Origin of the sequence: Flavobacterium sp. 102 (assembly GCF_003634615.1) — a bacterium.
Lineage (GTDB): Bacteria > Bacteroidota > Bacteroidia > Flavobacteriales > Flavobacteriaceae > Flavobacterium.
This window is the reverse complement of the sequence record NZ_RBKX01000001.1, coordinates 461372-922744: the sequence shown is the minus strand read 5'-3', so window position 1 is coordinate 922744 and position 461373 is coordinate 461372. Positions and strand designations below refer to the sequence as shown.

The following is a 461373-nucleotide window of genomic DNA, read 5'->3' as shown; positions in this document are numbered from 1 at the left end:
CTAAAGCCAAACATCTTTTTAAATTATGGGTCGCTCTTTGGTACACTATCTTCGCTACTTTCGTGGAACCCACAAACGAAACCGCTTCAATTTTCGGATGGTCACAAATCGCATTTACAATATCTACATCGCCGTGAACTACATTGAAAACACCATCCGGCAATCCGGCTTCTTTTAACAATTCAGCCAAACGACCACAGCTTAACGGCACTTTTTCAGAAGGTTTGATAATCATGCAATTCCCTAATGCAATCGCATTTGGGATCGTCCAATTGGGAACCATCGAAGGAAAGTTGAAAGGAACAATGGAAGCGACAACGCCCAAAGGCACGTGCTCTGTTCTGCATTCAACACCTTTGCTGACTTCTAGTAATTCGCCGGTGATTAATTGTGGTAATGACGCGGCGAATTCGGTTAGCTCGATACATTTTTCTATTTCGGCAACGGATTCGCCATAGGTTTTTCCATTTTCTTCGCTACACAGTTCGGCTAACTCTTTTAGGTTTTTTTCTAATAACGCTTTGTATCTGAAAAACACCTGAACGCGTTCCTTAATCGGGGTTTTGCTCCACGCCGGAAACGCAGCTTGGGCAGCTTTCACCGCCTCGTCTAAATCTTTCGCGCTCGACAAAGGGACTGTAGATAAAAAACTCCCGTCTAAGGGAGAAATGACATTTAAAGTTTTGGGAGTAGAGGGTTGAACAAAATGTCCGTTGATGTAATTCTGAATTGCTGAATATTTCATTTAAATTATTATTATTTTACAAATATTTTAATAAAAGTAATAACAATTCCATAATAAACAAATTTTAACTCTGAATTATTATCATTTCGGTAATTTTAGATGAAAACCCTAAGTATTAACAAGGGTAACCGTTAGAAAACTATCGAATTGTAACAAATTCAATAGATTACACACTAACCCAAGGGCGATTGGTTTTCCTTTTTGTTTAAGCAATTAATCCAAACAAATTTCTACAAGGCAACACTGTCAAGGTGTGGCGACGTTCTTAAAAAAACAGTAACTTAGCTTTTTAATTAAACTCAAAACTTCTATGAGAAATACAAAAATCTTATTGTTATCAGCTTCCGTTTTATTGGCGGCTTGTAACCAAAAAGAACTCACTTCGGGTATCACTACAAAAAACATGGATACGCTGGTCAAACCCGGCGATAACTTTGCCGCTTACGTCAACGGTGCTTGGATGAAAACCGCCAAGATTCCGGCTGACAAAGCTTCTTATGGCGCTTTTGACATGCTGTATGACCAATCTCAAAAAGACGTCAAAGCCATTATCGAAGAAGCGGCTAAAGGTAGCAATGCGGAAGGTTCAGACGAACAAAAAATCGGAGACTACTATGCTTCGTTTATGGACAGAAAAGGTCGTGATGCTAAAGGCGTTGCACCTATCCAACCCGAATTGAAAGCCATCGACGCTATCGCTTCTTATGACGATTTAGCAGCGTATTTTGGTAAGGCCAACAGAACCGGTGTGGCCGTTCCGTTTAACGTTTCGGTGTACACTGATTTTAAAGACCCAACGAAATATACTTTGATCACTTGGCAAGCCGGTTTAGGACTTCCGGAAAGAGAATACTATTTGGCTACCGATGCTAAAATGACTGACATTCGTCAAAAATATGTAGCGCATATTGAGAAGATGTTCCAATTGACCAACCTGCCGAATGCGGCTGAAAGTGCGGCCAAAATCATGGCTTTGGAAACTACCTTGGCGACCCAACACATGAAAAAAGAAGACACGCGTGACATTGTAAAATTGTACAATGCTTACGCAGTGAAAGATTTAAAAACACTGATGCCCGATTTCAATTGGACAGCGATGTTAAAAAGTGCCGGAGTAGACAAAGAAAAAAATCTGGTAGTAACTCAAGTAGAATATACTAAAAGTTTAAACAACATTATCAAATCGACCCCAATTGACACATGGAAAACCTATCTAAAATGGGGATTAATCAACCGATCTGCCGGTGGTTTGACTACGGCTTTGGACAACCAAAACTTTGAGTTTTACAGCAAAACCTTGTATGGCACCGAGAAACAACAAGAAGATTGGAAACGCGCTGTTGAAGTGGTAAACGGTGGTTTGGGTGAAGTCGTAGGGAAAGTATACGTTAAAAAACACTTTTCTCCTGAAGCCAAAGAAAGAATGGTTGGTATGGTGAAAAACCTATTGAAAGCTTATGCCGAAAGCATCAAAACTTTGGATTGGATGAGTGAAGCCACTAAGAAAGAAGCTTTGAACAAAGTGGATAACTTTATGATTAAAATTGGGTATCCTGACAAATGGAGAGATTACTCGGCGCTTAAAATTGATAAGAATGATCTTTTCGGAAATGCTCAAAGAGCAGCCGAATTTGAATACAACCGCAACTTAGCCAAACTGGGCAAACCGGTTGACCGCGCCGAATGGGGCATGAACCCACAAACGGTAAATGCTTATTACAATCCTTCGTTAAACGAGATTGTCTTCCCGGCCGCGATTTTGAAACCGCCTTTCTTTGATTTGAATGCAGACGATGCTGTAAATTATGGTGGCATTGGTGCTGTTATCGGTCACGAAATTGGCCACGGTTTTGACGACCAAGGCAGTACTTTTGATGGCAAAGGTGTCATGAAAAACTGGTGGACACCACAAGATTTAGCCGCGTTCAAAAAGAAAACCGGAGCGTTGGTAGAGCAATACAACAGCTTTAAAGCCTTCCCCGATTTGAATGTAAACGGTGCGTTTACCTTGGGTGAAAACATTGGCGACTTAGGCGGATTGAGCATCGCCATTAAAGCCTACAAAGCCACACTCAACGGAAAAGAAGCACCGGTGATGGACGGCTTCACCGGCATGCAACGCGTATTCCTAGGTTGGGGACAAGTATGGGCCGAGAAATCTCGTGAAGAAGCTTTACGAAATCAAATTGCTTCCGACCCACACTCACCGGCTTTGTTCAGAGTCAACGGAACCGTACGCAACATTCCGGAGTTTTATGAAGCGTTTAATATTAAACCAACCGATTCTTTGTATTTAGCGCCTGAAAAGCGAGTGAAGATTTGGTAGAAGAATTTTAAAAGATATTACAAACCCTGACGGAGACGTTGGGGTTTTTTGTTTTATAACTAAACCCAATCGAGAACCCGACTGTCACCCTGAGCCTGTCGAAGGGCTAAACGTATTGTTCATAAATTTTACAAACAAACACGACTTACGCATACAATTGTAGGCGGGTCAATCAATAGGAAATGAATATTTTTGAAAAAATGAAAACATGACTATTAAAGAAATCTTATTAAAGCTAGATAGTAATACTAATTCTGGGCTAGAATTAACCAAAAGAAAAGGAATACTAACCTCAACTTGGAATATTTACAAAAGAAGAAGGAATTACTATTTTTTTGATGTCAATGAAAGAATAGTCTTTGACAAAAATCATAGATATACAAGAGCAGAGTTAGAGGAAGAATTCAAAAACTCGTATTATGAAATAGATTGCGAATTAGAATAAAACAAACTTCTTACAAGTTAATCTGATACTGTATTCTTCTGTTTTTTATTCTCTCTTCAAGTTCATCAAGGGTTAAAAAAGCAAAAGAAGAGCCTTTTTCATTCAGGCTAACGAAACAAAATCTAAATCTTGAACCAAGTATTTTACCAAAATTAAATTCATTTTCAGTTGCGCCAAAAAAAAAGCCTTTTGGGTTTTCTGGCAAATACTTTTTGGTGGTTTTTAATTCTACTAAAATTATGTCCTCTAAATAAGTCTGGATAAAACCCATATCGGCAATTCTTCCAACCATTTCAGGAACATAAATCAAATCAAAAGCTTGTAAATATCTATATTCAATCTTTAATAAATCTAATAATTCTTTCTTTGTTGCTAAGTCAATTTTGAAAAAACCCGTGTAATTTTCTATTAGATAATTTACACCTTCTTTTTCTGTGACATTATTTGATAATGTCAATACAAACGAGTGTTTTCTTGACATTATTTTTCAGATTTCAAATCATAATTTTTAAAACTATGATTTGGATTTATAACTTTAAAATCTAACAGTTCAGATAAATTTATTTCAAAAACTTTTGCAAAGACAGCCATGTTAGTAAGCGAAATATTTCTTTCACCTCTTTCAATCATTCCTATATATGTTCTGTGGAAACCTGTCAAAAAAGAAAGTTTTTCTTGACTGATATTTTTATCAAGCCTTAATTGCTTGATTTTTGAGCCAAATTCATTTAAAAGAAATTCATTTATCATTAAACAAAACTATACATATTGTATGTTTTGATCAACAGACAATATGTATCACTCACCCCCTCTTCAACCACTCCCTACCTCAACCTCTTAAAACTAATATCTTTTAATTTATTTTTAATAACCGAAGAAGGTTTGTACACTATTTTGCTGCCTTTGATATTGACTTTGCCTAAATCGTCCGGAGTATCGGCTGCCGTGCCTTGCAATACTAATTGAAACGTGCCCAAGCTGTTTATTTTTACGATACGTCCATCCTTTAGCGTTTCACCAATGGCCTCGGTTAGGGCAATAATCACCCCATAACAATCGGCCTTGCTAACGGTTGAGCGTGAGGCAACCACCTCGGCCAAAGCATCCAAATCTGTTTCTCCTTGGTGCACCGCACAAGGGTAATATTTAAGTTCCGGTGGAGAAGCCAAATTGTTTTGTTTGGCTACCATTTTAAATTGTACTGCCATAATAATCAAACTATAAGGATTAATTTTCAAATGGTTTAAAACAAAAATTATGCCTGTACCTGCTCTTGTTTTTAATTTCCGTACATCTTTTCTATAATTCCCGTACGGCAATGAGTTTGTTTCCGTACAGCAATTGGGTCATTTCCGTACGGGAATTTAAAAAATATTCGGCATCAATATATTTTATTAGTCTTAGCGATATTCCTAAACCCACAATACAACTCACCCTCTCTTCAACCACCCCGTAACACTCATCCTTACCACATTCGTCACCAAGACCTCATGTTCCAATTCATTGCTCCTAAAGAACACCGTTTTCCCTGCATTAGGTGAAATGGTTTGGTTTGTTGGGTTTTGGTAAATCTGTAGTTCGCCGCCGTCTTTGGTTTCCCAATCGGGGTTTAGGTAACTGATCATCGAGAACTGTCGGCTGGAGTTGTCTTGAAACTGGTCTAAGTGTTTTTTATAAAAATCACCTGCTTCGTATAAGGAATAATGAAATTCATAACCCGTAATGCCGGTGTAGCAACTTTCGTTTAGATAGAGGACGAAGGCATCCATCTTTTCGAAGAACGCATTCTCGTGTATGTTGTTGTGCTTTTTATCCAGCCAATAAATCACATCGCTTCGCACTTGGCTGTTGTGTTGGAGTTTTAGGTCGTTGCCAATGCCGGCTTTTTCCAATAAATGGTTCGCCTGCAGCGCGAGGATGTTCTCTTTCAAATGTTGGCACAACTCCTTACTCAAAAAATGCTCCGCAATCCCCACTTTACTCGCTATAAAACTATTAATCAAGGTCTCAAAACTATCTTCCATCACACACCCACACTTGATTTGACAAGTTTTGGTAAGGTAGTCTATTAAATCCGCTAAACCGCCAAATAAAAAATCTGTTATATTCCCTTTTCCCTTATCCCTTATCCCTCACTTTTCCCCACCAACCAAATCATTATTTCTTTAACTTTACCTCACCAACCCAACCTTTATGAAATCAAAATTCACCTTTCCAACTTTCATAGCCATAGCTTTATTTCCTTTATTCGGCTTCAGCCAAATCACCATCACCAACACCTCTGAAATAGCCAGAATCAAACAAGGCACTACCTACTTCGCAATGAAAGACCCCGCTTCACCAAAAGCAGTGGCTTATGTTGACGCCATCAAAAAAGCCTGGACACTATCCAAAGTCGAGTGCATTAAATACACCGATGTTGAGAAAAACATAGCGCCCAACAATAGCTTTGTCACGATTACTGCCAATATGACGACTTCCAACAGCACGTTAGCGTCCACCGAAACCCGCATCTATTTAGAACTTTGGACCACCAACGGTAAATACACCCACGATCCTAAAAAACGCCGTCACTTCAACCAAGCCGATAAAATCTCTATCGCAACCATAGAACTCTTCGCCGATTTCTATGCCCAAAACAACCCAAGCAGTCTTTACAAAATGGACTACGATGCAGCCGGTCATTTTAAAAATTGGGGCGCAGGAGTTCTTGCCAATTACCTTCAACAACTCACTTCCCTACTCAACAAAGGCACCGACTGCCTAGCCAAAACCGAAATCGCCAACAAAACAGAACTCCAAAAAATGAGTGCTTCCACGCTATTTATTCCGGACTATGTGATGATAAAGTTCCCCAAAAAAGCGGACGACGAAAGCAAGAAATACGAAGACAAAGAAATCTTCGACGGTTTGAGTCAAGCTTATAAAGTTTTGCCATTAGTGGAACTCAATGATAAAATCTTGACCAACGCAACGCCGTTTTATTATTTACTGTTCATCAAAACCCCAACCGAGAAATTCGTAACAGTCACCAACTCCAACACCGGAGAAATCATTTATTCGGCTTATACAAGTTCGCCCACTAATTTTAAATCAGGAGATTTAAAAGAGTTACAAAAAGCAGTTCAGAAAAAGTGAATTATACATTCTACAAAAACAAACTCTTTATTTTCTAAATTCACAATAACATTTCGATTTCATTAAAATTTAAACAAAAATTTAATTTTACCCTGAACAAATTCACAACTCATAACTCATAATTCATAATTTTAAATAACTTTACCCTGTAAAATTTAGGGGTCGGTCTTATAATTATCTTTTTATGAAAATCGAAAAACGTTGGATAGTTTCTTTTCTCATCATTACTTTAGTCGCCATTTCGGGTTTATTTTGGCCTGAAAAATTAGCCGACAACAGCGACGCTTTCAATCCTATTGACACCATTAGTTATGCCGATGTGGCTTGGCTACTCACCGCTTCTTGTTTGGTTTTACTCATGACGCCGGGATTGGCTTTCTTTTACGGCGGTATGGTGGGAAAAAAGAATGTCATTTCCACGATGCTTAAAAGCTTTATCTGTTTGGGTGTAATCAGTTTGCTTTGGGTAACCGTTGGTTTTTCGCTTTCTTTTGGCGCGCCGATTGGCCCAACAATCAATGGTGTTCACTATGGCATCATTGGCAACCCGTTTGATTTTGCTTTCTTTAGCTATGTCGAAATGCATCCGCACAAGACGATGGCTTCTTCGATACCTTTTATTTTGTTTGCTTTGTTCCAAATGAAATTTGCTGTCATAACACCGGCCATCATTACCGGCGCGCTCGCGGAACGCATCCGTTTCATTTCCTTTTTGCTCTTTATTTGTTTGTTTACCATTTGTATCTACGCGCCTTTATGCCACATGATTTGGCACCCAAACGGTCTCTTGGGAAGCTTTTTCGGCGTAAAGGATTTCGCAGGCGGAACAGTCGTTCACATGAGTGCAGGTTTTGCGGCTTTGGCTGGTGTTTTAGTTTTAGGCAAAAGAAAAAACAGCGAACACATTCCAACGAATATTCCGTTTGTATTATTAGGCACCGGAATGCTATGGTTCGGCTGGTTCGGATTCAACGCAGGTTCTGCTTTAGCCGCCAATGCAACTGCCGCAATGGCTTTTGCTACGACAACGATTTGTTCGGCTTCGGCCATGCTGACTTGGGTATTCTTTGACCGAATGAACGGCAGAAAAGTATCGGCACTTGGTGCTTGTATCGGTGCTGTAGTTGGATTGGTCGTGATTACACCATCGGCAGGATATGTGACGATTCCGCAAAGTATTTTCTTCGGATTCATCGGCGCCATTGTCTCTAACAAAATGGTGTATTGGAAAAAACTAAAACAAATCGACGATACTTTAGACGTATTCGCTTGTCACGGCGTAGGCGGAATCATGGGAATGATCTTAACCGCGATTTTTGCCAAAGGAGAAAACGCGAGTTTATTATATGGTGGTTGGAGCATCTTTGGTCACCACATGTTGGCTTTGGTTTTAGTCTCGGTCTTTACTTTTGGCGGTGCTTATTGGTTATTCAAGTTAACCAATATCATTATTCCAATAAGAGTTTCAGAAGAATCAGAAAACATGGGATTGGATTTGTCGCAACACGGCGAAGCATTTTAACTTATCCCTAATCCCTTTTCTCTTATCCCTTATTCCTCCAACAACAACATCGCCAAAGCATTATCTCTTTCATAAATGTCTTTATGGAAATTAATCGTGCCTTCATCATCCACCCAAGCCGTAAAATAACCAATATACACGGGGATTTGGTTCTTCAAGGTATGCCACTTTTCTTTACCGCCGCTCATGGCTGCGTCAATTTTTTCGGGCGTCCAATTGGGATTGCCTTCCAGAATTAATTTGGCCAGTTCTTTGGGCTTTTCTACACGGATACAACCATGGCTGAACGCCCTTTTTTCTTGACTGAACAAACTCTTAGCCGGCGTATCGTGTAAATAAATATTATTCGAATTCGGGAATAAAAACTTCACCAAACCTAAGGAGTTATTCGGTCCCGGTTTTTGTCGGATGTTATTGCCGTTCCACTCCATATTGTGCTTGGCCAAATAGTTTGGGTTCTTTTTAATCGCCGGAAGAATCTCTTTGTTCTTAATGCTGGTCGGCACATTCCAATACGGACTAAAAACAATATAACTCATCATACCGCTAAAAATCACGGTTTCATTTAAAGAAGTTCCCACCACCACATTCGAAACCAAAGCGGCTTTTCCTTCCTTGAAATAAGTCAGGCGATAGGACGGAATATTCACCACAATAAATTCTTTGGCTTTCGTCAAATCGGTCGAAATCCAACGGCAGCGTTCCATATTGACCATAATGGTTTTGATGCGGTCGCTAATGGACACGTTCATTTCGGCAATGTGTTTAGGTAAAATAATCTTATCTGCTGAAAATCCGTTGCGCTGTTTGTACTTCAATATGGCTTGTTGCAAAGATTCGTCATAAACAGCACTCTTCGAATCAGTTTCAATATCAGACGTCAAAAACAATCGGTTTCTGATTTGCATTACCAAGTCGGAACTGTCATTCGGTTTTAATTGTTTGAAATCATCCGGAGTTATAATAGCTGTCCAACCGCCGTTTTGTTCTATTGCTCTGTATTTTTGCAATACCGTTTTCAGTTTATAATATTGCCCTATCAGTTGCTCTTTGTTGTCAATCAGTTTTGGATCAACCAACAAAGAATCTAAATATTGAACATAGGATAATTTTTTTCGAGGCAAATACCAACCTAACTCTTCCACTTTAGTATCATCAATTCCCTGAAGTACTTTGTTGGTATAATAGAAATAATAATTGGTCAGGAACAATTCGACATCCACATTGGGTTTCGATGAAGTCTTTTGGAACAAACCATCCAAAATATCTTTATAAGGCACTTTCGCTTGAACGCCTTCTTCAAAAAGATTGTTCATCTTATTGTAAATCACTTCGGCGGTTTCTTTTCGCCCTTTTTTATCATACCAAATAAAATTGTACTGGCTTTTTTGATACAGTGCTACTGCTTGAGTTTTATACAAAACCAACTTAGGATATTTGGCATAAAAAGCGGCTACTTGTGTGCTGTCAAAAGACAAGGAAACGTCTTCAGGTTGAAACTTACTTTCTACTATTAACGCTTTTTCTCCTTTATTGGCGCAATACCATCCGGTTAAAGAAAACCCAAGTACTAAAACGACAAGTACAACACCAATCCATTGTTGTTTTTTCATAGCCAACCGTATATTCATCCTATAAAATTACAAAAAGTTATCGGCTAAATAAACACTAAATCGTATATTTACTTTTGATTTTAACTGTCTAAAACACAAGATAATGAAAAATATGCTGCTTCTTTTGGTCTTCACTTTTAGTTTCTCCTTGGTTAATGCACAAGGGAAAGAACAAATTAATAAAGTTTTAGACGCTTGGCACAAAGCTGCAGCGGAAGCCAATTTCAAAGACTATTTTGATGCCATGGCTGAAGAATCGATTTTCATTGGCACCGATGCTACCGAGAATTGGAACAAAACAGATTTTAAAGCCTTTGCCAAACCTTATTTTGACAAAGGAAAAGCATGGAATTTTACCGCTTTAGAAAGAAATATTTACTTCAGCAACGATAAAAAAACCGCTTGGTTTGATGAATTGTTGGATACTCAAATGAAAATCTGTCGCGGTTCGGGCGTTTTAGTTTTGGTCAATGGCCAATGGAAAATTAAACACTACGTCCTTTCGATGACCATCCCGAATGACAACATAGACGAAGTCTTAAAGGCTAAAACACCTATCGAGGACAAACTCATCAGCACACTAAAAGAAAAAAAATAGTTTTTCTACCTTCTTCAAATCCATAGCCTTCCTTTTCTCGTACATGAGGGTAAGAATCCCATTGCTACGATTATGGATAATAACAAAAAAATCAACGCACTATTCGGCACTATAGCGTTTATAGTACTGTTTCTGCTGCTTTTTTTGGCTTATTGCTTTGCCCTGTTTGCTCCCGCATAAAGAGACAGCTTGTATTTTTCAAGCTAAAAGACAACTACATCCCATACTAAGAGGTTAGGTTAGTTTTGTTTTTGTTTAAAGAAAAGCGCTACTGCTACAAGTGGCGCTTTTTGATTTTATAGCCTTCACATTACCACTACAGTAATTTTTTTTCGCTTTTGTAAAACCAAAATTGAAATCACGTCGTACATGAGGGAAACAAAAAACAAATAGAGTATGAAAATTAACAAAACCGTAAAGAGAATAGCTTGGAGCCTACTCGGAGTAGTAGTGCTGCTTTTCGGCATCTTGGTTTATCATATCGCCAATGCCAGACCGGTAGAAAATGCAACGATACAAATCAGTCGTATCGATTTTGCCCAACCGTTTGATTCCCTTAGCGCTGTGGCTATAAAAGAAAAACTCCACAGAATCAACGGAGTTAAAAGTGACATCATTGTCAAAGAAAATGTGGTGGTCTATTTTCACGACAACACCATCGCCGACTCCCAAAAAGTGTACGACGAATTAATGACCAAAGGCGATTACAAAGCAGAACGTTTTTTATTACCGCCAAGTTTAGCCAACAAACAAGTTTGTCCTGTAATGAAAAAAGACAGTTTCAAATACAAGTTCAGCAAGTTTATCCAAGGAATTTTTAATTAATCTTCAAATTATATCATTATGAAAAAGTATTCAAAATTAGCACTAAGTGCTTTAGTCTTCGGAGCAGTAGTCTTCACTTCCTGCAGTAGCGATGATGATTCAACTCCGGCAACACCATCAATCTACGAAAGATTAGGCGGAACGACTATGGTATCCGACCCTGATAATCCGGGACAAATGATTGAACAAGGTCGTTTAAGCTACCGCAAAGTAGTCAACACTACTGTAGGTTTAATCGTGGCTGATGTTCAGGCTGGAGCTTCCGGTAATTTAGGCGCGCACTTTACGCCTGTTTTAACAGAAGTTGGAGCGGGTAACACTACTAACTTAGCTATTTTGGTGGACAACCTTACCGACTTTTTCTCTTTCAACACCGGAGGAACGAATGCTGTAAATACTTATTCAGGTTTAGACATGGTAACGGCGCACAATCCGGCAATGAATCCAAGAATGGGTACCACTTCAACCGATGCTAATTATACAAAATTTGTTGGCTATGTCGGAGCGGCAGCCAATCAAAATGGTGTAGCGGCAAATACACAATTGTATACCGATATCGTTGCAGTATTGGAATCTTTAAGAGATCCAATAGTGCAATAGTAACTCACTTTCTTATTGTAAAAAACGCTACCCAAAAGGTAGCGTTTTGCTTTATAGTATTGTTTACTTAAGATTCTCTAACATTTCGACCGTCATAGAAGCCAAATCAAATTTGTGCTTCCAATTCCAGTCCTTTTGTGCGGCACTGTCATCAATAGAAGCCGGCCAACTATCCGCAATCTTTTGACGGAAATCAGGTTTATAAGATATGGTAAAATCAGGAATGTGATTTTTGATTTCAGCGGCGATTTCATTTGGTGTAAAACTTACGCCGGCTAAATTATAAGAAGATCGAATTTTGATACTATCACTCGGTGCTTGCATGATTTCAACAGTCGCTCTAATTGCGTCATCCATATACATCATTGGCAAGGCCGTATCTTCCGAAAGGAAACATTCATACTTACCGTCTTTCAAAGCTTTGTGGTAAATATCAACTGCGTAATCGGTTGTGCCGCCACCTGGTTCAGTTGACCAACTGATTAATCCCGGATAACGAATACTTCTCACGTCAACCCCATAAATATGATGGTAATATTCACACCATCTTTCACCGGTTTGCTTGCTAATGCCGTAAACTGTTGTCGGTTCCATGATGGTGTATTGTGGCGTATTGTTCCTTGGCGTTGTGGGTCCGAAAACCGCAATGCTCGATGGCCAGAATATCTTTTGGATTTTTTTGGCTTTCGCCAAATTCAAAACGTGAAAAAGTGAATTCATATTCAAATCCCAAGCAAACGCCGGATTTTTTTCAGCTGTCGCCGAAAGCAAAGCGGCCATCAAATAGACATCGGTGATTTGGTATTGCTCAATTAAATGCTCAATTTGATTGTAATCCAAAGCATTGACTACTTCAAAAATGCCTTCGTTGACGATATCAATATTTAGCTTTCGGATGTCGGAAGCAATAACATTATCAACGCCATAAATGCTTCTCAGTTTTTTGGTTAACTCGGTTCCGATTTGTCCGCAAGCGCCAATGATTAAGATTTTTGTACTCATTTAGTTTGTGTGTGTTTTATTCCACTTCGTTCCATACAGTCACTATGCTCGAGTGTCCGGCAAAGATACAGTTTTAAGAAATGTTTCATTAACTAAAAGTGGCGTTCTTTTTTAACAAAATTATAATTCCTTTAAGTATCTCATTCTGAAGTTTCCTTTTACCTTTGTACCTTTACGACTTAAATTCAAACGAATGAAAATTTATTTTTCTGCCCTGCTTTTAATGCTGTTGTGTTTGGTCTCTTGTCAAGAAGATCCAAAAATCCGCATCTTAGCACAGGAAAAGGAAGCGAAGAAACAAGAAGTCATTTTTAACAACATTAATAAAGGGTGGAATTTTAATACCCAACTTACTAATGAAACCGCTCGTTCGCTCACTACCAATTGGGCCGAATGGCGCGTGTTTTTAAACGAATTGGGACAAAAACCCAAAAGCAGTATCGGTGCTTTTAAAGCAAAAGCCAAAACCCTTTCTAAAAAAGCAGCCGACTTGAATAATAATATTCCTGTGAAGTTCGCTATACCGGAAGTTAAAAGCCGAATTGCCACAATTAACACCAAAATTAATTCTATCAATCTTTTTGTCAATTTGCAACAAATTCCGGATTCTAAGATTGTGAAATTGGTGCAAGAAATCAATATCGAAGTGGCTTCATTACAGTTCCAACTCGATGAAATTACCCGAAAAAGCAACATCAAAATAGAAGATGGCGAAAGCGACATGTTGCGCATGTTAGACACCAGCAGAGCCATTCCGTCCACTCCGGATCCAAATTTAAAACCACGCCAATAAGCTTTGAGTCAAAACTCTTTATATAACAGTTATCTCCATTCGGCGAAAGTCAAACAAATTGCAGACAGTCTTGACACGAGCGTTAGCGAACTGGCGAAGCAAAATCCTTTGGCTAAGATTCAGTTAAAAGGACTTTTGGGTTCGTCATTGTCATTTGTTTTTCAAGCTATTTTTAAGAAAAGCGAAAAACCATTTCTACTAATTCTCAACGAAAAAGAAGAAGCGGCTTATTATTTAAATGATCTGGAACAAATGATTGGTGCCAATGACGTACTGTTTTATCCGAGTTCATATCGTCGTCCGTACCAAATTGAAGAAACCGACAACGCCAACGTATTGTTGCGTTCCGAAGTGTTGAACCGAATCAATTCCCGCAAAAAACCGGCCGTCATTGTCACATATCCCGAAGCACTTTTTGAAAAAGTGGTGACGCGAAAAGAACTCGACAAAAACACTTTAAAAGTTTCCGTTGGCGATAATGTCTCTATCGATTTTATCAACGAAGTTTTATTTGAATACGAATTCAAACGTGTAGATTTTATCACCGAACCGGGCGAGTTTTCTGTTCGTGGCGGAATCTTAGATGTGTTCTCCTTTTCGAATGACAATCCGTATCGCATTGAGTTTTTTGGGAATGAAGTCGATAGCATTCGAACGTTTGATGTCGCCACCCAGTTGTCGGTAGAAAAGCAAACCAAGATTACCATTATCCCAAATCTGGAAAACAAATTCATCAAAGAAAACCGCGAAAGTTTCCTCGATTATATTAGCGACAAAACCGTTTTGTGTATTGAAAATACGGAGTTTCTGACTTCACAATTAGACAAACTTTTTGGCAAAGCCATTGAAACTTTTGACAAATTATCAAAAGACGTCAAACATGCTTCGCCGGAACATTTGTTCTTAAACCAAGAAGGTTTTTTGCGCAAAGCATTGGATTTTTCCATTATAGAATTATCGAACAAACCCTTATTCAAAACGACTAAGACTTTTGAATACCACATACAACCTCAACCTTCGTTCAACAAGCAATTTGATTTGTTGTTGAATAATTTGAGTGACAATCATTTCAACGGTTATAGCAATTATTTGTATTGTGCCAATGAAGGTCAGGCGAATCGTTTTCATGATATTTTTGAAAGTTTAGACGAAGCCAATCACGAAAATATTCGCAAGCAATACCATACAATCGTTTCGTCTTTGTACCAAGGTTTCATTGATGAAGAAAACCAAATTGCTTGTTACACCGACCACCAGATTTTTGAGCGTTACCACAAATTTACCATCAAAAACGGTTACTCTAAAAAGCAAACCTTGACGCTGAAAGAACTGAATTCATTATCCGTAGGCGATTATGTAACGCATATTGATCACGGAATTGGAAAGTTTGGTGGCTTGCAAAAAATTCAGGTCGAAGGCAAAACGCAAGAAGCCATTAAACTCGTTTATGCCGATAACGACATTGTTTACGTTAGTATCCATTCGCTGCATAAAATCTCTAAATACAACGGCAAAGACGGCACGCCGCCAAAGATTTACAAATTAGGTTCCAACGCTTGGAAAGTTTTAAAACAAAAAACCAAAGCGCGTGTCAAACACATTGCGTTCAACTTAATTCAATTGTACGCCAAACGAAGATTGGAAAAAGGCTTCCAGTTTGCGCCCGATAGTTATTTGCAAAAAGAATTAGAAAGCTCGTTTATTTACGAAGACACACCCGACCAAATCACGGCCACGCAAGACGTCAAAGCCGATATGGAAAAAGACCGTCCAATGGACCGATTGGTTTGTGGCGATGTAGGTTTTGGGAAAACGGAAGTGGCGATTCGTGCAGCGTTCAAGGCGGTGGATAATAGTAAACAAGTTGCGATTTTGGTGCCAACCACTATTTTGGCTTACCAACATTATAGAACTTTTACAGAAAGATTAAAAGAAATGCCGGTGAAAATTGGCTACTTAAATAGATTCAGAACGGCGAAACAAAAAACACAAACTTTAGAAGAATTGGCTTCCGGGAAACTGGATATTATCATTGGCACGCACCAATTGGTTAACAAAAATGTACAGTTTAAAGATTTAGGTTTGTTGATTGTAGACGAAGAACAGAAATTTGGTGTAAACGTCAAAGACAAACTCAAAACCATCGCTGCGAATGTCGATACCTTGACTTTAACCGCAACACCGATTCCGAGAACTTTGCAGTTTTCGTTAATGGCAGCTCGCGATTTATCCGTCATTACAACACCGCCACCCAATCGTTATCCTATCGAATCACAGGTTGTTGGCTTTAATGAAGAGTTGATTCGCGATGCGATTTCGTATGAAATTCAAAGAAATGGCCAAGTCTTTTTCATCAATAACCGAATTGAAAACATCAAGGAAATTGCCGGTATGATTCAAAGATTGGTTCCCGATGCCCGCGTTGGTATTGGTCATGGTCAAATGGAAGGTACCAAGTTGGAAGAGTTGATGCTCGGATTTATGAATGGTGATTTTGATGTTTTGGTTGCCACAACGATTATCGAAAGTGGTTTGGATGTGCCGAATGCCAATACGATTTTCATCAACAATGCCAATAATTTCGGGTTGTCTGATTTGCATCAAATGCGTGGAAGAGTTGGAAGAAGTAATAAAAAAGCATTTTGTTATTTCATTTGTCCGCCGTATTCTGCGATGACCGATGATGCCCGAAAAAGGATTCAGGCTTTGGAACAATTCAGCGAATTGGGAAGTGGTTTTAATATTGCGATGAAGGATTTAGAGATTCGCGGTGCCGGAGATTTATTAGGCGGAGAACAAAGTGGTTTTATCAACGAAATCGGTTTTGAAACCTATCAAAAAATCATGAACGAAGCCATTGAAGAGTTGAAAGAAAACGAATTCAAAGACTTGTACCAAGAAGAAAACGAAGACGAAAACAAAGAGTACGTCAAAGATTTACAAATCGATACCGACTTTGAATTGCTTTTCCCTGATGAATACATCAATAACATTTCGGAGCGTTTGAATTTGTACAATGAATTGGGCACTATTAAAAACGAAGAAGGATTAATTGCCTACGAAAATAAGTTGATTGACCGTTTTGGCCCATTGCCGAAAGAAGCCAAAGCCCTTTTAAACAGCATTCGCATCAAATGGATTGCCACACAAATGGGAATTGAAAGAATTGTGATGAAACAAGGCAAACTGATTGGCTATTTTGTCTCTGACCAACAGTCAGCTTATTACAATTCGAAGCCATTCCGACACATGTTACAGTTTGTACAACAGCATGGGAATATTTGTAAAATGAAAGAGAAAGAAACCAAAAATGGTTTGCGATTATTACTCACATTTGAAAACGTAAAATCAATTTCCCGAGCTTTAGAGTTTATGGAATTGATGAAAAAATAAAAAAGCCACTCGAATTGAGTGGCTTTCTTTTTATAATAAATTGTAATAATTACATTTTTAATATTTTGAAATTGGCTTCCACACCATTGATTTTCAACTTGAAGAAATACGTTCCGTTAGCAAAGGATGACATGTCAACATTGGTCGTCATTTCGTTCATTTTTTGATTGAATAACAATTGGCCTTGAACATTATAAACCAATACTTCAGAAATTGGATCTTTAGAATTAATGGTCACATTTCCATTGGTTGGATTTGGATAATAGCTGTAATCTATAAAGTCTGCATCTACTTCCCCTAAAGTTCCGGTACAAGTAACGGTGGCATTCCAGCCCGAGGCAACAGTTCCTTCATCCGAATAAAACTTAAAGGTCAATGAACCATCAGATGCTGTTGAATTAAAAGGATTTGGCAATGCTGAACCGGTTAATCCGCCCAATGTTAAATCTGGATAGGTATCATCCGGACCATTGTAAATGTACAAGTAATCCCAATTTTGTTCAATGTTAAAGCTTGAGAAAGTAACTCGTAATTTCAATCCCGGATTTGAAGGAGTCAACGTTCTCGTCCAAGATTCAAAGTTTAAATAGTTTCCGGAAGCTCCACCTGAATCTGTGAATAAAACATTATTACAATAATCGGGTGATTTTGTAGCAAATATTTTTTCCCTACTGGTAGGCGTAACATTATCACATAAAGGTCTAATTCTAACTCTGTAATATGAATTAACATTCAAGCCTGAAACACTATAACTATTTGTATCAACCGTATTCCAAACCGGAGCTGCTAAAGTTGAGGTAACCGAAATTTGCCAACTGGAATTAGATCCAATGTCATTCCATGTGATTAAAGCAGAATCGGTAGTGATATTAGTTATTGTTATGTCAGTAATGGTATTGATACAAGTGTTTATACAATCTACACTTAAACAGGCTTTACTATCAATATTATTAACCAATAATTCTGCCGGTTGTGGGCCAAAACCATTGTTAAAGCTAATCCCGACTCCTGAAATTAAGTGACAATAACTCATAATTGTTCCTTTTTCTTCCGGTACCGGAATTGGACCTTGTGGACAACTGCCTTCCGTAAATCCTGCTTGTTGTCCGCAACCGTCAATAGCGGTATTGTTTCCATTCCATGAACAACGGTGCGTATGAGGTGATCCGAGTGAATGTCCAAATTCATGGGTAATTACTTGTACCGTCCAAGAATAAGTTGGCACCGTTAAATAAGCGAAATTCACATCAGAATAGGCATAATTACTTTGTGTACATAAAGTGTTTAAATAAGCAACTCCGCCTAATGAACCCGGGTCAACACCAATTAAATGTCCCACATCACCATCAAAAACTGTTCTTGTACTACGAAACGAACTTAAATAATCCCCGGAGGATGTTGAAATTCCGTTGTAAGGATCTGTTTCTGTCCAAACAAAAATGGATTTTAAGGCTGTTGAAATTCCATCAAATTCAAATAATGTTTGAACATTATTCGATACAGAAGTCATCCAATTAGTAGTAGTGGTAACATTGCTACCATTATTTAAATACAAATTGTAATCTACCTCGTAATAAAAAGTAACACATTTTTCAGTGTTTACATCTCTATTGGTCTCATTGTTCGTGTTTACAGTTACTCCTTCTTCTTTAGTGTTACATCCAAACTGATTCAACACCTTCATTTTAGCATCCGAATAAACAATGTATTCAGTCTGATTGTTAGGTTTGTCTAATTTTCCAATTACTAAATTACCTAATTCCGAGCTCGAAATTATACCGTTAAACTCTCCGTTAAAGAAATTAAATGCCGAAACTGAATTGGTATTCCCGTTTATAATTCCGCGGTAATAAACGCCTTTTTCGTATGGAATGTTTTTACCTTTATCAGTATCTACATGAAACCCTTCCGCCAACGGATTAGATTGGTATAACAAAACAGAAATGGTTTGGTTTTGGTAGGGAATTTCTAATTCAATGGTATTGTATCTATTGTTGACAACTTCATTGACTTTCGTCAAATCTAAAGCGGCCAATGTAGCACCTTCAACCACTTTGTTGACCTCAGCGTTGATGGTATTTTGAGTAGTCGACAAAACAGAAACTCTCTTAAAATCAGTATTTGATTTTTGTAAGTTGGTTACTTTTTCCGCTACTTTACTTTGTGCAATAATTGAAACAGAGATCAAAAATGCAGCAAACAGTAAAACTTTTTTCATAGCTTATAAATGTTATTTTTTTGTAAAGTTATTGAAATTCAATTCAAAACTATTTTTTATTCTGAAATTTAGGATTTGTTTATATGAAATTTACAGAAATTGTAAAACCGTTTATTAAGATTAATCTATCTAGAAATGATAAAAAGCATCTTCAATATGCTCAATTTTATAATCGCTGTTTTCTTTAAAAATGGCAATAATATCAAACCGTACAGCAACATCTAAATCATTAGACGTTACATATTCATTTACGGCTTTAATCAACAATTGGATTTTCTTAGGTTTAACAAAATCTTGTGGCAAGCCAAACTCAATGGAAGAACGCGTTTTTACCTCAACAACGGCTAAAATACCTTCCTTTTGGGCAATGATATCAATCTCGGCTTTTTGAAAAGTCCAATTGGTTTCCAAAATGGAATAGCCTTTCTTTTGTAGAAATGCTACCGCCAATTCTTCCCCAAATTTTCCTAGTTGATTGTGTTCTGCCATTTTCAGATTTTTAGACCGATTAGACTTCTTAGATTTTCAAACAATCTAACCTTCTAAGTAGTCTAGGATGTCTATTCAAAAATTACTTTACTTGTTTGCGCCGTAACTTCCATCGAAACTTGTCTGCCAAAAATTAGCGCACGATTGTCTCTGATATGTCCGGCCGGAAAGTTATAAATGATAGGAATATTTAATCCTTTTACCTTGTCTTCAATAATTTCCAAAGCGTTTCTTCCCCATGGAATTTCGTTGTCTTTCATGTCGGTCATGCCACCAACAATGATTCCTTTCAAACTGCTCAAACATCCGTTTCGTTTTAGGTTCATCATCATTCGGTCGATATGGTATAAATATTCGTCTAAATCTTCAATGAAAAGAATTTTATCGTTACAATCAATCGCGGATTCAGAGCCTAACAAACTGTACAAAATTGAAAGATTTCCACCAACCAATTCGCCTTTGGCTTTGCCCAAATGATTCAAAGCGTCGCAATCTAAAGTGTATTGTAATTTTTCGCCAAACAATGCGGTACAAAGTGAGTTTTTTGCTTCATCAGTCGCTCGCGCCACGCTCACCGGCATAATCGCATGCAAAGATTCAATTCCCATTCGGTTCAAATGACTGTGTAAAACGGTAACGTCACTAAAACCGATAATCCATTTTGGGTGTTGCTTGAACTTAGTAAAGTCTAACTGATCAATGATTTTCACGGTGCCATAACCGCCGCGAACACACCAAATCGCTTTGATATTCGGATTGTCCATTTGTGCTTGAAAATCTGCCGTTCGTTGTTCGTCAGTTCCGGCCAACTGGTAATAATCCAAACCAATGGTGTTCCCGATTTTGACTTTCAAACCCCAACCTTCAAGCATATCAATCGTCGGTTTTAGGTTGTCATCAATGTTTTTTCGCGCTGTAGAAACGATGGCAATCGTGTCGCCTTTTTGGAGATATGGTGGTGTAATCATCTTTTTTTGGGAATAAGAAGAAAATGTAATTAGTGAAACTAAGATTAAAAGGATTCGCATGAATCAAAAATGATTGTAAATTGGCTGTACCAAAAGTAAACAAATCCCAAAATTAATTCGAGATTTCGTGGCTAAAAAGTTATTTTTGCTCTCTATTTAAAAGAATATGTTAGAAAATCCAAAAAGATATACCATTACGGCCGCTTTGCCTTATACTAATGGACCAATTCACATCGGTCATTTGGCCGGAGTTTATGTGCCTTCAGACATTTACGCGCGCTATTTAAGATTACAAGGAAAAGATGTGGCTTTTATTTGCGGAAGCGACGAACACGGCGTTGCCATTTCGATGAAAGCGAAAAAGGAAGGCATCACGCCACAGCAGGTAATCGACAAATACGACGGCATTATTCGTCAGTCTTTTATTGATTTCGGAATTTCATTTGACAATTATTCGAGAACGTCTTCTAAAATTCACCACGATACTGCGTCTGAATTTTTCAGAAAACTATACGACAATGGTGACTTCATCGAAGAAGTAACCGAGCAATTATATGATGCCAAAGCGGACCAATTTTTAGCCGACCGTTTCGTAACCGGAACCTGTCCGAAATGTGAAAATCCGGAAGCTTATGGCGACCAATGTGAACGTTGTGGCTCGACTTTAAACGCAACAGATTTAATCAATCCGAAATCAACCATCACAGGAGAAACACCGATTTTGAAATCGACCAAACACTGGTTTTTACCTTTGGATCGTTATGATGATTTCTTAAAAGAATGGATTTTGGTTGGACACGCCAAAGATTGGAAAACCAATGTTCTCGGACAAGTGAAATCTTGGTTAGACGATGGCTTAAAACCTCGTGCCGTAACGCGTGACTTAGATTGGGGAATCGATGTTCCTGTTGAAGGCGCAGAAGGCAAAAAACTATACGTTTGGTTTGATGCACCAATTGGTTATATTTCTTCAACCAAAGAATGGGCAGCGCGCGAAGGCAAAAACTGGGAAGATTATTGGAAAAAAGATGACACTAAATTGGTTCATTTCATCGGAAAAGATAATATCGTTTTCCATTGTATCATTTTTCCGGCGATGTTGAAAGCCGAAGGCAGTTTTATTTTACCTGATAATGTTCCTGCGAATGAGTTCTTGAATTTAGAAGGCAATAAATTATCAACTTCTAAAAACTGGGCGGTTTGGTTGCATGAATACTTAATCGATTTCCCTGAAAAGCAAGATGTTTTGCGTTATGCTTTAACGGCAAACGCACCGGAAACCAAAGACAACGACTTTACCTGGAAAGATTTTCAGGCGAGAAATAACAACGAACTGGCAGCGATTTTTGGCAACTTCATCAATCGTGTAGTCGTTTTAACCAATAAATATTACACCGGCATTGTTCCTTCGCCAAACGAATTTAGTGATGTTGACGAACAAACTTTAGCCGAATTAAAAGCCTATCCTGCGGTGATTTCGAGTTCGATTGAGCGTTACCGTTTTAGAGAAGCACAAGGCGAATTGATGAATGTCGCTCGTCTCGGAAATAAATATTTAGCCGACGAAGAACCTTGGAAAATGGTTAAAACCAATCCGGAACGCGTGCAAACCCAAATGTATGTGGCGTTGCAAATTGCGGCGGCTTTACAAGTTTTGGCTGAACCATTTTTACCTTTTACGTCAAATAAATTATCGAAGATTTTAAAATTGGAAAGCTTGAGCTGGAATTCGGTTGCAGAAACTTCCGAATTAATTCAGGCCGGACATCAAATTGGCGAAGCCGAAATATTATTTGCCCAAATTGAAGATGCCGAAATCCAAAAACAAATAGACAAACTCGAAGCGACTAAAAAAGCGAATGTTATGGAAAACCAAGTAACAGAACCACAAAAACCAACGACAACCTTTGAAGATTTCTCCAAATTAGATTTGCGTGTCGGAACGATTTTGGAAGCTGAAAAAATGCCGAAAGCCAATAAACTTTTGGTACTAAAAGTCGATACCGGAATTGATGTTCGCACTATAGTTTCAGGAATTGCAGAACATTTTTCGCCAGAAGAAGTCGTGGGAAAACGCGTTACGGTTTTAGTGAATTTGGCACCAAGAGCGTTGCGCGGCGTGGAAAGTCAGGGCATGATTTTGATGACAAATAACGCTGAAGGCAAATTGGTTTTTGTCAATCCTGATGCTGATGGTGTGGATAATGGCGCTTTGATTAGTTAATTCCAAAACAAAAACATGAGAAAATCCTTTTTAACACTTATTTGCCTAATTGGCTTTCATTCTTTTTCACAAGAAATGATAAAAAATACAAGTTTAAGCATCAATAAAAAATCAGATGTTTTCCAGATTGTGGAAGAAAACAAAAAGCAAGTTTCATTGTTTTTTAGTGACAAAAACAAGGTGCATTCTGTTCGATTTGATGAAAATTTTAGCGTAATCGATTCGATTGCCTCTGAAAGTCCATCAAAAGATTATGATGATATCGTTGGTTATAGCATATCCGGAAATCAATATTACGTTTATTGGTCCAATTCAAACGGTAAAGAAATGCTGTCTCAATGTTTCGATTATGATGCTAAAAAAGCCAATTCTAAACCCGTGAATATCCCTCTTGCCAAAGAAAAAATCATAAAGCAGATTACTGTCAACAATATTTTTTACATGATTACCATTGTAAAAAGTACGGGTATATTGAATTTCTACATCTTAAAAGACGGAAATCTTACTAAAAAAACTGTCGACTTAACAGCAAAAAGATTTCTTGACAGAGAAGACAAAATCACAACCTTATGGGAAATTGTTTCCAGCTCAACAAATTATGAAATGCCTTATTCATTTCAAACAATTTCAAATGAATCGCCTGCTTCATTAGCTTTCAGCGCTAACAAACGCAAGATTTATGTTTTAGGGAATAAATTGCTGTTTACATTAGACAACAACAGAAGATTTACACAAACTTTCACTATTGATCTAGATGATTTTTCGGCTTCCACAAAAATGTTTACGCAACCCAATTTTCCTGAAGATCAGCGCATAATAGATGAAAACGGACAATCGACTGGTTATAGCTATGATTCAAACTCCTTTTTTCTTCAGGACAAAATTGTTCAGACAAAAATCAATTCAAGCTTCATGAAATTGTCTGTAAAAGACATGGAAGGTCTGGAAAAAAAGCAATTTCTCATCAATAGTCAAGAAATTACTTTTAAAAACTCCGACATCTATCAGGAAAATGGCAATGTTAAAAGCAAAAGAGTTTTAGACAAATCCAGTCAGTTGATACGCAAAATAAATGACTTAAATCCATCCCTATCCATTTTTTCAGCCAATGATAATTTGTATATGGTTATTGGTGGTGTTTCTTTAGTAGAAAACAATGCGGCAATGTATGGTGCTTTACTTGGCGGATTTACCGGCGCATTGATTGGAAGTGCTATTTCTTCTAATTATTCTATGAATAACTTGAATTCCTATAAAGGACGAAAAGTAGTTTACATCAATTGTTTGTTTGACAATAATTTCAATCATCTTGAAGGCGATGTTAAAAAAACCGCTTTTGATAAATTAAGAGAATTTTCAGAAACAAAAGAGAATTTAAGTTCTCCTGTTGTATTCAAATTTAATTCGGCTTTGTTCTATGCCGGTTTCGATAAAGAAACCAAAACTTATTCGTTTTATAAATTCAATGACTAATACATGAACCTAAAAGTAATCGCTTTCGACGCCGATGACACTTTGTTTGTCAACGAACCGTATTTTCAAGAAACGGAAGAGAAATTCTGTGCTTTGATGAGCGATTATTTGTCGCATCAAGGTTTGTCACAGGAATTGTTTAAAACCGAAATCGCCAATTTAGAATTATACGGTTACGGAATCAAAGGCTATATCCTTTCGATGATTGAAGCCGCGATGAAAATTTCGAACAATACCATTTCGATCGAAACTATTGAAAAGATTACGGAATACGGTAAAGAATTGCTTCAAAAACCTATCGAATTATTGGATGGTGTAGAAGAAACTTTGGCGGCTTTAAACGGAAAATACAAATTAGTTGTGGCAACCAAAGGCGATTTATTGGACCAACGGAGAAAATTACACAACTCCGGTTTAGGCCATTATTTTCACCATATCGAAGTGATGTCGGATAAAAAAGAAAAAGATTATGAAGATTTGTTAAAGCGTTTGGAAATCAAAGCAGATGAGTTTTTTATGATTGGCAATTCTCTTAAATCAGATGTTTTACCAGTGTTAGGCATTGGCGGTTATGCGGTGCATATTCCGTTTCACACGACTTGGGAACATGAAAAAATCAGCCACAAAGTAGAACATCCTAACTTTACCGCTTTGGAAAAAATTACTGAGGTTTTGCCAATTTTATTAAAATAAAATCACCGCAAATTCGCTGATTAAAACACTCAGAATTAGTTAAGCTGAAATAATTATCTTCATCCATGAAGCACAAACTTGAACTAGAGACTTGGAATCGAAAAGAGCATTTTCTATTCTTTAAACAAATGGAAGAACCTTTTTTTGGTATCACCACTAGAGTGGATTGTTCCAATGCTTATACGAATGCTAAGAAATTAGGTGTTTCATTTTTCACCTATTATTTGCATAAAACATTAATTGGAGTCAATGCTGTAGAAAATTTCCGTTACCGAATTATTGATAATGAAGTGTATGTTTTTGACAGAATTGATGCTTCAGCTACCATTTTACGCGAAGACAAAACTTTTGGTTTTTCCTTAATGGAATATGACAAAAACTTAAATGAATTTGCCAAAATCACCAAAAAAGAAATTGAGCGAATTCAAAACACAATCGGATTAATCACACGTGATTTTGAAGACAATTTAATTCACTTTTCTGCTGTACCTTGGATTGATTTTACTTCTTATTCACATGCTAGAAGTTTCACTTGGCCTGACAGTTGTCCGAAAGTTTCTTTTGGCAAAATGGTCGAAGAAAACGGCAAAAAAACCATGGCTATTGCAGTTCACGTGCATCACGGATTAGCCGATGGCTATCATGTTGGGCAATTTTTAACTTTACTTCAAGAGTTGTTAAACGAATAATTTTCTAACTTTACAAAAAAAATATCATGTTACAAGCTAATATCGAAAACGCACTTAACAATCAAATACGCATTGAAGCGGAATCATCACAAATTTATTTGTCTATGGCTTGTTGGGCTGAAGTACAAGGACTTGAAGGTGTTGCTCAATTCATGTACGGTCAATCTGACGAAGAACGCCAACACATGTTAAAGCTCGTTAAATATGTTAACGAAAGAGGATCGCATGCTACCATCACGGAACTAAAAGCCCCAAAAACAAAGTTCGGGACATTCAAAGAAATGTTTGAAGAATTGTACCAACACGAATTGTTTGTTTCAAATTCAATTAACGAATTGGTCCATATCACTTTAGGCGAAAAAGATTATGCTACTCACAATTTCTTGCAATGGTACGTAGCTGAGCAAATAGAAGAAGAAGCACAAGCCAAAACCATTTTAGACAAAATCAATTTAATTGGTGAAGACCGCGGTGGTTTATACTTATTTGACCGTGATATTCAGCAATTGGTTGTAACCAGCTCTGTTTCTTTGAACACAAAACCGTAATCCGGTTTAACACGTACTTATTATAAATGTAGAAAAGGTGGGCAAGAAAGAAAAAAATAAGACCAAAGAAAAGGATAAAAAGCACAAAAAACTACTCCTTAAAACACACAAGATTGCTGAAAACTGTAAATCTGAGTGTTGTGAAAAGTATAAGAAGTCAGAGGACAAAAGATGCAAAAGGTGTCCAATGTTTGATTTGATCAAAAAACTGAATAAAATAAAAAGCCTTCAACATTAGAAGGTTTTTTTATTTAGTCAAAATAGGTCCAATTAGCGCCATCACTAATTACAATTATGCTTCTTTTACTGCCTTCGAACATATAAATTTCAGTACTTCCTACAGTGGAACCTTTTGGAAATAACAACCCGACGGCTGAAGTTAACTTGGCCGTAATCGAATTTTGAATATTTCTGATAATGTATACTCTACCCGGAAAAACTACCGCACTTGGTAATCTGAATTCTTGATCCGTTGCTTGCGGAGCAATAGAAATATAAACCCCATCACTAATTAAAGTTGCCGAACCACTTCCCGTAAGCGATATAGTTTTGACCGATAGATTACCATTAATATCTAAGGTACTTAATGGGTTTGAAGTGTTAATTCCTACTTGTGCCAAACCAAAGTTGACGGCAAATAAAGCCGTAATTAAAATCAACATTAATTTTAATTTTTTCATGTTTTTGGTTTGTTTGACAAATTGACCGAAATAAATGTAATTAAATTATTGGACAATCATTACTTCTCTATTTTCAAATAGACACCGAAAACGTTTTCGTGTTGACAACTTTATATTTATTGAGTTAAATTATTACGAAATTCTAAATAAAAAACGGCAAAGTATAGACTTTGCCGTTTTAACTAAGTGACTGTAAAATGTTATTTACCTAACAACAAAATGTCATTTACAACCACTTCGCTAACATAACGTTTGGTACCGTCTTTGTCGTCATAACTCCTGTGGGTTAATTTACCTTCAATAGCAATTTCTTTGCCTTTGGTTACATACTTCTCAATGATTTCGGCAGTTTTGCCCCAAGCAACTACTTTGTGCCATTCGGTATTTTCTACTTTTTCACCTTTGTCGTTGGTGTAATAATCATTCGTGGCGATAGTAATATTAGCTACTTTTTTTCCTCCGTCAAAAGTTTTTACTTCCGGTTCTTGTCCTACGTGACCAATTAACTGTACTCTGTTTTTCATTGCATTCATGGCGTTTAAAATTTAAATGTTATTGTTAAAATTACTTCTCGTGTTGACTGTTGTTTCAAATCAACAAGGCAAAGTTGTGACGGTTAGAAAAAATTAGTCGGTTTCTTACCGTTTACTTTCGGTTGTAATTGTTTGTAAACGTTTGTAAACGGGAATTAATTTACCTACCTTTATCAAAATTAGGTTTTTATGCAAACTGAAATAAACAAAGTTGAACTGCGAAATTTACGCATCGAAGATTACAAAGAATTAAAAAAATCAATGATGGAAGCCTATAGCGAGTTGGAAAACGCCTATTGGAAAGAACATCATATCAACAAACTTTTGACTATTTTCCCCGAAGGGCAATTAGTGATTTTAGTTGATGGCAAAGTGGTAGGTTCTGCGCTTTCATTAATTGTAAATGAAGACACGGCCAACAGCACACACAATTATGCTGACATTACTGGGAACTATACTTTTTCAACGCACGATCCTTTGGGTGATGTATTGTATGGTATTGATGTTTTCATTCATCCAAAATACAGAGGTTTACGCCTCGGTCGTCGTTTATATGATACCCGAAAAGAGTTATGCGAACAATTGAACCTAAAAGCCATTATGTTTGCAGGCCGAATTCCCAATTACACTAAATATTCCGAAGAGATTACGCCAAAAATATATATCGATAAAGTACGCCAAAAAGAAATTTATGATCCCGTACTTTCCTTTCAACTGAGCAATGATTTTCACGTAATCAAAATCATGCGAAATTATCTCGAAGGAGATAAAAGCTCAAAGGAATTTGCCGTTTTACTCGAATGGAACAATATCTATTATGATAAAAGTCCCAAACTAATCAACACCAGAAAAAGTGTTATTCGGATTGGTTTAGTACAATGGCAAATGCGTCCGCTAGCCAATTTGGAAGCACTTTTCGAACAATCTGAATTTTTTATAGACGTTGTTTCTGGTTACGGAAGTGATTTTGCACTTTTCCCGGAGCTCTTCATCGCACCTTTGATGGCCGATTTCAATCATTTATCGGAAGCAGATGCTATCCGAGAAATTGCCAATTACAGTGAGCCGATTCGCAAAAGATTTCAAGAATTCGCCATTTCATACAACATCAACATCATTACAGGAAGCATGCCTTATTTAGAAGATGGCGTTTTGTACAATGTTGGATTTTTGTGCAAAAGAGACGGAACATTTGAAATGTACACTAAAATTCACATCACGCCAAACGAAGTGCAATACTGGGGAATGAAAGGCGGATCCGAAATCAAAACCTTTGATACCGATTGCGGAAAAATTGGAATTATGATTTGTTATGATGTTGAATTTCCTGAATTATCCCGATTAATGTCAGACCAAGGCATGGAAATTTTATTTGTTCCGTTCCTAACCGATACCCAAAACGGCTATACTCGTGTAAAACTTTGCGCACAAGCCCGAGCCATCGAAAATGAATGTTATGTAGCGATAGCGGGATGCGTTGGGAATTTACCCAAAGTAAACAACATGGACATCCAATATGCGCAAACAGCCGTTTTTACACCTTCTGATTTTGCTTTTCCAAGTAATGGAATAAAAGCAGAAGCCACGCCAAATACCGAAATGACTTTGATTGTGGATGTTGATTTGGATTTGCTGAAAAAACTCCATGAACACGGAAGTGTCCGAATTCTAAAAGACAGAAGACACGATTTATATCAGATTAAAAAATTGAAATAATGTTCCATTAAAAAGGATTCGTATGCATAAAAACTGTTTAGAATGTGGCGAAAAGATTGTCGGTCGCGAGGACAAAAAGTTCTGTAGTGATGGCTGTCGCAATGCTTACAACAACAAAATCAACAAGGACAGCACCAATTATATGCGAAACATTAACAACAAGTTGCGCAAAAATTATCGTATCCTTTCGGAGCTGAATGTGGAAGGCAAGACGAAAACAACAAAAACCAAACTACTTACCAAAGGGTTCGACTTTGATTATCTGACCAATATTTTGAGCACAAAAACCGGAAACACTTACCATTTTGTTTATGACCAAGGTTATATGGTTTTGGACAATGATTTTTATGTGTTAGTTAAAAAAGATATTTAGTAAATTTACCCTGTACAAAATGAGAAATTACCGCTTGAATTTGTAATTCTTGTTCTGAACAAACAATTAGCCAAGAATGAAAAACAACCAACCATCATTGCTAAGCTTTCTTTTTTTAGTAGCTGTTATTACGGGCGTATTTTACTTTATGATGCCTCAAAACTACGACAAAACAGAAGCGCCACTTTCCGAATTTTCTACCACAAGAGCTTTGCAAACCGTCAAAGCGATGACCTTGAAACCACATTATGTTGGTTCTAAAAACCATGAAGTTGTGGCGCAATATCTGCAAAAAGAATTGCAAAATTTAGGCTTAGAAACTTCTCTTCAAGAAGGTTTTACGATGACTGAAAAAGGCACTTTGGTGAAGTCGAAAAATATTTTGGCCAAAATCAAAGGAACTGCCAATTCCAAATCACTATTATTACTGTCCCATTACGACAGTGCGCCACATTCATTTTCGCATGGTGCGAGCGATGATGCTTCCGGTGTAGCAACAATTATCGAAAGTGTTCGTGCTTTTTTACACAATAAAACAGCCCATAAAAACGACATTATCATTCTCTTTAGTGATGCGGAAGAATTGGGATTGAATGGTGCTGCGCTTTTCGTAACACAACATCAATGGGCTCCAGCAGTTGGTTTGGTCTTAAATTTTGAAGCGAGAGGAAGTTCCGGACCCAGTTATATGTTAATGGAAACCAATGAAGGGAATGCCAAAATGGTCGAAGCTTTCAGCGATGGAAAAGCACAATATCCGGTTTCTAATTCGTTGATGTACAGCATTTACAAAATGTTGCCGAATGATACTGATTTGACGGTTTTTAGAGAAGAAGGAAAAATTCAAGGCTTTAATTTTGCTTTTATTGATGGCCATTATGACTATCATACTTCCCAAGACAAATTCGAACATTTAGACCCAAAAACCTTGGCACATCAAGGCACTTATTTGTTTCCGCTATTGAACCATTTTGCGAATGCGGATTTGAAAAACCTGAATGCTACCGATGATAAAGTTTATTTCAGTGTTCCTTTTGGTTTCTTGAGTTATCCTTTTGGTTGGATTTTGCCGATGGTCATTATCGGATTCGGTTTAGTATTCTTGTTCCTATTTATCGGAATGGGCAAACACGTTTTACGCATGGACGAAATCATCAAAGGTTTTATTCCGCTCTTGGCTTCCTTAATTACCGCCGGTTTGTTGACTTATGTTGGTTGGAAATTATTACTCAATTTTTATCCCGAATACCAAGACATTCTTCACGGATTTACCTATAACGGTCACGATTATATTTACGCTTTTGTAAGTTTGACTTTGGCGATTTGCTTTTTGTTTTACCAAAATAACGGCAAACGCAATCCGGAAATGAACCAAATGATTGCACCGTTATTTATTTGGTTACTAATCAATATCGGCATCGCATTACAATTACCCGGAGCCGGATTTTTGATTATTCCGGTGCTTTCGAGTGCTTTGATGTTGGGCATTTTTGTGTTGACACAAAAGTCTAATTGGTTAATCAATTGTTTGTTAGCGATTCCGACCATTGTTATTATTATGCCGTTTATCCAAATGTTCCCCATTGGTTTGGGATTGAAAATCCTATTTGGCAGTTCCATTTTGACTGTTTTAACTTTTGGCTTATTGTTACCTGTTTTTGGTTCGTTTCCACGAAAAGGAATTTGGTCATTGGTCTTCTTTTTATTGTCAATAGGATTATTTATCAAAGCGCATCAAGGTTCAGGCTACACTTATGGTAAAGCCAAACCAAACAGCTTGGTTTATATATTAGATGCTGATCAAAACAAAGCGCATTGGGCTACTTATGATGTCAATTTAGACGAATGGACGAAAAGCTATTTAGGCGAAAATCCGAAAAGTGGAGCAATTTTAAACACCAATAAACTGTATAGCAAATACGGTTCACAATATACTTTCATGGCTACAGCACCAGTCAAAAACATCGCCAAACCAACTATTGAATTTCTGCGTGATACTTTACAAGGCAACCAACGTTTGTACCGAATCAAAATCACGCCAAACCGAAAAGTAAATCGGTACGATATCTTCTCTAACAATAACATTACCATCAATAACTTTAAGGCCAACGGCGTAAAATCGATTGATTTTAGCAGCAATATTTCAAGTAAATCCAGCGGGAAATTACTAAGTTATTATGTAGTTGATAATCTTCCATTAGAATTAGAATTTTCTATTGCAGCCAATCAAAAACTGGATTTGAATTTGGTGGAAAGTTCGTTTGATTTAATGAACAATCCATTGTTTACGATTACCAAAAGAAAAGACTGGATGATGCCAACACCGTTTGTTTTAAATGACGCTATAATTATTCGCCAAAAAGTCAAAGCTTCAACAGTTTTAGAAGACAATCCAAAACCTTATCCGATTGGAAGAACAACTCAAAGAGATAGTTTAACCGTTGCCGTTGATAGTTTACGATAATGAAAAAAATTAGTATTTTAGGTTGTGGTTGGTTGGGTTTGCCTTTAGCAAAATCTTTATTATCAAAAGGATTTTCGGTAAAAGGTTCGACGACTTCTTTGGAAAAAATGTCCACATTGAAAAATACCGGAATTGACGCTTTCCAAATTGCGTTATCCGAAAACGAAATCAGCGGTAAAATTGATTCATTTCTATCCAATTCAGAAATCTTAATCATTGATATTCCGCCTAAATTAAGAGGCAATACTGCAGAAAATTTTGTGGCCAAAATGGAGCGTCTGATTCCATTTATAGAAAAAAATAGTGTACAAAAAGTGATTTTTGTAAGTTCAACTTCGGTTTATTCAGATGACAATTCAACTATTACAGAAGAAACAAAACCACAACCCGATTCAGAAAGCGGGAAGCAATTATTGGAAGCTGAAAATCTTTTGCAAAGTAATCCTAACTTCAAAACCACAGTCATTCGTTTTGGCGGATTGATTGGTAAAGACCGACATCCGATTCGTCTTTTGGCCGGAAGGCAAAACCTTAAAAATCCTGATGCGCCGATTAATTTGATTCATCAAGTGGATTGCATTGGAATTATTGAAAACATAATCGAGCAAAATTGTTTTGGCGAAACCTTTAACGCCGTTGGTCCTTTTCATCCAACACGAAAAGAATATTATACCAAAAAAGCATTGGGACTTAATTTACCATTGCCTTTATTTGACGAAAGTAACCCTTCTGTTGGGAAAACTATTTTGAGTGATAAAATTGAAGTTATTTTAGGCTACGAATTTCAAAATCAAAACTTATCAATTTAAATAATGTCACTATATTAAAATAAAAAAAACCTCAAGCTATTCTTGAGGTTTTTGATTTATTCTTACCAGATTTTTACTCGTTTATCCGGTTCAACATACATGCCATCGCCCGGTTTGATATCGAACGCTTTGTAGAAAGTTTCCAAGTTCAACAACGGCACATAAGCTCGGTACATTCCCGGTGAATGCGGATCGGTTTTTACTTGATTTTTAATGGCTTCGTCACGCATTTTGCTTCTCCAAATGGTCGCCCATGAAATAAACAAACGTTGTTCCGGAGTGTAACCGTCAATCAATCCGGGATTGCCGTTTTCTTTTAAATACAATTGCAAACCATCGTAAGCTGCATTAATTCCGCCTAAATCTCCGATGTTTTCCCCTAAAGTAAATTTGCCGTCCACTTTGATTCCCGGTAGCGGTTCTAAAGCCGAATACTGATCGGCCAACGCATTCCCTAAAGCCGTGAATTGTTTCAAATCTTCGTCTGTCCACCAATTTACTAAATTCCCATCAGCATTATATCTTGATCCTGAATCGTCAAATCCGTGTGAAATTTCATGACCAATAACTGCTCCAATTCCGCCATAATTAACTGCTTCATCTGCTTTATAATCATAAAATGGGGGTTGTAAAATAGCCGCCGGAAATACAATCTCATTATTAGACGGATTAAAATAAGCATTTACCGTTTGTGGTGACATTCCCCATTCGGTTTTATCAACCGGTTTGCCTAATTTATCAATATTTCTTTTGAAGTTCCAATTGGAAATACTCATCGCATTGTCAAAATAAGTTCCGCCTTCAGCCACACTTTTCACTGTCAATGCCGAATAGTCTTTCCATTTGTCCGGATAGCCAATTTTAATGGTCATTTTATTCAACTTTTCGATAGCACTTAATTTAGTTTTTGGTGACATCCAAGTCAAGTTATTGATTCTGATTTCATAGGCTCTAATGACATTTTTAATCATTTTTTCGGCTTTGATTTTGGCTTCAGCCGGAAACATTTTTTCTACATATAATTTCCCTAAAGCTTCACCAGTTGCTCCGTTAATTACTTGAAGCGCTCTTTCATTCAGCGGTCTTTGTTTTACCGCGCCACTTAATGTTTTGCTGTAAAAATCCCAATTGGCTTTTTCAATCGTGGTTGATAGTTTACTTGCCGCATCGTTTAGCAACGTCCAACGCATATAGGCTTTCCAATCTTCTACTTTGTTTTCGGTAAAAATACCTTGCAAAGCTTCCATGTATCTTGGTTGAGCCACAATTACAGAATCCACTTTTGGCAAACCGATTCCGGTAACATAGCCATCCCAATTGATAGAAGGTGTTAATTTTTGCAAATCGGTTACCGTCATTGGGTTATACGTTTTTCTTCGGTCTCTTCTTTCTACTCGGTCTAATCTTGGTTTAGACATGGCGGTTTCTAAAGCCAATATTTTCTCAGCATTTTTCTTAGCAACATCCGGTTTGTCACCAATAAGTTGAAGCATTCTGGTTACGTGTGCTACATATTTGGCTCTTTTTTCTTTAGAATCTGCTTCTTCGGAAACATAATAATCTCTGTCCGGCAGCCCTAAAGAACCCGGACCGACATTCACCACATTTCTATTGCTGTTTTTCGCATCGGTTCCTACACCAACGCCAAAGAATCCAATACCGCCTTCAGGTGCCATTTCAACCATTAGCTTTTGCAGATCGGCTATGTTTTTAACGGCATTGATTTTGGCTAAATAAGGTTTTAACGGAGCAATTCCGGCTTTGTTTCTAGCTACGGTATCCATAATCGATTTGTAAAGATTGATGGCTTTCCCTTGATCGGTATTTGATTTGTATGCCGGATTTTTTGAAGCTTCTTCTAAAATGGCTAATGCATCGGTATCTGTTTTTTGACGCAATTCATCAAAACTACCCCAACGAACTCTGTCTGCCGGGATTTCAGTATTTTTTACCCAAGTTCCATTAACAAAATTGAAGAAATCATCATTTGGTCTGACCGATTTGTCCATCAAAGACAAGTCGATTCCGGGTTTTTTCTCCTGTGCATTAATTTGCAAAACACCCGCCAATAATACCGTGGCAAGCAGTGCTTTTGATATGGTCTTCTTTTTCATAAAGATTGAAATTTTGTTAGTTTACACAAATTTATCGATTCTCAATTTAGAAATGCACTTTTAACAAAATTATAAGTGTTGATTAGTCTCAAAAACGACAATCGTTGGTTTTGCTTTTGTATTTTTGTCAAAAAAAAATAATGCTTGCTTTTCTCAAAAAATACCGAATCTTTATTGGCACTTTTGTCATCTTCTCTATCATAACGGTTTCGCTTTTTTACAATGTTTTAAAACCAAGTAAAACACTTCCTATATACAATCCGGCCGATGTAAATCCGGAATTGGTTGACAGCACAGTTCAATTTGTAGAGAAATACCATAAAATATCCGACTTTTCTTTTACCAATCAAAATGGTAAAATAATTACTCCAAAAGACTACGAAGGCAAAATATATGTCGCCGATTTTTTCTTCACTACTTGTGGTTCTATTTGTCCTGTGATGAGTAAAAATATGGTTGATGTTCAAAAAGCATTTTTGAATAACCCAAAAGTGATGCTCTTGTCACACAGTGTAACTCCTGAAATTGACAGTGTTCCGGTTTTGAAGAAATATGCCATAAAACATGGTGTTGTTGATTCTAAATGGAACTTGGTTACCGGAGACAAAAAAGAAATCTACAGTATGGCGCGAAAATCATATTTGGCTGTTAAATTAGGCAAGCCCGATGAACTATACGATATGGTTCACACCGAAAATTTTGTCCTTGTCGATGCCGAAAGACGTGTTCGTGGGTTTTATGACGGCACCAAAAAAGAAGACATTCAAAAATTAATTGAAGATATCAATTGGTTATTGGAAGACGATAAAAATTAGTTAAACTGACAATTATCACCTAGTATTCTTTTTTTATGCCTACTTTTGCAATCTTAATTCAATCTAAATAAGCATTGAAAACTACCGTTGATTTATTAAAAATTGGAGACAAAGCAGTTATCACTTATGTTGATTTGGATAAAATCCCGCTAAAACTTTTAGAAATGGGATGTTTACCGGATAATGACATCGAGATTATTCAAATTGCACCGTTTGGCGATCCTATTTATATCAACGTGAACAACGGTTCTCATTTGGCCATAAGAAAAGAAACGGCTCATGAGATTGAAGTCGAAATCCGTGACAATTAATCAAAAATGAGCATTCAAAACATCAACGTAGCGCTTATTGGGAATCCGAATACCGGGAAAACTTCGGTGTTCAATCAACTCACAGGATTGAACCAACAGGTTGGAAATTATCCCGGAATTACCGTTGAAAAAAAACTCGGTTTTTGCAAATTGCCCAATAATGTCAAAGCCAACATTCTTGATTTACCGGGAACGTATAGTTTGAATGCGAGTTCCATTGATGAAAATGTGGTTATCGAATTATTACTCAACAAAAAAGACAAGCTTTTTCCGGATGTTGCAGTTGTGGTAACCGATGTTGAAAATCTGAAAAGAAACCTTTTACTTTTTACCCAAATAAAAGACCTTGAAATTCCAACCATTTTAGTCATCAACATGACTGATCGAATGAAGGCGAAAGGCATAACGCTTGACATTCCTTATTTGGAAGAAAAGTTAAAAACGAAAATCGTTTTGGTCAGCACGCGAAAAAGCATTGGTATTGACGAGCTGAAAAAAACTATCGTTGACTATAAAAATATATCGACTGAACCTTGTTTGAATGCTTCGAGCATTGATGTGGATTATTTTAATAAACTTCGAATCGCTTTCCCTGATCAATTGTTGTACAAACTTTGGCTGGTAATTACTCAGGACGTTAATTTCTTGAATTTGGAACGAAAAGAAATCCAAAGTTCTTTTGCCAAATCACATTCCGATTTAAAACGCTTGCAACAAAAAGAGACGATTAAGCGTTACCAATTTATCAATGATACATTGAAAATCGGGCAGAAAATTGATACCGAAAACGCTTCTGATTTGCGTTCCAAATTAGATAAAGTATTAACCCATAAAATCTTTGGATACGTTATTTTCTTTGGGATCTTATTGCTGATTTTCCAATCGATTTTTGATTGGTCAAGCATTCCGATGGAATTTATTGATAGTACTTTTGCCAATTTGGCCAATTATGCTAAAACCAATCTTCCGAGTGGCGAATTCACTAATTTAATCAGCGAAGGCATTATTCCCGGAATTGGCGGTATAGTTATTTTCATTCCGCAAATTGCTTTTCTATTCCTCTTTATTTCGGTACTGGAAGAAAGCGGCTATATGAGTCGCGTGGTCTTTTTGATGGACAAAATCATGCGCCGTTACGGCTTGTCCGGAAAAAGTGTTGTGCCTTTAATTTCGGGAACAGCTTGTGCCATTCCGGCGATTATGAGTGCGCGAAATATTGAAAATTGGAAAGAGCGATTGATAACCATTTTGGTTACGCCATTTATTACTTGTTCGGCACGTTTACCCGTTTATGCGATTTTGATAGCCTTAATCATTCCCGAAAAAAGATTGTTAGGCATTTTTAGTTTACAAGGCGCAACCTTAATGTTGTTGTATCTTTTAGGTTTCGGAATGGCGATTTTTTCAGCTTATATTTTGAACAAAATTTTAAAACTGAAAACCAAATCGTATTTCGTGGTTGAAATGCCAAGTTACAAATTACCGCTGTTTAAAAACGTGGCGATTAACGTAATTGAAAAAACGAAAGCTTTTGTTTTTGGCGCCGGAAAAATCATCTTAGCACTTTCAGTTATCCTTTGGTTTTTGGGTTCTCACGGACCAAAAAAAGGGTTTGACAATGCGGAAAGCTTGGTGATTAAAAAAGTTAAATTAGAGAATAGACTAGACGATTTAGAATATGTAAACGACCAAATCAGTTCGCATAAACTCGAGAATTCTTATATCGGGATTATGGGAAAATCTATTGAACCTATTATTGAACCTTTGGGTTACGACTGGAAAATCGGAATTGCTGTGGTAAGCTCGTTTGCGGCTCGTGAAGTTTTTGTTGGAACTTTGGCAACCATTTACAGCGTTGGAAGTCATGGCGATGAAGAAACCACTATCAAAAACCGTATGAAAGCTGAAGTTCATCCCGATGGAAGAAAAGTTTTCAACTTTGCCACAGGTGTTTCGTTATTGCTTTTTTATGCTTTTGCGATGCAATGCATCAGTACTTTGGCCATTGTAAAAAAAGAAACCAACAGTTGGAAATGGCCAATAATTCAATTGGTTTTCATGAGTGGTTTTGCCTATTTAACCGCGCTGATTGCGTATCAATTTTTGAAATAAGATGAATATTCAAGAAATATTGGTTTATATCGCTTTAGGAATCGCTATTGGCTTTTTAGCCCAAAAATTTATTGGGAAAAAGAAGAACAAAAAAGGTTGCGACAAAGACGATTGTGGTTGTCATTAACCCAAAGCAACATCCAAAGTCATCATAACAATAAATCCGCCGATTAACCCTAAAGTTGCGATATCAGTGTTCTTATCTTGTTGGGTTTCCGGAATTACTTCTTCTACTACTACAAATATCATAGCACCGGCTGCAAAAGCTAAGGCATAAGGCAATAATGGTGTAAAAAAAGTAACGGCCACTGCGCCCAAAACTCCTGCAATGGGTTCTACTAAAGCAGAAGATTGTCCGTACATAAAACTCTTCCAACGACTCATTCCCATTCGGCGCAACGGCATGGAAACTGCAATTCCTTCCGGGAAATTTTGAATTCCGATTCCAATGGCTAAAGTAACGGCTCCGGCAATTGACGCTTCCGGAATTCCGGCGGCGACACCACCAAAAAGCACACCAACCGCCAAACCTTCTGGAATGTTATGCATTGTAATCGCTAAAACCAATAAAGTTGTTCGTTGCCAAGGCGATTTTACCCCTTCAGTTTCTTGAAAATTGATGTGTAAATGCGGTAAAATTTTGTCTAAACCAAAAATGAAAAGCGCTCCTAATCCAAAACCAATGGCGGCCGGCATTACTTTCACAAAACCTTCGCCTTTACTCATTTCTATGGCTGGTGCTAACAAACTCCAAAAACTAGCCGCTATCATAACACCGCCTGTAAAACCAAGCATTCCGTCAAGAACTATTCGATTCATATTCTTAAAAAAGAATACAAACGAAGCACCCAATGCAGTTAAAAACCAAGTAAACATCGTGGCATAAAAAGCCGCCAAAATTGGGTCAATACTACTAAAATATTCTATTATTGATTCGTACATAATTATTGAACGTATAAATTATTAGCTATTTTATTCGAAATTGTTTTTTCTTGCGAATTGACTTCAACCGTCAAAGTATCATCAAAACTTTCTTTTTCTATCACTTTAAAAACAGAACCCAAAGCTATTTTTTGTTTGTCTAAATATTTTAAAAACTCTGAAGAAGAATCCTTTACGCCAATGCAATAATATTCTCGGTCTAATTCGGCTTCCGAAAGCAATAATTTATTGACCTTTTGAATCACACCTTTTTCATTCGGAATCGGATCACCATGCGGATCAAAGGCAGGAAAACCTAAAAAAGCATCTAATTTATTGATTAATGCTACCGATTTTATATGTTCCAATTCTTCCGCAATTTCGTGAACTTCATCCCAATTAAAAGCCAATTTCTCCACCAAAAAAACTTCCCACAAACGGTGTTTTCTAACAATCATTTTGGCAGAAAGAAGTCCATTCTCTGTCAAATTTACGCCTTGGTACTTTTGATAGGAAACCAAATCTTTTTCAGAAAGTTTCTTCAACATATCGGTTACCGAAGACGCTTTGGTTTCTAACATTCCGGCAATAGCGTTTGTATTTACGCCTTTTGGAGAAACCAACGACAAGTGATAAATAACTTTAATATAATTTTCTTCGGAAATGGTCATATTCGCTTTTTTACAAATATATTTTATTTTTTTAATATAAATTAAAATTAATTTTTAGTTTTGTCTAAATTTTTATTTTGTTTTAATGAAAAATATTACTTTAATAACGATAATCTTGATTTTCAATGGCTTGTCAGCTCAAGTAAATGATACGATTCCCATCAATTCAAAATCTGAAGCATTAGAAGAGATTGTCATTTCTGGAACTTTAAAACCTGTATCTCGTTTGGAAACTCCGGTTCCGGTAGAAGTTTATACAAGTGCATTTTTGAAGAAAAATCCAACGTCCAATATATTTGAAGCTTTACAAAACGTAAATGGCGTTCGACCACAATTGAATTGCAATATTTGTAACACCGGCGATATTCACATCAACGGCTTGGAAGGTCCGTATACTATGGTAACTATTGACGGAATGCCAATCGTAAGTGCATTGTCAACCGTTTACGGATTATCCGGAATTCCGAATTCGATGATTGACAGAATAGAGATTATAAAAGGTCCGGCGTCGAGTTTGTATGGCAGTGAAGCGGTTGGCGGATTAATCAATATCATTACCAAAAAAACCAAAAATGCACCCTTATTTTCCGCTGACGTCTTTTCAACTTCTTGGTTAGAAAACAATATTGATTTGGGTTTTAAAGCCAATGTCGGACAAAACGCAAAATCTTTATTGGGATTGAACTATTACAATTATAACAACCCGATAGACAACAACAACGATAATTTTACCGATGTAACGCTTCAAGAAAGAATCTCTATTTTTAACAAATGGAATTTTATCCGAAAAAGTCAAAAGGAATTCACACTGGCCGGAAGAATTTTTTATGAAGACCGTTGGGGCGGCGAAATGCAATGGAATAAAAGTTACCGTGGCGGAAATGAAGTTTATGGCGAAAGCATTTATACTACAAGATTTGAGTTGTTGAGCAAGTACCAATTGCCGGTAAAAGAAGATATGTTTATTTCTATTTCGGCTACCTCTCATGACCAAAATTCGGTTTATGGAACGACTTTGTATTTGGCACAGCAAAAAATTGGCTTTGGACAATACCTTTGGGATAAAAAACTAGAAAACCACAATTTGCTCTTTGGCGCTGCTATTCGACACCAATATTACAACGACAATACTGCGGCGACAATTACCGCTGAAAAAACGAATATTTACAGCACTTTTATCCAAGACGAAATAAAACTGGCTGAAAAACACCATCTGTTACTAGGCGCCAGATATGATTACAACAACAATCACGGCAATATTTTTACACCGCGAATTGCGTACAAATGGAACCCGACCAAAAATGATGTTTTCAGAATAAACGCCGGTACGGGATTCCGAATTGTCAATTTGTTTACTGAAGAACACGCCGCCTTAACCGGTTCAAGAGAGGTGATAATAACCGAAAACTTAAATCCTGAAAAGTCGTATAACATTAATTTCAATTACCTCAAAAAAATCAGATTTGACGATGCTACTTTCTTGGGTTTTGAATTTTCTACTTGGTATACTTATTTCACCAATCAAATCATACCGGATTATGACACCAATCCGAACCAAATTATTTACCAAAACCTCGATGGTTATTCCGAAACACTTGGCGTAAGCGGCAATGTTGATTTGGTAACACCTTACGGAATAAAAGCCTTAATCGGTTTTACTTTTATGGATCCGAAAAACATGAAAGACGGCATCACTACGCAACCGGTTTTAACGGAAAAATTCAGTATGAATTGGGCCATAACCTACGACATTCCCGATTGGTTTCTCTCTATTGACTATACCGGAAATCTCTATGGCCCGATGCGATTACCGCTTTTAGGACCGCTTGATCCAAGAGATGAGTATTCAAAACCATGGAGTTTGCAGAACATCCAGTTTACTTATAAAAAATTCCGTAATTTTGAGCTTTACGGAGGAATCAAAAACATTCTAAATTGGACACCCAACAAAGGAAATCCGTTTTTGATTGCCAGAGCAGAAGATCCTTTTGACGAAAATGTCGATTACGACGCCAACGGAAATGTGATGGCAACACCATCAAATCCTTATGCGCTGACTTTTGACCCGAGTTATGTTTATGCACCAAATCAAGGCATCAGAGGTTTTCTGGGATTGAGATATACACTATATTAATGAAACACTACCATTACATTTTTACCGGCGCCGGTTTATCCGCTTTGATGACGGTTTATGAAATGGTACTTTCCGGAAAGTTCAAAGACAAATCCATTCTTCTGATTGACGAAAATTCAAAAAAAACCAACGACCGAACATGGTGTTTTTGGGATGATAACGGTTTATACGATGATTTGGCTTCCGCCAAATGGAATACCGCTTGGTTTAAAAACGAATCTTTTGAAAAACAACTAAACCTGAATCCTTACCAATACAAAATGGTCAAAGGACTCGATTTTTACAATCATGTTTTTGAAATTATTTCCAAAGAAAAAAACATTACTTTTCTAAATCAAAGAGTAACCGATTTTCAAGAATTAAGACATCGTTGCGAAGTCAAAACCGATTCTGAGAGTTTTACTTGTAACCAAATTTTTAACTCCATTTTCAATTCGGAATTGGTTAAAAACCAAACCAAATATCCATTTTTACACCAACATTTTATCGGTTGGTTTATCAAAAGCAAGGAAGCTGCTTTCAATCCCGATTGCGCTACATTCATGGATTTTTCAATTGAGCAAAAAGGCAATACAAGATTTATGTACGTGTTACCAACTTCGGAAACAGAAGCGTTATTAGAATATACTTTGTTCTCCAAAGATTTATTGTCGGCAGCAGAATACGAAACCGAAATCAAAAACTACATTGAAAAACTTGGCATTACGGAGTACGAATTAATCGAAAAAGAACAAGGCAATATCCCGATGACATGTTATCCGTTTTGGCAACATAATTCAAAAAACATTCTCAACATTGGTTCTGCCGGCGGTTGGACAAAAGCCAGCACAGGTTATACTTTAAAAAACACTGTCAAAAAATCAAAAGCCTTAGTGCAATTTCTATCCAAAGAAAATGACTTAACTAAATTTCATAAAACTGATAAATTTTGGTTTTATGATTTGCTTCTTTTAGATATTTTGGACCAAAAAAATCATTTAGGTTCCACCATATTTTCAGCGATGTTTGAAAAAGGAAATGCCACTGTTATCTTCAAGTTCTTAGATGAAGAAACTACGTTTTGGGAAGATTTGCAAGTCATTTGGAAATGCCCGAAAGGTCTTTTTATCAAGGCTTTGCTGAGAAGAATTATTCGGTAATGCGAAAATGAACAAATGTTAAACTTTATAAAAAGCAATGTTTCTTCAGAAAGTTATGGCTAGTTTTGCTGCATCAAAATAAAACAATGAACACGATTATTGCTCAATTACATCATCATCATTCTTGCAACCAGGCGAGTTAATGATGTATTGTAGCTAATCCAAAAACATAATTAAAAACCCGTCTGAGTATATCAAGACGGGTTTTTTGTATTTATACACTTCGCGATATACTCAGCTTTTATTCACAATTAAAAAATGAGTACTTTAAAAATTGCTGTTCAAAAAAGTGGCCGACTAAGCGAAAAATCACTCCAACTGCTGGAAGAATGTGGTATCAAAATTTCCAATGGTGAACGAAAACTCAAAGCCGTTGCACAAAATTTTCCGGTCGAAATCCTATTCCTGCGCGATGATGATATTCCGCAGTACGTGGAACAAGGCGTTGCCGATATAGGCATCTTAGGCGAAAATGAAGTCTGGGAAAAAGGCAAAGAAGTAAATGTGATTCAGCAATTAGGTTTTGCCGGTTGCCGCATGTCATTGGCCATTCCGAAAGACGAAATCTACACCGATTTGAATTATTTTGAAGGCAAACGAATCGCGACCAGTTATCCTAAAATCCTAATTGATTTTTTTGCCAAAAAGGACATTAATGTTTTTATCGAAGAAATCAGCGGAAGTGTTGAAATTGCCACCAGCATTGGTTTAGCCGATGCCGTGTTCGATATTGTCAGCACCGGAAGTACACTTTTGATGAATGGTTTGAAAGAAGTCGAAACCGTTACTAAAAGCGAAGCCGTTCTAATTGCCAATCCAAATCTGACGCAAGAAATCCAAGCCATTCTCAACAAATTACTATTCCGAATCCAATCGGTTCGCGAAGGCAAACAGAATAAATATATTTTATTAAATGCTCCGAATTCAGCCATCGACAACATCTGTTCTTTACTTCCGGGTATGAAATCACCAACCATTTTACCGTTGGTCAACAAAGATTGGAGCAGTTTGCATTCGGTCATCCGAGAAGACGATTATTGGGAAATCATAGAACAACTCAAAAATCTCGGTGCTGAAGGAATTTTAATTATTCCGATAGAAAAAATGATTCGATAATTCAATTTAACAAATATGAAAACTTACATAAATCCAAATCCTGAACAATGGAATGAATTGTCCAAAAGACAAACTGTAGCGACAGCCGATTTAAACGAAACCGTAAAATCCATTTTTAACGACATTGAAAAAAATGGTTCGGCTGCCGTAAAAAAGTACACCAATTATTTCGATGGCATTTCTATTAAAAATATAGCCATATCAACTGCAGAAATAGAAAAAGCTATAGCCGAAATTCCAATCGAATTAAAAAAAGCAATTCAAGTTGCAGCTAATAATATTTCGAAATTTCACAGTTCTCAAAAAGAAATTCCAACCAAAATCGAAACCACTTCGGGTGTTTTTTGCTGGAGAGAAAGTCGCGCCATTGAAACAATTGGCATTTACATTCCCGGCGGAACAGCACCGCTTTTTTCTACTGTATTGATGTTAGCCATTCCGGCTAAAATTGCTGGTTGCAAAAACATAATTCTGTGTTCGCCACCAGATAAGAACGGCAATATCAATCCAGCTATTTTGTATGCTGCGCAATTGACCGGTGTAACTCAAATGTATAACGTCGGCGGCATCCAAGCGATTGCCGCTATGACCTTTGGAACCGATGAAATTCCGAAAGTCGACAAGCTCTTCGGTCCCGGAAATCAATACGTCACAGCGGCCAAACAATACGCACAACAATTGGGTTTAGCCATCGATTTGCCTGCCGGACCAAGTGAATTATTGGTCATTGCCGATGACATTTGCGACCCTGAATTTGTTGCTTCCGATTTGCTTTCGCAAGCTGAACACGGTGGCGATAGCCAGGTAATTTTAGTAACCCATTCAGAGGAAATTGTTTCGAAAGTGGCAGCAGCCATTGAAAGTCAAATAGCACTTTTACCTCGACAATCCGTTGTAGAAAAAGCTTTAGAAAACAGTCGTGCTTTGGTTTTCGATAGTATTCAAACCGGAATCGAGTTCAGTAATTTTTACGCACCAGAGCATTTGATTTTGGCTATAAAAGATGCCGAAAATAAAATTGAATTCATCGAAAATGCCGGTTCGGTTTTTATTGGCAATTACAGTTGTGAAAGCGCCGGAGATTACGCCAGCGGAACCAATCACACGTTACCAACTAATGGTTATGCGAAGAATTACAGCGGCGTTTCGTTAGACAGTTTTGTCAAAAAAATCACGTTTCAAAAATTGACTTCCAAAGGCATACAAAACCTTGGCTCAACGATTGAACTCATGGCTGCAGCCGAACAACTAGATGCCCACAAAAACGCGGTTTCCATCCGATTAAAAAAATTACAAAATGGATAATATCTCTAATTTAATTCGGAAAAACATTCTTTCGTTAACGCCGTATTCGAGCGCGAGAGATGAATACAAAAGCAATCAAGGCGTCTTTTTGGATGCCAATGAAAATCCGTATGGCAACTTAAACCGCTATCCCGATCCATACCAATGGCGCTTGAAACAAATTTTGAGCAGTCAAAAGAAAGTAGCTATTGAAAACATTTTAATCGGTAACGGAAGCGACGAAATCATCGATTTAGTACAACGTGTTTTTTGCGAACCAAATCAAGACAAAATCATCCTTTGTCCACCAACTTATGGGATGTATGAAGTCTATGCGAACATCAATAATCTTGAAATCATTTCAATTCCGCTTACCAAAGAATTTCAATTGAATACTGAAGCTATTTTGGAGCAAAAGGCTAAAGTTTTGTATTTATGTTCGCCCAACAATCCGACTGGAAATTATTTAGAAAATCTGGAATACATCATTGAAAACTTCAACGGCATTGTGTTTTTAGACGAAGCTTACATCGACTTTAGTGAACAACCTTCTTTAGTTTCTAAAATCAAACAATATTCTAATTTAATTATTTCACAAACGTTTAGTAAAGCTCGAGGTTTGGCAGCAGTTCGCATCGGAATTGCTTATGCAGATGAAAACATCATTTCGGTGATGAATAAGGTAAAACCGCCATATAATGTGAGTCAATTGAATCAAGAAGCTGCGGTAAAATCACTTGCCGATGAAGCTACTTTCAAATCGAATGTACAACTGATAAAATCCGAACGGAAATTGCTTAAGAAATCCCTTTTGGCTTTAGATTTTGTAACCAAAATTTATCCGTCAGAAGCTAATTTTTTATTAGTCGAAATGGAAAATGCAACCGCCATTTACAATAGTTTAATCGAACAACAAATCATCACACGAAACCGAAGTTCGGTAGTTGAAAATACGATTCGAATTACCATCGGAACTCCAAGAGAAAATCAACAATTAGTCTACGCATTACAATTAGTCACATCATGAAAAAAGCTTTATTTATAGACAGAGATGGCACGTTAATCATCGAACCACCGATAGATTTTCAAGTCGATAGTTTGGAAAAATTGGAATTTTATCCGCAGGTTTTTCAGTATTTATCACGCATTGCCAAAGAATTAGATTATGAGTTGGTCATGGTAACAAATCAAGATGGAATGGGAACTAATTCGTTTCCAGAAAATACCTTTTGGCCAGCTCAAAATAAAATGATAAAAGCGTTCGAAAACGAAGGAATTCAATTTTCGGATGTGATTATTGATGTGTCATTTCCAGAGCAAAATTTGCCAACACGAAAACCTGGAACTGCGTTATTGCAACAGTACATCAAAGGCAATTACGATTTAAAAAATTCCTTCGTAATTGGAGATAGAGTTACTGATATTCAACTAGCAGAAAATTTAGGAAGTCAGGCGATTTTTATTTCAGCTACAGCCAATGAACGAGCGATTTTATCAACGACTTCTTGGGAAAAAATCTATCAATTTTTAAAGGAACAACCTCGCGTTGGAAAATTAATTCGAACAACAAAAGAAACCGAAATTGCAATTGAAATTAACTTAGATGGAAACGGAAAAAGCAACATCAAAACCGGTTTAGGATTTTTCGATCATATGCTCGACCAAATTGTCAAACACGGAAATATAGATTTAAACATCAACGTAGAAGGCGATTTGTATGTTGATGAACACCATACTATTGAAGATGTCGGAATAGCTTTGGGCGACGTTTTTGCGCAAGCTTTGGGTTCTAAAAAAGGCATTACGCGTTACGGTTTTTTACTTCCGATGGACGATTGTTTGTCGCAAGTTGCATTGGATTTTGGTGGTCGTTCATGGTTGGTTTGGGATGCGAAATTCAACCGAGAAAAAATCGGAGAAATGCCAACCGAAATGTTTTCACACTTTTTTAAATCGTTTTGTGATGGTGCCAAATGCAATTTAAACATCAAAAGTGAAGGCGAAAACGAGCACCACAAAATAGAATCAATTTTCAAAGCGTTCGCCAAAGCAATAAAAATGGCGGTTCAAAAAGACGGAACTAACGGCATACCAAGCACCAAAGGAATATTATGATAGCATTAGTAAAATACAACGCAGGCAACATTACTTCTGTGAAAAATGCCATCGAACGATTGGGGTATTCATGTGTCGTAACCGATGATGAAACGATTTTGAAACAAGCTGAAAAAGTAATTTTTCCTGGTGTGGGCGAAGCAAGTTCGGCAATGAAGTATTTGAAAGAAAAAGGTTTGGACCAAGTAATCAAAAACCTTAGACAACCGGTTTTAGGAATATGTCTCGGGCAACAATTATTATGTCAATTTTCTGAAGAAGGAAACACAGAATGTTTAGGAATTTTCGAAGCAACAGTTAAAAAATTCGAACCCAAATTGAAAGTGCCACACATGGGTTGGAACAACATTTCACAGTTAAACTCTGAATTATATTACGGAATTTCAGCAGATGAAAATTTCTATTTTGTACACAGTTACTACGTCGAAATCAGTAAAGAAACAACAGCCATTTGCGATTATATCGTTCCGTTTAGTGCATCGATGCAAAAGGATAATTTTTACGCCACACAATTTCATCCTGAAAAATCATCTCGTGTTGGCGAGCAACTTTTACTAAACTTTTTAAAATTATGAGAATCATTCCAGCCATAGACATCATCAACGGAAAATGCGTCCGATTGACCAAAGGCGATTATGCCACGCAAAAAATTTACAATGAAAATCCATTGGAAGTAGCCAAATATTTTGAAGACAACGGCTTCCAATATTTACATTTAGTGGATTTGGATGGAGCAAAATCGAACCAGATTATCAACCATAAAGTATTGTATCAAATTGCAACAAAAACCAATTTGAAAATCGATTTTGGTGGTGGATTAAAACAAAGAAAAGACCTCGAAATCGCTTTTGAAAACGGAGCCAATCAAGTTACGGGCGGAAGCATTGCATCTAAAAATCCAACCGAATTTTTAAATTGGTTGACTGAATTTGGAAGTAATAAAATCATTTTAGGCGCCGATTGTTTGAACCGAAAAATTGCCACTCAAGGTTGGTTAGAAACTTCAGAAATTGATGTCGTGGAGTATATTTCTGATTATGTTTCCAAAGGAATTTCAATTGTGATTTGTACCGACATCTCAAAAGACGGCATGCTTCAAGGTACTTCTAATGAATTGTATTCGGTCATTTTAGAAAAGACCAAAGTGAATTTAATTGCGAGTGGCGGCGTGACAACTATTTCGGATTTAGAACTATTGAAAACCATCGGATGCGAAGGTGCCATCATCGGAAAAGCATTATACGAAGGCACAATAAAAATTGAAAACTTACGCGAATTATGTTAAAGAAAAGAATCATTCCGTGTTTGGATATTAAAGACGGACGAGTCGTGAAAGGTGTACAATTTTTGGCACTAAAATATGCCGGAAATCCAGTAGAATTGGCTTCATTTTATTCTAAAAACGGAGCGGATGAGTTAGTACTTTTAGACATCAGCGCGACCTTGGAAAAGCGAAAAACCTTAGCGGAAATGGTCACGCAATTGTCAAAAGAAATTAATATTCCCTTCACCGTTGGCGGCGGCATTCAATCGGTTGAAGAGGCGCGATTACTATTGCAATCCGGTGCGGATAAAGTAAGTATTAATTCGGCTGCCGTTTTGAATCCTGAGTTGATTACCCAAATTTCAGATGCTTTTGGAAGTCAGAGTTTAGTGGTTGCCATCGACATCAAAAAAGTGGAAAACGATTGGTTTGTTTTCATAAAAGGTGGAACAGAATCCACAGGAATTTTAGCCATCGATTGGGCAAAAAAAGTCGAAGAATTAGGAGCTGGAGAATTACTAATTACGTCTATGAACAATGATGGTTCCAAAAACGGATTTGCATTAGACATCACCAATGCTATAAGTGAAGCGGTTTCTATTCCAATAATTGCTTCTGGTGGCGCTGGAAATGCAAAAGACTTTATCGATTTATTCACTAAAACCGAAGTCAGCGCCGGATTAGCCGCCAGTATTTTCCACTTTAACGAAGTCCCGATTTCAACTTTAAAAAACATTTTAAAAACTAAAAACATACCCATCAGATGACCTTAGATTTCTCTAAATATAACGGATTAATTCCAACGATTATTCAGGACAACCAAACGGAACAAGTGTTGATGCTAGGTTACATGAACGAAGACGCATTCCAAAAAACACAAGATGAAAACATTGTGACCTTTTTCAGTCGAAGTAAAAACAGGTTGTGGACCAAAGGCGAAACTTCTGGAAATTTTCTAAAAGTAGTTTCCATAAAAGATGATTGCGACCAAGATGCATTACTGATTAAAGTGATTCCAAACGGACCAACGTGTCACAATGGAACTACTTCTTGTTTTGACAATGAACCTCAAATTTCTTTTCTAAATGAGTTGGAAAAAGTCATTGAAGAACGTATTTCAATCCCAAGTTCAGAATCTTATGTCACATCACTTTTCCAAAAAGGCCTCAATAAAATTGCTCAAAAAGTTGGCGAAGAAGCAGTCGAATTGGTCATAGAAGCCAAAGATGACAATGCTGATTTGTTCTTGAATGAAGCCGCTGATTTACTGTTTCACTATTTAATATTGCTCAAAGCAAAAGGCTTTAGTTTAGAAAAAGTAGAAACCATTTTAAAAGACCGAATGAAGAATAAATAAAATCGGATTTTTAGACTATCAAACAATAACAAATCTTTATCATTTCTTTAAAACTTCCCTTCAGAATTCTCATTATCTTTGCAACAGATTTCAATATCTAATATTTAATTTCTAATATTTAAAATCAAAAAAATATGTATCCAGAAGAAATGGTATTGCCAATGCGCGCTGAACTTTCAGAAGCTGGCTTTCAAGAATTATATACAGCAGCTGACGTTGAAAACGCGATTAAAGCAGAAGGAACGACTTTAGTAGTAGTAAATTCGGTTTGTGGTTGTGCGGCAAGAAATGCTCGTCCGGGAGCTAAAATGAGTTTAGATGGCGCTAAAAAACCAGACCATTTAATCACTGTTTTTGCCGGTGTTGACAAAGAAGCTGTTGATGCAGCTCGCCAACAAATGTTTCCTTTTCCACCGTCATCGCCAAGTATGGCTTTGTTCAAAAACGGCGAATTGGTGCACATGTTAGAACGTCACCACATTGAAGGTCGTCCGGCAGAATTAATCGCAGAAAACCTTAAAGATGCATACGCAGAATTCTGCTAAAAAATATTTTTAAAAACTTCACGCAACCTTTTCTATTGAATTGCATCTCTTGAATAAGATGCCATGAAAATGGGAGAAATGCTATGAAAAAGAAACCCAACGGTCTAAAAACTGCTTGGGTTTTTTTATTGCAAAAAAAATGTAAATTTGCACCGAATTCTTCCATTTAGAACTCACAACATATTTCTCACTTAAACGTTTATAGCATGCAACTGTATAACACCTTAAGCGCAGAAGAAAGAGCCGAATTGATTGACCAAGCCGGCAAACAACGACTAACGTTGTCTTTCTATGCGTATGCCAAAATTGAAGATCCAAAAAAATTTCGCGACGATTTATTTATCCAATGGAACCAACTCGATGCCTTAGGCCGAACGTATGTTGCCAAAGAAGGAATCAACGCTCAAATGTCGGTTCCGGCCGAAAACATTGAAGCTTTCCGCGAAACATTAGAAGCCTATGATTTCATGAAAAACATCCGATTGAATGTGGCTGTGGAACACGATGACCATTCGTTTTTGAAGTTGACTGTGAAAGTTCGGGACAAAATTGTAGCCGATGGTTTAAACGACGAAACCTTTGATGTAACCAATATTGGTGTACATTTAAAAGCCAACGAATTCAATCAGATTTTAGAAGACCCTAACACGATTGTGGTTGATTTCAGAAATCATTACGAAAGCGAAATTGGGCATTTCAAAGGCGCGATAACTCCGGATGTGGAAACTTTTAGAGAAAGTCTGCCTATCATCAACGAACAATTAAAAGATTTTAAAGAAGATAAAAACCTAGTGATGTATTGCACCGGTGGTATTCGTTGTGAAAAAGCTTCTGCTTACTTTAAACACCAAGGTTTTAAAAATGTGTTCCAATTAGAAGGCGGAATTATCAATTATGCCAAACAAATCAAGGAAGAAAATCTGGAAAGCAAATTCATCGGAAAGAATTTTGTTTTCGACCATCGTTTAGGCGAAAGAATTACCGACGATATTGTTTCGCAATGTCACCAATGTGGAAAGCCGTGTGATAATCACACCAATTGTTCCAACGATGGTTGTCATTTGCTGTTTATCCAATGTGACGATTGTAAAGCGGCTATGGAAAATTGTTGTTCCAATGAATGTCTTGAAATAACGCATTTGCCTTTGGCGGAACAAGTAAGATTAAGAAGCGGAAAGCAAGTCGGCAACAAAGTCTTCCGCAAAGGAAAATCTGAAAACCTGAAATTCAAACATTCGGGCGAACTCTCCGATGTTGCTTTGGCTACAGCCAAAAAAAAACCAACCGACATTCGCCAAAAGATAAGGGTGAAAAAAGTACTGCTTGGTAAGGTCGAACACTATTACACCAAAGCCAGCGTTGGCCTTTTCATCATCGAAAACCAAGAACTGAATATTGGTGACAAAATCATCATCTCCGGACCAACAACCGGTGACGAAACTTTAATTTTGGAAAAAATGTTAGTAAACGGCAATGATAACGTGGTTGCAAAACCTAGTGACAAAGTAACTTTTGAAGTGCCGTTTCGAGTTCGTTTGTCTGATAAGTTATTTAAAATCATCCACTAATGACTACTTCGGGAAGACTTGAATTGATGGCGCCGGCTGGCAATTTCGAATCACTGCAGGCGGCTTTAGACAACGGATGTGATTCGGTTTATTTTGGTGTCGAACAATTAAACATGCGTGCGCGTGCTACAGTGAATTTCGTTTTAGATGATTTGCCTGAAATTGCCCGCCGATGTGAAGAAAAAAACGTCAGAACCTATCTGACTTTAAATACTATTATTTACGATCACGACTTGTCTGTCGTGAAAACCCTTTTGGCAAAAGCCAAAAAAGCCAAAATTACTGCGGTAATTGCATCAGACCAAGCAGTCATTATGACCGCAAGGACAATGGGTATTGAAGTACACATTTCAACCCAATTGAATGTGACCAACATTGAAACCGTAAAATTCTACGCAATGTTTGCCGATACAATAGTCTTGTCTCGTGAGTTAAGTTTACGACAAGTAAAAAAAATCACTAATGATATCGAAAAAGAAAGAATCAAAGGACCAAACGGCAATTTGGTTGAAATTGAAATTTTTGGTCATGGTGCACTTTGTATGGCGGTTTCGGGCAAATGTTATTTGAGTTTGCATTCTCATAATTCTTCTGCCAATCGCGGTGCTTGCAAACAAAATTGCCGTAAAAAATATACTGTAATCGACCAAGAAAGCGGATTCGAAATTGAAATCGATAATGAATACATGATGTCACCTAAAGATTTATGTACGATTGATTTCCTAGACCAAGTCATTGATTCCGGTGTCAAAGTTTTGAAAATTGAAGGTCGAGGACGCGCTGCCGATTATGTGGCAACCGTAGTAAAAACTTATCGCGAAGCCATCGATTCCTATTGCCAAAATACCTTTTCTAAAGAAAAAATTAATATTTGGATGGAAACCCTTTCTACCGTTTACAACCGTGGATTTTGGAGCGGATATTATTTGGGACAAAAACTGGGAGAATGGAGCGATAATCCCGGTTCGAGCGCTACTCAGAAAAAAGTTTACATTGGTAAAGGCATGCATTATTTCCCAAAGACCAATATAGCCGAATTCAAAATCGAAGCCTATGATATCAAAAAAGGCGACAAAATCTTAATCACAGGACCAAGCACCGGAGCTCAAGAAATGTTTATTGAAGATATGATGGTCAACGATTTGCCGTTGCAGAAAGCCTCAAAAGGAGATAGTTGTACTTTAAAAGTGCCTTTTCGTATCCGTTTGTCCGACAAAATATATAAAATTGTAGAAAATTAAATGGTTATTATTACGCTACAAAGAGACAAATGTATTGGTTGCAATTACTGTGTAGAAATGGCACCGGGACAATTTCAGATGTCAAAAAAAGATGGTAAATCGGTGCTTTTAAAATCGGTGAATGCCAAAGGATTTTACACCCTGAAATCAGCCGACCATACTATTGTTGAAAATTGCGAATTGGCAGAAAAAGCGTGTCCTGTCCACATTATCACCCTGAAGGAAACTTAAAAATTTTGCGGCTAATTTTAACCGAAAAAACAATATCTTTACACTTTTAACGTTTATGATAAGTAGTGCTGATTATATTCGGCGCAACCAACCTACCTATATCCAAATTATGGCTTGTACAAGTTGTTCAACTTCCGATGGCGGTGCGCCAAAAGGATGCAAAAATAATGGGACTTGCGGCACCGATAGCTGCAACAAATTAACCGTTTTCGATTGGCTCTCCAACATGAGTTTGCCCAATGGAGAAGCACCTTTCGATTGTATTGAAGTGCGTTTTAAAAACGGAAGAAAAGAATTTTACCGCAATACCGAAAAACTAACTTTAAGCATCGGTGACGTAGTAGCTACTGAAGCTTCTCCTGGTCACGATGTCGGAATTGTAACCCTTACAGGCGAATTGGTTAAAATTCAAATGAAGAAAAAAGGCGTAAATCACACCAGTCCTGAAATCGCAAAAGTTTACCGAAAAGCCTCTCAAAAGGACATCGATATTTGGAGCGATTCTCGTGACAAAGAAGAACCGATGAAGGTAAAAGCCCGTGAATTGGCGATTGCTCACAAATTGGAAATGAAAATTTCTGATATCGAATTCCAAGGCGATGGTTCTAAAGTGACTTTCTATTATACAGCGAACGATCGTGTTGATTTCCGTTTGTTAATCAAAGATTACGCGCGTGAATTCAGTACGAGAATTGAAATGAAACAAGTCGGTTTCCGTCAGGAAGCTTCTCGTTTAGGCGGCATAGGTTCCTGCGGAAGAGAATTGTGTTGTTCGACTTGGTTGACTGATTTCAGAAGCGTCAATACTTCGGCGGCACGTTACCAACAATTATCTTTAAATCCGCAAAAATTAGCCGGTCAATGTGGTAAATTGAAATGTTGTCTGAACTATGAATTAGACACTTACATGGATGCGCTAAAAGATTTTCCGGATTTTGAAACCAAATTAAAAACCGAAAAAGGCGATGCCGTTTGTCAAAAACAAGACATTTTCAAAGGCCTAATGTGGTTTGCCTATTTTGACAATTTTGCCAATTGGCATGTACTGAACATCGAGCAAGTCAAAGAAATTGTGTCCCAAAACAAACAAGGCAAAAAAGTGAGTTCGCTTGAAGACTTTGCGATCGAAATTGTAGCCGAACCTGAAAAAGATTTCAACAATGCCATGGGACAAGAGAGTTTGACTCGTTTTGACCAACCTCGAAATAAGAAAAGAAACAATAACAAAAATAAAAAACGCAAACCTTTTGGTGCCGATAAAAAACCTTCATCCGACAATAAAAATGAGCCTAAGATTAAGAAATAGTTTTATCCTGCTTTTGGTAGCGGTACTTTTATTTTCTTGCGACGAAAAAAGAGTCTTTGACGAATACAAATCCGTCGGAAAGGAATGGCACAAAGACAGTGTTGTTACTTTTGATTTGCCACAATTGGATGCAAAAAAATTGTACAATTTATACGTTAACGTTAGAGATAACGATGATTATCCGTTCAATAATTTGTTTCTGATTGTTTCTTTAGAACAACCCAACAGGCAAATAAAAGTGGACACTTTGGAATACCAAATGACCAATCCTGATGGCACGCTTCTTGGTGATGGGTTCACGGATATTAAGGAAAACAAGTTATTTTACAAGGACAAAGTGAGTTTTGCACAAAAAGGAATTTATAAAATTCATATCAAACACGCAGTAAGACAAACCGGCAAAATAGAAGGCGTTCCTTCGCTTCCCGGCATCTCCGATGTTGGTTTTAGAATAGAATCTACAGAATAAAAAATATGGCACAAAAAAATAATACCGCAACAGTTAAAGACATTAAATACTACCAAAAGAAATTTTGGCAGTTGTTAGTTTACGGACTTGGTGTAATGATATTGTTTTTCTTTTTGGCATCATGGGGTTTTTTCGGCAGTATGCCATCCTTTGAAGACTTAGAAAATCCGGAATCTAATTTGGCCACCGAAATTATCTCTTCTGATGGTGTCACCATTGGGAAGTTTTATAACGAAAACCGAACACCAATCAAATACGAAGATTTGCCACCGCATTTGGTAAAAGCCCTTGTCGCTACCGAAGATGAGCGTTTCTACGAACATTCCGGAATTGATGGTAGAAGAACTTTAGGCGCAGCCATAAAATTAGGTTCCGATGGTGGTGCGAGTACCATAACCCAACAGTTAGCCAAATTACTTTTTCACGGTGAAGGTTCCAGTTTCAAGCCTTTTCGTGTGATTCAAAAAGTAAAAGAATGGATTATCGCCGTTAAATTAGAACGTCAATATACCAAAAACGAAATCATCGCCATGTATTTAAACAAAGCTGATTTTGTGAATACAGCCGTTGGAATTCGTTCGGCTTCCAAAGTATATTTTGGCAAAGAACCACGCGATTTATCCATTGATGAGGCAGCGATGTTTGTCGGAATGCTTAAAAATCCTTCACTTTACAATCCTTTGCGTCGTTTGGAAAAAGTCAAAAACAGACGAAATACGGTTTTAGACCAAATGGTGCGAAATAAAGTTTTAGATAAGACATCGAGAGATACTTTAGCCAGCAAACCTATCGTTTTGAACTTCCATCCTGAAAGTCATAAAGAAGGAACGGCAACCTATTTCCGTGAATTCCTTCGTGAGTACATGAAAAATTGGGTCAAAGAAAACAAAAGAGCTGATGGCAGCGATTGGGATATTTACAGCGATGGTCTGAAAATTTACACCACAATCGATTCCAAAATTCAGGAACATGCTGAAGAAGCTGTTCAGGCACATATGAAAAATCTGCAACAGGAATTCTTTGCTGAGCAAAAAAACAATAAAAATGCTCCTTTCATCAATATTACCGATGACGAAACCAAACGCATCATGAACCAAGCGATGAAAAACTCTGAGCGTTGGAGAGTAATGAAAGACATGGACAAATCAGAAGAAGAAATCATCGCTTCCTTTGATGTGAAAGCCAAAATGAAAATTTTCTCTTGGAAAGGAGAAATCGATACGTTAATGACCCCTATGGATTCCATCCGTTATTACAAACACTTCCTTCAAGCGGGATTAATGTCGATGGAACCACAAACCGGTCATATCAAAGCTTGGGTTGGGGGAATCGATTATAAATATTTCCAATACGATCACGTTGGTCAAGGTGCGAGACAAGTGGGTTCGACTTTTAAACCATTTGTTTATGCAACCGCAATTGAACAATTAGGCATGTCACCTTGTGATTCTATCATCGATAGTCCATTTATGATTCATAAAGGAAGACACAACGTTACCAAAGATTGGGAACCAAAAAATTCTGATCATCAATACCGAGGCATGGTGACTTTAAAAAGAGCTTTAGCGCTTTCCATCAATACGGTTTCAGCCAAATTAATTGACAAAACCGGACCGGACGCCGTTGTGAATCTAACCAAAAAACTAGGCGTTAAATCAGAAATTCCTGCTCAACCTTCTATTGCGCTAGGTGCAGTTGAAATTACGGTTGAAGATATGGTGGCGGCTTACAGCACATTTGCCAATCAAGGGGTTTACATCAAACCACAATTCATCAGCAGGATTGAAGATAAAAACGGGGTTGTCCTTTACGAACCTGTTCCCGATTCTCATGACGTGTTGAATAAAGACATTGCTTATGCCGTTATAAAATTATTAGAAGGTGTAACCGAAAGTGGTTCGGGGGTGCGTTTAAGAACGGAAGGTGGCGGAAGCGGCGACAATCGTTGGACAGGTTATCCCTATATGTTCACCAACCCAATTGCGGGTAAAACCGGAACTTCTCAAAACCAATCCGACGGTTGGTTTATTGGAATGGTACCTAATTTGGTGACTGGCGTTTGGGTCGGCTGTGAAGACCGTTCGGCGCGTTTCAAAGGCATTACTTACGGACAAGGCGCCACTGCTGCTTTACCAATTTGGGGTTATATGATGAAAAAATGTTATGAAGACAAAGACCTCCAAATCTCCAAAGATCCTTTCGAAAGACCGGATAATCTCTCCATCAAAGTAGATTGTTGGACACCAAGAAAAGTAGAAACCGATTCCACAGCAGTTCCAACCGAGGAAGAAGAACAAAATATTGATGATTTTGAATTGTAAAAATGCTTACGCCTGTTCGCTGCGCTAGGGTTAGGAGCTATTTACGGATTTCCGCGCTACATGGTAGCCAGTTTCACTCGAGCGAAGCGACTGCCGAAGAAATCCGGGCTAACATAATAAAAAATTCCGTCTACAAACTGCAGGCGGAATTTTTTATTTTAAAACGCCGGAAACAAATCCCTTCCCTATTCTCTTTTAAATTCCTAAATTTACGCCACAAACAAATTACGCTAAACACTAATCAATTATGATTAATAAAAAAGTAAACTCTGTACAAGAAGCCCTTCAAGGTATCGAAGACAACATGACCATCATGCTCGGTGGTTTCGGACTTTGTGGTATTCCGGAAAACAGCATTGCCGAATTGGTACAAAAAGAAACAACCGGTTTAACCTGTATTTCCAACAATGCCGGTGTTGATGATTTCGGATTGGGCTTGTTGCTCCAAAAAAGACAAATCAAAAAAATGATCTCTTCTTATGTAGGAGAAAATGCCGAATTCGAACGCCAAATGCTTTCGGGCGAATTGGATGTAGAACTAACACCACAAGGTACTTTGGCAGAAAAATGTCGTGCAGCACAAGCCGGAATTCCAGCTTTCTTCACGCCTGCCGGTTACGGAACCGAAGTCGCTGAAGGCAAAGAAGTCCGCGAATTCAATGGCAAAATGCACATCATGGAACTAGCTTACAAAGCTGATTTTGCTATCGTAAAAGCATGGAAAGGCGACGAAGCCGGAAACCTGATTTTCAAAGGAACGGCTCGTAATTTCAACGCTTGTATGGCCGGTGCCGGAAAAATCACCATCGCCGAAGTAGAAGAATTATTGCCGGTTGGTTCATTAGATCCAAATCAAATTCACATTCCGGGGATTATGGTGCAACGCATATTCAAAGGCGAGAAATTTGAGAAGAGAATTGAGCAACGTACAACCCGAAAAAGAGAGTAATCATGGCTTTAGATAAAAACGATATCGCAAAAAGAATAGCCCAAGAAGTTAAAGACAAATACTTTGTCAACCTTGGCATCGGAATTCCTACTTTGGTGGCTAATTATGTACGCACGGATATTTCGGTTGAATTTCAATCGGAAAACGGTGTTTTAGGCATGGGCCCATTTCCTTTTGAAGGCGAAGAAGATGCCGATGTCATCAACGCCGGAAAACAAACTATCACGACTTTGCCGGGAGCGAGTTTTTTTGATTCTGCCTTCAGTTTCGGCATGATTAGAAGTCAGAAAGTCGATTTAACCATTCTCGGCGCTATGGAAGTTGCCGAAAACGGAGACATAGCCAACTGGAAAATCCCGGGCAAAATGGTCAAAGGAATGGGCGGCGCTATGGATTTAGTCGCTTCTGCCGAAAACATTATCGTAGCCATGATGCATGTCAACAAAGCCGGTGAAAGCAAAATTTTAAAAAAATGCAGTTTACCCTTAACAGGTGTTGGTTGTGTGAAAAAAGTGGTTACCGAATTGGCGGTAATGGAAATCACACCCAAAGGCTTCAAACTACTGGAACGAGCACCAGGCGTTTCAGTTGAACATATTATCGCTTCGACTGAAGCCGATTTGATTATTGAAGGTGATATTCCGGAAATGGTGATTTAATCAAAATCTTTATATAAAAGCAGAGAACCACAAAACTTCAATGATTTTTGTGGTTTTTTTATTGGTTAAAAGTGTGAAATCTATTTCCTCAGAAACTCTAAAATAATTGGTGAGGCATGAGTAAAACTTGGAAATTGTTCTGTGATGCTCACCGCTCTTTTTTTATTCAATTTATAAATCAAATCAAATTCTGTGGTAAACAATATCGCCGACATAAACGGATTGTTGATATATGTTACCAATTTTTCGCAAGCGCCGTCAATCGAATGAATCTCAAACAATTCTTCTTCTTGGTAACGAAATTTGAGTTCTAATTTTAAATTACCTTCTTCAATGATTGGGCGAACGTAGATGTTTTTCAAATCTGTATTCCCGATGGTTTTAGCCAAAGTCAATTTGGCAAAAGTTCCGTCAGCTAAACTAGTTTTGACTTGATTATAAAACTCTGTAAAGGATGCTGTGAATGACATATTTATTATTTATTAAAGCCTAGTGTTATGAAAAACACGATAATTATAACTAAAAGTCCTAGCTTTGAATTGTCTTTTTTAGCCACTTCGTCAATTGATTTTTTGCCTCCATGACATAGCCACATAAAACTATTACCAACAAAATGACATACCAAATTGCGATACAACATAACCTATACCTATTAGCTGAAAAACCAACTCGCCACAAAAATTGCGGTTATTACACAAATCAAATCAACCAAAAGCATCGTGGCTAAAGTGTAACGGGTATTTTTGATATTAACTGAACCAAAATAAACCGCAATTACATAAAAAGTGGTTTCGGCACTGCATTGGAAAATACAACTCAATCTTCCGGTCAAAGAATCGGGACCAAAAGTACGCATCGAATCAATCATAAATCCACGAGAACCTCCGGAACTGAAAGGACGTAACATCGCAACCGGTAAAGAATCTGTAATTTGTTTGCTCACGCCAATGTTGGAAAACACAAAGGAAAGTCCGTTACTGATAATGTCAAACAAACCACTATTTCTGAAAAAGGATATCGCGACTAACATTCCCAATACGTAAGGGAAAATCTTGACTCCGGTTTGTATTCCATTATTGGCACCTACTACGAAAGCATCAAAAACGGTAGTTTCTTTCTCTACAAATTTCTTTTCTTTAAGGAAGGCAAAAAGTAAAGTAAATCCAATAATGACTACCAACATCAATCCGGAAAGATTAGAGGTAAAAAAGTTTTTGCCCACTAAATCCAATCCGTTAATATAGAATAACAAACCAACAATCGCTGCCACAACACTCATCAAAGCCACCAATAAAGTTGCGCTTTTGAAGTTGATTTTTTGTTTAATCCCAACAATTATCATAGCTGCTATTGTTCCTATAAAAGACGTAATAATACAAGGCAACATCACATCCGCCGGATTTTCTGCATTTTGTGCAGCGCGATAGCCAATAATAGACGTTGGTATTAAGGTTAAACCAGCGGCATGCAAACACATAAACATAATCTGGGCATCACTGGCTTTGTCTTTTTCGGGATTAATTTCTTGTAAACTTTGCATGGCTTTTAAACCAAATGGCGTTGCGGCTGAATCCAAACCAAGGAAATTAGCGGCAAAGTTTAAGGTCATATAAGATATTGATTCGTGGTTTTTAGGAACCGAAGGAAAGACTTTGGCAAAAACCGGACTCAACTTTCTGGCTAATATTTCGGAAGCGCCGGAAATGATTAAAAGTTCCATCAATCCGCAAAAGAAAGCCAAATAGGCCATTAAAGGAAGGATAATATCAAACAGCGTCATTTTACACGTTGGCAATAAACCATCTGTTTTTTGAACGCCGCTGTAGACTTTTACGGTTTTGTTTTTGTAGACATAAGTAGTGTCAGCATTTAGTGTGTCGCGATTGATTACAAAAGTTTTTTCCTCATTTTTACCGATACTATCTTGGATAAATTTCGGAATCTCATTCAAGTATTTTTCTGAAATTAAAACCGGATCATCCTTTTTTCCGTTTAATATATGATCTATAGTGTAACTATTACCCGAAAATAAACTGAAAATCACAAAGGTGATGGAGGCGATAAAAATAACAAGCCAAAATCTACTGAGAACCATAATCTGTTTTTTGGTAAATATACTATTTATCAAATTTGGATAGAAATAATTTTTGAATCGGTATTGAAATAAATTTTTTATAAAAAAACAGCGATAACTGTAGTCCTATTTGACATGTCTTGAACATATCTTAAAAAATAATGAATATTTAACAATAAAATAATCATTTTACACTAAGATTTTTATATTTGCAGACTTTAACAACCAACTAATTACTCTCTTAAGAAAATCATGAAAAAGAACTATTCATTATTACTTCTAATCCTTTTTATTTCTGGTTCTGTATTCGGTCAGTCTCAGGAAAATATCAAAAAAATTACCGCCGAATATGACATGGCTAAGCTTAAAGAAAAAGAAGCTTCTTACCGAAAAAGAGCTACTGCTGAAAAGCAAAAAGCCATAGCCACTGCAAAGCAAAGAAACTGGCCAATTTATGAAGAAACTCCCGAAGGTGGTATTAAAGAATTAATGGCACTTACGCCGGAAGGATTGCCCATATATTACACAACAGACAATGTAAATGCCGCGCGAACAACCAGAACCAATCATTTAAATACCGGTGGTTCATTAGGTCTTAATTTAGATGGACAGGGAATGACTGTTAGAGTTTGGGACGGTGGTAATGTAAGAACAAATCACACTGCTTTTGGCTCAAGAGTTGTTGCGGTTGATGCTGCCACTACAAACACTATTTTACACGCTACTCACGTTACGGGTACGATGGTGGCTTCTGCAAATCCGGCGAATGTAAAAGGAATGGCGTCTCAAGCCAATGCGCGTACTTTTGATTGGGGTTTTGATGATGCAGAAGTTGTTTCAGAAACCATGGAAGGCATGTTAGTTTCTAATCACTCTTATGGTACTCCTATTTCAGGTTCAGGTACTCCATTACCATCATGGTATATTGGCTCTTATACCTATTCTGCTTTTCTTTGGGACGATATCGCCTATGATGCACCATACTATTTAGCGGTAATGTCTGCCGGAAATGAAGGTGGTAATAATGACAATGAGGAACCAATAGCTTTTGGCTTTGATAAATTGGTCGGAAATAAAGGCGCAAAAAATAATTTAGTTGTAGCGAATGCATTAGATGCCACTACAGCAGCTGACGGAACACTTACTTCAGCAGTAACAATCAATCCTTCAAGTAGTCAAGGGCCAACAGACGATTATAGAATCAAACCGGATATTACCGGAAACGGGACCAATGTTACTTCAACCAGCAATTCTGGAACAAATGCAACCGCTCCGCTTTCCGGAACTTCTATGGCTTCTCCAAATGTAGCCGGAAGTCTTATCTTACTTCAACAACACTATAATAATCTAACCAACAGTTTTATGCGTGCTTCAACCCTTAAAGGGTTGGTTTGCCATACCGCCGATGATGCCGGAGAAGAGGGACCTGATGCAGTGTTTGGTTGGGGATTATTGAATTGTAAAAAAGCGGCAGAAACATTAACAAATAATGGACTATCCTCATGGGTTTCTGAAGAAAACCTAGCCAATGGACAAGAGTATACCATCACAGTAAACTCCAATGGAACAACCCCTTTAATTGCTTCAATTACTTGGACTGATGTTCCTGGAGCCATCAATACCGGTGGATTTGGAGCCAATGATCCAACACCTGCTTTGGTAAATGATTTGGATATCAGAGTGGTTAAAAACACAACAACATATTTCCCATGGAAATTGGATTTTGATCCAAATAGCCCTGCAATTAGAATTGAGGATAACAATGTTGACAATGTTGAACAAGTTAAAATTGATGCTCCTACTGCTGGTCAATATACAATTACGGTAAATCATAAAGGTGCTTTGGTTAGCGGTAGCCAAAAATTCTCGTTGGTTATCACTGGCTTGACTTCCAATTTTGCCCTAAATTCAACCTCAGACAACTTGACTGTTTGTTCTGATCAAAATGCAGTCTATACTTTTAACTATACACAATCTGGTGGTGGATCAACTACTTTCTCCGCAGTAGATTTACCAACCGGTGCTAGCGCTACTTTTTCCCCTACTTCCTTAAGCAGTAATGGTTCTGTTACTATGACTGTTTCAGGCTTGTCAGGAATAACACCGGGTGAATATTTTGTTGGAATCAAAGGAACAGGTGCAACAGAAACTGAAACACGTTTTAAAATATTAAGAGTTTTTAACGGAACTTCTTTTCAACCGGTTGCTTTACAAACGCCAACAAATGCACAAAACGGATTATCGACTACGGCTTTGTTAAAATGGGATACCCAACCTAATGCACTAACTTATAGCATTCAGGTTTCTCAATTTCCAAATTTCTCTTCTTTGTTTATTACTGATGAAGTAACCAACAATCAATATAACATCTCCGGTTTGGCTGAGGCTACGAGATATTATTGGAGAGTGATTCCACAAAACAATTGTGGTACCGCTACAACCAACAACGCCATCGTTTACTATTTTGATACCGGAAATCTTGTTTGTAACATTAATTTTGCTGCTGATGACTATTCTGATGCTATTATTGCAGATGTCCCAAACTCATCCGCTTCTGTTCCTTTAACCATTACCGGTGGTTATACAATCGGTGATTTAAATGTGAATATTAATATTAGTCACACTTGGGTACAAGATATGACTATTGTTCTCGAAGGACCAGTAGCAATTGGAAGCCCAATCATTACCTTACTGGAAGAAGCTTGTGGCGGTCAGTCTGATATTGATTGTACTATGGATGATGATGGTACTGAACCTGCTTGTGCCGGAAGTCCTGCAATTAGTGGAAGTATTACTCCTGTTAATCCATTAAGTGCTTTGAATACTTTACCGGCAGATGGAATATGGACATTGAGAGTTGTTGACCCTTATAATGAAGATGGAGGTATTATCAACAGTTTCAGTATCGATATTTGTAATGTAGAAGCTGCTCTTTCTGTGATTTCTAATCCTATTTTGAATAGCCGTGTGTATCCAAATCCAACGAAAGGAATTGTGAATGTTGCCATTCCTTCTTTAATCGATAAAGCAACCATTACTTTGTTTGATTTACAAGGAAGAGCTATTATGACCAAAGATACTAACCAAGTATATACTTCCTTTGGTATAGAGAATCTTCAAGATGGTGTTTATTTAGTAAACATTGCTAATGATCAAGGTGCTGTTACTAAAAAAATAGTTTTGAGAAGAAACTAATCCAACAGCATAAAAGAAATAAAAAAGAGGTCCAAATAGACTGCCCCCAAAAAGTTAGACACTTATTGGGGGCATTTTTATGAGTAGAAAAATCAAGTATGACATTGACTTCAAGAAGTCAATCGTTGAGAAAGTTATTAATGGAAAATCTGGTTGTAAGTCAATAGCGATTGAGTTTTCCTTGCAACATGGTATGGTTAGGCGTTGGGTTTCTTTTTACCACAAGTATGGTATTGAAGGACTTAAACCAATAAAAAACAGCTATTCTGCTGAGTTTAAACTAAAGGCTATTAATGAGATGAGAAATAAATACTTATCTTTATCTGAAACCTGTATCCTTTTTAAAATTCCTAGTATTGGTTCTTTGATGAAATGGATAGCGATTTATGATAGTGAGGGTTCAGCAGGTTTAGCATTAGAAAGAAGAGGAAAACATAAAGCTATGCCTAAAAAATCTAAAAAAGCCTTAACCCGAGAGGAAGAACTACTGGAAGAGTTAGCCGATTTAAAGGCAGAGAATGCCTATCTAAAAAAGCTTCATGCCTTAGTTCAATCAGAAAAAGAGAAAGAAGAAAAACGCAAATCATCCAAGAACTAAGGCAACAGCATGGATTAGCCACGCTACTCAAACATGCTGGGATGGCCAGAAGTACTTTCTATTACCATCGAAAAGAGCTAGGTAAAGAAGATAAGTATAAATCTGCTAAAGAGGAAATTAAACTTATATATCATCAGCACAAAGGTCGCTTCGGATATAGAAGAATATTGTTAGAAGTTAAGAAAAGAGGATATGTAATCAATCACAAAACGGTTTACAAACTTATGAAGGAGCAAGGCCTAAAGAGCCTGATTAGAGGCAAAAAGTATGTCTCTTATAAAGGGGAACTAGGTAAAATAGCGCCAAACTTACTTCAGAGAAACTTCAAAGCAGCACAGCCTAATGAAAAGTGGGCTACTGACATAACCGAGTTCCGGGTTAAAGAAAAGAAACTTTATCTATCGCCGGTTATTGATTTGTTTAATGGAGAGATTATTAGTTATACAACTTCGGAGAGCCCAAATATCAAACAGGTTATAGATATGCTAAAAAAATGTAAGCGTAATAAAAGTGATAAAACATTGATATTGCACTCAGATCAAGGTTGGCAATACCAAATGAAAGCATATCAATTTATGCTTAAACGAAAAAACATAAGTGCTAGTATGTCCAGAAAAGGAAACTGCCTAGATAATGCAATTATAGAGAACTTCTTTGGAACGCTAAAATCTGAACTGTTTTATCTTAAAAAGTATGATTCTATAGCAGAATTAAATAAAGATATTATAGAGTATATAAAATACTATAACAACGATAGAATAAGGCTTAACTTAAATGGAATGAGCCCGATACAATACCGAGCTCATTCAAAAAATCTTAATTAATTTTTAACCGTCCAACTTTTGGGGTTAAGTCCACAAATGGACCTCTTTTTTTATACATGTAAAATTTCATCTTCTATCAATAAATCCTCTCTGCGCAGTCGAAGGAAAATTTGTGCTACCGCAATAACGTCTTTTTCACAGTATGTCACAATTCGGTCAATGTCTTTTTCTACATAAAACACATGCGCGACTTGACTACCATCTATATCGCCTTTTGGAGAAGGTATGCCCAGAATCTTGGTCAACAATTTTAAAGAGGTGAAATGTTTGTAGTCTCCGAATTTCCAAAGTTCCAATGTATCTAGATGTGGAATCTCCCAAGGCTTTTTGCCAAATAAATTCAGTTTAGCCGGGATGACAATCTGATTAATAATCATTCTGCGAGCGATAAACGGTATGTCAAATTCTTTGGCATTGTGACCACACAAAAGATGTTGGGCTCCATTGAAATGAGTATCTAACAAATTGGAGAAATCCTTTAAAATCTTTTTCTCATCGCCAAAAAAGGAAGTTACTCTAAAGTTTCGAATATCGTTTTTATTGGCAAAATAGCCTACTGAAATACAGACAATCTTTCCAAACTCAGCCCAAATTCCGGCGCGTTCATAAAAGTCTTCCGGAGTGTATTCGTCTTTTCTTTGGTACTGGGTTTTTTGTTCCCAAAGGACTTTCATCTCGTTATCTAGAACATTAAAGTTTTCTTCCTCCGGAACGGTTTCGATATCGAGAAAGAGAATATTATTGAGTGGAATCTTTTCTATCATAAGAATAAATTTAAGAATTAACCGACTTAAAATTAGTGATTTATTTTAAATATGAAAGAAAAATAGTTAAAAAAGTGATTGTTGAGCACTCGGACTTTCGTGCTCCAATAACCATTTTTTGCGCCAAAGTCCGCCGGCATAACCGGTTAAAGATCCATCCGTTCCAATAACGCGATGACACGGAACGACAATCCATAAAGGGTTTTTACCATTGGCTGATGCTACTGCTCGAATGGCTTTGACATCGCCTAACTTTTTAGACAAATCAAGATAAGACATGGTTTTGCCAAACGGAATATTCAACAATTCTTGCCAAACTTTTTGTTGGAAATCGGTTCCGTTAGGATTTATTTTAAAATCAAAATCAATTCGATTTCCTTGGAAATAATCTTGGAGTTGTTGTACTGCTTCTGTCAAAACAGATGGAATTGTAATGGTAAGTTCGCCTTCTTCCAAAATTGAAATTATGGCAATACCGTTGTCATCGCCAGCAATTTTGGCTATTCCGAGTGGTGTTTTGATGAATGCGGTTTCCATAGGATAAAGATAATTATTTTAACCGCAAAGTCTCGAAGTTTCGGGAGTAAAGATGTCGCGAAGCTCGCAGATATTTATTTCGAGAAACTATAGATATAATCTTCTATGGCTTTCAGTTCTTCATTGCTCATTAGCTTGGTGATGGCGAAATTGGTTTTCATTACCTCATACTGACTTGGGTCAACTATGGGTTCGCTTTCTTCTTTCAAAAAACTAACAATACTTCCTTTTTTTTCTTTGTAGGTGTTGGCAATCTCAGCGATACTTGGTCCGATTACTTTTTGGTCTGGTAAATGACAGGCATTGCACGTTCCTTTGCCTTCAAATAGTTCTTGACCCGAAACAGTAACTGCTGTGTCGTCTTGTTTGGGTTGACCGTAGTTTTTTTCTGCTTCTTTTTTACAAGACACGAATGTGATGATAAAAGCAAGTAATATAATTTTTTTCATAGTCTACAAAAATTCAATACAAATTCTAATTAGCCCCGATTGAAGCTAGCTACCGTGTAGCGCGGAAAGCGGGAACATGGACAACCAATAAATCCAAGTCTTTCGCTCCTTCCTTCGACTCCCGAAGCTTCGGGACTGGATGACAATTATTGATTTAATAAAATAGCAGCTTCCTTAGCAAAATAAGTCGAAATCAAACTCGCGCCGGCGCGTTTAATACACATTAATTGCTCCATCATAATTTTGTCGTGGTCGAGCCAACCTCTTTCAGAAGCGGCTTTGATCATGGCATATTCGCCCGACACGTGGAAAACCGTCACCGGAACATTTACGGCATTTTTGACTTCGCGAACGATATCTAAATAGGCAATTCCGGGTTTTACCATCACCATATCGGCTCCTTCTTCAACGTCCATTAAGGCTTCCTTGATGGCTTCGATGCGGTTAGCATAGTCCATTTGGTACGTTTTTTTGTCTTTCGGAACCACTACATCGGCTTCTCTTGGTGCGCTGTCTAAAGCATCACGAAATGGCCCATAAAATGCCGAAGCATATTTAGCCGAATAACTCATAATGCCTACGTTTGAAAAACCGGCAGCGTCTAAACCTTGGCGTAATCTTAAAACGCGTCCGTCCATCATGTCGCTTGGCGCTACAAAATCGGCTCCGGCTTGTGCATGAGAAACGGCCATTTTTACCAAAGCTTCATTGGTCGCATCGTTGGCAATATCACCGTTTTCGATGATACCGTCATGACCGTAAATGGAGTATGGATCTAAAGCGACATCGGGCATGACAATCATTTCCGGACAAGCGGTTTTAATGGCTTTGATGGCGCGTTGCATTAATCCGTTGGGATTCCAAGCTTCTTTACCGGTGTTGTCTTTTAGGCTTTCATCTACTTTTACATAGATGTTTACGGCGCGAATGCCTAAAGCGTAAATTTCTTTGACTTCTTCTACCGTTAAATCGATAGAACGACGGAAAATACCGGGCATTGATGGGATTTCAAATTTATAATTTTCACCTTCTGCGATGAACATTGGGAACATGAAGTCGCTTGGACTTAAAGTTGTTTCGCGGACTAGGGAACGAATGCTTTCGTTAACTCTTAATCTTCTGCCTCTTTGTAGTGGGAACATATTAATGGATAATTTATAATTGACAATTGATAATTATATCCAGTCAATTGGTTTTTCTAATATTTTGACTAATTTTTCTTCTTCGCTTCCGATTTCCGGATGATGATCGTAAACCCATTGTACCTGTGGTGGTAAAGACATCAAGATGCTCTCGATTCTACCATTGGTTTTGAGTCCGAATAGCGTGCCTTTGTCGTGTACCAAATTGAATTCGACATAACGACCGCGACGGATTTCCTGCCAGGTTTTTTGTTCGGGCGTATAGGATAATGTTTTTCTTCTTTCTACAATGGGAACGTAAGCTTCACAGAAACTGTTTCCAACTTCAGTCACAAAATTGTACCAATCTTCCATTGACATTGATTCTGTTGCTTTGCAATAATCGAAAAACAAACCGCCTATGCCTCGTGCTTCATTTCTATGGGCATTCCAAAAATAGGCGTCGCATTGTTTTTTGTATTTCGGATAAAAATCGGTCCCGAAGCTTCGGGAGTGTTTGTCGCACGCGTTTTTACACGTTTGGTGAAAATGTTTGGCATCTTCTTCAAACAAATAATAAGGCGTTAAATCTTGTCCGCCACCAAACCAACTATTAATTACATTTCCATTATCGTCATACATTTCGAAATAGCGCCAATTGGCGTGAACCGTTGGCACCATTGGGCTTTTTGGGTGAATCACTAAACTCAGTCCACACGCAAAGAAATCAGCTTCGCCAACGTTGAACAGTTGACGCATCGTTTCGGGTAATTTACCGTGAACGGCTGAAATGTTTACGCCGCCTTTTTCAAAAACATTTCCATTCTCCATCACGCGGGTTCTTCCGCCGCCGCCTTCCGGTCGTTGCCAAATATCTTCACGGAATTTTGCTACACCATCAACCGCTTCTAAAGCGGAAGTGATTTGGTTTTGTAATTGTAATATATATTGATAAAATTTATCTTTCATCTAATCCTTTTTTTCGTAAATATCTTTACGCCCAACACTATACATCACTTGATTATCCGGATGTATCGGTACAAATGATATTTTCTTCATGGTGATACTGTCTTCAAAATGAATTCGAAAATAACTATCAAACGTTTGATTTCCTATTTGAGAAAATGTAATGGTGTGAAGAATATAATCTTTTTCATTTTGCACTACTTCGAAAATCCCTTCATAATTCAAACCGTCAGCAATTAGTGATAGTTTATTGTCTTTTTTAAAGGTATAGGTTTTACTGTTTTTGACTTTATTCACCACAACTTTATTGCCTAAATTACCTCCAAAATGTTCTTCCGTTTTTTCCCATTTTCCTATCAAAAGATCCTCTTTTGAAGAGCATCCGAGAATCAAAATCAACACTAAAATTAGAAGTGTATTTTTCATCAACTATGATTTATATTCTTTCACGGCTTCAATAAATGCTTTCGCATGATCTACCGGAATATTGGGTAAAATCCCGTGACCAAGGTTTACGATGTAACTGTCTTTTCCGAATTCGTTTATCATTTCGTGCACCATTTTTTTGATGGTTGGAATTGGAGACAATAATCTTGAAGGATCGAAGTTTCCTTGGAGTGTAATTTTTCCACCTGATAAATAACGAGCATTTCTGGCCGAGCAAGTCCAATCTACGCCAAGGGCTGACGCTTTAGATTTGGCCATGTCACCAAGTGCAAACCAACATCCTTTTCCGAATACGATTACTTTAGTGTCATCGGCCAATGCTTCTACGATTTGGTTGATGTAAGGCCACGAGAATTCTTGATAATCAACCGGTGATAACATTCCGCCCCAAGAATCAAAAATCTGAATGGCGTTACAACCTGCTTTTACTTTTTCTTTTAAATATAAAATGGTCGTATCAGTGATTTTTTGCAATAAAGTATGTGCCGCAACCGGATTGGAGAAACAAAATCCTTTGGCGGTATCGAAACTTTTAGAGCCTTTTCCTTCAACTGCATAACAAAAAATAGTCCATGGCGAACCGGCGAAACCGATAAGTGGCACCTCATCGTTTAGCATTTCTTTGGTTAATTTGATAGCGTCAAAAACATAACCTAAAGTCTCGTGAACATCCGGAACGAAGACTTGATTGACTTGTTCCATCGTTCTGATTGGATTGGGGATTATGGGTCCCAAATTGTCTTTCAACTCAACGTGTATACCCATCGCTCTTGGTACTACCAAAATATCCGAAAACAAAATCGCCGCATCCGGCTTTACAATTCTAATCGGTTGAACCGTGATTTCTGCGGCTAATTCCGGTGTTTCACAACGGGTGAAGAAATCATATTTATCGCGTAAGGCTCTGAATTCAGGCAAATATCTTCCTGCTTGACGCATCATCCAAACCGGTGGACGTTCTACTGTTTCATTGTTTAAGGCGCGAAGGAATAAATCGTTTTTAATCATACTTTTGGTTTTGTGTTAGCCAAGGCTAAACTATATTTTATTAAAAAATTCTATACTTTTTAAAATGGTACTTTCTATTGTGGGTTGGTTTGCAATAACCGCTTTCTTCGTAATATTTCTTAATGCCTTTGCTGTTGTACTGCCTATACAAAAACATATTTCGTCCCGAATGACATTGGTTTTCAAAAAACTTTGTATGCCCGACGGACTAAAAAACAAAACTGCATTCAAATTATCATCTGCCTTGTGAGGCGTTAAAACAGTCTCGTAAACTTCAATCTCCTCAAAAATCACTTCGGCTAATGTAAGTGAATCCGGTAGAATATCTCTTCTCAAATTCCCGCAAAAGAACGTGAAACTGCTTTTGAAATATTGGTTACAAATAATCGAAGCCAATTCCGAGGCGTAATCCGAGCTTACGATTACTTCAAAGTCATTTTGTTCTAATAACGTTCTGGTTTTTTCGCCTACGCAGAAACATTTTCGCGTTTTTATTTCGTTTATCTTTTTATTCTCTAAAACACTCTCAACGGCATTTTGACTGGTGAAAATCAGAAAGTCATTAACACTTTCGATATCAAAATATTTACTTTCTACATTGATAAAATCGGCTTCTTCGACTGCAAAATTCGCACTCAACAACAATTGCTTTTGATTTTCAGAAAGCTTTTTGGTTGATAATATGCGAATTTGATTTTCCATTTTACACTTTAGGTTTAAGTTGTTTCTTTATTTCAACCATCAACTCACTTCCCCCATTTTCAAGAATTTCTTGTGCCGAATGAAAGCCTATTTTTTTCCACTCCGAAAGGTCTACTGCTTTCTTGATTTCGAACTTCTGTTTTCCGTCAAGAGAAAGAAGACATCCATGAAATTCTATCGTATCATCGTTCTGATTGTATTTGGCTAAAGCTCCTATTGGCGCCGTACAACCGCCTTCCAATGTTCTTAAAAATTGTCTCTCTATATAGGTGCAAATTTCGGTTTCGATATCATTCAATTGCGAAATTGCATCGATTGTATAATCGTCATTACCCATCGCTACTACTACCATAGCTCCTTGTGCCGGAGCCGGAATCATCCAATCTAAATCGATAAAAGTTTCCGGTTTTAAATTGATTCTTTCCAGACCAGCCGCAGCAAAAACAGCTCCGCTCCAATCATTGTCTTGCAACTTTTGCATGCGTGTATTTACGTTACCGCGTAAATCGGCAACCGTGTGATTTGGGTATTTATTCAGCCATTGCGCTTGTCGGCGTAAGCTTCCGGTAGCAATAGTTCCGTTTGTGTTTAAAAAATCGAGATTGCCTTTGTGCACTAAAATATCTAACACATTCGCCCTTTCCAAAACTGCTGCTTGAACAATGCCGATTGGCAAAGCCGTTGGCACATCTTTCATAGAATGTACGGCAATATCAACTTCGCCATTAATCATGGCTATGTCTAACGTTTTGGTGAAAATTCCCGTGATTCCGAGTTCGTATAAAGGTTTGTCGAGAATAATATCGCCTTGAGATTTCACGGCAACAATAGTGGTTTTATACCCTAAATCGTTTAGCTTTTTTTGAACCGTATGCGCTTGCCAAAGGGCTAATTCGCTATCGCGAGTTCCTATACGTATGGTTTTTTCAGTCACTTTGTGCATGGGTTTTTATATTTCTCGCAATCCCGAAGCTTCGGGAGCGAAGACGCAGGGTTTTAAAAAAATGATTTTTCCTGGTCTAACTGGAAAACTTTTTCAATCCATTCGATGCCTTCGTCCATAGAATCGCCATCTTTCAGATGATTTACAAAATGATTGGTGATTTTTTGGATAATTCTATTGCTGATTAATTCGGCTTGCTCTTCATCAAAATTGGATAATTTTTTGCGTTGTACATTCAATTCGCCATCTTTGATAGAATTGAGTTTTTCTTTCAACGCTTGAATAGTTGGTGCAAACTTTCGGTTTTTGGCCCAAGCCATAAACTCTTCTTTGATTTCTTCAATAATCGCTTCCGCTGCCGGAATGTGCAATTTTCTGTTTTCTAAAGTCTCATCCGTAATTTGAGAAAGATGGTCTAAATGAATTAAAGTCACACCTTCTATTTCCTGTACATTTTCGTTTACATTTTTAGGAATCGATAAATCTAAAATCAACAACGGTTTTTTCAAATTTAAAATGGCTTTATCAATCGTTGGATTTTGAGCACCGGTCGCTACAACTACAACGTCAGCTTTTTGCAGTTCCAATTGTAAATCAGCATAGTCTTTAACGACTAGATCTAACTTTTGACCTAATTTTTCGGCTTTGTCTTTGGTACGATTGATTAACGTGATTTGCTCATGCTTGGTATGTTTAACCAAATTTTCGCAAGTGTTTCTGCCTATTTTTCCCGTTCCAAAAAGCAGAATATTTTTATTGGCAATATCTTCAACATTTTTGATAATGTATTGTACTGAAGCAAATGAAACTGAAGTGGCTCCGGTAGAAATATTGGTATCGGTTTTGATTTTTTTGCTGGCTTGAATAACGGAATTCACTAATCTTTCTAAGAACGAATTCACCAAACCATTTGATTTACTCTCAACAAAAGCAATCTTCATCTGGCTGATGATTTCAAAATCACCTAAGATTTGACTGTCTAAACCGGTTCCAACGCGAAACATGTGGTTAATTGCTTCTTGATTTTTATAAATGTAAGCCACTTCTTGAAACTCTTGTACAGAACCTTGGCTGTTTTCGCAAAGCAATTTGATTAACTCGTAAGGATGATTAGCAAAACCGTATATTTCAGTTCGGTTACAGGTTGATGTAACGATTAAGGCCTCGATTCCTTCTGCTTCGGCTTGCATCAATAAAGTTGATTTTGCTTTGGCATCCAAACTGAACTTTCCTCTGATTTCAGCATCTGCTTTTTTATAACTTAATCCAACGGCGTAAAAAGAGGTATGTTTCGACATATTAAAATTTTCCATAGACTACTTTCCTTAAAAAGTTCAACAAAAATATTACTATACAATTTATAAAAGTAACGCTGTAGGGACTTTTTGTGTCGCTGTGAGATATTTTGATTGCTAAATATCTTTTTAGCGTTATTTATTATAAATTTGCAATGAAATCAAGTCTTCGCAAACTCTTTATGTAGATTCATTCTAAATAAGAATTTCACTTGCTTTCGAAATCATATACGAAAAAATATCGCTATGGGTTCTCAAGAAGTTATAACTATTGAAAATGATTTTACTTTAATTCGTTTTCAAAACGATGGAAATGACAATTTTCATGTAAAAAGACATATCAGTCAAGGACTTATACAATTTCACTTCGGCATTAAAGGCAAAGCAAAATTTGTCTTCAATCAGGGAAATTATGCGTTAGATTTAAAAGAAGAAAAGTCATTGTTGTTCTACAATCCACAAAAAGAACTGCCTTTAGATTTAGAATTGGCTCCAAATTCTTGGGTGATTTCGGTGATTATTTCCATCCAAAAGTTTCATTCTTTGTTCACCAATCAGTCTGACCATATTCCGTTCTTGAGTCCGGAGAACAACGATAAAAAATATTACCAAGAAGAAAATATTAGTCCGTCAATGGCGATTGTTTTGAGTCAAATGTTTCATTACTCACTCAATCCTTCCATCAAAAATCTATATTATAAAGGGAAAGGTTATGAATTGTTGAGTTTGTATTTCAATAGAAACGAAGACCCGAATGCTGAACAATGTCCATTCCTAATTGACGAAGACAATGTCATGAAAATCAAAAAAGCCAAAGAAATCATGATTGCCAATATGGCTGAACCGCCAGGATTAGAAGAGCTTTCGGAGCAAGTTGGATTAAGTTTGAAAAAATTAAAAATGGGGTTCAAGCAAATTTACGGCGACACGGTTTATGGTTTTTTATTCGATTATAAAATGGATTACGCCCGACAATTATTGGATTCCGGTTCATATAATGTGAATGAAGTTGGGCTCAAAATCGGCTACAGCACCGGAAGTCATTTTATTGCAGCGTTCAAAAAGAAATTTGCCACGACACCCAAAAAATATTTAATGAGTCTGAATGCCAATACCTAATCCAATTGATTTCGTATATCAAACCATTAGCAAAAAAACTGTTTAAACTAAAGTCAAAAAAGAAGTTTCATTACTTTTAACAAAATTAAAATTGCCAAAATGAAAGGAGTATTATTAGTCAATCTCGGTTCGCCCGAAAGTCCAACTGCCAAAGATGTAAAACCGTATTTAGATGAATTTTTAATGGATAAATACGTGATCGACGTTCCATTTTTATTAAGAGCGCTTTTAGTACGCGGGATTATTTTACAAACACGCCCAAAAAAATCAGCCGAGGCTTACAGTCAAATATGGACGGATGAAGGTTCGCCGCTAATTGTTTTCTCGAAGAAAATGCACCAAAAAGTGGAGAAATTGGTTGATGTACCAGTGGCCTTAGCGATGCGTTACGGAACGATGACGATGCAAAAAGGATTACAGGAATTGAAAGACAAAGGTGTAACCGAAGTGATGTTGTTGGCTTTGTATCCGCAATATGCGATGGCTTCTACGACCACAATTTGGGCTTTAGCCGATGAATTGCAACAGAAACATTTCCCTGAAATGACGATTTCCAAAGTTCCGGCTTTTTACAACAAACCTGATTTTATCAAAACCTTAGCCCATTCGATTAAAAAACACTTAGCCGGATTTGAATACGATCATTTATTGTTTTCCTATCACGGCATTCCGAAACGTCATATTCGCAAAACCGATATAACCAAATCACATTGTACTATTGATGGTAAATGTTGTGTAACCGCTTCGCCGGCACATGAATTTTGCTATCGACACCAATGTTATGAAACGACAAGACAAGTGGTTGAATTACTAGGAATTCCGGAAGGCAAATACAGTCAGACTTTCCAATCTCGCTTAGCCGGTGACAAATGGTTGACACCTTACACCGATGTTGAAATCAATAAAATGCCCGAAAAAGGCATTAAAAAATTAGCCGTAGTTACGCCGGCATTCGTTAGCGATTGTTTGGAAACTTTAGAAGAAATTGCCATGCGTGCCAATGAAGATTTCAAAGAACACGGTGGCGAAGAATTCTTTGCGGTGCCTTGTTTGAATGATGAAGACGAATGGTGTGAAGTCGTGGCAAATTGGGTGAAAGATTGGGCAAAATAATTTTCTAAATGGAATTGTACAACTACATAAAATCATTGCACCTCATCTTTGTTATCACATGGTTTGCGGGTTTGTTTTATATTGTTCGCTTGTTTGTGTACCAAATTGAAGCCAACGACAAACCTTCGCCTGAGAAAGAAATTTTGCAAAAGCAATACAAAATTATGACTTACCGTCTTTGGTATATCATCACTTGGCCTAGTGCGGTTTTGGCAACAATATTCGCTTTGTGGTTGTTACATTTGATGCCCGCATGGATTCATATGCCATGGATGCAAGTGAAATTAGGTTTTGTAGTTTTATTATTCGCTTATCATTTCAAATGCCATCAAATTTACAATCAGTTGCAAAAGGACAAATTCAAATACAGCTCTAACTTTATGCGATTGTGGAATGAAGGCGCCACGATTATCCTATTTTCTGTCGTTTTTTTAGTAATTTTAAAAAATGCTTTCAACTGGATTTATGGCGTGGTCGGAATTGTTTTGTTTTCGATTTTGATTATGCTTGGTTTTAAATTTTACAAACGAATTCGGGAGAAAAAATAATAAGGTAAAAGCCACTAGGTAATAGTAACTAATGCCTAATGCCTAATGCCTAATGCCTATAAAAATGATAAACGGCTTCAAAATGTCAATGCTTTCGCTTCGCATCAGGATTTTCCTGTCGATGATTATATTGATATTAATTGCCTCGATTTTGATGGCTTCTATTTCGATTATTCAGTTTAAGAATGAAGCCAAAGATTATCACCAAGAACGTTTAGACCGAAAAGAATTTGCCATCAAAGAGCACATCAACTATGTGCTTTCCACGACAACGTATCCGCTGACACCTGAAAATCTTCGATTGATTTTTAAGGATAAAATACACGAACTGTCAGACATTCACAACCTTGAAATCAATATTTATTCTTTAGAAGGAAAATTGGTCAAATCTTCTAAGTCAACCTTTTCCGTGGATAAAGTGGCGCCGCCAATTCCTAACTATATCCTGAAACTCGTTCAATCTTCTGTTGACAAAAGATATGTTGACATTAAAAATATTGACGGTGTAAAAAACCGTTCCTCTTATAGCCAAATCAAAGATGACAAATTTAAACCCTTGGGCATTCTAAACCTTCCTTATGTTGAAGACGATGGTTTTTACGAGACTGAACTGCGTGAATTTTTACTCCGCTTGAGTCAGGTATATTCTTTTATGTTGGTTATTGCTTTCGCTTTGGCCTATTTTCTATCCAGTTATATCACCAAATCGCTGAAAACCATTTCGGATAAAATCAACGAAACCAGTCTGAACCAAAAAAACGAAAAAATTGTCATTGAAGCCAATAGTAAAGAAATCAACTCTTTGATCAATGCTTATAACCAAATGGTAGACAAACTGGAAGAAAGTGCCTCCATGTTGGCCCAAAGCGAACGTGAACAAGCTTGGCGTGAAATGGCAAAGCAAGTCGCCCACGAAATCAAAAATCCGTTGACACCAATGCGTTTAACGGTGCAAAGTTTCGAAAGAAAATTTGACCCAAATGATCCTGATTTGAAGCAAAAACTGAATGATTATTCTAAAACCATGATTCAGCAAATTGACACGATGAGTTCAGTCGCATCGGCGTTTTCTAACTTTGCTTCGATGCCGGCGCAGCAGAATGAAAATCTGAATGTGGTTGATGTGGTTGAATTGGCTTTGGATATTTTTAATGAAGATTATATCGTTTTTGAAAGTGATAAAGAAGAAATTATATCGAAACTGGACCGAACACAATTGATTAGAATCATTACCAATTTAGTTAAAAATGCCACGCAATCCATTCCGGAAGATCAAGAAGAAAAGCAGGTTTTGGTTTCGGTAAATGAAGTGAAAGACAATGTCATTATTTCGGTTAAAGACAATGGAATCGGAATTAGTTCAGAAAACATCGATTATATTTTCGAACCAAAATTCACCACCAAAACCAGCGGTATGGGATTGGGATTGGGAATTATCAAAAACATTATAGAAAATTACAAAGGAACTATTACATTTGAAACCGAACTTGGAAAAGGCTCAACGTTTATTGTGTCGCTTCCTATTGTTAAATAAACACAGATTTCACAAATTACCACAAATTGTTTTTACTTAAAACTATAAACTATGAACTTCGAAAACATACTTGTTGCTATTGACAACGGCATCGGACAAATTACTATTAATCGTCCGGCAAAATTAAATGCTTTGAACAAAGCAACTATTCAGGAATTACACGATGCTTTTGAAAGCCTAGAAAACAATACTGATGTTCGAGTAATTATCATCACTGGCGAAGGCGAAAAAGCTTTTGTAGCCGGCGCTGACATCTCGGAATTTGCTAGTTTTTCTATTGAAGAAGGCGCACAATTAGCGGCTCAAGGACAAGAATTATTATTTGATTTTGTAGAAAAATTGAGAACTCCGGTTATTGCAGCTGTGAATGGCTTTGCGCTTGGCGGCGGCTTAGAATTGGCAATGGCTTGTCATTTCCGAATTGCTTCCGATAATGCTAAAATGGGATTGCCTGAAACTTCTTTAGGTGTTATTCCGGGTTATGGCGGAACACAGCGTTTGCCACAATTAGTCGGAAAAGGACGCGCCATGGAAATGATAATGACTGCAGGAATGATTGATGCAGAAACGGCTAAGTCTTATGGCTTGGTCAATCACGTAGTGCCTCAAGCCGAACTATTAGAATTTACCCAAAACATTGCTTCGAAAATCATGCGCAATTCTCCAAACGCTATCGGAAAAGCGATAAAAGCAATCAATGCCAATTACAAACACGATGTTGACGGTTTTGATGTGGAAATCAGAAACTTTGGAAAATGTTTTGGAACAGAAGATTTTAAAGAAGGAACAACGGCATTTTTGGAAAAAAGGAAAGCCAGTTTTACAGGGAAATAATTTTTAGTGTTCATTGTTCAGCAATTAGTGTTCAGTTCTTCTGCTTACTAACAACTGAACACTGCATACTACTTCTCGCCTTCCCATTCCGCATAAAACTGCGACAGGAAGTTTTCCATGTATTTATGGCGTTCCAATGCGATTTTTTTGCCGGTTTCGGTGTTCATTTTGTCTTTTAGCAACAATAATTTTTCGTAGAAATGATTCAGCGTTGGCGATTCTGAATTCTTATATTCTTCTTTGCTCATGTTTAATTTGGGAGCAATCGCCGGATTGTAAAGCGCTCTGTTTTTGAATCCGCCATAATTAAAACATCTTGCAATCCCGATTGCCCCGATTGCGTCTAATCTGTCTGCATCTTGAACTATTTCGAGTTCAATTGAACTAAATTTCTTTTCAAAATTGCCGCCTTTAAACGAGATATTTTCGATAATATTAATCACATGCACAATTGTGGCTTCATCCACCTTTTCGACTTCTAAAAAAGCACGAGCCGTTTTAGGCCCGATTGTTTCATCGCCATCGTGGAATTTACTGTCGGCAATATCATGAAGCAATGCGCCAAGTTTAACAACCGTTAAATCACAATCTTCATCCTTCGCCATCAAAATGGCATTTTTGTATACGCGTTCAATATGAAACCAATCGTGTCCGCCTTCAGCGTTTTCGAGTTTCTCTTTTACAAAAAGTATGGTTTTATCAATTACTGACATCTGTTGGGTTTAAAAAAATCCTTTCGTTGGAAAGGATTTAAAAGTCTATTTATCGAATCAAAGCAGGTTCAACCCATTTGAATGTTTTAGTTTCTTCTGGCAAGACCATTCTTTCAGAAATTTTTGCCATTCTTTCAGGTAATCTCATCAAATAATCTCTAGCTTTTTCGGCTTCCGCTGTAAGATTAGTTATTTTATCAATCTCCCATTTTTCAGTCAATTTCTTCAAAATGTCTACATAATCCGTAGCAGTATAAACACCTAATTTTTGTGCTGAGTTAGAAAATTCTTCAAAAGCAGTGCTTATTTTTTCTCCTGATTCTCTCAAGAAAACCGCAGGCATCACGATTTTTTGTTTCATCATGTATTGAAACGACAACATCATTTCGCTTGGGTCAACTTTGAAAATTTGGTTCACAAATTCACTATAGGCATGATGGTGACGCATTTCGTCTCCGGCGATCATTTTACACAATTTTGACAATTTCTTGTCGCCATACTGTTTGGCAATTTGCGAAACTCTGTTGTGTGAAATATAAGTGGCCAATTCTTGAAAACTAGTGTACACAAAATTTTTATAAGGATCGCGACCGGTTCCAATATCAAATCCGTCATTGATTAAATGTTGTGTTGTCATTTCCACTTCGCGCATGTTCACACGACCGGATAAATATAGGTATTTGTTCAATAAATCACCATGGCGGTTTTCTTCACCGGTCCATTGGCGAACCCATTTTGCCCAGCCATTTCTTTCCACATTATCAATGCCTTCAACATCCATCAACCAAGCTTCGTAAGTTGGCAAAGCTTCTTCTGTAATGGTATCACCAACCAACACTACCCAAAAATCATAGGGTAAATCTTTGGCAATTTCTCTTAATTCTTTTACTTCTTCAAAGAAATTTTCACTTTCGGAATTGGGAAGTAAGTCTGAAGGTTGCCATATTTTTTCTACCGGAATCAGAAACTCATCAACAAATTTGTCGACGTCTTTTTCCAGAAATTGCATGACTTCAAGTCTAACATTTTTTTGAGGCATTTTTTATTTTTTTATAGATTCTACTATCGCTTGTTCTGTTTTCGCCATTAATTCTTCAAAGGAATAATCTTTTACAGCTATTGGTTCGTGAATGATAAATTGCAAACGATTGCCTAAGCCCATCGGGAAAGCACCAAATTTAACCATTTTCCACGAATTATTAATGGTAATTGGCACAACATAAGCAGAAGGAGCATATTTACATAGGATTTTTAAACCACTTTGTGCAAATTCTTTAGGTTTACCGTTTTTACTTCGTGTACCTTCCGGGAAAATTACGGCTGAACGTTTGTGTTTTTCGATGTATTCAGACAAACCTTTGATTAGCGGAATGGCTTGTTTTGGGTCTTTTCTGTCAATCAAAATAGAACCACCATGTCTTAAATTATAGGAAACACTAGGAATGCCTTTCCCTAATTCTTTTTTGCTAACAAACTTGGCGTGGAATCGTCTTAAATACCAAATGATTCCGACGATATCGTATAAACTTTGGTGGTTGGCTACAAAGATAATTGGCGCATCTTTGGGGATAACTTCTCTGTTTTCAAAAGTGTAAGTCGTTCCTAAAATATTGGTACATTTGGTTAGAAAAAAATTCAAGTAATCGACACTTTTTTTATGGGCTTGGTAGCCAAAAACATTAAAACAAACCCACTGAATTGGGTGAAAAATGACCAATGTCAATCCGAAACACAAATAATAAATTACTGAAATTGGATAGGATATAAGTTTTTCCATGACTTAAAAATTGGACACAAAAGTAAGGAAAAATCAAGGGATGAAGAATAAAGTGAAGAGAAAAAAGAGTTTAAAAATTTAACAAAATATACACTTTTAGTATATCACTGTAAAACCAAAATCTTTTATCTTTAAAAAAATAAGTGTGGCTACTTTAAAAGTTTAAACAATTTGTTCAAAACTCCTCTAGTTAGTCTCTTAGGACATCAAAAAAAGCATTATTTTTATGCCACTAAATTTTTAAAAAATGAGTTCAGAAAAAGAAGCCAAATTAAAAGCATTACAACTAACACTAGATAAATTAGACAAAGCCTACGGCAAAGGAACCGTGATGAAGATGGGCGATAAAGCCGTTGAAGAAGTAGAAGTTATTCCTTCGGGTTCGCTTGGTTTGGATTTAGCTTTGGGCGTAAACGGCTATCCAAGAGGAAGAGTTATAGAAATATATGGCCCGGAATCTTCGGGTAAAACTACTTTAACCTTACATGCTATTGCTGAAGCCCAAAAAGCCGGTGGAATTGCAGCTTTCATTGATGCAGAGCACGCTTTTGATAGAAATTATGCCCAGAAATTAGGCGTAGATATCGAAAACTTAATTATTTCCCAACCGGATAACGGAGAACAAGCTTTGGAAATTGCTGAAAACTTAATCCGTTCAGGGGCGATTGATATTGTGGTTATTGACTCTGTTGCTGCTTTGACACCAAAAAGCGAAATCGAAGGCGAAATGGGTGATTCTAAAATGGGATTACATGCTCGTTTGATGTCACAAGCTTTAAGAAAATTGACGGGAACCATCAGCAAAACCAATTGTACCGTTTTCTTCATCAACCAGTTGAGAGAGAAAATCGGCGTAATGTTTGGAAATCCAGAAACAACGACCGGTGGAAATGCATTGAAGTTCTATGCTTCGGTTCGTTTAGACATTCGTCGTTCGTCACAAATTAAAGATGGCGAAAATGTAATTGGAAACAGGACTAAAGTAAAAGTGGTTAAAAATAAAGTGGCGCCACCATTTAAAACAGCCGAATTTGACATCATGTATGGCGAAGGTGTTTCTAAAACAGGAGAGATTTTGGATTTAGCCGTTGAATTTGAAGTGATTAAAAAAGCAGGTTCGTGGTTCAGTTATGGCGACACTAAACTTGGGCAAGGTCGAGATGCTGTCAAGGTTTTAATTAAGGATAATCCGGAATTGGCCGATGAATTGGAACAAAAAATTAAAGACCTCATCAAAGAAAGTAATGCTTAAAAATTTAAACTCGTCTCGTTGAAAAACGGGACGTTTTTTTTTATTAATTTAACGCAACCATTTGTGAACATTTCCATCTAACACAAAAAATCATTTACCATTATGAAAAAAATAGTTTCTCTTATAGCTTTAATTTTTTTATTCAATTCTTGTGTTCCTGACGATCAAACGGATTATTTATTTGAATTATTGCCCGTTGAGAGTGTTGAGATTCCGACGGAGTTTACCCTAGGCGCAACCTATGAAATTAGAATGTATTACAGAAGGCCAACCACCTGTCACACCTTCAACACGATTTATTATGACAAAAATTTAAATGTAAGAACCATCGCCATTGAAAGTGCTGTAAGACAAGAAAACGATTGCCAAGAGCTTACTGAGGACAATCTCGTTGAATGTCACTTTAACTTTTTAGTAACCAGTAATGGTTCTTATCTCTTTAAATTTTATCAAGGACAAGATGATCAAGGAAATAATATTTTTTTAGAATATGAAATTCCGGTGGTTAACTAAACTATTAAACAATCAATTTTTGAAAATTGGATTTAAAACAACTCATAAATGATTGCAAAAATGACAATAGGAAAGCACAAGAACAGTTATACCGAATTTATTCACCAAAACTGTTTGCTGTATGCTTGAAATATTCGCGCAATTATGCTGAGGCACAAGACAATTTACAAGATGGATTTATTCTCATCTTTAAAAAAATTGAGCAATTTTCATTTAAAGGTTCTTTCGATGGTTGGTTGAAAAGAGTAATGATTAACAATGTTCTACAACAATATCGAAATCAGACTTTTTTAAGTTTAGTCAATGAAGATGTAGCTGATGAACCAGAGATTGAAATCGAAGACGACAGTATTTCAATGGATTATTTGCTGAAAATCATTCAGGAATTGCCCGACAGGTACCGATTGGTTTTCAACCTTTATGTAATTGATGACTTTTCACATGCTGAAATTGCTGAAATGTTGACCATTAATATTGGCACCTCAAAATCAAATTTGGCCAGAGCCCGAATGATTTTAAAAGAAAAAATAGAACAATACAAAAATGAAGAAACTAAAAAGTTTCCTTCTGCAAAATGAGTAATAAAAAGAACATAGACAGACTTTTTCAAGAAAAGTTCAGAGATTTCGAAGCCAATCCGGCTAATGATTTTTGGAACAATATTGAAGCAAAGCTCGACGAAAAAAAGCGTAAAAGAGTGATTCCGTTTTGGTGGAAATTCTCAGGCGTTGCGGCTGTATTTCTGATTGGAATCTTGATTGGCAACCAAGTTTTAAATGATGACATTGCGCCAAGTAATCCAATTGTAGTTGAGGATAATTCAAATCAAAACAAAGGAAAAGCAACTGATGGTATTTTAGAAAAAGATGGGGTAAATGGAATCAGTCCAAAATTGAAGACCAATACAGCTGAAGCGGTTTCAGAAAATAGCGGAACAACAAAGAATATTACCCCAAAATCAGACAATACTTCTGATGACGTTATAGTCGACAAAACTTCAAACGAACAAAAATCGTCAGGAAAATTGATTCTTTCTCCAATGGTTAATGATTCGAAAGCAACCATTGCCCACGGTAAATCAAACAAAAACAGTTCTTCGAAAAATAAATTGAATTTGGGGAAAAATAAAACTTCGGTGAACGAAACATTAAACAAAGAAGAGGTTCAATTAGTTGTCAATAAAGAAAAAAACAACCAATCTATTAATAACATTCGAGCCAAAAGCGAACTGAATGAAACCAATCCGCTTGTTCAAACCGACAAAAATGATAACAACCAATCCAATACTACCAATCCTCTATTAATCAATAAAGACCTCAATCTTGATGGTCTAAAAGGAGACAATAATTCAAAAATTGCAACCAAGGAAATCGAGAACAAAATTAACGACACTACCACCAATAAAAGTATTGCCAAAAATGAGTTGGAAGAATTGCTAAATAAAAAAGAAGAAAAATTAAAACAAGAATCTAAGCTAAATAGGTGGCAACTCACCTCAAATGTCGCCCCTATTTTCTTAGGTTCAACCTCTAATGGTTCGCCAATTGATTCAACGCTCATAAACAATTCAAAATCTTATAATACCGGAGTTGGTTATGGTATTGGTGTAAGTTATGCGGTCAGTAAAAAACTTACGGTTAGAACCGGATTGAATAAATTCAATATGAGTTACAACACTAATGATATTGTTTATTTTGCCGGAATGGAATCTAGATCCTTGAAAAACATCAATCCTACCGCTTCAGGCTCAATGATACAAGTACAAGATGATTTAATAAATTCTCCTACTGGCGTCACATCTGAGACTTCATTTTTACCTTTTGAAGAGTCTTTTGTACAAAAAAACAAAGGTTATATCAACCAAGAAATGGGTTATTTAGAAATGCCTGTAGAAATGACTTATGCGTTGCTGGATAAGAAATTTGGCATCAAAATCATCGGTGGTTTTAGTACACTTTTCCTTCAAGACAACTCTGTGAGTGTAATCTCTGATAATCGGAGTACCTTTTTAGGAGAAGCCAACAATTTGAATAATATTCATTTCAGTACCAATTTTGGTATCGGATTAAAATATGGTTTTATGAAGTCTTTTGAATTCAATATAGAGCCAACATTCAAATACCAATTAAACACATTCAGTTCAGATGCCGGTAATTTCAAACCTTATTTGTTTGGAATCTACAGCGGCATCAGCTATAAATTCTAGTTTGTGATTGTTTAAAATTAGTTAAGTGGTGTTATTGCTTTCGAGTAATAACTGAAAAGAGTTCCTCAGTTAGGAACTCTTTTTATTTAAATCGTTTTGTAAATCCTTTAAAATCAATTCTCTAACGTTACTTTTCAAAGTCTTTTTAAGATCTTGACTTTGATTTTTAGTCTCAAAAAAAGGATGTACTTTGGCTCTCATCAATCCGGGACTTCCACTGAAAAAAGTATACGAAAAAAGTCTTTTATTGTCATAAAAAGTCATCGGTACAATTGGAATTGCATGTTCAATCGCTAAGCGAAAAGCACCATCTTTAAATTCATCTAAAATTATACTTTCATCCGGAACGCCACCTTCAGGGAAAATACAAATGCTGACACCTTGTTTTAGTCTATTTTGAGCGCGTTCAAAAACGGCCATTCTACTTTTAGAACTACTTCTGTCTACTAAAATACAGGTACGTTTGTAGAAAAATCCAAATAATGGAATCTTTGACAGCTCTTTTTTGCCGACAAAAACAAAAGGATTTTTCACAATTGAAAGCATCAACATGATATCGGTCATCGACGTATGATTGGCTACAAACATATAACTTTTGCCTACTTGCGGTTTTTCTTCAAACTCAACTCTTACGCGATAACCCATTCCGAAGAGAATGAATTTGGCCCAAATTCTAGCCATCACGAAAAAATAAGGATACCATTTCTCCGAAAGGATAGAAATAAAAAGAAACGGAAACATGATGATGATAGGAATCGCCATCAAAACGTAGAACCAAATGCGATAAAGCGTCCAAAAAACAATTTTCAATGCTCTCATGTCGTCAAATGTAATGAAAGGTATGCAATTTTTAAATCTATGTACTAACTTTGTTTATTAACCGCAGAGTTCACAAAGATTAAACGCAAAGTAAAAAAGAGTTTATGACCGAAAATGAAATTTCTACTAAAATTATTGGTTTAGCCATTGAGGTTCATAAAGTTCTTGGTCCTGGATTACTTGAAAGTGCTTATAAAGAATCATTGTTTTATATGATAAATAAACATGGTTTGAAAGTAGAAAAAGAAAAATCAATGCCTTTAATTTTTGAAGAAGTTAAACTAGATTGTGGTTACAGAATAGATTTATTAGTGGAAAATAAACTAGTTATGGAAATAAAAAGTGTCGATTCATTGAATGATATTCATTTGGCGCAAACCTTAACTTATTTAAAACTTGGCAATTACAAGCTTGGTCTGTTAATAAATTTTAATGAAGTTTTGCTGAAAAGTGGCATAAGAAGAATTGTAAATAACTTATAAGAACTTAGTGAACTTTGCGAAAAACTTTGCGAACTTTGCGGTAAATTTAAAATAATGTCAAAAATATTAACCGGAATTCAAAGTACAGGAACACCACATTTAGGAAACTTATTGGGTGCGATTTTACCTGCGATTGAACTGTCAAAAAATCCAAGCAACGAATCGTTTCTCTTCATTGCTGATTTACATTCTGTTACCCAAATTAAAAACGGCGATGAACTTCGCCAAAACACCTACAGTACAGCCTCAGTTTGGTTGGCTTGCGGATTGGATGTCAATAAAGTGATTTTTTATCGCCAAAGCGACGTGCCGCAAACAGCCGAATTATCATGGTATTTGAGTTGCTTTTTCCCGTTTCAACGTTTGACTTTAGCCCATTCTTTCAAAGACAAAGCCGATCGATTGGAAGATGTCAATGCGGGTTTGTTTTCGTATCCGATGTTGATGGCGGCAGATATTTTATTGTATGATGCCAATTTTGTTCCGGTAGGAAAAGACCAAATGCAGCACATCGAAATCACTCGCGATGTGGCTTCTCGTTTCAATCACCAAATGGGTGAAACTTTTGTAATTCCCGAAGGAAAAGTACAAGAAGAAACCATGTATGTTCCGGGAACAGATGGTCATAAAATGAGTAAATCTCGCGGTAATCTCATCAATATTTTCTTGGATGATAAAGCGTTGCGCAAACAAATTATGAGCATCGAAACTGACAGCACGCCTTTGGAAGAACCTAAAAATCCGGAAACTTGTAAAATATTCGGGATTTATAAATTAGTCGCTAATGCGGAACAGATTGCTGAAATGAAAATCAAGTATACCAATGTCAATAGAGATTTTGGTTATGGTCATGCCAAACAAGCCTTATTTGAATTGATTTGTGAAAGATTCAAAACCGAAAGAGAAAAGTACAACTACTACATGAGTCATCAAGAAGAAGTTGATGCGCTTTTAAAATTGGGTGCTGCCAAAGCCGGAACTATCGCTGACGGTGTTTTGCAAAAAGTAAGAGTGAAACTCGGATTCGAATAATTTTTTATCTGTTAGTTTTCGATTAGACCTTCTGAATCTATTCGTAAATGACCGTTAACAAAGTTAATATCCGCGTCATTTTTAAACACATAATCGGTTTCGAGTACTTCTTTCACATTGGGGATGAGTTCGCTAAAACGGTATTCCACAATCGAACCGTTTCTGACAAATAAATGGTTGCTTTCCGTTTGGAAAGTAGCCAATTTTTTCCCCATATAAATATTGAAAATAGTTTTGGTATCGGCATTGTTAAAGTTAACCGCAACCGATTCGCCTGCTTTAATGAAATGAGCCGTTCTTGGCATTTTTATACTGTCATATAAAACGGCATTTTCCAAAAGCACCACATCATAATTGGAAGTATTTCTAACCCTTAAGTAATTATTACTTTCGCCTGTCGGCTGATTTTCATAAAAGGTTTCAAACGGATTTTGACCGGTTTTAATGTTGCTAAGCTTTGTTAATCTTCTGATTTGAGTTTGATTGTAATCGGCTAAAAACACTCGAAAACTATCAATTTTGAACTTCATATCTGTGTAATAACGGTCTATTTGTCTTGGTTCAGACTGCATTTCATAATCGTCATAATTCTGATAACTGTCGTACTGAGAATTCATCTCAGAAATATCACTTATAAACATGGAAACTCTGATAACCAAAATCAATCCCACTACAGCGTAAATCCAATAATATTTCTTTCTGTTTACAGCAAAAGGTTTGTAATTGATCTCGGCACTTTCCTTCAACATGCCAATGTTTTTCGAAAGTTGTTCATCTAACGCATGATAATTTTTCATTGCGGTAAACGTTCGTTTGGCTAATTCCGAACTCTTATCAGCGATATACATATTCATTACCGTTGTAAAAAGTGCTTTAACTTGTTCTTCAATGGTTTCATTTTTAAACCCATTCAAAAAAGTGAAGAAATTCGCGTCTTTGATGTATAATATTTTAGAAAAATCTCCAAAAGGTGGTTTCAACGTCTTATTGGCTAAACCCAATTTTTCAGTTGCGTAGTAAATGATTTTTTCTGAAACCCTGTCCGGCAAAAACTGATGCGCTTCTGTCAACAAAGCGATTTCTTGAAAATCATTGGCTCCAATTTTATCATAAACAATCGGATTGAGTTCGTCGATTAAATACGTTTGTATAAAACCTTTTATGGCTTGTTTGTCCTCAATTTCACTTTCTTCCTGAAACTGCTTTTTGGATAGATTTTTTTTAGCAAAAAAGTTGAACAATGCTCTATTATTCATAACCGCTTGGAATGATTTCGAATGGTTTTTAAGTGCGTTAAAAAACTGCGAAATTGATTCCGTTAAATCAGGGTGATTGTGTTTCTCAAGCTCTAATTTGCGTTCCATTTCAGCAAAATCTACCTCGGTAAATAAACCAATTTTTGAGGTTTCAACAGACAATAAAGCTGCCATTTCAATTATATTCATGCTATTCATTTTAAACCGCTTCAAACAATTTTCCGGGCAAAGGTCTGACAATTCCTTTTAATTCCATAGTCAAAAGAATGGAAGAAATTTTAAATATCGGGAAATCACACTCAAGCGCAACAATATCAAGCAATTGTTTGCCGTTTTTCTGTAAGTAATCGTAAATTTTTTGTTCTTCAAAATCCAAAGTCACAAAAAGTTGCTTTTGTATCGACTTTGTTTCTTGAACTTCTAATGCCCAGTTCAAACAATAAATCAAATCTGCGGCCGAGGTAATCAAATTGGCGCGCTGTGTTTTAATCAAATCATTACAACCTTGACTGTACTTATCGGTCGTTCTTCCCGGAACAGCAAAGACATCGCGATTGTAATCATTAGCCATATTGGCCGTAATTAACGAACCGCCTTTATCGGCACTTTCAATCACAATTGTGGCTTCGCTCATGCCCGCCACGATACGATTTCGTTTTACAAAATTTTCTTTTTCGGGATTCGAATTGCTCCAAAACTCCGTTAAAAAACCTCCGTTTTGTTCTAGTTTAGCGACATATTTTTTATGCGATTTTGGATAGATTTGGTTTAAGCCATGCGCCAAAACTCCGATGGTTTGCAAATCATTTTCCATCGCCGATTGGTGCGCAATAATATCAACGCCATAGGCAAATCCACTGACAATTATTGGATTGAAAATCGCTAAATCTTCTATAAGTTTTTTGCAAAATTCTGTGCCATAAGAGGTGATTTGTCTTGTTCCGACTATACTAATCATTTTACGATTTTGGAAGTCAAAATTCCCTGAAGCAAACAGCAAAACAGGTCCATCAATACAATGCTTTAACCGATCCGGATAATCATCATTTTGAAAGTACAAAACTTTTATATTTTCATTTTGGATGTATTGCAATTCTTGTTCGGCTCTTTCGAAAACTATCTTATTTTTGAGATTCCTGAGCAAAACATCGCCTACACCATCTATGGCTTTTAAGTCTTTCAACTTTCCTTTAAAAACATTTTCAGCTGAGCCACAATGACTTATTAATTTTTTGGCCACAATATCGCCAACACCATCAATTCGTGAAAGGGCTAAAACGTGAAAAAGCTCATTTGTATTCATATCAATAAATTACTACAAAAATAAATATTTTTCTTTTGGATTGTTAATAAAATTTGTGAATAATTTTTTGATACTGCTATTGTTTCTCTAAATTTGTTCATATGAAGATTGAACCATACATTTCCCAATTATTATATCGTTATCAATGTGTTACCGTTCCGGGTTTCGGTGCTTTTTTGACCGAATTCCAGTCAGCGCAATTGGATGAAAATGCACATTCATTTTATCCTCCGAAGAAATTGGTTTCCTTCAATCCTTTCATCAAAAATAATGACGGTTTGTTGGCCAATCATTTGGCACAAACTGAAAAAATAGCTTATGAAATAGCTGTAAATGCCATTCAAAATGAAGTATCCGATTGGAAAAACAAAATTCAGGAGTTTGGTCGTTTTTCAATTAAAAATATCGGCGAGTTCACTTTAAACTCTGAAAAAAACTTGGTGTTTGTTCCGGTTGACCAAATTAATTACTTGAAAGAATCTTTTGGTTTGAGTTCGTTTGTTTCTCCTGCCGTAAAACGCGAAGAATACAAACAAGTCGTTGAAACTCTAGAAGAAAAGGCACCTATTACTTTCACTCCTGAAAAAAGAAGCAGTTACAAAGCGTTGAAATATGCCGCGATTGTTACACTTTCTTTAGGTTTAACTGGTGTTTTAGGGTATAAATTATATGATAATTATTTAACGCAAGTCGAGCAAGAAACTTTATTGGTACAATCCAACGTTCAGAAAAAAATAAATCAAAAAATACAAGAAGCGACTTTCTTTATCGAAAATCCGTTACCCAGTGTAACCTTGACCGTTCCGAATGAAAAAATGCCTTATCATGTGGTTGCCGGTGTTTTCAGAATAGAAAGCAACGCAGAGAATGCTTATCAATCCTTGTTGAAATTGGGCTTTAAAGCCAAAAGATTACCTGCCAACAAACATGGTATGTTTCCGGTTCTGTATGGAAGTTATGCTTCTTATCCCGAAGCACAAGACACAATGAAAGACATTCAGAAACTCGACAATAAAGATGCTTGGTTACTGATTGAAGAATTATAAAAAAATCCTGATTTCTCAGGATTTTTTGTTTGCTGTAATTACCTTTGCAAAAAAATTGACATGACTCCAAAACATCCTTCAGAATCTTTAACGATTTTAACCGATTTAGTTTTACCCAGTGAAACCAATCCACTGAACAATCTTTTTGGCGGTGAACTACTTGCCAGAATGGACAGAGCCGCGAGTATTGCTGCCCGAAGACATTCGCGTAGAATTGTGGTAACGGCTTCTGTAAATCACGTGGCCTTTAACAAAGCCATTCCTTTGGGAAGCGTTGTAACTGTGGAAGCCAAAGTTTCGAGAGCTTTCACTTCCTCGATGGAAATTTTTATTGATGTTTGGATTGAAGACCGAGAATCAGGAAGTAGAGCTAAGGCTAACGAAGCAATTTACACTTTTGTAGCGGTGAATGAAACCGGAAATCCAGTTCCTGTTCCGGCTATTGAACCGGAAACCGAGTTGGAAAAATCAAGATTTGATGCAGCACTTCGCAGAAAGCAATTGAGTCTGGTTTTGGCCGGGAAAATGAATCCACACGACGCCACCGAATTGAAAGCGTTATTTGTATAATAAAAAAGTCCTGTCCCGACAGCTTCGGATCAGGACTTTTTTATCTTTTATCTTCCGGACAACCAAGTTGTTGGATTGAATAGCGTAGAGTTTTGTGAAACCAAAAATTTGAGCACTGTCCTGCCGTCGGCATCAGTTCTGATTTTGCCTAATGATTCTTTCGCCGAAACTTTGTCTCCTACTTGTACATTTACTGTGCTTAAGTTTTGGTAAATGGTGAAAAAATCTCCATGCTTAACTGATACTGCTTTTTTAAGCGGTGATATTTGTTGCACTTGGGTAACTTCTCCGGCAAAAACTGCTCTTGCTGACGATCCACTTTCAGTAGAAATCTCAATACCACTATTGTGAACTTCTAAAGTTTTAAATACCGGATGCGGTTGGTTCCCGTAGCCCAAACTAATAGCGCCTTTTTCCACAGGCCAAGGCAATCTGCCTTTGTTCGCCTTAAAATTATCGGAAACGATTTTACCTTCGGGAGTTAAAACAATTTTGGTTGACGTTTCAATGGCTTTTTTCTCTGCAGCCGTAATCTTAGGATTTGCTTTTACGTTAGCTGCCGCTGTTTTTCTATTAGCTGCTGCAATCGATTCTCGAATCATTTTCTTGATTTGAGCATCAATCTTTTTGGTTTCTGCTTGTTTTTTCTTTATTTCAGCCGTTATTTTTCCTTTTTCTTTCTTGATTTGATTGGCTATTTTTTCTTGCTCTTGCTTTTCTTTTACCAATTCCTGCTTTTCTTTTTCGTTTTCGGCGATTAGTTTTTCTTTTTCCGATTTTTGAGCGCCGATTTTTTCGTTGTAAGTTATCAGTTGTGTGGTTTTGCCTTTAATTTCTTCGCCTTGCATTTTTCGATAACTGGCATATTGCTTCATATACTGAGCCCTTTTGTATGCTTGAAGGAAGTTTTGGGAAGACAATAAGAACATAGCGCGACTTTGCTCTGAACGACTCTTATAAGACTTTAAAATCATCTCGGCATAGTCTTTTCTCAGTTGTTCTAAGTCGCGATTCAGTTGGTTGATTTTAAGTTGATTGATGTAAATGTCGTTGCTCAATAACTTGGTTTGCTTTTCAGTGGTTCTAATCAGTGTTTCTTTGAGCCCAATTTTCTCTTTCTGAATCAATAACTGACTCACTACAGATCTTTCTTTGCTTTTAACCGATTGCAAAAGTTTTTCTTTCTCTTTAATTTCGAGTTGAATTTTGATTTTTCGCTGTTCGAGTTCTTCTTGTGTAGGCGGTTGGCTCCACATTGGAGTAGCTAAACAAAAGAATAGTAGGCAGAAAAAGAATTTTGGCATAGTTAAATATATTTTGGCAAGTCTAATTTATAAAAATTCGGTCATATCCATCGGGAACGCTATAGGGAAATGAAAGATCTTCGTTAAAAGTAACCGAATTATAATCGATTGAAATTTCTGTTTTCCCTTTCTTTTGCATAGCATTTATCTGCAAATTTGCGGGTAAAATAGCGGACGCAAAATCTTGAAAATTCGGATAATTCACGGTGAATGTTCTGTCTTTTTCAGGTTGTGATATCTCTTGCTTTTTTAACAAATAATTTTTCGATTCAAAGGAAAAAGCCTTTTCAGTCTTGTCCTTAACGGTACTCAATTTATAGAACTTATCGGTTAATTCATAAACATAATTTTGTTGGGTCAAATCGTCAATAGGTTTTCCGACAAGCATATTTTGTATTTTATTGAAATCTAAATCGGTGCCCAACCATTCGCTCAAAGAAGCATAATCGCCTTCGAAGTAAGTACCGTTTAACTTTTCGTAATACTTCACTTCATTAGGCGTAATCAAGGCTTTGGCCATCGTAATTCCTAAAAAACGAATGCTTACTAAAATCTTTTCCCCATTTTTAATTTTAATTTCAGCCGAAACATTTTGAGATTGCTTTTCATCTCGATACTTTGCGCTTGACCTAATATATAACGTGGAAAAATCACTTTTATTATTGTAGTGATTCTCGATAATTTTTTGGGAACTTATTGCATTTTCGTCAATTGTGACAGTTGGTTTCGAATTTGAATCGACCAAAACTGCCTTTGATTTGCAGGAGGTTAAAAAAACCACGGATAAAATAAAATACCAATACTTCATTATTTCTTTTGTTTATTAATGAGTTCATTGGCTTTAGTAAAATACTTTTCTTTCTTCTTCATATCGCCCAAACCATTATAGGCTTCGCCTAATTGAATGTTGAAATTGATTTCCAAAGCCGTGTCATCGATAACAAAATCCAAGCCAGTTTCTAAGATTGAAGCTGCTTTCTTGAAATTTTGCGTTTGGTTATAGGCCAAACCGGCATAATAATAAAACTGAGGTTGTGTTGGAAAAAGTTGCGTCAAATCATCTGCCTTTTTGCTTAAAACAATGAAATCTTGTTTTTCGGTATGCGCTTGAAGCATTATTAGTTGTGTTTCTACATCGTCTTGCGCAGTCTTAAGATGCATGTCAAAATACTTGATGGCTTTGTCCCAATTGGCTTTCAGGTAATAGAATTTGGCAATTTCTTTAGCGACTTTCACTTCTTTATCATTGTCAAAATAGGAAATAGCTTTGTCTAAATCGGCTTCGTATTTTGGATTGTTTTTGGCAAAAATCAGAAATTCATTCAGGATTCTGTGTTTGATTTTGGAATCAATTTTTAAACTTGGCAAGACCAAATTCATCGCTTTCACCGCATTGTCTCCATCATTATTATTCAAATGAAATTTGAACAAACTCACTTGTGCCCAATCCGAAGTTGGAATTTCTTTTTCCAATTTTTTGGCGATTTCCAAAGCTTTTTCTTCCTGATTGCTTTGCGAATACATATAAATCAAAGCTATATAGTTTGATTCATTCTTAGGAAATTTTTTAATTTGGTCTAAAAGATTGTTTTTTTCAGCTGATTGGTATTTGGCATCTTTTAGTATATCGGCTTTATACAATTCCCGTTTGTCTGACTTGCCTACTTTTTCATTCAACTCGTTAATGAGTTCCAAAGCTTTGTCAAACTGTTGCGTATTCATATATAGCGAAGTCAAATCTTCTTTATATTCTTCTTTAAATTCAACCAATTTCTCTACAATTATAATGGCTTGATTGTAGTTTTTGGTGTCATAACAAACGTCATACATGCCAACCCAAGCCCAACGGTTTTTAGGATCCATTTGGGTTACTTTTTCAAAATTATCGTAAGCTTCCTTATATTTTTTTTGGGCCAAATAATTTTTACCTAATTCGAAATACGTCACCGGATTTTCAGGTTGAATTTCTTTACATCTTTCTAACGACAAAATTGCTTTGTCATAGTTCTCGATGCTTTTTTGCTTTAACGCTTCATAGAAATGGTCTTGAAATCCATCGTCTATCACAGCAATATTGTTTGGTTCCTCTTGGGCCAAAACAATGTTAGGAACGAAAAACATTCCCAGCAATAAACCATAAATCACAAGTCTTTTCATCTTTTTTTTATTCTAAAACCGAATAATCTCCAATGCTGATGCTTTTAAATTCACCGTCAAAGGTAGCATGATTTCCAATCATTGCGTTATTCAATTGTGCGTTTTTAATATGAGCGTGAGTTTGCACCAAGCTGTTTTGTATGGTTGAATTAATCAAATGTGTTCCTTTACCTAAAGACACATTTGGACCAACCGTTGAATTAATCAAAACCACGTCTTCCCCAATATAACAAGGCGGAATAATTGTTGAGTTTTCTAATTTCACCTCAAAGTCAATCAAATGTTCGCCGTCATTGTGTAAAAAGCCTAACATTCTGGAGTTGGTTTCCACAGTTACATCTTTGTTCCCGCAGTCCATCCATTCATCTACTTTCCCCGGCACAAATTTCATGCCCTTTGCCATCATTTGTTTAATTCCATCATTAATTTGGTATTCACCGCCGTGAATAATGTTGTTATCTAACACCGATTGCAGTTCGTTTTTCAATACCGCAACGTCTTTGAAATAATAGATTCCAATTACGGCCAAGTCAGAAACAAACGCTGTCGGTTTTTCTACCAGCTCTACAATTTCATTAGCATCGTTTAAATTGATTACCCCAAAAGCTTCCGGTTGATCCACTTGTTTTACCCAAATCACACTGTCGGCGGTTTGGTCTAAATCAAAATCGGCACGGATTAAAGTATCTGCATACGCAATCACTGCCGGACCGCTTAAAGAATCTTTCGCACACATAATGGCATGACCGGTTCCTAAAGCTTCATTTTGGTAATAAATGGTTCCTTTGGCTCCTAGCTTTTTGGCTATTGCAATAAGTTCTTCTTCTACTTTTTTACCAAAACTTTCGTGGATGATGAAAGCTACTTCTTCTATCTCCTGATTTAAAACTCCGGCAATATCTTCTACCAAGCGATGAACAATTGGTTTTCCGGCAACCGGAATTAAAGGTTTTGGTATGGTTAACGTGTGTGGACGAAGACGTGAACCACGACCGGCCATTGGTACTATAATTTTCATTTTAATTTATTTTAACCGCAAAGTTCGCAAAGTCCTTCGACAAGCTCAGGATGACAACGCAAAGTTCGCTGGGTGTTTTTACTTTTTTTTACTGATTACTATCAACTCAATACTGAGCACTATTTCACTCCTGTACTACCAAATCCGCCTTCGCCACGGGAAGTTTCGGATAATTCTTCAACTTCAATCCACTCAGCACGTTCGTGTTTGGCGATGATCAATTGGGCAATTCTTTCGCCATTTTCGATGACAAAATCTTCATTGGATAAATTTACTAAAATCACACCGATTTCGCCACGATAATCTGCATCGACTGTTCCGGGAGAATTTAAGACAGTGATTCCTTTTTTGGCAGCCAAACCGCTTCTTGGTCTAACTTGGGCCTCGTAACCAATGGGTAATTCGATAAAAAGACCTGTTTTCACTATGGTTCTTTCTAGAGATTTTAACACGATTGATTCGGTCAAATTGGCTCTCAAATCCATTCCTGCAGAAGCAATGGTTTCATAATTGGGCAATTCGTGTTGGGATTTATTGATGATTTTGATGGTCATTTTATTTTGCTTTTCTTTTTATGATTCGAAGTAATGTTTCTTTTTCGTTACGGTAAATAAAATATAAAAATAGTGATAGTAACACTATCTTAACTAAATAATTCTCCCTTAAAATCGGAATGTAAAAAGAGATTCCCGAAAACAGAATTGAGAGTCCTAAATATTTTAGAATCGTATTGATGTCATACGGTATGGGATATTGCTTTTGCCCCATTTTATAGGAGATTATCATCATGGTTCCATAGGCTGCGATGGTTGCGATTGCCGAACCGTAATAACTGAATCCTTGTTTGATGAGCAAATAATTGAGCAGAAGTGTGACCAAAGCACCAATAATAGAAATATAGGCGCCAATTCTAGTTTTGTCAATTAATTTATACCAAACCGACAGATTGGTGTAAATACCCAAAAAGAAATTGGCTATTACTATTAGCGGTACCACTTTAATGGCTACCCAATAAGTCTCTTCGGGAACCAATGGCAATTTTAATAAATCAATAAACGCAATCACAAAAAAACTGATGAACGAACCGAAAATCACAAAGTACTTCGTTATTGTGGCATAGGTTTGTTGGGCATTTTCGTTAGAAGCATGACTAAAGAAAAAAGGTTCTATGCCCAAAGTATAAGCGGTTCTGAATAAAACCATAAACATTCCTATTTTATAACACGCCGAATAAGCTCCGATGTCTGCTTTTGAAACATTCATCCAATCTAAAAGGATTTTATCAAAATGTTCATTAATGGCAAAGGCAACGCCTGCAATTAAAATAGGCAAACCATATTGCATCATTCGTTTCCAAAGTTTGAAATCGAAACTCCAATTGATTTTCAAATAGTCGGGTGAAAGCACTACAAAAGTTAGGAAACTGGCAATCAAATTGGCTACAAAAATATAGCCCACTTGAAAGTTTTCGTAATAAATGGTATTGAAAAAACCCTCGGGATTGTCTTGAGCCAATTTGGGTAACAGCAATAAGAAAAACAAGTTTAAAATCATGTTGATCATCACATTACCAATCTTAACAATGGCATACATCATCGGCCTTTTAGTCGCTCGCAATCGTGAAAACGGAATAATCGCCAAAGCATCTAAAACCAATATCCAAATGGTATAAGTCACATATTCGACTTTGACTCCCGACCAATGTGACAACGTATTTCTGAAGAGTAAAGCCAATCCTAAAAACGCGATTGACGTCCAAAATATGGATACTGTCGAAGTGGAAATTACCCTTTTCTTATTGTCTTCGGTATTGTAAAATCGGAAGAAAGCGGTTTCCATTCCGTAGGATAAAATGACATTAAAAAAGACCAACCATGCGAAGACGATAGACACGTCTGCAAACTCTTGTTTGGGCAATTGGTCAACATATAACGGATTGAGCAAAAAGCTAATCATTCTCGGTAAAACCGTGGCCAAACCATAGATTAGTGTTTGCTTAAAAAGAGTTTTATAAAGGCTCAATGAGAGAGTTTTAGGTTTTTAACAAAAATAACTATTAAATCCATTCCAAAAAAAAAGAGCGAACAAATGTTCACTCTTTCTTAAATATTATTCTGAAAATTTTTCCTTTCAAATGCTTCGCTTTTTGGAAATTTGAAAAACTATCGTTTTTTCTTATCCTTTCAAAGCTTCTGCTCCACCAACGATTTCTAAAATCTCATTGGTAATAGCTGCTTGACGTGCTTTGTTGTAAGTTAATTTCAATTGGTTTCTCAATTCGGTTGCGTTATCTGTCGCTTTGTGCATTGCAGTCATACGCGCGCCGTGTTCAGCAGCGAATGAATCTCTGATTGATTTGTACAATTGTGTTTTTAATGATTTTGGAATCAAAGTCAACACGATTTCTTCTTTTGAAGGTTCAAAAATATAATCTCCGGCAGAAACAGGCTTATCAGAAGCAATTGGAGCTAAAGGTAAAAACTGTTCCACTTGAACGATTTGTGTCGCTGCATTTTTGAATTGGTTGTAAACGATTTCGATTTTGTCGTATTCACCTGAAACGAATTTCTGAGTCAATACGTCAGCGATTTCGGCTACGTTATCAAAAGTTAGATTGTCAAATACTTCACTTTTGTTTTCAATTACGGTATTTACTTTTCTGAAAAAGTCGTTTCCTTTTTTACCGATAGCAAAAAAGTCTACTTGTTTTCCGGTGTAACCATCAGCAACTTCTTTGGATTGCTTAATAACATTGGTATTAAATGCTCCTGCCAAACCTCTGTTTGAAGTTATAACAACAATTAATACTTTGTTGATCTCGCGTTGCGTCGTGTATTGTCCACCCGCATCTCCTTCTAAAGTAGCACTAACGCTTTGTAATAATTCCGTTAATTTTTCGGCATAAGGTCGCATCGCTGTAATAGCATCTTGTGCTTTTTTCAACTTTGCGGCAGAAACCATTTTCATCGCCGATGTAATCTGCATCGTCGACTGAACGGAAGTAATTCTATTACGGATTTCCTTTAAGTTTGCCATATTAATTTGAAAATTAGATGATTTGAAAATTTGAAAATTGTTACATCTTCAAATTTTCAAATCTTCAAATTGTTTTTAGTTATATTTCGCTGAAATTTCTTTAGCTGTTTTCTCTAAAACATCAGTAATGTTATCATCTAACTTACCGGCTTTTAAAGCGTTTAAAACATCTCTGTGTTTGTTGTTCAAGTACTCGATGAAATCTCTTTCGAATTCTTTTACTTTGTTTACAGGAACGTTTCTCAACAAGTTTTTAGAACCAGCATAGATAATTGCTACTTGATCTTCAACAGTATAAGGATCGTTTACGGCTTGTTTCAAGATTTCAACGTTTCTTCTCCCTTTTTCAATTACGTTTAAAGTAACCGCATCTAAGTCAGAACCAAATTTAGCGAACGCTTCCAATTCACGGAATTGCGCTTGGTCTAATTTTAACGTACCGGCAACTTTTTTCATTGATTTAATTTGAGCGTTACCTCCAACACGTGATACCGAAATACCTACGTTAATCGCCGGACGAACTCCAGAGTTGAATAAATCACCATCCAAGAAAATCTGCCCGTCAGTAATCGAAATTACGTTGGTTGGGATATACGCAGAAACGTCACCCGCTTGAGTTTCAATAATTGGTAAAGCTGTTAATGAACCGCCACCTTTTACGATTGGTTTCAAGGTATCCGGTAAATCGTTCATGTTTTTTGCGATATCATCATCCGCAATTACTTTACAAGCTCTTTCTAATAAACGGCTGTGTAAGTAGAATACGTCTCCAGGATAAGCCTCACGACCCGGTGGTCTTCTTAACAACAAAGACACCTCACGGTAAGCTACCGCTTGTTTTGATAAATCATCATAGATAATCAAAGCAGGACGACCTGAATCTCTGAAATATTCTCCGATAGCAGCACCTGCCATTGGCGCATATACCTGCATTGGCGCAGGATCTGAAGCGTTAGCCGCCACAATTGTGGTGTAAGCCATAGCGCCTTTTTCTTCTAATGTTTTAGCAATACCTGCTACTGTTGAAGCTTTTTGTCCAATAGCAACATAAATACAGAATACCGGTTGCCCAGCATCGTAGAATTCTTTTTGATTCAAGATAGTATCGATACAAACGGTAGTTTTACCAGTTTGACGGTCACCAATTACCAACTCACGTTGACCTCTACCCACAGGAATCATCGCGTCGATTGACTTGATACCTGTTTGTAACGGCTCAGTTACCGGTTGACGGAAGATAACTCCAGGAGCTTTTCTTTCCAATGGCATTTCGTATAAGTCACCACCGATTGGTCCTTTACCGTCGATTGGCTCACCTAGTGTGTTTACAACACGACCTACGATTTGCTCACCTACTTTTAAAGATGCAATACGTTGCGTTCTTTTTACGATAGAACCTTCTTTAATTCCGGTTGATGGACCTAAAAGTACAACTCCAACGTTGTCTTCTTCTAAGTTCAAAACGATAGCTTCTAATCCGTTTTCGAATTGTACCAACTCACCATATTGTGCGTTAGACAAACCATAAACACGAGCGATACCATCACCTACTTGAAGTACTGATCCTACTTCTTCTAAAGTAGCACCAGATTGAAATCCCTCTAACTGTTTTTTTAATATTGCTGAAATTTCAGCAGCTTTAATTTCCGCCATTTTGATATATCTTTAATGGTATTAATTACTAAATTCTCTTCTTAATTCTTGCAATCTGTTTGCTACAGAAGCGTTGTATTGTTTGTCTCCTATTCGCAAAATAAATCCACCAATAATAGATGGATCTACAATGTTTTCGATAGTTATCTTTTTGTCTGAAATCGTAGCAATCTTTGCCAATACTTTACTTTGTAAATCAGCAGTAATTGGGAAAGCAGTTGTTACTTTGGCTAATTCAACACCATTCATTTCATCGAATTGGGCGTTGAATTGTTTGGCAACCTCGGCTAAAATTTCAAATCTTTTATTTTCCTGAAGCAATCTAAATAAGGAATTGGTTTCTGACTGAACTGTAGCAAAAACTTCTTTTAAGGCACTCATTTTCACTTCTGAAGAAATGATTGGACTTGATAGAAATTCGCTTAATTCAACACTTCCGGCCACTGAAGCGACGATTGACAACATGTCGTCGTTTACTTTAGCAGCGTTTCCGCTTGAAACCGCAGTTTCTAAAATTGCTTTCGCGTATCTAATCGCAGCTCTTGACATAACGATTAATTTAATTTTACATCACCTAACATTTTCTCTACCAATTTGGTTTGAGCTTCTTTGTTAGATAATTCGTCTTTTAATAATTTTTCAGCGATGTCTAATGACAAAGAAGAAACTTGAGATTTCAATTCAGCCAAAGCTGCATTTTTCTCGCTTTCGATAGAAGCTTTAGCTTGTTCGATCATTTTTTGACCGGCAGTTTGCGCTTCCGTTTTAGCATCGTTGATCATTTTTTCTTTGATTTCACGAGCTTCTTTCATCATGGTGTCACGCTCTAATCTTGCTTCAGCTAATAATTTCTCATTATCTGATTTCAAGTTTTGCATTTCTTTTTTAGCACTTTCAGCAGAAAGCAAAGCATTTTTAATACCTTCTTCTCTTTCATTAACTGCATCAAGAATAGGTTTCCACGCAAATTTTTTCAAAAGGAAAACAAGTGCAAGAAACAAAACTGTTTGCATGATAAACAAACCTAATGAAAACTGTCCTAATAATTCTTCCATTATATATATCTTAAATTTTAATTGAGTTTAATAGTAAACAAAAGCTATAACCAACCGTTATAGCTTTTGTTATTTTTTAATTACGATGCAAAAATTGCAGCGAAACCAATACCTTCAACAAGCGCAGCAGCAATAAGCATAGCTGTTTGGATTTTTCCAGTAGCTTCTGGTTGACGAGCGATTGCGTCCATTGCAGAACCACCGATTCTACCAATACCAATTCCTGCTCCGATAACTACTAATCCTGCTCCGATAATTCTTGGAATTTCCATAATGTATATATATTTAATTAAACATTCTTTTTTAAGGCATTAGGCAAAAGCCATTAGCCATTAGTGATGAGCTTCCTCATGGTGATTCTCTTCTACAGCCGAACCAAAATATAAGGCTGCCAACATCGTGAAAATATAAGCTTGTAACAAGGCTACTAAAACTTCAAGCAATGACAACACGAAAGCCAAGAAGAACGATAACGGACTTCCGATTGGGCTATCGAATTTATACATCAACGAAATCAATGTCATTAATACAACGTGACCGGCTAACATATTTGCGTACAAACGGATTGACAATGAGAATGGCTTGATGATGGTTCCCAATAATTCGATTGGCGCTAATATAATTTTCATTGGCACAGGAACTCCCGGCATCCAAAAAATGTGTTTCCAGTAATCTTTCTTAGCGGTAAAGGTAGTAATCAAATAGGTTAAAATAGCTAATGAAGCTGTAACCGCAATGTTACCTGTAATATTTACTCCCAGCGGCGTTAATCCGAACATATTTAAGAACCAAATAAAGAAGAAAATCGTCAATAAAAAGCTCATGTATTTTTTGTAATGCTTCTCACCAATATTTGGGATAGCGATATCGTCTCTGATGTATAAAATGATTGGCTCAAAGAATCTTCCGGCGCCTTTGGCGATAGAACCATTTTTCTTGTATGACTTTCCTAACCCGGCAAATAATGTCAACATTATTAAACCAACAATAAGAATCATTAAAACGTTTTTGGTTACTGAAAAATCAATTGGTTGTGCATTGGTTACATGACCTTTTTCGTCTTCTGTAAAAGTCCCTTCTGCATCCGTTTTGTAAACTTTACCGTCGTGGTGGTTTATTTTGTAGAAATTACCTTTTGATTCGGCAACTGCTTCTCCGTGGTGGAATTTCGAAGACATGAAGAAATGAATTCCATTATCCCATAAAATTACCGGTAATGGAAAACCAATATGCTTAGCGTGTTCTCCTTCACCATAGGAAAAAAGTGTAAAGTCGTGAGAATCTAACAAGTGATGTTTCACATAGTTCTTTCGCTCTAACTCTGCTTTTTCGGCTTCAGATAAATTTTCTGATCCTGAGTGCTCATCATGCGTTTTTGCTTCTGCACTATGCGCTACTTCTGTAGGAACAGCAGTGCTGTCAACAGGGTTATTTGCAGAACTAAATAGAGGAAGACAAGCTACTAAAGCAGCTAATATAAATTGGAGTGGTTTTTTTGAAAACACCATATCTGATAATTAACTTAGATTAACTTTTTTCAAATTTGGTGCAAAAGTACAATATTAATTAATATTAAAAAGTATAAGTTTTAATTTTTTTGATAGAATTGTCATTTTAAAACAAGTTTATTGTTTATTATTTAAAATTCTGATGGTTACAAAGGTTTCTATTGTCAAAAAGTAAATAAAAATGATAAAAAAATTCATTTTTTCTGTAGGCGTTTTGGGAAGGTTTCCAGCCAATATTGGTCTTAAAAACGCATACGCAATTACCATCTTTAAAGTTGTAAGAAATAAAAAGGTATAACCCACCGAATTGATATTGTTCTGTTTGACTTTGTTCAAAATCAAAATAAGCATGGCAGAAAAGAAGAAAAAGAACAAATACAACAACTCAATCGAGTAGATAAATCCTTCTTCATAAGCTTTTGGAACAAAAAAATAAAATAATAGTTTCTGAACAACAAAACCTATTACTCCTAATAACAAAAGGGTGAAAATCGATTTGAATTTGTCTAAATTCATATTATTGGTTATCTGATTTATTAATTTCTTTCAATTGACGGTTGATGTTATAAAAGGCAATGGCAACGCCGACCATCGTTAAAATCTTTACATATATTCTATGCGGATTGGAATATTTTTCGTCGAGCCAACGACCGAGATAAGCGAATAAAAAAACAATTACGCCCATTTGAATAGGAATATTGATGAGTGTTAACCACTTGTTACGCGCTTTTTTCTTCGGGTGATTGTCCATTATTAGAAAGGTTTTTCACATGTGGTTTCATGACGCAAGTCGCACTAAATTCGGCTCCGGGCTCTACGGAAAGTTTACCACAAATCACTTCTCCAATGATATGGGATTTTGATTTTACATTAAGGATTTCCTGAACTTGTATTTTGCCTTCAAAAGTGCCTTCGATATCGGCGTTTTTACAAACAATATCTCCTTTTACACTTCCGGCCGGACCAATCACAATTTTTCCTTTAGATTGAAAATTACCAATCAGATGGCCATCCAAACGAAAATCGGCTGGAGAAACAATATCTCCTGTAATCGTAGTTCCTTCCACAATTCTGTTGGTTTTTCCTAAAAGATCAGTGTATGATTTTGGGCTTTTCTCAAACATAACTTTATCCTTTTTTGCCTGATTTTGGCTGTCCTTGAGGCGAAGGTGGTAAACCCATTTGCCCTTCATCTTCTTCTATTCCTTTTTGTGTTTTTACCGATTGATTGTCTTTAGAATTTTGTTGTTCTTGTTTCTGAACCGGTTTTTGTTCTTGGACTACCGGTTTTTCTATAGTGCCGTCCCAATTCGGTTTGGTTGGATTGTTGGTCAGGTTTCCGGCTAAAAATTCGTCTAAATTCTTTTTAATCTGAAGAATAGTATAATTTTCTGTTGAAATAATAATAGGCACTTCTTGAACCTTATAATCTTTATAATCTTTCAATATTGAAGTAATTCCAACCGCTAAATCATTAGAATTCATGCCGTGAATCACTACGAAATTATCAGTCATTGTATAAATATCCAAAGAAACAGTTAGTTTTCCTAAGTCTCTGTCTTTGATAAACTTTGCGATTTTCTCTCTAAGAATTTTGGTGTTTTTATCTTCAAAATCTTTAGTTCTGTACAAAATTTTCCAATTTTTAGAATCGAGACTTGACAATTGTAAAGCTTGTAATTTCGGCAAATCAACCGATAACATTTTTTCAGCTTTTTTGCCTTCTTCACTATTCGGATAATTCAAAGCGACAAAATTAAGGGCTTTCCCATATTCATCAAGCCCGGCTAATTTTCCGGCAATATTGGCTTTTAACAATTCTAATTTCGGAACAATTTCATCTCCCGTAAATCGGTCGATAGCACTTTCTGTATCGGTCAAAACTAATTTATAATCTCCTTCTTGATAGCGTTTGTAAAGGCTTTCATAAACTGATTTTGGCGAGTCACTGTTTTCAGCATATTCACCATTCGGATTGTTTAAAATTTGAGCATATCTCGAATTTGGGAAAGAAGTGATGATTCTGGTTTTCATTTCTTCGGCTTTCGACTTATCTATAATTTCATAAATTTTGTACAAATTATACATCGAAGGCAAAACCAATCTTTCTTCCGGATCATTTTGCAACAAACGCTCTAACTTATCTGCGGCTAACTGATATTCTTTGAATTTTTCTTTGTAGATAACTCCTAATTGGTAATAGGCAAAATTTCTCTCCTTACTCAAACTGTCAATAAGTGTCTGACTGGTTGGCAATTGTTTAATGTAAAAATCAGGTGTAAAACGCTCTTCCACCACTGCTTCTTTTGAAATTTTTTCAGAGTCTTTGTCAACTTGATCTGACTCTTCTTTCTCATCAGTTTTAGCAGGGCTTGTTTCTAATCTCCAATTGTCTTGAAGTGTTCGTTTACCCCAAATCTTTTGAAACTCTTTTTGTCCAAAAGCAACTGTTGTTGGGTTATAAAAATAAAATGTTCCTTCGCTTCCACCTGTATTTGAATTGGTTGTCGGACTTGCTTTTTTAGGATTGGAATTGATATCCGAATCTATTTTACCTTCACTTCTTTCTTGATTTTCTTTGATTCTGGCTTCTTTCTCGGCTAATTTTTGGGCGATTTCTTCTTCTTTTTTCAGCTTTTCAATATGTTTTTGAAAATAAGCGGTTCTGTCAGCGGCTGACATAGAAAACAATGAAATAATGCTGTCGTTTGTTTGAGCAATAGCTTCATATTTAATTACATCTTCCAGATTTTCTCTTTTCTTTTTAATCAAATTGAATTCGCGAGTTCTTGGTTTTAAATGAACTAATGTGCTGTCAAAATATTTTCCTGCTGTAACAAATTTAGAATCGATGAAATATAAATCGGCTAAATTTCTATAATTAGAAGCAATAAGATAAGTATCCTGTGTCTTCTTTTTTAGGGAAGCTTCATAATATTTTTTAGCTGTGCCATTGTTTCCTCTTTTCTCATAGAACAATGCCATTTGATGATTCAAGACATCTAAAAAAGGACGGTTTTCTCGGTCTTCAAGCAAGTCATTGAATTTTTTTAAGAATGCAATTGTATCACCGCTTTTGTAATCAAACTGACCTGCTTGTTTGGCATGCGCCTGAATCACATATTGGCGAGCCGATTTTCTGTTCATGTCGATTACCTCTTGGTATTTCGCATAAGCGCTGTCTTTGTAACCCAATCCTTCATAGAGTTGTGCCAATATGAATCGGTATCTTGCTTTTTCTTCGTTGGATTTGGTGAACTCTGTAGCCAATTTTATTTTGGCCACGGCGCTGTCTTTTTCTTCCAAATTCAAAAATGCTTGAGCCAATGCCGCATTAGCATCTGCAAAAACTTGGTCTTTGAATTTGATTTCTTTTAAAAGTTTGGTCAGGTTATTCACTGCAATCGCGTCGTTTTCTAAACGCATATTGGTTTTTTCACGCCAAATTTTTACTTCGTAAATTTTATCGCTTTTAGGGTATTTATACAATACATAATTGAAGGCTTCCAATGCCGGCACAAATCGTTGTTCGTAATATCTGGATTGTCCCAAAAGCAAGTGCGCTTCGTCCATTTGAGGGTTTTTCTCAGAACCCTGAATGTTCATCGAATGCTTTTGGATGGCTTTAGTGGCTTTGGTTTCCGCTCTTTCGAAATTGGTGTTTCTGTTTTCACCGGGTAACATTCTTTCTTCGGTAACCTGCATTCTCTCAATTGGTAGTAATTCCCAAAAGTTGTCGCTGTTTTGCAATTTAACATCTTCAATACCTTTTTCCAAGGCCATTTCGCCATTGTATAAGATGTTGTATTTGGTGCTAAGTGCGTGGGAATTTCGGGAAAGGAAAGTGTTTCTTTTGGTAGAACAAGCTATCAAAAAAACAAGCAATCCGGTATAGATAAGATATTTAATAGTATTGGTTTTCAAAGCGAAACGTATTTTTATAATAACGTGAAAAAGTTATAAATAGTATAACTAACTGGTAAAAATACGTTTCTTTTTGATATGGCAAAAAATTAGACTGCAAAAAATGCTTCCAACTCTTTTAAAGTTTCTGGTGAAGTTTGAATATCTTTTACGACTTCGCCCAAATGCAAGGCTACAATTCGGTTACAAACCTCAACAGTGTGCACCAAATCGTGGCTCGAAACCAAAACCGTTCTGTTAGGATCATCAGCCAATTCTTTGATGATTTTTTTCAATCGGTTTACGGTTGTCGGATCTAAATTGGCAAACGGTTCGTCTAAAATTACCACTTCAGGATTACCGATTAAAGCGGCAATAATCCCCACTTTTTTCATATTCCCTTTCGATAAGTCTCTTAGGTATTTTCGGCTGTTTAGGATTTCTCCGTTGAAAAATTCTTCATGCTTTTTTAGTAACGCATCAACATCGGCTTTATTTTGCCCACGCAAATCTCCAATAAAATAGAAATATTCTTCGGCTGTTAAATAGCCGATTAGAAAGCTTTCATCAATAAAAGCTGCCGTAAAAGGTTTCCAAGCTTCGCTGGTATTAACTTGAACTTTATTGTTTATAATATGTCCTGAACTGGGTTGGATTAAGTCGAGTAATAAACTAAAGAAAGTTGTTTTTCCTGCACCGTTATTTCCGACTAAGCCAAAACTTTGGCCTTTTGGGATTTCAAGATTGGTGATGTTTAAAACGCGAACACCATTAGTATATGTTTTTGAAAGATTATTTACTTGTATCATCTTTTTGAGAAATTAGTTGTTAGTGAATAGCAATTAGTTTTTTTGTTTGTAAGCTGCAATAGTTGCGTATTTTTCGGTCTTGTATATTTTCTCGATTTGTTTGAAAACATAATTTCTGAAAGCGAAACCTAAAACTCCCGCGCCAGCGACGAATATTAGTCCGACATTTGGAGAAAATAAATAATAACCTAAAGCATACAATCCCATAGGTAACAACATTTTTGGAATGGCGATTAACATGGTTTTTACATTAAAAGCTTGTTTGTCTCCAAAAGCTTGTTTGCTGGTAGTTAAGTCGATTGGTGTCTTTACAAAAGCGCCGCCCAACATTACCAAATGAGAGTTGACACCCATATTAAAAATCGCAGCAACGACAACGATCAAATAAGTGTGCAATCCGAAATACAAATAAAATGAAGCTATTACTGTGGAAATCACGGTTCCGATTACCATCAACCACCATTTGGAACTGATGTATTCGCGGTATTGAATATTTTGACTCATCATCAATTGGTAATAAGCGCTGTCCCAACTTGGTATAAATTGACCGAAAGTGAACAAAAATCCACCTGAAACAAAGATACCTGCAAAAACTTTCATCGCGGGATTATCATAAGCTTCGATAGATTGAGTAAAAAACAACAAGCCATAAAAAATAAATACGACGCTCATAATAAGTGTCATTCGAGAACGTTTGTTTCTTTTTAACAATCGAATGTCATTTTTGAGGAAAGTTCCCAAAGTACCGAATTGGTTCAACCAAGTGAAATTTTCGGTTGTCGCCAAGTCACTTTTCTTAGCCAAACCATCATCTAAATTTAACCTGTTTTTAAAATAACTAAAAGAAAAATAATACGCTGTTGCTACGAAAATAATAGGAACCAGAAACATATAATTGGTATCATACATCCCTTGGAAGAATCCTACTGAATAAGTCGTAATATCAAAAACATTGTAATATTGTGAAGCAGCTAAACCGCCTAAAATAGCCAAAACAGTAAAGAAAACAATGTTTTTACTATTGACCAAAATATTGACAAAATTAGTAGTATAAATTAATGCTGTCATCCCTAAAAACCACAAAATCGCTTGATAACCATAACCTTGGACCAAAAGCACAATGGTAAACGGAATAAAGAAAAAAGCGTGCAAGACATTGAAAAAAGAGATAATCGTTTTTCCTAATGAATAGTGGACAATAGAACTTCTTTTAATGGGCAAAACCAATAGCGGTTTGATATTCGTTACCGGCATTTTTTGAAGAAAATATCGGATGATTAAATCCACTAACACATAATAAATCAAATATTTGTTAATGGTAACCAAAGGCTCGAATCCTTCTTTTTTTAAGATAAAAAAAACGGCGGTTCCCATGATTGCAAAACAGCCGATAAAATAAAGCGCTGCTAATCCCATAATGATTTTCAGCGCGAGATTACTGCCAAAGGATGCCGAACGAAGAAAAGACTTCCATTCAAGCTTAATGAAATGTTTGAACATAGTTGGTGGTTTTAGGTTTTCGAAATTAGTTCCTAAAGATAGGAAAATGTTACAATTTAGTTTACAAATTCATATTCGGGATAAGTTTTTTTAAGGTGTTTTTCCGCTTTGGATGGAATTAAAACCAAGACGATGTATTCTGTCAACAAAAAGACCACCATAAATAAAGCATAAAGTACCAAAACCCAATCAGGATAATTTTTTGCCCCTAAATGAATAGAAAACTGAAGTGGTAAATTAATCAATCCAGCCGAAGAACTGTAACCAAAAATAATCTCTTTCAGCAACCACTTTTGACCACTTTTTTGGGTTCTCTTTTTGTTAGTTTTCCAAAGCATTGTCATTCCAACGAAATAAAGCAGCACAAGGAAAAGAAAGATGGTTTGCATAATTAAAATCCCTTCTTGAAAGGATTTTAAAAAATAAAAAACAATACCCGTTGCCGAAAGAGTTCCGATGATTTTCGGAATCGAAAAGAAAGTTTTCAATTCATTTAAAACCAATTTATTGTACTTTTTATTCAAAGCGGTTTGTCTTTTTTCAACGACTTCCATAAACCCGAAAACGCCGAATTTTTTGAACTCTATCTTTAACGCTTCTTCAAAAGACAATTTCGGATTTTCTACCCATTGTTCTTCTATCGCATTCGCCAAATGATCGACCAATTCGGTTTGCAAATCGTAATATTCTACATAATGTTGGCGTGTGAAAGCATACAATCTTTCCACTTGTTCGGAAGAAAGTTTCATCTTCAATACTCTAATTTAGGTTGAACCAAGGTTTGCATATTTCTAATAAAATCATCCAGTTCAGCCAAACGGTTGATGGTTTCTGCCGAACCTTTTTCAGTTAATTTATAATACTTCCTAAGACGATTGTCGACATTTTCCACTTCGACTTCTAAAACGCCTTCGGCTTCGAGTTTGTGTAACGCCGGATATAATGCGCCTTCGGTGATTTTTAATTCTCCTTTGGTGATTTCTTTTACTTTCTGAGTGATTTCATAACCATACATTCTGCCGTTTTCTTCTAAAAGTTTCATTACAATTGTAGTTAAACTTCCTTTGTATAATTGCGAACTTTTCATTTGTCTTCATTTTTGAAATTCAAATATACATAAGTTTTTTATATACATCGAAATCTTAGGTATAAATTATTATTTTCTCAAAAGTGAATCGTTCGTTACCTTTGCAAAAAACAAATTTCATGTCTTCATTCTATAAATTACATATCAAAGAAGTAAAGCGCGAAACACCTAGCGCTATTTCTGTTGCTTTTACTATTCCGGCCGAATTAAAATCGGTTTACCAATTTACCGCCGGTCAATACGTTAATCTTAAATTGACGCTTGACGGACAAGAAGTGCGTCGTGCTTACTCGGTTTGTTCTTCACCTAATAGTGATGAATTGCGCATCTCGATTAAGTCGGTGAAAAGTGGTCATTTTTCTAAATTTGCCAATGATAATTTGAAAGCCGGTGATATTTTAGAAGTAAGTCAACCCGAAGGAAGATTTACATTTGAACCTACTTTTTCAAACTTAAAAAACTACGCAGCTTTTGCCGCAGGAAGTGGCATTACACCGGTAATGTCTATCTTAAAATCGGTTTTGGAAGGCGAACCAAACAGCTCTTTTGTATTGGTTTACGGAAATAAAAATCCGGAAGAAACCATCTTTCACGATGAACTTCACGCCTTACAACTAAAATATGTCGGAAGACTTTTTGTGCACTTTGTCTACAGTCAAACCAAAGTTGAAAACGAACTTTTTGGCCGAATCGATAAGTCAACGGTAAACTTCGTATTGAACAACAAACACAAAGAAAAAGAGTTCGACAAGTTCTATTTATGCGGTCCGGAGGAAATGATTAATTTGGTTTCCAATGTGTTGAAAGAACACAGTATTCCGGAGAAAAACATCAAATTCGAATTGTTCTCCACTTCTACTGCCGCTGAAAATACTGTCGCTGCTTCTCATGAAGGTCATACCAAAATTACCGTAATGGTAGATGATGAAGAAACGACTTTTGAAATGTCACAAAAGCAAACTTTATTGGAAGCGGCTTTAAAACAAGGCATTGATGCGCCTTATTCTTGTCAAGGCGGTATTTGTAGTTCTTGCTTGGCACGAATCACTAACGGTTCTGCTGAGATGAAAAAGAATTCGATTTTGACTGATGGCGAAATTGCTGACGGATTGATATTGACTTGTCAAGCACATCCGACTTCTTCGGAGATTTATGTGGATTTTGATGATGTATAGAAAAGTGTTCAGTGTACAGTAAATAGTGTTCAGTTTATGCTAAATGCGACTGAATACTGCTTATTATTTTCTGAACTGATATTGTTCTCATTACATCTTCGTAACCGACTACTTTTTTGTTCCCGTAAACCGAGGTAGGCAATAACGGATACTTTTCTCTATCGGAAACCAAACAGTTTTCCATCGGTTGATTGAACGGTTTGAAGCCAGCGTAAGGATGCGTTGCGCCCCAAAGTGTGATGACATTTACACCTAACATCGCTGCAATATGCGCATTTCCGGAATCCATAGAAAGCATAATGTCTAAATTGGAAATCAATTGCAATTCTTGTTCGAAAGATAATTTTCCTGCAACTACAATTACATTTTCTTTGGTTGTTGCCAAAATGTTTAATTGCGCTATTTCTTTTTTGCCACCGCCAAAAAGGAATATTTTATAAGTCTGATTTTTAGCCAAATCATCAACCACTTTTTGCATTAAATCTAACGGATAAACTTTGCTGTCATATTGGGCAAATGGCGCGATTCCAATCCATTTTAGTGTTTCTTTTTCGCTAGAAACTTTTAGGATATCAGCGGATAAAATCGCTTTTTCGGGGAATATCGGATTGTCTAAATCGACAAAAAAATCGAGCTTTTTAAAAGTTTCAACATGTCTTTCCAACATTGATTTTACCGGTTCGAAGATTTTGTTTTCGGCACGAGTTAAGGCTCTTTTATCGGCTCTACCTTTATCAGTGTGTGCTACTTTTTTTCCGCTTAACGCGAATAAATTTCGAACGACAATAGAACGCAGCACGTTATGCAAATCAGCAACGGCATCAATGTTCAGTTTTTTTAAATCAGAATACAATCGGACTAATCCGAAAAAGCCACTATGTCTTCCTTTGACATCAACGGCAAAAAAACTGACATTGGGAATTTCGTCAAAAAAAGGTTGGAAAAACGGACGCGAAACCACGGTGATTTTTACTCCCGGATTTTGGTGCACAAATGCTCTGATAACAGGAACCGTCATCGCGACATCGCCCATGGCTGACAATCGGATGACGGCTATATGTTGGATTGGGTTTGACAAATGCGTCGGGATTTATTTCTTATTTTGATACAACACCGGATTCAAATCGTCGTCGTTGTACATTTTCATTTGCTTGTACACTTTCATGAATTTATCGCCGTTTTCAATATCGGTCAACAAATCGTTGATAGAAATAAACATATCGCTTTTTTGGTCCAACAATACATTCAATTTTTCTTGACATTTCGCTCTGTGTTCGGGTGAAGCTTCAGCACGAGTCGCTTCTTCATTCATGTGGTAAATTTTCAACGCCAAGATGGATAAACGGTCGATAGCCCATGCCGGACTTTCGGTATTGATTTTCGCATTTGGTTTTACTTGAACGTCTTTGTGTTTTTGCAAAAAATAGCTGTCGATATATTCTACCATATCGGTACGAACTTGGTTTGAAGCATCGATTTTTCTTTTCAAAACCAAAGCGGCTACCGGATCAATATTTGGGTCACGAATAATATCTTCATAATGCCATTGAACGGTGTCTACCCAGTTTTTGGCATACAATAAATATTCGATAGTTCCTTTAGTATAAGGGTTTAATGTAGGTTGATACACATCGTCAATAACGTGGTAATCTTTTATACTTTGCTCGAAAATAGGAAATGCAAATTGTGAAAACATAGCTTAGATTTTTATTTTATTTAACTTCGTTCCGTTCACCTTAACGGCTCGGGTACATAAAATTCGACCAAAAGGTCTCTGGTGCAAAGATAGTTTTTATACTTTTACCATAACATACAAAATTAAAGTCGTCCATGCACATTCATTACATTTCAGAGCAGAATAGTATTCTCAATCATTTTTTGGCCCAAATTCGCGATGTCAACATTCAAAAAGACAGCATGCGTTTTCGAAAAAACATCGAGCGCATTGGTGAGATTATGGCTTATGAATTGAGCAAAACTTTAGAATATAAAAACATTGAGGTACAAACGCCTTTGGGGATAAAACACACGACTACCATTGCTGACCATGTAGTTTTATGTTCCATACTTCGTGCCGGATTGGCTTTACATACCGGTTTTATGAATATTTTTGACAATGCCGAAAACGGATTTGTTTCTGCTTATCGCCATCATTATAACAACGATGATAAGTTTGATATTTTGGTCGAATACCAAGCAGCGCCGTCTTTTGAAAATAAAAATCTGATTTTAATTGACCCGATGTTGGCCACCGGACAATCTTTAGTAGCCGTTTTGAATAAATTACATTTGGAACAAAAACCAAAGGAAATTCACATTGCCGTTGTAATTGCCGCACCGGAAGGCATAGCATTTCTAGAAAAAAATCTACCGAAAAACTGTCATCTTTGGGTTGCTGCTTTAGATGAGAAACTCAATGAGAAAAACTACATCGTTCCCGGTTTGGGTGATGCCGGTGATTTGGCTTACGGCAGTAAATTATAACTGAGCAAAAAAGATAAAAAAACTTCCTAAAATTAGTATTAACAATACAATCTCTTTATACATCTTGTTTTGAGAAAACTCAATGTTATTGGTACACATTAAAGACAAAGGCATTAGGGTAAAAATCAACATACTGTTATTTTTATCGGGAGAAATTAGAAAAACAATCACTCCAACGATAAAGGCCAAAATCATTTTTTTATACGATGCTTGTAAAATAAGTGGTCTGTTTGATACTGTGAAAATTGTTGAAAAAACAAAGTATAAGGCAATTACGGAATAAAAAGAAAGCGCCACATTTTGATAATTATTAGTAAAATAATCAAGCTCAAAATTCATTCGCGTTTGATTAAAAATATGGTCTATCCATGTTTTATCAAAAAACAAAGCCGCGGCGAAAAAAACTACCGCTGTAGTTACAAAGGCTACGAATGGTAAAAGCCAATTTCTATAATCTCTCGACACGTGAAAGATGATAGAAATATAGACTAAAACGATAAAAAGTATACACCAAAAATGGAATAAGGCGGCAATAAAAATCCAAATGGATGCATCAAAAATCTTTTCTTTGGGTTGTTTTAAGGTCTGCAAAGAAATTAATCTTCTGATGGCCAATAACAGAAAAAAATTGGCAAATAATATATTCGTATTGTTAAAAATTGACTGAAAAAGGGCCAGGAAAAGCAAGAAAAAGAGAATGGCAAAACTGCTGTCTTTTGTTAATCCATTTTTTTTTACAATAAAATTAACTAAGAAAAGAGACGCTAATAATAAGACCAATGCTTCAATAGTATTTAGAAATCCATCGGATAAATTTTTCGGGTGAAGGTCACTCGATTTATGTAGAAAAAAGAAAAACAATACTAAAATTACAATTAGCGAATAATTTAGAATTGTAGATTTTTTAAAAACACTTGTTATCATGAGGATATTTTATACATTTGTGCTGTAAATATAACATTTTATAAAATGAAAGCATTTTTTGAAGGCATTCAAACTTTATTCGTAGACTTTTTATTCAAACCACTAGATTGGTTGCGCGCATTAGAATTAAGCAATTGGTGGTTAGCCAATATCATTAGTTGGGTTTTAATCATTGTTTGTTGCAAATACATCGTTTACTGGTGTAAAGAATTGAAGAAGCATCAAGACAACAACGAAGAAAACCAAGACACTACGGCTCATTCTTTCTTAAGCTAGATCGAAACCGATATCTTTTCTAAAATACATCTTATCAAAATGTAGCTTGTCTATATTTTGGTAAGATTTTTTTATGGCCTCTTGAAAGTTGTCTCCAAAAGAAGTGACTGCCAACACTCTTCCACCGTTGGTTACTATTTTGCCGTTTTCGATTTTAGTTCCGGCGTGAAAAACTAATGAATCTTCTACATTTTCAATTCCGGTAATTTCAAAACCTTTTCCGTAATCTTCTGGATATCCGCCAGAAACTACCATAATTGTGGTCGCGCTTCTTGGGTCGATTTCTAAAGTAACGTCATCTAGTTTTTGATTCGCAACCGCCTGAAATAATTCCACTAAATCTGATTGGATTCTTGGCATTACGACTTCGGTTTCCGGATCGCCCATTCTTACGTTGTATTCGATTACCATTGGTTCACCTTTGACAATGATTAATCCGATGAACACAAAACCTTTGTATTCGATTCCGTCTTTTTGCAAACCTTCAACAGTTGGTTTTACAACTCTGGTTTCTATTTTTTCCAATAAAATTTTATCCGCAAAAGGCACTGGTGAAACAGCACCCATTCCGCCGGTATTTAATCCGGTGTCACCTTCGCCTATTCTTTTGTAATCTTTGGCCGTTGGTAACATTTTGTGATTTTTACCATCAGTCAAAACAAAGCAACTCAATTCGATACCGTCTAAAAATTCTTCTATAACCACTTTTGAACTGGCGGTTCCAAATTTGGCATGAACCAACATATTTCGCAATTCGGTTTTAGCTTCTTCTAAATCATTGAGAATTAAAACGCCTTTTCCGGCAGCCAATCCATCTGCTTTTAAAACATATGGTGGTTGTAGTGTTTCTAAAAACCTGCATCCTTTTTCAACTGTTTCTGAAGTAAAACTGTCATAAGCCGCTGTTGGAATTTTATGTTTGATTAAGAATTCTTTGGCAAACTCTTTACTTCCTTCTAATTGTGCGCCAATTTTTGACGGTCCAATTACCGGAACATGATTTATGTCGTTGTCGTTTTTAAAAAAATCATAAATGCCAAGAACCAAAGGATCTTCTGGTCCAACAACCACCATGTCAATCTTTTCTTTAATTACAAACGCTTTGATGCTCTCAAAATCTGTTGGGCTAAAAAAAACATTGGTAGCAATTACAGCCGTGCCAGCGTTTCCTGGTGCAACAAAGAGTTTTTCGCACTGTGGACTTTGAAGTAATTTATAGGATAAGGCGTGTTCTCGACCTCCGGAACCAAGTAGTAAAATTGTCATTTTTAATGTTGTGTGTTGTGTTAAAAGTATGCAAAAATACAAGTATTCTTTTTTTGTTCCTCAATTTTGATTAATTTAGTTGCGAAATAAAAAAACTATACTCAAATGAAAAAAATTTTACTTTCTTTTTCTCTACTTATTTTAGGATTTAGTTCGAATGCTCAATCATGGAACGCACAAGCAACCGGTTTTGACTTTCTAAGCAGAGGTCTTTCAGAAATTCATATTGTAAATTCTAGTACAGTCTGGGCATTAGCTTATGATGGATTAGACGCAGAAAATGTAATTCAAGAGTTTACGATGACTACCGATGGAGGAAATACATGGACTCCTGGAACTATTAATGTTGGTGACCCAGCTTTATCCATTAACAATATCGCTCCAATTAGTGCTACTACTGCTTGGGTAAGTGCACTGACTCCAACTGTAGGAAATAATGGTGTTATTTACAAAACTACAGATGGTGGTGTTAGTTGGGAACAACAAAATGCCGGCGCTTTTAATGCTGCAAGTTCATTTATCAATGGGGTTCATTTTTTTGATGCTAATAATGGTGTTTCTTTCGGAGATCCAGTTGGTGGCGAATTTGAAATCTATACAACTTCAGATGGTGGTGAAACATGGACTTTAGTACCGGGAGCAAATATCCCAAATCCTCTAGGTTCAGGCGCATCAATTGAATATGGATACAATGGCGGAAACGCTGCAATTGGTAATACTATTTGGTTGGTAACCAGCAAAGGAAGAATTTTAAAATCTTCTAACATGGGACTTAATTGGACTGTTTCTCAAGCACCGGTGACTGATTTTGCCGGAACAGCACAAAGTGCAAGATTAACCATGAGTTCTCTTACTAATGGTTGTTTGTTAAAAACTGCCGGGACAACTTACACATTTTATAAAACCACTGACGGTGGTGCCACTTGGGATGCAGGAACTCCATTTACCGGAGCTTATAGAGTTTTGACTTATGTTCCTGGAACTACAACTTTAGTTGCTACATCAGCTGGAACGCCATCTGGTTCTGCCTATAGTAGTGATAATGGTACTACATGGATTCCAATTGATTCAGGAGAACAAAGAGGTACTGTTACTTTCTTAGATGGTTCTACAGGATGGTGTGCAGGATTTAATGAAGATCCTTTTACAGGTGGTGTATTTAAATTTTCCGGAACGTTATCTAACAATGATTTTAATACCAGTAAGTTTAGAGTATATCCAAATCCAGCTACTTCATTTGTAAATTTACAAACGGAAGGTTTAGATTCATACACTTTAAAAGTTACCGATTTATCAGGAAAAGTAATGGTTACAAGAGAATTCAATGGTGTTGAAAACACTCTTGACATTTCAAATTATGCCGCTGGTGTTTATTTCTTTGAAATTAATTCAGCAAGCAAATCAGAAACTATTAAGATTATAAAAAATTAATACTAATAAAATAGTATTTTTAAGGGCTGACATTTGTTAGCCCTTTTTTTTTACTTTATGCTCAACATCTTCAACTTATCGCTTCAACTCAATGGCTATCCGATGAAGGATGCCCAAGCTGAATTTGAAAAAATTCAATCCTTAAACGAAGCAAACTATGAAAGCTATTTAACTGAAAAAAGAAAAGAAATTGTAGCTTTTCATCTTAAACACAATACTTCCTACAAAGAATTAATTGGGGATAGAATGTCAGATAATTGGAATAAACTTCCGATAATGACCAAAAAAGATTTTCAAAAACCATTATCACAAAGACTTTCTGAGGGTTATAATCTCAAAAATGTCTATGTCAATAAAACATCCGGTTCCAGTGGTGATCCATTCATTTTTGCTAAAGATAAATTCTCTCACGCTTTAACCTGGGTCAATATTTTTGACCGATTTGGATGGTTTGGGATAGATTTCAATTCGTCTTTACAAGCTCGTTTTTATGGAATTCCGTTAGATTTTATAGGCAACACCAAAGAACGTTTCAAAGATTTTTTAAGCCATCGTTATCGCTTTCCTATTTTTGATTTATCAGATAAAGTTTTGGAAACCGTACTGGAAAAATTCAAACAAAAACGTTTCGATTATATCAATGGCTACACTAGTTCGATAGTATTGTTTGCCAAATTTTTGCAACAAAAAAACATCCTTTTAAAAACCGTTTGTCCAACTTTGAAATGTTGTGTTGTTACTTCGGAAATGTTATTCGATGATGATAAAAAACTACTCGAAAAACAATTTGGTGTTCCGGTAGTCAATGAATACGGCGCTTCCGAATTGGATTTGATAGCTTTTCAAAATCCTGACGGCGAATGGCAAGTCAATTCTGAAACTTTATTCGTAGAGATTTTAGACGATGATAATGCTGTTTTACCTAATGGAAAAGAAGGCCGAATAGTAATTACGTCTTTATACAACAAAGCACATCCTTTCATCCGATATGATATTGGTGATGTTGGGATTTTAGACGAAAAAAGCACGTTCAAAAAACCAATTCTTAAAAAATTAATCGGAAGAACTAATGATATTGCCATTTTGCCAAGCGGTAAAAAATCTCCGGGATTGACTTTTTATTATGTAACCAAAAGCATTATTGAAGACGATGGAAATGTAAAAGAATTTGTCATTAAACAAACGAAAATCGATACTTTTGATATTGAATACGTCAGTAAAATCGAATTGACATCAATACAAATAAAAAATATTGAAAAAGCCATTGCCACCTATTTGGAAAGTGGTTTAACGTTCAAATTCACCCGAAAATCAACATTAGAAAGAAGCAAAAGCGGCAAATTGAAGCAGTTTATTTCGACAGTAAAATAATTTATGAAAATCACCATAATTGCAGGCGCCAGACCCAATTTTATCAAAATCGCTCCCATCATCAAAGCGATTGAAAAAAAACAATCCAAAGGAACAAACATTTCTTATCGGTTGGTTCATACCGGTCAACACTATGATAAAAATCTCAGTGAAACCTTTTTTGAAGAGCTGAATATTCCGCAACCGGATGCCAATTTGGAAGTCAAAAGTGGGACTCAAGCGGAACAAACTGCTGCCATTATGACGGCTTTTGAAAAAGAATTAATCCAAAATCCGAGCGATTTGGTTTTGGTCGTAGGCGATGTCAACTCGACTATGGCTTGCGCAATTGTTGCCAAAAAACTCAATGTAAAAGTGGCACATGTCGAAGCCGGAATTCGTTCCGGAGATATGACTATGCCCGAAGAAATCAACCGAATTGTAACCGATAGTATTACCGATTATTTCTTCACAACTTCAACAACCGCCTCAGAAAATCTTATAAAATATGGTGCCAATGCAACGCACATTCACTTTGTCGGCAATGTGATGATCGACACTTTATATCAAAACCTCACTAGAATTTCGCCACCGCAATTTTGGGATGAATTTGGTTTAGTCAAGAATAATTACGTCATTCTGACTTTACATCGGCCTTCGAATGTTGACGAAGAAAAATCGTTGATTGCGTTGCTGCAAGGCATTGATAAAATGGTTGGCGACAAGAAAATAGTTTTTCCGATTCATCCGCGAACCAAAGCTATTTTGGGAGAAACCAAACTGATCCTAAAGAATATTCTTTTGGTAGAACCTCAAGGCTATTTGAATTTCATGTTTCTGATTAAAAACAGTTTTGCTGTGATTACGGATTCGGGCGGAATTTCTGAAGAAACTACGGTTTTAGGAATCCCATGTTTTACGATGCGAACAACTACTGAAAGACCTGAAACTATAAAAATTGGAACGAATAATTTAGTTGGAACTTCTATTGAAAATTTAACTTTAGAATTTGCAAAATTTCTAAAAAATGGTTTGTCAAAAAGAGGAATTCCTGAACTTTGGGACGGATGCGCCTCAGATCGAATTGTTGCTGTTTTGCTAACCAAATAATCTCTCGCACAAGCGCAAAGTTTAATATTGTTCTTCCATGAAAGAAATTCTAATCATATCCAATTATTATCCGCCCGAAAAAGGTGCCGCTGCGAACAGAATTGAGCAATTGGCTTTGAAATTACATCAAAATAATTATAAAGTTGCTGTAGTTTGTCCGTTAGGAAATTATCCCAAAGGCGAATTGTGTCCGGAGTATAAAGGTAAATTTTCTGTAACCGAAAATCGAGATAATATTACCGTGAAGCGACTTTGGATTTATCCCAGTGTCAGCAAAAACATTTTGGTTAGAATTGTTTCCATATTGTCTTTTTCATTGAGTTTGTTCTTTTATTTACTGTTCAAAAAAACACCTAAAAAAGTAATCGTTCAATCACCGCCGTTATTGCTTTCCTTTATTTCGGTTTTGGTGCTTTCGCTTAAAAACAAAAAAATAATTCTAAATGTATCCGATTTGTGGCCCTTGGCTGCAATCGAATTAGAGGCTTTAAAAGCAGGTTCCTTTTCGCATAAGCTTTCATTATTTTTTGAGCGATTTATTTATAAAAAAGCCTCTTTAATTTTGGGACAATCCAATGAAATTATTACGCATGTAAAAACCATTACTCCTGAAAAAGAATGCTTTTTATATCGAAATTATCCTGACCATCAAGTGTCTGAAATGGAATTGAAAACCGTCGAAAATCAACCGATTAAAATTTTTTATGCCGGATTGTTAGGCGTAGCCCAAGGCGTTTTAGAACTATGTGAAAAAATCAATTTAAAGGACTTAAATGTTGAACTGCATCTGTTTGGCGATGGTGCAGAGAAAAACCAAATAGAAGTGCTTATTTCGAGTAAAAAAGAACAAAAAATATTCTTCCACGGTATGATGGAACGAAAAGAGTTGCATGAAACTTTAAAAACTTTTGACATTGCCATTGTTCCTTTGAAAACCAGGATTTACGGATCAGTTCCTTCTAAAATTTTTGAATATGGTTCTTTGGGATTTCCTATCCTTTATTTTGGCGGTGGCGAAGGAGAAACAATAGTCGAAGAGCACAATATAGGTTGGGTTGCAAAAGTGGAAGATTTTCAAGATTTGAACCAAAAACTGGTTGCCATTTCAAAGATGAGTAAATCCGATTTGGATGAAATGAAACTAAAAATTTTCCATACCGCCAAAACTGCTTTTCATTTAGACAACCAAATTAAAGATTTGGTAGCGAAAAAGGTTTTTTAATATGCTTTCTCTTCTCCTTTAAAGATGTTAATTACCGTTTGAAAAATGATTTTCAAGTCCATGATGATTGACCAATTTTCTATGTAAAAAACATCAAGTTTGATACGATTAACCATATCTTCTTCGGTTTCGATTTCACCTCTGAATCCTTTGACTTGTGCCAATCCGGTAATTCCGGGTTTTACATAGTGTCGAACCATGTATTTCTTGATTTTACTGGCGTAGGCTTTATTTTGAGACCATAAGTGTGGTCTTGGTCCAACAACGGACATATCACCTAATAACACATTGAAAAACTGGGGCAATTCGTCCATACTGGTCTTTCTCATCAGTTTACCCATTCGGGTAACTCTAGGGTCATTTTTAGAGGCTTCTTTTTCGGTAAATCCATTGACTTGCATCGAACGGAATTTGTAACAAAAAAATTCTTCTTCATCTAATCCCGGTCTTCCTTGTTTAAAAAACACCGGCCCTTTTGATTCTAATTTTATTAAAATAGCCAGTACAGGAATCAGCCATGACAATATGAAAACAATCACGCATAATGAAAATGCTATATCAAAAGCGCGTTTGAAACCCTTAATAAGGGGATTATGTAATTGTGTTTTTTGTAAGGAAAGAACAGGGAATAATTCGTAATAATCGACTTTTAGATTTTTGGAGAATATCTCTTTTGAATCGGGAATAAACTTTATCGCCTTTTTATTATCGTCTGCAAACTCCACTAACTCTTTTAGTTTTTCGTTAGAAATTTCATTTAAGGAGCAATAGATTTCGTCTATTTTATTTTCAATGGTGTATTTTTTCAGGTCTTCTATTTTACCTATAATTTCAGGATTTTGTTTCTTATCTGAAAAATAACCATAAAATCGATAGCCATAGTCTTTTCTGTTTTCGAATACTTCTTTTAAACGAATGGCTTCCGGCGTGTAGCCAATGATTACGGCATTTCTGAAGTTACTTCCCGTTACAATTCGGTACTTTTTTAGGTAAAAAAACAAAAAATATTTGAACGTCAGTATGATCACAAAGCTCAAGGTGATAAAAATTACAATCGCACTACCACTAAAAATTGCCGTTTTGGCAAAAGGAAAAAAGGCGATAACTACGAGTAAAAAGAGACTGAATTGCTTGACCAGTTTGGTAATAATCTCAACCGGCGTGGTAAACCTAAACACTTCATAGTATTTTACAATTACAGCAATCAGAAACCAGGTAAATGTTTGATATAGCAAATAGTAAAACTCGTTAAGTTTCAATTCACTAAAGAAATACAAACTCAATGTTGTTACTACAATCAGATCGAATAAAATGCTTATCGGTCTTATGTATTTTGAATATCTTCCTGTTTGCTGTGCAACCATAAAATACTAATGGATATATCCTTTAAAATCTTTGTGCTCTTCTTTTAAAAGTTCTTCGTTCGAAAGGGATTTGAAATAATCGTAAGTTAATTTCATTCCTTCGTCTCTCTTTACTTTAGCTTCCCATCCCAAAATTTCTTTGGCTTTGGTTGTATCAGGTTGGCGCTGTAAAGGATCATTTATCGGGAGTGGATGATACACTACTTTTTGATTGGTTCCTGTTAGTTTTATGATTTCGTCTGCAAAATCTTTAATGGTGATTTCATCAGGATTTCCAATATTAACCGGATACACATAATCTGAATGGAGTAATCTGAAAATACCTTCTACTTGGTCTGTTACATAACAAAACGAACGAGTTTGGCTTCCGTCTCCAAAAATCGTTAAATCTTCACCTCTCAAAGCTTGTCCGATAAAAGCGGGAATTACACGACCGTCATTGAGTCGCATTCTTGGACCATAAGTATTAAAAATTCTAACGATTCTGGTTTCTACACCGTGAAAAGTATGGTAAGCCATAGTTATCGATTCTTGAAAACGCTTCGCTTCATCATAAACGCCTCTTGGGCCGATGGTATTAACGTTTCCATAATATTCTTCTGTTTGAGGATGAACCAATGGATCGCCGTATACTTCCGAAGTGGAAGCAATAAGAATTCTGGCTTTCTTAACTCTGGCCAAACCTAAGAGATTGTGAGTTCCAAGCGAGCCTACCTTCAATGTTTGAATTGGAATTTTCAGATAATCTATAGGGCTTGCGGGTGAGGCAAAATGAAGGATATAGTCGATTTTTCCCGGTACATGAACAAACTTAGTCACATCATGATGATAAAACTCAAAGTTTCTATCTTTAAATAAATGCTCAATGTTTTTCAAATCTCCTGTAATTAAATTATCCATTCCAATTACAAAATAGCCTTCTGCTATAAACCTATCACAAAGATGGGAACCTAAAAAACCTGCCGCTCCGGTAATTAATATTCTTTTCATATAATTTTATGCTGCTTTGGAATTATTTATTGTAATTCCGGAATTAAAAAGACAATACATTATCGTAAAATACACTACGCCTCTTTGTCTCCATAAAAATGATTCCGTCAAAAATAAACTTATCATTAGAATTGCGAAAGCAAAATGGACAAAATCTTTCGATTTGTATGCTATTTTAACGTTAATAACAAACATTAACAACAATAATACAAAACCTAAAATACCTAATTCGGCGAAATTTTGAATATACTGGTTGTGAAAATTTTTGGCTTGATAGCCTTCTGTTTCGTCATTACCCATGAAAAGATTGTAATGCTTTGCCTTTTCTTCAATTTTAGGATAAGAAGCATTTAGTCCAAAACCGGTTAAAAATACATTTTCTTCACATAACAATTCTGTAAAAATTCTAAATTGGTATACTCTAAAAGCTGTTCCCGGAAAGTAATCATTTGGTGTGAAAGTCTCATTTGACCATGCTTCTTTCAAACTTACATAATGGACTCCGATCGGAACTCCTTCAATGACATTAGCACTTAGACTTTTATTGGTATTGGTTTGAAATTCTTGTTGGAATCTGGTTTTTATTCTGCCAAACGAAAAAATTAAGCCGATGATTAGACCGAAGACGATTAAGTTTCGCAAGCGCAGTTTGTGTGATGCTTTTGAAAAAAAGAAAAGATGAAGTATGACCAATAAAATAAATACCAAAATAATATTTTTTGAAGAAAGCAACAGTACAAAACCAAAAAGCAATACCGATAAAAATATATCCATTCTCGATTTTATTTCCTTGGTAAAAAAATAGAAAAAGGCTACGGCTACAAATACAGAAACATGAATCGCATTAAGCAATTTAGGTACTAATCCAAAATTATCTTCGTTGGTTCCATGATAGAAAAATACTCTAAAATCTTGTAAAACGAAATAGCGAATAACTGCTCTTATCAGATAATAAACCACCAAAATGGCAATAAAATAGCTGTAATAAGAGATGATTTTCTTTTTTTCATCTTTAGAAAAATCTTTGATAAACAAAAAGCCTAATGGGATAATCAGTAACGAAACTTCCTTTGATAAGGCTGACAAAGTGTTCTCTTTATCGATGGACCAAAAATAGGATGCAGCCATTAAAGCATAGAGTAATATTGGTAAAATCAAATGGCTTTGAAAGAAAAAATTAGCTTTTCGGAAGTTAATTACGGCTACTGCAAAAAACAATCCTAAAGCAATGTTATTCATTGCGTAACTCAGCGGAACGGTAACTAAGACTAAAAGTACAGGAATAAAAGACCTATTTTCTTTGCTTTCTTTTATCAGATTTTGAAAAACATTCTTCAAAGAGTTGTAAGTATTCCCCATTTATTTTTTCCCAATTAAATTCATTGACGATAGCGTCAAAATTGTTTTGAACTAATTGCAAGTTATCATTTTTTTTGATAGTATTCAGAATATTTTTTACCTCTTTGGCATTGGAAAAATAATGACTATTCTCTTTTAAAATACCTTTATTAAAGTCGTTATGGTGAGCAATTACCAATGCTTTTGAGGCCATTGCCTCTAACAATGACGGATTGGTACCGCCAACCGAATGTCCGTGGAAATATAAATTTGAAAAGTAGCGAAGGTTATTTAAATGTTCCAAATTGTACAGACCACCGATGAAACGAATATTTTGATGGGCTTTGAATTTGTTTTTCAAATAGTCACCATATTTGGTTTGGTGTTTTCCAATAACAAGGATAGGCGTTTTATCTTCATTCATCGCAACGCCTTCCAACACCATATCAAGGTTGTTTTCAGGTTCGAAGCGCGCCATTATCATATTGTATTGTTCTTTTTCGACGTCATATTCTTTGAGAATGGCTTCATCGGGATTGGCAAAAGGGTAAGCTCCGTAAGCAATATAAGTTGACTCTTTTTTGTATTTCTGTAGCAAGAACGTTTGAATTCCCAACGAATCCGAAACTAAAAAATCGCTGCTGTTGGCAGCTAATCTTTCGGCAAATCTCAGGAATTGCTGAACCGGTTTGGAATACTTGGTTCTTTTCCACTCTAACCCATCCATATTGGTGATGATAATTGATTTTTTGGGCAAAAGAAAATACCAAATAGAGTTGCTGGTATAACCCAATTGCAAAATGATATCAAAATCTCTTTTTCGAGAATCCATGATGCAATTGTAATCATAAATAAATTGTCCAAAAGTTCCCATTTTGTGTTCGGGATCGTATTGGTGAATGATATTTACACCATGAAAATATTTTTCCTGAAAAGGATGGTCGTGTGAATTATAGCAATACACTTCGTGACCTTGTTCAACCAGATATACCGAAAAAAATTCGGCAAATTGTTCAAAACCTCCGTAATAATTGGGCACACCACGAGTTCCTAGTATGGCTATTTTCATGCAGAAAATTTTTTTTTTTAAAGGTGCAAAAATAGGGATTTAAATACCGGAAATTTAAATTTTTTCAAAAATGTCCTCGAATTTTTCAACGTGTTTTTGCAAAGAAAAATGATTAACGGTTCTGGTATAACCATTTTCGCCAAAAAGTTTTCTCTTTTCACCATCTACTATAATGCTTTCTAAAGCAGAAGCCAACGAAGAGGCGTTTTTTGGCTCGAATAATATGCCTGTTACATTAGGCAATACTATTTCCGTTAAACCACCATGATTGGCAGCAATTACCGGTTTTTTTGAAAGCATTGCTTCAATAGCCACCATTCCAAAAGGTTCCGGTTCAGTTGACGGTACGACTGCAATATCGATTGAATCCCAAAATTTCCAAATCTCTTCCTGAAAAGGAATAATCACGACTCTTTCAGTAAGGGCGAAATCGGTTATTTTTTGCTTTAAATCTATTTCAAAAACGTCTTGGTTTGGTGGTGCTGAACCGATAAAAACCAGTTTGACATTTTGATAGTTGCCGGCAATTTTGTGAAATGCTTCCAACAGTAATTGTTGTCCTTTCCAGCTGTTGATTCTCCCGACTAGTGCTATGACAAGCTCATTATCAGCAACTTTGAAATATTCTTTCCTAATGGCTGCAATCTCTTCTTGGCTAGTGTTTTGCTTTTGGGCAACATCTAAACCATTCCAGACAAAATGGGATTTTTTAGCTAATTTTTCATTGTCTTTTATCCAAAAATCCATCGTGGTTTTCGAATCATAAGCCGCTACATGATTACAGTCCAACGATAATAATTTCACGAATCCTTTGTTAAAAATTACCGGTTTGGCTATAATTTCCTGAACATGCCAAAGGTGTTTAATTTTGTTTTTTTGGGCAAAAAAAATGCCTATCAAAGCGGCCAAAGTATGTGAATATACAATGCTGAAATTGTATTCTTTATGAAGTGCATTTAGAGTTTTTAGTCCGTCGCGGTATTCTTTGAAGAAATTTAAAATGCCTTTTGGGGTAAACATTTTTCGGTAAAGCTTTAAAACCGGAGCAATAACTACTTCAATACCATTCTTTTCGAACTCTCTTTTTAATGGTCCGTCAAAAGGAAGTATAACTACTGATTTGTATTTTTTTTTATCCAAACTTGAGATAAACATTAAAATCGTTTTGTCGGAACCGTAAAGTTCGGCCGATTGGTGTATAAAAAGGATGCTTTTCATTGATTATTTATTTTCTCTCTATAGGCAATTAAGAATCCTATAAGTATCGATTTGGTTTCTGTTAAATTATAAAATCCTAAAAATACCCAATTAGATACTAAGAGGAAAACACCTGTTCCTATAAAAAGAAGGTTAATATTATTGACAATTGGTTTCTCTGTTTTGAGTTTCCGGAAGAAAAATATTATGGTAAACAAATAAATAAAAATACCAAGTAACCCTGATTTCAGAAAGACAATCATAAATCCGTTGTGAAGTATAGATATGAATCTAAGATGCATGTCGCCCAGCCAAACATGTTGCTTCAAATCGATTTGGGAACCAATTCCTTTCCCAAATATTGTGGGTGTTACTCCATCTCTGGTCACTTGACGTATGGTTAAAATGTTTTCATAGGAACGATAATTGTCATTGAAATCCCTATAGTCTTCTCTATTGATTTTAGTTTTAAACGGCTCCATTGGTGCCACTTTTAATTTATACAAAAATCCTTCAAGTCCATCTGCGCCTCGTCTTGGATTGGTTGAAACTATTACAGAGTAGCCAACCACAGAGGTAATGATAATACTACCTATAATGATTAATGCTTTTTTATTGATTACCAAATAGCCTTTAACAGCTATAAAAAGTATAACGAATTGGATAAAATTGGTTCGAGCCAAATACATAAAGGCAGAAAAACCAACAATTATTGTAAGTATCCTTAATGTCTTTTTAGAATAATCAAGCTGAAACTCTTTGTGAAATAATAAAATGATAAACGTATAAATTTCATAGTCACTAAAATAGCCCGAATAAAATCTTAGTTCTGACACTGTTCTTACTCCATGGATAAAAATGGCATTTAGGATAATTAGTATGTGACAAATAGCAATAAAAAAACCTGTTTTAACTATTAATCTGAAAGCAGTTTGAAAATTCCGACCACACAACTGGTATCCTAAAAAGAATCCGATCATCGGTTTACACAGATAGGTTATGTCTCTAATCATCAAGTATTTTTGGTAGTCGTAATTAAACGAAACTACAATCGCAATGAGTAAAATTAGAGCGTAAGGAATGATTAATTTAAATAGAGAAACCGAATATTTTCTCTGAATTGTAAGTATAAAAGCTAAGCTCCATACTGATATCGTTGACTCAAAATTATCTAAATAAGGTACCGCAATACAAAGTATAAACAGGAATTGATGAAACCAATTATTAGGAATGATTATTTTCATTAGGCTAACGTTTTGATTACTTTGGCCGGAATTCCGCCAATAACAACATTATCCGGATAGATTCCGTTTACAACTGCTCCGGCGGCAACAACGGAATTGTTTCCGACAGAACAACCATCTAAGAAAGTAACTTTAGCACCAACCCAAATATTATTGCCCAATTTAATGCCTTTAGAGGTTACGCCTTGTTCTCTGATTAGTTTTGAAATATCGGTAAAATTGTGGTTTTCCGAATGAAAAGAAATATAGGAACCCATGATTACATCATTTCCTATTTCAATGCCACCCGGCGCACCAAAATGCGTAAAATCACCTATGGCCGAATTGTTTCCCATAGTCAATCCTTTACCGAATTTTGAAAAATGGCTGGTTGAAAGTAATTTGGAATAGCATCCAATTTTGACACAATCGCCTAAGATAATTTTCTCTGACGCAAAACCGTCTATTTCACAGTGGCTTCCGATGGTAACGTTTTTACCAAAAGTAATGTTTCGGGAATTGAGAATTCTTGTATTGCTACCGATGAATACTTTTTTTCCTGTTTTCAAAAACCCTCTAACCAACATAACCATTCGATTATAAAGTACCGAATAAATCAGTTTGGTCGGGATTCTGTCATCAATCTGATAACTTTTCCCTGATTTTGAAAGCATTTTTTGAAAAAATCTTTTAATCATCTAAGCGCAATTTTACTAAACGCCTCAAAAATACAATAGTTTTTAACTTGTGCGAAGAAATAAGCTGTTTTTAATCGTTTTGAAAAAAATGAATGAGGTAATAATTTCAGTGGCGATTAAGGCAATAAGCACTCCTAAAACATGGTAAATTGGCGTAATTAACACAATAATAATCAAACTTATTATCGTAATAATCATGGTAAATTTAACATATTCACTTTGCTTATTGGAACCTAAAACCAATTGTTTCATGGGAATCGTAATACTTTGTAGTATCGGAATAATGGTGGCAATCTTTAGTAGATTGCTGATAGATGTTATTTCTTTCGGATTAAAATAGGAAACAATTTCAACTGAAAAAAACATGATGCCTATCATTGATACAACAATAAAAAGCAAGTTCAAACCATTGTAAAGTTTCCAGAAACGAAGCGCTTCTTCGGTACTTTTTTCTAATAAATAACACACTCTCGGATAAACAAAATTAAAGAAAAGTAAAATATAGGTTTTAAAAATGACGATGATTTGGTCGATGATTTTGTATTGTCCTGCCATCACATTTCCACCAAAAAAACTGATTAACACTATTGGAGAATACATTTGGAGTGACACAAAAATCTGTGAAGAAAAGATGGAAAAATTCTCTTTAATCATTTGGATTACTTCGGTCTTTTTTACATTTGAGAAAGAAAAAGAATGATGAAAAACAATGTAAAACCAAGTAATTCCATAGGCAATAATCATTCCGATTCCCCAAAGGAGATTGCTGTAAACATAATCTTCTGCTTTGTTGATAAAGAGAAAAACACCAATTAGGTAGATTACTTTTGACAGAATATTGAGAATGGTTATCCATTTAAAATTCTCTATGCCTTGCAAAAACCAAGTTGGGTTGATGTACTGCCCAACGACCATAGACAAGCTGAAAAAGAAAAGTGTTTTTTCTTGATTGAAATAAGGAAAAAAGTAGAAAATAATTGAAACCAAAACCAACATTGCTATCAACAATATTAATTTGGTTAAATAAGTTACGACAAAAATTCGCTCCAATTCCGGCTGGTTTTCCCGATTAATGGCCACTTCTTTTACACCGACAATTTCAGAACCATAATCAACAAAAACCATGATAAAAAAGGCCAATGCCATTCCTACCCCAATTTTCCCATAACCTTCTTCGCCGCAAATAGAAACGATGTAAGGAATGACCAACAATGGTGTTATCAAATTAAACCCTTGCCCAAAACCATAAGTGATTAGGTTGCTGAGTGGTTTATGATTTGAAATATATGTTTTTAAAAATTTCAGCATTAAAAGGAAAAAAAAACCACAAATAAAAGACAGCTTTCATTTGTGGTAATTAATTTTTATTGTTTTGGGTTACTTAACCGTAATCTCATTAGGGAATTCTGCAGCTGCGCTGTATTTGATGGCATCTTCATTTAAAAAAATCTGAATGTAAGTGCCGGCAACTTCATACCCTAAATAAGGCACTAATTGTCCGTCAGCTAATTCTAAAGTCTTACCGTTTTTGATTAACTCTTCTTTCTCTTTAGAATAATCAGTTAAAAACATTTTATATTTAATTCCAACTCCTTTTTGCCAATTTTCATCTGTTAAATTAGTTAAGCTAAAACTATTTTTCTTTTCAACAGCAGTTTCTGCAGTTTTTGTTTCTTCAGCTACCTTATTATCTTTGCAAGAAATTATAGTAAGAATAGCAAATGCACATAAAATAAGACGTATTTTCATAAAAATGTATTTTAATTTTTTTGCCAAATTTATACATAATATAACAATATTCAACTTTTTTGTGTCTAAATTGTTTCTATTGACTCATAAAGATAGACTTTTTTGGAATAAACTAATTCAACCAACAATGACAGGTATTTTATGATAATGGCCAATAAGAAAAACAATCCCGAAAAACTTCCCGAAATCAAAATCATCAATGTTGTCCAACCTTCAATTGGTTTTTGATTACTGAAATAAATCATGAGTGTGTAAAAAACGGTTCCCAACGTGAATAAGAACAACAACATTGTTATAGCAATCGAAATTCTGAAAGCCAAATTAGTGTAAATAATCAGTGTGTTTATGGCCATTTTATTCCTAAAAAGATTGGTGCTTTTTTCTCTGTTTTGATTTGGCACATAATCAATCGAACTGATTTTTAATCCACTGTTGGCATAAAGCGCTTTTCTGTATGGAATTGATTTGCTGATAGAATAAGCTCTGTTGATTGATCTTCGTGACAAAACTCTGAATCGGTCAGACTGAATTTTATAACGGCTTAAGGAGAAATAATTATACACTTTATAAAAAAGTGTTGACATCAAAGAATTTGATTTTAAAGGTGAAACCGTAACGATATCGTTTCCTTCAATAAGCTGACGGTAAGATTTTTCAATTAATGAGATGTCGTAATCAATTAGCAAATCGTCAAATTCATATATAAAATCTCCTAATGACAAGTCTACACCTGCTGTCATTGACACTTCAATGCCTTGATGGAAGCTCATCTGGACAATGGAAATAGTGTAATTCTTTAGCTCTGAATTTTTTTTTATTAATTCAACCGAACTGTCTGTAGAGGCATCATTTACAATTACAATTTCAATCTTTTCAAATAGTGCTTCTAAAGCATCGGCTATTTTTTTAACAAACGGAACGATAACATTCTCATTGTTATAAAGATAAAGAACGGCCGAAACTACTTTTTTTTCTTTGTTAATCATCGTTTAAAATATCATTTAAATCGTATACCGTATTAATTTTTCCAGATAAGACAGAAACAAAGGTAGGTTTACTGGAGTGTTTTTTTATTATAGTTGGCCTGGAATCATCAATTTCTGATTCTTTTAATATTGGTTTTATGGAAAATAATGACTCTACATATTCTAACTCGATTTCTTCTTTTAAATATTTTTTGGCCAATGACTTCATGTATTGCCAAGAAGTTTCCGGTTTTGCTACACAAGCATTGCAATTCCCTAACTGATTTGGAGAACAAGTTCCGTTGCTTCTGGTTTGGCATTCAAAAGTCGGTAAATCATTATTACTGGTTGCATGCGGTGTATGGGAAACCGAAGTCAGTGTGTGAAGTCCTGTTTTTCCAAATGGCATTAATGAAAAAAAAGGGCCGTCCATTACCGTTATTCCAATGTTTTTAAAATTGTCACTAACCTTGCAAAGAATTACTTCACAAAGTTCATATTTGATCTTTATTTTTTCAAAATCTAACAGTGATATAATTTGATTTACTGAAGCATAGCTCGAGTTTAGCAGATAAGGTGTTGACAGCGTTTCTTCGTTTTGTAATGTGATTAAATAATTTATTTCCTCTTTTTTTATTTCTTTAATTCTGGAATTATAAACAATATCCACATTTTCTAAGATTGCCATTTTCTTTAGAATTCCTGTCATCAGAATTTTAGCATCATAAGTACATTCTCTAGACAGATAAGCTCCTTCACATACATTTGGGTTGAAAAACTCGGCGGTATTTATTGGTTTACAAGGTATTTTAGAATCATTGCAAAACTTTTCAAACTGCTTGCTATTGGTCCATGAAAAATTTTTAGAAATAGCGTATATTTTATCAAAACTTTCATTGATACAATAGCCGTAATCTTCTAGGAATTGATTGTAATAATTGGCTGATTTCGTTGCGGTCGTATAAGATCTAGGATAATGATATCCCATATGAATTCGAGCCTGATTAATATATGTTGCTCTCATAAAAGGTTGCTTGTCGTATTCTAAAACCAATACTTTTTCGCCTTTTTCGCCACAAACTAATGCAGAATACAGACCGTACAATCCGGCTCCGATTATGATTTTATCATACTGCTTACTCATTATCTATTGATGATTTCAATTATGTTTGGATAAGAAGCTACCTCAGAATAAACTTTTGTACTTCCGGCTATTTGTATCTGAATATAAGCTCCGGCTTTTGCATAACCAACAACATTAGCGATTCTTCCGTCTTTGAATTTTACTTTGGAAGCTCTTTTAATCTTTTCCTCATTTTCTGCAGAAAAATCCAATAATAACATATTGTAATTGGTACCTACGCCACCAATCCAATTTTGATCAGTAAGATTGGTTAAAACAATACTGCTTTCCGGAAAATTTTGTTTGTTTTTAACCACATAATGTCTAGTCCAGCAATCAAATAAATCTTTACTTTTTTCTACTATGAATTTTTGGTCTAAAAATTTCTGTTCTTGCTCCTTTACTTTATATGGGTTGCCATGAGCATCAACATACCAAAAGGATTGCACTTTTGTTGAATCCTGTTCCATTTCAACTACATAGTCTTGCAATGGTTTTCCTTTTAATGTCATCATTACTTTGTCATTGGCCAAAAAATGGGAAAAATGCCAACCCAACGTTGTAACAACCGGATCATTAGAGGTATTGTTATTAATTATAAACTGGGTAATCTCTCGGAACTGTGTCTTTGAAATCGATGTGTAATAATTATTATTTATAATGGTTTGATATAACAATCCAACTGAAAAAAGAAGTACAACTAATGTGGCAATCAGGTTGCTTTTGATTCTGTAAATCGAAATCGAAATTAAAACAATCAAAGCCGGTAAAATAACTATAAAATAGCGGCTTACAATCATTGGAACTGTCAAATAGGAACGTAAAATTGGTATGGCTAACACTATTAATAACCATGAAAACAATATTATCGAACTCAAAAACAGCTTGTTGGAAACAATATCAGAATAGGTTTTCTTGGTTTTTGGTTCTTTAACTTGTATAAAAAGATAGTACAACAGCGCCAAGATGGAAAGCGTTAAAATAAAGTCTGAGTTGCCACAAAAATCTTTAAAAATTTGCTTGATAGTTTCTATCGTAGTCGGTTGAATCCAAAATGCCTTTATTTCGGTAACTCTTATTAAAATTTTTATAGCCGGAATAAAAAGCAATAAAGTAACTATGCCAGAAATAAAGGAATTGACAAAAAACGATACCCTTGTAGCTTTATCTGATAAAATCAAAAACACTAAAAGAACAAAATACTGTGAGACAATTACAAACAAACCAAAGAAATGACTTGAAAGCATTAATCCAGCAAAAAGACCATAAAAAATTGCGTTTTTTCTATTTGGTTTTTTTACAAATTTTACCAAAGCTGTAAATGCCAAAATGGTGAAAATCAGTAAAATAATATAAGGTCTGGCTTCCTGGGAAAAAAACAAATGAAACGGATTGAGACACAAAAGCAAAGCTGCAATTAAACCAACTTGTTTTGAGTACAACTCTTTCCCGAACTGGTAAATAGTAAATATGCTAATTATCCCTAAAACTGCCGAAAAAACTCTAGCAACTATTGTGGTATAACCAAAGATTTTAAAGAGAAAATAAATGCTGTAAAAATATAGCGGTGGCATTTGTTCACCAGTGCTAATGGCTACATAGACATCCGACATTGACTGCTTCGGATTAGCTTCAAGCATAGTGTGAATTTCATCTAGCCAAATACTTTGATAATCTAAATGATAAAATCTTAATATTGCTGCAAAAATCAGTATAGCTATTAAAGCATAATTCGATTTAGTCCAGTTAATTTCTTTCATTCTTTATGGTTTAATTTCTTTGATTTCCTCAATAAAGTCTTTGTAAATGTTTATTGAGGGACTTTTTATGTTTTTTCTGGAACTCAATTGCATTAACAATATAATTAATGTAACTGAAGACAGTTGCAGGATAATGCTGAAAATTATAAAGATTAAATTAGATGCCCAACCAGGTATAGCCGTATCGGTGACAAATTTCTTATACAAAACTATCAATACTGCCAAAAAACAAACCATTATACCATAAATAGACAGTTTTAAAATGCGTACTGACAAAGAGTCAAAATAAACCGAAATAGAACTCAAGCCGTGAATAACCAAACTGTTGAAATTCATTTTTGATTCACCTGCATATCTTTTGCCTCTGTCTAAAAAAACACCATCATAAGACGTTCTTGATTGGATAATACTTCCCGAATAATGGTTCCAAAGATTATCTTGAACTGTAATTCTTTTCAAAAGTTTTTTAGGAATACAACTAAAGTTACCAAAATTAATTTTTTGACCCGTAAGCAAATGGAATATGTACTTGTAGAAAAAATAACCAATCATAAAAAAAAGCGATTCCTGTCTTTTTTTTCTTTGGGCAAAAATAATATTCTTGCTGTTCTGTTCTTCACATTTTGAAACTAAAGTAACTATATCTTCCGGCCGATCTTCGCCATCGCTGTCTAAAACAACAACAAAATCAAAATCTGTTTTGACATCGTTTATATACTGTAATCCTATGGCGATGGCTCTTTGATGTCCTACATTGCTTTTTAACGTAATGATTTCAATTGGAACCTTCATTAAAAAAGCAGCCTCATCAAATTCTTCATTAGAACCATCATTAACAACCACTATGCGAACAGAATAATTTTCATTATTAGCATCAACTTCCGCTATTTTGGTAGCCAAAATCGTGAAGCTTTCCCAATCATTGTAGACCGGTGTCAAACAAATTATTTTTTTTGGCTCTTTACTCATTTACCCTGTTATTAAATTTATCAGAATTTGAAGTTAACTAAAAATCTTTATTTTACAATTCTAATGGGATTTGGATAGCTACCGCTGTTCACAAAATTCTTGACATCTTCTTTTACACTTACCTGAATATAATTCCCGGCTACATTATGCCCAACAATAGTCGCAAATGTTCCGTCAGCAAATTTTATTTTGGATCCCGGCACCAACAGCTTTTCTTTATTAGGAGAAAAGTCTAGCAAAAGTAGGTTATATTTCAATCCAACACCACCTTTCCAGTTTTCATCATTAACATTACTCAAGGTCATAGCACCTGCCTTATAATTTTGAATTTCTTTTCCGTCATCTGAAAGAATGGCGTATTTTAAAACTTCTATCGGTTGATCAGCCGTGAACGTAATTTTTGAATTTTGAGTACTCCACCAATAATAGTTACTGCTAACTCTTATGGCATAACGATGTTTGCCTTTTATTATATTGAAATAGAAGGACGCTAGGCTTCCACTTCCGTCCATTAGCTCTATTTTGGCACCAAAATCAAAATTAGCATTAGCTTCAAGGTAAACATAGTAAGGTTTTCTAGTATTCTTAAGCTCCGATTTGTTCATCGAAATCGTCGTTTCATTTACATTTTCCTCAAGCGGCTTTACCATATCAAAAAGGGTTTGCCCATCATATTCTGCCCAAATTCTAGGAAGATTTAATAAGTAATAATCCTTTTTTTCCGGATTAGAAACAGTGCCTGACGAACCGGAACTAACAGAAAAATTATTTATTGTAATCGTAGGCATATTAATCGCAACCATTAATTCTGAAGGCATTTTAGGAAAATCTAAACTCAAATCTGAAGTGCCTGCCTCTGTTATGGGAAATTCTTTAATTCTTTCTTCCGAATAGCTTTCCCCTGGCTCTTGATTATAATAAATTTTTATACTTCCGGCACCAACTGTAGTAATGTTAAAACGTAAAGTAATTGGCAATCCGTTACCATCGTTTATTTTATTGTCTGATTTTAGGCTTTGGATCATACCGCTGAAAAAAGCATTGGCTCCGGTACTTGTGATTATTGCCTTACCTTTAGGATCGGTTGTAATTTGCAAATTGCTTTTAGTTACTTTGTCGGCTAATAAAAACTTAAAATCTTCGATTTGGGTTTTATTATTAAAAAATCCTTTTGCTGTTAAAATACTTGAATACTGATTCTTTTTATCGTTTCTGGCATACACGTCAAAAGAGCCCATTTTATATAAAGGCGTATAATTGGCGTAAATATACTCTGATATTCTATAGAACTTATAATCAACATATACATCGTCAATAGAGGACCAAATGACATTTTTAATCGGCATTAAAACAATTGGAATTTGCGCAGTTTTGATTTCCTCTATAGTTAAATCCTGACCTTTGTCGCCGTTAATCATCAAAGGCGTTTGGTTCAAATAGCATGGGTTTTTTCTTCCAACCAAAGCGTGATAATAATTTTTAGACGAAAAATCAAAATAGGTTTCATTAGGTTTTAAAACTGCGTCCAATAAATTTTTAAACGTTTTGACTTCAGAAAGATCAGAGGATTGTCTGACTCTGGTCCCGTTAAATCTTTCGGCTTCTAAAAATTTTTCATGAAAAGAATAAGAAGCCAATTCTTGATTCAAGAAACTACTGTTTTTGTCTTTAAAAGTTGTGTTATTGGCATTGACTAACAAATAAGAAACAATAAAAACACTTAAAAATTTCAATAACTTATTCGACTTACTCAACAAAAGTGTCAGCATTAAAAACACTAACGGAATAGTACTGGTAATTCTGATAATATTGCCATATTCGAAATTATGTCTAACGATTCCTCGTGGCGCATTAAAAATAAAGAACAAACTAAAAAACAAAAAGAAGATTAAGACATTCATTTGTTTTTTATTAGTTTTCAGCATTAGCAACATTTTCTCGCTAAAGATTAATTTAAAAAAAACATATCCCAAACTAATCATGGTAATTATCGGGAGTACATAATATGACAATCTAAAAACGATATGATCCATATCGCCCATTTTTACAACTGCCCAGTTTTGGTTTGACATGCTAGCCAATAGAAATTCTCCTAAACGAGCTATAGGATTTATGCCTTTTATCAAACACAATAACACAAAAAGACCCATAAGCGAAGCAACCGAAACTGCTCCGGTTGACGCTAACTTCTTTAAATTTAGTGTTCGGTTTTGATAATAATCGACTATTAAAAAAGTTCCGATTCCGGACAAAATAGCCGCAAAACCAATATCTAATTTATACAAACAAAGGAAAAAAGCAATCGCCCAAAAATAATAGTACTGTTTGGTTGATTTATTGTTTACTATCTTTAAAATAAACAACGCTAACAATCCGGATACAATAAACTCATTGGAAACCACAGTAATAATTGGCAAAGACAATAGAATTAGAAAGGCGTAATAAGAACCTAAAACTCTTTTGAAAATAAAATAAACTACAAAAATTTCTATTACATAAAAATAGGGACCATAAAGAAATGGCGACCAAGGTTCATACCCATTCAGGAAACTAAATAGGTACGCAAAGAGTTGGATACTTAGCATATGAGCATCATAATTTTCAACTATCGGAATGCTGCCATATCTAAAAAAATGATCAATAGCTAATCCGTGATTGGCAGTTTCAAAAAACTCATTACCCGAACTTGCCATTCTCCAAGGCTGAGTTATTATCATCATAAATCCCAAGAACAACAAAGGATAATAATATTTTCCTATCATGTCAGTTTTTGAGACATTGACTTCGGTTTTCTGACTATTTTTCTTGAATAAAACGAAAGAAACTACTCCGGCTAAAACAAACAACAACGTGAACAAAAGAAACGGATTATTGAATACAATATCAAATCTGATGTTGAAAATATTAGTAATTTCGATTAGTATCGAAAAAACTATCGGCACTAATAATACCGGAATAAAAGAAATCAAAAAAGCATTTTTGATACTATAAAAATTGCTCTCGGTCACATTTTTAAAAATCTGATTTCTAAAAAAATAAGCTGTTAATGCGGTAATAAGCAATAACAAGACAAACGTCAAAAGCGCAGGATCTAAAGGAATTGGTATCTTTTTGAAAACAAATTTTTCAGGGGTTATTTGAAATAAATTATGCTTTTTGAAGAAAATAAATAAGTACTGAGCAATAGGAAGCGCTATTAATACTGGCCAAATTGCTAAATCAAAATCAAGAAGTTTGTGATTTCTTTTAAGGTTTAAAACCAACACGAATCCTAAAATAACTAAAAAATAAATCGAGATGTCAACCTTAACTATAAAAAAGCTGATAATAACCACAGCGATTCCTATTAAAGAAGCTGATAAAAGTGCTTTGATTACTTTGTCTGATTCGTTCTCATTGCTTGCTTGATAGGTTTTGCCAACCCATTGGTACAATAAATAATAAAACAGAGATCCAAAAAATAAAACCGAAAACAAGCCATAATAATAGTAATTCACACGCTTAGAAATGTCCAAATCATTCAGAGCTACATTTGAAATAATGTGCGAACTAAAAGAGGTCATTTCGGGTTTTAAAGCAAAAAGGAGATTTAAAAACGGCGCGCCAAAAGCCAACGCCAAAAACCCACTAAAAACGATAAAGGTTTTTGACAGATTAGCGTTGTTTTGATGAAATTGTATCAGATTTTTTAAACTTAATTTTATTTTCATTTTCTGCTGAATTATAAAGTATCTTGCTGTTTATTTTGGGTTGTATTTTCCTTTTAAGTTATTGAATAGAATTTTAATCAAATTCATATTTCCTTTAAAAAAACTGATTTTCGTTGGAACTTTCCCTTTTTCAGGATAACGCCTTTCTACAGGAACTTCGCCAACTTTTAATCCGATTTGCGTTGCTCGCACCGATAAAAAAGCCAACAATTCATAAGTAACAAAAATATCTCTGAAGAGTTGCACTTTAGGATGTGTTAAATATTTTTTAGAGTAAGCTCTATAAGCATTAGTGGAATCCGTAAACTTGTGCTTTGCCGTTAACGAAATCATGGGAGAATGGATAAACTTTACTGCAAAACTTCTGATTAACGGTGTATTGATCGCTTTTCCGCCTTTGACATATCTTGATCCTTGAATAAAATCATAACCTTGTTCCAATTTTTCAATAAATAATGACACTGATTCTATACTGTCTTTATTATTTCCGTCAATGGTTAAAACGCCCTCATAACCTCTTTCTAAAGCAAACCAAAAGCCCATTCTTAGTTGTGCGCCTTGCTTGCCAAATCCTTTTTTTACCAATAACGTGTTTACGCCCAAAGCTTCCATTTTGGACAATTCGGTTGAACCGTCTTTAGAATCTCCGTCACAAATGATGATGTCAACTAATTGGTCAACGCCACTTTTTTTTGCGCGTTCCAACTGCAAATGAATTCTTTCAGCCTCATTAATTATAGGAATACAAAGACAATACTTAGTTTTTTTTTCATGAAACTCAGTAGAAATATAGTCTGGAACTCCTGAAATATTTTTATTTTCTTTTGAATACATCTTTTATGTAATGAATGGTGTTCTTAACTACTGAAATATCGTTGGCATTTTTCATCTCAATGGAAACAAAATTACCATATTTATACTCTTTTAATAAGCCATACAACTCGACGTGTATAGCTCTTTCTGTAATTGGTTCCAAATTAGGTTCACTGATGTGAATATGATTAATCAAATCAATATTATCGGCAATCGTATCAAGTGTTTCAGTGTTGTAAATTATAGTGCCTAAATCAACATTGACTTTCAATCCTGTGCTTTTGATTTCTTTTACAAAATTGATAGCTTCGGTTGTTGTATTCAGGAAATTGGTTCCATAAATTTCCGGATTCGGTTCCATGGCAAGAACAGTATCTTTTGAAGCGGCATAAATTCCTAATTCCTCAAAAAATGAAAAGGCTATCGTTTCTTGGCCTTTGCCAATAATTCTGTTTTTGGGCGAACCAAAAACCAAGTTTTTGCACTCTAATACTGCTGCAAAATCGATAGCTTTTTTTATATATTCCATGATACTACTTCGCTCTTCTTCTGTTCCGAAAATGGCTTCGCTTCTGCCAAAACAAATAGCTTGCATAGACGGAATTTCTAAGCTGTAATTACTTAGTATTTGCTGTTTAAATAATTGGGCTTCCTCCAATTGATCATACGCTTTTTCAGGAAATATCCTCGTTGGCGCAATTTCTAATCCTTCAAAATCTACAGACTTTAAAAAAGTATACATTGATTCATCGCTTTCTGCTGACCACGCTATGTTAGATATGGCTAATTTCAATTTTTATTTTCCTTTAGGAATTCAATAATTTCTTGCAATACAATTGTTTTATTTTCGATATAATCTTCATTGTTGTCAAAGTATTTTGCATAAACCGTTTGGAAATCATAGTGCGGAAATGTTGCGCCCAACTCATTGACAAATTCTTTGTGGAAAACCGCTTCATATATCTCCTTAACGCCCAATGGTTCTGTGGCTAAATTCAGTTTTTTAAAGTGATTATCGGTAGCAATTTCAATATGTTTCCAAAGATTTTTAAGATTGTAGAACTGAAAAATTCCACGGCTGTCGGTAAAATTTAAAGCCGAAAATCCTATAGAAAGAAAATTGAATTTTAAGATTTCACGCTGTTCTTTTGATACAGCATTCAACTTATAGAAACCATTATCTTGTAAAGTATAATTAGAAACTATCCAATGATGGTTACTGTATTTTTGGTAAAGCGCTTCATTTAGCATTGCCGGAATAATATGGATTACATCATAAATAAAATTCTTTTTGATGTTCAAACCAAACAAAGCAGGTAATCTTAAAATCAAATAATCTTCAAAATTATTTTCTATCCACTGTTCAAGATACAATCTGTTCTTCCCATATGGTTGCAGCGTTTCTTCATCAATAATAGTTTCTTCATTTACGTTTACTGCCGAAGGATAAACATCAACTGTAGAAATTAGAATTATCTTTTTAGGATTTATTTTTTTAATATTATTGATAGCTTCTTCAATGATTGCAAAATCTTTTTCGGGTTCTTTATTGGCTAAAAATTTCTCGGCTCTCACTCCCGAATAAACCAAAACATCCGGATTTAATCCGAATGCTTCCTGAATGTTTTTGGAATTAAATTGTTTATCAAAATGTGTTTGAGAACTAAGATTAGATCCTACAAAACCAGTATAGCCTACCAAAAACTTCATAAATAATTATTTAAGGTTGTTTTTCAATACTTTTTTCCCAATTTTTAATTTCCAAACTAAATGCTTCCTTAATTTTTGATTTATCTAAAACACTAAAACTTGGTCTTTTTGCCGGCGTCGGAAAACTCGAAGTTGGAATGGGTTGTAAATTTATATTTATCTGATTGATTTCAAATATTTTTTTAGCAAAATCATACCAACTGCATTGGCCTTCATTGCTAAAATTGTAAATACCGAACTTGTCGGTTGTTGGTTGTTGGTTGTTGGTTAAAATAATTTGAACCAAAACATTGGCTAAATCAACCGCATTGGTTGGTGTTCCAATTTGGTCATTCACTACAGAAAGAGAATCTCTTTCTGAAGCCAAACGCAACATCGTTTTCATGAAATTGTTTCCAAACTGAGAATAAACCCAAGACGTTCGAATTATAAAATAATTACCAAAAACTGCCTGAATCGCTTTTTCTCCATCAAGTTTAGTCTGCCCATAAACTCCGGTAGGATTCGGCAAATCTTCTTCTGTATATGGAATAGTTTTTTCTCCGTCAAAAACAAAATCGGTGGAAATATGAAGTAAATTAACGTTGCCTTTTTTACAAACCTCAGCCAAGTTTTTAGCGCCAATTGTATTAATTAAATGGGCTTTCTCGGGTTCGCTTTCTGCTTTGTCAACTGCTGTGTAAGCCGCAGCGTTAATGCAATAATCAGGTTGGTATTTGCTAAAAACTTCTTTGCAATTCTCTAAATTGGCTATGTCTAACTCCGTGGAAGCACAAAATACAAACTGAATATCAGGATAGTTTGGCGCAATAAATTGCAAACTTTGACCCAATTGTCCTGCACTTCCTGTGACTAAAACTACCATGCTTTTTTGGCGTTTTCTATGGTGGGTTGTACTTTATCTTTTTCTGAAACTATAAGCTTTTCCAGAGGAAAATTCCAATCAATATTGATGGTTTTGTCATTGTAAATGATGCCGCCTTCACTTTCTTTATTATAGAAATTATCACATTTGTAAAAAAATGTAGCCGTATTGCTCAGCACTAAAAATCCATGAGCAAAACCTCTTGGCACAAAAAACTGTCGCTGATTGTCTCCCGATAAAACCACTGCTTCGTATTGTCCGAATGTTGGTGAATAAGGGCGAATGTCAACCGCTACGTCTAATACTTCTCCTTGTAATACTCTTACAAGTTTAGCCTGAGTGTGTTCTCCGGTTTGATAATGTAATCCGCGTAAAACACCTTTGGAAGAATAGGACTGATTGTCTTGAACAAAATGAACCTTTTGGTTAACGCCATTTTGAAAAGTTTTTTCGTTGAAACTTTCCATAAAATAGCCTCTTTCATCGAGGATAATTTTAGGTTCAATAATAAAACATCCTTCTAGTTTTGTTGGGATAAAATTCATTTAAATCAAGCTTAATAAGTGATTACCATAACCACTTTTTAATAACGGTTGGGCTAATTTTTTTAATTGTTCCTCATTGATAAAGCCCATTTTATAGGCGGCTTCTTCGATGGCTCCAATTTTTAATCCTTGTCTTTCCTCGATAACTTGAACAAACTGGCTAGCTTGCATTAGCGAATTGAACGTTCCGGTATCTAACCAAGCTGTTCCTCTATCGAGTATACTTACTTTGAGTTTTCCTCTATTAAGGTATTCCTTGTTGACGTCTGTGATTTCTAATTCTCCTCGAGGACTTGGTTTTATATTGGCAGCAATTTCAACTACATCATTGTCATAAAAATAGATTCCGGGAACCGCAAAATTGGATTTCGGTTGCTCAGGCTTTTCTTCAATAGACAAGACTTTGCCATTAGTATCAAAATCAACCACGCCATAACGTTCCGGATCATGAACATGATAAGCATAGATAATGCCGCCATCAGGATTATTATTGGCCAAAAGCAAATCAGAAAGTCCCGTGCCGTAAAAAATATTATCACCCAATACTAAAGCTACTTTATCGTTTCCAATAAATTCTTTACCAATGATAAAAGCTTCTGCCAAACCATTTGGATTTTCTTGTACAGCATATTCAAATCGACAGCCTAAACTAGAACCATCACCTAAAAGTTGTCTGAAAAGCGGTAAGTCATGAGGTGTTGAAATAATCAATATTTCCCGAATCCCTGACCACATCAATGTTGACAACGGATAATATATCATCGGCTTGTCATAAATAGGCATCAATTGCTTACTCACAGCCAATGTTAATGGATGCAGTCTTGTTCCGGAACCTCCTGCTAATATTATTCCTTTCATTTGTCTTTATTATTGTTTTAATTGGTCAAATGTAATAGCCTTTTATCGTTTTTGTTTTACAATTAAGCTATTGCTATTTCATAAATTAATTGTTCAATTTAGCCATTTGATGCTTATAATAGGCCAACAGTAAACTCACAAAAACAAATAATGAAACTAGTAAAATAGGCAAAATAAATTTCATTTTGCCAGTTGTTTTTTCTTTGTTTCTGATGTTTAAGGTAATGCTATTTTCCTTGATGATTTTACTCAGATTAATTAAGTCCAATCGGCGCATCCCTTGTTCATAAACCAATTCATTTTTGGTTTTTAAAACATCCGCCAATTGTGAATTTTCGTTGTAGTACACTAATTTATCACTTTTCTGTTGGCTATTAGAGGTTGTTGAAAAAGTGTTTAATATGTTGTTAATTTGAGAAATAATAGAATCATTTTCAACCATCTTTATTTTAACATTTTCAACAAACTGCTGTTGAATAATAGTGTAATAATCTGAATCGTTTAAAAATTTCAATATTGGTTGTAAAGTTTTTTCATCCGTAGTTTGATTGAGCGTCCTGTAGGTAATCAAATGGTAAGGATAATTTTTACTGGTCAAGTTTTCATTGATGATTTTTTTTATGTCGCCATCTTCTGACATGAGTTTTAAGACCTCAAAATTTCTTTCTTTGTCTTCGATAAATTTATAAATATCAAGTATCGGCTTTACTGTAATGCTTCTAAATTTTTTAGGTTCTTTTATTCCAACTTTCTCCTTCAAAAAAATGGTGTCGCCTTCTTCTATTTTAGAATTAATCAAATCTATTTTAGCGTATAAATAATCTGTTGAGCCGAAATTAGGACAAACAATCATCTGATTATCATATAATTTGGTTGTTTTATCCATATAATATCCCAATACCGCACCTAGAATAAAAAGTATACCGGTCCAAATTATATTTCTTTTGAAAAATAAAAACACTTTGAAAATTTGAGTAGAAATATTTTCAAAAAAAGATCCAATTTTCTTAGAAATCTGAGATAAGTCTATTTCCTGATTGTCAGCATTATTTTGAGGTGTTGCGCTCATAAAAAATTATTATTTTACGTTAAAGATTTGTTCTAATATTTTGATGGTAATTAAATACGTTGGCTTTACGCCAGTTGTTCCCAATCCACCGGACGCTAAAGTACTTCCTGTTTCCAATGGGTTATCCGAAGCGTAATAAGCATAACGAACTTTTACATTGGGATGGATGCTTTTTCTGATTTTTGAAGCCGATTGAATCGCTTTTTGATAGTAAGAACCTTCCATTTCAAGACCAATTACTTCCCATGTCGACTCATGGAAGAATTTTAATAAATCCTTATTCTGAAGTGATGTTCCTAAAACGGTTACCATTGGCCCGGAAAACACCGGAATTCCATTGCCTTCAAACATTTCTGCGGTCAATTCATTCTCGAAAGGATAATTATCGGCTGTTCCTTCGTTGATATGTGCCGAAGGAATCATGATGTCGCCTTTTCCGCCTTGCAAAATGCCGGCTTTTCCCATAATGGAAACCGATTCTACATTGAGAAACGTTTTATTCTTTCCGTCTTTGTAAGGTTTCAATAATTCATCTATCGTTTCAAAAGCTTGCTCACCAAAAGCATAATCCATTACGATTAGCACCGGACTTTCTTTTCCAATTACCGCTTTTGGAAAACTTGATTTGGCCCAATCTACTTTGGCGGTATCAAAAATCTGAACATCTATATTGGTTCCTGATTGGTCCGGCAAAGAAATCATACCGTGTTTTACAGCAAATTCTTCTACCTTATTTCTAACCGGATCAGCACCCGATTTACTCAATTCCTCATAAATAAAGAAATCCGATTTGTCTTTGAATTTGTTTTTCAAAACCGTTGTGGCAAAAAGCGAATTCATCACACTGTGCATATTAGCACTAATAATATGAATCGGTCTTTCCAATAAATTATTGGATTTCAAGGTTTCTTTGATAGTCGTGGCCCAAATTTCTCCGTGGATATGATGTCCTAATCTTTCTCTCAAAATCGGACTGAACGTGATGGTTCTTTTGTTGTTGTCAACAATTTCTTCGATGGCTAATTTTCCTAACCAATAAATGACATGTAAAAATCTATCCGGCTTTTCTTTAGTGCCAAAAGAGTCATAAATATCTAACACTTCCGAAAAACTTCTGCCTAAAACATTGGCCGCATGCGAAATTGCGACTTCTTTTTCCGATTGGGTGAACTTTTTGTTTTGTAAAACTGCTTGCTCCAATTTTTGCCAATCGCGGGTAAGTTCTACATTGGCCTCATCTAACATTACACGGTCTTTAATTTTATGCGATTCGATAAAAATAAAAGTCAAATGCGTTAAAATATCATAGATATCTGAACGGCCGCGCGTGATTTCCACGTTCATTTGTTCTTCATCTATACGGTAACAATTTCTTCTTCTTTTGGGTGGAACTATCGCCTGAAAATGCGATTTAGAATAGCCTTCGTCAGAAGTTAAGTTGATAAAACGACATTCTTCAATACCAACCGGGAGTCTTTCAATTACATAAAGCAAACCGTTGAGTTCTACTTTTTCTTCAGCAATACTGCCATAAATTTCCGGTCTTAGAGACAATAATGCCTCTCTTAAAGTTTCTCCTGAAACACCCATAGGTTTATAGAAACCTCTGTTAAATAAATGTCTCATGGTGATGTACAATCGTTCGATAGCTGCCGACGATTCTTGCGCTCTGGAGCGCGAAATGTTCTTAATTTCCTTCATTAAATTTTGTTTTCTAACCTGCAAATATAGGGTTTTTGTCGTTTAGTTGGTTAGAATTAGGTTGATTGCCGGTTCATAACCTTTGACTTTTTCCGCTATTCCGTTGGCCTCTTTAACTTGTTTGTTCCATTTTCCTCCCGAAAAAGTATACAACGCATCTCTTTCTACATAGTTATAAAGGATAAATGGATAATAGGTTTTTAGAATCTTTATGGTTTTAGTATTCTGGTCGGTAATGGTTTTTTCTTTTTTGTTTTTTTCAATCATCAACTTTTCAAAACCAACAAAAAGACCATTTTTAGGCATGACCAAATTATAATCGGACAAGTCAATTTTGTTGTTCTTAGTTCCGTTTTTAACCGAAACAATTAAATCCTTTTTGAGCATTTCTTCACCGGGAAAACCATTAGCGTCAACACTATAAAATCGAATTCTAATCGTAGCGTCTTCAATCCTGCTATCGGTAGAAAGTGTCACTTTTTTGATGTATCTTGTTTTTTTATAAGCCTGACTGTACGGAAAATATTTGACGTCAATTCTGGGTCCGTTGTCAAAAGCTTGCGCGATAGTATTTTCTGTTTGACCAATGACAGTTCTTTTGGTATCAATACTATTGGAAATGACTACTTCATCCAAATCGAATGCTTTGGAATTTAAAAAAACTTCTGTGGCTTGAGAAGCTTTAATGGTTTTCTTCTCATAACCTAAAGCAGAAAAAATAAGATTCTTTTCGGCAGCGACACTGATGGAAAAAGTGCCGTCTTCTTCAGAAGTTGTAGCGACATTTTCATTTTCGACCCAAATATTGACAAATGAAATCGGTTGACCGGAAAGACTGTCTTTTACAACGCCTTTAACTTCGTTCCGTTCGGCTATACCTCGGTTGGTTTGAGCGAATAATAACAAGGGAAATAAAAATAATAGTAATGTTGTTTTCATCAATTCGTCAATATCAAATTTATGGCGGGCATCATTATTTTATTGTACCAAGGTTCCTTGCTTTTCTTTTCGGTAAGGAATACTTTGCTTCTATGCCATTTCCCTTTAGAATAGGTAAAAGCATTCTCTTTGTCAGAATAATTGACAACCAATGATGGAGCATAATCTTCCTGTTTTACCAATTTTTTAGTTTTAGGATCTTTGTATTCAAAATCAGCCCTGTTTTCTTGTATAATCATCCATTCTAAGCCAATAACGATTCCTTTTTCAGGAAATAACAGATTGTATTTAGAAACATCAATTACATTTCGCTTCATTCCTTTATTAACCGTTACAATCAGGTCTTCCTCTATTAAGTCATTTCCGGGTATAGAATCGTTGAATTCGAAAATTCTGATTTTAAGTTTGGCGCCTTTTTTATCACTATCTGAATAAAATACAATCTTCTTTATAAACGGCGTTTTTTTATAAATAGTATCCTGTTCAAATAATTTACCGTAAATCCAAGGCTTATCTCCGGATAATTGTCTGTGGTGTATTCTTTGGGCATCGCCGATTTCAATTTCTTTCTCCTGTTTTCTTTTGGATATTAGCACTTCATCCAACTTATAAATAGCTTCTTTTAAAATAACTTTTCCATCATTTTGTATTGTAGTCTTTTTAACCTCAAAGCCAACGGAAGAAAAAACAAGTATCTTATCCTCAGAAGTATTGATGGTAAAAAATCCCTTGTCATCAGAAGTTGTTCCAATGTTTTCATTTTCAACCCAAATATTCACATACGGAATCGGTTGGTTGTTTTCATCGATTACAAAGCCTTTAACTTCGTTCCGTTGGGCTATGCCTTGCGTGGTTTGAGCGGAAAGTGACAAAAAAGAAAATAAAGCGAAGAATAATTTCATTTAGTTTGTGAGTTTCATTTTTAAGGCAATTTCTACGTTTCCATATCTTGTTAAACGAGGACTTCCGTCACGGTTGAGTAGTAAAAGTGATTCACTTCCCGGAAAAAAACCTTTGATAGATGGTTCATAAGCATATCCTTTTTGACTTCCTTTTTCCCCTTTTACTGTATAACTATACTCATATTTGTTTTGTTCTAATTTTAGATATTCAAAACCTACTATTATTCCTTCCTCGGGAATTTTAATGTTGTGTTTTGTTAAATCTACGATATTATTGTTCTTCCCTTTTTTTATGGATACCAAAATGTCTTCTTCTACCTCATCTTCCTTGGGGAATCCTTCATTATTCACCTTGAAAATCCTAATTCTCAATAAAGCATTTTTTAGTCTTGAATCGGTAACAAATTCGATTGACTTAATAAAAGGATGTTCTTTTATTTTTTCATTAGATTTTATAAATTTTGCCCAAACGTGAACATTCTCTTGTCCGGTATTGGTAACGCCCGAATTTAATTTTATCCCCGAAAAATCCCCAATCACTATTTCACTTGTCCCTTTTTTTCTTTCAACAACAACTTCATTAAGTTCTAAAGCTTTTGAATGCAATACGACTACAGTGAGATTTGTGGATAAAATAATTTTAGTTTCAAAGCCTAAGGCCGAAAAAACGATGTTTTTTGTTTCTTCTAATAGTAATGAAAAAGTACCGTCTTCTTCTGCCGTTGTTCCGATATTTTCATTTTCAACCCAAATATTGACATACGGAATTGGTTTGTCGTTTTCATCAAGAACAATGCCCTTGATTTGGGCAAAAGAAGAAAAACCAATAAAAATCAACAAACACAACCATCTTTTTTCTTGCATCTTTCTTCTATTTTCTGCTAAAAAAATCCGCAATCTTTCTATCATTGGCCAATCGAGGCAATTTGTTTTGTCCGCCGAGTTTCCCGATAGATTTCATATAATCTTGGAAGCCGTTTTTGTCCACTTTTGAAATCACTAGTGTTCGCAACACATTCCCTACAATCAAATCATCATAATACGTATTTTGTTTGCGCATAGCCTTGTCAATTCTTAAGGCAAAATCTTCCAGGTTTTCCGGTTCTCCCGAAGCTTCGGGATCAAATTCGATAAACCATTCATGATATGGTAATCCTTCTTTTGGTGTAATTTGTGGTGCAACCGTAAATTCATTAACACGAACGTTTGTTCCTTCCATTGCTTCTTGTAAAGCGCTTTCCACTTCTTTGCCGATGACATGTTCGCCAAAAGCCGAAATATAATGTTTAATCCTTCCTGAAACGATTACGCGATAAGGTTTTAAACTTGTGAATTGAATGGTGTCGCCAATGTTATAAGCCCAAAGTCCGGCATTAGTGGAAATGATTAAAACGTAATTGACGCCTAATTCGACTTCGCCTATGGTGTGTCTTTTAGGCTTTTCTGTATAAAATTCGTCGGCTTTTACAAATTCGTAAAAAATTCCCGAATTCAGCAATAGCAACATACCTTTTTCTTTCTGCGAATCTTGGTAAGCAAAAAAACCTTCCGAAGCCGGAAATAATTCAATAGAATCGACTTTTCGACCAATTAAATTTTCAAATTTGGCGCGATAAGGTTCATAATTTACGCCGCCGTAAATAAACAAGTTGAAGTTTTTGAATATTTCACCAACGGATTGATTGGCTTTTTGTTGTAGTTTTTCAAAATACATTTGCACCCAAGAAGGAATACCCGAAATGACCGTCATGTTTTCGTTAAGCGTTTCTTCTACAATTGCATTGACTTTGGTTTCCCAATCTTCAATGCAATTGGTTTCCCAACTTGGCATGCGGTTTTTTTGTAAATATTTCGGAACAAAATGCGCTACAATTCCGGAAAGTCTTCCGAGTTTGATTCCGTTTTTTTCTTCCAGAATCGGACTGCCTTGCAGGAAAATCATTTTGCCGTCGACAAAATCTGCTTTACCGGTTTCGTGGATATAACTTAGGATGGCGTTTCGTGCTGCTTCGATATGAAACGGCATGGATGCTGCCGTCAGCGGAATATATTTTGCCCCGGAAGTCGTTCCCGAAGTTTTGGCAAAATAAATGGGTTTACCTTTCCACAATATGTTTTCATCGCCTTTTACTACTTTGTCAATATAGGGTCGCAATGCTTCATAATCCCGAATCGGAACTTTAGCCGCAAAGTCTTCAAAGTTTTTGATATTGGCAAAATCATGGTCGTTGCCAAACTGAGTAAATTTGGCTTGACCGATTAAATCATTCAACACTTTTTGTTGGGTTTCAACAGGTTTTGATGCCCAAGCTTTGGTTTTTTTGTGAATGTTTTTGGCTAATAATTTAGCGGCTATTGATTTGATGGACATCTTATTCGAATGCTATAAAAATAATTGGATCAATTGGGTAACCGTCTTTCCATAATTCAAAATGCAAATGCACACCGGTTGATTCGTTTCCGGTTGAACCCGCTAGTGCAATGACTTCACCGGTTCTGACAGCGTCACCTTGACTTTTGGTTAAAGAAGCGGCGTGTTTATAGGCGGAAATAAATCCGTTATTGTGTCTTATAATAATCACGTTTCCGGTGGTTGGTGTCCAATCAGCAAAAATTACGGTTCCTCCTAAAATGGTTTTTATTGGTGTGTTTTTGGCTAAAGCCACATCAACCGCATAATGCTTTTCTTTAGGGTTAAATTTCTCGGTAATCATACCTTTGGCTGGAGGAAAAAACACGACGCTTACTTTTGGCTTAGCCTTTTCAAAAAGATTGTACTTGTCTTCTCTGGCAACTTGCTCTCTTAGTTTTAAATCGGCTTCTGTGGGTTGTAAATCTTCCTCAGAAACAGGTTCAAGATTAGTTGCGGTTATTGAATCTTTACTGAATTTAGCATAATCCAAATCTCCGGTTAAAACTTTCTTGATAGAAGCGATATAAGCTTCATTTTTCTTTAAAGCGTTGCTTAACGAATCTGATTTCAAAGCTAATTCTGTCGCGTCTCTTTTCAATTTGGTGGAGGCATAACCCGGAATATACTCTCGCAAAGGTGTAAATGCGATAATGTAAGTAGTAATAAAAATAATCAATAACGCACCAATACTGGCAACCACAAACACATTCATCAACGTCAAACGCAAAGAAAATACTTCTTCAAATGTTTCTTCATTCAAGATAACCAAACGGTTTTTCGTGAATAATTTTTTCTTTATGATTTTGCGCTTGAGCCGTTTTCCCGACATAGTTGTTGATTATACCACAAATATAGAAAATAATATCTGCTTCCTATTTTATAAAGTTTAACGTTCTTTAGGATTAAAAGAATCTCTCCTATTGATTTATTTTCTACATTTGCCTAATATTTAATCTAATTACACTAATCATGAACTTTTTAATGATATTTTTAGGAGAATTTGGAATGCCTCAAATTCTATTAATTTTGGCCGTTGTTTTATTGCTTTTTGGTGGTAAAAAAATTCCGGAATTGATGAAGGGTTTAGGTAGCGGCGTGAAAGAATTTAAAAATGCGGCTAAAGACGATGCTGCTCCCATAAAAAAAGAAGCGGAAACTAAAGACGAAACAAAAGAATAAACTATAATTAATAATATGATGAATTTTCTAACCATATTTCTTGGCACAATTGAATTCCCTCAAATGATGTTGATTTTGGCCGTTGTTTTATTACTTTTTGGAGGTAAAAAAATTCCGGAACTAATGAAAGGTTTGGGTAGTGGCGTGAAAGAATTTAAAAACGCAGCTAAAGATGATGTACCAGTAGCAAGAAAAGAAGAAACTACTAAATAGTAACTTCATCTTTCCGAAACTTCTGGATCAAAAATAAAAATCCCAAATTTCAACCTATTGGAATTTGGGATTTTTATTTTTTAGAAAACCATCGTCAACTGAATTCGTTTACGCTCTTCGTCAACTTCAACAACTTTTACCTGCACATGTTGGTGCAGCTTAACTACTTCATTCACATCGGAAACAAACCTGCTGCCGAGTTGGGAAATGTGAACCAAGCCGCTTTCTTTTATTCCGATATCTACAAAGCAACCAAAAGCGGTAATATTATTGACGATTCCCGGTAAAATCATTCCGGAATGAACATCTTTAATGGTTTTGACATTGGCGTCAAATTCGAAAACTTTCGCTGCTTTTCTTGGATCTAATCCCGGTTTTTCGAGTTCTTTTAAAATGTCTTTGACGCCTAAAATTCCAATCTCTGACGTAATATAACTTTCGGGTTTTATCAAACTGATTTTATCTTTTTTCCCAATTAATTCTGCCGTTTTTAAGCCTAAGTCTTTCGCCATTTTTTCCACAATTGGATACGCTTCAGGATGTACGGCTGAATTGTCTAAAGGATTTTTTCCATCTTTAATTCTAATGAAAGCTGCAGCTTGTTGGTAAGCTTTGTCGCCCAATCGTGGCACTTTTTTTAATTGTTTTCTATCTTCGAATGGGCCGTTATCACTGCGGAAAGCGACTATGTTTTCAGCCATTTTTTCTCCAATTCCTGAGACATAACTCAGCAATGATTTACTCGCTGTGTTGATATTAATCCCAACCGAATTCACGCAACGAACGACTACAGTATCTAATTCTTCTTTGAGTTTGGTTTGGTCCACGTCATGTTGGTATTGCCCTACTCCTATCGATTTTGCATCAATTTTCACCAATTCTGCCAAAGGATCTGAAAGTCTTCTTCCGATGGAAACAGAGCCACGAACAGTCACATCATAATTGGGGAATTCCTCTCGGGCAATTTTACTGGCGGAATACACCGATGCTCCGGCTTCCGAAACCACAAAAACTTGAACCGGTTTATCAAAAGCAATCTTTTTGATAAAGAATTCGGTCTCTCTGCTTGCCGTTCCGTTTCCAATGGAAATCGCTTCAATATTATAAGCATTGACCATCGATTTGATTTTTTTCATCGCCATTGCGGTTTCGTTTTGCGGCTGATGCGGATAGATGGTTTCGTTGTATAATAAATCGCCTTTTTCATCCAAACAAACAATTTTGCAACCACTTCTAAATCCCGGATCAATGGCTAAAATTCGTTTTTCTCCTAGTGGTGGCGCTAATAAAAGTTGGCCTAAATTCCCGGCAAAAACGTCTATTGCTTTGGCATCCGCTTTGGCTTTGGCTTCCTGTAATGTTTCATTGGAAATCGCCGGTTCTAATAATCTTTTGTAGCTGTCTTTAATGGCTAAACGCAATTGGTCTGCGGTTTCTCGATTGTTTTTTATCGTATTGTTTTCGATAAATTCGATAGCTTCTTCTTTCTCGATTTCAACATTTAATTTGACAAAACCTTCGGCTTCGGCGCGCAACATCGCTAATAACCTATGTGATGGCGCTTTAGAAATCGGTTCGGCCCATTCGAAATATTGGGAGAATTTTTGAGCAGCTTCGTCGTCTTTTTTGGTTTTTACGACCTTCGTTTCCACAATGGCTTTTCTTTGGAACAAACGACGCAGATTTTTCCGAATGTAGATATTTTCGTTTATCCATTCGGCGATAATGTCGCGCGCGCCTTGTAACGCATCGTCTTCATTCGGAACTTTAGCATTCAAATATTTGGACGCGATAAACTCAATATCGTCTGAATTTTGCGCCATGATAATTTTGGCCAACGGTTCCAAACCGTTTTCACGCGCGATATCAGCACGGGTTTTTTTCTTCTTTTTATAGGGTAAATACAAATCTTCAATCTCTTGTAAATCGAAACTGTTTTCAATTTTACTTTTCAGTTCCGAAGTCAATTGTCCTTGTTCTTCAATCGATTTTAAAACACTGTCTTTTCGTTTTACGATTTCGTCGTATTGCTTTATTAGCTTGGCAATGTTTTCAATCACCACTTCGTCCAAATTTCCGGTTTGGTCTTTTCGATAGCGTGAAATAAAAGGGATTGTGCAATCTTCGGATAATAATTTTAAAGTTGCTTCAATGCTTTTTGGCGAAGCCGTAACATGGTTTTGAATAAATTGTATGTTGGTCATTTTTGTATATTTGAGCAAATCTCATGCAATGATAAAATATTTTTTCCTGAGGATTCTATTGTTGATTATACTTTGTTTGGGAAGTATCGTTTTCTTCCTTGATTTTGAGGAGTTTTACTTAGCCTATGCTTTGAGTATTTACACGGGTTTGTTTTTTTGGTCTGTTTTTTTATTGGTGGAAAGTTATTTTTTTCACAAAAAGACCTTGCGACTTAAACGAAATTTAAATCTCTTAGCCGGAATACCTATTTTCCTTTTTATTGTAGTCAGCTTTGTTCTATTTTGGAAAGCAATTCACAGCTAATCAGCCTTTTTTATAGTTTATCTTTTGGAATGCTTTCCCAAGATTTTCAATCACATCAGTAATTAACATGCTTTCTTCGCTTTGGGTTTCTAAGGTAATATCAGCAGCCAATCCGTGAAGGTAAACACCAAGAATAGCGGAGTTTATCGGTTCATAACCTTGGGCTACAAATGCGGTTATGATACCGGTTAAAGCATCGCCTGAACCGCCTTTAGCTAAGCCTGAGTTTCCTGTGGAATTTTGAAAACTTTGGTTTCCATCGGTAATGAAAGTTTTGTGTCCTTTTAAGACAAATATACAGTTTAGTTCAGCTGCTTTCTCTATGGCTTTTTGTTGTCTTTTTTCGACTGAGAAATGAATACCAAACAATCTATCGAATTCTTTGACATGCGGTGTTACAATTGATTTTGCTGGAAGTGTAGCTAATAATTGTTGGTTTTTGGCTAAAATGTTGAGCGCATCAGCATCAAAAACAACAGGTAATTTGATCGTTTCAATTACAAATTCTACTTTTCTTTTAGCTTGTTTGTCGGTTCCAAAACCCGGTCCGATAGCGATAGCATTGTACTTTTCCCAATCGTTATTGTCTTCTCTAAATTCAATCATCGCTTCCGGTATTGAGTTGAAAATAACCCATTTTTCTTTCTTAGGAATGTTGACCGTCAGCAAACCAACTCCGGCTCTTAAACATGCTTTTGCAGCAATAATTGCAGCGCCCATTTTGTCTTTACTTCCGGCAATAATCAAAGCATGACCGTGACTGCCTTTGTGTGAATCGGGCAAACGTTTTTTGAAAATTTTTTGGATAAGGTTTTGGTCAACCGTAATCATGTTGAAAAATATTTAATCCTGAACGATGAAATCTTTTGGATCTTCTTTTTTGAATTCAGGTTGGATGTTGATATGATTGATGTTAAATTTAAGAAATAAAACCTGTTCTACTTCATGCAGTAACTTATTGAATTCACTCATTTTAATATCATCTGAACAATCTAAATGCGCTTCGAGATGTAATTCTTCATCGTTGAGATGCCAAACGTGGATGTGGTGCAATTTATTCACGCCCGGAACCTTATGTACTTCTCGAACCAATTCTTTAATATCTATAAAATCTGGTGTAAAAAGCATCAACATTTTTGTAGAAGTAATTAATAATTTGACTCCAACCACAATCAAATAAATCGCTATGGCAATTGTCATTACGCTATCAACCCAAAACCAACCGTAAAATTTCATCAACAAACCACCAACCAAAACAGCCACTGAGGCCATCATATCGGTAAGCAAATGCAAATAGGCTGATTTCATGTTGATATTGTGTTCGGCATCTTTACGGAGAAAAATTACGGAAAGACCATTGACAATAATACCGAGTAAGGCTAACCAAATTACCATTCCGGATTCGATGGGTTGTGGATTAACAAATCTTCCAATTGCACCATAAATCAGAATAAACGCGACAATTACTAAGGTTGAAGCGTTGACAAAAGCGGCAATCAATTCGGCTCTTTTGTAACCAAAAGTATTGTTTATAGATGCTTTTCTTCTGGATAATTTGTGTGCAATCAAACTAAAAATCAACGAAAGCACGTCTGAAAAGTTATGTAAAGCATCTGAAATCAGTGCCAAACTTCCTGAAATGATACCGCCAATCACTTGCGCAATGGTAATAATCAGATTCAGGATAATGGAAAGGACTAAGTTTTTACCCTTTACTTCATGTTTGTGGATGTGAACTTCGCTCATTATTATTGACAAGCGATTTTATTCACTCTGGAGGCATGTCTTCCGCCTTCGAAAGCTGTATTTAAAAAAGTATCCACCATTTCAACGGCTTGTTGAACCGAAGTAAATCTTGCAGGAATGCTTAAAATGTTAGCGTCATTGTGTTGACGAGCTAAAGCGGCAATTTCTTTAGTCCAACAAACTGCTGCTCTAATGCCTTGGTGTTTGTTAGCAGACATCGCAATTCCGTTTCCGGAACCACAAATTACGATACCAAAATCGGCTCTCTTGGTTTCTACATCAACCGCAACCGGATGACCAAAATCAGGATAATCCACACTGTCAAAAGTATCTGTTCCGTGGTTAAATATTTGATAGCCTTTTTGTTCCAAAAAAGAGACAATGGCTTTTTTATAATCCGGTCCTGCGTGATCGTTTCCGATGGAGATTTTCATGGTGTTATATATGTAGTTAAGGATACAAATTTACGTAAACTATCGCTTCTATTTCTACTTTAAGGTAACTACTTGATTTTAAAAACTTAAGATTTTGAACCAACTGAGATTTTTCTATAACTCTTTGAAAATCATTGCGTAAATTTTAAAACAAATGTTAAAATTTTAGAATGTTGATAGTGTTTTGTAAATCCTTGACAATCAGTTAACTTTAAATTAACATGAATTGTTAACAACTTTGGATAGAAAATTAGAAGTTTTTTGAGGTTGTATGCCTTTTTTTTCTAATCCAAAATGCAAACGAGAAAATCAAATTTAGTTTGGTCTTTTTTTAGATTACTTATCAGCATAAAAAAGCAGGTTTTCAACATAAATCAACTATTAAACTTATTAAAAATTTACTTGTTTTTTTACATGTTAACAACTGTTGATAAGAATCAGAATTTTACTCATTTAAAGAACTTTACAATTACATAACATTGTTAATTTCTCTGTATAAGTTTCTATAACTTTTAAAACCCTACGATTACCAAAAAGTTATTGCGACTATTAACACACTATAATAACCATCATAAATTTTAAATAATTTTAAAAATCTTTTTGTTGTATTTAATATATGTTGACAACTTTGAAGTTTTAAACGATTTTTAAATTGTTATTTAAGTCATTTAAAATCTTTTGAACGGTTTCAATATCGTTAGGATGAATCTTTAATTGGATTCCGCCATAAGCCAAACTCGCAAATGGATCAATAGAAATAAGGTTTTCATTTTGGAATAAATACGGAATGTTTTCTCTTTCTAAAATGGTTTTTAAAACCATAACTTCATGAGCGAAATTAAAAGTAGCAATCGTGATAAATTCGGTCATCTTTTTGAGTTTTTATAAAGATACAAATTGTTATTTTTTAATTAAAACTAATCGTTAATTACTATTTACTAATTACTATTTCGTAATTTTCAGCATTAATAGAACTGATACAATGAGTAAGAAACCAAAAAAATTCGGAAAGACAACCAAAACATTTTCCGAGAAGATTTTTAAAATATTATCAAAGAATGCCAATAAACCATTCAATTATAAACAAATAGCAACTATACTTGAGTTGGATGATACCAAAAGTAGAAACGAAATTATCAAAGATTTAAAAGTTTTAGCCGCTCAAAAATTGATTATAGAATCCGAACCCGGAAAGTATTTAGTCAAAGCTACCAGCCAAAAATATTACGAAGGAACTATTGACATGACCAGTAGAAAAGCCGGTTATTTTGTTTCAGATGAATTAGAACATGATGTTTTTGTTCCTTTTGTCAACTTAAATCACGCTTTGGATGGTGATAAAGTAAAAGCTTATGTTTACGACCGAAGAAGTTCCAGAAAACCGGAAGCAGAAGTTTTAGAAATTTTAGAAAGAGCCAAAGAAGAATTCGTTGGTGTGGTTGATATTCAAAAGAATTTCGGCTTTGTAACTACAGCGAATGCTAAAATGTACACTGATATTTTTATTCCAAAAAGTAAATTAGGTGAAGCCGAACACGGAGATGTAGTTTTAGTCAGATTAGAAGATTGGCCGGCGAAAGCGGATTCGCCTTTTGGTTCCGTGATTAAAGTTTTAGGGAAACCAGGCGAACACAATACCGAAATTCATGCGATTTTAGCAGAATATGGTTTACCGTATGATTTCCCGATAGAAGTAGAGGCGTATGCTAATAAGTTAGATACTTCCATTACAGAAGAAGAAATTGCCAAGCGTCGAGACATGCGAAAAGTGTTGACTTTCACTATTGATCCAAAAGATGCGAAAGATTTTGATGATGCTTTATCATTCCAAGTTTTAGAGAATGGAAATTATGAAATTGGTGTTCACATTGCCGATGTTTCGCATTATTTGAAAGAAGGAACAATACTCGATGATGAAGCTTACAGAAGAGCTACATCAGTTTATTTAGTAGATAGAGTTGTACCAATGTTGCCTGAGGTTTTATCAAATTTTGCTTGTTCACTTCGACCAAATGAAGAAAAATATACGTTCTCGGCTATTTTTCAGCTGAATAACAAAGCGGAAGTTTTAGATTCTTGGTTTGGAAGAACCGTGATTTACTCAGACCAACGTTTTGCTTACGAAGAAGCACAACAAATTATTGAGACAAGATCGGATGTAATTCCGGCAGAAATTTCTCTTACCGGAAAAGAGTATAAAGCACCAAAGGAAATCGTCGAAGCAACATTAAAGATGCAAGATTTAGCCAAAATTCTTCGTAAAAAAAGAATGGCTGATGGAGCGATTTCGTTTGATAAAGTAGAAGTAAAATTCAATTTAAATGAAGAATCAGAACCGGTTGGTGTGTTCTTTAAAATTTCGAAAGATGCCAATCATTTAATTGAAGAATTTATGTTGTTGGCAAACCGAAAAGTAGCCGAATTTATTGGGAAACAAAAGAAAACTTTTATTTATAGAATTCACGATGAACCAAACGAAGACAAGTTGATTAACCTTCAAACAGTGATTGCTAAATTTGGGTATTCAATTAATATGAAATCCAAACAAGACATTTCAAAATCGTTGAATAATTTGTTGATGGAAGTCAATGGGAAAAAAGAACAAAATTTAGTAGATACTTTGACCATTCGAAGTATGAGTAAAGCCAAATATTCTACTGAAAATATTGGACATTACGGATTAGCTTTTGATTTTTACAGTCATTTTACGTCACCAATTCGACGTTATCCGGATGTAATGGCACATCGTTTGTTGCAGTTTTATCTTGATGGTGGAAAAAGTGTCAGTCAAGAAGAATACGAAGAAAAATGCGCACATTCCAGTGATATGGAAGGTTTAGCAGCGCAAGCTGAAAGAGATTCTGTTAAATACATGCAAGTTAAATACATGCAAGACCACAAAGACCAAGAATTTTTAGGGGTTATTTCAGGTGTTACCGAATGGGGAATTTATGTAGAAATCATCGAAAACAAATGTGAAGGTATGGTGAGAATTCGTGAAATAAAAGAGGATTATTATACTTTTGATGAGAAGCAATATGCTTTGGTTGGTCAAGCCACCAATAGTATTTTGCAACTTGGAGATGAAGTTTATGTTAAAGTAAAAAATGCTGATTTAGTGAAAAAGCAATTGGATTTTCATTTTATCAGAAGAAACGAATAAATAGTCAATGTTCAGTTATTAGTGTTCAGTAAAAATTTAAAATATGAAAAATTTAGTTTATAGTTTATTAGTATTCAGTTCGATAGCTTTCGGACAAGTTGAAAAAAATGTTGGTGATTTTACCAAGGTGACTTCTTTCGATCAAATTGATGTTTATCTGATAAAAAGTAGTGAAAACAAAGTTGTTATTGATGGTAAAGAAGCAAACGAAGTAGAATTAGTTAATAAAAACGGAGAATTAAAGATTAGAATGCCTTTAACTAAATTACTTGCCGGAGATAATATTTCTGTAACAGTTTATTTCAATAATCTTACCGCAGTAGAGGCAAATGAAGGGTCAAGAATTGCATGTGGCGACAAAATTGAATCCACTGCTTTTGAAATTAATGCTAAAGAAGGCTCTATTCTCAGATTAACTTTAGATGTTGGAAAATTGAATGTTAGAGTAGCCAATGGATCTACTATTAATTTAGAAGGAAAAGCTGATAATCAAGATGTTTTAGTGAATTCGGGTGGTATTTATGACGCTCAAAATTTTAAAACTAAGCAAACAACTATAACAGCGAATGCTGGAGGAAATGCAAATGTTTATGCTACTGATTTAGTGGAAGCTAAAGTTCGTGCCGGTGGTGATATCACTATTTACGGTAAACCAAAGCAAATCAATCAAAAAGTGATAGCTGGCGGAAGTATTGAGGAAGCAAAATAAAAATAGTTTTAAATTGTTAAAATTTAGTTCTAAATTGCATTGTCAAAATTCAAAGCATGATTTTTCTTAACGATATTTTATCCGCAATTCCGCTTGGTTTCATTCTGAGTTTTATGATTGGACCGGTTTTTTTTGTATTACTTGAAACTAGTGTAGTCAAAGGATTCAGAGCTGCTATAGTTTTCGACTTAGGAGTGGTTCTTGCCGATATTGTATTTATTCTTATCGCATTTTTTAGTAGTTACCGATTGATACAAAGTATTAAAAATGATCCGGCTTTGTTCATTTTTGGTGGATTGGTGATGCTTACTTACGGAATCATTTCCTTTGTAAAAAACAAAAAAGAATCCAAAAAAAGCATTGATGAAATTGACCCAAAAGAATTGGCTAAAACCAACTATGTTTCTCTTTTCTTTAAAGGTTTTTTCCTCAATTTTATCAATATTGGTGTATTGGGTTTTTGGTTAGCCATCCTAATAACAATCGGACCGCAATTAGAGTTAAAAGCTTCTAGAATGATTACTTTTTTCTCAACATTAATCATTGTTTATTTCATAACCGACATATTTAAAATTCTTTTAGCCAAGCAATTAAGAAATAAATTAAATCCAAAAAATATTCTTTTAATCAAGAAAATGATTAGTATAGTTTTGATTATTTGTGGAGTGGTTTTATTATCCCAAGCTTGGTTTCCGAAAGAACAAAAGATGGTGAATTCCGCTATTGAAAAATTAGAAGGCGAGAATTAAAATTAAAATTTACCAATTAAAAAGTTCCAAATTTCCTTGAAGGTTTATAGTAAACACTGTCAGGGTTTGAACACATCTTTAACTAATTTTCTAAAAATTTGCCAATAAAAAAACCTCCAAGTTTCTTTGAAGGTTTTTAGTAAACACTGTCCAGGTTCGAACACAACTTTAATTAATTTTTTCTAAAAATTTACCAATAAAAAAACCTCCAAGTTTCCTTGAAGGTTTTTGAGGCATCGTCCGGGTTCGAACCGGAGTAGTCGGTTTTGCAGACCGGTGCCTAGCCGCTCGGCCACGATGCCAGTTGGACGGCAAATATATAAAACAATTGATAATTATCAATTGATAATTGATAATTTTTAGAATTCGTAATTTAAAATTTCTAATTCTTTTAACTACGATATTCTTCCATTTCAATCGTAACCGCTTCAACATCACCGCCAATAGGTGGATTTAGTTTTGAAACGCCTAGTAAAATTCGAGAAACAGATGGTATTTCTCCAAAGATTCTGGTAATGATTCTATGGGCAACATGTTCCAATAATTTTGAACGAATCGCCATTTCTTCCTCTATAATTCGGTTTAAAAGCACGTAATCAACCGTATCTTTTAGTTCATCAGTCACCGAAGATTTTCTCAAATCAGTTTTGATTTCAAGGTCAACACGGTAATCCGAACCAATTCTTCCTTCTTCTTCCAAACAACCATGAAATGAAAAGGTTCTTATGTTTTGTAGTTTAATAGTTCCCATATTAAGCAGTATTCAGTGTTCAGTAATTAATAATCAGTTTGTATCAAATAAATAATATAGGTTCTATTATCTATTCATCTCTTATCTATCATCTAAATTTTTATCTTTGCTAAAATTACAAAAATAATGTCAACAGAAGAGAAGTCCCTTAATTTCCTCGAACAAATTATAGAAGAAGATTTGAAAAACGGTTTGTCCAAAGACAAGTTGCGTTTTCGTTTTCCGCCTGAACCTAATGGTTATTTACACGTTGGACATGCGAGTGCTATTTGTTTAAATTTTGGTTTAGGAATTGATTATCAGTCGCCTGTAAATTTGCGATTTGATGATACCAATCCGGCTAAAGAAGAACAGGAATACGTTGACGCCATCAAAAAAGACATCGAATGGTTGGGTTATCAATGGGATACAGAATGTTATGCTTCAGATTATTTCCAACAATTATATGATTGGGCTGTTGAATTTATCAAGAAAGGAAAAGCTTATGTCGATAGTCAATCTTCTTCAGCAATGGCCGAACAAAAAGGAACTCCGACGCAAGCTGGAACTGATTCTCCTTACAGAAATCGTTCTGTTGAAGAGAATTTAGACCTATTGGAACGAATGAAAAACGGAGAATTTCCAAATGGAACCCATATTCTTCGTGCTAAAATAGACATGTCACACAACAATATGTTGATGCGCGACCCAATAATGTATCGCATTTTGCATTCGCATCATCACAGAACAGGCAACCAATGGTGTATTTATCCGATGTACGATTGGGCGCATGGCGAAAGTGATTATTTGGAACAAATTTCCCACTCATTCTGTACGCTTGAATTTTTACCTCACAGAGAATTATACGATTGGTTTTTAGACCAAGTGTATGATTCAACTAAAGTTCGTCCAAAGCAAAGAGAATTTGCTCGTAGAAATCTTTCACATACAGTAGTTTCTAAAAGAAAGCTATTACAATTAGTGGAAGAAAAACATGTTACTGGTTGGGACGATCCAAGAATGAGCACGATTTCAGGGATGCGCCGTCGAGGTTATCCGCCAATGGCGATTCGGAATTTTGCCAAAACAATCGGAATTGCGAAGCGTACTAATTTGATTGATGTATCGCTTTTAGAGTTTTGCGTTCGCGAAGAATTAAATAAAACAACGCATCGTGTAATGGCGGTTTTGAATCCGGTGAAATTGGTGATTACCAATTATCCTGAAGGTCAAGAAGAATGGTTAGAAGCAGAAAACAATCCGGAAGAAGCAGTAATGACTTATAGAAAAGTCCCGTTTTCAAAGGAATTATACATTGAAAGAGAAGATTTTCAAGAAGAAGCCAATAAGAAGTTTTTCCGTTTGACATTAGGAACAGAAGTACGCTTAAAAAATGCTTATATCATTAAAGGCGAAAGTGTTGTCAAAGATACTGAGGGCAATATTACTGAAATTCACTGTACTTATGATACCGATTCACGTAGTGGAAGCGGAACAGAAGCTTCTCAAAGAAAAGTAAAAGGTACGATTCATTGGGTTTCTATTACTCATGCAATAGAAGCAGAAGTACGTATTTACGATCGTTTATTTTCGCACGAAAGTCCGGATGGCAATAAAGAAATTGACTTTAAAGAATTCATTAACCCAAATTCTTTAGAAGTAATTACCGGTTATGTTGAACCAAGTTTGCAAACGGCTAAAAATTTAGACCAATTTCAGTTCCAACGTTTGGGTTATTTTTGTGTTGATAAAGAGTCGAAGGCTGAAAAATTGGTTTTCAACAAAACGGTAGGCTTAAGAGATACTTGGGCAAAAGTGGAAAGCAAAGAATAAATTTAAAAATAGATTTTATAAATGGAAAGCTGACGTAAATGTTGGCTTTTTCTATTATTAACAAAAACTATCGTAATTATAAAAAGCATAATTTTAAACCATAAAAAATGGCTTTCATAAATCGATTTTATTAGAGTTTTGAGATTTTGGAATGTCTATTTACGATGATTTAAATGAACGGTGATTATATCGCTTTAAAATGAATTTCGACTGTTTAACGACCTCTTAACAGCTTTTCGGTAAAATTTTTGTAACTTTAATAAAATTAAAAAATTCAAAGTTATGTCTAGTAGAACTGGTGATAGCATTTTGGCACTTTTAGCCGGTGCTGCAATTGGAGTTGGAATCGGAATTTTGTTTGCGCCTGATAAAGGTTCGAAAACGAGAGAAAAAATCAAAGGCAGTTTTGATGATTTGAAAGATCAAGCCAAATCGAAGTTTAATTCTTTTGAAGAAGAAGCTAAAGAAAAATTTACACATTCAAAAGACGAATTAAAAGAAACGGTTGACAACTTACTTTCGAAATCGAGTTATAAAGCCGAAGAAGCGATTTCATTTTTGGAAGAGAAATTAGCCGAGCTTAAAAAACAAAATGCCAAATTGCAGAAATAATGGCTTTTGAAGAAATAAAAGAAAACGTAGACAATATTCAGGAAAATGCCAAAGCTTATATGGAAAGCAGTATTGCTTACTATAAACTTTGGGGTTTTAAGGTTGCTATGAAGTCAACTACTTTAATGGTAAAGTTTATGTTGATTGCACTTTGCCTGACAATTGTTTTACTTTTTGTCTCTATTGCCGGAGCTTTAGCTTTAGGAAAAATGTTCGATAGTTATCCGTTAGGGTTTTTAGCGGTGGCCGGAATTTATTCGATTTTAGCAGCACTTTTATTTTTGGTAAAAGACAAAGTGGTTGAAGGACCAATCTTAGAAAAATTCTCCGAAATATTTTTTAACGACTAATTATGGGACAAAAAAAATATTCTTCCTACGCCGAAATTGAGCACGATTTAGAAATCCTGAAATTGGAAAAAGAAATTTATTATCAGAAAATGAAATTGAGTTTCGATAAAACCAAAGAAAGTATATTGCCGTCACAACCATTAGAAGGTTTGTATGCTATTTACAATAAAGTCTTTTCAGGCACTTTCGGAATGATTTTAAAGATGTTGATTCCGTATGCTGTCAGTTGGTTTATAAATAGAAAAAGAGGCGATTAAGCCTCTTTTTTTGTGTAATTATTTTGATTAAGATTCCGTTTCAGAACTTTCTTCATTCGAATCATAATCGTTCGGTTGGTTTTTACCTTTTTTAGGTTCCACTTTTCTCATTCCGGTTTTCATTGATTCTCCAACCAAATTACTTGCCGTAAAACTAGCGACCATGTTGTTCAACATATCGCTTCCGGCTTGTGGTGAATTAGGTAACAAAATCAAGTTCGAATTGGTATCAGCACCAATCGCTTGTAAAGTATCATAATGTTGTGTCACGACAATCAAAGCAGAAGCTTCTTGTGAATTGATGCCCACTTTATTTAAAACATCAACACTTTCTACCAAACCTTTGGCAATTTCCCTTCTTTGGTCGGCGATACCTTGTCCTTGTAAGCGTTTGCTTTCGGCTTCTGCTTTGGCTTTGGCTACAATTCTGATTCTCGAGGCTTCGGCTTCAAATTCAGCTACCGTTTTTTCTCTATCGGCTGCGTTAATTCTATTCATCGCATTTTTTACTTGAATATCCGGATCAATATCGGTAACCAAAGTATTGATGATTGTGTAACCATAAGTAGTCATGGCTTCGTTCAATTCTCTTTTCACAGCGATCGCGATATCATCTTTTCTTTCGAAAACATCATCCAAAATCAATTTTGGTACTTCGGCACGAACTACGTCAAATACATAAGAAGTGATTTGATCATGCGGATATTCTAATTTATAAAAGGCATCGTAAACGGTATCTTTAACGACCATAAACTGTACAGAAACTTTCAATTTAACAAACACGTTGTCCTTGGTTTTGGTTTCAATAATCACATCCAATTGTTGAATTTTCAAATTCACACGACCTGCAATTCTGTCGATTAAAGGAATTTTTAAATGAAGTCCGGATTGTCGGATACTTAAAAATTTCCCAAAACGTTCCACAATTACAGCGGTTTGTTGCTTGACAGTAAAAAAAGAAGAGAACAACACAAAAAGGCCGAAGACCAGAAAGGCAATTAAAAAAATATCCATTTTTGATTATTTAAATTGTTAATACAGTGTTTATACGAAATATATGTATGTTTGTTACAAATTAACTATCCTCATTTCATGAACAAAAATCTTATCGTCCTTTTGTTGTTTGTTACAACAATTGCGAACGCACAATATGGCTACAGAGATTCCAATATGATTGGAATAACTTTAGGATTAAATCAATTCAATTTAAAAACTTCAGATTTCGAAACCAAACCAGGCGATGGTTGGAACATTGGACTTTCCATGAGAGGAAATGCCTTTAACGATTGGGATGCAATTTACGGATTGCAGTTTAGCGAGTACAATTTCAAAGTGGCGACTTTAAACCAACTCATGAATGAAAGAGAAACCAACTATAAGCTATCTTGTGCCAATATAACTTTTCAATTAAGCTATAAGTTTATCGAAAACCATTTGAGTGTTGAGTTTGGGCCAATGGTTCAAGTCAATGGCAAATTGACCATAGAAGAAACCGATGAAGACTATATTGTCAAAGGAAATCCAACTGTTATGGCCAAAGACTTAACCGACATCAGTAATTTTACAATTTATCCCGTAGTTGGTGTAACTGCCGGCGTTAGAAACGTTAGACTAAATGTTACTTATCAATACGGAATCAATAATATGCTCGGGAAAATGGATGGCGATTTTAAAGGAAACGCATCGGTTTTAAACGGAAACATTATATTTTACTTCTAATAAAAAAGTCCCGAATAACTCGGGACTTTTCCTTTTTATAAAGTTGCAATCGCTTTCTCTAATCGCTTAATGGTTTCTTCTTTACCAATCAATTCGACTATGTCAAAAAGATGCGGGCCTTTCAAGGCACCAACCAAACTCAAACGAAACGGTTGCATGACTTTCCCCATTCCGATTTCTTTTTGTGTCATCCAATCTTTGACAATGGTTTCAATATTTACCGAAGTGAAATCTTCAATAGTATTTAAAACAGCAATCAATTGTTTGATAAAATCAGGTGTTTCTTCTTTCCAGTTTTTAGCTGCTTTTTCATCATAAGACGTTGGCGCCACAAAGAAATAATCCGCTAAATCCCAAAACTCTGAAACAAAATTCGCACGTTCTTTTATCAGTGAAACTACTTTTGTCATATTGAGCGCAGTCGAGATGCCTTTTTCAGCTAAAATAGGAGCAAAGGCTTTCGCCAAACTTTCATCACTTTGTTTTTGCAAATATTGGTGGTTGAACCATTTGTTTTTATCCGGGTCAAATTTAGCTCCGGCTTTATGAACCCGATTCAAATCAAATTTCTCTGCTAATTCTTCTAAAGAAAATATTTCCTGTTCTGTTCCGTCATTCCAGCCTAATAAAGCCAAAAAGTTAACCACGGCTTCCGGGAAAAATCCTTTTTCTCGGTAACCTGATGAAAGACCTTCTTCGCTTTTCCATTCTAATGGAAATACAGGAAATCCCATTTTATCACCATCGCGTTTGGATAATTTTCCATTGCCGATAGGTTTTAGAATTAATGGTAAATGCGCAAATTCAGGTGCTTCCCAACCAAAAGCTTTGTATAACAAACTGTGTAAAGGCATCGAGGGCAACCATTCTTCACCACGGATTACATGTGAGGTTTCCATCAAATGATCATCTACAATATTGGCTAAATGGTAAGTTGGCATGCCATCTGACTTGAACAAAACTTTGTCGTCTAACAAATTCGTTTCAAAATTAATATCTCCACGAATGATGTCATGCAAATGCAAAGTTTCGTTTACCGGTGTTTTAAAACGAATCACATAAGCTTCGCCATTGGCAATTCTTTTTTCAGTTTCTGCTGTAGAAATGACTAAAGATGTATCCAGTTTTTCTCGGTTGTGCCAATTGTAAATAAAGGTTTTTCCTTGTTCTTCATGTTGTTTTCTATGTGCATCTAAAGCTTCAGCAGTGTCAAAAGCATAGTAAGCCCAACCCGAATTCACCAACTGATCTGCGTATTGTTTGTACAAAGGTTTTCTTTCGCTTTGACGGTATGGACCGAATTTTTCATTCTTACCAATGGTTTCGCTTGGCGCAATGCCTAACCATTCTAAAGCTTCAAAGATATATTGTTCGGCTCCTGGAACGAAGCGATTTTGGTCGGTATCTTCAATTCGCAAATAGAAAACACCGTTATGTTTTTTGGCAAATAAATAATTAAATAAGGCTGTTCTAACACCACCAATGTGTAAAGGTCCTGTCGGACTTGGGGCAAAACGAACTCTAACTGGTCTTGACATTTTTTATAATTTATGGTTATTCATATTAGCGCTGAGCTTGTCGAAGTGTGTGCAAAGATAATCAGAAGTTGGAAGTTGGAAGTCGGAAGGTTGAAGTTTTTGATAAGGTTTGGAGCGTCATTTTCAGCACTTTTTCATTGGCAAATTTTTAACGTTGGTTATTCAGCAAAAATTGTACATTTATCGGTTATATAAAAGATTGGCTAAAAAGTGGAAAAATCAACCCTTATTTATCAAAAGTTAGAAGACTTTATTCGAAAGTTTTATACCAATGAATTGTTGCGCGGAACGATATTCTTCGTTGGCTTAGGTTTGTTGTATTTTATCTTCACGCTTTTTGTGGAATATTTCTTGTGGCTCAAACCAATGGCGAGAACTATTTTGTTTGCGGTTTTTATTTTGGTGGAATTGTTTCTGTTGTTGAGATTCATTTTATTTCCGCTTTTCAAATTGTTCAAATTGCAAAAAGGAATCGATTACAATCAAGCTTCAAATATCATTGGAAACCATTTTAACGAAGTAGGTGATAAGTTGACCAACTTTTTACAATTATCACAAGACCAAAATAAATCCGAGTTATTATTAGCTTCGATTGACCAAAAAGCCAACACTTTGCAGCCGATTCCTTTTGGAAACGCCATTAATTTGGGCAAGAATAAGAAGTATTTGCCATTGGCAGTTATTCCGATTTTGTTCTTTTTGTTTTTCTTGATTTCAGGCAAAGGAGATATTTTGTCCCAAAGTTTGAATCGTGTAGTGAATTTTAAACAACAGTTTTTACCACCTGCGCCATTCGAATTTGTGGTTGTAAATGATAATCTGCAAACAGAACAAAACAAAGACTTTTTACTAAAAGTGAAAACTATTGGTAAAGTATTTCCCGAAAACGCGATGATTTTTATTGGTGAGGAAAGCTATTTTATGGAAAGTAACAAATCCGGTGAATTCCAGTTTGTGATTCCGAAACCTTCAGAAGATTTAGAGTTTCACATTGAAGCCAATGACGTTTCTTCGAAAGATTATGAATTGAAAGTCGTAACTGTTCCATCAATTGCCAACTTTGAAATGGTTTTAAACTTTCCGAGTTATCTCAATAAAAAATCTGAAGTCATTAAAGGAACCGGAAACGCCATTATTCCGGAAGGAACAAGAGTTACTTGGAGAATGAACACAATGGCTACGCAAAAGGTGGATTGGGTGAATGCCAACAATCATTTTGCTTTTATCAAACAAGATAATCAGTTTTCATTATCGAAAAACATTGTTCAAAACACCGACTATCAAATTCTGACCTCAAATGCAAAAGTTCAGAATTATGAAAAATTGAATTATCAGATTTCGGTAATCAAAGATCAATTTCCAACTATAACGGTTAACAATGCTCCGGATAGTTTGAAAGTGAATAAAAATTACGTTCTAGGACAAGTTTCCGATGATTACGGACTTTCAAAACTGCAAATTGTCTACTATCCAAAGGATACGCCAAACAGCACTAAAAAAGCATACATAAATGTCAAGAAAGACGTATACGACCAATTTGTGTTTTCTTTTCCGAGTAATCTTCCGGTAGAAGAAGGTGTTTCGTATGAATATTACTTTGAGATTTTCGATAATGATGCGATTCACAATTCAAAAAGTACAAAATCTTCTGTATTCAGTAATCGTATTTCGACTGAAACTGAGAAGCAGGACGAAATGTTGCAACAACAAAATGATAACATTAATTCATTGGCTAAATCTTTAAAAGCTCAAGACAAGCAATTATCCGAGATGGAGAAATTGCAAAAAATGGGCAAAGAGAAAGACAATTTAGATTATAAAGAACAACAAAAAGTCAACGATTTTATTCAACGCCAAAAACAACAAGACGAGTTGATGAAAGAGTTTTCAGAAAAGATGAAAGACAATTTGGAGCAATTCAAGGCCGAGAAAAAGGATGAGAAGAAGGAGTTGTTACAAGAACGTTTAGAGAAAACCAAAGAAGAATTAGAAAAAAATAAAAAGCTTTTAGATGAACTTCAAAAACTGAACGATAAAATCAGCAAAGAAGAATTGTTTGAGAAGATGGAGAAATTCCAACAAGCCAGTAAAAATCAAACCAAGAGTTTGGAGCAATTGGTAGAATTAACCAAGCGTTATTACGTAGAGAAAAAAGCGGAACAAATTGCTGATAAATTGGACAAGCTTGCTGAAAAGCAAGATAAATTGGCTGACAAGACAGATGACAATAATGCACAAAAGCAAGACGATATCAACAAAGAATTTGATAAGCTTCAAGAAGAACTGAATGAATTAGACAAAGACAATAAGGAATTGAAATCTCCTATGGATTTGCCGAATACTGATGAAAAGGAGAAAAGTATAGACGAAGATTTAAAGAACGCCAAAGACCAATTGCAAAAACAACAAAAAGATAAGGCAAAGCCAAAGCAAAAAAGCGCTTCCAAAAAAATGAAGCAAATGAGCCAGCAAATGGTGGAACAAATGCAATCGGGAGACATGGAACAAATGGAAGAAGATGTTGCTATGCTTCGACAAATCTTAGACAATCTTTTAGCATATTCTTTCTCTCAGGAAGAGGTGATGAAACAGTTTAAAAATTTGAAACGTGGCGCGCCGTCATTCAATAAGAACCTTAAAATTCAACAAGATTTGAAACAACAATTCAAACATGTTGATGACAGTTTGTTTGCTATGTCATTGCGTAATCCTAAAATTGCCGAAGAAGTAACTAAAGAAATAGGTAATGTTCAGTACAATGTGGATAAAGCTTTGGAGAATTTGGCTGAAGCTAATGTTCCAAAGGGAAATTCTCACCAACAGTATGCTGTTTCGTCTTCGAATAAGTTAGCCGATATGTTGAGTGATATACTCAACGGTATGCAAATGCAGATGCAAATGGAAGGGCAAGGACAAGGAAAGCCAAAACCAGGAAAAGGACAAGGTGCCGGAATGCAATTGCCGGATATTATTAAGAAGCAAGACGGATTGGGTGAAAAGATGAAAAAGGGAATGAAAAAAGGGGAAAAACCTGGAGATGGACAAGAAGGTAAAGAAGGTGAGAAACCCGGAGAAGGTCAACAAGGAGGTAAAGATGGGCAAGGACAACAAGGCGGAAAAACGGGTCAAGGCAAAGGAAATGAAAAGGGCGGAGAACAAGGTCAAGACGGTGAAGGTGATGCCAAAGCTATTATGGAAATATACAAAGAACAACAACAACTGCGCGAAGCTTTAGAGAAAGAATTGAAGAAGCAAGGTGTTGGCGGAAACGGTCAAAACACTTTGGATCAAATGAAGCAAATCGAAAAGCAATTATTAAACAAAGGCTTCAATAACGAAACGCTTCAAAAGATTCTCAATGTGAAGTATGAATTGCTGAAATTAGAAAAGGCATTACAACAACAAGGCGAAGATAAAAAGCGCCAATCAGAAACTAATAAGAAAGAATTTAGCAATCAGGCTAATGCACTTCCTAGTAAGCTTCAAGAATATTTGAATAGTATTGAAATTTTAAATAGACAAAGCTTACCTTTGCGCTCCAATTTTAATCAAAAGGTTCAAGAATACTTTATAAAAAATGATTAGTTTTAATTACGAGTCAGATTTCAATTTAGACAACGAAACGAATTATGCCGATTGGCTTTCCAAAGTCATTAGCTCCGAAATAAAGAACGAAGGTGAAATCAACTACATCTTCTGTGACGATGATTATTTGTTGGAAATAAACCAGCAATATTTAGATCATGACACGTTAACCGACATTATCAGCTTTGATTATTCTATAGGAAACGAACTACACGGGGATATTTTTATTTCTATTGAAAGAGTCCGCGAAAACGCACAAGATTTCAACGTTTCTTTTGAAGAGGAATTAAAACGTGTAATGGTTCACGGTGTTTTGCATTATTGCGGTTACAAAGATAAGTCGGGAGCCGACGAAAAATTAATGCGTGAAAAGGAAGAAGAGAAAATGAAGATGTTCCACGTGAAACAAAATTAAAATGTTTTTAGAAAAATACGATACCATAGTAGTGGGTGCAGGACACGCAGGTTGTGAAGCAGCCGCCGCATCGGCCAATTTGGGCTGTAAAACTTTATTGGTAACGATGAGTTTGCAAAATATTGCACAAATGTCATGTAATCCTGCGATGGGCGGTATCGCCAAAGGACAGATTGTTCGTGAGATTGATGCTTTAGGCGGTTATTCGGGAATCATTTCGGATAAGACTGCTGTTCAGTTTAAGATGTTGAACAAATCAAAAGGCCCTGCCATGTGGTCGCCAAGAGTTCAAAGTGACAGAATGCGTTTCGCTGAAGAGTGGCGATTGATGTTAGAGCGAACAGCAAATCTTGATTTCTATCAGGAAATGGTCAAAGGACTTTTGATTAAGAATAATAAAATTGAAGGAATCGTTACTTCGTTAGGGATTGAGATCAAAGCTAAAACAGTGGTCTTAACTAACGGAACTTTCTTAAATGGATTGATTCATATTGGCGATAAACAATTTGGTGGAGGAAGAGCTGGCGAAAGTGCCGCTTATGGAATTACCGAGGGCTTAATTAAAGTTGGTTTCGAATCAGGCAGAATGAAAACAGGAACACCGCCAAGAGTTGACGGACGTTCTTTAGATTATTCTAAAATGCGTGAGGAACCCGGTGATTTAATACCGGATAAGTTTTCTTATTCTGATGAAACGAAGCCATTGACACACCAAAAATTGTGTCACATGACTTATACTTCAAATGAAGTGCATAATATTTTGCGCGAAGGTTTTGATCGTTCACCAATGTTTAATGGAAGAATCAAAAGTATCGGACCGAGATATTGTCCGTCGATTGAGGATAAAATCAACCGTTTTGCAGATAAAGAAAGACACCAACTTTTCGTTGAACCGGAAGGCTGGAATACCGTTGAAGTTTATGTAAATGGGTTTTCGACTTCCTTACCGGAAGATATTCAATTCAAAGCTTTACGTTCCGTTGAAGGATTCGATAAGGTTAAGTTTTTCCGCCCGGGTTACGCCATCGAATACGATTATTTTCCGCCGACACAGTTGAAACATACCTTAGAAACGAAGCTCGTTGAAGGTTTGTATTTTGCCGGACAAATTAATGGAACAACTGGATACGAAGAAGCTGCTTCTCAAGGAATGATGGCTGGTATGAATGCTGCTTTAAAAGTGAAAGAAATGGAACCTATGATTCTTCGTCGTGATGAAGCTTATATTGGTGTTCTAATAGATGATTTGATTACCAAAGGAACCGAAGAACCTTATCGCATGTTTACTTCACGAGCTGAATACAGAACGCTTTTGCGTCAAGACAATGCAGATTTCAGATTAACGCCAAAGTCTTTTGAAATTGGTTTGGCTTCTGAAAAGAGAATGAGAAGAATGGAACATAAATTCAACGAAAGTGAAAAAATGGTCAATTTTTTCAAAGAAACAAGTGTTACGCAAGAAGAAGCAAATCCAATTTTAGTCTTAAAGGAAAGTGCTCCTATGAATCAATCGGATAAAATGTTTAAAGTGTTTTCTCGACCGCAAATTGAATTAGAAGACATTTTAAAATTCGAAAAAGTTCAAAAGTACATTCAAGAAAATGATTTGGATAAAGAGATAATCGAGCAAGCAGAGATTCATGTGAAATATTCAGGTTATATCGAAAAAGAAAGAAACAATGCCGAAAAGCTTATCCGTTTAGAAGATATAAAAATCCCTGAGAATTTCGATTACAACAAAATCAAATCAATGTCGATTGAAGCTAAGCAAAAGCTAAGCAAAATTCGTCCGGTGACCATTTCGCAAGCTTCCAGAATCAGCGGTGTTTCACCAGCCGATATTTCGGTTTTATTAATTTATATGGGAAGATAGTTTAAACGTTCCACGTGAAACTAAGCTTGCCAAGCCTTATCAATAAAGAATTTATGGGTTTTCAAAACAATATTTTTTTTCAAAAAGTAAAAGATTATTCGGTTTCCAAAGAAATTTTCGAATTGCACCACAATCCCGAATATGATATCTTAATCACTTTCCCAAAGCCAAGTCTAGAAAAATTACCAAGTTATTACGAGAGCGATGACTACATTTCGCATACTGACGGAAAACGATCTTTGTTTGAAAGAGCTTATCATTTTATCAAAAGTATTGCACTTAAAAACAAACTGAAATTAATTAATGCACAATCACCAAAAGGAAAAATTTTAGACATTGGTGCCGGAACCGGAGATTTTTTAGTGGTAGCCAAAAATGACGGTTGGCAAATTACCGGAATTGAACCTAGCGCAAAAGCAAAAGGAATTGCGATAAATAAAGGAGTAACTTTTGCTGAAAGTTTATCAGCTTTAGAAAGCAACTCATTTGACATAATCACCATGTGGCACGTTTTAGAACATGTTCCGAATTTGGATGAATATATAACGGAGTTGAAAAGATTAATCAAACCAACCGGAACAATTGTGATCGCAGTTCCAAATTTTAAATCTTTTGATGCTAATTTTTATGGCAGACATTGGGCCGCTTATGATGTGCCAAGACACATTTGGCATTTTTCAAAAACAGCGATTGAAAAATTATTTGGCGAAAAAGAAATGAAATTGGTGGAAGTGTTACCCATGAAATTTGACAGTTATTATGTGAGTTTGCTTTCTGAAAAATACAAATCAGGAAAGATGAATTTCATCAGAGCATTTTTTGTTGGATGGAAGTCAAATTTAAACGGAAAGAAGACAAATGAGTATTCATCGCACATTTACATCATTAAAAACCAATAAAACTTAAATAAACGAGCGCTGTTTAATCAAAACGACTTAAAATGCGTCTTTGGTTGAAGGAAAAGGAAAATGCTTTTAAAACGCTTTATTTGAAATCAAAAACAATAACGCCTGATTATCGTTTTTACTTAAACAATAACTAAATTTTATATCGCGAAATTGTAATAAAATCTCAGTTTTTCAGCGTTAGATTATTGCCTTTTATTTTTATACTTTTGAAACCAAAAATTAATTTATCAAATCATAAATAAATAATGAAGAAAACAGTTCTACTTTTTGCATTGGCCATTTCAATAATTTCCTGCAACAAAACTACCGAAACAAAAGAATTCAAAACGGCTTACATCGATACTTCTAAATTAATGGAAGAATCTACGGAAGCAAAAGATATTGAAGTAAAATACAAAGACAAATCCAAAGTAATGGGAAGCCAATTGGAAGTTGAAGTAAATCGTTTCAAATCTGAAGCAGCTAATTTCCAGAAGAACGCTCAGGCAAATGGGCAAGTTTGGGCTCAACAAAAAGGGGCTGAATTACAACAAAGAGAACAAGAATTGAGCTACGCACAACAAGCGATGTTAAGACAATTGCAAGAGGAAAGCGGTGTTGAAATGGATTCTTTAGTTAAGAATTACAGAAAAGTAATCAAGGATTATGGTAAAGAAAAAGGATATGATTATATCTACGGAACAGGCGATGTAGCCTCAGTTTTGTATGCCAAAGACAGTTATGATGTAACTAAAGAAATAATTAAATTGATTAACGACAAATACAAATCTTCAGGTAAGAAAGAAGAAAAACCGGAATCCAAAAAAGAAGAAAAGAAATAATTTCATTTTAACTTATAGATAGTAAAGCGCCATAATTTAAAGGCGCTTTTTTTGTTGTATATTGAAATACAATACTTTAACTTTGTGTCTTATAAAACTTACAAGCCATGAAATCAGTAACAGCCGAAGCAAACTATGTTTTGCAATTCATCAACCAAACTAACCGATCGGTCTTTTTAACCGGAAAAGCCGGAACGGGAAAGACGACATTGCTTAAAGAAATAATTCAAACCACTCATAAAAATACGGTGGTTGTGGCGCCAACAGGAATTGCGGCTTTAAATGCCGGCGGTGTAACGATTCACTCCATGTTTCAATTGCCTTTTGGCGGATTTTTACCCGATAATTCATCACCACAATTTACCGAAAACACCAAATTCGAAAGCCGTTCTACTTTGCGTAGACATTTCAAAATGAGTGGATTAAAAAAAGCAGTTATCCGAAATATGGAATTGCTCATCATTGATGAAGTCAGTATGTTGCGTGCCGATTTGTTGGACGCGATGGATTTTATGATGCAAACTGTTAGAAAAAACAATCGCCCTTTTGGCGGCATTCAAGTTTTATTTATTGGGGATTTGCTACAACTTCCTCCTGTTGTTAGAGATGAAGAATGGCGAACACTTCGGAATTATTATAGAGGAAAATTCTTTTTTCACGCACATGTAATCGAAAGAAATCCGCCTTTGTATATTGAATTGTCTACCATTTTCCGTCAAACAGATGATACTTTTATTTCGGTTTTGAATAATCTTAGAAATAATAAAATCACTAAAGATGATCTTCAAATTTTAAATCAGTTTGTAAAACCTGATTTTGATTTGAAAGCAAACAAAGGTTACATCACTTTAACCACTCATAATGCTAAAGCCGATAACATCAATTCACAATCGCTTATTGATTTGGAAGGAAATTCTAGAACTTACAGTGCCGAAATTATTGGCGACTTTCCGGATAAAATTTACCCATTGGAACAAGAATTGGAACTAAAAATTGGAGCCCAAATTATGTTCATCAAAAACGATTTATCCTTTGATAAAAAATTTTTTAACGGAAAAATGGGCATCATCCAATCTCTTTCCGAAAGAGAAATTCTCGTTCATTTCCCCGATGAAAATAAAACCATTGAAGTCGAAAAATATGAATGGGAAAATATTCGATACACGGTAAACGAAAACACTAAAGAAATTGACGAAGAGGTTTTGGGAACGTTTGTCCATTATCCGATAAAATTAGCCTGGGCAATAACGGTTCATAAAAGTCAAGGACTAACTTTTGACAAAGCAGCGCTCGATGTTTCGCAGGTTTTTCTTCCCGGACAAGCCTATGTAGCACTTTCTCGTTTGCGTTCGTTAAACGGCTTAATTTTGCTTTCTCCGTTGCAAATGAATGGCATTTCAAATGACCAAGATGTTATGGATTATTCCTTGAACAAAGCCACTGAAGAAATACTTCAAAATAATTTACAACAAGATACCAAAGCTTTTATTCATCAATACTTGAGTAACAGTTTTGATTGGAATGATTTGGCGCAAGAATGGCGAAATCATCAATTCAGTTATAACGAAGCATCAACTGTTTCAGCCAAATCTAAACACGCTTTTTGGGCCAAAAAACAAGCAGAAGAAATAGAAAAATTAATTGATCCGTCACGAAAATTCATTTCACAATTGAATAAATTATTTTCAGAAAATATTGATTTTCAATTTATAAATGACCGAATTCAAGCCGCGTTTAGTTATTTTTTGTTGCCAATGGATAACTTGGTTTATGAAATTCTGTGGAAAATAGAAGAAGTGCAACGACTCAAAAAAGCAAAAGCTTATTACGAAGAGTTATTGGTTTTGGAAGAACTCCAAATCAAAGCCGTTTTACGCTTGATGAAAGCCAAATTATTGATAGAAACAGTAGTAAAAGGTGAAACCATTTCAAAAGAAAAATTGTCTTCAGACGAAATTCGGAATTACAGGGTTAACAAATTGGAAACCATAAAACAAGAATTCAAAAATGTCAATGTCACACTAGTGGAAGATGAAGACGATATTGAAAGATATACTAAGGAGAAAAAAACAAAGGAACCAAAAAAATCAACTATTCAGGAAACTTACGAATTGTGGTTGCAAAAGAATTCAATCAAAGAAATTGCTGCTATCAGAAAATTAACGGCTCAAACCATTGGAAGCCATATAGCCAAATTAATTGAAAACCAAACTATTTCAATTTCAGATGTATTGCCGGAAGATAAAATAAAAGCATTAGCCAAGGCTTTTAAAGGTTTTAAAGAAGAATCGTTAAGCGGATTGAAAGAACAATATGGTGACCAATTTACGTGGGATGAATTAAAAATGTTCCAAGCGGCCAAAAGAAGTGGTTTAACTTAACCACCAAACCGCTAAAACCGAAGGCACAAAATAAATAGCAATTGTTCTCGCACCATCATAATCCTTTGCCAATCTTTGGCCTAATAATAAAAATATCAAGGTTATAGAAGAAAAAACAGCCGCATAAAAACCAAATGTTTTGCCGCCATTGACCATTAATTCAACACAACCGACCAGCGCAAAAATCCCTGTAATTAATTCTAAAACCAAGATAATAAACAAGGCAAATGGCACGTTATTTTTTAGAATAGTTTTTTCAAAATGACCTTTAAGCCATTCTACATTGCCTTTCCATTCAAAGACTTTATCATAAGCAGATTGCACAAAAGTAACCGCTAAAAAAAGCAAAACTAAGATAGAAGCTGTATTGTTCATAGGTTTATTTATTATGAATTAATCGGGTAAGTTTTATTGATAAATCGGTTAAAATGATTTTGGCATTTCCATTGCGTTCAATGTGATATATAGCATCCGAAAGCTCTTTAAAAATATCATTGATATTATTACCGCTTACGAAAGGCGCAAATTTTTCGAGCGTAAAATTCTCGACTTTAGGCTCTAAATATACTAATTTTTCATTTTGATAGTTCAGCAACAAGGCTTGTCTAAACATATCAATACAGAAATTCAAAAATTGCTTTTGACCTTCGCGGCCAATACTCGCAATTTCTTCACTCCAAGCAATCAAATCCTGAATGGCAGCAGCGTTTCCTTTGGCTCTGAAAGCTGCTCTAACCCAATCGACAAACCATTTTTCGAATTGTAAATCTTCATTGTCTTCGCTCAATAAATATAAAGCTTTGTTATAATTGCCTTGGGCTTGATGAGCGATTTTGGCTGCGGTTTTCGAATCTAAATTTTCACGTGAAATCAAAGCATCCACAATAACATTTTCCGGTAAAGCGCCAAAATGCAAAACTTGACAACGCGATCGAATCGTTTGAATAATATCTTCTTCGTTTTCGGAAATCAAGATAAAAAGCGTTTTTTCAGGCGGTTCTTCCAGCAATTTTAATAATTTATTGGAAGCCGCAATATTCATTTTGTCCACCATCCAAACAATCATAATTTTATAACCGCCTTCGTAGGATTTTAAGGCCAAAGCTTTCAATATATCCTGAGCATCTTCAACCCGAATTTCGCCCTGCTTGTTTTTAACTCCGAGATGTTTGTACCAATCAAATAAACCTCCATAAGGATTTTGCAAAACAAATTCACGCCAGTCCATAATAAAATCGGCACTTTTAGGTTTTGATTTTACGTCTTCGTTAGTCACATTCGGGTAAACAAAATGCAAATCTGGATGCGAAAGCGATTGAAACTTTAAGTTGCAACTTTCATTTCCGCCATTATTTTCAATACCAATGTTATTACACAAAACAAATTGCGCATAAGCAATCGCCATAGCCAATGTTCCGCTACCTTCGGGACCAACAAACAACTGTGCATGTGGAATCCTTCCCGATAAAGCACTTTTAACGAGATGGTTTTTAAGGTAATCTTGGCCAAGTATTTCTGAAAACTGCATGAGCAAATATAGAGCAAATTTTTGGCTAAAAGAAAAGCATTTGGCAAGCTTTACATTCAAATATTACTCCTTGTCACTCTTGTAAGTTAATGGGTATTGAAACACTATTTAACTGAAAATAAATGGCTTATGGCTTAAATTTTTCTTAAAAATCATCGACAAACGCACAAAAATCTCCGATGAAATTAAATTTTATTATATTTGCAAGGAATCATAACCACTTAAATTTTAGATGAAAACACTTCAAGATTTTAATTTCCAAGCCAAAAAAGCGATTATTAGAGTTGATTTCAATGTGCCTTTAGACGAAAATTTTAATGTTACGGATGCTAACCGAATTGAAGCAGCGAAGCCAACTATAGATGCCATTTTAGCCGATGGAGGAAGTGTAATTTTGATGTCACATTTGGGAAGACCAAAAGGAAAACAAGACCAATATTCATTAAGACATATTGTGGCAAAAACATCAGAAGTTTTAGGCGTTAAGGTTCTTTTTGCGGAAGATTGTAGAGGGGAAATTGCCCAAAGTGCTGCGAAAGATTTAAAACCGGGCGAAGTTTTATTACTAGAAAACCTTCGTTTTTATGCTGAGGAAGAAGCCGGCGATGAGGATTTCGCCAAAGAATTAGCATCCCTAGGTGATATTTATGTGAATGACGCTTTCGGAACAGCACATAGAGCACACGCTTCAACTACAATAATTGCAAAGTTTTTTCCAACAAGTAAATGTTTCGGCATGCTTTTGGCAAAAGAAATTGAAAGTTTGAATCGCGTGTTGAATAATTCAGTAAAACCGGTAACTGCAGTTCTTGGAGGTTCAAAAGTTTCTTCAAAAATTACGGTGATTGAAAATATTTTAGACAAAGTCGACCACATGATTATCGGCGGAGGAATGACTTTTACTTTCGTGAAAGCCTTGGGCGGAAAAATCGGAGATTCGATTTGTGAAGAGGATAAACAAGAATTGGCTTTGGAAATTTTACGTTTGGCCAAAGAGAAAAACGTTCAGATCCATATTCCGGTGGATGTAGTTGCAGCAGATGCTTTTTCAAATGATGCCAACACAAAAATAGTGGACGTTCGAGAAATTCCGGATGGTTGGCAAGGCTTAGACGCCGGACCAAAATCATTGGAAAATTTCAAGCAAGTAATCATGGAGTCAAAAACTATTCTTTGGAACGGACCATTAGGCGTTTTTGAAATGGAAAACTTTGCTAAAGGAACCATTACATTAGGAAATTATATTGCAGAATCAACAGTTAACGGTGCTTTTTCACTCGTTGGTGGAGGAGATTCGGTTGCAGCTGTTAAACAATTCGGCTTAGAAGATAAGATGAGTTATGTGTCAACCGGCGGCGGCGCAATGTTGGAAATGTTAGAAGGAAGAGATTTACCGGGAATTGCTGCAATTTTAAATTAACATTTGCAACACAATAAAAGACAATTAATTACGTTGTTAATTATACAATTAACAATCTGAAACAAATACCACTTATAATATTACAGTATGAATATTAGAAAAATTACAACTTTAGCACTTATTATGGCTTCTTCGGCAATTTTTGCCCAAGATACCATTAAAGTGATTCCGGTTCAGGCCAAGTTGCCCAAAAGAGAATTAACCCAAAGAGAAGTTTTAGATTCCATCAAAGCTTCGTTTATTCACGACAACATTGCCAAATGTATTGACAGTATGTGGATGAAGGAATTGGCAAGTTTGGATTTATATAACGAGTTAACTTTTGACATCAAAAACATCGATGTGGATCAAAAAGTGGACTACGAATTGCCAACCGAACTTTTGAAAGAAAGACTAAAAGCATTAGATGAAAAATCACCTTTCAATATTGAATACAACCAAGGTTTAGAAAACGTAATCAAATCGTTTTTAAAGAACAGAAAGCGTTCTTTTGAAAGACTAATCGGCATTTCTCAGTATTATTTCCCAATGTTTGAAGAGTCGTTAGCAGCACAAAATATTCCACTAGAAATTAAATATTTATCGGTTGTAGAATCAGCTTTGAATCCAAGAGCAGTTTCAAGAGTTGGAGCGACAGGTTTATGGCAGTTCATGTACCAAACCGGAAAACAATACGGATTAAAAGTCGACACTTACGTAGATGAAAGAAGCGATCCTTTAAAAGCCAGTAATGCCGCAACACAATACATGAAAAATATGTATGCTATTTTTGGCGATTGGGATTTGGTTTTGGCGTCTTACAATACAGGTCCTGGAAATGTGGCGAAAGCGATTCGACGTTCAGGAGGAAAACAAAACTACTGGAATATTAGGCCATTTTTACACAAAGAAACCCAAGGATATGTTCCGGCTTTCTTAGCCACAATGTATATTTTCGAATACCATAAAGAACACGGAATCAAACCGGACAGAGCTGTTGCACATCATTTTGCAACCGATACTGTAATGATTAAAAGAGCAATGACTTTCAAACAAATTGCTGATTTAATGGATGTTTCTGTTGCTGAGTTGCAGTTTTTAAATCCTTCTTACAAAAGAGAAGTAGTTCCGTTTATTTCGGGACAAAAACACTTTTTAAGATTACCGGTTGATAAAATAGCAGTATTTACTTCTAATGAAGATAAGATTTATGCTTATGCTGATTACGAAGCCAATAGAAGAGAAAAACCGTTTGAAAAAACGATGTTGGCTTCTTCAAATTCTGGTTCTTCTGCCAATGTGAAATACCATAAAGTTAGAAGAGGTGAAAGTTTAAGCAAGATTTCAAATAGGTATGGTATTACAATTGCGGAGCTTAAAAAATGGAATCATTTGAGAAGTAGCAAAGCGCCATTGGGCAGAAACTTAAAAATTTATGTAGCTGATTATACTAACAGTGATATCGCTTCGAATGAAAATAAAGCAACAAATGAAGCCGATACAGCTGTTGTAGCTTCAAATAGCAACAAATTATTCAAAGAAGAAAAAGTGGTTGCCTATAAAGACGTGGTGAAATACTACAAGGTTAGAAAAGGTGATAACTTGGGTGAGATTTCAGGCAAATACGGCGTTTCTGTAGCAGAAGTGAAAAAATGGAACAAACTAAAAAGCAATAATATCGCTCTAGGTGCCAATTTAAAAATCATCAAAAATGAAAGAGTGGTTACTACTGTTAGAAAAGAAGTGAAAGCAGAAAAAGCAATCATTGACAACAAAGTTGAAACCGCAGTAGCTTCGAATGATAACAATGGTGATTCTACCGAAGAAATTGGTGATTATTATGAAGTACAAAGAGGAGATAATCTTTTCAGTATTGCCAAAAAATTTAATGTTAGTCTTGAAGATTTGAAAAAATGGAACAATCTTGATGATTTACATGTTCAAACGGGTTCAAAATTAGCTTTAGCCAATAAAGATGAAAACACAGTAACCGAAGCACCAAAAACCGAAACTAAAATTGTGGAACACAAGGTTAGAAAAGGTGAATATCTTGGTACCATTGCCAAAAAATACAATGTTACTCTTACGGAAATCAAAGAGTGGAACGACATGGAAGATAACAATGTGAAGTTGGGTCAAACCTTAATCGTTTCTAAAAAAGAAGTGGCTATTAACGAAGCGAAATCTTCTAAAAAAGAAAGCATTGCTGCAAGTGATAGAAACGCAGTAAAAACGTATTATGTCAAAAAAGGTGATTCCTTATTTAGCATTGCCAAAAAATATCCTGGTGTAAGCATTTCAGACATCAAAAAATGGAACGGAATCAAAAACGAAAGTTTGAAACCGGGCATGAAGTTAAAAATTAACAACGGTTAATCCGAAAATCTTATATAAATTTGGGTTTTATTTCAATTATGAGTAAAACCCTTTTTTTATGGCTTTTTGTCACGTTTATCGTGAGTTCTTGTTCGTTTAAAAAGGACAAGCTGCCGGGCGATTCTACTGCTGCGATAAACACTATTGCCGTAATTATTGACGACCAACTTTGGAATGGTGAAGTAGGTGACAGCATCCGGAATAAATTTGCTTCACCGGTTTTGGGTTTACCACAAGAAGAACCTTTGTTTACCATCAATCAATATCCCGTTAAACTTTTCGAAGGTTTTTCTACAGATGCCAGAAATATTATCATTATAAAAAAAGGCAACGAGACTAAATTTGAAATCAAAGAAAATGAATTTTCATCGCCACAAAATGCCGTCCATATTTCAGGAAAAACGACAGCAGAAATTTTGGACATATTAGAAGAAAACGCACCGAACATCATTCAAAAAATGAGAGCGATTGAAATTGGGCAAAACCAAAAGATTTTCAAAGATTCTTTATTAGACACTAAAAAAATCCAAACCAAATTCAATATCGATTTGCTGATACCTTCGAAATATGAGTATGTCATGCGAAGAAAGAATTTTATTTGGCTCAAAAGCGAAATCACTAGTGGCAATACCAGTGTGATAATATACCAATTACCATGGAATGACATTAACCCTAATAACGCAGTCAATGATATTGTAAAAACCAGAGATTCTATTGGGAGAAAGTACATTCACGGTTCGGCTTATAGAACAAGAATGGTAACTGAAGAAGCTTATTCACCCTATTTTTCCAAAACCATTTTAGCCGGAAGAAATGCCTATGAAACCAAAGGCACTTGGCAAATGAAAAACGACTTCATGTCAGGACCATTTATCAACTACGTTATTTTTGATAAACCAAACAGAAGAATATTGGTGTTGGAAGGTTTTTGTTATGCACCATCAAAAGAAAAAAGAGATTTGATGTTCGAGCTGGAATCAATCATCAAGTCGATTCAATTCAAAAAATAATTGTCATGAATTTAGAATGGAAAATAAAGCGATTTGAAGCACTTTCGACGAATGAACTTTATACTTTGTTACAATTGCGAGCCGAAGTCTTTATAGTGGAGCAAAATTGCGTTTATCAGGATATTGATGGGAAAGATGAGAAAGCACTTCATTTAATTGGCGAGAATAATGGTGAAATTGTTGCTTATGCGAGACTTTTTAAACCAAATGATTATTTTGAACAGGCTTCCATTGGTCGTGTTGTAGTCAAAGAACATTCTCGTTCTAAAAAACTGGGCCATATATTAATGCGTGAAGCTATTCAAGTCATCAAAACCCATTTTGACCAAAGAAAAATAACGATTTCAGCTCAATTATACTTGAAGAAATTCTATGAAAGTCACGGTTTTATTCAAACCAGCGATATGTATTTGGAAGATGATATTCCTCATATCGAAATGAAGAAAGAGTAATTACACTTTTGAAATTACTAATTCTACTCTTCGGTCATATTCTGCACCTTTTCCAAGCGGAACGGTATTGCCATAACCTTTAAAAGTCATTCTATCTTTTGGAATTTTTTTCCAAATTAAATACTTGTAAACTGTTTGCGCTCTGTTGGTAGACAATTGGCGTTTTTTAGTGTCTTTGTCTATGGCTTCTTTTTGGTAAGGCGGTGTGCAACAAACGTGACCTTGGATTTCAAACTTCAGATTTTTGTATTTCATCAAAAGTTTGGCAATTTTATCCAACTCCGTTTTCGATTTAAAGGTCAATTTACTGCTTCCTCTTTCGAATAAAACATTGTCCAAATAAATGTGATCGCCAACGATGTGCTTTTTTTGAATCGTACTGTAAAAACCCGGAATTTCAATTTTAGGTAATGGTTTTAAATTGAGTACTACGTCAACTCGGCGGTTTTTAGAGCGTTTCTCGGGTAGGTTTTCTATAATGTCATCATCGATAAGAATTCTTCCTTTACCTTCAATGGTTACAATGATTTTGCTCTTGATTCCGTTTTCAATAAATTTATTTTGAATTTCGGTAGCTCGTTGGGTTGAAAGCTTAAAATTATAAGCTTCCTTACCAATATCATCGGTATAACCAAAAATCTGGATGGATTCTATTCGGGTGGAATCGGTTTTTTTGATAAAATCTACCACATCTTTAATTTGGATTTCATTCAAAGTAAATTTATCAAAGTCAAAATAAACCGAATGCACTACTTCTTCCTGAGCATGTAAAAAACCGAATAAAAGTAAAGGCAAATATTTAAGTAGCTTCATGTTAAATTTTTAAAATCTTATTGTATTCTGCCGTATTATTTAAGACTCCAATGGCTTTTTTTATTTCTAAATTGCTTTTAGCATAATACTGATACAATCCTTCTTTGTATTGATAACGCTTGATGATTTCATCTAAAATCAATGTTTTAATTTCCCTTTGGTTTTTGTCAATAAGGATTTCTTCACTTTTTTGTAAAGCGGTCAATAGTTGTTGGTATTCTGTATTAATGGCTGAATCTACTTGTTCCTTTTTCGCTTTTTCCAAAGTGTTTTTAAGCGCGATTTCGGTTTCGGTATTGAACTCAATTTTTTCACGTTTCAAATAGGCTTTAAAATCCGAAAAATCTGCATCAGTAATCGTTGGAATTTTATCGCCTAAGGTTGGGTTTTTATAGTAATAATGAGTTACATAATTGAAGATACCGTCATTTTTTTGCAAAGCGTCAGCAATCGAACTGGTTTTGGTTTCTTCGATTTCAACATCGGGTAAAACGCCACCACCATCGAAAACAGGTCTTCCTTTTTTGGTTTTGAAAGCGTTAAAACTTTTCTCGTCGTTGCGCGTTGCTTTGCCTGTTTTGTCTTTTTTGTTGTAATTTAAAGCCTGAATACATCTTCCGGATGGCGTGTAATATCTCGAAATGGTCACTTTAACTTGTGTCCCATAAGTCATGTCAATCGGTCTTTGCACCAATCCTTTTCCGAAACTTCTGCTGCCAACAATTACAGCACGATCTAAATCTTGCAAAGCACCTGAAACAATTTCAGAAGCCGATGCACTTTTACCGTCAACAATTATCACTAAAGGAATTTCAGTATCAATAGGTTCTCTATTAGTTTTATATGTATTGTTGTATTTTTCGTTTTTCGATTTGGTGGTCACGATGATTTCACCTTTGGGCACAAATAAATTGCAAATATTAACCGCTTCATGCAACAAACCACCGGGATTGCCTCGCAAGTCTAGAATGATTTGGGTTGCACCAGCAGCTTTTAATTTTTCCAGTGCTTCTTTAGTTTCAGAGGAGGCTTTTTTGTTGAATTGTGATAAGACAATGTAACCGGTTTTATCATCCACTTTTCCATAAAACGGAACGGCCTTGACTTCGACTTCGTCTAAAATTAATTGCGTAGTTAAGGGTTTCCCTTGTCGGAGATACTTGATGTCAACTTTAGTGTTTTTGGCACCTTTTAACAATTGAGAAGCGTCGTCTTTAAAATCGGCAAGCAAGACATCGCCAATTTGGATAATTTCATCACCGGCTTTCAACCCGGCTTTGTCAGCAGGAAATCCTTTATATGGTTCTTTGATAATCAGTTTGTCTTCTTTTCGGGTAATCAATGCACCAATCCCGGTATATTCTCCGGTATTGTTGATTTTGAATTTGATGACATCTTGTTCGTTGAAATAATTCGTGTACGGATCCAAATCGGCCAACATACTTTTAATGGCTTTGTCCATCAATTCTGCCGGATTGGTTTCATCTACATAGTTTTGGTTGATGGTTTTGAAGAGTGTGGTGAATATTTCAATTTGTTTAGAAATTTCGAAGAAATCATCTTTGAAACTTACGCCGACAAAAAGGAATCCGCTCAATACCAACGGTATAATATATCTTTTTCTGAATTGTAAAAACATGCTTATTTATTTTTTCTTTTAAATCTTTTTCTGATCAATAAAATCAAGACAACTAATGTAACAATTACTGGCCAATTTTCGATTAAACCAATAAAGAAATTTGAAATCCCGTTAAAACCTGAAACAATAGCGTTTCCAATTCTTCCACCATAGGAAACTGTAGCTTTTCCTCCTTGGGCAATGGGTTTGTAAAACTCGATGTCTAAAGTGCTCATAGAAACTTTGTTTTGAAGGTAACGTAATCGGCCTTCTTTGGCTTCTATTTCTTCTCTTATTTCGGAAAGTTGCCTTTCAATTTCAAGCATTTCCGAAACTTTATTGGCTTTTTTCAACAGCTCCAAATACCGTGCCTCTAAAACTTTTTTGGTCTTAATTCGTGAAGCCACATCGATATATTCCTCTGTAACATCTTGAGATGAAATATCTTTTTGGTCAAAATACTTTACGCCTTTTGAAATATCAGCTATAAAAGCATCAAAATGCTGGTTTGGAATCCTAATGTTAATCGTTCGGGAAAACTGATAATCGTTATTCGCTTGAGAATCATTTTTGATTAAGGCATTGTATTTCTTAACCGCCTTCTGAATTTGATTGTAAGTTTCTTCTAAGTTATCGGATTGGAAACGCAAATTCCCGGATTTGATGATTTTGGTTTCAATGGCTTCTTCTTTGGCTTTGTCGGGAAGACTCATACTAACAGCATAGTTTTTGACGCTTTCTCCGGCTTCAACAACGGTAGAATCAGCAGCGGCATAATAAGCGTCAGCAGGAACTGCAATATCCATGGTTTCAGCATCACTTTGTTTACAGGATGAAAAAAATAAAATAATCACAGAAAAAAATAGAGAGACTGTTTTCATAATAAAGAGATTTATACTACTAAAACGCAAATAGTTACTAATTTATTGTGCGCCAGAATGATAAATTTATTATTTCTCTTCCGAAATAGTTTTGGCGAATTTTTCAAAAAGCTGTTTGGTTTTCTCTTCAATTTCCTGATAAGATAATTTATCGCTGGTTTGATAGAAGAACATAAAGCAGTATTTTTTGTCTAAAGCAGTTATCAATTGGGTTTTATTTAATCGGTAACATTCTCTTAAAACGCGTTTGAAATAATTACGGTCTACTGCTTTTTTGAAGTATTTTTTGGATACTGAAACGCCCATTTTCAAAGGAATATCTTCTTCGAAATCATGTGCTATATAAACCAAACGCAAAGGATATTTTCCCACTGATTTGCCTTCGGAGAACAACAAATCTATAATGGTTTTGCTTTTGAGTTTTTCAGCCTTTGGATAGGAGAAATCCATTTGGTTTGCGGGTAAATTAATTGGAATTGTAAACGTTGTAAACGAATTTAACTTCGTTGTAATTGATATAAATCTGCATTCGGTTGCTTTCTTTTTTCTTGGTGATAATCAATATTTTACAATTAGAATACCGATTGTCAATACACTCAAACGGAACAATATTGACTTCGTCATTGTCCTCAATTTCACCATAAGCTTTGATTTTAAACGATTGCACTTCGGCAGAATTGATTAGAATCAAATCTTTTTTAGGGTCTAAAGTGATTAAAACATTGGCTTCAACAAAATCTGACCATTCGTTCCAATTTCCGTCACTTTTTTTGTCGGTAAAACTAACGCTGCTCGATTTGAATCGAATCGGTTGGGCATCACTTTTTTGAAAACCAAAGCCAAAAGCCATTAAAAGCAATAGAATTTTTAAGTTGTTCATGGTGAAAAATATTTGTGGTAAATCTACAAATTCTATTCCAAAAAAAAAGCGTCTCTACTGAGACGCCTTTGGATTAATTTCTATTTAAAAAAATTATGGTGTTGTTTTCCTTTTTCACATCGGCCATTAAACCACTCGGATCAATAGTGATTTTTTTAATGCTGTTTTTTGGTTTGTTGATAGACATGGTATAAGTTGGAAATGCCCAAGCCCAATCGGGAAGTGTAGTTCTATTTATTCTTGGATTCGGGTTTTCTTTTTCAAAACTCATCATGCGCAGCGGTATGTAAAAACTCTCTTGAGTACCATCGTTGTATTCCACTAAAATATCCATTGGCATAGGTATTCTGCCAATTCTTTCCAAAATTACTGTGGTTGAATTGTTGTTTTCGCTTACATCCTTTATCCCAAAATCAATCTTGTTTACGGTTTGTGTCCATTCAGTTAAATACCAATCTAAATTGGCACCTGAAACTCTTTCCGCTGTGCGTTTAAGATCATTTGGCGTTGGGTGTTTGAATTTAAAATCTTCATAATAACGTTTTAAGGTTTTCATGGTGTTTTCTTCGCCAATTAAATAAATTAATTGTGTCCAAAACAATTCGCCTTTATAATAGGAACAAGTGCTGTACACTTTGTTATAACCAAAATGATCACCATGCGTGGAAAGCGGTTCTTCTAAACCTGAATTAGCCAAATCCATATAACTTTTGTAAGCGCCGGAAAAAGGGTTTTTAGATTTGGTTTCTGAAATTTCGTTTACGCCTAGATCTTCTAAGAATGACGCGCCTCCTTCATCCATCCATGGATGTTTACTTTCGTTAGAGGCCAAAACATGTTGGAACCAAGAATGCGCCATTTCGTGCGAAATCACACTATTTACTAATCCTTCAAGTGTACCTTCGCCTAAAACAAGTGTACACATGGCATACTCCATACCGCCATCGCCGCCTTGAATTACAGAATATTGGTCATAAGGATATTTGCCAATCGTTTTGTTGTAAAAGTCCATTAGCTGCACTGTTTTCGGTTGCGCTTTTTTCCAGGTGTCAATGATTTTTGGATTGTTTTTGTATAAGAAATGCAAAGTGGTACCGAAATCAGTTTTTACGACATCATGAAGGTAATTTTTATCGGCTGCCCATGTAAAATCAAGTACGTTAGGCGCTAAGAAATGCCAAGTTAATGTCTTTTGTTTCTTCGGAATATTGACTAGAACGCCATTGTCTTGATAGCCGTAACCAATCTCGTTTTTGTTTTGCAGATATCCTGTTCCGCCTAAAATGTATTCTTTATCGATAGTAATTTTGACATCAAAATTGCCCCAAACACTGTGGAATTCTCGAGCGATATAAGGATCAGCATGCCAACCTTCAAAATCAAATTCGGCCATTTTCGGATACCATTGTGCCATCGAAAGTTCAACACCTTCTATGTTATTTCTACCCGAACGGCGTATTTGTACCGGAACTTGCCCTTCAAAATCTAAAGTTAATAAAGTGGATTTTCCGGGTAAAAGCGGTTGAGCCAAATCGACTTCTAAAATGGTGCTGACCTCTTTGGTCGTGGCCAAAACACCATCTTGTTTAAAATTCGAAATTTTTAAAAAGCCAATCTCATTCGGTTTTAAAGACTTAAGTCGGCTTTCTTTGATTTCCTTGCCTTCTGCGGTTTTGACTTTATGCACCATTCTTCTGTCAGGATCAGGAATGGATTGTAGTCGTGCATCCATTTCACTTCCCGGTTGAAAAGCGTTATTGAATAAATGGTAATAAACCCGTCTTAGAGTGTCCTTAGAATTATTGGTATAAAGCAATTCTTGTTTGCCTTTGTATTGATAGGTTTTGACATCCATCGAAACCTCCATTTTGTAATCAACTTTTTGTTGCCAATAACTATCAGTTTGGGCTATGATTGTTGAGGTGAATAGTAAAACGGCAATAGAAAAAAGTTTGTTTGTCATGCTTTCTGAAAAATTGGAAAGTTTTGCTTCCCGATAAAATTATAATTTTGGTTCTTTTGGAATTTCTTTTGATAGTTCTTCTGCCATTTTCAAAGCATTGTAAGCATTTACGATTTTGCCTGAAACACTTGCTTTTGAAAAGGGTATTTTTTCTTTATTTTCCCCAACATAAACCTCTGAATCTATTGGCGTTCCCGATTGCATGATGATTTGTTTCACTTGGGCTGCTTTGAGATTAGGATAATAAGAACGGATTAAGGCTGCAACTCCGGCTACATTTGGTGATGCCATCGATGTTCCTTGTTGGTACTTGAAATGATGATCTTCAACGGTGGCATAAATTCTAACACCCGGCGCAAAAACATCAACATTATCAGTTCCGAAGTTTGAAAAATTAGCGACTACATTTTCTCCATAATTGTAATTGATAGCCCCAACCTTCATCACATTGTTGACCAATTCATTTTTTTTATCAGCGGTATCTTCCGGATAATTGGGTTCAACATCTACATTTTTCCCATCATTTCCGGCGGCAAGAATAATTAAAACATCCTTGCTTTCGGCATATTTCATGGCGTCCCAAACCCATTCTTTGTGTGGAGAATAGTCTTTTCCAAAACTTCCGTTGATGACTTTGGCACCATTGTCAACGGCATATCGAATCGCTAAGGCGATGTCTTTATCATATTCGTCACCATTAGGAACAGCACGGATTGGCATAATTTCAACATTGGTTGCCACACCATCGCCACCGATTCCGTTGTTTCTGACTTGGGCAATAATTCCGGCAACGTGCGTTCCGTGAGAAGAGTCTTTTCTTTCTTTTGAGTAGACAATATTGTTACCGTATTTTTTATCGTTAATATCTTCCGGATTATCGCCAACCGGTTTTCTTCCGTCGAATTCTTTGTTCAAATTATAGTTCAATCTGTCGTAAACATAATCTTTATATTCTTCCAATTCGGCATGAAATTTTTCGCCGGCATAATCAGCATACGACAACATAATTCTTTTGCTTTTGTACAATTCGTATTTCACAGAAGAGATATCTTTCAAGTCTTCCACGGTGTAATTGTCTTTTTTTAAATGTTCGCGAATTACTTTGTCAGCATCGACTAATAAATCTACCGTTTCTTTCTCCGGAAAAACTTTTTGGTATTCTGCGTCATATTCTTTTTGAGCTCTTTTGTACCTTTCAGAACCATCATCGCCCTTTCTTAAATAGCGAACCAATTCTAAAGTTTCATTGTTTGAATTGCCTAAAAAATTCCATCCGTTAACATCATCAGCAAAACCATTTTTATCATCGTCTTTACCGTTGTTTGGAATTTCTTTTTTGTTGGTCCAAATCACTGATTTTAAATCGGGATGACTGATGTCAACACCAGAATCGATAACTCCGACAATCACTTTATTGCCTTTTTTGTTATTTAAAAGTTCAGCGTAAGCTCTGTCAACACTCATTCCGGGAATAGAATCTTTCACTAAATCCAAATGACTCCAACGTTTTTCTTGTTCTTCAGTTAAAGGGGTTTTTTTATAAGATTTTGTCGGCACTATCTCTTGAGCAGAGAGTGTTACAGTAGCCAATAATAAAAATACATAAGTTAAAGTTCTCATTTTAAATGATTTGATTTTTTAGTTACGGTAAAAATAATTTCTTTTTACACCAACAAAAAAAGGATTAACAATAATTTAGTAACGGTTCAAATATCAAGCCGAAACGGACAGTTGCAAAATTATGTTACTCAAAAATATAAAAAGTCTTGAGGGAAAATAATTTATCTCTTTCAATTTTAGCGAATTTCTGAACTCTTTATTTATCGATTATCCCTTTTCTGGGCTAGCTTTTTGGGTTGTTAATTTGATGTTTTTGATTATGTTCTAAAACAAATGGAAGCGGTTACCTTAAACACAATTATCCGTTTGAAGAGCCGGCTCTTTGTTTGATGTCATCTGCGCCGCCGGTTCTTCGTCGTTGCGGACCGTTGTTTTTACCAAAGTTATAAGTATAAGAAATCGTCGCCACTCGAGTATCTCTGGCCACTTTGAAGTTTTCTTTGTAATCCGTAAAAGCGGTGCTTGCCGTAGTTCTATTGGTATAAAAAATATCATTAAAAGCAAATCTCAAAACGCTGTTGTTTTTGAATTTTTTTTGACAACCGATATTCATAAACCAAATCGGGTCAACATCCATAAAAGCATAAACTTCTCGAGCGCGATAATTTCCGGTCCATTCGGCAGTAAATCCGTTACCGAGTTTGAAACTATTGGTCGAATTAAAATTGCAGGTAAAATTGCCCTCGTTTTTGATAGTAGTATTGGCGACGGTTCCTGTGTAGTATCCATAATAAAAATTCAGACTATTGTTCACATTCCACCATTTGTTAATTTCAAGCGGAACGATAGCAAATAAACCAACGATGTCAACGGTGTTGAGGTTTTTATTGGTTTGAATGGTCAGTTGTTGATCGTCTTCGGACGGCGCAATCACTTCGGTTATGTTATCCGTTGTTCGGGAGAAATTCAAAGTAGTAAAGATTTTTTGTTTTAAAACGTGAGTCAATTCAATCGAATGGGTTGATTGAGGCAACAAATAAGGATTTCCTTCTTTGTAAGTTGTCGGATCCAAAAAGAACTTAAACGGGTTTAATTGGTCATAACTCGGACGCGAAATTCTTCGGCTGTAATTGAGTTCCAAACTGTTCTTTTCATTTAACGTATAACTAAAAACCGCATTGGGAAACAATTGAGTGTAGCTATTTTTGAACGAAGTATTATCCACCAATTGTTTTCCGGTAATATTCGTGTTTTCAACTCTTAAGCCGATATTAAAACTCCATTTTTTAAACTCTTTAGAAGTGATTACATAAGCTGCATTGATGTTTTCTTCATGTATAAAATGATTGCTTTTGGTTGGATCAAAAACCGGAACGCCCGAACTTTTATCATAGAAAGCCAAATTGTTATCCGCTTTTACATAGCTCGATTTTACACCGGTTTCCAACTTTATATTGTTTTTCAAAACAGTCACGTAATCAGATTTTAGGGCATAAATTTTCAAGTCGCCTTTGATATCGCCATACAATAAATATGGATCTTGAAACTCGCTATTATTCAAATTAAAATAACGCGTTGTAAAATTTTGTTGGGTTTTATTACCATAATTCGCATAATCGAAATCAGTGGTCAATTCTGTACCTAAAGTATCAATGACAAACTTATGGTTTAAATTCACCGAATGATTGTGCCAATGGTCGCGCGAACGGTTTTTGGTTTGAAAACGAGAAGCCAAATTGTCGGTTTCATCAAACACATCCGAGCGGTTGCTTCCCGTTGGATTGAATTTATTACTGATGTTGTTGACGATGATTCCGAAAGTATGTTTTTTATTGGCATAAAAATCAGCACCAACTCTAGCAAGGTGATTCCTGAAATTCATCCTCAAAAAGTTGTCTTGCTCATATGCGCCTGTAAAAATGCCGTCTTCGTAAAATTTTCGATCGAGTTGTAAATCATTGAAACCTTCGCGATAAGCAAAACTGTAATTTCCAAAAAGATTCACTTTTTTGTCTCGGTAATTCAGACTCAAATTGTTGTTGTTTTTGGCATATTTTCCTTGACTATAAGACGAAGAAATACTGCCGTTCACACCGATTTTTTTGTCTTTTTTCATTTTGATGTTGATGATTGAAGCTCCGGCGGCATCGTATTTGGCTGATGGATTGGTGATGAATTCAATCTTATCAATACTTCGCGAAGGAATGCCGCGTAAATAATTGGCCAGATTCGAGCCGGTCATAGGGGTCGGTTTCCCGTCAATTTGAACCAAAATCCCATTTTTTCCTCTCAAACTAATGTTGTCATTATTATCAACGTTTATTCCGGGCGCTTTTTCCAAAACTTCAAACACACTCGAACCTGTTGAACCAATATTACTGTCCACATTTAAAATCATTTTTCCCTGTTGCCTTTCGATATAAGGCTTTGATTTTGTAATCACGACTTCATCAAGCAAGTTTTCATCAGCTCGAATTATTATGCTTTGAAGAATCAGATTGCTTTTTGCTTCAAACGGATTGCCCAAATGTTTTGTTTTGCCATCGGCAACAATTTTAATAAAATAAGTGCCTTTGGAAACATTTTCAAATTTGAAATCATTGGTTTCTAAAGGTGTTTCGGTTTTAATCAGTTTTTTCGAATCACTTTCTATAAGATAAATAAAAATTGCATTAGCCGAAATGGTCTTTTCAAATGTCAAATTTCCTGATATAGAAATTTTGTCTTCAGTAGTGTTTTGGGAACGCGCCGCAAAGCCTAGCAATGAGCTGGCTATCGCATAAAATAATAAAGTTTTACGTGACATATTTAAAAAATTTAACTTATCAATAATTGATATATCAAATATGTGTTTTAATTATGTATTTGTTACTTAAGAAAAAGTTAAAAGAATTATTTTTTACAATTGGAGCTGATTTTTTTTAGAATAGAATTTACGCTTTCAATCTCTTCAGCAGTAATGCCTTCTAATGCTTTGGCTCTGTTCTTCAAGACAATCTTATAAACGTCCTCCAAAATTTTTTCTCCAGAAGATGTGATTTTGAGGTTCATTTTTCTTCGGTCGTTTTGGTTAATTTCTCTTTGCAGAAAGTTGGCTTTGACCAGTAATTCTACGATCCGGGTGATGGAAGCATTGTCTTTAAAAACTTTTTCTGCCAATTCGATTTGAGTCGCATTTGGATTTTCTTTGAGACATTTTAAAACCAACCATTGGTCAATGGTGATTTTCAAATCATTAATTTTCAGCTGATTTTGAGCATACATTCTATATGTTTTTATGGCTTCCTCAATGTTGTAAAAGATGACTGAACTCAAATTTTCCATATAGAATTTTTAAAAATGATTTAATTATAAAACGTCTTCTACTTTGAAAACGTTAGCTAAACGAATTCCTTTTTCGGTGTTTTCAACAGTAATAATTTGGTTGTGTGCATCGTGTTCCAACCACAAAAAATAATTATTTTCAACTGCGGCATGGAGAAATTTTGATTTTTCAGGCATGGTCAACAACGGCCGCGTGTCATAACCCATAACATAAGGCAGAGGTAAATGTCCGGCAGTCGGAATCAAATCGGCACAAAAAACGATGGTTTTATCTTGGTATTGAATATGCGGCAACATCATTTTTTCGGTATGACCATCAACATAAAAAATCCCAAATCCCAATTCGTTTGAATGTCCAAAATCTCCTTCCGGTCTTTTGACGAAATTCAATTGTCCGCTTTCTTGCATCGGTAAAATATTTTCTGAAAGAAATGAGGCTTTTTCTCTTGCGTTGGGCTTGGTTGCCCATTCCCAATGGTTGTCATTCGTCCAAAACTTAGCATTCTTGAAAGCGACTTCATAACCCGTTTTGGCGGCGTTCCAATTCACGCTTCCACCACAATGGTCAAAGTGCAAATGCGTCATAAAAACATCGGTCACATCATCGCGATGAAATCCGTATTTAGCTAAAGAACCATCTAAAGAATGACTTCCCCAAAGTGAATAATAGCCAAAAAATTTCTCCGATTGCTTATTACCCATTCCGGTATCAATTAAAATCAGGCGGTTTCCGTCTTCAATCAGCAGGCATCTTGCCGCAATGTCAATTAAATTGTTGTCGTCTGCCGGATTGGTTTTGTTCCAAATGGTTTTAGGAACCACACCAAACATCGCACCGCCATCAAGTTTAAAATTTCCGGCTTCTATTGGATATAGCTTCATTTGTTGAATTTTCTTCGGTTAATCTTGTAAATGGCTTGCAAATTACTAAAAATCTGTCGCTTTTAAATCCTCAAAATCATTTTTTTCTATTCTTAAATTAGTTATAAAAATGCTTTGAAATGCCGTAAAAAAGGATATTTGTGTTAACTTTGCCCTTTATTTAGACAAAATCAAAATAGACATGATCAAAGTTTCAGATTCAGCCAGCAAAAAAATCATCGATATGATGAAAGATGACGGTTTTGACGCTGCCCAAGATTACGTGCGAGTAGGCGTAAAAAGTGGTGGTTGCTCGGGTTTGTCGTATGAATTAAAATTTGACAAAGAACTTGGCGAAAACGACAAAGTTTTTGAAGACAACCATGTAAAAATTGCCGTTGAAAAAAAGTCATTTTTATACTTAGCCGGAACCATTTTGGAGTTTTCAGGCGGATTGAACGGAAAAGGATTTGTATTTAACAATCCAAATGCATCACGAACATGCGGATGCGGAGAATCATTCTCACTTTAGAATAACACTATGGCAAAATATACGGAAGACGACTTAAAAGTCGAACTCGAAAATAAAGAATACGAATACGGTTTCTACACTGATTTAGAGTCGGAGACGTTTCCTATTGGGCTAAACGAAGATATCGTTCGCGCTATTTCTTTGAAAAAAGAAGAACCGCAATGGATGACCGATTGGCGCATCGGAGCGTTTCGCGCTTGGCAGGAAATGATTGAACCGGATTGGGCAAATGTAAATTATCAAAAGCCCGATTTTCAAGCGATTTCTTATTATTCGGCACCTAAAAAAGCTGACCCGAATAAAACTCTTGACGATGTAGATCCTGAACTTTTAGCGATGTACAAAAAGTTAGGGATTTCTTTGGACGAACAGAAAAAAATGAACAATATTGCTATGGATATCGTGGTTGATTCGGTTTCTGTAGCAACAACATTCAAAAAGACTTTAGCCGAAAAAGGCATCATTTTCATGAGTATTTCCGAAGCGATTCGCGAATATCCCGATTTGGTTCAAAAATATTTAGGGACGGTTGTTCCTCAAAAAGACAATTTTTATGCGGCATTGAACTCAGCGGTTTTCTCTGACGGTTCATTCTGTTATATTCCAAAAGGCGTTCGTTGTCCAATGGAATTATCCACGTATTTCCGTATCAACCAAGCCGGAACCGGTCAATTCGAAAGAACACTTTTAGTAGCTGATGAAGACAGTTATGTTTCTTATTTGGAAGGATGTACTGCGCCAAGTCGGGACGAAAATCAATTACACGCTGCCGTTGTCGAGCTTATTGCTTTAGACGGTGCCGAAATCAAATATTCTACTGTTCAAAACTGGTATCCCGGAAATAAGGAAGGCAAAGGCGGCGTTTTCAACTTTGTAACCAAAAGAGGTTTCTGCGAGAAAAACGCAAAAATTTCATGGACACAAGTAGAAACCGGTTCGGCCATTACTTGGAAATATCCTTCAGTTATTTTGAAAGGCGACAATTCAATCGGTGAATTTTATTCGATTGCCGTAACCAATAATTACCAACAAGCCGATACCGGAACCAAGATGATTCATTTGGGTAAAAATACCAGATCAACAATCATTTCTAAAGGAATTTCTGCCGGAAAATCACAAAACAGCTATAGAGGCTTGGTGCAAATTGGCGCTAGAGCTGATAATGCCCGTAACTTCTCGCAATGTGACTCGTTGTTGATGGGTAATAATTGTGGAGCGCATACGTTTCCTTACATCGAGAGTAAAAATTCTTCAGCTAAAATCGAACACGAAGCGACAACTTCCAAAATCGGAGAAGACCAAGTATTTTATTGTAACCAACGAGGCATTCCAACCGAAAAAGCAATTGCGTTAATCGTAAATGGTTTTAGTAAAGACGTACTGAACAAGTTGCCAATGGAATTTGCAGTTGAAGCTCAGAAGTTATTAGAGATTTCACTTGAAGGTTCAGTAGGATAATCATAAATTAGAACAAAACACATTTAAAAAATGTTACAAATAACAAACTTACACGCTAGTGTTGAAGATAAAGAGATTTTAAAAGGAATTAATCTCGAGATAAAAGCCGGAGAAGTACATGCGATTATGGGACCAAACGGTGCCGGAAAAAGTACACTTTCTTCTATCATTGCCGGAAATGAAAATTACAACGTAACTGAAGGTGTAATCCTATTAGAGGGCGAAGACATTTCAGAATTGGCGCCGGAAGAAAGAGCTCACAAAGGGGTTTTCTTATCATTCCAATATCCGGTAGAAATTCCGGGTGTTTCGGTGACCAACTTTATGAAAACTGCCATCAACGAAAGCCGAAAAGCCAACGGAAAAGAAGAAATGCCGGCCAACGAAATGCTGAAACTAATCCGTGAGAAATCAGAATTATTGGAAATCGATCGTAAGTTTTTATCGCGTTCGTTAAACGAAGGTTTTTCGGGTGGAGAAAAGAAACGCAATGAGATTTTTCAAATGGCGATGTTGGAACCAAAATTGGCTATCCTTGACGAAACCGATTCGGGTTTAGATATTGATGCTTTGAGAATTGTGGCCAACGGTGTAAACAAATTGAAAAACGAAAACAACGCGGTACTAGTCATCACGCACTACCAACGTTTGTTAGATTATATCATTCCAGATTTCGTTCACGTTTTAATGGACGGAAAAATTGTAAAATCTGGTGATGCTTCTTTAGCGCTTGAGTTGGAAGAAAAAGGATACGATTGGATTAAACAAGAGCAAGAAGCTTAAAAAGCTCTCTGTTATCTGTTCTCCGTTAAAACAATAACCGACAACCGACAACTGACAACAAAAACATGGAATTAAAAGAAAAACTTATATCCTCATTCATGGCTTTCGAAGAACACATTGACGTTCATTCGGAATTGCACGACGTTCGTACTTCTGCCATAAAAAACTTTGAAAACAAAGGGTTTCCGACCAAAAAAGAGGAAGCTTGGAAATATACTTCGCTGAATGCTATCTTAAAAAATGATTATTCAGTATTCCCAAAACACGAAAATGCTATCGAATTTGCTGAGGTAAAAAAATACTTTTTGCACGAAATCGACACCCATAAAGTGATTTTTGTGGATGGAAAATTCACTTCTTTTTTATCGGCAACGACACATGACGGTTTGGATGTTTGTTTAATGTCTTCAGCTTTAAACAAACCGAAATACAAAATGATTATCGATGAGTATTTCAACAAAATAGCGAGCAAAGAAGAGAGTTTGACAACTTTAAATACGGCTTTCGCCAATGAAGGTGCATACATCAACATCCCGAAAAGCAAAGTAGTAGAAAAACCGATTGAAATCATTTATTTCTCTACCGGAAATGAAAGCGCTTTGATGGTTCAACCAAGAAATTTGGTCATCGTAGGCGAAAATGCACACGTTCAAATCATCGAAAGACACCAATCTTTAAACGAAAATACAGTGTTAACTAACTCAGTTACTGAGATTTTTGCCCAAAAGCGCGCCATCGTTGATTACTATAAAATTCAAAACGACTTGCAATCGGCGAACCTGATTGACAACACTTATATTTCCCAAAAACAAGAAAGCCGCGTTTCGGTTCACACTTTTTCTTTTGGCGGCAACATCACGAGAAACAACCTAAATTTCTATCATTTTGGAGAAAGAATCGATTCGACTTTAAAAGGCATTACCATTATTGGCGACAAACAACACGTTGATCATTACACTTTGGTAAACCATGCGACGCCAAACTGCGAAAGTCATCAGAACTACAAAACCATCTTGGCCGGAAGTTCAACAGGTGTTTTCAACGGAAAAATTTATGTCGAAAAAGAAGCGCAAAAAACCGATGCGTTCCAACAAAACAACAATATTTTGTTAGGCGATAAAGCAACGATAAATGCTAAGCCACAATTGGAAATTTTTGCCGATGACGTAAAATGTTCCCACGGTTGTACCATTGGACAATTAGACGAAACCGCCATGTTCTACATGCAACAACGTGGTATTCCTAAGAAAGAAGCCAAAGCGTTATTAATGTATGCGTTTTCGAATGAAGTCATCGAAAGTATCAAAATCCCGGAATTGAAAAAGAGAATTACTAAAATCATCGCTACAAAATTGGGCGTGAATTTAGGCTTTAATTTATAAGTTATAACCGTAAGGGAACCCAAAGTAAAAATTGCAAAGGGCGTAAGTTTGATAAACAACTTTGCGCCCTTTGTGTATTTCTTAGCAAAATTTGCGGTTAAGTTTACTTCTTTATTGATAAAATAATCTCCCTCAAAAACCCATTAAAATCGAAGTCTTCACTCAATCCCATTCGAACTACAACCAAATCCATTGACGGAATGACAAACACCATTTGCCCTTGAAAACCGCTACAATGGTATAAATCTCTGGGAACATCAGGATATTTACCATTGGCGTTTAGCCAAAAATGACCGCCGTAAAGACCATTAGAGCTATTGGTTGGCGTTGCCACATATTTTGCCCAGCTTGGATCAAATATTTGCTCGCCGTTCCAATTGCCTTTGTTTAAATAAAGCAAACCAAACTTCGCCCAATCACGCGTTGTAGCCCAACCATAGGACGAACCCACAAAATTTCCGGCCATATCGACTTCTACCAAAGCTGAATTCATCCCGATTTTATCAAACAAACTGCTGTACCAAAAATCTAAATATTCCTGATGGGTTTTGAATTGTTTTCGTAAAATTCCGGATAATAAATTGGTTGTTCCCGAAGAGTAATTCCAACTATTATTCGGTTTTCCCACCAAAGGTTTATCAATTTGTGGTTTAGTCATGTCTTGAGCTACGAAAAGCATTTTGGTAGCGTCAGAAATCTTCGTATAGCTTTCTTCCCATTCCAAACCTGAATTCATATGTAATAAATCATTAATGGTGATTTTGGAACGTTCGTCATTTTTCCATTCCGCAATCGGAGCTGGTTTCATAATGTCGATTTTGCCTTGTTTTTGTAGAATTCCGAAATAAGTTGCGGTCAAACTTTTAGTCATCGACCAGCCTAAAATTTTAGAAGTAGCGGTAAAGCCCGGTGCATATTTTTCGGCAATTAATTTGTCTTTATAAAGGACAACCACAGAACGGGTGCGTTTGTTTTTCTCTCCTTCTTTGTCAAAAGCACTCTCGACCGTTTTTTGTAATTTGGCGTAATCAATATTGGAAAAAACAGTATCTATCGGATTATTATTTCCATAAGGATAAGGCAAATTGTTCTTTAAAAAAGTCCGTTTCGGAACATTATAAGATTTGCTTACCTCAAAATCATCGTTGATTAACGTCGCGCCCAAACCTTCGCGGTAAATGGCTTTTCGTGTTTTTAATCCATACACTTTTGAAGTCGCAAACTTTCCGTTTTCATCAATTTCATTGGTGGCCCAATCCACTTTAGGAATATCATTGTCGCCTTTTTGAATGGTTTCAAGCGAACGATTATCAATGAAATGTCCGGAAGCCACGCTCTTTGCCGAAAAACCTGAAATCAAATCGAGTTGTGGATAAATAGCAATTCGCAAATAAACAAAAGCAACCAACAATAAAACAGCAAAGATTTTGAGAAGTTTTTTCATGGGAATTAATTTTGAAGCAATTTATAAAATTTCAATCATATAAGACATTTAAGTTCATTTGAGCTTCTACTTTCTTATATAACTTATATGGTTCAAAAGCCTAAAATATTAATATTTGTTTAGCAATTAACAATTCCATTTTAGCTACTTTTGTATTTAGAATTTTTCTAAATAATACCATGTTAGACATCCAAAAAATTAGAGCTGATTTTCCGATACTTTCCCAAAAGGTCAATGGCAAACCGCTCGTCTATTTTGATAACGGCGCTACTTCGCAAAAACCACAAGTGGTTATTGATGCGATATCTAAATATTACCAAGAGATTAATGCCAATATTCACCGTGGCGTGCATACTTTGAGCCAATTGGCCACTGATGCGTATGAAGTTTCAAGAGGTAAAATCCAAAATCATATCAACGCTAAACACGCTCACGAAGTGATTTTTACTTCGGGAACGACGCACGGAATTAATGCGATTGCCAATGGATTTGCTGCGTTTTTAAAACAAGGTGATGAGGTTTTGGTTTCCGCTTTAGAACACCATAGCAATATTGTGCCTTGGCAAATGCTTTGCGAGAAAACCGGAGCAACTTTAAAAGTCATTCCGATGAATGAAAAAGGCGAATTAATCATGTCGGAATACGATAAATTACTTTCTGCCAAAACCAAAATCGTAACAGTAAATCATATTTCAAATGCCTTGGGAACGATAAACCCCATCAAATATATGATTGACAAAGCGCACGAAGTTGGTGCCGCGATTTTAATTGATGGTGCTCAAGCGACACCGCATTTAAAACCTGACGTTCAAGCTTTGGATTGTGATTTTTATGTGTTTTCTGGACATAAAATTTGCGGACCAACCGGAATCGGAATTCTATATGGAAAAGAAGATTGGCTGCGTAAATTACCACCTTACCAAGGCGGAGGCGAAATGATTGCGACCGTGACCTTTGAAAAAACTACTTATGCCGATTTACCACACAAATTCGAAGCCGGAACACCCAATATAGCCGACGGAATTGTCCTTGGAACTGCGATTGATTATTTGAATGCAATTGGTTTTGACAACATCGCGCCATACGAAAATGAACTACTTGAATACGCTACCGAGAAATTACTAGAAATCAAAGGATTGAAAATTTTTGGTACGGCAGAACAAAAAACTTCCGTAATTTCGTTTAATATCGATGGGATTCATCCATACGACATTGGCACAATTATCGATAAGTTGGGCATAGCGGTGCGCACCGGACATCATTGCGCACAGCCGATTATGGACCATTTTAATATTCCCGGAACGATAAGAGCTAGTTTTGCTTTTTACAATACCAAAGAAGAAATCGATTCTATGGTCGAAGCGATTAAAAAAGCCCAAATGATGTTATCTTAAAACAAAGACCGATGAAAGCAATAATTATGATTTTACTAACTATTTTTCTCGGAAAAAGTTGTAACAATGAAACGCAGAATGATTTGACTAATACTGTTATTCAATACACTGCAAATACTCGTGGGTTTTACCAAAAAGTTGTAATTATCAATCAAAAAGCCACCATCTCAAGAGACCGAAACGAAACAGCACCTAAGGAAGAAATCTCCATCTCTGATGCCGATTGGGCAGCATTGGTTACGGCTTTCGCTAAAATTAATTTGGAAGAAGTGCCAAAACTGAAAGATCCAACACAAAAACGATTTTATGATGGTGCGGCGATTGCCAATTTAAAAATACGCTACCAGGATAAGGATTATGAAACCACCGATTTTGATCACGGTTTTCCGCCTGTCGCGATAGAAAAATTAGTCAATAAAATAGTGGCTATTGCCAAAGAAAAAGAAGAATGAGCATAAAAGAAATACAAGACGAAATCGTTGACGAGTTCTCGATGTTCGACGATTGGATGCAACGATACGAATACATCATCGACCTCGGAAAAGGATTGCCGTTAATAGAAGAACAATATAAAACCGAAGATAATATAATCACCGGTTGTCAATCGAAAGTATGGGTTCATGCCGAACAACAAGGCGATAAAATTGTCTTCACAGCCGATAGCGATGCGATATTGACCAAAGGCATTATCGCTATTCTAATCCGTGCATTTTCTAATCAAAAAGCTTCGGATATTTTAGATGCTAATACTGATTTCATTGATGAAATTGGCTTAAAAGAACATTTATCACCAACCAGAGCCAACGGTTTGGTTTCGATGGTAAAAAAACTTAAAATGTATGCTTTGGCATTCAATGCTAAAAATTAAAATTATGGAAGAATTTAAAGACGATATCAATTTAGGCGAAAATGTGGTGAAAACCTTAAAAGGCATTTATGACCCTGAAATCCCTGTAGATATCTACGAATTAGGCTTAATCTACGACGTGATGATTAACGAAGACAATGAAGTAAAAGTCTTGATGACACTAACCTCACCAAATTGTCCGGTAGCGGAAACTTTACCGCGCGAAGTAGAAGAAAAAATTAAAAAAATCGACACTGTTAAATCCTGCGAAGTGGAAATCACTTTTGATCCGCCTTGGAGCAAAGATTTGATGAGTGAAGAAGCCAAGTTAGAACTGGGAATGCTTTAACACTAGTATTCAGTAAGAAGTTGCAGTTCGCAGAAATCCCACTGAAACTGAACACTCAATACTGAACACTGAACACTAAAAAAATGGACGAAATCATCAACAGAGTAGCCAATTCAGTGCTCGAAGTGTTTGATTTGGAAGACTATTACCCAAACGGCATTCGGACACAAATAGATATTTCCCAATGGTTATTGGAAGGTTTTTTATTGAAAGAAAAAGACTTTCGCGAAGCCTTAAAAAATCACGATTGGTCGCAATATCAAAATCATTTTGTAGCGATTTATTGCTCCACGGATGCGATTGTTCCGGCTTGGGCCAATATTTTAGTGGCTACTTATGTTGCGCCTTTTGCTCAAAAAGTTGTGAGCGGAAACCTAAACGATTTGGAAACGGCCTTGTACCAAGAAATTCTCCCTACTTTGGATTACACTCTTTATCAAGACAAACCCGTTATCATTAAAGGTTGTTCTAAAAAACCCGTTCCCGAGAGCGCTTATATCATCGCCGTTCAAAAACTCCAACCGATTGCTAAAAGCATTATGTATGGCGAAGCTTGTTCGGCAGTTCCTTTATTTAAAAAATCGAAATAGCTTTATTTCTAAAAATCAAACACTTAGCTTTTAGCAAAGATTTGTTTAAATCGAATGTATTCTTACCTTTGCACCGAATTTAAAAAAATCTAAAAATGAAAAGAGTTTTATTAGCAACACTGTTCCTTTTATCCCTAAACAAAGGGTTTTCACAAGTAAGTGAAAAAGAATTACTAAAGAAAACGGAAGAAACTGTTGCCAAAATTCAAGAAGAAAAACCTAACGGTTGGGAGAAAAAAGGCGTGGCTACCATCTTGCTTAACCAAGCGAGTTTCAACAACTGGTTGGCCGGTGGACAAAGCAGTATTTCAGGAAATACAGGCGTAAAATACGACTTCAATTATAAAAGCGATACTTGGACATGGGACAACAAACTAAATGCCAATTATGGTTTAACCAAAATTAACGGTCAAGATTTACAAAAAACAGACGACCGATTTGAATTCAATTCCTTATTAGGTAAAAAAGCATCAGGAGAATGGTATTACTCTTTCTTCTTTAATTTTAAAACCCAATTTGATTCCGGTTTTGATCCTGCGAATAGCTCGGTTAAAATCTCTCACTTCTTTTCTCCTGCTTTTACCCAATTTGGTCCCGGTATGCTTTGGAAGAAAAGTGACAACCTTAAAATAAACGTTGCGCCGGCAACTTCAAAAATAATCGTGGTTCATCCACATTTTACTGATCTTGGGCCGGCTTTTGGTGTAAAAATGGGCGAGTCTATGCGCTATGAATTTGGAGCCGCGATAAACGGTTATTACAAGTTTAATATCATGGAGAATGTGTCAGCCGAAAACATCTTGAATTTATACACCAACTATTTAGAAGAAGTTTACAACGTTGATTTAGATTATACTTTGAACATCGTAATGAAAGTGAATAAATACTTGACTACCAATTTTGCATTCCAAACTATATATGATGACAATGCTTACAGAGGATTTCAAACCCGTCAAGTGATAGGAATTGGTGTGAATTATGGCTTCTAATTAGCAATTGAAGAATATAAAAAAAAGTCCCGAGAAATCGGGACTTTTTGTTTTTCAATAATTCTAAGTCGACACTAGCTATTTACCCCTAGCAATGTTTAGAATTACGGTTGGGTTTAGATTATTTCTTAAAGAATTTTTTACTCTTAGCCTGCATGGCAAAGCTTTTAGAGGTTTTACCCTTTGAAGTTGTTTTCGACATCTTTGTCGCTTTGCTTACAAAACGAGTTCTTGATTCATGACCATTGGAACTTGCGTCAGTTGGTAGTTTTGTGAATGAAAAACTATTTGTGCTACATAGTATGAGCGAGAAAAGGAATAGTTTAAAAGTGTTTTTAAGGATAATTGTTTTCATGGGGTCAGATATTTAATTAAACATGATAAACCTATATAAATAAAATTAAATAACCGTCAAAAAGACAATAATAATCGACGAAATACATAAACATTATTAAAATTAATTATTTTTCTTATAAATTATTCGTCAATAATGGTGGATGAACAAAAAAAGCCAGAAGTTTTATGTTCTGGCTTTATATAGTTGGTGAAAGAAGCTATCTATCTGAAGGCTTGTTCGATGTCGGCAAGCAAATCGTCTATATCTTCGACGCCAACACTCAATCGAACTAAGTCATCAGTAATCCCAATTTCTTTTCGTTTGTCTTCCGGAATCGATGCGTGTGTCATCAATGCAGGATGATTTGCCAAAGATTCAACACCACCAAGTGATTCGGCTAAAGTGAATACTTTTAGTTTTTCCAAGAAAGAAATCGCATCTTCTTTTTTTCCTGATTTAAAGGTAAAAGAAACCATACCACCAAAACCACTCATTTGTTTTTTGGCAATGTTATGAAAAGGATGATTGGGTAATCCAGGATAATATACTTTTTCTACTTCAGGATGATTGGCTAAAAATTGCGCTACTTTTTCTCCGTTTTCGCAATGTCTTTGTACACGCAAATGCAAAGTTTTTATCCCGCGTAAAACCAAGAAACTGTCCATTGGTCCAAGCGTTCCTCCGGTTGCAAATTGCTTAAAGTGCAATTCATCGCCTAAAGCTGCGTCTTTGATAATTAAAGCACCGGCAATCACATCACTGTGTCCGCCTAAATATTTCGTAGCAGAATGCATTACAATATCAGCGCCTAAATCCAAAGGTTTTTGCAAATAAGGTGTCGCAAAAGTATTGTCAACAGCAAAAAGGATGTTATGCTTTTTAGTGATTTTGGCAATCTCGGCAATGTCCGCCAATTTCATCAACGGATTGGTTGGTGTTTCTACCCAAACCAACTTGGTGTTTTCATTGATCAATGATTGAAAAGTTTCAAAGTCGTTCATATCTACGAAGTGAAACTTGATACCGCTGTCTTTGTATAAACGGGTAAATAAACGGTAAGTACCACCATATAAATCGTCCATTGCGATGATTTCATCACCGGCTTTGAACATACGCAATAAACAATCTGTTGCGGCCAATCCAGAAGCAAAAGCCAAGCCTCGAGCGCCATTTTCAATACTGGCTAAAGCATCTTCTAAAGCTTGACGGGTTGGGTTGGCAGCACGAGAATATTCGTAATCACCTACAGGTTTTCCCGGTGAAGTTTGTGCATAAGTTGAGGTTTGAAAAACCGGTGGCATAACCGCTCCGGTAACTTCTTCATGGTGTTGGTTGCCATGAATAACTTTGGTGTTGAATTTCATTATTATAATGTATTAAAGCGCAAATTTACTTTTTATTCTTCGGTTGAAAATACTCTTTTCGTTTTTATTAACGCTAGACAAATTTTCGAATATTCATCATAAAACCAAGATGAATTCCTTCGTGATAATTATTAAACTCCATCGCATCTTTGATGGAAGCCAAATGAAATCCGGTTCCCGTAGTGTATTCGTTGTAAGTCACAAATTTTCCTGACGCATAATCTTCTTTTGTTTTTTCCATCAACGAAAAAAGAAGCACTTTTAGTTCGTCTAATTCGGCTTGTGTTGTTTTTCCGGTTGGTTTTGAACCATTTTTATAAGTTTCCATCATTTCTGTTGAAACATTCATCGGCAATCCCGAAAGACGATAGACTAAACCTTGTTGCGAAACGATAATATGACCTAAATTCCAAACCAAATTGTTACTAAAACCTTCCGGAATTTTGTTCAGTTGTTCCAAAGTATAACTGTCAATCAGTTTGGCATAAATTTTTCTGCTGGTGTCCCAAATTTTGAAAGTTGCTTCCATATTTTATCCTTATAATGTTGTAAAATCAGTTGTTTTCGGCATAGCATTCATAACATCTGCCGCAATTTTTGGTGTTGGATTGGCTATTTTTCTTAGCTTAGTGTCAATCCAAGCTCCGTCAACGGAGATAATGGCGAAAAGTTCATCGGTTTCATTTTTCAATTCATGAACAATTGTCCACCGAGAAGCATCGGCTTTTATTTTTCCGATTTTGGTACTGATAAAAACCTTGCTGTTTAATCTGATTTCTCTTCTGAAAATGCATTCTTCCCGAAACAAAACCGGACCAAAATGTTGTTCTTGCATTACTTTCATGGTCAATCCCAATTGCTCCAGAATTTCAATTCTGTGTTGGGCGCCAAAATCATAATAAGCGCTGTGTCTGACGTGAAAATTCGGGTCTAAATCAGACCAACGAATCGATATTTCTTTCGTAAATGTTTCCAATTTTTTTAAATTTTCGATAAAATTACAGATTATAAGTGGAAATGAATTTCCTTTGCAAAAAGAATTTTTTATGATCGATAAAATATACTATTTAGCTTCTTGCGATACTTGTCGCAAAATTATAAAATCACTTCCCAACGCCGACAGATTGCAATTTCATGACATTCGCCAAAACCCGATAACGGAAAAAGAATTGGAGGAAATGTATCAACTTTCGGGAAGTTACGAAGCGTTGTTTAGCAAAAAAGCACAACTTTATAAGTCAATGGATTTAAAAAACAAAGCTTTGACCGAAGCCGATTATAAGCAATATTTATTACAACATTATACCTTCTTGAGCCGACCTGTTTTTATTATTGACGACAAAATTTACATTGGCAACAGCCAAAAAAATATCATTGAGGTTACAAAAGTATTGAGTTAATGTCAAAAAGGACTTGGGCATTATTGGCAGCAACGATGGTGTCGCTGATTTATGGCGTTTCGTTTACGATTGCCAAAGATGTGATGCCAACCTACATCAAACCATACGGATTTATTTTGATCAGGGTTTTTGGAGCAGCTATTTTGTTTTGGCTGGTTTCTTTTTTTGGCCCAAAAGAAAAAATCCAACGCCAAGATTTACCTCGAATTATAGCTGCCGCTTTTTTTGGCGTGGCTTTAAATATGCTGACTTTTTTCAAAGGATTGAATTATACTTCACCGATTTCTGCTTCGGTAATCATGGTAACGACGCCAATTATTGTTTTGATTTTATCCGCGATAATCATGAAAGAGAGAATGGAAACCCGAAAGATTTTCGGAATTCTACTTGGACTTTTCGGAACCGGATTTTTAATCCTTTATGGCAAATCAATGGGCAATGCCACCAATGCGACGTTGGGGAATTTCTTGGTTTTCATCAACGCAGTTTCCTATGGTTTTTACCTCATTGTGGTTAAGAAATTAATGGACAAATACAATGCGTTCACCTTCGTAAAATGGATTTATACTTTTGGGTTACTAATGGTAATTCCTTTTGGCTGGAGCGAATATCAGGAAATTCAATGGCAAACGATTCCAACGATGATTATGTGGGAAATTGTTTTTGTAGTCGTGTTTACTACATTCTTTACTTATTTATTTAACTTGGTTTCGATGCGTGAATTGAAACCGACAACTGTAGCGGTTTTTATTTATCTGCAGCCGCTTTTTGCTACCATTTTTGCCATGAGTTTAGGGAAAGACCAACTGACTTGGGTTAAGATGCTGTCTGCGGTTTTAATATTTGTTGGGGTTTATTTGGTTTTGCAGAAAAAGAAGTCCCAGCCTCAGTAATCAGTCACAGCAGAAAACGGTAAACTGCGACTGCGACTGCAAACTTTTATTTATCTTTGAGAACATTTTACACAATTTATGATACAATCGATGACCGGTTTTGGGAAAGCGAGTTTGCAACTACCAACCAAAAAAATTACCGTAGAAATCAAATCGCTGAACAGCAAAGGTTTGGATTTAAACACGCGCATGCCTTCCGTATTCAGAGAAATGGAATTGGGTTTGCGCAACCAACTTTCGCAACGATTAGAGCGTGGAAAAATTGATTTTTCGCTGTATGTTGAAGTAACCGGAGAAGAAACTTCCTCTAAAATCAACGTGCCTATTGTAAAAGGTTATATCAGCCAAATGAAAGCCGTGATTCCGAATGCCGATGAAACCGAATTGATGAAAATGGCGGTAAGAATGCCCGATGCGTTAAAAACCGAGCGTGATGAAATTGACGAAAACGAATGGAAGAAAATCCAAACCGTGATTGATGATGCTTTGGAAAATATTGTGCAGTTCAGAAAAGACGAAGGCGTTTCTTTGGAAAAAGAGTTTTTACATCGCATTGCCAATATTATGACGTTGATGAATAATGCGGTGGCTTATGACGCAGAAAGAGTTGAAACGGTTAAGACCAGATTGAGAACCGCTTTGGACGAATTAAAAGAAAACGTAGATGAAAATCGTTTCGAACAAGAATTGATTTTTTACCTCGAAAAATACGATATTACCGAAGAGAAAGTGCGTTTGGAAAACCATTTAAACTATTTCATTGAAACCCTTGCCGGAACGGAAGCCAATGGAAGAAAATTAGGTTTCATTACCCAAGAAATGGGAAGAGAAATCAATACCATGGGTTCCAAATCCAATCATTCCGAAATGCAGAAATTGGTCGTAATGATGAAGGATGAGTTAGAGAAGATTAAGGAGCAGGTTTTGAATGTTTTGTAAAATAGATACTGACACGAGCGAAGCGACTGACGAAGTAAAGAAATTCAGCATAAAAATGAACAAAGGAAAGTTATTAGTATTCTCAGCGCCATCCGGTTCCGGGAAAACTACCATAGTAAGACATTTATTAGCACAACCCGAATTGAATTTAGAATTCTCTATTTCGGCCGCAACGCGTGAACCGCGAGGAGAAGAAGTACATGGAAAAGATTATTATTTCATCTCAATTGAAGAATTCAAGAAGCACATCAAAGCCGAAGATTTTATTGAATGGGAAGAAGTGTATCGAGATAATTTTTATGGAACCTTAAAAAGTGAAGTAGAAAGGATTTGGGCCAAAGGCAAAAACGTGATTTTCGATATAGACGTAGCCGGCGGATTGCGAATCAAACACAAATTCCCTCAAGAAACCTTAGCCGTTTTTGTAAAACCACCGAGTGTCGACGAGTTGAAACGCCGTTTAAAAGAGCGTTCTACCGAAACCGACGAAAAAATCAATATGCGCATCGCCAAAGCCCACGTAGAGCTGGCAACAGCACCACAATTTGACACCATTATTAAGAATTATGATTTGGATGTTGCGAAAGCGGAAGCGTATGAATTAGTGAAAGAATTTGTAAAATAAGTAACAAGGGATTAGGGAAAAGGGATAAGTAAAAATCTTATGCCTTTTCTCTTATCCCTTATCCCTTTTAAAAAATGAAGATTGGTTTATATTTCGGCACCTTTAACCCTATTCATGTTGGGCATTTGATTATTGCGAATCATTTGGCCGAACATTCCGATTTAGAGCAAATTTGGATGGTCGTAACGCCACACAATCCGTTGAAGCAGAAGAACACTTTGTTAGATGATTACCATCGTTTGCATTTGGTTAGATTGGCTACTGAAGATTACCCGAAAATCAGGCCTTCCGATATTGAATTTAAATTGCCGCAACCGAATTACACCGTAAATACTTTGGCGCATTTAATGGAAAAATATCCGCAACATGAGTTTTCTTTAATCATGGGAGAAGACAATTTGAAATCGTTTCACAAGTGGAAAAACTACGAGTACATTTTACAAAATCATGACATTTATATTTATCCGAGACTCGAGACCAAAGGCCGAATCGACGGAGCAATTTCGGAAGAAGCCGAAAACTTGGAACTGAAAGACCATCCGAAAATCCACAAAATTGATGCGCCTGTAGTAGAAATATCCTCTACTTTTATTCGTGAAAATATCAAAAACAAAAAAAACATTCGCCCATTATTGCCTCATAATGTTTGGGAGTATGTAGATCATAATAATTTCTATCGAAAATAGTTTTTATCATTAAAGGAAATAACTAAAGACAACAAAACACCAACAAGTAAGAATAATAGTAACACTTAATGTTTTAGATCCAAAAGACGCTAGTTGGTTGGTCTTATTTCTATTTTAATAAAGTTCTTCTTTTATCATTTAAAATTGAGTATTTTTGGACATCATTAAAGTTACTATTCATGAATGAATCTCCAAAATTTGCAGTAATCGGTGGCGGAAGTTGGGCGACAGCTATTGCAAAAATGCTTTGTGTTAACCTTGACGAAATAGCTTGGTACATGAGAAGCCAATCGGCTATAGACCATTTAAAAACAGAAAGACATAACCCAAATTACCTTAGTTCAGTTGAGTTTGATATCAAAAAACTAAAATTGACCAATGATATCAATGAAGCGATAGCTTATGCCGATTATTTAATTTTTGCAATTCCATCAGCTTTTTTAAGTAAAGAACTCGAGAAATTAACGGTTGATTTGAAAGACAAAGTAATTTTCTCTGCTATAAAAGGAATTGTGCCGGAAACTTTCCTAATTGTTGGCGAACATTTTCATAAGCATTTTGACATTCCTTACGAGAACATTGGCGTTATCACTGGTCCGTGTCATGCAGAAGAAGTAGCTTTAGAAAGACTATCTTACTTGACAATCGCTTGTGCCGATGCTAAAAAGGCCAAAGTGGTTGCTAATAATTTGAGTTGTCATTTTATCAAAACCAAAATCTCTGATGACATTATCGGAACCGAATATGCCGCAATGTTGAAAAATATTTATGCTATTGCAGCAGGAATTGCACATGGTTTAGGCTATGGCGATAACTTCCAGTCGGTGATTATGAGCAATGCAATTCGCGAGATGAAAAAGTTTATCCGCAAAGTGCACAAGATGAAACGAAACATCAACAATTCGGCTTATTTAGGCGATTTATTGGTTACAGGTTATTCTGTTTTTTCAAGAAACCGAATGTTCGGGAATATGATTGGAAAGGGTTACACGGTTCAAGCCGCACAAATGGAAATGAGTATGGTGGCAGAAGGTTATTATGCTGTAAAAAGTGCCTACAAATTAAATCAACAATACAAAGCAAAGACGCCAATTATTGATGCAGTTTACGAAATTTTATATGAAGGCAAAGATGCTAAGAAAGTATTCAAAAAATTAACGGATAAGCTAGACTAAGATGAGTGAAAGATGGAAATACCAAGTTAAAACAGGTGCGTTTTGGGGACTTTTTATGACTGTCTTTAATGTTTTGTTTGAGATTAAAGAGAAACCTTTAAATATTCAACTTTCTTCACCGGGTTTCTATCTGAGAGCTTTGGTGTTCATTTTGGTTGGGATTTTTGTTTTAGGTTATGTCAATTGGAAACAAAAAGCAAAACAACAAAACAATCCATAATTATCTTGCAATAACGCCGTCTACAAACAATATCGGCACTTCTTCTACATAATCCGGCGTTATGGATTGGGCTTTGAAGATGAATTTTTTATCGTATAAAGTGCTTCCGATAAAGTAAGTCACCATAAACTCGTTGTTCAATCGCAACACGTTGTTTTCAATCATTTCAATTTTAGCGACAGAAACCGAAGGCACTTGGACAAATGCGTGACGTAAGAGCGCTGTTTTTTTCATTTCCCCATCAATGGTGCCAAAAGCTTTGGAAACGACCATTACGCTGTCTAAATCGTAGTCAGAATCGTTGACAAGATACACATGCCAAACCTTATCCATAAAATCATCGCTCCATTCCTGAACGGCGGCTAGGAATACGTTTTCTACTGTTGGTATGGTGATGTCTTTTTTCATTTTAGGGAATAGGGATAAGTAGTAAGGGATAAGTGAAAGTTATTATGCCTTTTCCCTTATCCCTTTTGACTTTTATTTATATACTCGACTTGAATTGCTCCAAGAATCGAACGTCATTTTCATAGAACATTCTGATGTCGCCGATTTGGTACAATAACATAGCGATGCGCTCAATGCCCATTCCAAAGGCGAAACCATTGTATTCTTCCGGGTTGATACCACAGTTTTTTAAAACGTTTGGATCTACCATTCCGCAACCCATGATTTCTAACCAACCGGTTCCTTTGGTGATACGATAATCGGTTTCGGTTTTTAATCCCCAATAAATATCAACCTCAGCGCTTGGCTCGGTGAATGGGAAATAACTTGGTCTTAAACGAATTTTCGACTTCCCGAACATTTCTTTGGTGAAATATAAAAGGGTTTGTTTCAAATCGGCAAACGAAACGTCTTTGTCTATATACAAACCTTCAACTTGGTGGAAAATACAGTGCGAACGCGAAGAAACCGCTTCATTACGGAAAACTCTTCCCGGTGAAATCGTACGGATTGGTGGTTTGTGGTTTTCCATGTAACGCACTTGAACCGATGAAGTATGTGTTCTCAACAACACATCGGGATTGGTTTGGATGAAAAATGTGTCTTGCATATCACGCGCCGGATGATATTCCGGTAAGTTTAACGCGGTAAAATTGTGCCAATCGTCTTCGATTTCAGGTCCATCGGAAACGTTGAATCCGATGGTAGAAAAAATATCGATGATTTGGTTTTTTACTAACGAAATAGGGTGACGTGAACCGATTGTAATAGGTTCAGAAGGACGAGTTAAATCACCGTAGAAACCTTTGACTTCTTCTTTGCTTTCCAATTCTTCCTGAATCGCTTTGACTTTTTCTTCAGCAACAGTTTTCAGGGTATTGATTACTTGTCCGAAGTCTTTTTTCTGGTCGTTCGGGATATTTTTGAATTCGGTGAAAAGCTCTTTCAAAAGCCCTTTACTGCCTAAATATTTAATGCGGAAATTTTCTAAAGCTTCTTTGTTTTTGGTATTGAATGCTTTAGCTTCTTCTATGTGTTCTTTAATCTTATCTATCATCGGTCATTTTTGTAAAGGTGCAAATTTAGGGAAAAGTTGGAAGTTAGGAGTTGGAAGTTGGAAGTTTTTAAATAAAAACCATCGACCAAATGCTATTCTATCACTTCTCTCTCCAAAAAATAGTTCACAATTGCTTCTTTCATCAAAACCGATTGTTCTCCTGCTTTTAATGGCGGCAATTCTTCTTTGACATTGTAATGAGGCCAACCTTCTTTGTCAACATAGTCAAATTCATAGTAACCATAAGGCTCTAGCAAACGACAGATAGCAATGTGCATCAAATTAAGTTTTTCGTCTTTTTTGAAGGTTTGGTGCACTTTTCCAAGTTCTTGCACTCCGATTAAGTATATAATGGCGTCTAAGTCGAGCAAATCTCCTTCAGCAAATTGATTGGAAAGAATGGTCACGACTTTGTCCCAGCGGTTTTTTAATTGTTCGTCTCTAGACACTTGTAAATATTAGATTTTAGATTTTAAATATTAGGTATAATATTCAAAACGTAATTAAGTTGGTAAAGATAGTGATAGTAAATCAATGAAAACTGAAAACTGTGATTGCGACTATTTAATCTCTTTAAGCGCGCTGTCTTCAATCCAACCCGTGGTTTCGTCGGTGAGTTCAACTTTTTTCCAGTTGGCGATACTTTCTAAGATGTAAACTTTCGTTCCTTCATGTAGCACAGTTGCGTCTTGGCTGCCGATTTTTGGTTCACTTTTTAAAGGTGTTGTTTCGGCAAAAATGATAGCTGGTTTTTCATTGTCGGTTCTACTTTTTTCATAAAACCCCGAAGCAGCACTTAGGCAAATTCCGGCAAGCCAAACGAACATTCCGAAGAAGAAAACACGTTTCAAAACGGTTTTTTGTGAAAAATAATAGCCGGAAAAAAAAGCTAAAAATAATAACGCAAAAGCCACAGCAATCCATGCCCAAGTGTCGTAATAGTATTTTGAAGTAAAATCGGAAATCAATTTTTGAAAGCCAACTTTCGGGATGACTTTGATGTCGTCGATGGTCATTTTTCGGGCGAAATCTAAATTGGTTTTGATTTCTTCGTCATTCGGACTAAGCAATAATGCTTTTTCATAGTTGTAAATCGCCGGAGCGACTTTGTGCAATTTATAATAAGCATTTCCCAAATTAAAATACACTTCAGCCGATTCTTTACCCGAATTGATGATGCTTTCAAAACTGGTAATCGCGGCTTGGTAATTTTCTTTTTGGTAGTATTGGTTGCCTTGCTCAAAAGCAGTTTGCGCCAATGAAACTTGAAAAATCAACAGAAATAGGTAAAGTATTTTTTTCATTATCAACTATCAATTGTTCATTGTCAATTATTTAATTTGCTTTTCCAACGCTGAAATAATATTCACCGCTTTATCATAATCTTGCTGAATCGATGTTTCTGAAGAAGGCGCATAACGAGCAAATTCACAGTTTTCGGTTAAGGCTATAAATTCTGATATAGTTTCGGGTTTAGCACTTCTTGATTGTAGAATTTCGGAGATTTTTTCTTTACTCATTTCCGAAGTTTCTATGTTCAGTTTGGCTTTCAGAAAATTGTGCATGGCTTTTTCCAAAGCAATATAAAAGGGCTCTTTGTTGGCCAAGTATTTTTTGGCTTCACCCAAATATTTCTTCGCCAAAGCATTCGATTTTTTGATTTTATTGCCAACCACATCATTGTCTGATGCTTCTTTTCTTCGTTTACCAACAATCAATAACGGAATGGCTAAAAACGGCAAAGCAACCAAAGAATAAAACAATCCCGAACCTAAGAAATCATCTTTTCCCATTGATTTCAAAGTCGTTTTTTGCTTGTTATAGGCAAATGATTTAGCCACTTCCACTCTGGTTTTGGCGACTTCATTCGGATTCGTTTTTTCTGCTGAAGCTATGCTCGGACCATCCAAAACATTAATCGTTATAGGTTGTGAAGTAATGGTTTTATATCTGCCGGAAGCCAAATCGAAATAAGTAAAACTAATCGGTTTGATTTGATAATTGCCTTTGTATTGTGGAATGATGGTGTATTTGTCCGAAATTCTTCCCGACATTCCGGTTAACGGCGTATTTACATTTTCATCATGTACCGGATCATACACTTCCAAAGCAGAAGGTAAAATAGGTTTTGGTAGTGTGAATAATTTTAAGTTTCCTGTTCCAACCACGCTCACATTCAATTCCATTGATTCACCGTTTTTCAAGGTGGTTTTGGAAGGTTTTACTTGAAAGTCAAAACGGCCTACTGCGCCACTAAAATCAATTGGTTTTCCGGCTTCAGGTAAAGGTTTTACATTGATGACTTTGCTTCCGGCTGAAACACGTTTGCTGTCCTCTACCATCAAAGGTTGTCCCCAAAAATTTCTTCGGTTACTGGGTACTTGACAATCGATATCTAAGGAAAGTGGTTCGATTTCGAGTTTACCCGATTTTTGCGGATATAAAACTGTTTTTCTCAAAACCACATAGCGATAACGTTCGCCTTTGAACATGCCGTCCTCGGCTTTGAGCTGTTTGATGTCAATGTTTTGGCTCCAAAAATCATTGTATTTTGGTTTGTTCAATTCGCGCCAATTGGAAATGCCGATGTTATAACTGAAATACAATTTGTAAACTACAGTAATCGGTTCGTTGAGGTAAGGATTGGCTTTTGAAATGTCGGCGACCAAGTAAATATTATCGTCTGCGGTAATAGCCGGTGCTTCGTTTGGATCTTTAGGCAATTCGACTGCATTGGTCACATTAATTTTTACCGGAGAAGTTTTATAAATCTGGCCGTTGATTTCAATCGATGCTTGTTTGATGGTCAATTGGCCTTTTTGCGTAGGCAATAAAATATAGATATAAGATTTGTTAAACGAACTTTTTCCGTTTACCCAAGATTGACTTACCGATTGGCTTGGCCCGCCAACTATCCTGAAACCCGAACTTTCAAAAGCCGGCGGCACAAAATTATCGCCATCAGCATTCATCGTAAATTCGATGCGCAATCTTTCGTTGATTCCCAAAGAATTTTTGCTCACTTTGGCTTCAAATTGGACTTGAGCCATAAGTGAACTTCCGAATATTAACAGTAATAATACAATTACCTTTTTCATTTTCATTTTATCATTTATTTCGACTCACAAAGTTGGTAAAGTCTGTGTTTTTTAGGTTGTTATTTAACGAAATTTTAAATAATCATTCTAATTACCAATCTTTTTCAGCTTTTTTCGGATTGGCTTGTACTTTTTGTTTGTTGACTTTATCTTGTACTTTTTTCTCTTCGTTATTCACCGCATCTAACAAATTCTCCAGACGTTGCTTTGAAATTCCACCCGGTTGAGGCTGAGGTTTTCCTTGGTTTTTGTCTTTGTCGTCTTTTTTATCTTTGTCGTTTTGGCCTTTTTTGTCTTTGTCTTTGTCCTTGTCTTTTTCTTTATCGTCTTTTTTGTCCTTGTTTTTTTTCTCGTCTTCTTTTTGGTTTTTCTTGTCTTTGCTTTTATCATCATCCTTTTTAGGCGGATTGTCTTCCAGCATTTTTTTAGCTAAAGCATAATTGTAACGGGTTTGTTCATCCGCTGGATTGTTTCTCAAAGCATTTTTATAAGCTTCAACGGCACCGGAATAATCTTTGTTTTTCATTAAGGTATTGCCGATATTGTGAAACGCCAGATGTTTTTCAGTTCGTGTTTTGGCATTTTTTAACGCTTTGGCGTAGTGGTATTTTGCCTCATTATTTTGATTCTGGCGGTAAATGGCGTTGCCTAAGTTATAAGGAGCAATGGACTTCTTAGGGTTTTTACATTCCGAAATCCGGTATTCCGCTTCGGCATCGGCGTATTTTTTCTCTACAAAAGATTCGTTTCCTTTAGGCAAATTTTTATCTTTTCCCTTTTCTTGGGCTTTCGCCAAAAAGGAAATCAGGATTAGACTATATAGCAATATCTTTTTCATTTATTCTTTTTCATTAAATAAGTTCATCTTTTCTACCCATTTCGTCTTTTTCTCCAAGAGGAAAACATCCAAAAACAATAGAAAAAAAGCAAATCCTAAAAACCACTGGAATTGCGATTTGAAATCGGCCATTTGCGTGCTTTCAAATTCGGTTTTTTGAATATTGTCCAGCGCATTTTTTACATAATCCAAAACCGTTTTGGTCGAATTACCATCTACATAACCGCCGCCGGTGGCTTTGGCGATTTCTTTTAACACATCAGGATTTCTTTTGGTAATGACCACTTCGTCATTTTGGTCTCTTTGAAAAGTTTCTACGACACCATTTCTTTTCAACGGAATTGGTCCGCCTTTTTCACTTCCAACCCCAATAGTAATAATTTTTAAGCCTAATTTTTTAGCTTCTTCAGCTGCCTCAACGGAAGCTTCAGAGTGGTCTTCACCGTCGCTGATAATGATTAACAGTTTGTTGGTTTTATCTTTTTTGTCAATAAATGTGGACGCTAAGTTTATAGCTTGGTCTATCGAAGTTCCTTGCGAAGAAATCATGCCCGGATTCATGCCTTGCAAAAACATTTTGGCCACGCTATAATCCGTCGTAATGGGTAAAACCGGGAAAGCACTACCTGAATAAGCCACTATTCCGATTCGATCACTTCCTAAATTGTTGATGATTTGCGAAACCAATTGCTTGCTTTTTTCTAATCGACTTGGTGCAACGTCCTCGGCCAACATACTTTTGGAAACGTCAATGGCAAAAACAATGTCGATTCCTTCTCGTTTTACTGTTTCTAATTTGGTTCCCATTTTTGGGTTGACCAAACCAATAATCAAACAAGTCAAAGCCAAAAGAATTATAACCAATTTCAAAACGGGTTTAAAAACTGATTTCTCCGGGCTTAATTTTTTCAGCAAATCTAAATCTCCAAATTCACGTTGTTTTTTTCTTTTCCAGTATTGTACATACAAGAAAAGCATCGCCAATACCGGAATGGCAATCAAGAAATACAAATATCCTTTTTCTTCTAACTCGTACATATGCTGTTATATAAAACTTCTATAAACCGTATTTCGCAAACCAAATTCTAACAAAAGCAAGAGGCCGGCAATCCAAACAAATGGTCTGAATTTTTCGTCATAATCATAGAACTTCAGTTCTTGAATTTCGGTGGTTTCCAGTTTATTGATTTCGTTATAAATGGCTTCTAGTTTGCTGTTGTTATTGGCTCTGAAATATTTTCCACCCGTATTTTTAGCGATCGTTTTCAACAAAGCTACATCAATTTCCACCGGCATCATTCGGAATAAAAAGCCGCCATTTGGTGCATAAGCATAAGGAAACATTGCATCACCATTCGTTCCGATTCCAATGGTATAGACTTTGATTCCGTATTCTTTGGCAATTTGCGAAGCGGTTTCCGGTTCAATAAACCCGGCGTTGTTAACACCATCGGTTAACAGAATAATCACTTTGCTTTTGGCTTTGCTGTCTTTCAAACGATTTACAGCGGTAGTCAATCCCATTCCGATTCCGGTTCCGTCTTGTAACACATTGTCATATTTTATACTTCGAATCGCGTCTTGAACAATGGCTTTGTCACTAGTTACCGGTGTTTTCGTGTAAGCTTCGGAAGCATAAACCACAATTCCGATTCGGTCATTGGGTCTTCCGGCGACAAAATTTTCGGCGACTTTTTTCAACGCTTCCATACGATTGGGTTTTAAATCTTTGGCCAACATACTTCCGGAAACGTCGATGGCCATTACAATATCAACTCCTTTAGTCGATTTGGTTTGGCTACTGATATCGACTTTTCGTGGCCGCGCCATCGCAATAATCAAAGAACTTAATGCTAACAATCGAAGTACAAACAAATACGGTTTTAGTTTGGCAGCCAATGATTTTTCAGCTTTAAAACCTCTGACAGAACTTATTTTTAAAGTTGCCGATTGTTTTTTTTTCCAAAACTGCCATGCGATAGCAGCCGGAAGTAATAAAAACAACCAGAAAAATTCAGGATTTAAAAAACTCACTTCTTTCATTCTTGTGTTGTTTGTAATTCGGTCGAATTTAGTACTCTTTCAGAAATTTGTTGTCCGTATTTGTCTCCTTCACGATGCATGATTAAGATTTGTTGTAATCCACCATTTTGACCAAAAACCAATACTTCATAATACATTTTTTCTGATTTTTTCTGAACAGGATCGAAAGTGGTCATAGTGCCATAAGCTTTTTTCCCGGTTATTCCTTTTTGTGTGCCGAAGTCTTCAGTTTTAACAATGATGTTTTGTGCGCCTCTTGCCTCCATCGCTTTTAGAGAACCTTCAATAGATTTTTCTAAATCGACAGTTCCTTCTTGTTTAAAAGTGGTTGTTGATACTAAGATGTAGAAACTGTCGAACATACTTCCGTAGCCAAACATCTGCGCTTCTTTTACAACAGCCATAACTTCTTTGGGCATCATTTTAGAGACATCCAAACGCTTTAAAACTTTTGGAGTTTCTACTTTTACGCCTGGATTACCATATTCGCTGTAAATCCATTCGCCTTCGACTAAATCTTTGGTTGGATGACCAATTAAATTGTCTTTCACATAATCAAAACCTTTGAAATAAATCAAGCTGCCAAGCGCAATCACAATCATACCAAGTACAATTCCGATGGTTGTGATGATTCTTACACGTTTTTGTTTTTTGAGTTTTTGCAAACGCGCCAATTCTTTTTGTTGTTCGTTCCACAATGCCAATTCGTCGTCATCTTCGACAATTTCAGGAATCGATTTGTGAATGGTTACTATAGAATTGGAAATGCGTTTTTTGTCTTCTTCGATTTCAAATTCAAGTGGTTTTACTTTAGCAAATTTCACCAAATCGGCTTGTTTTAATACTTTTTCTAAGTTTTCAACGGTTTCGTTGGAAAGCTTTAATTTTTGTTGTTTCGCAGCTCTTCGCAAACCTTCAATCAATTCAGAAGTAGTACTTTCCATCGCCGGAATGTGAATTTCTTCTTCGATGTAATTCCGCGCAATATCAGTTAGTTCCGAATAATAGTTTTTAATTTCGCCTTTTTGCCAAAGTTCTTTTGATTCTAATTGTTGGAGTAAAGTTGTGGCTTTTTCGATAGGTGTTTTATAAACAAAGACTTCGACTTTTTCTTTGGTCTGAATTTTTTTGATGAATTTGTAAATGAAGAAACCAATAACACCAATGGCAATGACAATCAAAACATAAATCCACCAAGTTCCCATCGGACTTTCGACTTGAGCAATGTCTTTGATATCGTACATTTTTTGTTTTAAGGTATCGACTTTAACATCATTGACTTCGACTTTGATACTATCGGAAAATGAAGCTTTTCCATTAATCATAACCGGAATTCTCGGAATCGTATATTTTCCTGAATCGAATTGCGTTAATCCATATTTTTTGATCAATTCATAACGAGCGCCTTTTCTAACGGTGTCAATTTTATAGGATTGAATGACTTCCAAAGCACCAAAAAACTTACTCTCCGGAAATTTTACTTTGGATAAAGTATCAACATCGGCTTTTAAAGTCAGTTTGAATTCCGCACCGATTTTGTTTTTCGTAGTGTCAATAGAAGTCGTTACTTTTTTCGGTTGCGCGAAAAGAGTTACTGATGTTAGTAAAAATAATATGTATAACTTTAATTTCATTTTTAGTTTTTCTTAACCGCAAAGAGCGCTAAGTTTTTCGCAAAGGTTACAAGGTTAAATTTCTGAAGGAATGCTTTGCGAGCATTGCGTCTTCTTTGCCTTCTTTGCGGTTAAATTTTTCATCTCGATTTAAAATACCCCAATAATTTAGTAACATAACTTTCGTCCACGCGAGTGTTTACGGTTCCTGAACCACATTTGGAAAAGATATCTTTAAAATAATTCACTTTGTCTTGGTATTGTTTTTCGTAGCTCAAACGTGCTTTTTTAGAACCTGTGTTAACGACTAAAACTTCTCCAGTTTCGGCATCTTCCATTTCTACCATACCGATGTTTGGCATTTTTTCTTCCCGAATGTCGTACACTCTGACACCGGTGATATCGTGTTTCTTTCCGGCAATTTTTAAGGTTTTTTCGTAATCGTCTTCGACCATAAAATCGGAAATCACGAATACAATCGCTTTCTTTTTTTGCGTTCCGGATAGGAATTTCAATGCTTGAGACAAATCGGTTCTTTTGCTTTTTGGTTGGAATTCGATTAACTCACGGATGATTCTTAAAACATGTGATTTTCCTTTTTTCGGCGGAATGTATAATTCGATTTGGTCTGAAAATAAAATCAAGCCAATTTTATCGTTGTTTTGTGTGGCTGAAAATGCCATGGTTGCCGCAATTTCAGTAACGATTTCACTTTTTAGCTGGTTTTTGGTTCCAAAACTTTCCGAACCCGAAATGTCTACCATCAACATCATGGTCAATTCGCGTTCTTCTTCAAAAACTTTCACATACGGTTCGTTATAACGTGCCGTCACATTCCAGTCGATGGCGCGAATATCATCGCCAAACTGGTACTGACGCACTTCCGAAAACGTCATACCACGGCCTTTGAACGATGTGTGGTATTCACCCGAGAAGATATGATCACTCAATCTTCGGGTTTTGATTTCGATTTTACGAACTTTTTTGAGAAGGTCTTTTGTTTCCATTTTAGATAGTGTTCAGTGTTCAGAAATTAGTGTTCAGTAAAATTTTCTAAGAAAAATAAATAACTGACCACTCAAAACTGACCACTGCCAACTTTGAATTAAGGTACTTCAATTTCGTTTACGATTTTGTTGATGATATCAACAGAAGTTATGTTTTCGGCTTCGGCTTCGTAAGTTACTCCGATTCTGTGACGCAATACATCGTGAACTACAGCACGGACATCTTCCGGAATTACGTAGCCGCGACGTTTGATGAAAGCATAACATTTGGCAGCAGTTGCCAAGTTGATACTTCCACGAGGAGAAGCTCCGAAACTGATAAGCGGTTTTAGACTTTCTAATTTATATTTTTCAGGGAAACGCGTCGCAAAGATGATGTCTAGAATGTATTTTTCGATTTTTTCGTCCATGTACACTTCACGAACGGCCTCTTGTGCACGTAGAATTTGGTCAACAGAAACTACCGAATTTACTTTTTCGTATGCGCCTTTTAAGTTTTGACGGATCACCATTCTTTCTTCATCCATTTTTGGATAATCGATTACGGTTTTTAGCATAAAACGATCGACTTGTGCTTCCGGTAAAGGATAAGTTCCTTCTTGTTCAATCGGATTTTGCGTAGCCAATACTAAAAATGGCCTGTCTAATTTGAAGGTTGTATCGCCAATTGTTACTTGTTTTTCCTGCATCGCTTCTAACAAAGCCGATTGTACTTTGGCCGGCGCACGGTTTATCTCATCTGCTAAAACGAAATTGGCAAAAATTGGTCCTTTTTTAATCGAAAACTCATTGGCTTTAATGTTGTAAATCATTGTTCCAATTACGTCCGCCGGTAATAAATCAGGAGTAAACTGAATACGACTGAAACTGCCGTCAATAGCTTGTGACAAAGTATTGATGGCTAAGGTTTTTGCTAATCCCGGAACACCTTCCAAAAGAATATGGCCTTGTCCTAATAGTCCAATTAACAATCTTTCTACCATGTGTTTTTGACCGACAATGACTTTGTTCATTTCCATTGCCAACAAGTCGATAAAAGCACTTTCATGTTCTATTTTTGCATTAATTGCTCTGATATCTAAAGCAGTACCATTTTCTTCCATAGTGTTCTATTTATGCTAATGTATGTACGTTATAATTTTAACATTTCAAAAGTGAAAATTTATTAGGTTACGCGATGTTAATAATGCGTTAAAACTTTATAAAACATCCCAATTTTAAGGATGATTTATGATTTTCTTTTTATAATTTTAAGACCTAATCTGTTTTACGATTTTTCGTTGGCAAAATAAGAAAATTTTCCAAAGGACAAAAAACAAAAACAATTGCAACACACTTCTAAAAAAACATAAAAATGCAAACAAAACTTTCGCCCATAATTGCCGGAACCATGAATTGGGGTATTTGGGATAAAAAACTAAACACTTCCGAAATGGAACATTTGATACAACTTTGTATCGAAAACCAGATTACTACTTTTGACCACGCTGATATTTACGGCGATTATACTACAGAAGCTGATTTTGGCAAGGCTTTCGCCCAAAGTAAAATAGACCGAAAAAGACTTCAATTAATCTCGAAATGCGGTATTCAACACATCAAAGGAAGAGACAACAAAATCAAGCACTATGATTATTCTAAAGACTATATCATTTGGTCAGTAGAAAATTCGCTAAAAAATCTCAAAACAGATTATTTAGATGTTTTGTTATTGCATAGACCAAGTCCGTTAATGGAAGCTGATGAAATTGCGGAAGCCGTTTCAACACTTAAAAAAGAAGGCAAGATTATTGATTTCGGATTGTCTAATTTTACGTCTTGGCAAACGGAATTGATTCGTCAAAAAACCCAAATCAGTTATAACCAAGTCCAATTTTCGGCAACGCATCACGAAGCGATGTTGGACGGCAGTTTTGATTATATGCAAATGCACAACATTCGTCCGATGAGTTGGAATCCGCTAGGAACAGTATTTAGGGAAGATATTGAGCAAACCAGAAGATTGAAGATATTATTGGCAGAATTAGTGAAGAAATATCATTTTGGTTCGGATACCATTTTGTTGGCGTGGATATTAAAGCATCCTGCGAAAGTCCTTCCGGTTGCCGGAACGGTTAATGTGGCTCGAATTCAAGCCTTAATCAAAGCCGCAGAATTGCAATTGGAGCAAGAAGATTGGTTTGCCATTTGGACGGAAAGTATGGGAAATAAAGTACCTTAAATTTAGTATTCAGTGTTCAGTAATTAGTTGGCAGTAACTGAACACTCAAAACTGAGCACTGAACACTCAAAATATGATTAATAAACGTTTGCTTATCAAGAATTTATTAGCTCACAATGATGAGTGCAGTTTTTATGACAAGAAGCGTCAGTTGAATTTGCATACCAAAGAAGGAAAAGCCAAGTTTTTAAAACACATTTGCGCATTGTCCAATTCTAATCCTTCGAATAATTCTTACATAGTTGTTGGTGTAGAAGATCAGGACAATGAAATCATGGGTGACGACTTTTTTGACGACAGTCGGATACAGAATTTGGTCAATGCTTATTTAGAAAATCCGCCGAAAATTCAATACGAAAATGTACCGTTTCCTAATTTGCCTAAAGACCGAGTAGTGGGTTTGGTAACGATTAAACCGAAGCACAAAATTTCCTTTTTCAAGAAAAACATTCACACCATTTTGGCGAATACGGTTTTTGTGAGAGTTGGAAGCAATTCGATGCCGACCGAAGATAAGATTCCGTATTCAAAGCAGAATATCGAAACTGTCATCAGTATTGAAAACAGTTCGCGGAACAGCATTGCTTATACGCTTGACGGCGTGATGGATTTTATGAATGTGCGACATGGCGATATGCCTTCAAAATATAGAGTTTTTAAAGAATTATTTGTGATTTGTTGGGCTGGAATTCCGAAAAAAATCCGAGATACAACTTATCTTTCTCGGGTAGATATTGAATTAATCAATGAAAGGGTCAAGCTTTTTTATTCGGCACTAGATGTGGTTTCTATTGAATATGACGACCATAGTTTTACGATTGTAGAACACGTTCCGCTTGGGCTGAATGACAAAACGAGTTTTTATCCATTGGAACAATTGACGATCCGTTTTTTTGACAATGGATATTACAAAATGGAAACAAAAATGCTGTTTGAACCGCCGGCTTACAATAAAAAAATGCTGCATCACATTTATAATTCTAATTTAGCTTTAATTAATAAATTGCAAAAAGGAATTACTTTGTCTGAGCGAGAAGAAAAGGATTTAGAGAATTTATCTTCCACTTTGATGATTTGCTATTTGAACGGATTTGAGGATGCAAAGCAAAAACTGATTGATGCAAAACCGTATTTAAAGGCACAAAAGAAAGCCAATGTTTATTTGAGCTTTAAAGAAGCGATGCGCATTTTAAGAAAAATGAAATACAACGAAATTAATGGGTAGAATATTAGTAATAGGCGACATTCACGGTGGATTAAGAGCACTTCACCAAATTATGGAAAGAGCGAATGTGACCAAGGATGACACGCTTATTTTTCTTGGAGATTATGTTGATGGTTGGAGCGAATCACCACAAGTAATCAATTATTTAATTGATTTGGGTAAAAAGCAAAACTGCATTTTTTTACGCGGCAATCACGATGAGTTGCTATTAGATTGGCTCGAAGGCAACACTAAGAATTTTGATGAAAAAATGTGGTACAAACACGGTGGTGAAGCTACGGTTTTGGCTTATTCCGATATTTCAGAAGCGACAAAGAAGTTGCATATTGACTTTCTGATAGGATTGGAGAATTATTTTCTCGATGATGAAAACCGATTGTTTGTTCATGCCGGATTTACCAACATGAATGGCGTTCATTATGAATATTTCCCCAAATTGTTTTATTGGGATAGAACGCTTTGGGAATCAGCATTGGCTTTAGATTCATCCATTTCAAAAAGCAGTTGGTTGTATCCAAGAAGATTGACTTTGTATACTGAAGTTTATATCGGACATACTCCGGTGACGCGAATCGGAGAAACGGTTCCGGTGCAAAAAGCTAGTGTTTGGAATGTTGATACCGGTGCCGCTTTTAAAGGACCATTGACCATTATGGATGTCAATACCAAAGAATTTTGGCAAAGCGAACCGTTGAACGAATTGTATTTTAACGAAAAAGGTAGAAATTGATTTCAAATTAATTCTACAAGTTACTATTTTTAATGGACTATATTTGCACTTTAAATTCGATACAAATGAAAAAAATTACATTGATTGCTCTTTTATTGACAATAGGTTTTGCCAATGCGCAAGCCTTTAAAGGGAAAAAGGATGTCAAATTCCAAGTAGGTGCCACGATGCAGGAATATGCGACCGGAATTGCTGTTATGACAGATTATGGTTTGGGTGATAACATTTCGGTTGGTGCTTCAGTTTCCTATCTTTTAAATACTACGGAAAGAGGCGGAACCCCAAAGTTTGATGACCGATTTGATGCGAAATTGCGTTTCAATGCAAATATTGGCAATGTAATCAACATCAGCGATAAATTTGACTTCTATCCGGGATTGGATTTAGGATTGCGAAATTTCGGTGCTCATTTTGGCGCAAGATATTTCTTTACCCAAGGTTTCGGAGTTTATTCTGAAGCCGGATTTCCTTTAGCAAAATACAATCCGGATGCTATAGGTTACGAACGATTTAACAACCAGTTTGTCTTTCAGATTGGTGCAACATTTAATTTATAAGAGATAGATAATGAGCATTGTTACTGAGAAAAGATTGAGAGACAGAAGCGATTCTAAATGTGAAATCAGCGGAAGCGAAGAAAATTTAGTAGTGTATTTGGTAGCACCAAAAACCGAAGATGTTCCTGAGAACTGTATTTTAATCACAAAATCTTTAAAAGACCAAATCGAAAATCCAGATACAACTAATGCCAATGATTGGCGTGGTTTAAGCGAAAGCATGTGGAATGAAAATCTTCCGGTGCAGATTGTTTCTTGGAGAATGTTAGCACGTTTGAAAAATCATGATTTGCTTGATATGATGTATTTGGATGAAGATGCGCTTGAATGGGCAAAAGCTACCGGAGAAGGCGAAGAGGAAGAAGGTAAAATTGTGCACAAAGACAGCAATGGCAATCTTTTATTCGATGGTGATTCCGTGGTTTTGATAAAAGATTTGGATGTAAAAGGGGCAAACTTCACTGCCAAACGCGGTGCAGCCGTTCACAATATCAAAGTGGTTTGGGACAATGCCGAACAAATAGAAGGCAGAGTCGAAGGACAACACATTGTGATTTTGACCCAGTATGTTAAGAAGACGAAGTAGGTCTATTTGCGAACAAATTAAAAATTTAAACTATGTTTGGTGGTCATCCAATTAAGTTTGTTGGAGCTATTTTTATTGGACTATTCAATGGTTTTAAAGTCAGCATAAAAACATCAATAGAAGAGAGGCCTCTGCTCGCATTTATAGTAGGGTTAATAACTATTTTAGTTGTCTTTTTAGTTTGTATTAATATTGTTTGAAAACATAAAAAAACCCTGCGTAATTTGCAGGGTTTTCTTTTTTTATTTCTTTTCCGATTAATTACAAATCAAATTTAATCCCTTGTGCCAATGGCAAACTCGTAGTATAATTGATTGTATTGGTTTGTCTTCTCATATACACTTTCCAAGCATCAGAACCAGATTCGCGGCCACCGCCGGTTTCTTTTTCACCACCAAAAGCGCCACCGATTTCAGCTCCTGAAGTTCCGATGTTGACGTTGGCAATACCACAATCTGAACCGGCAACCGAAAGGAAAGCTTCCGCTTCACGCAAGTTGTTGGTCATAATGGCAGAAGACAAACCTTGTGCTACACCGTTCTGGATTTCAAGCGCATCAGTGACATCGCCTGAATATTTTAATAAGTATAAAACCGGTGCAAAAGTTTCGTGTTGCACGATTTCGAATGAATTATCTGCTTCAGCAATCGCAGGTTTTACGTAACAGCCGCTTTCGTAACCTTCGCCCGAAAGAACACCGCCTTCAACCAAAATTTTTCCACCTTCGGCGACTACTTTTTCTAAAGCTTTGCTGTACATTTCAACGGCATGCGTATCGATAAGCGGTCCAACGTGGTTGTTTTGGTCCAAAGGATTTCCGATTCTCAATTGACCATAAGCACCAACAATCGCGTCTCTTACTTTGTCGTAAATACTTTCGTGAATGATTAATCTACGGGTAGAAGTACAACGTTGTCCTGCCGTTCCAACGGCGCCAAAAACTGCTCCGATAACCGTCATTTTAATGTCAGCATCCGGTGTTACAATAATGGCATTGTTTCCGCCCAATTCTAATAATGAATTGCCCAAACGAGCCGCACAAGCTTGCGCTACGATTTTACCCATACGGGTTGAACCGGTTGCAGAAACTAAAGGAACGCGTTTATCATGCGTCATCATTTCGCCTACTTTATAATCACCGTTGATTAAACAAGAGATTCCTTCCGGAAGGTTGTTTTCTTTTAAAACTTCAGCGATGATATTTTGACAAGCGATACCACATAAAGGTGTTTTTTCAGAAGGTTTCCAAACGCAAACATCACCACAAATCCATGCTAATGCTGTGTTCCAAGCCCAAACGGCTACCGGAAAATTAAACGCTGAAATAATTCCAACGATTCCTAGCGGATGGTATTGTTCGTACATTCGGTGACCCGGACGTTCTGAATGCATGGTTAATCCGTGAAGTTGTCTCGATAAACCAACGGCGAAGTCACAGATGTCAATCATTTCCTGAACTTCTCCATAACCTTCTTGTAGTGATTTCCCCATTTCGTAGGAAACTAATTTCCCAAGTGGTTCTTTATATTGTCGCAATTTTTCACCAAACTGACGCACGATTTCGCCACGTTTTGGCGCCGGCATCAAGCGAAAGGTTTTGAAAGCTTCGCTCGCAGTTTGCATTACTTTTTCGTAATCTTCTGCGGTTGTTGTTTTTACTTTTCCGATTAATTGTCCGTCTACGGGAGAATAACTTTCAAGAAGTTCACCGTTTGAAAAATGGTTATTTCCGGTGGAAGTTCCTTCGTTAATGGCTTTTACACCCAATATTTCTAAAGCTTCGGTCATGCCGAATTGTTGCGCAATTGTTGACATTTGATAGTTTGTTTTATATTTTTAGCAAAAGTAAAGGTTTATTTTGAATATTTTGAAATTAGCCCGGATAGGAATGGTATCCTTTTATTGTTTGCAAAACGCCGTTCGACTGTACTTAGTCTCCGCTCAGCATATACTGCTCAGGGGTGACAAACAATAAAAGATATAATGGATAGCCGGAATAGCTTCTAAAAATTATTTTGTAGTAAATCTTGGATCGGTATCCATTACAGTGTTGCATTTTTCACAGGTTCTTAGCTTTTCAGAATTGTAAAAATGATTGAAATGTTTTAGAAAATCTTTTTCGATGTCATTTAATTCAAAATAAACTTCGTAAAGTTTGTGGTTGCATTTATCACAAAACCATAATAAACCGTCGGGAATGTCTTTGCCGTCTCTTTTGCGTTCTACGACTAATCCTATGGAGTTTTCAGTTCGTGACGGTGAGTGAGGCACTTTAGCAGGAAGCAGAAACATATCGCCGGCGGAAAGTTTCATGGCTTTTTTTTCGCCATCTTCTTGGATATAAACGGTGATTTCGCCTTCGAGTTGGTAGAACAGTTCTTCGGTTTCGTTGTAATGATAGTCTTTTCGGGCGTTTGGACCGGCAACAATCATGACAATATAGTCGCCTGAATCGACATACAAATTTTTATTGCCAACCGGTGGTTTTAACAAATGACGATTTTCGGCTATCCATTTATTAAGGTTGAAGGGTTTTGCTACAGTCATTGCTTAAATTTTAGGTAAAGTTATAAAATAAAAAATCCCGATACTATCGGGACTTTCAAATTATTTAATTTCTTTTATCAAATAGATATAGACAGGAAAGTGGTCACTAAAACCAATTTCATTTGTGCCATGTCTGAGAGGATAGCCTTTATATTGACCGGTTTTGGTTATCATATACGGTTTGTTATAAATTCCGGCTTTCCAATAGCGGAATGAAGAATAATCAGGTTTTATCAAAGCTTCTGACACCATAATTTGGTCAAAAATATCTCCGGCATCGCGATAGAATAAAGAGGAATGACCTTTATAAAACATTTCTTCAAACGGATTGTAGATGCCAAATTGTTTTACTTCTTCTTTTTTGCGTTTGGCGCCAATGCCTTCTTTTACACTTTTATTATAAGAACCATCATTTAAATCACCCATAGTAATGATTTTAGCATTTGGGTTAATTTTAAAGATGGAATCCATGATTTGTCGGTTTAGTCTTCCTGCTGCTTCACGGAAAGGAGAGCTTTTTTTCTCACCACCGGAACGCGATGGCCAGTGATTGACAATGATATTTACCTCTTCACCGTCAAGGAAACCAGTTACTAAAAGTTGGTCACGAGTATAAACTCTCTCATCTTTACCTATTGCTTCCGTTTTTTCAGATACAACTTCTTCAGTTGGATCTTTGTCTTTAGCATTAAAATTCATTTGATTTCTATAAATGAGCAAAGGAATATTTTTAAAGCTGGTAGGCTTAAAATGCTTTTTTTGGTACAAAAATCCCACATCGATTCCGCGTTTGTCTGGGGAATCAAAGTGAACAATACCATAGTCTTTATTAATAAGAAGCGGTTCTTTGACTAAATCTTCTAAAACACTTCTGTTTTCAATCTCACAACATCCAATTAAGGTTGGAGAATTATTTGGATTTTCACCAGTTCCTATTTCTGACAAAACTCTGGCTAAGTTGTGTAGTTTTTGTTTGTATTTGGCAGAAGTCCAGCTTTGGTCACCGTTAGGCAACCATTCTTCGTCATTGTTTGAACCATTGATGGTGTCAAATAAGTTTTCCAAATTGTAGAAAGCAACTGTATGAATATTATACTTTTTTGCTTGTCCATTAGCTCCGAATATTGCGAATAAAACAAAGAAAAGAGCTATCAGTTTTTTAATTCTCATAAAATGTATATTAATTTAATATCAAGTTTTTTACAAACTTCGAGCCAAAAGTAGATAATATTATTAAAAGATGTACATTTGTCGGCTGTTAAGTTTTCATTAACACTTAACTATAGAAAAAATTAATTTTATTTTATTTATGAAAAAACTTGTTATTAGTACTTTATTTGTGATGCAAGTGTTTTTTGTTTTTGCGCAAACTACTACTGGAATTACTGGTAAAGTAGTAGATTCGAAAACACAAAAACCATTACAAAATGTCGTTGCTTCTATTCAAAACACTGTTTTAACCACTTTAACAGATGGGACAGGAGCTTTTATTTTTAAGGATGTTCCAAAAGGTAGTCAATTAGTGCAGATTAAAAGTGCCGGCTACAAAGATCAATTATTAGTAGTTGAGGTTGAAACCGGTAAACTGGTAGATTTAGGGGTTATTGTTTTTGAAGAAGACATTACTTCTGAGCAACAGTTAAGTTTGGTTACCATTACGGAAAATGATTTAGGGGATGACAACAGTGGTTCTGAAAGTACTTCAGGATTGTTGCAAGCGACAAGAGATGTTTATCAGCAGTCAGCGGCCTTTAACTGGGGACAAGCTCGTTTTAGAATCAGAGGATTGGATAATGAGTATGGAACGACCATGATTAATGGTATTGTGATGAATAAATTATATGATGGAAGGCCACAATGGAGTAACTGGGGAGGTTTGAATGATGCTACTCGAAATCAAGAATTTACGATGGGATCGGCACCTTCTGATTACACATTTGGAAATGCATTAGGAACTCAAGAAATTAATGCCAGAGCTTCTGTCTACCGTCCGGGATCAAGAATTTCTATGTCGGGAACCAATACAAATTACAGTTGGAGAATGATGGGAACCCATGCATCAGGTTTAAACAAAGATGGTTGGGCTTACGTAGTTTCTGCTTCAAGAAGATGGGCGCAAGAAGGTTATTTTGATGGGACTGATTACAGTGCGAATTCATTATTTGCCAGTGTTGAGAAAAAATTCAACGAAAAACACAGTTTAAATATTACTAGCATTTTTGCTCAAAACAGTAGAGGGAAATCATCTCCAAATACTCAAGAAGTTACAGACTTAATGGGAGTTAAATACAATTCTTATTGGGGATGGCAAGATGGGAAAAAGCGTAATTCAAGAGATAAGGATGTTGACGAGCCGATGGTGATGTTATCACATTATTGGAAACTTTCAGAAAGAACTAGTTTGAATACAAACTTGGCATACCAAACGGGACGCATATCTAACTCAAGATTAGAGAATCCGCTTGGAAACAATCCGGATCCTACTTATTACAGAAAACTTCCGAGTTATTATTATAATGATCCAACACAATGGATAATACCTCCGGGAGGTACAGAACCAATCAATCCAGGTGCCGAACTTGCAAGAGAGGAATTCCTGAATAATAGTCAAATCGACTGGAATAGTATGTATATTGCTAATCAAAATACGGCAACAGGTGAAAGTGCATTTGTTTTAACTGAGCAACGTAATGATGACACTAGCGTAACGGCAAATATGTTGTTGAACAGTTCTTTGTCAAACAATATTAGCTTTAATTCAGGTGTAAACTTTAGAAATGTCAGATCGCATAATTACGCTGTTGTTACTGATTTATTAGGAGGCGATTATTTCTTAAATGTTGATCGTTTTTTCCTTGGAGATAATGCACAATTCGATTTAAACAATCCTAATCAACAAGTTGTTGAAGGCGGAACAGCCGGATACAACTATAATTTATTTGCCAACGTAGTGGATGGGTTTACCCAATTTAAATTCAATTACAGTAATTTCGATTTCTATTTAGCACAAACTTTTTCAAGATCAGAGTATCAAAGAGAAGGATTGTACAGAAGCGGAAACTATGCTGACAATTCTTTTGGAAAAGGGAAATCTAAAGTTTTTGAAAACTTTGGTTTTAAAGGAGGCTTGACTTACAAATTGTCTGGTCAACATTATTTCGATTTCAACGGAATGTACCTTACAAAAGCACCTAACTTGAGAAATAGTTTCTATAACGCAAGAAGAAGTAATGAGTTTACAGAAGACTTAACCAGCGAAAACATTGTTAGTGCCGACGCAAGCTACATATTAAGAATGCCAGGTTTTAAAGCAAGATTAACCGGTTTCTTCTCTAGAGTTAAAGACGCCACCGAAATTGCATTTTTCTATGCAGAAAACGTTGGTGACAATGAAGGTGATGAAGATTCTTTTATTACAGAAATCGCAACAGGAATTCAAAAACAAAATCTTGGAGCCGAACTTGGTTTAGAGTATCAAATTACTTCGACTATTAAAGTAACTGGAGCAGCTTCTTACGGACAATACATTTACTCCGGGAACGCTAGATTGCAAACAAGTGATGATGCTTTAGCATCACAAGGATTAAGTCCGTTGACTGATTTTGGAACTATTTACCTAAAAAATTATCACCAACCGGGAATGCCACAACAAGCCTATTCATTAGGATTAGAATATCGTGATCCAAACTTCTGGTGGGTTGGTGCTAACGTGAATTATTTATCAGATAGTTACATCAGTATTTCGAAAATCATGCGTACTGATAACTTTAGTATTGATGATGCAACAGGAGACAATTATTCCGGAGCAACACCTGAAACAGTTAGAGATATACTAGAACAAGAAAAATTTAATAGCTTTACATTAGTAAATTTAACGGGTGGTAAATCATGGAGAATCAGCAAGAAAAGCAGAGATACATTTGGTATATTTGCTACAGTGAATAATCTTTTTGATATTGAATATAAAACAGGTGGATTTGAACAATCAAGAAAAGCAACATTCCCTGATTTACAGGCTGATAATGCTAATGGAACACCGTCATTTGGGCCTAAATATTTCTATGGTTATGGAAGAACGTATTTTGTTAACTTCTACATCAACTTCTAAAAAAAATAGACAATGAAAATTAAATTTTTAAAAACAATGTTTTTGTTAGTACTTGCCTCAGGTGTATTAACAAGTTGTGTAGGTGATGATGATTATGTTATTCCTACTGTATATGACTATCATTTTAGTGAAGGATTTGGTTCATCGCCAACTGGTAGTGGTTCGAATGAAGTGGCTATTGCTTTAGAAGGATGGGTAAATTACAACGCAACAGCAACCCGTTTGTGGCATGCAAGAGCATTTTCAAATAATACTTATGCAGAATTTTCTTCATTCTATTCAGCAGCAGGAACTAATGATACCGCTTGGTTAATTACTCCGGCTATAGATTTAACAACAACTTCCGGCGAAATTTTATCTTTCGTTACAAAAACAAGATTCGCTAACGGATATCCATTAACTGCTTTTGTTTCTACAGATTATGACGGAACAACAGCAGGGATTGCCACTGCTACATGGGAACCGATTACTTTTACTACACCTACTGTTGAAGATGTGTTCGTAAATAGCGGAAATATTGATTTGAGCGCGTATAATAGTAACAACGTTAGAATTGCATTCAAATATACAGGAAGCAAATCTGGAGTTACCACTACTCTTCAATTAGACAACATTAAGATTTCTAAAAATTAATAGCTATGAAAAATTTAAAATTATTATTAACAGCTGTCGTTCTAGCTTCTTTGACAAGTTGTGTGAACGATGATAAATACGATACTCCGGATTTATCAAATGAATGTGTCAGCATTCCTAAAACTAAGGAAGTTGTCGATATTACAAATGCTGCAACAGCAAATGCCGTTCCTTATACGACAGACGAAACGGTAACGGATTATATTGAAGCTTACGTTACTTCAAGTGATGAAGGAGGTAATTTTTATAAATCAATTTCTATGATGTCATTAGACGGATTGAAAGGATTTAGTATGCCAGTTGACAACTATAATCTGTTTAACGAGTTTGAACCGGGTAGAAAGGTTACCATTAAATTGGATAAAAATAGGTATTTCAATACCCAACATGGTTCTACCGTTATCGGATCTACTTATAGTGGAGGTGTTGGAAGAGTTTCAGGTGTTGAATATAAAAATGTGATTTTCAGATCATGTGATAAAGTAGGTGAAAATGAGATTGTAAAGAACTTGACTATTACTCAAGCCAAAAGCAATCAATATTTAAACATGTTGATTGAGTTTGATGGAGTTCAGTTTACGGATCCTTCTTTAGGCAAAAAATACTACGACGCATCATTAAACAGTATCGGCGGTGCAACAAATCACGAAATCTCTGACCAATTCGGGAACAAAGTAATTGTTAGAGTAAGTGAATATGCCAAATTTGCTGGCGAGGCAGTACCTTCAAAAAATGGTAAAATCCGTGGTGTAATGACAAAATTCAACAATGATTTCCAATTTATGATTAGAACGCTTAACGATGTTAATGTTTCTGGAGACAGATTGGCTATTGATTTATCTCCGCCAATTGGTGGAACCGCTTTGGTATATGGTGGAACTTTGAATGAGCCTTTTACTACTTATACGACAACAAATCAACAAGTGTTTCCTAAATACATCAACGATGCAGCTACAGGAAGCAGATATTGGCAGATAAAATCTTTTGGCGGAAACCGTTATATCCAAATGAGTTCTTTTGGTGGTACAGCAGAAGCCAATAGAACATTGTTCTTGGTTCCTGTTGACATGACAGCGGCAAGTACTCTTTCATTTAAAACTTTATCCGGATTTGATAACGGCGCTGTGTTGAAAGTATATTATACGACCGATTATACGCCTGGAACACAGATAACAACTGCAACGTTAACTAACATCACCTCAAGTTTTACCATTCCATCAGGACCAGCTTCGGCTTATGCAGCAACGTTCACTTCTAGTGGCGTTTACAATATCCCTGCAGGAGTTACAGGAAACGGATTCTTTGTGTTTGAATATGTTGGAAACGGTACAAGCGGACCAACAACAACAATGCAGATTGACGATATTGTTATAAACTAATTAAATTTTAGTTGTTTATAAAAAGCCATTCTTAAAGGATGGCTTTTTTTATGAGTATAATTTAGTATTTTTAGGCCAAAATAAAACACATTCATCCATGAAGAAACTTTTGTATATAATGATTAGCATTACGAGTTTTACAACATCAGCCCAAGAAGTTTTGAGCCCGGAAACCCTTTGGAAATTAGGAAGAGTAACATCTTTGGGTGTTTCAAAAGACGGCAAATCTGTGGTTTACAAAGTAGCAACGCCTTCTGTAGCCGAAAACAAATCGATTACTAAATTCTACACCATTCCGGTAACCGGTGGAACACCAACCGAAGTACAAGACACCCAAGAATTGCTTTCAGATAAAAACGTTTCTCCAGATGGTTTATACATTCTTTCGAGTAAAGAGGTAAAAACTGAAAATGTATTAGGTAAAGACATTTATTCCGATTTAAACAAAGCTGATGCTCAAGTATACAACGGTTTAGATTACCGCCATTGGGATACTTGGAACAACGGAACACACAATCATGTTTTTTATGCTTTGAATAAAGGAACAAAAGCCAAGCCAATCGATATCATGCCAAACGAACCTTTTGACAGTCCGCAAAAACCTTTTGGTGGCGATGAAGATTACATTTGGTCGCCCGACAGCAAAAGCATCATCTATGTTTGTAAAAAGAAATCAGGAACTGACTATGCTGTTTCCACCAATACCGATTTATACGAGTATAATATTGAAACCAAAACCACTAAAAATCTAACCGAAAGCAATCTCGGTTACGATACCAATCCAATTTTTTCTCCAACCGGAAATCTGACTTGGCTGCAAATGAAACGCGACGGTTATGAAGCCGATAAAAACGATTTGATTGTGCGTTTCAAAGGAATGGACATGAATCTTACCGCCAATTGGGATGGAAGTGTTGATAATTTCCTTTGGAGTGCCGATGGTAAAAAAGTGTATTTCACAGCAGCTGTTGATGGCGCCAAACATTTATTCGAAGTCAATTTTCCCGGTTTAACCCGAATTGCGGTTACCGTTAGACAAATCACTTCCGGAGATTTTGACGTGAATGATTTAGTTGGTTTCTCAGGCGATAACATTATCGTGACCAGAACTGATATGAATCACGCAAGCGAAATTTATTCGTATAACTTCAAGAAAAAAACTTGGGTTCAATTGACCAAAACCAATGACGAATCCTACGCTAAATTGGCTTTGCCAAAATACGAAAGACGATACGTAACTACAACCGACGGAAAAAAAATGTTGGTTTGGGTAATTCTTCCACCTAATTTTGATAAAACCAAAAAATACCCAACACTTTTATATTGTCAAGGCGGACCACAATCCCCGTTAACACAAACCTATTCTTTCCGTTGGAACTTCTCCTTAATGGCTTCTCAAGGTTATGTAGTCGTAGCGCCAAACCGTCGCGGAATGTATGGTCACGGACAAGCTTGGAACGAACAAATCTCTAAAGATTGGGGCGGACAAGTAATGGATGACTATTTGTCGGCGATTGATGATGTGGCCAAAGAAACTTACATCGATAAAACGCGTTTAGGGGCTGTTGGAGCGAGTTATGGTGGTTATTCGGTATTCTATCTTGCCGGAATTCACAACAACCGTTTTAAAACGTTTATTTCGCATTGTGGTGTTTTCAATTTAGAAAGTATGTATGGCACTACCGAAGAAGTGTTCTTCAATAATTGGGATCATGGCGGCGCTTATTGGGAAAAAGAGAATGCTGATGCACAAAAAGCTTACACCAAATTCAACCCAATCAAAATGGTGGACAAATGGAACACACCTATTTTAATTATCCAAGGCGGAAAAGATTACCGTGTGCCAATAGGACAAGGACAAGAAGCTTTCCAAGCAGCACAACTTCGTGGAATTAAAAGCAGATTTATGCTTTTCCCGGAAGAAAATCACTGGGTTTTAAAACCACAAAATGCTTTAGTTTGGCAACGTGAGTTTTACAAATGGTTGAACGAAACTTTGTAAAGTAACATGAATATGATGCGTGAATATCCGATAAGGACGTTACTTGTCTTTGGCGTTTTATTACGCATCATTGTTCTGTTTTTTTACCAAAGCATTTCTATTTTTCCGGACTCTCAAGGCTATTTAGATTTATCCGAATTACTCCTAAATTTTAATTTATCAGGTTACGATGGCACTCGAAGCCCGGGCTATCCGTTGTTGCTGTCTTTTGCCGGCGGAACACTTTGGATAGCAGTATTTTTTCAGCTTTTGATTGGTATTGCCAGCATGGTAGCTTTGTATAAAATTCTATTGATTTTAAAATTTAACGTTAAAAGCGCCTTGTTCTTGACGATTTTAATGAACAGTTTTTTACAGGTGGTTTTTTATGAAATAGCCATTTTGACCGAATCAATCACTTTGTTTGTCTTCCTGTTGATTTTTATGGTCTTGCTAAATGATTATTTCGAAAAAAAAGCTGTTAGAACCGATTTAAAAATGGGCTTTCTTTTAGCATTTTTAGTACTTATAAAACCGTTCTATATTTTTGTTCCATTCATAATTTATGGGTTTTACATTCTGAAAAAGAAACCTTTCCTTTTGTTTTTCAGCCAAAAAATTATCCTGCTATTGTTTCCAATGACTGTTTTTTTAGGTTGGTCAGCTGTTAACAGAATCAATACGGGTTATTTTGTTCCAACTACATTTTATGGGTTCAACATAGCGCAAAACTGTGTGTCTTTTGCCGAGAAATCACCTGAAAAATACAAAGACATTGCCGCTATTTACGTCAAGAATAGAGAAAAAATGAAAGCAAATGAGGAAGACATTGCTATGGCAATTTGGAGTTCTTATCCCGAGCTTAAAGCACAGACACAATTATCCTTTCCGGATTTGTCAGCGTTATTGAATGAATTCAGCTGGGCAACAATTAAGCAAAATCCATCCGATTATTGGAAGCAAGTTTTTGTCTCTTGGTCAGATTTTTGGCGAACAGCCATTTATTGGAATTTGGATGAATTTGCAAATAAACAGCCAGGGTCAGTTTTTGAAACAATATGGCATTTTCAACATTATTTCCTGAAACTATTTAAATTGCTTTTTCTCGCTAATGTTGTTTTGTTATTTATTGATTTTATCAGAAATAGAAAATGGACTAGCGAAATAATCATCACTACAATCATAATTGCTGCCTCTATTTTGCAAGCTTTCACAACTTATGGCTCCAATTCAAGGTTTAGTTATCCTTTTGAATTTTTAATGATTATTGTTGTCTTGCTGCAGCTAAAGAAAATGGGTTTTAATAGATATTTATAAAAAAACCCCACTAATTAGTGAGGTTTTCTATTTATTCCGGATCGTTCATTTTAAAACTCTCCATAAACTTCGTAGTATAATTTCCTGCCACATAATCCGGCTCATCCATCAACTGTCTGTGGAATGGAATCGTGGTTTTTACACCTTCAATGTAAAACTCGTCCAAAGCGCGTTTCATCTTGTTGATGGCTTCTTCTCTGGTTTGCGCCGTTGTAATCAACTTAGCAATCATAGAGTCATAATTTGGCGGAATCGTATAACCTGCGTAAACGTGAGTGTCTAAACGTACTCCGTGTCCACCCGGCGCATGTAAAACCGTAATCTTACCCGGCGAAGGACGGAAGTCATTATAAGGATCTTCAGCGTTGATACGACATTCTATAGAGTGCAATTGTGGTAAATAATTTTTACCCGAAATCGGCACACCGGCCGCTACTAATATTTGCTCACGAATCAAGTCATAATCGATAACTTGTTCTGTGATTGGATGCTCTACTTGGATACGAGTATTCATTTCCATAAAGTAGAAATTTCGGTGTTTGTCTACCAAAAATTCTACCGTTCCTGCACCTTCATATTTGATGAATTCTGCTGCTTTTACAGCGGCTTCACCCATATTGGTTCGCAATTCGTCAGTCATGAATGGAGACGGAGTTTCCTCAGTCAACTTTTGGTGACGACGTTGAACCGAACAATCTCTTTCTGATAAGTGACAAGCTTTTCCATAAGAATCGCCTACCACTTGAATTTCGATATGACGTGGTTCTTCGATTAATTTCTCCAAATACATCCCGTCATTACCAAACGCTGCCGCTGATTCTTGTCGAGCACTTTCCCATGCTTTCAACAAATCTTCTTCTTTCCAAACGGCACGCATTCCTTTTCCACCACCACCGGCAGTAGCTTTCAACATCACCGGAAAGCCCATGCCTTTAGATAATTCTAAGGCTTGTTCGTAAGATTCTAAAAGACCTTCAGAACCGGGAACACAAGGAACTCCAGCTGCTTTCATGGTCGCTTTCGCCGAAGCTTTGTCTCCCATACGGTCAATCATTTCAGGAGAAGCACCAATAAATTTGATACCGTGTTCCTGACAAATTTTAGAGAATTTCGCGTTTTCAGATAAGAAACCATAACCCGGATGAATCGCATCGGCATTAGTGATTTCTGCAGCCGCAATGATATTCGACATTTTCAAGTAAGATAAATTACTTGGCGGTGGTCCAATACAAACGGCTTCGTCTGCAAACTTTACGTGTAAACTTTCCGCGTCGGCTGTTGAGTAAACTGCCACGGTCTTGATGCCCATTTCTTTACAGGTTCTGATGACGCGAAGCGCAATTTCACCTCTATTGGCAATTAATATTTTTTTAAACATCTTTTTATATTAGATTGTTAGACAATTGGATTGTTGGATTTTTAGATTGCTTCGCCAGTTTCGCTGACGCCCATGGATTATTAGAGATTTGTTTAAAAGTCTAATAATCTAGTAATCTAATAATCTAATAATCTAAATTATGATGGGTCTACTAAGAATAAAGGTTGGTCAAATTCTACCGGAGACATATCGTCTACTAAAATCTTCACGATTTTTCCGGTGATTTCTGCTTCGATTTCGTTGAATAACTTCATCGCTTCTACTACACAAAGTACGTCACCTTTTTGGATGGTGCTACCAACTTCCACAAAAACCGGTTTGTCCGGAGATGGTTTGCGGTAGAATGTTCCAATCATTGGAGATTTTATAGTAACATATTTCGAATTCTCATCAGCAGCAGGAGCAGCAGCAGGAGCAGCAGTCACGGGAGCAGCAGCAACCGGAGCAGCAATAGCTTGTTGCATTGGCGCTTGTTGTACGTAAGTAATATCAGGTGAGTTTCCTTCTAAGGTAGTTCGGATTGTAATTTTAATGTCACCTGTCTCTAACTTCACTTCAGCTACGCCGGAATTGGATACAAATTTGATTAGGTTTTGAATTTCTTTTAAATCCATAATTAGTTAGTTTTAGAATTAGTTTTATTGTTGTTTGTTGTATGCCCATTTTAGATAGATAGAACCCCAAGTGAATCCACCACCAAATGCTGCAAAAATTAAATTATCGCCTTTTTTAAATTGATTTTCAAAATCACTCAACAACAAAGGTAATGTTGCTGAAGTAGTATTGCCATATTTTTGAATATTTACCAATACTTTTTCTTCCTCTAAGCCCATTCTGTTAGCAGTAGCATCGATGATTCTTTTGTTCGCTTGGTGTGCAATTAACCAATTTACATCTTCTTTGGTTAAGTTATTGCGCTCCATGATTTTCTCACTAACATCGGCCATGCCTGAAACAGCATATTTGAAAACCGTTTTTCCGTCTTGAAAAACAAAGTGTTGTCCATTAGCAACCGTTTCGGCTGATGGAGGAAGAATGGAACCGCCGGCATCAATTTTTAGGTATTCTCTACCGATTCCGTCGCTTCTTAAAAACTCGTCTTGAAGACCAAGCCCTTCGTAATTGGGTTCAAATAAAACGGCTCCTGCACCATCTCCGAAGATAATACAAGTTGCTCTATCGGTATAGTCAATGATAGAAGACATTTTATCGGCACCAATTAAAAGTACTTTTTTGTATCTACCTGATTCTATGTAAGCTGCAGCATTCGACATTCCGAATAAGAAACTTGAACAAGCGGCTTGTAAATCATAAGCAAAAGCATTAACAGCACCAATTTGACTGGCCACATAAACACCTGTCGCAGCCACGGGCATATCCGGTGTTGCGGTTGCCATAATGACCAAGTCTATTTCTGCGGGATTGATATTGGCTTTAGAAATTAAATCTTGAGCGGCTTTGATGGCTAAATAAGAAGTGCCTTTTCCTTTTTCTTTTAAAAGTCTTCTTTCCTTGATTCCGGTACGAGTGGTAATCCATTCGTCATTGGTATCAACCATGGTTTCCAGTACTTGATTTGAGAGTACAAATTCCGGAACATAAGCTCCAACTGCGGTTATTGCGGCTGTAATTGTAGTCATAAAAATGGTATTTTTCCAGTCGATTTTTTGAAATCGAAAAGTTGTGGAAATTACAAAAAAAAATTATACCTAAGGTGATTAGGATTGGATATTTGCTAAAATTAATTAAAACAAAAAACTCCCATAAAGTGGGAGTTTGTTTTGTAAAAAAAACTTAATTAAGCAACAGCTACTGATTTATCAATAACTACTTGTCCTCTGTAATACATTTTTCCTTCATGCCAATAAGCTCTGTGGTATAAATGCGCTTCACCGGTTACCGGGCAAGTAGCGATTTGAGCAACAGTTGCTTTATAATGAGTTCTTCTTTTGTCTCTTCTTGTTTTGGAGATTTTTCTCTTAGGATGTGCCATTGTACTATATTATTTATCCGTTAATAGTTGTTTTAATTTGTCCCAACGTGGGTCAATATCATCTTCTTTTGTTACTTCTTTTGCTTCTTTTACTTGTAATTCGTTTAGTTTTTTTAATGCTTCTGTCTGTAATGTTCCGTCTTTTACACCAGGATGAACCCTTTTGAGAGGCACAGACAATACAATCATTTCATAAATGTATTGTGATAAATCTATTTGATGTTCGCCATGAGTTAAGATCAATAATTCATCATTATCATTATTGAATTCGTCCCCAAACTGAACAACCAATTTAATTTTTCCTTTAATAGGTAAATCAAATGGCTCTCCGGTTAAGTCACAAGGAACGTTAACAGTTCCATTGTGTTTAAAGTTGATTTCCAGCATGGTTGACTTTTTTTCCAAGACAACATTTACTGCTACATCACAACTTTCGAATTCATCAAAACTAAATCCGTCAAAGAACTTTTTGTTTATTTTAAACTCAAACTGATGCTTTCCTAATTTTAACCCTGCAAAAGGAATTAAATATTCATTTGTACTTTTCATCTAAACAACAATTTGACCCGACATTTCGGGAGTGCAAAGATATAAAATTATTGTAATTCCAATAACCTTATGAACATTTTTTTGTTTATAACTGTTTTTCTTTTGTTTTCAAGGGGTTCTTGCTGATTTCCAGGTGTTGAAATCTAGAATTATAAATGTCAATCGCTGTATAAACCGCTTCCTTGAACGAATTATAGTCGGCAACTCCTTTTCCGGCAATTTCATATGCCGTTCCATGATCAGGAGAAGTTCTTATTTTATTTAAACCTGCCGTGTAATTAACACCATTTCCAAAAGACAAAGTTTTAAACGGAATTAACCCTTGGTCGTGATAAGTGGCCAAAACGGCATCATATTTTTCATATTGATTGCTGCCAAAAAAACCATCGGCAGCAAAAGGCCCAAAAACCAAAGTGCCTTTTTCAAACAATTTTTTTAATGTAGGTTTCAAAATTTCATCGTCTTCTTTTCCAATCACACCGTTATCCCCGGCATGTGGATTCAAAGCTAAAACCGCAATTTTTGGTTTGTTTATATTGAAATCTTGAATCAAAGATTTTCTGATGGTTTCAATTTTTTGAATGATTAATTTTTCAGTCAAATGTTTGGCTACCTCGTTTACCGGAATGTGATCTGTTAATAAACCAATTCTTAAATTATCTTGAACCATTAGCATTAAAGCATTCCCTTCTAATTCTTTGTCTAAATAATCGGTATGACCCGGAAATTTAAATTCTTCTGATTGGATATTGTATTTATTAATTGGTGCAGTGACTAAAACGTCAATTTGGTTTTCTTTTAAGGCTTTGGTAGCAGCGACGAATGATTTTATAGCATATTTTCCGATGTTTTCGTCATTTTGCCCAAAATTCAAATCAACACCGTCACGCCAAATGTTCAAGACATTGATTTTCCCAACGACTAGTTGCTCTATTTTATCAATACCATGTAATGGAGCCGTAAGTTCCAGTGTTTTTTTGATAAATGAAAGCACTTTTACATTGGCAAAAATAACCGGTGTGCAAAGCTCCAGCATTCTGGAGTCTTCAAAAGTCTTAAGGATTACTTCGCTTCCAATACCGTTTAAATCTCCAATGGATATTCCAACGATTATATTTTCTGCTTTTTTCATAAGAAGGACTAGTTATTTATTGCTAATTTTGAAGTGCAAATTTAGTAAAATAAAACCATAATGTTTACAGGAATAATTGAAACCCTTGGAATAGTCAAAGAAATACGGAAAGATAATGACAATATTCACGTAACGGTTTCCTCTTCGATAACCCATGAATTAAAAATCGACCAAAGTGTCGCGCACAATGGAGTTTGTCTTACGGTAGTGGCCATTAATAATGATGAATATACGGTAACGGCTATTAGAGAAACTATAGAAAAAACGAATCTCGGCGATTGGAAAACAGGAGATTTGCTCAATTTGGAACGCGCCATGAAATTAGGTGACCGACTTGACGGTCATATAGTTCAAGGCCATGTAGACCAAATCGGAATTTGTAAACTGATAGAAGAGGCAAACGGCAGTTGGTATTTTACTTTTGAATACGACAGCAAATTAAACAACATTACGATCGAAAAAGGTTCAATAACGGTTAACGGAGTTAGTTTGACTGTTGTTAATTCCAAAGGAAATGAATTTAGTGTGGCGATTATCCCTTATACTTTTGAGCATACTAACTTTAAAACTTTTAAAATCGGCTCAAAAATAAATTTAGAATTTGATGTTGTGGGAAAATACGTTGCGAGATTGCATTCTTTAAGACAGTAACTTTTAACTTTTATGCATTTAAAAAGAAAAAAGCATCCGAATTAATGGGATGCTTTTTTTATGTTTAGTTTGTAAATTTTGTATAGTCCGAGACCTAATGAAATAATCATCAATAGTAATATGCCTCCGTCCAAAGGCAAGCCTGGCGGCGGCGGCGGCGTTGAAGGCTGCGGTGGTTCAATAGGTGCCGCGTAGGTAGCTAAGCTACACAACGACACAACCAGAATGACAATTATTCTATTCGGGACAATTTTCATAGTGCGTAAAAGTATAAAAAAAATCTAATCACCAAAATAAATTAATTATTTAATCCGTTATGTTAATAGAAATTTAATGTTTAAAAGTACTTATTCTACGGCAGATTGTCGTTTTTTTTCTAAAAATTATGACAAAAGCACATTCTAAATAAACGAATTTTTTTTCTTTTAGGTTTTTAATCAGACAAAAAAAAGACCTCAATAGAGATCTTTTTTTGTTGTGGTCCCACTTGGGCTCGAACCAAGGACCACCTGATTATGAGTCAGGTGCTCTAACCAACTGAGCTATAGGACCGGTTAATATTTCACTTATTCCATATTTATTTTGGTGTTCAGTGAATAAAGCCTGGGCTTTATTTGAGGTTGCAATATTACTACTATTTTTGTTTCGTTGCAACTATTTTTATTGGATTTCTTGACAAAGCTCAATCAAAACACCGTTGGTGCCTTTCGGATGTAAGAATGCAACCAGCTTGTTATCAGCGCCTTTTTTAGGTGTTTCGTTTAATACAATGAAGCCTTCATTTTTTAAACGTTCCATTTCTGAAATAATATCTTCCACATCAAAGGCAATGTGGTGAATGCCTTCGCCTTTCTTTTCCAGGAATTTAGCGATTGGGCTTTCGGGATTGGTGGCTTCTAATAGTTCTATTTTATTTGGGCCGTTCATAAAAAAGGAAGTTTTTACGCCTTCGCTGGCGACTTCTTCTTCTTTATAAGGCGGATTTCCGAAGAGTTTTTCAAAAAGGAGGTTTGACGTTTCTAAACTTTTTACCGCTATACCTATATGTTCTATTTTTCTCATGGTTTGTACTTTAACCGCAAAGTTCGCAAAGTTTTTGCAAAGTCCGCAAGGATGCCGTGGTTTTTAATTTAGCCCCGATAGAAGCGGCACGAAGTAGAGCGGATAGCGGGAAAATGGCCGGCTGAAAATGCCAAAACTTTCGCTTCTGGGCGTTATAAAAATTTAAAATTGTATTTTTGCGCTATGGAAACGAACAGACAGAAAAAAATTGGCAGTGTATTGCAAAAGGATTTGGTAGATATTCTTCAGGGAGAAGTGCGTAAAAACGGCATTTCTAACTTGGTGATTTCAGTTTCAAAAGTGAGTGTAACTACCGATTTGTCTATTGCCAAAGTTTATTTGAGTGTTTTTCCACAAGACAAGGCCGCAGCTTTATTGGAAGCCATTAAAACCAATGCACCTTTAATCAAACACGATTTGTCGCAAAGGGTAAAACTACAATTGCGTAAAGTTCCGAATTTGGCTTTCTACATTGACGATTCGTTGGATTATATTGAAAAAATTGACAATGCTTTGGCCGGAAAAGAGAATCCGATTGAAAATCGTGACCTTTTAGACAAACGCAAGAAATTTTAAAAGGCGTATTTAAAAAAATAATTGTTCAATCTAATTGCCCAATTATTTTTTTTAATTCAAAATTATACCAGAAATAATAAATTTGTCCAAAACCAATAATATAAGTATAATTTGAATTTCTCGTTATACATAGCCAAACGTTATCTTTTTAGCAAAAGTAAAAACAATGCTATTAATATTATTACGGGTATCGCTTCAGTAGGCATTATTGTTGGCGCCATGGCTTTGTTTGTGGTGCTTTCTGTTTTTAGCGGGTTGCGTGATTTTAGTTTGTCATTCTCCAATGACTTTGACCCCGATTTGAAAGTCAATCCCATTTCCGGAAAATCTTTTTTTATTAGTCCGAATCAGGAAAAAGAGCTTAAAAATATTGATGGTGTTGCTTCTTACAGCAAAGTCGTGGAAGACCGCGTGCTTTTCTTTTTTGACGGAAAAGAGCAAGTCACTTATTTAAAAGGTGTCGATGTCAATTTTACCAAAACCAACGTGGTTGACCAAAATTTGGTGAACGGAAAATGGTTGGAACCCAATACTGTTCAAGTAGTGATTGGTTATGGAATTTCGGAGAAGTTATCTCTTGGACTTTATGATTTTAATAATGCTTTTGAAGTTTACGTACCGAGAAAAGGCAAAGGTGTTATCGAAAGTGAAGCCGAAGCCTTTAACAAAGCGAAGTTGATTCCGATTGGGATTTATGCCATCAGCGAGGATTTAGATAGTAAATATGTGTTTTGTGATTTGATTTTGGCGCAGTATTTATTAGAATTGAAGGCCAATCAGATTTCGGGAGTAGAAATTAAACTGAAACCTGAAGCAGAAGAAGAAATAGTTATTGAAAAACTGAATACTTTGTTTCAAAATAAAGTCGATATCAAAAACAGAGCGCAACAAAATGCTACTTTATATAAAATGTTGAATACCGAGAATATTGCCGTGTATTTGATTTTTACTTTGGTGATTATTATTGCGCTCTTTAACTTAATTGGCGCACTGATTATGATGGTTTTGGATAAAAAAAGCAATTTAAAAACGCTTTACAATTTGGGTTCCGAGATCAAAGATTTGAAGAAAATATTTTTGTTGCAAGGCAGTTTGCTGAGTCTTTTTGGTGGCATAATTGGATTACTTTTGGGCGTAATTATTGTGGTGATTCAGCAACAATTTAATTTGGTTATGATTACCGAAACCTTAGCTTATCCTGTAGTCTTTAGTATTCAAAATGTAGTGATAGTCTTCTTGACGATTGTATCTTTAGGCTTTATTTCCAGTTGGATTGCGAGTAGTAGAGTAAGTAAAAAGTTGTTGGATTAAACAAACTGAAAACCGGAATAAACGTCTTGAATTTCATCCAAAGTTTTGAACAAAGATTCAGCAGATTCCAGCGTAACCAATTTTAAACGGTGTTCCTTAAAGTTGGGAATTCCTTTAAAGTAATTGGTGTAGTGACGGCGCATTTCTACAATTCCCACGCGTTCGCCTTTCCAGTCCATAGACCAAGTGAGATGGTTTCTCGCGGCTTCAATTCGGTCTGCCATTGTAGGTTGTGCCAAATGTTCTCCGGTTTTGAAATAGTGCTTGATTTCGTTAAAAATCCAAGGATAACCAATCGCAGCGCGACCAATCATCATACCGTCAAGGCCGTATTTATTTTTGTATTCCAATGCTTTTTCAGGCGAATCAATATCACCATTTCCAAAGATTGGCATCTTAATTCTTGGGTTTTCTTTAATGCGTTGAATGTGTGACCAATCAGAATGACCTTTGTACATCTGAGCACGAGTTCGGGCGTGAACCGTTAAAGCTTGTACACCAATATCTTGTAAACGTTCGGCGACTTCGTCAATATTAATAGAATTTTCATCCCAGCCTAATCGCGTTTTCACCGTAACCGGAAGAGAAGTCCCTTTAATAACGGCTTTGGTCAAACGTACCATTAAATCGACATCTTTTAAAACACCGGCGCCGGCGCCTTTGCACACGACTTTTTTCACAGGACAACCAAAATTAATATCGACTAAATCCGGTTGGACAGCATCAACAATTCTTGAAGACATTTCCATCGCTTCTTCATCACCGCCAAAAATTTGAATCCCAACAGGACGTTCATAATCAAAGATGTCCAACTTCATTCGGCTTTTCATCGCATCGCGAATTAATCCCTCAGAAGAGATAAATTCCGAGTACATTAAATCGGCGCCGTGTAACTTGCAAAGTCTGCGGAATGGAGGATCACTCACGTCTTCCATAGGCGCAAGAAGCAAAGGGAAATCAGGTAAAAGGATGTTGCCTATTTTGGGCATAGTGTCAATATAATTTTTTGCAAAGGTAAAAATCTATTATTAATAACCCTTAAATGATTATTAATCTTCGAGTGGATGAAATAAAATTAGAAACAAAGTAATGTTATATAAGGAAAAACATTAAATTTGAATTCTATACATCTTTAAACCAACCAATTAAACATTTTATCATGAAAAAACAATTACTAATTCTGCTGCTTTCAATGCTGACTTTGGTTAGCTGTAGTGATGACAGCAATAATTCTTCGGGTCAAAAAACAGGAAAGTTAAGAGGTAAAGTAACCACTATTAATACCCATAAGGCTGTTGGTGGTGCTTTGGTATTTGCTTTTGACGATGAAAAAAATATTTATTACACCTATAGCAATGCAACGGGTGATTTTGAATTAGATACGCCAATTGGTGATCGAGTAGTACATATTCAAACGGGTGATGGATCAAATTTCAGAACGACCATTAATCTTGTTGTGCAGGAAAATCAAACACAACAATTAGAAGAAGCATCGCTAAGATTAGACCAAGTAGCCAGAGTAGCTTATGTAAACGGAAGTTTTGACAATATCGAAGATATTATTGCCTCTTTAGGATATGAAGCAGAGCAAATTACTTTTAGTCAATTATCCGATTACAGTATTGTTTCGCAGTATGATATTATCTTTTTGAACTGTGGTTCCATATCAGGAAATATAGCTACTAATACAACCGTTACGAATAATTTAGGCCAATTTGTAACCAATGGCGGAAGTTTGTATGCTTCAGATTGGTCCGTTGCCTATTTAATAGGAGGAGATACCAATACCAGTTCTTGTAATGAAACAGGTGGTTTTATTTCTGATACAACACTTTGCTCAGTTAATAATGGAGGTTCAGGAACACTAAATGCTTCTATTACTAATGCGGCATTAGCAAATGCTATCGGACTTTCAACGTTAGATATTGAATATGATCTTGGTTCTTGGCAAAAAATTGTTACTGTAGATGAAAGTTTTTGGGAAGTTTTGGTTAGAGATGCTAACACAAACGAAGCATTGATGATAAAAACCAATAATTTCTTTGATCAAAGTTTGGTTGGAAGCAGAGTAGGAAATTCTCAAAATTCGGATTGGATTACTATTTGTCACGTTCCGGATGAAAACGGAAGTGAGCCAATAACAATTACTATAGAAGCGGCGGATTTACAATCTCATTTGGATCATGGCGATACTTTAGGTTCTTGTTCAGCGGTTGGAACAAGTGGGACAATTTATTATACTACATTCCACAATCACGCCAACCAAAACATTGGAAACTCTCAATTCATACTCGAACATGTGATTTTAAATCTTTAATAAAAAGTGCTCCGATAAGGAGCATTTTTTATTTAAAACCTTTGCAAAATAAGTATTTAATCAATCCAAAACTTTGACTTATATTTGCCGATTAAACGCACGCGCGTTTTTGCCCATCCGAGGACATTGGCCGAACGGAGCGAAGCTAAAAATTGACAGATTTACGAAGATGACATGCGAAGCATTAGATGTTTCCAATAAGACAATATTAAGTTTACATGAAGCATATTAGAAATTTTTGCATTATTGCACACATTGACCACGGAAAAAGTACGCTTGCAGACAGACTTCTTGGCGCTACACAAACCGTTTCCGCTCGTGAAGAGAAAGCCCAATTGCTTGACAATATGGATTTGGAGCGTGAGCGCGGGATTACGATTAAGAGTCACGCCATCCAAATGGAATACAAATACAAAGGCGAAGATTATATCCTAAACCTTATTGATACTCCGGGACACGTTGATTTTTCGTATGAAGTTTCGCGTTCGATTGCTGCTTGTGAAGGAGCGCTTTTGATTGTAGATGCGGCTCAAAGTATACAAGCACAGACGATTTCCAACTTGTATTTGGCTTTAGAAAACGACTTGGAAATTATTCCCGTATTAAATAAAGTGGATTTGCCAAGTGCTAATCCGGAAGAAGTCAGTGATGACATTATCGATTTATTAGGTTGCAAAATGGAAGACATTATTCACGCTTCGGGTAAAACCGGCTTTGGTGTGGAAAATATTTTAGCGGCTATTATTGAAAAAATTCCTGCTCCAAAAGGAAACAAAGACGAACCTTTACAAGCCTTGATTTTTGATTCCCATTACAATCCTTTCCGCGGTATTGAAGTTATTTTCCGTGTCAAAAACGGTGAAATTAAAAAAGGGCAAAAAATTAAATTCATGGCCACCGGTAATGAATATTTTGCAGATGAAGTAGGAACGTTGAAGTTAAATCAGGTTCCGAAAAACGTAATTTCTACTGGCGATGTTGGGTATTTAATTTCCGGTATTAAGGAAGCCAAAGAAGTAAAAGTGGGTGACACTTTAACCGATGCCAAAACGCCAACGACCAATATGATTACAGGTTTTGAAGATGTAAAACCAATGGTTTTCGCCGGAATTTATCCTGTTGATACTGATGATTACGAAGATTTGCGTGCTTCGATGGAGAAACTGCAATTGAATGATGCTTCTTTGGTGTTTACACCGGAAAGTTCGGCCGCTTTAGGTTTTGGTTTCCGTTGTGGATTCTTAGGCATGTTACACTTGGAAATCATCCAAGAACGTTTGGAGCGCGAATACGATATGACCGTAATTACTACGGTTCCCAACGTTTCCTATTTGGCTTACACCAAAAAAGAACCGGAAGTTGGTTTTGTCGTGAACAATCCATCTGATTTACCGGAACCATCGAAATTAGACCGAGTTGAAGAGCCGTTTATCAAAGCGACCATCATAACCAAATCTGATTATGTTGGTAATGTAATGAGTTTGTGTATTGAAAAACGCGGTGTGATTACCAATCAAACTTATCTAACTACTGAAAGAGTAGAGTTGAATTTCGACATGCCTTTGGCAGAGATTGTATTCGATTTTTATGATAGATTGAAAACCGTTTCCAAAGGTTATGCGTCGTTTGATTATTCTCCAATTGGAATGCGAGCGTCTAAATTAGTTAAATTGGATGTTTTATTGAATGCGCAATCTGTGGATGCGCTTTCCGCTTTGATTCATGAAAGTAACGCTTACAACATTGGTAAAAAAATGTGTGAGAAACTGCGTGAATTAATCCCAAGACAACAATTTGACATTCCGATTCAGGCGGCGATTGGTGCCAAAATCATCGCGCGTGAAACGATAAAAGCATTGCGTAAAGACGTTACCGCCAAATGTTACGGTGGTGATATTTCGCGTAAACGTAAACTCTTGGAAAAGCAGAAAAAAGGAAAGAAAAGAATGCGTTTGGTAGGTAATGTTGAAATTCCTCAAGAAGCGTTTATGGCAGTTTTGAAACTGAACGATTAAAAGAATATCTGAGTAACTGAGAATAGCATATAGAGAAACCCAATAGCGAAAGTTGTTGGGTTTTTTGTTTAAACCATATAAGTCATGTAAGATTCTTAAATGACTTATATGGAGAGAATCACTGCATTCCTTCGAACAATTGTTCTGCATCTTCTTTTTTGAAAAGTTGCGTGCCTTCATTCATGGTGGCCGCTGTTCCGCAGGAAACGCCCCATTGAAGGACTTCTTTTAAAGTTTTGTTTTGTGACAAAGCCCAAATTATTCCGCCGACCATGCTGTCTCCGGCACCTACGGTACTTTTCTTTGTGACTTTGGGCGCTTTCACCAATTCGGTTTGGTTTTTGGAAACCAAAATTGCGCCTTTTTCTCCTAGGGAAACAACAACAATTTCTGCGCTTCCTTTTTCGATTAAAGTTTTGGCTGCTTTTTCTACTTTGGGTAATTCTAACCTTTTTACTCCAATTAATTTGGCCAATTCACCTATGTTTGGCTTAATCATATAAACCCCTTTTTCCAGTACTTTTTGTACCGCTTCACCTGAAGTATCCACAATTACTTTTATTCCGGAAGCTTTTGCGGTTTCAGCAATTGTTTGGTAGAAATCCGTTGTAAACCGTCATTTAAACTTCCGCTAAGGACTAAGTAGGTTGTTTTTAGTTCTTTTATTGTTGTTAAAATAGTTTTGATTTCTTCGGCTGAAAATTCTTCTCCCGGAAATCCAAATCGGTATTGCGCTTTAGTACTGTTTTCAAAAGCAATAAAATTTTCTCTGGTCCAGTTTTTGGTTTTTATGACGATACTTTCTATACCTTCATTGGCAATTAATTCTTCTAATTTTTCACCTGTTGAACCACCGGAAGTTGACACACAAAGAGAATTCCCTCCTAATTTAGAAATGGCTTTAGAAACATTTATTCCGCCACCGCCGGCATCGTATCTTGGTTTTTCACAACGAATTTTTTTTTCGGCAACCAATTCTGAAAAATGGGCGGATTTATCTAACGATGGGTTGACCGTAAGGGTAATGATTTGATATGTTTTCATTGTAAAAAAATTAATTATAGTAAAGGTGCGAAAATTTATTGTTTTTCTCCTTTTACTATAAAATACTATCTTTGGATAAATGTCTTTTATGTTAGATGATTCCCCCAAACGGTTTGACCGTATTATCGCCATTCTAATTCAATTACAATCGAAAAAGGTTGTAAAGGCTCAGGAATTAGCGGAACGTTTTGAAGTGAGTTTGCGTACCATTTACCGTGACATTCGAACGTTAGAATCCTCAGGAGTGCCTATATATGGCGAAGCCGGAATTGGATATTCATTGGTTGACGGCTATCGTTTACCACCGGTTATGTTTACCCGCGAAGAAGCCAGCAGTTTTATTGCTTCCGAAAAGCTAATGCAAAAATTTATTGATAAGGAATTGGGACAGCATTACCAATCGGCTATGTTTAAAATTAAATCAGTGATGCAAAGTTCGGATAAAGATTGGGTTTCGAACATCGAATCAAAAATACTGATTCAACCGCCGAACGGCGATTTATTCAACGAGAATGTTCCTAATGCCATGGCAATCCTTTTTAAAAGTATAGCCGATAAAACACAAGTTGTTTTAAACTATCAGTCCATAGAAGCCGAAAATGCTTCCTTGCGAACTATTGAGCCTGTTGGAATTTTTCACGACAATAACAGTTGGTATGTTTTGGGGTTTTGTCATTTGAGAAATGATTATCGTCAGTTTCGTGTCGATCGAATGGAAGGAATTAAAAAAACCGAAATTTCATTTACTAAAGAGCATGATGCTTTAGAAACTTTTTTGGATAAAGAAAAGGAATCGCCAACAACAACTGTCCGACTTTTAGTTGATAAAAAAATCAGCAAATACCTTTCTTATGAAAAAAACTACCACGGATTTGTTTCGCAAAAAAATGTAGGCGATTCAGTAGAGATGACTTTTTTGTCCCGGGATTTAGAAAATGGTTTTGCCCGTTGGTTTTTAATGTATGCCGATTATGCCGAAATAATTGAGCCATTATCATTGAAAGACCGAGTTGTAGAATTAATGAATATTTATCGCCAACGATTGCAAAAAAAAGCCCCGACTAATCGAGGCTAAATTTTTTTACCAACGTTCCCAAAAGAACGGTGGCTCAATGCCTAAAGCTCTTAAGTAGACATAACCTTGTCCGCGGTGGTGAATTTCGTTATCGATAAAATAAAAAATGTTTTGGTAAATAGGGAATTCATATTGCCCGAACAAATTGAACGTTTTTTCGAAATCTTCTTCGGGGATTTGTAACCAAAGGCGGTTGATTTCTTCGGTGGCTTCGTCCCATTTTTGCAAATATTCCGCTTTGGTGGTTAATACAAATCCTTCTTCGGTGTAAGGTTGACTATCTCTTGAAATAATGGCTTTCAAAGCCGGAACGGCAATCGAAAGTAACTCAGAAGCCAAGCCCGAAAAAGGACGCATACCGCCAACAGAAAATTCAAAAAATTCTTTTTCAGGAAAAGCTTCGATAACGCGGCGTGTTACAAAACGATGGCCTTGCCAGTGGCGTAATAACTGTTCTTTTGATAAGATTGATGAGGTGTTCATAGTTTCCATAAGTTGATGTTTTTTATTTATAAGACAAATTTATAAGGCAGAAATGACAACAGTATGTCAGTAGGAATTTGAAAGTTTAAATTTTATTTAAAAAGAGAAACTGTTCGTACCTTTGCAACCTTAAACTTTGAAACAATGTTAGAAGATAAAATTCCGCAACGCACTTCACTATCCCAATTAGGCGAATTTGGGTTAATTGACCATTTGACCAAAAATTTTGATGTAAAACAACCCTCGACTTTGAAAAGCATAGGAGATGACGCTGCTGTTTTGGATTTTAAGGATAAAAAGGCCGTCGTTTCAACCGATTTGCTGATTGAAGGAGTTCATTTTGATTTGTCTTATATGCCTTTACGTCATTTGGGTTATAAAGCTGTTGTGGTGAATGTTTCCGACATCTGTGCTATGAATGCTAAACCAACACAGATAACGGTTTCCGTTGCAGTTTCTAATCGTTTTCCATTGGAAGCATTGGAAGAACTGTTTGACGGTATTGCTTTAGCGGCGAAGTTCTATAATGTGGATGTTATTGGTGGTGATACTACTTCTTCACAAAAGGGATTGATTATTTCGATTACGGCTATTGGAGAAGCGAATGCAGAAGATATTATTTACAGAAACGGAGCAAAAGATGGCGATTTGTTAGTGGTAACCGGTGATTTAGGTTCGGCTTATATGGGATTGCAGGTTTTGGAGCGCGAGAAGCAAGTATTTCAGGTGAATCCGAACAACCAGCCCGATTTGGATGCTTATACTTATTTAATTGAACGCCAATTAAGACCTGAAGCCCGTCATGATATCAGAGATTTATTGCAAAAACTGGAAGTGAAACCGACTTCAATGATTGATATATCGGATGGTTTGTCTTCTGAGATTATTCATATTTGCAAGCAAAGTAAAGTCGGCTGTAATTTATACGAAGAAAAGATTCCGGTAGATCCACAGTTTATCAATGTTTGCGAAGAATTCAACATTGATTCAACAACCGTAGCTATCAATGGTGGCGAAGATTATGAATTGTTGTTTACCATAGCTTTAGATGATTTTGATAAAATAAAAGCCAATCCGAATTTTACCGTTATTGGACATTTAACACAGGAAAGCGAAGGCATACACTTAATCACAAGAGCTAACACTAAAATCCCTTTGAAGGCTCGTGGGTGGGACGCTATGGATTCATAAAAAAAGCGATACCGAAGTATCGCTTTCCCCCTAAGTCTTGAAAAATTAAGAAGCAGTTTGAAGTTTTATAACTACTTGATTAATTCTACAAATACTAACCCTGAAATCATTCAGCTAAGTTAGGTATTGTAGTTATGTGGTTAATTACGGTTTACCGCATATTTGGTTACGGTTTACCGTAATATCGTTAAATGACACCTTTATTCTTGGCTTCTCTGATTAAATCTACATCAGTTCCGCCTGCAACTTCAAGTATTTCACGAATATTTAGTTTTCTTTTTTCGATAGCACTCAGAGAAAGCGGTATGTAGGTTGGCAAATCTTTAGTCTTAACGCCTTTTGATAAGTGAAATAGAATTTGTTTGTCGAAAACATCTAATTCAATGTTGTTGTATTGGGCTTGACCTACTAATTTTATCACGGTTTGGCTGTAATAACTTTCGTCATTGATGATTTTGTCAAAGGCAAATAGCAATTCATCAAAGGTTAAATCGTTTTTGATGATTAAACCACTTGGGTTGATGTTTTTGATGATATTGTTAATTTTAAGTAACTCGGTATGCATGGTCAAAAGAATGACTTTGCATTCCGGCATTTCGGTTTTCATTAACATGGCTAAGTCTTCTCCGGAATAGATTCCTTTCTCAGCATATTCGGGCATACTGATGTCAAAAAAAGCGATGTCGAATTTTTTAGCCGAATCTACGATGTTTTCATAGCCTGTTTTGCAGTTGCTGGCTTGTGTTACTACAAATTCAAAGCCTTTTTGGCCATATTTATTAATTGCATTTTTGTAGGCTTCAATAATAAAGGGATGGTCATCAACGATTAAAATTTGGATAGGGCTTTTCATTCTTGTTCTACAATTATAGGTTGTTTTGTTTCTATTGGTATGGTTATTACAATTTTAGTTCCGTTGCCTTTTTTAGAAGCAATGTCGATAATTCCTTTGCAATCATGTGTCCTGGAAATCATATTTTGCATGCCGATTCCTTTGCTTTTCTTGTTGACATCGAATCCAATTCCGTCGTCTTGGATTTTCAAATATACATTTTCTTCATTGCCTTTTATCTCTACCAAGATGTTTTTAGCGTTGGCGTACTTATTAATGTTTTGCAAGCCTTCCTGTAGGATACGGTATAAGTTGATTTTGATAGCATTGCTTACTTTATCCCAGATCACATTTTCATCAATAGTATAATTGACATTGACTTCAAAGGAAGTTTTTTGTTCTTCTAATAAATTATGAACGATAGAAACAAAGTTATTAATTAAAACTTGTTTTTCTCTATTTAAGTCGTGGGATATTTCGCGAATGTCTTGTTCGATGGTTTTGAGTTCATTTAACAATTCAAAACGTTTTTGTACCGCATCCTCTTCGGTGCTTGAATTTAAGCTGTCTAAGTTTAAGCGCAAACCAAACATTCTGCCTAAAACACCATCATGTAAATCTTGAGCCAAGCGTTTTTTCTCTTTATTTCGACTTTCATCAATAATGGCTTGTTGCGACATCATCAGGTTATAAATGTCTTCGTTCGCTTTTTGCTGGGCTTGTTTGTATAATAACTCTCGAGTTCTGGCTCTTTGAGCTCTTACGACAAATAATAATACTACTAAAATAAAAGAAACTACAAAAACATAAAGCAGGTTTCTGTTGCTTTCTGCCAGACCTTCGTTTTCTTGGATGATTTCGTCGGTTTCTAACGCTAAACGAGCAAACTTTTCTTGGGATAATCTTTCTACATCCTGAATACTATCATTTATTCTAATATAATCTTTGGAGTATTTGGAAGAATTTACATTGTCTACAACTGAAGCCTGTTTTAATGCTGCTAAAAAGTCTCTTGAAATTCCGGTGCTTTTTGCCTGAATTAATGCTTCAGTTGCAAATTTTTGTGATAGTTGATTTTGCTTTGTAACAAAATAGTATTCAGAAAGATGTATTTTGCTTAGCACAATTAGGGTTTTTGCATCAATTTGTTCTCTAACTTTTAAAGAAGTATAAAATAAATTTGGTAATCCCTCATAATCATTTAATTTAAACTTACAATAGGCCAAGTTGTCAGTTAATAAACTATATAGCTCTGGGTCGTTATCAATGATTGTCTTGTCTTTTAATGCTTTAGTATAATTCTTTATAGCCTCTTTATAGTCGCCTTTGTTTTGATAAACATATCCTATATTGTTTAGACAAGTTGCTTCTTGATAATTATCAGTTAAATTATTTTCTTTGATTATTTCTAAGGTTTTTGTATAATATTTAATTGCCTTTTCATAATCTTTAGTTTCATTAGCCACTATTCCCATCATGGTAAAAATGACATATAATTTATCATTTTGATTAGTGTCTTTTAATAATGAGTATGCTCGTGTCAATGAGCGGTCAGATCCAACAAAGTCTCCAACATTATATTGAATGACGCTTTTTGAGCTTAATACGGCTCCTTCATTGTTTTTATCGTTTAAAGATTTAAATAATTTTTCAGCTTTAGAAAAATAAATGAAAGCACTGTCATTTACAGCTGTTATCCTGTAATAGCCGGCAAGATATCTATATCCTTGTGCTAAATTTAAGGTATCTTGACTTTTAATTGAATTATTAATTAATGTAGTGGAGGATTTTTTTAACTCTTCAGAGTTGCCTGTTTTTAGGAATCCGATAGAAATATCAAGTAAATGATTTCGAGTTATTGAGTCATTTGATTGTGTTATAGCTTTTTCAAAAGCTTTTTCAAAATAAAGTTTTTTTTTGTCTACAGAAATTTCATTTACATTAGCCAATCTAATATAAATAGCAGTACTGTCTGAGTCAGTTTTGTTAACAGGTTTTTTTTGTTCATTTTTTGAACAGCTTATTAATAAACAAAGAATAAAGAAAAAAGGGAAATTTTTTTTCAAACTGTTTTCATGTTAATTTTTCAAAAATAGTAAACAAATAAAAAAAACCACCTTTAAAGGTGGTTTTTTTATAATTTAAATTTTTTATAATTTTTTCATATAACATTGAGGCTTTTTTACCGTCAAGTTATTATCCATTTCCTAAACCTGGGGTTTTACTTCCTCCGATAGTAAATCCGTTTCCTAAACCTGGAGTTTTGCTTCCTCCGATAGTAAATCCATTTCCTAAATCTGGAGTTTTACTTCCTCCAATAGTAAATCCATTTCCTAAACCTGGGGTTTTACTTCCACCAATTTCAGTCGGTGTTGTAAATGAAGTAACTACAAGCATTAAAGCTAATAATCCAAATGTTGTTGCTAATTTTTTCATAATTTGAGACTTTTTATTGTTAATGTTTTTGTTTCAATTTAAAGAGTGTGTTGTTCATATTGCTTTTGGGGCTTTCACACTTTCACGATGTAAAACTAAAAAGGATGTCTCTGTGAATCCCTATATATAAAGATGTTTGTGGTAGAATGACCTCGTTTGTGAGTGAATGATAGTCAAATCTGGGTGAATGATTTTGAAGATTTTCTAAAAATGTTGATAATTAAAAGGATTTGTTGACAATCTTTTTTTAAAGTGTTGTCATTTGAATGATCTCAAGAATAGAAATATTTTTGGAAGAGGATAAAAAGATAACAGGACTAATTTTTATTAGTCTCTTTTGGGGATTGTGATATTGATTGTAGTTCCTGAATTGGTTTTAGAACTAATCTTGAATTTGCCTTTTAAGAGTTTAATTCGGTATTTCATGTTTTGTAAACCGATTCCATTTTTTGATGAAGAATGATTTAATCCTATACCGTCATCTGTAATTGAAAGATTAATATTTGCGCCAACCTTTACAATATTTATTATTGCATTTTTTGCTTTTGCATGTTTGAGAATATTGTGACTAGCTTCTTGGATAATTCGATACAAATTCATTTTCTTGCTATTAGATATAGCGTTCCAATCAATGTAAGAATCAGTTTCTATTTTAAAGATTGTATTGCTAGCCCTATTGAGGTCTTTTATATAGCTATTCAATAATTTATTGAAACTATTAGTGCCTGAAAAAACTTCCTGATTTAGATTATGTGCAACATTCCGAATTTCTTTTTCAATATTTTGAATATCCTTGATATAGTCCAAACATTTTTTAACAGTAGCCTCGTCACGACTAATAGATAATATAGAAAGATTGAGTCTGGTGCTGACCAGTTTATTCATAACTCCATCATGCAACTCAAGCCCAATACGTTTTTTCTCTATTTGTCGAGCTTCTTCCTCCTTGCTTTCTTGTGTTAACATAAGTTGGTATATTTCCTCATTCGTGTTTTGTTCTGTTTGCTTTATGCGAAGCTCTTTTTGTTTTAATCTTTGGCGAGCAATGATGAAAACCAAAATGGAAATAAAAAGAAGAAAAATGGCGACTATAATCACAAAAGTTCTATGTTTAACAGCAGTGTCTTTTTGTTGTGTTATCTCGTCTGTTTCTAACTGGATTTTATAATATTGATTTCTAGAAGTCCTTTCTGCAAAAAGGATACTGTCATTAATCCGGTGGTATTCTTTAATGTATATTGGAGCTTTCTTTGGGTTTATACTGCCGGCATGACTTAAGGCGATTAGATAATAATAAGACGCTTTTGATTCTTTAGCTAATTTCAACGCTGATTCAGCATGTAAATTAGCTTTTAGGGAATTGCCCTTTTTAGAAAAATATTCTGATAAATTAATGTCGCATATAGCACTTTCATCTTTTAATTCTAAACTATCAAATATTTTTTTTGATTTTTCAAATAAAGTTGGAATTTGTAATTGATTTGTTTTTAAATAACAATAGCCTAGGTTATTTGATATAAATCCTAATAATTCTGGATCTTTTTCAAACAAGTTCTTTTCTTTAAGTGCTAATTTGAAATAAAAAATTGCTGCTTTGAAATTATTTTGTTCTCTATAAACATTACCAATGTTATTCAAACAAGATCCTTTTGGGCAGCTATTTTTTTTGTCATCAAATTTGTCAATTAAAAACATCGCGTCTTTATAACATTTTATAGCAAGCACATTTTCTCCTATTGATTGATTTATGTTACCAATTAAAACTAAACTTTTAAATTCATGCTTGTAAAGTTTATTTTCTTTAAAATAGTTATAAGCCTTTTTAGCCGAAAGTTCTGCGCCTAAATAGTCATTTATGTCGTTTTGGATAAGTGATTTGTTAAGATTAATTAAGGCAATCTCATATTTATTGTTCATAAATTGATAAATCTTATCTGCTTTTGAATAATTATAAAAAGCAGAGTCTTTAACTTTTGTTAAATGATAAAAATGTCCTTTATACTTATGATATCTTGCAATTCCTAAACTATCTTTTTTTTCAAAAACTTTGTTGCTGTATAATTTTATTACTTTTTCGAAACTTTTAAAATTATTTGCTTTTAAATATAAATAATTGATTTTACTCAAATACTCCCTAGTCAAACTATCGTTCCTCTCCAAATCCAAAAAACCAAGCGCTTTATCATTGTACTTTATCCTTTTTTCAAAATCCAAAGTGTCATTTCCGGCTAAGTCAAGGTATTTTTGGATAGAGTCATTGGTAGCGGTAGTTTTTTTATCGGCTAAGTTGGAGTTGCAACCGATGAATATAACAAGAAGTATTAATAAAAAGACAGCTCTTTTGTTCATATAGCCAATTTAATTAAAAATCATATTATCCCTATTGCAATGGCGATTAATTGTGTTCGAAGTTTTTTTATTGCTGAGATTATTGAGGAATAAAAAGCGGTAACCGAACCGGTTATCGTTGTTGATACATTGTCGGAAGTAGTTGTTATAGATATTTCAATGGTTAGATTAGAGTCTTTTTCTTTTTTATTGGTAGAATTTGGCGTGGTAATTTCGTTTAAAATTTTCTCTGAATTCTCATCAAAATCTGTAAGGGAATCAAATTCATAAGTAATGGTCTCATCACCTGTTTTAATTTTTAAATAGGCAGATTCGTGTTTGTTTTTATCTTGGGCGATACCCAAAGAGGAAAACAAAACAAAAGTTAGACAAATCAATAATATTTTTTTCATAAAAACAGTCGCTACTTTAAAACAATACAGCCCAAGCTTTAAGTCGTCCAAACATCAAAGCCAAGGCTGCATTTTGGTTGGTTTTTGCATACTCCTGTTTAATAACAAACCCAAAATAAACAGAACAAAATTTCAATTAATTTTCACCAAATAAGATACCACTCAAATTTAGCTACATACTCAAGATGGTAAGTCTTGCTTTTTTACCAATAATAAAATAGATTTTTTATTGAAGTAAAATTAAAAGACAAAAACGACTTACTGTTACACTAAAAGTGTACATTTTGTTAAAGTTTGCGAATGAAGGAATAAATCTAGGAGAACTTAAATAAAACCTTGTTTTCTAGCTTCTCTTAGAATGTCTTCGTCTGTGCCTTTTTCAATGTCAAAAAACTCTTTGATGATTACTTTTCTTTTGTCAATGGCACTTTTGGATAGGTTTAAATAGTCGGGAAGATTTTTTGTTTGTATGCCTTGAGACAATAACATAATTATTTGTCTGTTATAGCTGTCCAGCACTTTGTCTGATTCTTTTAATTCTTGCTTGAGACTAATAATGGTACTGCTGAAATAACTTTCACCTTTTACAATGGTGTCAAAAGCAACCAAAAATTCATCGGCCAAAATATCACTTTTCACCAAAAGCCCTTCAGGATTGCCTTCTTTTAAAACTTTAAGTAATAATAGTGATTCCGAATGTGAAGTTAGCATCATGATTTTGGTTTCCGGTAAATATTGTCTGATTATCGGAACCAGATCAGCACCACAATGAATATTTTTCTCGATAAATGGTGGCATGGTGTAATCTATCATCACTACATCAAAAGGTGTTTTGGTAGTTGAGATTAAATGATAAGCAGATTCACAGCTAAATGCAGTTTGTATCTCTAAAATATAACCATAAGGATTATATGATAATATCGATTTATAGCCTTCAATAATCGGAGGATGATCGTCAATCATTAATACAGTTACTTCCATACTCAAGTTTTAGTAAATGTATTATTTTTCTTCTATATCTCCAAATAATTTCCGCCGGCGATTCGGGTGATGATTAAATCGACATTGTCTTTATAGGATTTGGAGAATGGTAATTTAGTGGTAGAATTTTTAATATAACAAACTGTATTTCCGGTATGAATTCTCGAAACTTGCTCTACATTAATAATGTAACTGTTGTGTATGCGAAGGAATTGTGTTTGTGGTAAAACGGTTTCAAAATGCTTTAAGGTTTTGAAGGCCGTAATCATTTCGCCATTATTCAAGTGAATATCGGTGGAGTTGTTATCGGCTTCAAAATATAGAATATCATTTGAATCAATATATCGGTAATCACCATAGGATTTGACACAAATTATCAATGATTGTTCTTTTTGAACTAGAATCGGATTTTCAACCGTTGCCGGAATTGTTTTTACTTCAACGTCTGTCTCTGCTGTTTCTAACTCTTCGGTTAGGGTTTCATCCAAAACTTCAAAAGTCGCTGCCGGATTTTTGACTTCCATGTGTGGCAAATCGGACTTGATGGCGCGGTCAAATTTGAGTATTGCTTTTCTAAAATCATTGATGTCTAAAGGCTTTAGTAAGTAATCAACTACTTCATATTTCAAGGCGTCGTAAGCTAAATCTTTTTTGGCTGTAGTGATGATGATTTTAGGAACAACACTTAGATAACGATACAATTCATTAATCAATGACAAAGAAAGATTACTCTTTTTATCAGAAGGATCAATTTCGAGAAAAACTAAATGGGGTTGGTGTTCTAAGATAAGATTTACGCCTTCGTCATAATTATTGGCTGATGCGACAAATGACAAGTTACGAAAGCGCTCAGCTATTGCCTGAGTTTTCGTGACATCGTCCTGATTGTCATCAATAATTATATAAGTGTGGCTCATGAACGCTTTTCCGTGATTTAGGAGAAAGCATCATCAGTTAAATTGACAGGTAGTTTTGGGGAAACTAATTGTTGGGCTAAGATTGCATTTTATAATTAATCCCAAAAATAAAAACGATTAAACGTCCGTATTTTCGTTGTAACGAAATTATAATTTTGATTGCTCAATGTTGGTAAATGTTGACAGAAACGTTAATACTGTTAATATGTGTGTTTTAACTCGGATAAATCCTTACAAAAACAAAAAGCCCAAACTCTTAGTGAATTTGGGCTTTTTTCCTCTTTCGAGGTAATGACAATAGGTTGGTATTACATTTTCATCAACCAGTTTCTCATTGAAACTTCGTTGCCAATTATGTCTCTTAATGCTGAAATTTTAACGCGGTCCTGTGCCATGGAATCTCTGTGGCGTATGGTAACGGTTTCATCCTCTAACGTTTGGTGATCAACCGTAATACAGAATGGTGTTCCCAATGCATCTTGTCTTCGGTAACGACGACCCACCGCATCTTTTTCGTCATAAGCAACGTTGAAATCCCATTTTAAATCTTCGATGATTTTTTGAGCCACTTCCGGCAAACCGTCTTTTTTTACTAATGGTAAAACCGCTGCTTTGGTTGGTGCCAAAACCGATGGCAAACTTAAAACGGTTCGGGTTGAACCGTCTTCCAAAGTTTCTTCTTTTAAAGATGTGGCGAAAACTGATAAGAACATTCTATCCAACCCAACCGAGGTTTCTACTACATAAGGAACATAGTTAGAATTGGTTTCGGTGTCAAAATATTGCAGTTTTTTGCCGGAGAATTGTTCATGTGCTTTTAAATCGAAATCGGTTCTTGAGTGAATTCCTTCTAGTTCTTTGAATCCGAAAGGGAAATTAAACTCGATATCCGCTGCCGCATTGGCGTAGTGTGCTAATTTTTCATGGTCGTGGAAACGGTAATTTGCTGCGCCTAAACCAAGCGATAAATGCCATTTCAAACGGTTTTCTTTCCAGTATTCGTACCATTTCATTTCTTCACCCGGTTTTACGAAAAACTGCATTTCCATTTGTTCAAATTCTCGCATACGGAAAATGAATTGTCGCGCTACAATTTCGTTACGGAAAGCTTTTCCGGTTTGGGCAATTCCAAACGGAATTTTCATTCTTCCGGTTTTTTGAACGTTTAAGAAATTTACGAAAATACCTTGAGCCGTTTCCGGGCGCAAGTATAAATCCATCGCATTCTCAGCAGAAGCTCCGAGTTTGGTGCCAAACATCAAGTTGAATTGCTTCACATCCGTCCAGTTTCTTGAACCGGTTTCCGGATCGGCGATTTCTAACTCTTCGATTAACGCTTTTACATCTTCTAAATCTCCGGCACCAAGCGAACGACCCATTCTTTCCAGAATTTCACGCTCTTTTGCCAAGTATTCCATCACACGCGGGTTGGTGGTTTTGTATTGCTCTTCGTCAAACGATGCTCCAAAACGCTCGCGGGCTTTTTCGATTTCTTTTTTGGCTTTCAGGTTTAATTTTTCGGCATAATCCTCAATTAAAACGTCGGCTCTGTATCTTTTTTTAGAGTCTTTGTTGTCAATCAACGGATCGTTGAACGCATCCACGTGACCCGAAGCTTTCCAAGTGGTTGGATGCATCAAAATTGCGGCGTCTAAACCGACAATATTTTCATGCATTTGCACCATGGCTTTCCACCAATATTCCCTAATGTTCTTTTTTAATTCGACTCCGTTTTGTGCATAATCATAGACTGCGCTCAAACCATCGTAGATTTCGCTTGACGGAAAAATAAATCCGTACTCTTTTGCATGCGAAACTACATTCTTAAATAAATCTTCTTGTTTTGCCATAATGTTGCAAAAATATAAAAAGCGATGATAAAAAAAGGGCTAAAAATCAATTAGAATAGAATTTTTTTATAATTTTATGTAAGAAAATTACTTTTTTATGTTGAATCACCTGCTGAATTTATTTTTTCCAAAGTCGTGTGCCGGTTGTCATTCCTTTTTATTGCATGACGAATTGGTGATTTGTACGCAATGTCGGCACGAAATTCCGCTGACCAATCACCACAAGATTCAAGAAAATGAAGTGTTCCAAAAATTCTATGGCAGAATTCCGTTAGAGTTTGGCGCTGCCTTATTTTATTTCCACAAAAAAGGGATTGTTCAGGAAATGATGCACCAATTGAAATACAAAGGAAATCAGGAAATTGGCCAAATTGTAGGCGATTGGTATGCGGCAGAATTAAAAGATTTGGAAGCCATTACAACCATCGATTACATCATTCCGGTTCCGTTGCACAAACGTAGACTTCGTGAACGCGGGTACAATCAGGTCGCGAAATTTGGACAAGCTTTGGCACAAAACTTAGCCATTCCTTATGAAGAAACCATTTTGCAACGAAGATTATACACCAAAACCCAAACCAAAAAATCACTTTTAGGTAGGGCTGACATTAGTAAGACTATTTTTGACGTAACTTTTTCAGAAAGTCATCATGGAAAACATTTTTTGCTGATTGATGATGTAATTACAACCGGTTCAACACTAGAGGCTTGTAGTCGTGAACTGCTCAAAATTCCGGATGCGAAAATCAGTATTGTTTGCATGGCGATGTCACACAGTTAATTTTATAGAAAAGGAGTAAATGAAAATATTTTCTTATATTCGTGATGAATTAACTCCTTAAATTTATAGTTATGAAAAAAATATTTTTAGGAATTGCCCTTATTATTTTGTGCCAAAGTTGCTTTAGTTACAAAGCAATGGACAACGATCCAACAAAGATGGAAACGGGTAAAACATATAAGATTAAGCAAAATCATAAGTATTCGAAAGTAGTCTTTCATGATGTAAAAGACAACACAATATTGGTTTCAGAAGATTTTGAGGAAAAACAAATTCCCATAAATGATATCACAGACATCAAAAAAAGGAAATTCTCCATAGTCAAGACTGTAGCGCTACCTTTGTCCATAATAACCGGTCTGGTAGGACTCTTTGCTCTATCATATAATTGACCTTCAAAAAGGGAAAAAAACTTTGTAAATAATGGGTTAATGACCAATTTGTTAACTTTCGACTAAAACATTTCATTCGCACTGAATATAATTGTTATTTTGTGCTTTGAAAAAATGCTTTATGCCAAAAATTCACTTCAAATATTTTTCTTTACTGCTGATTCTTTTAACCATTGGATGTGCCAAGCGCGGCTCGATTACCGGTGGTACGAAAGATACAATTGCTCCGGTTTTAAAATCGAGTTTGCCTAAAAATTTTTCGACCAATTTTACCGGAAAAGAAATCAAATTGGTTTTTGATGAATATGTAAAGCTGAAAAATGCTAACAAGCAGTTGATTATTTCACCACCTATGAAAAATCAACCTGAGATTTTACCTTATAATGCCAGCAAAATAGTGACTATCAAGATAAAAGATACTCTTTTGCCGAATACCACTTATAGTTTCAATTTTGGCCAAAGTATTGAAGATAATAATGAAGGAAATCCGTATTCCCAATTCAAATACGTTTTTTCTACCGGAAGTTATATTGATTCTTTATCGTTGAATGTAAGAGTCAAAGATGCTTTGGAAAAGAAGACCGACAATTTTGTATCGGTGATGTTGTATGAAATTAATGAGAATTTCAATGACTCGACGATTTATAAAAATACGCCGAGATATATAACCAATACTTTAGACAGTTTGGAAGTAGTTAAACTCGAAAACCTAAAGGAAGGAAAATATCTTTTGGTGGCTTTGAAGGACAACGGCAATAATCTATACAACCCGAAGTCGGATAAAATTGGTTTTCAAAAACAATACATTAGCATTCCGAACGACACTATTTTTGAATTAGAATTATTTAAAGAGACTTTACCGTTTAAAGCTTTTAAACCAACATTGGCCGCAAAATCACGAATGTTGATGGGTTATGAAGGCAAAGGTAAAGACACTAAAGTAATGGTGAAAAATGGTTCTGAAATCATTCCGTCATTGGTCACTCAAATGGCTAAAAAAGATTCGTTGCAAATTTGGTTCAAACCTGTAAAAGCAGATTCGCTCCAAGTGACTGTTGAAAAAGACAAGTATAAAACCGATTTCATTGTTAAAATGAAAGCTGCAAAAGCAGACACTATTAATATTAGTTCGGATTTTAGTGGGAATTTACCACTTCGTGGACGATTTTCAATGACTAGTGTTACGCCTTTAGTGAAATTTGATAAATCTAAAATCAGTATTAGAAGCAAAGATTCTACGGTAGTTGATTTTACTGCCGAGTATGATGATTTTAACCAAAAAATGTATCTGGATTTCAAAAAAGAACCACTGGAAAGCTACAGTATTCAAGTAATGCCGGGTGCTATGACTGATTTCTTTGAAAAGGAAAATGACACACTTAACTTTAAAGTAAGCACCAAGAATTTATCAGATTATGCCAATTTAAGGGTTGTTCTGGAAAATGTCAAGACATTTCCGTTGATTGTAGAACTTACAGATAAAGATGGAAAAGTCAAATACACAGAATATACTGAAAGCGCTACGACTATTAATTTTGACGCAATTGAACCCTCAAAATATACTTTGAGAATCATCTACGATAACAATAAAAACAAGGTTTGGGACACGGGAAGCTTCTTAGAAAAACGTCAAACGGAAGAGGTCATTTATCTACCCGGTGAGATTGATGTTCGCCCGAATTGGGATTGGATACAGCCTTTTAGTTTGAAATAAGATTGAAGATTAACTATTTTTGATTGCCGAATTATTGTATTTTAAAATCGTCTTTGTCTTCCAAAAAAGCCAATTTACTTCTCGTTTCTAATATTTTTTCTTTGTTTAATTCGATTATAAAAACGCCATCTGTTTCTTGTGGTTCCAATACATAATTCCCTAGAAAATCAACGGCTTGCGAATGACCGACGTATTCTAAACTATTACTGTCAGTTCCAATTCTGTTGACGCCAATCGCATAACTCATATTTTCTACGGCGCGCGCTTTTAGCAAAATATCCCAAGCATTGATGCGTGGTTTTGGCCAATTGGCAACATAAATTAATAGGTCATAATTTTCCACATTTCGCGAAAAAACCGGGAAACGCAAATCATAACAAATCAACGGACAAATCTTGAATCCTTTGTAATCAATGATTAATTTTTCGGTTCCGGCTGTATATACTTTGTCTTCTCCTGTCAACGTAAACAAATGTCGTTTGTCGTAAGTTTTGAGGTCGCCATTCGGAAAAACAAACACCAAACGGTTGTAAAAATTACCGTTTTCTTCAATTACCAAACTTCCTGTAATGGCGCAGTTTTTGGCTTTCGCCAAATGTTGGAGCCAAGAAATGGTTTCGCCTTGCATAGTTTCAGCAACATTTCTCGGATTCATGGTAAAGCCTGAGGAAAACATTTCGGGAAGGACAATCAAATCGACGTCTTCCATAAAACCCGTTATTTTTTGGGCCAAATGACTTCGGTTTTCGGTTGGATTTTCCCAAGATAATGTGGTTTGGATTAAGGCTATTTTCATTTTTTTAAGGGATAAGGGAAAAGAAATAAGGGATAAGTTTATTTAATGGTTATTTCGTCAATAAAAATAAAGGCATCGCCACCGGCTCCTTGATGCCATTCTGGTAATTTACCGTAATTATAGGCTTTAATTTTTACATATTTGGCTTTGATGGCTGAGTTTAATTTGACACCAAAATTGGTCACCGTATTTTCAGTTTCTGCTGGATCAAGTGTATTGTCAATGGTTCCGGCTAAAGTAAAGTTCACATTATCAGTAGACACATAATATTCTACTTTTGTAGGCATCAAAATCCAAGAGCGCGAATCTTGAAGAAAAGTGCTGTTGCATTCGGTAATGGTTTTTTCAGATTGCAAATCTACAGTCGCTTCAAAATCTTGACCTTGATATCCTTGCCAATCGCCCTTTCTCCAGTTGGTAGTTCCGTTGATTCCGTCTAACAAACCTTCCGCACCGCCGGCATGGTATTGCGGGTTGTATTTTGATTTGATGTCGATGGAGTAATTGTTGGGTTTTTTGAAGAAAGTTGCAGAAATTGTGTCGCTGGTTGCCATAAAATCAGGTGCGAGATAGGCCTCAATTTTTGAGGTTTCGTCTATGATGAATGGTTTTTCATAAAGTTGAAATGTTTTATTATTGTCCATTCTGTAATACGCTTTAAGGCTTTTTTGATCATCCAAAAAATCAAGTTTATTGTAGAGAATGCTAATTTCAATCTTTTCTTTAAACGACTTACTTTTGGCTTCAATAACCGGAACAGGAATTATAGGTTGCCATGAATCTTGATGTGGTTTTTTTTGAAATTCCTCTAATCCGAAATACTGCAAATAATCTCCAGTTCTGGTTTTATCTATGTAATCAACTTTATTTTCATTCAATTGTACTTTAATGGTTTTAAAGTAAGGTTCAGTAGTACTCCAGCCTGCTTTCCCCGGTGTAACCGCATAAATTCCCATTGAACTCAACACATACCAAGCGCTCATTTGCCCGCAGTCTTCATTGCCAATTAATCCGTCTGGTGTGTTTTTGTAGAATTCGTTTAGAATATAATTGATTCTGTTGGCTGTTTTTTCTGGTTTGCCAATGTAGTTGTACAAATAAGTCATGTGATGACTCGGTTCGTTGCCGTGCGCATATTGTCCAATCAAACCGGTAACGTCAACTTGCTCGCGTCCTGTGGTTTTGCTTTCGCTGTTGAACATTTCGTCTAATTTGGCTTCAAATTTTTCGGCTCCGCCGTATGCTTCAATCATCCCGGGAATGTCTTGCGGCACAAAAAAAGAATAATGCCATGAATTGCCTTCAGTAAAGTTGTTATTGACTTCTCTTGGGTCAAAAGGTTTGTCCCAACCGCCGTTTTTCTTTGGTCGCATAAAACCGGTGTTCCAATCGAAGACATTTTTCCAGCTTTGCGAGCGTTTCATGAAATAATCGTAATCGTCTTTTTTGTTTAAAATCAAAGCCATTTGCGCAATACACCAATCGTCATAAGCATATTCCACCGTTTTGGAAACGCTTTCGTGTTCATCATCCATCGAAATAAAACCTTGTCTTTTATAGGCTTCCAACCCTAAATGATCCAACATCGCAGAATGTTTTGCGGCTTCAAAAGCTTTTTCGTAATCAAAACCTTTGATGCCTTTAGCCATTGCATCGGCCATGACAGAAACCGAATGGTAACCAATCATACAATCGGTTTCATTCGACGCCAATTCCCAAACCGGTAATCTTCCGCCTTGTTCGTATTGTTTTAAAAAGGTATTGATAAAATCGGTGGTCCGTTTCTTTTCGATTAAAGTATATAAAGGATGCGCACCACGAAACGTATCCCAAAGCGAGAATACAGAGTAATAATCAAAACCTTCGGCTTTGTGGATTTTGTTGTCGCGACCGCGGTATTTGCCATCGATGTCTTGGGCAATATTAGGTTGCACCATCGTATGGTATAAAGCGGTGTAGAAAATGGCTAATTTATCCGTATTAGTTTCTGTGATTTGGATTTTAGCCAATTGTTGGTCCCAAAGTTTTTCGGCATCTTCTTTGACTTTGTTAAAATTCCAACCCGAGATTTCGCCCATGTTTAGTTTGGCACCTTCATGACCAGTTGGAGATAACGCTACTTTAACCCAAATTTTATCGCCTTTGCTTACGGATTTAGAAAAACTTAAAGCCAATTGTGTTCCTGTAAATAGTTTATCAGTCGAAGTGGCTTGCGCTGCATTGTTGTTTCTGATTTTGTTGATTTGCATCGGTTGGCTGAACTCAATTCGGGCAAAAACGTATTGATCCTTAGCCCAAGCTTCGCTTCTTCGGAGTATTTCAATGGTTTTAGAATTCACAATTCGCACTTCACCTTGTAACAATTTATCGCGGTGGTTTAAATCCAAAATGATGTTGGCTTTGCCCGAATTATTAAAAGTATATTGGTGAAAACCAACACGAGTAGAAGAAGTCAAAGCTACGTCAATGTTGTGTTTATCGAGCTTAACCGAATAAAATCCGGCTGTTGCTTTTTCTTTCGCATGAGAAAAGGTTGAGCTGTATTCTTTAGGGTTTAATGTTGGTTCGCCCATGGTTGGCATCAACATAATATCGCCATAATCAGTACAACCGGTTCCGTTTAAGTGTGTGTGAGAAAAGCCATAAATAGTATTATCGTCGTAATGATAGCCCGAACAGCCATCCCAACTGCCGTCAATTCTAGTATCGGGAGACAATTGTACCATTCCGAAAGGCACAGTTGCTCCTGGATAGGTATGTCCGTGACCACCGGTTCCAATCATAGGATTGACATGTTGGAGGAGATTTTGACCATAAGTTGAAATGGAAATCAGTAAAAATAAAGAGGTAAGTTGAAATTTCATTGCGTTGTTTGTTATGCGAAATATATAAAAATGCTTTTAATTAAATCTTGAGTTCGATATAAACCGGTAAATGATCTGACGGATATTTTAAGTCTTTGGAATCACTTAAAACGGCATACTTTTTTACTTTAAACGGATTCTCTTTGGATAAAAAGATATAGTCAATGCGTTTGGTTACGTTTTCGTTGTATTTAAAACCATTGAACGTTCCGATTGGTCCAAAAGGTTTTTCTTCTGAAATATCTCGGCTGTCAAGCATTTCTTTTTTCAGGTTGACAATTCGTTCTTCTGTTGGTTCCGAATTGAAATCGCCCATGAAAAAGATAGGGTAATTTTCGGTATTAAGTTCCTTCATTTTAGAAAGAATCAAAAGGATAGAATTGGTTCTTGCCAATTCACCCATGTGGTCTAGATGGGTATTGAAAATCCAAAAAGTTTGTTTGGTTTTGCTGTCTTTTAACAAAGCATAAGTGCAAACACGATTGAGTGCAGCATCCCAACCTTTGGAAATTTTATCAGGCGTTTCTGAAAGCCAAAAAGTGTTTTCTTGCAAGACTTTGAAACGGTCTTTTTTATAAAAAACATTGGATGATTCTCCTTTACCAACACCATCTCTGCCAATGCCGACATAACTGTAATTTGGTAGCAGAGTTGCAATATCTGTCACTTGATGAGGTAAAGCTTCTTGAATTCCGAAAATATCCGGTTCGTTAAAAGTAACTTGTGAAGCCCAATAATCTTTGCGATTCGGCCATGCATTTTCACCATCAGAAGCGACATCTAATCTTATATTGTAAGTCATTAACTTTAGTTTTTGGGCCAAAATTGGATTTCCAAAAACCAAAAGCAGTAACAATGAAAAGAGAAATTTTTTCATGCGAATTAAAGTCAAAGTTTGTTACTGTAAATATACTTGATTTGATTTTATGGTATAAAAAAAACGCATTCATTGATTTGAATGCGTTTTGCCCTTCGACTGTACTTCGTCTACGCTCAGCATAAGCTGCTCAGGGTGACAATATGAAATTATATTATACTCGCTTTTAAATATTCTCTGTTCATGCGAGCGATGTTTTCTAACGAAATGCCTTTCGGACATTCTACTTCGCAAGCACCCGTATTGGTACAGTTTCCAAATCCTTCTTCGTCCATTTGACGCACCATATTTAATACACGTTGGGTTGCTTCTACTTTTCCTTGTGGTAACAAAGCATATTGCGATACTTTGGCACCCACAAATAACATAGCCGAGCCGTTTTTACAAGTTGCGACACAAGCGCCACAACCAATACAAGCAGCGGCTTCAAAAGCCCTGTCGGCGTCGTGTTTTGGAACCGGAGTGGCATTAGCATCAATCGTTCTTCCGGAAGTATTTACCGAAACGAAACCACCGGCTTGTTGGATTCTGTCAAAAGAACTTCTGTCCACTACTAAATCTTTTACTACAGGGAAAGCTTTACTTCTCCATGGCTCGATGTAAATGGTATCGCCGTCGTTGAATTTACGCATGTGCAACTGACAAGTTGTTGTTCCGGTATCCGGACCGTGCGCTCTACCGTTGATGTATAACGAACACATCCCGCAAATTCCTTCGCGACAATCGTGGTCAAAAGCCACCGGTTCTTTTTTGGTGTTGATTAATTGCTCGTTCAATTGGTCTAACATTTCCAAAAATGAACTTGCAGTAGAAACATTATCTAATTTATAAGTTTCTATTTGACCTTTGGCTTTAGCGTTTTTTTGACGCCAAATTTTAAGGGTTATATTGATGTTTTTTGCTGCACTCATAATGTTTATTTTAGCCATTAGCCAAAAGGCAATAGGCATTAGTAGTTATTGTTTACTTGACTCTAATTTGTTTATAAAAGAATTTAGCATTTTACTTTCTTCTGTAATTTGATTCATTAATTCAGAAAATAAAGTTTCATTTTTAATGAATTTTAATCTTTTGGCAACTATCAGTTGGGTTTCTAACTCAAACAAAGAACCTCTTGAAATACTTACAAAATGAATATAACTTTGAGTTGAACTTCTACCATATCCTTCAGCTATATTTGAAGAAATTGAAATACAAGCTCTTTTTACTTGGCTTGTTAAAGCGTAAAGTTCTTCTTTTGGAAAATCTTCAACTAATTCATATAAATTAATGGCAATATCAATTCCTTTTTGCCAAATTATTAAATCTTTATATGATTTTATTTCACTCATCAACTATTGCCTGATGCCTAATTACTTATAATTTCTAGCTGCAATTTTGATAAACTCGTATTTCAATTCTTCTTTGTTCAGAATTTCTTGGCTGATGTCATAACCCATGTATTCCCAGGCACCAACAAACGCAAAATTTTCATCATCACGAAGCGTTTCTCCTTCTGAATCTTGGTATTCTTCACGGAAGTGACCACCACAAGATTCTTTGCGTTGTAAGGCGTCCATCGCCATTAATTGACCTAAATCAATAAAGTCGGCTACGCGAAGTGCTTTCTCTAATTCTGGGTTTAATTCGTCAGAACTTCCCGGAACATAAACGTCTCTATAGAATTCTTCTTTCAAGGCGGCGATTTCTCGGATAGCTTCTTGCAAACCTTTTTCGTTGCGGGCCATTCCGACTTTATTCCACATGATCAAACCTAAACGTTTGTGGAAATGGTCTACCGATTTAGAACCATTATTGTTTAAGAATTTATCGATTGTATCTTTTACGCTGTTTTCCGCTTCAATGAATTCAGGAGAATCAGTTGAAATTTTTCCGGTTCTGATTTCGTCTGTTAAATAATTCGAAACGGTGTAAGGCAATACAAAATAACCATCAGCTAAGCCTTGCATCAAAGCTGAAGCTCCTAGTCTGTTTGCTCCGTGGTCAGAGAAATTAGCCTCACCGGCAACGAAACAACCAGGGATTGTTGATTGTAAATTATAATCTACCCAAACGCCACCCATAGTATAGTGAACTGCCGGATAAATTTTCATTGGCGTTTCGTATGGATTCTCGTCTGTGATTTTTTCATACATCGCGAAAAGGTTACCATATTTTTCTTCCAACCATTTTTTACCCAATTTAGTCACTTCTTCTGCTGACGGATTGTGATTTCCTTGAGAATAAGCCGCTTGGCGACCTTTGGTTTGAATCTCGGTAGAGAAATCTAAGTAAACACCTTCGTTAGTGTCGTTAGCTTCAATGCCGTGACCTTCATCACAACGCTCTTTGGCAGCTCTAGAAGCTACGTCACGAGGAACCAAATTACCAAACGCCGGATAACGTCTTTCTAAGAAATAGTCTCTGTCTTCTTCTTTAAGTTGGGTTGGTTTTAGTTTTCCGGCACGAATCGCTTCTGCATCTTCTTTTTTCTTTGGTACCCAAATTCTACCGGAGTTACGCAACGATTCCGACATCAAAGTCAGTTTTGATTGGTTTACACCATGAACCGGAATACAAGTTGGGTGAATTTGCACAAAACAAGGATTCGCGAATAACGCACCTCTTTTGTGAATTTTCCAACCCGCTGTTACGTTTGAACCCATCGCATTGGTAGAAAGGAAATATACATTTCCATAACCGCCGGTTGCTATAATTACGGCGTGTGCCGAATGTCTTTCTAATTCTCCGGTAACCAAGTTACGAGCGATGATGCCGCGTGCTTTTCCGTCAACTTTTACCAAGTCTAACATTTCGTGACGGTTGAACATTTCAACATTACCAACGCCAATTTGTCTAGACAAAGCAGAATAAGCACCTAACAATAGTTGTTGTCCGGTTTGTCCTGCAGCATAAAACGTACGTTGAACTTGTGTTCCGCCAAAGGAACGGTTGTCCAACATTCCGCCGTAATCACGGGCAAAAGGAACACCTTGTGCTACACATTGGTCAATGATATTGGCAGAAACTTCCGCCAAACGGTGAACATTGGCTTCACGAGCTCTGTAATCACCACCTTTAATCGTGTCGTAAAATAATCGGTAAGTACTGTCGCCGTCGTTTTGGTAATTTTTGGCAGCATTGATTCCTCCTTGAGCAGCGATTGAGTGTGCTCTTCTTGGGGAATCTTGGAAACAAAATGCTTTTACATTGTATCCCATTTCTCCTAAAGAAGCTGCGGCAGAAGCACCGGCTAATCCGGTTCCAACAACGATTACATCGATTTTCGGACGGTTATTTGGAGCAACTAATTTTAAGTGGTTTTTATGGTTAGTCCATTTCTCTGAAATAGAACCTTCTGGTATTTTAGAATCTAACTTCATGATTTATACTGATGTTGATTATTTTAGAAAAAAGTGAATGTAAACCGGAATTGTAGCAAATAAAAGCGGAACAATAATCGCGAAAGCAGCTCCGAAACCTTTGATGACCGGTGTGTACTTTGGATTGTTTAAACCTAGTGATTGAAAAGCACTTTGGAAACCGTGAAGTAAGTGGAAAGCCAAAACAAACATCGCCAAAACATAAAGTATTGTTGCGATTAAACCGGTTTTAGCGTCTTTGAAGAAAGCCACCGTGATTTTATGTAAATCTTTATAACCTTCACCCATTTTTACACCAGCTTGGGTATTATAAAATTCTGTTCTGTTTCTGATTTCTAATCCCATTTGTTTCAATTGAATTGAATCTGTTGGAAAAAACTTTCCGTTATCAGTAGTGATGTAGTAATCCATCTTTTGACCCATTTGATCCACAGTGACGGTTTGCAATGGCATTTTTTCATCAAAATGCATCACCGCCCAAAAGTTAACCATGTGTGTTACAATAAAAACCAAAATCAAGGTTCCCAAAACGGCCATGTTTCTTGAAGAAAAACTACTGTTTTTGGAAGGATTGTTTTTGGCATAGCCAATAGGTCTTGCTTTTACATTTTGATAAGTCAATAAAAATCCATCGACTGCATGGAAAAGAATTGAAATGTAGGTTAGATAAGAAAGAAGTTTTACTGCCGGATTAGAGGTCATGAACAACGCATACTTGTTGAACGCTGAAGCATCGCTAAAAATTAATTGAAGATTTCCTGCTAAGTGACCTGCTAAAAACAAGCATAAAAATAAACCTGTAAGAGCCATCCAATATTTTTTTGCTAAGGATGACTTTAAAAGTGCAGATTTTGCCATAATTGTGTATAATTTGTTTAAAAAAATCACACAAAAATACACCTATTTGGTATTAACTACAACCTTTTCGCTCTAATTTATAATGAATTTAAAGTGAGATTAACACTTGTTGATTTTCAATTGTTTAAATGGCTTTTTTTGGTCAAAAAAATTAAACAAAACTATCTAACATAACTCGGAATCAAACCTCTTAATCCCATGTCGACAACATTTTCGCCAATAGAAGGTTCAAATTTTCCGTCAGCGGTAACTTCGTGCCACTCAAAACTGTTGTTAATTGACAACGAAAGAGTAATCACAATATCATCTGTTTCGTTTCCATTGATAACCAAATTGGAAGCAAATCTTCCGGTAACCACACAAGAACCTTGTGGAATAGGCGAAGTTGTTGCAATAGGATTTGGAACTGTAGTGGCATTAGCGGGTGCTTGGCCAGACGAAGAATAAGGTTGGTTGTTTAAGCCAAATGCCCAGTAACCCTGAGTTCTGTTGCCATCGACTTGAAAAATGTTATTGCCAATATTAAATTCGCTTATGTAAGTATTGTATCCAACAAAACTGGCTAAAGTTCCGGTATAATCAATATTTTGGTGTCGTATATTGATTTGGTAATTCTGATAAGACAAAGAAACACGCATCCATTCATAACTGCCGGAAGCGATTTCACTCAAAGGGATTTTTAGGAAAGTTTCACCTTCGGCTACTATTTTAGATTGATCAAAATCGATGGCCGAAGCACCTCCTAAATTGGTTTCAGGCGCATGATAAATAATCGTTCCTTGACCAATTTGTGTGAAAGCATTTGGAGCCAATTCCATGTAATGAGCCGAAATAGTATTGAAAATTGGTGATTGAGCGGCATTTCCTGCTGCAACGGTTGAAGGTTGCCCTAAATTATTCAATCGAGCCTGATTTTCATCAAATTGGAATTTGATAATCAACATCGGTTCTTCAGGTGCATTATCACTGCTGCACGAAAAGAACGGCAGCGCGGCGATCAGGAAGAGTAAAAGGATATATGCTTTTTTCATTGGGTTTTGATTTTTTCCGCTACACTGCAAACAATTTGGCTGCGCTTTGGATGATTGATTTTTGATTGATTATGTTAAGACGATGTTAATGTGTTTTTGTTACATCTTCATCTATAACGAGAATATAGTCTGCTTTATTATAATCTTCGGGCATTATTTTTTCTAAATCTTTTTGTTCCAATGTAGCAATGGTGATTATTTGCAGATTTGGCGTGTTTTTTTTCAGATACCAATTGATGCCTTCAAAATTGTCGGAATGATAAGTGCCGTTGTAGTGAATGAAAATACTTCCGTCTTTTAAATTCTTTTCGATAAAATAAGCCATCGTCGCATCTTTACTGGCTTGCGCTTTCGGCATATTCGGACTCGCATGATCGCCCATCATTTTCATCATGTTGACATAACCCGGCAAATTTTCATCATAAGCGATTGGCAAAGGTGCAATCCATGCTTTTTCTTCAGCAGTCAATGTTTCTAAAGCGTCAAATCCTTTTTTAGAAACCGCAGCCGCATATCTTCGGGGAATATTTGTGGCGATAAAAGGCAATTTGTTTTCCTTAGCAAAATCAACCAAAGGTTTATAATCAGTTTTATAATTGGGCCAAAGTCGGGCAGTCGTATCCAATTGCTTTTGGTTAATTTCTCCTTTCAAATATTGGTCTAATGGCGCCTGATTGTCGGCTTCAATCATTTCTGCACCAAGAACTAGCGGCTTTTTTACAGCTAAATCTTTCGTTAGTTCCAATTGTAACCAATGCACCACTGAATTATTATGGTATTCGCCAAACAAAACCACTTGCGATTTTTCGGCAGCCTTCAGAAGTTTGGCATAAGTCGTCTTTTTGCCTTTCTTGTCAAATAACTGATAAGCCTTTTTGTCCTGAGCATTAAGTCCAAAACATATCAAAAATGCGATGAATAACGTAACCTTTTTCATGGTATTAATTTTGCTTAAAATTATTCATTAATCGTTGAATAAAAAAATGTGTCCCAAAAAAGAATATTTTTGTTCTCAATACTTATGAAAACTCAAAACAATAATTCGGCTTTTTTAGATTATTTGCGTCATTTTATGAATGATTCAGATAAGCATTTGGAACAATCACTGACCGAAATTGCCAATCACTTCAAGATTTTGTCTTTAAAAAAGAACCAATTTTTAGTCGATGAAAACCAAGTTTGCCCTTATTTCTGTTATGTTGAAAGTGGCATTTTGCAACACGCCATTTTAGTTGATGATGAAGAGAAAACCACCTATTTAGCCATGCGAAATTCGGTTACATCGTCTTTAAATAGTTTCCTCAATACAATTCCGTCCAGAAAAAGCATTAAAGCACTAGTCGATTGCCAACTTTGGGTAATTGATTTAGAGTCTTTCAACTATTTGTTAGCCAATAACCAAGCGTTTCATCAATTTTATTACAATTTAATCGAAAGACAGATCATTTTGATTGACGATTATCGCATCGATTTACTGACGTTAACGCCGGAAGAACGCTACAAAAAATTATTAGTCACTGAACCCAAACTTTTGCAAGAAGTGCCGCTGCATTATTTGGCTTCTTTCCTCGGTATTTCCAATCGCCACATGAGTCGCATTCGAAAAACATCGGTTAACAAAAAATAACGCCATTTGGCTACTTATCGCTTTAGAGGAATCCGTAATTTTGGTAAACTAAATCTAAGAAGTCTAACAATCCAATAATCCAATAATCTAGACATGAAATACCATCAAATAGACCGCGATTTGTTTGTAAAAAACAGGGCCAAATTCACGGCACAAATGAAACCGAACAGCGTGGCTGTTTTTAATTCAAATGACATCTATCCGGTTTCTGCCGATAGTTCTTTACCTTTTGCACAGCACAGAGATATTTTTTACTTGTCGGGTGTTGACCAAGAAGAAAGCATCTTATTGCTTTTTCCGGATGCGCCTTACGAACATTTGAAACAAATTTTATTTCTAAAAGAAACCAATGAACACATTGCGATTTGGGAAGGCGAGAAGTTGACGAAAGACAGAGCATTTGAAGTGTCCGGAATCAAATCGGTGATTTGGTTACAGGATTTTCACAAGACTCTGAAAGAAGTGATGACCTATGCCGAAACGATGTACATCAACACCAATGAGCATTACCGTGCGAGTATTGAAACTGAAACTCGTGAAGCGCGTTTTGTCAAATGGTGGAAAGAAAACTATCCGGCGCACAAAGTCGAAAAATCAAACCCAATTTTACAAAGATTGCGTTCGGTAAAAGAAAGCGAAGAATTGGATTTAATCCAAACCGCTTGTGACATTACTGAGAAAGGGTTCCGTAGAGTGCTAAACTTTACCAAACCTAACGTAATGGAATACGAAATCGAAGCCGAATTCGCTCACGAGTTCCTCAGAAATCGTTCCAAAGGATTCGCCTATACGCCAATCATCGCTTCGGGAAACAATGCCAATGTATTGCATTATATTGAAAACAACCAACAATGTAAAGCAGGCGATTTATTGCTGTTGGACGTTGGTGCGGAATACGCCAATTACTCCAGCGATATGACCAGAACGATTCCGGTTTCGGGGAAATTCAGTGACCGACAAAAAGCAGTTTACAATGCGGTGTTACGAGTAAAAAACGAAGCGACTAAAATGTTGGTGACCGGCAATTATTGGAAACAATACCACGTTGAGGTTGGCAAAATCATGACTTCGGAATTGCTTGGGTTAGGTCTAATCGACAAAGCCGATGTACAAAACGAAAATCCGGATTGGCCGGCATATAAAAAATATTTCATGCACGGAACGTCACACCACATGGGATTAGACACGCACGATTACGGATTGTTGCACGAAGCTATGCAAGCCAATATGGTGTTCACCGTAGAACCTGGAATTTATATTCCGGCAGAAGGTTTCGGCATCCGATTGGAAGATGATGTCGTGATTCAGTCAACCGGAGAACCGTTTAACTTGATGCGAAATATTCCGATTGAGGTGGAGGAAATTGAGAGTTTGATGAATGCTTAGTTAAGGGAAAAGGGATTAGTAAAAAGGGATAAGACGACTCACGTTGGTGGGTCGTCTTTCTTTACCATATAAGTCATTTAAGTTAATTTAAGTTTTTTATATGGAACTTAAATGTCTTATATGGTTAAAAAACTATTTTTGCATCTATGAAAACCATCACCTATAAAAACACCAAAATTTCATTTACCGACGAAGGTAAAGGTACAGCTGTGGTTTTATTACACGGTTTTCTCGAAAACAAAACGATGTGGAAGGCTTTTGTGCCCGAACTTTCGAAGAAACACCGCGTCATTACCGTTGATTTATTGGGTCATGGTGAAACCGAATGTCTCGGTTATGTGCATGCGATGGAAGACCAAGCCGATATGTTGTTTGCCTTATTTATGCATCTTAAAGTTCGGAAAGTAGTTCTCGTTGGGCATTCTATGGGCGGTTATGTGGCTTTGGCTTTCGCCGAATTGTACCCCGATTTTATGAAAGGTTTGTTTTTGCTGAATTCAACTTCTCGTGCGGATAGTGACGAACGCAAATTGAATCGCGATAGGGCAATCGTTTGTGTTAAGCAGAATTATGGTGCTTTTGTGAGCATGTCGATTGCCAATTTGTTTAGTGAAGACAATCACGAACGCTTAGCCGACGAAATCGAAAAGGTAAAAGAACAAGCTTTGAAAACACCTTTGCAAGGTATTGTTGCTGCATTAGAAGGCATGAAAATCCGAAAAGACCGTGAAGTAATTTTACATTTTGCGCCTTATCCGATGCAGTTGGTTTTAGGTCAAAAAGATGGTGTTTTACACTACGAAGACAGTTTGGAACAAATTGAAGGAACGAAAGTCGAGTTGACCACTTTTCCAGATGGACACATGAGTCACATTGAAAACGAGGCGGCATTGATGAAAGTGTTGTTGGGTTTTTTGAAGAAGGTATAAACGCCTTAGTGCTCTTGGCGTAATGCCTTTGCGACCTTTGCGGTTCAAATCAATTTATTTTCTCCTCAAAAGGTATCTCCAAATCAAAAATTTCCTGAAGCAAAACTACAATCTGTTCTAAATAGGCTTCCATAATTTCAGGCGAAATGACTTCGGTTACTTCTTTATCTTGTTTGAAATTAAAAGGCAAAAATCCGGATTTTAAATTTTTAAACGAAATGATTCCGGCTTCAATTTCTCTGCCTTTGGCTTGTTCTTCAAACATAAAAGCGTACGCCAAAATCTGAATGATCTTGTCGTTTTTGATATCTTCGGTTAAGCCTTTCCAGTCTTTTAAAGTGACGCTTTTTTGCTCGACTTTCCCCGTTTTATAATCAATGATTCTGATTTTGCCGTTGCGGATTTCAATTCGGTCCACGTTTCCTTTGATTAATACCGGAAATGGCAAACGCATGTCTTCTAAAGTTCTTTGAAAGGTTTCTTCTAAAGCGATAATTTGCACTTCATCACCTTTTTCTAAATTTTCTAATTCGAGTTTGAGAAAGTTTAACACATTGCGTTTTGCGACTTCAAAAGCCAACAAGTTTCTGCCTTTTTTGATTTCGCCTTCTTTGTACACTTCTTTGAATTGGGTCAACACTTCGTCATCTATCTTTTTGAAGCAACTTTCGATATCGATTTTGGTTAAAATTCTTCCGATAAACGGTTTGTACAAAGCTTCTAAAGCACCGTGAATAATGGTTCCTAAAGTATTCACTGCGATATTCTCTTCGACTTCATCGGTTTCCGAAATACGCAACACTCGTTGAAAATAAAATTGAATCGGATTTCGGATATAGGTCGTTAAGGACGAAGGCGAAAAACCATTGGTAGCAATTTCGCGCAAGCGTGTTATAACACTTTCTGTTTTTGGAACTATAATGGGTTGGTGTGCAATATTGGGCACATCGGGATTGAAATATTGAAAGGTTAAGTTGTGATTGGGTTGTTTTTCGACTTCCAATTGGGTAATGAAACGGCTTTTTTCGCCGGCATCAAAACCATCGCTATCGGCATTGTAAATCAGGTAAATGTTTTTGGCGCGTTGTAATAAATGGTAAAAGTGATACGTGTAAATCGCGTCTTTTTCTTTGTAAGTTGGCAACCCTAATTCGCGTTTCACATCATAAGGAATAAACGAATTGGTGCTTTTTCCTGCCGGAAATTTGCCTTCGTTGACCGAGGTGATGATTACGGTTTCAAAATCGAGCACACGACTTTCCAAAACGCCCATGATTTGCAAACCGTTTAATGGTTCGCCTTCAAAAGACACTTCGGCAACTTCAATCACTTGTTTGTAAATGGCGTGTAATGTTTTGATGTCGTCTATGTTTTGGTGTTCGCCAAAATAAGAAATCATCTTGTTAATTACTTTGAATACGGAATAGACAAAGGCATTTGTGATTTTCTCTTCTTCGTTGTCGTAACTCAGATTCGCTTTAATTTGGAGTAAAATTTGAGATAGATTTTCTAAAACCGCTACCGAGTTGGTGTCCCATTTTTGGAACAACATTTTGAATAAGGCATTGTCATTAGGGTATAATTCCTCGAGTTTTTTATGTGTAATAAAAGTGTAATTGTTTTTGTTGATTCGGTTGACCAATTCGCCGGCATAGACATAAGGTTCAATCAACGGATGCGTCAAAATATCGAGTACATCTTTGTAATACATCACATAACTGCTCGGATTTCTTGACAAAGCATTGGAATGCAGTTTGAATAGTTTGGCGATTAATAATTGCGCAGGATTGTTTTTGCTCGAAAATCCCATCGTGACATTTAAGGCGTTAACGGTATTTGGTAACGAATGCAAAATCGGTAATAATAAATTTTCTTCTCCTAAAACTACGGCTACGTTTTGCAGATTTGAATCATTTTCTCTAATATATTTATCGATTATGCTTCCGGCAATTTTGGCTTGACCGATAGATTTGGAAGTCGCAATGACGTGAATGTTTTTCGCTTCGGTAAAATCGTTTACAATCCACTCATAAGGATGTGTTTTGTAGTAAATCCATTCCGATTTAAATTTCCTTTGGAACAAACCCGCATCATGGAAAGAATCATAAAGTAGTGTTTCGTCAATATCCCAATAGATTTTGGCTTTGTCTAAGGCCAATAAATGTTGGATTATTTTTTCTTCGGCTTGGTTCAAAGCATTAAAGCCTGCAAATATAAATTGGTTGGTGTTGTTTTCTGAAAAATGATTTAAATTTTCAACGGCTTCTCGATAAATTAAACCTTGATAGCCAATGCCTTTGTTGAGCAAATAATCATAAAGAGATTGGTAATATTCAGGAAGTTTTTTCCAGAAGATTAAGTAGTTTTCAATGAGTTCGGTGCGTTTTTCAATATCAACAGCCCAATGTTCAATTTCCTTGATGTTTTCCAGATACTTTAAAACTTTGTTGGGCTGAAGTAGGTAACGGTCAATTTCGTTAAAATCTTGTAATAGTGTTTTAGCCCAGTTGGCAAAGGTTTCGAAGGATTCTTGTTTGTCTTTTTCGGTAACAGAAAGATAGACGTCATAGAATTCGAAAAGCAGTTCAACACTATCTATGGAGCGAATGCCTGCAACATCTTGAATGAAATCTTCAATGCTGATGATTTCGGGAGCGAAGACATTATTGGGTACTGATTCCTTTAGTGCTGCAAGCAAAAAAACTTTGGCTCTTTTGTTGGGCAAAATTACCACCAAATCCAATAAATTGTTGGAATGGGTTTTCAGAATTTCTTGCGTGAGTTGGTAAAGAAATGTTGGCTTTGACATTCTATAAAAATAAAAAAACGCCCCGAATTTCGGAGCGTTTTTTAGAAATATTTTGAGAAGAAATTATTTTACTAATTTCACTTCAACTCTTCTGTTGTTAGCTTTACCAGCTTTAGTTTTGTTAGTATCGATTGGTTTAGCCTCACCGAAACCAGCTGAAGACAATCTTGAAGAAGCAATACCGTTTTCAATTAAATAATTTTTAACGGCTGCAGCTCTGTTTTCAGAAAGTGTTTGGTTAGCAGCATCTTTACCATCGCTATCAGTGTGACCTTCGATTGAGAAGTTAGAGTTTGGATACTCTTTCAAGATAGCTACAATTGCTTGTAATACTGGGTAAGTTTGTTGTTGGAATGAAGCTTTACCGCTATCAAATAAGATAGTTTTAGCATAGTCATTTAATCTTTTGATAGCTTCTTCAGTAACTTCAGGACAACCATTGTTAGCAACAGTACCTTTAACATCAGGACATCTGTCATCTTTGTCTAATACATTGTCACCATCTCTATCTGGCCAAGGACAACCACCATTTTCTTTAGGACCTTTAACGTCTTTACATTTGTCCTCTTTGTCTTGAACTCCGTCACCGTCAGTATCAGGACAACCACCGAAAGCTTTTAAACCAGCCACTTCTGGACAAGCATCAACATTATCAGCAATTCCGTCACCGTCAGTATCAGGACAACCATTGAATTCAACCGGACCAGCGATATCTTTACAAGCATCTTTGCTGTCTTCAATTCCGTCACCATCAGTATCAGGACAACCATTGAATTGTTTTAAACCAGCTTCTTCTGGACAAGCATCATCTTTATCATAAATTCCGTCTCCATCTTTGTCAGAACCTCCAAATTTGAAAGTAAGACCTGCAAAATGTTGCATGTGCGTTGGCATATCTTCACGTAAATCTTCGAAAGAATGTTTGTAAGTAGAACGAACAGATAAACCGATGTTTTCAGTAAACCAATAAGTTAAACCTAAACCTCCGTTTACAGTACCGGCACTCATGTCGTCACCAATCCAAGTGTAACCTCCACCAGCGTGAATAGATGGGTCAATTTTTTTAGATCCAATTAAACTCATCAAACTGTAGTTGATAACACCATCAACAGCGTAATAGTTCAAATCGCCAGGATTTACAACTTCGTATGGTCCATCGCCAACTCTTGGCAATACATACCTGTTAATTTTGTTAAGGGAACCTGTAATTCCGAAAGAGAAATTACCGCCAACGTATTTAGATACGTTTACAAAAGATACTGAAGGTAAAATGTTCCAGTTGTCATTAGCATTAAAATACTGAGAGAACTGATCCTCTAATTTTGATGCAGCGCTTACTCTTGTATCTACTGCGTTAGCCCCAAACGATATAGCCCAAGGGTTGTTGCTGTCTTGAGCTTGAGAGCTGAAACCAGCCAACATTAGCATAGCAACGAATAATTTGTTAAGATGTTTCATACTTAATTTGATTAGATTATAATAATTATAATGAAGCAAAAGTAATACGTATTAATATAATATCAAAATCTTATTGTTAAAATGTGGAAATTATGTAATGTTTTGGATAAATTTTGGAATTCCAATGACAATTACGCAACATTTAACACCGTTTTATATGACATTTAACATCTTGGCTACTTCTTCAAAGGCTTTAATAGCCTGATCAAGATGTTCTTTGGTATGTGCGGCTGATAATTGTACTCTGATTCTAGCTTTGTCTCTTGGAACCACTGGAAAAAAGAATCCAATCACGTAGATTCCTTTTTTCAATAATTCATCTGCCATGACTTGAGACAATTTGGCATCATATAACATCACAGGAACAATGGCTGAATCTCCATCAATGATATCCAAACCTGCTTTTTTCATTCCTGCTTTGAAGTAGTTGGTATTCCATTCTAATTGATCTCTCAACTTGGTGTCTTTTTCTAATAGTTCGAAAACTTTGATAGAAGCACCAATAATGGCCGGAGCTAAGGAGTTTGAAAACAAATAAGGTCTTGAACGTTGACGTAATATTTCAATCACTTCTTTTTTAGCCGTAGTATATCCGCCCATAGCGCCGCCTAAAGCTTTTCCTAAAGTTCCGGTGATGATGTCAACTCTGCCCATAACGCCTTTGGCTTCCATAGTTCCTTTTCCTGTTGCACCGATAAAACCTGCTGCGTGACATTCGTCAACCATTACTAATGCATCGTATTTGTCGGCTAAGTCACAGATTTTATCTAATGGTGCCACCAATCCGTCCATAGAGAAAACACCATCGGTTACGATTAACTTGAATCGATGTCCGGCTTCAACCGCTTTTTTCAATTGGGTTTCCAAATCTTCCATATTGGAATTTTCATAACGGTAACGCGCGGCTTTACACAATCGCACACCGTCAATAATAGAAGCATGGTTTAAACTGTCTGAAATAATGCAATCTTCTTCGCCTAAAAGTGGTTCGAAAACACCACCATTGGCATCAAAAGCTGCTGCATATAAAATAGTATCTTCCGTTCCGTAAAAATCGGCGATCTTTTTTTCTAAAGTTTTGTGAATATCCTGAGTTCCGCAAATGAAACGTACTGATGACATACCGAATCCGTGAGAATCTAAAGCGTCTTTCGCTGCCTGAATTACTTCCGGATGCGAAGACAACCCCAAATAATTATTAGCACAGAAGTTTAAAACTGTTTTGCCGTTTACGGTGATTTCCGCGCCTTGAGGCGAAGTGATGATGCGTTCTCTTTTGAAAATACCGTTTTGCTCAATGGTATTTAGTTCGTTTTGTAAGTGTTGTTGAATTTTTCCGTACATGTTATTTAGTTTGTTGTTTGTTGTTTCTTTTTCTGCCTTTTGCCTTTTGCCTTTTGCCTTTTGCCTTTTGCCTTTTTTTAGAGTTTACAAATTTACTATTTCCAACCTTTCCCCAATATAAACCAATGCTTTTTTAGTCACTTTAAAACCCATTTTTTCGATTGCGTTTTGATAATTTTCCAATTGCAAGGTGTATTTCGTTTGGTGCGCTCCGGTTTTGTAATCGAGCAAATAGATTTCTTGGTTGGTGTTGATGACCATTCTATCTGGTTTGACCAAGTTGCCTTCTTTTTGAATGATGGTTTTTTCGTTTAGAATTTTGTTGCCAATGGCGAAAAAGGATAGCAAATCAGAATGGTTGACGACTTGTTGAATGGTTTGTTCGACTTCTTCTTTTTGCGATGCGATAATCAATCCGTTTTCGATGGCTTTGGTGAGTGCCAAATCAATATCATCTTTGGTTTTGACGAAGGATAAAATTTCGTGTAAAATGTTCCCGAATTCAATCGCTTTCTGTTGTTGCGTGTTCCACATCAAACTTTCTTTTTGGGCAATTTTGATGTTTTTCGGGTTCAAAGTGGCTACTAATTGAGGGATGGTTTCGGTTTCGTCAATGAGGTCTTTGGTATCGGATAATTTTTTGGCTTCGCCAAATGAATACTCAAATTTACTTTCGTCAAAACCTTTGTCTTCCAAAAACTTGATAAAAAACGTCGCCATGTTATTTGGATATTCGCCCGAAGTTTTGCTTCTGCCTTGCATCCCCGAAATGATATACAATTGCTCTTCAGCACGCGTTAGCGCCACATACAAAACATTAATATTGTCGAGCAATTCTTCCTGTTTTTTTTGTTGGTACACCAAAGTGGCTTCTTCGCCATAACCTTCGACTTTACTACTTTTGTCGACTAATGCTTTCGGCAAACCGATAATGGCTTCATCGGCATTGAGCCACATTTTTTCCCGCGGACCTTTGCTGTAATCTTCTTCGGCAAAAGGAAAAATCACCACCGGAAATTCTAAACCTTTCGATTTGTGAATCGTCATAATCCGAACGGCATCGTTTCCTTCAGGCGACGGAATACTGAGTTTCTCCGAATTGTTGTCCCAATAAGAAAGAAAATCCGAAATGCCGGCTTGATTTTTAAGATCTCGCTGTAAAACTTCATCCAGGAAAAACTGGATGTAAGCATTGCGCTTGGCCATCGGAATGACTTTAGCAATGATAATTTCTGCGGCTTCGTACAATGATTTTTTTCGAATATTTTGAAACGAAAAATCTATGTTGAATGTCGTTAACCAGTTTTGAAATTCGGGTTCCGATTTTTGTTCCATACCTTGGGCAATGAAATCGTGAATCGCTAATTGCTCTTGTTGCGAAGCCAAATAATACAAAAAATTCGCCTTCGATTGCAAATCGTTGCTGTTTTTCAGATAGCGCAAAATGTGAATCACGCCTTGAACTTCCGACGAAGCACCGAGCAACAAACTTTCTGAAGACAAAATCGGAATGCCGTTTTCGGTTAAATAATTGGCAACTTCAGTTCCGTGAGCTTTTTTTCGGGTTAGGATAACGATGTCTTTGTAGCGGAAACCGTTTTGTTTGACTTTTTCAATCGTGGCTAAAGTCGCTTGCAAATACAATTCGTTTTTGGCTAGATTTTCTTCATCGTCAAAGGTTTCTTTGTCAATTTTTGGTACAAAAGAAATATTGACATAACCACCAGTTTTGGAATTGAACTTTTGATGGCTGTGGTTTTGGTACAAATCTTTGTAATCTGCATGCGCAAATTCATTCGATAAAAAGCCAAAGAGTTTGTTGTTGAAATCAATAATTTCCGAGTAACTGCGGTAATTGGTTCCCAATGAAAAAGGTTTCCAATCCGGATTCACGAATGGATTTTTGCCTTTTACTAATTCGATAAATTGTTCGGCTTTTCCGCCGCGCCAACGGTAAATCGATTGTTTTGGATCGCCTACAATCATCAGTGAACCTTGTTCACCATTCAAATCTTCGCTCGACAAGGCATTATCAATCAGCGGAATTAAATTCTGCCATTGCATTTCTGAAGTGTCTTGAAATTCATCGATAAAGAAGTTTTTATACTTTTCGCCCAAACGCTCATAAATAAATGGCGCAGGTTGGTTTTGGATTTGTTCGTTAATCAGTTTATTAAATTCAGCTATAGAAAGGATGTTTTGTTCTTTTTGGATTTTGCCCAATTCATTGCTAACCGTATTGAGTAAAGAAAGCGGTGTAATGTTTTTCAGAAACGCTTCGTAGAAATTTTTCTTCTCGAATGTTGCATAAATCGAAGCCAACATTTCGAGTAAATCGGGAATGATATTTTCAATTATCGCTCTGTCGGAAGCGGTTTTGTTGATAGAAATATCTTCAAACTGATAATATCTCTTGTTGATAGGATTGAATCTTTTTTCAACAATGCTTTTTATATGATTTGGAAAAGTTTCTCTTGAAAACGATTTGAGATCAATGCCTTTGTTTTGAATTAACAATAATATTTCGCTTGCTGATTCAACCGTTTTCGTTTCTAATTCATCACAAAGTTCCGTCAGTTTGTTTTTGATTTCAATAAACTCCGTAATGGTTTTGTTTTGGAAATGCGTGATTTCTTCCCGATTGTTTTCGTTTAAAATCAATTTTCCGGTGTCCATAATTTCGCGCGAAATGTCCCAAGATTTGTCGTCATCGGTTTTTTCCATGGTGAAATCGACCAACAAGTTGGTTAACGTTTCATCGTTTCCGGCTTCGGCTATGATGGCGTCGACGGCTTCGGTCAATAAATTTTCGGTATCCAACGACACTTCAAACGTAATGGGCAAATTCAAATCGTGTGCAAAAGCGCGAATGACTTTGTGCGTGAATTTGTCAATGGTAGAAATATCAAACGAAGCATAATTGTGAATCAGGTTTTTGATGATGCTTTTGGCTTTTTCGGTAATCGTGGCCAATGATAATCCTGTTTCCCTTTGAATGTCTTGCATCAATTGCAATGCTTTATCGGAAGGATTTTCTTTGGCAAATTCTGACAGACTTTCGACCACCCGACTTTTCATTTCGTGTACTGCTTTGTTGGTAAACGTAATGGCTAAAATATTGCGATAGGCATCGGGTTTTTTAGACAAGAGAATAATCTTTAGGTATTCTTTGACCAAAGTATAAGTTTTGCCCGAACCGGCGGAAGCGTCGTATATGGAGAAAGCGGTTTTTTGCATTAGTTACTTTTAGTAGTTTTTAAATTTAATAGCCATTGTTTGGCATATTTATAAGCGAATACTATAATGGCAAATTCAATTGTCTTAATTATTAACGAAAGTATGAACACCCACCAAGTGATTCCAAAATCCAAACTGAAAATACGCCAACTGCTCGGAAGATAATCTCTGTGAAGGGAAGTTATCATTATGACAAATCTTTCAAAAGTTAGAATAAAAGAAATACAAATTAATAGCCTGAAAATCAAAAGTCTTCTAATGAAACGAATTCTTAATGATTGGGTTAACATTACCCAAAACAAAGGTTGAAACCAATAGCCAAAAGAATACGGACCGGTTAGCCTGCGGATAAATTGTGCTTTTTCTTCTTCATTCATTACGTTAAAATAAGTTAACAATACCGCAATTATCCAAACAATGCCATAGGCTAATCCTAAAAAAGCAAGCGTTTTGCATGCCTGTTTATCAAACTCAGCCAAAAACTCTTTTTGGTATTTGAATAATCGTAAAATAAAAAACAAAATGGAATACCAGCCAAAACCGATAATCAAGTCAACTCGGATGAAATCCAATATGAAATCAAAAACGGCTACCATTGGTTTTTATTGATCAGGTAAACAAAATTCAACTTCGCGTCTTCACCATAATATTCCACTTCAAATTCGTCAATTTTCACAGCACCGATTTTTTCAATAGCTTTTTGTGACCGAAGATTAAACGCGCCAATATGAAAATAAACTTTATTGACATGTGCGAAAGCATAATCGAGCATGATTTTTTTCAAAGCTTTGTTGTAGCCGTTGCCCCAAAATTTCCGTCCGATAAAGGTATAGCCAATCAATACCGAATTTTCTTTTTCGTTATAATCATAAAAACGACTGCTGCCGATTACTTCATTTGTTTTTACATCGCGAATTATAAAAGCACCTTTAGACAAAATGGCACCTTCAAAATAATTTTGAAAAACATCGCGTTGGTATCGCAGTTTGTTTGGATGTTGTTCCCAAACCAAAGGATCAGAAGCCACGGCATACAATTCTTCAAAATCTATTTCCTGTAAAGGAATTAGTTTAATAAGCTCATTTTCAAGTTTATTGGTTTGCAAATCAAACATAGAAAACTATAGTTTTTATTTATGCTACTAATGTAATTAATTAATTCTTTATTAAGAAAAACGAATTTTTCAATGCGTAATTTTGCAACTGAATTAAAAAATATTGTTTTGAAGAAAAATGAAGTTATTTTGGTAGCATTGATGGCGTTACTGAATTTCACACACATACTCGATTTTATGATTATAATGCCTTTGGGAAATATCTTGATGCCCAAATGGAATTTGACTACTTCTGAGTTCTCAATTATTGTTTCCAGTTATTCTTTGGCTGCTTTTGTGAGTAGCTTTTTTGCCATTTTCTTTGCGGATAAATTCGACCGAAAAAAACTATTGCTTTTTGGATATTCCGGATTTTTAATTGGCACTTTTGCTTGTGCTTTTGCTTTTGGAACTTATTCGATGATATTGGCCAGAACATTGACCGGATTGTTCGGTGGTTTAATCAGCGCACAAATCTTAAGTATTATTGCCGATGTTATTCCGTATGAAAGACGCGGCAGAGCGATGGGAATGTTGATGGGCGGATTTGCTTTGGCTTCGGTGATTGGCGTTCCTTTTGGGTTGTTTTTAGCTAACAAATATGATTGGCATTATCCGTTTTTAGTCGTTGCGATTTTTGGCGTGTTGTTGTTGCCGTTCTTAATACGATTTGTTCCCAATGTCAATGCCCATTTATCTACTCCTGTAAAGTTGAAAGAACGCATATCCAATTTCTATGACATCTTTAGTAACCAAGCGCAAATCACGGCTTTGTTATTTAGTTTCTTGTTAATCACCGGACATTTTATAATCGTGCCATTGATTAATCCTTATTTGGTTTACAATGTTGGCGTTCCGCAGGAATACACACCTTTAATTTATTTAGTCGGTGGAATTTGTTCTTTGATTTCCGCTCAAATCATTGGAAAATTAGCTGATAGTTATGGCAAAAGAACCGTGTTCGTTTGGGCAGCTTTAATTTCAACTTTCTTTGTTGTTTTGATAACTAATATGCCTCATTGGCAACTTTTCATTGTGTTAGGTATCTTCGGATTTTGGTTTAGTTCTTCAACAGGAAGAACAGTTCCTGGTCAAGCGATGATTACCCAAGCGGTTACCAGTCAAACTCGAGGTAGTTTTATGAGTTTAAATTCTTGTGTGCAATCACTTGGGACAGGATTTGCCTCATTAATGAGTGGTTGGATTACTTATAGTGATACCAAATTTGCTATCCATAATTACAATTATTTAGGCTACATAAGCATTAGTTTGATTTTATTGTGTGTTTTGTTATCTTACCAATTAGAGCGAAAACTGCAATATGTTGAGGTGTAATTTTTTGAAATGTTATAAATGATTGTGTGAATTTTATAAGTAAAAACAATTTATAATTTATAAATTTGAACATCAAATATTAATCTTTAAATATAGTAACCATGGCTTTTGAATTACCGCAATTACCTTATGCATACGATGCATTAGAACCATATATTGATGCTAAAACAATGGAAATTCACCATTCGAAACATCATAATGCTTATACAACCAATCTTAATGCGGCGATTGCCGGAACAGATTTGGAAGGTTTAACGATAGAAAACATCCTAATCAACTTGGATATGAAAAACGCAGCAGTTAGAAATAACGGAGGCGGATTTTATAACCACAATTTGTTTTGGAGAGTAATGGCGCCTAATGGTGGCGGATTGCCAACAGGCGAATTAGCTGAAGCAATTGAAAGAGATTTTAAATCATTCGAAGAATTCAAAGCGCAATTTGCCAAAGCTGGCGCAACACGTTTTGGTTCTGGCTGGGCTTGGCTTTGTGTTCATAAAGGCGGAAAGTTGGAAGTTTGTTCTACACCCAATCAAGACAGTCCATTAATGCCGGATACAGCTTGTGGCGGTTTCCCTATTTTAGGAATGGATGTTTGGGAACACGCTTATTACTTAAACTATCAAAACCGCCGTCCCGATTATATTGAAGCGTTCTTCAATGTAATCAATTGGACAGAAGTTGCCAGATTATACGCGACAGAAAAATAAAAGACAAACTCTTTTTAAGGATTTAAACCGATTGTGAAAGCAGTCGGTTTTTTTATTTGGGATAGGGTTAAAAATAAACAGGCGGAATTGCTTCCACCTGTTTGCCCCAAATCTACCATAAACTTAACCTACACTAAATACTATGGTAGTGCAAATTTAACAACATAAAAAAGGAAAAAGTGCTTTTTTAACTGAATTATATTGGAATGATAGGCAAATGAGAGTAGAAATCGCCTTTTTTATGATTTTCAGCCTTTATAAAATAAAAAAGGTGAAAATTTCTTTTCACCCTTTTTGCCCCAAATCTACCATAAACTTAACCTACTAATGCTATGGTGACGTCAAAAGTATAGGAGTTACTGTGTTCAAAAAAATAAAACAGATGAACGGCAAGTATAATCGTTGAAATTTTTTCTGCTGATTCTAAGGCTTGTAGAAAATAAAAAAGGTGAAAATTTCTTTTCACCCTTTTTGCCCCAAATCTACCATAAACTTAACCTACTAATGCTATGGTAAGGTCAAATGTAAGTGGTTTAACATTTTGCAAACAAAAAATTTAGACGAACTGCATCAAAAATCGTTTAAAGACAAAAAATGTTAAAATTTTAGTACGCACGTGCATCTTTACCTTCGAAAAAATTCATAAATGCCTTGTTTACAACACGGTTACCTCCGGGTGTTGGATAGTCGCCGGTAAAGTACCAATCTCCTAGGTTTTTCGGACAAGCGATGTGCAAATTGTCAACAGTTTGGAAAATGATTTTTACTTCAGCTTTAATGTCTTCGGGATGCAATAACTCGGCTATTTTATTCGATATTTCAGTGTCGCTAAATGGTGCGTAAATTTCGGTTACGAAATTCACTACATCAGCGTCTTTTAAATTCTCTTGTGATTTACATTTTTTATATACATCGTCTACGATGTGATAAAGATTTCTCTCTTTCAACAATTCAATCGCAGCTTGAAAAGCAACTAGCCCTTCTAATTTAGCCATATCAATCCCATAACAATCCGGATAACGAATTTGTGGTGCCGAAGAAACTACAACAATTCTTTTCGGATTCAATCGATCCATCATTTTAAGAATGCTTTTCTTCAAAGTCGTTCCGCGAACAATACTGTCGTCAATAATTACCAAATTATCTGTTGGCTTGATTACACCATAAGTCACATCATAAACGTGCGCAACCAAATCATCACGACTGCTATCTTCAGTGATAAAGGTTCTTAGTTTAGCATCTTTTATAGCAATCTTTTCCGTTCTGATTTTTACCGAAAGAATTTCTTCGAGTTTTTCTTTGGTTAACGTTTTACGGTTATTCAAAATAAACTGGTTCTTTCTTTGGTTCAGAAAATCATTCGCTGCTTCTACCATTCCGTAAAAAGAAGTTTCAGCCGTATTTGGTATAAAAGAGAAAACAGTATTGTCGGTATCGTTTTCAATTGAATCTAAAACCGCCGGTAAAATTAATTTACCCAATTCTTTTCTTTCCTGATAGATTTCGGCATCGCTGCCACGAGAAAAGTAAATGCGTTCAAAGGAACAAGCTTTTTTTACTGTTGGCGTAATGATTTCTTGTTGCGAAACGGTTCCGTTTTTCTTTACAATCAAAGCATGTCCGGGTTGTAATTCTTGTACCTTTTCGAAAGGGACGTTGAAGGAAGTTTGAATCACAGGTCTTTCAGAAGCGACGACTACAATTTCATCATCTTCATAAAAGTACGCCGGACGAATGCCAGCCGGATCACGGAAGACAAAGCTATCGCCGTGACCTAATAATCCTGCCATCGCATAACCGCCGTCCCAACCTTTAGAAGCCCGTTTTAAGATTTTGGCAATGTCTAATTTTTCAGCTATTATAGGGGAAGCTTCTCTTTTTGATAAGCCGTTGTTTTTACATTCTTGATATAAGTCGGTCACTTCATCATCAAGAAAATGACCTATTTTTTCCATCACAGTTACGGTATCCGCCATTTCTTTTGGATGTTGGCCTAATTCTACCAAACTGTTGAAAAGTTCGGTCACATTAGTCATGTTGAAATTTCCGGCCACGATAAGGTTTCGGTGCATCCAATTGTTCTGACGTAAAAAGGGATGAACGCTTTCAATGCTGTTTTTACCGAAAGTTCCGTAACGAACATGTCCCAAAAACAATTCGCCTATATAAGGAATGTGGTCTTTTTGCAATTGTACGTTGTCATTATATTCAGGATGCAAAGTCAGTTCTTCATTAATTCTTTCATTGATTTGCGCAAAAATATCCTGAATGGGTTGTGCTTTGTTTGAGCGCACGCGGCTGATGTATCTTTCACCCGCTTCAACGTCAAATTTAATCGAAGCAAATCCGGCGCCGTCTTGACCGCGGTTGTGTTGCTTTTCCATCAGCAAATACATTTTTTGTATGCCGTAAAAAGCGGTTCCGTATTTTTCTTTGTAGAATTCTAAGGGTTTTTTTAATCTTAAAAGGGCAATTCCACATTCGTGTTTTATTGCGTCACTCATTGTAGTTGTAGTTTGTAGTTAATTTGTTTTTTTCCGCAAAGTCGCAAATTAAAAATTCAAAATAAATTTGCGAATTCGCGGTCATTTTTTAATAAAAAATGCCCCGAAGTTTCGAGGCATAAAGTTATTGTAATTCTATTTCAAATTGTGTTAAAGCTTTGAATTGTTTCAAGCGCTTGTTCACTTCTTCTTTTTTCAGTGAGAGCATTCTTTCGGTTCCGAATTGCTCCACACAGAAAGAAGCCAAGTTAGATCCTTGAATGATGGCAGTTTTCATGGTTTCAAAAGAAATATCTCCTTGTTGAGTAATGAATCCTGCAAATCCTCCGGCGAAAGTATCGCCTGCACCGGTTGGATCAAATACATCGGCCAATGGTAATGCAGGAGCAAAGAAGATGTGTTCATCGTGGAAAATCAATGCGCCATGTTCTCCTTTTTTGATTACCACATATTTTGGTCCCATCGTATGGATTTTCGCAGCCGCTTTTACCAAAGAATATTCTCCGGATAATTGACGTGCTTCTTCATCATTTATTGTAATAACGTCCACACGTTTAATAACGTCCAATAATTCAGGCAACGCACAATCCATCCAAAAATTCATAGTGTCTAAAACCACTAATTTAGGTTTTTGTGTCATTTGGTTTAAAACGCCGGTTTGAACAATAGGATGTAAGTTGCCTAACATCACTACATCCGCATTTTTAAAATGTTCCGGAACAATTGGGTTGAAATCAGCCAATACATTTAATTCAGTAGCTAAGGTATCTCTTGAGTTCATGTCGTTGTGGTAACGACCACTCCAAAAGAACGTTTTGCCGCCTTTTACAATTTCTAAACCTGAAATATCAATATTTCTATCAGTTAATAAGTCTAAATATTCTTGTGGGAAATCATCACCAACCACCGATACAATAGCTGATTGTAAGTTAAAATGCGAAGCGGATAAACCGATGAAAGTTCCAGCGCCACCTAAGATTTTATCCGTTTTTCCAAAAGGTGTTTCGATAGCGTCAAAAGCAACCGTTCCTACTATTAAAAGTTTGTTCATTATTTGCGTTTCAAATTAAAGGCGCAAAGATAAGCATAAGTCATAAAGTGGCAAAGTCAAAACTGATAAAGTCATCTTAAAGTAACTTTCCTTCTTCTTTCTCATAAAAAGCGTCAATGGAAAGTTTCTCCAAACCTGAAGCATAAACCGCCAATTCATCGCAGCGCTCGTTTTGCGGATGGTTATTGTGGCCTTTAATCCATTTGAAATCGACTTGGTGTTGGCGGTAGATCTTGAGGAAGCGCATCCACAAATCGGGATTCTTTTTACCGGCGAAGTTTTTCTTTTCCCAACCAAAAACCCATTTCTTTTCAACAGCATCGACTACATATTTAGAATCGGAAATGACCAAGACTTTCATGTTGGGATTTTTGAGTTTTTCCAAACCTACGATTACGCCTAACAATTCCATCCTATTGTTGGTTGTATAGCGAAAACCTTCGTAAAATTCTTTTTTATAAGGTGTTCCAACCATTTCCATGACAACGCCATAACCGCCGTTTCCGGGATTTCCTTTGGCAGCGCCGTCGGTGTAGATGTGGACTTGGTGTGACATTTGGATTTCTTAGATTGGTTAGACTTTTTAAATGGGTTAGATTGATTGTACTTTTAGACTCCTTACGTTTTTCTAAGAAGTCTAAGTTAGTCTAATAATCTAACAGTCTTTCAATTGTTTTTGGGAAGTGTTCGTGTTCTAATGCTTGAACTTTAACCGCTATTTCTTCAGGAGATTGACAATCTTCAATATTTATATTTTGTTGAAAAATGAATTCGCCTTCGTCATAATGTTCGTTGACGTAATGAATGGTGATTCCGGTTTCTTTTTCTTTGTTTTCCAAAATAGTTTGGTGTACTTTCATACCATACATTCCTTTTCCGCCATATTTTGGTAAAAGCGCCGGATGAATATTGATGATTTTATTTGGGTATTGGTGTACAATAACATCTGGCATTTTCCAGAGAAAACCGGCCAGAACGATTAAGTCAGGTTGGAGTTTGTTGATTTTTTCTAGAACAAAGCCTTCGTTTAACTCCTCCCTATTGAAAACAAAGGAAAACACATTGTGGTATTTTGCTATATCTAAAGCTTTGGCATGTAGATTGTTAGTAAAGATGCCGACTATACTTATACTATCGTTGTTTTTGAAATACTGTATGATATTCTCCACATTGGAACCAGCGCCCGAGGCAAAAAGCAGAATCTTTTTCATGGAAGATCAAATTTGGTAGCACAAAAAAAAGAATAATTACTCGAATTAAAACCATCATAATGTAAGATTCTGAAATAAATTTTTTATTTTCGTGGTCACATTTAGTAACAAAAAGGTTGTTTTAAAATAAAGTTTTTTATTTTTGCCAACAATTAAAATTAAAAAATTAGAAATTATGTCAGACATTGCATCAAGAGTAAAAGCGATTATTGTAGACAAATTAGGCGTTGACGAAAACGAAGTTGTAACAGAAGCAAGCTTCACAAATGATTTAGGCGCTGATTCATTAGACACTGTTGAGCTTATCATGGAGTTCGAAAAAGAATTTGATATTCAAATTCCGGATGACCAAGCAGAAAACATTGCTACTGTAGGTCAAGCTATTTCTTACATCGAAGAAGCAAAAAAATAATAATTAAATCACCCGTGAAGAACAACTGTTTTTCACGGGTTTTTATTATTTTTACTGAAAAGAATAAACATTGATTGATATTCAATCTTAAAATATTGAAATACCCCTGTCTCTTTAATGATTATATTTGAAGAAAACATGGGTATTATTTGTTTAAATACAATTGTAAAAAACATATTATGGCGTTAAAGCGAGTTGTAGTAACAGGTTTGGGTGCATTAACACCAATCGGAAATTCCATTGAAGAATATTGGAATGCGCTGGTAAACGGTAAAAGTGGCGCCGCTCTGATTACCTATTATGATACTGAAAAACACAAGACAAAATTTGCCTGCGAAGTCAAAAACTTCAATATTGAAGATTTTATGGACCGCAAGGAAGCTCGCAGAATGGACAAGTTTGCACAATATGCTGTGGCAGCCAGTGAAGAAGCAATAAAAGATGCCGGAATTACCAATGACAATGTAAATAAACAGAGAGTTGGTGTAATTTGGGGTGCCGGAATTGGCGGATTGGAAACTTTTCAAGATGAAGTGATAAGCTACGCTCAAGGAGATGGAACGCCAAGATTCAATCCTTTCTTTATCCCAAAAATGATTGCTGATATAGCTCCAGCTCACATTTCAATGCGAAATGGTTTTATGGGGCCAAATTATACTACCGTTTCTGCTTGCGCGTCTTCTGCCAATGCCTTGATTGATGCCTTCAACTACATTCGTTTAGGAATGTGTGATGTGATTATTTCAGGTGGTTCAGAGGCTGCAGTAACTATTGCCGGTATGGGCGGATTTAACTCCATGCAAGCTTTATCAACCAGAAATGACAGTCCAGAAACGGCATCAAGACCCTTTGATGCTACTCGTGACGGATTTGTTTTAGGCGAAGGTGCCGGAGCTTTGGTTTTAGAAGAATACGAACATGCGAAAGCACGTGGTGCCAAAATATATTGTGAAATTGGCGGTGGCGGAATGTCCTCAGATGCTTATCACTTAACAGCTCCGCATCCGGAAGGAATTGGCGTGATTGCGGTTATGGAAAATACCTTACGTGATGCAGGAATGTCACCAGATCAAGTTGATCATATCAACACGCACGGAACTTCAACACCACTTGGTGACGTAGCCGAGTTGAAAGCGATTAGTGCCGTTTTTGGTGCTCATGCAAAAAACATCAACATCAATTCTACTAAATCGATGACAGGTCACTTACTAGGTGCTGCCGGGGCGATTGAAGCGATTGCCTCTATTTTAGCTATGAAATATGGAATTGTTCCGCCAACCATTAACCATACGGTTGTAGATGAAAACATTGATCCTTCTTTGAACCTGACTTTAAACAAAGCCCAAAAAAGAGAAGTGAAAGTGGCGATGAGCAATACTTTTGGTTTTGGTGGACACAACGCTTGCGTTTTATTCAAAAAACTCGAAGACTAAAATTAGATGAAAATTCTAAAAAATATATTTAAAAATTCCCGTTCGCAAGAGGACGGGATTTTTTTTAATGAAATTCAAAAAGTAATAGGTTTTAAACCGCAATCTATCATTTATTACGAAAAAGCATTCACGCATCGTTCCACAAACCGCATGGACTTGAAAGGCAATCCGATGAATTATGAGCGTTTGGAGTTTTTAGGGGATGCGATGTTAAGTGCGGTAATTGCTGCTCATTTATACAAAGAAGCACCGGCTGGTGACGAAGGTTATCTGACCAAAATGCGCTCTAAAATTGTAAGTCGTGAGCATTTAAACGAATTGGGAAGAGACTTAAACCTAATCCGATTTGTAGAAAGTAAAGTACCAACGCAACACTTTGGTGAGAACATCCACGGCAATATTTTTGAAGCCTTAGTAGGTGCTATTTTCTTAGACAAAGGGTATGAATTTTGCCAAAAATTTATCCAAAGAAGTGTTATTTTACCTTACGTCGATATTGCCAAGCTGGAAGGTAAAGTTATCAGTTACAAAAGTTTACTGATTGAATGGTGTCAAAAAGAAAAGAAATCCTTTCATTATGATGTGTTTGACGACAATGGTATAGACGGGCAAAAATATTTTGGCGTAAAATTGAGTATTGACGATAAAGTCATTGCGAAAGCCAGAGCTACCTCGAAAAAGAAAGCAGAAGAAAAAGCATCTCAAAGAGCCTATTTTGCGTTTCAAGAAAAAATTGACAAAAAATAATACGAATTCCCTAAAAACTATAACGTTTTCGTTCATAAAATAACGTTAAGTCAATATTGAGTTGGTTATAATCTGTTTCAGATATACTATATTTACAACTTAAATTGCAATAGTCATGTATGTTCACAAATTGCATATTGGAGAGTTTGACGAGATAGATTATCAATTAATCGCTATTCATTCGCCTTTAGAGGATTATCGATTGGCGTATTATATCAATCAAAATTTACCCGTCAATCTCAAAAAAAGCAACTGCAACATCCATATTAGCAATAAAGATGGCGAAACCCAGTTTACGAGGTTTATTTTTGAAGATGATAAAGACATAGCGTGGAATTTGGTACAAAATCAAAATGATGCTATCCTTTCTTCGGAAAATAACAATCAAGGGTTGTTTGCCAACAGCAGCAATGAGTTTTCGCCCAAAATCTATTTGATTCCCGAGTTTAAAAAAGTAGATTACTTTTTAAAAATCGAAAACGATGAAGTTGCAATTGATGTTTCAAAAATTATCAATAGCCTCAAAAAAATAGACAGAATAAGCACTGTTTATGCCGTAGAAGTAGAAAAAATAAAGTCAAAAAATAATTTAATTTTTTAATTAAAATGCCAACAAGAAAAAAAACTAAAATTGTAGCCACACTTGGTCCTGCATGTAGTTCGAAAGAAGTAATTAAAAAAATGATTGATGCCGGAGTGAATGTATTTCGTATTAATTTCTCCCATGCCGATTATGAAGATGTAAAAGAAAGAATAGATATCATCAGAGGTTTGAATGATGAGTTTGGATATACTACCGCTATTTTAGCCGATTTACAAGGGCCAAAACTTCGCGTAGGGGTGATGAAAGAAGATGTAGTGGTGAATCCGGGCGATATTATTACATTTCAAACGGCCGAAGATGTTCCGGGAACTAAGGAACGTGTTTACATGAACTATAAAGAATTCCCAAGAGATGTAAATCCGGGGGAAAAAATTCTTTTAGACGATGGGAAACTAATGTTTGAGGCTTTGGAAACCAATGGTACTACAGAAGTAGTTTGTAAAGTAATTCAAGGCGGGCCATTAAAATCAAAAAAAGGAGTAAACCTCCCGAATACTAAAGTCTCTTTACCGGCATTGACCAAAAAGGACATTAAAGATGCACTTTTTGCAATCGAACAAGAAGTAGATTGGATTGCACTTTCTTTCGTAAGAACACCAAAAGACTTAGAAGAATTGCAAGACTTAATTGCGAAACATTCAAAATATAAAATTCCGATTGTAGCCAAAATAGAAAAACCGGAAGCCGTTGAAAATATTGATAAAATCGTGGCGTTCTGTGATGGTTTGATGGTAGCTCGTGGTGATCTTGGTGTAGAAATTCCGGCACATGAAGTACCATTGATTCAAAAGAAATTAATCCACAGAGCGAAAACGGCCAGAATTCCTGTAATCGTGGCTACGCAAATGATGGAAACGATGATTACCAGTTTAACACCAACGCGTGCTGAAGTAAATGATGTTGCCAATTCTGTTATGGATGGCGCTGATGCGGTAATGCTTTCGGGTGAAACTTCGGTTGGAAATTATCCGGTTGAGGTGATTGAAAAAATGACACAAATTATTGAAGCAGTAGAAGATTCTCCGCTTATTTTGGTGCCACAAAATCCGCCTCACGTAAGAACAAAACGGTTTATTACCAAATCAATTTGTTATCACGCAGCGATTATGGCGAATGAAATTAAAGCGAAAGCAATTTCTACGTTGACCAATAGTGGTTATACAGCTTTCCAAATTTCGGCTTGGAGACCAAAAGCACATATCTTGGTGTATACATCGAATAAAAGAATTTTGACCCAGTTGAATTTACTTTGGGGCGTGAATGCTTTTTTCTATGACAAATTTGTAAGCACCGATGATACGGTTGGAGATGTGAATGATATTGCCAAAGCTAACGGTTATGTGAAAAAGGGCGATATGTTAATCAACTTAGCTGCGATGCCTGTTGCCGATAAAGGAATGGTAAATACTTTGAGAGTTTCTGAAATAGAATAATTTTATTACTTTTAGGCTTTAAATTTTTTTAAAACAAGAAATATGAATTCAAACAATCCGTTTTTTAAAAACAAAACTTTTTCAAATACTTCTCGTGCTAATGAAGTAGTACACGAAGCAACAGTTATTGATTACAACCAAACGATGACGGTTTCGGGAACGATTAACAAAAGTTTTCTAATGCTGGTTTTATTAATTGCCAGTGCTGCGGTTACTTGGATGATGACTTTTGATGGTCAAAACCCTATTGTGTTAACAATTGGCGGTGCTATTGTTGGATTAATTTTAGTGTTGATCGCTACCTTTAAACCGCAATATTCAACTTATTTAGCACCGGGTTATGCCATTTTCGAAGGCCTTTTCATTGGTGGTATTTCCGCTATATTTGAAGTAATGTATCCCGGAATTGTGATTCAAGCCGTGAGTTGTACGTTTGTTACGTTTATGGTTTGTTTCGGTTTGTACAAATACGGAATCGTAAAAGTAAACGACAAATTCAGATCAGTTGTGGTTGCAGCGACATTAGCGATTGCGACTTATTATTTAATTTCATGGTTGTTGTCGATGTTTACCAGTTTTACGCCGGTTCACCACGGAAATTCATTGATTAGTATCGGAATTAGTGTGTTTGTAATTGTAATTGCCGCATTGAATTTGTTTTTAGACTTTGACCAAATTGAAAAAGGCGTGGAGCAAAAAATGCCTAAATATATGGAATGGTATGGCGCAATGGGATTGATGATTACCTTAGTTTGGTTGTACATTGAATTCTTAAGATTGTTGTCAAAATTATCGAGCAGAGATTAATCTCAACATATAAAAATAAAAACCGACCAATTAGGTCGGTTTTTTTTTACTTCGTACAATTGCTTCGCCAGTTCAGCTAAAGCTTCGAGCCGGCCTACGGCCTCAGGTTGGCTAAAACTCAAACTTTAATTGTACCACAACAGTCTTTTTGATTTCGGTATTCAAGTTATTCAAAGAAATCCCAAGCAGTCGAACCGATTCTTTCATCCGTTCCTGAAACAAAAGCTCTTTTGCGGTCTCGAGAAGCAATCCTTTGTCAGAAATGAAGTAAGGCAAAGTCTTGCTCCGTGTTTGGGTCGTAAAATCGCTGTATTTGATTTTGAGTGTAACAGTTTTTCCGGAAATGTTGTGTTTTTTTAGTCGGTTTTCCAATTCGCTAGCGATACGCTCCAGTTTTTCAATCATAAAAATCTCCGAAGTCAGGTTTTCATTAAAAGTGTGTTCGGCCGCAACTGATTTGGCGATGCGATTGGGTTTGACCGCACTGTTGTGAATGCCACGCACGATATTATAAAAATGCAATCCGCTTTTGCTGAAATGCTCTTCGAGAAATTCTCTTGATTTTGACTTTAAATCTTTTCCGGTGAAAATGCCTAAATGGTACATTCTGTCGGTGGTGACTTTGCCGATACCGTAGAATTTTTTGATGTCTAAATTTTCCAGAAAAGTTTCCACTTCTTCAGGATTGACGGTTTTTTGACCATTGGGTTTGTTGTAATCGCTGGCAATTTTGGCCACAAATTTATTCACCGAAATTCCGGCGGAAGCTGTTAAACCAACTTCTTCAAAAATTCTTTTTCGAATTTCTTGCGCTATGAGCGAAGCGCTCGGATTGCCTTTTTTATTTTGGGTGACATCCAAATAAGCTTCATCTAAAGACAAGGGTTCAACCAAATCGGTATACTCGTGAAATATCTTTCGGATTTGTTTGGAGATTTCTTTGTAGCGGTCAAACCTTGGGCGAACAAAAATCAAATCGGGACAATTCCTTTTCGCCTGAATCCCACTCATGGCTGATCGAACTCCAAATTTCCGGGCTTCATAACTCGCTGCTGAAACCACACCACGGACTTCGCTTCCGCCAACTGCCAATGGTTTTACTTTGAGTTCAGGATTGTCCAATTGTTCTACCGAAGCGTAGAAAGCATCCATGTCGATGTGGATTATTTTTCGGTATACAACTTCGGATTCCATTTTATTTGTCTTTTACCGGAAAGAAAAATGCAGTCGGACGTTTTTTAAAATAAGCCCAGGTTGAACTAAATAAGAAGCGCAATTCCGAAAGTGGAATATTTCGAGAACGGAAGGCCAATCCTAATGAAAGTGAAAAACTCACAGCAAAATTGACAAATCCAATCAGGCCAATACCTATGATTCCCCAAACGATAGTAGATAAATCAACAATAAAATCGGAACCATACAAACCTAAGGCAAAGTTACCACTGGCAAAAGTGATATGACGTATATCAAGATTTAAACCCAGAAAAGCACCAACCGAAGCAGTGCTTCCTAAAAATATACCAAACCAACCGTTGGAAACTACGCCGGCCCAATTGTTTTCGAACCATTGGGCAATTGCATTGGTTTTTACAATCCCTAAGTTTTGTTTCAAAACCGGATGTTCTTTGATTCTGTAATACACTTGATTGTGTTTGTTTTTATTAGAAATGTTGCCCGAAATAATGCCGGAAAGGAATAAAAATACACCGGCAATAGCAGCATGAAGAATAGCAGCAGAAGTTATTGGTGACAAATCATTCAATAGCTTAGCCGATTTTTCGAAAGCAATATTATAGTCGAAAAAATAATCAATCAGCCAAATCCCCAGCATTGCTACCGGAAAAGCCATTAAAACATTGCCCACAAAAGCAATAAACTGAGAACGGAATAGCCGAGCAAAAAGTTTGGCAAACGAACTGTGTTTGTTTTCGTTTTTAGTATGTTTTTTCATCCCGCTTTCCAAGGCTTTGATCAAGGTAGCTGCAGTCATTGCGGGTTGTTTGGTAGCCAAAGTATAACCCAAAAGAAAGATAATAATAAATCCAATGGAATAATTTAAGCTATAATAAAAAGCATGGCCAAAATCACTGCTGTCCATTTTTGAAAGTAAGAGCTTGATAACACACAAGATTCCAACAATAAATCCACCACCAATGGCCGCTTTGAGCATCGAAAAATATTCTGATTTGCTCTCGGTAATATAATGTTCACCTGTTTTTGCGGTATGTTGTGTTATTTCGTAGGATATCAGTTGTGTGCTTTCGTTGATTAATTGGCGCACATTGTTTTTATGGCAATTGTATTTAATCAATCGCAACACCAATAGGATAACATTGTTTTTTTTGTCAATTTCTTTATTGACCACCAAGGTTGAAATTAAAACTTTTACCCGTTGTAATTGTTGTCGTATGCGAAGCAAACTTTGATTTACTTTGATGGAAATTCCAAATTTGGTAATATTACTAAAAGCTTTGTCCACATAATCTTCACATTGTTTGTGAAAAATAATCAATTGTTTATAATTGATGTCTTCAGAGTCTATATAGTGATTCTCTCCTTTTTTTATTCTCCTGTGGATAGTATAGAGTTCGTTTTCAAAAGCAACAAAGGGACTTTCCAACTCTTCGTATTCCGGAACCATTTTGATGACATCATTTTCCATGGATCGACCGCTCATGCGTTGGGAAATCAATCCCATTGCATTCATTACTTCGGACAGTATTGATTTTTCTTCAACTGAATTATAACCATTTTCAAAACCAAGAATGTCAAATAGTTTTTGGAGTTCTTCAAACGGAATTCGGGCAATCCAAATGGGATCAGTGCTTTTGAAAAAAACTTGGTTCAACACAAACTCTAAAGTATCTTTCTCGGGTTGAAAAGGTAAAATTTTGGCAAATAATCGCTGTCTTACTTCATAGATAAAATCAGAATCTCTGAGAATTCCTGTGTCTGATAAAACGCGACTGAATTTTCTTTGGTGAAGTAACTCGGTTAAATGATCTTTCAGTAGTTTTTTTTGTTGTAGGTTCTCAGTTAGGAATTGTAAAAGCGGTTCAATCGAAATAACACTTTCGGTTTTGGGATTGCCGGGGCGAAAAAAATTAACCAAGTCGATCAAAAAAAGTAAGCCATCGTTCGACTTATAGCTGCTTTCGTTGAAATACAAGTCGAACAAATCGCCCACAGTATTGATGCTTCTTTTGTGGCGGTAAAATTTCATCTAAAAATTGTTGTGGCTATTAAGATTATGGTAAAAATACAATTTTCAAAGTTATATATTTCATAACTTGCTCCTAAATAAATAAAGAAAAAATGGTTGAAATTGAACGTAAATTTTTAGTGCTTTCCCATGATTTTGTAAAGGAAGCTTTTTCCCGGAAAAGAATTGTGCAAGCCTATTTGAGTTCAAATCCCGATAGAACAGTTCGTATCAGAATTAAAGGTGACAAAGGTTTTATCACGATAAAAGGCAAAAGTAATTCTAATGGTACAACCCGTTTGGAATGGGAAAGAGAAATTAGTTTGATGGAAGCAGAAACGTTATTGTCTCTTTGCGAAAGTGGTACGATTGACAAAATTCGCTACGAAATAAGAGTAGGCAATCACGTTTATGAAGTCGATATCTTTTCCGGAGAAAATGAAGGTTTAGTGATGGCCGAAATCGAATTGGAATCGGAAGGAGAAACTTTTGAAAAACCCAATTGGTTGGGCGAAGAAGTAACCAATGACGAGCGTTATTACAATGCGTATTTGAGTAAAAAGCCGTTTACTACTTGGTGATTATTTTCTTTCTTCAACAACTTCTATTTTTACAATCACCACGCCTGAATTTTTATTGGTAGCAATATCCATAAAAGCCCTGCGGCTTAAATCAATTTCACGCACTTTGGAGAACGGACCACGATCGGTAATTTCAACTACGACAGATTTTCCGTTGGTTTCGTTGGTAACTTTTACAAGGGTTCCAAAAGGTAGTTTTTTGTGAGCAGCAGTATATTTGTTGTTGTCAAATCGTTTTCCGCTGGCCGTTCTTTTACCGTTAAATTTATTGTGGTAGTAGGAAGCGTGAGCACTTTTTTTGTAAATTTTTAATTTTGAATTCGGGTCAATCTGTAGTGTGTCAGTTTCTTGAAAATCGATGGCAGACCTGCTTTTTAAAGTATCTGCAACTACTTTGGGTTTGTCTTTATTGTCTTTGACTGTGGTAGTTTTCTCTTTGCTTTTCTCTTGTTGAGGTTTTTCCTTTTGTTGCGGATTTTTAACAATAGCATTGAAAGTAAAAACAGAAGTTATAATGGAAAAAAAGAGGATGACTATTTTGGTATTCATAAGGAGCTTTTTAATTAGTAAAAGGGTTTTGCAAAAACCGTACCTTGATAAAAAAAGTCCTTTTCAGGACTTTAAATTTTATTTGTTAGAACCACAATTTCCAAGGAATTCGGCTCAATATCAAGAGCAAACCTAATCCGTAGAATATGGCGATTGATCTGAATTTTCCTGTGCTGGTAGTTGCTTTTTTGTGTTTAGACCAACCGATGGTAATTAAAATGATAGCAATAATATTGGTTAAAGGATGTTCTAATGAAGTAAGTCTCAATGCGGCATCTTTCATTTGGCCAAAAACGGCTGAACCTAAAGGTGAAACAAAGTAAAGAATCAAACCGACTAATAACTGTATATGAGTTGCAATCAAACCAAACAAAGCAATTTTTCTGTCTTTGGCGGTAAATTCTTTTTTGGATGACATTCCAATAAACGAATTAACAACAGCGACAACCAATAATAATAGTGCTAAATAAGCCCAGCCCGAATGGAATTTTTGAATGAAATCGTTCATAGTTTAATTTTTAGAATAACAAATATAACGAAAAAGGCATAAAAAAACCTCAAACTAAGTTGAGGTTTTTGTCAAATTACTGATTTTCTAAAAGTTATAACTGATAGAAAAATTCCAAGTTCTACCAAATCCAAAATATACTTGATTGGTTTGGTCTAAACCATCATATGTTCTTAAATTAGTCAGATAGGTGTTGTAATTAGTTGTGTTAGGAGTACCATCTGAATTTAAAAAATCTCCTTGATTTTTGATGTGAATGTTTGTTCTTGATTCTGAAATATAAATTTCATCCAATAGGTTATTTACATTTAATCTGAAGTTAACCGAATTAGATTTGTCTTTTCCAACCAACATTTTATAAGAGAAACCGGCATCGACTAAGCCATAAGAAGGCAATAATAAAGAACCTTTGTCATTTGCTGCTTGGGTTCTGAAATTGGTTGGGTCAATGCTGGCATAAAGTTCATCCACAAAGCGATAATTCCCATCGATTTTTACTCTTTCCACTACTTCGAATGATGCACCGATACTGGCCGTTGTTTGAGCAGCATCGCCTACTTTTAAACCGTCAATATACAGCGTTTCGGTAAATACATCACCGCTTGGATTGGTAATAACAATATTATTGTCATCTTGATAGTTCGCTACTACATTACTTCCGTATTTCCAGTTTCCAAGAGAAAACATTCCATTGATAGCGATTCTTTTGATTGGTTTGTAGGTAAAGTCAAACTCACCACCAATGTGTATTTGTTCTACTCCTTGTAAAAAAGCATTTCCTAAAATGGTTGGCGTTGCGGAGTTTAAATCATTATCAATATTAGCAGTCAATCTGATGAATCGGTCTTTCCAAGAAGTTCTGTAGAAGTTTAAATTGGCACTAAATTTTGAAGATCTAAAACCATAACCGGCTTCAACTCCCAATATTTTTTCATTAGTAAGGTTTTCATTTACTATCGAAGCATTATTAGGGAATACCGCATTGAAGAAAGGTTGTTTAGAGTAGTAACCGGCGTTTACAAACACATTGTGGTTGCTATTGATGTTGTAATTCAAACCACCTTTAATGTTTCCACCAAGAAGATTTTCGTAATCAGTAGAATACAAAGGATCAGTAGTTAGGTATTTGAAATAATCATCTCTTCTGAATCCTTGTTGAGAAACCGCACCTTGGATAAAAGCGGTTAATTTTTCAGTAGAATATTCTAATTGTGTAAACAGACCATACCATCTAACCAAACCATCATTGTTGTAATTGATTTTTTGTTGGTAATCTGAATTGAATAAAGGATTAAAGTGTGGTTTAGTCGAATGTTCAAAAGTCAAAACTCTGTTAGGATTATTAACATCAAAGTTATCGGCAAAATTGTCTGCACCCAATAAATCATTGATGTTTTGAAAATGAATTCCTCTATAAGTTCTGGCATCTAAACCAAAATCCAACATCAGTTTGTCGTTAAATTTTTTGTTTAAATTAATGATTCCGCCATACCAGTTGTGTGAATTGATAGATGATATTTTCGAAATACCATTTGTTCCATTGTTCGAAGTTGAGTTACTGTTTTGATAAAGTCCACCAATAGTTGCTCTCGGATTGTTATTTGGAATTTGGGGACCAGAAGAAGGAATGATTGATACATTTTGTCCTGAATTCCAAGCTTGAATTAAATCAACATCTATAGTTCCATCCGGTTTTCTAAGATTTGGAGCAAAAAATCTGTTGCCTCTAATAGCGCCGGTTCCATTGCTTCCGCCACCACGACCCCAAGAACCATAAACTACGGTAGATAATTTGGTTGATTCGTTGATTTTCCAATCCCAATTTAAGGAAGCTACAGGTTTGTGATAATAGTTGGTTCTGAAACTGTATTCTTTTCCATCTAAATAACCCCAATCAGAGTTGTATCTGATATTTGGTTCATTACCACCTTCACCATATTTTATATAATCGGAAATGGTTGGTGCAGCCGATCTTTGGTTGTGCCATTGCGGCGCTCCTGTAAAAGTAATTTGAAAATCATGTTTTTTATTTAATTCATAACCTAACGCCACAAAATAGTTAGCTGCGGCAAATTTAGTTCCATCCACAAAACCATCACCAAAAGTTTGGCTGATTAATAACGAAGCAGAAAAACCGTTCTCTAATTTACCGCTTGAATAAGAAGCTAATGTTTTCAGATAATCGTCATTTCCTATGGTTGATGAAAATGTTCCGCCTTGTTTTAAATCAGAAGTTTTCGTAACCACATTGATTGTACCTCCAACTGATGAAATGGCTAATTTGGAAGAGCCAAGACCTCTTTGTACCTGCATCGCTGAAGTAACATCTGATAATCCTGCCCAGTTACTCCAAAATACCCTGCTGTTTTCCATGTCGTTTACCGGAACACCATTAATCATTACAGCAATATTTTCTTGAGAAAAACCACGAATATTGATTCTCGAATCTCCAAAACCACCACCCGTTTTGGTAACATATACCGAAGGCGTATTGTTAAGTATTTCCGGAAATTCCTGACTACCTAATTTTTCAATGATTTCAGCCGATTTAATAGTGGAAACGGCTATAGGAGTTTTTCGGTCTTTAGCGATATCAATTACGCTCGACTTTATTACAATTTCCTCGAGTTGATTTGACTCAGGATTAAGTCTGATAACACCTAAATCTAAAACGCCATTTTTTTCTATAGAAAAATTCAAAGTTTTTGTTTGAAAACCAATATAGGTGATGATTAACTGACCTGAATTGGTTTTAGTGCTAATAGAAAATTTACCATCAACATCTGTTGTAGTGCCATCAGTTGTTCCTTTGATTAAAACATTTACTCCAGGTAAACCGCCATTTAGTTCAGCATCCAAGATAGTTCCGGAAACCTTTCCCTGTGAAAAAGCAAGGGAAGCAAAAAGACTAAAAATTATTATAAAATAATTGTTTTTAAAATTTTTCATTTTGAGTTGTTTAAATTTTTCTGCAAAATTCAATCAACCAAAAAGAAGAGGAGTTAACAAAATATTAAGAAAACTTTGTCTTTGATAAAGGCTTATTTATTTTTTAAAAAATGTTTCAAAAGAAATTCGGTAGAGCTGTCATGTTGTTTTACATCACCGGAATGAATTTCTTCCAATATCGAATTCGCCAATTGTTTGCCCAGTTCAACACCCCATTGGTCATAGCTGAAAATGTTCCAAATAATGCCTTGTACAAAGATTTTGTGTTCGTATAAAGCAATTAATGAACCCAATGATTTTGGCGTTAATTTTTCAATCAAAAGTGTGTTGGTCGGTTTGTTTCCCGTGAAAACTTTAAAGGGTAAAAGGTAAGCGGCTTTTCCTCCGGTTACATTTTGTTTATCGAATTCGGCTTTGACTTGAGCTTCAGTTTTGCCGTTTAGCAAGGCTTCGGTTTGCGCAAAAAAGTTCGACATCAATTTATCATGATGGTCTTGATTGCCATATAACGGTTTTACGTAACCAATAAAATCAGTTGGAATCAACTTGGTTCCTTGGTGAATTAATTGGAAAAAGGCATGCTGAGAATTGGTTCCTGGTTCGCCCCAAATAATCGTTCCGGTTTGGTAATTAACGGGTTTTCCATCGCGACCAACACTTTTCCCATTGCTTTCCATAATGCCTTGTTGTAGATATGGCGCTAATTTTTGTAAATATTGTGTGTATGGAATTAAAGCTTCACTTTCGGCACCAAAAAAGTTATTGTACCAAATGCTCAATAAGGCTAAAATCACCGGAATATTTTTGTCAAAAGATTCGTTTTTGAAATGGTCGTCCATTTCGTTTGCGCCTTTTAATAAGTCGTCAAAATTATCAAAACCAACCGCCAAACTGATGGATAAACCAACCGCGCTCCAAAGCGAAAAACGACCGCCAACCCAATCCCACATCGGGAAAATATTATCCGGATTGATTCCGAATTCGGTTACTTTTTGAATATTAGTCGAAACGGCAACAAAGTGTTTGGCAACCTCTTCTTGTTTGGCTGATTTTAAAAACCATGCGCGAATCGTTTCGGCATTGGAAAGCGTTTCCTGTGTGGTAAATGTTTTTGAAGCGATGACGAAAAGCGTCGTTTCGGGATTCAATTTTTTGATGATTTCGTTGACATGATCGCCATCGACATTGGATACAAAATGAACGGTTAATTGGTTTTTGTAGAACTGTAAAGCCCCAACGACCATTGCCGGACCAAGGTCTGAACCTCCAATTCCGATGTTAACCACATCTGTAAATGCTTTTCCGGTGAAACCTTTTCTTTGTTCAGAAATGACTTCGTTGGAGAAAGCCTTTATTTTATTTTTTACCGCATAAATCTCCGGCATTACATTTTCTCCATCGACTAAAACACTGGCAGTTTCAGGCGAACGCAAAGCAGTATGTAAAACGGCTCTGTTTTCGGTTTGATTGATGGCATCACCGTTGAAATATTGCGCAATGGCTTCCTGAAGATTGGCTTCTTTGGCTAATTCCTGCAATAAATTTAAAGTATCTTGACTGATGATATTTTTAGAATAATCGACTAAAAAATCATTCCATTGGATATGAAATTTTGATGCTCTTGTGGTATCATTGGCAAACATTTCCTTCATGGAAACGTTTTTCATTTGAGCGTAATGTTGGTTCAGTTTTTCCCAAGCGTTTGTGCTTGTAGGATTGAGTTGTGTTAATGCCATTCGTTTACATTTGAATGACAAATTTACAAATATTGATTGGTATAAGTGATGTGAATATTTTACGCTAACGTTGTAGTTGCAAAATATTTTTAAAATTAATCTCTAAACTTTAATGAAGCAGTACTATCCAACACTTTTTTCAATGGAGTAATTACTTCTAGGAATTTCTGTTTGTATTTGGAATCCATTGGAGTAGAAGTAGTCAGTTTTAAACGCAATGCATCAACTTGTACGCCATTTTTCCAGAAACGATAACAAACATGTGGTCCGGTGGCTAAACCTGTGCTACCAACTTTGCCGATGACTTGCCCTTGAGTTACTCTTTGACCACGTTTGACCAAAATTTTGGACATGTGTAAGTATTGGGTCGAATAAGTCCTGTCGTGTTTTACTTTAACAAAATTTCCGTTTCCGGTGGTAAATCCGGCTTGTTCAACAACTCCGGCAGCGGTAGACATAATTGGTGTTCCGGTTGGTGCTGCATAATCTGTTCCGTTGTGGGCTTTCCATCTTTTTTGTACCGGATGGAATCTGTTTTTGGTATATCTTGAGGTGATATTGATAAATTTTAAAGGCGCTTTCAGGAAGAAATTTTTCAGCGTTTTTCCTTCTTCATCATAATATTCCAGTCTTTTAGAACTTTCATTAGGCGAGAAAGGAAAGGCGTAGATTTTTTTGCCTTTGTACTCAAAAAAAGAAGCTTTTAAACTGTCTACACCGTCATAAACGGTGTCATTGATATAACGTTCGGTAAAAGTCAAGCCAAATTTATCTCCTTTTTGGAGTTTGAAAAAGTCAATCGACCAAGCGTATATTTTGGCAATTTTGGAAGCCAAAGCGGGATCAACATTTTCTTTGGCCAAAGTTTCCGATAACGAACCATCTAAAGCACCGGCAATTGTTCTGGTTTTAAAAGTTAACGGTCTGGTTTTCTTGTGGGCAATAATAGAATCTCTAAAATCGATTACATAATAATTGATTTTATCAGGTTGGTATATAAAATATTGAATTTTATTGGTTTTGCCTTTGCTGCGAAGAATAGAATAAGGTTTTCCTTTTCTAATGTTTCGCACGTCAAAGCTATCTTTGACTTTGGCTGCGATGTCGAAAACGCCTTTGTCGCCTAAGTTTTGTTTGTCAATAATACTGCCAAAAGTATCGCCTGATTTTACGGTGTCATTTACAATATTAAAATCATTCAGATTAAATCCGAAATCGATCAATTTTGGTTTTGGCTTTTCTACAATGAATTCTTCCTCTTTTGTTTTATCACAAGAAATTACAAAAGAAGTAAGCACTATGGCAAGGAGGATTTTTTGAAAGATTTTCGACATCATTTTTAACTATAATCCTTCACCCCAATTTTTTAACTCGTCTTCGCTCCACAATTCAGGGAAAAATATTCGGCGTTGGTATTTGGGATGCATGTATTTTTTCCAATCGCTTCCGCCGGTGGCTTCGCCAGAACCTTGACCGCTTTCAATATATTTTTTGGCGGCATTTAAATGACCCATCACCCAAGTGATGTTTACCGTGTAATCATAATGACGCATAGCATTCACTAAAGCTGCGTCTTTTTGGTCTTCAAGAGGAAGTTGTTTGAATTTTTGCCAAATATTAATGGTGTTGTATTCTTCCATATATCGAAGAAACTCTTCGCGGTATTTTCTTTCGAATTCTAAAATCAGATAGGATTTCTCTCCGGTTTTGTGGTCTTTCCCGGCGGCTTGCCAATACAAATGTTCCAGAGCATGAGAATAAGGTGTATTTCGGTCGATGTCAGCTCTGAAACGATAATCAATTAGGTTGATTAAATCGGTTGAGGAGAATTCTATCATTCTGTATTGTGCACTTTGGAATCCGCTGGCAGGCGTCAAAGTGTTTCTGAATTTCATATATTGTTCCACTTCCATTCCGTCTCCCATAATGTCAAAAGAAGTGGTTAGCATATCAAAATACCTACTGATTCTACGTAACTTTTCGGTAAAAAAAGCAGTTTTTGGTTGGTCGGTATGACACAATTGGTCAATTTCCCAAAGGATCATTTTGAATAATAATTCGTTGACTTGATGGTACATGATAAAAACCATTTCGTCGGGCAAAACGGTTCTTTGGGTTTGCAAATTTAATAAAGCGTCAGTTTGAATATAATCCCAATAGGTGATGGGTTTTGACCAAAGTAATCCTTCAAGATGGGTTTCTGTTTTTTGATTTATAGCCTCAAACTTTTGTTCTAATGCTTCTAATGTTGAGTTGTAGTTGGTTGTTTTGTTGTTCATTATTTTTTTGATTTAACCATAAAAGGACTTTTCAATCCTTTGAAGCCGTCTAAATCTGCTTTTATGGAACCAACGGCTAAACTGGCTTTAATTCGCAAAGGTATTTTATTTTCGTCATCTGATATCCAAACGGTAAGACTTTCTTCTTCTTTAAACACTCTTCCCGATTGCACTAATGGTCTAAACACCATGGTTGCTGCGGTTCCGAATTTAGTTTTTAACTGTTCTCTTCCTGTAAATTTCAACTTGAATTTAAAAACTTCGTCATCAAAAAACATGTCAACAACAATAGATTCACCTACTTTTAATTTGTCAATATTGGGATGGTTTCTCAAGTAGTAAAAGGTAGATAAGATGTCTTGAACGTTTTCAGTGACAGCAAATGTTTTTTCGGTGTTGTTTTTGTAATTTTTCACCAAAACTTTATTGGTTGCCTGATTAAAAAAACCCTCCTGATTTTTGGTATAACCACCTTCATCAATCTTTCTCACGAATTGATAAGGTTTGTTAGTAACTTTATCAAAATAACTCTCATATGTATCATCTACTTTGAAGAAAAAACGTGACATACCGACAGTATAACCTTTGCCAATAACGTGATATACTTTTTTGTTTTCTTTTACAGCTTCTTTTACTTCCATGGTTGCAAAACCGGCATTGATAAAACCATAGTGAATTCGAAACTTGAACCATTCGCCGGTATCATAGGCTTCAGGTTTTTGAGCTTCAAAACTTACAGTGATAAAAAGCAATAATAAGAATAGGAATTTTTTCATTTTTCTATGGATTTTCTACTGTAAGTGCAATATCCGTTCCAAAAGTACCAAAACAAAAAAACCCAATCAAATTAATGACTGAGTTTTTATGCTATTAACCAACCAAAAAACTATAAATTATGAAAATTTATCCAAAACTTGAGGAAACCACTCCCCTGTTTTGTCCTGCAAAGATAAATCAACACGTTGCATTATTACAAGCTAAAAGTCAACTTTAACAATAATTTAATAAAATATGGTCTTTTTTAAGGGTTGTTTTTAAATTATATTTAACAAAATTTAAATATTACAGTGTTCCTCGCAACATTTGCTCTCTTTCTATCGATTCAAATAAAGCTTTGAAATTACCCGCGCCAAATCCTCTGGCGCCCATTCGCTGAATAATCTCAAAAAATAAGGTTGGTCGGTCTTCAACCGGTCTGGTGAAAATTTGCAATAGATAACCTTCTTCATCCGCATCAATCATAATTCCTAGTTTTTGAAGTTCGTTAATGTCTTCTTTGAACTTACTCATGTGGTCTTTCAATCTTTCAGGAATAGCATCGTAATAAGCTTGAGGCGGAGTGGTTAAGAATTCAATTCCTCTGGCGCGCATATCCGCAACGGTCGTGATAATATCGTCGGTGGCTACCGCTATATGTTGTACGCCCGGACCTTCATAAAAGTCTAGATATTCTTCAATTTGCGAACGTTTTTTTCCTTCGGCCGGTTCATTGATTGGGAATTTGATTCTTCCGTTACCGTTGCTCATTACTTTCGACATTAGCGCCGAATATTCCGTAGTGATTTGCTTGTCGTCAAAAGATAAGAAGTTTACAAATCCCATCACGTCTTCATACCATTTTACCCAAGTGTTCATTTCGTTCCAACCTACATTTCCAACCATGTGGTCAACGTATTTTAGTCCAACCGGTTTCGGATTGTAATCGGATTTCCATTCTTTATATCCCGGTAGGAATGCACCATTGTAATTTTTGCGTTCCACAAACATGTGAACTGTTTCGCCATAAGTGTAAATTCCGGCACGAACTACTTCTCCGTGTTCGTCTTTTTCTACGGTTGGTTCCATGAAAACTCTGGCGCCACGCTTAGTAGTTTCTTCGAAAGCAGAACGAGCGTCTTCAACCCATAAAGCTACTACTTTTACACCATCGCCATGTTTTTTTACATGTTCTCCGATAGGTGAATTGCTGTTTAAGGCAGTTGTCAATACCAAACGAATTTTGTCTTGTTTTAAAACATAAGACGCTCTGTCTCTCATTCCGGTTTCTAATCCGGCGTAGGCGTGAGATTGGAATCCAAAAGCTGTTTTGTAAAAATGGGCAGCTTGTTTAGCATTTCCGACGTAGAATTCTACGTAATCTGTTCCTAAAAGCGGAAGGAAATCTTGTGCGCCTTCAAATATTTTTTCTAGTCCGTATTCAACGGATTTTATTTCTTTTGACATAATATAATCTATTTAAAAGGGAATGTCATTCCCCAAAAGTTGTGTTTAATTTTTTACTCTAACCAAGATTGGAAATACTTATCATCGGCAATTTTCATGGCTTCTTCTGTAACCATTAAAGGTTTGAAAGTGTCTACCATTACGGCTAATTCTTGTGTTTCTGTTTTTCCGATACTTCTTTCTACTGCTCCGGGATGTGGACCGTGTGGAATTCCCGCAGGATGTAAGGAAATATGTCCGGCTTCGATGTCATTTCTGCTCATAAAATCACCGTCAACATAATACAAAACTTCATCGGAATCGATGTTGCTGTGGTTGTATGGCGCCGGAATAGCATCCGGATGGTAATCGTATAAACGTGGCACGAAAGAGCAAACCACAAACGCGTCGGTTTCAAAGGTTTGATGTACCGGTGGCGGTTGGTGAATTCTTCCTGTTATTGGTTCGAAGTCGTGAATCGAAAAGGCATACGGATAATTGTAACCGTCATATCCAATCACATCAAAAGGATGCGTGGCATAAACCATATCAAATATTTCGTCTTTCTTTTTGACTTTGATAATAAATTCACCTTTTTCGTCATGAGTTTCTAATTCATACGGACGACGAATGTCACGTTCACAGAAAGGAGAATGTTCTAATAATTGTCCGAACCAATTTCTATATCGTTTTGGGGTGTAAATTGGTCGGTGAGATTCAACGATAAACAAACGGTTGTCTTCGGTATCAAAATCGATTTTGTAAATGATACCGCGTGGAATCAACAGGTAATCACCGTATTTGAAATCGAGATTTCCCAACATGGTTCTTAATTTCCCGCTACCGCGATGGATGAAAAGCAATTCGTCTGAATCGGTATTTTTATAAAAATAATCTTTGGTTGACTGTTTTGGCGCTGCCAAAGCAATATGACAATCGGAATTGGTCAACACAATTTTTCGGCTTTCCAAAAAGTCGTTTTCCGGGTTTACTTGAAATCCGCGAAGGCGATAAGATTGAATGTTATTGGCTTTTGAAATTTTGGGCGCAACGCTGTATTGGTTTCTGATTTCTTTGACTTGTGTTGGTCGGTGTTCGTGATAGGAGTTGGTAGACATTCCGTCAAAACCGACGGTACCGAACAATTGTTCGTAGTACAAATCTCCGTTAGGTTTGCGGAAAATGGTATGTCTTTTGGGTGGAATATTTCCTAATTTGTGATATAATGGCATAAATTTAATGGTTTAATTAAACAATTTGAAAATGTAGCAATTGGTAAATTGTTACATTGAATAATTGATATGCTGCATCAACTCACTCAGGATTTCTCTTGATGAGGAATTTTAAATGCGCTAATAAATTATCCCATTTTTTCATTCATACAAATATCGGAAAAATATAAACGCTGAAAATGATAATTGTCAATTTTTATAAAAGCAAAAAAGGATTAAAGAGTTTTGAATGGCTCTCTAATCCTTTTTGGTAAAAGGATATAATAAAATTATTCCTGTTTATTCGGATTGTTTAGCTTACTTCTCTTTTTACTGTAACCAAAGTAAATTATGAAACCTAATGCCAACCAACCTAAAAGTCTTAACCAGTTTGTCCAACCTAATCCATAAATCATAGCTAAACAAACGATAATGCCTAAAATGGGCACAAAAGGCACAAAAGGCGTTTTGAATTCGCGCTTCATGTTTGGTTCAGTTTTTCTCAAAACAATTACAGAAACACACACTAAAATAAAGGCAAATAAAGTTCCGATACTGGTCATGTCACCTACAATGTCACCGGGAACAAAGGCAGCAAAAAGGCCAACAATAATTAAAATGGCTAAGTTGGCTTTGTATGGCGTTTTGTATTTTGGATGTACTTCACTAAAGGCTTTTGGCAACAAACCATCTTTACCCATTGAGTAAAAAACTCGGGATTGGCCTAATAACATTACCAAAATTACAGAAGAAAATCCTGCCAAAATAGCCACAGTAACAAGCTGTGCTAACCATTCGTAGCCAAACATGTATTTTTGAATTGCAAATGAAACTGAAGCTTCTTTTCCACCGGTTCTAAAATCTTCAACCGTTGCCACTCCTGTTAAAACGTGTGCAAATAGGATATATAAAACAGTACAAATAGCTAATGACCCTAAAATACCAATTGGCATATCGCGTTTTGGATTTTTGGTTTCTTGAGCTGCTGTACTTACGGCGTCAAATCCGATAAAAGCAAAGAAAACAGTTCCTGCTGCACCTAGAATTCCCATAATACCACCATAATTATGGCCAATACCATGTTCGTCTGTAAAGATGCCTGGCTCCGGAATATATGGTGTGTGATTGGCTTCATCAATAAAACTCCAACCAAAAACAATAATCATTACTACAATAGCTACTTTAACCACTACAATGATTCCGTTTACAAAAGCAGATTCTTGTGTGCCTTTAATTAAAAGTAAACTGATAGCCGCTACAATAAATAAAGCAGGCAAATTGATGATTCCGTTAACACCATCTAAAGAAGTTTGGAAAGGCGAATGACAAAATTCATACGGAATTGGGCTCACATGGAGCACATTGACCAGTAGATTATTAAGATATTCACTCCAAGCAATACCAACAGTAGCAGCGCCAACAGCATATTCTAAAATCAAATCCCATCCGATAATCCAAGCAAGGAATTCACCCATGGTTGCATAAGTATAAGTATAAGCACTTCCGGCAATAGGAATAGAAGAGGACAATTCAGCATAACATAATCCGGCTAAAGCACATCCGATAGCGGCTACAATAAAACCAATTGTTACTGATGGCCCGGCATTTTGAGCTGCAGCTGTGGCAGTTCTAACAAACAGACCAGCGCCTATAATAGCTCCAATTCCCAAGGCAACCAAAGACCATGCGGTTAAGGTTCTTTTTAATCCTTTTTCAGACTCTGACGCTTCTGCTAATAACAGCGCCATAGGTTTTCTTTTCCAAATCGACATAAATAGTTAGTTTAGTTAAAAGTTTTTCAAATATAGTTTTTTATGAATTATCTACTGCAAAAAAATAGCTTTTAAGGTTAATTTCAGCATTAGAACCAAAATCCAACACTGATGAAGGTAAATCCTTTAGTCAACTCGGGAGACCAAGAGTATTTTACTTCAACCGGTCCGATTACAGATTCTAAGGCATAGCCAATGGCGTAACCGTTATAGGTTGGTTTCGAAAGCCAATTGCCGGTTCTGAACAAATCATCTTCCACATTGGCAAAGTTGGCGGCAAAATTGACGTGGTTTTTTTTAAAAAACTCATAATCAAAAGTGATGCACGACTTAATATAACTATCGGCGGAAAGACTTAAAAAATCGTAACCATAGAAGTGCTTAAAGTTATTGATGGTATTATAACCGTAACCACCCAATACAAAATCAAAGAAATGAACACTGTCATTTCCAAAGACAAAGCCTAAATCAGATTGCAATTTTACTGTGGCTTTTTTGTAAAATGTTTTGACAATGCCTATTTCTCCCTTAGCAATCGAGTAACGGTTAAATTCTCTTGTATAATCAGAAGAATACAGAAAAGATTGGACGTCACCTGAGAAAAACCAACCTTTTTTAGGAAATAGTTTGTTGTCAAAAGAATCATATTTGGCATACCCAAATACACTAGCATAAGAACTTTTTTCAAAAGTTGGATTGACCTCACTTAAGTTGTCAGTTCGAATTTTCAAATATTTCCATTCGACACCGGCGCCAATTAAAAATTTTTGAATAAAAACCGTTTGCATATAAGCTTGATTGGTGAAGTCTGAAAAGTCCATATTGATGCTGTTTAAGCCCAATTGATTCAGGATTTCACCATTTCTAAAATCAGTTTCTACATTGCGATTGAATTGATTGTATCTTGATTTGATGCCAAAACTCCAATAAAAACCATTGTCGATATAGTAATCCAGATTATACCGAATGTTATCACCAAGACCAATATCCAGAGATACTACATCGTTCTTAAAGAGTGATTTCTTTTGCGTAATATTAGTCAAAAGGGCGCTTTTGTACAAACCGTCGTAATGCAAACCGAATTTCAAAAAAGTTTTGGTTGGATTTTCGGTTAGGCTTAATTTCAATTCATCAGCTCCTTGATAAGGTTCGATAGTGTAACTGATTCTACTGAAGTTTTGGGTAGCATTGATGTTATTCACACCGGTTTTCAAATCGTCATAACTGATTTTTGTCCCATTTTTAAAACGCAATTTCCCAAGTATATAAGCTCTGGTATAATTGTCCAATTTGTTGAGGCTGATACTTTTAATAAACAAAGAGTCTTGCTTAACACTGTGATTGTTGAGTTTATAAGTTTGGGTTGAATCGGCCAAACGTTTGATTTTATCAATCTCGAATAGGGCTGCAATTTCTCCTTTTTTAATAATCTCTCTTCCATCATCAAAGGAAATTACGCCATAGTTGGAAATATCGGGTTTGATATAAATATCCGTAATTCTCTTTTTTTCGTTCATGCTTTTAATCATGTCCAAATTGGTGATTTGTACCAGAATTCGAGTCGCATCTTTCAACGCATCTCGATTCTTCAAATCGTCCTGAACATCGACACCTATGATAATATCGGCGCCCATTTTTCGGACTTCTTCTGCCGGATAATTATTGACCACACCGCCGTCAATAAGTAACTTACCATCGATTTCTACAGGAGAAAATAAGGAAGGAAATGCCGAACTTGCCAATAAGGCTTGCGCCAAATAACCTTCTTTCAATATTATGGCTTCACCGGTTTCGATGTCGGTGGCTACACACAAAAACGGAATGGGTAATTTGCTGAAATCGCTAACATGTCTAACGTTGTGGATCAATTTTGACAATAAATTATAATTGTACATTCCTTTGGAAAGCGCTATTGGAATTCCGATTTTGAATTTGTGAAAAGGTAACGAAATCGCATACATTTCATCGTTTCGCTTTTCGTAAAAGCTCTTGGAAGAACGCGGAATATAATCTTGTAATAATTCGTCGAAATCGGTATTGTAAAAGATAGAGTCAATTTGCGTAGCGCTATAACCTGAAGCATATAAACCGCCAACAACCGCACCCATACTGGTTCCGCCTATGTAATCTATTTTAATGCCGTTTTCCTCTAAAACTTTCAACACACCAATATGAGCAAATCCTTTGGCGCCACCACCACTAAGTACCAAGCCAATTTTTGGTTTTTTGGTTTTGGTTGAATCTTGTGCTTTTAAGGCAATTGGCAATAGTAAAAAAGCAATTGGCAATAGGCAGTAGGCAACAGAAAGAGTTTTTTTAACGATAATGTTTCGCTTTTGGCAGGCGACTAATGGCTTTTGGCTAATGGCTAATGGCTCTTTATACATTATTGTTCTTTTTGGTAAAATTCGGAAATTTTTTTGGCTTTTGACACACCTACAACCGCTGATATTTCTTTTTCAGTGGCTAATTTCAATCTTTTAACACTTTTAAAATGTTTTATTAATGTTAACATGGTTTTTTCACCAATGCTAGGAATAGTTTCAATGGTGGTTTGCAAAGCCGATTTACTGCGTTTGTCCCGATGGTGCGTAATCCCGAATCGATGCGCTTCGTTTCGCAAATGCTGGATGATTTTGAGTGTTTCACTTTTTTTATCCAAATACAACGGCACTGAATCGCCGGGATAAAACAACTCTTCCAATCTTTTGGCAATGCCGATAATGGCGATTTTTCCTCGCAAACCTAAATCGTCTATACTTTTCAATGCTGAAGACAATTGCCCTTTTCCACCGTCAATGATGATGAGTTGTGGTAACGATTGGTTTTCGTCGAGTAGGCGTTTGTATCTGCGATAAACGACTTCTTCCATCGAAGCAAAGTCATTCGGACCTTCAACGGTTTTGATATTGAAATGGCGATAGTCTTTTTTGCTTGGCTTTCCGTCTTTAAAAACCACACAGGCCGAAACGGGATTTGTTCCTTGAATATTCGAATTATCAAAACATTCTATATGTCGAGGTTCAGTCGAAAGGCGTAAATCTTTTTGCATTTGCGCCATAATTCGGTTGGTATGGCGTTCCGGATCTACAATTTGGATTTGCTTGAGTTGTTCCAAACGTTGGTATTTTGCATTGCGTTGCGACAGTTCTAATATTTGTTTTTTATCGCCGAGTTGTGGTACGGTAACTTTTATTGTAGCACCAAAATCCAATTCAAAAGGCAAAATAATTTCCCTAGTGGTCAAATGAAAACGTTCTCTGAGTTCAACTACAGCAAGCTCTAACAATTCTTCGTCGCTTTCGTCTAATTTCTTTTTGAGCTCCAGAGTATGTGACCGAATGATTGCACCGTGTGCTATTTGAAGGAAATTGACATACGCCATTGTTTCATCTGAAACGATTGAAAAAACATCTACATTCGAAATTTTTGGGTTTAAAATCGTGGAACGCGATTGGTAATTTTCTAAAACTTCTATTTTTTCTTTGATTTTTTGAGCGGCTTCGAACTTCATTTCGGCAGCCAATTCTTGCATCAGTCTTTTGAAATCGCGCAAACTGTCTTTGAAATTGCCTTTTAGGATTTCACGGATGGCATCGACTTGCTTTTGGTAATGTTCCAATGTTTCATAACCTTCACACGGCCCTTTGCAATTGCCGATATGGTATTCCAAACACACTTTGTATTTGCCCGATTTGATATTGGCATCGTTTAAATCATAATTGCAAGTTCGCAACGGATACAATTCTTTGATTAAATCTAAAATCGTATTGACCGTTTTGAAATTGGTATACGGACCAAAATATTCCGAGCCGTCTTTGACCATTCTTCGCGTTGGGAATATTCTTGAAAACGGTTCTTTTTTGATGCAAATCCAAGGATAGGTTTTGTCATCTTTGAGTAATACGTTATAACGAGGTTGTAGTTTTTTGATGAGGTTGTTTTCCAGCAAAAGGGCATCGGCTTCTGAGGAAACGACGATGTGTTTGATTTCTACAATCTTTTTGACCAACACATTTGTTTTGGCGTTATCGTGGAGTTTGTTGAAATAAGAAGTAACTCTTTTTTTTAGGTTTTTGGCTTTGCCAACATATAGAATTTTTGCGTCTTTATCATAATATTGATACACACCCGGACTATCCGGCAAGGTTTGCAATTGTAGTTCTATAGAAGGGATTTCCATAAAAACAAAGTTAACGGAAATCTCCATAAAAGCAAGAGACGAAAAGCCTAACATTTATCATGTTTTTTGAGGAGACTAAGCCTTAGTTTTGATAAAAATTTTAGGTATGAAATTCTGGAAGAAACTCACCAACGACCGAAGAAAGGATCGTATTGAAAAGGCATTGCGGTCTAATGTCAATTTTTCAAAAGACATTTCATTAGGATATCCTGCATCAAAATTAGACAGCAGAGTATTTAATGACGACGCACCATTTTTAAAAGATGCGCTTATTTTGCAAACTTATGTGGCAAATCCGAACAATATCGGTTGTCACACTTTTGGCACTTCTGAAAAGGCATTTAGCGGAACGCACGACATAGAACGAGAAGTTTTAGACGTTATTGCGGTTGATATTTTTAAAGCAGAAATAGATTCTTTTGACGGTTATATTTCGCCCGGCGGAACCGAAGCTAATATTCAAGCGATTTGGATGTTTCGCAATTATTTCATCAATAATTTTGAAGCAAAAGGAGAAGAGATTGCTATAATTTCTTCAGAAGATACCCATTATTCAATCCCGAAAGCTTCTAACGTGTTACAATTGGATTGGCTAAAAATCCCGGTAGATTTTGACACGCGTTCAATTGATAGAAATGTATTGGACCAAATGGTTCTTACTGCTCAAAAAGAAGGGAAAAAATATTTCATTGCGGTTTCCAATATGGGAACCACCATGTTTGGCTCAGTTGACAATCCGGAAGATTATATTGAAGTTTTTGATAGACATCATTTACAGTATAAATTGCATATTGACGGAGCTTACGGTGGTTTTGTTTATCCGTTCAGCAATCAGGAATCGGTGATTAATTTTAGCAATCCGAAGATTAGTTCCATCACTATTGATGCGCATAAAATGTTACAAGCACCCTACGGAACCGGTGTTTTTATTTGCCGAAAAGGCTATATCGAAAACGTGCTGACCAAAGAAGCCGAATACGTAGAAGGTATGGATTTAACATTATGCGGAAGTCGAAGCGGAGCTAATGCTGTGGCGGTTTGGATGATACTATTCACTTATGGACCCAACGGTTGGTTTGAGAAAGTTAGTGTCTTGCAAATGCGTACACAATTTTTGTGTAACCAATTGGACGCGATGAATATTCAGTATTTCCGTGAGCCATTTATGAATATAGTGACGATTAAAGCGGAGTATATTCCCGAAAAAATAGCCGAAAAATACGATTTAGTGCCACAACAACATGACGGCAACAACAAGTGGTACAAAATTGTGTTGATGGATCATGTAGAAGTAGAACATTTGACTACTTTTATAGAAGATTTGACGGTTATTAATTATGCTTAAAAAAGACTTACGCAAAAAATACAAAGAACTTCGCCAGCGATTATCTCAAGAAGAATTGGAAGATAAAAGTTTGGCGATTGCCAATCGGTTGTTGCAATTAGATGTTTGGGACAACACTTATTTTCATTTGTTTCTGACTATTGAAGAACAAAAGGAAATCGATACCGAGTTTGTGTTGCAAATTTTAGCGGGAAAAGACAAAGAAATTGTGGTCGCTAAAAGCAATTTTGAAACACTCGAAATGACCAACTATTTGTTAACAGACAATACCAAGTTTCAAAAAAACGAGTATAATATTTATGAACCCGTTGATGGAATAGAAGTGCCCACTTCAAAAATTGACGTGGTTTTTGTACCGCTTTTGGCTTATGATGCAAAGGGAAATCGAGTAGGTTATGGCAAAGGATTTTACGATAATTTTTTATCTCAATGCAAAGAAGATGTGGTCAAAATAGGTTTGTCGTTCTTTGAACCAGAAGATTCAATAGAAGATGTTTCGGTAATTGATATTCGTTTGGATTATTGTATAACGCCTATGACTCTGTATAGTTTTCGATAGCCGTTTTTTTGGCGAAAGCCTTTTTATTGAAAACAATCAAAATACCAACACCGGTTGAAATCGCCATATCGGCTATGTTGAAAATGGCATTGAAGAATTTGAAAGGTTGTCCGCCCCAAATGGGTAACCAATCCGGAAAGTGTCCTTCGATAATCGGGAAGTATAGCATGTCGACTACTTTTCCATGAAACCAAGTGCCATAAGGTTGGTCAGAGAACATGGTTGATAAATGGCCGTAGCTGTCATCAAAAATAACACCGTAGAAAACAGAATCGATTATATTTCCGGCAGCACCTGCAAATATCAAAGCAATGGCAACCATTAAATATCTTGAACTGTGTTTGGTACTGGCATCATACAACCAATATCCAATTCCGAAAACTGCTAAAATTCTGAAAAGCGTTAGAAATAATTTACCGTATTCTCCCGGAATTTTTGTTCCCCATGCCATCCCTTCGTTTTCAATCAGCAATATTTTAAACCAATTGGTGATGTCAATTTGACCCGCTTCACCATAAACAAAATTGGTTTTGATATAAATCTTGGTAAATTGATCGATCAATAAAATAACAGCGATGATTAAAATGGAATTGCGTAATGACATTCTTCGGGTTTTATTGGCGCAAAAATAACAATATTATTACATAAAAAACATAATATTTTTTTAGTTATAAATCTCATACTATACATTTTACAAATGGTAACAAAAGAATCGTTAATTTTACTCTTGGAAGCAACCAAATCTGTTTTTTAGCATCCACAAGAAAACAGTAACCAATAAAACTATTGATATGAAAAAATCTTATTTACTCCTCCTTTTCTTTTTTTCAATTTTCGCAGTCTCTTGTGACAATGACGACAATGCTGAATTGGCAAAATTCGCGGTTCCAACAGTAAAATCTTTAGCCGACATCAGAGCTGATGTATCAGTTACAGCGGCAAGACAAACCCAATCGGACGGAAAAATTTATGTAACAGAAGATTATCTTTTTTACATTGCTCAAGAATCAGGCGTTCACATATTTAATAATACCAATCCGGCTTCTCCGGTGAATATTGCCTTTATCAATTTGGATGGTGTTCATGATATTTCTGTAAAAGGGAATTACCTCTATGCTGACAATTTTGTGGATTTGTTGGTTTTTGATATTTCTAATATCCAAAATATTACTTTGGTTAGAACCATTGAAAATAGTATTGCTTTTTCCCCAACTTTTCCCCAAGAGGCTGAGTTTTATGATTACACTGTTTATCCGACAGGCGACGAAATCATCACCGGGTTTGACATTCAAATGAGAAACAGACCGGAAGGCGAATTTATAACTTTAGCAAATGATGCTTTGGCTTCCTTTGAAAGTGCTAATGGTGGGAATATTGGCACCGGAGGTTCTTATGCACGTTTTCAAATTAATGGCGATGCGCTTTACACGATTGATGCTTATAAGTTGAATGTTTTCAATATAGCCAATCCGGTTAATGCTTTTTTTGACAAAGAAGTTTATATGACCCAATGGTTTGGCGGTGGTGTATTTGAAACTTTATTCATCCAAAAAGAAATTTTATTTGTTGGTTCTACCACCGGAATGTATACCGTTGATGCGGAAGATGAATTTAATCCCTTTTTTGTTTCCGGATTTTCTCATGCTACGGCTTGTGATCCGGTTGTCGTTTATGGAAATACGGCTTATATTACAGTTCGAGGCGGTTCTTCTTGTGGTGCCATTGACGATCAAATTAACGTAATTGATGTGACCGATATTGCTGCTCCAACTTTGCTTTCTACGTATTTACTTGATGAACCTTATGGTTTGGGAATTAAAAACGGCGTTTTGTATGTAGGTTGCGGAAACAATGGTTTAAAGGTTTTTAATGCTGTCAATAGCACTAATCTTACTTTAGAAAACACGTATCCAATCAATGTAAAAGACATTATTCCATTGGACAGTCATTTGATTGTGGTTGGTAATAATCACATAACCCAATACAGTTACGGTCCGAATTTCACTTTGACGCCGATAAGCGAAATAGATTTATAATTAAAAAAGCCCCGATTTATCGGGGCTTTTTTATACTTGGTAAAGTATTATCTATTATCGTTGTAAATTTTTAGCTTCTATACTCATAGTCGCGTGAGGAACTATTTTCAATCTTTCTTTTGAAATCAGCTTACCGGTTACTTTGCAAACACCGTAAGTTTTGTTTTCCACACGGAAAAGCGCATTTTTTAAATCGCGAATAAACTTCTCTTGGCGAATTGCTAATTGAGAGTTGGCTTCTTTTGACATGGTTTCGCTTCCTTCTTCGAAAGCTTTAAACGTAGGCGATGTGTCATCAGTACCGTTGTTTAAATCATTCATATAGGCGCTTTTTATCAAGTCTAAATCGGCTTTTGCTTTTTCAATTTTCGCTAAAATAATTTCTTTGAACTCTGCTAAATCAGCATCTGAGTATCTTAATTTTTCTTCTACCATAATCTTTCGTAATTATTTAGAAATTAATATTCTTGTTTTTATCTCGTCAAACTCTATCTCAGTACCATTGGAAACTTCATTGTCTAAAACTAAGGTTTCGGTTAACGTTTCTGATTTGATATAGTTTTCGTTTTCTTGTATGGCTTTCGCCAATATATCATTATGTTGTAAATGAACTTTTATTTTGTCGGTCACTTCAAATCCGCTGTCTTTTCTAAGGTTTTGGATTCGGTTAACCAATTCTCTGGCGATACCTTCGTTTTTCAATTCTTCGGTAAGCGTAATATCTAGCGCAACAGTTATGCCATTTGCATTGGCTACCAACCAACCCGGAATGTCTTGGGAAGAAATCTCTACGTCTTCTAAGGATAAAATTATACTTTTTCCTGAAATAACAAGCGTTAACTCACCTTTACTGTCTAATTCATTAATTTGTTCCGCTGTAAAACTTTGTATCTCTTTGGAAATCAAACCCATGTCTTTACCAAAACGCGGACCGAGTGTTTTGAAATTCGGCTTGATTTGCTTCACCAAAACCCCAGACGCATCGTCTAAAAGTTCGATTTCTTTGACGTTTACTTCGGCTTTTATCAGGTCGGAAACGGCCTCGATTTCAGCACGTTGATGCTCGTCAAGTATTGGTATCATTACCTTTTGCAAAGGCTGACGCACTTTTATCATTTCCTTTTTACGGAGTGATAAAACGAGTGATGAAATCGTCTGTGCTTTCATCATTTTGCTTTCAAGTGATTTATCAACAAAGTTTTCAACCGAATTTGGAAATTTCGCCAAATGTACTGACTCAAATTCCTCTGTATGTGTTGCCTGCGTTAAATCTCTGTAAAGTTTGTCCATAAAGAACGGCGCGATGGGTGCGGACAATTTGGCTACGTTCAACAAACAAGTATACAAGGTTTGGTAAGCGGCAATTTTATCAGTTCCGTATTCGCCTTTCCAGAATCTTCTTCTGCACAAACGAACATACCAGTTGCTCAAATTCTCTTGAACAAAGTCGGAAATAGCTCTTGCAGCTTTGGTTGGTTCATAATCGGCGTAAGCTTCATCTACGACTTTAATCAACGTATGCAATTCGGATAAAATCCAACGATCAATTTCAGGTCTTTCGTTTAATGGAATTTCCGCTTCCGCGTATTTGAATCCGTCAATGTTCGCATATAAACTAAAGAATGAATAAGTATTATATAGCGTTCCGAAGAACTTACGGCGTACTTCAGCAACGCCTTCGATATCAAATTTTAAGTTGTCCCAAGGATTCGCATTCGCAATCATGTACCAACGCGTCGCATCCGGACCATATTCTGCTAAGGTTGTAAATGGATCAACAGCATTACCTAAACGTTTGGACATTTTTTGTCCGTTTTTGTCTAGTACCAAACCGTTCGACACTACATTTTTGTAGGCAATTTTATCAAAAACCAACGTTCCGATAGCGTGTAAAGTATAAAACCAACCACGAGTTTGATCAACACCTTCGGCGATGAAATCGGCTGGAAAATCTTTGTTTTCGTCAATTTTATCTTTGTTTTCGAATGGATAATGCCATTGTGCATAAGGCATGGCACCCGAATCAAACCAAACGTCAATCAAATCGCTTTCGCGTTTCATCGGCTTGCCTGACGGAGAAATTAAGGTGATATTATCAACTACATTTTTATGCAAGTCCACTAAATTATAGTTTTCCTCGCTCATGTTGCCCACTTCAAAACCTTTGAAAGGATTTACGGTTTCGACTCCGGCTTGGATGGCGGTTTCGATAGCGTTGTATAGTTCTTCCACCGAACCGATCAATACTTCTTCCTGTTTGTCTTCGGTACGCCAAATTGGTAATGGAATGCCCCAATATCTTGAACGCGATAAGTTCCAATCATTAGCATTTTTCAACCAATTTCCAAAACGACCTTCACCTGTAGCTTTTGGTTTCCAATTGATGGTTTCGTTAAGGTCGAACATTCTATCTTTAACATCGGTTACTTTGATGAACCAAGAATCTAACGGATAATATAACAACGGTTCGTCGGTTCTCCAACTGTGCGGATAACTGTGAACGTATTTTTCTACTTTGAAGGCTTTGTTTTCTTCTTTTAACTGAATGGCAATTTCCACATCGGCTGAACGTTCCGGTGCTTCATTGGCTTCGTAATATTCATTCTTTACATATTTACCGGAGTAATCGCCCAAACCTTGGATGAATTTCCCTTGTAAATCAACAAGCGGTACAGGATTTCCGATTTCGTCTAAAACCAACATTGGCGGTACTTCCGGCGTTGCTTCTTTGGCAACTTTGGCATCATCGGCACCAAAAGTCGGCGCGGTGTGCACAATTCCGGTTCCGTCTTCGGTAGTTACGAAATCTCCTGAAATTACTCTAAAAGCATTTTCAGCATTTTGATATGGTAAAACCAATGGCATTAACTGTTCGTAACGGATATCGACTAAAGTTGCACCTTTACATTCGGTTAAAATTTGGTATGGTATTTTTTTATCTTCGGCTTTGTAATTGGCAAAATCATTGTCATTTTCAGCAACCACAAATTTCCCGGCGAATTGTTTTCCGACTAAATTTTTAGCCAAAATAACGTTAACCGGTTCGAAAGTATATTGGTTAAAGGTTTTTACCAAGACATAATCTATTTTTGGTCCGACAGTCAAAGCCGTGTTACTTGGCAACGTCCATGGCGTGGTCGTCCAAGCCAATATGTGGATGTCACCAAACCCTTGAAGGAAGTTGGGTAAGGTTTCGTTTTTTGTTTTGAACTGCGCTACAACCGTTGTATCTGTTACATCTCTATAACTTCCCGGTTGGTTTACTTCGTGTGAAGATAATCCGGTTCCGGCTTTTGGAGAATAGGGCTGAATCGTGTAGCCTTTGTATAATAAACCTTTATCATAGATTTGTTTCAAAAGCCACCAAACGCTTTCCATGTATTTGGATTTGTAAGTCACATACGGATCTTCCATATCAACCCAATAGCCCATTTTTTCGGTTAAGTCGTTCCAAACGTCAGTGTAACGCATAACGGTTTTTTTACACGCTTCGTTGTATTCTTCGATGGAAATGGTTTTTCCGATATCTTCTTTTGTGATGCCTAATTCTTTTTCGGTGCCTAGTTCAACAGGCAAACCATGTGTGTCCCAACCCGCTTTTCGCTTCACTTGGAAACCTTTTTGAGTTTTATAACGACAAAAAATATCTTTTATCGCACGTGCCATTACGTGGTGAATTCCGGGTAAGCCATTCGCAGACGGCGGTCCTTCAAAAAACACATAAGGCGTGGCACCTTCACGTGAAGTTACACTTTGCTCAAAGACGTTATTTTTTTTCCAAAAATCAAGAACTTCAGAGGCTACGGTTGGTAGGTCAAGTCCTTTGTATTCAGTAAACTTAGTACTCATTTTTGTCGTTTTCTTAAATCAGTTTGCGAAAGTAAGGAATTTTGATAAAAGAGAATAGAAAATAGAGAAAAGAGAATAGACTTTTGCTGAAAATTAAGAAAGACTTGTGATTTTTTAAGCATTTATGCAAAAACTTCTTTTAAAACGTCCAGAGATTTTGGTTTTTTGAATCCGTCAAGATGGATTGCATAATAGTCGAGTAGGATTTTGAGCAGCATTTGGCGTTCCACTCCGGCGAAAACCTTTTGATTACTGTCAAATTTTAAGTCGATGAGTTTTTTGAACAGATGCGTTTCGTGTTCGCTAAGACAGCCGATTCCTAGAAACGGAGTAAAAAAGCCATCTTTCATTTCAAAATGTTTGCCTCCAATTTCAGAAGTGTCGGGATAGAAACCAAGGAATTTGGTGACTTCCAACATTAAAATCAAATGAAAGTTAGAGGTTTCTTCATGATTATCTAGCCAAAGTAATGCCGATTCTAAAAAGATAAATAAGTTTTCGTTTTTTTCTTCTTCTTGGATGCTATGATGGAGAATTTCCGAAAGAAAAATTACCATTGTACTCTTGATGACATCGGTATTTATGGTGTGATAAGCTGTAGAAAGTTTGATTTCTTTGAAATGTTCTAAAGTGGCTTTATTCTTGTGATTGGCTTCAATTTCGAGTAAAGTCAACGGTTGGAAATAAGCCATTTTTGTCCCGAAGCTTCGGGAGGATTTTTTAGCCGAAAAAGCATTGGGAACAAAATAACTTTTCAAGCCATCACTAAGCGTAAAGCATTTCACTATCAAGCTTTTTTCTTGGTATTTTAGGGAGGAAATGACAATGGCTTTGGTTTTGACTAACATTAGTTAATTACGAATTTAGAATTACGAATTACGAGATATTGATTTGTAATTCATAATTCGTAAATTATCTTATTATCATCACTTTTTTAACGGCAGTTTCTGAAGCATCTTCTGCAGCGATAAAAATCATATAGACTCCGGATGCTACTTTGTATTTGCCAAAAGCAGTAGTATCCCATTCGACTGTTCCGCCTTCGGAAGTGGTTTCATAAACTAAATTGCCTTCGATATCAGTGATTTTGATATTTGCTTTGGAGATTAAACCGGCGATTTTAACTGTTCCAACAAACTCGGGACGAACCGGATTAGGATAAACATACACGTCTTGTAAACTGTCTGCCGGTTTGGTTGAAGTGCCTTGGAATGAGACCAAACCTTTATCAGTGGCGAAGAAAACTTCACCGGTCTCGGCGTTGATTTCAACATCGTTAACTACATTACTGGGAAGTGGTGAGTTGTCTTTGGTAAAATGATAAATCGTTTCTTGACCATTAGAAGAAAAGAGAAAAACACCCGAATCTGCGGTAGAGATCCATTTTTGATTAGAACCGTTCACAGCAATATCGGTGATGAATTGTTCGAATAAAAGTTCTTGCGCCAAATCTTCTTCCAAAATGATAATGGGATTGGCTTTCATTTGGTCTGTTCCGTTATAACTACTTGTGCTTGGCAAAACACGAAGGCCTTTGTTGGTTCCAATCCATAACTGATTACGATTGTCTACAGCAATAGCCCGAACATCTCTGGATGGAAGGTTTCCTAAATCAACACCATCAGTTATTTTTTTGAAAATATTGGTATTTTCGTTGAAAGCGATAACACCGTCTAGCTGAGTAGCCATCCATTTCGTTCCGCTGTTGTCAATTACAATTTTGTTTAAATTATTGGCTACAAAATTGTCTAAAATACCATCCATATCATAGGATTGCCATTGTCCGGTTGTTCTTAAGACTTTTAACCCATTTTTAATCTTACTATTGGTTACCCAAAGGTTTCCTTGTCGGTCAAAAGCGGTTCCGTTTATTCTGACGCTAGTATTAACGCCAGTTCCCAAAGATTCCAATCCGCTGTTAGTGTGGTCTAAAAGAGTTGTCGGCACATCGTTTTCCAATTTGAGTAAACCACTATGATAAGAACTAATATAGACTTGGGTTTCATCATTAGGATTGACGGTTATTTTAGACAAGGATTTAGCTTCCAAAACATCTGAATAAGGAATATTTAGCCAACCAGTTGCTGCATATTTACTAATTCCAAATTTTGTTAAATCGAATCCAATATAAGTGTATGGATTATAGGAAATGTCATAACCGCCATATACTGCCCAAAGATTAGAGGAAGAACTATTGATGGCAAACATGTTGTTTTTTATTGGCCCATTAGGCATTATAAATTCAAAGTTAGTCGGAGCACTTATGGAGGAAGCTATAACACCATTTTCGGAAGTTCCGATATAAATATTTTCGTTTATAATTGTGGCACAAGTGAATGTCACCGATGCGCTGGTTATTTGTGAACTTTGAAGATGAATGATTTGTCCCAAAGTAGTATTGTAAATAAAAACATGATTGGCTGAAGTTACTATCAAATAATTTGAAGTTGCTCTAATGTCTAGACCCGGTTGTCCAATTATGCCTACTTCACTAAAGAAAAACCCATTGTACTTGTAGACTCTATTGTTAGTGTTTAATCCGATCAGTTGGTTGTTGAAGTTTGCGATTCCATTCCAATAACCGGCATCAAAAACGGCCCATTGGGCAAAATCATTCAAATTAGGATTGGTAATAACGGCTTTTCGGATGCCATAATCTTGAGTTACTGCATAAATATCACTATTGTAAATGGTAGTTTGGAGTACTTTTATTTCCAAACCATTTGGGCCAATGAAATAGGTGTCGCCAAATTCTAAAGTGGCTAATTTGTATTGTACAATTCCGAAGTCACAAGAAACATAAACTATCCCATCATGTTCCATAAAGTGGTTTACTTTTTTGATATTGGTCGGAATGTTTTTATTTATAATATCTACCACATTGAGCATGCTTCCATCAGCATCGTTGATTACGATTATTAATCCGTTTTGGTATCCTACGATAGTTTTATTGAAAGTGTCGCTATGATAAAGGGCGGAAATGGTTTGTCCGGAAAGCCCGTCTATTGTATTAATAGTTTGAATGTCGCTGGAGAGATTGTTTTTGATAAACAAAGCATTTTCGGCAGCGGCATAAACTTTATTGGTTGATTCAGAAAGGTCTTTAATTTGATTGTATGAAAAATAGCCTTTCCAATTTTGGTTTTGTTGAGACAAACCCATTTGGAAAAAGAACAGCAACAACCACAAAAAACAATTTTTCATTTGAAAAGAATTTGGCCTACAAATATAGTATAAACGTAAAAATTATCGTTTTGGTATTTTGACATAAAAAATGCCCTCAGTGACGAGAGCATTTTTAAGGTTTTTATTCCGCTGTGCTACATATTTCGGCGACGCCTCGGATGGTTGGTGGTATTCTCAATTATACTATTCCTTGTGCCAACATGGCATCGGCTACTTTGACGAAACCGGCAACGTTTGCGCCTTTTACATAATCTGTATAGCCATTAGCATCAGTACCATATTTCACACAAGCTGCGTGAATGTTGGCCATAATATCTTTTAATCGTTGGTCAACTTCTTCTGAAGTCCAGCTCAAACGCAAAGAGTTTTGCGACATTTCAAGACCAGAAGTTGCTACACCACCGGCGTTAGAAGCTTTTCCTGGTGCGAAAAGAATTTTAGCATGCGTAAATACTTCAATCGCTTCAGGAGTAGAAGGCATGTTCGCGCCTTCAGCTACACAGATGCATCCGTTGGCTACTAATGTTTTGGCTTCGTCACCGTTTAATTCATTTTGAGTTGCGCATGGTAAAGCGATATCACATTTTACTTCCCAAGGACGTTTCCCTGCTACGAATTTTGCATTTGGATATTTAGCTACATAATCAGAAATTCTTCCGTAGTTTACGTTTTTGATTTCCATGATGTATGCTAGTTTCTCAGCGTCAATTCCGTCAGCATCTACAATGTATCCTGAAGAGTCAGAAGCCGTAACTACTTTTCCTCCTAATTCAGTTGCTTTTTGGATCGCATATTGTGCTACGTTTCCTGAACCTGAAACCACTACAGTTTTTCCGGTGAAACTATCTCCTTTGGTAGCCAACATGTTTTGAGCGAAATAGACATCGCCGTAACCTGTTGCTTCCGGACGGATTAATGAACCTCCGAAAGAAATACCTTTTCCGGTTAAAACTCCGGTGAATTCATTTCTTAATCTTTTGTATTGACCAAACATGTAACCCACTTCTCTTCCGCCAACACCAATGTCACCTGCAGGAACGTCAGTATCAGCACCGATGTGTTTAGATAATTCCGTCATAAATGATTGACAGAATCTCATGATTTCGTTGTCTGATTTTCCTTTTGGATCAAAATCAGCACCACCTTTACCACCGCCCATTGGCAATGTTGTTAAGCTGTTTTTGAAAGTTTGTTCAAAAGCTAAGAATTTCAGAATGCTTAAATTTACCGATGGATGGAAACGAATTCCGCCTTTATATGGTCCGATAGCAGAGTTCATTTGGATTCTGTAACCGCGATTCACTTGAGTATTTCCGGCATCATCAATCCAAGTTACACGGAACATGATTACTCTTTCCGGTTCAACCATTCTTTCCAAAAGCATTTTGTTTTGGTATTTTTTATTTTCTTCAATAAAAGGAATTACAGTTTCTGCAACTTCTTTAACTGCTTGCATAAATTCAGGCTCATTGGCGTTTCTTTTAGCAACCAATTCGATAAAATCGTTAATACTTTTTGACATAAAATATACTGTTAAAATTTTTTTAAGAAAACGTTTTCGTAAAATCGCACAAATATACATTTTATTAAAAATATGGGGGTGATTTTTTTTAAATTCTCAGAATTTTTAAATTTATGTTAAGGAATTTTAAAGAAGCTTATAAGAAATGTTGTGTTTTAAAACTTTTATTGCTTTTTTTCGTATATATGCCAACAATTTTTTATTTTATTTTATAACTGAATGATGTTTTTATATATTTGTCGATAATTGAACTTGTTAGTATGCAAATGCCCAAAAAATTTATCATAACCTCGCTGCTGTTATTTGTGTTGTCAAATAATGCTTTTGCTCAATTTGGTTTTTCCCATGAAATAGGCGCAATTGTTGGTCCGGTAGCTTTCCAATCTGATTATGGAGAACGTAATGATTTTGCTACCAATGCTGGTAATACAGGATATGGAATAGGGATTATTCATTATTTAAACTTTTCATATAAAGCAGAGTGTAATTGTTATACACCTGAAACTTATTTTAACGATCACTTTAAGTTAAGAAGTGAATTGTCCTATAATAAAACAGAGCTACAGCATTTTGGTAAATGGGTTGATAAAAGTAGAACCTCTTTGTTTGCGGAACAGTTGAGAGCCATGAGAGGAAGTACCGCTGTTACAAATGTTGGGATGCAGTTAGAGTATTTCCCTTTGAGTATCAGAGATTTTAGTTCTACGATTGGAGCGTGGGCGCCATTTCTTAGTTTGGGAGGCCAATTTAGTTTTTATGATCCTGAAGTTTATTCAACACTTGGTCCATTAAATTCTCCAATTTCAACTCCTATAAAATACTACGATGGTACTACTAATCAAGGAGGAACCGTTTGGTCAATAGTAGGAAGTATTGGTACCCGTTACAAGTTGACAGAGCTTTCTGATTTGATGATCGACTTGCGTTGGCAGTATTATTTTTCCAATTGGGTTGATGGTTTAAATCCGGATCCCGCTGTTTACATTGAAAACAAGGCTAATGATTGGAATGTTTGGTTGAATTTTGGATATATCTATTATTTACAATAGGCCTATTCTTCTTCTTCAATTACATCTTTATAATCCGGATATAGAAATTTATTGTATGGGAATCGCGTAATGTGAATTTCTCTTACTGCTTCATAAACTCTTTCTCTGAATTCTTCGAAATTTTCTTTGTTTGTTGCTGAAATAAATAGGGCGTTTTTTGCACCAACATTGCTCATCCAAGTAGCTTTCCAATCTTCAAGTGTATTGTGCTTTGTTGTTTTTTCAGTCATTAAATCATCTGCATCAATAACGAGGTGTTTATACGCATCAATTTTATTAAAAACCATGATGATTGGTTTATCATTGCTTTTGATGTCTTGTAGCGTTTGATTAACAGAATTGATGTGTTCTTCAAAATCGGGATGTGAAATATCAACAACGTGTAATAACAAGTCAGCTTCACGAACTTCGTCAAGCGTGCTTTTAAATGAGTCTACTAATTGAGTAGGCAATTTTCTAATAAATCCAACCGTGTCTGATAGTAAGAAAGGCAGGTTTCTGATAACGACTTTACGAACGGTAGTGTCTAGCGTTGCAAATAATTTATTTTCTACAAAAACTTCACTTTTGCTGATGACATTCATCAAAGTTGATTTTCCCACATTGGTGTAACCTACCAAAGCTACACGAACCATTGCGCCTCGATTGCTTCTTTGAACCGACATTTGTTTATCGATAGTTTTGATTTTGTCTTTTAACAATGCAATTCGGTCACGGACAATCCTTCTGTCGGTTTCAATTTCAGTTTCTCCCGGACCGCGAAGTCCAATACCACCTTTTTGACGCTCTAAGTGTGTCCACATTCCTGATAGACGTGGTAACAAGTATTGGCATTGTGCCAATTCAACTTGGGTTCTGGCATAGGAAGTTTCCGCTCTCTGTGCAAAGATGTCCAAAATCAAATTGGTCCGATCCAATATCTTGCAATCTAAAATTTTGGATATATTTTTTTGTTGTGAAGGTGATAGTTCATCGTCAAAAATTACGGTTGAGATATTTTTTTCCTTGATGTAAAGATTTATCTCTTCCATTTTTCCTGTGCCCAAAAAAGTTTTTGGATTTGGTCTTTCCAGTTTTTGAGAAAAGCGTTTGATTACTTCACCTCCTGCTGTAAATGTCAGGAACTCTAATTCATCCAAATATTCCTTTAACTTTTCTTCGCTTTGATTTTGAGTAATAATTCCAACAATTACGGTACGCTCAAAATTTATTACTTCTTTTTCTAACATTCGATCCTATTTGAGGGACAAAAATAGTGATAAGAAATTAAAGAGGCGTTACATTTTCTTTACCAAATCATAATACTAAATTCAATTATTTTCCCAAAAAAAATATAATTGTTATTTTTTTCATAATTTTTACTAAATTTGGAACTCAAAATCCAAAAAAAACTCAATAACAACTAAATTTTCATTTCATGAAGAAAATTACATTACTAATTTTGCTGACCTTTTTCACTATTTCTGGCTATTCTCAATTTACGCCGGTAATAGTTGAAGGATTCGAGTCAACAACAGGTCCCGAGGCATTGCCCGGAACGACTTGGGCATTAACAACAGGTAACTGGGCTGTTTTCGATAACGCTGTAGGAACCGGACAAAGATGGGGAATTAACAATACTGTTAATGATCCACCAATTGTTTATGCAGGTACAAATGCTGCTTATATCAATAGAGAAACCATGAGTATTGGTGATATCTCTGAGGATTTTTTAGCTACTCCTTTGGTTAATATTCCAAACAATGGTGAACTGCGTTTTTTTACACGTTCATTTGCTTCAGGGAATCAAGGAACGGTATACCAAATTAGAGTTGCCCCTGCTACTGCATCGCAAACTAATCCGGCTGCTTACACAATAATTCAACAATGGACAGAAGCCGATTTAACAACTACTTTTAATATTTACGAAGAGAAAGTTGTCAATATTCCGGCCATTTATCACAATCAACAAGTTTATGTTTCCTTTGTTAAGGTTCACAATCAGCAAGTAGCTGGTGTTGCCGGTTCAGGAGATCGTTGGTTAGTTGATAATGTTGCTATCGTTGAAAAATGTGCCGACCCTACTAATTTGACTTTTACAACATTGCTTTCAACGAGTGCCACTTTAAATTGGGCTAATCCAAGTGGTGCAACATCTTGGGAAATAGAAGTTGTGCCTTCGGCTGGAACTCCAACAGGAGTAGGAGTAGTTTATAATGGAACACTTCCTTATGTCGTTACTGGATTACTTCCAAATACATCTTATAAATTTTATGTTAGAGCCATATGTTCTTCGGGATTCCCTAGTCTTTACGTAGGACCATCGGCAATTTTTACAACTTCTGCTGCTCCTCCGGAGTGTGGAGGAAATTTTGTCGATTCAGGAAATACATCAGCTAATTACTCTAATAGTGAGAATATCACCACGACTATTTGTCCAACCATTCCCGGAGAACAAGTAACGGTTACGTTTACGTCATTCGCTACTGAGGCCACTTGGGATGGTTTGTATGTTTACAACGGAAATACAGTTACACCTTCACAATTATTGCCAAGTGCAAATGGTGCCGGAAATGTTCCAGGCGGATTAGCCGGAGCCTATTGGGGTACGTTAACAGGAGGCAATTTGCCGGGACCATTCACTTCAACTAGTGCGGATGGATGTTTGACATTTGTTTTCAGAAGTGATACTTCAGGTGTTTTTGCGGGTTGGGTTTCAAATGTAACCTGTGCACCACCACCAGTTTGTCAAAGACCAAGTGGATTGACAACAACCGCATTGACATCAAATTCTGTGACTTTAGGTTGGACCAATAATGGGCTTGCAACGACATGGGAAGTTTTGGCTTTACCTTGTGGCTCTCCTGCTCCAACAGCAGATTCTACCGGTTGGCTTCCAACAGCAACTAATCCATACGTGTTTACCGGATTAACTTCGGCAACATGTTATGATTTATATGTAAGAGGAAATTGTAGTTCAACATCAAATGGCGTAAGTTTATGGTCAGGACCTCTAAGTGTAACTACACAAGTTGCGCCACCAGAATGTGGAGGTAATTTCGTAGATGCAGGAGGTGTTGCTGCTAATTATGCTAATAATTCAAATGTTACCACCACCATCTGTCCAACAATACCTGGAGAAAAAGTAACAGTGACCTTTACTCTTTTCAATACGGAAACAAACTGGGATGGTTTATATGTATACAATGGAAATTCGGTTACACCTTCACAATTATTGCCAAGTGCAAATGGTGCAGGAAATGTTCCAGGAGGATTAGCCGGTTCATACTGGGGTAATTTAACAGGAGCCAATTTACCTGGACCATTCACCTCAACTAGTGCTGATGGATGTTTGACATTTGTGTTTAGAAGTGACGGTTCGTTTAATAATCCAGGATGGGTTTCTACTATTACTTGTGCACCGCCACCGGCATGTGAACAGCCAACAAACTTGACTGCTTCAGGAATGACTACAACGACAGTGCAGTTGGGATGGGTAAGTCCTGGAACTGCAACAGCTTGGCAAGTTATAGCTGTGCCTGCTGGATCACCTGCGCCACTACCAACTGAAACAGGTTGGACTGCAGCACCTACAAATCCATTTGTTTTAGGAGGATTAACTCCCGGAACAGCTTATGAATATTATGTGCGTGGAGATTGTGGAGGAGCTGGAGTAAGTTTATGGTCTGGACCGGTAGCTTTTTCAACAGTACCTACATGTCCTCCGCCAACAACTTTGACAACCTCTACGGTTTTATCTACTTCAGTTCAATTAAATTGGAATAGTGTTGCGCCATCAGTTTCTTGGCAAGTATTGGTTTTGCCATGTGGATCGCCTGCACCAACTGCTTCAACAACGGGATGGATAGATGCACCAACAAATCCTTTTGTTGTAACTGGATTATCGCCAGTAACCTGTTATGATTTTTATGTTAGAGGCTTTTGTACAGATACTGATTTAAGTTTCTGGTCGCCTGTGGCAACAGTTACAACGCAAGTAGCTCCACCGGTATGTGGTGGAACTTATACAGATGCTGGTGGACCAACGGCTAACTATCCAAATGGTTCGGATTCAACAGTCACGATTTGTCCGCCTGCCGGACAAGTAGTAACGGTTACTTTCTCTGCTTTTGATACAGAAACGAACTGGGATGCTTTATATGTTTTCGACGGAGCTGATATTAATGCACCACAAATTGCCAGTACCAATGGTGCGGGATTTGTACCTGGTGGATTAGCAGGCGGTTATTGGGGAACTGCTATTCCTGGCCCATTTACGGCATCAGGTGTAGATGGTTGTTTAACTTTCAGATTTAGAAGTGATGGTTCTGTTAACAGAGCTGGATGGGTTGCTGATGTGACTTGTGGAGCTGCACCAAACTGTCCAAAACCAACAGCTTTAACTGCAACAAACATTACAACAACTTCGGCTTTATTAGGATGGACAGAATTAAACCCTCTTGTGACCTCTTGGGACATTATCATAGTACCATTAGGTTCGCCGGTACCACTTCCAACAGATCCTGGATTTTTCACAGTTTCAGCTAATCCAGCTTTAATTACAGGATTAAATCCTGGTACACAATATACTTTTTATGTAAGGTCTAATTGTCCGGTAGAGGGAGAAAGTGCTTTGTCAAATGGATTGAACTTTAATACTTTATTGGCTAATGATAATTGTGAAGGTGCCATTTTTGCACCGGTAAACGGCTCAGCAGTTTGTCAGCAAGTAACACCGGGTTCTATTGCTGGAGCTAGTGCTTCACCGTCACCTGCCATTGCTCCTTGTTTAGGAACAGCGGATGATGATGTGTGGTTCCAATTTATTGCCACAAACACTTATTTGAATGTTGCCTTGCAAAATGTTGTAGGAACTACTACGAATTTAAATTTCGCTGCCTACTCAGGACAATGTGGTACTTTAACACAATTCTTTTGTAGTGCTGCCAATTCCTTATCAGGAGTATTGAATAACTTGACTGTAGGTACTACTTATTACATAAGAGTTTATTCGAATGCTGCTACTGCTCAATCAACAACTTTTAATTTGTGTATATCAACACCGTCAACATGTCCAACTGCTTCAACCGTTTGTAGTTTAACAAACTATGCTAATACAACAGGGGTGACAAGTTTAGGTGCTATTGGCTGTTTGGGTAGTTCTCCTAATCCTGCTTATTTTACTATTCAGGTTGCAACATCAGGACCTATCAACTTTTTGTTGACACAGTCATCTACTATTGGTGGGGCACCAAATCTTGATGTTGATTATGCCGCTTGGGGACCATTTACCGGTCAAGAAGCAGCTTGTACATTTATTGGTGTATCAGCACCGTTTGCACCTCCGGGAATCGGAGTGCCGGTTACTCAACAAACAGGTTGTAGTTTTTCTGCAGCTCCAACAGAAACTTTAAATATTGCTAATGCTGTAGCGGGTCAATATTATATAGTGTTAATTACCAACTTCTCTAATCAGGCTGGGTATATTAACTTAACACAAACTAATGCAGGTGCAACTGGAGCAGGTGGAACACTTTGTTGTCCTGATGCTTTCTTTAGTTACACTCCAACATCTTATTGTAAAGAGCTCGGAGCTCCAAATCCTATAGCGGTTATAGCACCTAGTTCAGTGGCTGGAGTATTTTCTTCAACTATAGTTCCTGGTTTAGTCTTTGCTGATACAGCAACGGGAGAAATTGATCTTCAAGCTAGTGCGCCCGGAAATTATGTAATTACAAATACAGTGGCGGCAACAGCTAGTTGTGATGAAAAAGTGAAATCGTTTACTATTAACATTACAGAACCAACTTCGGCTACTATAGCTTATTCAGCACCATCTTATTGTAGAAGCATTACTTCTCTTCAAAATGTTACGTTTACGGGTTCTACTGGTGGTTCATATTCTGCAAGTCCTAACGGAGGTTTATACATAGACGCCAATACAGGGGCTATTAATCCGAGTTTAAGTGCGCCTGGGATTTACACCGTTACTTACGCTTTACCGGGAGCAGGCGTTTGTGTGAGCAGTAATCCAACGACACAAGTCGAAATTATTGCTTCGCCAGTTATTGTTCAACCAGCTCCGGTTTCTGTTTGTAATACTTATTCATTACCGGCATTAACGGTTGGAAATTATTTTGCTGCTTCTGGAGGAGTATCTCCTTTAGATATTAATACTCCAATTACAGCAACGCAAACGGTATATATCTATGCTAATAATAATGGTTGTTCGGATGAAAAATCATTTACAGTAACCATAAATACAGCACCGTCACCAACAGTAAATGTGACTCAAACTTCTTGTTTGGTTCAAACAGGAACTATTGAAGTTACTTCGCCAATAGGAACATCTAGTGGTTTACCTTCAAATTTATTTATTTCTGAAGTAACAGATGAAGATGTAGGTTCTTTAACTTATGTTGAGATATTCAATGGAACAGGTTCATCAGTAGATTTAAGCAATTATAAATTGAAAGTATTCAATAATGGAAGCACAACCGCTTCTTGTGATAATCAATTAACAGGAATATTAAACAATAACAGCACATTTGTTATTGCCGTTGGAAGTATTGTTAATCAAGGCGGAGTAGTTCCTAATCAGGTTTTTGCTACTTGTGGAGGTGTAAATACTGACGACTACATTAAATTGACAACCAGTGCAAATGTTGATGTAGATTTATGGGGAAGAACTGATGGTACAAACTTTACACCAGCAAATCAGGCAGGTTATACTTACAGAAGAAATAATACGGCAACAGTTCCTAGTTTAACTTGGAATGCTGCTGATTGGACTTCTATTGACCCGCAAGATTACACCAACATTGGATCTTATGCTTTACCGCAATCAGGATACCAATATAGTTTAGACAATGGGGCTTATCAGGCAGGTACAACTTTCGCGAGCGTTGCTCCAGGGACACATACCATTACAGTGCTAGATTTAGCTACGGGATGTTTCTCAGTTCCGCTTACTGTTGTAATAGACCCAGTTCCGTTTACACCAACAGTTTTAGGATTTACTTATCCAACACCGGTTTGTCAAAATGCAACAATTACTATGACGCCTACTTTGGCTGCAGGATTTACCACTGGTGGTACTTTTTCTTCAACAACAGGTTTGAATATTGATCCAACAACAGGTTTGATTACTTTGTCTGGAAATGCAGGTTCATTACCAGGGAATTATACCGTTGTTTACAGTGTTGCTCCAAATAATGCCATTTGTTTGGCAGGTGGAAGTGCTACATTTGATATTGTGATTACTCCGGTAATTACTCCGGTAACTACTATTGCTTATCAATCTCAATATTGTATTGGAAGTGCTACTCCATTACCTGATACATCAGCTCCTGGATTTACAACTGGCGGAACTTTTTCATCCACAGCAGGTTTAGATATTAATCCTACTACTGGTGAAGTTCTTTCAACAAGTATACCGGGGACATACACTATCACTTATTCAATAACTGCTGATCCGGCAACATGTAGAGTTGCAAGTTCAAGTACGGATCAAATTGTCATTGGTTCACCGATACAAATTAGTGTTTCTGGGAACTGTGAAGGGATTGAATTTGTATTAACGGTTTCTCCAACTGAAGGGTCATTTGATTCAAATGTTACTTACACTTGGGAAAACAGTTCAGGTGCAAATGTTGGAAGCACTCAAAGTATTGTGGTTTCGGCTTTAGATACTTACACGGTTACGGTAACTTCTAACGGATGTCCAAATTCTAGTTTTATTGTAGTTGATGCTATTACTTGTGTTATTCAAAAAGGTATTTCTGCTAATAATGATGGATTAAATGATTCGTTCGACCTTAGAGGATTTAATGTTAAGAAACTAGGTATTTTTAACAGATATGGTGTAAAAGTTTATGAACAAAGCAATTATACTGACCAATGGAAAGGACAATCTGATGGTGGAGACGAACTCCCTGATGGAACTTATTATTTCGTTATTGAAAGAGATAATGGAGAGACCAGAACAGGTTGGATTTACATCAACAGAGTACAATAGGACAATATAAATTTGCATTCAAAATAAAACAAAACAAAATGAAGAAACTATATTTCATTGCAATATTAGCTTTATCGGTAACAGAGTTAAGAGCACAGCAAGATCCTCATTACACTCAGTACATGTACAATATGAGTGTGATGAATCCGGCCTATGCCGGATCTAAAGAAGCTGTTTCAGGCGGATTTCTTTATCGTAAGCAATGGGTTGAGATAGAAGATGCACCTACAACAGGAACATTCTTTATCCACAGTCCAGTTGGAAGAAACGTTGGATTAGGACTTTCTGTTATATCCGATAAAATTGGACCGGTTGAAGAGAACAACTTCTATGCAGACTTCTCATATACGTTAAACTTAGGTGGTGAACACAGACTGGCTTTCGGTATGAAAGCCGGTGTGACCATGCACAAGATAGATTTCAACACCATCTATCCAACATTGCCTGATTTAAATGATGATGTCTTTGGTAACGGGAATCCTAACAAAACTTTCTTAAACGTTGGGTCCGGGGTTTTCTACTACACGGAAAAGTACTATATCGCTTTCTCTGTACCGAATATGTTAAAAACAAAATATTTGGATTTTGACGGTAGACAATATGGAACGGAAGAATTACATTATTTCTTAACTGGAGGTTATGTGTTTGATATCAATCCAAATTTGAAATTTAAACCTTTTGCGATGGTTAAATCATCGTTAAATGCGCCAACATCTTTTGATGTCTCAACCAATTTTATGCTTTATGATAAGTTAGAATTAGGAGCCACTTATAGAGTAGAAGACTCTTTCGGAGCTATGGTCAATTTTGCTATTACACCTAGTTTAAGAATTGGGTACGCTTATGACCACATTGTTTCAGACTTGAATACCGTAACACCATCTTCTCACGAGTTGATGTTATTATTCGATTTGAACTTCCCGAAAAAAGTATCACGTTCACCAAGATATTTCTAACCTATAAAGAAACCTAAAAAATGAAAAATCTATATATAGCCATAAGTTTTGTAGCCATGAGTTTTACACTTTCGGCGCAAAATAAAGATACAAAAGCAGCCGACAAACTGTTCGCAAGATACGAGTATGTTGATGCGGCCAAGGAATATCTGAGACTTGTTGAGAATGATAAAGCCGATCCTTATGTATACAAGCAATTGGCCGATGCGAATTACAATATGTTTAACGCAACAGAAGCAGCGAAGTGGTATGCCAAAGCAACTGAAACTAATCAAGATGCGGAGACTTACTACCGCTATGCTCAGATGCTAAAAGCCAGTGGAAAATACGAAGAAGCCAACAAGCAAATGCAAAAATTTGCTGCGGCTGCTCCAAGTGACCAACGTGCGAAAGCTTTTAAAGAAAACCCTAATTACATTCCGAGATTATTAGATAAAACTAAATTGTTCAATGTTAATGCTTCTGATATTAGCAGTGACAAGTCTGATTTTGGAGCGGTACTTTATGACAATAGTTTATACTTTGCCAGTGCCAGAAACGGAGCCAGAAAAAACTACGGTTGGACTGACGAACCTTTCTTAGACATTTACAAAGCTGATTATAATACTGATGGTACAATTACCAATGCGGGTGTTGTGGCTTCTTTAAATTCTAAATGGCATGATGGTCCTGTAACTATCAGTGCTGACGGAAATACAGCTTATTTTTCTAGTGAAAGTTTTAAAGAGAAACAATCTGAGAAAGATAAAAAAGCCAATGCAAAAATCAGCCAGGTTTATTTATTCAAAGCAACTAAAAGCGGAGATACTTGGGGAGAACTTACTGCTTTGCCTTTCAATGATAAAAGTTATTCAACAGGAAATGCAAGTTTGAGCAGAGATGGTAAGACTTTATACTTTGCTTCAAACAGACCCGGAAGTATAGGTGCTTCTGACATTTGGAAAGTAGCAATAAATGCTGATGGAACTTATGGTGAGCCTCAAAACTTAGGTAACAAAGTAAATACTGAAGGCAATGAAAATTTCCCTTTTATTGCTGATGACAACAAAACATTGTACTTCGCTTCAAGCGGAAAACAAGGTTTAGGAGGTTACGATGTATATCAAATTGATTTGTCAAGTGGCTCAGATGCCAGTAATTTAGGCGCTCCGGTAAATACAGAGAAAGATGATTTCGCATTTTCTTTCAATGGTACTAAAAACGTTGGTTTCTTATCGAGTAATCGTGGCGGAAACGATGATATCTTGTTGGTTAGCCCTATTTGTGGTGTTGATGTAACTGTGGTGGTTACTAACGCTAAAACAGGTGCTATTTTATCTAATGCAAGTGTTGCTATCTTAGACGATAAGAAGAATGTTATTGCTACTGAAATGTCCAATGCCAGTGGTGAAGTTAAATACAGAGTAGAGTGTAACAAACCATATGTAGTGCAAGCTTCTAAAGATGGTTTTGAAGGGAACACTTTTGCAATAACACCAAGTAAAGGACCATCTGCTAAAGTAGATGCGGCTTTACAACCAATTGATGTAATTGTAACAGAAACAGAAATTGTATTAAAACCAATCTATTTTGAATACGACAAAAGTAACATCACGCAAGAAGGTGCTTTTGAGTTAGACAAATTAGTACAGGTGATGAAGAACAATGACAAAATGGTCATCTTAGCTAAATCTCACACGGACAACAGAGGAACTGATAAATACAACGAAAGACTATCTGACAGAAGAGCTAAATCAACTGCGCAATATATCATTTCTAAAGGGATTGCTGCCAGCAGAATCTCTGCTAAAGGTATGGGTGAGTTAGAGCCAAAAGTAGATTGTGGCAAAGACTGTACTGAAGAGCAACACGCTCAAAACAGACGTTCAGAATTCTTGATTGTGACGAAATAAATAAGATACCACTCTTTATAAAAAAAACCCCAAGCAGTAATGTTTGGGGTTTTTTGCTGAAAAGAAATCTACACAAACCCGTTAGGGGTTTAATAGCGATAGAAAAATGGATATACAAAACATCAAAAATCCCCTCAGGGATGATATAAATGGCAAACAACATATTCAATTAATTTTCGCTTTAAAAGCACCGCTAATCCTTCTGGACTAATCAAAAACCCCACCGCGCTAATCCTCCACGGTACCGTGCAAATTATCCCCGGTACCGCAATAACGCGCAAACCTCCGGGCTAATCGAGCGCGGTACCGCGCCGCATAAAATAACCACCGCGCTGACTTAGCTTGGCGATGGGCCAACTTGGAATACCGCCGTGCTGATTTATCTCGGCACCGTGCTGATTAAAAAATGACTCCGCTAACTTCGCACGGTACCGTGCCGGAAAAATTAGGAACAAATTTTTCTTTCCGCATCCCTTATTTTATAAGTAATAGATTATTTTTTAATAGGCACGCATATTATTTTAATGATTTCTGCGTTATCTGTATAGTAAGCAGTGAATTGTAAAGGTTTAATTCTAAAGTAAATATATGAAACATTAATACTAGGCACACATCTATAAGGCAAAACAACCTTCCAAAACGGATAGGTGTCAATGAGTAATAAAAATGTTTCTAATTAAACTTTTACATTATGAAAAATTCATTTTTCCCGCAGGCCGAATCCTTATTAGTGGTTTGGGCTACGAATTACCAAGAAAAAATTGCTACCCATGCCACAACCTTAGGTCTCAGTCCGGCCGAAGTAGCTCAAGAACAGGTGCTCTGCCAGACTATTATCGATGCCATTAATGCGGTAAACAATCAGAAAAACATTTACAAAGCCTCACTAGAAACCCGTGATAATGCTATTAGCGTTCAGGGTGGCGAATTGAGAATTGACATTGCCCGTCACAAAGTGAATCCGGCTTATACTGTATCCATTGGGCAGGACTTAGGGATCATCAGTACTAGCGACGAATTTAATGCTGCTACCTATAAACCTATAATCATAGGGGAATTGTTTGGAGGTAATGTTCGCATCCGATTTAAGAAAATGGGCGTTGATGGGATCAATATTTACAGGCGAGAGAAGGGTACATCTACTTTCACCTTTTTGTCCCGCGCTACCCGAAGTCCTTTTGAACACCATCCCACATTGTCGGTACCTAACAAACCCGAACACTGGGAATATCGGGCTTACGGTGTTATTGCCGATGTAGAGATTGGTCTCGCCAGTGATATTGTTGAAATTGTATTTGGAGAATAATTTTTTTTGCCATAATCAATAACTGAAGAAAGGCTGTCAGTAATGATGGCTTTTTTTGATAGCAAAAAAAGCCCGATACGACAGTATCGGGCTTTCTGGTAATTATTTTTAATGCAATAACTATTCTATATTCTCAGCTCTAAAGCTTCCTTCTGTTACAATAATTGTTCCTCCGTTTCCATCATCGCCTGTGAATGAAAAAGTACCTTTAATAACATCTGCAGTTACTTCAGTAATGTTCATTGTACCGGTTTCGTTGTCAGTGTATGCGTCTTCGTTAAAATCACTGTAACTTCCTCCATAAGAATCAACATTAGACGGTTCATCTGTTATGGTGTATGTTCCGTTAGCAACATCTAATGGTGTGAACAATGTTACCACTTTACCGGTATCAGCATCATTTCCGGTGATTGATTTGGCTAAAGAATTGATCACCATCGGGTCTGCAAATTCAACCCATGTTCCGTTCACTTTACATTTTAAATAAAAGTTTGAAGAAGAACTACTACTGCTGTCAGAACTACAATTAAATGAAATGGCGCTCACTGTTACTAATACCAATAGAAGAGCTACTTTTTTTAATGTTCTCATAATTTGTTTATTGTTTTAATAAATTGATTCCAAATGTATTGGAAATTATCTAAGTCTCAATAGAGATATTTGTTTATTTATGTTAAAGTTGGGTTTGTAATTTTACTTTGAAATGTTTCCAAAGACTAAAATAGTATTTCATTAGCCCCGATTGCAGCCTCGTCTTTTGGAACGAGACTAAAAGCGGAAACAAGGTTGCTAAGCACGTCCGAGCCATTGCTTCGCCAATTCGCTGTAGTTCGGGTCGCTCCTAAAATTTATCAATAAAAAAACCACTCCTTTTGAGAGTGGTCTTTAAACTAATGTCAATTTGCTTTTAACTTTATTCTTTTACAAAACGTTTTGTGGTTGTTGAAGTTCCATCACTTACTTCAATTAAGTAAGCACCGGCTTTTAACGAACCAACATATACATTGTTATTTTCAATTTTACCTTTTCCTAATTCTTGACCCATCATATTGAAAATTCTATAGGTAGAAGAAGTTTCAAGATTAGCAATGTTTAATACATCGCCTTTTACAGGGTTTGGATACAAGTTGAAAGTAATTGTAGTGTTTTGTTCATCTTCAAAACGAGCAGTAGCTGTAATGTTTACGGTATAATCTTCCACTTCGCCATAAGAGAAGGTTTCACAAGCTGTTGGCGATGCGTTGTATTTCATTGATACACGCATTCTGGTTGAACCTAATAAAGCTGAAGCAGGAACGGTAAAACTTCTTGCAATTGGAGTAGTTTTGGTTCTGGTTACATTTACCACTTGTTCACCGCTGTCTGAGAAATCACCGTCTTGATTGTAGTCAATCCAAACTCGGTAACCTTCGTTATAGGAGGTTCCTGTCCATGTTGGCGTAATGGTAATTGAATTACTAGTGCTGCGAACTAAGTTGGTAGAAAGCGCCGTAAAGTTACCATAACCACCATTGTTGCCCGACAAGTTATTGATGGTGCCCAATTGTACTCTGTTGATATACTCATCACTAGTGTCATTTCCTCTCGAAGTACAATAAGTTACAGATGGAGTTAGTGTAGTTACATTAACAGTGTTACTCGCTGGTGAAGCATTCCCGGCAGCATCTTTAGCAATTACATAGAAAGTATAAGCTGTTGAAGCTGATAAGCCTGTAACCGCAAGCGTAGTCGAAGCCGTAGAAGCTAAGAATGAACCGTTTCTGTATACATCATAGGCGGTCACGGCTACATTGTCTGTTGCTCCTGACCAAGCTAAGTTCGTTGAAGAAGAAGTAGTTCCTGAAGCACTTACTGTTGGTGCTGTTGGCGCAGTAGTATCAGGAGTTAGCGTAGTTACATTAACCGTATTACTTGCCGGAGAAACATTTCCGGCAGCATCTTTGGCAATTACATAGAAGCTATAGGCAGTTCCTGCAGTTAATCCGTTGGCCACAAAAGTAGTTCCTGTAGTTGAAGCTCTGAAAGCACCGTTTTGGTATACATCATATCCGGAAACACCAATGTTATCTGTGGCACCCGACCAAGATAAGTTGGTTGCGTTGGCTGTAGTTCCGGAAGCGCTTAATGTAGCCGCTGTTGGTGCAGTAGTATCAGCGACTGAACTAGTAATGGTAAAATTGGCATTAGAAATATCAAAGAAAATATGATTGGTTCCTTTTACCATGATGCGATTGGTTGTTCCTGCTAAATTCGGAATAGTAACTGCTTGTGATCCGTCATTTGGTGTGGCAGCCAATAAAGTAACCGGATAAGTAAATCCACCGTCAGTCGATAATAAAATATCAACATTGGCACAGTTCACATTGTTTGCAGTCGTCCCGGCTACATTCCAAGTTACGGTTTGAGAGCTGTTTCCGGCATAAGTAACAGCTGTATTTGGAGTGCTTACTGTAAATGGTCCGGCTGTTGCGTTAACGGTAACAATCATATCATCACTATTGTTGGCAGAACCACCGGCTCTGTTGTCGCGAACGGTTAATCTGAAATTCATATTTCTGGCTACTGAAGGCAAGGCTTCCACAGTGATTTCAGTTCCTGCAGTAGTAGTTGCCCCGTTTAAAACAGATTGAATTCTTGGAAAATACCTAACTGGTGAAGTTGATGGATTGTACGAACGGAAAGTTGGCCCTGTGGTTCTGGTAGCACTAGCAGCCGAACTTGCTCCGGTAGCGGTACTTGCCGCATTGTCAAATTGTTCCCAGTTATAGGTTAATGCATCTCCGTTAGCATCACTTCCTGATCCGGTCAACATAAACGGAGTGCTTTTTGGGATAGTATAATCTGCACCAGCACTTGCAGTTGGAATGGCATTTCCGGTTGGTGTATTGGTTTGACAAGTTTTATTTTTTACGTTATTAGTAATTTGTTGGATACTTACAGCATGAAAATAGACATCAGAATTAGGCTGAATATCTTGAGAAGTAATACCGGCATAACCCATAATGGTTGAGCCGGAACCAGGCTCCATATTTACACCTGTACCTTCATTGCTCATTGAAAAAGTATGGTTTCCTCCAAATTGATGTCCGATTTCGTGAGCCACATAATCAATATCAAATGTATCTCCTTGTGGAATTGTGCTTGAAGTAAAACCGCTTCCTTTTCCTGAACTACAGACACAGCCTATGCAGCCTGCATTACCGTTGTTGGAAGCTCTTACGAACAAATGACCTACATCATAATTGGCCTCTCCAATAACTGAAGTTAGAGTGCTTTGCAACTGACTGTTGTAACTTGTAGTGTAAGGATCAGTAGAGGCATTGGTGTAAATTACAGCATCGTTGTTGGCAATTAAAACCATTCTAATGGCGAAATCTTTTTCAAAAACACCGTTTACACGAGTCATAGAATTATTCATGGCCGCCAACGCAAGTGCTTTTGTGCCTCCAAAATAAGTGGCATATTCACCAGTACAAGATAAGGCTAAACGAAAAGTTCTCAAAGTAGCATCATCGGCATTGGGTCTTAACATACTTCCATCATCATTGATTTGAGGAATAACTTCATCAATCACCGAACATTCAAAAGGATTGAGTGATTGGGCTTTGTCCGCTCTTCTAAAAACAGTATAAGTAGTAAGGTCTTGTGAAATTGGTTCAACAAAAACCGCAGCTTTGCCAGCATTTAACGTCATCGATTTAAACCCAAGCGGCGTAACGCTAAAATAAGAAGTCGAATGTGGGTTGTCAATTCCAATTCCTATATAAGATTTGATTTCCGGATAACGTGCAGCCAAAGCCGGATCTAAAGCGGAATTTTCATAAATACTAAATCTTTCTAAAACACCATTCTCATTCGGAATGGATAAAGTAACAGTAGAAGTTCTCATGCCTGCAGCTCTTTGCGGAGCACTGGCTAATACATTTCTAAGTCCGTCAAGATTCAGCGTAAAAAGATAGTTTTCGGGTAATATTATTCTGCTTTCCAGCGGAATCATATCGCTTTTTTTGGTAGTTGAATTCCAAAGTGAATTTCCTCTTTGTGAAAAAGCTACACTTGAGATTGTCAATAAGGCAACCGTGAGTAATTTGTACTTCATAAGTCTTTAAATTTGGTTAAATAGTGCTCCAAAATTAAAATTATTTTTCACATAGTAATGAACAAAATAACAAAACTATTAACAAATCGATAAACTACTAGTTATATTGGTAAGGAATAAATAATAAATTAATTAAAATATTAATAAATTCGAAAAAACTGACATTAATAGTGTCAGACAATTATTAAAAAAGGTATTTTTAAAAAAAAATAATCATGCATTTCAGTTACTGGGAACTCAAGAATTGGTTTACCAACATCGATTTCACTATAGTCGGAAGCGGAATTGTTGGTTTGCATTGCGCGTTAGCTTTGCGCGAAAAATTTCCAGAAAGTAAAATATTAGTTTTGGAAAAGGGAATCTTACCTCAAGGCGCAAGTACTAAAAATGCCGGATTTGCTTGTTTTGGAAGTCTTTCCGAAATTCTGGACGATTTAAAGTCGCACAGCGAAGAAGAAGTCATTCAGTTGATTCAAAAACGTTGGAACGGACTGCAATTGTTGCGTAAAAATTTAACTGATGCGGCTATAGATTTCAAACCTTTCGGAGGCTATGAGTTGTTTCTTAACAGCGATGAAAGCAGTTATAATGAATGTTTGCAGAAGTTGCCTTTTGTCAACGAAATTTTAAAACCGATTTTCAGAAATGACGTTTTTGCCAAAGAAGTAGATCGTTTTGACTTCAAAGGCATACAAGAATATTTGATTTTTAATCCTTACGAAGCGCAAATCGATACCGGAAAAATGATGCAAGCATTGTTGCAAAAAGCAGTAGCGAATAACATTATGATTCTAAATCAGGTAGAAGTGACTTCGTTTCAAGAGCGAAATAATCAAGTGGAAATTGCGTTAGGTGATTTTTGTTTTAGTGCCAAAAAATTACTGTTTGCTACTAACGGTTTTGCCGGAAAGTTAACTGATAACCAAGTAAAACCGGCCAGAGCACAGGTTTTGATAACCGAGCCCATCCCGAATTTAGATATCAAAGGAACTTTCCATCTCGATAAAGGCTATTATTATTTTAGAAATATTGATGACCGTATTCTTTTTGGCGGCGGCCGAAACTTAGACTTTGAAGGAGAAACCACTGCTGATTTAGGTCAAACCGAATTAATACAAAATCGTTTGGAAGCTATTTTAAAAGAAGTAATTTTACCCAATACCGATTTCAAAATCGCCCATCGTTGGAGTGGCATCATGGGATTGGGGTCAAGCAAAAGACCAATAGTTGAGCAACTTTCCGAAAATGTCTATTGTGGTGTTCGCCTCGGTGGAATGGGCGTTGCGATAGGTAGTTTAATAGGTCAAGAATTAGCAGATTTAGTCAAATAAAATATGATAAGAAAAATTTCCCGTTGGCTTTGGAAAGCATTCCTTTGGTTTTTAGGACTTTCGATACTTACTGTAATTATTTTTAAATGGGTGCCTGTTCCGATTACGCCTTTGATGATTACCCGTGCCATCGAAAACAAGATTGACGGAAACGATGCCGTGCTCAGTCATGATTGGGTTCCATTAGAGGAAATTTCGCCGAATCTTCAAAAAGCAGTAATAGCCAGTGAAGATGGAAATTTCTTAAAACACAGCGGTTTCGATTTTGCTGCGATGCAAAAAGCCTTCAAGAACAATCAAAAAGGGAAAAAGCTAAAAGGCGGTAGCACCATATCGCAACAAACTGCTAAAAATGTTTTCCTTTGGCAAGGCAGAAGTTATCTTCGAAAAGGATTAGAAGCTTATTTTACGGTTTTAATCGAACTCATTTGGGGCAAAGAACGCATCATGGAAGTCTACCTGAACAGCATTGAAATGGGTAACGGAGTTTATGGTGCAGAAGAAGCGGCGCGCGTTTGGTACAGAAGTAAAGCCATTAATTTAACCAAAAGAGAAGCGGCTGGAATCGCAGCCATTTTGCCCAATCCAAGAAAATACAAAGCAACTAATTCGTCTTCTTATATTGAGCGAAGAAAAGACAGAATTATGCGCAATATGCGACACATCGGGAAAATAGAATATTAAAAAAAGCCGACTAGTTATAGTCGGCTTTTTCATTTTTATATTCAAAATCCTTTAGTAAAAAAGCGGTTTGTATTGTGGCCAATGTTTATAAACCAAAATAGCATTGAACACTAAAATGACTAACGCCACAGGCAATCCGGAAATGGCTAAAAACATATGGAACAACAATATGTTAATAGAAATAGGCGCTAATAACACTAAGGCAAAAGCAACCCATTTTTTCATCAATAACATAAGTCCAATAAATACTTCCAAAAGACCGACAGCAGAAAATATGTAACCCGGTAATCCTGTTGGCGCTTCCATCGGAATGAAGTTAAACAATTTGTTGGCTCCAAAAACAACAAGTGCCAAACCTAAAGCTATTCGAACAATTTTAGTAAACATTGAATTCATAAGTAGACCGTTTTGAATTAGAGATATGGTAAAAATAACATTAAAATATTATAGTTATGATATTAAAAATACCAATTTATTAACAGATTGATGGTGTTTGTTAATATTGTTTGAATTTTAACCGATACTGTAACATTTTTTAAAATAATTTTACTAATCATTACAACTTAAAAAAACACTCACTATGCAAGCTCATGAAATAGATTACCATATTTATGGTGAAGAAATGCAATATGTAGAAATAGAACTCGATCCGCAGGAAATTGTAGTAGCCGAAGCCGGCAGTTTTATGATGATGGATAACGGTATTCAAATGGAAACCATTTTCGGAGATGGAACCCAACAACAATCGGGTTTATTTGATAAATTATTGTCAGCCGGAAAAAGAGTACTGACCGGAGAAAGCCTTTTTATGACAGCCTATATCAATCAGAATAGTTCCAAAAGCAAAGTTTGCTTCGCTTCACCCTATCCCGGAAAAATTATCCCGATTGATTTAACCCAATTTCAAGGCAAGTTCATCTGTCAAAAGGATTCTTTTCTTTGCGCAGCCAAAGGCGTAGCGGTTGGAATTGAATTTTCTAAGAAATTAGGGCGCGGACTTTTCGGTGGAGAAGGTTTCATCATGCAAAAAATTGAAGGCGACGGAATGGCTTTCGTGCACAGCGGAGGAACTTTAGCTAAAAAAGAATTGGCATCAGGAGAAATTTTAAAAGTTGACACCGGTTGTATCGTTGGATTTACTAAAGATGTAGATTATGATATCGAATTTATAGGCGGCATTAAAAATTCTATTTTTGGCGGAGAAGGATTGTTTTTTGCCACGCTTCGCGGACCGGGAACTGTTTATGTGCAATCATTGCCATTTAGCCGTTTGGCTGACAGAATCATCGCTTCGGCGCCCAAAAGTGGCGGCAGCGGAAGAGAAGAAGGAAGTCTACTCGGTGGTTTAGGGCGAATGATAGACGGAGATAATAGATTTTAAATAAAAAAGCGTCCCAATTTCGGGACGCTTTTTTTAAATCATAAAATTAATACCGAAGACAATATTCCGACCAATATTCGGAATGCCATCCGCTTTTAGTCTTGACAAATGAGAGACATAAGCTTTGTCAAACAGATTGTTAGCATTCAGATTTAGATTGAAATTGGTTTTGCCTAAAATTATTTTTCCGCCTACACTCAAATTAATTAGGGTGTAATCATCGGTTTTGGTTTCAAATTCACCGGCATTGTTTTGCGCCAAAGTACTTTCGATATTGATAGCAGCAAAACCTTCTTTCCACCAGTTTTTAACTTCAAACTCACCACGGAAAGTGTTGTTCCATTTGTTCGCCGGGATCAAAGGAAGATGGTCACCATTATCTTTTTCGCCGATAACCGTTTCGAAGCTGCTGTATAAATGCAACCAATCTAAAGGATGCGGATGGAAGTGAATACCGGTTTCACCACCGTATAATCGAGCATTGGCTTGAACATAATCATAAACATTATTGCCGTCAATTACGTTGCCATTAGGCGAAATAAAGATGTAATCATTGATGTGGTTGTAAAATCCATTGACAAACAATTCAAAGTGCGAGCTTTTGTATTCCAAATTTAAATCGGTTTGCAAGTTTTGTTCGTTTTTTAAATTGGCGTTACCAATTTCGTAGCGATTGCTGCCTTCATGCACACCATTTGAAGTCAATTCGGCTAAATTCGGCGCACGGAAACCGGAAGCAATATTTAAACGCATCGTGAAATTTTTGGCCAAATCCGTTTTATAGCCCAAAGAAGCATTGAAACTGTCAAAGCTTTTGTCGATGGACTGAAAATAACCTTCTTCGCCAACGGTGCCATGGTTTTCCGTAGTGACATTTCGGTTGTCAAAACGCAATCCGGCTTGGATTACATTGCTTTTCCATTCGTAGTTGGCGGTTCCAAAAATACCAAAGTCGTTGGTTAGGGCATCCGGAATTAAAAGCTCTTCTCCAAAATTCGTATTGGTTTGATTCATTCCTTGAACGCCAACGATGGTTTCAATCTTGCCTAATTTTGGCAAATAATATTTCACATCGTAATTGAAAGTTTTCAATTTCATATGCAAAACGGGGACATTAGAATCTTCAAATTCGCTTCGGTCATTGAAAATATAACCTAAGTCGGCATCCAATTTTGAGTTTTTGAAATACAAAGTATTATGCAAGCTAAGGATATGATTGTCCACGCCTTGTTTTGGATAAAGAATGTTTCTACTGGTAGATTGTTCAGCGATTCCTTCTTCGGGTATACCCAAATTCAGTTTGTTGAAATTATAACGCAATACCGATGAAAAATTCGAATTGTTGTAACCTATTCCGGCCTTCAGGTCAGTCTCATTAAATCGAGTATTGGTTACTCGATCACCATCTCCGATTTTGTAATCAGCGTGCGAATTATAGCTACCACGGACTAAGAATTTCCAATGTTCACTCGAAGTTTTTAGCCCCAAAGTAGTATTGCTTCCTAAAGTATTCGAGAACAATCTTTGACTAAAATCGGCTTTAAAATCTCCAGCATTGGCAAATTTCTCCGGATTAAAATACAAAACGCCGCCAAGCGCATCCGAACCATAAAGCAACGAGGCCGGACCTTTAATGACTTCCACACTTTCGACACCGGCATCGTTCAAACCTAAACCGTGTTCTGCGCCAAATTGTTGGTTTTCCAAACGAACGCCTTGGGTATAAACCAAAACGCGATTGCCGCTCAAACCACGAATCACCGGTTTTCCGATAGAAGTTCCGGTGGAAACTTGTGAAACGCCGGGAATGGTAGCCAAACCTTCGATTAAAGTTGCGGCACCTTTTTGTTGTAAAGCTTTTACATTTTGGTGCTCGACTTTCATTACGTTTTGCGATTGTAATTTGTTAAAAGCAGTCGATACAATGACTTCATCCATGTGCGTGATGCTTTCTTCTAAAGTAATATTCTGTGTAATTTCTTGGGGAGAAATAACAACTGAAATGGTTTGTGAAGTAAAACCAATGCTGGAAAAAACAATTTTAAAATTACCGGTTGGTAAATTGTTTAAAGTGTAATTTCCACTTTCGCTGGTCATGGTTTCTTTGTGAATTTCCGGAATTGAAACGATGACATTCGATAAGGGTTTATTGTCTTTGTCGGAAACCGTTCCGCTGATTTTATTTTGTGCCGTAGCAACGAGTGATAATCCTAAAGTTAGGATTAGATATAGTAATTTCATAATGGATAGTTTATTGTAAATAAATAATAGACCAAAGGGATTTGGTCTTGAAAAAAGCTATTTATACAATAAAATATGGCGGTCCGCGTAGCGAAAAAAGGGAACCTCTAAACTTCTGGGTAATTTCTTTAGAATAAGAAAAAGTATAGGAAGTTGGGACTTCTGTTTTTCTGAATTCAAAAGATTTTATAGGTGTTGGAGTATAACTACTAAAGGCAAATTCACAAACAAAACACTTTTCTAAACCGTCATGACCATGGGTAACTTCGGTTTTATGATTGTGGTAAATATGATGACATTTTTTTTCGGAAAATTGTTTTGCCAAATGCTCAAAAGAGTGAACTGACTGAAAGAATATTGCGAACAATATCATCAATCCCATCAACGCATTGGTTAAAAGTAGTTTTCTTTTCATCGCCACAAATGTAAAGCATTGCCAAAGAAAATCCGCCCGATTTTAACAAACTTTAGGATTTGTAAAACCGGACGGATTATTGAGAAGTGTAAATTACACTAAATTATTGGCTACCAAATATTCAGCAATCTGAACGGTATTCGTTGCAGCACCTTTTCTCAAGTTGTCTGCTACAATCCACATGTTTAAGGAGTTCGGCTGACTTTCATCACGGCGAATTCTGCCTACAAATACATCATCTTTTCCTTGTGCGTACAAAGGCATTGGATAAGTATAAGTGTCGTTGTTATCTTGTACGGTTACGCCATCGGTATTGTGTAAAATAGTACGAATGTCGTTCACATCAAAATCATTGGAAAATTCAACATTTACGGCTTCACTATGACCGCCAACAACCGGAATTCTAATCGCTGTTGCAGTAACTGCAATAGTTTTATCGCCGATAATTTTTTGCGTTTCGCGAACCAATTTCATTTCTTCTTTGGTATAGCCATTCTCTTCAAAACTGTCGCATTGTGGAATCGCATTGCGGTGAATTTGGTATTTGTAAGCCATTTCTCCTTTGATGCCGGCGTATTCATTTTCCAATTGTTGCACTGCCTTCACACCGGTTCCTGTAATAGATTGGTAAGTAGAAACAATCACACGTTTGATATTGTATTTTTTATGCAATGGTGCCAAAACCATTACCATTTGAATGGTAGAACAGTTTGGGTTTGCAATGATTTTGTCAGCTGCTGTTAACTCAGAAGCATTGATTTCAGGAACCACTAATTTTTTAGTAGGATCCATTCTCCAAGCGGAAGAGTTGTCGATTACGGTTGTTCCGGCTTCAGCAAATTTTGGCGCCCATTCTAAAGAAGTATCTCCGCCTGCCGAAAATAAAGCGATATCAGCCTTCATGTCAACTGCTGTTTGTAAACCCACTACTTTATATTTCTTACCCTTAAATTCAATTTCCTTACCTACTGATTTCTCAGAAGCGACAGGGATTAATTCCGTAACCGGAAAATTTCTTTCAGCCAAAACTTGAAGCATCACTTCGCCAACCATACCGGTTGCGCCTACTACAGCAACTTTCATATTCTAATTTTTAAAGGGTTAAGATTTCAATGTGCAAAAGTATACAGAAAATAGCTTCTACTTTAGTTTTTAGTATAAAAATTACTGAATTCTGAAAGCAAAATAGGTTTTCTTTTCTTAATTTTTAGATTGTTTTTGAAGGATTTACGATTGGTGAAAGACGATTTACCAAAAAGAAAAACAGCCCCAATTAAGGAGCGGTTTAGTCCTGAAATGAATTCAGGATAAATTTAGAATATATAATGTAGCGGTATTATTTTTTCAATAAATCCCTGATTTGAGTAAGCAATTCTTCCTGAGTTGGTCCTGCAGGTGCAGCCGGAGCTATTTCTTCTTTTTTCTTCATTCTTTCAGCAGCGCGAAGAATAATAAAAATAAACAACGCAATAATGATAAAATTGATAGTGGCTTGTACCAGATTACCGTATGTAATTACAGCAGCGCCGGCTTCTTTGGCTTTAGCTAAGCTTTCATAACTGTTACCATCCAAAGTAATGAATTTGGTTGTAAAGTCAATGCCGCCGGTTAATAAACCAACAATTGGCATAATAACATCGTCAACAGCTGAACCTACAATTTTCCCGAAAGCTCCACCGATAACAACTGCAGTTGCTAAACTCAATACATCGCCTTTCATTAAAGACGCTTTGAAATCACTAAAAAATCCCATAATTCTTTTGTTTTAATTGGTTATAGTGATACTAAATTAACTAATTTTCTAAACGATTCACAAATTTTTAAAATTATTCTCTGAAAAAGACACGTTTAACGCGTTGTGAAATACTGGTCAGAATTTCATAGGGAATAGTATTCAATTGTTTGGCCATGTGATTTACAGAAGGGTTTTCCCCAAAAATAATCACCGAGTTGCCTTCTTTACAATCAATGCTAGTCACATCAACCATTAGCATGTCCATACAAATACTACCAACAATTTTGGCTTGTTTGTTATTGATAACAACATAACCAACGCCATTGCCCCAACTTCTGCGAATGCCATCGGCGTAACCAATAGGAATGGTGGCAATTTTAGTTTCATTTTCAGCTATAAATCTTCGCCCATAACCTACACTTTCGCCTTGGTCAATCGTTCGTATTTGAGAAATGACCGATTTTAAAGTACCAACGTTTTCCAAATACTTTTGTTCTTCTTCATCGTTGGAAATCCCATACAAACCAATACCTAAGCGAACCATGTCGTATTGTGCGTCGGGATAATTGGATATGCCCGAAGTGTTTAAAATATGCCGAATCGGTTTGATGTTTAATGCTGAAAGCAATTGAGCCGACAATTTTTCAAACAATGCAATTTGTGATTTCGCAAAAACATCGTGTTTCAAATCATCACTCGTTGCCATGTGTGACAAAACACTTTTAATTTGAACCGTTTCGTTGCCTTTTAGGATGGAAATCAATTCGGATAAATTTTCTTCTTCAAAGCCCAAACGGTGCATTCCGGTGTCAATTTTAATGTGAACCGGGAAGTTTTTTAGTTTTTTTTGTTCGGCAATTTTCAAGAAAGCTTTCAACCCTTTAATCGAATAAATCTCCGGTTCTAAGTTATGCTGAATAATAGCCGAAAAACTCGTCGTTTCAGGATTCATCACCATAATCGGAACAGTAATTCCGGCACTTTTTAAAGATATGCCTTCATCGGCGAATGCCACGCCAAGATAATCGACTTTGTGGTGTTCCAACAATTTAGCGATCTCGAAACCGCCATTTCCATAGCCAAAAGCTTTCACCATGACCATCATTTTGGTTTTGGGAGCCAATTTTGATTTGAAGAAATTTAAGTTATAACTAATCGCGTTTAAGTTAATTTCTAAAACAGTTTCATGGGTTTTCTCTTCCAACATCGAGACGATTTCTTCAAAGTGAAAATCGCGAGCGCCTTTAACCAATATGGTTTCGTTTTCAAAATTCAATCGGTCAAATGCATCTGCAAATTCGGCTACATTGTTAAAAGCAACACTATTGATAAATTTGCTTTTATACTGCGAAATGGTTTCGCCAATACCAATCACACGAGTGATTTTATTTGAAATAATCAATTGCGAAACTTGAGAATATAGTTCTTCATTGTTCAATCCGCTTTGGAAAATATCGGAGAGAATTATGGTTTTCTTTTTGTGTTGTTTTTGGTGTTCCAAAAAGTCTAAAGCAATCTTTAACGACTGAAAATCAGAGCTGTAACTGTCATCGATAATCGTACAATTGTAAATTCCGTTTTTGACTTTCAGACGCATTTCCACAGGATACAATTGCGCCATTCGAGTCTGAATGACTTTGTGATTGTAGCCAAAATACAACATCACCATCATGCAGTGAATCGCATTTTCTACCGAAGCTTGGTCTTGAAACGGAATGATAATCGGGAAAGTATCTTCTTTGTAAGTAACTTGCAATTCGGTTAAATCGCCGATATTTTTTTTGGTAATATAAACATCCGCGCTTTTATCATCGGAACACCAACTGAATGTTTTAATCTTCGGATTGACAAAGGCATTGATGGTTTTGTTTTTGTTTAAAATCAAAACATTGACCGAAGTAAATAACTTTAATTTCTCTTTTATTTTTTCAGCTACGCTAGGAAATCCTTCATCGTGTGCCGAACCGATATTCGACAAAATTCCAATCGTCGGGCGAATGATTTTTTGGAGTTTTTCCATCTCATTCATTGTCGAAATGCCGGCTTCAAAAATCCCGAGATTGTGTTTTTCTTTGATGCCTAAAATGGATAAAGGAACACCAACTTGTGAATTGTAACTTTTCGGACTGCGAATGATATTGTAATCCGGACTCAAAAGAAAGTTTAACCATTCTTTGATGATGGTTTTACCGTTACTTCCGGTAATGCCAATGATAGGAAATTCGAATAAACTTCGGTAATACGAAGCAAATTTCTGCAATGCTTCCAAAGTATTTTCAACTACCAAAAAATTAGCTTTTCCGGCTACAGCTGAAGGAATATAAGTAACAACAAAATGCTTTACGCCTTTTTCAATCAATTCTTCAATATAAGAATGACCATCATTATTCGGTCCGGAAATCGCAAAAAACAAAGTGTTTTCACCATTTTGCAATGAGCGACTGTCAATAGAAATTGCGTCAATAATGGCTACATCATTTTGGCCGATCCAATTGGCCTTGATGATGGGAATGATATTTCGTAGGGTTAGTGTCAAGGAATTATTCTTCTTTAGATAGGTTTTCGGCATCTTTTACCACCATGTTTTCACGCATGGCATTGAAATAAGCAGCCCGACTCAGAGGTTCGTATTCCTCGGTTTCGCCAAGCATGACCAATTTTTCATTGTCATTTTTTCTAAAACTATAATGCGCTAAATTTCCCGTTCGGGTACAAACGGCGTGTACTTTGGTTACATATTCTGCGGTTGCCATCAAAGCAGGCATTGGTCCGAAAGGATTGCCTTTAAAATCCATATCCAATCCCGCTACAATTACGCGTATTCCGGAATTGGCTAAATCATTGCAAACCGCAACAATTTCGTCATCAAAAAACTGCGCTTCGTCAATGCCTACGACATCACAGCCTTGTGCCAAAATTCGAATATTGGCAGCTGCCGGAATAGGAGTTGAGCGAATTTCGTTTTTGTTATGGGAAACAACCATCTCTTCATCGTAGCGCGTATCGATGGAAGGTTTGAAGATTTCGACTTTTTGTTTGGCAAATTGAGCCCTTTTTAATCGGCGAATGAGTTCTTCCGTTTTGCCCGAAAACATCGATCCGCAGATGACTTCAATCCAACCAAATTGTTCTTTATGATTTACTGTATTTTCGAGAAACATTTTGTATTTTTCTTGCGCTAAAAATGAATAGTTTTTATTACTTTGTAACGAAAACAAACCGACATCATTTTTTTCTATTTTTACGTCGATTCAAATGTAGAAAAATTTTAATTACCGTTACTTCTTCCCGAGGTTAAATAAATGCAACGGAAGAAAATTAATAAAAAAGATACAAGCGTATTTCCTATAATTTCCAAAAGATGAAAAAAAGATTAGAATCCGAATTAATCAGCATTGCCCACCGAATTTTGAAACTGAAAAACAAATCGGAAGTAGATCAATTGTATAAAGAAACCCAAAAATTATACGAGACATTAACCGTTTTAAAGTTTTATCAAGACAATTTTGAATCGGTTAAAAACGATGTTCAAGCTGCAGTTTTGGAAGGAAAACTAGAGCAACATTTACAGGAAGAAACGCCACAAGAAGTAGTTTTGGAAGTAAAACAAGTTGAAGAGCCAGCAGTTGAAATACAAGCAGAACCTGAAACTGTTGTAGCCACTGAAGAAGAAGCTGAGATTGTTTCAGAGGAAGAAATCGAAGAAGCCGTTGAACCTGTTTCGGAAGAACAAATGGAAGATGTAGTAGCCGAAAACGAACCTGATACCAAAGAAGAACCGGTTTTCAAGCCTATATTTGAATTGGCTGAAGACGATGAAGAAGACCAGAGCGACAGCGAACTGGCGGAAGAAATCGAACCGGCTGAGACAGCTTCAGAAGTAAAACCCGGAACCAAGCATGTAGCTTTAGAAGATTTATTGGGCGAAAACTATGTCGACCCGATTTTTGTAAAGCCGAATGAAGTTTCGCTTTTTTCTTCAGACTCGAGCGATAGCGAACTGGTGAAAGAATCAGTGACCGAAACCAAAGAAATATCCGAACCTAAATCGACTTCCATAAATACATCTTTTGGTAAAACCATGGAAATCGGATTGAACGACAGGGTAGCTTTTGTCAATAATCTTTTTGCAGGAAGCAATGAAGATTTTAACCGCGTGATTTCGCAATTAAATACTTTTGATAATTTAGCAGAAGCCAAAGATTTTCTAAATGAAATGGTCATTCCTGATTATAATTATTGGGTTGGCAAAGAAGATTATATCGAGAGATTTATGGAGGTTGTGGAGAATAAATTCAAGTAAATGTCCAAACTTTACATTGTTCCAACGCCTATTGGCAATTTAGAAGACATGACTTTCAGGGCGATAAAAGTTTTGAAAGAAGTCGATTTGATTTTGGCCGAAGACACACGCACGAGCGGAAAATTGCTTAAGCATTTCGAAATTTCGACGCACATGCACAGTCACCACATGCATAATGAACATAAAACCGTGGAGAGTTTGGTGAAGCGTTTGCAAGCCGGAGAAAGTATTGCTTTGATTAGCGATGCCGGAACGCCTGCAATTTCAGATCCCGGATTTTTATTGACAAGAGCTTGTGTGGAAAATAATATTGAAGTGGATTGCTTGCCCGGTGCTACTGCTTTTGTACCGGCTTTGGTCAATAGTGGTTTGCCCAATGATCGATTTGTTTTTGAAGGGTTTTTACCTGAAAAGAAAGGCAGACAAACCCGTTATTTGGCGCTAGCCGAAGAAAATAGAACGATGATTTTCTATGTTTCGCCACATAAATTGGTCAAAACTTTAGCTGAGTTTGTGCAATATTTTAGTGCAGACCGACCGGTTTCCGTTTCCAGAGAATTATCAAAATTACATGAAGAAACCATCCGTGGAACAGCATCAGAGGTTTTAAAACACTTTGAAATTAAACCGCCAAAAGGAGAAATCGTGGCTGTGGTTGGTGGGAAAAGTTCAGAAAAAGAAAAGAGAAAGCACGAAGAATGATAAGAGTTTTGGTTATAGCGATAGTTTTTATCCTCTGTACTTCTTGTTCGGACGACAGTAAATATGTTCCGATCACGCCTGCGGCCATTATTGCTTTACCCGAAACGCCTTATAACTATTCCAATCTAAATTTACCGTCACATTTTACGACCAATGATGGTGGCATTTTGGCCAGTTCTATCAACGGAATCGACAATACTCCGGAAGACAATCCGATTACAGATGGCGGAGCGACTTTGGGAAGAGTGCTTTTTTATGATGTAAATTTGAGTCGAAATAAAACGGTTGCTTGTGCTAGTTGTCACCGTCAGAATTTGGCCTTTACCGATTCTCCCGTGCTTAGTCTTGGGTTTAATTTTGCCCCAACCAGAAGACATTCGATTACGTTAGTCAACCAAAGGTATTATGTGCGTGGCCGTTTTTTTTGGGATGAACGTGCAGCTACTTTGGAAGAACAAGTTTTGCAACCGATTGTAGACCATAACGAAATGGGCTTAACTGAAACTGAAATTATTCAAAGAGTTTCTGAACGCCCTTTTTATAGTAATTTGTTTTTGGGCGCATTTGGTTCAGGAAATATAACTAACGAAAGAATTGCCAAAGCCTTGTCACAATTCATCAGAAGCATCGTCAGTTCCCAAAGTAAATATGATGAAGGAAGAGCGCAAGTAGCTACAAGACTAACACCATTTCCAAATTTTACTGACGCAGAGAATTTAGGCAAAGAACTTTTTTTAAAACCGGTTGCCCAAGGTGGCGCAGGTTGTGTTAATTGTCATGCCACAGAAGCTTTTGTAAGCGTCAACTCGGGACCAAAAAACAATGGATTGGATGTAATTTCGACCAATGATTTTGGGGCTTTTGAAACTTTTCCGACGAATAGCAGTTTAAAAGGTGCTTTTAAAATCCCGACCTTAAAAAACATAGCTTTAGGAAGCCCTTACATGCATGATGGTCGTTTTCAGACTTTGCAACAAGTTGTTGAACATTACAATAGCGGTGTGAAAAATCACCCCAATTTGTCTCCATTTTTAAAAGGACCGGATGGCAATCCGCAACAGCTTAATTTGACTGAGGCACAGAAAGAGGCTCTGGTTGTTTTCCTTAGAACGTTGACCGATCCGAATATTTTGAATAATGAAAAATGGGCTGATCCGTTTATCAATCAGCATCTTTAGTTACTATTCTACTTCCAAATCTACAAAAGAAAAACTGTTGCCACTAAACAATCCTTTGTCGGATAATTTCAAATCGGGAATCACCAACAGCGCCATAAACGAAAGTGTCATAAACGGCGCTTTTAAAGTACTACCCAATTCTTTTGCCATCGCGTCGATTTCTTGGTACAAACGTCCGGCTTCCCAACCGTTTTGATCACTCATGATTCCTGCAACCGGTAAAGCCAACGATTTTTTATCGGAACCGTTTACGGCACAAATCCCGCCGGTATTTTGGATAATCAAGTTTACAGCACTCAAAATTTCTTCGTCAGAGGTTCCAACTACCACTATATTGTGACAATCATGCGCTACCGAACTGGCAATCGCTCCTTTTTTCAATCCAAAGTTTTTGATAAAAGCAATAGCGGGTGGAGCATTTTCATAGCGATTCACGACTGCCATTTTCAAGATGTCGTTTTCAACATCGGAAACTAAATTTCCCGCAATAATTTTTGGTGTACAATGAACTTCATTGGTAATCAATTGGCCTTCCAAAGCTTCAATGACGCGAATGGTTTTGGCGGAACTCGTAATTTTAAAATCGCTTAAAACTTTAGCGGAAGTATTGAAATTATTGGGTTTGTCAAATTCGACATGGGGTACAAAAGACTGACCGTTTTCGCCAACCAATTCTCCGTCGATGTAGGTTTGTTTTACTTTGAAGTTGACTAAATCTTCCACGACGATAAAATCGGCAGCATCGTTATTTTGGAGTAAACCAACTTCCATCTTATAATGTTTCACCGGATTGATACAAGCGACTTGTAATATTTTGAAAACGTCGATGCCTTTGGCAACCGCTCTTGCACAAAGTTGGTTGATATGTCCTAAAATCAAATCGTCCGGATGTTTGTCATCAGAACAGAACATCATGTTTTCGAAATTGTCGGGAAGCAAATCGATTAGTGCTTCAAAGTTTTTGGCGGCACTTCCTTCACGAATAATAACTTTCATGCCGAGGGATAGTTTTTCGGCGGCTTCGTCAAAAGTAAAACATTCATGGTCTGTTGTGATTCCGGCAGAAATGTATTTTTTAACAGGTTCGCCACGCAATCCCGGCGCATGGCCGTCCACAGGTTTGTTGAAATGTTTCGCCCAAGCAATCTTTTTCAAAACTTCTTCGTCGTCAAACAGAACACCCGGATAATTCATCATTTCCGATAAATAATAAATATCCGGTAAAGCCATTAATTCCTTGATTTGTTCCGAATCAATTACGGCACCGGCGGTTTCAAAAAAAGTAGCCGGAACACAAGATGGCGCGCCAAAATGAAACTTCAATGGCACTTTTTTACCATTGTCAATCATGTAATACACACCGTCTTTTCCTAAAACATTCGCAATTTCATGCGGATCAGAAATGGTGCCGATAGTTCCATGCAAAACGGCAATTTTAGCAAATTCAGAAGGGACAAGCATCGAACTTTCAATATGGATATGTGCATCAATAAATCCGGGAAGTATATAGTTTTTGATATTGTGATTTTTCTCCACAACGGAAACAATTTTTCCATTGGTAATTGTAACTTCACCGGAATAAATTCGCTTGTTTTTGATATCGACAATCTGACCTTGAATTTGCATTTTGTTTATTTTATAATTCAAAAGTAGCGAATATTAATTCAGTTTTATTGTCTAAAGGCAAGCTTCTTTTCTTACTCTTTCTAAGTTGGCTTTATCATCTGTTTTTTCATTGATAATTTTTTGAATATCTTCTTTTGAAGTTTCTTTTCTAAGTGAAAAAGGATGAAGCCAGTTTATAAGTTCGCCAAAAGCAATTGCTTTTAACAGTGCATCGTTAAAGTTATAACCATTGGAAATCAAGATAATTAAAATACCTAATTCGCCAAAAATATATGTTCTGTTATAATTACTTTTGCGATTAGTGTAATAATATTTTTTAAAGATTCTCATATTTAAAACATTTGTGATTTATATATCTATAACTTCAAAACACCTTTTTTTGGGACATGAAAACATGGTTATTTAAATTTTTAAATAATTTGTAGTATTTTTTTTAAAAAAATAATAACTTCGTAATTCATAATTTTCAATTCGTAAATAAATATGCGCTGGACTCTAAAACCAAAACCGTCATCCGAAAAAGTAAAAGCTCTAGCCACTGAATTAAAAGTGGACGAATTGATCGCGATGCTTTTGGTACAAAGAGGTATTGAAACTTATGAAGCCGCCCGACAATTTTTTCGTCCGAGTTTGGCTGATTTGCACGATCCGTATTTGATGAAAGACATGGACAAAGCCGTGACCCGAATTGAAACCGCGATTGCCAATGGCGAAAACATCTTGGTTTTTGGGGATTATGATGTCGATGGTACGACGGCAGTGTCGCTGATGTCGAGTTATCTGAAAAGCTATTATCCTAATGTGGCGACATATATTCCCGATCGCTATGACGAAGGTTATGGGATTTCGTATAAAGGCATTGATTATGCGGATGACAATGGTTGTTCGTTGATTATCGCTTTGGATTGTGGAATTAAATCTATTGAGCATGTGGCTTACGCCAAAGAAAAAAATATCGATTTTATTATTTGTGATCACCATCGTCCGGGCGAATTTTTACCGGATGCGGTTGCTGTTTTGGATCCAAAACGAGAGGATTGTCATTATCCTTATGATGAATTGTGCGGTTGTGGTGTTGGTTTTAAATTGGTACAAGCCTTGGCCCAAAATAGAAAGCAAACCATTGAAGATTTATTGCCCTATTTAGATTTAGTAGCAACTGCAATTGCCGCAGATATTGTTCCGATGACAGGCGAAAACAGAACTTTGGCGAAGTTTGGATTAGAAGTCATTAATGCTAATCCGCGTCCGGGAATCAAAGCTTTGGTTCAAAATGTGAAGACCCGATCCAACGGCGAACGGAGCGAAGCTAAAAAAGTACTGACGATTACGGATGTTGTTTTTATCATTGCGCCAAGAATCAACGCAGCAGGAAGAATCAAGCACGGCAATGAAGCCGTGGCTTTACTCACAGAATACGACTTAGACCAAGCCGAAATTTTTGCTTCTGAAATTGAGCAACACAATAGCGACCGCAAAGATTTAGACAAACAAATTACAATTGAAGCGCTGGATCAAATTGAAATAAATCAGGAGACAGAAAAATTTACAACAGTGGTTTATAATAAAAATTGGCACAAAGGCGTCATCGGCATTGTCGCTTCCCGATTGACCGAAACATATTATCGCCCGACAGTTGTTTTTACCAAAAGTGGAGACAAACTTGCTGCTTCAGCTCGCTCGGTAAAAGATTTTGATATTTACAATGCGTTGGAAGCATGTGCACAGCATTTGGAACAATTTGGTGGACACATGTATGCCGCCGGAATGACGTTGAAAGAAGAAAATTATGCCGCTTTCAAAGAAGCTTTCGAAACCGTTGTGGAAGAAACCATTCATCCTGATTTATTAACACCGGAAATTTCGGTGGATGCAGAAATTAATTTAGCGGATATCAACGAAAGGTTAATCAGAATTTTGAACCAATTCGAACCTTTTGGGCCACAAAATATGACACCGGTTTTTATGTCGAAAGGATTAATAGATTCGGGTTATGCCAAAGGAATCGGAGCCGATGAAAACCATTTAAAACTATTCGTCAAACAGTCCCGAAGTTTCGGGAGTAGTCAAGGTTTTGGTGCTATCGGATTTGGATTAGGAAAAAAATTAGATTTAGTTAAGAATCAGAATCCGTTTGAAGCGGTTTATTGTATTGATGAAAACGAGTTCAATGGCAATGTAGCGGTTCAGTTGAGGTTGAAGGATTTGAGGTAGAATTTTTTTGTCATTTCGACGAAGGAGAAATCACACAACACTAATGAGGGACAGACAATTCAAGAAACAATTATGTTCAACTCTCAACAAGGTTTTCATAATTATTACGTTTATATCATTACCAATTCTTATCGATCTACTTTCTACATCGGAATGACTAACAATCTAAGAGAAAGATTGAAACAGCACAAAGAAAATATTGAACTTGGTAATAAAACATTTGCTTCAAAATACAATTTGGAATTTTTGGTGTATTATGAAAAATTCACATGGGTGCAAGAAGCTATAGGCAGAGAAAAAGAATTAAAAAAATGGAAAAGAGAGAAGAAGTTGAATTTGATTCGGGGATTTAATCCGGAATTTGAATTTTTGAATCATCACTTCAGTAACATAGCCTAACGTTATGTGATTTCTCCTTCGTCGAAATGACAAAGTAATAATTTGTGTTATTTATATTCTTTCAACTCAAAATTCTCGCCGTCAAAAACCCCATAAGTAAAATAACCAATCCAATCGCCTAAGTTTACATATTCTGAGTTTTCACCTACTTTGATGACCATTGGAAGATGTCTGTGACCAAAAATGAAGTAATTGTAATGTTTGGTTTCGAGTTTGCGTTTGGCGTATTGCACCAACCATTCGTTTTCTTCGCCCAAGAATTTTACATCGGCATCGCCTGAAATCAGTTTGTTTTTTACCGAAAGATATTGTGCCAATTTCACGCCCAAATCAGGATGTAACCAACGAAATAACCATTTCGAAAACGGACTCGTAAACACTTTTTTCATGCGTTTGTAGCCTTTATCACCCGGACCTTTTCCATCACCGTGACCAATCAAAAACGTTTTGTCATTAAAAGTAAATTCCTGGTTGTCGTGATAAACGGGAATGTTTAGCTCTTTTTCAAAATAGTCACTCATCCACAAATCGTGATTGCCTACGAAAAAGTAAATCGGAATACCGCTGTCGCAAATTTCGGCTAATTTGCCTAAAACACGCACGAAGCCTTTAGGAACAACGGTTTTATATTCGAACCAAAAATCAAACAAATCGCCCAAAAGAAAAATAACATCGGCATCTTTCTTGACTTCATCTAACCATGCGACAAACTTTTGTTCGCGCGGAAAACTCAACTCTGGAGTTGGTGCGCCAAGGTGTTGGTCAGAAGCGAAGTATATTTTTTTATTGGGTGAAATCGTCATTTAAGATTAGTTTTTTTAAGGCACTTCGACTGTACTTCGGCTTCGCTCAGCATAGACTCCTCAGTGTGACAGTTTAGTTGTCAGAGGCATACCATTCGGCAAAAGAGGTTTCGGTTTCTTGAAGTTTTAGAGAATGCAAATTAATGTCTTTTGGCAAACGACTTTTAATTTTTTGAGCAAAATCGGTTACCATATTTTCACTTGTTGGTTGGTAATCGACTAAAATTACATGATGTCCACGATTTTTCAATTCGGCAGCCAATTCAATATGCGGTGTGTTTTTATTAAAAACGGTAGCATGGTCGAAAATGTCTACGATTTCTTCTTTTACAATTTTTTTTAAATCAGAGAAATCAATCACCATTCCAAACTTCACATTCGAAATGTCAGTTATGGGTTGGCCAATCACCGTCACCGACAATTTATAACTATGTCCGTGTACATTTTTACATTTGCCGTCATAGCCATAAAGCGCATGTCCGGTTTCGAAAGAAAATTGTTTGGTGATTCTGATGTTACTCATGAAAGAAGTTTTTACGCTGCAAATTTAGTAAAATATTGCTATTGGTCGTTTTGTCTTTTTTTAGCACGGCTGTACATTAAATAAGCAACACCAACCAGTAATACAAAAGGTAAAACATAACCAATCCAAATACCGATTAAATAACCATTATCCGGGGCATTTTTTATTTTTTCATCGATATTGACTTGCTGAATAAGAGAAATAAGAGTCATGATTTATTTTTTAAATTCACTTAAAGCATTTTTTGTAAAATCGGAAAGTACTAATCTTCCTGATATTGCTGCTCTTTGATATAAAAGTTCGTCCCAATTTTCAGTGCCTTCCCAAAAAACTTTCTTCATTTCAGCCAAAGCCTCCGGATTGTAACCGGCGAGTTTTTTGGCGAAAGCCAAAGTATTTTCGTCTAATTCTCCGTAACTATCAAAGAGATCAGCATAAAGTCCTTTTTCTACAGCCCAATCCGCAGTTTGCCAATGATAAGGTTGTAATGTTAATTGGGTCATCGCTGTTTTTCCGATTTTTCTCGAAACCGCCGGTTCAATCACAAACGGACCAATTCCGATAGCTATTTCAGATAGTTTAATCGAAGCATCTTGGTAGGCAAAAGCAAAATCACAAGCCGAAGCCAAGCCAACGCCACCGCCAACCGCTTTTCCTTGTATTTTTCCGATGATAATCTTGGAGCATTTCCGCATCGCATTAATCACATTGGCAAAGCCGGAAAAGAAATTTTTACCGGTTTCGAAATCATTAATGGAAAGCAATTCCTCAAAAGAAGCACCGGCACAAAAAGTTTTGCCTGTGCTTTGTAGAATGACCACATTAACACTATCATTATTATTTAAAGCGTTTAATTCTTCGGTTAGTTTTTGCAATAAATCACTTGGGAAAGAATTGCTTGCAGGATGACTAAAGGTAACCGTTGCAATAGTATTATCAATTTGGATTTCAATCAATCCATTGGGGTTTTCGGCAGACATAGAATGGTAATTTTATGTAAATTTATAACAAATCTCAAAAAGATAGGTTTGGAATTGCTTTTTGTTTCTATAAAATTATATATTTGTGCTCTCCAAAAATGGGGGGATTAGCTCATTTGGCTAGAGCGCTTGCCTGGCAGGCAAGAGGTGACCGGTTCGAATCCGGTATTCTCCACAAAAAAGCCGAAATCAATTTGATTTCGGCTTTTTTTATTTCCCATTTTTTAAATCTTCCGCTACTTTTTCCAATTCAGCATACCAATCTTCCCCAAATTTTCGAATTAACGCTTCTTTGACAAATTTATAAACCGGTACTTGAAGTTCTTTACCCAAAGTACAAGCGTCACTGCAAATATCCCAACGGTCATAATTCACTGCTGCAAATTCGCTGAAATCTTTCACTCTAATTGGATATAAATGACACGAAACCGGTTTTTTCCAGTTGATTATACCTTGATTGTATGCTTGTTCAATACCGCAAAGTGCTGTTTTTCCGTCAAAAATTACGTAAGCACAATCTTTATTGTCAATGAGTGGAGTTTCTAAATCTTGGTCGGTTCCGACAACCCAAGTGCCTAATCTTTCTATGGCTTCTATTCCTTCTTTGCGTAAAAACGGTTTTATTTTCGGATAGATTTCTTCCAAGATTTTAGTTTCTTCTTTATTTAAAGGTGCGCCGGCATCGCCATCAACACAACATGCGCCGTGACAAGCCGAAAGGTTGCACACAAAATCTTTTTCAAGGATGTCTTCTGAAACTATGGTTTTGCCTAATTGAAACATAATCTGATTTTAAGAATGCAAAAGTACAAATGAAATTTGGCTTAAGTGAATTATTAAAAACCTAATTTTGCAAAAAATAAACGGTATGAATTTAGATTTTAGAGAAATAGCGACAGCAACCATGGTTCTTTTTGCTGTAATTGATATCGTTGGAAGTATTCCGGTGATTATTGATTTGAGAACAAAATTTGGTCATATTCAATCGGAAAAAGCATCTTTGGTTTCGGCCGGAATCATGATTGCGTTTCTTTTTGTAGGCGAAGAAATTTTGAAATTGATTGGTATTGACGTGAATTCATTTGCAGTAGCCGGTTCGTTTGTGTTGTTCTTTTTGGCTTTAGAAATGATTTTAGGGATAAGACTATATCGCGATGAAGCAGCAACTTCGGCTTCGATTGTGCCGATTGCTTTTCCTTTAATTGCCGGTGCCGGAACGATGACTACATTACTTTCATTGCGAGCCGAATTTCAGTCGATAAATATTATCATTGCTATTTTGTTGAATATTATATTGGTTTATGCCATATTGAAATCGTCTTCAAAAATTGAAAGAATGCTTAGCAAAAACGGATTGAGCATCATAAGGAAAGTTTTTGGCGTAGTTTTGCTGGCGATTGCTGTTAAATTATTTGCGACTAATGTTAAAGGGCTATTTGCATAACCTTAAAAATTAGTATTTTTGTTCCATAAATTTATTACATGAAAATTTTCACCAACATACTTATATTTCTTGCCGTTGCGCTGATACTGGTAAATGTTTATTTACTTGATTTTAATAATCCTTTTGAAGGCGACAGCATGGTGGCTTTGATTGGTATAGCTGCTTCATTTTGTGCGGTCTTAATCCTTTTGATTTTTAGAATGTCAAAGAAAATCGAGGACAAATTAAAAAACTAACGTTTTTAAATTCCAATTTGAAAGCGCCAAATTCCAAGTAAATTTCAATTCCGAAACTTCAAATTTTAAAGGATTGAACATTGAGATTTGATTTTTAATATTTGTAATTTTCCTTTCTATGTATGATGTTTTGATAATTGGTGGTGGCGTTTCTGGCATGTCTTGTGCCTTGATTTTGGGTTCGGCTCAAAACAAACCTTTTGTTATTGATAAAAAAATTGGCATCATCACTCATCAAAAAGCTTCTTCGCTACAAGACGCACTTTTTAATAACGCTTACGGAATTCCTTCAGGAAAATTAGGTTCAGAATTACTAACGGAAAGCATTGACCATTTAAACCAATTGTATCCGCATATCGACCAAATTTCCGGTGAAAAGGTAATGAAGATAGAAGGTGAAGCCGGAAATTTTACCGTTATCACCAATCAGAATTCTTATCAAACGAAAATTGTTGTTATCGGAATCGGTGCTGGAAACCCTTTTACTATTGAAGGCTTAGCCGAATATGTAATGCCACATCAAAAAGTCATTCCTGAGAAGAATAGAATCCAACTTAAAAATATCGATCATAAAGTAACCGAAGGTATTTATGTGATCGGAACTTTAGCCGGTTGGCGCAGTCAGTTAGCAATCGCTGCCGGAAGTGGCGCTGCTGTTGCAACCGATATTCTAACTTTATGGAATAATGGTGTTCATGCGCAAGTACATGATAGCATTAGAAAGTAAGGTTACTTCAAAATTGCTTTTAACATGGTGTCTTCTTTCAATAAAATTTGGTAGTATTGGTCTTCGCCAAAAAGTTGTCGGGCATATTCAGCCGTCAAGAATTTTTTAACCAAAGCTTTATTATTAGACAAAGACATATCCAAACCGGAGTCTTTTAAATAGCTTTCAAATTTGGAAACAGCACTGTCGTTTTTTTGCATTTTGGTCAAAAAAACGTCAAATGTCATTCCTTTAAACGAGTCGCGACTTTTGTCTAATTGTTCAAAAACAAAATGACTTACCAAACCGGAGCTTAAAATATAAGCCAAACTTTCTTCTCCTTTTTTCACTTCCAAAGGCACAAAAATATCCGGAACGATACCGCCGCCGCCATAAACTATTCTGCCTTTTTTAGTTTTGAATTTTAGAGAATCGGCGACTTTAATTTTATTTTTGGCATACAACTCACCGTTTTCAAATCGCTTTTCATAGTCATGACTGTACACTTCGCCTTGGCCTTTTACATAAGGTTTTTGGATTGAACGACCGCTGGGTGTGTAATATCTGGAAGTAGTTAAACGTACGGCCGAACCATCATCAAAATCCATTTCGCGTTGCACTAATCCTTTTCCGAAAGAACGTCGGCCAACAATAGTTCCTCGGTCATTATCCTGAATGGCACCGGCTAAAATTTCGCTGGCAGAAGCCGAATTTTCATCGATTAAAACATAAACGCTTCCGGTTTCAAATATGCCTTCTTCGGTAGCAAAGGTTTTGTTGATTTCACCTCTTTTGTTTTTGGTGAAAACGATTAGTTCTTTGTCTTTCAACAATTCGTCGGCAATTTCAACCGCTTTTTCTAAATAACCGCCACCATTGTCGCGCAAATCAATCACCAATGTTTTCATGCCTTGCTTTTTCAATTGTTCCAATCCTAGGCGGAATTCATCATAAGTATTCTCGGCGAATCGATTGATTTTGATATAACCGGTTGTGGCGTTTAGTTTTAAATAAGTGTCAACACTTTTAATGGGAACGACATCGCGAATCACAGGAATTTTTAGTTTCTTGTTGGTGCTTTTTCGATAAATCGTTAATAAAACGCTTGAACCTTCTTCCCCTTTTAATTTGTTGAACAAACTGTCGGTTGGTAATTTTCTTCCGAATAGTTTGTCTTTATCGGCGTATAAAATTCGGTCACCGGCTAAGATTCCTGCTTTTTCGGCCGGACCATTTTCTAATGGTTTTACAATCGTAACCGTGTCATTGAACATGTAAAAATTGACACCAATACCAACAAAATCCCCTTTCATCAATTCGGCTTCCGAAGATTGTTCGCTTGGCGGAATATAAACAGAATGTGGATCAAGATTGGCTAAAATGCTGTTCACTGTTAAATCAACAATTGAATCTGAATTGACGTCGTCAACATATTCCTCATTGATAAAGTCAATCAGTCTTTCGATTTTGGCTTTGCTGGCGTTTTGCTTAGAAAGTGTTCGTTTAGGAAAATTAAGCATACCACCAATGATGATTCCCAAGGCGACGCATGAGAATAGTAATAAAGGCAAGTATTTTTCCTTAGATTTCATTTTATGCTGAATTTATTTACTGCATCAGTTTGTTTCGCTCGTGTCAGTATCTTTTTAGGATAGCAGAGATTGTTATAGATTTAGTCTAAATTTTCAATTTGTGTTACTTCAATTCCGGCTTTTCGTAGAAAATCTAAACCGGATTCATCTCGATATCCATTCTTGAAAACAACTCTTTTGATTCCGGACTGATGAATGAGTTTGCTGCATTCTTTGCAAGGCGAAAGTGTGATGTACAACGTTGCATTTTCACAAGTTTGGGTAGAACGTGCCACTTTGGAAATGGCATTGGCTTCGGCGTGTAGAACATACCATTTGGTTAAGCCTTCCTCGTCTTCGCAACAGTTTTCAAATCCGGATGGCGTTCCGTTGTAGCCGTCGGAAATGATCATTCGGTCGCGCACGATGATGGCGCCCACTTGCTTGCGTTGACAATAGGATAATTTGCTCCATTCGGCGGCAATTCGGAGGTAGGCTACGTCGTATTTTTTTTGCTTGGCTTCTTTCATTTATTCTGAACTTGTTTTTCAGAATCTTGTTTTGTGTTACAAGATTACTGATAATCAAATGGTTTTTCTTTTAGCCCCGATAGTCGTGGAAATCCTTTTTTGACTTGCCATGGGTTTTAACCCGTGGTAATTTAAAAAAGATTGTAACAGATAGCGGGAAAATGGATAGCAAATATACCTAAACCTTTCACTTCTGAACAATTATTTAACCCAAATTTCACTTTGTAAAATCATCGGAATCACGACGCCAATAATAAAAGCAGAAATCATTAAAATCCAATCGCGTTTGGAGAATTTTAGTAGCGTTTGAAAGACAAAGGCAAGCATTAATGAGGCGATTACCACAATGATTTGTGCCGCTTCAATGCCCAATGCAAATTCAAACATGGGTAATAATTTGTCGGTAGGTTTTCCGGAAAGGATGCTGTTGAAGTAATTTGAAAATCCTAAGCCGTGTATGATTCCGAAAAAAACAGTGATAAAACCGATGAAAGTCATGTTGTCTTTTTTGGCTGATTTTCCGGTTGAATACAGGTTGAAAATAGCGGTAATCAAGATGGTGATTGGAATTAAAAATTCAATGAAGGTTGGATTGATTTTTATGATTTCAAAAACAGCCAAGAATAAAGATAATGTATGTCCCAAGGTAAATAAGGAAACTAAAATTAAAATTCGTTTCCAGGCTTTGGCATCGTAAGGAACGGTTAAGGCTAAGAGGAATAAAACATGGTCATAAGCAGAAATATCAAGCACATGTTTTAATCCGAGATTGAAGTATATCCAGAAATCTGACATTATGGTTTGGTTGTTTGGAACGTAAACTTACAATTAATTTTAATTGCCTTAGAAAAACAAACCCAAAAATCGATGAAAAACATTTTGCGAATTGGTTTTCTAAAAAAGTAAATTGGCTTATATTTGCAGTATTAAAACCAATAAAATTATGTCAATTTCAGATTTATTTGATAGCGAGTTCAAAAGCAGAAACAAAGGACATTTTTCAGCTATTGTTCGTGTGGCCATTGCCGATGGTGATATGAGCAAAGAGGAAAAAGAATTTTTGGATAAATTGGCTTCTCGTTTAGAAATTTCAGCAGCAGAATATGAAGAGATTTTAGAAAATCCTTTAAAATACCCAATCAATCCACCGTATTTGCACTCTCAAAGATTAGAGCGTTTGTATGATTTGACGCGTATGGTTTATGCTGACCATGTTCTTGGACCAAAACAGAAAGAGATTTTGACCAAGTTTGCTTTGGCTTTAGGATTTACTCCGGGTAACGTGCCTTATATTGTTGATAAAGCGTTGTCGTTATTGGTGATGAATGTAGATTCAGACACTTTCGTTTACGAAATGACTCATATGAATAAGTAATAAAAAAAGCCCTGAGAAATCAGGGCTTTTTTTAAACGTATTTGGCCATATACTCTTCAGCCTTCTCTACCATATTGTAGCTTCCACAGAAGAAAGGAACGCGTTGGTGTAATTCTGACGGGCTAATCTCCATGATTCTTCCAAAGCCGTCTGAGGCTTTTCCGCCGGCTTGTTCAGCAATGAACGCCATTGGGTTGCATTCGTATAGCAAACGCAATTTTCCGTTAGGTGCTTTAGAGCTGGTTGGGTAAATATAAATGCCGCCTTTAATCATATTACGGTGAATGTCGGAAACTAAACTGCCGATATAACGCGAAGTATAAGGTCTATCACCTTCTTCCAGCTGACAGTATTTTAGATAATCTTTTACGCCTTGTGGAAAATGCACATAATTACCTTCGTTGATGGAATAAATATTACCATCTTTTGAAAACTGCATATTCGGATGCGATAGATAAAATGTTCCAATCGCCGGATTCAAAGTAAATCCGTTAACGCCGTGACCTGTTGTATACACCAACATCGTTGAAGTTCCGTAAATCACATAACCGGCTGCTACTTGTTGCGTTCCGGGTTGTAAAAAATCGGCAGTAGTAACCGGAGTTCCAACCGGAGTTACTCTTCGGTAAACTGAAAAAATAGTTCCCACGGAAACATTCACATCAATATTAGAGGAACCATCTAGAGGATCCATTAAAACAACATATTTATTACTATGTGTTTTATCTGAACCGGCAACAGTAATATAATCATCATTTTCTTCCGAAGCAATTCCGCAGACAATTTCACGGTTGATTAAAGTTTGAATAAAAACTTCATTGGCATATACATCCAACTTTTGTTGGTCTTCGCCTTGAATGTTTTGGTCTCCGGCAGCACCGATGATATCTACCAATCCGGCTTTGTTTACCTTATAGTTTACGACTTTTGCCGCCAATCGGATGGAATTGATGATTCTGGATAATTCTCCTGAGGAATATTTAAACTCCTCTTGTTTTTCGATGATAAATTCACCAAGTGTTTTGTTGCGTTCTTCCATTGCGAAATCGATGTAGTTGTGGTTGCAAATATCGCTAAATTTGCCCAAGAAAAAATCTATTTCGCAAAGAAATTATAAATTGTATTTTTGCCACTCGAGACCTTTAGGTCGAATTGTTGCGAAGTAAAAAAAATTGACCCAAATGAACATCCGAAAAGGGACAAAAAACGACATGAAGGCCGTACTGGATTTAATCCGAGAATTGGCAGTTTTTGAAAAAGAACCTGATGCAGTTGTCGTAACAGTAGCCGATTTGGAACGTGATGGTTTTGGTGAAAATCCATTGTTCTACACTTTCGTAGCTGAGGTTGGTGGCGACCCGAGCGATAGCGAACAGGCGAAGCAGATCGTTGGAATGGCGTTGTATGATTATCGTTATTCGACTTGGAAAGGGAAAACTATTCATTTGGAGGATTTAATTGTCAAAGAAAAAATGCGCGGCACCGGTTTGGGATTTGCTTTGTATACCAAAATTATGGAACAAGGCAAAGCAGACAACGTTCGAAGAATCGAATGGAATGTCTTAGATTGGAATACGCCGGCGGTAGAATTTTATAAAAAATCGGGGGCGAAAGTCTTAGAAGATTGGGACGTTGTTCAAATGGACGAGCAAGGAATTTCCAATTTTCTGAGAGATCTGAAAATCAAATAAAAAAGCACAAATCTCAATAGTAAAAAAATTGGGATTTGAAATTTTAAACAAAGGAATTTAATTAATTATGAGAATTTTCAAATTTGGGGGAGCATCAGTAAAAGATGCTGAAGGTATTAAAAACGTATTTAGTGTATTAGAAAAAGTAGGTCATGAAGACACGCTTTTGGTGATTTCCGCCATGGGAAAGACCACTAATGCTTTAGAATTAGTAATCAAGAATTACTTCGAGAAGTCGAATGAATTGCATTCCTCACTACAAGAAGTCAAGAAGTACCACTACCAAATTTTGATGGATTTATTTGAAGACGAAGAACACGATGTGTATTTCGCGGTAAATAGTCATTTCGCCGATTTAGAATATTTTATCAGAAGCAGCAAATCGCCTAATTACAACTATGTTTATGACCAAGTTGTGAGTTATGGGGAGATTCTTTCCACTACGATTGTCAGTCATTATTTCAATCAAGCCGGTTTAAAAAACAATTGGATTGATGTTAGAAATTTTATCAAAACAGACAATACTTACCGTGATGCGAATGTTGATTGGGAAAAAACCCAACAATTAATTTCAAAAGGCGTAAAGAAAAAAGCACTCAATATCACTCAAGGATTTTTAGGGTCGGATGAAAATAATTTTACCACAACTTTAGGCCGTGAGGGTTCCGATTATACCGCCGCGATTTTTGCCTATTGCTTAAATGCAGAAAGCGTAACCATCTGGAAAGACGTTCCGGGTGTGATGAATGCCGATCCGAGATATTTTGAAAATGCGATTTTGTTAAACCAAATTTCTTATCGCGAAGCCATAGAGTTAGCGTTTTACGGCGCAACAGTAATTCACCCAAAAACGTTACAACCGTTACAGAAAAAAGAAATTCCGTTGCATGTAAAATCATTTATCAATCCGCTATTGCCGGGAACCAGCGTTTCCAAAGGAAAAGATTTAGAGCCGCATACACCATGTTATATCGTTAAAAGAGACCAATTGTTGATTTCGTTATCCTCTATCGATTTCTCTTTTATTATGGAAGAAAACATCAGCGAAATTTTTGCCTTGTTCCACCAATACAAAATGAAAGTGAGTTTGATTCAGAACTCGGCCATTAGTTTTTCAGTAAGTATCGAAGATAAATTTGGCAATTTCAACGAGTTGAAAGCCATTTTGTCTAAAAAATTTAAAGTAGCTTACAACGAAAACGTGTCTTTATATACCATTCGTCACTTCAATAAAGAAGCCGCCGAAATGGTGGAGAAAGGCAAAACGGTATTGTTAAAACAGATTTCGAGAGAAACCATGCAAGTGGTGACGAAAGAGTAAACATAAAATGAGCAAACATAAAAACCGCGAATGCCGAAAATATAGTGTGTTCGCGGTTTTTTATATTAAATCGACTATTTTTACGTTATAAATGATATGTTTAAAAAACGGCTACTATTGTTGGTGTTATTTGGTTTTTCCGGTCTTTCGGCTCAGGAAATCAAATCGTTGTACCAAACCAAAAAAGTTGCCGTTTCCCAAGATACTATTGCTATTGAAAAAGTAAGCATCAGCCCAAGTTTCTTCAAATTACTGACACGCGAAGGCAAAGAAATCGATACGACATTCTACAAAGTCGAATTTAAAACCGGGAAATTATTCTTCAAAAATGGATTTACTTCCGCAGACAGTTTGACCATTCGCTATTTCAAATATCCTGAACATTTAACAAAGACTTACAGCATTTACGACCAAGACAAAGTGGTTCCGAATGAAGCCGGAAATCTTTTTCAGGTCAATCGTTCGGTCAAAAAATTTGTTCCGTTTGACGGACTAAATACTTCCGGAAGTATTACGCGTGGCGTTACGATTGGGAATAATCAAAATGCTTCCGTCACGTCCAATCTCGATTTGCAAATCACCGGAAAAATTTCGGACAAAGTCTCGCTTCGTGCCTCGATTCAAGATTCCAATATTCCTTTGCAAGACAACGGATATTCGCAAAAATTGGATGAATTTGATCAAATTTTCATCGAATTATTCACCGATAAATGGAACATTCGCGCCGGTGATTTATTCCTCGAAAACCGACAATCGCGCTTTTTGAATTTCAATAAGAAAGTGCAAGGATTATCTACGCGTTTTACTTTTGGCGGTGAAGAAAACAAAACCGAGATATTTGCTTCAGCGGCTTTGGTTCGCGGACAATATGCCAAAAGTGCGTTTACCGGACAAGAAGGGAATCAAGGGCCTTATAAATTACGCGGGAACAATGGTGAATTGTATGTGTTGGTGATTTCAGGTTCCGAACGGGTTTATGTTAATGGAATTCTGAAAAAACGCGGCGAAAACAACGATTACATCATCGACTATAACGCCGGAGAAATTACGTTTACGTCATTGTTTCCAATTACTTCCGAAATGCGAATCGTCATTGAATACCAATATTCGGATAGAAGTTACACCCGATTTGTGACTTATGGCGGAGCAAATCACACTTCTAAGAATTGGAGTTTAGGTGGTTATTTGTATTCTGAAAATGATGTTAAAAACCAACCGTTGCAACAAAGTTTGTCACCTGAACAAGTCGCTATTTTGGCGAATGCCGGAGACGATGTCAACCTGATGAATGCGCCTTCAGCGTATTTAGATACCTATTCTGAAAATAAAATTTTATATAAAAAAATCTTTGTAAATACCGTAGAAGTTTTCGAATATTCTAACAATCCTGACGACGAATTATATAATGTAAAATTCACTTTGGTCGGAAACAACCAAGGGAATTACACCTTAACCAATACCGCCGCTATCGGTCGAATTTACCAGTATATCGAACCAGTTGCCGGTATTCCTCAAGGGAATTATGAGCCAATTACCCGATTGATTGCGCCAACGAAAATTCAAATCGCAACAGTTTTAGGAAAATACAATCCGAGTGAAAAGACTTTGGTTGATTTCGAAATTGGCTTAAGCAACAATGATCAAAATTTATTTTCTTCGCAAGATGACAACAATAATAAAGGAGTTGCCGGAAAACTGAATTTCAAACAAAGACTGTTTTCCAAGAAATGGCAAATTGATGCGTTTGGGAATTACCAATATGTACAAGAAAATTTCCGAACCATTGAGCGTTTGTTTAATATTGAATTCAATCGCGATTGGAATTTAACGACTTTTGAAGGCAATCAGAGTTTGTTGATTAACGGTTTAGATTTTACTTTACCCGAAAAAGGGAAGTTGACTTATCAATTTGAAAAGTTAGATTTTTCAGAAAGCTTTTCGGGAAATCGTCATTTGGTGAATGGATTTTTCAAACTCAAAGATTGGAATTTATTGCAAAATACCAGCGTTTTAAATAGCGATGGCGATTATGCGAAATCTACTTTTATTCGAAACCAATCCCAAGCGCGTTATCATTTCAAAAAGAATTGGGTTGGCGGTAGTTTACGCTTAGAAGACAACAAGGAAAAACTGGTGGCTACGAATCAATTGTCAGCCTTGAGCCAAAGATTTACTGAATATGGCGCTTTTGTCGGTCGAGGCGATAGTACGAAAGTCTTTGTCGAATTGGGTTATTTGCAACGCGTGAACGACAGTTTGCAAAACGGTTTTTTACAAAAAGTAAATACTTCACATTCCTATTATTTAAAATCAAAATTGATTCAAACTGACAGAACCAATTTGGCTTTATTTGTCAACTACAGAAATTTGAAATTTGAAGATGCGACAAGAGGAAACGAACCGTCTTTAAACTCAAGATTGTTGTACAATGACCAGTTTTTCAAACAATTTGCCCAAGTCACGACAGCTTATGAAACTACCTCCGGAACGATTGCTCAACAAGAGTTTACCTATCTCGAAGTCGAACCCGGACAAGGCGTTTACACTTGGATTGACTACAACAACAATGGAATTCAAGAATTACAAGAATTTGAAATCGCGCCATTTCCCGATCAAGCGAGGTATGTTCGGGTGTTTTTGCCGAATCAGATTTTTGTCAAAACCCATCAGAACAAGTTTTCACAATCGCTTACCTTGAATCCAGTGCAATGGCAAAATGCTAAAGGTTTTAAGAAAGTGCTGTCTCATTTTTACAACCAAACGTCGTATTTGATAGAACGAAAAATTCGTCGAAACGGAGACAATTTCGATCTCAATCCGTTTTCCAAAGACGATGACAATTTATTAGGATTGAATACCAGTTTTCGTAATAGTTTGTTTTACAACCGCGGCAAACAAAAACATTCCACAACTTATACTTTTACCCAAAACGAGCTCCAAACGCTCCTTTCAGTTGGTTCGCAAGAAAGCGAAAACAAATCGCATCAATTGCAGTACACGCATTTATTTCAAAAAACCTGGTTGTTTAATTTAGGCGCCAAAACCATTAAAACTACTTTATTTTCTGAAAATTATGCAAGCAAAAATTTTGAAGTCAAAGCCTATCAAATCAACCCAAAAATTTCCTATTTATTTAATAAAAATGCCAGTTGGGATATATTTTATGAATACCAAAACAAAGAAAATCAAATAGGCAATTCGGAGCAATTAAAGCAAAGTCGTTTCGGGACTTCGTTTTCTTATGCCAGTGAAAAGAAGTTTACGATGAATGGCGAATTTTCCTTGTATGACAATAAGTTTGTTGGCGATGCCTTATTACCGGTGGCTTTTCAAATGTTAGAAGGATTACAACCGGGGAAAAATTTGACATGGAGATTGTTGTTGCAAAAGAATTTGACTCAATTTTTAGATATCAATATCAATTATCAAGGCAGAAAAACCGAAACCAGCAAGACGATTCACACCGGAAATGTTCAATTGAGAGCATATTTTTAATGGTAAATAATACTTTGCATTTATTTTTTTCTTACTTTTAGTCTAGGTAAATATTTAAATTAATCACGATGAAAAAACTATTTTTAATGTGTTTTCTTTTTGCTTTTATAGTAAACACGAATGCTCAAGAAAAGCTTACAGATCAAATGAAGACGGCCAAAGCAACTTCAGAAAAGGCTTTAAAGGAAAAAGAAGCTAAAGCCAAAGCGGAGAAAGAAGCCAAAACACGTTTGAAAAAAGACGGCACACCGGATAAGCGTTTTAAAACCACAACCAAAGCACCTTTAAAAAAAGACGGCACGCCGGATAAGCGCTATAAAGTAAAAGAAAACAAAGCATCAGCCACCGGGAAAGCAAATTCAGCAGCCGGAAAAGCAAAAGCAACAGCCAATAAAACAGAAGCCAAAACTAAAAAAACAATAAAAGAAAGAGTCTCCAACGAGAAAGCACCTAAGAATAATAAAGACAAGGTGACAGGAAATTATAAAGGTAAAAAAGTGTATACCGGGCCAAGAGGAGGAAGGTATTATATTAACTCTAATGGTAATAAAACCTATATTTCGGATGACAAATAAGAAATAAAAGTACACTTTGCAGAGAGCGGTTTTTTCAAGCGAAAAACCGCTCTTTTTTTAGGCTGAAAAAACCGCTTTCAGAAGTTGCTGAAATGTTAAAATTTACCCATCAGTAAATTCTTAACTTCCTTTGTTTTAGGGCTTTTTGACGTTTTTCAAAAAACTAATTTATTGAAAATCAACAAGTTGAAATATGTTCAAAAAAATTAAACAAAACGCTTATTTGTTAAAAACTAGAGCCGATTGTGAATAAGTTTGGCTTTCATTTTACGTTTCGTTTGACAATCTTTGTAACAGACAGATTTTAATAAAAATCACCCCAATAATCAATAATAATTTCAAAATGGCTGCTATCGAACCAATATTACAAGAAAACAAAAACCGCTTCGTGATTTTCCCAATCAAACATCATGATATTTGGGATTGGTATAAAAAAATGGAAGCCAGTTTTTGGACGGCCGAGGAAATCGACTTGCACCAAGATTTATCCGATTGGAATAACAAGTTGAGCAACGATGAAAAATATTTCATCAAACATATTTTAGCTTTTTTCGCCGCTTCTGACGGAATTGTAAATGAAAATTTGGCCGAAAATTTTGTAAATGAAGTACAATATCCGGAAGCCAAGTTTTTCTACGGTTTCCAAATCATGATGGAAAACATCCACAGCGAAACTTATTCGTTGTTGATTGATACCTATGTAAAAGACGAAGCCGAGAAAAATCAATTGTTCAACGCCATTGACGTTTTTCCTGCCGTTAAGAAAAAAGCCGATTGGGCAATGAAATGGATTAGTTCCGATTCATTCGCCGAAAGACTAATCGCTTTCGCAGCCGTAGAAGGAATTTTCTTTTCAGGCGCTTTCTGTTCGATTTTCTGGTTGAAAAAACGTGGTTTAATGCCGGGATTGACCTTTTCAAACGAATTAATTTCTCGTGACGAAGGCGTTCACTGCGATTTTGCCGTGCATTTGCACAATCACCATTTGGTAAATAAAGTGTCTAAAGCCAGAATTACCGAAATCATCACTGACGCTTTGACTATCGAAAGAGAATTTATCACTGAGTCGCTTCCGGTAAGTTTGATTGGGATGAACGCCAATTTAATGACACAATATCTAGAATTTGTAGCCGACAGATTATTAGTTGAGCTTGGGTGCAAAAGAGTTTACAATTCTAATAATCCTTTCGATTTCATGGATATGATTTCGTTACAAGGAAAAACCAATTTCTTTGAAAAACGCGTAGCTGAATACCAAAAAGCAGGCGTAATGTCAAAAGATACCGACGATCAAAAAATCAGTTTCGACGCTGATTTTTAAAAATATTTCAAATTTTTTTGAAGTTTTCTGTGAGGCGAAAGTTTCATGGGAAGTTAAGGGATTAACAAAAACAAAACAAGTAACTCGAAGTAGCGAAGGGATTTTCTATTTCACAAAACAAAATTTATGTACGTAGTAAAGAGAGACGGTCACAAAGAACCGGTAATGTTTGACAAAATCACAGATAGAATTAAAAAACTATGCTATGGTTTGAATGAATTGGTAGACGCTGTAAAAGTAGCGATGAAAGTTATTGAAGGTTTGTACGATGGAGTAACTACTTCTGAATTAGATAACCTAGCTGCGGAAACAGCCGCATCAATGACAGTAACACACCCGGATTACGCTCAATTAGCCGCTCGTATTGCGGTATCTAACTTACATAAAAATACCAATAAATCGTTCTCAGAAACAATGAACGAAATGTTTCACTATGTAAATCCTAGAACGAACCAACAAGCACCATTGCTTTCAGAGGAAGTACATCAAGTTATTCAGGAAAATGCCGAGTTTTTAAACTCTCACATCATATACAACCGTGATTTTAACTACGATTACTTTGGTTTCAAAACCTTAGAGCGTTCGTATTTGTTAAAAATCAACGGTAAAATCGTAGAACGTCCACAACACATGTTAATGCGTGTGTCGGTTGGAATTCACTTAAACGACTTAGAATCGGTAATCGAAACTTACGACTTAATGTCGAAAAAGTTCTTTACCCACGCAACACCAACATTATTCAACGCAGGAACACCAAAACCACAAATGTCGTCTTGTTTCTTGTTGTCGATGAAAGATGACAGCATCGATGGTATTTACGATACATTAAAAAACACGGCGAAAATTTCGCAATCAGCCGGTGGAATTGGTTTGTCAATTCATAACGTTCGTGCAACCGGTTCGTACATTCGTGGTACAAACGGAACCTCCAACGGAATCGTTCCAATGTTGCGTGTATTCAACGACACCGCGCGTTACGTTGACCAAGGCGGCGGAAAAAGAAAAGGAAGTTTTGCCATTTATTTGGAAACTTGGCATGCCGATATCTTCGAATTCCTAGATTTGAAAAAGAACACCGGAAAAGAAGAAATGCGTGCGCGTGATTTATTTTTCGCGATGTGGACCTCAGATTTGTTCATGAAACGCGTAGAAGAAGATGCGCAATGGACTTTAATGTGTCCAAATGAATGTCCGGGATTATGTGATGTTTACGGCGATGAGTTTGAAGCGATGTACACCTCATACGAAGCACAAGGAAAAGGAAGAAAAACGGTAAAAGCACGTGAACTTTGGGAGAAAATCCTCGAATCACAAATCGAAACCGGAACACCATACATGTTGTACAAAGATGCCGCGAACAGAAAATCGAACCAAAAGAATTTGGGAACCATTCGTTCGTCTAATTTGTGTACTGAAATCATGGAATACACGTCTGAAGACGAAATTGCCGTTTGTAACTTGGCTTCCATTTCGTTGCCAATGTTTGTCAGCAACAACAAATTCGACCACGAATTGTTATTCAACGTAACCAAACGCGTAACCCGCAACTTGAACAAAGTAATCGACAGAAATTACTATCCGGTAAAAGAAGCTGAGAACTCTAACATGCGTCACCGTCCGGTTGGATTAGGCGTACAAGGTTTGGCCGATGCGTTTATTTTATTGAGAATGCCATTCACCAGCGATGAAGCGAAACAATTAAACCAAGAAATATTCGAAACCTTATACTTCGCCGCCGTAACCGCTTCCATGGAAATGGCAAAAGAAGAAGGACCTTATTCAAGCTTTAAAGGTTCGCCAATTTCAGAAGGTTTGTTCCAACACAACCTTTGGAACATCAAAGACGAAGAATTATCAGGCCGATGGGATTGGGCAAGTTTGCGCAAAGAAGTAGTAAAACATGGTGTGAGAAACTCATTATTGGTAGCACCGATGCCAACGGCTTCTACGTCTCAAATCTTGGGGAACAACGAAGCTTTCGAACCTTATACTTCTAACATTTACACGCGTCGTGTATTGTCGGGAGAATTTATTGTGGTAAACAAACACTTGTTGACCGACCTAGTAGAAAGAGGCTTATGGGACGAAACTTTGAAGCAAGAAATCATGCGCAACAATGGTTCCGTGCAAGGCATCGAAAGAATTCCGGAAGACTTAAAAGAACTCTACAAAACCGTTTGGGAAATGTCGATGAAAGACATTATTGATATGTCACGCCACAGAGGTTATTTCATTGACCAATCGCAATCGTTGAACTTGTTTATGCAAGATGCCAACTATGCGAAACTAACGTCAATGCATTTCTATGCTTGGAAAAGCGGCTTGAAAACCGGTATGTATTACTTAAGAACCAAAGCTGCGGTTGACGCCATCAAGTTCACTTTGAACAACGATAAAAAAGCCGAACCAATCTTATCCGAACCGGAAGCGGTAGGCGTTGAAGTAGTAGCACCAAACGAAACCGGAGAAATGACCGCCGAAGATTTTGCCGCGATGGTAGAACAAGCCAGAGCCGCTGCCGCAAATGGTGGTGATGATTGCGAAATGTGTGGATCGTAATTAGAGAATAGAAAAAGAATAAAGAACATAGAAAAACAGCTGTCAATTTGATAGCTGTTTTCATTTTAACTACTTTTGGAAATATTAATAAAAGCATCATGTCAAAAGAAAAAAAAGGGGTTTACACCGGCATCATAGAAAAAGACGAAAACGGAAATTATTTCTGTGGCGAATATTTATTGGATTATAAATACACCGAAGCGAGTTTTAAACTCGGAGACGAAATCAATATCAAAACGGTCATTGCTAATCCTAGCGATAAAAGTTTCAATCAATACCCAAAGAAATCGAGGAATTTCTTTTTGGCCAACCAGAAAGAATAAATTATGGAACAACGAAAGCCGTTTACAGTATCTGATGAACTTTTAGCTTCACACAGTCAAAGGTTTCTGAATTTATTAATCGATACCGTAATGCAACTCATCTTGTTCTTTATAGTCTTGGTTTTTATTGTGGCCAAAGCCGAAGCCAGTGGCGACAAGAGTTTTGTGAACAGTTTGCCGACCAATACTTTGGCACAATACACCATTACTACTTGTATCGCGCTGTTTTATTACAATGTTTTTGAGATATTCTCTGCCAGAACAGTTGGAAAATGGATCACCCAAACCATAGTAGTTGATCAAAACGGAGAAAAACCCCATAACGAAATGATTTTAATGCGTTCGTTGTGCCGATTGATTCCGTTTAATGCGTTGTCTATCATCGGTTTTCCGGCTCGCACTTGGCACGACAGCATTTCGAAAACCTATGTTGTTGATAAAAGAGCATTGGAAGCAGAAAAGCGATTGTTTTATACCGCAACAACGCCTAACGAAGAATAAGAATGATTTCAACGGTCAGAACCACTTCGGATAACAAAGATTTTGGGGACTTAGTCATCCAACTCGATGCTTATTTGAGAATTCTGGACGGTGAAGATCACGCCTTTTATGCCCAATTTAATAAAAGCAATTTGCTTAAAAATGCATTAGTTTGTTATGAAAATGACCTAGCGGTTGGCATTGGTGCTTATAAAGAATACGATTCCGAAACCGTTGAAATCAAACGAATGTACACGTTGCCCGAATACCGAGGCAAAGGAATCGCGAAAGCCATTGTAACCGAATTAGAACTTTGGGCGAAAGAAGAAGGTTATCAATTTGCCATACTCGAAACCGGTTATCTCCAAAAAGACGCCATTGGGTTATACCAAAAATTAGGCTATGAAATCATAGATAATTTTGGACAATACATTGGTGTTGAAAACAGCGTTTGCATGAAGAAAAGTCTAAATTAAAAATGTATTTTTGATAAAACTAATTAACTGTCACCCTGTCCCGATAGCTATCGGGAGTCGAAGGGCTTAATCCTTAATCACCATGACCTGGGAACAACTTTTATCTTTAAAACGCCAAGGCGACACCGGCAAAAGATTGCGCATCGAACAAGACGACACGCGTCTCGGCTTTGAAGTCGATTATGATCGTATTATCTTTTCGTCAGCTTTCAGAAGTTTACAAGATAAAACCCAAGTGATTCCATTATCCAAAACCGATTTTGTGCACACAAGGTTAACGCACAGTTTGGAAGTTTCGGTAGTTGGTCGTTCCATAGGAAGATTGGTTGGCAAAAAAATCATTGAAAAATACCCGTATCTAAAAGAAATCCATGGATATCACATGAACGATTTCGGGGCCATTGTTGCCGCAGCCGCATTGGCACACGACATTGGCAATCCACCATTCGGACATTCAGGGGAAAAAGCAATTGGTGAATATTTTTCAATTGGAAAAGGCCAACAATACAAAGACCAATTAACGCCAAAGCAATGGCAAGATTTAATCGATTTTGAAGGCAATGCCAATGGGTTTTCAGTATTGACGAGTTCTCGTCCGGGAATTGAAGGCAGTTTGCGTTTGTCGTATGCAACATTGGGTGCTTTTACCAAATACCCGAAAGAAAGTTTGCCTAAAAAACCCACCAAAAATATAGCCGATAAAAAATATGGTTTCTTTCAATCTGATGTTGCTTTTTTCAAAGAAGTTGCCGAAGAATTGGGCATGATTTCCAACAAAACCGGAGCAGATGTGGGTTATGAACGCCATCCGTTAGCGTTTTTAGTAGAAGCCGCCGATGATATTTGTTACACGATAATCGATTTTGAAGACGGCATCAATCTCGGCTTAGTTTCCGAAGATTACGCATTAGAATATTTAATCAAATTGGTCAAAGACACCATTGACGCCGCAAAATACCAAACGTTAACCACCAAAGAAGACCGAATCAGTTATTTGCGCGCGTTAGCCATTGGCAACTTAATCAACGATGCTGTTCGTGTGTTTGTTGAAAATGAAGAAGCGATTCTGAAAGGAGAATTCCATTTCGCTTTGACCGATAAAAGCAAGTACAAAGCCCAAATGGATGACATCATTAAGCTAAGTGTAAAGAACATTTACCAAAGCCGCGAAGTGATTGAAAAAGAGCTTTCGGGTTACCAAATCATCAATAATTTGTTGGACAAATTCATCACGGCTTACAACAATACGTATGATGGCAAAGCCACAAATTACGATAAATTGTTAATGAAAATCCTTCCCGAAAAACACCATTTGGAAAAAGAAAGTCTCTATGAAAGATTGCTTCATATTTGTCATTTCATCTCGATGTTAACCGATGGAAAAGCGGTGGAGTTGAATAAAATAGTGACGGCTTAAACCACCGTTATCACTACGTTAGGTGCAAGTCTCGATGATAAGTGTACTAATAACCAATTAATAAGATTCCTTTTAAAGGAAGATGAAGGCGATTTGAAATATAAAGTGTTTCTAAAAAAGTGTGTATAATTTCAAAATCTTTATGTCCTCTGTAAACATTCCGTACTACAATTACTAAATATTCAACTTCAAACATCATACAAGCTTGAAAAATATCTTTGAGGAATTGATTGTTCTCGGTTGCTCTACCAGCTTCAATTTCAATAACGATTTTACCATCATTACTTACAGCATCTGCATTAAAAGCTTTGTCTATTTTATTATCGTAACCAAATAAAACAGGAACGCTAATTTTTTTTTCTTTGGATTTTCCTGTTTCACAAGTAAAATCTATTTTTTCTAAGTGCGGTCTAATTAACTCTAAAACCTCATTACTTGACAAATTAAAATCGGGAGACTTTATTTTATCAACTTCAATTTCAAAACAAGTAATAACATCTTGAATTCTATTTGTTATACCTTGAGACCTCGGAAAAAATTGAAACCTAATCATACTGTTTGCGAACTAATTAATTTAACTAAATCTGTTTCGTTCAATTCTATTTCGTCTTCTTCAATGAAATAGTAAATCCTTTCATCAATGTTTTCTGCTTCATTTGAAACATAATTGCTTCCATTAATCATTAAAGCATTATTCAAACTTGTTGTTGAAACTAAAATTTTGCCCAATTCGTTAAGCTCTATTTCTCGTGCTTTGTATTCTTTGTTTTGAAATTTAATAGTATCCATATTATGCAATATTTTTAATTGAAATTTTTTTAGCTTTTTCAAAACCTAAATCTAAACCACCCGCACCTGCGAAAAAAGAAACTATTTTCATTATAATAAAATTAAAACTACGATAACAAATTTAATGTATTTGCAAATAAACTAAATACACTTTTTGTGTACTTATAATTGAATTGTGAACAAATTTATTAAGTCCAGCAATTAACAGTAGTTTTCAGTAATAGCTGATTTATTCTTTTAACCCAAAACAACCACCTTAAACCTTTCCTCTTTGAATCTCCAGCAAAATATCATTCTGTATTTTCAAGACTTTATTCTCTTCCTGTAATTGTGCAATTAACGCGTCTTTCTCCTGATTAATCTTATCGGTATTGGGTTGGTTTTTAGTAAAATGTTGTGGCAACTTATCGGCCATATCACTAAAGAAATTATGCTGCAAGGCATGGCAAATCTCCGCCAAAACAGCCGTTTGCATGGTGCTTTTTTGTTTATACTGCTTAACAGACAGCGGAATTCTTCCAATCATTTTTCCTAATGCCGGATTTGAAATATGTTTCTCTTTTATCACTTTGGTTAGTAAAATGCCGGTGTGAATATTGTTGAGTCCGATTCTCATAACAAGTAATTTTAGCTTGGTTAAACAAATTTGTATAGTAAATGTATAAAATAAGTTATTATAACTATAGATTTAATATTTAAAAGTATATGTAAATTTGTTAGAAGTAAATTCTTAAGCATTAAAAGCTTAAGTAAAGCTGTTAGAAGTATAAGTGAAGTTGTTAGAAGTAAATTCGAAGGTATAAAAAGTAAAAGAAACGATATTAAAAGTATCTATAACAGAATAAAAGATATCTTCTGACGGATTTATTATAACTTATTGACGTAGCAACTCCTAATCTTCTTCCTCTTCCTCGAGTAAAGTAGAAAAAAGCGATTTTAAACCATCAACATCAATGTTGCAGAATTGTTGCAGCTCGTCAACAGTGCCATGTTCGATAAAATAATCGGGTACGCCACAAAGATAAATTTCGTTGACATAATCATTTTTGGCGGAGAACTCCAAAATCGCGCTTCCAAAACCACCGGTGGTGACACCATCTTCGACTGTAATGATGGTGGAGAATTTGTCGCAGATTTTGTGTAGTTTCTTTTCGTCTAAAGGCTTGATAAACCCAAAATGATAATGCGCAATATTACCGGAATCTTCTATTTCGTTAATAGCTGCAGTAACATTATAGGCAATCGTTCCGGTGGATAAAACGGCTATTTTTTTACCTTTTTTCAATTTCTCCGCTTTCCTGATTTCAATTTTTTGAAAATCCGTCGGCAATTTCCAATCGGTATTTTTTCCTCGACCACGAGGATATCGAATCGCAATAGGATGTTTCAAACCTAACGAAGCGGTGTAAAGTATATTTTGTAAATCGATTTCATCTTTCGGCGCATAAATTATCAAATTCGGAATACAGCGCAAGTAAGCAATATCAAAAACACCGTGATGCGTTGCGCCATCTTCACCCACTAATCCTGCGCGGTCTAAACAAAAAATTACCGGAAGATTTTGCAAAGCCACATCGTGTATCACTTGGTCATAAGCGCGTTGTAAAAAGGTCGAATAAATGTTGCAAAAAACAACCATGCCTTGCGTAGCCATTCCGGCGGAAAGGGTTACGGCGTGTTGCTCGGCAATCCCAACATCAAAAGCGCGTTTCGGAAAAGCGTCCATCATAAATTTCATTGAACTTCCGCTGGGCATTGCCGGTGTGATTCCAATGATTTTCGGATTGTTTTTAGCCAATTCAACCAAGGTTAACCCAAAAACATCTTGGAATTTCGGCGCCAGATTTTCGGTAGAAGTTTTGTGAATTTCTCCCGTAGCGGCATCAAATTTTCCAGGCGCGTGATACTTCACTTGGTCTTCTTCGGCTTTTTGTAAGCCTTTCCCTTTGGTGGTGATGAGGTGTAAAAACTTCGGTCCTTTTACTTTTTTGAGTCGCTCTAATTCTTTGATTAATGTTGGCAAATCATGACCGTCAATCGGCCCCGAATAATTAAAGTTCAACGATTTAATTATGTTGTTCTGCTTCGGATTTTTGCCTTCTTTAACCGCAGTCAAATAGTTTTTCAAGGCACCAACACTTGGGTCAATTCCGATAGCATTATCGTTTAAAATTACCAATAAATCTGCATCAGTTACACCGGCATGATTCAAACCTTCAAATGCCATTCCGCTGGCAATAGAAGCATCACCGATTACCGCAATATGGTGTTTGTTTTCGCCTTTCAATTGGGAAGCAATCGCCATACCCAAAGCGGCAGAAATTGAAGTAGAAGAATGGCCAACGCCAAAAGTATCATAAACACTTTCACTTCGTTTAGGAAAACCGGAAAGTCCGCCGAGTTGGCGATTGGTATCGAATTTGGTTCTTCTTTCGGTTAAAATTTTATGACCATAAGCTTGATGGCCAACATCCCAAACCAATAAATCTTCGGGCGTATTAAACACATAGTGCAAAGCAATCGTCAATTCGACTACACCCAAACTCGCTCCGAGATGACCTTCTTTTACCGAAACAATATCAATAATAAATTCGCGCAACGCTGCCGCCAATTCGGGCAATTGAGCTACGTCTAATTTTCGCAAATCAGCGGGATTGTTAATCTGTTCAAGCAATTTTTTAACCATGAGACAAATGTACGAATTGAAATTGTATTTTTGTTTTATGGAAAATCCTTTCACCGACGAGTATTTTATGAAAAAAGCTTTGCAGGAAGCTGAACTGGCTTTTGAAAAAGGCGAAATTCCGGTCGGAGCCGTAATTGTAATCGATAATAAAGTCATCGCAAGAACACACAATCTTACCGAAATGCTCAACGATGTTACTGCTCATGCCGAAATGCAAGCCATTACTTCGGCAGCGAATTTTATCGGTGGAAAATACTTAAAAGGCTGTACTTTATATGTTACTTTAGAACCATGTCAAATGTGTGCCGGAGCATTGTATTGGAGTCAAATTTCTAAAGTAGTTTTCGGCGCTTCAGATGAGCAACGTGGTTTTCAAAATTTGGGCACACAACTTCATCCGAAAACCCAAGTAATTAAAGGGATTTTGGCCCAAGAAGCTTCGGATTTAATGGTGCGCTTTTTTGCTTCTAGAAGGAAATAAAACTTTAAGAAAAATATTCCTAAAAAATAATTCATAACATCAATAATATTTTAATATTTTTAACGTTATAATGCTAATTGGGAAAAATTTTCCAAGGAATAAGTTCTAACAAATAATCTCTTATTAAACGATGAAAACCAGTAAGATTCTCGGTTTGCTTGTTGCCGTTTTTTTATGGCAATCCTGTTCTAAAAAATCGGCCTCCGATTTTGATTCAGATCCATTACTCTACAAAGATTACATTACAGGATTTTCATCGGGATTTGTCTCGGTCAACTCGGACTTTAGGGTTCAATTGGCCTTCAACAAAAGCGATTGGAAGCCCAACCAAGAGTTAGAGGAAGACTTATTCGACATTTCACCTAGTGTGAAAGGGAAAGTAGTAGCGCTTTCACCCAACACTATTGCGTTTATACCTAAAGACAAATTGGAACAAAACACTTTGTACCAAATCACGCTACATCTTTCAGAAATCACGAACAATGTTCCCAAAGAACTCAAAGATTTCAACTTTTCAGTAAAAACGATTAAGCAGGATTTTATAGTCAATACTCAGGATTTGCAATCTTACAGTAAAGATTGGTATTACTTAAACGGAAATCTGAAAACGGCAGACAATTTGAGTTTTGAAGATGCCCAAAAAATAATCGAAGCCACTCAGAACGATAAAAAACTAAAGATAAAATTCGACAAAGCAGTAAGTACCGCTACCGATTTTAAATTTATGATTGACAGTATCCAACGTTTTGACGATGACACGGAAATCATTATCAATTGGGATGGAGACGATGTTGATATCGACCAAAAAGGCGTGGCTAAATTCCCGATTCCGGGCAAAAATCAATTTAAAGTTTTAAAGATTGAAGTCGGCGATGCCAACAACCAATCGGTATTGATTAATTTTTCTGATCCATTAAAAAAAGACCAAGATTTCAAAGGATTAGTGGCCATTGAAAATACCGCCAATCTCAAGTTTACTACAATGGGTAACGTACTCAAAGTCTTTTACAATAAAGAACCTGCCTCTAAAGTTGACAAAGGCATTGCCAATGAAGCTGTTGCTGTCGCAGAAGTGTATGATTCTACAGCGGTTGATACCGTCGCAGCGGTTGCTTTTGAAGAAATTGTTGAGGCAGTTCAATCTCAGGAAACGGGTTTTTCAGGAACTAAATTGATAGAAGTTTTTCAAGGGATTGAAAATATCGATGGGTATAAAATGAAGAGCAATTATTCTGAAAGGTTGCAATTTGACCAAATCAAACCCGGCGTAAAGTTGTTGAAAAGCGGAACTATTTTACCAAGTTCCAATAACTTAAAAATCAATTTCGAAGCGGCCAATCTGAATGCAGTTGATGTCAAAATTTTCAAAATCTATAAAAATAATATTCTGCAGTTTTTGCAAAATAATGAACTCAACGGTACTCGAAATCTGAGACAAGTAGGTCAATCTATTGCGAAATCTAAAATCGAATTAAAACAAAATAATCTCATCGATTACACCAAGTGGAATACCTATGCTTTAGATCTTTCTAAAATTATCAAACCGGAACCCGGAGCGATTTACCGTGTGGAATTCTCGTATAAAAAGGACTATTCGATGTACAAATGTACTTCGCAAACCACTTCAGAGGACGAAGAAGACGAAGGCTATTATGAGGAAAGCAATAACGATGAAGAAGTTGATGAAAATGATGTGAATTACAGCAACAGTGGATATGACTATTACTATGAGCAAGATTACGAATGGCGCGAAAGCCAAGATCCATGCTCGGATTATTATTTTTACAACACGAGATTAGGGACTAATATTTTAGCCAGTGATTTAGGGGTAATTGCCAAACGCGGCACCGATAAATCTATCGTCATTGCAGTGAGTGATATCATTTCTACCGACGCTGTTCGTGGAGCCAAAGTCGATTTGTACAACTACCAACAACAAAAAATAGCTTCTTCAACTACAGATGGCGACGGAATGGTTTCTTTCCAGTTAGAAAAATACGCCTATTTCGCTATCGTGAGTGACGGTGATCAAAGTACGTATGTGAAATTGGACGATGAATTGTCTTTGTCCGTGAGTAACTTCGATGTTTCCGGAGAAACTTTACAAAAAGGATTGAAAGGCTATATCTATGGGGAACGAGGCGTCTGGCGTCCGGGTGATACGGTGTATTTGTCTTTTATTTTAAATGATAATGCGAATAAACTGCCGGCATCACATCCGATTAAATTAAAAATGAACGACCCGAACGGTAAAACCGTTTACGAAGCCGTTCAAAAACTAAATGATCTCAATCATTACAAATTTATCATTCCAACCGAAACTGAAGACATTACCGGAAATTGGGAAGCGGTAATCAGTATTGGTGGCGCTCGTTTTTACAAAAGCATCAAAATTGAAACCATCAAACCCAATCGTTTGAAAATCAAAAACAGTTTCAATGAGCCAATTCTTTCGGCGAGCAAAGACAATGTAAATAATATCCAAGTGTTGTGGTTGCACGGCGCTGTTGCCAAAGATTTAAAAACTGAAGTCCAAGCCAAGTTCTCCCAACAGGTAACGACATTCAAAGGTTTTGACAAATACGTTTTTGATGATCCAACGAAAAGTTTCTATACCGAAGAAATCAATATTTTTTCCGGAAAAGTAGACGCCCAAGGTCGTGCTTCCATTCCAATCAAACCAACGATTCAAGGGCAAGCACCGGGAATGTTGCGTGCCGCTTTTATTACTAAAGTCTATGAAAACGGCGGTGATGTGAGTACCGATGTGGCTTCGACTTCTTATTCGCCTTACCAAACGTATGTCGGAGTAAAATCGCCTGAGCCTAATAAGTACGGCATGATTGAAACCGGCAGAAGCAACCGTTTCGACATCGTAACCGTTAGTGAAAATGGTCGTCCGCGTTCGGTAAAAAACTTACAAGTGAGCGTTTACCGTTTGCAATCGCGTTGGTGGTGGGATGCTTCCAATGACAATCTGTCGAACTACAATACTTCGAATGCTACGATTGGCTACAAAAATTTCTATACCAATACGGATGCGTCCGGAAAAGGAAGCATATCCTTTGTAGTTCCCGATGAAGATTGGGGCAATTATTTAATCCGAGTAACCGATCCAACTGATGGTCACGCCACCGGTATAAAAGTCTATATCGATATGCCTTGGTGGTCTGCCAAAAGCAGAAGCACCGATGGTGAATCGGCTACGATGTTGAAATTCTCTACCGATAAAACCAATTATGCCGTTGGGGACAAAGCCAAAATCTTTTTCCCATCGAGCGAAGGCGGAAGAACAATGATTTCTATTGAAAACGGAACCAAAGTGTTGAAAACCATTTGGACCAAAACCAAAAAGGGTGAAACCACTGTCGAGTTGCCAATCACCGGCGACATGGCGCCAAATGTATACATCAATATTTCGTTATTGCAACCTCATGCTTCTACCAAAAACGATTCGCCAATCAGAATGTACGGCATCGTTCCGATTGAAGTAGTCGATAAAAATACCGTATTGGAACCGGTACTTTCCATGCCGGATGTCTTACGCCCTGAGCAAACCATCAACGTAAAAGTTTCCGAAAAGAAAGGCAAAAGAATGACTTATACTATCGCGGTGGTCGATGAAGGGTTATTGGATTTAACCCGATTTAAAACGCCAAATGCTTGGACCAGTTTTTACACTCGAGAAGCTTTAGGCGTAAGAACTTGGGATATTTATGACCAAATCATTGGTGCCTATGGCGGAAAAGTCAACCAAGTATTCAGTATTGGTGGTGATGCTGATGCCGGTGGTGGCAAAGCCAAAAAAGCGAATCGTTTTAAACCGGTCGTGATGTATCTCGGACCATTTGAATTGAATGGCGGTTCCAAAACACATAAAATTACTTTGCCAAAATACATCGGTTCGGTTCGCACGATGGTCGTAGCTGCGGATGCTAAAACCAGTGCTTATGGCATGGCCGAAAAAGCCACACAAGTGAAAAGCCCGTTGATGATCTTGGCTTCGTTACCGAGAAAAATTTCGCCTTCGGAAAAAGTAACGATTCCGGTGACGCTTTTTGCGACTGAGAAACACATCAAAAATGTAACACTACAAATCAAAACCAATAGTAGCGTTAGAGTTGTTGGAAATGCCAGTCAAATTGTGAAATTCACCGAACCTGATGAAAAAATGGCGTACTTCAATTTGGAAGTCGGAGCCACAACCGGTATTGGTAAAATTGACATCATCGCGACTTCCGGTGCAGCAAAATCGACTTACACCGTTGAGATTGATGTGACCAATCCGAATCCGGTAACGAATGACTTTACCGATGTGGTGATTCCGCCAAATAGTTCTAAAACGGTAACCTGGAAAACCTTTGGCGTCAGCGGAAGCAACAAAGCCAAAATGGAAGTTTCTTCGGTACCGACAGTCGATTTCGGAAGAAGATTGAATTATTTAGTTCAATATCCTCACGGTTGTGTTGAGCAAACGACCTCTTCGGTATTTCCACAATTGTATTTGACTGAAATCATGGATTTGGATGCCACTTACAAACAAAAAATTCAGAAAAATGTTACCGCCGGAATTCAACGTTTGGGTAATTTCCAACAAGCGAATGGTGGTTTGTCTTATTGGCCGGGCAATTCTGATACCGATGATTGGGGAACTTCTTATGCCGGACATTTCTTGATTGAAGCCGAGAAAAAAGGTTATTTGTTACCGATTAATTTCAAAACGAAATGGATTTCGTACCAACAAAAGCAAGCCAAACAATGGCGTTACGAAAAACAATACGGCAATGATTTTGCTCAAGCGTATCGTTTGTACACTTTAGCCTTAGCCGGTTCTGCCGATTTGGCGTCGATGAACAGACTGCGTGAAACCGTTGGTATTTCTAACGAAAGTAAATTGCGTTTGGCGGCGAGTTATGCTTTGGTCAAACAAAATGCTGCCGGAATGTCGTTATTGAGCAAATCGTTTATTGATGAGCAAGTAACAGACAACAATTATTACCATTATTACTATGGTTCAGCCGATAGAAACAGAGCGATGGCGTTGGAAACTTTGATATTGTTAGGTCAGAAACCAAAAGCGTTTGCCATGGCGACTAAATTGGCCAAAAACCTTTCGAGCCAACAATGGATGAGTACGCAAACTACCGCTTATGGGCTTTATGCGATGGCAAAATTTGCCAAGTCGAATGGTCCTAAAGGCGTATCTATTTCGTATACGAATTCCGGAAAATCGGAAGTCATCACGACAGATAAAACAATTGCCCAACGTGACTTGAAAATAAAAATGGGCAATAATTCGGTGACGATTAAGAACAATAAAAAGAATACGTTGTTTGTTCGCGTCTTGAATAGCGGTATTCTTCCGGTGGGAAGCGAAAAACCGATGCAAAATAATGTAACAGCCAATGTGGTTTTCAAAGACCGAAAAGGCAAAGCCATCAATGTTTCGAAAATTGCACAAGGCACCGAATTCTATGCAGAAGTGACTTTAACGAATCGCAAAAACGAAAGAGTAGAGAACATCGCCTTGTCGCAAATTCTGCCTTCCGGATTTGAAATTGTGAATACACGTTATACTGATTTTGGGGATGCAACAAGTAATCTAGCGGATTATATCGATATTCGTGATGACCGCGCCAATTATTATTTCAGTTTGAAAGCGGCTGAAACTCGACAGTTTAAAATCTTGTTGAACGCTTCTTATTTGGGTAAATATTATTTGCCGGGATTGCAGTGTGAAGCGATGTATGACAATGAGTTTTTAGCACGCACTAAAGGCCAATGGGTGGAAGTGATAAAATAAAAGGTTAACCGCAACGACGCCAAGCAAGCGCCAAGTTCGCCAAGAGATATGTTTTTCTTTGCGAACTTTGCGTAATACTTCGCGAACTTTGCGGTTAATTTTCTTTTGTAGTAAACAAAATGAAAGCAAAACTCAAAGCGTTCACGCAAATCCTACTCAATTGGATAAACCGCAACCAAAAGAAATCAGCCATCGGATTTGTGCTGCTGGTGGTGTATTACTTTTCATTGCCGAGAGTTTTATTCCAAGAGCCTTACGCCACCGTAATCGAAAGCAACGATGGCGAATTGCTGGCCGCGAAAATAGCACGAGATGGACAATGGCGTTTTCCCGCGCAAGACAGTGTTCCCGATAAGTTTAAAAAATGTATTGTCTATTTCGAAGACGAACATTTTTATTACCATCCGGGATTTAATCCTGTGGCGATGGTTAAGGCTGTTAAGCAAAATCGTAGTGCCGGAAAAGTCGTTCGCGGCGGAAGTACCTTAACCCAACAAGTCATTCGTTTATCCCGAAAAAATAAAAAGAGAACCTATTTCGAAAAAGGAATCGAAATGATATTGGCGACGCGTCTAGAATTTCGTCATTCCAAAGAAAAAATCATCGCATTGTATGCCGCGCATGCGCCTTATGGTGGCAATGTGGTTGGATTGGAAATGGCTTCTTGGCGGTATTTCGGCGTGCAATCGTATCAACTGTCTTGGGCGGAAAGTGCGACTTTAGCAGTTTTACCGAATGCGCCTAGTTTGATTTATCCGGGAAAAAACCAAATCAAGTTGCTGCGAAAACGCAATACTTTGTTGCTCAAACTTTACAACGAAAAAATCATTGATAAGTTGACTTATGAATTAGCAGTTAAAGAACCACTTCCGCAAAAACCGTATAATCTGCCTCAAATTGCACCGCATTTGCTACAAAGAATCGCGAAAACCGATGAAGGTAAACGCATCAAAACAACTGTTGATATTTCGTTGCAAAATAGGGTGAACCAAATCGCGCAACAATATTACAACCAGTACAAACAAAACGAAGTCCACAACTTGGCTATTATGGTGATTGATATTCAAAACCGCAATGTGATTAGTTATGTGGGCAATTCACCAACGGACAAAGACCACGATAAAGATGTTGATATTATTGGTGCGCCGCGAAGTACGGGAAGTATTTTGAAGCCGTTATTGTTTGCCTCGATGCTCGATGAAGGCGAATTGTTGCCCAATACTTTAGTAGCTGATGTACCAACGCAGATTTCGGGTTACACACCACAGAATTTTAACCTGACGTTTGACGGAGCTGTTCCGGCGCAACGAGCTTTATCGCGTTCGTTGAACATTCCATCGGTGTTGATGTTGCAGGAACACGGCGTACATAATTTTTATGAATTGACGCAGAAATTAAAACTCAAAAACATCAACCAACATCCCGATCATTACGGTTTGTCGTTGATTTTAGGCGGAGCTGAGAGCAATCTTTGGGATTTGTGCCGTACTTATGCGAATATGTCGTCAACGATTAATTATTTCAATCAATCGAGCGGAAAATACAGAACCAAAGAATTCACCGAGTTGAATTATGTCAACGGTTTCGAGCAAGATTATGGCGACGATAGTTTTCAGAAAACGATACTTGGCGCCGGTTCGATTTATTTGACGTATAATGCGATGAAAGAAGTCAATAGGCCGGAAGGCGATGAAGCTTGGAAGTTTTACGATTCTTCGTTGGAACTGGCTTGGAAGACGGGAACGAGTTTTGGAAACCGAGATGCTTGGGCGATTGGCACGAATTCTCGTTATGTCGTTGGCGTTTGGGTTGGCAACGCGAATGGCGAAGGCAGACCGGAATTAACCGGTGTTGGAAGTGCGGCACCGATTTTATTTGATGTCTTTAATTTGTTGCCCAGAAAAAAATGGTTCCAACCGCCATTGAATGATTTGGAATATGCTGAGGTTTGCACACTAAGTGGTCATTTAGCCCAAGAAGACTGCCCGAAAACCAAACAATTAATCACCCGAAGAGGAAAGAAAACCGTAGTTTGTCCTTATCACAAATTGGTGCATTTAGACGCTACACAACAATTTAGAGTGAATAATAGTTGCGAAGATGTGGATAAAATTGTTTCCAAAAACTGGTTTATTTTACCGCCGGTGATGGAATGGTATTACAAGAGTTTGCACATTGATTACAAACCGTTACCGCCATTTCGTGAGGATTGCAAGCAAGATCAAAAAGCCGCAATGGATTTTATTTACCCAAAAACCAACAGCAAGATTTATTTGGCCAAAGATTTCAATAGTAATGTCCAACCGGTGATTTTAAAAGTGGCACATTCTAACAGAGAAGCGAAGTTGTATTGGTATGTAGACAACGAATACAAAGGCACGACGCAAACCTTTCACGAAATGCAGATTGAAGCGGAAACCGGGATTCATTATATTACTGTTGCGGATGAATTTGGGAATGAGATTAAGAGACGGGTTGAAATAATAAAGGATTAGTTGTCATCCTGAGCTTAGCCTGCACTGAGCTTAGCCGAAGTGTCGAAGGAAAAAAAGTCCTCCTATTTATATAGAAGGACTTCAATGCTGTCGAACCGCCGTGTAGCTGATCGGTTTTCACATATAGTGCCGATGTTAGGTTAATACATGTACGAAGGGATGGAAAATACATGCCCTGTTACAGCATCCTCGACGAACTGTCATCCCTCGTCTTCGTATCGACAGAAATACAAATTTAGTGTGCAATTAGTGGTAATGGTTATATCATTTTATTTTTAACTTATAAAATACCGTAGTAATATCAGGACACAAAAAAACCGCCTTTCGAAAGACTGGCGGTTTTCTATATTGTTATAACAAATTATTCTTTTACAAACTTACCGGTAGCGCTTCCTTTATCGCTGATTATCTTGATAAAATAACTTCCGCTTGACAAGCCCGAAACATCGATAGTTTCATTTGGATTGGTATTCACCTGAACCAATTGGCCAAGCGTGTTGTAAATGCTCACAGAACTTATTTCTAAGGTTTGTTTAGTTGTAATTGTCAGCACATCTTTCGTTGGAACCGGAGACAAACTAAACACACTACCAAACTCAAAGTCACTTGTGTTTAATGGATTAAAAACGGTTGTTGTATAAGTATCCGTTACAATTGGCGCATTGTAATCAAAGTAAATGCTGGCCGAATTGCTAAAGGTTTCTAAGTCAACAAGTGTTGGCTTCGTTTTTATTTTAAACGCTACATAACCGTCATTGTTGGCATCATCAAACGGTAGATTGATATTTTCAAAAATAAATTCTACCTGATTGGTATTTATGATTCGGGTTGTAAAAGGATGGCTTCCACTCAAAGGAATCAAAGAGCCGATTTCAAACTTAGTTGTGTCAATGATGTCTTTCACCACGATATTTTCGGCGGCAAAAGTACCGGTGTTTTCAAAGCGGATGATATAATGTACATACTCTCCGACGAAGTCTAATGGTAACCATGTTCCTTCAACACAGGTTTTATCATTCGGGTCATAGGAATTGACAACAGTTTGGGTTAGGTTAGCCGTATTATTATCAGGTGTTTCGTCAGTGGCGCCGGCCGCTGTTGCGCTATAAAGCAACCAATTGTTTGCATTCAGTGGAGGCGTTTCAACCGGAGAATTCAGATTTAAGGTGATTGAAATTTCTCGGGATTCAAAGGGTTGTAAATTGGCAAAAGTCCAATTTAGGATATCATTTCCTTGGCTTGATGTCGCTGGATTTGCAGAAACCAAATCGGAAATAGTATCATCATAAGAAAAGCTTATTGCACCACTTTGTATTGTTGTTCCTTTGTTTTTATAAATGATTTTGTAATGGGCATCAAAGCCCGGTCTGGCTGGACCGATTGGAAACAAAGTAACTTCTAAATCGTTGAGTGTGCCATTGACTGTAAGGCAAAAATTCTGTACAAAAGGATCATTTGCTGCCGGAAAAGTAATCGTGGCGGATGCCGGAGTTACTGAAAAATAAGAGGGGTTTTCAAAAATAGGCGTAATGGTATAAGTTCCCGCCTGTACATAATTAAAAGAATCATCTTCTCCTGATACCAGCGTTGTATTGCTGGAACCATTGGAAAAAGTATATTTCATATTTGGGATGGCAACGTCATCATTGTCACAGCCATTGTTATTATCGTCAAAAAGAATGGTGTTTTGAAGCGTATAAAAGACACCTCCGGGAGTAAAGCTGCAATATGAATTTATATGACAATTGGGGATATTGTTAACATAAAATTGAAGTCCTGCTATTTCGTTTTGATCAGCACATATATATTGAAGTGGATTTGATTGGAACTGCGCATTTTGCTCATAGGAGCCATTTTTTATAAACAATGTCGTAAGTTGATTATTGGATGCCAGCATTTCTTGCAGACCATGGCAAACGCTAAAATCCAATGTCGTTATCAGATTGAACCTGCAGTCAACGTACTCAAGAAGCTGATTATTGGTAAAATCCGAAGCCGAAAGCTGATTGTGGGACACAACAATCTGGCTAAGATTGGGTAACGCTGTTACGTCCAAAGCCGAAATGTTATTGTCGGAACAATTTAAAATCCCAAGATTTGTCAAACCGTTGACGTTTAGCACCGATAAGTTATTTGAATCGCAAAGAAGTGTCTCCAGTTGGGATAAACCAGCAACATCCAAAGACGTTATTTGATTATCCCGGCATATTAAGGTTTGGAGATTCGAAGCATCACTCGCATCCAGTGATAAAAGGCTGTTATTGGCACAATTTAAAACATTAAGATTAGATAGCCCGGCAATATTTAGAGTGGTGAGAAGCCCATCGGAACATTGTACCGTTTGAAGATTGGGGGAATGGGTCAAATCTAATGATGTAAAGGAATTCCGATAGCAAGTTAGCGTGACAAGATTTACAAGCCCATCAATATTAAGTGACGTAATCGAATTTTGAGTAATATTCAAACCAGTCAAATTAGAGAAATTGTTTATTCCAACCAAGCTGGAAATATTGGCGACGTTAGCATTCAAAGTACTAACTTGTAATGCTTCGCTCACCTCAATTTCATTGTTCTCGTTGGAATCAATTTTCATGGGCTGGTTTAATGCATTCATAGCATGGTAGTTGCCGGTATTAGCGGCTAATAATCTAGCTTTAAAATTGGCATCGGGGAAATTGATGATTTGGGCATTAGTTGTTAAAACAGTAAGGATTAAAACTAAAAGAGTGTACAGTTTTTTCATTTGTATTGTTTTGACACTCAAATATATGAAATTCTTTGTAAGAAAAATTTAAATTGTTTTTGTGCAGTTTACCCTAGCCCGGATGGAAGCTGGCTACCGCGTAGCGCGAACAGCCGGATTAGCTTCTAATAGAAAAACCCTTCGACTGCGCTCAGGGTGACAATTAAGGCCACAAAAAAACCGCCAGTCTTTCGAAAGGCGGTTTTTGTTTGCTGAATGATTCAGCCTTTATTCTTTGATCACATTTCCGTCTTTATCGAAGAAATGATACTCTAGGTACGTGTAAGCGTCACGAGGTATGATTTTCACCCACTTTTTATGTTCAAAAAACCATTTTGAACGTAATGATGGAAAACCTTTTTTAAGGTATGCTGCCACAAATGGGTGAACGTTAAGTTTCACACCGTTGTGGTCTTTGATGATTTTTTCGAGGGAGAAATTGATCTTATCAATAATTTGGATTGGTGCATCTACATCACCGCTCAAATTGTTTGGATTTTCTTCTCGGGTCTCTATATTGACTTCAGGTCTTACGCGTTGGCGAGTGATTTGAACTAATCCAAATTTACTCGGCGGTAAGATCTTGTGTTTGGCTTTGTCGTCGCTCATTTCTTCTCTAAGGAAGTTGAACAAGACTTGGCGATTGTCCGGATTTTGCATATCGATAAAATCGACTACAATAATACCACCCATATCACGCAGACGCAATTGTCGTGCGATTTCGGCAGCGGCTATCATATTCACTTCGAGTGCGGTATCTTCTTGGTTGGTGGCTTTGTTAGAACGGTTGCCGCTGTTCACGTCGATAACGTGTAAAGCTTCAGTGTGCTCTATAATTAAATAGGCTCCTTTACTCATGGATACGGTGCGCCCAAAAGAAGTTTTGATTTGTCGCTCAATATGGTATTTCTCAAACAATGGCACGTCTTTCGACTGGTAAAGCTTCACTATTTTTTGTTTCTCGGGAGCTATTTCGGCTAAATAGTCCTTTGTTTCTTGGTACAACTCTTCATCATCTGTTTGAATACTCGTGAAAGTATCATTGAATACGTCTCGTAATATTGAAGAAGCTTTGTTAAGCTCTCCTAATATCTTGGACGGATGATGAGCAGTTGGTAATTTTTTACTCATTGCAGTCCATCTATTCATTAAGTTCTGCAAATCTTTTTCTAATTCGGCTATGCTTTTGCCTTCTGCTACTGTTCTCACAATAACACCAAAACCTCTTTGTTTGATAGATTGTACTAGTTTTTTCAAACGGTCTTTTTCTTCTTTAGATTCTATTTTTTGTGAAATAGAAACGCGATCAGAAAATGGAACTAAAACCACAAAACGACCCGCGAATGACAGCTCAGTGCTGATTCTTGGTCCTTTGGTAGAAATTGGTTCTTTGACAACTTGAACTAATACCGATTGATTGGCACTCAGAATATCTGATATCGTACCATCTTTATCAATCTCTTTCTCAAACTGGAAGTTTTTTAGGGAGAAATCTTTTAGTTTACCTGCGCTTACAAGTTTTATGAATTTCAAATAAGAAGCTAAGTTTGGTCCTAAATCGTGATAATGTAAAAAGGCATCTTTTTCAAAGCCTACATTTACAAAAGCAGCGTTAAGTCCGGCAACGGGTTTCCTGATTTTGGCGATAAAAATATCACCCACTTGAAAGTTGCTTGTATCTTCCTGTTTGTGTAATTCAATTAGTTTTCCATCTTTTAATAAGGCAAAATCTACAGCATCTTCACCACTACGGATGATTAATTCTTTATTCATGTTGTAAATTTTTATCCGAACCATTTAGCTACAGTATAAAGTTTACAGTTTGCAGTTTTTCAACTCATAACTCATAACTTATAACTCATAACTGAATTGTAAGGATGGATTAAACATTTTAACAGGTATTGTTTATTACCCGGTGAAAAAATAGTGTTCAGTTGGCAGTTTTTAGTTGGCAGTAAAACTGATTACTAATTACTGATCACTGATTACTAATTTTCGATTTCAATGAACTTTTTTTAAAAAAAGAAAAGTAGTTTAGAACTACTTTTTCTTTTTGTGTCGGTTAGCTCTCGCTCTCTTCTTACGTTTGTGAGTTGCTACCTTATGTCTTTTTCTTTTTTTACCACTTGGCATAAGTTCGTCTTTTTGTGATTAATAAATAAGTTTATACTGCTACTTCAGTGTTTGTTTTAACTGATTCTACAAATACTTTAGCAGGTTTGAATGCTGGAATGTTGTGAGCAGGAATTTTGATAGTAGTGTTTTTAGAAATGTTTCTACCTGTTTTTTCAGCTCTTGTTTTGATAATGAAGCTACCAAAACCTCTTAAATAAACATTGTCTCCGGTTTCTAAAGAATTTTTCACTTCTTCCATAAACGCTTCAACTGTTGCTTGAACATCTCCTTTTTCAAGACCTAATTTTTCTGAAATCTTCGCTACGATATCTGCTTTCGTCATTTTGTTTCGTATTTTAATATTATGTGTAATTTTTTGAGGTTGCAAATATATGAATTAAAAAAACAATATTTCAAGCATAATCTATTAAAATTTAATAACATAAACTTTTATTTTTGTAAACGATAATTTAACTATGAAATTCCCTAATCTGCTTACCCAATGGTATTTACAAAACAAACGTGATTTGCCTTGGCGAAATACCGTTAATCCTTACTTTATTTGGTTGTCCGAAATCATGTTGCAACAAACGAGAGTCGCACAAGGATTGCCTTATTTTTTGCGTTTTACCGAAGCGTTTCCAACGGTTTTTGATTTGGCTAAAGCTTCCGAAGAAGACGTGCTGAAACTATGGCAAGGGTTAGGGTATTATTCCAGAGCGCGAAATTTACACAAAACTGCGCAGCAAGTGGCGTTTGAATTCAATGGTGAGTTTCCGAAAAGTTATGCAGAATTATTAAAACTAAAAGGCATAGGCGAATATACTGCCGCTGCGATTGCATCTTTCTCTTATAATGAAAACGTTCCTGTGGTTGATGGCAATGTTTATAGGGTTCTGTCGCGCTACTTTGACGTGGAAACTGATATTGTTTCGGCTAGCGCCAAAAAAGAATTCACTCAATTGGCGGCTGAATTATTGCCTAAAGGAAAAGCCAATTTATTCAACCAAGCCATCATGGAATTTGGAGCACTCCAATGCACACCCAAAAATCCGGATTGTGGGAATTGTGTTTTTAATGATAGTTGTGCCGCTTTGCAAAAGAAGAAAGTGGCGATACTTCCGGTAAAATCTAAAAAAGTTAAAGTGAGAACGCGTCATTTTAATTACTTGGTTTTTTCGGATGAAGTCGAAAATACTTTGCTACAGAAACGCACCCAAAAAGGCATTTGGCATAACTTATATGAATTTCCTTTATTGGAAACAGAAAATAAATTGACCGAGGCAGCACTATTGGAACTTTTGCAAAACCAGCAATTTGTAGCCAATGAAGTGATCGATATTCATTGGTACAATTCGGAAACGACAGTTCATAAATTGACGCACCAACATTTAAATATCAATTTCTGGAAAATAAAAGTGAAAGGCAAGCTTGAAAACGGAATAGACTGGGAATCAGTTAAAAAAATGCCGTTTCCGATTGTAATTTTTAATTTTATTGAAAAAGAAAGGTTTTAATTTTCAAAAAAATTGTAAATTTGAGGGTAACAAATCGGAAAAATGAATGGTACATTAAATAAAGTGATGCTGATTGGTCATTTAGGTGATGAAGTAAAGATGCACTATTTTGAAGGTGGCAATTGCATCGGACGTTTTCCTTTGGCTACCAATGAAGTCTATATTAATAAGCAAACTAACGAAAAAATTACGTCGACCGAATGGCACAATTTAGTAGTGAGAAACAAAGCTGCAGAAATTTGTGAAAAATATTTATCCAAAGGCGACAAGATTTACATTGAAGGCAGAATCAAATCGCGCCAATGGCAAGCTGAAGACGGTACGACCAAATATACTACAGAAATTCAAGTGACAGAATTTACCTTTTTAACCACTAAAAAAGAAGTTGAAGGTGTAAAGGCGCCACATAATCTTGAACCAAAAAGCAATAATTTTGAAGCACCAAATCCGGCAACCCCTGAAAATGACTTGCCATTTTGATATTGTTTAATTAACCCAGAAGCCTTTGGATCCGGAGCCCAGTTTAACTTTTTTAGATAATTTAGATACCAATTTACTTTTTGGAATTATCGCTATCGCATTATTGCTTTTTTGTTCGGCAATGATTTCGGCAGCTGAAGTCGCATTATTTTCGCTTTCGCAAAATGATTTAACCAAATTGGCTTCAGAAAACCAACGGAAAGCCAACTTAGTTTCCAAACTTTTACAGAAACCTAAAAAGCTATTGGCCACACTTTTATTAGCCAATAATTTTGTCAATATTGGCGTGGTTATTATTTTTTCCTTTGTGGGCAATTCGGTTTTTGCGGATATTGAATCACCCGTTATAAAATTCGTGGTTGAGGTTATCCTAATCACTTTTCTAATTTTGCTTTTCGGAGAAGTATTGCCTAAAGTATATGCGAGTCGGAACAATATCAAATTCTCAAAGTTTATAGTAAATCCTTTGTTTGTTTTAGATCAATTGCTTTCACCCATCAGTCTGCCGATGCGTGCAGTTTCGGTTTTTTTGCATGATAAATTAGGTCGACAAAAATCCAATATTTCAGTAGACCAATTGTCGCAAGCACTGGAAATGACTTCTACAGATGATACTACTTTTGACGAACAGAAAATTTTGGAAGGCATAGTTTCTTTCGGAAATACAGACACAAAGCAAGTCATGAGTCCGAGAATTGATATATTTGCGCTCGAAATTGAAGAATCTTTTGCGGATGTTTATGCCAAAATCGTTGACAAGGGTTATTCGAGGATTCCGATTTTCAGAGAAAGTATCGATCATATCGAAGGCATACTCTTTGTGAAAGATTTGATTCCGCATATTCACAAAAAAGAGTTTGATTGGAACCCATTAATGCGCGAGCCGTTTTTTGTACCCGAAAATAAAAAGTTGGATGATTTGCTTAAAGATTTCCAACGGATGAAAAGTCATTTGGCTATTGTAGTTGATGAATATGGCGGAACATCAGGTTTGGTTTCTTTAGAAGATGTTATCGAAGAAATTGTTGGCGATATATCGGATGAGTTTGATGATGAGAATATTAATTTCTCCCAAATTGACGACAAGAATTATCTGTTTGAAGGCAAAATCAACTTAAAGGATTTCTACCGGATTGTTGATGTTGATGAAGAAGCTTTTGAAGAGAATAAAGGTGAAGCAGAAACACTCGCCGGATTCATATTAGAAGTATTGGGTAATTTTCCCAAAAAAGGACAAAAAATTCTTTTTTCGTCGGTGCATTTTACCATCGAAGCCGTTGATAAAAAGAGAATCAAACAACTAAAAGTAACACTTGAATAATATAAAATGATAAATAAGATAATTGGATTTTTATCCGTGGTTTTGCTTTTGAGTTTCACCGCTTGTAAAGATGATGCGTTACCTAAACCCGCGAGTCAATTGCGTTTGGATTATCCTTTGGCACAATATGCCCCTTTTAGTAATCATTGTCCGGTTGCCTTTGATATCAATGAAGATGCGATTATCAAAGAAGATAGAAACTGTGGCTTTTCGATTCATTATCCAAAAATGAAGGCGACCATTTATTTGACCTATAAACCGGTAAATGGCGACATCAATAAATTATTGAGAGATGCGCAAAAACTGACTTACGAACACGTAATCAAAGCCGACGATATTTTGGAACAACCTTATATCAATCCTGATAAAAAAGTTTATGGGATGTTTTATCAAGTAAGAGGAAATGCCGCAACCAATGCTCAGTTTTATGCTACGGATAGTATTAAACATTTTGTGACCGGTTCGGTTTATTTTTATGCCAAACCTAATTTTGACTCAATTATGCCGGCGGCAGATTATATCAAAAACGACATGCAGCAATTGATGGAAACCATTCAATGGACCCGAGACCGTTAGGCCGAACAGAGCGGCACGAGCGAAGCGAACTGGCGAAGCAAACTAAATAAAAAAGGAACTCAATTGAGTTCCTTTTTTTATATAATTTTATTTATTAGTAACCACTTTATAAGTTGTGCCGTCTCCGGTAGCTTCAACTGTTGCAAATAATTTTTCCGGTGTTAAAACCGCTGCGTCAAATTCGACTGTAGCTTCTTTTTTGTCAAAATCAACGGTTGCTTTTTGCACACCGTTCATGTGCGCTAATTCTTTTTCAATAGTTTTTGCACAACCCATCGAGCAAGTCATGCCGTCTATTTTAAAAGTAGCTGTTTCAGGTTTAGCTGCAACAGTTGGTGCTTTTTGTTCTGTTGCGGCAGCTTCTTTAGTGTCATCAGTTGTAGGCTTGCTTGCGGTATCTTTACAGCTGAAAAATAAGGTTGAGGCCATACCTAAGGTTAATAATGATTTGGTGAAATTCATGGTATTTATTTTTAATTCTTAATTGCTTGTTTGTGTGGACAAAAATAAATAAAAATTAAAGTTATTATTCTTAAAATAATTACAAAATTTGAAGTCTGAAAATTGTATATGAAGTCTCAACAATTCAAATGGTTTATTTTAATTGTACTTGCCTTGATTTGGGGAAGTTCATTTATTCTTATTAAAAAAGGTTTGGTGAGTTTGAATCCGTTTCAGTTGGGTTCGCTTCGAATCATCTTTTGCGCTTTGTTTCTCTTGATTGTTGGCTTTAAAAATATAATGACCATTCCGTTACACAAATGGAAGTTTATTGCGCTGACGTCGCTTTTTGGAACCTTTATTCCGGCTTATCTTTTTGCGATTGCCCAAACTGAAATTAATAGTTCGGTGAGTTCGATACTCAATTCTTTAACGCCTTTGAATACGCTAATCCTTGGCGCGATAGTTTTTGGATTGGATTTCAAGCGAACGCAAATCTTTGGCGTAGTCGTTGGGCTTGTCGGAACAATGTTATTGATTTTTAACGGAGCGATTCACAATCCGAATCAGAATTATTGGTATACGATATTGGTACTGATTGCTTCAATTTGTTATGCGATGAATGTGAATTTCATCAAAAAATATTTATCCGATTTAAAACCACTGACCATAACGGTTGGAAACTTTTTAGTGATGTTGTTTCCGGCTTTAATCATTTTATCCTTTACCGATTTCTTTTCGGTAGTTGAGGTAGAAGAAGTGCAACATGCGATGATGTATGTCGCTATTTTGGGTGTCATTGGAACCGGAATAGCCAATGTGCTTTTTTATAAATTGATTCAGATTTCGTCTCCTGTTTTTGCGACTTCGGTAACTTATTTAATTCCGGTAGTGGCTTTCTTTTGGGGATTGTTAGATAACGAAATGTTGACGCCGGTTCAGTTTATTGGTGCTTTTATTATTTTGATAGGCGTTTACTTGTCAAGTAAAAAATAAAACTCAGAAAGGTTAACCACATAGAGATATAGAATTTGAAACTTTTATTAAGTCGTTTCACTCTTTTTTAGAGTAAATGGTATTTTTTTCTATGTTTCTAAGTGGTTTACAAAAAAAAGACCACTATCACTAGCGGTCTTTTTATTATCTATTGAAATTTCAATTATTGAAAATCGGCATCAGTAACACCTTCGTTGATTTTAACTTCAGACATTTTGATGTCTAATTCGAAACCAACATTCATCACTTGGTTGAAAGGGACTTTAACACCTTTTACATCTCTGTAATCACCGTAAGTAGTAAGTTGAGTTACTTTTTGTCCGCCTTGATCAACCGTTGAAGCTTCAGCAACTTTTAAACCTGATTTTACATCAAAGTAATAAGTAGAGTCACCATCAACTACAGTATAAACATCGCTTCCGTTTAGAGATTCAATACCTGTAACCGTTACACCGGCTTTAGAGGCCAATAAAGTTTCGCTGAATAATACAGCGCTTTCTTTCATTTCGGCTAATTCTTTGCCTTCCATAACTTTTTTCTGCCCTTGTTGAGAAGCATAAGCAGTATTACCATTAACCACTTGTTTCATCAATGAACCCATTCCGGCCATTGATAATTCTTCTGCTAATCTTCCTTTTGAGTCAATCTTAGAAGTGTAAGTAATTGGCATCGGCGCTTGAGGTATTTTAGCAGAACCTAAATAAGCGATAGATTTCACTGACTTAACAGCTTTATCACCACCAATAGCAGCAACATAAGCGTCAACAATGGTTTTTACCGTTACACCTGCAGGAACCGCTTTTTTCATTACCGGTTTCTCTGTTGGGTTACCAAATTTATCAAAGTAGAAAATTGGAATTTTTCTGCTTTCTAAACCTGAAAGTACTTCAGATGCTTTTCCAACCACTAATATTCTTAAGTTATCTGCTAAGAAATATTTGTTAGCTACTCTCATGATGTCATCCGGAGTAACTGCATTGATGTTTTTGATATAATTTTCATAAAAATCAGCTGGTAAACCTTCGGTTTCAATGTTCAAAGCATAACGTGCTACGGTAGCCGGTTTTTCAACTTGCATTACGAAACGACCAACATATCCAGCTTTAACACTATTTAAAACGTCTGCACTTACTTTTTCAGTTCTGATTTTTTTCAATTCGTTTAAAGCTTCTACCACAGCGCTATCCGTAACTGCGTTTCTCACTTGAGTATTGGCTTTGAATACGCTGTACATGTTTTTGTCGAAACCTACGCTAGATCGGGCGCCGTATGTCCAACCATGTGCTTCTCTTAAATTCATGTTCAAGTAACTGTTGAAATCTCCACCAAATACTTGGTTGGCTAAAATCACAGGAAAATAATCTGCATCAGACATTTTTAAATTAACCGTATTTAAAATCGTGATTTCAGATTGTACTGCGTTTGGCATATCCACAAAGTTAATTTGTGAGTATTGAACGTTTGTTGGGTTAGAATAAGTCAAATTAGGAGCCGTAGCTTTTACCCATGAACCAAATAATTTCTCAACGTTTTTCTTAACGTCTTTGGTTTTAACATCACCCACTACAACAAGATAAGCGTTCTGTGGAACAAAATAGGTTCTGTAGTTGTTTTTTACATCAGCTAAAGAAACATTTTTAATGGTTTCTTCAGATAAATATTCTCCGGCCGGGTGGCTTTTGCCATAAGCTAAAACACCTTCTACTCTTCCGGCAACAGCGGTAACACTTTTTTCTTGGGTTTTTAAGCCTTCAATTAATTTGTCTCTTTCTTTGTCAAATTCCTCTTGCGTGAAGTTTGGCATCAAAGCGCCTTCAGCCATTAATTCTAAAATTCTTTTAGAGTGCTTTGACAAACCACTAGCGCTGGCACCGGAGGCGAAGAAATTAATATTCGCTCCAAGAAAATCAATTTCTTCGTTGAAAACATCTTTAGAAGTTTTAGTTGATCCGTTACCAATTAAGCTACTGGTTAAATCAGCAACCCCTTTTTTATCACCTTCAGCATACGGCGTATTGTCGATGGTTAAACTAAAAGCAACTCTTGGTAACTTGTGGTTTTCAACGACCAAAACTTTCAAGCCGTTTGGCAAAGTAAAAGTCGTTGGTTTTTTGATATTCAAAACCGGTGCCGGACCTGGTTTTGGTTGTGTTCTGTCTTGTGCTTGCATAATAAGGGTTAAAAACAAGCTTGATAATACTATAATTGTTTTTTTCATGATACTTTGAGTCTTAGTTTTGAGCTTTGTCTTTCGCTGGAACATAATCCAAAATCAAACGTTGATTAGGATTTAAATATTTTTTGGCTGCCTCTCTGATTTCTTCACGAGTAATGGAACGCAAAATGTCAATATCAGTATTAATCAAATTAACATCACCATATAACAAATAGTAAGTGGCTAAATTTTCGGCAACACCTTCGATGCTGGCATTATTATCAACGTAATTGCTTTCGTTGATATTTTGTAGTTTTTGGAAATCTTTTTCAGAAATCAATTCGGTTTGTAATTTCACGATTTCTTCATCAATTTCTCTGATTAAGTCAGCCGAAGTGTTTTCGCCTTGTGGCATTCCGTAAAGAATGTATTGTCCATAATCTTCCTGAGCGTAATTAAAAGCGGCAACTACCAAAGCCATTTTCTTATCGTCAACAATTTTTTTGTACAATTTTGAGCTTTTTCCATTGCTTAAATAAGTAGAAATCATGTCTAACACTCTAGCATCACGCGTTTTCATAGACGGAATTCTGTAAGCAGCAACCATCATTGCTTTTTGGATGTTTGGATCTTCGTATGTCGCTTTGATGGTTTCCGTAATCGGTGCTTCTGTGAAAGTTTGTTTTTTGACTTCAACACCTCTTGGAATTGGGCCAAAATATTTTTCAATCCATGCTTTAGTTTGCGCAATGTCAATTTGACCTGCCACTACTAAAACCGCATTGTTTGGCGTATAGAATTTTTTGTTAAATGCTTGAAATTCTTCCAAAGTCGCTGCGTCTAAATGGTCCATAGAACCAATTGGTGCCCAACGGTATGGGTGATTTTTAAACATGTTTTTCTTCACCTCGGCAATTAAATTTCCGTAAGGTTGGTTGTCAACGCGTAGTCTTTTTTCTTCTTTTACTACTTCGTTTTGCGTATCAACACCAATTTGGTTGATTACCGGATGCATTAATCTTTCAGATTCCATCCATAATCCTAATTCGGTATTGTTAGAAGGAAAAACTTCGAAGTAATACGTTCTGTCTTCAGAAGTGTTGGCGTTGTTTGTTCCTCCGTTAGAAGTTACAATTTTAAACCATTCACCTCTTTTGATGTTCTCAGTTCCTTCGAATAATAAATGTTCAAAAAAGTGAGCAAATCCAGTTCTTTCCGGATTTTCATCTTTAGAACCTACATGGTACATTACAGACGTAATCACTACCGGAGCCGATGGATCGTTGTGTAAAATTACGTGAAGACCATTAGGTAAATCGTACTCTTCAAAAGCTACCTTTTGAGCATGCGCTGTTCCTCCAAGCATAAGCAATGAACTTAAAGCAATTAATGATTTTTTCATAAAAAATTGAAATTTTTTCGTTGATTGTTCAGTTAGTTAACTAACTTTTAGTTTTGTTACACAAAAATACTTTTTTTTATCCAAAAACTCTAGTATTAATCAAAATTCCAATTCCTTTATCTGATAAGCTCAATGCTATAGGTTAACTTTTTTTAGGATAGTGTTGTGTGTAAAAGAAATAGTAGTATATTTGCACACTTAAAAAATTAATTAAACATCATTGTTATGTACGCAATCGTAGAGATAGCAGGGCAACAATTTAAAGTTAGCAAAGACTTAAAAGTTTATGTTCACCGTTTGGCTAATGAAGAAGGTTCAAAAGTTTCTTTTGACAAAGTTCTTTTATTAGACGATAATGGCAACATTACTTTAGGCGCCCCAGCTATAGAAGGTGCTTCAGTAGAAGCCAAAGTGTTACAACACTTAAAAGGAGACAAAGTAATCGTTTTCAAAAAGAAAAGAAGAAAAGGATTCAAGAAAAGAAACGGTCACAGACAGTATCTTACTCAAATTGTAATTGAAGGTATCAGCGCAACCGGCGGTAAAAAAGCGGCTAAAGCTGAGAAAGCTACAGAACCAAAAGCTGAAAAAGCAGCAGCAGAGCCAAAAGCGCCAAAAGCGAAAAAAGCAACTACTGAAGCTCCAGCAACAGAAGAAAACAACTAATATTTAAAACTTATACGTCATGGCTCACAAGAAAGGTGTCGGTAGTTCTAAGAATGGTAGAGAATCAGAATCGAAACGTTTAGGTGTTAAGATTTATGGTGGTCAAGCAGCCATTGCTGGAAATATCATCGTTAGACAAAGAGGTTCTAAACACAATCCGGGAGAAAACGTTTACATGGGTAAAGATCATACTTTACATGCAAAAGTTGCCGGAGTAGTGAAATTCCAAAAGAAATCAGACAACAAATCATTTGTTTCTGTTATTCCTTTCGAAGCATAAGAACAAACTCTTATCAAAATATAAAACCCGTTCAGTAATGAACGGGTTTTTTGTTTTAGGAGCGACACGAGCGATAGCTAATTGGCGAAGCAATGGCTTGGGTATTCTTAGTTTCGATTTTCCCGCTTTTCGAGCTGCGCGGTAGCTTCTTCAATCGGGGCTAATTAGGATTTGTCTTTTGTGTCAGGTTATATCGTCCCTAACGGGACTTTCATTTTACATGAATTATTTTTTGCTACACGGATTAAATCCCTACGGGATTGAAAATAAAAAGCCCTCACATCACTACTAGGATTTTTGTTGCAATTTCAATTCAAAAATCATTTTGCAACAAGAGGTGTGGCAAATTTTTTTTAAAATATTTTTTGCCACAGATTTTTGTGTCAAATTATTCAAAATAAAATTTTTGACACAGATTAATTATAGACAAATAAAAAACCCTCACTTTTCAGCAAGGGTTTCAATATCTAATAATCTAACTTTCTAAGAAGTCTGATTAATATCTGTAATACTCAGGCTTATATGGTCCTTCAACAGCAACGCCAATATAAGCCGCTTGCTCGTCGTTCAAAGTTTCCAATTCAACGCCTAATTTAGCCAAGTGCAAAGCCGCTACTTTTTCATCTAAATGTTTTGGTAACATATACACTTCATTATTGTAAGCCGCACTGTTAGTCCACAACTCGATTTGCGCCAAAGTTTGGTTCGTGAATGAATTACTCATTACAAAACTTGGGTGACCGGTTGCACAACCTAAGTTTACCAAACGACCTTCCGCCAAAATGATGATATCATTTCCGTTGATGGTATATTTGTCTACTTGTGGTTTGATTTCTATTTTAGACGCACCGTGGTTTTTGTTCAACCAAGCCATGTCAATTTCGTTGTCAAAGTGACCAATGTTACAAACGATAGTTTTGTCTTTCATTTGTTCGAAATGGCTTCCCATAACGATATCTTTATTTCCTGTTGTAGTAATTACGATATCAGCAGTTTTGATTACAGTGTTTAATTTTTTCACTTCAAAACCGTCCATAGCCGCTTGTAAAGCACAAATCGGATCGATTTCAGTAACAGTTACAATAGAACCGGCACCACGGAAAGAAGCCGCAGTTCCTTTACCAACGTCACCGTATCCACAAACGATTACTCTTTTTCCGGCTAACATAATATCAGTCGCACGACGAACCGCATCAACTGCTGATTCTTTACAACCGTATTTGTTGTCAAATTTAGATTTAGTAACCGAGTCATTTACGTTGATAGCCGGCATGAATAAAGTTCCGTTTTTCATTCTTTCGTACAAACGGTGAACACCTGTTGTAGTCTCTTCTGACAAACCTTTAATTCCAGGGATTAATTCCGGGTAACGGTCGAAAACCATATTGGTTAAATCTCCACCATCATCCAAAATCATGTTCAATGGCTGTCTGTCTTCACCAAAGAATAAAGTTTGCTCAATACACCAATCAAAAGACTCTTCATCCAAACCTTTCCAAGCATACACTTGAATTCCGGCAGCAGCAATCGCAGCAGCAGCCTGATCTTGTGTAGAGAAAATGTTACAAGAAGACCAAGTAACTTCAGCACCTAAAGCAATTAAAGTTTCAATTAAAACAGCCGTTTGAATAGTCATGTGAAGACATCCTGCGATACGAGCTCCTTTTAAAGGTTGGCTTGCGCCATATTCAGCGCGAAGCGCCATTAATCCTGGCATTTCAGCTTCCGCCAATTCGATTTCTTTTCTTCCCCAAGCTGCCAAGTTAATGTCCTTAACTTTGTAAGCTACAAAAGGTAATGTTTGTGTACTCATCTATTATGTATATTTGTTTTTTTTAAATTGTGGTGCAAAATTACACAATAGGATAGAATTAAAAAAACGTTTTTTGTTTTTTTGTGAATTGTTTAGCTACTTAATTTTCTGAAAAACAAACAGATAATTTAAAAATTACCCATGCCGTTACTAAAAATCAAAGCTTTAAACAAAACGACGCATTTGTACGTTTGGAAAATCACCGAATCTTTCGATGAACTGTTTCGCAGCGTAGCGTTGAAAGACGTTTCGTTAGCAAGGTTAGAAGGCATGAAAGCCGAAAGTCACCAAAAAGGCTTTCTTAGCGTAAGAAGATTACTGATGGAAGCCGGCTACAATGATTTTGATTTGTATTATGACGAATTTGGCAAACCGCATTTAAAAGACGGTAAACACATTTCTATCTCGCATTCTAATGAATTTTCAGTTATTGTTTTGAGTGAGGTCAATATCGGTGCCGATTTAGAGATTCTAAAAGATAAAACGGTAAAACTAGCTCCGCGATTTATGGATGTTTCCCATTTGGTTAACCTTTCAGAGGAAGATTTGCTCAGAAAAGCCACTGTAGTTTGGGGCATCAAAGAATCCGTATTTAAAATTAAAAATGAAATCGGAATCAGTTTTAAAGACCATATTTTTGAAAACAGTTTCAACTTAGTTGATAAAAACTGCACCGTCGAATTGAGGTTCAATAACCAAGTAGAACACTTTGATATTCTTTTTGATTTTATCGAGAACTATGCCTTTGTGTGCGCTTTTGAAAAATCTAAAAAATGAAAAGAAGTCCAATTGTAATAGTCTTTTTAGCGATATTAATTTCGTGCAACAAGTCAGAAAAGGGGGTTGATCATAATAACATGACAACTAATATTCAATCAGACGAAAAAATCTTAAAACCAAAAAAGCACCTGGATTTAGAATCTTTCGAGAATTTTCCTGAAGAGATAGATGGTCCGGGCTGTGTTTTTTCCTTAACTGAAAAGGATTATAAAAAAGGCGGTAAGTACATTTATTCGGATAATTTGGACAGCATTTGTTATATAAAAATTAAAGGCGATTTTGTTAGGCTTCGGTTAGTTGCAATTGACACAACCTGGTTTCCAATCATGCACTACGCAAAAGAATTCAGGAATGAAGACTATCAATTGTCGGTGGATGTAAAAAAAATAGCCGAAGACGATGAAGTGTCACTACTTAAAGGCACTATGCTAATACAGTACAAAGACCAACCTCAGGAAAAAAAGGAATTATATGGATTCTGCGGCTGTTAATCCTAAATAAATAATAAATTCGATGGTATTCAACCAAATTTTATCTTTCCGAAAAAAGGCACAGAAACTTTTAGCCATTTTAATCGACCCCGATAAAGTGACGGTTGAAGACATTTCGGTTTTGACAGAAAAAATAAATCAATCACCGGCAACCCATATTTTCATTGGCGGCAGTTCTTTCGACGGCAATCATCTGTGTGAATTAGTAGCATTGCTGAAGCAAAAAACAACTTTGCCAATACTAATATTCCCGGGAAATCCAACCCAAATTTCCGCTGAAGCTGACGGCATTTTGTTTTTACAATTGCTTTCCGGTAGAAATTCTGATTATTTAATTGAACACCAAATTAATGCCGTTCCTATTTTGGAAAAAACCAATTTGGAAATCATCTCAACCGGCTATATTTTAATTGAAAGCGGGAGCGAAACGGCAGTGCAAAGAGTCAGTAAAACCAAACCTTTAGACAGAAACAATTATGATTACGCAGCCCAAACCGCCAAAGCCGGAGAGTTAATAGGAAACAAATTAATCTACCTTGAAGCCGGAAGTGGTGCGCAAAAAGCGGTTCCATTAAAAATGATTTCAATGGTGGCTAAGAGAATTTCTGTGCCGTTGATTGTTGGTGGCGGTATTCGTTCCAAAAAAGGAATTGAAGACGCATTTAACGCCGGAGCTGATATGGTCGTTATCGGAACGGCTTTTGAAAATGATATAAACTTTTTTGACTAATGCTCGAATTTCTATTTTCCCAATATAAAAACTATCCAACCTATGAAATTGTGTTGGAGTTGGTGGCTATTTTTTTCGGATTAGTGAGCGTTTGGTTTGCCAAAAAAGACAATATTTGGGTTTTCCCAACAGGGATAATCAATACAGCGATTTATGTTTATTTGCTCTTTAAATGGTCTTTGTTGGGCGATATGATGATTAATTTTTACTACGTCGTCATGAGTATTTACGGTTGGTATCACTGGACCAGAAAGAAAGACGATGTAGTCGAGTTTCCTATTTCGAGAATGAATACTGCCGAAAAGAAATGGTCAGTGGTCATATTTACATTAACTATTGCTTTTGTGGTCGTTGTTTACACATTTTTTGATAAATTTACCCACTGGACTACGTACGTCGACACTTTTGTAACCGGAATTTTCTTTGTTGGAATGTGGTTGATGGCTAAACGGAAAATAGAGAATTGGATTTTGTGGATTATTGGCGATATCATTTCTATCCCAATGTATTTTGCCAAAGGCTATTCTTTTACCAGTATTCAGTATTTAATATTTACAATTATTGCCATTTATGGCTATTTAGAATGGAAGAGAATTTTACAAGAAAAGAAAGCTTAGCCAAAAAATACAAACTAACAGAAACCGACTTTGAGCAAATCAAAGCACACGGTATTGCTTTGGATAAAATTGAAGGTGAACTTTTGTTGTTTCAATCCGGAATTCCAAAGATATATTTGGAAAGACCGGCTACGATTGCCGACGGAATTGTAAAATTGACCAGCGAAGAATTTCAAAAACAAGCTGATTTTTTTGACCAAAAGAAATCAAATCTTAAACTTAAAAAGTTTGTTCCTGCATCAGGCGCGGCAAGTAGAATGTTTAAATTCTTGAACGAGTTTTTAATCGATTTTGACCATGAAAACGAAACCATCAACGCTTACATCAACCGAAAGAAAGACAAAAATCTCCCGATTTTCTTGGCCGGAATTGAGAAGTTTCCTTTTTATGGAGAAATAAAATCTAAATTAAAAGAACTTCACCCTAATTACTATTCACTCGAAAGTCACGAAAAAAGTTATCACTTTATCAAATTGATGTTGGCACATGACTATTTTGATTTTGCCAACAAACCCAAAGCGGTTCTCGATTTTCATAAATATGCCAACCATATTGCTACACCGGTTGAAGAACATTTAAATGAATGTGCTTTTTATGCTACATCAAATTCGGTTTCCCATCTGCATTTTACCGTTTCTGAAAACCACGAAGCTTTGTTTCAAAAGATTATCAACGATGTAAAAACTAAAGTAGAAGCAAAATCGAATACCAATTTAAACGTTAGTTACTCTTATCAGGATAAAAGTACCGATACGATTGCCGTAACTAAGAATAACCAACCGTTTCGCAATGAAGAGGGAATGTTGGTCTTCCGTCCCGGCGGACATGGCGCGCTGATTAATAATTTGAATAATTTAGAAGCCGATGTTATTTTTATCAAAAATATAGACAATGTGATTCAAAATCACATTGAAGAAATTACGCTTTACAAAAAAGGACTAGCGGGGGTTTTATTAGAATTACAAGAACAAATATTTCAAATCCTTGAGACGGTTGACAGTAAAGATTTGAAAGAAGAAAATATACCGCCAATCATCGATTTTATGAAGCAAAAGTTGAATATTGATGTGTTTGAAGATTTCTACAAATATACTTTAGAGAATAAAATCGACTTTATCAAAAACAAATTAAACCGACCGATTCGCATTTGCGGTATGGTTAAAAACGAAGGCGAACCTGGAGGCGGACCATTTTGGGTAAGAAGTTTCAAAGGCAATGTTTCGTTGCAAATTGTGGAAAGTTCTCAAGTAGATAACCATAATTCCGAACAAATTGAAATTTTAGCCAAAGCCACCCATTTTAATCCGGTGGATTTGGTTTGTGCCACTAAAAATTATCAAGGACAGAAGTTCGATTTAACCCAATTTGTCGACCCAAGCACCGGTTTTATCGTACACAAAAACAACAAAGGCAAAGATTTAAAAGGCTACGAATTACCAGGCCTTTGGAATGGCGCCATGGCCAAATGGATTACCGTTTTTGTCGAAGTACCTTTGGTTACTTTCAATCCGGTAAAAACAGTGAATGACTTGCTCAAACCTGCTCACCAACCCCAATATGAAAACTGATTTAATGCTCACAGAACTTCAATTTAAAGCGGTGAGAAGTTCGGGTTCCGGCGGTCAAAATGTCAATAAAGTTTCTTCGAAAGTAGTATTGACTTTTGATTTAAAAAATTCTAAAGCACTTGAAGAAGAAGAAAAAGAATTGCTTTCAACCAAATTGGCAACCAGATTAACTTCGGAGCAAATATTAATTTTAAACTGCGACGAAGACCGAAGCCAACTTAAAAACAAAACCATAATCACCAAACGCTTTTTAGAATTAATCAGCAAAGCTTTGATTGTTCCCAAAAAACGAAAAGCCACCAAAACGCCTCGTTCGGTCATTGAAAAAAGAATCAAAGCCAAACGCAATCTCTCGGAAATCAAACAAAATAGGCGTAAACCACATTTTTAATTTTTTGGAATTTGATTTTTTTGAATTTATAGCGCTATCTTTGCCGAGTCTCAAAGGGGTGCTCTAAATAACGAGCTGAGATTATACCCAACGAACCTAGAACAGGTAATGCTGTTTAGGGATTAGACAAGATAAAAGTGCACGTTTGTCCTGTCAAGAGTATCAATTTAATTTTTTAACCAAGAATAATTACCCCTTTTATTCGTAACATTTTACGAATGAAAACTTTATTCAAAACAAGCAAGAAAATATTTCTGCTTTCTGCTTTCTGCTTTCTGCCCTCTGCCTTCTTTGCGCAGCAAAAACAACAAGACACTACTAAAGTCAACCAACTCGACGAAGTGACGGTTTCCGCTGTCAGGGCCAAAGGCAAAAACCCAATCACCTTTACCAATCTTTCCAAGAAAGAAATTGCGCCGCGAAATTTAGGACAAGACATTCCCATTTTACTCAATTATTTACCGTCAGTCGTTACTACAACTGATGCCGGAAATGGTGTTGGCTATACCTACATGAGAGTTCGTGGTGCCGATGGTTCCAGAATCAATGTGACTTTAAACGGCATTCCGTTTAATGACAGCGAAAGCCAAGGTACTTTCTTTGTCAATTTACCCGATTTTGCTTCTTCGTTAGAAAGTATTCAGTTACAACGAGGCGTCGGAACGTCAACGAATGGTGCCGGAGCGTTTGGCGCGAGTTTGAACATGCAAACCAAATCCTATCAGGAAAAATCCTATGCCGAAATCGCCAATTCCGTAGGAAGTTTCGGAACACGCAAACACACTTTAGCTTTTGGAACCGGCTTGCACAACAACTTTGAAATGAATGCCCGTTTTTCCAATATTGCCTCAGATGGTTTTATTGACAGGGCTTCGTCTAATCTTTTCGGGTATTTTTTTAATGCCAACTATGTGACCAAAACGACTTTGATTAAAGCTTTGGCTTTCGGCGGAAAAGAGAAAACCTATCAAGCTTGGTACGGAATAGAAGATCCTGAACAATTGGAAAACGACCGAACTTTCAATCCGGCAGGAATGTATTTTGACGAAAACGGCAACATGCAATTCTACGATGACGAAACGGATAATTATACCCAAAATCATTTCCAATTGCATTGGTCTGAAAAGTGGTCTGAAAAATGGATTTCGAACACGGCGTTGCATTACACCATAGGGAAAGGCTATTTTGAACAATACAGAGAAGATGAAGCGTTGGCCGATTATAATTTGCCCGATTTTCAAGGAAACTCGATTTCCGATTTAGTGCGAAAAAGATGGTTGGACAATGATTTTTTTGGCGCTACTTTTTCTTTGAACTACAAAACCCCTAAAACCGATGTTTTACTTGGCGGAGCGGCAAATCGATATTTGGGCGACCATTTTGGAGAAGTAGTTTGGACACAATATTATGTACCCAATGCCAACCGTTATTATAACAATATTGGCAATAAAGACGACGTGAATTTTTATGCCAAAGTTTCTCAGCAAGTTGGGAAACTCAATGTCTTTGCTGATTTACAATACCGAATGGTTTTTTACGAAGCCACCAGTTTTCGATTTAGTGATGTAAATGATACGTTCCGATTTTTTAATCCTAAAGTAGGTTTGAATTATGATCTGAATAATAAGAACTCATTGTATGGTTATTTCGGTGTGGCCAATAAAGAACCAAGGCGCGATGATTATGAAAGCGGAAGTGTGAAACCGGAGCGTTTATTTGATTATGAATTGGGTTGGAAATACAATTCGAAAAAAGTGAAAATTTCCGCCAATGCTTTTTACATGAACTACCTCAATCAATTGGTTTTGACAGGTGCTTTAAACGATGTAGGTTCTCCAATTTTCACGAACAGCGGTAAAAGTTATCGCATAGGTTTAGAAATAGAATCAGTAATTGTCATTACGGACAAATTGATTTTGAATCCAAATATTACTTTAAGCCAAAATAAAAACCGTGATTTCTACTTTCAAAGAGATGGTGTTTTGCAAAATTTAGGCAGTACCGATATTGCTTTTTCACCTAATGTGGTTTTCGGAAACAGAATCACATTTTTACCTACAAAAGATTTTCAGATTTCTTTGCTGTCTAAATTGGTTGGCGAACAATACATGGGCAATATCGATTCAGACAATTCAAAGCTAGACGCTTATTTTGTCAATGATTTGAATGCTTCTTATGAGTGGAAAATCAACAAAGGATTGAAGTCGATTGTGTTTTCAGCTTTGGTCAATAATTTGTTCGATTTGGAATATGAATCCAATGGTTATTTTTATACTTATGATGATGATTGGAGCAATCCCGGAAGCGTCACAACCCTTGAAGGTGCCGGATTTTATCCGCAAGCCGGAATTAATTTCTTAGCCGGAATGACATTAAAATTTTAAAACAAAAAGCCAGACTAAATTGTCTGGCTTTTTTTAATTGGTTACAATCAATGTATTTCCGTTGATGTCAACGCGATATTGTTTCATTGGATAAGGTTGACCCGGACTTTGACCGGAGAATAAATTATAAACGGTATCATCACAGTCACAAGTTGCTTCAATACCACTAATGGTCATTGGCGAAGTACAAGTGTCAAAAGGTTGGTTTGGACAGGCCAAATCAAAAGCTACGAAACCGCTTCCGGTATTAAAGACTACTATCCCACGAGCACCTGAAGTTGCACCATAATCAACAATATGATTGCTTGGAAACTGTAGATTAGAATAACCCGGCAAATTCATATTGATTTGCAGATAGACAGTATAATTCGGGATATTAGGATTGCGGTTATTGATACTGCCGCCATCACAACCGAAGGCAAAAGGCAATATTAATAATAGAACGATTATCTTTTTCATGTAAATTTATTTGATTACTATAGCGAAACAAATTTAAATTAATTAACTTTGACATGCGTTACTAAACGCTAACAAATTTGAAATAAGTTTTAAAATAATATCTTTGCAAAAAGAAATCCCGTTGCGATGGGATTTTTTCTATTTATATAAATGATGAAATTATGAGTACAGTATCGTATTACACGGCAGATGGATTGAAGAAATTAAAGGACGAATTAGAACAATTAAAGAGTATAGAACGACCAAAAGCTTCTCAAGCCATTGCGGAAGCCAGAGATAAAGGCGATTTGTCTGAGAACGCAGAATATGACGCCGCCAAAGAAGCACAAGGTATGTTGGAGATGAGAATTGCCAAATTGGAAGAAGTATATTCTAACGCCAGATTGATAGATGAATCACAATTAGACGTTTCAAAAGCGTTGGTTTTATCGAATGTGAAAATCAAAAACCAAGCGAATGGTATGGAAATGAAATACACTTTGGTAGCCGAAAGTGAAGCCGATTTAAAAACCGGAAAAATTTCGGTGAGTTCGCCAATCGGGAAAGGGTTATTGGGCAAAAAAGTAGGCGAGATTGCCGAAATCAGTGTGCCAAACGGCAAATTGAATTTTGAAATTTTAGAAATCTCAAGAGACTAATTGATTAGTATTCAGTGTTCAGTTTCTAGTGTTCAGTTATTTTTTAAAACGAAAGAATGAGTTCCATATTCACCAAAATAATCAACGGCGAAATTCCTGCATATAAAATTGCTGAAGACGATAACTATTTGGCTTTTCTGGATGTTAATCCAAATGCAAAAGGACATACGCTTTGTATTCCCAAGCAAGAAATCAATAAGATTTTCGACATGGAAGAAGAGTTATATTTAGGTTTGATGCAATTCTCCCGAAAAATAGCCAAGGCTGTTGAAAAAACAGTTCCCTGTAAGCGTATTGGCGTTGCAGTTGTTGGATTAGAAGTGCCACATGTTCACGTGCATTTGATTCCGCTTCACGATATGGATGACATGCGTTTCCAGCGAAAAGTGTCTTTGACTAAAGAAGAATTTGAAGATTTAGCCAAAGCCATTCAAAGCCATTTGTAATTAAATTTTACTTAAAAAAAAACAGATAACCCTGCGAATTTTAAAATTTTGGCAGGGTTTTTTATGATAAAAAATCATGAAAAACAGTTTTATCCTTTTACTACTCTTTTTAGTCCAATTTTCCATTGGACAAACTACCAATGAGTATTTGACTTTTGATCAAAAGATGGCCCAAGTTCCGGATAGTTTAACCACAACTACTAATGGAATAGTACGTTATATCAATTCAAATTTTAAAACCGAAACCGAAAAAATAAGAGCGGTGTTTTATTGGACAACAACCAATATTAGCTATGATGTGCCGAATATGTTTGAGCCAAACCAACTGGATTCGCCACAGGAAAAAATCGATAAAACATTAAAATCAAGAAAAGGTGTTTGCATTCACTATGCAGAAATTTTCAAGGACATCGCTAATAAATTAGGTCTCAAAACCTATATTATTTCCGGTTATACTAGGCAAGCCGGACAAGTAGCGCCAATTTCTCATGCTTGGTGTGCTTCAAAAATTGATGGAAAATGGTTTTTGTTTGACCCAACTTGGGGCGCGGGTTATGTTGACAAACAAAAATTCGTTAAAAAACGCAATGACAATTACTTCAAAGTAGAGCCCCAAAAAATGATTCACTCACACATGCCTTTTGACTATTTGTGGCAGTTTTTGAGTTCTCCTTGGACCAATCAAGAATTTTATGAGGGTAAAGAAACGGTCAATAAAACGAAAACCAACTTTGATTACCAAACTGAAATTGATAAATACGAAAAATTATCCGAAGGAGAACAAGCTTTTCAAGCCGCGGCAAGAGTAGAGAAAAATGGTTTTAAAAACCCTTTGATTTCTCAATACCATACTTATTTAAAAAACCAATTTACAGCCTTAACCCAGAACAAAAACATTGAAAAGTTGAATGAAGTTGTGGCCAATTACAATGAAGCCATCAGTTATCTTAATGATTTTATGTTTTACAGACAGCGGAATTTTAAACCAACGATTTCTGATGATGAAATGAGAAATATGATGAAAACGATTAAAGACAAATTCAAAAAATGCAATGATGATGTCTATAAAGTGGGTTCAGTAGGGAGTCAAAACAGCGCCATGCTTTCCGGTTTAAAAAAGAATATTAGTCAAACCCTATTGGAAGTTGACAAACAGGAAGCTTATTTGAATGAGTATTTGAACAAGAACAAAATTGGCAGAAAATTGATGTTGTCAAAGCAACGTTAATTTGGTTTTTGCCATTTTTTGAACGAAACTTGCATCGTTGTGCCTTTGTCAATCTCAGAGTGAAGTACTTTTATTTTTCCTTTATGGTATTCTTCTACAATTCTTTTGGTTAAAGATAAACCCAAACCCCAACCACGTCTTTTAGTAGTAAAACCGGGTTCAAAGACACGTTTGAATTGATTTTTCGGAATGCCTTTTCCGGTATCACTAACCATAATTTTTACGAAAGCATTGTCGCTTTCAATCACAACCGATAATTTTCCTCTGCCTTTCATTGCATCGATGGCATTTTTAACCAAGTTTTCGACAGTCCAACTGTGTAAAGCCGGATTGATGGATACCATTATGGGTTTTTTAGGTGCTTTAAAAGAGAACTCAACTTGTTTGGAAAATCTCGACTGCAAATATTCAAAGGATTGTTCGGTTTCTTCTATAATATTTCGTTTTTCAAGAATTGGTTCTGAACCGATTTTTGAAAAACGATCCGTAATGGTTTGCAGCCTTGTGATGTCTTTTTCAATTTCAGAGATTGTTGTGGCATCAACATTATCGGCTTTCATGATTTCGAGCCAACCAATTAAGGAAGACAAAGGTGTTCCGATTTGGTGTGCAGTTTCTTTCGCCATACCCGCCCAAAGTTTGTTTTGAGTGGCCATTTTGGTACTTCTGTAAAAATTGTAGACCAAGCCGCCAAAAAGGAAAATAATCAACAGCAAAGCCACCGGATAGTATTTTAATTTATTGAGCAACGAAGAGTTGCCATAATATAGTTTCCAATATTTTCCGGGATTGTATTCAATGATGATCGGGTCATTCTGCTTTTTCAAGGTTTCCAGATAAGCCTTCAATTTTGTTTCATCGGCAGCAATACTTTCATCGATATTAACGTGATTGATAATTTTATTATTTTCAGTTTGGATAAGCGGTATTGTTTTGTTATTGCTCATGATCAACCCGGGTAATTCAACATCACCGGTTTCCGGGTCGGCATTGATAAATGTCTTTTGAGCATTGGCCCAAAGTTCCATCTTCAAGCGCTCTTCGTTTTTGAAGATTTGAAAAAAGGTATAAGTATTCCAGAGAATCAAAGTCACGATGACAAACGAAGCCATGATGATGATCCAACGGGTGGTGTTTCTTTTCTCGGAAAACTGCATTGACAAATTTTTTATAAATATAGACAAAAGCACCAAAAGGGCAAGACGAATTGTATTTAGCCCTGATAGTAGCGGTATCGTCTTTTGGGACGATAAAGCGAATAGCAGGAAAATGGACTCCAAGAATGCCCAAACCTTTCGCTCCTAAAATCAATAAAAATTGTATTTTTGGGGAAAACAAAAAATATGCTCAGTTTTGAACCTCATACGCTGTCACCTGCGCAATTGCAAGGATATTTGCAAAGTGCGGTAGCGCCACGCCCAATTGCTTTTGCGAGTACAGTCGATAAAAACGGCAAACCTAATTTGTCGCCTTTCAGTTTTTTTAATGTGTTTAGTTCCAATCCGCCAATTTTGGTTTTTTCGCCGGCGCGACGCGTGAGAAACAATACAACCAAGCATACTTTAGAAAACTGCGAAGCCACGAAACAAGTTGTGATTAACGTGGTAAATTATGACATTGTCCAACAGGCATCTTTGTCGAGTACGGAATATGCCGATGGCGTGAACGAATTCCTTAAATCGGGTTTGACGATGTTGCCTTCAGATATGGTAAAGCCGTTTCGCGTGGCTGAAAGTCCGGTGCAAATGGAATGCAAAGTCAACGAAATTATTGCTTTGGGCAATCAAGGCGGCGCAGGCAATTTAATTATTTGCGAAGTGGTCAAAATTCACATCAATGAAAACGTTTTGGATGAGAAAGGCGCAATTGACCAAAGCAAAATTGATTTGGTTTCGCGTTTAGGCGGTAACTGGTATTCACGTTCAAATCAAGGGTTGTTTGAAGTGGAGAAACCTTTGGTAACACTGGGGATAGGAGTGGATTCGATTCCCGATTTTATTAAAAAAAGTCCAATTTTTGACGGTAATGATTTGGGTAAATTAGGAAATGTAGAAGCCTTGCCAACGCAAGAAGAAATTACTATATTTGTACAACAAAATTTTGCGGTGAAAGGTGTTTTGAGTTCGGATGACGAGCAAAAAATACACCAAAAAGCAAAAGAATATTTGAATAATAATGAAGTGCTTTCGGCTTGGAAAGTACTTTTAGCAAAACAATAATTATGGAAGTTACCGGAAAAATTAAAGTGATTAATCCTGAGCAACAAGTGAGTGCCAGTTTTAGAAAAAGAGAATTAGTTGTGGCTACAGAAGAGCAATATCCACAATTTATCAGCATTAATTTTGTGCAAGATAAATGCGATTTATTGAACAACTATAATGTAGGGGAAGCGGTAAAAGTTTCTATCAACTTAAGAGGAAGAGAATGGGTTAATCCACAAGGAGAAACCAAATATTTCAACGATATTCAAGGTTGGAGAGTTGAAAAACTCCAAGCTGAAGCACCAGCAGCTGCCGGAATGGCGCCAATGCCTCCAGCGGAAGCTTTTGCACCGGCTACTAACTTCAACGAAGAAGAGCACGACGATTTACCTTTTTAATACATTCGTCTTAAAGCCAAAAGTCTTAAAGTCAAACGTCATTTTTATTACAATTTTGACATTCGACTTTAAGACTTTTTACATTTGACACTTTCTTATGCATTTTCTAACCAAAGATTTATACTTTCCACCAGTCGATGAAGCTTCCTATGAAGGAGTTCTGGCTGTTGGTGGTGATTTGTCGACTGAGCGATTGTTGTTGGCGTATCGCAATGGGATATTTCCTTGGTTTAATCCGGACGAACCCATTCTTTGGTGGTCACCGCCGGAGCGAATGGTTGTTGTGCCACAATTGTATAAGGTTTCGAAAAGCATACGTAATTTGCTGAACCAAAAAAAGTTTGAAATCACTTTCAACCAAAACTTTGAAGCAGTCATTCGGAATTGCCAACAAATTGTACGCAAAGACCAAGACGGCACTTGGATTACGGAAGACATTATCGAATCCTATACTAAATTACACGAAATGGGTTTTGCGCAATCGGTGGAAGTGTGGCAAAATGGAGCACTCGTTGGTGGTTTATACGGCGTTGATTTAGGACATGTTTTCTGTGGCGAAAGTATGTTTTCCAAAGTGCCGAATGCGAGTAAGATTGCCTTTGTAACTTTGGTGCAACACTTAAAAGATAATAATTATAAACTCTTAGATTGTCAATTGCACAACGACCATTTGGAGAAATTGGGTGCGTTTGAGATTTCTCGGGAGACTTTTATGAAGGTTCTGAAATCTGCCGTCTGAAATCTGCGTTTTGCTTACGGATTCCTTTTCCAACAAGCTGCAACATGATCATTTACCATACCTGTGGCTTGCATGTGCGCGTAAACAACGGTTGAACCTACAAACTTAAATCCTCGTTTCTTTAAATCCTTGCTGATTTCATCGGAAAGTGGCGTTGTTGATTTGATGTCGCTCATTTTTTTGACATTGTTTTCAATCGGTTTTCCGCCGGTGAAATTCCAAATGTATTTCGAAAAACTGCCAAATTCTTCCTGAACTTTCATAAACGCAATCGCATTGGCAATCGTCCCTTTTATTTTTAAGCCGTTGCGAATAATGCCGGCGTCTTGCATTAATTCAAGTACTTTGTCTTCGTTGTATTGTGCTATTTTTTTGTAATCGAATTGGTCAAAAGCGTTGCGAAAGTTGTGTCTTTTTTTCAAAATGGTATACCAACTCAAGCCTGCCTGAAAAGTTTCCAAGACTAAAAACTCGAATAATTTATCGTCTTCATAAACCGGATTTCCCCATTCGTTATCGTGGTAATCTCGATATAAATCGTCTTTTTCGCACCAAGCGCAGCGGATTTTATTTTCCATCTTTGGCAATGTATTTTTCAATTACGGAATGTCCTAAATAAATAAACGGTGTCATCCCAACGGCAATAATTAATTTAACGGTATAGCCTGTTAATCCTGAAATGATATAGGTTTTGGTGTCTATAATTCCGGGCAGCCAAAACGCAATTCCCAAGACAATAAAGCTGTCAAAAAACTGTGAAATTACGGTTGAACCTGTACTTCTGAGCCAAATCATTTTGTTGCCCGTTCGTTTTTTGACAAAATGAAAAACAGTAACATCAATTAGTTGAGAAGCTAAGAATGCAATAATGCTTCCGACGATAATCAATTGGCTTTGCCCAAAAACGGCATTGAATTGTTCGCTGGAAACCGAGCTGATTCCAGTAGCCGGAATTTTCATAGCAAAAAATAAAACGAAAAAAGTATAAGCAATCAATCCGGCGGTAATGAAGGAAAGTCTTTTTACGCCTTTTTCTCCAAAATATTCATTGATTAAATCGGTAGTGACAAATACAATTGGCCACGGTAGAATACCAATGCTCATTACGGCAGAACCAACATCAATCAATTTTCCGCCAATAAGTTCGGCGACGATGGCATTGGTTATAAAAATGCCTGCAAGCACAATATATACCGTGTCTTTTCTAGATTGAAACATGCCTATTCCTCGTAGTTAAAATAGTTTTCTCGGTTTTCTTTTTTTCTAAAACTAGCACCCAAATGATCGGCATTGATGGTTTCTTTCATTATGGCCGGCATTAGTTTTTCCACCGTATTTTCTTCATCAATTTCTTCTAATACCGGAGAAAAGTATGCTTTTGGAACGATTTTACCATTCTCGAGTAAAAAAGCCATTGAGTGAAAAGTTTTAGTGCCAATAATTTTATCATCTTTTGTTTTTTGCGACTGATAAAAGTAAAATACAGCCTGATGACTTCCTTGCTTGATTTCTCTTTTTTCTAAAAACTGTACTTTACTGGTTTCTTTTATTTTGTCAAAATCTCTCATAGCTGCCTCAGCAATGTCATCGTCTGTAATGGTTTCCAAGAAATCAAATGCATCTTTTTCTTTTAATAAAAGAATGGTTTTGAATTTTGTTTTAGGGTTTTCGAGGCCTTTTTTAATGATTTCTTTCGTGGCTTTATTATGGGTAATTTCCAATTTTAATGTCTCCAATTGAATTTCAGGATTGTCCAATTTTTTTATTTTCCCCATCAATTCAGTGGCACTGGTATTTTTTGGTAGGTGCGACAATAAAGAAAGATAGTTTAGGAGATTTGAGTTTGGATTTTCATCTTCTTCATAGTCATAAGCATAATCTTCCTCATAGCCATTGTCTTCCTCTGAAGCCTTTTTTTCTTCACGATTCAATAGTCTTTTGTATTCTAATTTTGAATGCGTTAGAATCAGTTTTTGAAAAGCGGAGATTTTTTTAGCAGAACCTAATTTTTTATCCAATAAAGCATTACAGAAGCTTATGATGGGTTTGTTGTACTCTTCGATACCGTAAAATTGAAAAATGTCGGGAAATAAAACTTTGCTTTCCTCCAGATTTTCTTCGAAGGAATGAAATAATTGATTTATTTCATAAGCATCTTCGGTAACCGGAAGATCAAATTCCATTAATTTCAAAACAAGGCGATAGGCATTTTCAGTGTTTTGTGAAGCCAAGGCATTTAGAATGGCTAACTGTTCTGTTGTTTTTGTGCCTTCGGCTTTGTATTTATTTTCCAAATATGGAATAACTCCTTTGTGTTTTAAATCTCCTAATTTTTGGTACAAACCGGCTTTGCCAGAAGCATCGGAATCCTCGAATTCATGAGTGTCCAAAAAAGTGGTGATGCGCTCAAAATCGGTTTCATTTAAGGTTAAATTATACAAGTTATTATACGCTATTTTGCGAATAGAATCGGTTTCGTTAGTTGCTTCCTCTAAAAACAGTTTTACTTTGTCATCAAAAACACTTCTTTGGTTGGTTTTTTCAGGGATAAATGATGAAAAGGCTTTTTCAGTAAACAAATCGTCGTTTTTATAATTTCTGTCTACCAAAGTCTTGATGGTAACTTTTCGGTTTTCCATAAAGAAGGTCTTAATTTTCAGCGCCTGATCTGAATTTTTAACACTTACCAAAGCATCAGCAACTTCACAACCTAGAGCATCATTATGAGAAAAAGAGTTACTCAAAACTTCGGTCTTTTCAAATTCTTTGAAATACTTATCCCAAGTAGACACAAATGGATCAGGGTTTTCTTTATGAATTCTGTACGAGTCAAAAAGTGTTTTTAATTCTTTATTGTAATCGTTTTTTAATGAATCTAAAGTGGTCACCTGAAGATATCTTGGATAGTTCATTACTTCAACAGCAACTGTCTTTCCGGTATAAGAATCAAATTCTTTAGGTTCAAAATTAATCTCCGGGTTTCTTTGCCATCTTCTAATAGATCTAACTTCATCATTACCGATGCCAAGGATGGTTTGTTCGTTTATTTTTATAGGAATTTCAATGGTATATTTTCCTAAAGTGTCACGGTAAACAGTACTCTCCGAAGTTTTAAAGTCTTCAAAGGTAAAGGAATCGAAGAACTTGTTACTGCTTTGTTCTGAAGCATCAACAGCACCTAAAAGATAAAATTTATTGCCTTTGATTATCGATTTCAATTTTACTTTGCGGTGTTCGTTTGTGGAAGAAGAGACAAAATCCTTAGTAGTTTCTTCAAACTTAGCCGTTTCTTCCATTTCCTGATTCATATAGAATTCATTTTGCATTTGTTGGTGCTGAAAGTTTTTATTGTCGATAAAATTCAGGTCTAAAGAAGTGTTTTCAATCAGAAAATAATAACTTTTTTCTTGTGGGTCATAGGCTTCAAAACTCACATCAGATAAGTTTTTGTCACTATTGCCATATTGGACACAAAACTCGGGCATAGTCACTGAAAAGCCGCCTTTTTGAGGTTGGACTTTTTCCCAAGTGTTTTTGAAACCTTTGATTTTAAACTTATCAAAAATGGCTTGTTCGTATTGTTTTACATAAGTTCCCGTACCAGAAAAGGAAACACTAATGATTTCCAATGGCGTTACATAAAAACGATAATGTTGGAAATTACCGGCTTTGCTTTTGTTTTTTACATCATAACCAATATAAGCTTCGTCTTTGATTTCTTTTTTCTCCAAGATATCTCCGGGAATGAATTCGTACAACAAACTGTCGATACTTTTGTGATTGAAGTATTCGTTTTTCTTTTGCATGTAATTGTGTAACGGAACTCTAACCATACTTAAAACACCGCCGTTAGTAATGTCGAGCGTACTTTTTATTTTTTCAAAGTTGAGGTTTAAATCGAAATCAACGGTTTGAATCATTTGATCAGGTGTAGGCTCGGTCTTGATTTTTGGCGCCGGAAAGTACTCTTCGATGGTTTTTTTATCGGTTTCACCTTTTTTAGTGAGCGGACCAATCACCGGAGTAACTTTGTACCCTTTGTTGATTAATAGCTGTAAAACGCCTTCTTTTCCGCCTAAATGCGCCGCGCCGACAGCACTAAACAAACTGCCTTGATGCACTAAAGAATCAATGCTTTTGACCATGTCATAATTTCGGTCAATAATCATGATTTTGTGCTTCTTTGGGCTTTCTGATAATTTACTCAACGAGTCAAGCATTACGATGTCTTTTTCGCGGTAAAAATCTTTTAAAGTGGTATAGATTGATTTGCCTTTTAGGATTTTGGTAAGTATTGCCTTTTTTTCTTCCTCTTCTTCAGAAACTTCTTTTTCCTCATTTCTGAAATCAACCATTTGTTCGGCCTTACTGAAATTGACGAATGATTTTTTGGCGTCTTCCAATCCAACTGTTTTTTTGTTGTATTTCTTGGCGGTTTGATGGATGAACATATCCAATACGGTGCTTTCGCTGAAATCGGCTTTATTGCCTTCCACGCCGGAAGACATTTGGTTGAAGAAATTATAATTGGTAAACAAAGGCAATAAGTCTTGTTTGTCCACAGGTTTTAACTGAAACTTAGAGTAGAATTTAGTCCTTTGTTGCGGTCTGTAGTTCATGTATAAATCAAACAATTCGCCCCAAGAATCCGGATTACTTTCATTACTTACAATGTCTGCTTCCAGTAAATGCTTGTAAAATGCATCAGAAAGATGATAGGAGATTTTATCATTAACATGGAAAGTGCCATAAACATAGGATTTCTTTGTCAAACCTTTTCCTGAAATTTCCCATAGCAATGTTTTTTCAAATTGGGCATTAACTTGGAAAGTAAAAAGGGCAAAGAACACGATAGAAAAGATCTTTTTCAAGGGATATGAGTTTTGATTACAGACAAATATAATCAAAAAGGTATCCGATGATTGCTATGACTATTGTTAATTTTTATTTTTAAAGGACTTCTTTTTTGGACAAGATTACCCGAGAATCAAGAGTTTTGGATGAGGAGATGATTTAATTTTTACGTACTTTTGGTAAAACAGTTATTCACAATGAAAAAAATCATATTGACTTTGCTTATGAGTGCTCCAATTTTAGGTGCCAACGCCCAATCCAATCCAAATCCTTTTTTGAACAATTGGAGCGGACCTTATGGTGGTGTTCCGGCTTTTAATACTTACCAACTGAAAGATTTGAAACCGGCGATTGAAGCTGCGATTCAGGAAAAATTGAATGAAATTGACCTTATTGCCAACAATTCAAAACCAGCCACTTTTGAAAACACCATAGTCGCTATGGAAAAAGCAGGAAAGAAATTGAGTCAGGTTAAGGCAGTTTTTGACATTTACAGTTCCAACATGAACAGTCCGGAATTTGAACCTATCGAGACAGAACTAACACCGAAGTTTTTTGAAACCAACAATAAAATGTATCAAAACACCAAGCTTTTCAATCGAATAGCTGCGGTTTATAATTCTTCGGAAAAGAACAAATTAACCGCTGAACAGCTACGTTTGGTATGGTATCACTATTCGAATTTTGTTCGTGAAGGCGCTAAAGCGGATGCCAATAGCAAAGCCAAAATTGCCAAAATCAACCAAGAGTTGGCCGGACTTTTTACGAAGTTCAGTCAAAACCAACTGGCAGACGAAACCAATTATTATTTGGAACTAAAAACTGAAGCCGATTTTGATGGGTTGCCTATTGAATTGAAAAATGCGGCTATTGCTGAAGCCAAGGACAGAAAGTTGAATGTTTTAGGATGTATTGCCAATACGCGTTCTTCTATTGAGCCGTTTTTGACTTTTTCTAACCAGAGAAATTTAAGAGAAAAAGCATTCCAAATATTTTCAAGTCGTGGCGATAATGCAAATGCAAATAATAACAATGCGATTTTAGTTCAGATTTTAAAGCTTCGTGCTGAAAAAGCCAAGCTTTTAGGTTTTAAAACGTTTGCCGATTGGAGTTTGTCAAACACCATGGCAAAATCGCCTGAAAAGACTTTAGCATTGATGGAATCGGTTTGGAAACCTGCTGTAAACAAAGTGCATGAAGATGTAGCCGAAATGCAGAAAATGGTTGAGGTTGAAGGCGGAAAGTTTAAAATTGAACCTTGGGATTATCGTTACTATGCTGAAAAGGTTAGAAAAGCCAAATATGATTTAGACCAAAACGATACTAAACCCTATTTGCAATTGGAAAAGTTGAGAGAAGGCATGTTTTGGGTTGCGGGAGAAATGTTTAATTTGAATTTCAAACAGGTTTATAACGTACCGGTTTTTCATGCAGATGTTAGGGTTTGGGAAGTTTCTAATAAAAATACTGGCAAAGTCATTGGTGTTTGGTATTTTGATCCGTATGCTCGTAAAGGCAAACGTTCCGGCGCTTGGATGACCGCTTACAGAGATCAAAGCAGAGTTGATGGAGATGTGATTACGATAGTGTCTAATAACTGTAATTTTATTAAAGGAAACGAGAACGAACCGATTTTAATTTCTTGGGATGATGCAAGTACGTTGTTCCATGAATTCGGGCATGCGTTGCATGGTTTGTGTTCCGATGTGACTTATCCGAGTTTATCGGGAACCAATACACCTAGAGATTATGTGGAGTTTCCGTCTCAAATTTTGGAACGTTGGTTGGCTACACCTGAAGTGCTGAATAAATTCGCTTTGCATTACAAAACCGGAGAACCAATGCCAATGTCTTTGGTGGAAAGAATAGAAAAAGCATCGACTTTTAATGAAGGCTTTTCTACCGTGGAAACCATTTCGAGTGCTTTGGTGGATATGAAATTACACTTGTTGGAAAATCCGGATATCGACCCGAAACAATTTGAAAAACAAACGTTAGACCAACTGAATATGCCGTCGGAAATTGTCATGCGTCACAGAATTCCGCAGTTTGGACATATTTTCTCGGGCGACGATTATGCTTCTGGTTATTACGGTTATTTATGGGCGGATGTGATTAGTGCCGATGCGACCGAAGCTTTTACTGTTGATGGCAAAGGATTATATGATGCAGCAGTTGGAAAACGTTTGTTAGAAAATGTGTTCAGTATAGGTAACACTATTGATCCGGAGATTGCTTACAAGAAGTTCCGCGGTAAAGAAGTGAAAACAGATGCTTTGATGAGAGCGAGAAACTTTCCGATAGAGAAGAAGTAATAATAAGGCCGATTTATTAAATCGGCTTTTTTGTTTCAGTTTATTATCCATGGTTTATTGTTATAAATAAATTATAAAATCATGTAAGGGTTAAATTTACATTAAGCTTAAATTTACAACAGGCTAACGCTAAATCAATGACTATGAAATGGTATCGGAAAGCTCTTATTGGCTTGTGCTCATTGGTGTTGCTTGTAGCCATTCTCAACATTGGTCTAAATCTTTGGATTAAGTCGCAATTGCCTAAAATAATCAATAAGAAAAATGATTCTGTTTATAATATTACCTATAAGAATCTTAAAGTTTCTTTATGGGATGGAGACATTCAGGCTTATGAAATAGTCATTGTTCCAAAAGTGAAACATTTGAATACTATTAATAAAATCGGAATTTATGCAGAGATAAAGTCCCTCAAAGTCGACGATTTTAAAATTTGGAGTATTCTTTTCGGTGATAAAATCAAAGCTCAAAGCATCACGATTGAGCAACCCAAAATCATTTTGTATACCAAGAATGAAAAGGAAAACATTCGCGAATCTGTTGTGTCGTCTTTTGATAAAATTATAGCCGCATCGGATGTTTTTTTGCATCAATGTGAACTCAAAATTGTTCACACTAAAACCAGGAAGACTATTTTAAAGGCACACAACATTAATTTGCAACTCGAGGGGATTTTAATTACAGAACAAACTTTAGACAATAAAATTCCGTTTGAATTTAGAGATTATGCTTTCAGCTGTGATAGTCTCTATTTCTATCCAAATGAATTTTACCACCTTAAAACCAAAAAGATAAAAGGATCAAAAACAGATGTAAATGTCAATCATTTTGAAATGATTCCTGAATTTTCACGTCGTGAATTCGTAGCTAAAATTCCTAAAGAAAAGGATCTGTATACCTTAAAGTGCCAATCTATAAAAGTTAGAAAAATGGATTGGGGTTTTAAGAAGAATGATTTTTTCTTTCATTGCAATGTTATCGATTTAAGTCAGGTAGCAGCCAATATTTATCGGTCAAAAGAGCCAGCGGATGATATAACGAAAAAGTACCTTTACAACAAATTGCTTCGCGATTTGACATTTGATTTAAAAGTAGATACGCTAAAAGTACGCAACTCTATTTTGGAATATGAAGAAGAGAAATCTTTTGATCTAGGCTCCGGAAAATTGAGTTTTAATTCTTTTAATCTTACGGCCAACAGTATTAGTAGTGGTTTCAAGAAGAAAAATCTTCCGGATATTACAATAAAGATTAATTGTCGCTTTATGAAATCATCACCATTGGAGGTCAATTGGAGATTCAATCCCATGGATACAAGTGATGGATTCAACATCAATGGCACTTTGACCAATTTTGATACTGAGAAGATTGTTCCTTTTACCAAGCCTTATTTGAATGTAACTACTAAAGGAATAATGGATGAAATATATTTTGATTTTACAGGAAATGACCAAAAGGCTTCCGGAGAGTTTGCTGTTAAGTATGATGATTTGAAATTTACGATATACAAAAATGATGACCGCAAAAAGAAAAACAAATTGTTGACTTTTGTGGCCAATATTTTTATCAAAAAGGATACAAAAGAAAAAGTCAAAGATACTAATGTTGAACTGGAACGCATCCCTGAAAAATCCTTTTACAATTTGTTGTGGAGAAGTATTTCGGAAGGGTTAAAGAAGATTTTAGTGTGATAATTTTATAGAAAAAAACCCGAACCAAATGGCTCGGGTTTTTTAATTTTTAACCTTTATTGAGTAAGGATTATCCCAGAGAAACTCTTTTGAAACCAGTAATTTCAACGTTGAATCCTTTAACATAATCGCCTACTTTTTTACTGTCATCTTTGATGAAGTTTTGATCTAATAAGGCTTTTTCTTGGTCTAAAGTAGTGTTGTCAGAGATGAAACGTTGTACTTTACCCGGAATAATTTTATCCCAAATTTGTTCTGGTTTACCTTCCGCTTTTAATTCCGCTTTAGCATCTTCTTCCGCTTGTTTTAAAACCTCTTCAGTCAATTGAGAGAAAGAAATATATTTAGGAACATTTTTTAAAGTTTTTCCTAAACGTTTTGCTTCTTCATTTTCTTTTTCGATTACAGCAATACGGGCGGCAAGTTCAGAAGCAACGAAAGCAGGATCAAAATCTTTGTAAGATAAGGTGTCAGCTCCCATAGAAGCTACTTGCATTGAGATGTCTTTAGTTAAAACCTCAGCGTTGTCAATTGGTGCAGAAATTGCAGTTAATGCCGCAATTTTGTTAACGTGAACATAAGATCCAATGAATGCGCCTTCTAAGATTTCAAAACCACCGATTTCGATTTTTTCACCGATAACACCAGTTTGTTCGATTAATTTTTCCGCCACAGTAATTCCGTTGAAATCTGAAGCTAAGAAATCTTCTTTAGAAGAGAAATTGATTGCTTTTTCAACTAATTCTTTAGCTAAAGTTACAAAAGCTTCATTTTTACCTACGAAATCTGTTTCGCAGTTTAAAGTGATGATAGCTCCTTTAGTTTTGTCAGCATTAACAAAAGAAACAGCAGCTCCTTCAGAAGACTCACGGTCAGAACGGTTAGCAGCAACTTTTTGCCCTTTTTCTCTAAGGTTTTGTATAGCTTTATCGAAATCTCCTTCCGCTTCAACTAAAGCTTTTTTACAGTCCATCATTCCGGCACCTGTAGTTTGTCTTAATTTATTTACGTCTGCAGCAGTAATTGTGATTGTTGACATAATATTTTTTAATTTAAAAGTTTAAATTTTTTGTAAAAAGACAAATTCCAATTCTAAAATCCCAAATTCCAACTTTATTAAATCATCAATATTGATAATTCTTTGGAACTTGGAATTTTATTCTTGGAATTTAAATTTGTTTTATTCTTCAGTTTTAGTTTCTTCTGCAGCTTCTACTTCAGGAGTTTCTTCAACAACCGCTACTACTTCTGGAGCAGTTTCGGTAGCTGTAACTTCTTCTGGAGCAGCAACAGTTTCAACAGCAGCAGCTACTTCTTGAGTATCATCACCTTCTTTGTCAGAAGTTCTGTTAGCCAATCCGTCAATAACTGCAGCAGTTACTAAAGATAAAATTTTATCAATTGATTTTGAAGCATCATCATTGGCTGGGATAACGTAATCTACTTCACGTGGATCAGAGTTCGTATCAACCATTGCAAAAACTGGAATGTTTAATTTTTGTGCTTCTTTGATTGCGATGTGTTCCGCTTTGATATCTACTACGAATAAAGCAGCAGGTAATCTTGACATATCAGAGATAGAACCTAAGTTTTTCTCTAATTTGGCACGAAGACGATCAACTTGTAATCTTTCTTTTTTAGACAAAGTCATGAAAGTACCATCTTTTTTCATTTTATCAATAGAGGCCATTTTTTTTACGGCTTTACGGATAGTAACGAAGTTGGTTAACATACCACCAGGCCATCTTTCTGTGATGTAAGGCATGTTACAAGCTAATGCTTTTTCAGATACGATATCTTTTGCTTGTTTTTTGGTAGCTACGAAAAGTATTTTTCTACCAGATGCTGCAATTTTTTTCATGGCTTCATTAGCCTCTTCAATTTTGGCAGCGGTTTTGTATAGGTTGATAATGTGAATTCCATTACGCTCCATATAGATGTAAGGGGCCATGTTTGGATCCCACTTACGAGTCATGTGTCCGAAGTGAACACCTGCTTCTAATAATTCTTTAACGTCAATTTTATTTGCCATTGTGTAATAGTTTACGTTCCGTGTTATAGCAATGCGTCACCTTTTTCGCTTAATAAATTAAGACTTTGTACTGCATTTCGATGCTAAACTAATTCCCTTTTTACAAGGAATATCGACAACTTTGTTTTAAATTCTAATTTAATTGTAAAAAATAATCTGAAAATATATTGCGGTAAATACCGAATATTAACGTTTCGAGAATTGGAATCTCTTTCTCGCTTTTTTCTGACCGAATTTTTTACGTTCTACCATTCTTGGATCTCTTGTTAGTAATCCTTCTGGTTTTAGGATGCTTCTGTTTTCAGCTTCCACTTCACACATAGCTCTAGCAATTGCCATTCTCACAGCTTCTGCTTGGCCAGTTGAACCACCACCGTATACATTTACTTTTACGTCAAAGTTGTCAGCGTTGTTTGTCATAGACATTGGCTGTAATACTTTGTACTGTAAAGTAGCTGTTGGGAAGTAGTTGTTGAATTCTCTTTTGTTAACGGTGATTTTTCCTGTTCCTTCTGAAACATAAACACGTGCCACAGCACATTTTCTTCTACCGATTTTGTGAATAACTCCCATTACTTAAGATCGTTTAGGTTAACTGTTTTAGGTTTTTGTGCACCTTGTTTGTGCTCAGTTCCTACAACAACATTTAGATTTCTGAAAAGTTCTGCTCCTAATTTGTTCTTAGGTAACATTCCTTTCACTGCTTTCTCCACTAGCAAAGCAGGATTTTTTGATTGCAAAACTTTTGCAGTCAAAGTTCTTTGTCCTCCTGGATAACCTGTGTGACGAATGTAAGTCTTGTCGTCAAGTTTGTTACCGGTAAGGTTGATTTTCTCTGCGTTGATAACAATTACGTTATCTCCACAGTCGACGTGAGGTGTATAACTCGGCTTGTATTTACCTCTTAAAAGCATCGCAACTTTTGAAGCAAAACGACCTAAGTTATGACCTTCAGCATCTACGATGATCCACTCTTTTCCAGAAGTGGCCTTGGTAGTAGATTGTGTCTTGTAGCTTAATGCGTCCATAATATTTTTTTAATTAAACATTCCATTCCCAATAAAGGGAGTGCAAAAGTACAATTAATTATTATAAAAGCAAATACCATTTTTCAAATTTTTTTACAAAGCCACTAATTTTGCTTAAAATCCTTTAAATGAATAGACTTAGCGCAGCAAAAACAGCTCGTTTTTAAGGCAATTTGTCTTGAAAATTTTGATGTTTTACAGCTAACTTTCATTCTTCTTTGAGAGGTTGCAGAAGAAATTTTACTATTTTTACACTTTAACCAAGATAAAATGAAATCGAAAGCCACCCTAAAACAAATTGCCAAAGAGTTAGGCGTTTCAGTTTCCACCGTTTCAAAAGCCTTAAACGGAAGTCCGGAAATCAGTGAACCCACCAAGCAACGCGTGCAAGAATATGCCAAGCTAAAAAATTACAAGCCTAATGTTATTGGTCTGAACCTTAAAAACAGAAGAACCAAAACCATTGGTGTGATTATTCCGAACATCTTGAACTCATTTTTTGCTAAAGTGTTTAGCGGTATCGAAAAAGTAGCCGATGAAAAAGGATATAAATTGATTACCTGTATTTCGAATGAATCCTTGGAAAAAGAAATCAATGCTTTAGAAATGTTGAGCAACGGAACCATTGACGGTTTTATCCTTTCGATTGCTGAAGAATCTCAAAAGTTACAAAAGTTTGGGCATTTTACCTCAATTATAAACGAAGGAACGCCCATCGTAATGTTTGACCGAATTGCCGATGAGGTGAATTGTGACAAAGTTATCGTAGACGATTTAGACTCGGCGGTAAACGCGATGGAACATTTGATCAAAACCGGTTGTAAAAAAATTGCTTTGCTTTCCGCTATTGATAATCTGAGTGTTGGAAAATTAAGAGCACAAGGTTTTTATAAAGCGTTGGAGAATCACGGTTTAAAAGTGGATGAAAATTTAGTGATTCTGACCAATAATAACGAAGAATTCAATTCAAAAATTGGAGGCTTTTTTATCAAAAACAAACCCGATGGGGTTTTTGCTCTAGATGAACACGCTTCGGTTACAGCAATGAAACTCGGAATTCAAAATGGTTATAAAATCCCGAAAGATTTATCGATAATAGGTTTTGCAGATGGTGTATGGTCACGAAGAATGACACCAAGTTTGTCAACGGTGAGCCAACACGGCCCGGAAATTGGAGAAGTCGCTGCCCAATTGTTAATTGACAAATTGGAAAGCGAAGAGGAAACTTTCACGTTTACGACGACAACCATCAAAACCGAATTAAGACAAAGGGATTCTACGAAGAAATTGTAATCCTTTAATTTATTTTATCGTTTTTTAGCTTGATTAGTCCCAAAATAACTAATTGCGCTATTGCGCTTCCTGATAGTGCGCCAACTATTCCATAGTCCAAATACAAAAAACAAGCGCTTAAAAGACTATTCAAAACTACTCCGGTTGTGAGTATGAAAACTACCGACGTCTCCTTGTGTCGTTTGAACAGATTGATAATATCCAATCCGTAAACGTAACACGGATATACATAGGCGAAAGCAATGAGATAGAAGTAAAATTCCAAATTTACTTTTAGGTACAATTCAAGGATAAAATAAATAATCAATAACGAAACCGGAACAATGATTAAACCTATATAGGCCAAAATATTTTTTGTTTTATCGACTATTTGGTCAGTGTTGCGATAGAGTAATTTGGTAAAAGGAGCATAAAGCAAAGCCGTAATCGACATGCAAAAGACCAGCAGACTATTGATGATTTGGTATTCGGCTGTAATGGTTTTGCTCTCCAAACTTTCCACTATATACAAATCAATTTTGGAACCCAAAAAGCCGAGAATAGACAAGATGAAAAAAGGCAAAGCCGTTTTAAAAAAATTAATTTCAAAGGAAAGGTTTTTAATTAAGACCCAATTTTTGAACAAAACTAAATACAAAATGCCTTTAAGGAATTGGTACAAACTAAAAATCACCAAAATCCAATAAACAGTGATGCTATTTTTTAATAGGCCAAAAAAAACTGCAAAAAAGCCAAAACTGATCAATTCAATTAGAATAGAGGCATTGAATTTTTTTTCATAAAACAAAAGCACTTCTGTACTATGCATAAAATAGCGGCCTAAAAGCCAAATCAAAATCCAAAACCCAAAAGAAATAGGGAACAAAACCAATCCAATGAGAGAAAAAAGGATAACTAAAGGAAAACGAGTAGCCATGTTTTCAGAAAAGCGAAAGGCGATTTCTCTTGGGTTTTCACTAAATTTTCTCAGCAAGTATTCCTTATTTCCCCAATTAATGACTTGAATGGCGAATAAACAATATAGAAAGAATCCAACAAAAGAACCCCAAATTTCTTTAGAGGAAAAATGAATCACCAAAAACGGAATCACCATGCTAAATACTGAAATCAAAATTTGTCGTAGTGTGTTATTGGTAATTAAACCTAATCTTTTGAGTGATTTGTTTTTCAATTTAAAGTTATTTTTCTTAGCGTATAAAACCCAATGCCTCTATCATAATCCGAAAGATACAGCACAGTTTTGTTATCAATCAGTATTGGTTTCCGCTTATGGCTTTTGTCAAACGTAAGTTGTTGGTTGTTATAAAAAACCTGATTGTTTTTCAATTTCAGCGGATGAAAAGTTTGAATTTTAGTATTCCATAATATTACTTTCTCTCTTCCATCCCAAAAATGACCTATCAAGGAATTATTGTTGATTTCGTAATCATATACCAATGTTGGTCCGTTTTCAAGTAAAATCGTTGATTTTTCAGGTTTTGTGGTTTTAAAAAACAATATTAAAAACAGTGGAAACAATGACAACATTGCAACCGCTTTCCAATTGACTTTTTGCCGAAACTGAAGTAAAAACAAAACAAAAAACAAAAACAATAGCAACATTCTTAAATAAGAAAAAGGGAATTCTTGCCCAATAAAAATCGACAAAGAAAAATTGTTGATTAGAAAAATTATCAGACAGAAAGCAACTTTTTTGGTATTAGATATCTCGCTTTTCAGCAAAGCCAAAAACGGGAATAATAGTAAAATAAAAGTATAAGTGCTTCCATAAGGCGAAAGTAGTATCATTGCCAAAATCCAATAAGAGAAAACAAAAAGTGTATTGGAATTTCTTTTGGAAATGAAATAACCAATGACCAAAACACCAATTTTAAAAGCAACCATCAAGGCGGAAAATAAATTCGGATAATTGTAAAAGGCATTCGGATTTTCAATCGTTTCAAATACAAAACAACGCTTCAAAAACATAAAAACCGATTGATAATTATCGACAAAACCAGTTGCGATTTCGCCGTTAGAAGCTTTTGGCAAAACTTCTTGCAAGTAGAAAATCCAGATGTCAACTCCGGTAAATAAAATAGAAATCCCCAAAAGTAAAAGACAAAACGCAACCCAAAAGGACAATGGTTTCCATTGCTTTCTAAAGATAAAAAGGGCGACCAATAAAACCGGAAATACTTTTAATAAAATAGCCAAACTCCAAAACAAGGACATCGATTTCCATTGTTTTTTTTCATAGGCTAGCCAACCTTCGCTTAGCAAGAAAAACAATAAAAAGTAAACTTGTCCAAAGAGTAAATTGTTTTTTATCGGCACCAAAAACAAAACCGGAATCAGCAAAGCGTAACGCCAATCGATTTTATAATGGTTGAATAATCTGTAAATGCTGAAAAAGAATAAAACAACTGAAAGACTGTTGAAGATTATTTTGGCTACAGCCAGAGAAAAACCGGCAAAGAGTAAGAAGAAAAATGCTAAAAACGGCGTATTCGGGGCATAACTGACAAATATATTTGGGTAACCGGAATCGAAAATCGCTTTATTGAATTCATAGGGGAAATAAATATTAGAACTGAAATTTCCTTTTGCCAAAAACTTTCCGCCAAAATAATAATTGGCAAAATCATGAGCCGGAAAATCAATCGCTTTAAACAAATAAAAACCACAAAGCAAAAGCAAAGCCAACAAGGGATAATATTTTAATAAGGCACTTTTCATAAATTTTTAAAAAGTGAAAACGAGGCGAGTTTGGTTTTCTGAAAAAAGTAAGAAACAGCAACCCTTAAAACCCCTAACCCATAAGTGAGACTTCTTTGAAAGTTAATCGAACTTGCCTCTTCGAAATACTTAGCCGGACAAGATATTTCGCCAATCCGAGCTTTCAAGAAGCAACATTGAGCCAAAATTTCATTGTCAAAAACAAAATCGTCTGAATTGTTTTCGAAGTCAATTTTTTCCAACAGTTTTGTGTCAAAACAGCGATAGCCGGTATGGTATTCCGAGAGTTTTTGGTTCATTAAAACATTTTGGATGAAAGTCAAAATTCGGTTTGAAATGTATTTATAAATAGGCATGCCGCCTTTTAAAGCGCCTTTACTCAAGATGCGTGAACCCAAAACCACATCGTACAAATCATTGGCGACTAAAGTACACATGGCCGGAATTAATTTGGGCGTATATTGATAATCAGGATGTAACATCACAATGATATCCGCATTCAGTTCCAAGGCTTTTTTATAACAGGACTTTTGATTGGCGCCGTATCCTTTGTTTTTATCGTGTATAATAATGTTTTGGATGCCAATTTTTTGAGCTATTTCAATAGTATTGTCCTCACTGAAATCGTCAGTGATAATGATATCGTCAACGATGTCAAAAGGAATCTCTTCAAAGGTTTTTTGAAGTGTTTTGGCCGCATTATAAGCCGGCAGAACAACGATTATTTTTTTGTTATTAATCATTCTGAGGATGTTATTTTGGCTACTTCATAAATATAGTAATACGAATTGCGGACGATGTTTTGGTCATACTTTTTGATAAATCGGATTTTGACTTTTTCGTTGATTGTTTCCCAAGTGTTTTCTTTTAAATTTTTGGTAATAGTATAATTAGAAACATAAATTCCGTAATCGTTTGAAACAATATAATTGGCAAGCATTTCCGTGATGTTTTTATCCGAAATGTTGATTGCACAGTCAAAATTCCAATGACAATAACTCTGATAACTTCCGTCACACAAGAAGTAAACTTTCTTTTCTAAATAAGGACTAATAGCCGTTCCATCGCAGGTAATGGTTATGATTTCATTCAAATTTAACTTTTTTTCTTTTAAATAATCAATGGCTTTTTTAGATGACGTGAATGGATAGTTATAATCCATCGCATAAGCATAAAAACCACTAAATAGATGAATGATTAAAATACTATAGATTATTGGTTTTTTTAGTAAAGTTAGCTTCCATGAACTCAAATAATCCCTTATTTTATAATCTTCAGAAGGATAATACCTTTCTATCCACAATCCGATGATGATGATAAAATAGTTCATTCCGTCGTAACGTGTGGCACTCATTTGGGTTACAAAAAAGAAAATCTGTACACCAATTAATCCGATATAAACAAAGAAAAGCACTTTGCGGTTTTTATAAAATAAAAGCAACGGAATGCAATAGGTCAACAATCCCAAAACTGCCGTAATGGGTTTGCTGAGATTTACTAAAAGATTGGAATTCCAAAAGTGTATTGTAGTAAAATCGGGAATTGTAACGATGGCTTTAAAAAATGAAATAAATCCCTTAATGAATTTCTCACCCAACTGCATGCCTTCTATTCGGTCAAAAAAACGAGTATCATCCGGTGGAATAATTTGGATAATGGTCAATAATAATCCAATACCAAAAACTAAATAACCAATGGTGTAGACTCTTTTAAACAATTCTTTGTTTAGATAATTTTCAGACAAAAGTGTCAAAAACAGAGCAAAAGCAATCACGCTAAACATCAAATGAATATTGGCTGCCAAAGCTAAATAAACACACAACAACACAAACTTTTCTTTTCGCTTCTCAAAAACAGACGCAGCTAAAAACAAAAATAAAACGCCTAAAATATAATTTCGGCTGATTAAATTGTATTCGAAAAGCATAAAGTAACCAAAGATAAAAAGTGTCTTAAATACTAATGATAATGGTGCTTTTCGAAGGAATAGAAAAACTACCGAAGTCGAAATTAAAATGTGTAAATACTGCATCCAAAACGGATTCAGGGTAAATCTGGTTAAACCATAAAGCAATGAATTCCAAAGAATAGGATGACCTTCATATCTCGTGTTTTGAATTAATTCCAAAAAAGAATTGCTGTCGCGCGCCAAAAGATAATGATGCGCTTCGTCTAACCACAATTCATGGTGTAAAATCCCAATCAAACTCACCACAAAATAAATGGCAGTCAGTAAAAGCAAGTATGTGGTTTCTTTTTTCAAAGGATTATTTGCTAATTTTCATCAATCCGGTGGCCATTAGTGATTTAGTCTTCAATTTCAACGCTTTCAAACTCATTTTTGAACTGGCTTTGTGAAACTCGACTTCATTTACCACTTTGCTAACGGCGTATTGGTAATATTTTCTCGAATACGTTCGTTCAAAATCGATGTCTCTGTCGGTTGAGGTTTCCCAATCGGGTTGTTGCGTGATTTTGTGTTCGATTTCGTTGTACAAACTCGTTCCTTTGATAGGATAAGCAACAGTTATCGTATACAAAGTCGGATTTGCATCTTTCAAATACTGAATGGTTTCCGTAATGTCTTTTTCGGTTTCTCCGGGATAACCAAGCATGATAAAGGTTCCGGTTTCTATACCCATCGCATTGGTATCCTGAATCACTTTTTTTACTTGGTTGACATCTACACGTCGGTCCATCGCATCGATAATCGTTTGCGAACCGCTTTCGGCACCAATCCAAATTCGGAAACAACCAACGTCTTTCAATAATTGCAAAATTTCAGCATTCAATCGTTCTGCACGAGTAATGCACTCAAACGGAATCACAGCGTCTTGTTGCAACACTTCTTCTTTGAAAGCTACCAGCCATTTGTGACTTACGGTGAACACATCATCCACAAACCAAAGCGCATCCGGATTGTGTTTTTCTTTCAGCATTTTCATTTCTTCCGCGACTTGATTCGCCGGTCTGCGACGATAACTTTGCCCATAAACTGCCGTACTGCACCATTTGCAGGTATAAGGACAACCACGCTGCGTAGAAATCGTCATCGAACTTTGACCGTGATTGGTTTTCCAAGTGTCCAAATAGTTTTGCATGTTGATGGCATCTCTATTCGGTAGTGGCAATTCGTCGAGTTCTTTGAATTTGGTTCGTGCTGTAGTTTGAATAATTTGATTGTTTTCTAAAAAAGCGATGCCATTTACTTGGTGAAAATCGCCATTTTTGATGATTGCATTATACAATTCAAAAGTCGTTTCTTCGCCTTCGCCAATGATTAAAAAATCGGC

415 protein-coding genes, 3 tRNA genes, 1 pseudogene and 1 riboswitch (2 of these 420 only partly in view) are annotated in these 461373 nt (G+C 36.3%); of the genes and pseudogenes, 190 read left to right on the top strand and 229 right to left on the bottom strand.

All coding sequences use genetic code 11. From position 1 onward, the window contains the following. On the bottom strand, nucleotides 1-745 hold the 5' portion of the coding sequence (locus C8C84_RS04160; RefSeq protein ID WP_121312336.1) for a CoA-acylating methylmalonate-semialdehyde dehydrogenase. It extends 713 nt beyond the left edge of the window; the window shows 745 of its 1458 coding nt (coding positions 1-745); its start codon is at nucleotides 743-745; the stop codon falls past the left edge of the window. Nucleotides 746-1055: 310 nt separating this feature from the next. On the opposite strand from C8C84_RS04160, the gene C8C84_RS04155 reads away from it, so the two are divergent. Further along, entirely contained in the window at nucleotides 1056-3071 is a 2016-nt protein-coding gene (locus C8C84_RS04155) for a M13 family metallopeptidase (RefSeq protein ID WP_121312335.1), read from the top strand. 208 nt (nucleotides 3072-3279) lie between these two features. Next, nucleotides 3280-3516: a hypothetical protein gene (locus tag C8C84_RS04150; protein ID WP_121312334.1), complete on the top strand. Its 237-nt coding sequence runs from the start codon at nucleotides 3280-3282 to the stop codon at nucleotides 3514-3516. 10 nt (nucleotides 3517-3526) lie between these two features. Here the strand turns inward: C8C84_RS04150 and C8C84_RS04145 are convergent, their stop codons facing one another. The 4 genes from C8C84_RS04145 to C8C84_RS04130 form a co-directional block, all read right to left on the bottom strand. Next, entirely contained in the window at nucleotides 3527-3997 is a 471-nt protein-coding gene (locus tag C8C84_RS04145) for a hypothetical protein (protein WP_121312333.1), read from the bottom strand. Next, complete coding sequence (locus C8C84_RS04140; protein WP_121312332.1) at nucleotides 3997-4266, bottom strand: helix-turn-helix domain-containing protein; 270 nt, start codon at nucleotides 4264-4266, stop codon at nucleotides 3997-3999. Before C8C84_RS04140 ends, C8C84_RS04145 begins: the two co-directional genes overlap by 1 nt. Before the next feature lie 74 nt (nucleotides 4267-4340). Next, nucleotides 4341-4724, bottom strand: coding sequence for an HU family DNA-binding protein (locus C8C84_RS04135; RefSeq protein ID WP_147406810.1), 384 nt, complete (start codon nucleotides 4722-4724; stop codon nucleotides 4341-4343). A gap of 222 nt (nucleotides 4725-4946) precedes the next feature. Continuing rightward, nucleotides 4947-5540, bottom strand: coding sequence for a 2OG-Fe(II) oxygenase (locus tag C8C84_RS04130; protein WP_121312330.1), 594 nt, complete (start codon nucleotides 5538-5540; stop codon nucleotides 4947-4949). Between the two features lie 169 nt (nucleotides 5541-5709). On the opposite strand from C8C84_RS04130, the gene C8C84_RS04125 reads away from it, so the two are divergent. Together C8C84_RS04125 and C8C84_RS04120 are read left to right on the top strand one after the other, a co-directional pair. Beyond that, complete coding sequence (locus tag C8C84_RS04125) at nucleotides 5710-6654, top strand: hypothetical protein (RefSeq protein WP_121312329.1); 945 nt, start codon at nucleotides 5710-5712, stop codon at nucleotides 6652-6654. Between the two features lie 184 nt (nucleotides 6655-6838). After that, nucleotides 6839-8176, top strand: a complete 1338-nt coding sequence (locus tag C8C84_RS04120; RefSeq protein ID WP_121312328.1) for an ammonium transporter — start codon at nucleotides 6839-6841, stop codon at nucleotides 8174-8176. Nucleotides 8177-8205: 29 nt separating this feature from the next. Here C8C84_RS04120 and C8C84_RS04115 read toward each other — a convergent pair whose 3' ends face one another. After that, nucleotides 8206-9789, bottom strand: a complete 1584-nt coding sequence (locus C8C84_RS04115) for a murein L,D-transpeptidase (RefSeq protein ID WP_158592545.1) — start codon at nucleotides 9787-9789, stop codon at nucleotides 8206-8208. A 103-nt stretch (nucleotides 9790-9892) separates the two neighbouring features. Between C8C84_RS04115 and C8C84_RS04110 the strand changes: the two genes are divergently transcribed. The 3 genes from C8C84_RS04110 (at nucleotide 9893) to C8C84_RS04100 (ending at nucleotide 11812) form a co-directional block, all read left to right on the top strand. After that, a complete protein-coding gene (locus C8C84_RS04110) occupies nucleotides 9893-10387 on the top strand; it encodes a nuclear transport factor 2 family protein (RefSeq protein WP_121312326.1) in 495 nt (164 codons plus the stop codon). Nucleotides 10388-10783: 396 nt separating this feature from the next. Further along, on the top strand, nucleotides 10784-11212 hold the full coding sequence (locus C8C84_RS04105) for a hypothetical protein (protein ID WP_121312325.1): 429 nt from the start codon (nucleotides 10784-10786) through the stop codon (nucleotides 11210-11212). A gap of 18 nt (nucleotides 11213-11230) precedes the next feature. Further along, the gene (locus tag C8C84_RS04100) at nucleotides 11231-11812 is read left to right on the top strand and encodes a hypothetical protein (protein ID WP_121312324.1); all 582 of its coding nucleotides are present in this window, start codon (nucleotides 11231-11233) and stop codon (nucleotides 11810-11812) included. A 63-nt stretch (nucleotides 11813-11875) separates the two neighbouring features. Here C8C84_RS04100 and C8C84_RS04095 read toward each other — a convergent pair whose 3' ends face one another. Then, nucleotides 11876-12814 (bottom strand): L-threonine 3-dehydrogenase, encoded by a 939-nt coding sequence (locus C8C84_RS04095; RefSeq protein WP_121312323.1) that lies wholly within the window; start codon nucleotides 12812-12814, stop codon nucleotides 11876-11878. Between the two features lie 193 nt (nucleotides 12815-13007). Here C8C84_RS04095 and C8C84_RS04090 point away from each other — a divergent pair, with 193 nt between their 5' ends. Together C8C84_RS04090 and mfd are read left to right on the top strand one after the other, a co-directional pair. Beyond that, nucleotides 13008-13607, top strand: a complete 600-nt coding sequence (locus C8C84_RS04090) for a hypothetical protein (protein WP_121312322.1) — start codon at nucleotides 13008-13010, stop codon at nucleotides 13605-13607. A gap of 3 nt (nucleotides 13608-13610) precedes the next feature. Then, entirely contained in the window at nucleotides 13611-17000 is a 3390-nt protein-coding gene (mfd, locus tag C8C84_RS04085; RefSeq protein ID WP_121312321.1) for a transcription-repair coupling factor, read from the top strand. A 49-nt stretch (nucleotides 17001-17049) separates the two neighbouring features. Here mfd and C8C84_RS04080 read toward each other — a convergent pair whose 3' ends face one another. The 3 genes from C8C84_RS04080 to C8C84_RS04070 form a co-directional block, all read right to left on the bottom strand. After that, nucleotides 17050-19218: a M12 family metallo-peptidase gene (locus C8C84_RS04080; RefSeq protein WP_121312320.1), complete on the bottom strand. Its 2169-nt coding sequence runs from the start codon at nucleotides 19216-19218 to the stop codon at nucleotides 17050-17052. A gap of 129 nt (nucleotides 19219-19347) precedes the next feature. Continuing rightward, on the bottom strand, nucleotides 19348-19707 hold the full coding sequence (locus tag C8C84_RS04075) for a YraN family protein (RefSeq protein WP_121312319.1): 360 nt from the start codon (nucleotides 19705-19707) through the stop codon (nucleotides 19348-19350). Between the two features lie 71 nt (nucleotides 19708-19778). Further along, the gene (locus C8C84_RS04070) at nucleotides 19779-20675 is read right to left on the bottom strand and encodes an LD-carboxypeptidase (protein WP_121314963.1); all 897 of its coding nucleotides are present in this window, start codon (nucleotides 20673-20675) and stop codon (nucleotides 19779-19781) included. A gap of 166 nt (nucleotides 20676-20841) precedes the next feature. Between C8C84_RS04070 and metG the strand changes: the two genes are divergently transcribed. The 5 genes from metG (at nucleotide 20842) to C8C84_RS04045 (ending at nucleotide 26302) form a co-directional block, all read left to right on the top strand. Further along, nucleotides 20842-22899: a methionine--tRNA ligase gene (gene metG / locus C8C84_RS04065; RefSeq protein ID WP_121312318.1), complete on the top strand. Its 2058-nt coding sequence runs from the start codon at nucleotides 20842-20844 to the stop codon at nucleotides 22897-22899. Between the two features lie 15 nt (nucleotides 22900-22914). Next, nucleotides 22915-24372, top strand: coding sequence for a hypothetical protein (locus C8C84_RS04060; RefSeq protein WP_147406809.1), 1458 nt, complete (start codon nucleotides 22915-22917; stop codon nucleotides 24370-24372). A gap of 3 nt (nucleotides 24373-24375) precedes the next feature. Continuing rightward, entirely contained in the window at nucleotides 24376-25065 is a 690-nt protein-coding gene (locus C8C84_RS04055) for an HAD family hydrolase (RefSeq protein WP_121312316.1), read from the top strand. Nucleotides 25066-25130: 65 nt separating this feature from the next. After that, nucleotides 25131-25754 (top strand): chloramphenicol acetyltransferase, encoded by a 624-nt coding sequence (locus C8C84_RS04050; protein WP_121312315.1) that lies wholly within the window; start codon nucleotides 25131-25133, stop codon nucleotides 25752-25754. A gap of 26 nt (nucleotides 25755-25780) precedes the next feature. Then, complete coding sequence (locus tag C8C84_RS04045) at nucleotides 25781-26302, top strand: ferritin (protein WP_121312314.1); 522 nt, start codon at nucleotides 25781-25783, stop codon at nucleotides 26300-26302. A 251-nt stretch (nucleotides 26303-26553) separates the two neighbouring features. Here the strand turns inward: C8C84_RS04045 and C8C84_RS04035 are convergent, their stop codons facing one another. Further along, nucleotides 26554-26982 (bottom strand): hypothetical protein, encoded by a 429-nt coding sequence (locus tag C8C84_RS04035; RefSeq protein WP_121312312.1) that lies wholly within the window; start codon nucleotides 26980-26982, stop codon nucleotides 26554-26556. Between the two features lie 200 nt (nucleotides 26983-27182). Further along, entirely contained in the window at nucleotides 27183-27515 is a 333-nt protein-coding gene (locus C8C84_RS04030) for a single-stranded DNA-binding protein (RefSeq protein WP_121312311.1), read from the bottom strand. Between the two features lie 189 nt (nucleotides 27516-27704). Between C8C84_RS04030 and C8C84_RS04025 the strand changes: the two genes are divergently transcribed. The 4 genes from C8C84_RS04025 (at nucleotide 27705) to C8C84_RS04010 (ending at nucleotide 32877) form a co-directional block, all read left to right on the top strand. Further along, the gene (locus C8C84_RS04025; protein ID WP_121312310.1) at nucleotides 27705-29231 is read left to right on the top strand and encodes a bifunctional GNAT family N-acetyltransferase/carbon-nitrogen hydrolase family protein; all 1527 of its coding nucleotides are present in this window, start codon (nucleotides 27705-27707) and stop codon (nucleotides 29229-29231) included. Nucleotides 29232-29253: 22 nt separating this feature from the next. Continuing rightward, nucleotides 29254-29604 carry a DUF2116 family Zn-ribbon domain-containing protein gene (locus tag C8C84_RS04020; protein ID WP_121312309.1) on the top strand — a complete coding sequence of 117 codons (351 nt, stop codon included), beginning with the start codon at nucleotides 29254-29256 and terminating at the stop codon, nucleotides 29602-29604. A 76-nt stretch (nucleotides 29605-29680) separates the two neighbouring features. Next, entirely contained in the window at nucleotides 29681-32068 is a 2388-nt protein-coding gene (locus C8C84_RS04015; protein WP_233549717.1) for a M28 family peptidase, read from the top strand. Beyond that, the gene (locus C8C84_RS04010; RefSeq protein ID WP_121312308.1) at nucleotides 32068-32877 is read left to right on the top strand and encodes an SDR family oxidoreductase; all 810 of its coding nucleotides are present in this window, start codon (nucleotides 32068-32070) and stop codon (nucleotides 32875-32877) included. The genes C8C84_RS04015 and C8C84_RS04010 overlap by 1 nt, the downstream gene beginning before the upstream one ends. Before the next feature lie 62 nt (nucleotides 32878-32939). Here C8C84_RS04010 and C8C84_RS04005 read toward each other — a convergent pair whose 3' ends face one another. Further along, nucleotides 32940-34991 carry a M13 family metallopeptidase gene (locus C8C84_RS04005; RefSeq protein WP_121312307.1) on the bottom strand — a complete coding sequence of 684 codons (2052 nt, stop codon included), beginning with the start codon at nucleotides 34989-34991 and terminating at the stop codon, nucleotides 32940-32942. A gap of 140 nt (nucleotides 34992-35131) precedes the next feature. Between C8C84_RS04005 and C8C84_RS04000 the strand changes: the two genes are divergently transcribed. The 4 genes from C8C84_RS04000 to C8C84_RS03985 all read left to right on the top strand — a co-directional run bounded on the left by C8C84_RS04000 (nucleotide 35132) and on the right by C8C84_RS03985 (nucleotide 38356). Continuing rightward, on the top strand, nucleotides 35132-35806 hold the full coding sequence (locus tag C8C84_RS04000; RefSeq protein WP_121312306.1) for an SCO family protein: 675 nt from the start codon (nucleotides 35132-35134) through the stop codon (nucleotides 35804-35806). A gap of 74 nt (nucleotides 35807-35880) precedes the next feature. Then, nucleotides 35881-36117, top strand: a complete 237-nt coding sequence (locus C8C84_RS03995; RefSeq protein ID WP_121312305.1) for a FeoA family protein — start codon at nucleotides 35881-35883, stop codon at nucleotides 36115-36117. A gap of 6 nt (nucleotides 36118-36123) precedes the next feature. Beyond that, nucleotides 36124-38229 carry a ferrous iron transport protein B gene (gene feoB / locus C8C84_RS03990; RefSeq protein ID WP_121312304.1) on the top strand — a complete coding sequence of 702 codons (2106 nt, stop codon included), beginning with the start codon at nucleotides 36124-36126 and terminating at the stop codon, nucleotides 38227-38229. 1 nt (nucleotide 38230) lies between these two features. Next, nucleotides 38231-38356 (top strand): FeoB-associated Cys-rich membrane protein, encoded by a 126-nt coding sequence (locus tag C8C84_RS03985; RefSeq protein ID WP_121312303.1) that lies wholly within the window; start codon nucleotides 38231-38233, stop codon nucleotides 38354-38356. On the opposite strand, the gene C8C84_RS03980 is transcribed toward C8C84_RS03985, so the two are convergent. Continuing rightward, nucleotides 38353-39171, bottom strand: a complete 819-nt coding sequence (locus tag C8C84_RS03980) for a ZIP family metal transporter (RefSeq protein ID WP_121312302.1) — start codon at nucleotides 39169-39171, stop codon at nucleotides 38353-38355. The two genes, C8C84_RS03985 and C8C84_RS03980, sit on opposite strands and share 4 nt — an antisense overlap. A 2-nt stretch (nucleotides 39172-39173) precedes the next feature. Then, a complete protein-coding gene (locus tag C8C84_RS03975) occupies nucleotides 39174-39821 on the bottom strand; it encodes a metal-dependent transcriptional regulator (protein ID WP_121312301.1) in 648 nt (215 codons plus the stop codon). An 85-nt stretch (nucleotides 39822-39906) separates the two neighbouring features. Here C8C84_RS03975 and C8C84_RS03970 point away from each other — a divergent pair, with 85 nt between their 5' ends. From C8C84_RS03970 to C8C84_RS03880, 19 genes are all read left to right on the top strand, one after another. Then, on the top strand, nucleotides 39907-41955 hold the full coding sequence (locus tag C8C84_RS03970) for a TonB-dependent siderophore receptor (protein ID WP_121312300.1): 2049 nt from the start codon (nucleotides 39907-39909) through the stop codon (nucleotides 41953-41955). Next, the gene (locus C8C84_RS03965) at nucleotides 41955-43094 is read left to right on the top strand and encodes a lycopene cyclase family protein (protein WP_121312299.1); all 1140 of its coding nucleotides are present in this window, start codon (nucleotides 41955-41957) and stop codon (nucleotides 43092-43094) included. The genes C8C84_RS03970 and C8C84_RS03965 overlap by 1 nt, the downstream gene beginning before the upstream one ends. Before the next feature lie 258 nt (nucleotides 43095-43352). Further along, nucleotides 43353-44210: an ATP phosphoribosyltransferase gene (gene hisG / locus C8C84_RS03960; protein ID WP_121312298.1), complete on the top strand. Its 858-nt coding sequence runs from the start codon at nucleotides 43353-43355 to the stop codon at nucleotides 44208-44210. Nucleotides 44211-44225: 15 nt separating this feature from the next. Continuing rightward, entirely contained in the window at nucleotides 44226-45515 is a 1290-nt protein-coding gene (gene hisD / locus C8C84_RS03955) for a histidinol dehydrogenase (RefSeq protein ID WP_121312297.1), read from the top strand. Then, nucleotides 45508-46521 (top strand): histidinol-phosphate transaminase, encoded by a 1014-nt coding sequence (gene hisC, locus C8C84_RS03950; protein ID WP_121312296.1) that lies wholly within the window; start codon nucleotides 45508-45510, stop codon nucleotides 46519-46521. Before hisD ends, hisC begins: the two co-directional genes overlap by 8 nt. Next, nucleotides 46518-47609, top strand: a complete 1092-nt coding sequence (hisB, locus tag C8C84_RS03945) for a bifunctional histidinol-phosphatase/imidazoleglycerol-phosphate dehydratase HisB (protein ID WP_121312295.1) — start codon at nucleotides 46518-46520, stop codon at nucleotides 47607-47609. The genes hisC and hisB overlap by 4 nt, the downstream gene beginning before the upstream one ends. Next, nucleotides 47606-48184 (top strand): imidazole glycerol phosphate synthase subunit HisH, encoded by a 579-nt coding sequence (gene hisH / locus C8C84_RS03940; RefSeq protein ID WP_121312294.1) that lies wholly within the window; start codon nucleotides 47606-47608, stop codon nucleotides 48182-48184. Before hisB ends, hisH begins: the two co-directional genes overlap by 4 nt. Further along, entirely contained in the window at nucleotides 48181-48894 is a 714-nt protein-coding gene (gene hisA / locus C8C84_RS03935) for a 1-(5-phosphoribosyl)-5-[(5-phosphoribosylamino)methylideneamino]imidazole-4-carboxamide isomerase (protein ID WP_121312293.1), read from the top strand. The genes hisH and hisA overlap by 4 nt, the downstream gene beginning before the upstream one ends. After that, the gene (hisF, locus tag C8C84_RS03930; protein ID WP_121312292.1) at nucleotides 48888-49640 is read left to right on the top strand and encodes an imidazole glycerol phosphate synthase subunit HisF; all 753 of its coding nucleotides are present in this window, start codon (nucleotides 48888-48890) and stop codon (nucleotides 49638-49640) included. Before hisA ends, hisF begins: the two co-directional genes overlap by 7 nt. After that, entirely contained in the window at nucleotides 49637-50230 is a 594-nt protein-coding gene (gene hisIE / locus C8C84_RS03925) for a bifunctional phosphoribosyl-AMP cyclohydrolase/phosphoribosyl-ATP diphosphatase HisIE (protein ID WP_121312291.1), read from the top strand. Before hisF ends, hisIE begins: the two co-directional genes overlap by 4 nt. 134 nt (nucleotides 50231-50364) lie before the next feature. Next, on the top strand, nucleotides 50365-50775 hold the full coding sequence (locus C8C84_RS03920) for a BrxA/BrxB family bacilliredoxin (RefSeq protein ID WP_121312290.1): 411 nt from the start codon (nucleotides 50365-50367) through the stop codon (nucleotides 50773-50775). Between the two features lie 206 nt (nucleotides 50776-50981). Beyond that, nucleotides 50982-52343, top strand: coding sequence for a rhodanese-related sulfurtransferase (locus C8C84_RS03915; protein WP_121312289.1), 1362 nt, complete (start codon nucleotides 50982-50984; stop codon nucleotides 52341-52343). Continuing rightward, on the top strand, nucleotides 52343-53584 hold the full coding sequence (locus C8C84_RS03910; RefSeq protein ID WP_121312288.1) for a peptidase U32 family protein: 1242 nt from the start codon (nucleotides 52343-52345) through the stop codon (nucleotides 53582-53584). Before C8C84_RS03915 ends, C8C84_RS03910 begins: the two co-directional genes overlap by 1 nt. Further along, the gene (locus C8C84_RS03905) at nucleotides 53585-53815 is read left to right on the top strand and encodes a ferredoxin (RefSeq protein ID WP_121312287.1); all 231 of its coding nucleotides are present in this window, start codon (nucleotides 53585-53587) and stop codon (nucleotides 53813-53815) included. A 109-nt stretch (nucleotides 53816-53924) separates the two neighbouring features. Then, nucleotides 53925-55121 (top strand): regulatory iron-sulfur-containing complex subunit RicT, encoded by a 1197-nt coding sequence (locus C8C84_RS03900; protein WP_121314961.1) that lies wholly within the window; start codon nucleotides 53925-53927, stop codon nucleotides 55119-55121. Then, complete coding sequence (locus tag C8C84_RS03895; protein WP_121312286.1) at nucleotides 55099-55590, top strand: gliding motility lipoprotein GldH; 492 nt, start codon at nucleotides 55099-55101, stop codon at nucleotides 55588-55590. Before C8C84_RS03900 ends, C8C84_RS03895 begins: the two co-directional genes overlap by 23 nt. Nucleotides 55591-55595: 5 nt before the next feature. Further along, nucleotides 55596-57911: a penicillin-binding protein 1A gene (locus C8C84_RS03890; RefSeq protein ID WP_121312285.1), complete on the top strand. Its 2316-nt coding sequence runs from the start codon at nucleotides 55596-55598 to the stop codon at nucleotides 57909-57911. A 247-nt stretch (nucleotides 57912-58158) separates the two neighbouring features. Further along, nucleotides 58159-58860: a CoA transferase subunit A gene (locus tag C8C84_RS03885; protein ID WP_121312284.1), complete on the top strand. Its 702-nt coding sequence runs from the start codon at nucleotides 58159-58161 to the stop codon at nucleotides 58858-58860. A gap of 2 nt (nucleotides 58861-58862) precedes the next feature. Continuing rightward, on the top strand, nucleotides 58863-59519 hold the full coding sequence (locus C8C84_RS03880; protein ID WP_121312283.1) for a 3-oxoacid CoA-transferase subunit B: 657 nt from the start codon (nucleotides 58863-58865) through the stop codon (nucleotides 59517-59519). An 80-nt stretch (nucleotides 59520-59599) separates the two neighbouring features. On the opposite strand, the gene C8C84_RS03875 is transcribed toward C8C84_RS03880, so the two are convergent. After that, nucleotides 59600-59989 carry a hypothetical protein gene (locus tag C8C84_RS03875; RefSeq protein ID WP_121312282.1) on the bottom strand — a complete coding sequence of 130 codons (390 nt, stop codon included), beginning with the start codon at nucleotides 59987-59989 and terminating at the stop codon, nucleotides 59600-59602. 182 nt (nucleotides 59990-60171) lie between these two features. Further along, entirely contained in the window at nucleotides 60172-61614 is a 1443-nt protein-coding gene (locus tag C8C84_RS03870) for a nucleoside recognition domain-containing protein (protein WP_121312281.1), read from the bottom strand. Nucleotides 61615-61845: 231 nt separating this feature from the next. Between C8C84_RS03870 and C8C84_RS03865 the strand changes: the two genes are divergently transcribed. From C8C84_RS03865 to C8C84_RS03855, 3 genes are all read left to right on the top strand, one after another. Then, complete coding sequence (locus tag C8C84_RS03865) at nucleotides 61846-64788, top strand: S8 family serine peptidase (RefSeq protein ID WP_121312280.1); 2943 nt, start codon at nucleotides 61846-61848, stop codon at nucleotides 64786-64788. Between the two features lie 79 nt (nucleotides 64789-64867). Continuing rightward, entirely contained in the window at nucleotides 64868-65386 is a 519-nt protein-coding gene (locus C8C84_RS03860) for a helix-turn-helix domain-containing protein (RefSeq protein WP_121312279.1), read from the top strand. Further along, on the top strand, nucleotides 65341-66210 hold the full coding sequence (locus C8C84_RS03855) for an IS3 family transposase (protein ID WP_121312278.1): 870 nt from the start codon (nucleotides 65341-65343) through the stop codon (nucleotides 66208-66210). The genes C8C84_RS03860 and C8C84_RS03855 overlap by 46 nt, the downstream gene beginning before the upstream one ends. A gap of 50 nt (nucleotides 66211-66260) precedes the next feature. On the opposite strand, the gene C8C84_RS03850 is transcribed toward C8C84_RS03855, so the two are convergent. The 10 genes from C8C84_RS03850 to hemA all read right to left on the bottom strand — a co-directional run bounded on the left by C8C84_RS03850 (nucleotide 66261) and on the right by hemA (nucleotide 74460). After that, a complete protein-coding gene (locus tag C8C84_RS03850; protein ID WP_121312277.1) occupies nucleotides 66261-66974 on the bottom strand; it encodes a 3'-5' exonuclease in 714 nt (237 codons plus the stop codon). Between the two features lie 66 nt (nucleotides 66975-67040). Then, nucleotides 67041-67511, bottom strand: coding sequence for a methylated-DNA--[protein]-cysteine S-methyltransferase (locus C8C84_RS03845; RefSeq protein ID WP_121312276.1), 471 nt, complete (start codon nucleotides 67509-67511; stop codon nucleotides 67041-67043). A 74-nt stretch (nucleotides 67512-67585) separates the two neighbouring features. After that, complete coding sequence (locus tag C8C84_RS03840; RefSeq protein WP_121312275.1) at nucleotides 67586-67960, bottom strand: c-type cytochrome; 375 nt, start codon at nucleotides 67958-67960, stop codon at nucleotides 67586-67588. Between the two features lie 146 nt (nucleotides 67961-68106). After that, nucleotides 68107-69102 carry a porphobilinogen synthase gene (gene hemB / locus C8C84_RS03835; RefSeq protein WP_121312274.1) on the bottom strand — a complete coding sequence of 332 codons (996 nt, stop codon included), beginning with the start codon at nucleotides 69100-69102 and terminating at the stop codon, nucleotides 68107-68109. A gap of 33 nt (nucleotides 69103-69135) precedes the next feature. Further along, nucleotides 69136-70050 (bottom strand): oxygen-dependent coproporphyrinogen oxidase, encoded by a 915-nt coding sequence (gene hemF, locus C8C84_RS03830; RefSeq protein ID WP_121312273.1) that lies wholly within the window; start codon nucleotides 70048-70050, stop codon nucleotides 69136-69138. After that, complete coding sequence (locus tag C8C84_RS03825; RefSeq protein WP_121312272.1) at nucleotides 70051-70473, bottom strand: hypothetical protein; 423 nt, start codon at nucleotides 70471-70473, stop codon at nucleotides 70051-70053. Between the two features lie 3 nt (nucleotides 70474-70476). Further along, complete coding sequence (gene hemE, locus C8C84_RS03820; protein WP_121312271.1) at nucleotides 70477-71502, bottom strand: uroporphyrinogen decarboxylase; 1026 nt, start codon at nucleotides 71500-71502, stop codon at nucleotides 70477-70479. 30 nt (nucleotides 71503-71532) lie between these two features. After that, nucleotides 71533-72204 (bottom strand): uroporphyrinogen-III synthase, encoded by a 672-nt coding sequence (locus C8C84_RS03815; RefSeq protein WP_121312270.1) that lies wholly within the window; start codon nucleotides 72202-72204, stop codon nucleotides 71533-71535. A gap of 1 nt (nucleotide 72205) precedes the next feature. Beyond that, nucleotides 72206-73138 carry a hydroxymethylbilane synthase gene (gene hemC, locus C8C84_RS03810; protein WP_121314960.1) on the bottom strand — a complete coding sequence of 311 codons (933 nt, stop codon included), beginning with the start codon at nucleotides 73136-73138 and terminating at the stop codon, nucleotides 72206-72208. A 62-nt stretch (nucleotides 73139-73200) separates the two neighbouring features. Continuing rightward, the gene (gene hemA, locus C8C84_RS03805; RefSeq protein WP_121312269.1) at nucleotides 73201-74460 is read right to left on the bottom strand and encodes a glutamyl-tRNA reductase; all 1260 of its coding nucleotides are present in this window, start codon (nucleotides 74458-74460) and stop codon (nucleotides 73201-73203) included. 228 nt (nucleotides 74461-74688) lie between these two features. Here hemA and C8C84_RS03800 point away from each other — a divergent pair, with 228 nt between their 5' ends. The 5 genes from C8C84_RS03800 to C8C84_RS03780 all read left to right on the top strand — a co-directional run bounded on the left by C8C84_RS03800 (nucleotide 74689) and on the right by C8C84_RS03780 (nucleotide 79590). Further along, entirely contained in the window at nucleotides 74689-75561 is an 873-nt protein-coding gene (locus C8C84_RS03800) for an AraC family transcriptional regulator (RefSeq protein WP_121312268.1), read from the top strand. A gap of 99 nt (nucleotides 75562-75660) precedes the next feature. Beyond that, nucleotides 75661-76674 carry a ferrochelatase gene (hemH, locus tag C8C84_RS03795; RefSeq protein ID WP_121312267.1) on the top strand — a complete coding sequence of 338 codons (1014 nt, stop codon included), beginning with the start codon at nucleotides 75661-75663 and terminating at the stop codon, nucleotides 76672-76674. 8 nt (nucleotides 76675-76682) lie between these two features. After that, nucleotides 76683-77222 carry a CopD family protein gene (locus C8C84_RS03790; RefSeq protein ID WP_121312266.1) on the top strand — a complete coding sequence of 180 codons (540 nt, stop codon included), beginning with the start codon at nucleotides 76683-76685 and terminating at the stop codon, nucleotides 77220-77222. Nucleotides 77223-77286: 64 nt separating this feature from the next. After that, nucleotides 77287-78756: a PAS domain-containing sensor histidine kinase gene (locus C8C84_RS03785; protein ID WP_233549715.1), complete on the top strand. Its 1470-nt coding sequence runs from the start codon at nucleotides 77287-77289 to the stop codon at nucleotides 78754-78756. Between the two features lie 51 nt (nucleotides 78757-78807). Continuing rightward, nucleotides 78808-79590 carry an enoyl-CoA hydratase/isomerase family protein gene (locus tag C8C84_RS03780; protein WP_121312264.1) on the top strand — a complete coding sequence of 261 codons (783 nt, stop codon included), beginning with the start codon at nucleotides 78808-78810 and terminating at the stop codon, nucleotides 79588-79590. Nucleotides 79591-79658: 68 nt separating this feature from the next. Here the strand turns inward: C8C84_RS03780 and C8C84_RS03775 are convergent, their stop codons facing one another. Genes C8C84_RS03775 through C8C84_RS03765 form a run of 3 tightly spaced genes read right to left on the bottom strand, consistent with a single transcriptional unit; the run spans nucleotide 79659 to nucleotide 82080 of the window. Further along, a complete protein-coding gene (locus tag C8C84_RS03775) occupies nucleotides 79659-80303 on the bottom strand; it encodes an HD domain-containing protein (protein WP_121312263.1) in 645 nt (214 codons plus the stop codon). A 49-nt stretch (nucleotides 80304-80352) separates the two neighbouring features. Continuing rightward, nucleotides 80353-81342: an acyl-ACP desaturase gene (locus C8C84_RS03770; protein WP_121312262.1), complete on the bottom strand. Its 990-nt coding sequence runs from the start codon at nucleotides 81340-81342 to the stop codon at nucleotides 80353-80355. A gap of 3 nt (nucleotides 81343-81345) precedes the next feature. Continuing rightward, nucleotides 81346-82080, bottom strand: a complete 735-nt coding sequence (locus C8C84_RS03765; protein WP_121312261.1) for a 1-acyl-sn-glycerol-3-phosphate acyltransferase — start codon at nucleotides 82078-82080, stop codon at nucleotides 81346-81348. 247 nt (nucleotides 82081-82327) lie between these two features. On the opposite strand from C8C84_RS03765, the gene recA reads away from it, so the two are divergent. The 4 genes from recA (at nucleotide 82328) to C8C84_RS03745 (ending at nucleotide 86051) form a co-directional block, all read left to right on the top strand. Beyond that, a complete protein-coding gene (gene recA, locus C8C84_RS03760; RefSeq protein ID WP_121312260.1) occupies nucleotides 82328-83332 on the top strand; it encodes a recombinase RecA in 1005 nt (334 codons plus the stop codon). 102 nt (nucleotides 83333-83434) lie between these two features. Beyond that, nucleotides 83435-83845, top strand: a complete 411-nt coding sequence (locus C8C84_RS03755) for a hypothetical protein (RefSeq protein ID WP_121312259.1) — start codon at nucleotides 83435-83437, stop codon at nucleotides 83843-83845. 26 nt (nucleotides 83846-83871) lie between these two features. After that, nucleotides 83872-84423 (top strand): RNA polymerase sigma factor, encoded by a 552-nt coding sequence (locus C8C84_RS03750; protein WP_121312258.1) that lies wholly within the window; start codon nucleotides 83872-83874, stop codon nucleotides 84421-84423. Next, nucleotides 84420-86051, top strand: a complete 1632-nt coding sequence (locus C8C84_RS03745; protein ID WP_121312257.1) for an outer membrane beta-barrel protein — start codon at nucleotides 84420-84422, stop codon at nucleotides 86049-86051. Before C8C84_RS03750 ends, C8C84_RS03745 begins: the two co-directional genes overlap by 4 nt. A gap of 69 nt (nucleotides 86052-86120) precedes the next feature. Here C8C84_RS03745 and C8C84_RS03740 read toward each other — a convergent pair whose 3' ends face one another. After that, nucleotides 86121-86870: a 1-acyl-sn-glycerol-3-phosphate acyltransferase gene (locus C8C84_RS03740; RefSeq protein ID WP_121312256.1), complete on the bottom strand. Its 750-nt coding sequence runs from the start codon at nucleotides 86868-86870 to the stop codon at nucleotides 86121-86123. A 104-nt stretch (nucleotides 86871-86974) separates the two neighbouring features. Here C8C84_RS03740 and C8C84_RS03735 point away from each other — a divergent pair, with 104 nt between their 5' ends. Both C8C84_RS03735 and trpS read left to right on the top strand, forming a co-directional pair. Next, on the top strand, nucleotides 86975-87352 hold the full coding sequence (locus C8C84_RS03735) for a GxxExxY protein (protein WP_121312255.1): 378 nt from the start codon (nucleotides 86975-86977) through the stop codon (nucleotides 87350-87352). A 54-nt stretch (nucleotides 87353-87406) separates the two neighbouring features. Next, nucleotides 87407-88384 carry a tryptophan--tRNA ligase gene (gene trpS, locus C8C84_RS03730; protein WP_121312254.1) on the top strand — a complete coding sequence of 326 codons (978 nt, stop codon included), beginning with the start codon at nucleotides 87407-87409 and terminating at the stop codon, nucleotides 88382-88384. An 11-nt stretch (nucleotides 88385-88395) separates the two neighbouring features. Here the strand turns inward: trpS and C8C84_RS03725 are convergent, their stop codons facing one another. After that, nucleotides 88396-89829, bottom strand: a complete 1434-nt coding sequence (locus C8C84_RS03725) for a hypothetical protein (RefSeq protein WP_147406808.1) — start codon at nucleotides 89827-89829, stop codon at nucleotides 88396-88398. Between the two features lie 10 nt (nucleotides 89830-89839). Continuing rightward, nucleotides 89840-90943, bottom strand: a complete 1104-nt coding sequence (gene dprA / locus C8C84_RS03720) for a DNA-processing protein DprA (protein ID WP_121312252.1) — start codon at nucleotides 90941-90943, stop codon at nucleotides 89840-89842. Nucleotides 90944-91044: 101 nt separating this feature from the next. Between dprA and C8C84_RS03715 the strand changes: the two genes are divergently transcribed. Together C8C84_RS03715 and C8C84_RS03710 are read left to right on the top strand one after the other, a co-directional pair. Continuing rightward, a complete protein-coding gene (locus C8C84_RS03715) occupies nucleotides 91045-91989 on the top strand; it encodes an SPOR domain-containing protein (protein WP_121312251.1) in 945 nt (314 codons plus the stop codon). A 60-nt stretch (nucleotides 91990-92049) separates the two neighbouring features. Then, nucleotides 92050-92559, top strand: coding sequence for an acyl-CoA thioesterase (locus C8C84_RS03710; protein ID WP_121312250.1), 510 nt, complete (start codon nucleotides 92050-92052; stop codon nucleotides 92557-92559). 47 nt (nucleotides 92560-92606) lie between these two features. Here the strand turns inward: C8C84_RS03710 and C8C84_RS03705 are convergent, their stop codons facing one another. From C8C84_RS03705 to C8C84_RS03610, 20 genes are all read right to left on the bottom strand, one after another. Next, nucleotides 92607-93863, bottom strand: coding sequence for a murein hydrolase activator EnvC (locus C8C84_RS03705; protein ID WP_121312249.1), 1257 nt, complete (start codon nucleotides 93861-93863; stop codon nucleotides 92607-92609). A 22-nt stretch (nucleotides 93864-93885) separates the two neighbouring features. Beyond that, nucleotides 93886-94671, bottom strand: coding sequence for a DUF4292 domain-containing protein (locus tag C8C84_RS03700; RefSeq protein ID WP_121312248.1), 786 nt, complete (start codon nucleotides 94669-94671; stop codon nucleotides 93886-93888). Further along, complete coding sequence (locus tag C8C84_RS03695) at nucleotides 94671-96020, bottom strand: tetratricopeptide repeat protein (protein ID WP_121312247.1); 1350 nt, start codon at nucleotides 96018-96020, stop codon at nucleotides 94671-94673. Before C8C84_RS03695 ends, C8C84_RS03700 begins: the two co-directional genes overlap by 1 nt. A gap of 7 nt (nucleotides 96021-96027) precedes the next feature. Continuing rightward, nucleotides 96028-97038, bottom strand: coding sequence for a sugar phosphate nucleotidyltransferase (locus C8C84_RS03690; protein WP_121312246.1), 1011 nt, complete (start codon nucleotides 97036-97038; stop codon nucleotides 96028-96030). A 119-nt stretch (nucleotides 97039-97157) separates the two neighbouring features. Further along, nucleotides 97158-97592: a dUTP diphosphatase gene (gene dut / locus C8C84_RS03685; RefSeq protein ID WP_121312245.1), complete on the bottom strand. Its 435-nt coding sequence runs from the start codon at nucleotides 97590-97592 to the stop codon at nucleotides 97158-97160. A gap of 1 nt (nucleotide 97593) precedes the next feature. Continuing rightward, nucleotides 97594-99060 carry a lipopolysaccharide biosynthesis protein gene (locus tag C8C84_RS03680; protein WP_121312244.1) on the bottom strand — a complete coding sequence of 489 codons (1467 nt, stop codon included), beginning with the start codon at nucleotides 99058-99060 and terminating at the stop codon, nucleotides 97594-97596. A gap of 153 nt (nucleotides 99061-99213) precedes the next feature. Then, the gene (gene atpG, locus C8C84_RS03675; protein WP_121312243.1) at nucleotides 99214-100074 is read right to left on the bottom strand and encodes an ATP synthase F1 subunit gamma; all 861 of its coding nucleotides are present in this window, start codon (nucleotides 100072-100074) and stop codon (nucleotides 99214-99216) included. 75 nt (nucleotides 100075-100149) lie between these two features. Next, nucleotides 100150-101727, bottom strand: a complete 1578-nt coding sequence (gene atpA / locus C8C84_RS03670; protein WP_121312242.1) for a F0F1 ATP synthase subunit alpha — start codon at nucleotides 101725-101727, stop codon at nucleotides 100150-100152. A 21-nt stretch (nucleotides 101728-101748) separates the two neighbouring features. Further along, nucleotides 101749-102282 carry an ATP synthase F1 subunit delta gene (gene atpH / locus C8C84_RS03665; RefSeq protein ID WP_121312241.1) on the bottom strand — a complete coding sequence of 178 codons (534 nt, stop codon included), beginning with the start codon at nucleotides 102280-102282 and terminating at the stop codon, nucleotides 101749-101751. Next, nucleotides 102282-102782: a F0F1 ATP synthase subunit B gene (locus C8C84_RS03660; protein WP_121312240.1), complete on the bottom strand. Its 501-nt coding sequence runs from the start codon at nucleotides 102780-102782 to the stop codon at nucleotides 102282-102284. Before C8C84_RS03660 ends, atpH begins: the two co-directional genes overlap by 1 nt. An 80-nt stretch (nucleotides 102783-102862) precedes the next feature. Continuing rightward, entirely contained in the window at nucleotides 102863-103054 is a 192-nt protein-coding gene (atpE, locus tag C8C84_RS03655) for an ATP synthase F0 subunit C (RefSeq protein WP_199717091.1), read from the bottom strand. 60 nt (nucleotides 103055-103114) lie between these two features. Then, nucleotides 103115-104290 carry a F0F1 ATP synthase subunit A gene (atpB, locus tag C8C84_RS03650; RefSeq protein WP_121312238.1) on the bottom strand — a complete coding sequence of 392 codons (1176 nt, stop codon included), beginning with the start codon at nucleotides 104288-104290 and terminating at the stop codon, nucleotides 103115-103117. Between the two features lie 117 nt (nucleotides 104291-104407). Then, entirely contained in the window at nucleotides 104408-104806 is a 399-nt protein-coding gene (locus C8C84_RS03645; protein WP_121312237.1) for a hypothetical protein, read from the bottom strand. 1 nt (nucleotide 104807) lies between these two features. After that, nucleotides 104808-105041: an AtpZ/AtpI family protein gene (locus C8C84_RS03640; protein WP_121312236.1), complete on the bottom strand. Its 234-nt coding sequence runs from the start codon at nucleotides 105039-105041 to the stop codon at nucleotides 104808-104810. Then, nucleotides 105010-105414: a polymer-forming cytoskeletal protein gene (locus tag C8C84_RS03635; protein ID WP_121312235.1), complete on the bottom strand. Its 405-nt coding sequence runs from the start codon at nucleotides 105412-105414 to the stop codon at nucleotides 105010-105012. Before C8C84_RS03635 ends, C8C84_RS03640 begins: the two co-directional genes overlap by 32 nt. 4 nt (nucleotides 105415-105418) lie before the next feature. Then, complete coding sequence (locus C8C84_RS03630) at nucleotides 105419-108214, bottom strand: gliding motility protein (RefSeq protein ID WP_233549713.1); 2796 nt, start codon at nucleotides 108212-108214, stop codon at nucleotides 105419-105421. An 89-nt stretch (nucleotides 108215-108303) separates the two neighbouring features. Next, nucleotides 108304-109002 carry an ABC transporter ATP-binding protein gene (locus C8C84_RS03625; RefSeq protein ID WP_121312234.1) on the bottom strand — a complete coding sequence of 233 codons (699 nt, stop codon included), beginning with the start codon at nucleotides 109000-109002 and terminating at the stop codon, nucleotides 108304-108306. Between the two features lie 33 nt (nucleotides 109003-109035). Next, complete coding sequence (locus C8C84_RS03620; protein WP_121312233.1) at nucleotides 109036-110502, bottom strand: DUF5687 family protein; 1467 nt, start codon at nucleotides 110500-110502, stop codon at nucleotides 109036-109038. 56 nt (nucleotides 110503-110558) lie between these two features. Further along, the gene (locus tag C8C84_RS03615; protein WP_121312232.1) at nucleotides 110559-111251 is read right to left on the bottom strand and encodes a hypothetical protein; all 693 of its coding nucleotides are present in this window, start codon (nucleotides 111249-111251) and stop codon (nucleotides 110559-110561) included. A gap of 2 nt (nucleotides 111252-111253) precedes the next feature. Continuing rightward, nucleotides 111254-111589: a PadR family transcriptional regulator gene (locus C8C84_RS03610; RefSeq protein WP_121312231.1), complete on the bottom strand. Its 336-nt coding sequence runs from the start codon at nucleotides 111587-111589 to the stop codon at nucleotides 111254-111256. Between the two features lie 119 nt (nucleotides 111590-111708). On the opposite strand from C8C84_RS03610, the gene C8C84_RS03605 reads away from it, so the two are divergent. Then, nucleotides 111709-112764 carry a ferredoxin--NADP reductase gene (locus tag C8C84_RS03605; RefSeq protein ID WP_121312230.1) on the top strand — a complete coding sequence of 352 codons (1056 nt, stop codon included), beginning with the start codon at nucleotides 111709-111711 and terminating at the stop codon, nucleotides 112762-112764. A 34-nt stretch (nucleotides 112765-112798) separates the two neighbouring features. On the opposite strand, the gene C8C84_RS03600 is transcribed toward C8C84_RS03605, so the two are convergent. Next, a complete protein-coding gene (locus tag C8C84_RS03600; RefSeq protein ID WP_121314959.1) occupies nucleotides 112799-113797 on the bottom strand; it encodes a glycosyltransferase family 9 protein in 999 nt (332 codons plus the stop codon). A gap of 57 nt (nucleotides 113798-113854) precedes the next feature. Next, entirely contained in the window at nucleotides 113855-114460 is a 606-nt protein-coding gene (locus C8C84_RS03595; protein ID WP_121312229.1) for a DUF4254 domain-containing protein, read from the bottom strand. A gap of 134 nt (nucleotides 114461-114594) precedes the next feature. On the opposite strand from C8C84_RS03595, the gene upp reads away from it, so the two are divergent. Continuing rightward, nucleotides 114595-115248 carry a uracil phosphoribosyltransferase gene (gene upp / locus C8C84_RS03590; RefSeq protein WP_121312228.1) on the top strand — a complete coding sequence of 218 codons (654 nt, stop codon included), beginning with the start codon at nucleotides 114595-114597 and terminating at the stop codon, nucleotides 115246-115248. On the opposite strand, the gene C8C84_RS03585 is transcribed toward upp, so the two are convergent. Then, nucleotides 115243-116172 carry a DUF6427 family protein gene (locus tag C8C84_RS03585; RefSeq protein ID WP_121312227.1) on the bottom strand — a complete coding sequence of 310 codons (930 nt, stop codon included), beginning with the start codon at nucleotides 116170-116172 and terminating at the stop codon, nucleotides 115243-115245. The two genes, upp and C8C84_RS03585, sit on opposite strands and share 6 nt — an antisense overlap. 45 nt (nucleotides 116173-116217) lie before the next feature. Between C8C84_RS03585 and C8C84_RS03580 the strand changes: the two genes are divergently transcribed. Continuing rightward, on the top strand, nucleotides 116218-116448 hold the full coding sequence (locus C8C84_RS03580) for a uracil phosphoribosyltransferase (RefSeq protein ID WP_121312226.1): 231 nt from the start codon (nucleotides 116218-116220) through the stop codon (nucleotides 116446-116448). Here the strand turns inward: C8C84_RS03580 and purD are convergent. Then, the gene (gene purD / locus C8C84_RS03575) at nucleotides 116440-117714 is read right to left on the bottom strand and encodes a phosphoribosylamine--glycine ligase (protein WP_121312225.1); all 1275 of its coding nucleotides are present in this window, start codon (nucleotides 117712-117714) and stop codon (nucleotides 116440-116442) included. The genes C8C84_RS03580 and purD overlap by 9 nt on opposite strands. A gap of 105 nt (nucleotides 117715-117819) precedes the next feature. On the opposite strand from purD, the gene C8C84_RS03570 reads away from it, so the two are divergent. The 4 genes from C8C84_RS03570 to C8C84_RS03555 are packed head-to-tail and all read left to right on the top strand — an operon-like array spanning nucleotide 117820 to nucleotide 122827. Beyond that, nucleotides 117820-119145, top strand: coding sequence for a T9SS type A sorting domain-containing protein (locus C8C84_RS03570; RefSeq protein WP_121312224.1), 1326 nt, complete (start codon nucleotides 117820-117822; stop codon nucleotides 119143-119145). Nucleotides 119146-119202: 57 nt separating this feature from the next. Next, entirely contained in the window at nucleotides 119203-120516 is a 1314-nt protein-coding gene (locus C8C84_RS03565) for a phenylacetate--CoA ligase family protein (protein WP_121312223.1), read from the top strand. Nucleotides 120517-120519: 3 nt separating this feature from the next. After that, a complete protein-coding gene (wecB, locus tag C8C84_RS03560) occupies nucleotides 120520-121605 on the top strand; it encodes a non-hydrolyzing UDP-N-acetylglucosamine 2-epimerase (protein ID WP_121312222.1) in 1086 nt (361 codons plus the stop codon). A gap of 37 nt (nucleotides 121606-121642) precedes the next feature. After that, nucleotides 121643-122827: a glycosyltransferase family 4 protein gene (locus C8C84_RS03555; RefSeq protein WP_121312221.1), complete on the top strand. Its 1185-nt coding sequence runs from the start codon at nucleotides 121643-121645 to the stop codon at nucleotides 122825-122827. Here C8C84_RS03555 and C8C84_RS03550 read toward each other — a convergent pair. From C8C84_RS03550 to C8C84_RS03420, 27 genes are all read right to left on the bottom strand, one after another. Then, on the bottom strand, nucleotides 122824-124191 hold the full coding sequence (locus C8C84_RS03550; RefSeq protein ID WP_121312220.1) for an undecaprenyl-phosphate glucose phosphotransferase: 1368 nt from the start codon (nucleotides 124189-124191) through the stop codon (nucleotides 122824-122826). The genes C8C84_RS03555 and C8C84_RS03550 overlap by 4 nt on opposite strands. A gap of 6 nt (nucleotides 124192-124197) precedes the next feature. After that, on the bottom strand, nucleotides 124198-125181 hold the full coding sequence (locus tag C8C84_RS03545) for a UDP-glucuronic acid decarboxylase family protein (RefSeq protein WP_121312219.1): 984 nt from the start codon (nucleotides 125179-125181) through the stop codon (nucleotides 124198-124200). Between the two features lie 6 nt (nucleotides 125182-125187). Beyond that, on the bottom strand, nucleotides 125188-126540 hold the full coding sequence (locus tag C8C84_RS03540; RefSeq protein WP_121312218.1) for an O-antigen ligase: 1353 nt from the start codon (nucleotides 126538-126540) through the stop codon (nucleotides 125188-125190). Next, on the bottom strand, nucleotides 126473-127588 hold the full coding sequence (locus C8C84_RS03535; protein WP_121312217.1) for a DUF1972 domain-containing protein: 1116 nt from the start codon (nucleotides 127586-127588) through the stop codon (nucleotides 126473-126475). The genes C8C84_RS03540 and C8C84_RS03535 overlap by 68 nt, the downstream gene beginning before the upstream one ends. Before the next feature lie 54 nt (nucleotides 127589-127642). Continuing rightward, a complete protein-coding gene (locus tag C8C84_RS03530) occupies nucleotides 127643-128806 on the bottom strand; it encodes a glycosyltransferase family 4 protein (protein ID WP_121312216.1) in 1164 nt (387 codons plus the stop codon). After that, nucleotides 128803-130029: a hypothetical protein gene (locus C8C84_RS03525; RefSeq protein WP_121312215.1), complete on the bottom strand. Its 1227-nt coding sequence runs from the start codon at nucleotides 130027-130029 to the stop codon at nucleotides 128803-128805. Before C8C84_RS03525 ends, C8C84_RS03530 begins: the two co-directional genes overlap by 4 nt. Next, the gene (locus tag C8C84_RS03520; protein ID WP_121312214.1) at nucleotides 130029-130706 is read right to left on the bottom strand and encodes an acyltransferase; all 678 of its coding nucleotides are present in this window, start codon (nucleotides 130704-130706) and stop codon (nucleotides 130029-130031) included. Before C8C84_RS03520 ends, C8C84_RS03525 begins: the two co-directional genes overlap by 1 nt. A gap of 42 nt (nucleotides 130707-130748) precedes the next feature. Beyond that, nucleotides 130749-132014, bottom strand: coding sequence for an oligosaccharide flippase family protein (locus C8C84_RS03515; protein ID WP_121312213.1), 1266 nt, complete (start codon nucleotides 132012-132014; stop codon nucleotides 130749-130751). 69 nt (nucleotides 132015-132083) lie between these two features. Continuing rightward, nucleotides 132084-132455: a hypothetical protein gene (locus tag C8C84_RS03510; RefSeq protein WP_121312212.1), complete on the bottom strand. Its 372-nt coding sequence runs from the start codon at nucleotides 132453-132455 to the stop codon at nucleotides 132084-132086. 65 nt (nucleotides 132456-132520) lie between these two features. Further along, entirely contained in the window at nucleotides 132521-133441 is a 921-nt protein-coding gene (locus C8C84_RS03505) for a glycosyltransferase (RefSeq protein ID WP_121312211.1), read from the bottom strand. Then, nucleotides 133434-134564, bottom strand: coding sequence for an FAD-dependent oxidoreductase (locus C8C84_RS03500; RefSeq protein WP_121312210.1), 1131 nt, complete (start codon nucleotides 134562-134564; stop codon nucleotides 133434-133436). Before C8C84_RS03500 ends, C8C84_RS03505 begins: the two co-directional genes overlap by 8 nt. After that, nucleotides 134564-136303 (bottom strand): glycosyltransferase family 39 protein, encoded by a 1740-nt coding sequence (locus C8C84_RS03495; protein WP_121312209.1) that lies wholly within the window; start codon nucleotides 136301-136303, stop codon nucleotides 134564-134566. The genes C8C84_RS03500 and C8C84_RS03495 overlap by 1 nt, the downstream gene beginning before the upstream one ends. Nucleotides 136304-136306: 3 nt before the next feature. Then, nucleotides 136307-137272: a glycosyltransferase gene (locus C8C84_RS03490; protein WP_121312208.1), complete on the bottom strand. Its 966-nt coding sequence runs from the start codon at nucleotides 137270-137272 to the stop codon at nucleotides 136307-136309. 47 nt (nucleotides 137273-137319) lie between these two features. Continuing rightward, nucleotides 137320-140982, bottom strand: coding sequence for a hypothetical protein (locus C8C84_RS03485; protein WP_121312207.1), 3663 nt, complete (start codon nucleotides 140980-140982; stop codon nucleotides 137320-137322). A 30-nt stretch (nucleotides 140983-141012) separates the two neighbouring features. Then, nucleotides 141013-141816 (bottom strand): glycosyltransferase family 2 protein, encoded by an 804-nt coding sequence (locus C8C84_RS03480; protein ID WP_121312206.1) that lies wholly within the window; start codon nucleotides 141814-141816, stop codon nucleotides 141013-141015. Then, nucleotides 141797-142588 (bottom strand): sugar phosphate isomerase/epimerase, encoded by a 792-nt coding sequence (locus C8C84_RS03475; protein ID WP_199717090.1) that lies wholly within the window; start codon nucleotides 142586-142588, stop codon nucleotides 141797-141799. The genes C8C84_RS03480 and C8C84_RS03475 overlap by 20 nt, the downstream gene beginning before the upstream one ends. Continuing rightward, nucleotides 142585-143505 carry an NAD-dependent epimerase/dehydratase family protein gene (locus C8C84_RS03470; protein WP_121312205.1) on the bottom strand — a complete coding sequence of 307 codons (921 nt, stop codon included), beginning with the start codon at nucleotides 143503-143505 and terminating at the stop codon, nucleotides 142585-142587. Before C8C84_RS03470 ends, C8C84_RS03475 begins: the two co-directional genes overlap by 4 nt. 10 nt (nucleotides 143506-143515) lie before the next feature. After that, nucleotides 143516-144370 (bottom strand): dTDP-4-dehydrorhamnose reductase, encoded by an 855-nt coding sequence (gene rfbD, locus C8C84_RS03465; RefSeq protein ID WP_121312204.1) that lies wholly within the window; start codon nucleotides 144368-144370, stop codon nucleotides 143516-143518. Next, complete coding sequence (rfbC, locus tag C8C84_RS03460; protein ID WP_121312203.1) at nucleotides 144364-144915, bottom strand: dTDP-4-dehydrorhamnose 3,5-epimerase; 552 nt, start codon at nucleotides 144913-144915, stop codon at nucleotides 144364-144366. The genes rfbD and rfbC overlap by 7 nt, the downstream gene beginning before the upstream one ends. Further along, nucleotides 144916-145773 (bottom strand): glucose-1-phosphate thymidylyltransferase RfbA, encoded by an 858-nt coding sequence (gene rfbA, locus C8C84_RS03455; RefSeq protein WP_121312202.1) that lies wholly within the window; start codon nucleotides 145771-145773, stop codon nucleotides 144916-144918. Between the two features lie 85 nt (nucleotides 145774-145858). Continuing rightward, nucleotides 145859-146842, bottom strand: a complete 984-nt coding sequence (locus tag C8C84_RS03450; RefSeq protein ID WP_121312201.1) for a hypothetical protein — start codon at nucleotides 146840-146842, stop codon at nucleotides 145859-145861. 9 nt (nucleotides 146843-146851) lie between these two features. Next, nucleotides 146852-148543 carry a hypothetical protein gene (locus C8C84_RS03445; protein ID WP_121312200.1) on the bottom strand — a complete coding sequence of 564 codons (1692 nt, stop codon included), beginning with the start codon at nucleotides 148541-148543 and terminating at the stop codon, nucleotides 146852-146854. Nucleotides 148544-148585: 42 nt separating this feature from the next. Beyond that, complete coding sequence (locus tag C8C84_RS03440; RefSeq protein ID WP_121312199.1) at nucleotides 148586-149482, bottom strand: carboxypeptidase-like regulatory domain-containing protein; 897 nt, start codon at nucleotides 149480-149482, stop codon at nucleotides 148586-148588. Then, nucleotides 149482-150384 carry a carboxypeptidase-like regulatory domain-containing protein gene (locus C8C84_RS03435; protein WP_121312198.1) on the bottom strand — a complete coding sequence of 301 codons (903 nt, stop codon included), beginning with the start codon at nucleotides 150382-150384 and terminating at the stop codon, nucleotides 149482-149484. Before C8C84_RS03435 ends, C8C84_RS03440 begins: the two co-directional genes overlap by 1 nt. Beyond that, nucleotides 150385-151248 (bottom strand): carboxypeptidase-like regulatory domain-containing protein, encoded by an 864-nt coding sequence (locus tag C8C84_RS03430; RefSeq protein WP_158592544.1) that lies wholly within the window; start codon nucleotides 151246-151248, stop codon nucleotides 150385-150387. 7 nt (nucleotides 151249-151255) lie between these two features. Further along, a complete protein-coding gene (locus tag C8C84_RS03425) occupies nucleotides 151256-152755 on the bottom strand; it encodes a GH3 auxin-responsive promoter family protein (RefSeq protein ID WP_121312196.1) in 1500 nt (499 codons plus the stop codon). Between the two features lies 1 nt (nucleotide 152756). After that, nucleotides 152757-153626, bottom strand: a complete 870-nt coding sequence (locus C8C84_RS03420) for a M23 family metallopeptidase (RefSeq protein WP_121312195.1) — start codon at nucleotides 153624-153626, stop codon at nucleotides 152757-152759. 140 nt (nucleotides 153627-153766) lie between these two features. On the opposite strand from C8C84_RS03420, the gene C8C84_RS03415 reads away from it, so the two are divergent. Both C8C84_RS03415 and C8C84_RS03410 read left to right on the top strand, forming a co-directional pair. Further along, nucleotides 153767-153976 carry a twin-arginine translocase TatA/TatE family subunit gene (locus C8C84_RS03415; RefSeq protein WP_121312194.1) on the top strand — a complete coding sequence of 70 codons (210 nt, stop codon included), beginning with the start codon at nucleotides 153767-153769 and terminating at the stop codon, nucleotides 153974-153976. Nucleotides 153977-153994: 18 nt separating this feature from the next. Next, nucleotides 153995-154189 carry a twin-arginine translocase TatA/TatE family subunit gene (locus tag C8C84_RS03410; protein WP_121314957.1) on the top strand — a complete coding sequence of 65 codons (195 nt, stop codon included), beginning with the start codon at nucleotides 153995-153997 and terminating at the stop codon, nucleotides 154187-154189. 80 nt (nucleotides 154190-154269) lie between these two features. Here C8C84_RS03410 and C8C84_RS03405 read toward each other — a convergent pair whose 3' ends face one another. From C8C84_RS03405 to C8C84_RS03380, 5 genes are all read right to left on the bottom strand, one after another. Further along, the gene (locus tag C8C84_RS03405) at nucleotides 154270-156393 is read right to left on the bottom strand and encodes a Tex family protein (RefSeq protein WP_121312193.1); all 2124 of its coding nucleotides are present in this window, start codon (nucleotides 156391-156393) and stop codon (nucleotides 154270-154272) included. A 304-nt stretch (nucleotides 156394-156697) separates the two neighbouring features. Further along, nucleotides 156698-157528 carry an NAD(P)H-hydrate dehydratase gene (locus C8C84_RS03395; RefSeq protein ID WP_121312191.1) on the bottom strand — a complete coding sequence of 277 codons (831 nt, stop codon included), beginning with the start codon at nucleotides 157526-157528 and terminating at the stop codon, nucleotides 156698-156700. A 12-nt stretch (nucleotides 157529-157540) separates the two neighbouring features. Then, complete coding sequence (locus tag C8C84_RS03390) at nucleotides 157541-158443, bottom strand: cation diffusion facilitator family transporter (protein ID WP_121312190.1); 903 nt, start codon at nucleotides 158441-158443, stop codon at nucleotides 157541-157543. Between the two features lie 2 nt (nucleotides 158444-158445). Continuing rightward, nucleotides 158446-158877 carry a ribose 5-phosphate isomerase B gene (rpiB, locus tag C8C84_RS03385; protein WP_121312189.1) on the bottom strand — a complete coding sequence of 144 codons (432 nt, stop codon included), beginning with the start codon at nucleotides 158875-158877 and terminating at the stop codon, nucleotides 158446-158448. Between the two features lie 636 nt (nucleotides 158878-159513). Further along, on the bottom strand, nucleotides 159514-159747 hold the full coding sequence (locus C8C84_RS03380; RefSeq protein WP_121312188.1) for a DUF2007 domain-containing protein: 234 nt from the start codon (nucleotides 159745-159747) through the stop codon (nucleotides 159514-159516). Nucleotides 159748-159859: 112 nt separating this feature from the next. On the opposite strand from C8C84_RS03380, the gene rnr reads away from it, so the two are divergent. From rnr to C8C84_RS03365, 3 genes are read left to right on the top strand one after another with little or no spacing between them, the layout of a single operon-like run. Beyond that, nucleotides 159860-162040, top strand: coding sequence for a ribonuclease R (gene rnr, locus C8C84_RS03375; protein WP_121312187.1), 2181 nt, complete (start codon nucleotides 159860-159862; stop codon nucleotides 162038-162040). 43 nt (nucleotides 162041-162083) lie between these two features. Beyond that, entirely contained in the window at nucleotides 162084-162749 is a 666-nt protein-coding gene (locus tag C8C84_RS03370) for a head GIN domain-containing protein (RefSeq protein ID WP_121312186.1), read from the top strand. A gap of 56 nt (nucleotides 162750-162805) precedes the next feature. Further along, complete coding sequence (locus C8C84_RS03365) at nucleotides 162806-163498, top strand: LysE family translocator (protein WP_121312185.1); 693 nt, start codon at nucleotides 162806-162808, stop codon at nucleotides 163496-163498. A 231-nt stretch (nucleotides 163499-163729) separates the two neighbouring features. Here the strand turns inward: C8C84_RS03365 and C8C84_RS03360 are convergent. Together C8C84_RS03360 and folB are read right to left on the bottom strand one after the other, a co-directional pair. Then, nucleotides 163730-163800: transfer RNA gene (locus C8C84_RS03360), tRNA-Cys, on the bottom strand. Between the two features lie 89 nt (nucleotides 163801-163889). Further along, complete coding sequence (gene folB / locus C8C84_RS03355; RefSeq protein WP_121312184.1) at nucleotides 163890-164249, bottom strand: dihydroneopterin aldolase; 360 nt, start codon at nucleotides 164247-164249, stop codon at nucleotides 163890-163892. A 126-nt stretch (nucleotides 164250-164375) separates the two neighbouring features. On the opposite strand from folB, the gene C8C84_RS03350 reads away from it, so the two are divergent. The 4 genes from C8C84_RS03350 (at nucleotide 164376) to C8C84_RS03335 (ending at nucleotide 167280) form a co-directional block, all read left to right on the top strand. Continuing rightward, nucleotides 164376-166061: a glutamine--tRNA ligase/YqeY domain fusion protein gene (locus C8C84_RS03350; protein ID WP_121312183.1), complete on the top strand. Its 1686-nt coding sequence runs from the start codon at nucleotides 164376-164378 to the stop codon at nucleotides 166059-166061. A 282-nt stretch (nucleotides 166062-166343) separates the two neighbouring features. Then, nucleotides 166344-166673, top strand: coding sequence for a YtxH domain-containing protein (locus C8C84_RS03345; protein WP_121312182.1), 330 nt, complete (start codon nucleotides 166344-166346; stop codon nucleotides 166671-166673). Next, nucleotides 166673-167023: a competence protein gene (locus C8C84_RS03340; RefSeq protein ID WP_121312181.1), complete on the top strand. Its 351-nt coding sequence runs from the start codon at nucleotides 166673-166675 to the stop codon at nucleotides 167021-167023. The genes C8C84_RS03345 and C8C84_RS03340 overlap by 1 nt, the downstream gene beginning before the upstream one ends. Before the next feature lie 2 nt (nucleotides 167024-167025). After that, on the top strand, nucleotides 167026-167280 hold the full coding sequence (locus C8C84_RS03335; protein ID WP_121312180.1) for a DUF6327 family protein: 255 nt from the start codon (nucleotides 167026-167028) through the stop codon (nucleotides 167278-167280). 27 nt (nucleotides 167281-167307) lie between these two features. On the opposite strand, the gene C8C84_RS03330 is transcribed toward C8C84_RS03335, so the two are convergent. Beyond that, nucleotides 167308-168294: an SPFH domain-containing protein gene (locus tag C8C84_RS03330; RefSeq protein ID WP_121312179.1), complete on the bottom strand. Its 987-nt coding sequence runs from the start codon at nucleotides 168292-168294 to the stop codon at nucleotides 167308-167310. Nucleotides 168295-168372: 78 nt separating this feature from the next. Between C8C84_RS03330 and C8C84_RS03325 the strand changes: the two genes are divergently transcribed. Beyond that, nucleotides 168373-168999, top strand: coding sequence for a PorT family protein (locus tag C8C84_RS03325; protein ID WP_121312178.1), 627 nt, complete (start codon nucleotides 168373-168375; stop codon nucleotides 168997-168999). A gap of 35 nt (nucleotides 169000-169034) precedes the next feature. On the opposite strand, the gene gltX is transcribed toward C8C84_RS03325, so the two are convergent. After that, nucleotides 169035-170537 carry a glutamate--tRNA ligase gene (gene gltX, locus C8C84_RS03320; protein WP_121312177.1) on the bottom strand — a complete coding sequence of 501 codons (1503 nt, stop codon included), beginning with the start codon at nucleotides 170535-170537 and terminating at the stop codon, nucleotides 169035-169037. A 210-nt stretch (nucleotides 170538-170747) separates the two neighbouring features. On the opposite strand from gltX, the gene C8C84_RS03315 reads away from it, so the two are divergent. The 6 genes from C8C84_RS03315 to C8C84_RS03290 all read left to right on the top strand — a co-directional run bounded on the left by C8C84_RS03315 (nucleotide 170748) and on the right by C8C84_RS03290 (nucleotide 180520). Further along, on the top strand, nucleotides 170748-174122 hold the full coding sequence (locus C8C84_RS03315; RefSeq protein WP_121312176.1) for a DUF4175 family protein: 3375 nt from the start codon (nucleotides 170748-170750) through the stop codon (nucleotides 174120-174122). Beyond that, the gene (gene ybeY / locus C8C84_RS03310; protein WP_121312175.1) at nucleotides 174115-174537 is read left to right on the top strand and encodes an rRNA maturation RNase YbeY; all 423 of its coding nucleotides are present in this window, start codon (nucleotides 174115-174117) and stop codon (nucleotides 174535-174537) included. The genes C8C84_RS03315 and ybeY overlap by 8 nt, the downstream gene beginning before the upstream one ends. Nucleotide 174538: 1 nt before the next feature. After that, complete coding sequence (mnmG, locus tag C8C84_RS03305) at nucleotides 174539-176410, top strand: tRNA uridine-5-carboxymethylaminomethyl(34) synthesis enzyme MnmG (protein WP_121312174.1); 1872 nt, start codon at nucleotides 174539-174541, stop codon at nucleotides 176408-176410. A gap of 53 nt (nucleotides 176411-176463) precedes the next feature. Then, the gene (locus tag C8C84_RS03300) at nucleotides 176464-177309 is read left to right on the top strand and encodes a class I SAM-dependent methyltransferase (protein ID WP_121312173.1); all 846 of its coding nucleotides are present in this window, start codon (nucleotides 176464-176466) and stop codon (nucleotides 177307-177309) included. A gap of 254 nt (nucleotides 177310-177563) precedes the next feature. After that, nucleotides 177564-178139 carry an OmpH family outer membrane protein gene (locus tag C8C84_RS03295; protein ID WP_121312172.1) on the top strand — a complete coding sequence of 192 codons (576 nt, stop codon included), beginning with the start codon at nucleotides 177564-177566 and terminating at the stop codon, nucleotides 178137-178139. Between the two features lie 107 nt (nucleotides 178140-178246). Continuing rightward, on the top strand, nucleotides 178247-180520 hold the full coding sequence (locus C8C84_RS03290) for a helix-turn-helix domain-containing protein (RefSeq protein WP_121312171.1): 2274 nt from the start codon (nucleotides 178247-178249) through the stop codon (nucleotides 180518-180520). Here the strand turns inward: C8C84_RS03290 and C8C84_RS03285 are convergent. Together C8C84_RS03285 and C8C84_RS03280 are read right to left on the bottom strand one after the other, a co-directional pair. Further along, nucleotides 180512-180895 (bottom strand): DoxX family protein, encoded by a 384-nt coding sequence (locus C8C84_RS03285; RefSeq protein ID WP_121312170.1) that lies wholly within the window; start codon nucleotides 180893-180895, stop codon nucleotides 180512-180514. The genes C8C84_RS03290 and C8C84_RS03285 overlap by 9 nt on opposite strands. A gap of 4 nt (nucleotides 180896-180899) precedes the next feature. Continuing rightward, a complete protein-coding gene (locus C8C84_RS03280) occupies nucleotides 180900-182048 on the bottom strand; it encodes a DNA polymerase III subunit delta' (protein WP_121312169.1) in 1149 nt (382 codons plus the stop codon). Nucleotides 182049-182280: 232 nt separating this feature from the next. Here C8C84_RS03280 and pgk point away from each other — a divergent pair, with 232 nt between their 5' ends. The 4 genes from pgk to C8C84_RS03260 all read left to right on the top strand — a co-directional run bounded on the left by pgk (nucleotide 182281) and on the right by C8C84_RS03260 (nucleotide 187285). After that, nucleotides 182281-183468, top strand: coding sequence for a phosphoglycerate kinase (gene pgk / locus C8C84_RS03275; protein WP_121312168.1), 1188 nt, complete (start codon nucleotides 182281-182283; stop codon nucleotides 183466-183468). Nucleotides 183469-183555: 87 nt separating this feature from the next. Further along, nucleotides 183556-185823 (top strand): LysM peptidoglycan-binding domain-containing protein, encoded by a 2268-nt coding sequence (locus C8C84_RS03270; protein ID WP_121312167.1) that lies wholly within the window; start codon nucleotides 183556-183558, stop codon nucleotides 185821-185823. A 38-nt stretch (nucleotides 185824-185861) separates the two neighbouring features. Next, nucleotides 185862-186833, top strand: a complete 972-nt coding sequence (locus C8C84_RS03265; RefSeq protein ID WP_121312166.1) for a DUF4837 family protein — start codon at nucleotides 185862-185864, stop codon at nucleotides 186831-186833. A 5-nt stretch (nucleotides 186834-186838) separates the two neighbouring features. Next, nucleotides 186839-187285 (top strand): GNAT family N-acetyltransferase, encoded by a 447-nt coding sequence (locus C8C84_RS03260; RefSeq protein WP_121312165.1) that lies wholly within the window; start codon nucleotides 186839-186841, stop codon nucleotides 187283-187285. Here the strand turns inward: C8C84_RS03260 and C8C84_RS03255 are convergent, their stop codons facing one another. The 10 genes from C8C84_RS03255 to C8C84_RS03210 form a co-directional block, all read right to left on the bottom strand. Further along, on the bottom strand, nucleotides 187286-188098 hold the full coding sequence (locus C8C84_RS03255; RefSeq protein WP_121312164.1) for an OmpA family protein: 813 nt from the start codon (nucleotides 188096-188098) through the stop codon (nucleotides 187286-187288). Nucleotide 188099: 1 nt separating this feature from the next. Further along, nucleotides 188100-189737: a S41 family peptidase gene (locus C8C84_RS03250; protein WP_121312163.1), complete on the bottom strand. Its 1638-nt coding sequence runs from the start codon at nucleotides 189735-189737 to the stop codon at nucleotides 188100-188102. A gap of 2 nt (nucleotides 189738-189739) precedes the next feature. Continuing rightward, the gene (locus C8C84_RS03245; RefSeq protein ID WP_121312162.1) at nucleotides 189740-190597 is read right to left on the bottom strand and encodes a DUF4349 domain-containing protein; all 858 of its coding nucleotides are present in this window, start codon (nucleotides 190595-190597) and stop codon (nucleotides 189740-189742) included. Nucleotides 190598-190666: 69 nt separating this feature from the next. Then, on the bottom strand, nucleotides 190667-191047 hold the full coding sequence (gene rnpA / locus C8C84_RS03240) for a ribonuclease P protein component (RefSeq protein ID WP_121312161.1): 381 nt from the start codon (nucleotides 191045-191047) through the stop codon (nucleotides 190667-190669). Nucleotides 191048-191063: 16 nt separating this feature from the next. Beyond that, nucleotides 191064-191477: a hypothetical protein gene (locus C8C84_RS03235; protein ID WP_121312160.1), complete on the bottom strand. Its 414-nt coding sequence runs from the start codon at nucleotides 191475-191477 to the stop codon at nucleotides 191064-191066. 73 nt (nucleotides 191478-191550) lie between these two features. Then, on the bottom strand, nucleotides 191551-193440 hold the full coding sequence (locus tag C8C84_RS03230; RefSeq protein WP_121312159.1) for a M1 family metallopeptidase: 1890 nt from the start codon (nucleotides 193438-193440) through the stop codon (nucleotides 191551-191553). Nucleotides 193441-193479: 39 nt separating this feature from the next. Continuing rightward, complete coding sequence (locus tag C8C84_RS03225) at nucleotides 193480-195060, bottom strand: S8 family peptidase (RefSeq protein ID WP_121312158.1); 1581 nt, start codon at nucleotides 195058-195060, stop codon at nucleotides 193480-193482. A gap of 298 nt (nucleotides 195061-195358) precedes the next feature. Beyond that, entirely contained in the window at nucleotides 195359-197806 is a 2448-nt protein-coding gene (locus C8C84_RS03220; protein WP_121312157.1) for an outer membrane beta-barrel family protein, read from the bottom strand. A gap of 86 nt (nucleotides 197807-197892) precedes the next feature. After that, on the bottom strand, nucleotides 197893-198324 hold the full coding sequence (locus C8C84_RS03215; RefSeq protein ID WP_121312156.1) for a MarR family winged helix-turn-helix transcriptional regulator: 432 nt from the start codon (nucleotides 198322-198324) through the stop codon (nucleotides 197893-197895). A gap of 24 nt (nucleotides 198325-198348) precedes the next feature. Beyond that, entirely contained in the window at nucleotides 198349-199206 is an 858-nt protein-coding gene (locus C8C84_RS03210; RefSeq protein ID WP_121312155.1) for an MBL fold metallo-hydrolase, read from the bottom strand. A 181-nt stretch (nucleotides 199207-199387) separates the two neighbouring features. Here C8C84_RS03210 and C8C84_RS03205 point away from each other — a divergent pair, with 181 nt between their 5' ends. The 4 genes from C8C84_RS03205 (at nucleotide 199388) to sufD (ending at nucleotide 203340) form a co-directional block, all read left to right on the top strand. Continuing rightward, nucleotides 199388-199717 carry an iron-sulfur cluster assembly accessory protein gene (locus C8C84_RS03205; RefSeq protein WP_121312154.1) on the top strand — a complete coding sequence of 110 codons (330 nt, stop codon included), beginning with the start codon at nucleotides 199388-199390 and terminating at the stop codon, nucleotides 199715-199717. Between the two features lie 9 nt (nucleotides 199718-199726). Continuing rightward, complete coding sequence (gene sufB / locus C8C84_RS03200; RefSeq protein ID WP_121312153.1) at nucleotides 199727-201175, top strand: Fe-S cluster assembly protein SufB; 1449 nt, start codon at nucleotides 199727-199729, stop codon at nucleotides 201173-201175. A gap of 30 nt (nucleotides 201176-201205) precedes the next feature. Beyond that, entirely contained in the window at nucleotides 201206-201958 is a 753-nt protein-coding gene (gene sufC, locus C8C84_RS03195) for a Fe-S cluster assembly ATPase SufC (protein ID WP_121312152.1), read from the top strand. A gap of 65 nt (nucleotides 201959-202023) precedes the next feature. Further along, a complete protein-coding gene (gene sufD, locus C8C84_RS03190; protein ID WP_121312151.1) occupies nucleotides 202024-203340 on the top strand; it encodes a Fe-S cluster assembly protein SufD in 1317 nt (438 codons plus the stop codon). A gap of 103 nt (nucleotides 203341-203443) precedes the next feature. Here the strand turns inward: sufD and C8C84_RS03185 are convergent, their stop codons facing one another. After that, the gene (locus tag C8C84_RS03185; protein WP_121312150.1) at nucleotides 203444-204784 is read right to left on the bottom strand and encodes a serine hydrolase; all 1341 of its coding nucleotides are present in this window, start codon (nucleotides 204782-204784) and stop codon (nucleotides 203444-203446) included. A gap of 179 nt (nucleotides 204785-204963) precedes the next feature. On the opposite strand from C8C84_RS03185, the gene C8C84_RS03180 reads away from it, so the two are divergent. From C8C84_RS03180 to C8C84_RS03155, 6 genes are all read left to right on the top strand, one after another. Beyond that, the gene (locus C8C84_RS03180) at nucleotides 204964-206178 is read left to right on the top strand and encodes an aminotransferase class V-fold PLP-dependent enzyme (RefSeq protein ID WP_121312149.1); all 1215 of its coding nucleotides are present in this window, start codon (nucleotides 204964-204966) and stop codon (nucleotides 206176-206178) included. 11 nt (nucleotides 206179-206189) lie between these two features. Beyond that, nucleotides 206190-206630, top strand: coding sequence for a hypothetical protein (locus tag C8C84_RS03175; RefSeq protein WP_121312148.1), 441 nt, complete (start codon nucleotides 206190-206192; stop codon nucleotides 206628-206630). After that, a complete protein-coding gene (locus tag C8C84_RS03170; protein WP_121312147.1) occupies nucleotides 206627-207046 on the top strand; it encodes a SufE family protein in 420 nt (139 codons plus the stop codon). The genes C8C84_RS03175 and C8C84_RS03170 overlap by 4 nt, the downstream gene beginning before the upstream one ends. Nucleotides 207047-207050: 4 nt before the next feature. Further along, complete coding sequence (locus tag C8C84_RS03165; protein WP_121314956.1) at nucleotides 207051-207374, top strand: SUF system Fe-S cluster assembly protein; 324 nt, start codon at nucleotides 207051-207053, stop codon at nucleotides 207372-207374. A gap of 83 nt (nucleotides 207375-207457) precedes the next feature. After that, nucleotides 207458-207964: a DUF2480 family protein gene (locus C8C84_RS03160; protein WP_121312146.1), complete on the top strand. Its 507-nt coding sequence runs from the start codon at nucleotides 207458-207460 to the stop codon at nucleotides 207962-207964. Nucleotides 207965-208059: 95 nt separating this feature from the next. Then, a complete protein-coding gene (locus C8C84_RS03155) occupies nucleotides 208060-208953 on the top strand; it encodes a DUF3078 domain-containing protein (RefSeq protein WP_121312145.1) in 894 nt (297 codons plus the stop codon). A 121-nt stretch (nucleotides 208954-209074) separates the two neighbouring features. Here the strand turns inward: C8C84_RS03155 and C8C84_RS03150 are convergent, their stop codons facing one another. The 4 genes from C8C84_RS03150 to C8C84_RS03135 all read right to left on the bottom strand — a co-directional run bounded on the left by C8C84_RS03150 (nucleotide 209075) and on the right by C8C84_RS03135 (nucleotide 211630). Further along, nucleotides 209075-209308 carry a hypothetical protein gene (locus C8C84_RS03150; protein ID WP_121312144.1) on the bottom strand — a complete coding sequence of 78 codons (234 nt, stop codon included), beginning with the start codon at nucleotides 209306-209308 and terminating at the stop codon, nucleotides 209075-209077. Between the two features lie 203 nt (nucleotides 209309-209511). Then, nucleotides 209512-210654 carry a cystathionine gamma-synthase gene (locus C8C84_RS03145; RefSeq protein WP_121312143.1) on the bottom strand — a complete coding sequence of 381 codons (1143 nt, stop codon included), beginning with the start codon at nucleotides 210652-210654 and terminating at the stop codon, nucleotides 209512-209514. A gap of 73 nt (nucleotides 210655-210727) precedes the next feature. Then, nucleotides 210728-211183, bottom strand: coding sequence for a DinB family protein (locus C8C84_RS03140; protein ID WP_121312142.1), 456 nt, complete (start codon nucleotides 211181-211183; stop codon nucleotides 210728-210730). Between the two features lie 9 nt (nucleotides 211184-211192). Then, nucleotides 211193-211630 (bottom strand): thioesterase family protein, encoded by a 438-nt coding sequence (locus tag C8C84_RS03135; protein WP_121312141.1) that lies wholly within the window; start codon nucleotides 211628-211630, stop codon nucleotides 211193-211195. Nucleotides 211631-211703: 73 nt separating this feature from the next. On the opposite strand from C8C84_RS03135, the gene C8C84_RS03130 reads away from it, so the two are divergent. The 7 genes from C8C84_RS03130 (at nucleotide 211704) to C8C84_RS03100 (ending at nucleotide 216592) form a co-directional block, all read left to right on the top strand. Next, complete coding sequence (locus C8C84_RS03130) at nucleotides 211704-212054, top strand: arsenate reductase family protein (RefSeq protein WP_121314955.1); 351 nt, start codon at nucleotides 211704-211706, stop codon at nucleotides 212052-212054. Beyond that, complete coding sequence (locus C8C84_RS03125; RefSeq protein ID WP_121312140.1) at nucleotides 212054-212947, top strand: DMT family transporter; 894 nt, start codon at nucleotides 212054-212056, stop codon at nucleotides 212945-212947. Before C8C84_RS03130 ends, C8C84_RS03125 begins: the two co-directional genes overlap by 1 nt. 78 nt (nucleotides 212948-213025) lie before the next feature. Then, nucleotides 213026-213886, top strand: a complete 861-nt coding sequence (locus C8C84_RS03120; RefSeq protein WP_121312139.1) for a YicC/YloC family endoribonuclease — start codon at nucleotides 213026-213028, stop codon at nucleotides 213884-213886. Between the two features lie 55 nt (nucleotides 213887-213941). After that, on the top strand, nucleotides 213942-214511 hold the full coding sequence (gene gmk, locus C8C84_RS03115) for a guanylate kinase (protein ID WP_121314954.1): 570 nt from the start codon (nucleotides 213942-213944) through the stop codon (nucleotides 214509-214511). 74 nt (nucleotides 214512-214585) lie between these two features. Next, nucleotides 214586-215197, top strand: coding sequence for a nicotinate (nicotinamide) nucleotide adenylyltransferase (nadD, locus tag C8C84_RS03110; protein WP_121312138.1), 612 nt, complete (start codon nucleotides 214586-214588; stop codon nucleotides 215195-215197). A gap of 179 nt (nucleotides 215198-215376) precedes the next feature. Further along, entirely contained in the window at nucleotides 215377-216372 is a 996-nt protein-coding gene (locus C8C84_RS03105; RefSeq protein WP_121312137.1) for an NAD(P)H-dependent glycerol-3-phosphate dehydrogenase, read from the top strand. A 1-nt stretch (nucleotide 216373) separates the two neighbouring features. Further along, nucleotides 216374-216592 (top strand): hypothetical protein, encoded by a 219-nt coding sequence (locus tag C8C84_RS03100; protein ID WP_121312136.1) that lies wholly within the window; start codon nucleotides 216374-216376, stop codon nucleotides 216590-216592. On the opposite strand, the gene C8C84_RS03095 is transcribed toward C8C84_RS03100, so the two are convergent. The 11 genes from C8C84_RS03095 to C8C84_RS03045 all read right to left on the bottom strand — a co-directional run bounded on the left by C8C84_RS03095 (nucleotide 216593) and on the right by C8C84_RS03045 (nucleotide 227798). Continuing rightward, the gene (locus tag C8C84_RS03095) at nucleotides 216593-217000 is read right to left on the bottom strand and encodes a hypothetical protein (RefSeq protein ID WP_121312135.1); all 408 of its coding nucleotides are present in this window, start codon (nucleotides 216998-217000) and stop codon (nucleotides 216593-216595) included. It abuts the gene before it with no gap. Nucleotides 217001-217076: 76 nt separating this feature from the next. Further along, entirely contained in the window at nucleotides 217077-218096 is a 1020-nt protein-coding gene (locus C8C84_RS03090) for a phenylalanine--tRNA ligase subunit alpha (protein WP_121312134.1), read from the bottom strand. A 92-nt stretch (nucleotides 218097-218188) separates the two neighbouring features. Next, complete coding sequence (locus C8C84_RS03085) at nucleotides 218189-218545, bottom strand: hypothetical protein (protein ID WP_121312133.1); 357 nt, start codon at nucleotides 218543-218545, stop codon at nucleotides 218189-218191. Between the two features lie 111 nt (nucleotides 218546-218656). Beyond that, on the bottom strand, nucleotides 218657-219400 hold the full coding sequence (locus tag C8C84_RS03080; protein ID WP_121312132.1) for a tetratricopeptide repeat protein: 744 nt from the start codon (nucleotides 219398-219400) through the stop codon (nucleotides 218657-218659). A 27-nt stretch (nucleotides 219401-219427) separates the two neighbouring features. Beyond that, nucleotides 219428-221194, bottom strand: coding sequence for a BatD family protein (locus C8C84_RS03075; protein ID WP_121314953.1), 1767 nt, complete (start codon nucleotides 221192-221194; stop codon nucleotides 219428-219430). Between the two features lie 91 nt (nucleotides 221195-221285). Next, nucleotides 221286-222032 carry a tetratricopeptide repeat protein gene (locus tag C8C84_RS03070; RefSeq protein ID WP_121312131.1) on the bottom strand — a complete coding sequence of 249 codons (747 nt, stop codon included), beginning with the start codon at nucleotides 222030-222032 and terminating at the stop codon, nucleotides 221286-221288. Next, a complete protein-coding gene (locus C8C84_RS03065) occupies nucleotides 222033-223070 on the bottom strand; it encodes a VWA domain-containing protein (RefSeq protein WP_121312130.1) in 1038 nt (345 codons plus the stop codon). It lies immediately after the preceding gene. 6 nt (nucleotides 223071-223076) lie between these two features. Then, nucleotides 223077-224075, bottom strand: coding sequence for a VWA domain-containing protein (locus tag C8C84_RS03060; RefSeq protein WP_121312129.1), 999 nt, complete (start codon nucleotides 224073-224075; stop codon nucleotides 223077-223079). Further along, nucleotides 224072-225709: a hypothetical protein gene (locus tag C8C84_RS03055; RefSeq protein WP_121312128.1), complete on the bottom strand. Its 1638-nt coding sequence runs from the start codon at nucleotides 225707-225709 to the stop codon at nucleotides 224072-224074. Before C8C84_RS03055 ends, C8C84_RS03060 begins: the two co-directional genes overlap by 4 nt. Before the next feature lie 119 nt (nucleotides 225710-225828). Continuing rightward, nucleotides 225829-226695, bottom strand: a complete 867-nt coding sequence (locus tag C8C84_RS03050) for a DUF58 domain-containing protein (protein ID WP_121312127.1) — start codon at nucleotides 226693-226695, stop codon at nucleotides 225829-225831. Between the two features lie 98 nt (nucleotides 226696-226793). Beyond that, nucleotides 226794-227798, bottom strand: coding sequence for a MoxR family ATPase (locus C8C84_RS03045; protein ID WP_121312126.1), 1005 nt, complete (start codon nucleotides 227796-227798; stop codon nucleotides 226794-226796). A gap of 251 nt (nucleotides 227799-228049) precedes the next feature. On the opposite strand from C8C84_RS03045, the gene C8C84_RS03040 reads away from it, so the two are divergent. The 5 genes from C8C84_RS03040 (at nucleotide 228050) to C8C84_RS03020 (ending at nucleotide 232014) form a co-directional block, all read left to right on the top strand. Then, nucleotides 228050-228916, top strand: a complete 867-nt coding sequence (locus C8C84_RS03040) for an aldo/keto reductase family oxidoreductase (RefSeq protein ID WP_121312125.1) — start codon at nucleotides 228050-228052, stop codon at nucleotides 228914-228916. Nucleotides 228917-228989: 73 nt separating this feature from the next. Next, complete coding sequence (locus tag C8C84_RS03035) at nucleotides 228990-230141, top strand: ATP-binding protein (protein WP_121312124.1); 1152 nt, start codon at nucleotides 228990-228992, stop codon at nucleotides 230139-230141. Next, complete coding sequence (locus C8C84_RS03030) at nucleotides 230134-230871, top strand: metallophosphoesterase family protein (protein ID WP_121312123.1); 738 nt, start codon at nucleotides 230134-230136, stop codon at nucleotides 230869-230871. The genes C8C84_RS03035 and C8C84_RS03030 overlap by 8 nt, the downstream gene beginning before the upstream one ends. 65 nt (nucleotides 230872-230936) lie before the next feature. Further along, on the top strand, nucleotides 230937-231428 hold the full coding sequence (locus tag C8C84_RS03025) for a DUF6646 family protein (RefSeq protein ID WP_121312122.1): 492 nt from the start codon (nucleotides 230937-230939) through the stop codon (nucleotides 231426-231428). 10 nt (nucleotides 231429-231438) lie between these two features. Continuing rightward, nucleotides 231439-232014, top strand: coding sequence for an alkylphosphonate utilization protein (locus C8C84_RS03020; protein WP_121312121.1), 576 nt, complete (start codon nucleotides 231439-231441; stop codon nucleotides 232012-232014). A 261-nt stretch (nucleotides 232015-232275) separates the two neighbouring features. On the opposite strand, the gene C8C84_RS03015 is transcribed toward C8C84_RS03020, so the two are convergent. The 3 genes from C8C84_RS03015 to C8C84_RS03005 form a co-directional block, all read right to left on the bottom strand. Next, the gene (locus tag C8C84_RS03015; protein WP_121312120.1) at nucleotides 232276-233829 is read right to left on the bottom strand and encodes an aldehyde dehydrogenase family protein; all 1554 of its coding nucleotides are present in this window, start codon (nucleotides 233827-233829) and stop codon (nucleotides 232276-232278) included. A 195-nt stretch (nucleotides 233830-234024) separates the two neighbouring features. Next, nucleotides 234025-234561 carry a 3-hydroxyanthranilate 3,4-dioxygenase gene (locus C8C84_RS03010; RefSeq protein WP_121312119.1) on the bottom strand — a complete coding sequence of 179 codons (537 nt, stop codon included), beginning with the start codon at nucleotides 234559-234561 and terminating at the stop codon, nucleotides 234025-234027. Between the two features lie 60 nt (nucleotides 234562-234621). After that, entirely contained in the window at nucleotides 234622-235731 is a 1110-nt protein-coding gene (locus tag C8C84_RS03005; RefSeq protein ID WP_121312118.1) for an endonuclease/exonuclease/phosphatase family protein, read from the bottom strand. A 139-nt stretch (nucleotides 235732-235870) separates the two neighbouring features. Here C8C84_RS03005 and C8C84_RS03000 point away from each other — a divergent pair, with 139 nt between their 5' ends. From C8C84_RS03000 to C8C84_RS02980, 5 genes are all read left to right on the top strand, one after another. Then, a complete protein-coding gene (locus tag C8C84_RS03000) occupies nucleotides 235871-238669 on the top strand; it encodes a TonB-dependent receptor (RefSeq protein WP_121312117.1) in 2799 nt (932 codons plus the stop codon). A 12-nt stretch (nucleotides 238670-238681) separates the two neighbouring features. Beyond that, nucleotides 238682-239302 (top strand): choice-of-anchor J domain-containing protein, encoded by a 621-nt coding sequence (locus C8C84_RS02995; RefSeq protein ID WP_121312116.1) that lies wholly within the window; start codon nucleotides 238682-238684, stop codon nucleotides 239300-239302. Nucleotides 239303-239307: 5 nt separating this feature from the next. Then, nucleotides 239308-240681: a DUF5689 domain-containing protein gene (locus C8C84_RS02990; RefSeq protein ID WP_121312115.1), complete on the top strand. Its 1374-nt coding sequence runs from the start codon at nucleotides 239308-239310 to the stop codon at nucleotides 240679-240681. A 97-nt stretch (nucleotides 240682-240778) separates the two neighbouring features. Beyond that, nucleotides 240779-242683 carry a S9 family peptidase gene (locus C8C84_RS02985; protein ID WP_121312114.1) on the top strand — a complete coding sequence of 635 codons (1905 nt, stop codon included), beginning with the start codon at nucleotides 240779-240781 and terminating at the stop codon, nucleotides 242681-242683. Nucleotides 242684-242695: 12 nt separating this feature from the next. After that, the gene (locus C8C84_RS02980) at nucleotides 242696-243979 is read left to right on the top strand and encodes a hypothetical protein (protein ID WP_147406807.1); all 1284 of its coding nucleotides are present in this window, start codon (nucleotides 242696-242698) and stop codon (nucleotides 243977-243979) included. Nucleotides 243980-244010: 31 nt separating this feature from the next. Here the strand turns inward: C8C84_RS02980 and accC are convergent, their stop codons facing one another. The 6 genes from accC to pdxA form a co-directional block, all read right to left on the bottom strand. Further along, complete coding sequence (gene accC / locus C8C84_RS02975) at nucleotides 244011-245357, bottom strand: acetyl-CoA carboxylase biotin carboxylase subunit (protein WP_121312112.1); 1347 nt, start codon at nucleotides 245355-245357, stop codon at nucleotides 244011-244013. 137 nt (nucleotides 245358-245494) lie between these two features. Continuing rightward, nucleotides 245495-245971: an acetyl-CoA carboxylase biotin carboxyl carrier protein gene (gene accB, locus C8C84_RS02970; RefSeq protein ID WP_121312111.1), complete on the bottom strand. Its 477-nt coding sequence runs from the start codon at nucleotides 245969-245971 to the stop codon at nucleotides 245495-245497. A gap of 24 nt (nucleotides 245972-245995) precedes the next feature. After that, nucleotides 245996-246997: a beta-ketoacyl-ACP synthase III gene (locus tag C8C84_RS02965; RefSeq protein WP_121312110.1), complete on the bottom strand. Its 1002-nt coding sequence runs from the start codon at nucleotides 246995-246997 to the stop codon at nucleotides 245996-245998. Nucleotides 246998-247155: 158 nt separating this feature from the next. After that, nucleotides 247156-247350, bottom strand: coding sequence for a 50S ribosomal protein L32 (rpmF, locus tag C8C84_RS02960; protein ID WP_121312109.1), 195 nt, complete (start codon nucleotides 247348-247350; stop codon nucleotides 247156-247158). 9 nt (nucleotides 247351-247359) lie between these two features. Beyond that, nucleotides 247360-247899, bottom strand: coding sequence for a DUF177 domain-containing protein (locus C8C84_RS02955; RefSeq protein ID WP_121312108.1), 540 nt, complete (start codon nucleotides 247897-247899; stop codon nucleotides 247360-247362). 85 nt (nucleotides 247900-247984) lie between these two features. Further along, the gene (gene pdxA / locus C8C84_RS02950; protein WP_121312107.1) at nucleotides 247985-249031 is read right to left on the bottom strand and encodes a 4-hydroxythreonine-4-phosphate dehydrogenase PdxA; all 1047 of its coding nucleotides are present in this window, start codon (nucleotides 249029-249031) and stop codon (nucleotides 247985-247987) included. A gap of 60 nt (nucleotides 249032-249091) precedes the next feature. Between pdxA and C8C84_RS02945 the strand changes: the two genes are divergently transcribed. Then, nucleotides 249092-249682: a riboflavin synthase gene (locus C8C84_RS02945; protein WP_121312106.1), complete on the top strand. Its 591-nt coding sequence runs from the start codon at nucleotides 249092-249094 to the stop codon at nucleotides 249680-249682. Nucleotides 249683-250160: 478 nt separating this feature from the next. Here C8C84_RS02945 and C8C84_RS02940 read toward each other — a convergent pair. Beyond that, a tRNA-Ile gene (locus C8C84_RS02940) sits at nucleotides 250161-250234 on the bottom strand. Between the two features lie 108 nt (nucleotides 250235-250342). Next, nucleotides 250343-250744, bottom strand: coding sequence for a methylmalonyl-CoA epimerase (gene mce, locus C8C84_RS02935; RefSeq protein ID WP_121312105.1), 402 nt, complete (start codon nucleotides 250742-250744; stop codon nucleotides 250343-250345). Between the two features lie 183 nt (nucleotides 250745-250927). Between mce and rbfA the strand changes: the two genes are divergently transcribed. Together rbfA and C8C84_RS02925 are read left to right on the top strand one after the other, a co-directional pair. Further along, a complete protein-coding gene (gene rbfA, locus C8C84_RS02930) occupies nucleotides 250928-251320 on the top strand; it encodes a 30S ribosome-binding factor RbfA (RefSeq protein WP_121312104.1) in 393 nt (130 codons plus the stop codon). A gap of 111 nt (nucleotides 251321-251431) precedes the next feature. Next, nucleotides 251432-252631: an FtsX-like permease family protein gene (locus C8C84_RS02925; RefSeq protein ID WP_121312103.1), complete on the top strand. Its 1200-nt coding sequence runs from the start codon at nucleotides 251432-251434 to the stop codon at nucleotides 252629-252631. On the opposite strand, the gene dusB is transcribed toward C8C84_RS02925, so the two are convergent. Then, nucleotides 252628-253620: a tRNA dihydrouridine synthase DusB gene (gene dusB, locus C8C84_RS02920; protein WP_121312102.1), complete on the bottom strand. Its 993-nt coding sequence runs from the start codon at nucleotides 253618-253620 to the stop codon at nucleotides 252628-252630. The genes C8C84_RS02925 and dusB overlap by 4 nt on opposite strands. A gap of 170 nt (nucleotides 253621-253790) precedes the next feature. Between dusB and C8C84_RS02915 the strand changes: the two genes are divergently transcribed. Together C8C84_RS02915 and lepA are read left to right on the top strand one after the other, a co-directional pair. Next, a complete protein-coding gene (locus tag C8C84_RS02915) occupies nucleotides 253791-254948 on the top strand; it encodes a hypothetical protein (protein ID WP_147406806.1) in 1158 nt (385 codons plus the stop codon). A gap of 218 nt (nucleotides 254949-255166) precedes the next feature. Further along, complete coding sequence (lepA, locus tag C8C84_RS02910; RefSeq protein WP_121312100.1) at nucleotides 255167-256963, top strand: translation elongation factor 4; 1797 nt, start codon at nucleotides 255167-255169, stop codon at nucleotides 256961-256963. Nucleotides 256964-257081: 118 nt separating this feature from the next. On the opposite strand, the pseudogene C8C84_RS02905 reads toward lepA, so the two are convergent. Next, nucleotides 257082-258007 (bottom strand): annotated as a pseudogene (locus tag C8C84_RS02905) (1-phosphofructokinase family hexose kinase). An 88-nt stretch (nucleotides 258008-258095) separates the two neighbouring features. On the opposite strand from C8C84_RS02905, the gene C8C84_RS02900 reads away from it, so the two are divergent. Then, nucleotides 258096-259082: a YafY family protein gene (locus C8C84_RS02900; protein ID WP_121314952.1), complete on the top strand. Its 987-nt coding sequence runs from the start codon at nucleotides 258096-258098 to the stop codon at nucleotides 259080-259082. A gap of 6 nt (nucleotides 259083-259088) precedes the next feature. Here the strand turns inward: C8C84_RS02900 and C8C84_RS02895 are convergent, their stop codons facing one another. Beyond that, nucleotides 259089-259574 carry a DinB family protein gene (locus C8C84_RS02895; RefSeq protein ID WP_121312099.1) on the bottom strand — a complete coding sequence of 162 codons (486 nt, stop codon included), beginning with the start codon at nucleotides 259572-259574 and terminating at the stop codon, nucleotides 259089-259091. A gap of 135 nt (nucleotides 259575-259709) precedes the next feature. On the opposite strand from C8C84_RS02895, the gene thiL reads away from it, so the two are divergent. Further along, a complete protein-coding gene (thiL, locus tag C8C84_RS02890; protein WP_121312098.1) occupies nucleotides 259710-260756 on the top strand; it encodes a thiamine-phosphate kinase in 1047 nt (348 codons plus the stop codon). 187 nt (nucleotides 260757-260943) lie between these two features. Here the strand turns inward: thiL and C8C84_RS02885 are convergent, their stop codons facing one another. The 8 genes from C8C84_RS02885 to C8C84_RS02850 form a co-directional block, all read right to left on the bottom strand. After that, nucleotides 260944-261609, bottom strand: coding sequence for a response regulator (locus C8C84_RS02885; protein WP_121312097.1), 666 nt, complete (start codon nucleotides 261607-261609; stop codon nucleotides 260944-260946). Then, nucleotides 261606-263654: a sensor histidine kinase gene (locus C8C84_RS02880; RefSeq protein ID WP_121312096.1), complete on the bottom strand. Its 2049-nt coding sequence runs from the start codon at nucleotides 263652-263654 to the stop codon at nucleotides 261606-261608. Before C8C84_RS02880 ends, C8C84_RS02885 begins: the two co-directional genes overlap by 4 nt. Before the next feature lie 130 nt (nucleotides 263655-263784). Next, complete coding sequence (locus C8C84_RS02875) at nucleotides 263785-264024, bottom strand: hypothetical protein (protein WP_121312095.1); 240 nt, start codon at nucleotides 264022-264024, stop codon at nucleotides 263785-263787. Between the two features lie 327 nt (nucleotides 264025-264351). Beyond that, the gene (locus C8C84_RS02870; protein WP_121312094.1) at nucleotides 264352-266373 is read right to left on the bottom strand and encodes a tetratricopeptide repeat-containing sensor histidine kinase; all 2022 of its coding nucleotides are present in this window, start codon (nucleotides 266371-266373) and stop codon (nucleotides 264352-264354) included. A 20-nt stretch (nucleotides 266374-266393) separates the two neighbouring features. Continuing rightward, entirely contained in the window at nucleotides 266394-266765 is a 372-nt protein-coding gene (locus C8C84_RS02865) for a hypothetical protein (RefSeq protein WP_121312093.1), read from the bottom strand. 324 nt (nucleotides 266766-267089) lie between these two features. Beyond that, the gene (locus tag C8C84_RS02860) at nucleotides 267090-267746 is read right to left on the bottom strand and encodes a response regulator (RefSeq protein ID WP_121312092.1); all 657 of its coding nucleotides are present in this window, start codon (nucleotides 267744-267746) and stop codon (nucleotides 267090-267092) included. Nucleotides 267747-267778: 32 nt separating this feature from the next. Then, the gene (locus C8C84_RS02855) at nucleotides 267779-268663 is read right to left on the bottom strand and encodes a LytTR family DNA-binding domain-containing protein (RefSeq protein WP_121312091.1); all 885 of its coding nucleotides are present in this window, start codon (nucleotides 268661-268663) and stop codon (nucleotides 267779-267781) included. 308 nt (nucleotides 268664-268971) lie between these two features. Next, entirely contained in the window at nucleotides 268972-270513 is a 1542-nt protein-coding gene (locus tag C8C84_RS02850) for a glycine--tRNA ligase (RefSeq protein WP_121312090.1), read from the bottom strand. A gap of 97 nt (nucleotides 270514-270610) precedes the next feature. On the opposite strand from C8C84_RS02850, the gene C8C84_RS02845 reads away from it, so the two are divergent. The 3 genes from C8C84_RS02845 (at nucleotide 270611) to C8C84_RS02835 (ending at nucleotide 273400) form a co-directional block, all read left to right on the top strand. After that, nucleotides 270611-271294: a ComF family protein gene (locus tag C8C84_RS02845; protein WP_121312089.1), complete on the top strand. Its 684-nt coding sequence runs from the start codon at nucleotides 270611-270613 to the stop codon at nucleotides 271292-271294. 71 nt (nucleotides 271295-271365) lie between these two features. Next, complete coding sequence (locus C8C84_RS02840; RefSeq protein WP_147406805.1) at nucleotides 271366-271686, top strand: hypothetical protein; 321 nt, start codon at nucleotides 271366-271368, stop codon at nucleotides 271684-271686. Between the two features lie 121 nt (nucleotides 271687-271807). After that, nucleotides 271808-273400, top strand: coding sequence for an Ig-like domain-containing protein (locus C8C84_RS02835; protein WP_121312087.1), 1593 nt, complete (start codon nucleotides 271808-271810; stop codon nucleotides 273398-273400). A gap of 31 nt (nucleotides 273401-273431) precedes the next feature. Here the strand turns inward: C8C84_RS02835 and C8C84_RS02830 are convergent, their stop codons facing one another. The 9 genes from C8C84_RS02830 to C8C84_RS02790 all read right to left on the bottom strand — a co-directional run bounded on the left by C8C84_RS02830 (nucleotide 273432) and on the right by C8C84_RS02790 (nucleotide 284125). Further along, nucleotides 273432-274196 (bottom strand): nitrilase family protein, encoded by a 765-nt coding sequence (locus C8C84_RS02830; protein ID WP_121312086.1) that lies wholly within the window; start codon nucleotides 274194-274196, stop codon nucleotides 273432-273434. A 38-nt stretch (nucleotides 274197-274234) separates the two neighbouring features. Next, nucleotides 274235-277060, bottom strand: a complete 2826-nt coding sequence (locus C8C84_RS02825) for a GH92 family glycosyl hydrolase (protein WP_121312085.1) — start codon at nucleotides 277058-277060, stop codon at nucleotides 274235-274237. Between the two features lie 40 nt (nucleotides 277061-277100). Further along, nucleotides 277101-277937, bottom strand: a complete 837-nt coding sequence (locus C8C84_RS02820; protein ID WP_121312084.1) for an endonuclease/exonuclease/phosphatase family protein — start codon at nucleotides 277935-277937, stop codon at nucleotides 277101-277103. A gap of 149 nt (nucleotides 277938-278086) precedes the next feature. After that, nucleotides 278087-278848, bottom strand: a complete 762-nt coding sequence (locus C8C84_RS02815) for a succinate dehydrogenase/fumarate reductase iron-sulfur subunit (protein ID WP_121314951.1) — start codon at nucleotides 278846-278848, stop codon at nucleotides 278087-278089. Between the two features lie 45 nt (nucleotides 278849-278893). Continuing rightward, nucleotides 278894-279268, bottom strand: coding sequence for a four helix bundle protein (locus tag C8C84_RS02810; protein WP_121312083.1), 375 nt, complete (start codon nucleotides 279266-279268; stop codon nucleotides 278894-278896). Nucleotides 279269-279289: 21 nt separating this feature from the next. Further along, nucleotides 279290-281299, bottom strand: coding sequence for a fumarate reductase/succinate dehydrogenase flavoprotein subunit (locus tag C8C84_RS02805; protein ID WP_121312082.1), 2010 nt, complete (start codon nucleotides 281297-281299; stop codon nucleotides 279290-279292). Between the two features lie 18 nt (nucleotides 281300-281317). Further along, a complete protein-coding gene (locus tag C8C84_RS02800) occupies nucleotides 281318-282157 on the bottom strand; it encodes a succinate dehydrogenase cytochrome b subunit (RefSeq protein WP_121312081.1) in 840 nt (279 codons plus the stop codon). A 161-nt stretch (nucleotides 282158-282318) separates the two neighbouring features. Continuing rightward, nucleotides 282319-283188, bottom strand: coding sequence for a hypothetical protein (locus C8C84_RS02795; RefSeq protein WP_121312080.1), 870 nt, complete (start codon nucleotides 283186-283188; stop codon nucleotides 282319-282321). A gap of 85 nt (nucleotides 283189-283273) precedes the next feature. After that, complete coding sequence (locus tag C8C84_RS02790; RefSeq protein ID WP_121312079.1) at nucleotides 283274-284125, bottom strand: ChaN family lipoprotein; 852 nt, start codon at nucleotides 284123-284125, stop codon at nucleotides 283274-283276. 84 nt (nucleotides 284126-284209) lie between these two features. Between C8C84_RS02790 and C8C84_RS02785 the strand changes: the two genes are divergently transcribed. From C8C84_RS02785 to C8C84_RS02775, 3 genes are all read left to right on the top strand, one after another. Then, on the top strand, nucleotides 284210-284815 hold the full coding sequence (locus C8C84_RS02785; RefSeq protein ID WP_233549710.1) for a Crp/Fnr family transcriptional regulator: 606 nt from the start codon (nucleotides 284210-284212) through the stop codon (nucleotides 284813-284815). A gap of 93 nt (nucleotides 284816-284908) precedes the next feature. Further along, nucleotides 284909-286201, top strand: a complete 1293-nt coding sequence (locus C8C84_RS02780) for an aminopeptidase P family protein (RefSeq protein ID WP_121312078.1) — start codon at nucleotides 284909-284911, stop codon at nucleotides 286199-286201. Between the two features lie 146 nt (nucleotides 286202-286347). Continuing rightward, the gene (locus C8C84_RS02775; protein WP_121312077.1) at nucleotides 286348-287130 is read left to right on the top strand and encodes an alpha/beta fold hydrolase; all 783 of its coding nucleotides are present in this window, start codon (nucleotides 286348-286350) and stop codon (nucleotides 287128-287130) included. A gap of 49 nt (nucleotides 287131-287179) precedes the next feature. Here the strand turns inward: C8C84_RS02775 and C8C84_RS02770 are convergent, their stop codons facing one another. From C8C84_RS02770 to C8C84_RS02745, 6 genes are all read right to left on the bottom strand, one after another. Then, nucleotides 287180-289939, bottom strand: a complete 2760-nt coding sequence (locus C8C84_RS02770; RefSeq protein WP_121312076.1) for a PD-(D/E)XK nuclease family protein — start codon at nucleotides 289937-289939, stop codon at nucleotides 287180-287182. A 63-nt stretch (nucleotides 289940-290002) separates the two neighbouring features. After that, on the bottom strand, nucleotides 290003-291397 hold the full coding sequence (locus tag C8C84_RS02765) for an OmpA family protein (protein ID WP_121312075.1): 1395 nt from the start codon (nucleotides 291395-291397) through the stop codon (nucleotides 290003-290005). 153 nt (nucleotides 291398-291550) lie between these two features. Next, nucleotides 291551-292741: a glycine C-acetyltransferase gene (kbl, locus tag C8C84_RS02760; RefSeq protein WP_121312074.1), complete on the bottom strand. Its 1191-nt coding sequence runs from the start codon at nucleotides 292739-292741 to the stop codon at nucleotides 291551-291553. An 84-nt stretch (nucleotides 292742-292825) separates the two neighbouring features. Continuing rightward, entirely contained in the window at nucleotides 292826-295978 is a 3153-nt protein-coding gene (locus C8C84_RS02755) for an exodeoxyribonuclease V subunit beta (protein WP_121312073.1), read from the bottom strand. After that, nucleotides 295978-296574: a hypothetical protein gene (locus C8C84_RS02750; protein ID WP_121312072.1), complete on the bottom strand. Its 597-nt coding sequence runs from the start codon at nucleotides 296572-296574 to the stop codon at nucleotides 295978-295980. The genes C8C84_RS02755 and C8C84_RS02750 overlap by 1 nt, the downstream gene beginning before the upstream one ends. Next, nucleotides 296568-297092 carry a GNAT family N-acetyltransferase gene (locus tag C8C84_RS02745; RefSeq protein WP_121312071.1) on the bottom strand — a complete coding sequence of 175 codons (525 nt, stop codon included), beginning with the start codon at nucleotides 297090-297092 and terminating at the stop codon, nucleotides 296568-296570. The genes C8C84_RS02750 and C8C84_RS02745 overlap by 7 nt, the downstream gene beginning before the upstream one ends. Nucleotides 297093-297164: 72 nt before the next feature. Between C8C84_RS02745 and C8C84_RS02740 the strand changes: the two genes are divergently transcribed. Then, nucleotides 297165-298406, top strand: coding sequence for an MFS transporter (locus C8C84_RS02740; RefSeq protein ID WP_199717088.1), 1242 nt, complete (start codon nucleotides 297165-297167; stop codon nucleotides 298404-298406). A gap of 101 nt (nucleotides 298407-298507) precedes the next feature. Continuing rightward, nucleotides 298508-299116, top strand: a complete 609-nt coding sequence (locus C8C84_RS02735; RefSeq protein WP_121312070.1) for a superoxide dismutase — start codon at nucleotides 298508-298510, stop codon at nucleotides 299114-299116. A 605-nt stretch (nucleotides 299117-299721) separates the two neighbouring features. Here the strand turns inward: C8C84_RS02735 and C8C84_RS02730 are convergent. From C8C84_RS02730 to C8C84_RS02715, 4 genes are all read right to left on the bottom strand, one after another. Next, on the bottom strand, nucleotides 299722-301620 hold the full coding sequence (locus C8C84_RS02730; RefSeq protein ID WP_121312069.1) for an amidophosphoribosyltransferase: 1899 nt from the start codon (nucleotides 301618-301620) through the stop codon (nucleotides 299722-299724). Between the two features lie 124 nt (nucleotides 301621-301744). Next, nucleotides 301745-302671, bottom strand: coding sequence for a PfkB family carbohydrate kinase (locus C8C84_RS02725; RefSeq protein ID WP_121312068.1), 927 nt, complete (start codon nucleotides 302669-302671; stop codon nucleotides 301745-301747). 76 nt (nucleotides 302672-302747) lie between these two features. After that, entirely contained in the window at nucleotides 302748-303227 is a 480-nt protein-coding gene (gene rnhA / locus C8C84_RS02720) for a ribonuclease HI (protein WP_121312067.1), read from the bottom strand. 91 nt (nucleotides 303228-303318) lie between these two features. Continuing rightward, nucleotides 303319-303882: a phosphoribosylglycinamide formyltransferase gene (locus tag C8C84_RS02715; protein WP_121312066.1), complete on the bottom strand. Its 564-nt coding sequence runs from the start codon at nucleotides 303880-303882 to the stop codon at nucleotides 303319-303321. A 175-nt stretch (nucleotides 303883-304057) separates the two neighbouring features. On the opposite strand from C8C84_RS02715, the gene C8C84_RS02710 reads away from it, so the two are divergent. The 6 genes from C8C84_RS02710 (at nucleotide 304058) to C8C84_RS02685 (ending at nucleotide 309318) form a co-directional block, all read left to right on the top strand. Next, a complete protein-coding gene (locus C8C84_RS02710) occupies nucleotides 304058-304294 on the top strand; it encodes an acyl carrier protein (protein ID WP_007137004.1) in 237 nt (78 codons plus the stop codon). 179 nt (nucleotides 304295-304473) lie between these two features. Next, nucleotides 304474-305727, top strand: coding sequence for a beta-ketoacyl-ACP synthase II (gene fabF / locus C8C84_RS02705; RefSeq protein ID WP_121312065.1), 1254 nt, complete (start codon nucleotides 304474-304476; stop codon nucleotides 305725-305727). Nucleotides 305728-305733: 6 nt separating this feature from the next. Continuing rightward, nucleotides 305734-306474, top strand: coding sequence for a ribonuclease III (gene rnc, locus C8C84_RS02700; RefSeq protein WP_121312064.1), 741 nt, complete (start codon nucleotides 305734-305736; stop codon nucleotides 306472-306474). A 115-nt stretch (nucleotides 306475-306589) separates the two neighbouring features. Beyond that, a complete protein-coding gene (locus tag C8C84_RS02695; protein ID WP_121312063.1) occupies nucleotides 306590-307075 on the top strand; it encodes an IPExxxVDY family protein in 486 nt (161 codons plus the stop codon). Between the two features lie 5 nt (nucleotides 307076-307080). Beyond that, complete coding sequence (gene pyk, locus C8C84_RS02690; protein WP_121312062.1) at nucleotides 307081-308511, top strand: pyruvate kinase; 1431 nt, start codon at nucleotides 307081-307083, stop codon at nucleotides 308509-308511. Nucleotides 308512-308553: 42 nt separating this feature from the next. Beyond that, complete coding sequence (locus tag C8C84_RS02685; RefSeq protein WP_121312061.1) at nucleotides 308554-309318, top strand: Bax inhibitor-1/YccA family protein; 765 nt, start codon at nucleotides 308554-308556, stop codon at nucleotides 309316-309318. 111 nt (nucleotides 309319-309429) lie between these two features. On the opposite strand, the gene dinB is transcribed toward C8C84_RS02685, so the two are convergent. Both dinB and C8C84_RS02675 read right to left on the bottom strand, forming a co-directional pair. Further along, entirely contained in the window at nucleotides 309430-310512 is a 1083-nt protein-coding gene (dinB, locus tag C8C84_RS02680) for a DNA polymerase IV (RefSeq protein WP_121312060.1), read from the bottom strand. Between the two features lies 1 nt (nucleotide 310513). Further along, nucleotides 310514-312541: a recombinase gene (locus tag C8C84_RS02675; RefSeq protein ID WP_121312059.1), complete on the bottom strand. Its 2028-nt coding sequence runs from the start codon at nucleotides 312539-312541 to the stop codon at nucleotides 310514-310516. Nucleotides 312542-312633: 92 nt separating this feature from the next. Between C8C84_RS02675 and C8C84_RS02670 the strand changes: the two genes are divergently transcribed. Next, a complete protein-coding gene (locus C8C84_RS02670; protein ID WP_121312058.1) occupies nucleotides 312634-313101 on the top strand; it encodes a CYTH domain-containing protein in 468 nt (155 codons plus the stop codon). On the opposite strand, the gene C8C84_RS02665 is transcribed toward C8C84_RS02670, so the two are convergent. The 12 genes from C8C84_RS02665 to uvrC all read right to left on the bottom strand — a co-directional run bounded on the left by C8C84_RS02665 (nucleotide 313102) and on the right by uvrC (nucleotide 330490). After that, entirely contained in the window at nucleotides 313102-313650 is a 549-nt protein-coding gene (locus C8C84_RS02665) for a septal ring lytic transglycosylase RlpA family protein (protein ID WP_121312057.1), read from the bottom strand. An 85-nt stretch (nucleotides 313651-313735) separates the two neighbouring features. Then, nucleotides 313736-314158, bottom strand: a complete 423-nt coding sequence (locus C8C84_RS02660; RefSeq protein WP_121312056.1) for a hypothetical protein — start codon at nucleotides 314156-314158, stop codon at nucleotides 313736-313738. A gap of 87 nt (nucleotides 314159-314245) precedes the next feature. Beyond that, on the bottom strand, nucleotides 314246-317107 hold the full coding sequence (locus tag C8C84_RS02655; protein ID WP_121314948.1) for a TonB-dependent receptor domain-containing protein: 2862 nt from the start codon (nucleotides 317105-317107) through the stop codon (nucleotides 314246-314248). 92 nt (nucleotides 317108-317199) lie between these two features. Next, a complete protein-coding gene (pgi, locus tag C8C84_RS02650) occupies nucleotides 317200-318843 on the bottom strand; it encodes a glucose-6-phosphate isomerase (RefSeq protein WP_121312055.1) in 1644 nt (547 codons plus the stop codon). Between the two features lie 95 nt (nucleotides 318844-318938). Continuing rightward, on the bottom strand, nucleotides 318939-320180 hold the full coding sequence (locus C8C84_RS02645) for a peptidoglycan DD-metalloendopeptidase family protein (RefSeq protein ID WP_233549709.1): 1242 nt from the start codon (nucleotides 320178-320180) through the stop codon (nucleotides 318939-318941). 6 nt (nucleotides 320181-320186) lie between these two features. After that, entirely contained in the window at nucleotides 320187-321122 is a 936-nt protein-coding gene (locus tag C8C84_RS02640; protein WP_121312053.1) for a tryptophan 2,3-dioxygenase family protein, read from the bottom strand. Continuing rightward, nucleotides 321122-321898 carry a DUF3108 domain-containing protein gene (locus tag C8C84_RS02635; RefSeq protein ID WP_121312052.1) on the bottom strand — a complete coding sequence of 259 codons (777 nt, stop codon included), beginning with the start codon at nucleotides 321896-321898 and terminating at the stop codon, nucleotides 321122-321124. Before C8C84_RS02635 ends, C8C84_RS02640 begins: the two co-directional genes overlap by 1 nt. A 286-nt stretch (nucleotides 321899-322184) precedes the next feature. Next, nucleotides 322185-323345 (bottom strand): 4-hydroxyphenylpyruvate dioxygenase, encoded by a 1161-nt coding sequence (hppD, locus tag C8C84_RS02630; protein WP_121312051.1) that lies wholly within the window; start codon nucleotides 323343-323345, stop codon nucleotides 322185-322187. Nucleotides 323346-323398: 53 nt separating this feature from the next. Further along, nucleotides 323399-324556 (bottom strand): homogentisate 1,2-dioxygenase, encoded by a 1158-nt coding sequence (locus C8C84_RS02625; protein WP_121312050.1) that lies wholly within the window; start codon nucleotides 324554-324556, stop codon nucleotides 323399-323401. Between the two features lie 269 nt (nucleotides 324557-324825). Continuing rightward, nucleotides 324826-326307: an amino acid permease gene (locus C8C84_RS02620; RefSeq protein WP_121312049.1), complete on the bottom strand. Its 1482-nt coding sequence runs from the start codon at nucleotides 326305-326307 to the stop codon at nucleotides 324826-324828. Between the two features lie 89 nt (nucleotides 326308-326396). Then, nucleotides 326397-328694 (bottom strand): patatin-like phospholipase family protein, encoded by a 2298-nt coding sequence (locus C8C84_RS02615; protein ID WP_121312048.1) that lies wholly within the window; start codon nucleotides 328692-328694, stop codon nucleotides 326397-326399. Then, nucleotides 328694-330490 (bottom strand): excinuclease ABC subunit UvrC, encoded by a 1797-nt coding sequence (gene uvrC / locus C8C84_RS02610; RefSeq protein ID WP_121314947.1) that lies wholly within the window; start codon nucleotides 330488-330490, stop codon nucleotides 328694-328696. The genes C8C84_RS02615 and uvrC overlap by 1 nt, the downstream gene beginning before the upstream one ends. A 106-nt stretch (nucleotides 330491-330596) precedes the next feature. Here uvrC and C8C84_RS02605 point away from each other — a divergent pair, with 106 nt between their 5' ends. Further along, nucleotides 330597-331835, top strand: coding sequence for a pyridoxal-dependent decarboxylase (locus C8C84_RS02605; RefSeq protein ID WP_121312047.1), 1239 nt, complete (start codon nucleotides 330597-330599; stop codon nucleotides 331833-331835). Continuing rightward, on the top strand, nucleotides 331828-332394 hold the full coding sequence (locus C8C84_RS02600; protein WP_121312046.1) for a 5-formyltetrahydrofolate cyclo-ligase: 567 nt from the start codon (nucleotides 331828-331830) through the stop codon (nucleotides 332392-332394). The genes C8C84_RS02605 and C8C84_RS02600 overlap by 8 nt, the downstream gene beginning before the upstream one ends. Here the strand turns inward: C8C84_RS02600 and C8C84_RS02595 are convergent. Then, nucleotides 332369-332998 carry a lipoprotein signal peptidase gene (locus tag C8C84_RS02595; protein WP_121312045.1) on the bottom strand — a complete coding sequence of 210 codons (630 nt, stop codon included), beginning with the start codon at nucleotides 332996-332998 and terminating at the stop codon, nucleotides 332369-332371. The genes C8C84_RS02600 and C8C84_RS02595 overlap by 26 nt on opposite strands. Nucleotides 332999-333185: 187 nt before the next feature. Between C8C84_RS02595 and C8C84_RS02590 the strand changes: the two genes are divergently transcribed. Then, nucleotides 333186-334430, top strand: coding sequence for an LVIVD repeat-containing protein (locus C8C84_RS02590; RefSeq protein ID WP_121312044.1), 1245 nt, complete (start codon nucleotides 333186-333188; stop codon nucleotides 334428-334430). A 54-nt stretch (nucleotides 334431-334484) separates the two neighbouring features. Here C8C84_RS02590 and C8C84_RS02585 read toward each other — a convergent pair whose 3' ends face one another. The 5 genes from C8C84_RS02585 to gdhA all read right to left on the bottom strand — a co-directional run bounded on the left by C8C84_RS02585 (nucleotide 334485) and on the right by gdhA (nucleotide 342987). Then, complete coding sequence (locus C8C84_RS02585) at nucleotides 334485-334865, bottom strand: TraR/DksA C4-type zinc finger protein (protein ID WP_121312043.1); 381 nt, start codon at nucleotides 334863-334865, stop codon at nucleotides 334485-334487. 12 nt (nucleotides 334866-334877) lie between these two features. Further along, nucleotides 334878-338279, bottom strand: a complete 3402-nt coding sequence (gene ileS, locus C8C84_RS02580; protein WP_121312042.1) for an isoleucine--tRNA ligase — start codon at nucleotides 338277-338279, stop codon at nucleotides 334878-334880. Nucleotides 338280-338401: 122 nt separating this feature from the next. Then, on the bottom strand, nucleotides 338402-339127 hold the full coding sequence (gene recO / locus C8C84_RS02575; protein WP_121312041.1) for a DNA repair protein RecO: 726 nt from the start codon (nucleotides 339125-339127) through the stop codon (nucleotides 338402-338404). 64 nt (nucleotides 339128-339191) lie between these two features. Then, on the bottom strand, nucleotides 339192-341483 hold the full coding sequence (locus C8C84_RS02570; RefSeq protein ID WP_121312040.1) for a two-component regulator propeller domain-containing protein: 2292 nt from the start codon (nucleotides 341481-341483) through the stop codon (nucleotides 339192-339194). Nucleotides 341484-341643: 160 nt separating this feature from the next. Then, nucleotides 341644-342987 carry an NADP-specific glutamate dehydrogenase gene (gene gdhA / locus C8C84_RS02565; RefSeq protein WP_121312039.1) on the bottom strand — a complete coding sequence of 448 codons (1344 nt, stop codon included), beginning with the start codon at nucleotides 342985-342987 and terminating at the stop codon, nucleotides 341644-341646. A gap of 266 nt (nucleotides 342988-343253) precedes the next feature. Here gdhA and C8C84_RS02560 point away from each other — a divergent pair, with 266 nt between their 5' ends. Beyond that, nucleotides 343254-344036, top strand: coding sequence for a glutamate dehydrogenase (locus tag C8C84_RS02560; protein WP_121314946.1), 783 nt, complete (start codon nucleotides 343254-343256; stop codon nucleotides 344034-344036). Nucleotides 344037-344038: 2 nt separating this feature from the next. Here the strand turns inward: C8C84_RS02560 and hflX are convergent, their stop codons facing one another. After that, a complete protein-coding gene (gene hflX, locus C8C84_RS02555; RefSeq protein WP_121312038.1) occupies nucleotides 344039-345265 on the bottom strand; it encodes a GTPase HflX in 1227 nt (408 codons plus the stop codon). Nucleotides 345266-345453: 188 nt separating this feature from the next. Here hflX and C8C84_RS02550 point away from each other — a divergent pair, with 188 nt between their 5' ends. The 4 genes from C8C84_RS02550 to C8C84_RS02535 all read left to right on the top strand — a co-directional run bounded on the left by C8C84_RS02550 (nucleotide 345454) and on the right by C8C84_RS02535 (nucleotide 356186). Then, nucleotides 345454-352032 carry a fibronectin type III domain-containing protein gene (locus C8C84_RS02550; RefSeq protein ID WP_121312037.1) on the top strand — a complete coding sequence of 2193 codons (6579 nt, stop codon included), beginning with the start codon at nucleotides 345454-345456 and terminating at the stop codon, nucleotides 352030-352032. A gap of 38 nt (nucleotides 352033-352070) precedes the next feature. After that, nucleotides 352071-352988 (top strand): type IX secretion system membrane protein PorP/SprF, encoded by a 918-nt coding sequence (locus C8C84_RS02545; protein ID WP_121312036.1) that lies wholly within the window; start codon nucleotides 352071-352073, stop codon nucleotides 352986-352988. A gap of 20 nt (nucleotides 352989-353008) precedes the next feature. After that, nucleotides 353009-354880, top strand: a complete 1872-nt coding sequence (locus tag C8C84_RS02540) for an OmpA family protein (protein WP_121312035.1) — start codon at nucleotides 353009-353011, stop codon at nucleotides 354878-354880. A gap of 730 nt (nucleotides 354881-355610) precedes the next feature. Further along, complete coding sequence (locus C8C84_RS02535) at nucleotides 355611-356186, top strand: hypothetical protein (RefSeq protein ID WP_147406804.1); 576 nt, start codon at nucleotides 355611-355613, stop codon at nucleotides 356184-356186. Between the two features lie 120 nt (nucleotides 356187-356306). Here C8C84_RS02535 and C8C84_RS02530 read toward each other — a convergent pair whose 3' ends face one another. After that, nucleotides 356307-356777 (bottom strand): DUF6252 family protein, encoded by a 471-nt coding sequence (locus C8C84_RS02530; protein ID WP_121312033.1) that lies wholly within the window; start codon nucleotides 356775-356777, stop codon nucleotides 356307-356309. Between the two features lie 322 nt (nucleotides 356778-357099). Next, on the bottom strand, nucleotides 357100-360285 hold the full coding sequence (locus C8C84_RS02525; protein WP_121312032.1) for a reprolysin-like metallopeptidase: 3186 nt from the start codon (nucleotides 360283-360285) through the stop codon (nucleotides 357100-357102). Nucleotides 360286-360500: 215 nt separating this feature from the next. On the opposite strand from C8C84_RS02525, the gene C8C84_RS02520 reads away from it, so the two are divergent. Both C8C84_RS02520 and mtgA read left to right on the top strand, forming a co-directional pair. Further along, nucleotides 360501-361616 (top strand): FAD-binding oxidoreductase, encoded by a 1116-nt coding sequence (locus C8C84_RS02520; RefSeq protein ID WP_121312031.1) that lies wholly within the window; start codon nucleotides 360501-360503, stop codon nucleotides 361614-361616. Between the two features lie 3 nt (nucleotides 361617-361619). Beyond that, nucleotides 361620-362300, top strand: coding sequence for a monofunctional biosynthetic peptidoglycan transglycosylase (mtgA, locus tag C8C84_RS02515; RefSeq protein WP_121312030.1), 681 nt, complete (start codon nucleotides 361620-361622; stop codon nucleotides 362298-362300). A 51-nt stretch (nucleotides 362301-362351) separates the two neighbouring features. Here mtgA and C8C84_RS02510 read toward each other — a convergent pair whose 3' ends face one another. Next, nucleotides 362352-362696, bottom strand: a complete 345-nt coding sequence (locus tag C8C84_RS02510; RefSeq protein ID WP_121312029.1) for a DoxX protein — start codon at nucleotides 362694-362696, stop codon at nucleotides 362352-362354. Between the two features lie 184 nt (nucleotides 362697-362880). On the opposite strand from C8C84_RS02510, the gene C8C84_RS02505 reads away from it, so the two are divergent. Further along, on the top strand, nucleotides 362881-363681 hold the full coding sequence (locus tag C8C84_RS02505) for a TIGR00266 family protein (RefSeq protein WP_121312028.1): 801 nt from the start codon (nucleotides 362881-362883) through the stop codon (nucleotides 363679-363681). A 33-nt stretch (nucleotides 363682-363714) separates the two neighbouring features. Here C8C84_RS02505 and C8C84_RS02500 read toward each other — a convergent pair whose 3' ends face one another. The 6 genes from C8C84_RS02500 to C8C84_RS02475 form a co-directional block, all read right to left on the bottom strand. Continuing rightward, nucleotides 363715-365922: a TonB-dependent receptor gene (locus C8C84_RS02500; RefSeq protein WP_121312027.1), complete on the bottom strand. Its 2208-nt coding sequence runs from the start codon at nucleotides 365920-365922 to the stop codon at nucleotides 363715-363717. 61 nt (nucleotides 365923-365983) lie between these two features. After that, nucleotides 365984-366337 (bottom strand): hypothetical protein, encoded by a 354-nt coding sequence (locus C8C84_RS02495; RefSeq protein ID WP_121312026.1) that lies wholly within the window; start codon nucleotides 366335-366337, stop codon nucleotides 365984-365986. 93 nt (nucleotides 366338-366430) lie between these two features. Further along, a complete protein-coding gene (locus tag C8C84_RS02490; protein WP_121312025.1) occupies nucleotides 366431-367420 on the bottom strand; it encodes an aspartate-semialdehyde dehydrogenase in 990 nt (329 codons plus the stop codon). Nucleotides 367421-367673: 253 nt separating this feature from the next. Beyond that, a complete protein-coding gene (gene mscL / locus C8C84_RS02485; protein ID WP_121312024.1) occupies nucleotides 367674-368090 on the bottom strand; it encodes a large conductance mechanosensitive channel protein MscL in 417 nt (138 codons plus the stop codon). A gap of 73 nt (nucleotides 368091-368163) precedes the next feature. Next, nucleotides 368164-370641: a bifunctional UDP-N-acetylmuramoyl-tripeptide:D-alanyl-D-alanine ligase/alanine racemase gene (locus tag C8C84_RS02480; RefSeq protein WP_233549707.1), complete on the bottom strand. Its 2478-nt coding sequence runs from the start codon at nucleotides 370639-370641 to the stop codon at nucleotides 368164-368166. After that, nucleotides 370613-371233 carry a thymidine kinase gene (locus tag C8C84_RS02475; RefSeq protein ID WP_121314944.1) on the bottom strand — a complete coding sequence of 207 codons (621 nt, stop codon included), beginning with the start codon at nucleotides 371231-371233 and terminating at the stop codon, nucleotides 370613-370615. Before C8C84_RS02475 ends, C8C84_RS02480 begins: the two co-directional genes overlap by 29 nt. Before the next feature lie 200 nt (nucleotides 371234-371433). Here C8C84_RS02475 and C8C84_RS02470 point away from each other — a divergent pair, with 200 nt between their 5' ends. Genes C8C84_RS02470 through C8C84_RS02460 form a run of 3 tightly spaced genes read left to right on the top strand, consistent with a single transcriptional unit; the run spans nucleotide 371434 to nucleotide 374255 of the window. After that, nucleotides 371434-372375, top strand: a complete 942-nt coding sequence (locus C8C84_RS02470) for a hypothetical protein (RefSeq protein ID WP_121312023.1) — start codon at nucleotides 371434-371436, stop codon at nucleotides 372373-372375. Then, nucleotides 372376-373077, top strand: coding sequence for a 16S rRNA (cytidine(1402)-2'-O)-methyltransferase (rsmI, locus tag C8C84_RS02465; RefSeq protein WP_121312022.1), 702 nt, complete (start codon nucleotides 372376-372378; stop codon nucleotides 373075-373077). Continuing rightward, nucleotides 373074-374255: a cytochrome-c peroxidase gene (locus tag C8C84_RS02460; RefSeq protein ID WP_121312021.1), complete on the top strand. Its 1182-nt coding sequence runs from the start codon at nucleotides 373074-373076 to the stop codon at nucleotides 374253-374255. Before rsmI ends, C8C84_RS02460 begins: the two co-directional genes overlap by 4 nt. 3 nt (nucleotides 374256-374258) lie before the next feature. Here the strand turns inward: C8C84_RS02460 and ade are convergent, their stop codons facing one another. Both ade and C8C84_RS02450 read right to left on the bottom strand, forming a co-directional pair. Further along, complete coding sequence (ade, locus tag C8C84_RS02455) at nucleotides 374259-375881, bottom strand: adenine deaminase (RefSeq protein ID WP_121312020.1); 1623 nt, start codon at nucleotides 375879-375881, stop codon at nucleotides 374259-374261. A 51-nt stretch (nucleotides 375882-375932) separates the two neighbouring features. Further along, entirely contained in the window at nucleotides 375933-376211 is a 279-nt protein-coding gene (locus C8C84_RS02450) for a hypothetical protein (protein WP_121312019.1), read from the bottom strand. A gap of 153 nt (nucleotides 376212-376364) precedes the next feature. Between C8C84_RS02450 and recJ the strand changes: the two genes are divergently transcribed. Continuing rightward, a complete protein-coding gene (recJ, locus tag C8C84_RS02445) occupies nucleotides 376365-378095 on the top strand; it encodes a single-stranded-DNA-specific exonuclease RecJ (RefSeq protein WP_121312018.1) in 1731 nt (576 codons plus the stop codon). 72 nt (nucleotides 378096-378167) lie between these two features. Next, nucleotides 378168-378494, top strand: coding sequence for a GIY-YIG nuclease family protein (locus C8C84_RS02440; protein WP_121312017.1), 327 nt, complete (start codon nucleotides 378168-378170; stop codon nucleotides 378492-378494). A gap of 47 nt (nucleotides 378495-378541) precedes the next feature. Here C8C84_RS02440 and C8C84_RS02435 read toward each other — a convergent pair whose 3' ends face one another. The 4 genes from C8C84_RS02435 to C8C84_RS02425 all read right to left on the bottom strand — a co-directional run bounded on the left by C8C84_RS02435 (nucleotide 378542) and on the right by C8C84_RS02425 (nucleotide 380800). Then, nucleotides 378542-379297 carry a UDP-2,3-diacylglucosamine diphosphatase gene (locus tag C8C84_RS02435; RefSeq protein WP_121312016.1) on the bottom strand — a complete coding sequence of 252 codons (756 nt, stop codon included), beginning with the start codon at nucleotides 379295-379297 and terminating at the stop codon, nucleotides 378542-378544. A gap of 73 nt (nucleotides 379298-379370) precedes the next feature. Beyond that, entirely contained in the window at nucleotides 379371-379820 is a 450-nt protein-coding gene (locus C8C84_RS02430) for a 6-carboxytetrahydropterin synthase (protein WP_121312015.1), read from the bottom strand. Between the two features lie 38 nt (nucleotides 379821-379858). After that, on the bottom strand, nucleotides 379859-380032 hold the full coding sequence (locus C8C84_RS17105; RefSeq protein ID WP_147406803.1) for a protein BatD: 174 nt from the start codon (nucleotides 380030-380032) through the stop codon (nucleotides 379859-379861). 3 nt (nucleotides 380033-380035) lie between these two features. Next, nucleotides 380036-380800 carry an enoyl-CoA hydratase/isomerase family protein gene (locus tag C8C84_RS02425; protein ID WP_121312014.1) on the bottom strand — a complete coding sequence of 255 codons (765 nt, stop codon included), beginning with the start codon at nucleotides 380798-380800 and terminating at the stop codon, nucleotides 380036-380038. A 101-nt stretch (nucleotides 380801-380901) separates the two neighbouring features. Here C8C84_RS02425 and C8C84_RS02420 point away from each other — a divergent pair. Beyond that, nucleotides 380902-380975: transfer RNA gene (locus C8C84_RS02420), tRNA-Ala, on the top strand. Nucleotides 380976-381010: 35 nt separating this feature from the next. On the opposite strand, the gene C8C84_RS02415 is transcribed toward C8C84_RS02420, so the two are convergent. Further along, nucleotides 381011-381583: a DUF3109 family protein gene (locus C8C84_RS02415; RefSeq protein ID WP_121312013.1), complete on the bottom strand. Its 573-nt coding sequence runs from the start codon at nucleotides 381581-381583 to the stop codon at nucleotides 381011-381013. A gap of 85 nt (nucleotides 381584-381668) precedes the next feature. Here C8C84_RS02415 and C8C84_RS02410 point away from each other — a divergent pair, with 85 nt between their 5' ends. The 3 genes from C8C84_RS02410 (at nucleotide 381669) to C8C84_RS02400 (ending at nucleotide 383207) form a co-directional block, all read left to right on the top strand. Continuing rightward, complete coding sequence (locus C8C84_RS02410; RefSeq protein ID WP_121312012.1) at nucleotides 381669-382244, top strand: MarC family protein; 576 nt, start codon at nucleotides 381669-381671, stop codon at nucleotides 382242-382244. A gap of 38 nt (nucleotides 382245-382282) precedes the next feature. Continuing rightward, entirely contained in the window at nucleotides 382283-382480 is a 198-nt protein-coding gene (locus C8C84_RS02405) for a hypothetical protein (RefSeq protein WP_121312011.1), read from the top strand. A gap of 118 nt (nucleotides 382481-382598) precedes the next feature. Beyond that, the gene (locus tag C8C84_RS02400) at nucleotides 382599-383207 is read left to right on the top strand and encodes an FAD-dependent oxidoreductase (RefSeq protein WP_121312010.1); all 609 of its coding nucleotides are present in this window, start codon (nucleotides 382599-382601) and stop codon (nucleotides 383205-383207) included. Nucleotides 383208-383209: 2 nt separating this feature from the next. Here C8C84_RS02400 and C8C84_RS02395 read toward each other — a convergent pair whose 3' ends face one another. The 3 genes from C8C84_RS02395 to C8C84_RS02385 form a co-directional block, all read right to left on the bottom strand. Beyond that, entirely contained in the window at nucleotides 383210-384778 is a 1569-nt protein-coding gene (locus tag C8C84_RS02395) for a S41 family peptidase (RefSeq protein ID WP_121312009.1), read from the bottom strand. A gap of 80 nt (nucleotides 384779-384858) precedes the next feature. Further along, nucleotides 384859-385287, bottom strand: coding sequence for a dCMP deaminase family protein (locus tag C8C84_RS02390; RefSeq protein WP_121312008.1), 429 nt, complete (start codon nucleotides 385285-385287; stop codon nucleotides 384859-384861). A 201-nt stretch (nucleotides 385288-385488) separates the two neighbouring features. After that, the gene (locus tag C8C84_RS02385; RefSeq protein WP_121312007.1) at nucleotides 385489-386082 is read right to left on the bottom strand and encodes a HupE/UreJ family protein; all 594 of its coding nucleotides are present in this window, start codon (nucleotides 386080-386082) and stop codon (nucleotides 385489-385491) included. 148 nt (nucleotides 386083-386230) lie between these two features. On the opposite strand from C8C84_RS02385, the gene C8C84_RS02380 reads away from it, so the two are divergent. Then, nucleotides 386231-386662, top strand: a complete 432-nt coding sequence (locus C8C84_RS02380; RefSeq protein WP_121312006.1) for a TerB family tellurite resistance protein — start codon at nucleotides 386231-386233, stop codon at nucleotides 386660-386662. A gap of 31 nt (nucleotides 386663-386693) precedes the next feature. Here C8C84_RS02380 and fbp read toward each other — a convergent pair whose 3' ends face one another. Further along, complete coding sequence (fbp, locus tag C8C84_RS02375; protein ID WP_121312005.1) at nucleotides 386694-387701, bottom strand: class 1 fructose-bisphosphatase; 1008 nt, start codon at nucleotides 387699-387701, stop codon at nucleotides 386694-386696. A gap of 142 nt (nucleotides 387702-387843) precedes the next feature. Here fbp and C8C84_RS02370 point away from each other — a divergent pair, with 142 nt between their 5' ends. The 10 genes from C8C84_RS02370 (at nucleotide 387844) to C8C84_RS02325 (ending at nucleotide 400320) form a co-directional block, all read left to right on the top strand. Further along, complete coding sequence (locus C8C84_RS02370) at nucleotides 387844-388353, top strand: GNAT family N-acetyltransferase (protein WP_121312004.1); 510 nt, start codon at nucleotides 387844-387846, stop codon at nucleotides 388351-388353. Nucleotides 388354-388420: 67 nt separating this feature from the next. After that, nucleotides 388421-389674, top strand: coding sequence for an aspartate kinase (locus C8C84_RS02365; protein WP_121312003.1), 1254 nt, complete (start codon nucleotides 388421-388423; stop codon nucleotides 389672-389674). Nucleotides 389675-389770: 96 nt separating this feature from the next. Beyond that, entirely contained in the window at nucleotides 389771-393169 is a 3399-nt protein-coding gene (locus C8C84_RS02360) for a hypothetical protein (protein ID WP_121312002.1), read from the top strand. A gap of 68 nt (nucleotides 393170-393237) precedes the next feature. Beyond that, nucleotides 393238-393744 carry a hypothetical protein gene (locus tag C8C84_RS02355; RefSeq protein WP_121312001.1) on the top strand — a complete coding sequence of 169 codons (507 nt, stop codon included), beginning with the start codon at nucleotides 393238-393240 and terminating at the stop codon, nucleotides 393742-393744. Nucleotides 393745-394087: 343 nt separating this feature from the next. Next, entirely contained in the window at nucleotides 394088-395065 is a 978-nt protein-coding gene (locus C8C84_RS02350; RefSeq protein ID WP_121312000.1) for a ribonucleotide-diphosphate reductase subunit beta, read from the top strand. 126 nt (nucleotides 395066-395191) lie between these two features. Beyond that, nucleotides 395192-397624: a ribonucleoside-diphosphate reductase subunit alpha gene (locus C8C84_RS02345; RefSeq protein WP_121311999.1), complete on the top strand. Its 2433-nt coding sequence runs from the start codon at nucleotides 395192-395194 to the stop codon at nucleotides 397622-397624. Between the two features lie 98 nt (nucleotides 397625-397722). Beyond that, entirely contained in the window at nucleotides 397723-397947 is a 225-nt protein-coding gene (locus C8C84_RS02340; protein ID WP_121311998.1) for a hypothetical protein, read from the top strand. Between the two features lie 3 nt (nucleotides 397948-397950). Beyond that, nucleotides 397951-398448, top strand: coding sequence for an RDD family protein (locus tag C8C84_RS02335; protein WP_121311997.1), 498 nt, complete (start codon nucleotides 397951-397953; stop codon nucleotides 398446-398448). A 2-nt stretch (nucleotides 398449-398450) separates the two neighbouring features. Next, nucleotides 398451-398903, top strand: a complete 453-nt coding sequence (locus C8C84_RS02330) for a GNAT family N-acetyltransferase (protein WP_121311996.1) — start codon at nucleotides 398451-398453, stop codon at nucleotides 398901-398903. 82 nt (nucleotides 398904-398985) lie between these two features. Continuing rightward, nucleotides 398986-400320: a deoxyguanosinetriphosphate triphosphohydrolase gene (locus tag C8C84_RS02325; RefSeq protein ID WP_121311995.1), complete on the top strand. Its 1335-nt coding sequence runs from the start codon at nucleotides 398986-398988 to the stop codon at nucleotides 400318-400320. A 46-nt stretch (nucleotides 400321-400366) separates the two neighbouring features. Here the strand turns inward: C8C84_RS02325 and C8C84_RS02320 are convergent, their stop codons facing one another. The 5 genes from C8C84_RS02320 to C8C84_RS02300 all read right to left on the bottom strand — a co-directional run bounded on the left by C8C84_RS02320 (nucleotide 400367) and on the right by C8C84_RS02300 (nucleotide 403795). Beyond that, complete coding sequence (locus tag C8C84_RS02320) at nucleotides 400367-400873, bottom strand: hypothetical protein (RefSeq protein WP_121311994.1); 507 nt, start codon at nucleotides 400871-400873, stop codon at nucleotides 400367-400369. Then, nucleotides 400870-401109 (bottom strand): hypothetical protein, encoded by a 240-nt coding sequence (locus C8C84_RS02315; protein WP_121311993.1) that lies wholly within the window; start codon nucleotides 401107-401109, stop codon nucleotides 400870-400872. Before C8C84_RS02315 ends, C8C84_RS02320 begins: the two co-directional genes overlap by 4 nt. A 1-nt stretch (nucleotide 401110) precedes the next feature. Next, nucleotides 401111-401200, bottom strand: a complete 90-nt coding sequence (locus C8C84_RS17100) for a DNA cytosine methyltransferase (protein ID WP_121311992.1) — start codon at nucleotides 401198-401200, stop codon at nucleotides 401111-401113. Nucleotides 401201-401365: 165 nt separating this feature from the next. Next, nucleotides 401366-401725 (bottom strand): hypothetical protein, encoded by a 360-nt coding sequence (locus tag C8C84_RS02305; RefSeq protein ID WP_121311991.1) that lies wholly within the window; start codon nucleotides 401723-401725, stop codon nucleotides 401366-401368. Nucleotides 401726-402001: 276 nt separating this feature from the next. Then, entirely contained in the window at nucleotides 402002-403795 is a 1794-nt protein-coding gene (locus C8C84_RS02300; protein ID WP_121311990.1) for a 1-deoxy-D-xylulose-5-phosphate synthase, read from the bottom strand. A 37-nt stretch (nucleotides 403796-403832) separates the two neighbouring features. Here C8C84_RS02300 and C8C84_RS02295 point away from each other — a divergent pair, with 37 nt between their 5' ends. From C8C84_RS02295 to pbpC, 3 genes are all read left to right on the top strand, one after another. Next, nucleotides 403833-404276 (top strand): nucleoside deaminase, encoded by a 444-nt coding sequence (locus C8C84_RS02295; RefSeq protein WP_121314943.1) that lies wholly within the window; start codon nucleotides 403833-403835, stop codon nucleotides 404274-404276. A 130-nt stretch (nucleotides 404277-404406) separates the two neighbouring features. After that, nucleotides 404407-410079, top strand: a complete 5673-nt coding sequence (locus C8C84_RS02290; protein WP_121311989.1) for an alpha-2-macroglobulin — start codon at nucleotides 404407-404409, stop codon at nucleotides 410077-410079. Nucleotides 410080-410198: 119 nt separating this feature from the next. Further along, nucleotides 410199-412574 (top strand): penicillin-binding protein 1C, encoded by a 2376-nt coding sequence (pbpC, locus tag C8C84_RS02285; RefSeq protein WP_121311988.1) that lies wholly within the window; start codon nucleotides 410199-410201, stop codon nucleotides 412572-412574. Nucleotides 412575-412935: 361 nt separating this feature from the next. Here pbpC and C8C84_RS02280 read toward each other — a convergent pair whose 3' ends face one another. The 3 genes from C8C84_RS02280 to C8C84_RS02270 form a co-directional block, all read right to left on the bottom strand. Then, on the bottom strand, nucleotides 412936-415317 hold the full coding sequence (locus tag C8C84_RS02280) for a T9SS type A sorting domain-containing protein (protein WP_121311987.1): 2382 nt from the start codon (nucleotides 415315-415317) through the stop codon (nucleotides 412936-412938). Nucleotides 415318-415545: 228 nt separating this feature from the next. Further along, the gene (locus C8C84_RS02275; RefSeq protein ID WP_121311986.1) at nucleotides 415546-417090 is read right to left on the bottom strand and encodes a ribonuclease E/G; all 1545 of its coding nucleotides are present in this window, start codon (nucleotides 417088-417090) and stop codon (nucleotides 415546-415548) included. Nucleotides 417091-417481: 391 nt separating this feature from the next. Beyond that, nucleotides 417482-417805 (bottom strand): HU family DNA-binding protein, encoded by a 324-nt coding sequence (locus C8C84_RS02270; RefSeq protein ID WP_255415834.1) that lies wholly within the window; start codon nucleotides 417803-417805, stop codon nucleotides 417482-417484. A gap of 103 nt (nucleotides 417806-417908) precedes the next feature. Between C8C84_RS02270 and mutY the strand changes: the two genes are divergently transcribed. From mutY to gldD, 4 genes are read left to right on the top strand one after another with little or no spacing between them, the layout of a single operon-like run. Next, nucleotides 417909-418949 carry an A/G-specific adenine glycosylase gene (gene mutY, locus C8C84_RS02265; RefSeq protein WP_121311984.1) on the top strand — a complete coding sequence of 347 codons (1041 nt, stop codon included), beginning with the start codon at nucleotides 417909-417911 and terminating at the stop codon, nucleotides 418947-418949. A 42-nt stretch (nucleotides 418950-418991) separates the two neighbouring features. Further along, nucleotides 418992-419429, top strand: coding sequence for a single-stranded DNA-binding protein (locus C8C84_RS02260; protein ID WP_121311983.1), 438 nt, complete (start codon nucleotides 418992-418994; stop codon nucleotides 419427-419429). Nucleotides 419430-419454: 25 nt separating this feature from the next. Next, the gene (gldE, locus tag C8C84_RS02255) at nucleotides 419455-420750 is read left to right on the top strand and encodes a gliding motility-associated protein GldE (RefSeq protein WP_121311982.1); all 1296 of its coding nucleotides are present in this window, start codon (nucleotides 419455-419457) and stop codon (nucleotides 420748-420750) included. A 6-nt stretch (nucleotides 420751-420756) separates the two neighbouring features. After that, on the top strand, nucleotides 420757-421326 hold the full coding sequence (gene gldD, locus C8C84_RS02250; protein WP_121311981.1) for a gliding motility lipoprotein GldD: 570 nt from the start codon (nucleotides 420757-420759) through the stop codon (nucleotides 421324-421326). Between the two features lie 87 nt (nucleotides 421327-421413). Here gldD and C8C84_RS02245 read toward each other — a convergent pair whose 3' ends face one another. Then, nucleotides 421414-421788, bottom strand: a complete 375-nt coding sequence (locus C8C84_RS02245; RefSeq protein ID WP_121311980.1) for a heavy-metal-associated domain-containing protein — start codon at nucleotides 421786-421788, stop codon at nucleotides 421414-421416. Nucleotides 421789-421896: 108 nt separating this feature from the next. Here C8C84_RS02245 and C8C84_RS02240 point away from each other — a divergent pair, with 108 nt between their 5' ends. Continuing rightward, nucleotides 421897-422763: a DMT family transporter gene (locus C8C84_RS02240; protein ID WP_121311979.1), complete on the top strand. Its 867-nt coding sequence runs from the start codon at nucleotides 421897-421899 to the stop codon at nucleotides 422761-422763. A 163-nt stretch (nucleotides 422764-422926) separates the two neighbouring features. Here the strand turns inward: C8C84_RS02240 and C8C84_RS02235 are convergent, their stop codons facing one another. Continuing rightward, nucleotides 422927-424981: an insulinase family protein gene (locus C8C84_RS02235; protein ID WP_233549705.1), complete on the bottom strand. Its 2055-nt coding sequence runs from the start codon at nucleotides 424979-424981 to the stop codon at nucleotides 422927-422929. Between the two features lie 13 nt (nucleotides 424982-424994). Then, nucleotides 424995-426320, bottom strand: coding sequence for a pitrilysin family protein (locus C8C84_RS02230; protein WP_121311978.1), 1326 nt, complete (start codon nucleotides 426318-426320; stop codon nucleotides 424995-424997). A 225-nt stretch (nucleotides 426321-426545) separates the two neighbouring features. Between C8C84_RS02230 and rplU the strand changes: the two genes are divergently transcribed. Next, a complete protein-coding gene (gene rplU / locus C8C84_RS02225) occupies nucleotides 426546-426986 on the top strand; it encodes a 50S ribosomal protein L21 (RefSeq protein WP_121311977.1) in 441 nt (146 codons plus the stop codon). Nucleotides 426987-427005: 19 nt separating this feature from the next. Continuing rightward, a complete protein-coding gene (rpmA, locus tag C8C84_RS02220) occupies nucleotides 427006-427266 on the top strand; it encodes a 50S ribosomal protein L27 (protein WP_121311976.1) in 261 nt (86 codons plus the stop codon). A 496-nt stretch (nucleotides 427267-427762) separates the two neighbouring features. Here the strand turns inward: rpmA and ahcY are convergent, their stop codons facing one another. Further along, nucleotides 427763-429079, bottom strand: coding sequence for an adenosylhomocysteinase (gene ahcY, locus C8C84_RS02215; protein WP_121311975.1), 1317 nt, complete (start codon nucleotides 429077-429079; stop codon nucleotides 427763-427765). Between the two features lie 141 nt (nucleotides 429080-429220). Between ahcY and C8C84_RS02210 the strand changes: the two genes are divergently transcribed. The 7 genes from C8C84_RS02210 (at nucleotide 429221) to C8C84_RS02180 (ending at nucleotide 436040) form a co-directional block, all read left to right on the top strand. Then, entirely contained in the window at nucleotides 429221-429856 is a 636-nt protein-coding gene (locus C8C84_RS02210) for a 4'-phosphopantetheinyl transferase superfamily protein (protein ID WP_121311974.1), read from the top strand. Further along, entirely contained in the window at nucleotides 429853-430350 is a 498-nt protein-coding gene (locus C8C84_RS02205) for a hypothetical protein (RefSeq protein ID WP_121311973.1), read from the top strand. Before C8C84_RS02210 ends, C8C84_RS02205 begins: the two co-directional genes overlap by 4 nt. A 22-nt stretch (nucleotides 430351-430372) precedes the next feature. Further along, on the top strand, nucleotides 430373-431080 hold the full coding sequence (locus C8C84_RS02200; RefSeq protein WP_121311972.1) for a geranylgeranylglyceryl/heptaprenylglyceryl phosphate synthase: 708 nt from the start codon (nucleotides 430373-430375) through the stop codon (nucleotides 431078-431080). Further along, entirely contained in the window at nucleotides 431080-431697 is a 618-nt protein-coding gene (pnuC, locus tag C8C84_RS02195; protein WP_121311971.1) for a nicotinamide riboside transporter PnuC, read from the top strand. The genes C8C84_RS02200 and pnuC overlap by 1 nt, the downstream gene beginning before the upstream one ends. After that, nucleotides 431664-433265 (top strand): DUF4301 family protein, encoded by a 1602-nt coding sequence (locus tag C8C84_RS02190; protein ID WP_121311970.1) that lies wholly within the window; start codon nucleotides 431664-431666, stop codon nucleotides 433263-433265. Before pnuC ends, C8C84_RS02190 begins: the two co-directional genes overlap by 34 nt. A gap of 4 nt (nucleotides 433266-433269) precedes the next feature. Then, nucleotides 433270-433656, top strand: a complete 387-nt coding sequence (gene arfB, locus C8C84_RS02185) for an alternative ribosome rescue aminoacyl-tRNA hydrolase ArfB (RefSeq protein WP_370453638.1) — start codon at nucleotides 433270-433272, stop codon at nucleotides 433654-433656. A gap of 45 nt (nucleotides 433657-433701) precedes the next feature. Further along, nucleotides 433702-433795: riboswitch (TPP riboswitch) on the top strand. Between the two features lie 79 nt (nucleotides 433796-433874). Continuing rightward, on the top strand, nucleotides 433875-436040 hold the full coding sequence (locus C8C84_RS02180) for a TonB-dependent receptor (RefSeq protein ID WP_121311968.1): 2166 nt from the start codon (nucleotides 433875-433877) through the stop codon (nucleotides 436038-436040). A 33-nt stretch (nucleotides 436041-436073) separates the two neighbouring features. On the opposite strand, the gene C8C84_RS02175 is transcribed toward C8C84_RS02180, so the two are convergent. Further along, nucleotides 436074-436499: a hypothetical protein gene (locus C8C84_RS02175; protein ID WP_121311967.1), complete on the bottom strand. Its 426-nt coding sequence runs from the start codon at nucleotides 436497-436499 to the stop codon at nucleotides 436074-436076. 161 nt (nucleotides 436500-436660) lie between these two features. Between C8C84_RS02175 and greA the strand changes: the two genes are divergently transcribed. From greA to C8C84_RS02160, 3 genes are all read left to right on the top strand, one after another. Continuing rightward, the gene (gene greA, locus C8C84_RS02170; protein ID WP_121311966.1) at nucleotides 436661-437137 is read left to right on the top strand and encodes a transcription elongation factor GreA; all 477 of its coding nucleotides are present in this window, start codon (nucleotides 436661-436663) and stop codon (nucleotides 437135-437137) included. Between the two features lie 56 nt (nucleotides 437138-437193). Beyond that, nucleotides 437194-437583 (top strand): HIT family protein, encoded by a 390-nt coding sequence (locus C8C84_RS02165; protein WP_121311965.1) that lies wholly within the window; start codon nucleotides 437194-437196, stop codon nucleotides 437581-437583. Between the two features lie 76 nt (nucleotides 437584-437659). After that, entirely contained in the window at nucleotides 437660-438811 is a 1152-nt protein-coding gene (locus C8C84_RS02160; protein ID WP_121311964.1) for a transglutaminase domain-containing protein, read from the top strand. Here the strand turns inward: C8C84_RS02160 and C8C84_RS02155 are convergent. Next, complete coding sequence (locus tag C8C84_RS02155; protein ID WP_121311963.1) at nucleotides 438808-439968, bottom strand: PAS domain-containing sensor histidine kinase; 1161 nt, start codon at nucleotides 439966-439968, stop codon at nucleotides 438808-438810. The two genes, C8C84_RS02160 and C8C84_RS02155, sit on opposite strands and share 4 nt — an antisense overlap. 186 nt (nucleotides 439969-440154) lie before the next feature. Here C8C84_RS02155 and C8C84_RS02150 point away from each other — a divergent pair, with 186 nt between their 5' ends. The 3 genes from C8C84_RS02150 to aat all read left to right on the top strand — a co-directional run bounded on the left by C8C84_RS02150 (nucleotide 440155) and on the right by aat (nucleotide 442149). After that, on the top strand, nucleotides 440155-441030 hold the full coding sequence (locus tag C8C84_RS02150) for a flavin reductase family protein (protein ID WP_121311962.1): 876 nt from the start codon (nucleotides 440155-440157) through the stop codon (nucleotides 441028-441030). Nucleotides 441031-441032: 2 nt separating this feature from the next. After that, nucleotides 441033-441410: a DUF3127 domain-containing protein gene (locus C8C84_RS02145; RefSeq protein ID WP_121314941.1), complete on the top strand. Its 378-nt coding sequence runs from the start codon at nucleotides 441033-441035 to the stop codon at nucleotides 441408-441410. A 97-nt stretch (nucleotides 441411-441507) separates the two neighbouring features. Next, nucleotides 441508-442149, top strand: coding sequence for a leucyl/phenylalanyl-tRNA--protein transferase (gene aat, locus C8C84_RS02140; protein ID WP_121311961.1), 642 nt, complete (start codon nucleotides 441508-441510; stop codon nucleotides 442147-442149). A gap of 14 nt (nucleotides 442150-442163) precedes the next feature. Here the strand turns inward: aat and C8C84_RS02135 are convergent, their stop codons facing one another. From C8C84_RS02135 to C8C84_RS02125, 3 genes are read right to left on the bottom strand one after another with little or no spacing between them, the layout of a single operon-like run. Then, a complete protein-coding gene (locus tag C8C84_RS02135) occupies nucleotides 442164-442727 on the bottom strand; it encodes a DNA-3-methyladenine glycosylase I (protein WP_121311960.1) in 564 nt (187 codons plus the stop codon). After that, on the bottom strand, nucleotides 442717-443367 hold the full coding sequence (locus C8C84_RS02130) for a queuosine precursor transporter (RefSeq protein ID WP_121311959.1): 651 nt from the start codon (nucleotides 443365-443367) through the stop codon (nucleotides 442717-442719). The genes C8C84_RS02135 and C8C84_RS02130 overlap by 11 nt, the downstream gene beginning before the upstream one ends. Before the next feature lie 2 nt (nucleotides 443368-443369). Next, the gene (locus C8C84_RS02125) at nucleotides 443370-447020 is read right to left on the bottom strand and encodes a TraB/GumN family protein (protein WP_158592543.1); all 3651 of its coding nucleotides are present in this window, start codon (nucleotides 447018-447020) and stop codon (nucleotides 443370-443372) included. 180 nt (nucleotides 447021-447200) lie between these two features. Here C8C84_RS02125 and C8C84_RS02120 point away from each other — a divergent pair, with 180 nt between their 5' ends. Together C8C84_RS02120 and C8C84_RS02115 are read left to right on the top strand one after the other, a co-directional pair. Then, complete coding sequence (locus C8C84_RS02120; RefSeq protein WP_121311957.1) at nucleotides 447201-449318, top strand: M3 family metallopeptidase; 2118 nt, start codon at nucleotides 447201-447203, stop codon at nucleotides 449316-449318. Nucleotides 449319-449461: 143 nt separating this feature from the next. After that, the gene (locus tag C8C84_RS02115; protein WP_147406802.1) at nucleotides 449462-451009 is read left to right on the top strand and encodes a hypothetical protein; all 1548 of its coding nucleotides are present in this window, start codon (nucleotides 449462-449464) and stop codon (nucleotides 451007-451009) included. 70 nt (nucleotides 451010-451079) lie between these two features. Here C8C84_RS02115 and tsf read toward each other — a convergent pair whose 3' ends face one another. The 4 genes from tsf to rplM form a co-directional block, all read right to left on the bottom strand. Further along, the gene (gene tsf, locus C8C84_RS02110; protein ID WP_121311955.1) at nucleotides 451080-452048 is read right to left on the bottom strand and encodes a translation elongation factor Ts; all 969 of its coding nucleotides are present in this window, start codon (nucleotides 452046-452048) and stop codon (nucleotides 451080-451082) included. A 141-nt stretch (nucleotides 452049-452189) separates the two neighbouring features. Beyond that, nucleotides 452190-453041, bottom strand: coding sequence for a 30S ribosomal protein S2 (gene rpsB / locus C8C84_RS02105; protein ID WP_233549703.1), 852 nt, complete (start codon nucleotides 453039-453041; stop codon nucleotides 452190-452192). 186 nt (nucleotides 453042-453227) lie between these two features. Next, nucleotides 453228-453614 (bottom strand): 30S ribosomal protein S9, encoded by a 387-nt coding sequence (gene rpsI, locus C8C84_RS02100; RefSeq protein WP_121311954.1) that lies wholly within the window; start codon nucleotides 453612-453614, stop codon nucleotides 453228-453230. Further along, nucleotides 453614-454069 (bottom strand): 50S ribosomal protein L13, encoded by a 456-nt coding sequence (rplM, locus tag C8C84_RS02095; protein ID WP_121311953.1) that lies wholly within the window; start codon nucleotides 454067-454069, stop codon nucleotides 453614-453616. Before rplM ends, rpsI begins: the two co-directional genes overlap by 1 nt. A gap of 270 nt (nucleotides 454070-454339) precedes the next feature. Here rplM and C8C84_RS02090 point away from each other — a divergent pair, with 270 nt between their 5' ends. Further along, nucleotides 454340-455362: a LacI family DNA-binding transcriptional regulator gene (locus tag C8C84_RS02090; RefSeq protein ID WP_121311952.1), complete on the top strand. Its 1023-nt coding sequence runs from the start codon at nucleotides 454340-454342 to the stop codon at nucleotides 455360-455362. A 4-nt stretch (nucleotides 455363-455366) separates the two neighbouring features. Here C8C84_RS02090 and C8C84_RS02085 read toward each other — a convergent pair whose 3' ends face one another. The 5 genes in view from C8C84_RS02085 to C8C84_RS02065 are tightly spaced (at most 4 nt apart) and all read right to left on the bottom strand, a layout consistent with a single transcriptional unit that may run on beyond the window. After that, a complete protein-coding gene (locus C8C84_RS02085; RefSeq protein WP_121311951.1) occupies nucleotides 455367-456533 on the bottom strand; it encodes a hypothetical protein in 1167 nt (388 codons plus the stop codon). Next, nucleotides 456530-458080: a glycosyltransferase family 87 protein gene (locus tag C8C84_RS02080; protein WP_121311950.1), complete on the bottom strand. Its 1551-nt coding sequence runs from the start codon at nucleotides 458078-458080 to the stop codon at nucleotides 456530-456532. Before C8C84_RS02080 ends, C8C84_RS02085 begins: the two co-directional genes overlap by 4 nt. Continuing rightward, on the bottom strand, nucleotides 458077-458823 hold the full coding sequence (locus C8C84_RS02075; protein WP_121311949.1) for a glycosyltransferase family 2 protein: 747 nt from the start codon (nucleotides 458821-458823) through the stop codon (nucleotides 458077-458079). The genes C8C84_RS02080 and C8C84_RS02075 overlap by 4 nt, the downstream gene beginning before the upstream one ends. After that, nucleotides 458820-460343 (bottom strand): hypothetical protein, encoded by a 1524-nt coding sequence (locus tag C8C84_RS02070; protein ID WP_147406801.1) that lies wholly within the window; start codon nucleotides 460341-460343, stop codon nucleotides 458820-458822. The genes C8C84_RS02075 and C8C84_RS02070 overlap by 4 nt, the downstream gene beginning before the upstream one ends. Nucleotides 460344-460347: 4 nt before the next feature. Further along, a protein-coding gene (locus C8C84_RS02065) for a B12-binding domain-containing radical SAM protein (RefSeq protein WP_121311947.1) crosses the window boundary here: on the bottom strand, nucleotides 460348-461373 show its 3' portion. Its footprint extends 345 nt past the window's final position; only the last 1026 of its 1371 coding nucleotides appear in the window; the start codon falls outside the window, past its right edge — the gene reads right to left on this strand; it ends in the stop codon at nucleotides 460348-460350.

Coding starts and splice junctions, on each gene's coding strand:
- C8C84_RS04155 (WP_121312335.1), top strand. CDS start 1,056: ATGAGAAATACAAAAATCTTATTGTTATCAGCTTCCGTTTTATTGGCG.
- C8C84_RS04150 (WP_121312334.1), top strand. CDS start 3,280: ATGACTATTAAAGAAATCTTATTAAAGCTAGATAGTAATACTAATTCT.
- C8C84_RS04145 (WP_121312333.1), bottom strand. CDS start 3,997: ATGTCAAGAAAACACTCGTTTGTATTGACATTATCAAATAATGTCACA.
- C8C84_RS04140 (WP_121312332.1), bottom strand. CDS start 4,266: ATGATAAATGAATTTCTTTTAAATGAATTTGGCTCAAAAATCAAGCAA.
- C8C84_RS04135 (WP_147406810.1), bottom strand. CDS start 4,724: ATGGCAGTACAATTTAAAATGGTAGCCAAACAAAACAATTTGGCTTCT.
- C8C84_RS04130 (WP_121312330.1), bottom strand. CDS start 5,540: ATGGAAGATAGTTTTGAGACCTTGATTAATAGTTTTATAGCGAGTAAA.
- C8C84_RS04125 (WP_121312329.1), top strand. CDS start 5,710: ATGAAATCAAAATTCACCTTTCCAACTTTCATAGCCATAGCTTTATTT.
- C8C84_RS04120 (WP_121312328.1), top strand. CDS start 6,839: ATGAAAATCGAAAAACGTTGGATAGTTTCTTTTCTCATCATTACTTTA.
- C8C84_RS04115 (WP_158592545.1), bottom strand. CDS start 9,789: ATGAAAAAACAACAATGGATTGGTGTTGTACTTGTCGTTTTAGTACTT.
- C8C84_RS04110 (WP_121312326.1), top strand. CDS start 9,893: ATGAAAAATATGCTGCTTCTTTTGGTCTTCACTTTTAGTTTCTCCTTG.
- C8C84_RS04105 (WP_121312325.1), top strand. CDS start 10,784: ATGAAAATTAACAAAACCGTAAAGAGAATAGCTTGGAGCCTACTCGGA.
- C8C84_RS04100 (WP_121312324.1), top strand. CDS start 11,231: ATGAAAAAGTATTCAAAATTAGCACTAAGTGCTTTAGTCTTCGGAGCA.
- C8C84_RS04095 (WP_121312323.1), bottom strand. CDS start 12,814: ATGAGTACAAAAATCTTAATCATTGGCGCTTGCGGACAAATCGGAACC.
- C8C84_RS04090 (WP_121312322.1), top strand. CDS start 13,008: ATGAAAATTTATTTTTCTGCCCTGCTTTTAATGCTGTTGTGTTTGGTC.
- C8C84_RS04080 (WP_121312320.1), bottom strand. CDS start 19,218: ATGAAAAAAGTTTTACTGTTTGCTGCATTTTTGATCTCTGTTTCAATT.
- C8C84_RS04075 (WP_121312319.1), bottom strand. CDS start 19,707: ATGGCAGAACACAATCAACTAGGAAAATTTGGGGAAGAATTGGCGGTA.
- C8C84_RS04070 (WP_121314963.1), bottom strand. CDS start 20,675: ATGATTACACCACCATATCTCCAAAAAGGCGACACGATTGCCATCGTT.
- metG (WP_121312318.1), top strand. CDS start 20,842: ATGTTAGAAAATCCAAAAAGATATACCATTACGGCCGCTTTGCCTTAT.
- C8C84_RS04060 (WP_147406809.1), top strand. CDS start 22,915: ATGAGAAAATCCTTTTTAACACTTATTTGCCTAATTGGCTTTCATTCT.
- C8C84_RS04055 (WP_121312316.1), top strand. CDS start 24,376: ATGAACCTAAAAGTAATCGCTTTCGACGCCGATGACACTTTGTTTGTC.
- C8C84_RS04050 (WP_121312315.1), top strand. CDS start 25,131: ATGAAGCACAAACTTGAACTAGAGACTTGGAATCGAAAAGAGCATTTT.
- C8C84_RS04045 (WP_121312314.1), top strand. CDS start 25,781: ATGTTACAAGCTAATATCGAAAACGCACTTAACAATCAAATACGCATT.
- C8C84_RS04035 (WP_121312312.1), bottom strand. CDS start 26,982: ATGAAAAAATTAAAATTAATGTTGATTTTAATTACGGCTTTATTTGCC.
- C8C84_RS04030 (WP_121312311.1), bottom strand. CDS start 27,515: ATGAATGCAATGAAAAACAGAGTACAGTTAATTGGTCACGTAGGACAA.
- C8C84_RS04025 (WP_121312310.1), top strand. CDS start 27,705: ATGCAAACTGAAATAAACAAAGTTGAACTGCGAAATTTACGCATCGAA.
- C8C84_RS04020 (WP_121312309.1), top strand. CDS start 29,254: ATGCATAAAAACTGTTTAGAATGTGGCGAAAAGATTGTCGGTCGCGAG.
- C8C84_RS04015 (WP_233549717.1), top strand. CDS start 29,681: ATGAAAAACAACCAACCATCATTGCTAAGCTTTCTTTTTTTAGTAGCT.
- C8C84_RS04010 (WP_121312308.1), top strand. CDS start 32,068: ATGAAAAAAATTAGTATTTTAGGTTGTGGTTGGTTGGGTTTGCCTTTA.
- C8C84_RS04005 (WP_121312307.1), bottom strand. CDS start 34,991: ATGAAAAAGAAGACCATATCAAAAGCACTGCTTGCCACGGTATTATTG.
- C8C84_RS04000 (WP_121312306.1), top strand. CDS start 35,132: ATGCTTGCTTTTCTCAAAAAATACCGAATCTTTATTGGCACTTTTGTC.
- feoB (WP_121312304.1), top strand. CDS start 36,124: ATGAGCATTCAAAACATCAACGTAGCGCTTATTGGGAATCCGAATACC.
- C8C84_RS03985 (WP_121312303.1), top strand. CDS start 38,231: ATGAATATTCAAGAAATATTGGTTTATATCGCTTTAGGAATCGCTATT.
- C8C84_RS03980 (WP_121312302.1), bottom strand. CDS start 39,171: ATGTACGAATCAATAATAGAATATTTTAGTAGTATTGACCCAATTTTG.
- C8C84_RS03975 (WP_121312301.1), bottom strand. CDS start 39,821: ATGACCATTTCCGAAGAAAATTATATTAAAGTTATTTATCACTTGTCG.
- C8C84_RS03970 (WP_121312300.1), top strand. CDS start 39,907: ATGAAAAATATTACTTTAATAACGATAATCTTGATTTTCAATGGCTTG.
- C8C84_RS03965 (WP_121312299.1), top strand. CDS start 41,955: ATGAAACACTACCATTACATTTTTACCGGCGCCGGTTTATCCGCTTTG.
- hisG (WP_121312298.1), top strand. CDS start 43,353: ATGAGTACTTTAAAAATTGCTGTTCAAAAAAGTGGCCGACTAAGCGAA.
- hisD (WP_121312297.1), top strand. CDS start 44,226: ATGAAAACTTACATAAATCCAAATCCTGAACAATGGAATGAATTGTCC.
- hisC (WP_121312296.1), top strand. CDS start 45,508: ATGGATAATATCTCTAATTTAATTCGGAAAAACATTCTTTCGTTAACG.
- hisB (WP_121312295.1), top strand. CDS start 46,518: ATGAAAAAAGCTTTATTTATAGACAGAGATGGCACGTTAATCATCGAA.
- hisH (WP_121312294.1), top strand. CDS start 47,606: ATGATAGCATTAGTAAAATACAACGCAGGCAACATTACTTCTGTGAAA.
- hisA (WP_121312293.1), top strand. CDS start 48,181: ATGAGAATCATTCCAGCCATAGACATCATCAACGGAAAATGCGTCCGA.
- hisF (WP_121312292.1), top strand. CDS start 48,888: ATGTTAAAGAAAAGAATCATTCCGTGTTTGGATATTAAAGACGGACGA.
- hisIE (WP_121312291.1), top strand. CDS start 49,637: ATGACCTTAGATTTCTCTAAATATAACGGATTAATTCCAACGATTATT.
- C8C84_RS03920 (WP_121312290.1), top strand. CDS start 50,365: ATGTATCCAGAAGAAATGGTATTGCCAATGCGCGCTGAACTTTCAGAA.
- C8C84_RS03915 (WP_121312289.1), top strand. CDS start 50,982: ATGCAACTGTATAACACCTTAAGCGCAGAAGAAAGAGCCGAATTGATT.
- C8C84_RS03910 (WP_121312288.1), top strand. CDS start 52,343: ATGACTACTTCGGGAAGACTTGAATTGATGGCGCCGGCTGGCAATTTC.
- C8C84_RS03905 (WP_121312287.1), top strand. CDS start 53,585: ATGGTTATTATTACGCTACAAAGAGACAAATGTATTGGTTGCAATTAC.
- C8C84_RS03900 (WP_121314961.1), top strand. CDS start 53,925: ATGGCTTGTACAAGTTGTTCAACTTCCGATGGCGGTGCGCCAAAAGGA.
- C8C84_RS03895 (WP_121312286.1), top strand. CDS start 55,099: ATGAGCCTAAGATTAAGAAATAGTTTTATCCTGCTTTTGGTAGCGGTA.
- C8C84_RS03890 (WP_121312285.1), top strand. CDS start 55,596: ATGGCACAAAAAAATAATACCGCAACAGTTAAAGACATTAAATACTAC.
- C8C84_RS03885 (WP_121312284.1), top strand. CDS start 58,159: ATGATTAATAAAAAAGTAAACTCTGTACAAGAAGCCCTTCAAGGTATC.
- C8C84_RS03880 (WP_121312283.1), top strand. CDS start 58,863: ATGGCTTTAGATAAAAACGATATCGCAAAAAGAATAGCCCAAGAAGTT.
- C8C84_RS03875 (WP_121312282.1), bottom strand. CDS start 59,989: ATGTCATTCACAGCATCCTTTACAGAGTTTTATAATCAAGTCAAAACT.
- C8C84_RS03870 (WP_121312281.1), bottom strand. CDS start 61,614: ATGGTTCTCAGTAGATTTTGGCTTGTTATTTTTATCGCCTCCATCACC.
- C8C84_RS03865 (WP_121312280.1), top strand. CDS start 61,846: ATGAAAAAGAACTATTCATTATTACTTCTAATCCTTTTTATTTCTGGT.
- C8C84_RS03860 (WP_121312279.1), top strand. CDS start 64,868: ATGAGTAGAAAAATCAAGTATGACATTGACTTCAAGAAGTCAATCGTT.
- C8C84_RS03850 (WP_121312277.1), bottom strand. CDS start 66,974: ATGATAGAAAAGATTCCACTCAATAATATTCTCTTTCTCGATATCGAA.
- C8C84_RS03845 (WP_121312276.1), bottom strand. CDS start 67,511: ATGGAAACCGCATTCATCAAAACACCACTCGGAATAGCCAAAATTGCT.
- C8C84_RS03840 (WP_121312275.1), bottom strand. CDS start 67,960: ATGAAAAAAATTATATTACTTGCTTTTATCATCACATTCGTGTCTTGT.
- hemB (WP_121312274.1), bottom strand. CDS start 69,102: ATGTTCCCACTACAAAGAGGCAGAAGATTAAGAGTTAACGAAAGCATT.
- hemF (WP_121312273.1), bottom strand. CDS start 70,050: ATGAAAGATAAATTTTATCAATATATATTACAATTACAAAACCAAATC.
- C8C84_RS03825 (WP_121312272.1), bottom strand. CDS start 70,473: ATGAAAAATACACTTCTAATTTTAGTGTTGATTTTGATTCTCGGATGC.
- hemE (WP_121312271.1), bottom strand. CDS start 71,502: ATGATTAAAAACGATTTATTCCTTCGCGCCTTAAACAATGAAACAGTA.
- C8C84_RS03815 (WP_121312270.1), bottom strand. CDS start 72,204: ATGGAAAATCAAATTCGCATATTATCAACCAAAAAGCTTTCTGAAAAT.
- hemA (WP_121312269.1), bottom strand. CDS start 74,460: ATGGAAAATTTTAATATGTCGAAACATACCTCTTTTTACGCCGTTGGA.
- C8C84_RS03800 (WP_121312268.1), top strand. CDS start 74,689: ATGGGTTCTCAAGAAGTTATAACTATTGAAAATGATTTTACTTTAATT.
- hemH (WP_121312267.1), top strand. CDS start 75,661: ATGAAAGGAGTATTATTAGTCAATCTCGGTTCGCCCGAAAGTCCAACT.
- C8C84_RS03790 (WP_121312266.1), top strand. CDS start 76,683: ATGGAATTGTACAACTACATAAAATCATTGCACCTCATCTTTGTTATC.
- C8C84_RS03785 (WP_233549715.1), top strand. CDS start 77,287: ATGATAAACGGCTTCAAAATGTCAATGCTTTCGCTTCGCATCAGGATT.
- C8C84_RS03780 (WP_121312264.1), top strand. CDS start 78,808: ATGAACTTCGAAAACATACTTGTTGCTATTGACAACGGCATCGGACAA.
- C8C84_RS03775 (WP_121312263.1), bottom strand. CDS start 80,303: ATGTCAGTAATTGATAAAACCATACTTTTTGTAAAAGAGAAACTCGAA.
- C8C84_RS03770 (WP_121312262.1), bottom strand. CDS start 81,342: ATGCCTCAAAAAAATGTTAGACTTGAAGTCATGCAATTTCTGGAAAAA.
- C8C84_RS03765 (WP_121312261.1), bottom strand. CDS start 82,080: ATGGAAAAACTTATATCCTATCCAATTTCAGTAATTTATTATTTGTGT.
- recA (WP_121312260.1), top strand. CDS start 82,328: ATGAGTTCAGAAAAAGAAGCCAAATTAAAAGCATTACAACTAACACTA.
- C8C84_RS03755 (WP_121312259.1), top strand. CDS start 83,435: ATGAAAAAAATAGTTTCTCTTATAGCTTTAATTTTTTTATTCAATTCT.
- C8C84_RS03745 (WP_121312257.1), top strand. CDS start 84,420: ATGAGTAATAAAAAGAACATAGACAGACTTTTTCAAGAAAAGTTCAGA.
- C8C84_RS03740 (WP_121312256.1), bottom strand. CDS start 86,870: ATGAGAGCATTGAAAATTGTTTTTTGGACGCTTTATCGCATTTGGTTC.
- C8C84_RS03735 (WP_121312255.1), top strand. CDS start 86,975: ATGACCGAAAATGAAATTTCTACTAAAATTATTGGTTTAGCCATTGAG.
- trpS (WP_121312254.1), top strand. CDS start 87,407: ATGTCAAAAATATTAACCGGAATTCAAAGTACAGGAACACCACATTTA.
- C8C84_RS03725 (WP_147406808.1), bottom strand. CDS start 89,829: ATGAATATAATTGAAATGGCAGCTTTATTGTCTGTTGAAACCTCAAAA.
- dprA (WP_121312252.1), bottom strand. CDS start 90,943: ATGAATACAAATGAGCTTTTTCACGTTTTAGCCCTTTCACGAATTGAT.
- C8C84_RS03715 (WP_121312251.1), top strand. CDS start 91,045: ATGAAGATTGAACCATACATTTCCCAATTATTATATCGTTATCAATGT.
- C8C84_RS03710 (WP_121312250.1), top strand. CDS start 92,050: ATGACTCCAAAACATCCTTCAGAATCTTTAACGATTTTAACCGATTTA.
- C8C84_RS03705 (WP_121312249.1), bottom strand. CDS start 93,863: ATGCCAAAATTCTTTTTCTGCCTACTATTCTTTTGTTTAGCTACTCCA.
- C8C84_RS03700 (WP_121312248.1), bottom strand. CDS start 94,671: ATGAAGTATTGGTATTTTATTTTATCCGTGGTTTTTTTAACCTCCTGC.
- C8C84_RS03695 (WP_121312247.1), bottom strand. CDS start 96,020: ATGAAAAGACTTGTGATTTATGGTTTATTGCTGGGAATGTTTTTCGTT.
- C8C84_RS03690 (WP_121312246.1), bottom strand. CDS start 97,038: ATGAAAATTATAGTACCAATGGCCGGTCGTGGTTCACGTCTTCGTCCA.
- dut (WP_121312245.1), bottom strand. CDS start 97,592: ATGACCATCAAAATCATCAATAAATCCCAACACGAATTGCCCAATTAT.
- atpG (WP_121312243.1), bottom strand. CDS start 100,074: ATGGCAAACTTAAAGGAAATCCGTAATAGAATTACTTCCGTTCAGTCG.
- atpA (WP_121312242.1), bottom strand. CDS start 101,727: ATGGCGGAAATTAAAGCTGCTGAAATTTCAGCAATATTAAAAAAACAG.
- C8C84_RS03660 (WP_121312240.1), bottom strand. CDS start 102,782: ATGGAAGAATTATTAGGACAGTTTTCATTAGGTTTGTTTATCATGCAA.
- atpE (WP_199717091.1), bottom strand. CDS start 103,054: ATGGAAATTCCAAGAATTATCGGAGCAGGATTAGTAGTTATCGGAGCA.
- atpB (WP_121312238.1), bottom strand. CDS start 104,290: ATGGTGTTTTCAAAAAAACCACTCCAATTTATATTAGCTGCTTTAGTA.
- C8C84_RS03645 (WP_121312237.1), bottom strand. CDS start 104,806: ATGAATTTAGACAAATTCAAATCGATTTTCACCCTTTTGTTATTAGGA.
- C8C84_RS03640 (WP_121312236.1), bottom strand. CDS start 105,041: ATGGACAATCACCCGAAGAAAAAAGCGCGTAACAAGTGGTTAACACTC.
- C8C84_RS03635 (WP_121312235.1), bottom strand. CDS start 105,414: ATGTTTGAGAAAAGCCCAAAATCATACACTGATCTTTTAGGAAAAACC.
- C8C84_RS03625 (WP_121312234.1), bottom strand. CDS start 109,002: ATGATACAAGTAAATAATCTTTCAAAAACATATACTAATGGTGTTCGC.
- C8C84_RS03620 (WP_121312233.1), bottom strand. CDS start 110,502: ATGTTCAAACATTTCATTAAGCTTGAATGGAAGTCTTTTCTTCGTTCG.
- C8C84_RS03615 (WP_121312232.1), bottom strand. CDS start 111,251: ATGAAACTTTCTTCCGAACAAGTGGAAAGATTGTATGCTTTCACACGC.
- C8C84_RS03610 (WP_121312231.1), bottom strand. CDS start 111,589: ATGAAAAGTTCGCAATTATACAAAGGAAGTTTAACTACAATTGTAATG.
- C8C84_RS03605 (WP_121312230.1), top strand. CDS start 111,709: ATGTCTTCATTCTATAAATTACATATCAAAGAAGTAAAGCGCGAAACA.
- C8C84_RS03600 (WP_121314959.1), bottom strand. CDS start 113,797: ATGGGCGATGTCGCGATGACGGTTCCTGTTATCAGAGCATTTGTGCAC.
- C8C84_RS03595 (WP_121312229.1), bottom strand. CDS start 114,460: ATGTTTTCACAATTTGCATTTCCTATTTTCGAGCAAAGTATAAAAGAT.
- upp (WP_121312228.1), top strand. CDS start 114,595: ATGCACATTCATTACATTTCAGAGCAGAATAGTATTCTCAATCATTTT.
- C8C84_RS03585 (WP_121312227.1), bottom strand. CDS start 116,172: ATGATAACAAGTGTTTTTAAAAAATCTACAATTCTAAATTATTCGCTA.
- C8C84_RS03580 (WP_121312226.1), top strand. CDS start 116,218: ATGAAAGCATTTTTTGAAGGCATTCAAACTTTATTCGTAGACTTTTTA.
- purD (WP_121312225.1), bottom strand. CDS start 117,714: ATGACAATTTTACTACTTGGTTCCGGAGGTCGAGAACACGCCTTATCC.
- C8C84_RS03570 (WP_121312224.1), top strand. CDS start 117,820: ATGAAAAAAATTTTACTTTCTTTTTCTCTACTTATTTTAGGATTTAGT.
- C8C84_RS03565 (WP_121312223.1), top strand. CDS start 119,203: ATGCTCAACATCTTCAACTTATCGCTTCAACTCAATGGCTATCCGATG.
- wecB (WP_121312222.1), top strand. CDS start 120,520: ATGAAAATCACCATAATTGCAGGCGCCAGACCCAATTTTATCAAAATC.
- C8C84_RS03555 (WP_121312221.1), top strand. CDS start 121,643: ATGAAAGAAATTCTAATCATATCCAATTATTATCCGCCCGAAAAAGGT.
- C8C84_RS03550 (WP_121312220.1), bottom strand. CDS start 124,191: ATGGTTGCACAGCAAACAGGAAGATATTCAAAATACATAAGACCGATA.
- C8C84_RS03545 (WP_121312219.1), bottom strand. CDS start 125,181: ATGAAAAGAATATTAATTACCGGAGCGGCAGGTTTTTTAGGTTCCCAT.
- C8C84_RS03540 (WP_121312218.1), bottom strand. CDS start 126,540: ATGGGGAATACTTACAACTCTTTGAAGAATGTTTTTCAAAATCTGATA.
- C8C84_RS03535 (WP_121312217.1), bottom strand. CDS start 127,588: ATGAAAATAGCCATACTAGGAACTCGTGGTGTGCCCAATTATTACGGA.
- C8C84_RS03530 (WP_121312216.1), bottom strand. CDS start 128,806: ATGAAAAGCATCCTTTTTATACACCAATCGGCCGAACTTTACGGTTCC.
- C8C84_RS03525 (WP_121312215.1), bottom strand. CDS start 130,029: ATGAAAATAATCATTCCTAATAATTGGTTTCATCAATTCCTGTTTATA.
- C8C84_RS03520 (WP_121312214.1), bottom strand. CDS start 130,706: ATGATTAAAAGATTTTTTCAAAAAATGCTTTCAAAATCAGGGAAAAGT.
- C8C84_RS03515 (WP_121312213.1), bottom strand. CDS start 132,014: ATGCTGAAATTTTTAAAAACATATATTTCAAATCATAAACCACTCAGC.
- C8C84_RS03510 (WP_121312212.1), bottom strand. CDS start 132,455: ATGAAAATACGTCTTATTTTATGTGCATTTGCTATTCTTACTATAATT.
- C8C84_RS03505 (WP_121312211.1), bottom strand. CDS start 133,441: ATGATTAACAAAGAAAAAAAAGTAGTTTCGGCCGTTCTTTATCTTTAT.
- C8C84_RS03500 (WP_121312210.1), bottom strand. CDS start 134,564: ATGAGTAAGCAGTATGATAAAATCATAATCGGAGCCGGATTGTACGGT.
- C8C84_RS03495 (WP_121312209.1), bottom strand. CDS start 136,303: ATGAAAGAAATTAACTGGACTAAATCGAATTATGCTTTAATAGCTATA.
- C8C84_RS03490 (WP_121312208.1), bottom strand. CDS start 137,272: ATGAGTAAAGAGCCAAAAAAAATAATTTGTTTGACACCGGTCTACAAT.
- C8C84_RS03485 (WP_121312207.1), bottom strand. CDS start 140,982: ATGAAAATAAAATTAAGTTTAAAAAATCTGATACAATTTCATCAAAAC.
- C8C84_RS03480 (WP_121312206.1), bottom strand. CDS start 141,816: ATGTATTCAAAAGAAAATAAAAATATTTCAGGAGTTCCAGACTATATT.
- C8C84_RS03470 (WP_121312205.1), bottom strand. CDS start 143,505: ATGAAGTTTTTGGTAGGCTATACTGGTTTTGTAGGATCTAATCTTAGT.
- rfbD (WP_121312204.1), bottom strand. CDS start 144,370: ATGGTAGTTTTAGTCACAGGAAGTGCAGGACAATTGGGTCAAAGTTTG.
- rfbC (WP_121312203.1), bottom strand. CDS start 144,915: ATGAATTTTATCCCAACAAAACTAGAAGGATGTTTTATTATTGAACCT.
- rfbA (WP_121312202.1), bottom strand. CDS start 145,773: ATGAAAGGAATAATATTAGCAGGAGGTTCCGGAACAAGACTGCATCCA.
- C8C84_RS03450 (WP_121312201.1), bottom strand. CDS start 146,842: ATGAGCGCAACACCTCAAAATAATGCTGACAATCAGGAAATAGACTTA.
- C8C84_RS03445 (WP_121312200.1), bottom strand. CDS start 148,543: ATGAAGGAAATTAAGAACATTTCGCGCTCCAGAGCGCAAGAATCGTCG.
- C8C84_RS03440 (WP_121312199.1), bottom strand. CDS start 149,482: ATGAAAACAACATTACTATTATTTTTATTTCCCTTGTTATTATTCGCT.
- C8C84_RS03435 (WP_121312198.1), bottom strand. CDS start 150,384: ATGAAATTATTCTTCGCTTTATTTTCTTTTTTGTCACTTTCCGCTCAA.
- C8C84_RS03430 (WP_158592544.1), bottom strand. CDS start 151,248: ATGCAAGAAAAAAGATGGTTGTGTTTGTTGATTTTTATTGGTTTTTCT.
- C8C84_RS03425 (WP_121312196.1), bottom strand. CDS start 152,755: ATGTCCATCAAATCAATAGCCGCTAAATTATTAGCCAAAAACATTCAC.
- C8C84_RS03420 (WP_121312195.1), bottom strand. CDS start 153,626: ATGTCGGGAAAACGGCTCAAGCGCAAAATCATAAAGAAAAAATTATTC.
- C8C84_RS03415 (WP_121312194.1), top strand. CDS start 153,767: ATGAACTTTTTAATGATATTTTTAGGAGAATTTGGAATGCCTCAAATT.
- C8C84_RS03410 (WP_121314957.1), top strand. CDS start 153,995: ATGAATTTTCTAACCATATTTCTTGGCACAATTGAATTCCCTCAAATG.
- C8C84_RS03405 (WP_121312193.1), bottom strand. CDS start 156,393: ATGACCAACATACAATTTATTCAAAACCATGTTACGGCTTCGCCAAAA.
- C8C84_RS03395 (WP_121312191.1), bottom strand. CDS start 157,528: ATGATTACGGTTGACCAAAACCTTATCCAAAAAATTTTCAAAAAACGT.
- C8C84_RS03390 (WP_121312190.1), bottom strand. CDS start 158,443: ATGAGCGAAGTTCACATCCACAAACATGAAGTAAAGGGTAAAAACTTA.
- rpiB (WP_121312189.1), bottom strand. CDS start 158,877: ATGAAAATCTCCATCGGAAACGATCACGCAGGACCGGATTATAAAAAA.
- C8C84_RS03380 (WP_121312188.1), bottom strand. CDS start 159,747: ATGACCGAATTTATCACGATTGCTACTTTTAATTTCGCTCATGAAGTT.
- rnr (WP_121312187.1), top strand. CDS start 159,860: ATGAGTAAGAAACCAAAAAAATTCGGAAAGACAACCAAAACATTTTCC.
- C8C84_RS03370 (WP_121312186.1), top strand. CDS start 162,084: ATGAAAAATTTAGTTTATAGTTTATTAGTATTCAGTTCGATAGCTTTC.
- C8C84_RS03365 (WP_121312185.1), top strand. CDS start 162,806: ATGATTTTTCTTAACGATATTTTATCCGCAATTCCGCTTGGTTTCATT.
- folB (WP_121312184.1), bottom strand. CDS start 164,249: ATGGGAACTATTAAACTACAAAACATAAGAACCTTTTCATTTCATGGT.
- C8C84_RS03350 (WP_121312183.1), top strand. CDS start 164,376: ATGTCAACAGAAGAGAAGTCCCTTAATTTCCTCGAACAAATTATAGAA.
- C8C84_RS03345 (WP_121312182.1), top strand. CDS start 166,344: ATGTCTAGTAGAACTGGTGATAGCATTTTGGCACTTTTAGCCGGTGCT.
- C8C84_RS03340 (WP_121312181.1), top strand. CDS start 166,673: ATGGCTTTTGAAGAAATAAAAGAAAACGTAGACAATATTCAGGAAAAT.
- C8C84_RS03335 (WP_121312180.1), top strand. CDS start 167,026: ATGGGACAAAAAAAATATTCTTCCTACGCCGAAATTGAGCACGATTTA.
- C8C84_RS03330 (WP_121312179.1), bottom strand. CDS start 168,294: ATGGATATTTTTTTAATTGCCTTTCTGGTCTTCGGCCTTTTTGTGTTG.
- C8C84_RS03325 (WP_121312178.1), top strand. CDS start 168,373: ATGAACAAAAATCTTATCGTCCTTTTGTTGTTTGTTACAACAATTGCG.
- gltX (WP_121312177.1), bottom strand. CDS start 170,537: ATGTCAAGACCAGTTAGAGTTCGTTTTGCCCCAAGTCCGACAGGACCT.
- ybeY (WP_121312175.1), top strand. CDS start 174,115: ATGATTAGTTTTAATTACGAGTCAGATTTCAATTTAGACAACGAAACG.
- mnmG (WP_121312174.1), top strand. CDS start 174,539: ATGTTTTTAGAAAAATACGATACCATAGTAGTGGGTGCAGGACACGCA.
- C8C84_RS03300 (WP_121312173.1), top strand. CDS start 176,464: ATGGGTTTTCAAAACAATATTTTTTTTCAAAAAGTAAAAGATTATTCG.
- C8C84_RS03295 (WP_121312172.1), top strand. CDS start 177,564: ATGAAGAAAACAGTTCTACTTTTTGCATTGGCCATTTCAATAATTTCC.
- C8C84_RS03290 (WP_121312171.1), top strand. CDS start 178,247: ATGAAATCAGTAACAGCCGAAGCAAACTATGTTTTGCAATTCATCAAC.
- C8C84_RS03285 (WP_121312170.1), bottom strand. CDS start 180,895: ATGAACAATACAGCTTCTATCTTAGTTTTGCTTTTTTTAGCGGTTACT.
- C8C84_RS03280 (WP_121312169.1), bottom strand. CDS start 182,048: ATGCAGTTTTCAGAAATACTTGGCCAAGATTACCTTAAAAACCATCTC.
- pgk (WP_121312168.1), top strand. CDS start 182,281: ATGAAAACACTTCAAGATTTTAATTTCCAAGCCAAAAAAGCGATTATT.
- C8C84_RS03270 (WP_121312167.1), top strand. CDS start 183,556: ATGAATATTAGAAAAATTACAACTTTAGCACTTATTATGGCTTCTTCG.
- C8C84_RS03265 (WP_121312166.1), top strand. CDS start 185,862: ATGAGTAAAACCCTTTTTTTATGGCTTTTTGTCACGTTTATCGTGAGT.
- C8C84_RS03260 (WP_121312165.1), top strand. CDS start 186,839: ATGAATTTAGAATGGAAAATAAAGCGATTTGAAGCACTTTCGACGAAT.
- C8C84_RS03255 (WP_121312164.1), bottom strand. CDS start 188,098: ATGAAGCTACTTAAATATTTGCCTTTACTTTTATTCGGTTTTTTACAT.
- C8C84_RS03250 (WP_121312163.1), bottom strand. CDS start 189,737: ATGTTTTTACAATTCAGAAAAAGATATATTATACCGTTGGTATTGAGC.
- C8C84_RS03245 (WP_121312162.1), bottom strand. CDS start 190,597: ATGAAAACAGTCTCTCTATTTTTTTCTGTGATTATTTTATTTTTTTCA.
- rnpA (WP_121312161.1), bottom strand. CDS start 191,047: ATGGATTTCTCCTATCCAAAGGCTGAAAAACTCAAAAGCAAAACCATT.
- C8C84_RS03235 (WP_121312160.1), bottom strand. CDS start 191,477: ATGAACAACTTAAAAATTCTATTGCTTTTAATGGCTTTTGGCTTTGGT.
- C8C84_RS03230 (WP_121312159.1), bottom strand. CDS start 193,440: ATGACAAACAAACTTTTTTCTATTGCCGTTTTACTATTCACCTCAACA.
- C8C84_RS03225 (WP_121312158.1), bottom strand. CDS start 195,060: ATGAGAACTTTAACTTATGTATTTTTATTATTGGCTACTGTAACACTC.
- C8C84_RS03220 (WP_121312157.1), bottom strand. CDS start 197,806: ATGTCACGTAAAACTTTATTATTTTATGCGATAGCCAGCTCATTGCTA.
- C8C84_RS03215 (WP_121312156.1), bottom strand. CDS start 198,324: ATGGAAAATTTGAGTTCAGTCATCTTTTACAACATTGAGGAAGCCATA.
- C8C84_RS03210 (WP_121312155.1), bottom strand. CDS start 199,206: ATGAAGCTATATCCAATAGAAGCCGGAAATTTTAAACTTGATGGCGGT.
- C8C84_RS03205 (WP_121312154.1), top strand. CDS start 199,388: ATGATCAAAGTTTCAGATTCAGCCAGCAAAAAAATCATCGATATGATG.
- sufB (WP_121312153.1), top strand. CDS start 199,727: ATGGCAAAATATACGGAAGACGACTTAAAAGTCGAACTCGAAAATAAA.
- sufC (WP_121312152.1), top strand. CDS start 201,206: ATGTTACAAATAACAAACTTACACGCTAGTGTTGAAGATAAAGAGATT.
- sufD (WP_121312151.1), top strand. CDS start 202,024: ATGGAATTAAAAGAAAAACTTATATCCTCATTCATGGCTTTCGAAGAA.
- C8C84_RS03185 (WP_121312150.1), bottom strand. CDS start 204,784: ATGAAAAAACTTCTCAAAATCTTTGCTGTTTTATTGTTGGTTGCTTTT.
- C8C84_RS03180 (WP_121312149.1), top strand. CDS start 204,964: ATGTTAGACATCCAAAAAATTAGAGCTGATTTTCCGATACTTTCCCAA.
- C8C84_RS03175 (WP_121312148.1), top strand. CDS start 206,190: ATGAAAGCAATAATTATGATTTTACTAACTATTTTTCTCGGAAAAAGT.
- C8C84_RS03170 (WP_121312147.1), top strand. CDS start 206,627: ATGAGCATAAAAGAAATACAAGACGAAATCGTTGACGAGTTCTCGATG.
- C8C84_RS03165 (WP_121314956.1), top strand. CDS start 207,051: ATGGAAGAATTTAAAGACGATATCAATTTAGGCGAAAATGTGGTGAAA.
- C8C84_RS03160 (WP_121312146.1), top strand. CDS start 207,458: ATGGACGAAATCATCAACAGAGTAGCCAATTCAGTGCTCGAAGTGTTT.
- C8C84_RS03155 (WP_121312145.1), top strand. CDS start 208,060: ATGAAAAGAGTTTTATTAGCAACACTGTTCCTTTTATCCCTAAACAAA.
- C8C84_RS03150 (WP_121312144.1), bottom strand. CDS start 209,308: ATGAAAACAATTATCCTTAAAAACACTTTTAAACTATTCCTTTTCTCG.
- C8C84_RS03145 (WP_121312143.1), bottom strand. CDS start 210,654: ATGAAATTCAACACCAAAGTTATTCATGGCAACCAACACCATGAAGAA.
- C8C84_RS03140 (WP_121312142.1), bottom strand. CDS start 211,183: ATGGAAGCAACTTTCAAAATTTGGGACACCAGCAGAAAAATTTATGCC.
- C8C84_RS03125 (WP_121312140.1), top strand. CDS start 212,054: ATGTCAAAAAGGACTTGGGCATTATTGGCAGCAACGATGGTGTCGCTG.
- C8C84_RS03120 (WP_121312139.1), top strand. CDS start 213,026: ATGATACAATCGATGACCGGTTTTGGGAAAGCGAGTTTGCAACTACCA.
- gmk (WP_121314954.1), top strand. CDS start 213,942: ATGAACAAAGGAAAGTTATTAGTATTCTCAGCGCCATCCGGTTCCGGG.
- nadD (WP_121312138.1), top strand. CDS start 214,586: ATGAAGATTGGTTTATATTTCGGCACCTTTAACCCTATTCATGTTGGG.
- C8C84_RS03105 (WP_121312137.1), top strand. CDS start 215,377: ATGAATGAATCTCCAAAATTTGCAGTAATCGGTGGCGGAAGTTGGGCG.
- C8C84_RS03100 (WP_121312136.1), top strand. CDS start 216,374: ATGAGTGAAAGATGGAAATACCAAGTTAAAACAGGTGCGTTTTGGGGA.
- C8C84_RS03095 (WP_121312135.1), bottom strand. CDS start 217,000: ATGAAAAAAGACATCACCATACCAACAGTAGAAAACGTATTCCTAGCC.
- C8C84_RS03090 (WP_121312134.1), bottom strand. CDS start 218,096: ATGATAGATAAGATTAAAGAACACATAGAAGAAGCTAAAGCATTCAAT.
- C8C84_RS03080 (WP_121312132.1), bottom strand. CDS start 219,400: ATGAAAAAAATACTTTACCTATTTCTGTTGATTTTTCAAGTTTCATTG.
- C8C84_RS03075 (WP_121314953.1), bottom strand. CDS start 221,194: ATGAAAAAGGTAATTGTATTATTACTGTTAATATTCGGAAGTTCACTT.
- C8C84_RS03070 (WP_121312131.1), bottom strand. CDS start 222,032: ATGAAAAAGATATTGCTATATAGTCTAATCCTGATTTCCTTTTTGGCG.
- C8C84_RS03065 (WP_121312130.1), bottom strand. CDS start 223,070: ATGTACGAGTTAGAAGAAAAAGGATATTTGTATTTCTTGATTGCCATT.
- C8C84_RS03060 (WP_121312129.1), bottom strand. CDS start 224,075: ATGAAAGAAGTGAGTTTTTTAAATCCTGAATTTTTCTGGTTGTTTTTA.
- C8C84_RS03055 (WP_121312128.1), bottom strand. CDS start 225,709: ATGAAATTAAAGTTATACATATTATTTTTACTAACATCAGTAACTCTT.
- C8C84_RS03050 (WP_121312127.1), bottom strand. CDS start 226,695: ATGGAAACAAAAGACCTTCTCAAAAAAGTTCGTAAAATCGAAATCAAA.
- C8C84_RS03045 (WP_121312126.1), bottom strand. CDS start 227,798: ATGGAAGAAAATGGTACTGCTTTAGATATCAGAGCAATTAATGCAAAA.
- C8C84_RS03040 (WP_121312125.1), top strand. CDS start 228,050: ATGCAAACAAAACTTTCGCCCATAATTGCCGGAACCATGAATTGGGGT.
- C8C84_RS03035 (WP_121312124.1), top strand. CDS start 228,990: ATGATTAATAAACGTTTGCTTATCAAGAATTTATTAGCTCACAATGAT.
- C8C84_RS03030 (WP_121312123.1), top strand. CDS start 230,134: ATGGGTAGAATATTAGTAATAGGCGACATTCACGGTGGATTAAGAGCA.
- C8C84_RS03025 (WP_121312122.1), top strand. CDS start 230,937: ATGAAAAAAATTACATTGATTGCTCTTTTATTGACAATAGGTTTTGCC.
- C8C84_RS03020 (WP_121312121.1), top strand. CDS start 231,439: ATGAGCATTGTTACTGAGAAAAGATTGAGAGACAGAAGCGATTCTAAA.
- C8C84_RS03015 (WP_121312120.1), bottom strand. CDS start 233,829: ATGTCAACAATTGCGCAACAATTCGGCATGACCGAAGCTTTAGAAATA.
- C8C84_RS03010 (WP_121312119.1), bottom strand. CDS start 234,561: ATGACTGTAGCAAAACCCTTCAACCTTAATAAATGGATAGCCGAAAAT.
- C8C84_RS03005 (WP_121312118.1), bottom strand. CDS start 235,731: ATGAGAATTAAAAAACTGATAGCTCTTTTCTTTGTTTTATTCGCAATA.
- C8C84_RS03000 (WP_121312117.1), top strand. CDS start 235,871: ATGAAAAAACTTGTTATTAGTACTTTATTTGTGATGCAAGTGTTTTTT.
- C8C84_RS02995 (WP_121312116.1), top strand. CDS start 238,682: ATGAAAATTAAATTTTTAAAAACAATGTTTTTGTTAGTACTTGCCTCA.
- C8C84_RS02990 (WP_121312115.1), top strand. CDS start 239,308: ATGAAAAATTTAAAATTATTATTAACAGCTGTCGTTCTAGCTTCTTTG.
- C8C84_RS02985 (WP_121312114.1), top strand. CDS start 240,779: ATGAAGAAACTTTTGTATATAATGATTAGCATTACGAGTTTTACAACA.
- C8C84_RS02980 (WP_147406807.1), top strand. CDS start 242,696: ATGATGCGTGAATATCCGATAAGGACGTTACTTGTCTTTGGCGTTTTA.
- accC (WP_121312112.1), bottom strand. CDS start 245,357: ATGTTTAAAAAAATATTAATTGCCAATAGAGGTGAAATTGCGCTTCGC.
- accB (WP_121312111.1), bottom strand. CDS start 245,971: ATGGATTTAAAAGAAATTCAAAACCTAATCAAATTTGTATCCAATTCC.
- C8C84_RS02965 (WP_121312110.1), bottom strand. CDS start 246,997: ATGACTACAATTACAGCCGCAATAACCGCAGTTGGAGCTTATGTTCCG.
- rpmF (WP_121312109.1), bottom strand. CDS start 247,350: ATGGCACATCCTAAGAGAAAAATCTCCAAAACAAGAAGAGACAAAAGA.
- C8C84_RS02955 (WP_121312108.1), bottom strand. CDS start 247,899: ATGAAAAGTACAAATGAATATTTAATTCCTTTTGCAGGGTTAAAATTA.
- pdxA (WP_121312107.1), bottom strand. CDS start 249,031: ATGAAAAAAGCAGAAAATATAATCGTTGGAATATCCATTGGAGATTTA.
- C8C84_RS02945 (WP_121312106.1), top strand. CDS start 249,092: ATGTTTACAGGAATAATTGAAACCCTTGGAATAGTCAAAGAAATACGG.
- mce (WP_121312105.1), bottom strand. CDS start 250,744: ATGAGAAAAATAGAACATATAGGTATAGCGGTAAAAAGTTTAGAAACG.
- rbfA (WP_121312104.1), top strand. CDS start 250,928: ATGGAAACGAACAGACAGAAAAAAATTGGCAGTGTATTGCAAAAGGAT.
- dusB (WP_121312102.1), bottom strand. CDS start 253,620: ATGCCCAAAATAGGCAACATCCTTTTACCTGATTTCCCTTTGCTTCTT.
- C8C84_RS02915 (WP_147406806.1), top strand. CDS start 253,791: ATGAAAAAACAATTACTAATTCTGCTGCTTTCAATGCTGACTTTGGTT.
- lepA (WP_121312100.1), top strand. CDS start 255,167: ATGAAGCATATTAGAAATTTTTGCATTATTGCACACATTGACCACGGA.
- C8C84_RS02900 (WP_121314952.1), top strand. CDS start 258,096: ATGTTAGATGATTCCCCCAAACGGTTTGACCGTATTATCGCCATTCTA.
- C8C84_RS02895 (WP_121312099.1), bottom strand. CDS start 259,574: ATGGAAACTATGAACACCTCATCAATCTTATCAAAAGAACAGTTATTA.
- thiL (WP_121312098.1), top strand. CDS start 259,710: ATGTTAGAAGATAAAATTCCGCAACGCACTTCACTATCCCAATTAGGC.
- C8C84_RS02885 (WP_121312097.1), bottom strand. CDS start 261,609: ATGAAAAGCCCTATCCAAATTTTAATCGTTGATGACCATCCCTTTATT.
- C8C84_RS02875 (WP_121312095.1), bottom strand. CDS start 264,024: ATGAAAAAATTAGCAACAACATTTGGATTATTAGCTTTAATGCTTGTA.
- C8C84_RS02870 (WP_121312094.1), bottom strand. CDS start 266,373: ATGAACAAAAGAGCTGTCTTTTTATTAATACTTCTTGTTATATTCATC.
- C8C84_RS02865 (WP_121312093.1), bottom strand. CDS start 266,765: ATGAAAAAAATATTATTGATTTGTCTAACTTTTGTTTTGTTTTCCTCT.
- C8C84_RS02860 (WP_121312092.1), bottom strand. CDS start 267,746: ATGGAAGTAACTGTATTAATGATTGACGATCATCCTCCGATTATTGAA.
- C8C84_RS02855 (WP_121312091.1), bottom strand. CDS start 268,663: ATGAGCCACACTTATATAATTATTGATGACAATCAGGACGATGTCACG.
- C8C84_RS02850 (WP_121312090.1), bottom strand. CDS start 270,513: ATGGCAAAACAAGAAGATTTATTTAAGAATGTAGTTTCGCATGCAAAA.
- C8C84_RS02845 (WP_121312089.1), top strand. CDS start 270,611: ATGTTGAATCACCTGCTGAATTTATTTTTTCCAAAGTCGTGTGCCGGT.
- C8C84_RS02840 (WP_147406805.1), top strand. CDS start 271,366: ATGAAAAAAATATTTTTAGGAATTGCCCTTATTATTTTGTGCCAAAGT.
- C8C84_RS02835 (WP_121312087.1), top strand. CDS start 271,808: ATGCCAAAAATTCACTTCAAATATTTTTCTTTACTGCTGATTCTTTTA.
- C8C84_RS02830 (WP_121312086.1), bottom strand. CDS start 274,196: ATGAAAATAGCCTTAATCCAAACCACATTATCTTGGGAAAATCCAACC.
- C8C84_RS02825 (WP_121312085.1), bottom strand. CDS start 277,060: ATGAAATTTCAACTTACCTCTTTATTTTTACTGATTTCCATTTCAACT.
- C8C84_RS02820 (WP_121312084.1), bottom strand. CDS start 277,937: ATGAAAAAATTTCTCTTTTCATTGTTACTGCTTTTGGTTTTTGGAAAT.
- C8C84_RS02815 (WP_121314951.1), bottom strand. CDS start 278,848: ATGAGTGCAGCAAAAAACATCAATATAACCCTTAAAATTTGGCGTCAA.
- C8C84_RS02810 (WP_121312083.1), bottom strand. CDS start 279,268: ATGAGTGAAATAAAATCATATAAAGATTTAATAATTTGGCAAAAAGGA.
- C8C84_RS02805 (WP_121312082.1), bottom strand. CDS start 281,299: ATGAAGTTAGATTCTAAAATACCAGAAGGTTCTATTTCAGAGAAATGG.
- C8C84_RS02800 (WP_121312081.1), bottom strand. CDS start 282,157: ATGGCAAAATCTGCACTTTTAAAGTCATCCTTAGCAAAAAAATATTGG.
- C8C84_RS02795 (WP_121312080.1), bottom strand. CDS start 283,188: ATGAAAAAAGCATATATCCTTTTACTCTTCCTGATCGCCGCGCTGCCG.
- C8C84_RS02790 (WP_121312079.1), bottom strand. CDS start 284,125: ATGAAAAAGGTTACGTTATTCATCGCATTTTTGATATGTTTTGGACTT.
- C8C84_RS02785 (WP_233549710.1), top strand. CDS start 284,210: ATGAAAACTCAAAACAATAATTCGGCTTTTTTAGATTATTTGCGTCAT.
- C8C84_RS02780 (WP_121312078.1), top strand. CDS start 284,909: ATGAAATACCATCAAATAGACCGCGATTTGTTTGTAAAAAACAGGGCC.
- C8C84_RS02775 (WP_121312077.1), top strand. CDS start 286,348: ATGAAAACCATCACCTATAAAAACACCAAAATTTCATTTACCGACGAA.
- C8C84_RS02770 (WP_121312076.1), bottom strand. CDS start 289,939: ATGTCAAAGCCAACATTTCTTTACCAACTCACGCAAGAAATTCTGAAA.
- C8C84_RS02765 (WP_121312075.1), bottom strand. CDS start 291,397: ATGAAACATCTTAACAAATTATTCGTTGCTATGCTAATGTTGGCTGGT.
- kbl (WP_121312074.1), bottom strand. CDS start 292,741: ATGTACGGAAAAATTCAACAACACTTACAAAACGAACTAAATACCATT.
- C8C84_RS02755 (WP_121312073.1), bottom strand. CDS start 295,978: ATGCAAAAAACCGCTTTCTCCATATACGACGCTTCCGCCGGTTCGGGC.
- C8C84_RS02750 (WP_121312072.1), bottom strand. CDS start 296,574: ATGGTAGCCGTTTTTGATTTCATATTGGATTTCATCCGAGTTGACTTG.
- C8C84_RS02745 (WP_121312071.1), bottom strand. CDS start 297,092: ATGTTTGATTTGCAAACCAATAAACTTGAAAATGAGCTTATTAAACTA.
- C8C84_RS02740 (WP_199717088.1), top strand. CDS start 297,165: ATGCGTAATTTTGCAACTGAATTAAAAAATATTGTTTTGAAGAAAAAT.
- C8C84_RS02735 (WP_121312070.1), top strand. CDS start 298,508: ATGGCTTTTGAATTACCGCAATTACCTTATGCATACGATGCATTAGAA.
- C8C84_RS02730 (WP_121312069.1), bottom strand. CDS start 301,620: ATGAGTGACGCAATAAAACACGAATGTGGAATTGCCCTTTTAAGATTA.
- C8C84_RS02725 (WP_121312068.1), bottom strand. CDS start 302,671: ATGAACAAACTTTTAATAGTAGGAACGGTTGCTTTTGACGCTATCGAA.
- rnhA (WP_121312067.1), bottom strand. CDS start 303,227: ATGTCACACCAAGTCCACATCTACACCGACGGCGCTGCCAAAGGAAAT.
- C8C84_RS02715 (WP_121312066.1), bottom strand. CDS start 303,882: ATGAAAAAGATTCTGCTTTTTGCCTCGGGCGCTGGTTCCAATGTGGAG.
- C8C84_RS02710 (WP_007137004.1), top strand. CDS start 304,058: ATGTCAGACATTGCATCAAGAGTAAAAGCGATTATTGTAGACAAATTA.
- fabF (WP_121312065.1), top strand. CDS start 304,474: ATGGCGTTAAAGCGAGTTGTAGTAACAGGTTTGGGTGCATTAACACCA.
- rnc (WP_121312064.1), top strand. CDS start 305,734: ATGAAAATTCTAAAAAATATATTTAAAAATTCCCGTTCGCAAGAGGAC.
- C8C84_RS02695 (WP_121312063.1), top strand. CDS start 306,590: ATGTATGTTCACAAATTGCATATTGGAGAGTTTGACGAGATAGATTAT.
- pyk (WP_121312062.1), top strand. CDS start 307,081: ATGCCAACAAGAAAAAAAACTAAAATTGTAGCCACACTTGGTCCTGCA.
- C8C84_RS02685 (WP_121312061.1), top strand. CDS start 308,554: ATGAATTCAAACAATCCGTTTTTTAAAAACAAAACTTTTTCAAATACT.
- dinB (WP_121312060.1), bottom strand. CDS start 310,512: ATGGAATCCGAAGTTGTATACCGAAAAATAATCCACATCGACATGGAT.
- C8C84_RS02675 (WP_121312059.1), bottom strand. CDS start 312,541: ATGAAATTTTACCGCCACAAAAGAAGCATCAATACTGTGGGCGATTTG.
- C8C84_RS02670 (WP_121312058.1), top strand. CDS start 312,634: ATGGTTGAAATTGAACGTAAATTTTTAGTGCTTTCCCATGATTTTGTA.
- C8C84_RS02665 (WP_121312057.1), bottom strand. CDS start 313,650: ATGAATACCAAAATAGTCATCCTCTTTTTTTCCATTATAACTTCTGTT.
- C8C84_RS02660 (WP_121312056.1), bottom strand. CDS start 314,158: ATGAACGATTTCATTCAAAAATTCCATTCGGGCTGGGCTTATTTAGCA.
- C8C84_RS02655 (WP_121314948.1), bottom strand. CDS start 317,107: ATGAAAAATTTTAAAAACAATTATTTTATAATAATTTTTAGTCTTTTT.
- pgi (WP_121312055.1), bottom strand. CDS start 318,843: ATGGCATTAACACAACTCAATCCTACAAGCACAAACGCTTGGGAAAAA.
- C8C84_RS02645 (WP_233549709.1), bottom strand. CDS start 320,180: ATGATGTCGAAAATCTTTCAAAAAATCCTCCTTGCCATAGTGCTTACT.
- C8C84_RS02640 (WP_121312053.1), bottom strand. CDS start 321,122: ATGAACAACAAAACAACCAACTACAACTCAACATTAGAAGCATTAGAA.
- C8C84_RS02635 (WP_121312052.1), bottom strand. CDS start 321,898: ATGAAAAAATTCCTATTCTTATTATTGCTTTTTATCACTGTAAGTTTT.
- hppD (WP_121312051.1), bottom strand. CDS start 323,345: ATGTCAAAAGAAATAAAATCCGTTGAATACGGACTAGAAAAAATATTT.
- C8C84_RS02625 (WP_121312050.1), bottom strand. CDS start 324,556: ATGCCATTATATCACAAATTAGGAAATATTCCACCCAAAAGACATACC.
- C8C84_RS02620 (WP_121312049.1), bottom strand. CDS start 326,307: ATGTCGATTTGGAAAAGAAAACCTATGGCGCTGTTATTAGCAGAAGCG.
- C8C84_RS02615 (WP_121312048.1), bottom strand. CDS start 328,694: ATGTATAAAGAGCCATTAGCCATTAGCCAAAAGCCATTAGTCGCCTGC.
- uvrC (WP_121314947.1), bottom strand. CDS start 330,490: ATGGAAATCCCTTCTATAGAACTACAATTGCAAACCTTGCCGGATAGT.
- C8C84_RS02605 (WP_121312047.1), top strand. CDS start 330,597: ATGAAATTCTGGAAGAAACTCACCAACGACCGAAGAAAGGATCGTATT.
- C8C84_RS02600 (WP_121312046.1), top strand. CDS start 331,828: ATGCTTAAAAAAGACTTACGCAAAAAATACAAAGAACTTCGCCAGCGA.
- C8C84_RS02595 (WP_121312045.1), bottom strand. CDS start 332,998: ATGTCATTACGCAATTCCATTTTAATCATCGCTGTTATTTTATTGATC.
- C8C84_RS02590 (WP_121312044.1), top strand. CDS start 333,186: ATGAAAAAATCTTATTTACTCCTCCTTTTCTTTTTTTCAATTTTCGCA.
- C8C84_RS02585 (WP_121312043.1), bottom strand. CDS start 334,865: ATGGTAGAAGAAAAATTAAGATACTCAGATGCTGATTTAGCAGAGTTC.
- ileS (WP_121312042.1), bottom strand. CDS start 338,279: ATGAGTACTAAGTTTACTGAATACAAAGGACTTGACCTACCAACCGTA.
- recO (WP_121312041.1), bottom strand. CDS start 339,127: ATGTTAGTCAAAACCAAAGCCATTGTCATTTCCTCCCTAAAATACCAA.
- C8C84_RS02570 (WP_121312040.1), bottom strand. CDS start 341,483: ATGAAAAATTGTTTTTTGTGGTTGTTGCTGTTCTTTTTCCAAATGGGT.
- gdhA (WP_121312039.1), bottom strand. CDS start 342,987: ATGTCAAAAAGTATTAACGATTTTATCGAATTGGTTGCTAAAAGAAAC.
- C8C84_RS02560 (WP_121314946.1), top strand. CDS start 343,254: ATGCCCAAAAAATTTATCATAACCTCGCTGCTGTTATTTGTGTTGTCA.
- hflX (WP_121312038.1), bottom strand. CDS start 345,265: ATGTTAGAAAAAGAAGTAATAAATTTTGAGCGTACCGTAATTGTTGGA.
- C8C84_RS02550 (WP_121312037.1), top strand. CDS start 345,454: ATGAAGAAAATTACATTACTAATTTTGCTGACCTTTTTCACTATTTCT.
- C8C84_RS02545 (WP_121312036.1), top strand. CDS start 352,071: ATGAAGAAACTATATTTCATTGCAATATTAGCTTTATCGGTAACAGAG.
- C8C84_RS02540 (WP_121312035.1), top strand. CDS start 353,009: ATGAAAAATCTATATATAGCCATAAGTTTTGTAGCCATGAGTTTTACA.
- C8C84_RS02530 (WP_121312033.1), bottom strand. CDS start 356,777: ATGAGAACATTAAAAAAAGTAGCTCTTCTATTGGTATTAGTAACAGTG.
- C8C84_RS02525 (WP_121312032.1), bottom strand. CDS start 360,285: ATGAAGTACAAATTACTCACGGTTGCCTTATTGACAATCTCAAGTGTA.
- C8C84_RS02520 (WP_121312031.1), top strand. CDS start 360,501: ATGCATTTCAGTTACTGGGAACTCAAGAATTGGTTTACCAACATCGAT.
- mtgA (WP_121312030.1), top strand. CDS start 361,620: ATGATAAGAAAAATTTCCCGTTGGCTTTGGAAAGCATTCCTTTGGTTT.
- C8C84_RS02510 (WP_121312029.1), bottom strand. CDS start 362,696: ATGAATTCAATGTTTACTAAAATTGTTCGAATAGCTTTAGGTTTGGCA.
- C8C84_RS02505 (WP_121312028.1), top strand. CDS start 362,881: ATGCAAGCTCATGAAATAGATTACCATATTTATGGTGAAGAAATGCAA.
- C8C84_RS02500 (WP_121312027.1), bottom strand. CDS start 365,922: ATGAAATTACTATATCTAATCCTAACTTTAGGATTATCACTCGTTGCT.
- C8C84_RS02495 (WP_121312026.1), bottom strand. CDS start 366,337: ATGAAAAGAAAACTACTTTTAACCAATGCGTTGATGGGATTGATGATA.
- C8C84_RS02490 (WP_121312025.1), bottom strand. CDS start 367,420: ATGAAAGTTGCTGTAGTAGGCGCAACCGGTATGGTTGGCGAAGTGATG.
- mscL (WP_121312024.1), bottom strand. CDS start 368,090: ATGGGATTTTTTAGTGATTTCAAAGCGTCTTTAATGAAAGGCGATGTA.
- C8C84_RS02480 (WP_233549707.1), bottom strand. CDS start 370,641: ATGCCGAAAACCTATCTAAAGAAGAATAATTCCTTGACACTAACCCTA.
- C8C84_RS02475 (WP_121314944.1), bottom strand. CDS start 371,233: ATGTTTCTCGAAAATACAGTAAATCATAAAGAACAATTTGGTTGGATT.
- C8C84_RS02470 (WP_121312023.1), top strand. CDS start 371,434: ATGAAAAAAAGATTAGAATCCGAATTAATCAGCATTGCCCACCGAATT.
- rsmI (WP_121312022.1), top strand. CDS start 372,376: ATGTCCAAACTTTACATTGTTCCAACGCCTATTGGCAATTTAGAAGAC.
- C8C84_RS02460 (WP_121312021.1), top strand. CDS start 373,074: ATGATAAGAGTTTTGGTTATAGCGATAGTTTTTATCCTCTGTACTTCT.
- ade (WP_121312020.1), bottom strand. CDS start 375,881: ATGCAAATTCAAGGTCAGATTGTCGATATCAAAAACAAGCGAATTTAT.
- C8C84_RS02450 (WP_121312019.1), bottom strand. CDS start 376,211: ATGAGAATCTTTAAAAAATATTATTACACTAATCGCAAAAGTAATTAT.
- recJ (WP_121312018.1), top strand. CDS start 376,365: ATGCGCTGGACTCTAAAACCAAAACCGTCATCCGAAAAAGTAAAAGCT.
- C8C84_RS02440 (WP_121312017.1), top strand. CDS start 378,168: ATGTTCAACTCTCAACAAGGTTTTCATAATTATTACGTTTATATCATT.
- C8C84_RS02435 (WP_121312016.1), bottom strand. CDS start 379,297: ATGACGATTTCACCCAATAAAAAAATATACTTCGCTTCTGACCAACAC.
- C8C84_RS02430 (WP_121312015.1), bottom strand. CDS start 379,820: ATGAGTAACATCAGAATCACCAAACAATTTTCTTTCGAAACCGGACAT.
- C8C84_RS17105 (WP_147406803.1), bottom strand. CDS start 380,032: ATGACTCTTATTTCTCTTATTCAGCAAGTCAATATCGATGAAAAAATA.
- C8C84_RS02425 (WP_121312014.1), bottom strand. CDS start 380,800: ATGTCTGCCGAAAACCCCAATGGATTGATTGAAATCCAAATTGATAAT.
- C8C84_RS02415 (WP_121312013.1), bottom strand. CDS start 381,583: ATGTTTCAATTAGGCAAAACCATAGTTTCAGAAGACATCCTTGAAAAA.
- C8C84_RS02410 (WP_121312012.1), top strand. CDS start 381,669: ATGAATTTAGATTTTAGAGAAATAGCGACAGCAACCATGGTTCTTTTT.
- C8C84_RS02405 (WP_121312011.1), top strand. CDS start 382,283: ATGAAAATTTTCACCAACATACTTATATTTCTTGCCGTTGCGCTGATA.
- C8C84_RS02400 (WP_121312010.1), top strand. CDS start 382,599: ATGTATGATGTTTTGATAATTGGTGGTGGCGTTTCTGGCATGTCTTGT.
- C8C84_RS02395 (WP_121312009.1), bottom strand. CDS start 384,778: ATGAAATCTAAGGAAAAATACTTGCCTTTATTACTATTCTCATGCGTC.
- C8C84_RS02390 (WP_121312008.1), bottom strand. CDS start 385,287: ATGAAAGAAGCCAAGCAAAAAAAATACGACGTAGCCTACCTCCGAATT.
- C8C84_RS02385 (WP_121312007.1), bottom strand. CDS start 386,082: ATGTCAGATTTCTGGATATACTTCAATCTCGGATTAAAACATGTGCTT.
- C8C84_RS02380 (WP_121312006.1), top strand. CDS start 386,231: ATGTCAATTTCAGATTTATTTGATAGCGAGTTCAAAAGCAGAAACAAA.
- fbp (WP_121312005.1), bottom strand. CDS start 387,701: ATGGAAGAACGCAACAAAACACTTGGTGAATTTATCATCGAAAAACAA.
- C8C84_RS02370 (WP_121312004.1), top strand. CDS start 387,844: ATGAACATCCGAAAAGGGACAAAAAACGACATGAAGGCCGTACTGGAT.
- C8C84_RS02365 (WP_121312003.1), top strand. CDS start 388,421: ATGAGAATTTTCAAATTTGGGGGAGCATCAGTAAAAGATGCTGAAGGT.
- C8C84_RS02360 (WP_121312002.1), top strand. CDS start 389,771: ATGTTTAAAAAACGGCTACTATTGTTGGTGTTATTTGGTTTTTCCGGT.
- C8C84_RS02355 (WP_121312001.1), top strand. CDS start 393,238: ATGAAAAAACTATTTTTAATGTGTTTTCTTTTTGCTTTTATAGTAAAC.
- C8C84_RS02350 (WP_121312000.1), top strand. CDS start 394,088: ATGGCTGCTATCGAACCAATATTACAAGAAAACAAAAACCGCTTCGTG.
- C8C84_RS02345 (WP_121311999.1), top strand. CDS start 395,192: ATGTACGTAGTAAAGAGAGACGGTCACAAAGAACCGGTAATGTTTGAC.
- C8C84_RS02340 (WP_121311998.1), top strand. CDS start 397,723: ATGTCAAAAGAAAAAAAAGGGGTTTACACCGGCATCATAGAAAAAGAC.
- C8C84_RS02335 (WP_121311997.1), top strand. CDS start 397,951: ATGGAACAACGAAAGCCGTTTACAGTATCTGATGAACTTTTAGCTTCA.
- C8C84_RS02330 (WP_121311996.1), top strand. CDS start 398,451: ATGATTTCAACGGTCAGAACCACTTCGGATAACAAAGATTTTGGGGAC.
- C8C84_RS02325 (WP_121311995.1), top strand. CDS start 398,986: ATGACCTGGGAACAACTTTTATCTTTAAAACGCCAAGGCGACACCGGC.
- C8C84_RS02320 (WP_121311994.1), bottom strand. CDS start 400,873: ATGATTAGGTTTCAATTTTTTCCGAGGTCTCAAGGTATAACAAATAGA.
- C8C84_RS02315 (WP_121311993.1), bottom strand. CDS start 401,109: ATGGATACTATTAAATTTCAAAACAAAGAATACAAAGCACGAGAAATA.
- C8C84_RS17100 (WP_121311992.1), bottom strand. CDS start 401,200: ATGAAAATAGTTTCTTTTTTCGCAGGTGCGGGTGGTTTAGATTTAGGT.
- C8C84_RS02305 (WP_121311991.1), bottom strand. CDS start 401,725: ATGAGAATCGGACTCAACAATATTCACACCGGCATTTTACTAACCAAA.
- C8C84_RS02300 (WP_121311990.1), bottom strand. CDS start 403,795: ATGGTTAAAAAATTGCTTGAACAGATTAACAATCCCGCTGATTTGCGA.
- C8C84_RS02295 (WP_121314943.1), top strand. CDS start 403,833: ATGGAAAATCCTTTCACCGACGAGTATTTTATGAAAAAAGCTTTGCAG.
- C8C84_RS02290 (WP_121311989.1), top strand. CDS start 404,407: ATGAAAACCAGTAAGATTCTCGGTTTGCTTGTTGCCGTTTTTTTATGG.
- pbpC (WP_121311988.1), top strand. CDS start 410,199: ATGAAAGCAAAACTCAAAGCGTTCACGCAAATCCTACTCAATTGGATA.
- C8C84_RS02280 (WP_121311987.1), bottom strand. CDS start 415,317: ATGAAAAAACTGTACACTCTTTTAGTTTTAATCCTTACTGTTTTAACA.
- C8C84_RS02275 (WP_121311986.1), bottom strand. CDS start 417,090: ATGAATAAAGAATTAATCATCCGTAGTGGTGAAGATGCTGTAGATTTT.
- mutY (WP_121311984.1), top strand. CDS start 417,909: ATGAAATTCCCTAATCTGCTTACCCAATGGTATTTACAAAACAAACGT.
- C8C84_RS02260 (WP_121311983.1), top strand. CDS start 418,992: ATGAATGGTACATTAAATAAAGTGATGCTGATTGGTCATTTAGGTGAT.
- gldD (WP_121311981.1), top strand. CDS start 420,757: ATGATAAATAAGATAATTGGATTTTTATCCGTGGTTTTGCTTTTGAGT.
- C8C84_RS02245 (WP_121311980.1), bottom strand. CDS start 421,788: ATGAATTTCACCAAATCATTATTAACCTTAGGTATGGCCTCAACCTTA.
- C8C84_RS02240 (WP_121311979.1), top strand. CDS start 421,897: ATGAAGTCTCAACAATTCAAATGGTTTATTTTAATTGTACTTGCCTTG.
- C8C84_RS02235 (WP_233549705.1), bottom strand. CDS start 424,981: ATGAAAAAAACAATTATAGTATTATCAAGCTTGTTTTTAACCCTTATT.
- C8C84_RS02230 (WP_121311978.1), bottom strand. CDS start 426,320: ATGAAAAAATCATTAATTGCTTTAAGTTCATTGCTTATGCTTGGAGGA.
- rplU (WP_121311977.1), top strand. CDS start 426,546: ATGTACGCAATCGTAGAGATAGCAGGGCAACAATTTAAAGTTAGCAAA.
- rpmA (WP_121311976.1), top strand. CDS start 427,006: ATGGCTCACAAGAAAGGTGTCGGTAGTTCTAAGAATGGTAGAGAATCA.
- ahcY (WP_121311975.1), bottom strand. CDS start 429,079: ATGAGTACACAAACATTACCTTTTGTAGCTTACAAAGTTAAGGACATT.
- C8C84_RS02210 (WP_121311974.1), top strand. CDS start 429,221: ATGCCGTTACTAAAAATCAAAGCTTTAAACAAAACGACGCATTTGTAC.
- C8C84_RS02205 (WP_121311973.1), top strand. CDS start 429,853: ATGAAAAGAAGTCCAATTGTAATAGTCTTTTTAGCGATATTAATTTCG.
- C8C84_RS02200 (WP_121311972.1), top strand. CDS start 430,373: ATGGTATTCAACCAAATTTTATCTTTCCGAAAAAAGGCACAGAAACTT.
- pnuC (WP_121311971.1), top strand. CDS start 431,080: ATGCTCGAATTTCTATTTTCCCAATATAAAAACTATCCAACCTATGAA.
- C8C84_RS02190 (WP_121311970.1), top strand. CDS start 431,664: ATGGAAGAGAATTTTACAAGAAAAGAAAGCTTAGCCAAAAAATACAAA.
- arfB (WP_370453638.1), top strand. CDS start 433,270: ATGCTCACAGAACTTCAATTTAAAGCGGTGAGAAGTTCGGGTTCCGGC.
- C8C84_RS02180 (WP_121311968.1), top strand. CDS start 433,875: ATGAAAACTTTATTCAAAACAAGCAAGAAAATATTTCTGCTTTCTGCT.
- C8C84_RS02175 (WP_121311967.1), bottom strand. CDS start 436,499: ATGAAAAAGATAATCGTTCTATTATTAATATTGCCTTTTGCCTTCGGT.
- greA (WP_121311966.1), top strand. CDS start 436,661: ATGAGTACAGTATCGTATTACACGGCAGATGGATTGAAGAAATTAAAG.
- C8C84_RS02165 (WP_121311965.1), top strand. CDS start 437,194: ATGAGTTCCATATTCACCAAAATAATCAACGGCGAAATTCCTGCATAT.
- C8C84_RS02160 (WP_121311964.1), top strand. CDS start 437,660: ATGAAAAACAGTTTTATCCTTTTACTACTCTTTTTAGTCCAATTTTCC.
- C8C84_RS02155 (WP_121311963.1), bottom strand. CDS start 439,968: ATGCAGTTTTCCGAGAAAAGAAACACCACCCGTTGGATCATCATCATG.
- C8C84_RS02150 (WP_121311962.1), top strand. CDS start 440,155: ATGCTCAGTTTTGAACCTCATACGCTGTCACCTGCGCAATTGCAAGGA.
- C8C84_RS02145 (WP_121314941.1), top strand. CDS start 441,033: ATGGAAGTTACCGGAAAAATTAAAGTGATTAATCCTGAGCAACAAGTG.
- aat (WP_121311961.1), top strand. CDS start 441,508: ATGCATTTTCTAACCAAAGATTTATACTTTCCACCAGTCGATGAAGCT.
- C8C84_RS02135 (WP_121311960.1), bottom strand. CDS start 442,727: ATGGAAAATAAAATCCGCTGCGCTTGGTGCGAAAAAGACGATTTATAT.
- C8C84_RS02130 (WP_121311959.1), bottom strand. CDS start 443,367: ATGTTTCAATCTAGAAAAGACACGGTATATATTGTGCTTGCAGGCATT.
- C8C84_RS02120 (WP_121311957.1), top strand. CDS start 447,201: ATGAAAAAAATCATATTGACTTTGCTTATGAGTGCTCCAATTTTAGGT.
- C8C84_RS02115 (WP_147406802.1), top strand. CDS start 449,462: ATGAAATGGTATCGGAAAGCTCTTATTGGCTTGTGCTCATTGGTGTTG.
- tsf (WP_121311955.1), bottom strand. CDS start 452,048: ATGTCAACAATCACAATTACTGCTGCAGACGTAAATAAATTAAGACAA.
- rpsB (WP_233549703.1), bottom strand. CDS start 453,041: ATGGCAAATAAAATTGACGTTAAAGAATTATTAGAAGCAGGTGTTCAC.
- rpsI (WP_121311954.1), bottom strand. CDS start 453,614: ATGGGAGTTATTCACAAAATCGGTAGAAGAAAATGTGCTGTGGCACGT.
- rplM (WP_121311953.1), bottom strand. CDS start 454,069: ATGGACGCATTAAGCTACAAGACACAATCTACTACCAAGGCCACTTCT.
- C8C84_RS02090 (WP_121311952.1), top strand. CDS start 454,340: ATGAAATCGAAAGCCACCCTAAAACAAATTGCCAAAGAGTTAGGCGTT.
- C8C84_RS02080 (WP_121311950.1), bottom strand. CDS start 458,080: ATGAAAAGTGCCTTATTAAAATATTATCCCTTGTTGGCTTTGCTTTTG.
- C8C84_RS02075 (WP_121311949.1), bottom strand. CDS start 458,823: ATGATTAATAACAAAAAAATAATCGTTGTTCTGCCGGCTTATAATGCG.